The 459977-nt window shown below is 53.4% G+C and carries 432 protein-coding genes, 2 tRNA genes, 1 other RNA gene, 6 pseudogenes and 1 other annotated feature (1 of these 442 running past the window's edge); of the genes and pseudogenes, 182 read left to right on the top strand and 259 right to left on the bottom strand.

Annotated elements, in window-relative coordinates:
• The 26 genes from rpsD to rpsJ all read right to left on the bottom strand — a co-directional run.
• Positions 1-368, bottom strand: the 5' portion of a protein-coding gene (gene rpsD / locus HVX64_RS02205; protein WP_000135226.1) for a 30S ribosomal protein S4. 253 nt of this gene lie to the left of the window's left edge; the window shows 368 of its 621 coding nt (coding positions 1-368); the start codon lies at positions 366-368; the stop codon falls past the left edge of the window.
• Between the two features lie 33 nt (positions 369-401).
• Positions 402-791: a 30S ribosomal protein S11 gene (gene rpsK / locus HVX64_RS02200; RefSeq protein ID WP_001029684.1), complete on the bottom strand. Its 390-nt coding sequence runs from the start codon at positions 789-791 to the stop codon at positions 402-404.
• Between the two features lie 16 nt (positions 792-807).
• Positions 808-1164: a 30S ribosomal protein S13 gene (gene rpsM / locus HVX64_RS02195; RefSeq protein WP_012908431.1), complete on the bottom strand. Its 357-nt coding sequence runs from the start codon at positions 1162-1164 to the stop codon at positions 808-810.
• A gap of 146 nt (positions 1165-1310) precedes the next feature.
• Positions 1311-1427 carry a 50S ribosomal protein L36 gene (rpmJ, locus tag HVX64_RS02190; protein ID WP_000868187.1) on the bottom strand — a complete coding sequence of 39 codons (117 nt, stop codon included), beginning with the start codon at positions 1425-1427 and terminating at the stop codon, positions 1311-1313.
• Between the two features lie 31 nt (positions 1428-1458).
• A complete protein-coding gene (gene secY / locus HVX64_RS02185; RefSeq protein ID WP_001118864.1) occupies positions 1459-2790 on the bottom strand; it encodes a preprotein translocase subunit SecY in 1332 nt (443 codons plus the stop codon).
• Between the two features lie 7 nt (positions 2791-2797).
• Positions 2798-3232 (bottom strand): 50S ribosomal protein L15, encoded by a 435-nt coding sequence (rplO, locus tag HVX64_RS02180; RefSeq protein ID WP_001238917.1) that lies wholly within the window; start codon positions 3230-3232, stop codon positions 2798-2800.
• A gap of 3 nt (positions 3233-3235) precedes the next feature.
• The gene (gene rpmD / locus HVX64_RS02175) at positions 3236-3415 is read right to left on the bottom strand and encodes a 50S ribosomal protein L30 (protein WP_001140434.1); all 180 of its coding nucleotides are present in this window, start codon (positions 3413-3415) and stop codon (positions 3236-3238) included.
• Positions 3416-3418: 3 nt separating this feature from the next.
• On the bottom strand, positions 3419-3922 hold the full coding sequence (rpsE, locus tag HVX64_RS02170; protein WP_000940121.1) for a 30S ribosomal protein S5: 504 nt from the start codon (positions 3920-3922) through the stop codon (positions 3419-3421).
• 14 nt (positions 3923-3936) lie between these two features.
• Complete coding sequence (gene rplR, locus HVX64_RS02165; protein ID WP_000358956.1) at positions 3937-4290, bottom strand: 50S ribosomal protein L18; 354 nt, start codon at positions 4288-4290, stop codon at positions 3937-3939.
• 9 nt (positions 4291-4299) lie between these two features.
• On the bottom strand, positions 4300-4833 hold the full coding sequence (rplF, locus tag HVX64_RS02160) for a 50S ribosomal protein L6 (RefSeq protein ID WP_012135817.1): 534 nt from the start codon (positions 4831-4833) through the stop codon (positions 4300-4302).
• Between the two features lie 12 nt (positions 4834-4845).
• Positions 4846-5238: a 30S ribosomal protein S8 gene (gene rpsH, locus HVX64_RS02155; protein WP_000062611.1), complete on the bottom strand. Its 393-nt coding sequence runs from the start codon at positions 5236-5238 to the stop codon at positions 4846-4848.
• A gap of 33 nt (positions 5239-5271) precedes the next feature.
• Positions 5272-5577: a 30S ribosomal protein S14 gene (rpsN, locus tag HVX64_RS02150; protein ID WP_001118929.1), complete on the bottom strand. Its 306-nt coding sequence runs from the start codon at positions 5575-5577 to the stop codon at positions 5272-5274.
• A gap of 14 nt (positions 5578-5591) precedes the next feature.
• A complete protein-coding gene (gene rplE / locus HVX64_RS02145) occupies positions 5592-6131 on the bottom strand; it encodes a 50S ribosomal protein L5 (RefSeq protein ID WP_001096206.1) in 540 nt (179 codons plus the stop codon).
• Positions 6132-6145: 14 nt separating this feature from the next.
• A complete protein-coding gene (gene rplX / locus HVX64_RS02140) occupies positions 6146-6460 on the bottom strand; it encodes a 50S ribosomal protein L24 (protein ID WP_015962742.1) in 315 nt (104 codons plus the stop codon).
• A gap of 10 nt (positions 6461-6470) precedes the next feature.
• On the bottom strand, positions 6471-6842 hold the full coding sequence (gene rplN, locus HVX64_RS02135) for a 50S ribosomal protein L14 (RefSeq protein ID WP_000613954.1): 372 nt from the start codon (positions 6840-6842) through the stop codon (positions 6471-6473).
• 162 nt (positions 6843-7004) lie between these two features.
• On the bottom strand, positions 7005-7259 hold the full coding sequence (gene rpsQ / locus HVX64_RS02130) for a 30S ribosomal protein S17 (protein ID WP_002438707.1): 255 nt from the start codon (positions 7257-7259) through the stop codon (positions 7005-7007).
• Positions 7259-7450 carry a 50S ribosomal protein L29 gene (rpmC, locus tag HVX64_RS02125; protein ID WP_000644742.1) on the bottom strand — a complete coding sequence of 64 codons (192 nt, stop codon included), beginning with the start codon at positions 7448-7450 and terminating at the stop codon, positions 7259-7261. Before rpmC ends, rpsQ begins: the two co-directional genes overlap by 1 nt.
• Positions 7450-7860, bottom strand: a complete 411-nt coding sequence (gene rplP, locus HVX64_RS02120; protein WP_000941208.1) for a 50S ribosomal protein L16 — start codon at positions 7858-7860, stop codon at positions 7450-7452. The genes rpmC and rplP overlap by 1 nt, the downstream gene beginning before the upstream one ends.
• Before the next feature lie 12 nt (positions 7861-7872).
• Complete coding sequence (gene rpsC, locus HVX64_RS02115; protein WP_000529945.1) at positions 7873-8574, bottom strand: 30S ribosomal protein S3; 702 nt, start codon at positions 8572-8574, stop codon at positions 7873-7875.
• 17 nt (positions 8575-8591) lie between these two features.
• Positions 8592-8924, bottom strand: coding sequence for a 50S ribosomal protein L22 (gene rplV, locus HVX64_RS02110; RefSeq protein ID WP_000447529.1), 333 nt, complete (start codon positions 8922-8924; stop codon positions 8592-8594).
• 14 nt (positions 8925-8938) lie between these two features.
• Positions 8939-9217 carry a 30S ribosomal protein S19 gene (rpsS, locus tag HVX64_RS02105; protein WP_001138117.1) on the bottom strand — a complete coding sequence of 93 codons (279 nt, stop codon included), beginning with the start codon at positions 9215-9217 and terminating at the stop codon, positions 8939-8941.
• A gap of 16 nt (positions 9218-9233) precedes the next feature.
• Entirely contained in the window at positions 9234-10055 is an 822-nt protein-coding gene (gene rplB, locus HVX64_RS02100) for a 50S ribosomal protein L2 (RefSeq protein WP_000301864.1), read from the bottom strand.
• Positions 10056-10072: 17 nt separating this feature from the next.
• A complete protein-coding gene (gene rplW / locus HVX64_RS02095) occupies positions 10073-10375 on the bottom strand; it encodes a 50S ribosomal protein L23 (RefSeq protein WP_000617546.1) in 303 nt (100 codons plus the stop codon).
• On the bottom strand, positions 10372-10977 hold the full coding sequence (gene rplD, locus HVX64_RS02090) for a 50S ribosomal protein L4 (protein WP_000424395.1): 606 nt from the start codon (positions 10975-10977) through the stop codon (positions 10372-10374). The genes rplW and rplD overlap by 4 nt, the downstream gene beginning before the upstream one ends.
• Before the next feature lie 10 nt (positions 10978-10987).
• Entirely contained in the window at positions 10988-11617 is a 630-nt protein-coding gene (gene rplC, locus HVX64_RS02085) for a 50S ribosomal protein L3 (RefSeq protein ID WP_042998378.1), read from the bottom strand.
• Positions 11618-11649: 32 nt separating this feature from the next.
• The gene (rpsJ, locus tag HVX64_RS02080) at positions 11650-11961 is read right to left on the bottom strand and encodes a 30S ribosomal protein S10 (RefSeq protein ID WP_001181005.1); all 312 of its coding nucleotides are present in this window, start codon (positions 11959-11961) and stop codon (positions 11650-11652) included.
• Positions 11962-12339: 378 nt separating this feature from the next.
• Here rpsJ and HVX64_RS02075 point away from each other — a divergent pair, with 378 nt between their 5' ends.
• Positions 12340-12822 (top strand): A24 family peptidase, encoded by a 483-nt coding sequence (locus HVX64_RS02075; RefSeq protein WP_042998379.1) that lies wholly within the window; start codon positions 12340-12342, stop codon positions 12820-12822.
• Here HVX64_RS02075 and bfr read toward each other — a convergent pair.
• The 11 genes from bfr to fkpA form a co-directional block, all read right to left on the bottom strand.
• Positions 12806-13282 (bottom strand): bacterioferritin, encoded by a 477-nt coding sequence (gene bfr, locus HVX64_RS02070; protein WP_042998380.1) that lies wholly within the window; start codon positions 13280-13282, stop codon positions 12806-12808. The genes HVX64_RS02075 and bfr overlap by 17 nt on opposite strands.
• A 72-nt stretch (positions 13283-13354) precedes the next feature.
• On the bottom strand, positions 13355-13549 hold the full coding sequence (bfd, locus tag HVX64_RS02065) for a bacterioferritin-associated ferredoxin (RefSeq protein WP_012135433.1): 195 nt from the start codon (positions 13547-13549) through the stop codon (positions 13355-13357).
• Between the two features lie 180 nt (positions 13550-13729).
• Positions 13730-14914, bottom strand: coding sequence for an elongation factor Tu (tuf, locus tag HVX64_RS02060; RefSeq protein WP_003031109.1), 1185 nt, complete (start codon positions 14912-14914; stop codon positions 13730-13732).
• A gap of 70 nt (positions 14915-14984) precedes the next feature.
• Positions 14985-17099 carry an elongation factor G gene (fusA, locus tag HVX64_RS02055; protein WP_042322790.1) on the bottom strand — a complete coding sequence of 705 codons (2115 nt, stop codon included), beginning with the start codon at positions 17097-17099 and terminating at the stop codon, positions 14985-14987.
• Positions 17100-17195: 96 nt separating this feature from the next.
• Positions 17196-17666 (bottom strand): 30S ribosomal protein S7, encoded by a 471-nt coding sequence (gene rpsG / locus HVX64_RS02050; RefSeq protein ID WP_042998382.1) that lies wholly within the window; start codon positions 17664-17666, stop codon positions 17196-17198.
• 96 nt (positions 17667-17762) lie between these two features.
• A complete protein-coding gene (gene rpsL, locus HVX64_RS02045) occupies positions 17763-18137 on the bottom strand; it encodes a 30S ribosomal protein S12 (protein ID WP_000246815.1) in 375 nt (124 codons plus the stop codon).
• A gap of 125 nt (positions 18138-18262) precedes the next feature.
• Positions 18263-18550 carry a sulfurtransferase complex subunit TusB gene (gene tusB / locus HVX64_RS02040; RefSeq protein ID WP_042998383.1) on the bottom strand — a complete coding sequence of 96 codons (288 nt, stop codon included), beginning with the start codon at positions 18548-18550 and terminating at the stop codon, positions 18263-18265.
• 7 nt (positions 18551-18557) lie between these two features.
• Positions 18558-18917, bottom strand: a complete 360-nt coding sequence (tusC, locus tag HVX64_RS02035; protein WP_042998384.1) for a sulfurtransferase complex subunit TusC — start codon at positions 18915-18917, stop codon at positions 18558-18560.
• Entirely contained in the window at positions 18917-19303 is a 387-nt protein-coding gene (tusD, locus tag HVX64_RS02030; RefSeq protein ID WP_042998385.1) for a sulfurtransferase complex subunit TusD, read from the bottom strand. Before tusD ends, tusC begins: the two co-directional genes overlap by 1 nt.
• The gene (locus HVX64_RS02025) at positions 19303-20025 is read right to left on the bottom strand and encodes a transcriptional regulator (protein ID WP_042286247.1); all 723 of its coding nucleotides are present in this window, start codon (positions 20023-20025) and stop codon (positions 19303-19305) included. Before HVX64_RS02025 ends, tusD begins: the two co-directional genes overlap by 1 nt.
• Before the next feature lie 166 nt (positions 20026-20191).
• Positions 20192-21019, bottom strand: coding sequence for an FKBP-type peptidyl-prolyl cis-trans isomerase (gene fkpA / locus HVX64_RS02020; RefSeq protein ID WP_044253447.1), 828 nt, complete (start codon positions 21017-21019; stop codon positions 20192-20194).
• Between the two features lie 223 nt (positions 21020-21242).
• Here fkpA and HVX64_RS02015 point away from each other — a divergent pair, with 223 nt between their 5' ends.
• A complete protein-coding gene (locus tag HVX64_RS02015; RefSeq protein ID WP_042998387.1) occupies positions 21243-21461 on the top strand; it encodes a protein SlyX in 219 nt (72 codons plus the stop codon).
• Positions 21462-21658: 197 nt separating this feature from the next.
• Here HVX64_RS02015 and slyD read toward each other — a convergent pair whose 3' ends face one another.
• The 4 genes from slyD to kefG all read right to left on the bottom strand — a co-directional run bounded on the left by slyD (position 21659) and on the right by kefG (position 24916).
• Complete coding sequence (slyD, locus tag HVX64_RS02010) at positions 21659-22255, bottom strand: peptidylprolyl isomerase (RefSeq protein WP_042322804.1); 597 nt, start codon at positions 22253-22255, stop codon at positions 21659-21661.
• A gap of 94 nt (positions 22256-22349) precedes the next feature.
• Entirely contained in the window at positions 22350-22550 is a 201-nt protein-coding gene (locus HVX64_RS02005) for a YheV family putative zinc ribbon protein (RefSeq protein WP_042998388.1), read from the bottom strand.
• Between the two features lie 9 nt (positions 22551-22559).
• Complete coding sequence (kefB, locus tag HVX64_RS02000) at positions 22560-24365, bottom strand: glutathione-regulated potassium-efflux system protein KefB (RefSeq protein WP_044253451.1); 1806 nt, start codon at positions 24363-24365, stop codon at positions 22560-22562.
• The gene (kefG, locus tag HVX64_RS01995; protein ID WP_044253798.1) at positions 24365-24916 is read right to left on the bottom strand and encodes a glutathione-regulated potassium-efflux system ancillary protein KefG; all 552 of its coding nucleotides are present in this window, start codon (positions 24914-24916) and stop codon (positions 24365-24367) included. Before kefG ends, kefB begins: the two co-directional genes overlap by 1 nt.
• A 136-nt stretch (positions 24917-25052) precedes the next feature.
• Between kefG and HVX64_RS01990 the strand changes: the two genes are divergently transcribed.
• The 4 genes from HVX64_RS01990 to HVX64_RS01975 are packed head-to-tail and all read left to right on the top strand — an operon-like array spanning position 25053 to position 29121.
• Positions 25053-26954, top strand: a complete 1902-nt coding sequence (locus tag HVX64_RS01990) for an ABC transporter ATP-binding protein (protein ID WP_044253454.1) — start codon at positions 25053-25055, stop codon at positions 26952-26954.
• A 5-nt stretch (positions 26955-26959) separates the two neighbouring features.
• Entirely contained in the window at positions 26960-27976 is a 1017-nt protein-coding gene (locus tag HVX64_RS01985) for a hydrolase (protein ID WP_080721655.1), read from the top strand.
• Positions 27977-27978: 2 nt separating this feature from the next.
• On the top strand, positions 27979-28197 hold the full coding sequence (locus tag HVX64_RS01980; RefSeq protein ID WP_042998391.1) for a YheU family protein: 219 nt from the start codon (positions 27979-27981) through the stop codon (positions 28195-28197).
• A gap of 54 nt (positions 28198-28251) precedes the next feature.
• Complete coding sequence (locus HVX64_RS01975) at positions 28252-29121, top strand: phosphoribulokinase (RefSeq protein WP_042998392.1); 870 nt, start codon at positions 28252-28254, stop codon at positions 29119-29121.
• A gap of 99 nt (positions 29122-29220) precedes the next feature.
• Here HVX64_RS01975 and HVX64_RS01970 read toward each other — a convergent pair whose 3' ends face one another.
• Complete coding sequence (locus HVX64_RS01970) at positions 29221-29625, bottom strand: OsmC family protein (RefSeq protein ID WP_042998393.1); 405 nt, start codon at positions 29623-29625, stop codon at positions 29221-29223.
• 307 nt (positions 29626-29932) lie between these two features.
• Here HVX64_RS01970 and crp point away from each other — a divergent pair, with 307 nt between their 5' ends.
• A complete protein-coding gene (gene crp, locus HVX64_RS01965; RefSeq protein ID WP_000242758.1) occupies positions 29933-30565 on the top strand; it encodes a cAMP-activated global transcriptional regulator CRP in 633 nt (210 codons plus the stop codon).
• Between the two features lie 51 nt (positions 30566-30616).
• Positions 30617-32704 carry a YccS/YhfK family putative transporter gene (locus tag HVX64_RS01960; protein ID WP_044253459.1) on the top strand — a complete coding sequence of 696 codons (2088 nt, stop codon included), beginning with the start codon at positions 30617-30619 and terminating at the stop codon, positions 32702-32704.
• Positions 32705-32771: 67 nt separating this feature from the next.
• On the opposite strand, the gene HVX64_RS01955 is transcribed toward HVX64_RS01960, so the two are convergent.
• The 5 genes from HVX64_RS01955 to ppiA all read right to left on the bottom strand — a co-directional run bounded on the left by HVX64_RS01955 (position 32772) and on the right by ppiA (position 36110).
• Positions 32772-33989 (bottom strand): aspartate aminotransferase family protein, encoded by a 1218-nt coding sequence (locus HVX64_RS01955; RefSeq protein ID WP_044253462.1) that lies wholly within the window; start codon positions 33987-33989, stop codon positions 32772-32774.
• An 85-nt stretch (positions 33990-34074) separates the two neighbouring features.
• Entirely contained in the window at positions 34075-34638 is a 564-nt protein-coding gene (gene pabA, locus HVX64_RS01950) for an aminodeoxychorismate synthase component 2 (protein ID WP_044253465.1), read from the bottom strand.
• A 31-nt stretch (positions 34639-34669) separates the two neighbouring features.
• Positions 34670-35272, bottom strand: coding sequence for a putative adenosine monophosphate-protein transferase Fic (locus HVX64_RS01945; RefSeq protein ID WP_042998398.1), 603 nt, complete (start codon positions 35270-35272; stop codon positions 34670-34672).
• Complete coding sequence (locus HVX64_RS01940; protein ID WP_044253468.1) at positions 35262-35429, bottom strand: YhfG family protein; 168 nt, start codon at positions 35427-35429, stop codon at positions 35262-35264. The genes HVX64_RS01945 and HVX64_RS01940 overlap by 11 nt, the downstream gene beginning before the upstream one ends.
• A gap of 108 nt (positions 35430-35537) precedes the next feature.
• Entirely contained in the window at positions 35538-36110 is a 573-nt protein-coding gene (gene ppiA, locus HVX64_RS01935) for a peptidylprolyl isomerase A (RefSeq protein ID WP_042998400.1), read from the bottom strand.
• A gap of 265 nt (positions 36111-36375) precedes the next feature.
• Between ppiA and tsgA the strand changes: the two genes are divergently transcribed.
• The 6 genes from tsgA to HVX64_RS01905 all read left to right on the top strand — a co-directional run bounded on the left by tsgA (position 36376) and on the right by HVX64_RS01905 (position 43491).
• Positions 36376-37557, top strand: a complete 1182-nt coding sequence (tsgA, locus tag HVX64_RS01930) for an MFS transporter TsgA (RefSeq protein ID WP_044253471.1) — start codon at positions 36376-36378, stop codon at positions 37555-37557.
• A gap of 321 nt (positions 37558-37878) precedes the next feature.
• Positions 37879-40422, top strand: a complete 2544-nt coding sequence (nirB, locus tag HVX64_RS01925; RefSeq protein ID WP_181825224.1) for an NADPH-nitrite reductase large subunit — start codon at positions 37879-37881, stop codon at positions 40420-40422.
• Complete coding sequence (gene nirD, locus HVX64_RS01920) at positions 40419-40745, top strand: nitrite reductase small subunit NirD (protein WP_042998403.1); 327 nt, start codon at positions 40419-40421, stop codon at positions 40743-40745. The genes nirB and nirD overlap by 4 nt, the downstream gene beginning before the upstream one ends.
• A gap of 136 nt (positions 40746-40881) precedes the next feature.
• Positions 40882-41691, top strand: coding sequence for a nitrite transporter NirC (gene nirC, locus HVX64_RS01915; protein ID WP_042998404.1), 810 nt, complete (start codon positions 40882-40884; stop codon positions 41689-41691).
• Between the two features lie 11 nt (positions 41692-41702).
• Complete coding sequence (gene cysG / locus HVX64_RS01910; RefSeq protein ID WP_042998405.1) at positions 41703-43076, top strand: siroheme synthase CysG; 1374 nt, start codon at positions 41703-41705, stop codon at positions 43074-43076.
• Positions 43077-43323: 247 nt separating this feature from the next.
• Positions 43324-43491, top strand: a complete 168-nt coding sequence (locus HVX64_RS01905) for a DUF4223 family protein (RefSeq protein ID WP_042998406.1) — start codon at positions 43324-43326, stop codon at positions 43489-43491.
• A 67-nt stretch (positions 43492-43558) separates the two neighbouring features.
• On the opposite strand, the gene trpS is transcribed toward HVX64_RS01905, so the two are convergent.
• From trpS to HVX64_RS01845, 12 genes are all read right to left on the bottom strand, one after another.
• Positions 43559-44563, bottom strand: coding sequence for a tryptophan--tRNA ligase (gene trpS / locus HVX64_RS01900; RefSeq protein WP_042998407.1), 1005 nt, complete (start codon positions 44561-44563; stop codon positions 43559-43561).
• Positions 44556-45314: a phosphoglycolate phosphatase gene (gene gph, locus HVX64_RS01895; RefSeq protein ID WP_044253478.1), complete on the bottom strand. Its 759-nt coding sequence runs from the start codon at positions 45312-45314 to the stop codon at positions 44556-44558. Before gph ends, trpS begins: the two co-directional genes overlap by 8 nt.
• A complete protein-coding gene (gene rpe / locus HVX64_RS01890) occupies positions 45307-45984 on the bottom strand; it encodes a ribulose-phosphate 3-epimerase (RefSeq protein WP_042998409.1) in 678 nt (225 codons plus the stop codon). Before rpe ends, gph begins: the two co-directional genes overlap by 8 nt.
• A gap of 17 nt (positions 45985-46001) precedes the next feature.
• Positions 46002-46838, bottom strand: a complete 837-nt coding sequence (gene dam, locus HVX64_RS01885; RefSeq protein ID WP_042998410.1) for an adenine-specific DNA-methyltransferase — start codon at positions 46836-46838, stop codon at positions 46002-46004.
• Positions 46839-46904: 66 nt separating this feature from the next.
• Positions 46905-48185, bottom strand: a complete 1281-nt coding sequence (gene damX / locus HVX64_RS01880; protein ID WP_042998411.1) for a cell division protein DamX — start codon at positions 48183-48185, stop codon at positions 46905-46907.
• A 96-nt stretch (positions 48186-48281) separates the two neighbouring features.
• Positions 48282-49370 (bottom strand): 3-dehydroquinate synthase, encoded by a 1089-nt coding sequence (aroB, locus tag HVX64_RS01875; protein ID WP_044253482.1) that lies wholly within the window; start codon positions 49368-49370, stop codon positions 48282-48284.
• A 58-nt stretch (positions 49371-49428) separates the two neighbouring features.
• Positions 49429-49950 (bottom strand): shikimate kinase AroK, encoded by a 522-nt coding sequence (gene aroK / locus HVX64_RS01870; RefSeq protein ID WP_042322869.1) that lies wholly within the window; start codon positions 49948-49950, stop codon positions 49429-49431.
• 306 nt (positions 49951-50256) lie between these two features.
• The gene (hofQ, locus tag HVX64_RS01865) at positions 50257-51495 is read right to left on the bottom strand and encodes a DNA uptake porin HofQ (RefSeq protein WP_044253485.1); all 1239 of its coding nucleotides are present in this window, start codon (positions 51493-51495) and stop codon (positions 50257-50259) included.
• Positions 51407-51811, bottom strand: coding sequence for a HofP DNA utilization family protein (locus tag HVX64_RS01860; RefSeq protein WP_044253488.1), 405 nt, complete (start codon positions 51809-51811; stop codon positions 51407-51409). The genes hofQ and HVX64_RS01860 overlap by 89 nt, the downstream gene beginning before the upstream one ends.
• Positions 51801-52259: a hypothetical protein gene (locus HVX64_RS01855; RefSeq protein WP_044253491.1), complete on the bottom strand. Its 459-nt coding sequence runs from the start codon at positions 52257-52259 to the stop codon at positions 51801-51803. The genes HVX64_RS01860 and HVX64_RS01855 overlap by 11 nt, the downstream gene beginning before the upstream one ends.
• Complete coding sequence (locus tag HVX64_RS01850; RefSeq protein ID WP_042998416.1) at positions 52243-52782, bottom strand: PilN domain-containing protein; 540 nt, start codon at positions 52780-52782, stop codon at positions 52243-52245. The genes HVX64_RS01855 and HVX64_RS01850 overlap by 17 nt, the downstream gene beginning before the upstream one ends.
• Complete coding sequence (locus tag HVX64_RS01845; RefSeq protein ID WP_044253494.1) at positions 52782-53561, bottom strand: DNA utilization protein HofM; 780 nt, start codon at positions 53559-53561, stop codon at positions 52782-52784. The genes HVX64_RS01850 and HVX64_RS01845 overlap by 1 nt, the downstream gene beginning before the upstream one ends.
• Positions 53562-53681: 120 nt before the next feature.
• On the opposite strand from HVX64_RS01845, the gene mrcA reads away from it, so the two are divergent.
• Positions 53682-56234 (top strand): peptidoglycan glycosyltransferase/peptidoglycan DD-transpeptidase MrcA, encoded by a 2553-nt coding sequence (gene mrcA, locus HVX64_RS01840; protein ID WP_042998418.1) that lies wholly within the window; start codon positions 53682-53684, stop codon positions 56232-56234.
• A gap of 48 nt (positions 56235-56282) precedes the next feature.
• Here the strand turns inward: mrcA and nudE are convergent, their stop codons facing one another.
• Positions 56283-56843 (bottom strand): ADP compounds hydrolase NudE, encoded by a 561-nt coding sequence (nudE, locus tag HVX64_RS01835; protein ID WP_044253497.1) that lies wholly within the window; start codon positions 56841-56843, stop codon positions 56283-56285.
• A gap of 324 nt (positions 56844-57167) precedes the next feature.
• Between nudE and igaA the strand changes: the two genes are divergently transcribed.
• From igaA to pckA, 5 genes are all read left to right on the top strand, one after another.
• Positions 57168-59300: an intracellular growth attenuator protein IgaA gene (igaA, locus tag HVX64_RS01830; protein WP_181825223.1), complete on the top strand. Its 2133-nt coding sequence runs from the start codon at positions 57168-57170 to the stop codon at positions 59298-59300.
• Between the two features lie 65 nt (positions 59301-59365).
• Positions 59366-60034 carry a GMP/IMP nucleotidase gene (gene yrfG, locus HVX64_RS01825; RefSeq protein ID WP_042998421.1) on the top strand — a complete coding sequence of 223 codons (669 nt, stop codon included), beginning with the start codon at positions 59366-59368 and terminating at the stop codon, positions 60032-60034.
• Between the two features lie 10 nt (positions 60035-60044).
• The gene (gene hslR, locus HVX64_RS01820) at positions 60045-60446 is read left to right on the top strand and encodes a ribosome-associated heat shock protein Hsp15 (RefSeq protein ID WP_181825222.1); all 402 of its coding nucleotides are present in this window, start codon (positions 60045-60047) and stop codon (positions 60444-60446) included.
• 24 nt (positions 60447-60470) lie between these two features.
• A complete protein-coding gene (gene hslO / locus HVX64_RS01815) occupies positions 60471-61349 on the top strand; it encodes an Hsp33 family molecular chaperone HslO (protein ID WP_043001765.1) in 879 nt (292 codons plus the stop codon).
• Positions 61350-61722: 373 nt separating this feature from the next.
• Positions 61723-63342 (top strand): phosphoenolpyruvate carboxykinase (ATP), encoded by a 1620-nt coding sequence (gene pckA, locus HVX64_RS01810; protein WP_181825221.1) that lies wholly within the window; start codon positions 61723-61725, stop codon positions 63340-63342.
• A gap of 52 nt (positions 63343-63394) precedes the next feature.
• Here pckA and envZ read toward each other — a convergent pair whose 3' ends face one another.
• Both envZ and ompR read right to left on the bottom strand, forming a co-directional pair.
• Positions 63395-64747 (bottom strand): two-component system sensor histidine kinase EnvZ, encoded by a 1353-nt coding sequence (envZ, locus tag HVX64_RS01805; RefSeq protein WP_042998424.1) that lies wholly within the window; start codon positions 64745-64747, stop codon positions 63395-63397.
• Positions 64744-65463 (bottom strand): two-component system response regulator OmpR, encoded by a 720-nt coding sequence (ompR, locus tag HVX64_RS01800; protein WP_001157751.1) that lies wholly within the window; start codon positions 65461-65463, stop codon positions 64744-64746. The genes envZ and ompR overlap by 4 nt, the downstream gene beginning before the upstream one ends.
• A 226-nt stretch (positions 65464-65689) precedes the next feature.
• On the opposite strand from ompR, the gene greB reads away from it, so the two are divergent.
• The 5 genes from greB (at position 65690) to feoC (ending at position 71765) form a co-directional block, all read left to right on the top strand.
• Positions 65690-66163, top strand: a complete 474-nt coding sequence (greB, locus tag HVX64_RS01795; protein WP_042998425.1) for a transcription elongation factor GreB — start codon at positions 65690-65692, stop codon at positions 66161-66163.
• A gap of 98 nt (positions 66164-66261) precedes the next feature.
• A complete protein-coding gene (locus HVX64_RS01790; protein WP_044263807.1) occupies positions 66262-68577 on the top strand; it encodes a Tex family protein in 2316 nt (771 codons plus the stop codon).
• A 374-nt stretch (positions 68578-68951) separates the two neighbouring features.
• Entirely contained in the window at positions 68952-69179 is a 228-nt protein-coding gene (gene feoA, locus HVX64_RS01785; protein ID WP_042998427.1) for a ferrous iron transporter A, read from the top strand.
• An 18-nt stretch (positions 69180-69197) separates the two neighbouring features.
• Entirely contained in the window at positions 69198-71519 is a 2322-nt protein-coding gene (gene feoB, locus HVX64_RS01780) for a Fe(2+) transporter permease subunit FeoB (RefSeq protein WP_042998428.1), read from the top strand.
• A 9-nt stretch (positions 71520-71528) separates the two neighbouring features.
• Positions 71529-71765 carry a [Fe-S]-dependent transcriptional repressor FeoC gene (gene feoC / locus HVX64_RS01775; RefSeq protein WP_042998429.1) on the top strand — a complete coding sequence of 79 codons (237 nt, stop codon included), beginning with the start codon at positions 71529-71531 and terminating at the stop codon, positions 71763-71765.
• A 158-nt stretch (positions 71766-71923) separates the two neighbouring features.
• Here the strand turns inward: feoC and bioH are convergent, their stop codons facing one another.
• Positions 71924-72694: a pimeloyl-ACP methyl ester esterase BioH gene (bioH, locus tag HVX64_RS01770; RefSeq protein ID WP_044253513.1), complete on the bottom strand. Its 771-nt coding sequence runs from the start codon at positions 72692-72694 to the stop codon at positions 71924-71926.
• Between the two features lie 37 nt (positions 72695-72731).
• Between bioH and gntX the strand changes: the two genes are divergently transcribed.
• The 3 genes from gntX (at position 72732) to gntT (ending at position 75688) form a co-directional block, all read left to right on the top strand.
• Positions 72732-73415: a DNA utilization protein GntX gene (gene gntX / locus HVX64_RS01765; protein ID WP_042998431.1), complete on the top strand. Its 684-nt coding sequence runs from the start codon at positions 72732-72734 to the stop codon at positions 73413-73415.
• A 58-nt stretch (positions 73416-73473) separates the two neighbouring features.
• Complete coding sequence (gene nfuA, locus HVX64_RS01760) at positions 73474-74049, top strand: Fe-S biogenesis protein NfuA (protein WP_042998432.1); 576 nt, start codon at positions 73474-73476, stop codon at positions 74047-74049.
• A gap of 322 nt (positions 74050-74371) precedes the next feature.
• Positions 74372-75688: a gluconate transporter gene (gntT, locus tag HVX64_RS01755; protein ID WP_042998433.1), complete on the top strand. Its 1317-nt coding sequence runs from the start codon at positions 74372-74374 to the stop codon at positions 75686-75688.
• Between the two features lie 37 nt (positions 75689-75725).
• Here the strand turns inward: gntT and malQ are convergent, their stop codons facing one another.
• Both malQ and malP read right to left on the bottom strand, forming a co-directional pair.
• Positions 75726-77813 (bottom strand): 4-alpha-glucanotransferase, encoded by a 2088-nt coding sequence (gene malQ / locus HVX64_RS01750; RefSeq protein WP_044253515.1) that lies wholly within the window; start codon positions 77811-77813, stop codon positions 75726-75728.
• A 9-nt stretch (positions 77814-77822) separates the two neighbouring features.
• Complete coding sequence (gene malP, locus HVX64_RS01745) at positions 77823-80216, bottom strand: maltodextrin phosphorylase (protein ID WP_044253517.1); 2394 nt, start codon at positions 80214-80216, stop codon at positions 77823-77825.
• 376 nt (positions 80217-80592) lie between these two features.
• Between malP and HVX64_RS01740 the strand changes: the two genes are divergently transcribed.
• The 5 genes from HVX64_RS01740 to malT all read left to right on the top strand — a co-directional run bounded on the left by HVX64_RS01740 (position 80593) and on the right by malT (position 85950).
• Positions 80593-81072, top strand: a complete 480-nt coding sequence (locus HVX64_RS01740) for an Hcp family type VI secretion system effector (RefSeq protein WP_042998436.1) — start codon at positions 80593-80595, stop codon at positions 81070-81072.
• Positions 81073-81100: 28 nt separating this feature from the next.
• Positions 81101-81967, top strand: a complete 867-nt coding sequence (locus tag HVX64_RS01735) for a hypothetical protein (protein ID WP_044253519.1) — start codon at positions 81101-81103, stop codon at positions 81965-81967.
• A 9-nt stretch (positions 81968-81976) separates the two neighbouring features.
• A complete protein-coding gene (locus tag HVX64_RS01730) occupies positions 81977-82462 on the top strand; it encodes a hypothetical protein (RefSeq protein WP_044253521.1) in 486 nt (161 codons plus the stop codon).
• Complete coding sequence (locus HVX64_RS01725; protein WP_044253523.1) at positions 82435-82866, top strand: hypothetical protein; 432 nt, start codon at positions 82435-82437, stop codon at positions 82864-82866. Before HVX64_RS01730 ends, HVX64_RS01725 begins: the two co-directional genes overlap by 28 nt.
• A gap of 378 nt (positions 82867-83244) precedes the next feature.
• The gene (gene malT, locus HVX64_RS01720; protein WP_181825220.1) at positions 83245-85950 is read left to right on the top strand and encodes an HTH-type transcriptional regulator MalT; all 2706 of its coding nucleotides are present in this window, start codon (positions 83245-83247) and stop codon (positions 85948-85950) included.
• 49 nt (positions 85951-85999) lie between these two features.
• Here the strand turns inward: malT and HVX64_RS01715 are convergent, their stop codons facing one another.
• From HVX64_RS01715 to glpE, 3 genes are all read right to left on the bottom strand, one after another.
• A complete protein-coding gene (locus HVX64_RS01715; protein ID WP_044253528.1) occupies positions 86000-86758 on the bottom strand; it encodes a DeoR/GlpR family transcriptional regulator in 759 nt (252 codons plus the stop codon).
• Positions 86759-86773: 15 nt separating this feature from the next.
• Positions 86774-87604, bottom strand: coding sequence for a rhomboid family intramembrane serine protease GlpG (gene glpG / locus HVX64_RS01710; protein ID WP_042998448.1), 831 nt, complete (start codon positions 87602-87604; stop codon positions 86774-86776).
• Between the two features lie 74 nt (positions 87605-87678).
• Positions 87679-88011, bottom strand: coding sequence for a thiosulfate sulfurtransferase GlpE (gene glpE / locus HVX64_RS01705; protein ID WP_044253531.1), 333 nt, complete (start codon positions 88009-88011; stop codon positions 87679-87681).
• 197 nt (positions 88012-88208) lie between these two features.
• On the opposite strand from glpE, the gene glpD reads away from it, so the two are divergent.
• From glpD to HVX64_RS01685, 4 genes are all read left to right on the top strand, one after another.
• On the top strand, positions 88209-89717 hold the full coding sequence (glpD, locus tag HVX64_RS01700) for a glycerol-3-phosphate dehydrogenase (RefSeq protein WP_044253534.1): 1509 nt from the start codon (positions 88209-88211) through the stop codon (positions 89715-89717).
• 410 nt (positions 89718-90127) lie between these two features.
• A complete protein-coding gene (locus tag HVX64_RS01695; protein WP_044253536.1) occupies positions 90128-91459 on the top strand; it encodes an MFS transporter in 1332 nt (443 codons plus the stop codon).
• Positions 91456-93171, top strand: coding sequence for a dihydroxy-acid dehydratase (locus tag HVX64_RS01690; RefSeq protein WP_044253539.1), 1716 nt, complete (start codon positions 91456-91458; stop codon positions 93169-93171). Before HVX64_RS01695 ends, HVX64_RS01690 begins: the two co-directional genes overlap by 4 nt.
• Before the next feature lie 53 nt (positions 93172-93224).
• Positions 93225-94130, top strand: coding sequence for a dihydrodipicolinate synthase family protein (locus tag HVX64_RS01685; protein ID WP_044253801.1), 906 nt, complete (start codon positions 93225-93227; stop codon positions 94128-94130).
• 49 nt (positions 94131-94179) lie between these two features.
• On the opposite strand, the gene HVX64_RS01680 is transcribed toward HVX64_RS01685, so the two are convergent.
• From HVX64_RS01680 to asd, 7 genes are all read right to left on the bottom strand, one after another.
• Positions 94180-94935: an IclR family transcriptional regulator gene (locus HVX64_RS01680; RefSeq protein WP_044253542.1), complete on the bottom strand. Its 756-nt coding sequence runs from the start codon at positions 94933-94935 to the stop codon at positions 94180-94182.
• A 128-nt stretch (positions 94936-95063) separates the two neighbouring features.
• Positions 95064-97511 carry a glycogen phosphorylase gene (gene glgP, locus HVX64_RS01675; RefSeq protein ID WP_044253546.1) on the bottom strand — a complete coding sequence of 816 codons (2448 nt, stop codon included), beginning with the start codon at positions 97509-97511 and terminating at the stop codon, positions 95064-95066.
• 19 nt (positions 97512-97530) lie between these two features.
• Complete coding sequence (glgA, locus tag HVX64_RS01670; protein ID WP_042322968.1) at positions 97531-98964, bottom strand: glycogen synthase GlgA; 1434 nt, start codon at positions 98962-98964, stop codon at positions 97531-97533.
• A gap of 2 nt (positions 98965-98966) precedes the next feature.
• Positions 98967-100259 (bottom strand): glucose-1-phosphate adenylyltransferase, encoded by a 1293-nt coding sequence (glgC, locus tag HVX64_RS01665; RefSeq protein WP_042998455.1) that lies wholly within the window; start codon positions 100257-100259, stop codon positions 98967-98969.
• Between the two features lie 17 nt (positions 100260-100276).
• On the bottom strand, positions 100277-102250 hold the full coding sequence (glgX, locus tag HVX64_RS01660) for a glycogen debranching protein GlgX (protein WP_044253549.1): 1974 nt from the start codon (positions 102248-102250) through the stop codon (positions 100277-100279).
• Positions 102247-104433: a 1,4-alpha-glucan branching enzyme gene (gene glgB, locus HVX64_RS01655; protein WP_042998457.1), complete on the bottom strand. Its 2187-nt coding sequence runs from the start codon at positions 104431-104433 to the stop codon at positions 102247-102249. The genes glgX and glgB overlap by 4 nt, the downstream gene beginning before the upstream one ends.
• Positions 104434-104701: 268 nt before the next feature.
• On the bottom strand, positions 104702-105808 hold the full coding sequence (gene asd, locus HVX64_RS01650; RefSeq protein WP_042998458.1) for an aspartate-semialdehyde dehydrogenase: 1107 nt from the start codon (positions 105806-105808) through the stop codon (positions 104702-104704).
• Positions 105809-105998: 190 nt separating this feature from the next.
• Between asd and yhgN the strand changes: the two genes are divergently transcribed.
• The gene (gene yhgN / locus HVX64_RS01645) at positions 105999-106592 is read left to right on the top strand and encodes an NAAT family transporter YhgN (RefSeq protein ID WP_042998459.1); all 594 of its coding nucleotides are present in this window, start codon (positions 105999-106001) and stop codon (positions 106590-106592) included.
• Between the two features lie 37 nt (positions 106593-106629).
• Here yhgN and gntU read toward each other — a convergent pair whose 3' ends face one another.
• From gntU to HVX64_RS01620, 5 genes are all read right to left on the bottom strand, one after another.
• Positions 106630-107970 (bottom strand): gluconate transporter, encoded by a 1341-nt coding sequence (gene gntU / locus HVX64_RS01640; RefSeq protein ID WP_042998460.1) that lies wholly within the window; start codon positions 107968-107970, stop codon positions 106630-106632.
• A 3-nt stretch (positions 107971-107973) separates the two neighbouring features.
• Positions 107974-108501: a gluconokinase gene (gene gntK, locus HVX64_RS01635; protein WP_042998461.1), complete on the bottom strand. Its 528-nt coding sequence runs from the start codon at positions 108499-108501 to the stop codon at positions 107974-107976.
• Positions 108502-108640: 139 nt separating this feature from the next.
• A complete protein-coding gene (gene gntR, locus HVX64_RS01630) occupies positions 108641-109636 on the bottom strand; it encodes a gluconate operon transcriptional repressor GntR (RefSeq protein ID WP_042998462.1) in 996 nt (331 codons plus the stop codon).
• 90 nt (positions 109637-109726) lie between these two features.
• Entirely contained in the window at positions 109727-110422 is a 696-nt protein-coding gene (locus HVX64_RS01625; protein WP_044253806.1) for a pirin family protein, read from the bottom strand.
• Positions 110423-110545: 123 nt separating this feature from the next.
• On the bottom strand, positions 110546-111583 hold the full coding sequence (locus HVX64_RS01620; RefSeq protein WP_044253552.1) for an oxidoreductase: 1038 nt from the start codon (positions 111581-111583) through the stop codon (positions 110546-110548).
• Positions 111584-112044: 461 nt separating this feature from the next.
• On the opposite strand from HVX64_RS01620, the gene yhhY reads away from it, so the two are divergent.
• Positions 112045-112533, top strand: coding sequence for an N-acetyltransferase (yhhY, locus tag HVX64_RS01615; RefSeq protein ID WP_181825219.1), 489 nt, complete (start codon positions 112045-112047; stop codon positions 112531-112533).
• Positions 112534-112620: 87 nt separating this feature from the next.
• Here yhhY and ggt read toward each other — a convergent pair whose 3' ends face one another.
• A complete protein-coding gene (gene ggt, locus HVX64_RS01610; RefSeq protein WP_044253555.1) occupies positions 112621-114366 on the bottom strand; it encodes a gamma-glutamyltransferase in 1746 nt (581 codons plus the stop codon).
• 119 nt (positions 114367-114485) lie between these two features.
• On the opposite strand from ggt, the gene HVX64_RS01605 reads away from it, so the two are divergent.
• Positions 114486-114863, top strand: coding sequence for a DUF2756 family protein (locus HVX64_RS01605; protein WP_042998465.1), 378 nt, complete (start codon positions 114486-114488; stop codon positions 114861-114863).
• Here the strand turns inward: HVX64_RS01605 and ugpQ are convergent.
• From ugpQ to livK, 10 genes are all read right to left on the bottom strand, one after another.
• Entirely contained in the window at positions 114847-115593 is a 747-nt protein-coding gene (gene ugpQ, locus HVX64_RS01600) for a glycerophosphodiester phosphodiesterase (RefSeq protein ID WP_044253558.1), read from the bottom strand. The genes HVX64_RS01605 and ugpQ overlap by 17 nt on opposite strands.
• Positions 115590-116660 carry a sn-glycerol-3-phosphate import ATP-binding protein UgpC gene (locus tag HVX64_RS01595; protein ID WP_044253560.1) on the bottom strand — a complete coding sequence of 357 codons (1071 nt, stop codon included), beginning with the start codon at positions 116658-116660 and terminating at the stop codon, positions 115590-115592. Before HVX64_RS01595 ends, ugpQ begins: the two co-directional genes overlap by 4 nt.
• Position 116661: 1 nt before the next feature.
• On the bottom strand, positions 116662-117507 hold the full coding sequence (ugpE, locus tag HVX64_RS01590; protein WP_042998468.1) for a sn-glycerol-3-phosphate ABC transporter permease UgpE: 846 nt from the start codon (positions 117505-117507) through the stop codon (positions 116662-116664).
• Complete coding sequence (gene ugpA, locus HVX64_RS01585) at positions 117504-118391, bottom strand: sn-glycerol-3-phosphate ABC transporter permease UgpA (protein WP_099433893.1); 888 nt, start codon at positions 118389-118391, stop codon at positions 117504-117506. Before ugpA ends, ugpE begins: the two co-directional genes overlap by 4 nt.
• A gap of 106 nt (positions 118392-118497) precedes the next feature.
• On the bottom strand, positions 118498-119814 hold the full coding sequence (gene ugpB / locus HVX64_RS01580) for a sn-glycerol-3-phosphate ABC transporter substrate-binding protein UgpB (protein ID WP_044253566.1): 1317 nt from the start codon (positions 119812-119814) through the stop codon (positions 118498-118500).
• A gap of 267 nt (positions 119815-120081) precedes the next feature.
• Entirely contained in the window at positions 120082-120795 is a 714-nt protein-coding gene (gene livF / locus HVX64_RS01575; protein ID WP_044253570.1) for a high-affinity branched-chain amino acid ABC transporter ATP-binding protein LivF, read from the bottom strand.
• A 1-nt stretch (position 120796) separates the two neighbouring features.
• Complete coding sequence (gene livG, locus HVX64_RS01570; protein ID WP_042998472.1) at positions 120797-121564, bottom strand: high-affinity branched-chain amino acid ABC transporter ATP-binding protein LivG; 768 nt, start codon at positions 121562-121564, stop codon at positions 120797-120799.
• On the bottom strand, positions 121561-122838 hold the full coding sequence (livM, locus tag HVX64_RS01565) for a branched chain amino acid ABC transporter permease LivM (RefSeq protein ID WP_042998473.1): 1278 nt from the start codon (positions 122836-122838) through the stop codon (positions 121561-121563). The genes livG and livM overlap by 4 nt, the downstream gene beginning before the upstream one ends.
• The gene (livH, locus tag HVX64_RS01560) at positions 122835-123761 is read right to left on the bottom strand and encodes a high-affinity branched-chain amino acid ABC transporter permease LivH (protein ID WP_042323006.1); all 927 of its coding nucleotides are present in this window, start codon (positions 123759-123761) and stop codon (positions 122835-122837) included. The genes livM and livH overlap by 4 nt, the downstream gene beginning before the upstream one ends.
• 46 nt (positions 123762-123807) lie before the next feature.
• Positions 123808-124917: a high-affinity branched-chain amino acid ABC transporter substrate-binding protein LivK gene (livK, locus tag HVX64_RS01555; protein WP_042998475.1), complete on the bottom strand. Its 1110-nt coding sequence runs from the start codon at positions 124915-124917 to the stop codon at positions 123808-123810.
• 420 nt (positions 124918-125337) lie between these two features.
• Between livK and panM the strand changes: the two genes are divergently transcribed.
• Positions 125338-125721: an aspartate 1-decarboxylase autocleavage activator PanM gene (gene panM, locus HVX64_RS01550; protein WP_044253808.1), complete on the top strand. Its 384-nt coding sequence runs from the start codon at positions 125338-125340 to the stop codon at positions 125719-125721.
• A 179-nt stretch (positions 125722-125900) separates the two neighbouring features.
• On the opposite strand, the gene livJ is transcribed toward panM, so the two are convergent.
• The 6 genes from livJ to ftsY all read right to left on the bottom strand — a co-directional run bounded on the left by livJ (position 125901) and on the right by ftsY (position 132923).
• On the bottom strand, positions 125901-127001 hold the full coding sequence (gene livJ / locus HVX64_RS01545; RefSeq protein WP_142764811.1) for a branched chain amino acid ABC transporter substrate-binding protein LivJ: 1101 nt from the start codon (positions 126999-127001) through the stop codon (positions 125901-125903).
• 208 nt (positions 127002-127209) lie between these two features.
• The gene (locus HVX64_RS01540) at positions 127210-128475 is read right to left on the bottom strand and encodes a 4-aminobutyrate--2-oxoglutarate transaminase (RefSeq protein WP_044253577.1); all 1266 of its coding nucleotides are present in this window, start codon (positions 128473-128475) and stop codon (positions 127210-127212) included.
• A 130-nt stretch (positions 128476-128605) separates the two neighbouring features.
• Positions 128606-129460, bottom strand: coding sequence for an RNA polymerase sigma factor RpoH (rpoH, locus tag HVX64_RS01535; protein ID WP_042998479.1), 855 nt, complete (start codon positions 129458-129460; stop codon positions 128606-128608).
• A gap of 253 nt (positions 129461-129713) precedes the next feature.
• On the bottom strand, positions 129714-130772 hold the full coding sequence (ftsX, locus tag HVX64_RS01530; RefSeq protein WP_042998480.1) for a permease-like cell division protein FtsX: 1059 nt from the start codon (positions 130770-130772) through the stop codon (positions 129714-129716).
• A complete protein-coding gene (ftsE, locus tag HVX64_RS01525) occupies positions 130765-131433 on the bottom strand; it encodes a cell division ATP-binding protein FtsE (RefSeq protein ID WP_042998481.1) in 669 nt (222 codons plus the stop codon). The genes ftsX and ftsE overlap by 8 nt, the downstream gene beginning before the upstream one ends.
• Positions 131434-131435: 2 nt before the next feature.
• Positions 131436-132923, bottom strand: a complete 1488-nt coding sequence (gene ftsY / locus HVX64_RS01520; RefSeq protein ID WP_044253580.1) for a signal recognition particle-docking protein FtsY — start codon at positions 132921-132923, stop codon at positions 131436-131438.
• A gap of 159 nt (positions 132924-133082) precedes the next feature.
• Here ftsY and rsmD point away from each other — a divergent pair, with 159 nt between their 5' ends.
• Together rsmD and HVX64_RS01510 are read left to right on the top strand one after the other, a co-directional pair.
• Complete coding sequence (gene rsmD / locus HVX64_RS01515) at positions 133083-133679, top strand: 16S rRNA (guanine(966)-N(2))-methyltransferase (RefSeq protein WP_042998483.1); 597 nt, start codon at positions 133083-133085, stop codon at positions 133677-133679.
• Positions 133669-133938, top strand: a complete 270-nt coding sequence (locus HVX64_RS01510) for a DUF1145 family protein (RefSeq protein ID WP_042998484.1) — start codon at positions 133669-133671, stop codon at positions 133936-133938. Before rsmD ends, HVX64_RS01510 begins: the two co-directional genes overlap by 11 nt.
• Positions 133939-134003: 65 nt before the next feature.
• Here the strand turns inward: HVX64_RS01510 and HVX64_RS01505 are convergent, their stop codons facing one another.
• Positions 134004-134363, bottom strand: coding sequence for a DUF2500 domain-containing protein (locus tag HVX64_RS01505; RefSeq protein ID WP_181825218.1), 360 nt, complete (start codon positions 134361-134363; stop codon positions 134004-134006).
• Between the two features lie 141 nt (positions 134364-134504).
• On the opposite strand from HVX64_RS01505, the gene HVX64_RS01500 reads away from it, so the two are divergent.
• Positions 134505-135131 (top strand): lysoplasmalogenase, encoded by a 627-nt coding sequence (locus HVX64_RS01500; RefSeq protein WP_044253586.1) that lies wholly within the window; start codon positions 134505-134507, stop codon positions 135129-135131.
• 76 nt (positions 135132-135207) lie between these two features.
• Positions 135208-137406, top strand: coding sequence for a Zn(II)/Cd(II)/Pb(II) translocating P-type ATPase ZntA (gene zntA, locus HVX64_RS01495; RefSeq protein ID WP_042998487.1), 2199 nt, complete (start codon positions 135208-135210; stop codon positions 137404-137406).
• Between the two features lie 45 nt (positions 137407-137451).
• Here zntA and tusA read toward each other — a convergent pair whose 3' ends face one another.
• The gene (gene tusA, locus HVX64_RS01490) at positions 137452-137697 is read right to left on the bottom strand and encodes a sulfurtransferase TusA (RefSeq protein ID WP_042323034.1); all 246 of its coding nucleotides are present in this window, start codon (positions 137695-137697) and stop codon (positions 137452-137454) included.
• 306 nt (positions 137698-138003) lie between these two features.
• Here tusA and HVX64_RS01485 point away from each other — a divergent pair, with 306 nt between their 5' ends.
• Together HVX64_RS01485 and HVX64_RS01480 are read left to right on the top strand one after the other, a co-directional pair.
• Positions 138004-138669, top strand: a complete 666-nt coding sequence (locus HVX64_RS01485; protein WP_042998489.1) for a 7-cyano-7-deazaguanine/7-aminomethyl-7-deazaguanine transporter — start codon at positions 138004-138006, stop codon at positions 138667-138669.
• A 77-nt stretch (positions 138670-138746) separates the two neighbouring features.
• Complete coding sequence (locus HVX64_RS01480; protein WP_044253589.1) at positions 138747-139304, top strand: DcrB family lipoprotein; 558 nt, start codon at positions 138747-138749, stop codon at positions 139302-139304.
• Between the two features lie 3 nt (positions 139305-139307).
• On the opposite strand, the gene HVX64_RS01475 is transcribed toward HVX64_RS01480, so the two are convergent.
• A complete protein-coding gene (locus HVX64_RS01475; protein ID WP_072040054.1) occupies positions 139308-140558 on the bottom strand; it encodes an MFS transporter in 1251 nt (416 codons plus the stop codon).
• A gap of 97 nt (positions 140559-140655) precedes the next feature.
• Here HVX64_RS01475 and HVX64_RS01470 point away from each other — a divergent pair, with 97 nt between their 5' ends.
• The 26 genes from HVX64_RS01470 to nikR all read left to right on the top strand — a co-directional run bounded on the left by HVX64_RS01470 (position 140656) and on the right by nikR (position 163247).
• Positions 140656-141705: an AI-2E family transporter gene (locus HVX64_RS01470; protein WP_044253594.1), complete on the top strand. Its 1050-nt coding sequence runs from the start codon at positions 140656-140658 to the stop codon at positions 141703-141705.
• Between the two features lie 369 nt (positions 141706-142074).
• Positions 142075-142452: a hypothetical protein gene (locus HVX64_RS01465; protein WP_125340073.1), complete on the top strand. Its 378-nt coding sequence runs from the start codon at positions 142075-142077 to the stop codon at positions 142450-142452.
• A gap of 68 nt (positions 142453-142520) precedes the next feature.
• The gene (locus HVX64_RS01460; RefSeq protein WP_044253599.1) at positions 142521-143582 is read left to right on the top strand and encodes a methyltransferase; all 1062 of its coding nucleotides are present in this window, start codon (positions 142521-142523) and stop codon (positions 143580-143582) included.
• Positions 143583-143636: 54 nt separating this feature from the next.
• Entirely contained in the window at positions 143637-144359 is a 723-nt protein-coding gene (locus HVX64_RS01455) for a beta-ketoacyl synthase chain length factor (RefSeq protein WP_044253602.1), read from the top strand.
• Positions 144356-145171: a lysophospholipid acyltransferase family protein gene (locus tag HVX64_RS01450; RefSeq protein ID WP_042998496.1), complete on the top strand. Its 816-nt coding sequence runs from the start codon at positions 144356-144358 to the stop codon at positions 145169-145171. The genes HVX64_RS01455 and HVX64_RS01450 overlap by 4 nt, the downstream gene beginning before the upstream one ends.
• Positions 145152-145409, top strand: coding sequence for a phosphopantetheine-binding protein (locus HVX64_RS01445; RefSeq protein ID WP_042998497.1), 258 nt, complete (start codon positions 145152-145154; stop codon positions 145407-145409). Before HVX64_RS01450 ends, HVX64_RS01445 begins: the two co-directional genes overlap by 20 nt.
• Before the next feature lie 12 nt (positions 145410-145421).
• The gene (locus HVX64_RS01440) at positions 145422-145673 is read left to right on the top strand and encodes an acyl carrier protein (protein ID WP_042998498.1); all 252 of its coding nucleotides are present in this window, start codon (positions 145422-145424) and stop codon (positions 145671-145673) included.
• Positions 145674-145679: 6 nt separating this feature from the next.
• Positions 145680-146252 (top strand): hypothetical protein, encoded by a 573-nt coding sequence (locus HVX64_RS01435; RefSeq protein WP_044253606.1) that lies wholly within the window; start codon positions 145680-145682, stop codon positions 146250-146252.
• On the top strand, positions 146249-147610 hold the full coding sequence (locus HVX64_RS01430; RefSeq protein ID WP_044253609.1) for an AMP-binding protein: 1362 nt from the start codon (positions 146249-146251) through the stop codon (positions 147608-147610). The genes HVX64_RS01435 and HVX64_RS01430 overlap by 4 nt, the downstream gene beginning before the upstream one ends.
• Entirely contained in the window at positions 147597-147950 is a 354-nt protein-coding gene (locus tag HVX64_RS01425; RefSeq protein ID WP_042998501.1) for a beta-hydroxyacyl-ACP dehydratase, read from the top strand. Before HVX64_RS01430 ends, HVX64_RS01425 begins: the two co-directional genes overlap by 14 nt.
• Complete coding sequence (locus tag HVX64_RS01420) at positions 147941-149632, top strand: glycosyltransferase (protein WP_044253611.1); 1692 nt, start codon at positions 147941-147943, stop codon at positions 149630-149632. Before HVX64_RS01425 ends, HVX64_RS01420 begins: the two co-directional genes overlap by 10 nt.
• Before the next feature lie 3 nt (positions 149633-149635).
• The gene (locus HVX64_RS01415; RefSeq protein ID WP_042998503.1) at positions 149636-150058 is read left to right on the top strand and encodes a thioesterase family protein; all 423 of its coding nucleotides are present in this window, start codon (positions 149636-149638) and stop codon (positions 150056-150058) included.
• Positions 150055-150660 (top strand): outer membrane lipoprotein carrier protein LolA, encoded by a 606-nt coding sequence (locus tag HVX64_RS01410; protein ID WP_044253614.1) that lies wholly within the window; start codon positions 150055-150057, stop codon positions 150658-150660. Before HVX64_RS01415 ends, HVX64_RS01410 begins: the two co-directional genes overlap by 4 nt.
• Entirely contained in the window at positions 150629-152947 is a 2319-nt protein-coding gene (locus HVX64_RS01405) for an MMPL family transporter (RefSeq protein ID WP_044253616.1), read from the top strand. The genes HVX64_RS01410 and HVX64_RS01405 overlap by 32 nt, the downstream gene beginning before the upstream one ends.
• Positions 152944-153603: a DUF3261 domain-containing protein gene (locus HVX64_RS01400; RefSeq protein WP_080721653.1), complete on the top strand. Its 660-nt coding sequence runs from the start codon at positions 152944-152946 to the stop codon at positions 153601-153603. The genes HVX64_RS01405 and HVX64_RS01400 overlap by 4 nt, the downstream gene beginning before the upstream one ends.
• Before the next feature lies 1 nt (position 153604).
• The gene (locus HVX64_RS01395) at positions 153605-154774 is read left to right on the top strand and encodes a beta-ketoacyl-[acyl-carrier-protein] synthase family protein (RefSeq protein ID WP_044253619.1); all 1170 of its coding nucleotides are present in this window, start codon (positions 153605-153607) and stop codon (positions 154772-154774) included.
• Positions 154771-155247 carry a 3-hydroxy-fatty acyl-ACP dehydratase gene (locus HVX64_RS01390; RefSeq protein WP_042998507.1) on the top strand — a complete coding sequence of 159 codons (477 nt, stop codon included), beginning with the start codon at positions 154771-154773 and terminating at the stop codon, positions 155245-155247. The genes HVX64_RS01395 and HVX64_RS01390 overlap by 4 nt, the downstream gene beginning before the upstream one ends.
• Positions 155244-155975: a 3-ketoacyl-ACP reductase FabG2 gene (locus tag HVX64_RS01385; RefSeq protein ID WP_044253623.1), complete on the top strand. Its 732-nt coding sequence runs from the start codon at positions 155244-155246 to the stop codon at positions 155973-155975. The genes HVX64_RS01390 and HVX64_RS01385 overlap by 4 nt, the downstream gene beginning before the upstream one ends.
• Positions 155972-157201 carry a beta-ketoacyl-ACP synthase gene (locus HVX64_RS01380; RefSeq protein ID WP_044253626.1) on the top strand — a complete coding sequence of 410 codons (1230 nt, stop codon included), beginning with the start codon at positions 155972-155974 and terminating at the stop codon, positions 157199-157201. Before HVX64_RS01385 ends, HVX64_RS01380 begins: the two co-directional genes overlap by 4 nt.
• A 1-nt stretch (position 157202) precedes the next feature.
• Complete coding sequence (acpT, locus tag HVX64_RS01375; RefSeq protein ID WP_042998510.1) at positions 157203-157787, top strand: 4'-phosphopantetheinyl transferase AcpT; 585 nt, start codon at positions 157203-157205, stop codon at positions 157785-157787.
• 136 nt (positions 157788-157923) lie between these two features.
• Positions 157924-159498, top strand: coding sequence for a nickel ABC transporter substrate-binding protein (nikA, locus tag HVX64_RS01370; RefSeq protein ID WP_044253634.1), 1575 nt, complete (start codon positions 157924-157926; stop codon positions 159496-159498).
• Positions 159498-160442 carry a nickel ABC transporter permease subunit NikB gene (nikB, locus tag HVX64_RS01365; protein WP_044253638.1) on the top strand — a complete coding sequence of 315 codons (945 nt, stop codon included), beginning with the start codon at positions 159498-159500 and terminating at the stop codon, positions 160440-160442. Before nikA ends, nikB begins: the two co-directional genes overlap by 1 nt.
• Positions 160439-161272 carry a nickel ABC transporter permease subunit NikC gene (gene nikC, locus HVX64_RS01360; RefSeq protein ID WP_042998516.1) on the top strand — a complete coding sequence of 278 codons (834 nt, stop codon included), beginning with the start codon at positions 160439-160441 and terminating at the stop codon, positions 161270-161272. Before nikB ends, nikC begins: the two co-directional genes overlap by 4 nt.
• A complete protein-coding gene (nikD, locus tag HVX64_RS01355; RefSeq protein WP_044253641.1) occupies positions 161272-162036 on the top strand; it encodes a nickel import ATP-binding protein NikD in 765 nt (254 codons plus the stop codon). Before nikC ends, nikD begins: the two co-directional genes overlap by 1 nt.
• On the top strand, positions 162033-162833 hold the full coding sequence (gene nikE / locus HVX64_RS01350) for a nickel import ATP-binding protein NikE (protein ID WP_044253644.1): 801 nt from the start codon (positions 162033-162035) through the stop codon (positions 162831-162833). Before nikD ends, nikE begins: the two co-directional genes overlap by 4 nt.
• Positions 162834-162845: 12 nt before the next feature.
• Entirely contained in the window at positions 162846-163247 is a 402-nt protein-coding gene (gene nikR, locus HVX64_RS01345) for a nickel-responsive transcriptional regulator NikR (RefSeq protein WP_042323093.1), read from the top strand.
• A gap of 93 nt (positions 163248-163340) precedes the next feature.
• On the opposite strand, the gene HVX64_RS01340 is transcribed toward nikR, so the two are convergent.
• The 4 genes from HVX64_RS01340 to HVX64_RS01325 all read right to left on the bottom strand — a co-directional run bounded on the left by HVX64_RS01340 (position 163341) and on the right by HVX64_RS01325 (position 169783).
• The gene (locus tag HVX64_RS01340; RefSeq protein WP_181825217.1) at positions 163341-164465 is read right to left on the bottom strand and encodes an ABC transporter permease; all 1125 of its coding nucleotides are present in this window, start codon (positions 164463-164465) and stop codon (positions 163341-163343) included.
• Positions 164465-167203, bottom strand: a complete 2739-nt coding sequence (rbbA, locus tag HVX64_RS01335; protein WP_044253651.1) for a ribosome-associated ATPase/putative transporter RbbA — start codon at positions 167201-167203, stop codon at positions 164465-164467. The genes HVX64_RS01340 and rbbA overlap by 1 nt, the downstream gene beginning before the upstream one ends.
• Positions 167200-168267, bottom strand: a complete 1068-nt coding sequence (locus HVX64_RS01330; RefSeq protein WP_044253653.1) for an HlyD family efflux transporter periplasmic adaptor subunit — start codon at positions 168265-168267, stop codon at positions 167200-167202. Before HVX64_RS01330 ends, rbbA begins: the two co-directional genes overlap by 4 nt.
• A 322-nt stretch (positions 168268-168589) precedes the next feature.
• A complete protein-coding gene (locus HVX64_RS01325) occupies positions 168590-169783 on the bottom strand; it encodes an NAD(P)/FAD-dependent oxidoreductase (RefSeq protein ID WP_181825216.1) in 1194 nt (397 codons plus the stop codon).
• Between the two features lie 230 nt (positions 169784-170013).
• Here HVX64_RS01325 and pitA point away from each other — a divergent pair, with 230 nt between their 5' ends.
• Entirely contained in the window at positions 170014-171513 is a 1500-nt protein-coding gene (pitA, locus tag HVX64_RS01320) for an inorganic phosphate transporter PitA (protein WP_042998523.1), read from the top strand.
• A 62-nt stretch (positions 171514-171575) separates the two neighbouring features.
• Here pitA and uspB read toward each other — a convergent pair whose 3' ends face one another.
• Positions 171576-171911: a universal stress protein UspB gene (gene uspB / locus HVX64_RS01315; RefSeq protein ID WP_042998524.1), complete on the bottom strand. Its 336-nt coding sequence runs from the start codon at positions 171909-171911 to the stop codon at positions 171576-171578.
• Positions 171912-172313: 402 nt separating this feature from the next.
• Between uspB and uspA the strand changes: the two genes are divergently transcribed.
• Positions 172314-172748, top strand: coding sequence for a universal stress protein UspA (gene uspA, locus HVX64_RS01310; protein ID WP_000323571.1), 435 nt, complete (start codon positions 172314-172316; stop codon positions 172746-172748).
• A gap of 264 nt (positions 172749-173012) precedes the next feature.
• Positions 173013-174485, top strand: a complete 1473-nt coding sequence (gene dtpB, locus HVX64_RS01305; protein WP_042998525.1) for a dipeptide/tripeptide permease DtpB — start codon at positions 173013-173015, stop codon at positions 174483-174485.
• A 77-nt stretch (positions 174486-174562) separates the two neighbouring features.
• Here the strand turns inward: dtpB and rsmJ are convergent, their stop codons facing one another.
• Positions 174563-175333, bottom strand: a complete 771-nt coding sequence (gene rsmJ, locus HVX64_RS01300; protein WP_044253699.1) for a 16S rRNA (guanine(1516)-N(2))-methyltransferase RsmJ — start codon at positions 175331-175333, stop codon at positions 174563-174565.
• A 7-nt stretch (positions 175334-175340) separates the two neighbouring features.
• Positions 175341-177383, bottom strand: coding sequence for an oligopeptidase A (gene prlC / locus HVX64_RS01295; protein ID WP_044253702.1), 2043 nt, complete (start codon positions 177381-177383; stop codon positions 175341-175343).
• A 215-nt stretch (positions 177384-177598) separates the two neighbouring features.
• On the opposite strand from prlC, the gene HVX64_RS01290 reads away from it, so the two are divergent.
• From HVX64_RS01290 to HVX64_RS01275, 4 genes are all read left to right on the top strand, one after another.
• On the top strand, positions 177599-178441 hold the full coding sequence (locus HVX64_RS01290) for a 23S rRNA (adenine(2030)-N(6))-methyltransferase RlmJ (protein WP_042998528.1): 843 nt from the start codon (positions 177599-177601) through the stop codon (positions 178439-178441).
• A gap of 71 nt (positions 178442-178512) precedes the next feature.
• Positions 178513-179865 (top strand): glutathione-disulfide reductase, encoded by a 1353-nt coding sequence (gene gorA, locus HVX64_RS01285; protein ID WP_042998529.1) that lies wholly within the window; start codon positions 178513-178515, stop codon positions 179863-179865.
• A 164-nt stretch (positions 179866-180029) separates the two neighbouring features.
• Positions 180030-180281: a hypothetical protein gene (locus tag HVX64_RS01280; protein ID WP_044253705.1), complete on the top strand. Its 252-nt coding sequence runs from the start codon at positions 180030-180032 to the stop codon at positions 180279-180281.
• Positions 180282-180566: 285 nt separating this feature from the next.
• Positions 180567-182216 (top strand): alpha,alpha-trehalase, encoded by a 1650-nt coding sequence (locus HVX64_RS01275; RefSeq protein ID WP_042998531.1) that lies wholly within the window; start codon positions 180567-180569, stop codon positions 182214-182216.
• 3 nt (positions 182217-182219) lie between these two features.
• Here HVX64_RS01275 and HVX64_RS01270 read toward each other — a convergent pair whose 3' ends face one another.
• Complete coding sequence (locus HVX64_RS01270; protein ID WP_042998532.1) at positions 182220-183800, bottom strand: STY4199 family HEPN domain-containing protein; 1581 nt, start codon at positions 183798-183800, stop codon at positions 182220-182222.
• A gap of 153 nt (positions 183801-183953) precedes the next feature.
• On the opposite strand from HVX64_RS01270, the gene HVX64_RS01265 reads away from it, so the two are divergent.
• Positions 183954-184502, top strand: coding sequence for a GNAT family protein (locus tag HVX64_RS01265; protein WP_042998533.1), 549 nt, complete (start codon positions 183954-183956; stop codon positions 184500-184502).
• A gap of 15 nt (positions 184503-184517) precedes the next feature.
• Here HVX64_RS01265 and HVX64_RS01260 read toward each other — a convergent pair whose 3' ends face one another.
• Positions 184518-185117, bottom strand: coding sequence for a response regulator transcription factor (locus HVX64_RS01260; protein ID WP_042998534.1), 600 nt, complete (start codon positions 185115-185117; stop codon positions 184518-184520).
• Positions 185118-185475: 358 nt separating this feature from the next.
• Positions 185476-186234 (bottom strand): SDR family oxidoreductase, encoded by a 759-nt coding sequence (locus HVX64_RS01255; protein ID WP_044253710.1) that lies wholly within the window; start codon positions 186232-186234, stop codon positions 185476-185478.
• A gap of 119 nt (positions 186235-186353) precedes the next feature.
• On the opposite strand from HVX64_RS01255, the gene HVX64_RS01250 reads away from it, so the two are divergent.
• The 3 genes from HVX64_RS01250 to HVX64_RS01240 all read left to right on the top strand — a co-directional run bounded on the left by HVX64_RS01250 (position 186354) and on the right by HVX64_RS01240 (position 190005).
• A complete protein-coding gene (locus tag HVX64_RS01250; RefSeq protein ID WP_044253713.1) occupies positions 186354-187253 on the top strand; it encodes a LysR family transcriptional regulator in 900 nt (299 codons plus the stop codon).
• A 47-nt stretch (positions 187254-187300) separates the two neighbouring features.
• Positions 187301-188329 carry an inner membrane protein YhjD gene (gene yhjD / locus HVX64_RS01245; protein ID WP_044253716.1) on the top strand — a complete coding sequence of 343 codons (1029 nt, stop codon included), beginning with the start codon at positions 187301-187303 and terminating at the stop codon, positions 188327-188329.
• 353 nt (positions 188330-188682) lie between these two features.
• Entirely contained in the window at positions 188683-190005 is a 1323-nt protein-coding gene (locus HVX64_RS01240; protein ID WP_042998538.1) for an MFS transporter, read from the top strand.
• Between the two features lie 45 nt (positions 190006-190050).
• Here the strand turns inward: HVX64_RS01240 and HVX64_RS01235 are convergent, their stop codons facing one another.
• Complete coding sequence (locus HVX64_RS01235) at positions 190051-192111, bottom strand: AsmA family protein (RefSeq protein WP_042998539.1); 2061 nt, start codon at positions 192109-192111, stop codon at positions 190051-190053.
• A 77-nt stretch (positions 192112-192188) separates the two neighbouring features.
• Positions 192189-192956: a cyclic-guanylate-specific phosphodiesterase gene (gene pdeH, locus HVX64_RS01230; RefSeq protein ID WP_042998540.1), complete on the bottom strand. Its 768-nt coding sequence runs from the start codon at positions 192954-192956 to the stop codon at positions 192189-192191.
• A gap of 232 nt (positions 192957-193188) precedes the next feature.
• Here pdeH and HVX64_RS01225 point away from each other — a divergent pair, with 232 nt between their 5' ends.
• On the top strand, positions 193189-194118 hold the full coding sequence (locus HVX64_RS01225; RefSeq protein ID WP_044253719.1) for a sugar kinase: 930 nt from the start codon (positions 193189-193191) through the stop codon (positions 194116-194118).
• Positions 194119-194213: 95 nt separating this feature from the next.
• On the opposite strand, the gene HVX64_RS01220 is transcribed toward HVX64_RS01225, so the two are convergent.
• The 9 genes from HVX64_RS01220 to bcsR all read right to left on the bottom strand — a co-directional run bounded on the left by HVX64_RS01220 (position 194214) and on the right by bcsR (position 210003).
• Positions 194214-195707, bottom strand: coding sequence for a pitrilysin family protein (locus HVX64_RS01220; RefSeq protein ID WP_042998542.1), 1494 nt, complete (start codon positions 195705-195707; stop codon positions 194214-194216).
• A 222-nt stretch (positions 195708-195929) separates the two neighbouring features.
• Positions 195930-197216 (bottom strand): C4-dicarboxylate transporter DctC, encoded by a 1287-nt coding sequence (dctA, locus tag HVX64_RS01215; RefSeq protein ID WP_042323143.1) that lies wholly within the window; start codon positions 197214-197216, stop codon positions 195930-195932.
• A gap of 175 nt (positions 197217-197391) precedes the next feature.
• Positions 197392-199380, bottom strand: coding sequence for a biofilm formation regulator HmsP (gene hmsP, locus HVX64_RS01210; protein ID WP_072040055.1), 1989 nt, complete (start codon positions 199378-199380; stop codon positions 197392-197394).
• Between the two features lie 92 nt (positions 199381-199472).
• Positions 199473-202970 (bottom strand): cellulose synthase complex outer membrane protein BcsC, encoded by a 3498-nt coding sequence (gene bcsC / locus HVX64_RS01205; RefSeq protein WP_044253725.1) that lies wholly within the window; start codon positions 202968-202970, stop codon positions 199473-199475.
• A complete protein-coding gene (gene bcsZ, locus HVX64_RS01200; RefSeq protein ID WP_044253728.1) occupies positions 202952-204058 on the bottom strand; it encodes a cellulose synthase complex periplasmic endoglucanase BcsZ in 1107 nt (368 codons plus the stop codon). The genes bcsC and bcsZ overlap by 19 nt, the downstream gene beginning before the upstream one ends.
• Positions 204059-204064: 6 nt before the next feature.
• Entirely contained in the window at positions 204065-206422 is a 2358-nt protein-coding gene (bcsB, locus tag HVX64_RS01195; protein ID WP_044253730.1) for a cellulose biosynthesis cyclic di-GMP-binding regulatory protein BcsB, read from the bottom strand.
• Between the two features lie 10 nt (positions 206423-206432).
• Positions 206433-209054 carry a UDP-forming cellulose synthase catalytic subunit gene (bcsA, locus tag HVX64_RS01190; protein ID WP_044253732.1) on the bottom strand — a complete coding sequence of 874 codons (2622 nt, stop codon included), beginning with the start codon at positions 209052-209054 and terminating at the stop codon, positions 206433-206435.
• Complete coding sequence (gene bcsQ, locus HVX64_RS01185; protein ID WP_044253734.1) at positions 209051-209803, bottom strand: cellulose biosynthesis protein BcsQ; 753 nt, start codon at positions 209801-209803, stop codon at positions 209051-209053. The genes bcsA and bcsQ overlap by 4 nt, the downstream gene beginning before the upstream one ends.
• Before the next feature lie 11 nt (positions 209804-209814).
• A complete protein-coding gene (gene bcsR / locus HVX64_RS01180; protein WP_042323607.1) occupies positions 209815-210003 on the bottom strand; it encodes a cellulose biosynthesis protein BcsR in 189 nt (62 codons plus the stop codon).
• A gap of 288 nt (positions 210004-210291) precedes the next feature.
• On the opposite strand from bcsR, the gene bcsE reads away from it, so the two are divergent.
• From bcsE to bcsG, 3 genes are read left to right on the top strand one after another with little or no spacing between them, the layout of a single operon-like run.
• Positions 210292-211851 (top strand): cellulose biosynthesis c-di-GMP-binding protein BcsE, encoded by a 1560-nt coding sequence (bcsE, locus tag HVX64_RS01175; protein ID WP_044253737.1) that lies wholly within the window; start codon positions 210292-210294, stop codon positions 211849-211851.
• Complete coding sequence (bcsF, locus tag HVX64_RS01170) at positions 211848-212039, top strand: cellulose biosynthesis protein BcsF (protein ID WP_042323160.1); 192 nt, start codon at positions 211848-211850, stop codon at positions 212037-212039. The genes bcsE and bcsF overlap by 4 nt, the downstream gene beginning before the upstream one ends.
• Positions 212036-213715, top strand: coding sequence for a cellulose biosynthesis protein BcsG (bcsG, locus tag HVX64_RS01165; RefSeq protein ID WP_044253740.1), 1680 nt, complete (start codon positions 212036-212038; stop codon positions 213713-213715). The genes bcsF and bcsG overlap by 4 nt, the downstream gene beginning before the upstream one ends.
• Before the next feature lie 81 nt (positions 213716-213796).
• On the opposite strand, the pseudogene HVX64_RS01160 reads toward bcsG, so the two are convergent.
• Positions 213797-213865, bottom strand: a pseudogene (locus HVX64_RS01160) (type I toxin-antitoxin system toxin Ldr family protein); the annotation flags it as partial.
• Positions 213866-214375: 510 nt separating this feature from the next.
• Between HVX64_RS01160 and HVX64_RS01155 the strand changes: the two are divergent.
• Positions 214376-215674 carry an amino acid permease gene (locus HVX64_RS01155; RefSeq protein ID WP_044253742.1) on the top strand — a complete coding sequence of 433 codons (1299 nt, stop codon included), beginning with the start codon at positions 214376-214378 and terminating at the stop codon, positions 215672-215674.
• A gap of 65 nt (positions 215675-215739) precedes the next feature.
• On the opposite strand, the gene dppF is transcribed toward HVX64_RS01155, so the two are convergent.
• The 10 genes from dppF to HVX64_RS01105 form a co-directional block, all read right to left on the bottom strand.
• On the bottom strand, positions 215740-216753 hold the full coding sequence (dppF, locus tag HVX64_RS01150) for a dipeptide ABC transporter ATP-binding subunit DppF (protein ID WP_042998553.1): 1014 nt from the start codon (positions 216751-216753) through the stop codon (positions 215740-215742).
• On the bottom strand, positions 216750-217733 hold the full coding sequence (dppD, locus tag HVX64_RS01145) for a dipeptide ABC transporter ATP-binding protein (RefSeq protein ID WP_042998554.1): 984 nt from the start codon (positions 217731-217733) through the stop codon (positions 216750-216752). Before dppD ends, dppF begins: the two co-directional genes overlap by 4 nt.
• 10 nt (positions 217734-217743) lie before the next feature.
• Positions 217744-218646, bottom strand: coding sequence for a dipeptide ABC transporter permease DppC (dppC, locus tag HVX64_RS01140; protein ID WP_042998555.1), 903 nt, complete (start codon positions 218644-218646; stop codon positions 217744-217746).
• A 9-nt stretch (positions 218647-218655) separates the two neighbouring features.
• Entirely contained in the window at positions 218656-219675 is a 1020-nt protein-coding gene (gene dppB / locus HVX64_RS01135; protein WP_042998556.1) for a dipeptide ABC transporter permease DppB, read from the bottom strand.
• Positions 219676-219835: 160 nt separating this feature from the next.
• Positions 219836-221443 (bottom strand): dipeptide ABC transporter periplasmic-binding protein DppA, encoded by a 1608-nt coding sequence (gene dppA / locus HVX64_RS01130; protein ID WP_044253744.1) that lies wholly within the window; start codon positions 221441-221443, stop codon positions 219836-219838.
• Positions 221444-222151: 708 nt separating this feature from the next.
• Positions 222152-222284: non-coding RNA, RtT sRNA (locus tag HVX64_RS01125), on the bottom strand.
• 32 nt (positions 222285-222316) lie between these two features.
• A tRNA-Pro gene (locus HVX64_RS01120) sits at positions 222317-222393 on the bottom strand.
• 91 nt (positions 222394-222484) lie between these two features.
• Positions 222485-224176 (bottom strand): kdo(2)-lipid A phosphoethanolamine 7''-transferase, encoded by a 1692-nt coding sequence (gene eptB, locus HVX64_RS01115; RefSeq protein WP_044253746.1) that lies wholly within the window; start codon positions 224174-224176, stop codon positions 222485-222487.
• Between the two features lie 262 nt (positions 224177-224438).
• Complete coding sequence (locus HVX64_RS01110; protein ID WP_044253750.1) at positions 224439-225641, bottom strand: MFS transporter; 1203 nt, start codon at positions 225639-225641, stop codon at positions 224439-224441.
• Between the two features lie 231 nt (positions 225642-225872).
• Positions 225873-226574 carry an autotransporter domain-containing protein gene (locus HVX64_RS01105; RefSeq protein WP_181825215.1) on the bottom strand — a complete coding sequence of 234 codons (702 nt, stop codon included), beginning with the start codon at positions 226572-226574 and terminating at the stop codon, positions 225873-225875.
• Positions 226575-226730: 156 nt separating this feature from the next.
• Here HVX64_RS01105 and tag point away from each other — a divergent pair, with 156 nt between their 5' ends.
• Both tag and HVX64_RS01095 read left to right on the top strand, forming a co-directional pair.
• Positions 226731-227309, top strand: a complete 579-nt coding sequence (gene tag, locus HVX64_RS01100; protein ID WP_042998561.1) for a DNA-3-methyladenine glycosylase I — start codon at positions 226731-226733, stop codon at positions 227307-227309.
• Entirely contained in the window at positions 227290-227721 is a 432-nt protein-coding gene (locus tag HVX64_RS01095; protein ID WP_042998562.1) for an N-acetyltransferase, read from the top strand. Before tag ends, HVX64_RS01095 begins: the two co-directional genes overlap by 20 nt.
• On the opposite strand, the gene HVX64_RS01090 is transcribed toward HVX64_RS01095, so the two are convergent.
• Positions 227699-230023, bottom strand: a complete 2325-nt coding sequence (locus HVX64_RS01090; RefSeq protein WP_044253754.1) for a molybdopterin guanine dinucleotide-containing S/N-oxide reductase — start codon at positions 230021-230023, stop codon at positions 227699-227701. The two genes, HVX64_RS01095 and HVX64_RS01090, sit on opposite strands and share 23 nt — an antisense overlap.
• Before the next feature lie 154 nt (positions 230024-230177).
• On the opposite strand from HVX64_RS01090, the gene HVX64_RS01085 reads away from it, so the two are divergent.
• The 6 genes from HVX64_RS01085 to ghrB all read left to right on the top strand — a co-directional run bounded on the left by HVX64_RS01085 (position 230178) and on the right by ghrB (position 236116).
• Entirely contained in the window at positions 230178-230840 is a 663-nt protein-coding gene (locus HVX64_RS01085; RefSeq protein ID WP_042998563.1) for an OmpA family lipoprotein, read from the top strand.
• 122 nt (positions 230841-230962) lie between these two features.
• Entirely contained in the window at positions 230963-231979 is a 1017-nt protein-coding gene (locus HVX64_RS01080) for a LacI family DNA-binding transcriptional regulator (RefSeq protein ID WP_042998564.1), read from the top strand.
• Between the two features lie 100 nt (positions 231980-232079).
• Positions 232080-232829, top strand: coding sequence for a xylose isomerase (locus tag HVX64_RS01075; protein ID WP_044253756.1), 750 nt, complete (start codon positions 232080-232082; stop codon positions 232827-232829).
• A gap of 3 nt (positions 232830-232832) precedes the next feature.
• Entirely contained in the window at positions 232833-233771 is a 939-nt protein-coding gene (locus HVX64_RS01070; protein ID WP_042998566.1) for a sugar kinase, read from the top strand.
• Between the two features lie 67 nt (positions 233772-233838).
• On the top strand, positions 233839-235119 hold the full coding sequence (locus tag HVX64_RS01065) for an MFS transporter (RefSeq protein WP_044253759.1): 1281 nt from the start codon (positions 233839-233841) through the stop codon (positions 235117-235119).
• A gap of 22 nt (positions 235120-235141) precedes the next feature.
• Positions 235142-236116, top strand: a complete 975-nt coding sequence (ghrB, locus tag HVX64_RS01060) for a glyoxylate/hydroxypyruvate reductase GhrB (RefSeq protein ID WP_044253762.1) — start codon at positions 235142-235144, stop codon at positions 236114-236116.
• Positions 236117-236158: 42 nt separating this feature from the next.
• Here ghrB and HVX64_RS01055 read toward each other — a convergent pair whose 3' ends face one another.
• Positions 236159-236869, bottom strand: a complete 711-nt coding sequence (locus HVX64_RS01055; protein ID WP_042998569.1) for a DUF3053 domain-containing protein — start codon at positions 236867-236869, stop codon at positions 236159-236161.
• Positions 236870-237312: 443 nt separating this feature from the next.
• On the opposite strand from HVX64_RS01055, the gene HVX64_RS01050 reads away from it, so the two are divergent.
• From HVX64_RS01050 to cueP, 4 genes are all read left to right on the top strand, one after another.
• A complete protein-coding gene (locus HVX64_RS01050) occupies positions 237313-238683 on the top strand; it encodes an aromatic acid/H+ symport family MFS transporter (protein WP_044253765.1) in 1371 nt (456 codons plus the stop codon).
• 256 nt (positions 238684-238939) lie between these two features.
• Positions 238940-239230: an HTH-type transcriptional regulator gene (locus HVX64_RS01045; protein ID WP_042998571.1), complete on the top strand. Its 291-nt coding sequence runs from the start codon at positions 238940-238942 to the stop codon at positions 239228-239230.
• 272 nt (positions 239231-239502) lie between these two features.
• The gene (gene cspA, locus HVX64_RS01040; RefSeq protein WP_000014594.1) at positions 239503-239715 is read left to right on the top strand and encodes an RNA chaperone/antiterminator CspA; all 213 of its coding nucleotides are present in this window, start codon (positions 239503-239505) and stop codon (positions 239713-239715) included.
• Positions 239716-239894: 179 nt separating this feature from the next.
• On the top strand, positions 239895-240434 hold the full coding sequence (gene cueP / locus HVX64_RS01035) for a copper-binding periplasmic metallochaperone CueP (RefSeq protein WP_042998572.1): 540 nt from the start codon (positions 239895-239897) through the stop codon (positions 240432-240434).
• 79 nt (positions 240435-240513) lie between these two features.
• Here the strand turns inward: cueP and glyS are convergent, their stop codons facing one another.
• The 3 genes from glyS to HVX64_RS01020 form a co-directional block, all read right to left on the bottom strand.
• Positions 240514-242583 carry a glycine--tRNA ligase subunit beta gene (gene glyS / locus HVX64_RS01030; RefSeq protein WP_044253773.1) on the bottom strand — a complete coding sequence of 690 codons (2070 nt, stop codon included), beginning with the start codon at positions 242581-242583 and terminating at the stop codon, positions 240514-240516.
• A gap of 9 nt (positions 242584-242592) precedes the next feature.
• Positions 242593-243504 carry a glycine--tRNA ligase subunit alpha gene (gene glyQ / locus HVX64_RS01025; RefSeq protein ID WP_042323214.1) on the bottom strand — a complete coding sequence of 304 codons (912 nt, stop codon included), beginning with the start codon at positions 243502-243504 and terminating at the stop codon, positions 242593-242595.
• A gap of 96 nt (positions 243505-243600) precedes the next feature.
• Positions 243601-243906 carry a YsaB family lipoprotein gene (locus HVX64_RS01020; protein ID WP_042998574.1) on the bottom strand — a complete coding sequence of 102 codons (306 nt, stop codon included), beginning with the start codon at positions 243904-243906 and terminating at the stop codon, positions 243601-243603.
• A 177-nt stretch (positions 243907-244083) separates the two neighbouring features.
• On the opposite strand from HVX64_RS01020, the gene HVX64_RS01015 reads away from it, so the two are divergent.
• Positions 244084-245079, top strand: coding sequence for an acyltransferase (locus tag HVX64_RS01015; RefSeq protein ID WP_044253814.1), 996 nt, complete (start codon positions 244084-244086; stop codon positions 245077-245079).
• 130 nt (positions 245080-245209) lie between these two features.
• Here HVX64_RS01015 and yiaB read toward each other — a convergent pair whose 3' ends face one another.
• From yiaB to xylA, 3 genes are all read right to left on the bottom strand, one after another.
• Entirely contained in the window at positions 245210-245557 is a 348-nt protein-coding gene (gene yiaB, locus HVX64_RS01010) for an inner membrane protein YiaB (protein ID WP_042998575.1), read from the bottom strand.
• Positions 245558-245724: 167 nt separating this feature from the next.
• Positions 245725-247179 (bottom strand): xylulokinase, encoded by a 1455-nt coding sequence (xylB, locus tag HVX64_RS01005; protein WP_044253776.1) that lies wholly within the window; start codon positions 247177-247179, stop codon positions 245725-245727.
• Positions 247180-247276: 97 nt separating this feature from the next.
• On the bottom strand, positions 247277-248599 hold the full coding sequence (gene xylA, locus HVX64_RS01000; RefSeq protein ID WP_042998577.1) for a xylose isomerase: 1323 nt from the start codon (positions 248597-248599) through the stop codon (positions 247277-247279).
• Between the two features lie 363 nt (positions 248600-248962).
• Here xylA and xylF point away from each other — a divergent pair, with 363 nt between their 5' ends.
• The 4 genes from xylF (at position 248963) to xylR (ending at position 253996) form a co-directional block, all read left to right on the top strand.
• Entirely contained in the window at positions 248963-249955 is a 993-nt protein-coding gene (xylF, locus tag HVX64_RS00995) for a D-xylose ABC transporter substrate-binding protein (protein ID WP_042998578.1), read from the top strand.
• A 78-nt stretch (positions 249956-250033) separates the two neighbouring features.
• Complete coding sequence (locus tag HVX64_RS00990; RefSeq protein ID WP_044253780.1) at positions 250034-251575, top strand: xylose ABC transporter ATP-binding protein; 1542 nt, start codon at positions 250034-250036, stop codon at positions 251573-251575.
• Positions 251553-252734 (top strand): xylose ABC transporter permease XylH, encoded by a 1182-nt coding sequence (gene xylH, locus HVX64_RS00985; RefSeq protein WP_044253783.1) that lies wholly within the window; start codon positions 251553-251555, stop codon positions 252732-252734. The genes HVX64_RS00990 and xylH overlap by 23 nt, the downstream gene beginning before the upstream one ends.
• Before the next feature lie 83 nt (positions 252735-252817).
• Positions 252818-253996, top strand: coding sequence for a D-xylose utilization transcriptional activator XylR (gene xylR / locus HVX64_RS00980; RefSeq protein ID WP_042998581.1), 1179 nt, complete (start codon positions 252818-252820; stop codon positions 253994-253996).
• 50 nt (positions 253997-254046) lie between these two features.
• Here xylR and HVX64_RS00975 read toward each other — a convergent pair whose 3' ends face one another.
• Positions 254047-254871 (bottom strand): protein bax, encoded by an 825-nt coding sequence (locus HVX64_RS00975; protein WP_042998582.1) that lies wholly within the window; start codon positions 254869-254871, stop codon positions 254047-254049.
• Positions 254872-255187: 316 nt separating this feature from the next.
• Between HVX64_RS00975 and malS the strand changes: the two genes are divergently transcribed.
• Both malS and avtA read left to right on the top strand, forming a co-directional pair.
• Positions 255188-257218 carry an alpha-amylase gene (malS, locus tag HVX64_RS00970; RefSeq protein WP_044253792.1) on the top strand — a complete coding sequence of 677 codons (2031 nt, stop codon included), beginning with the start codon at positions 255188-255190 and terminating at the stop codon, positions 257216-257218.
• 172 nt (positions 257219-257390) lie between these two features.
• Positions 257391-258644, top strand: a complete 1254-nt coding sequence (gene avtA, locus HVX64_RS00965; RefSeq protein WP_249418891.1) for a valine--pyruvate transaminase — start codon at positions 257391-257393, stop codon at positions 258642-258644.
• Positions 258645-258678: 34 nt separating this feature from the next.
• Here the strand turns inward: avtA and HVX64_RS00960 are convergent, their stop codons facing one another.
• The 3 genes from HVX64_RS00960 to HVX64_RS00950 all read right to left on the bottom strand — a co-directional run bounded on the left by HVX64_RS00960 (position 258679) and on the right by HVX64_RS00950 (position 261019).
• Positions 258679-259152, bottom strand: coding sequence for a 4Fe-4S dicluster domain-containing protein (locus tag HVX64_RS00960; RefSeq protein WP_042998585.1), 474 nt, complete (start codon positions 259150-259152; stop codon positions 258679-258681).
• A gap of 239 nt (positions 259153-259391) precedes the next feature.
• Positions 259392-259799 (bottom strand): helix-turn-helix domain-containing protein, encoded by a 408-nt coding sequence (locus HVX64_RS00955; RefSeq protein WP_224267565.1) that lies wholly within the window; start codon positions 259797-259799, stop codon positions 259392-259394.
• 479 nt (positions 259800-260278) lie between these two features.
• Positions 260279-261019, bottom strand: a complete 741-nt coding sequence (locus HVX64_RS00950; RefSeq protein WP_044253795.1) for a MipA/OmpV family protein — start codon at positions 261017-261019, stop codon at positions 260279-260281.
• 122 nt (positions 261020-261141) lie between these two features.
• Here HVX64_RS00950 and HVX64_RS00945 point away from each other — a divergent pair, with 122 nt between their 5' ends.
• A complete protein-coding gene (locus HVX64_RS00945) occupies positions 261142-262116 on the top strand; it encodes a LysR family transcriptional regulator (RefSeq protein WP_042998587.1) in 975 nt (324 codons plus the stop codon).
• Here HVX64_RS00945 and HVX64_RS00940 read toward each other — a convergent pair.
• Entirely contained in the window at positions 262113-263249 is a 1137-nt protein-coding gene (locus HVX64_RS00940; protein ID WP_042998588.1) for an HlyD family secretion protein, read from the bottom strand. The two genes, HVX64_RS00945 and HVX64_RS00940, sit on opposite strands and share 4 nt — an antisense overlap.
• A gap of 2 nt (positions 263250-263251) precedes the next feature.
• Entirely contained in the window at positions 263252-263578 is a 327-nt protein-coding gene (locus HVX64_RS00935; protein ID WP_042998589.1) for a DUF3302 domain-containing protein, read from the bottom strand.
• Between the two features lie 186 nt (positions 263579-263764).
• Here HVX64_RS00935 and HVX64_RS00930 point away from each other — a divergent pair, with 186 nt between their 5' ends.
• Positions 263765-264079, top strand: a complete 315-nt coding sequence (locus HVX64_RS00930) for a hypothetical protein (protein WP_042998590.1) — start codon at positions 263765-263767, stop codon at positions 264077-264079.
• A gap of 53 nt (positions 264080-264132) precedes the next feature.
• Here HVX64_RS00930 and HVX64_RS00925 read toward each other — a convergent pair.
• From HVX64_RS00925 to HVX64_RS00890, 8 genes are all read right to left on the bottom strand, one after another.
• Positions 264133-265496, bottom strand: a protein-coding gene (locus tag HVX64_RS00925; RefSeq protein WP_249033498.1) for an IS3 family transposase whose coding sequence is annotated in 2 segments (ribosomal slippage) — positions 264133-264992 and positions 264992-265496 — 1365 coding nt in all. Because the reading frame shifts where the segments join, the coding sequence is not laid out codon by codon here.
• A gap of 79 nt (positions 265497-265575) precedes the next feature.
• Entirely contained in the window at positions 265576-267108 is a 1533-nt protein-coding gene (aldB, locus tag HVX64_RS00920; protein ID WP_044254318.1) for an aldehyde dehydrogenase AldB, read from the bottom strand.
• Between the two features lie 92 nt (positions 267109-267200).
• Positions 267201-268352 carry an L-threonine dehydrogenase gene (gene yiaY, locus HVX64_RS00915; protein ID WP_042998592.1) on the bottom strand — a complete coding sequence of 384 codons (1152 nt, stop codon included), beginning with the start codon at positions 268350-268352 and terminating at the stop codon, positions 267201-267203.
• Between the two features lie 184 nt (positions 268353-268536).
• Complete coding sequence (gene selB, locus HVX64_RS00910) at positions 268537-270384, bottom strand: selenocysteine-specific translation elongation factor (RefSeq protein WP_044254321.1); 1848 nt, start codon at positions 270382-270384, stop codon at positions 268537-268539.
• Positions 270381-271772, bottom strand: coding sequence for an L-seryl-tRNA(Sec) selenium transferase (selA, locus tag HVX64_RS00905; RefSeq protein ID WP_044254324.1), 1392 nt, complete (start codon positions 271770-271772; stop codon positions 270381-270383). Before selA ends, selB begins: the two co-directional genes overlap by 4 nt.
• Positions 271773-271870: 98 nt before the next feature.
• Positions 271871-272479 carry a glutathione S-transferase gene (locus tag HVX64_RS00900; protein WP_042998595.1) on the bottom strand — a complete coding sequence of 203 codons (609 nt, stop codon included), beginning with the start codon at positions 272477-272479 and terminating at the stop codon, positions 271871-271873.
• Between the two features lie 72 nt (positions 272480-272551).
• Entirely contained in the window at positions 272552-273688 is a 1137-nt protein-coding gene (locus HVX64_RS00895; RefSeq protein WP_044254327.1) for an HlyD family secretion protein, read from the bottom strand.
• A gap of 2 nt (positions 273689-273690) precedes the next feature.
• On the bottom strand, positions 273691-274053 hold the full coding sequence (locus tag HVX64_RS00890; RefSeq protein WP_044254559.1) for a DUF3302 domain-containing protein: 363 nt from the start codon (positions 274051-274053) through the stop codon (positions 273691-273693).
• A 530-nt stretch (positions 274054-274583) separates the two neighbouring features.
• On the opposite strand from HVX64_RS00890, the gene mtlA reads away from it, so the two are divergent.
• The 3 genes from mtlA (at position 274584) to mtlR (ending at position 278369) form a co-directional block, all read left to right on the top strand.
• The gene (gene mtlA, locus HVX64_RS00885) at positions 274584-276497 is read left to right on the top strand and encodes a PTS mannitol transporter subunit IICBA (RefSeq protein ID WP_042998597.1); all 1914 of its coding nucleotides are present in this window, start codon (positions 274584-274586) and stop codon (positions 276495-276497) included.
• A gap of 136 nt (positions 276498-276633) precedes the next feature.
• Entirely contained in the window at positions 276634-277779 is a 1146-nt protein-coding gene (gene mtlD / locus HVX64_RS00880) for a mannitol-1-phosphate 5-dehydrogenase (protein ID WP_042998598.1), read from the top strand.
• Between the two features lie 2 nt (positions 277780-277781).
• Positions 277782-278369 (top strand): mannitol operon repressor MtlR, encoded by a 588-nt coding sequence (mtlR, locus tag HVX64_RS00875; RefSeq protein ID WP_046401674.1) that lies wholly within the window; start codon positions 277782-277784, stop codon positions 278367-278369.
• 15 nt (positions 278370-278384) lie between these two features.
• Here the strand turns inward: mtlR and HVX64_RS00870 are convergent, their stop codons facing one another.
• A complete protein-coding gene (locus HVX64_RS00870) occupies positions 278385-278591 on the bottom strand; it encodes a hypothetical protein (protein ID WP_042998600.1) in 207 nt (68 codons plus the stop codon).
• Positions 278592-278878: 287 nt separating this feature from the next.
• Between HVX64_RS00870 and HVX64_RS00865 the strand changes: the two genes are divergently transcribed.
• The 5 genes from HVX64_RS00865 (at position 278879) to trmL (ending at position 283626) form a co-directional block, all read left to right on the top strand.
• Positions 278879-279241, top strand: a complete 363-nt coding sequence (locus HVX64_RS00865) for a YibL family ribosome-associated protein (protein ID WP_042998601.1) — start codon at positions 278879-278881, stop codon at positions 279239-279241.
• Positions 279242-279497: 256 nt separating this feature from the next.
• Positions 279498-281153, top strand: a complete 1656-nt coding sequence (gene lldP, locus HVX64_RS00860) for an L-lactate permease (protein ID WP_044254331.1) — start codon at positions 279498-279500, stop codon at positions 281151-281153.
• Positions 281150-281926 carry a transcriptional regulator LldR gene (gene lldR, locus HVX64_RS00855; RefSeq protein ID WP_042998603.1) on the top strand — a complete coding sequence of 259 codons (777 nt, stop codon included), beginning with the start codon at positions 281150-281152 and terminating at the stop codon, positions 281924-281926. The genes lldP and lldR overlap by 4 nt, the downstream gene beginning before the upstream one ends.
• On the top strand, positions 281923-283110 hold the full coding sequence (gene lldD, locus HVX64_RS00850; protein WP_042998604.1) for an FMN-dependent L-lactate dehydrogenase LldD: 1188 nt from the start codon (positions 281923-281925) through the stop codon (positions 283108-283110). Before lldR ends, lldD begins: the two co-directional genes overlap by 4 nt.
• A 39-nt stretch (positions 283111-283149) precedes the next feature.
• A complete protein-coding gene (gene trmL, locus HVX64_RS00845) occupies positions 283150-283626 on the top strand; it encodes a tRNA (uridine(34)/cytosine(34)/5-carboxymethylaminomethyluridine(34)-2'-O)-methyltransferase TrmL (RefSeq protein ID WP_042998605.1) in 477 nt (158 codons plus the stop codon).
• A gap of 78 nt (positions 283627-283704) precedes the next feature.
• Here trmL and cysE read toward each other — a convergent pair whose 3' ends face one another.
• From cysE to HVX64_RS00820, 5 genes are all read right to left on the bottom strand, one after another.
• Positions 283705-284526 carry a serine O-acetyltransferase gene (gene cysE / locus HVX64_RS00840; protein WP_042998606.1) on the bottom strand — a complete coding sequence of 274 codons (822 nt, stop codon included), beginning with the start codon at positions 284524-284526 and terminating at the stop codon, positions 283705-283707.
• Positions 284527-284605: 79 nt separating this feature from the next.
• The gene (gene gpsA, locus HVX64_RS00835; protein WP_042998607.1) at positions 284606-285625 is read right to left on the bottom strand and encodes an NAD(P)H-dependent glycerol-3-phosphate dehydrogenase; all 1020 of its coding nucleotides are present in this window, start codon (positions 285623-285625) and stop codon (positions 284606-284608) included.
• A complete protein-coding gene (gene secB / locus HVX64_RS00830; RefSeq protein WP_003024155.1) occupies positions 285625-286092 on the bottom strand; it encodes a protein-export chaperone SecB in 468 nt (155 codons plus the stop codon). The genes gpsA and secB overlap by 1 nt, the downstream gene beginning before the upstream one ends.
• Positions 286093-286154: 62 nt before the next feature.
• Positions 286155-286406, bottom strand: coding sequence for a glutaredoxin 3 (gene grxC / locus HVX64_RS00825; RefSeq protein WP_012908148.1), 252 nt, complete (start codon positions 286404-286406; stop codon positions 286155-286157).
• A gap of 32 nt (positions 286407-286438) precedes the next feature.
• Positions 286439-286870, bottom strand: a complete 432-nt coding sequence (locus HVX64_RS00820) for a rhodanese-like domain-containing protein (protein ID WP_042998608.1) — start codon at positions 286868-286870, stop codon at positions 286439-286441.
• Between the two features lie 247 nt (positions 286871-287117).
• Here HVX64_RS00820 and gpmM point away from each other — a divergent pair, with 247 nt between their 5' ends.
• From gpmM to HVX64_RS00805, 3 genes are read left to right on the top strand one after another with little or no spacing between them, the layout of a single operon-like run.
• Positions 287118-288662, top strand: coding sequence for a 2,3-bisphosphoglycerate-independent phosphoglycerate mutase (gene gpmM / locus HVX64_RS00815; RefSeq protein WP_044254337.1), 1545 nt, complete (start codon positions 287118-287120; stop codon positions 288660-288662).
• Positions 288663-288671: 9 nt separating this feature from the next.
• A complete protein-coding gene (gene envC, locus HVX64_RS00810; RefSeq protein WP_042998610.1) occupies positions 288672-289955 on the top strand; it encodes a murein hydrolase activator EnvC in 1284 nt (427 codons plus the stop codon).
• 3 nt (positions 289956-289958) lie between these two features.
• Positions 289959-290918, top strand: a complete 960-nt coding sequence (locus tag HVX64_RS00805; protein WP_044254340.1) for a divergent polysaccharide deacetylase family protein — start codon at positions 289959-289961, stop codon at positions 290916-290918.
• On the opposite strand, the gene HVX64_RS00800 is transcribed toward HVX64_RS00805, so the two are convergent.
• The 3 genes from HVX64_RS00800 to kbl all read right to left on the bottom strand — a co-directional run bounded on the left by HVX64_RS00800 (position 290905) and on the right by kbl (position 294407).
• Positions 290905-291939 (bottom strand): glycosyltransferase, encoded by a 1035-nt coding sequence (locus HVX64_RS00800; protein WP_042998612.1) that lies wholly within the window; start codon positions 291937-291939, stop codon positions 290905-290907. The two genes, HVX64_RS00805 and HVX64_RS00800, sit on opposite strands and share 14 nt — an antisense overlap.
• A 236-nt stretch (positions 291940-292175) precedes the next feature.
• Entirely contained in the window at positions 292176-293201 is a 1026-nt protein-coding gene (gene tdh, locus HVX64_RS00795; RefSeq protein WP_044254342.1) for an L-threonine 3-dehydrogenase, read from the bottom strand.
• Positions 293202-293210: 9 nt separating this feature from the next.
• Positions 293211-294407 (bottom strand): glycine C-acetyltransferase, encoded by a 1197-nt coding sequence (gene kbl / locus HVX64_RS00790; protein ID WP_042998614.1) that lies wholly within the window; start codon positions 294405-294407, stop codon positions 293211-293213.
• Positions 294408-294622: 215 nt separating this feature from the next.
• Between kbl and rfaD the strand changes: the two genes are divergently transcribed.
• Genes rfaD through HVX64_RS00770 form a run of 4 tightly spaced genes read left to right on the top strand, consistent with a single transcriptional unit; the run spans position 294623 to position 298862 of the window.
• The gene (gene rfaD, locus HVX64_RS00785) at positions 294623-295555 is read left to right on the top strand and encodes an ADP-glyceromanno-heptose 6-epimerase (RefSeq protein ID WP_044254344.1); all 933 of its coding nucleotides are present in this window, start codon (positions 294623-294625) and stop codon (positions 295553-295555) included.
• A gap of 12 nt (positions 295556-295567) precedes the next feature.
• A complete protein-coding gene (gene rfaF, locus HVX64_RS00780) occupies positions 295568-296614 on the top strand; it encodes an ADP-heptose--LPS heptosyltransferase RfaF (protein WP_042998616.1) in 1047 nt (348 codons plus the stop codon).
• Between the two features lie 3 nt (positions 296615-296617).
• Entirely contained in the window at positions 296618-297580 is a 963-nt protein-coding gene (gene rfaC, locus HVX64_RS00775; RefSeq protein WP_044254346.1) for a lipopolysaccharide heptosyltransferase RfaC, read from the top strand.
• 10 nt (positions 297581-297590) lie between these two features.
• Positions 297591-298862, top strand: a complete 1272-nt coding sequence (locus HVX64_RS00770; protein ID WP_044254349.1) for an O-antigen ligase — start codon at positions 297591-297593, stop codon at positions 298860-298862.
• 26 nt (positions 298863-298888) lie between these two features.
• Here HVX64_RS00770 and HVX64_RS00765 read toward each other — a convergent pair whose 3' ends face one another.
• The 10 genes from HVX64_RS00765 to rfaQ form a co-directional block, all read right to left on the bottom strand.
• Positions 298889-299965: a glycosyltransferase family 9 protein gene (locus tag HVX64_RS00765; RefSeq protein WP_042998619.1), complete on the bottom strand. Its 1077-nt coding sequence runs from the start codon at positions 299963-299965 to the stop codon at positions 298889-298891.
• Between the two features lie 37 nt (positions 299966-300002).
• On the bottom strand, positions 300003-300857 hold the full coding sequence (gene waaZ, locus HVX64_RS00760; protein WP_042998620.1) for a 3-deoxy-D-manno-oct-2-ulosonate III transferase WaaZ: 855 nt from the start codon (positions 300855-300857) through the stop codon (positions 300003-300005).
• 180 nt (positions 300858-301037) lie between these two features.
• Complete coding sequence (gene rfaY / locus HVX64_RS00755) at positions 301038-301736, bottom strand: lipopolysaccharide core heptose(II) kinase RfaY (protein WP_044254351.1); 699 nt, start codon at positions 301734-301736, stop codon at positions 301038-301040.
• A 13-nt stretch (positions 301737-301749) separates the two neighbouring features.
• Positions 301750-302766, bottom strand: coding sequence for a glycosyltransferase (locus tag HVX64_RS00750; RefSeq protein ID WP_044254353.1), 1017 nt, complete (start codon positions 302764-302766; stop codon positions 301750-301752).
• Between the two features lie 20 nt (positions 302767-302786).
• Positions 302787-303800 (bottom strand): lipopolysaccharide 3-alpha-galactosyltransferase, encoded by a 1014-nt coding sequence (gene waaO, locus HVX64_RS00745; RefSeq protein ID WP_044254356.1) that lies wholly within the window; start codon positions 303798-303800, stop codon positions 302787-302789.
• Between the two features lie 5 nt (positions 303801-303805).
• Complete coding sequence (waaB, locus tag HVX64_RS00740) at positions 303806-304903, bottom strand: lipopolysaccharide 1,6-galactosyltransferase (RefSeq protein WP_044254560.1); 1098 nt, start codon at positions 304901-304903, stop codon at positions 303806-303808.
• 42 nt (positions 304904-304945) lie between these two features.
• Positions 304946-305887, bottom strand: coding sequence for a glycosyltransferase family 52 (locus HVX64_RS00735; RefSeq protein ID WP_044254359.1), 942 nt, complete (start codon positions 305885-305887; stop codon positions 304946-304948).
• Positions 305888-305911: 24 nt separating this feature from the next.
• Positions 305912-306709: a lipopolysaccharide core heptose(I) kinase RfaP gene (gene rfaP, locus HVX64_RS00730; RefSeq protein ID WP_044254363.1), complete on the bottom strand. Its 798-nt coding sequence runs from the start codon at positions 306707-306709 to the stop codon at positions 305912-305914.
• The gene (locus HVX64_RS00725) at positions 306702-307826 is read right to left on the bottom strand and encodes a glycosyltransferase family 4 protein (RefSeq protein ID WP_042998627.1); all 1125 of its coding nucleotides are present in this window, start codon (positions 307824-307826) and stop codon (positions 306702-306704) included. The genes rfaP and HVX64_RS00725 overlap by 8 nt, the downstream gene beginning before the upstream one ends.
• Entirely contained in the window at positions 307823-308893 is a 1071-nt protein-coding gene (gene rfaQ / locus HVX64_RS00720) for a lipopolysaccharide core heptosyltransferase RfaQ (RefSeq protein WP_071888339.1), read from the bottom strand. The genes HVX64_RS00725 and rfaQ overlap by 4 nt, the downstream gene beginning before the upstream one ends.
• Positions 308894-309304: 411 nt before the next feature.
• On the opposite strand from rfaQ, the gene waaA reads away from it, so the two are divergent.
• Positions 309305-310582 carry a lipid IV(A) 3-deoxy-D-manno-octulosonic acid transferase gene (gene waaA, locus HVX64_RS00715; RefSeq protein WP_044254366.1) on the top strand — a complete coding sequence of 426 codons (1278 nt, stop codon included), beginning with the start codon at positions 309305-309307 and terminating at the stop codon, positions 310580-310582.
• Between the two features lie 8 nt (positions 310583-310590).
• Positions 310591-311070, top strand: a complete 480-nt coding sequence (gene coaD, locus HVX64_RS00710; RefSeq protein ID WP_042998629.1) for a pantetheine-phosphate adenylyltransferase — start codon at positions 310591-310593, stop codon at positions 311068-311070.
• A 25-nt stretch (positions 311071-311095) separates the two neighbouring features.
• Here the strand turns inward: coaD and mutM are convergent, their stop codons facing one another.
• The 4 genes from mutM to radC (HVX64_RS00690) form a co-directional block, all read right to left on the bottom strand.
• Positions 311096-311905 (bottom strand): bifunctional DNA-formamidopyrimidine glycosylase/DNA-(apurinic or apyrimidinic site) lyase, encoded by an 810-nt coding sequence (mutM, locus tag HVX64_RS00705; protein WP_044254369.1) that lies wholly within the window; start codon positions 311903-311905, stop codon positions 311096-311098.
• 98 nt (positions 311906-312003) lie between these two features.
• On the bottom strand, positions 312004-312171 hold the full coding sequence (gene rpmG, locus HVX64_RS00700) for a 50S ribosomal protein L33 (RefSeq protein ID WP_003024094.1): 168 nt from the start codon (positions 312169-312171) through the stop codon (positions 312004-312006).
• A gap of 20 nt (positions 312172-312191) precedes the next feature.
• Positions 312192-312428 carry a 50S ribosomal protein L28 gene (gene rpmB / locus HVX64_RS00695; protein WP_002436699.1) on the bottom strand — a complete coding sequence of 79 codons (237 nt, stop codon included), beginning with the start codon at positions 312426-312428 and terminating at the stop codon, positions 312192-312194.
• A gap of 266 nt (positions 312429-312694) precedes the next feature.
• Positions 312695-313360 (bottom strand): DNA repair protein RadC, encoded by a 666-nt coding sequence (gene radC, locus HVX64_RS00690; RefSeq protein WP_042998631.1) that lies wholly within the window; start codon positions 313358-313360, stop codon positions 312695-312697.
• Positions 313361-313533: 173 nt separating this feature from the next.
• On the opposite strand from radC (HVX64_RS00690), the gene coaBC reads away from it, so the two are divergent.
• The 3 genes from coaBC to slmA all read left to right on the top strand — a co-directional run bounded on the left by coaBC (position 313534) and on the right by slmA (position 315895).
• Positions 313534-314754, top strand: coding sequence for a bifunctional phosphopantothenoylcysteine decarboxylase/phosphopantothenate--cysteine ligase CoaBC (coaBC, locus tag HVX64_RS00685; protein ID WP_104446880.1), 1221 nt, complete (start codon positions 313534-313536; stop codon positions 314752-314754).
• Positions 314732-315190: a dUTP diphosphatase gene (gene dut, locus HVX64_RS00680; protein ID WP_042998633.1), complete on the top strand. Its 459-nt coding sequence runs from the start codon at positions 314732-314734 to the stop codon at positions 315188-315190. The genes coaBC and dut overlap by 23 nt, the downstream gene beginning before the upstream one ends.
• Before the next feature lie 108 nt (positions 315191-315298).
• Positions 315299-315895, top strand: a complete 597-nt coding sequence (gene slmA, locus HVX64_RS00675) for a nucleoid occlusion factor SlmA (protein ID WP_042998634.1) — start codon at positions 315299-315301, stop codon at positions 315893-315895.
• Between the two features lie 39 nt (positions 315896-315934).
• Here slmA and pyrE read toward each other — a convergent pair whose 3' ends face one another.
• Positions 315935-316576, bottom strand: coding sequence for an orotate phosphoribosyltransferase (gene pyrE, locus HVX64_RS00670; protein WP_042998635.1), 642 nt, complete (start codon positions 316574-316576; stop codon positions 315935-315937).
• A gap of 78 nt (positions 316577-316654) precedes the next feature.
• Complete coding sequence (gene rph / locus HVX64_RS00665; protein WP_044254376.1) at positions 316655-317371, bottom strand: ribonuclease PH; 717 nt, start codon at positions 317369-317371, stop codon at positions 316655-316657.
• 124 nt (positions 317372-317495) lie between these two features.
• Here rph and HVX64_RS00660 point away from each other — a divergent pair, with 124 nt between their 5' ends.
• Entirely contained in the window at positions 317496-318359 is an 864-nt protein-coding gene (locus HVX64_RS00660) for a YicC/YloC family endoribonuclease (RefSeq protein WP_042998637.1), read from the top strand.
• Between the two features lie 254 nt (positions 318360-318613).
• Complete coding sequence (locus tag HVX64_RS00655; protein WP_042998638.1) at positions 318614-319231, top strand: trimeric intracellular cation channel family protein; 618 nt, start codon at positions 318614-318616, stop codon at positions 319229-319231.
• On the opposite strand, the gene ligB is transcribed toward HVX64_RS00655, so the two are convergent.
• Positions 319228-320913, bottom strand: a complete 1686-nt coding sequence (ligB, locus tag HVX64_RS00650) for an NAD-dependent DNA ligase LigB (RefSeq protein ID WP_044254380.1) — start codon at positions 320911-320913, stop codon at positions 319228-319230. The genes HVX64_RS00655 and ligB overlap by 4 nt on opposite strands.
• A 257-nt stretch (positions 320914-321170) precedes the next feature.
• Here ligB and gmk point away from each other — a divergent pair, with 257 nt between their 5' ends.
• The 5 genes from gmk to recG are packed head-to-tail and all read left to right on the top strand — an operon-like array spanning position 321171 to position 327033.
• Positions 321171-321794 carry a guanylate kinase gene (gene gmk, locus HVX64_RS00645; RefSeq protein WP_042998640.1) on the top strand — a complete coding sequence of 208 codons (624 nt, stop codon included), beginning with the start codon at positions 321171-321173 and terminating at the stop codon, positions 321792-321794.
• Positions 321795-321848: 54 nt separating this feature from the next.
• On the top strand, positions 321849-322124 hold the full coding sequence (rpoZ, locus tag HVX64_RS00640) for a DNA-directed RNA polymerase subunit omega (RefSeq protein WP_000135058.1): 276 nt from the start codon (positions 321849-321851) through the stop codon (positions 322122-322124).
• Positions 322125-322142: 18 nt separating this feature from the next.
• On the top strand, positions 322143-324254 hold the full coding sequence (gene spoT, locus HVX64_RS00635; RefSeq protein ID WP_044254385.1) for a bifunctional GTP diphosphokinase/guanosine-3',5'-bis pyrophosphate 3'-pyrophosphohydrolase: 2112 nt from the start codon (positions 322143-322145) through the stop codon (positions 324252-324254).
• Positions 324255-324258: 4 nt separating this feature from the next.
• Positions 324259-324948, top strand: a complete 690-nt coding sequence (gene trmH, locus HVX64_RS00630; protein ID WP_181825210.1) for a tRNA (guanosine(18)-2'-O)-methyltransferase TrmH — start codon at positions 324259-324261, stop codon at positions 324946-324948.
• 3 nt (positions 324949-324951) lie between these two features.
• Positions 324952-327033 (top strand): ATP-dependent DNA helicase RecG, encoded by a 2082-nt coding sequence (recG, locus tag HVX64_RS00625; RefSeq protein WP_044254388.1) that lies wholly within the window; start codon positions 324952-324954, stop codon positions 327031-327033.
• A 51-nt stretch (positions 327034-327084) separates the two neighbouring features.
• Here recG and gltS read toward each other — a convergent pair whose 3' ends face one another.
• Positions 327085-328290, bottom strand: coding sequence for a sodium/glutamate symporter (gene gltS, locus HVX64_RS00620; RefSeq protein ID WP_042998644.1), 1206 nt, complete (start codon positions 328288-328290; stop codon positions 327085-327087).
• Between the two features lie 230 nt (positions 328291-328520).
• Between gltS and xanP the strand changes: the two genes are divergently transcribed.
• From xanP to HVX64_RS00600, 4 genes are all read left to right on the top strand, one after another.
• A complete protein-coding gene (xanP, locus tag HVX64_RS00615) occupies positions 328521-329912 on the top strand; it encodes a xanthine/proton symporter XanP (RefSeq protein ID WP_042998645.1) in 1392 nt (463 codons plus the stop codon).
• 121 nt (positions 329913-330033) lie between these two features.
• Complete coding sequence (locus HVX64_RS00610; protein WP_044254391.1) at positions 330034-331767, top strand: AsmA family protein; 1734 nt, start codon at positions 330034-330036, stop codon at positions 331765-331767.
• A 195-nt stretch (positions 331768-331962) separates the two neighbouring features.
• The gene (locus tag HVX64_RS00605; RefSeq protein WP_044254394.1) at positions 331963-333525 is read left to right on the top strand and encodes a PTS transporter subunit EIIC; all 1563 of its coding nucleotides are present in this window, start codon (positions 331963-331965) and stop codon (positions 333523-333525) included.
• 12 nt (positions 333526-333537) lie between these two features.
• A complete protein-coding gene (locus HVX64_RS00600; RefSeq protein WP_042998649.1) occupies positions 333538-334917 on the top strand; it encodes a glycoside hydrolase in 1380 nt (459 codons plus the stop codon).
• Here HVX64_RS00600 and HVX64_RS00595 read toward each other — a convergent pair.
• Positions 334901-335659, bottom strand: coding sequence for a MurR/RpiR family transcriptional regulator (locus HVX64_RS00595; protein ID WP_042998650.1), 759 nt, complete (start codon positions 335657-335659; stop codon positions 334901-334903). The genes HVX64_RS00600 and HVX64_RS00595 overlap by 17 nt on opposite strands.
• A gap of 97 nt (positions 335660-335756) precedes the next feature.
• On the opposite strand from HVX64_RS00595, the gene HVX64_RS00590 reads away from it, so the two are divergent.
• Complete coding sequence (locus HVX64_RS00590) at positions 335757-336932, top strand: MFS transporter (RefSeq protein WP_044254397.1); 1176 nt, start codon at positions 335757-335759, stop codon at positions 336930-336932.
• Here the strand turns inward: HVX64_RS00590 and yicI are convergent.
• Positions 336929-339247, bottom strand: coding sequence for an alpha-xylosidase (gene yicI, locus HVX64_RS00585; protein ID WP_044254400.1), 2319 nt, complete (start codon positions 339245-339247; stop codon positions 336929-336931). The genes HVX64_RS00590 and yicI overlap by 4 nt on opposite strands.
• Positions 339248-339258: 11 nt before the next feature.
• On the bottom strand, positions 339259-340641 hold the full coding sequence (locus HVX64_RS00580; RefSeq protein WP_042998653.1) for a glycoside-pentoside-hexuronide family transporter: 1383 nt from the start codon (positions 340639-340641) through the stop codon (positions 339259-339261).
• A 289-nt stretch (positions 340642-340930) separates the two neighbouring features.
• On the opposite strand from HVX64_RS00580, the gene HVX64_RS00575 reads away from it, so the two are divergent.
• Together HVX64_RS00575 and HVX64_RS00570 are read left to right on the top strand one after the other, a co-directional pair.
• Positions 340931-341025: transfer RNA gene (locus HVX64_RS00575), tRNA-Sec, on the top strand.
• Between the two features lie 299 nt (positions 341026-341324).
• Positions 341325-342539: an integrase arm-type DNA-binding domain-containing protein gene (locus tag HVX64_RS00570; protein WP_046401682.1), complete on the top strand. Its 1215-nt coding sequence runs from the start codon at positions 341325-341327 to the stop codon at positions 342537-342539.
• 129 nt (positions 342540-342668) lie between these two features.
• Here the strand turns inward: HVX64_RS00570 and HVX64_RS00565 are convergent.
• The 13 genes and pseudogenes from HVX64_RS00565 to HVX64_RS00505 form a co-directional block, all read right to left on the bottom strand.
• A pseudogene (locus HVX64_RS00565) lies at positions 342669-342971 on the bottom strand (transposase); the annotation flags it as partial.
• 201 nt (positions 342972-343172) lie between these two features.
• The gene (locus HVX64_RS00560; RefSeq protein ID WP_044254410.1) at positions 343173-343673 is read right to left on the bottom strand and encodes a hypothetical protein; all 501 of its coding nucleotides are present in this window, start codon (positions 343671-343673) and stop codon (positions 343173-343175) included.
• Between the two features lie 46 nt (positions 343674-343719).
• Complete coding sequence (locus HVX64_RS00555; protein ID WP_073527533.1) at positions 343720-345288, bottom strand: SUMF1/EgtB/PvdO family nonheme iron enzyme; 1569 nt, start codon at positions 345286-345288, stop codon at positions 343720-343722.
• A gap of 48 nt (positions 345289-345336) precedes the next feature.
• Positions 345337-346551 (bottom strand): ABC transporter permease, encoded by a 1215-nt coding sequence (locus tag HVX64_RS00550; protein WP_077899761.1) that lies wholly within the window; start codon positions 346549-346551, stop codon positions 345337-345339.
• Complete coding sequence (locus tag HVX64_RS00545) at positions 346541-347266, bottom strand: ABC transporter ATP-binding protein (RefSeq protein WP_044254422.1); 726 nt, start codon at positions 347264-347266, stop codon at positions 346541-346543. Before HVX64_RS00545 ends, HVX64_RS00550 begins: the two co-directional genes overlap by 11 nt.
• Positions 347266-349227: a vWA domain-containing protein gene (locus tag HVX64_RS00540; RefSeq protein WP_046401683.1), complete on the bottom strand. Its 1962-nt coding sequence runs from the start codon at positions 349225-349227 to the stop codon at positions 347266-347268. The genes HVX64_RS00545 and HVX64_RS00540 overlap by 1 nt, the downstream gene beginning before the upstream one ends.
• Positions 349224-350237: a hypothetical protein gene (locus HVX64_RS00535; protein ID WP_052443878.1), complete on the bottom strand. Its 1014-nt coding sequence runs from the start codon at positions 350235-350237 to the stop codon at positions 349224-349226. Before HVX64_RS00535 ends, HVX64_RS00540 begins: the two co-directional genes overlap by 4 nt.
• Complete coding sequence (locus tag HVX64_RS00530; protein ID WP_044254427.1) at positions 350231-352945, bottom strand: virulence factor SrfC family protein; 2715 nt, start codon at positions 352943-352945, stop codon at positions 350231-350233. The genes HVX64_RS00535 and HVX64_RS00530 overlap by 7 nt, the downstream gene beginning before the upstream one ends.
• The gene (locus tag HVX64_RS00525) at positions 352945-356013 is read right to left on the bottom strand and encodes a virulence factor SrfB (RefSeq protein ID WP_046401685.1); all 3069 of its coding nucleotides are present in this window, start codon (positions 356011-356013) and stop codon (positions 352945-352947) included. Before HVX64_RS00525 ends, HVX64_RS00530 begins: the two co-directional genes overlap by 1 nt.
• Before the next feature lie 17 nt (positions 356014-356030).
• Positions 356031-357500, bottom strand: a complete 1470-nt coding sequence (locus tag HVX64_RS00520; RefSeq protein WP_052729097.1) for an SrfA family protein — start codon at positions 357498-357500, stop codon at positions 356031-356033.
• Positions 357501-357550: 50 nt separating this feature from the next.
• Positions 357551-358684, bottom strand: coding sequence for a tellurite resistance domain protein (locus HVX64_RS00515; RefSeq protein WP_072158011.1), 1134 nt, complete (start codon positions 358682-358684; stop codon positions 357551-357553).
• A 127-nt stretch (positions 358685-358811) separates the two neighbouring features.
• Positions 358812-359294: a hypothetical protein gene (locus tag HVX64_RS00510; protein ID WP_044254435.1), complete on the bottom strand. Its 483-nt coding sequence runs from the start codon at positions 359292-359294 to the stop codon at positions 358812-358814.
• A gap of 89 nt (positions 359295-359383) precedes the next feature.
• Complete coding sequence (locus tag HVX64_RS00505) at positions 359384-360121, bottom strand: hypothetical protein (RefSeq protein ID WP_044254439.1); 738 nt, start codon at positions 360119-360121, stop codon at positions 359384-359386.
• Positions 360122-360524: 403 nt separating this feature from the next.
• On the opposite strand from HVX64_RS00505, the pseudogene HVX64_RS00500 reads away from it, so the two are divergent.
• Positions 360525-360614, top strand: a pseudogene (locus tag HVX64_RS00500) (transposase domain-containing protein); the annotation flags it as partial.
• Positions 360615-360964: 350 nt separating this feature from the next.
• On the opposite strand, the pseudogene HVX64_RS00495 reads toward HVX64_RS00500, so the two are convergent.
• The 8 genes and pseudogenes from HVX64_RS00495 to HVX64_RS00455 form a co-directional block, all read right to left on the bottom strand.
• Positions 360965-361303 (bottom strand): annotated as a pseudogene (locus HVX64_RS00495) (IS110 family transposase); the annotation flags it as partial.
• A 675-nt stretch (positions 361304-361978) separates the two neighbouring features.
• Positions 361979-362233: a MafI family immunity protein gene (locus tag HVX64_RS00490; protein ID WP_046401687.1), complete on the bottom strand. Its 255-nt coding sequence runs from the start codon at positions 362231-362233 to the stop codon at positions 361979-361981.
• Positions 362234-362950 carry an EndoU domain-containing protein gene (locus HVX64_RS24255; RefSeq protein WP_077899760.1) on the bottom strand — a complete coding sequence of 239 codons (717 nt, stop codon included), beginning with the start codon at positions 362948-362950 and terminating at the stop codon, positions 362234-362236.
• 287 nt (positions 362951-363237) lie between these two features.
• Entirely contained in the window at positions 363238-363732 is a 495-nt protein-coding gene (locus tag HVX64_RS00480) for a hypothetical protein (protein ID WP_046401688.1), read from the bottom strand.
• Positions 363729-364310, bottom strand: a complete 582-nt coding sequence (locus tag HVX64_RS00475) for a hypothetical protein (RefSeq protein ID WP_141227365.1) — start codon at positions 364308-364310, stop codon at positions 363729-363731. Before HVX64_RS00475 ends, HVX64_RS00480 begins: the two co-directional genes overlap by 4 nt.
• A gap of 964 nt (positions 364311-365274) precedes the next feature.
• Positions 365275-365571: a hypothetical protein gene (locus tag HVX64_RS00465; RefSeq protein WP_239887909.1), complete on the bottom strand. Its 297-nt coding sequence runs from the start codon at positions 365569-365571 to the stop codon at positions 365275-365277.
• A 316-nt stretch (positions 365572-365887) separates the two neighbouring features.
• A complete protein-coding gene (locus HVX64_RS00460) occupies positions 365888-366094 on the bottom strand; it encodes an AlpA family transcriptional regulator (protein WP_046401690.1) in 207 nt (68 codons plus the stop codon).
• A gap of 102 nt (positions 366095-366196) precedes the next feature.
• Entirely contained in the window at positions 366197-366772 is a 576-nt protein-coding gene (locus HVX64_RS00455) for an inovirus-type Gp2 protein (RefSeq protein WP_040229913.1), read from the bottom strand.
• Positions 366773-367967: 1195 nt separating this feature from the next.
• Between HVX64_RS00455 and HVX64_RS00450 the strand changes: the two genes are divergently transcribed.
• From HVX64_RS00450 to HVX64_RS00385, 15 genes and pseudogenes are all read left to right on the top strand, one after another.
• Positions 367968-369071: a hypothetical protein gene (locus HVX64_RS00450; protein WP_040229915.1), complete on the top strand. Its 1104-nt coding sequence runs from the start codon at positions 367968-367970 to the stop codon at positions 369069-369071.
• A gap of 167 nt (positions 369072-369238) precedes the next feature.
• Positions 369239-370126, top strand: coding sequence for a GTPase (locus HVX64_RS00445; protein ID WP_040229917.1), 888 nt, complete (start codon positions 369239-369241; stop codon positions 370124-370126).
• A 205-nt stretch (positions 370127-370331) separates the two neighbouring features.
• Entirely contained in the window at positions 370332-370733 is a 402-nt protein-coding gene (locus HVX64_RS00440; protein WP_000819262.1) for a hypothetical protein, read from the top strand.
• 96 nt (positions 370734-370829) lie between these two features.
• The gene (locus HVX64_RS00435; protein WP_000727137.1) at positions 370830-371297 is read left to right on the top strand and encodes a hypothetical protein; all 468 of its coding nucleotides are present in this window, start codon (positions 370830-370832) and stop codon (positions 371295-371297) included.
• A gap of 190 nt (positions 371298-371487) precedes the next feature.
• Positions 371488-371738, top strand: a pseudogene (locus tag HVX64_RS00430) (DUF905 family protein).
• Positions 371739-371853: 115 nt separating this feature from the next.
• Positions 371854-372672, top strand: a complete 819-nt coding sequence (locus HVX64_RS00425; RefSeq protein ID WP_001234374.1) for a DUF932 domain-containing protein — start codon at positions 371854-371856, stop codon at positions 372670-372672.
• Positions 372672-372935, top strand: coding sequence for a hypothetical protein (locus tag HVX64_RS00420; RefSeq protein ID WP_001149870.1), 264 nt, complete (start codon positions 372672-372674; stop codon positions 372933-372935). The genes HVX64_RS00425 and HVX64_RS00420 overlap by 1 nt, the downstream gene beginning before the upstream one ends.
• A 77-nt stretch (positions 372936-373012) precedes the next feature.
• Positions 373013-373408 (top strand): antirestriction protein, encoded by a 396-nt coding sequence (locus HVX64_RS00415; RefSeq protein ID WP_181825417.1) that lies wholly within the window; start codon positions 373013-373015, stop codon positions 373406-373408.
• A 52-nt stretch (positions 373409-373460) separates the two neighbouring features.
• Entirely contained in the window at positions 373461-373946 is a 486-nt protein-coding gene (gene radC, locus HVX64_RS00410; RefSeq protein WP_038642868.1) for a DNA repair protein RadC, read from the top strand.
• Positions 373947-373957: 11 nt separating this feature from the next.
• A complete protein-coding gene (locus tag HVX64_RS00405; protein WP_038633763.1) occupies positions 373958-374179 on the top strand; it encodes a DUF987 domain-containing protein in 222 nt (73 codons plus the stop codon).
• 22 nt (positions 374180-374201) lie between these two features.
• Complete coding sequence (locus tag HVX64_RS00400; RefSeq protein WP_046401691.1) at positions 374202-374567, top strand: type IV toxin-antitoxin system YeeU family antitoxin; 366 nt, start codon at positions 374202-374204, stop codon at positions 374565-374567.
• Between the two features lie 57 nt (positions 374568-374624).
• Positions 374625-375005, top strand: coding sequence for a TA system toxin CbtA family protein (locus tag HVX64_RS00395; RefSeq protein ID WP_046401692.1), 381 nt, complete (start codon positions 374625-374627; stop codon positions 375003-375005).
• Positions 375002-375493: a DUF5983 family protein gene (locus tag HVX64_RS00390; protein WP_046401693.1), complete on the top strand. Its 492-nt coding sequence runs from the start codon at positions 375002-375004 to the stop codon at positions 375491-375493. The genes HVX64_RS00395 and HVX64_RS00390 overlap by 4 nt, the downstream gene beginning before the upstream one ends.
• Positions 375494-375522: 29 nt before the next feature.
• A pseudogene (locus HVX64_RS24035) lies at positions 375523-375719 on the top strand (hypothetical protein).
• An 82-nt stretch (positions 375720-375801) separates the two neighbouring features.
• On the top strand, positions 375802-376653 hold the full coding sequence (locus tag HVX64_RS00385) for a DUF4942 domain-containing protein (protein ID WP_090050165.1): 852 nt from the start codon (positions 375802-375804) through the stop codon (positions 376651-376653).
• Positions 376654-376980: 327 nt separating this feature from the next.
• On the opposite strand, the gene HVX64_RS00380 is transcribed toward HVX64_RS00385, so the two are convergent.
• The 6 genes from HVX64_RS00380 to HVX64_RS00355 form a co-directional block, all read right to left on the bottom strand.
• The gene (locus HVX64_RS00380) at positions 376981-377472 is read right to left on the bottom strand and encodes a GNAT family N-acetyltransferase (protein ID WP_044254500.1); all 492 of its coding nucleotides are present in this window, start codon (positions 377470-377472) and stop codon (positions 376981-376983) included.
• 170 nt (positions 377473-377642) lie between these two features.
• Positions 377643-378740: an alkene reductase gene (locus HVX64_RS00375; protein WP_181825209.1), complete on the bottom strand. Its 1098-nt coding sequence runs from the start codon at positions 378738-378740 to the stop codon at positions 377643-377645.
• 18 nt (positions 378741-378758) lie between these two features.
• A complete protein-coding gene (locus HVX64_RS00370) occupies positions 378759-378971 on the bottom strand; it encodes a DUF1471 domain-containing protein (RefSeq protein WP_044254506.1) in 213 nt (70 codons plus the stop codon).
• Positions 378972-379339: 368 nt separating this feature from the next.
• A complete protein-coding gene (locus HVX64_RS00365; protein WP_061069387.1) occupies positions 379340-380170 on the bottom strand; it encodes an AraC family transcriptional regulator in 831 nt (276 codons plus the stop codon).
• A gap of 211 nt (positions 380171-380381) precedes the next feature.
• Positions 380382-380882 carry a sigma factor-like helix-turn-helix DNA-binding protein gene (locus tag HVX64_RS00360; RefSeq protein WP_044254509.1) on the bottom strand — a complete coding sequence of 167 codons (501 nt, stop codon included), beginning with the start codon at positions 380880-380882 and terminating at the stop codon, positions 380382-380384.
• A gap of 210 nt (positions 380883-381092) precedes the next feature.
• Positions 381093-384938 carry a S6 family peptidase gene (locus tag HVX64_RS00355; protein WP_181825208.1) on the bottom strand — a complete coding sequence of 1282 codons (3846 nt, stop codon included), beginning with the start codon at positions 384936-384938 and terminating at the stop codon, positions 381093-381095.
• A gap of 345 nt (positions 384939-385283) precedes the next feature.
• Between HVX64_RS00355 and HVX64_RS00350 the strand changes: the two genes are divergently transcribed.
• The 6 genes from HVX64_RS00350 (at position 385284) to HVX64_RS00325 (ending at position 390999) form a co-directional block, all read left to right on the top strand.
• Positions 385284-385817, top strand: coding sequence for a fimbrial protein (locus HVX64_RS00350; RefSeq protein WP_044254511.1), 534 nt, complete (start codon positions 385284-385286; stop codon positions 385815-385817).
• 67 nt (positions 385818-385884) lie between these two features.
• Positions 385885-388242: a PefC/AfrB family outer membrane usher protein gene (pefC, locus tag HVX64_RS00345; protein ID WP_044254515.1), complete on the top strand. Its 2358-nt coding sequence runs from the start codon at positions 385885-385887 to the stop codon at positions 388240-388242.
• Positions 388235-388936 carry a fimbrial chaperone gene (locus HVX64_RS00340; protein WP_044254517.1) on the top strand — a complete coding sequence of 234 codons (702 nt, stop codon included), beginning with the start codon at positions 388235-388237 and terminating at the stop codon, positions 388934-388936. The genes pefC and HVX64_RS00340 overlap by 8 nt, the downstream gene beginning before the upstream one ends.
• 19 nt (positions 388937-388955) lie before the next feature.
• Positions 388956-389954, top strand: a complete 999-nt coding sequence (locus tag HVX64_RS00335) for a fimbrial protein (RefSeq protein ID WP_044254519.1) — start codon at positions 388956-388958, stop codon at positions 389952-389954.
• A 12-nt stretch (positions 389955-389966) separates the two neighbouring features.
• Positions 389967-390488, top strand: coding sequence for a fimbrial protein (locus HVX64_RS00330; protein WP_181825207.1), 522 nt, complete (start codon positions 389967-389969; stop codon positions 390486-390488).
• Positions 390481-390999 carry a fimbrial protein gene (locus HVX64_RS00325; RefSeq protein ID WP_044254523.1) on the top strand — a complete coding sequence of 173 codons (519 nt, stop codon included), beginning with the start codon at positions 390481-390483 and terminating at the stop codon, positions 390997-390999. The genes HVX64_RS00330 and HVX64_RS00325 overlap by 8 nt, the downstream gene beginning before the upstream one ends.
• Before the next feature lie 47 nt (positions 391000-391046).
• Here HVX64_RS00325 and HVX64_RS00320 read toward each other — a convergent pair whose 3' ends face one another.
• The gene (locus HVX64_RS00320) at positions 391047-391565 is read right to left on the bottom strand and encodes an anti-virulence regulator CigR family protein (RefSeq protein WP_044254526.1); all 519 of its coding nucleotides are present in this window, start codon (positions 391563-391565) and stop codon (positions 391047-391049) included.
• A gap of 192 nt (positions 391566-391757) precedes the next feature.
• Between HVX64_RS00320 and HVX64_RS00315 the strand changes: the two genes are divergently transcribed.
• The gene (locus tag HVX64_RS00315) at positions 391758-392660 is read left to right on the top strand and encodes a carboxylate/amino acid/amine transporter (protein WP_044254529.1); all 903 of its coding nucleotides are present in this window, start codon (positions 391758-391760) and stop codon (positions 392658-392660) included.
• Between the two features lie 25 nt (positions 392661-392685).
• Here the strand turns inward: HVX64_RS00315 and nlpA are convergent, their stop codons facing one another.
• The 9 genes from nlpA to HVX64_RS00270 all read right to left on the bottom strand — a co-directional run bounded on the left by nlpA (position 392686) and on the right by HVX64_RS00270 (position 401507).
• On the bottom strand, positions 392686-393504 hold the full coding sequence (gene nlpA, locus HVX64_RS00310; protein ID WP_044254530.1) for a lipoprotein NlpA: 819 nt from the start codon (positions 393502-393504) through the stop codon (positions 392686-392688).
• Positions 393505-393672: 168 nt separating this feature from the next.
• Complete coding sequence (locus HVX64_RS00305) at positions 393673-394416, bottom strand: 2-dehydro-3-deoxy-phosphogluconate aldolase (protein ID WP_044254533.1); 744 nt, start codon at positions 394414-394416, stop codon at positions 393673-393675.
• Positions 394403-395512: a D-glucosaminate-6-phosphate ammonia lyase gene (gene dgaE, locus HVX64_RS00300; protein WP_044254534.1), complete on the bottom strand. Its 1110-nt coding sequence runs from the start codon at positions 395510-395512 to the stop codon at positions 394403-394405. Before dgaE ends, HVX64_RS00305 begins: the two co-directional genes overlap by 14 nt.
• A 3-nt stretch (positions 395513-395515) precedes the next feature.
• On the bottom strand, positions 395516-396376 hold the full coding sequence (locus HVX64_RS00295; protein ID WP_161215577.1) for a PTS system mannose/fructose/sorbose family transporter subunit IID: 861 nt from the start codon (positions 396374-396376) through the stop codon (positions 395516-395518).
• Positions 396373-397122, bottom strand: coding sequence for a PTS sugar transporter subunit IIC (locus HVX64_RS00290; protein ID WP_042323417.1), 750 nt, complete (start codon positions 397120-397122; stop codon positions 396373-396375). Before HVX64_RS00290 ends, HVX64_RS00295 begins: the two co-directional genes overlap by 4 nt.
• A gap of 23 nt (positions 397123-397145) precedes the next feature.
• Positions 397146-397631 carry a PTS system mannose/fructose/N-acetylgalactosamine-transporter subunit IIB gene (locus tag HVX64_RS00285; RefSeq protein WP_042998686.1) on the bottom strand — a complete coding sequence of 162 codons (486 nt, stop codon included), beginning with the start codon at positions 397629-397631 and terminating at the stop codon, positions 397146-397148.
• A gap of 11 nt (positions 397632-397642) precedes the next feature.
• Positions 397643-398068: a PTS sugar transporter subunit IIA gene (locus tag HVX64_RS00280; RefSeq protein ID WP_042998687.1), complete on the bottom strand. Its 426-nt coding sequence runs from the start codon at positions 398066-398068 to the stop codon at positions 397643-397645.
• Positions 398069-398188: 120 nt separating this feature from the next.
• Positions 398189-400987 carry a transcriptional regulator DagR gene (gene dagR / locus HVX64_RS00275; protein ID WP_044254535.1) on the bottom strand — a complete coding sequence of 933 codons (2799 nt, stop codon included), beginning with the start codon at positions 400985-400987 and terminating at the stop codon, positions 398189-398191.
• 103 nt (positions 400988-401090) lie between these two features.
• Positions 401091-401507 carry a GNAT family N-acetyltransferase gene (locus tag HVX64_RS00270; RefSeq protein WP_044254537.1) on the bottom strand — a complete coding sequence of 139 codons (417 nt, stop codon included), beginning with the start codon at positions 401505-401507 and terminating at the stop codon, positions 401091-401093.
• Positions 401508-401636: 129 nt separating this feature from the next.
• Here HVX64_RS00270 and HVX64_RS00265 point away from each other — a divergent pair, with 129 nt between their 5' ends.
• Entirely contained in the window at positions 401637-401930 is a 294-nt protein-coding gene (locus HVX64_RS00265; protein WP_044254539.1) for a YicS family protein, read from the top strand.
• Positions 401931-401963: 33 nt separating this feature from the next.
• Here HVX64_RS00265 and HVX64_RS00260 read toward each other — a convergent pair whose 3' ends face one another.
• On the bottom strand, positions 401964-402920 hold the full coding sequence (locus tag HVX64_RS00260) for a LacI family DNA-binding transcriptional regulator (RefSeq protein ID WP_042998691.1): 957 nt from the start codon (positions 402918-402920) through the stop codon (positions 401964-401966).
• Between the two features lie 292 nt (positions 402921-403212).
• Here HVX64_RS00260 and HVX64_RS00255 point away from each other — a divergent pair, with 292 nt between their 5' ends.
• The 5 genes from HVX64_RS00255 to HVX64_RS00235 all read left to right on the top strand — a co-directional run bounded on the left by HVX64_RS00255 (position 403213) and on the right by HVX64_RS00235 (position 408295).
• A complete protein-coding gene (locus HVX64_RS00255; RefSeq protein ID WP_042323435.1) occupies positions 403213-403527 on the top strand; it encodes a PTS sugar transporter subunit IIB in 315 nt (104 codons plus the stop codon).
• A 12-nt stretch (positions 403528-403539) separates the two neighbouring features.
• Positions 403540-404871 carry a PTS sugar transporter subunit IIC gene (locus HVX64_RS00250; protein WP_042998692.1) on the top strand — a complete coding sequence of 444 codons (1332 nt, stop codon included), beginning with the start codon at positions 403540-403542 and terminating at the stop codon, positions 404869-404871.
• 20 nt (positions 404872-404891) lie between these two features.
• A complete protein-coding gene (locus HVX64_RS00245) occupies positions 404892-406274 on the top strand; it encodes a glycoside hydrolase family 1 protein (protein ID WP_044254542.1) in 1383 nt (460 codons plus the stop codon).
• 12 nt (positions 406275-406286) lie between these two features.
• Positions 406287-406589 carry a PTS lactose/cellobiose transporter subunit IIA gene (locus tag HVX64_RS00240; protein WP_008786514.1) on the top strand — a complete coding sequence of 101 codons (303 nt, stop codon included), beginning with the start codon at positions 406287-406289 and terminating at the stop codon, positions 406587-406589.
• 326 nt (positions 406590-406915) lie between these two features.
• On the top strand, positions 406916-408295 hold the full coding sequence (locus tag HVX64_RS00235; RefSeq protein WP_042998694.1) for a carbohydrate porin: 1380 nt from the start codon (positions 406916-406918) through the stop codon (positions 408293-408295).
• Positions 408296-408406: 111 nt separating this feature from the next.
• On the opposite strand, the gene nepI is transcribed toward HVX64_RS00235, so the two are convergent.
• From nepI to HVX64_RS00220, 3 genes are all read right to left on the bottom strand, one after another.
• The gene (gene nepI / locus HVX64_RS00230; protein WP_044254545.1) at positions 408407-409600 is read right to left on the bottom strand and encodes a purine ribonucleoside efflux pump NepI; all 1194 of its coding nucleotides are present in this window, start codon (positions 409598-409600) and stop codon (positions 408407-408409) included.
• A gap of 148 nt (positions 409601-409748) precedes the next feature.
• Positions 409749-410201, bottom strand: coding sequence for a DUF1198 domain-containing protein (locus tag HVX64_RS00225; protein WP_044254547.1), 453 nt, complete (start codon positions 410199-410201; stop codon positions 409749-409751).
• Positions 410202-410253: 52 nt separating this feature from the next.
• On the bottom strand, positions 410254-411588 hold the full coding sequence (locus tag HVX64_RS00220; RefSeq protein WP_181825206.1) for an NCS2 family permease: 1335 nt from the start codon (positions 411586-411588) through the stop codon (positions 410254-410256).
• A 175-nt stretch (positions 411589-411763) separates the two neighbouring features.
• On the opposite strand from HVX64_RS00220, the gene adeD reads away from it, so the two are divergent.
• Entirely contained in the window at positions 411764-413530 is a 1767-nt protein-coding gene (gene adeD / locus HVX64_RS00215) for an adenine deaminase (protein ID WP_181825205.1), read from the top strand.
• Positions 413531-413646: 116 nt separating this feature from the next.
• On the opposite strand, the gene HVX64_RS00210 is transcribed toward adeD, so the two are convergent.
• The 12 genes from HVX64_RS00210 to rbsK all read right to left on the bottom strand — a co-directional run bounded on the left by HVX64_RS00210 (position 413647) and on the right by rbsK (position 428408).
• Positions 413647-413841 carry a hypothetical protein gene (locus tag HVX64_RS00210; RefSeq protein WP_042998699.1) on the bottom strand — a complete coding sequence of 65 codons (195 nt, stop codon included), beginning with the start codon at positions 413839-413841 and terminating at the stop codon, positions 413647-413649.
• A 215-nt stretch (positions 413842-414056) separates the two neighbouring features.
• Positions 414057-414467 (bottom strand): hypothetical protein, encoded by a 411-nt coding sequence (locus tag HVX64_RS00205; protein ID WP_155985519.1) that lies wholly within the window; start codon positions 414465-414467, stop codon positions 414057-414059.
• 22 nt (positions 414468-414489) lie between these two features.
• On the bottom strand, positions 414490-415044 hold the full coding sequence (locus HVX64_RS00200) for a hypothetical protein (protein WP_156135234.1): 555 nt from the start codon (positions 415042-415044) through the stop codon (positions 414490-414492).
• An 85-nt stretch (positions 415045-415129) separates the two neighbouring features.
• Positions 415130-415342 (bottom strand): hypothetical protein, encoded by a 213-nt coding sequence (locus HVX64_RS00195; RefSeq protein ID WP_052443883.1) that lies wholly within the window; start codon positions 415340-415342, stop codon positions 415130-415132.
• Between the two features lie 490 nt (positions 415343-415832).
• The gene (locus tag HVX64_RS00190) at positions 415833-419885 is read right to left on the bottom strand and encodes an RHS element core protein (protein WP_346011003.1); all 4053 of its coding nucleotides are present in this window, start codon (positions 419883-419885) and stop codon (positions 415833-415835) included.
• 199 nt (positions 419886-420084) lie between these two features.
• A complete protein-coding gene (uhpT, locus tag HVX64_RS00185) occupies positions 420085-421476 on the bottom strand; it encodes a hexose-6-phosphate:phosphate antiporter (protein ID WP_042998701.1) in 1392 nt (463 codons plus the stop codon).
• 142 nt (positions 421477-421618) lie between these two features.
• The gene (locus HVX64_RS00180) at positions 421619-422947 is read right to left on the bottom strand and encodes an MFS transporter (RefSeq protein ID WP_044256144.1); all 1329 of its coding nucleotides are present in this window, start codon (positions 422945-422947) and stop codon (positions 421619-421621) included.
• A 9-nt stretch (positions 422948-422956) separates the two neighbouring features.
• Entirely contained in the window at positions 422957-424459 is a 1503-nt protein-coding gene (gene uhpB / locus HVX64_RS00175; protein WP_181825203.1) for a signal transduction histidine-protein kinase/phosphatase UhpB, read from the bottom strand.
• Positions 424456-425049 (bottom strand): transcriptional regulator UhpA, encoded by a 594-nt coding sequence (uhpA, locus tag HVX64_RS00170; protein ID WP_042998704.1) that lies wholly within the window; start codon positions 425047-425049, stop codon positions 424456-424458. The genes uhpB and uhpA overlap by 4 nt, the downstream gene beginning before the upstream one ends.
• 72 nt (positions 425050-425121) lie before the next feature.
• Entirely contained in the window at positions 425122-426135 is a 1014-nt protein-coding gene (locus tag HVX64_RS00165) for an aldose 1-epimerase family protein (RefSeq protein ID WP_042998705.1), read from the bottom strand.
• Positions 426136-426146: 11 nt separating this feature from the next.
• Complete coding sequence (fucP, locus tag HVX64_RS00160; RefSeq protein WP_042998706.1) at positions 426147-427460, bottom strand: L-fucose:H+ symporter permease; 1314 nt, start codon at positions 427458-427460, stop codon at positions 426147-426149.
• 27 nt (positions 427461-427487) lie between these two features.
• Entirely contained in the window at positions 427488-428408 is a 921-nt protein-coding gene (gene rbsK / locus HVX64_RS00155) for a ribokinase (protein ID WP_042998707.1), read from the bottom strand.
• Positions 428409-428734: 326 nt separating this feature from the next.
• Between rbsK and HVX64_RS00150 the strand changes: the two genes are divergently transcribed.
• The gene (locus tag HVX64_RS00150) at positions 428735-429520 is read left to right on the top strand and encodes a DeoR family transcriptional regulator (RefSeq protein ID WP_042998708.1); all 786 of its coding nucleotides are present in this window, start codon (positions 428735-428737) and stop codon (positions 429518-429520) included.
• A gap of 1 nt (position 429521) precedes the next feature.
• Here HVX64_RS00150 and ilvN read toward each other — a convergent pair whose 3' ends face one another.
• From ilvN to ivbL, 3 genes are all read right to left on the bottom strand, one after another.
• The gene (gene ilvN, locus HVX64_RS00145; protein WP_042998709.1) at positions 429522-429812 is read right to left on the bottom strand and encodes an acetolactate synthase small subunit; all 291 of its coding nucleotides are present in this window, start codon (positions 429810-429812) and stop codon (positions 429522-429524) included.
• A gap of 3 nt (positions 429813-429815) precedes the next feature.
• The gene (gene ilvB / locus HVX64_RS00140) at positions 429816-431510 is read right to left on the bottom strand and encodes an acetolactate synthase large subunit (RefSeq protein ID WP_042998710.1); all 1695 of its coding nucleotides are present in this window, start codon (positions 431508-431510) and stop codon (positions 429816-429818) included.
• A gap of 107 nt (positions 431511-431617) precedes the next feature.
• Positions 431618-431716 (bottom strand): ilvB operon leader peptide IvbL, encoded by a 99-nt coding sequence (ivbL, locus tag HVX64_RS00135; RefSeq protein ID WP_042998711.1) that lies wholly within the window; start codon positions 431714-431716, stop codon positions 431618-431620.
• Between the two features lie 523 nt (positions 431717-432239).
• Between ivbL and tisB the strand changes: the two genes are divergently transcribed.
• The 3 genes from tisB (at position 432240) to emrD (ending at position 434643) form a co-directional block, all read left to right on the top strand.
• Positions 432240-432329 (top strand): type I toxin-antitoxin system toxin TisB, encoded by a 90-nt coding sequence (tisB, locus tag HVX64_RS00130; RefSeq protein WP_042323479.1) that lies wholly within the window; start codon positions 432240-432242, stop codon positions 432327-432329.
• 116 nt (positions 432330-432445) lie between these two features.
• Complete coding sequence (locus HVX64_RS00125; protein WP_044326834.1) at positions 432446-433279, top strand: DMT family transporter; 834 nt, start codon at positions 432446-432448, stop codon at positions 433277-433279.
• A gap of 179 nt (positions 433280-433458) precedes the next feature.
• The gene (emrD, locus tag HVX64_RS00120; protein WP_042998713.1) at positions 433459-434643 is read left to right on the top strand and encodes a multidrug efflux MFS transporter EmrD; all 1185 of its coding nucleotides are present in this window, start codon (positions 433459-433461) and stop codon (positions 434641-434643) included.
• Here the strand turns inward: emrD and HVX64_RS00115 are convergent.
• Positions 434570-435619 (bottom strand): cellulase family glycosylhydrolase, encoded by a 1050-nt coding sequence (locus HVX64_RS00115; protein WP_042998714.1) that lies wholly within the window; start codon positions 435617-435619, stop codon positions 434570-434572. The two genes, emrD and HVX64_RS00115, sit on opposite strands and share 74 nt — an antisense overlap.
• 54 nt (positions 435620-435673) lie before the next feature.
• Positions 435674-436630 (bottom strand): DNA-binding transcriptional regulator DsdC, encoded by a 957-nt coding sequence (dsdC, locus tag HVX64_RS00110; protein WP_042998715.1) that lies wholly within the window; start codon positions 436628-436630, stop codon positions 435674-435676.
• Positions 436631-436860: 230 nt separating this feature from the next.
• Here dsdC and dsdX point away from each other — a divergent pair, with 230 nt between their 5' ends.
• Positions 436861-438198, top strand: a complete 1338-nt coding sequence (gene dsdX / locus HVX64_RS00105) for a D-serine transporter DsdX (RefSeq protein WP_181825202.1) — start codon at positions 436861-436863, stop codon at positions 438196-438198.
• Between the two features lie 17 nt (positions 438199-438215).
• Positions 438216-439538, top strand: a complete 1323-nt coding sequence (dsdA, locus tag HVX64_RS00100; RefSeq protein ID WP_044256150.1) for a D-serine ammonia-lyase — start codon at positions 438216-438218, stop codon at positions 439536-439538.
• On the opposite strand, the gene HVX64_RS00095 is transcribed toward dsdA, so the two are convergent.
• From HVX64_RS00095 to ibpA, 6 genes are all read right to left on the bottom strand, one after another.
• Positions 439535-440656, bottom strand: coding sequence for an anaerobic sulfatase maturase (locus HVX64_RS00095; RefSeq protein ID WP_181825201.1), 1122 nt, complete (start codon positions 440654-440656; stop codon positions 439535-439537). The genes dsdA and HVX64_RS00095 overlap by 4 nt on opposite strands.
• The gene (locus HVX64_RS00090; protein ID WP_042998719.1) at positions 440653-441015 is read right to left on the bottom strand and encodes a DUF202 domain-containing protein; all 363 of its coding nucleotides are present in this window, start codon (positions 441013-441015) and stop codon (positions 440653-440655) included. The genes HVX64_RS00095 and HVX64_RS00090 overlap by 4 nt, the downstream gene beginning before the upstream one ends.
• Positions 441005-441352: a DUF202 domain-containing protein gene (locus tag HVX64_RS00085; protein WP_042998720.1), complete on the bottom strand. Its 348-nt coding sequence runs from the start codon at positions 441350-441352 to the stop codon at positions 441005-441007. The genes HVX64_RS00090 and HVX64_RS00085 overlap by 11 nt, the downstream gene beginning before the upstream one ends.
• Before the next feature lie 375 nt (positions 441353-441727).
• On the bottom strand, positions 441728-443389 hold the full coding sequence (locus HVX64_RS00080; protein WP_042998721.1) for a putative transporter: 1662 nt from the start codon (positions 443387-443389) through the stop codon (positions 441728-441730).
• Positions 443390-443654: 265 nt separating this feature from the next.
• Positions 443655-444083, bottom strand: a complete 429-nt coding sequence (ibpB, locus tag HVX64_RS00075) for a small heat shock chaperone IbpB (protein WP_042998722.1) — start codon at positions 444081-444083, stop codon at positions 443655-443657.
• A gap of 148 nt (positions 444084-444231) precedes the next feature.
• Positions 444232-444645 carry a small heat shock chaperone IbpA gene (gene ibpA, locus HVX64_RS00070; RefSeq protein WP_042998723.1) on the bottom strand — a complete coding sequence of 138 codons (414 nt, stop codon included), beginning with the start codon at positions 444643-444645 and terminating at the stop codon, positions 444232-444234.
• Positions 444639-444713, bottom strand: a sequence feature (ROSE (Repression Of Heat Shock gene Expression) occurs in the 5'-region of heat shock genes and acts as an RNA thermometer to modulate expression.). Its footprint overlaps the gene before it by 7 nt.
• 243 nt (positions 444714-444956) lie before the next feature.
• Between ibpA and HVX64_RS00065 the strand changes: the two genes are divergently transcribed.
• Positions 444957-445289 (top strand): YceK/YidQ family lipoprotein, encoded by a 333-nt coding sequence (locus HVX64_RS00065; protein WP_042998724.1) that lies wholly within the window; start codon positions 444957-444959, stop codon positions 445287-445289.
• On the opposite strand, the gene HVX64_RS00060 is transcribed toward HVX64_RS00065, so the two are convergent.
• A complete protein-coding gene (locus tag HVX64_RS00060) occupies positions 445290-446516 on the bottom strand; it encodes a DUF3748 domain-containing protein (protein ID WP_044256153.1) in 1227 nt (408 codons plus the stop codon). It abuts the gene before it with no gap.
• Positions 446517-446616: 100 nt separating this feature from the next.
• Here HVX64_RS00060 and cbrA point away from each other — a divergent pair, with 100 nt between their 5' ends.
• The gene (gene cbrA, locus HVX64_RS00055) at positions 446617-447723 is read left to right on the top strand and encodes a colicin M resistance lipid reductase CbrA (protein WP_044256212.1); all 1107 of its coding nucleotides are present in this window, start codon (positions 446617-446619) and stop codon (positions 447721-447723) included.
• Here cbrA and HVX64_RS00050 read toward each other — a convergent pair.
• From HVX64_RS00050 to dnaA, 10 genes are all read right to left on the bottom strand, one after another.
• Positions 447720-449057 carry an MFS transporter gene (locus HVX64_RS00050; protein ID WP_072031698.1) on the bottom strand — a complete coding sequence of 446 codons (1338 nt, stop codon included), beginning with the start codon at positions 449055-449057 and terminating at the stop codon, positions 447720-447722. The genes cbrA and HVX64_RS00050 overlap by 4 nt on opposite strands.
• 167 nt (positions 449058-449224) lie before the next feature.
• Positions 449225-450373, bottom strand: coding sequence for a galactonate dehydratase (gene dgoD, locus HVX64_RS00045; RefSeq protein WP_042998727.1), 1149 nt, complete (start codon positions 450371-450373; stop codon positions 449225-449227).
• Positions 450370-450987: a 2-dehydro-3-deoxy-6-phosphogalactonate aldolase gene (locus HVX64_RS00040; protein ID WP_042998728.1), complete on the bottom strand. Its 618-nt coding sequence runs from the start codon at positions 450985-450987 to the stop codon at positions 450370-450372. Before HVX64_RS00040 ends, dgoD begins: the two co-directional genes overlap by 4 nt.
• A complete protein-coding gene (locus HVX64_RS00035; RefSeq protein WP_044256155.1) occupies positions 450971-451849 on the bottom strand; it encodes a 2-dehydro-3-deoxygalactonokinase in 879 nt (292 codons plus the stop codon). The genes HVX64_RS00040 and HVX64_RS00035 overlap by 17 nt, the downstream gene beginning before the upstream one ends.
• On the bottom strand, positions 451846-452535 hold the full coding sequence (gene dgoR, locus HVX64_RS00030) for a D-galactonate utilization transcriptional regulator DgoR (protein ID WP_042998730.1): 690 nt from the start codon (positions 452533-452535) through the stop codon (positions 451846-451848). Before dgoR ends, HVX64_RS00035 begins: the two co-directional genes overlap by 4 nt.
• Positions 452536-452782: 247 nt before the next feature.
• On the bottom strand, positions 452783-453595 hold the full coding sequence (gene yidA, locus HVX64_RS00025) for a sugar-phosphatase (RefSeq protein WP_044256157.1): 813 nt from the start codon (positions 453593-453595) through the stop codon (positions 452783-452785).
• Between the two features lie 204 nt (positions 453596-453799).
• Positions 453800-456214, bottom strand: coding sequence for a DNA topoisomerase (ATP-hydrolyzing) subunit B (gene gyrB / locus HVX64_RS00020; RefSeq protein ID WP_042998732.1), 2415 nt, complete (start codon positions 456212-456214; stop codon positions 453800-453802).
• Between the two features lie 28 nt (positions 456215-456242).
• The gene (recF, locus tag HVX64_RS00015; RefSeq protein ID WP_042998733.1) at positions 456243-457316 is read right to left on the bottom strand and encodes a DNA replication/repair protein RecF; all 1074 of its coding nucleotides are present in this window, start codon (positions 457314-457316) and stop codon (positions 456243-456245) included.
• A gap of 146 nt (positions 457317-457462) precedes the next feature.
• Entirely contained in the window at positions 457463-458563 is a 1101-nt protein-coding gene (dnaN, locus tag HVX64_RS00010; protein WP_042998734.1) for a DNA polymerase III subunit beta, read from the bottom strand.
• A 4-nt stretch (positions 458564-458567) separates the two neighbouring features.
• Positions 458568-459977 (bottom strand): chromosomal replication initiator protein DnaA, encoded by a 1410-nt coding sequence (gene dnaA / locus HVX64_RS00005; protein ID WP_042998735.1) that lies wholly within the window; start codon positions 459975-459977, stop codon positions 458568-458570.

The raw sequence follows: 459977 nt of genomic DNA, 5'->3' as shown, positions 1-459977 counted from the left end.
ATCGCTTTATGGCTAACCAGCTGACGTGCTTCTGCACGAGTGGCGCCGAAGCCCATACGGTATACAACGTTGTCCAGACGACCTTCCAGCAGAGCCAACAGGTTTTCACCGGTGTTGCCTTTCAGACGTGCTGCTTCTTTGTAGTAGTTACGGAACTGACGCTCCAGCACACCGTAGATACGGCGAACTTTTTGCTTTTCACGCAACTGCACACCATAGTCAGACAGACGCGGTTTACGCGCACCGTGCTGGCCAGGAGCTTGTTCAATTTTACACTTGGTATCGATCGCGCGAACGCCAGACTTAAGGAATAAGTCGGTGCCCTCACGACGGCTCAGCTTGAGCTTAGGACCCAAATATCTTGCCATTTTCTATCTCCAACTAACCTGGAAAACGAAGCGTTATACGCGACGTTTTTTCGGCGGACGACAACCGTTATGAGGGATCGGAGTCACATCAGTAATATTAGTGATGCGGAAACCAGCGGCGTTCAGAGCACGAATAGTAGATTCGCGGCCTGGACCCGGACCTTTAACCATAACTTCCAGATTCTTGATGCCGTATTCTTTTACGGCGTCAGCGCAACGCTCTGCTGCAACCTGAGCTGCGAACGGAGTAGATTTGCGAGAACCACGGAAACCGGAACCACCGGCTGTTGCCCAACCCAGCGCGTTACCCTGACGATCAGTGATAGTCACGATGGTGTTGTTGAAAGAAGCATGGATATGAGCCACGCCGTCAGAGACTTGTTTTCTTACACGTTTACGTGCACGAATTGGTGCCTTTGCCATTATTCAATCACCCCGATTATTTCTTGATCGGTTTGCGCGGACCCTTACGGGTACGTGCGTTGGTCTTAGTACGCTGACCGCGCACTGGCAGACCACGACGATGACGCAAACCGCGATAGCAACCAAGATCCATCAGGCGCTTGATGCTCATGCTGATTTCACGGCGCAGATCACCTTCAACGACAAATTTGGCAACTTCGTCACGCAGCGTGTCGATTTGTCCTTCAGACAGCTCACTGATCTTAACATTTTCAGCGATACCCGCTGCAGCCAGGATGGCTTTAGAACGGGTCTTACCGATGCCGTAGATCGACGTTAACGCGATCACAGCATGTTTTTGATCAGGAATGTTAATGCCTGCTATACGGGCCACTATGCACTCCTACTATTTAATATGTACGCACCATGCTGAAAAGCCCGTTTTCAGGATACTCAAATGGAAACGTACAGACATACAAAAGATTGGCTGGCTAATCTAGCCAGCTCAACCCAACTTTGCAAGAAAAATATGCGAATAAATCAGCCTTGGCGCTGTTTATGCTTCGGCTCGGCACTGCAAATCACACGGATGACACCATCACGCTTAACGATTTTGCAGTTACGGCATAATTTCTTGACGGAAGCACGAACTTTCATTTTTACTCTCCGTAACTTCTCGGGCGACCAATTATCGGCCGTAGCCTTTCAGGTTCGCCTTCTTCAATGCAGACTCGTACTGACTAGACATCATCAGAGTTTGCACTTGAGCCATAAAGTCCATAATCACGACAACAACGATAAGCAGTGAGGTCCCACCGAAGTAGAACGGTACTTTCATTGCATCACGCATGAACTCCGGGATCAGGCAGATAAAGGTAATGTAGAGCGCACCGACCAAAGTCAGGCGGGTCATTACTTTATCGATATACTTCGCCGTTTGCTCTCCCGGACGAATTCCTGGTACAAATGCACCGGACTTCTTCAGGTTATCTGCTGTTTCACGCGGGTTGAAGACCAACGCCGTGTAGAAGAAACAGAAGAAGATGATTGCAGACGCATAGAGTAACACATAAAGCGGTTGCCCAGGCTGCAAATACAGCGAAATTGTTGTCAGCCAGTTCCAACCAGTACCGCCCCCGAACCATGACGCGATGGTTGCCGGGAACAGAATAATACTGGAAGCGAAGATTGCCGGGATTACCCCCGCCATATTCACTTTCAGCGGTAAATGTGTGCTCTGTGCAGCATAGACACGACGACCTTGCTGACGTTTAGCGTAGTTTACCACAATGCGGCGTTGACCACGCTCAACAAATACAACAAAGAACGTCACTGCAAATACTAATACTGCAACCAACAGCAACACGAGGAAGTGCAGGTCGCCTTGACGCGCTTGCTCGATAGTATGGGCAATGGCTGGCGGGAGGCCCGCGACAATACCGGCGAAGATAATGATCGAGATACCGTTACCGATACCACGTTCAGTAATCTGTTCGCCCAACCACATCAGGAACATCGTCCCTGTGACCAGACTGACAACAGCGGTGAAGTAGAATGCAAAGCCTGGATTCATCACCAGACCTTGCATACCAGGCATATTCGGCAGACCGGTAGCAATACCGATCGACTGGAATATGGCCAACACCAGAGTACCGTAGCGGGTGTACTGGCTGATCTTACGACGACCAGACTCCCCTTCTTTCTTGATTTCTGCCAGCGTTGGGTGAACCACCGTCAGCAGCTGGATAATAATTGATGCCGAAATATACGGCATAATACCCAAGGCAAAGATAGAAGCACGGCTGAGAGCACCACCAGAGAACATGTTAAACATTTCAATGATGGTGCCTCGCTGTTGCTCAAGCAGTTTGGCAAGTACAGCGGCATCAATACCAGGGATCGGAATGAAAGAGCCAATACGGAACACGATAAGCGCACCGATAACAAACAGCAGTCTGCGTTTCAGCTCGCCTAAGCCACCTTTGGCACTTTGAAAATCTAATCCCGGTTGTTTAGCCATCTGCTACTTATTCCTCGATTTTACCGCCAGCAGCTTCGATAGCAGCACGAGCGCCTTTAGTAACACGCAGACCACGAACAGTTACCGGAGTAGTGACTTCACCAGCCAGGATCACTTTCGCGAACTCGATCTGGATACCGATAATGTTAGCCGCTTTCAGCGTGTTCAGGTCTACAACACCGCCTTCCACTTTCGCCAGGTCAGACAGACGGACTTCGGCTGTAATCGCTGCTTTGCGAGAAGTGAAGCCGAATTTCGGCAGACGACGGTACAGAGGCATCTGACCACCCTCGAAACCGCGACGTACGCCACCGCCAGAACGAGACTTCTGACCTTTGTGACCACGACCACCGGTTTTACCGAGGCCAGAACCGATACCACGACCCAGGCGTTTACCCGCCTTTTTGGAGCCTTCGGCCGGAGACAGAGTATTTAAACGCATCTCTTACTCCTCAACTTTAACCATGAAGGAAACCGCGTTGACCATACCACGAACAGCAGGAGTATCCTCGCGCTCTACGGTGTGACCAATACGACGCAGACCCAGGCCAAGCAGCGTTGCCTTGTGTTTCGGCAGACGACCGATTGCACTGCGGGTTTGAGTAATTTTAATAGTCTTTGCCATGGTTTATTTCCCCAGAATTTCTTCAACGGATTTACCACGCTTGGCAGCGACCATTTCTGGAGAATTCATATTTTCCAGGCCATCAATAGTTGCACGAACCACGTTGATCGGGTTGGTGGAACCATATGCTTTAGCCAGAACGTTATGAACTCCAGCAACTTCCAGAACGGCGCGCATTGCACCACCGGCGATAATACCGGTACCTTCGGAAGCTGGCTGCATGAATACACGAGAACCCGTGTGAACACCTTTAACCGGGTGTTGCAGGGTGCCGTTGTTCAGCGCGACGTTAATCATATTGCGACGGGCTTTTTCCATCGCTTTCTGGATCGCTGCTGGAACTTCACGCGCTTTACCGTAACCAAAACCAACGCGACCGTTACCATCGCCTACTACAGTCAGAGCTGTGAAGGAGAAAATACGACCACCTTTTACGGTTTTAGATACGCGGTTTACCGCGATCAGCTTTTCCTGCAGTTCGCCAGCTTGTTTTTCGATGTGAGCCATCTTACACCTCTACCTTAGAACTGAAGGCCAGCTTCACGGGCAGCATCTGCCAGTGCCTGGACACGACCATGATATTGGAACCCGGAACGGTCAAAGGACACATCTTTGATGCCTTTTTCCAGAGCGCGTTCAGCGACAGCTTTACCCACAGCTGCAGCCGCGTCTTTGTTACCGGTGTACTTCAGTTGTTCAGCGATAGCTTTTTCTACAGTAGAAGCAGCTACCAGAACTTCAGAACCGTTCGGTGCAATTACCTGTGCGTAAATATGACGCGGGGTACGATGTACCACCAGGCGAGTTGCGCCCAGCTCTTTGAGCTTGCGGCGTGCGCGGGTCGCACGACGGATACGAGCAGATTTCTTATCCATAGTGTTACCTTACTTCTTCTTAGCCTCTTTGGTACGCACGACTTCGTCGGCGTAACGAACACCCTTGCCTTTGTAAGGCTCAGGACGACGGTAGGCACGCAGATCTGCTGCAACCTGGCCGATCACCTGCTTATCAGCGCCTTTCAGCACGATTTCAGTTTGAGTCGGACATTCTGCAGTAATCCCTGCCGGCAGCTGATGGTCAACCGGGTGTGAGAAACCTAATGACAGGTTTACTACGTTCCCTTTAACCGCTGCACGATAACCTACACCAACCAGCTGCAGCTTCTTAGTGAAGCCTTCGGTAACACCGATAACCATTGAGTTCAGCAGGGCACGCGCGGTACCAGCCTGAGCCCAACCGTCTACGTAACCATCACGCGGACCGAAGGTCAGTGCATTATCTGCATGTTTAACTTCAACAGCATCGTTGAGAGTACGAGTCAGCTCGCCGTTTTTACCTTTGATCGTAATAACCTGACCGTTGATTTTTACATCAACGCCGGCAGGAACAACGACCGGTGCTTTAGCAACACGAGACATTTTTTCCTCCGATTAGGCTACGTAGCAGATAATTTCGCCACCAAGACCAGCCTGGCGCGCTGCACGATCAGTCATAACACCTTTAGAGGTAGAAACAACCGCGATACCCAGACCCGCCATAACTTTCGGCAGCTCATCTTTACGTTTATAGATGCGCAGACCTGGGCGACTGACACGCTGAATGCTTTCTACAACAGCTTTACCCTGGAAATACTTAAGAGTCAGTTCCAGTTCCGGCTTGGTGTCGCCTTCAACTTTAAAATCTTCAATAAAACCTTCTTCCTTCAGCACGTTGGCAATTGCCACTTTCAGCTTGGAGGAAGGCATGGTGACCGCAGCTTTGTTCGCGGCCTGACCGTTACGGATACGGGTCAGCATATCCGCGATCGGATCTTGCATGCTCATCTGTCTTTACTCCCGTGATTCAATTGGTGACAATTACCAGCTAGCCTTTTTCAAGCCTGGTACTTCACCGCGCATAGCGGCTTCACGTAGCTTGATACGGCTCAACCCGAACTTGCCCACATAACCATGTGGACGACCTGTTTGACGGCAGCGGTTACGCTGACGAGACGGGCTGGAATCACGCGGCAGAGACTGCAGCTTAAGAACAGCGTTCCAACGATCTTCGTCGGAAGCGTTCACATCAGAGATGATCGCTTTCAGTTCAGCGCGTTTCGCGAAGTATTTATCAGCTAAAGCTACGCGTTTTACTTCGCGTGCTTTCATTGATTGCTTAGCCATTCAGTAACCCTACCTTACTTGCGGAACGGGAAGTCAAAGGCAGCCAGCAGAGCACGGCCTTCTTCGTCAGATTTCGCAGTAGTGGTAATGGTAATATCCAAACCACGAACGCGGTCGACTTTATCGTAGTCGATTTCTGGGAAGATGATCTGCTCACGGACACCCATGCTGTAGTTACCACGACCGTCGAATGACTTAGCGGACAAGCCACGGAAGTCACGGATACGCGGTACAGCAATAGTGATCAGGCGCTCAAAGAACTCCCACATGCGTTCGCCACGCAGAGTTACTTTACAGCCGATCGGATAGCCCTGACGGATTTTGAAGCCTGCAACAGATTTGCGTGCTTTGGTGATCAACGGCTTTTGACCGGAGATTGCTGTCAGATCAGCTGCTGCATTATCCAGCAGTTTCTTGTCAGCGATCGCTTCACCAACACCCATGTTCAGGGTGATCTTCTCGACCCGAGGGACTTGCATGACAGAATTGTAGTTAAACTCAGTCATGAGTTTATTAACTACTTCGTCTTTGTAGTAATCATGCAGTTTCGCCATCGTACTACTCCAAATTACTTGATAGTTTCGCTGTTAGACTTGAAGAAACGGACTTTTTTGCCGTCTTCGAATCTAAAGCCTACACGGTCAGCCTTGCCGGTTGCCGCATTGAAGATTGCAATGTTAGAGATCTGAATAGCTGCTTCTTTCTCTACAATGCCGCCTGGTTGGTTCAGAGCCGGAACCGGCTTCTGGTGTTTCTTAACCAGGTTGATACCTTCAACGATGACCTTGCCGGAAGACAGGACATTCTTAACTTTACCGCGTTTACCTTTATCTTTACCGGTTAACACGATAACTTCGTCATCACGACGGATTTTCGCTGCCATGATTCGCTCCTTAGAGTACTTCTGGTGCCAGAGAGATAATTTTCATGAACTTCTCGTTGCGAAGTTCACGAGTTACCGGCCCAAAAATACGCGTACCGATAGGCTGCTCGCTGTTATTGTTTAAAATAACGCATGCATTACCATCGAAGCGAATGACAGAACCGTCCGGGCGACGAACACCCTTCTTGGTGCGCACCACTACCGCCTTCAGCACATCACCTTTTTTGACCTTACCACGCGGAATTGCTTCTTTGATGGTGATCTTGATGATGTCGCCTACGCCTGCGTAGCGACGGTGCGAGCCACCCAGAACCTTGATACACATTACGCGACGTGCACCGGAGTTGTCGGCGACGTTCAGCATAGTCTGTTCTTGGATCATTTTAGTGCTCCGCTAATGTCAACTACTACTGAGACCCGAAATCAGGTCGTTAAAAAAGCCCCATATCGAGGGCGCGGCATTATAACACCGCTCTCAGGATATGGGTAGAAAAAATAAACGGCCCATCGCTGAGCCGTTTATTCGTTGAGAACGCGTACTGTATTACAGAACCGCTTTCTCTACAACGCGAACCAGCGTCCAGGACTTAGTCTTGGACAGCGGACGGCATTCACGGATTTCAACCTTGTCGCCGATACCGCATTCGTTGTTCTCGTCATGTACGTGCAGTTTGGTCGTACGCTTAATGAATTTACCGTAGATCGGGTGTTTCACAAAACGTTCGATAGCAACAACAATGGATTTCTCCATTTTGTCGCTAACAACGCGACCTTGCAGAGTACGGATTTTATCGGTCATTACGCACCCGCCTTCTCAGTCAGTAAAGTCTTAACGCGTGCGACATCACGACGCACTTGCTTCAACAGGTGAGACTGTTGCAGCTGGCCACTTGCAGCCTGCATACGCAGGTTGAACTGCTCACGCAGCAGGTTCAGCAGCTCGGTGTTCAGCTCTTCAACACTCTTCTCACGCAGCTCTTTTGCTTTCATTACATCACCGTCTTAGTTACAAAGGTGGTTTTAATCGGCAGTTTCGCTGCTGCCAGCTTGAATGCTTCACGGGCCAGCTCTTCCGGTACGCCGTCCATTTCATACAGGACTTTACCCGGCTGAATCAAGGCAACCCAATACTCCACGTTACCTTTACCTTTACCCATACGCACTGCCAGCGGCTTTTCAGTGATCGGTTTGTCCGGGAATACACGGATCCAGATCTTACCTTGACGCTTAACTGCACGGGTCATAGCACGACGTGCTGCTTCGATCTGACGGGCAGTCAGACGACCACGGCCAACAGCTTTCAGACCGAAGCTGCCGAAGCTAACATCCGCGCCAGCAGCCAGACCGCGGTTACGGCCTTTGTGCATTTTACGGAATTTTGTACGCTTTGGTTGTAACATCAGCGACGCTCCTTATTTACGGCCTTTACGCTGCTGCTTTTTAGGTTGAGCAGCCGGTTTTTCCGGTTGTTCAACAGCAGCCATACCACCCAGGATCTCGCCTTTGAAGATCCATACCTTAACGCCGATTACACCGTAAGTGGTGTGCGCTTCAGAGGTGTTGTAGTCGATGTCAGCACGCAGAGTGTGCAGCGGTACGCGACCTTCGCGGTACCATTCGGTACGTGCGATTTCCGCGCCGCCCAGACGGCCGCTAACTTCAACTTTGATCCCTTTAGCGCCCAGACGCATTGCGTTCTGTACAGCACGCTTCATCGCACGACGGAACATAACACGACGTTCCAGCTGAGAAGTGATGCTGTCAGCAACCAGTTTTGCGTCCAGTTCAGGTTTACGAACTTCGGCGATATTGATCTGTGCAGGAACGCCAGCGATATCCGCTACGACCTTACGCAGTTTTTCTACGTCTTCACCTTTCTTACCGATAACGATACCCGGGCGAGCAGTGTGAATAGTCACACGGATGCTCTTAGCCGGACGCTCGATAACGATACGAGATACGGACGCTTTAGCCAGTTCCTTAGTCAGGTACTGACGTACTTTAAAATCGCTGTCCAGGTTGTCAGCGAATTCTTTGGTGTTCGCAAACCAGGTTGAGTTCCATGGTTTTACAATACCCAGGCGAATACCATTAGGATGTACTTTCTGACCCATTGCTAGTCTCCAGAGTCTCAGCGATCGGACACAACCACAGTGATGTGGCTGGTGCGCTTCAGGATGCGATCTGCACGACCTTTTGCACGCGGCATAATGCGCTTCATGCTCGGGCCTTCGTCTACGAAAATTTTCGTAACTTTCAGATCGTCAATGTCAGCGCCATCGTTGTGTTCAGCGTTAGCAATGGCAGATTCCAGTACCTTCTTGACCAGTACAGCCGCTTTCTTGTTGGTGTAGGTCAGAATATCCAGAGCCTGCGACACTTTCTTACCGCGAATCAGGTCAGCAACAAGGCGAACCTTCTGAGCAGAAGAACGAGCATGGCGATGTTTAGCGATAGTTTCCATCTCTTCCTCCTACCTTATTTCTTCTTCGCTTTTTTATCAGCAGCATGGCCGCGATAAGTACGAGTCGGTGCGAATTCACCCAGTTTGTGACCGACCATTTCATCGGTTACAAATACTGGAACGTGCTGACGACCATTATGGACAGCGATGGTCAAACCGATCATGTTAGGAAAGATCGTTGAACGACGGGACCAAGTGCGCAGGGGCTTCTTGTCTCCGCTTTCCACCGCTTTCTCTACCTTCTTCAGCAAGTGCAGGTCAATAAAAGGACCTTTCTTGAGAGAACGTGGCATGGCTTATCCTCTAAAATTATTTGCTACGGCGACGTACGATGAATTTATCAGTACGCTTGTTGCTGCGGGTCTTCTTACCTTTGGTCTGAACGCCCCACGGAGTTACCGGGTGCTTACCAAAGTTACGACCTTCACCACCACCATGTGGGTGGTCGACTGGGTTCATCGCGGTACCGCGAACGGTCGGACGAACACCACGCCAGCGTGCAGCACCTGCTTTACCCAGAACGCGCAGCATATGCTCAGCATTGCCAACTTCGCCCAGAGTTGCACGGCAGTCTGCTTCGACTTTACGCATTTCACCAGAACGCAGACGCAGGGTGACATAAGCACCATCACGAGCAACGATCTGAACGTAAGTACCAGCGGAACGTGCCAGCTGACCGCCTTTACCTGGTTTCATTTCTACGTTATGAACGGTAGAACCAACCGGGATATTGCGCATCGGCAGGGTGTTGCCTGGTTTGATTGCAGCATCAACGCCAGATTGGATCTGGTCGCCCGCTTTCAGGCCTTTAGGGGCCAGGATGTAACGGCGCTCACCGTCTTTGTACAGAACCAGCGCGATGTTCGCGGAACGGTTCGGATCGTACTCAAGACGTTCAACAACTGCCGGAATACCATCTTTGTTGCGTTTGAAGTCAACAATACGGTATGCCTGCTTGTGGCCACCACCGATATGACGGGTGGTGATACGGCCATTGTTGTTACGACCACCGGATTTGCTGTTTTTTTCCAGCAACGGAGCAAAAGGTTTGCCCTTGTGCAGCTCAGGGTTAACCACTTTAACTACGTGGCGACGACCCGGAGATGTCGGTTTACATTTAACAACTGCCATTGTATTACTCCTCCGACTTACTCAGCGCCGCCAACGAAGTCCAGATTCTGGCCTTCCTTCAGGGTGACGTAAGCTTTTTTCCAGTCGCTACGACGACCGATACGCTGTCCGTGACGTTTAACTTTCCCTTTAACAACCAGGGTGTTAACGACTTCGACTTCGACTTCAAACAGTTTCTGCACAGCAGCTTTGATCTCTGCTTTGGTCGCGTCTTTAGCAACTTTGAGAACGATGGTGTTAGTTTTTTCCATCGCAGTAGACGCTTTTTCAGAAACGTGCGGTGCACGCAGCACCTTCAGCAGACGTTCTTCACGAATCATGCCAGCATCTCCTCAACTTGCTTAACAGCATCAGCAGTCATTACGACTTTGTCGAAGGCGATCAGGCTAACCGGGTCGATACCAGTTGCATCGCGTACGTCAACCTTGTGCAGGTTGCGCGCAGCCAGGAACAGGTTTTCGTCCAGCTCACCGGTGATGATCAGCACATCTTCCAGAGCCATGTCTTTCAGTTTCTGTGCCAGCAGCTTAGTTTTAGGCGCTTCTACAGAGAACTTCTCGACAACGATCAGACGATCCTGACGTACCAGTTCGGACAGAATGCTTTTCAGCGCGCCGCGGTACATCTTTTTGTTTACTTTTTGACTGTGGTCCTGCGGACGAGCAGCGAAGGTTACGCCACCGGAACGCCAGATCGGGCTCTTGATAGAACCTGAACGCGCACGGCCGGTACCTTTCTGGCGCCACGGTTTTTTGCCTGAACCAGTTACTTCAGCACGAGTCTTCTGAGCACGAGTACCCTGACGAGCACCAGCTGCATAAGCAACAACAACCTGGTGAACCAGCGCTTCGTTGAAATCACGACCGAAGGTAGTTTCGGAAACAGTCAGCGCGCTCTGCGCGTCTTTCAATACTAATTCCATTGCTATCCCCTTACGCCTTCACAGCTGGTTTAACGATCAGGTCGCAACCGGTCGCACCCGGAACACCACCTTTAACCAGCAGCAGGTTGCGCTCAGCGTCAACGCGTACTACGTCAAGGCTCTGAACGGTTACACGCTCGTTACCCATCTGGCCTGCCATTTTCTTGCCTTTGAACACTTTGCCCGGAGTCTGGTTCTGACCGATAGAACCCGGAACGCGGTGAGACAAGGAGTTACCGTGAGTCGCGTCCTGGGTACGGAAGTTCCAGCGCTTAACGGTACCTGCGAAACCTTTACCTTTAGAGGTACCGGTTACGTCAACTTTTTTAACGTCAGCAAACAGTTCAACGCTAATGCTCTGACCAACAGTGAATTCTTCACCATCTGCCAGACGGAACTCCCACAGGCCGCGGCCAGCTTCTACGCCAGCTTTAGCAAAGTGACCAGCTTCCGGCTTGGTTACACGGTTAGCTTTTTTAGCACCCGTGGTAACCTGAATAGCACGATAGCCATCGCTAGCCAGATCTTTAACCTGAGTAACGCGGTTTGCTTCAACTTCGATTACGGTTACTGGGATAGATACGCCATCTTCAGTGAAGATGCGGGTCATACCCACTTTTTTACCGACTAAACCAATCATTGTATCAACCTCTCAATCGCTCGATGACCTGATTAACCCAGGCTGATCTGCACGTCTACACCGGCAGCCAGGTCCAGACGCATCAGAGCATCAACGGTTTTTTCAGTTGGCTCAACGATGTCAACCAGACGCTTGTGAGTACGAATCTCGTACTGATCACGCGCGTCTTTGTTGACGTGCGGAGAGATCAGAACGGTGAAACGCTCTTTGCGGGTCGGCAGCGGGATCGGACCACGGACTTGCGCACCAGTGCGCTTAGCAGTCTCGACGATTTCCGCGGTTGATTGATCGATCAGACGATGATCAAACGCTTTAAGGCGGATACGGATTCTTTGGTTCTGCATGAGACCAGAGCTCCAATTATTTTATAAACGAAAATGATTACTCCTCAGACCCATTACGATTGATGGGAGAGTGTAACCGTTCTTACGTAGCTCCCCGATTGGGAGCATTGTTAGACAGCCAAATCGGCTATCCGAGGTTCAGATCGAACCTGCCGTCAATTAAGACAAGCCCGCGCATTATACGCAAATATCAGTCTGAAGCAAGTGTCGCGTAGATATTAAACACTTCGCGCGTAATGCGAACAGGGTTCCGGGATTGTATGTTGTGAAAGAAACGCAGCGGATTTACTGGAAAGCATCCCGCAATACCCATAATAGCGCCTTGCTCCCTTATCAACCTTCTTTAAAGTAACGCCATGGTTGATGGAGGATGACACGATGTCTGCTGCCCTACCCTTTCTGCTGCTGTATACCGCATTGTCTTTAACTCTGAGTTTCTGCGATATGCGCAGCAGACGACTGCCGGACCGGTTTACCTGCCCGTTGCTGTGGGGTGGATTCATCTTTCACCTGTGCATCATCCCGACACAACTTGCCGATGCCGTATGGGGCGCCGTCGCGGGTTACGCCAGCTTTGCCTTTATCTACTGGAGTTATTGGCTGCTTCGTAAGCGAGAAGGACTCGGCTATGGTGATGTGAAATTCCTTGCCGCACTAGGTGCCTGGCATGGGTGGATGTTTTTGCCTTCATTAGTCTTTTGGGCGGCGCTACTGGGGTGTTTCGGTATCGTGGTTGTGGGGATAGTGCATGGAAAGTCGGCATTAAAAAACCCGCTGCCTTTTGGGCCATTTCTGGCAGCTGCGGGTTTCATCACCGGATATTGTCGTCTCACCTCAGGGGCGATTAGCTGGTCACTTTGATTTGCGACTGCAGATAATTTTGCAGGCCAATTTTCGAGATGAGATCCAGTTCTGTCTCCAGCCAGTCGATATGTCCTTCTTCATCCGCAAGGATTTCGATCATCATATCCCGGCTGACATAATCATGAACGGTATCGGCATAGGCGATAGCTTCACGTAAGTTTTTCGCCCCTTCGAGCTCTAACCGAAGATCGGACTGCAGCATCTCTTCGACATCTTCGCCAATCCCCAATTTGCCGAGATCCTGTAGGTTCGGGATCCCTTCCAGAAACAAAATACGCTCAATATATTTATCCGCGTGTTTCATTTCATCGATGGATTCATGGTACTCGATCTCATTGAGGCGAGTCAGGCCCCAATTTTTGAACATACGTGCATGGAGAAAATACTGGTTGATCGCGACAAGCTCATTTCCCAATAGTTTATTGAGATAATTTATGATTTTAACATCACCTTTCATTTTATAGTCCCTCCGCTTCCACTCTCCAGAGCATAGATGGGGCTACAGGGATGTCAAAAAAAAGAGTGTGACTCAGGCGATCTCTTTAAATTCTGGCATTTGCATTAATTCATCCTGCATGACTTCGCGTGCCGCACGAACGCATTTACCGCATTGATTTCCCACAGGAATAAACTTGCGTAACTGCTGGAAGGATTGAGGATGAAACTGACGTACCGCCTGGCGAATTTTTTTATCACTTACACCATTACACAAACAAACGTACATGATCGCTCCCGTTCAATTTCTGCGCAAAGTGTAAATGAGAATAGTTATAATTACAATAGCACAATTATCTCTACGTAACGGGAGCGGAGTTAAAATTGCGAAGAAATGTGACAAGACAAATAATGGCAGCAAAAAGGGCGCCGAAGCGCCCTTTTTAAGTGCAGAACTAATGAGTAATTATTAGCTCATTACTTTAGCAACAACGCCCGCACCTACAGTACGGCCGCCTTCACGGATTGCGAAACGCAGACCATCGTCCATCGCGATCGGGTGGATCAGGGTAACAACCATTTTGATGTTGTCGCCCGGCATTACCATCTCAACGCCTTCCGGCAGTTCGATGGTACCAGTCACGTCAGTCGTACGGAAGTAGAACTGTGGACGGTAGCCTTTGAAGAACGGAGTATGACGGCCGCCTTCGTCTTTGGACAGGATGTACACTTCAGATTCGAATTTGGTGTGCGGCTTGATGGAACCCGGCTTAGCCAGTACCTGACCACGTTCGATTTCTTCACGTTTGATACCACGCAGCAGAACACCAACGTTCTCACCCGCACGGCCTTCGTCCAGCAGTTTGCGGAACATTTCAACGCCAGTACAGGTAGACTTGGCAGTCTCTTTGATACCAACGATTTCAACTTCTTCGCCCACTTTGATGATACCGCGTTCTACACGACCGGTAACAACGGTACCACGACCGGAGATGGAGAATACGTCTTCGATCGGCAGCAGGAACGGCTTGTCAATCGCACGCTCTGGTTCCGGGATGTAAGAATCCAGGAAGCCAGCCAGTTCGATGATTTTCGCTTCCCACTCTGCTTCGCCTTCCAGCGCTTTCAGAGCAGAACCACGAACGATCGGGGTGTCGTCGCCCGGGAAATCGTACTGAGACAGAAGTTCACGAACTTCCATTTCTACCAGTTCCAGCAGCTCTTCGTCATCAACCATGTCGCATTTGTTCAGGAACACGATGATGTACGGAACGCCTACCTGACGACCCAGCAGGATGTGCTCACGAGTCTGCGGCATCGGGCCGTCAGTCGCAGCAACAACCAGGATCGCGCCGTCCATCTGCGCAGCACCGGTGATCATGTTTTTAACATAGTCGGCGTGGCCCGGGCAGTCTACGTGTGCGTAGTGGCGAGTCGGGGTGTCATATTCAACGTGAGAAGTGTTGATGGTGATACCACGAGCTTTTTCTTCCGGCGCGTTATCGATCTGGTCGAATGCACGAGCAGCACCGCCGTAGGTTTTAGCCAGTACGGTAGTGATTGCAGCAGTCAGGGTAGTTTTACCGTGGTCAACGTGGCCGATGGTGCCGACGTTAACGTGCGGTTTTGTACGTTCAAATTTTTCTTTAGACACGGCTATATTCCTTACTATAGCGCTCTCCCCTTGTGGAGAGAGCACGGGACTTAGGTTTTAATCCTGTGGATTATTTACCACGGGCTTCGATTACGGCCTGAGCAACGTTGTTCGGTGCATCATCATACTTCAGGAATTCCATAGTGTATGATGCGCGACCTTTGGTCAGAGAACGCAGCTGAGTTGCATATCCGAACATTTCAGACAGCGGAACTTCAGCGTGGATCTTAACGCCAGTGACTTCGGATTCCTGACCGCGCAGCATACCGCGACGACGGCTCAAGTCACCGATAACATCACCGGTGTTTTCTTCCGGCGTTTCTACCTCAACCTTCATGATTGGCTCAAGCAGAACTGGTTTAGCTTTCTTAAAGCCTTCTTTAAAGGCAATAGACGCAGCCAGTTTAAACGCCAGTTCAGAGGAGTCAACGTCATGGTAAGAACCGAAGTGCAGACGAACACCCATATCAACAACCGGGTAACCTGCCAGCGGACCGGCTTTCAGCTGCTCCTGGATACCTTTATCAACGGCAGGGATGTATTCGCCAGGGATTACACCACCTTTAATGTCGTTGATGAACTCGTAGCCTTTCGGGTTAGAACCCGGCTCCAGCGGGTACATGTCGATAACAACATGACCATACTGACCGCGACCACCAGACTGCTTGGCGTGTTTACCTTCGATATCGGTAACTTTCGCACGAATCGCTTCGCGGTAAGCAACCTGAGGTTTACCGACGTTCGCTTCAACGTTGAATTCACGCTTCATACGGTCAACGATGATGTCGAGGTGCAGTTCACCCATACCGGCGATAATGGTCTGGTTAGATTCTTCGTCAGTCCATACGCGGAATGACGGGTCTTCTTTAGCCAGACGGCCCAGAGCCAGACCCATTTTTTCCTGGTCAGCTTTGGTTTTCGGTTCTACGGCGATGGAGATTACCGGCTCAGGGAATTCCATACGCTCCAGAATGATCGGCGCATCCGGGTCACACAGGGTGTCACCAGTGGTTACGTCTTTCAGACCGATCGCAGCAGCGATGTCGCCCGCGCGAACTTCTTTGATCTCTTCACGTTTGTTAGCGTGCATCTGAACGATACGACCAAAACGCTCACGTGCAGCTTTCACGGAGTTCAGTACGGTATCACCAGAGTTAACCACACCGGAGTACACACGGAAGAAGGTCAGGTTACCCACGAACGGGTCAGTAGCGATTTTGAATGCCAGTGCAGAGAAAGGCTCTTCGTCGCTTGCGTGACGCTCAGCAGGCGTGTCTTTACCGTCGTCCAGGATACCGTTGATCGCAGGTACGTCAACCGGGGATGGCAGGTAATCAATTACCGCATCCAGCATCGCCTGAACACCCTTGTTCTTAAATGCAGAACCACAGGTTACCAGGATGATTTCGTTGTTCAGAACGCGCTGACGCAGAGCTTTTTTGATCTCTTCTTCAGTCAGTTCTTCACCACCCAGGTATTTCTCCATCAGCTCTTCAGAAGCTTCCGCTGCGGACTCGATCAGGTTCTGGTGCCATTCTTCAGCCAGTTCCTGCATGTCAGCCGGGATATCTTCGTAAGTGAAGGTAACGCCTGCATCTGCTTCGTTCCAGTTGATGGCTTTCATTTTCACCAGGTCAACAACACCGGTGAACGCTTCTTCAGCGCCAATCGCCAGCTGCAGCGGAACAGGGTTCGCGCCCAGACGGGTTTTGATCTGACCAACAACTTTCAGGAAGTTCGCACCCATACGGTCCATTTTGTTAACGAACGCAATGCGTGGAACTTTATATTTGTTTGCCTGACGCCATACGGTTTCAGACTGCGGCTGAACACCACCAACTGCGCAGTAAACCATTACCGCACCATCAAGAACACGCATGGAACGTTCTACTTCGATAGTGAAGTCAACGTGCCCCGGGGTGTCGATGATGTTTACGCGATGCGGTTCATACTGCTTAGCCATACCAGACCAGAATGCAGTAGTCGCTGCGGAAGTGATAGTAATACCACGTTCCTGCTCCTGCTCCATCCAGTCCATGGTGGCTGCGCCGTCATGAACTTCACCGATTTTATGGTTTACACCGGTGTAGAACAGAATACGTTCGGTAGTAGTGGTTTTACCGGCGTCGATGTGCGCACTGATACCGATGTTACGGTAGCGTGCGATGGGTGTTGTACGAGCCATTTGATTCCTCGTTTATCTTTTAGGCGTTCAATTTAAGTAGCCCAAAGCGGGCTGCTTACTGGAAGCGCCCGCCTGGTGACTAAAACTCCGAAGGGATTACCAACGGTAGTGTGCGAACGCCTTGTTGGCTTCGGCCATACGGTGAACGTCTTCACGTTTCTTAACTGCAGTACCTTTGTTTTCTGCAGCATCGGAAAGTTCGTTCGCCAGGCGCAGAGCCATGGATTTATCACCGCGTTTACGAGCAGCTTCAACGATCCAACGCATTGCCAGGGCATTACGACGAACCGGACGGACTTCAACTGGTACCTGATAAGTAGAACCACCAACGCGGCGAGACTTAACTTCGACAGTCGGGCGCACGTTTTCGAGAGCTACTTCGAAAGCTTCCAGTTCAGATTTACCAGAACGCTGAGCCAGGGTCTCCAGCGCGCTGTATACGATTGTTTCGGCAGTAGATTTTTTACCATCTACCATCAGGATATTTACAAATTTAGCCAGCAGTTCTGATCCGAACTTCGGATCCGGCAGAATTTTACGCTGACCAATGACGCGACGACGTGGCATGGAAATACTCCGTTGTTAATTCAGGATTGTCCAAAACTCTACGAGTTTAGTTTGACATTTAAGTTAAAACGTTTGGCCTTACTTAACGGAGAACCATTAAGCCTTAGGACGCTTCACGCCATACTTGGAGCGAGCTTGCTTACGGTCTTTAACGCCGGAACAGTCAAGCGCACCGCGTACGGTGTGGTAACGAACACCCGGGAGGTCTTTAACACGACCGCCACGGATCAGGATCACGGAGTGCTCCTGCAGGTTGTGACCTTCACCACCGATGTAGGAAGTCACTTCGAAACCGTTAGTCAGACGAACACGGCATACTTTACGCAGTGCGGAGTTCGGTTTTTTAGGAGTGGTAGTATATACACGAGTACATACACCACGTTTTTGCGGGCATGCTTCCAGCGCAGGCACGTTGCTTTTTGCAACTTTGCGAGCGCGTGGTTTGCGTACCAGCTGGTTAACTGTTGCCATTAAATAGCTCCTGGTTTTAGCTTTTGCTTCGTAAACACGTAATAAAACGACCTCATACAATATGAGGACGCCGAATTTTAGGGCGGTGTCGAAAAGGTGTCAAGAAATATACAACGATCACACAATCACCAGGCCATCTGGCTGGCGTGCTTAACCGTAAGTCTGACGAAGTCAGTATAGTCAACCCTGACGACACTGTCTGAAATTTGACCACCCAAACCCCGAGCGTCAATGTCTTCTTTCAGTGCATATACCGTTATGGGGGTGTTTTGCAGGCTTTCAAGGAAGCGACAGCCTTCGACTGCGGCGGTAACGCCATCCTGGAGCAACAAAAGTTCATCCCCTTCTGCAAGCAGGCGCAGGATTGCAGAGAAATCAGAGTGCCACGCGGAGCGGTGTAAAGTATGCAGCATGAAAACCTCAGAATCTCAGGATGACATCGTAGTTGCCCAGTTCACGACGCAGCGCGTCTGGTTCCAGCGGCGTCGTCTCAACGACAAAACTGGCCCCTTCTTCGAGTCCACGCTCGCGCAGCGAGGCGGCGCATAACCAGCACTGTTCGATATCGTACAATCCCAGCAGTTTGAAGGTCGCAATATAGTTGCGGGCCAGAATCACATCCGGCTTTTGTTCCTGCAGGATCTGAAAGACGCCATCACCTATAAAGAAGACGCCGATCTCTTCTGTTAACGCCGACGTCGCCAACAACGCGTCCAGCCCTTCACGGCCAGAAGCACTACCGTGCGGCACGGTGGAAAAGACAAAGGCAATACGTTTCATCAAAACTGTACCACGCGATCGCAGGTCAATGAGGCTTGTGCCAACGCGCCCAGTCCGCTGAGGGTAAAACCCGGCTGCAGATTGGCGGACGCCAGTCCCAGTCGGCCCGCTTCAGTTTCATCTACCACACCGCGGCGCAGCGCCGCCGCCACACAAATGTTCAGCTCAACGCCATGCTGTGTATTCATCTGTTGCCATGCCCGGACCAGATCAAATTCATCACTGGCCGGAGAGGTCAACTGGTTGGCGTTATACACCCCTTCCCGATAGAAAAAGACGCTGCTTAACGTATGGCCTTCTTCAAGCAAAGCCTGAGCAAACTGCAATGCGCTGCTCGCCTGCTGGGTACCATACGCCGGACCGGTAACCACAATGGCAAAACGCATTACTTATCTTGCCCCTGAAAGTCGCCGCTCTTGAACTGGCGAATATAGAGGTACACGGTGTGCTTGGAGATGTTCAGACGATCGGCGACCTGATTGATGGCATCCTTAATATCGAAGATACCCTTCTCATACAGATTCAGGACGATCTGGCGGTTCTTGGCATTATTGGAGACATTACGATCGGCGTTCACCTCTTCAATGGTGAACTCCAGCGTCTGCGTCACCAGATCTTCCACGGAAGAGGCGAAGTTAACAGACGATCCCACTTCCGGGGTCTCCGGGGGAATAAAGGTATTCATGATCTGCGAAAACGGGACATCAAGGTTCATGTTGATGCACAGCAGACCAATCACACGATGCTCGCGATTGCGAATGGCAATCGTCACTGACTTCATCAGAACGCCGCTTTTCGCACGGGTAAAGTAGCATTTGGAGACGCTGCTATCTGCACCGGTCATATCGTGCAGCATCCGCAACGCAAGGTCAGTAATCGGCGAACCGATTTTTCGTCCCGTATGTTCGCCGTTGGCAATGCGAATGGCGGAACATTTCAAATCCTGCAAAGAGTGCAATACGATTTCACAGTGGGAACCAATGAGCATCGCTAACCCGTCCACCACCGCTTCGTAGGATTTCAGAATATCAAAGTCGGTTTGATCGAAAGGACGTTGATCCAGTAAATCAAGCTCACTGGTTTCGTTGGTTAAAAGCGACCTGGACATGAAAAAAAACACTCCTTTTCAGGAGCCTGTCGTTATGTTTTCAGGGCAGGCTCATTAATTTTGTGGATGATTAAATTAATACAGTGGTGGTTCCACTTTCCACTATTAATTATATCCGGCCTGCACAAAAAAAACCGCCGCTCTGTTCGGCGGCGGTTCTCAGTTTTTATTTTTTAGCGGCATCAGCTGCTTTTGCATCAGCTTCAGCTGCTGCTTCTGGCTTGGCATCCGCCTTCGGTGCTGGCTTGATATCCAACAGTTCTACGTCGAATACCAGCGTGGAGTTAGCCGGGATCCCCGGAACGCCGGTTTTACCGTAAGCCAGTTCCGGTGGGATGACCATCTTAATCTTCCCACCTTTCTTAATGTTCTTCAGACCTTCAGTCCAGCCAGGGATCACACCGTCCAGACGGAAAGAGAGCGGTTCGCCACGGGTGTAGGAGTTATCAAACTCTTTACCGTCGATCAGCGTACCTTTGTAGTTCACCACCACCGTGTCGCTATCTTTCGGCGCTTCGCCTGTACCGGCTTTCTCAACTTTGTAGAGCAGGCCAGTCGAAGAGGTCTTCACATCTTTCTCTTTCGCAAACTTGGTGCGGAACTCTTTACCTTTGGCTTCGTTGTCAGCCGCGTCTTTTTCCATCTTCGCCTGGGCGGAAGCTTTCACGCGTGCTTCAAAAGCCTGCAGAGTCTGCTCGATTTCCTGGTCAGACAGTTTGCTCTTATCAGCAAACGCATCCTGCACACCGGCGATCAGCTGGTCTTTGTCCAGTTTGATGCCCAGTTTTTCCTGTTCTTTCAGGGAGTTTTCCATATAGCGGCCCAGCGATGCGCCCAGTGCGTAAGCCGATTTCTGGTCGTCATTTTTGAACGCAGCTTTGCTGTCAGCAGCGGCGGCGGCCGGTTTTGCGGCGTCCGCTGCGAAGGTGATTGGGGCGTGCAGAGCAACGGCCATCGTGGTCGCCAGCAGAGTGACTTTAAACAGTGATTTCATCCATATCTCCAGGGCCGGGGCATCTCACCCCATGGTTAACTTTACTATGAGAAGCGTACTATAAAGCGTTGTTGAACAAATCAACATACGGACATGCCTGATTCTCGCTCCTTTTGAGACTCTTTTTGTTTAAATTAGTTTCGACAAGACTGAATCAGGGCTGTGTATTCAGACAAAGTTAAGTAGAATCCGCCGCGACCAGAGACAATCGATGAGGTGAATCATGCAGGACACAACGATGGAAACCCGGCTGGCCGAGCTGGAAAGTCGGCTGGCTTTTCAGGAAATCACCATTGAAGAGCTCAACGTAACGGTAACCGCTCACGAGATGGAAATGGCCAAATTGCGCGATCATCTGCGACTGCTGACGGAAAAGCTCAAAGCGAGCCAGCCTTCCCACATCGCCTCCCAGGCCGAAGAGACGCCACCGCCTCATTATTGAGACGTAAAAAAAGCGGGTTAAACCCGCTTTCTTGTATCCGATGGCACCAACACTTATCGGACGGTCTCATAAATACCCAAAGGATTTCGAGTCACCGCAAGGCGGCAAGCTTGAGCAAGCCCCGGGAGCATAGAAAACTATGTGACCGGGGTTCGAAAGCGCAGCCAACGCTGCGGTGGTTTGAAAGACGACGGGTATTAGTGGCAACCGCAGCCGCCGTTGCCTTTACCGCCGCCACCGCAGCAGCCTTCGCCGCCGTGCTCGTGACCGTGATCATGGCCGTGACCGCCGCAGCAGCCGTCGTGATCGTGGTCATGGTCGTGACCGTGCGCACCGTGAACGTGGCCGTGAGCCAGTTCTTCTTCGGTCGCTTCGCGGATCGCCACAACTTCAACGTTGAATTTCAGATTCTGACCCGCCAGCATGTGGTTGCCGTCAACCACAACGTGGTCGTCTTCCACTTCGGTAATTTCTACCGGTACCGGACCCTGGTCAGTTTCCGCCAGGAAACGCATGCCAACCTGCAGCTCATCAACGCCCATGAAGACGTCTTTTGGAACGCGCTGCACCAGGTTTTCATCATACTGACCGTAAGCGTCGTTCGCGCCTACCGCAACATCGAATTTGTCGCCAACATCGTGACCTTCCAGCGCTGTTTCCAGGCCAGAGATCAGGGAACCGTGACCATGCAGGTAGTCCAGCGGCGCACTCACCGGAGACTCATCAACCAACACACCGTCTTCTGTACGTACCTGATAGGCCAGGCTGACCACCAGGTCTTTTGCTACTTTCATGATATCTCCTGAGCGTGGGAAAATTGCTGGCGCAGATTGTAGCGGAAATCTGCACCTGTGTACCCTTTAGCTTAAAAAATCTCGGGCCATATCGCTAGTCTGGATGAAAGATCCCAATCACTTGCTCTTCTTTGCGAACGTGATCGCGGACTTCTTTATCCGCTTCCCGCATCTGATGTCCACACTTAACGCATTCAACAATATCAATATTATTCTCGCGCCACATCGCCAGAGAATCCTGCGCCTGGCAGGAAGGGCATTTCGCCCCTGCAATAAAACGTTTACGAATTGCCATACTTATCCTCTATTCGAATTCATCCCAGCCATCCAGTTGGCGTCGTTCTTGTTGCATCTCGCGCTGGAAAATCTCCTCCAGCTCGCGTCTGGCTTCTCTGGCGCGAGAGATTTGTACCGTATCAGCATGCATTGGGATGAGCTCCCTCAGCATCCGCATATCCAGCCGGCGGAAATGCAGTTGCGCCCGCTGCGCCTGATGGGGATGCATCCCCAACGACACCAGCGTTTTGCGTCCCAGTTCCAGCGCACTGGAAAAGGTCTCACGGGAAAACTGTGATACCCCTGCCTGTAATAACTCATGCGCTTCAACACGTCCGCGCGCTCGCGCAAGAATATGCAAATGCGGGAAATGCTGCTGACAGATCGCCACCAGCTTCATCGTATCTTCCGGTTCATTACAGGTAATGACGATAGATTCCGCCGCCTCTGCGCCCGCGGAACGTAGCAGATCCACCTGCGTCGCATCACCGTAATAGACCTTATAGCCATATTTACGCATCAGGTTCACCGCGCTGATGTCCCGCTCCAGCACGGTAATGCGCATTTTATTCGCCATCAGCAAACGGCCGATAACCTGACCAAAACGACCAAAGCCCACTACGATGACCTGCGGCTTATCATCCTCAACCCACGGCATTTCATCTTCTTCATCCGGGCCGTTAAGCTGGCGGGATAGCCATTTATCGATAAGCTTCATCAGCATCGGCGTGGTCATCATCGACAACGTGACGGTCACCAGCAAAAGCGCCATCTGATCGCCCTGAAACAACCGCTGCGACGACGCGGTTGAGAACAGCACAAAAGCGAACTCTCCGCCCTGGCTCAACACGCCCGCAAACTGCATTCTTTCAGAACTGCGCAGGCCGTACAGTCGCGCCAGCAGATAAAGCACCAACGTTTTGACCGCCACCAACACCCCCACGCTTGCCACAACCCACAGCAGATGGGTATACAGCACGCCCAGATTGAGTGACATCCCGACAGAAATAAAGAAGAGACCCAGCAGCAGTCCTTTAAACGGATCGATCGCGGTTTCCAGCTCATGCCGATATTCGCTTTCCGCTAACAGCACCCCGGCGATAAACGTGCCGAGCGCCATCGACAGCCCCAGCGCATCCATAAACAATGCCGATCCCAGCACCAGCAGCAGCGTGGCGGCGGTAAACACTTCACGCACGCCGGAGGCGGCAATAAACCGGAACACCGGACGCAGCAGATAGCGTCCACCAATCAGCATGCCAGCAAACGCCAGCACCTTCATACCGATCTTCATCCAGTCAAAGTCTTCATCGGCCGAACCGGCTAACAGCGGTACCAGCGCGAGCGCCGGGATCACCGCCAGATCCTGGAACAGCAAAACCGAAAAGCCCAACTGCCCGGATTCGCTGCGATTCATCCCTTTTTCGCGCATCAGTTGTAGTGCCATCGCAGTGGAAGACATTGCCAGGCCTATCCCGCCGACGACCGCCGCAGGCCACGAGAAATCGGTCAACATTAGCAGTCCGGCCAACAGCGCCGCACTCAGCAGAACCTGCGCCGCACCCACGCCAAAGATAGAACGCCGAAGCTGCCAGAGCTTCGACGGGTTCAGCTCCAGCCCAATAATAAACATCAGAAACACGACGCCGAGTTCAGAGAAGTGGAGAATCTCATCTACGTCGCTGATGAACCCCAGCCCCCACGGACCAATAGCAATCCCCGCAAGCAAATAGCCCAATACCGCGCCAATCCCCAGCCGCGATGCCAAAGGCACCGCAGCCACCGCCGCGAAGAGAAACAGCACTCCTGCCAGCATTAAATCAGAACCTTCCATCAGCGGCCTCCCACAGGAACGGGATGAGCAAGCCAGTCGCCATACGCTTTTGCATGGCTTTCCAGCTCCTGCACGCTTTGTCGTCTGGCCCAGTAGATAATAATGGGACTCAACCAGTGCATCCGGCACATCCCTGCCGTCAGTTCGAATGGCCGTAGTACATCGCTCATCGGATAGCGATTCAGCGCGTCATAGCGATAGGCGCTCTCCGGTTCCCCGGTTGTTATCACGCTCCGCCAGTACTTTCCCGCTAACTGATTTCCCCCGGGGCCGCTGGCAAAGCCACGGCTCAATACGCGGTCCAGCCACTCTTTCAGCAACGCCGGACAGCTATAGGTGTACAGCGGATGCTGAAACACGATCACGTCATGCTCACGCAGTAGCGCCTGCTCATGCGGGATATCGATAAAAAAATCAGGATAGTGCGCGTAGAGATCGTGCACCGTAACGTTGCTGAGCTGCGTGGCCGGCTTAAGCAGTACCCGGTTAGCCACCGAGTCCTGAGATTCCGGATGGGCATACAGCAGCAAGACCTTTGCTGGCTGAGACATCATCCCCCTCCCGGTTTATTTCTGTTTTTGTGTATCGTCGTCGTTTTGGGCTACCATTGCGGCCCGGTGCGGAAAATGGCCCACACCTTACATTATCATAATGATAAATTAACATAGTCTGAACATACGGCGCCTTATGATTGTTTTCTCCTCGTTACAAATTCGTCGCGGCGTGCGCGTCTTACTGGACAATGCCACTGCCACCATCAATCCGGGCCAGAAAGTGGGCCTGGTGGGTAAGAACGGCTGCGGGAAATCTACCCTGCTGGCATTGCTGAAAAATGAAATCAGCGCAGATGCCGGCGGTTTTACCTTTCCCGGTAGCTGGCAGCTGGCGTGGGTGAATCAGGAAACACCAGCCCTGCCCCAGCCCGCGCTGGAATATGTTATTGACGGTGACCGCGAATATCGTCAACTGGAAGCCCAGTTGCATGACGCTAACGAACGTAACGACGGACACGCCATTGCCACCGTCCACGGCAAGCTGGATGCCATCGACGCCTGGACCGTACGCTCCCGCGCAGCCAGCCTGTTGCATGGTCTCGGTTTCTCTAATGAACAACTGGAACGTCCAGTCAGCGACTTTTCCGGCGGCTGGCGTATGCGTCTCAACCTGGCTCAGGCGCTGATTTGTCGCTCCGATCTCCTCCTGCTCGATGAACCAACCAACCACCTCGATCTGGATGCGGTTATCTGGCTGGAAAAATGGCTAAAGAGCTATCAGGGCACTCTGATTCTGATCTCTCACGACCGTGATTTCCTCGATCCGGTTGTGGATAAAATCATTCATATCGAACAGCAAACGATGTTCGAGTACACCGGCAACTACAGCGCGTTTGAAATTCAGCGTGCCACGCGTCTGGCCCAGCAACAGGCGATGTATGAAAGCCAGCAGGAGCGCGTGGCGCATCTGCAAAGCTATATCGATCGCTTCCGCGCCAAAGCCACGAAAGCAAAACAGGCACAGAGCCGTATTAAGATGCTGGAACGCATGGAGCTGATTGCCCCGGCGCATGTCGATAACCCGTTCCATTTCAGCTTCCGGGCGCCGGAAAGCCTGCCGAATCCGCTCTTGAAGATGGAGAAAGTGAGCGCCGGTTACGGCGAACGCATCATTCTGGATTCAATCAAACTGAACCTGGTGCTAGGATCGCGTATTGGTTTGCTGGGACGTAACGGTGCGGGTAAATCCACGCTCATTAAACTGTTGGCGGGCGAACTCGCGCCGGTGAGCGGTGAAATTGGCCTGGCAAAAGGCATTAAGCTCGGGTATTTCGCCCAGCATCAACTTGAGTATTTGCGCGCGGATGAGTCGCCGTTGCAGCATCTGGTGCGACTGGCGCCACAAGAACTGGAACAGAAACTACGCGATTACCTGGGTGGCTTCGGCTTTCAGGGCGATAAAGTCAGCGAAGAGACGCGTCGTTTCTCCGGCGGTGAAAAAGCGCGACTGGTGCTGGCGCTGATCGTCTGGCAGCGTCCGAACCTGCTGCTGCTCGATGAACCGACTAACCACCTTGATCTCGACATGCGCCAGGCATTAACCGAAGCGCTGATTGAATTTGAAGGCGCGCTGGTGGTCGTATCGCACGACCGCCATTTGCTGCGCTCCACAACCGACGACCTGTATCTGGTGCATGACCGCAAGGTCGAGCCGTTCGATGGCGATCTGGAAGATTATCAGCAGTGGCTGAGCGATGTGCAGAAGCAGGAAAGCCAGTCCGACGAGACGCCGAAAGAGAACATCAACAGCGCGCAAGCGCGTAAAGATCAGAAGCGTCGGGAAGCTGAACTGCGGACGCAAACCCAGCCGCTGCGTAAAGAGATCGCCCGTCTGGAAAAAGAGATGGAGAAGCTGAACGCACAGCTGGCGCAGGCAGAAGAGAAGCTGGGTGACAGCGAACTTTACGACCAGAGCCGCAAAGCCGAGCTGACGGAATGTCTGCAACAGCAGGCCAGCGCCAAAGCCGGGCTGGAAGCGTGCGAACTGGCCTGGCTGGATGCCCAGGAACAGCTTGAGCAGATGCTGAGCGAGTAACGGTGATGACACACGTAATCCTTCACGACCCAGAGATGCCAAATGGCAGCAGTGACGAATTTCGCCCGATGCGCGGTATCAGTAACTGCCATCTACAGACCATGTTGCCGCGTTTGATCCGCCGAAAGGTGAATTTCGACGCCCACTGGCAGCGTCTGGAATTGCCCGACGGCGACTTTGTCGATCTGGCATGGAGTGAAGATCCGCATCAGGCGAAGCACAAGCCGCGCCTGGTGGTCTTTCATGGTCTGGAAGGCAGCCTGAACAGTCCGTACGCACATGGCCTGATTGAAGCGGCAAAGAATCGTGGCTGGCTTGGCGTGGTGATGCACTTTCGCGGTTGCAGCGGCGAACCGAATCGCCTGAACCGTATTTATCACTCCGGTGAAACCGAAGACGGAACCTGGTTCTTAGGCTGGTTGCAGCGGGAATTTGGCCACGCGCCGACGGCCGCCGTAGGCTATTCGCTCGGCGGAAATATGTTGGCATGCCTGCTGGCTAAAGAAGGGAAAAACATCCCGCTTGATGCGGCGGTCATTGTCTCGGCTCCCTTTGTACTGGAAGCATGCAGCTATCATATGGATAAAGGCTTTTCCCGTATTTATCAGCGCTATCTGCTCAACCTGCTGAAAGCTAACGCATCGCGCAAGCTGGCGGCTTATCCAGGCTCGCTGCCGGTGAGCCTGGCGCAGTTGAAGTCCCTGCGCCGGATCCGTGAGTTTGACGATCTGATCACTGCCAAAATTCACGGCTTCGCCGATGCTATCGACTACTATCGTCAGTGCAGTGCCATGCCCTTGCTCAGCGACATCGCCATTCCGACGCTGATCATTCACGCGAAAGACGACCCGTTTATGGATCATCATGTGATCCCCAAAGCAGAAGATTTACCGCCGCAGGTGGAATATCAGTTAACCGAACATGGCGGGCACGTTGGATTTATTGGCGGGACGCTACGTCGGCCAGAAATGTGGCTGGAATCGCGCATCCCTGACTGGCTGACACCGTATCTGGAGGCCTAATCATGCAAATCCCCTGGCAGGACCTTTCCCCCGAGACGCTGGACAATCTGATCGAAAGCTTTGTGTTGCGCGAAGGTACCGATTATGGTGAACATGAACGTACCCTTGAACAAAAAGTCGCCGACGTCAAACGCCAGTTACAGTGTGGCGAAGCGGTGCTGGTGTGGTCTGAGTTGCACGAAACCGTCAATATCATGCCGCGCAAGCAATTTCGCGAATAACCCGCACGCTATCGGCCGACTATAATAAAAAATCAATTTATTGATGGAGTTAACATGTCTGCCAAACATCCGGTGATTGCGGTAACAGGATCCAGCGGCGCGGGGACCACCACCACCAGCCTCGCGTTCCGTAAAATTTTTGCGCAGCTCAACCTGCGCGCAGCCGAGGTGGAAGGCGACAGTTTTCACCGCTATACCCGTCCGGAAATGGATATGGCGATCCGCAAAGCACGCGACGCCGGACGCCACATCAGCTATTTTGGCCCCGACGCCAATGACTTCGGTCTACTGGAGCAGACGTTTATCGAGTACGGTCAGACGGGCAAAGGCCAGTCGCGTAAATATCTGCATACCTATGATGAAGCCGTGCCATGGAATCAGGTACCGGGGACGTTTACCCCGTGGCAACCCCTGCCGGAACCCACTGACGTATTGTTCTATGAAGGCCTGCACGGCGGCGTCGTCACGCCCCAGCATGAGGTCGCAAGACATGTTGATCTCCTGGTCGGCGTGGTCCCCATCGTTAACCTGGAGTGGATCCAGAAGCTTATCCGCGACACCAGCGAGCGAGGCCATTCTCGTGAAGCGGTGATGGATTCGGTAGTGCGTTCGATGGACGACTATATCAACTACATCACGCCGCAGTTCTCCCGCACCCACATTAACTTCCAGCGCGTTCCCACCGTCGACACCTCGAACCCATTCGCGGCCAAAGGCATTCCGTCACTGGATGAGAGCTTTGTCGTGATTCATTTCCGTAATCTGGAAGGAATCGATTTCCCCTGGTTGCTGGCGATGCTGCAGGGGTCATTCATTTCCCACATCAATACATTGGTGGTACCCGGCGGCAAAATGGGGCTGGCAATGGAACTCATCATGTTGCCGCTGGTGCAGCGACTGATGGAAGGCAAGAAGATCGAATAAACGATGGGAAGTGCGCGATGGCGCTACGCTTATCGGGCCTACAAATCAGGGAACTGTAGGCCGGACCAGGCGCTAGCCGCCATCCGGCGACAGGAAAAATTACGCCGCAATCACTTCATACGAATGGGTAATGTTGACCGCTTTTCCCAGCATCAGCGCCACAGAGCAGTACTTCTCCGCTGACAGGTCGACCGCACGCGAAACGGCGGCATCTTTCAGATCGTTACCGGTGACAATAAAGTGCAGATTGATGTGGGTGAACAGGCGTGGCGCCTCTTCGCGACGTTCTGACGTCAGTTTCACTTCGCAGTTCGTCACATCCTGACGGCCTTTTTGCAGGATAGAAACCACGTCAATGGCGCTGCAACCGCCCGCTGCCATCAACACCATTTCCATCGGGCTCGGCGCTTTATCACCAGAGTTACCGTCCATCAAAATCTGGTGTCCGGAAGCCGACTCACCAAGGAAGGTTAACCCCTCAACCCATTTAACACGCGCTTGCATATTTTTTAACTCCAGTGCGTCAATTTTCCTGACAGATTACGCGTACATAACAATTCTCGCAACGGAAGGCGACCTCCGTCATGCTGAAGCGAGACACCAGGAGACACACGGCTAAAGCTATGCTAAAACAGTCAGGATGCTACAGTAATACATTGATGTACTGCATGTATGCAGAGGACTTCACATTAAAGGCTGCAGTGAGTTTTTGACAGCCTCTTCCCAGGACGCGGGAAGCACATTTTTGCAACCCCAGAGACAGCGGCATTTTTTGGCTCTGGAGACAGCTTATAACAGAGGATAATCGCGCATGGTGCTTGGCAAACCGCAAACAGACCCGACACTTGAATGGTTCTTGTCTCATTGCCACATTCATAAGTACCCGTCCAAGAGCACGCTGATTCACCAGGGTGAAAAAGCAGAAACGTTGTACTACATCGTTAAGGGCTCAGTGGCAGTGTTGATTAAGGATGAGGAAGGGAAAGAAATGATCCTTTCTTATCTGAATCAGGGTGATTTTATTGGCGAACTGGGCCTGTTTGAAGAAGGCCAGGAACGTAGCGCATGGGTTCGGGCGAAAACAGCGTGTGAAGTGGCTGAAATTTCTTACAAGAAATTCCGTCAGTTGATCCAGGTGAACCCGGATATTCTGATGCGCCTCTCTTCCCAAATGGCTCGCCGTCTGCAAGTCACTTCAGAGAAAGTCGGTAACCTGGCCTTCCTCGACGTGACCGGTCGTATCGCCCAGACTCTGCTGAATCTGGCGAAACAACCTGATGCGATGACTCACCCGGACGGCATGCAGATCAAAATCACTCGCCAGGAGATTGGCCAGATCGTTGGCTGCTCTCGCGAAACCGTTGGTCGTATTCTGAAGATGCTGGAAGATCAGAACCTGATCTCCGCTCACGGTAAAACGATCGTCGTTTACGGCACTCGTTAATCTCATCGGAAATGACGCGCTACCCGCTAGCGCGTCATTTTTGTTTTGCCAATGTGGCGCAGACTGATTTATCACCCAGAAATCAATTATGCACTACGTCAAACGCTGGTGCTCTGTTTGCCCGTGGCCGTCGGACTGATCATCGGGCAGTTACATCTGGGCCTGCTCTTCTCTCTCGTTCCCGCCTGCTGCAACATTGCCGGGCTTGATACTCCGCACAAACGCTTTTTCAAACGTCTGATTATCGGTGCGTCGCTGTTTGCCGGCTGTAGCCTGATCATGCAGCTACTGCTGGCGCAAGCGGTGCCGTTACCCCTGATCCTGACCGGCCTGACGCTCACGCTCGGCGTAACCGCTGAATTGAGCTCCCTTCACGCGCGTTTGCTTCCGGCCTCGCTGATCGCGGCGATTTTCACACTGAGCCTCGCGGGAAATATGCCGGTCTGGGAACCGCTGCTGATCTACGCGCTGGGCACGCTGTGGTATGGCTTGTTTAACTGGTTCTGGTTCTGGCTCTGGCGCGAACAGCCGCTGCGCGAGTCGCTGAGCCTGCTGTACCGGGAACTGGCGGATTACTGCGAAGCGAAATACAGCATGCTGACCCAGCATACCGACCCGGAAAAAGCCCTGCCGCCGCTTCTGGTGCGCCAGCAGAAGGCCGTCGACCTCATCACCCAGTGCTATCAGCAGATGCACATGCTGTCGGCGCATCACAATAATGACTATAAGCGGATGCTGCGCGCCTTTCAGGAAGCGCTGGATCTGCAGGAACATATCTCCGTCAGTTTGCATCAACCGGAAGAGGTGCAAAAGCTGGTCGAGCGCAGTCACGCGGAGCAGGTGATACGCTGGACGGCGCAAACGGTCGCCGCTCGCCTGCGCGTACTGGCGGATGACATTCTGTATCACCGGCTGCCGACGCGGTTCACCATGCAAAAGCAGATTGGCGCGCTGGAAAAAATTGCTCATCAGCATCCGGATAACCCCGTCGGGCAGTTCTGTTACTGGCACTTCAGCCGTATCGCCCGCGTACTGCGCACCCAGCGACCATTGTACGCCCGCGATCTAATGGCCGATAAGCAGCGTCGGCTACCGCTGCTGCCGGCGTTGAAAAACTACCTCTCGCTGAAATCTCCGGCGCTCCGCAGCGCCGGGCGGATCAGCGTCATGCTCAGTATCGCCAGTCTGATGGGAACCGCGCTGCATCTGCCGAAGCCTTACTGGATCCTGATGACGGTGCTGTTTGTGACACAAAACGGTTACGGCGCCACCCGCGTGCGTATTCTGCACCGTTCGGCGGGAACGCTGGTGGGGCTGATTATCGCAGGCGTAACACTGCACTTTCATATTCCTGAAGGATATACGCTGGCGCTGATGCTGGTGATCACCCTGGTCAGCTATCTGACCATCCGCAAAAACTACGGCTGGGCGACCGTGGGATTTACCGTCACGGCGGTGTACACCCTGCAACTCCTGACGCTGGACGGCGAACAGTTCATCATTCCGCGATTTGTCGACACGGTGATAGGCTGCCTGATTGCGTTTGGCGGCACCGTTTGGTTATGGCCACAATGGCAGAGCGGACTGTTGCGTAAAAACGCCCATGATGCGCTGGAGGCCGATCAGGAAGCTATTCGTCTGATTCTGAGTGACGATCCGCAGGCCACACCGCTGGCTTATCAGCGTATGCGCGTCAATCAGGCGCACAACACGCTGTTTAACTCACTGAATCAGGCGATGCAGGAGCCAGGCTTTAACACGCACTACCTGGCGGACATGAAGCTGTGGGTGACGCACAGTCAGTTTATCGTCGAACATATCAATGCCATGACCACGCTGGCGCGTGAGCATACGATGCTGACGCCGGAACTGGCGCAGCGATATCTGCAATCGTGCGAAATTGCCATCCAACGCTGTCAGCAGCGGCTGGAATACGACGGGCCGGGCAGTTCGGGGGATGTGAATATTCTGGAAGCGCCTGAAGCGCTCACCCACGGCCCCTTAAGCACGCTGGAACAGCATCTGCAACGCGTACTGGGGCACCTGAACACGATGCATACTATCTCGTCTGTCGCATGGCGTCAGCGGCCGCACCATGGGATCTGGCTCAGCCGCCGGTTACGGGATATGCGGGGTTAACACGGATTGCCGGATACACGCGTTATCAGCACCAGGCCTGATAAACGCCGCGCCGTCAGACACACCGTTAACCGATAACCTTCGCGACAGCCTGTGCAAAACGCTGCATCCCTTCGTCGATATCCGCCTCTTCCACCACCAGCGATGGGGCAAAGCGCATCACATCAGGACCGGCATTCAACACCATCACACCCGCGTCGGCTGCCGCATAGAGGAAATCACGCGCACGCCCTTTGTATTGTGATTTCAGCTCGGCCCCAATCAGCAGCCCCATACCGCGAATATCGCTGAACACGTGGTACTGCTCATCAATCTGCTGCAGATGTTGAACGAATCTCTGGCGTTTTGCACTCACGCCTCCCAGAACCTCTGGCGTGTTGATGATGTCGAACGCGGCTTCCGCCACCGCGCAGGCCAGCGGGTTACCGCCGTAGGTCGAACCATGAGAGCCGACATGAAACGCCGAGGCGATTTCCTGCGTCGTCAATACCGCGCTGACCGGGAAGCCACCGCCCAGCGCTTTCGCGCTGGTGAGGATATCCGGCGTCACGCCATAGTGCATATAGGCAAACAGATCGCCGGTACGCCCCATGCCGCTTTGTACTTCATCAAACACCAGCAATGCCTGGTGCTCGTCGCAGAGCTCGCGCAGCCCTTGCAGGAACTCCGGCGTCGCGGCCAGAACGCCACCTTCTCCCTGTACCGGCTCAACCACCACCGCGCAGGTATGGTCATCCATCACCGCTTTCACCGCATGGAGATCGTTAAACGGTACATGGATGATATCCGCCGGTTTCGGCCCAAAGCCATCGGAATACTTCGGCTGACCACCCACCGTGACGGTAAACAACGAGCGACCGTGGAACGCGTTATGAAAGGCAATGATTTTGGTTTTGAACGGGCTATGGCGCACGCAGGCGTAATGACGCGCCAGCTTGAACGCCGTTTCGTTGGCTTCTGTTCCCGAGTTCATAAACAGCACGCGCTCAGCAAAGGTGGCATCGATTATTTTTCGTCCCAGACGCAGCGCGGGTTCGTTGGTGAAGACGTTACTGGTATGCCAGAGCGTTTCGCCCTGCGCTTTTAACGCATCGACCAGTACAGGATGGCAATGCCCCAGCGCGGTCACCGCAATTCCGCCCGCGAAATCAACATAGTCTTTGCCCTGCTGATCCCAGATCCGGCTGCCTTTGCCTTTTACCGGAATAAATTCCGCCGGTGCATAAATCGGCAGAATGACTTCATCGAAAGTTGCCCGGGTTACTGCCGTTTGTTCAGTTGCCATCTCATGCCCATCCAGTTATGCAAAAATGAATGTGAAAATATAATCACAAAATATGCATAAAAAATCACAGGATAGCAATCACAAATCACCGATTGAGGAAATTTGCCAGCAATTGATGTCCCTGCTCGCTGAGAATACTTTCCGGGTGGAACTGCACCCCTTCCAGATCCCACACCGTATGGCGAATCCCCATAATTTCCTGTGTTTCGCTCCAGGCGGTCACCTCAAAGCAGTCTGGCAGTGTGGTGGGGTCGATGATGAGCGAGTGATAGCGGGTGACGGTAAGCGGGTTAGTTAACCCCTGAAACACGCCCTGTCCCGTATGGTGGATGGGCGACGTTTTTCCGTGCATCACTTTTTCGGCGCGTACGATCGTTGCGCCAAAAGCCTGCGCCATCGCCTGATGCCCCAGGCAGACGCCCAGTATCGGCAAACGTCCGGCATAGTGGCGAATCACCTCCAGCGAAATTCCGGCATCATCCGGGGTGCAGGGACCGGGCGAAATGACGATTTTTTGCGGCTGTAGCGCATCGATCTGCGACAGCGTCAATTCATCATTGCGCTTAACCTGCACGTCAGCGCCCAGCTCACAAAAATACTGGTAGAGGTTCCAGGTGAAAGAATCGTAGTTATCGATAAGCAGGATCATGGCGGCTCCGGTCGAGGAAAACCGCGCTATTCTACTCAGTTTCCTCGGCTTCGCTTACCCCTTTACGAAATATCGCCTGCAATGCGCTAAGGTCGCCCATCGCCCCTTCCTGATTCGCCCGACGCCACTCCGCCACCGGCACATCTGCCCAGTGAAGAAGATACCCCGCATGAATAGCCAGCTGTTCGAAGAAAATCCGCTGCGCCATGCCGCTGCCAAGACGAAACGGATGTAGCACGTTGATCTCACAGTAATAATGTGCAAGGCGACTGACGAACTTCTCTTTTGGCAGCCCCATCAGGTAGCCCTCTTCTTCCAGATCCTGCATCAGGGCATTTCCCTCTTTTTCGATGTACGCGAAATGGCAGAAACGGGTATCACCCTGATAGATATCCACTTCACGCAGATGACCCGCCCAGTCAAAGACGTCCTGGTAAAGCTGCCGATGAATCGCGCACAGATGAGGCAAGCCGCGCTTCGCCGGGCCCAGTTCGATAGTCGCCGCTCGTAGTGCAGTCAGTTCATAAGCGGCCTGTTCCAGACGTGCAACCTGGTGGATCCCCAGACGGTTACGCATCACATTCAGTCCGGGGTAAAGATACGGATCGCGGTCGTCGCCGATTTTATCGCTCATAGTGCCTCCGGAGTTCTTCCAGACGCGCCAGCGCCTCTGCGGCATTAAGCGTGACTAACGGACTTTCGACGCCCTCAAGACGGCGGCTGGCCTGGAAATTCACGTTGCGCTGCTGTTCCCAGAGCCGGGATTTTTGCCTGTCGGTGAGTTTTTTCACTTTACGCCTCCCTGATTGATCCGTGTTTGCCACAAGTATAAGCAGCAAAACGCGGTTACGCAGGGAAGATAAAGCAACGCGGGCCTGCAATGCCCGCGCGGGAAAGGATTACGGCAGAACTTTGGCGGAGAGGATAACCACTGGTTTTGACGGCACATTCTGGTAAGGGCCGACATCATGGGTCGGCACCTGGGAAATCTTATCGGCCACCTCCATCCCTTTCACAACTTTACCAAATACGGCATAGCCGAAATCACGCTGGCCGTGATCGAGGAAGGCATTATCGGCCACGTTGATAAAGAACTGGCTGGTCGCGCTGTCTTTATCAGCAGTACGCGCCATCGCGATGGTGCCGCGCGTGTTACGCAAGCCATTATCGGCTTCGTTTTTAATTGGGGGATTAGGTTTCTTCTGCTGCATCTGCTCGGTGAAGCCACCGCCCTGGACCATAAAGCCGGGAATTACACGGTGAAACGTGGTGTTGTTATAGAAACCATTGTTCACATAATCGACAAAGTTTTGCACTGAAACAGGCGCTTTCTGGCTATTCAGTTCCAGTTCAATATTACCTGCAGAGGTCGTCAGCAAAACGTGCGGATCCCCTTTTGCTGCCAGCGCTGCGGGAGAGAGAGCAGAAAGGGCGAAAACAGCTGCAACAGCCGCCAGGGTCGATTTGAGCATGAGATTTCCTTTAGGAGAGCGGTAACAAAAGCCAGTGGTTTGATTCTAAAGAGCCTTCAGGGACAAGGCCATCCCTTTACCTAATTTTACGTACCTGAAACATATGTAACTTCATCAAAGCATTAATTATTGTGACTTACGTCACCTTTAAAAATGTAACAGATCCTGTAATTTCCGATAAAAGTTTAAATGCATCACTAAAAAGCCTAAAATCCGCCCGTTCCCGGCGCCGTCAATGCGCTTTACTTCCATTTACAGGCCAGTCATGACTAACAGCAATCGTATCAAGCTCACATGGATTAGCTTTCTCTCCTACGCCCTCACCGGTGCGTTGGTTATTGTCACCGGGATGGTGATGGGAAACATCGCAGAGTATTTCCAGCTGCCAGTTTCCAGTATGAGTAACACTTTCACATTCCTGAACGCCGGTATCTTGATCTCCATTTTCCTTAATGCCTGGCTGATGGAAATTGTTCCGCTGAAAACGCAACTGCGCTTTGGCTTTATCCTGATGGTACTGGCCGTTGCCGGTCTGATGTTCAGCCACAGCCTGGCTTTATTCTCTGCCGCAATGTTTGTGCTGGGGTTGGTCAGCGGGATCACCATGTCCATTGGTACGTTCCTGATTACGCAGATGTATGAAGGCCGTCAGCGCGGCTCCCGTCTGTTGTTTACCGACTCCTTCTTCAGCATGGCTGGGATGGTTTTCCCGATGGTCGCCGCGTTCCTGTTGGCGCGCAGCATCGAATGGTACTGGGTGTACGCCTGCATCGGTCTGGTCTATGTCGCTATTTTTCTTCTGACCTTTGGTTGTGAATTCCCGCCGCTGGGCAAACACGCGCCGCAAAGCGATACACCCATCGTGAAAGAGAAATGGGGTATTGGCGTCCTGTTTCTGTCTGTCGCTGCGCTGTGTTACATCCTCGGTCAGTTGGGCTTTATCTCCTGGGTACCCGAGTACGCGAAAGGGTTGGGGATGAGCCTGAACGATGCCGGTACGCTGGTCAGCAACTTCTGGATGTCATACATGTTTGGGATGTGGGCATTCAGCTTCATTCTGCGTTTCTTTGATTTGCAGCGCATTCTGACTGTACTGGCGGCACTGGCCACCGTGCTGATGTACCTGTTCATCACCGGGACGCCTGAACATATGCCGTGGTTTATTCTGGCTCTCGGCTTTTTCTCCAGCGCCATCTATACCACTATCATCACCCTGGGTTCGCAGCAAACCCGCGTAGCCTCGCCAAAACTGGTTAACTTCGTCCTGACCTGCGGCACCATCGGCACCATGCTGACGTTTGTCGTCACCGGTCCTATCGTGGCGCACAGCGGTCCTCAGGCGGCCTTGCTCACCGCGAATGGCCTGTACGCTATCGTCTTCGTGATGTGCTTTATCCTCGGTTTTGTGACCCGTCATCGTCAGCATGAGGCCCCGACAGCACAGTAACGTGATTTGCCGGATGGCGATCCTCTTTATAGGCCGGATAAAACGCTACCGACATCCGGCCTTTTCTCGTTTCTCTTCCCTTCCTCGAAGGATGTAAGGCAGCCAATCTTTAGTGGTAGCCCTCTTCTGCTAAAAACCCCCTCATTTTGTACGTTATTTGTACAATCGCGAAAAGTCTGATATTTCCACAACTTAAGAAAATGCTGTCAAATCAGCAATATACTCCTTAAGAGGTATATAAAGGTGAATTTGATTTGCATCAATAAGTGGGGGTGCTGAATCGTTAAGGTAGGCAGTAATAGAAAAGAAATCGAGGCAAAAATGAGCAAAGTCAGACTCGCTATTATCGGTAATGGTATGGTCGGCCATCGCTTTATTGAGGACCTTCTTGATAAATCCGACGCTGCCAATTTTGATATTACTGTTTTCTGCGAAGAACCCCGCAAGGCATACGACCGTGTGCACCTGTCATCCTACTTCTCACACCACACCGCCGAAGAACTGTCTCTGGTTCGCGAAGGATTTTACGAGAAGCACGGCGTTAACGTGCTGGTCGGCGAACGTGCGATTACCATCAACCGCCAGGAAAAAGTGATTCACTCCAGTGCGGGCCGTACGGTTTACTACGACAAGCTGATTATGGCGACCGGTTCTTATCCGTGGATCCCGCCGATTAAAGGTTCCGAAACCCAGGACTGCTTCGTTTATCGCACCATTGAAGACCTCAACGCGATTGAATCCTGTGCTCGTCGCAGCAAGCGTGGTGCGGTCGTCGGCGGCGGTCTGTTAGGTCTGGAAGCGGCAGGCGCGCTGAAAAACCTCGGCGTGGAAACTCACGTGATTGAATTCGCCCCGATGCTGATGGCTGAGCAGCTTGACCCTATGGGCGGCGAACAGTTGCGTCGCAAGATTGAAAGCATGGGCGTGCGCGTGCACACCAGCAAAAACACCCAGGAGATCGTCCAGCAAGGCACTGAAGCCCGTAAAACGATGCGTTTTGCCGACGGTAGCGAGCTGGAAGTGGACTTCATCGTCTTCTCGACCGGTATTCGCCCACGCGACAAACTGGCGACCCAGTGTGGTCTGGAGGTTGCGCCACGCGGCGGGATCGTGATCAACGATGCCTGCCAGACGTCCGACCCGGATATCTACGCCATCGGTGAATGTGCCAGTTGGAACAACCGGGTATACGGTCTGGTCGCGCCGGGCTACAAAATGGCGCAGGTCGCCGTTGACCATATTCTCAATAACGAAAACGCCTTCGAAGGCGCAGATTTAAGCGCCAAGCTGAAACTGCTGGGCGTTGACGTTGGCGGTATTGGCGACGCACATGGCCGCACGCCGGGTGCCCGTAGTTACGTTTACCTCGACGAAAGCAAAGAAGTCTACAAACGCCTTATCGTAAGCCAGGATAACAAAACCCTGCTCGGCGCTGTGCTGGTGGGAGATACCAGCGATTACGGCAACCTGCTGCAACTGGTACTGAATGCCATCGAACTGCCGGAAAACCCGGACTCGCTGATCCTGCCGGCCCATACCGGCAGTGGTAAACCGTCTATTGGCGTGGATAAACTGCCGGACAGCGCGCAGATTTGCTCCTGTTTCGACGTCACCAAAGGGATGCTGGTCGCCGCCATCAACAAAGGCTGCCACACCGTTGCCGCGCTGAAAGCCGAAACCAAAGCCGGTACCGGCTGCGGCGGCTGTATCCCACTGGTTACCCAGGTGCTGAACGCCGAACTGGCGAAACAGGGTATCGAAGTGAACAACAACCTGTGCGAGCACTTTGCTTACTCGCGCCAGGAACTGTTCCACCTGATTCGAGTGGAAGGCATCAAAACCTTCGAGGAGCTGCTGGCAAAACACGGTAAAGGTTATGGCTGCGAAGTGTGTAAACCGACCGTGGGCTCTTTGCTGGCTTCCTGCTGGAATGAGTACATTCTGAAACCGCAGCACACCCCGCTGCAGGATACTAACGACAACTTCCTGGCGAACATCCAGAAAGACGGGACCTACTCTGTGATCCCACGCTCTGCCGGCGGTGAAATCACGCCGGAAGGTCTGGTTGCCGTAGGTCGTATCGCCCGTGAATTTAATCTGTACACCAAAATCACCGGTTCTCAGCGTATCGGCCTGTTCGGCGCGCAAAAAGACGACCTGCCGGAAATCTGGCGCCAACTGATTGAAGCTGGCTTCGAAACCGGCCATGCCTACGCCAAAGCGCTGCGCATGGCGAAAACCTGTGTGGGCAGCACCTGGTGCCGTTATGGCGTGGGTGACAGCGTGGGCTTCGGCGTTGAGCTGGAAAACCGCTACAAAGGCATTCGCACCCCGCACAAGATGAAGTTCGGCGTTTCCGGCTGTACCCGTGAATGTGCCGAAGCCCAGGGCAAAGACGTCGGTATCATCGCTACCGAGAAAGGCTGGAACCTGTACGTCTGCGGTAATGGCGGGATGAAACCGCGTCATGCGGATCTGCTGGCAGCGGATATCGATCGTGAAACGCTGCTCAAATATCTCGACCGTTTCATGATGTTCTACATCCGTACGGCGGACAAACTGACCCGTACCGCCCCGTGGTTAGACAACCTGGAAGGCGGCATTGAGTATCTGCGTTCCGTCATCATCGACGACAAACTAGGTCTGAACGAACATCTGGAAGAAGAGATGGCCCGTCTGCGCGAAGCCGTAGTCTGCGAGTGGACGGAAACCGTCAACACGCCATCTGCCCAGACGCGTTTCAGACACTTTATCAACAGCGATAAACGCGATCCGAACGTCCAGGTAGTGCCTGAACGTGAACAGCATCGTCCGGCCACGCCGTATGAACGCATCCCGGTCACTCTGGTGGAGGAAAACGCATGAGCCAGTGGACAAACATCTGCCACATTGATGACATCCTGCCCGCAACCGGCGTCTGCGCGTTGTTAGGTGAGGAACAGGTCGCTATTTTTCGTCCGTATCACAACGACCAGGTGTTTGCGATCAGCAACATCGACCCGTTCTTTGAATCCAGCGTGCTGTCTCGCGGATTGATTGCGGAACATCAGGGCGAATTGTGGGTCGCCAGCCCGTTGAAAAAACAGCGCTTTCGCCTGAGCGACGGCCTGTGCATGGAGGACGAACGTCATTCCGTGGCGCACTACGACGCGCGGGTGAAAGATGGCATTGTGCAGTTGCGCAGTTAATGAATTTTAGGGAGGCGCAACGCCTCCCTTTTTAACGTATTGGCAGTCCCGTTTTTTCGTAGGTCTGATGGCGGCATAAAGGCCTATCCGGCCTACGGTTACGTTTTTATTTTATTTTTTATGGGTAATCACAGTCATGTTCACAGATACAATTAACAAATGTGCGGCTAACGCTGCGCGCATCGCACGCCTGTCGGCAAATAACCCGCTCGGCTTCTGGGTCAGTTCTGCGATGGCAGGGGCTTACGTTGGCCTCGGTATCATCCTGATTTTCACTCTCGGTAACTTACTCGATCCGTCCGTGCGTCCGCTGGTGATGGGCGCGACCTTTGGGATTGCCTTAACGCTGGTCATTATTGCTGGTTCCGAACTGTTTACCGGTCACACGATGTTCCTGACGCTTGGCGTCAAAGCGGGCACCATCAGCCAGGGGCAGATGTGGGCGATTTTGCCGCAGACCTGGTTGGGTAACCTGGTGGGTTCCGTGTTCGTCGCGCTGCTGTACAGCTGGGGTGGCGGTAGCCTGCTACCGGTCGATACCAGCATCGTACACTCGGTCGCGCTGGCGAAAACCACGGCGCCGGCAACGGTACTGTTCTTCAAAGGCGCGCTGTGTAACTGGCTGGTTTGTCTGGCAATCTGGATGGCGATCCGTACTGAAGGCGCCGCGAAATTTATCGCTATCTGGTGGTGTCTGCTGGCGTTTATCGCGTCCGGCTATGAACACTCAGTTGCCAACATGACGCTGTTCGCCCTCTCCTGGTTCGGACACCACAGCGAAGCCTATACCCTGGCGGGGATTGGTCATAACCTGCTGTGGGTAACACTCGGCAATACTTTGTCCGGTGTCGTGTTCATGGGGTTAGGTTATTGGTATGCTACGCCAAAATCGGAGCGACCTGCTCCGGCAAAAATCAACCAAACTGAGGCTACAGCCAATAATTAAGGGGTAATGTCGTGGATCATTTGCCTATATTTTGTCAACTACGAGACCGCGACTGTCTGATTGTCGGCGGTGGTGATGTCGCAGAACGCAAAGCACGGTTACTGCTGGAAGCAGGCGCTCGTTTAACGGTTAATGCGCTGGCGTTTATTCCGCAGTTCACCGTATGGGCAAATGAAAACATGTTGACGCTGGTGGAAGGACCGTTTGATGAAGCCCTTCTCGACCCGTGCTGGCTGGCGATTGCCGCGACCGATGATGATGCGGTGAATCAGCGCGTGAGCGATGCTGCAGAATCCCGCCGTATCTTCTGTAACGTCGTGGATGCGCCGAAAGCCGCCAGTTTCATCATGCCATCGATTATCGACCGTTCACCGCTAATGGTGGCGGTCTCTTCCGGCGGCACCTCACCGGTGCTGGCCCGTCTGCTGCGTGAAAAACTGGAATCCGTTTTACCTCAACATTTGGGTCAGGTTGCACATTATGCCGGGCAACTTCGTTCCCGGGTGAAAAAACAGTTTGCCACGATGGGTGAACGTCGCCGCTTCTGGGAAAAGCTGTTTGTTAACGACAGGCTGGCACAGTCGCTGGCGAATGCCGACCATAAAGCGGTAGAAGAAACCACCGAGCAGATGCTCAGCGAGCCGTTGGATCATCGCGGTGAAGTGGTGCTGGTGGGTGCAGGCCCTGGCGATGCCGGACTTCTGACGCTAAAAGGGTTGCAGCAGATCCAGCAGGCCGATGTGGTGGTCTATGACCGTCTGGTGTCTGACGACATCATGAACCTGGTGCGTCGCGACGCCGACCGTGTGTTTGTCGGTAAACGCGCGGGTTATCACTGCGTGCCGCAGGAGGAAATTAACCAAATCCTGCTGCGTGAAGCGCAACAGGGCAAACGTGTCGTCCGTCTGAAAGGCGGTGACCCGTTTATCTTTGGTCGTGGTGGTGAGGAGCTGGAAACACTGTGCCATGCCGGTATTCCGTTTTCCGTGGTGCCGGGAATAACCGCGGCATCCGGCTGTTCCGCCTACTCCGGCATTCCGCTGACACACCGTGACTACGCCCAGAGCGTACGTCTGGTTACCGGGCACCTGAAGACCGGCGGCGAACTGGACTGGGAAAACCTGGCGGCAGAAAAACAGACGTTGGTGTTTTACATGGGGCTAAATCAGGCGGCCACTATCCAGCAAAAACTGATCGAATTTGGCATGCAGGCCGATATGCCGGTCGCACTGGTTGAAAACGGCACCTCGGTGAAACAGCGGGTAGTCAAAGGTGAACTGAATAATCTCGGCGAACTGGCAACACAGGTTGCAAGCCCGGCGCTAATCATTGTGGGGCGCGTGGTGGGATTACGTGAAAAACTAAACTGGTTCTCTAATCACTAAGCCTTAATTGTCGGTAAGGTCAGCATCGTCTGGCCTTATTTTTTTGGCCCTAAAATACAAGTTCCAGATCCGGACATTATATTAACTCATTAATTTTAAAATGATTACCCCTTTCACCTCTCCCGCATGCCTATTCCCTTACTGACGCGAAAAATAGATTACGTTATCGTCGACCCCGGTTAGCGAATGAAGATTCACTAATTCAATTGATGGTTAAAAAATTATATTTTTTACATAGGGAATGTAAATGAACACATTTATCAAAATGGCACTCTTAGGTGCGGCACTGGCAACCCTGACAGCTTGTACAGGTCACATCGAAAACCGTAATAAGACCTGCTCTTATGACTATCTTCTGCACCCTGCCATTTCTATTTCTAAGATGATTGGCGGCTGCGGCCCGACCGCAGAATAATCTCGCTGATCATTGCGCCGATACAAAAAAACCGGGAATCTCCCGGTTTTTTCATTTCGCGTACCCGTTACGGCCTGGCAACAAAACCAATCGCTTCATAAACCGCTTTCAGCGTAGCTGATGCACGCGCGCCCGCTTTTTCCGCGCCGTCTTTCATCACCTGTTGCAGGAAGGCTTCGTCGTTACGGTAACGATAATAACGCTCCTGCAACTCAGTCAGCATGCCGGATACCGCATCGGCGACTTCGCCTTTCAGGTGACCATACATCTTGCCTTCAAACTGTTTTTCCAGTTCGGGAATACTCTGTCCGGTCACGGCGGAGAGAATATCCAGCAGGTTAGAGACGCCCGCCTTGTTCTGCACATCGTAGCGCACCACCGGCGGCTCTTCGGAATCCGTTACCGCGCGTTTAATCTTCTTGACCACGGATTTCGGATCTTCCAGCAGGCCAATCACGTTGTTGCGGTTGTCGTCCGACTTGGACATCTTTTTCGTCGGCTCCAACAGAGACATCACGCGGGCGCCTGATTTAGGAATAAACGGCTCAGGAACTTTGAAGATGTCGCCATACAGCGCGTTGAAACGCTGAGCGATATCGCGGCTCAGTTCCAGGTGCTGTTTCTGGTCTTCGCCCACCGGCACCAGGTTGGTCTGATACAGCAGGATATCTGCTGCCATCAGTACCGGGTAGTCAAACAGACCAGCGTTGATGTTCTCAGCGTAGCGCGCTGACTTATCTTTGAACTGGGTCATACGGCTCAGTTCGCCAAAGTAGGTGTAGCAGTTCAGCGCCCAGCTCAGTTGCGCATGTTCAGGCACATGAGACTGAACGAAAATGGTGCTTTTCTCAGGATCGATACCACACGCGAGGTAGAGCGCCAGCGTATCCAGCGTCGCTTTACGCAGTTGCTGGGCATCCTGACGAACGGTGATAGCATGCTGGTCAACGATACAATAGATGCAATGGTAATCATCCTGCATGTTCACCCACTGACGCAGTGCACCCATGTAGTTACCAATGGTCAATTCACCTGAGGGCTGTGCGCCACTAAAAACGATGGGCTTAGTCATTTTTCGATTCCTGATTTTCGCTATGCGGAAGCCCGAGAGCGGGCAGTAGTTCATTAATGCGGTCATACATGACGTCTGGCTGGCTCAGCGCGATGGGTTCACCATAGTTGTAACCATAGGTGAGGCCAACGGACAGGCAGCCAGCGGCTTTTGCCGCCTGAATATCATTACGCGAATCCCCCACGAAGAGCAATTGCTCTGGCGCAATGCCGAGCTTACTTGCCACCAGCAGCAGCGGATCCGGATGTGGTTTTTTGTTCTGGACGTCGTCACCGCCAATAACGACGCTGAAATATTTACTGATATCCAGCGCGTCGAGCAATGGCGCAACAAACGGCGTCGGCTTGTTGGTCACCAGACCGAGCGGCAGTCCTTTGGCGTGCAGTGCGCCCAGCGTGTCGGCGACATCAGGGAACAGAAACGTCCCTTCTTCTGCGACATCTCCGTAGTAGCGGTCAAATAGCTTACGCAGAATACGGACCTGCTCCTCGGCGGGAATATCTTCATCGACCGGCGGCTTGCCCATCGTCTTACGAAGTGTGGCGCGCTCCTGACGAGACCAGGTTAACGCCCGCTCCATCAATACATCAGCACCATTACCAATCCAGGTAATGACGCGCTCTTCACCGGCAACCGGCAGCTCCAGCGCATACAGCGCCATGTCCACTGCGGCGCTCAATCCCGGCGCGCTGTCCACCAGCGTTCCGTCGAGGTCAAAGGCAACGCCCCGAATATCCTGCAATTTATCCATGACTTACCTTCGCCAGTTCGCTGCGCATGTCATCAATGACTTTTTTGTAGTCTGGCTGATCGAAGACGGCGGAACCGGCGACAAACATATCGGCTCCTGCGGCGGCGATTTCAGCTATGTTACTCACCTTCACGCCGCCATCCACTTCGAGGCGAATGTCGTAACCCGACTCGTCAATGCGACGACGGACTTCTCGCAGTTTGTCCAGCGTTTGCGGAATGAAAGATTGACCGCCAAAGCCTGGGTTAACGGACATCAACAGGATCACATCCAGCTTGTCCATTACATAGTCCAGATAGCTTAATGGTGTCGCCGGATTGAAGACCAGCCCGGCTTTACAGCCGTGCTCTTTAATCAGTTGCAGCGATCGGTCAACGTGTTCGGAGGCTTCCGGATGAAAGGTAATGATGCTGGCGCCCGCGGCTGCGAAATCCGGGATGATTCGATCGACAGGTTTCACCATCAGATGCACATCGATGGGAGCCGTAATGCCATATTTACGCAGGGATTTCAGTACCATCGGACCCATGGTCAGATTCGGTACATAGTGGTTGTCCATGACGTCAAAATGCACGACGTCACCACCGGCAGCCAGAGCTTTCGCGGTGTCCTCACCCAGGCGAGCAAAATCAGCCGACAGGATTGAGGGGGCAATCAAATACTGTTTCATCCGCTTCTCCTTGAGAATTATTTATTCGCGGGTGAAACGACTCCTGGTTTGTACAGAGCCAGCAGTTCGTCCACCTTTTTACGTGTGCCGCCGTTGCTGCTTATACTGCGTCGCACTTTGACCTGAAAATGTTCCGCCGCTTTATACCATTCGCGGGTATCCGGCGTGTCATGGTTCGAAATTAACACCGGGATCTGCTTACTGACCAGCTTTTCGGCCATTTTAGCCAGATGGGCCTGCTCTTTCGGGCTGAAGCTATTGGTATGATACGCGGTGAAATTCGCCGTTGCTGACAGCGGGGCGTAGGGCGGATCGCAATAGACAACCGAGTTCGCATCCGCTTGCTCCATGCACTCATCATATGAGAGGCAGTGGAATTCCGCATTCTGCGCTTTTTCCGCAAAGTGATACAACTCAGCTTCCGGGAAGTAAGGCTTTTTGTAACGTCCAAACGGCACGTTAAACTCACCGCGCAGATTATACCGGCACAGGCCGTTGTAACCATATCGGTTCAGATACAGGAACAGAACCGCACGACGGAAAGGATCCTGGCTGGCGTTGAACTCTTCACGGAACTGATAGTAGAGCTCAGCCTGATTGGTTTCCGGGTTAAACAGTTCACGGGAAGCCTTCACGTACTCGTCGGTACGGGTCTTCACGATCTTATAGAGACTGATGAGGTCGCTATTGATATCGGCAAGAATATAACGAGAAAAGTCGGTGTTAAGAAACACCGACCCTGCACCCACAAAGGGTTCGACCAGGCATTCGCCCTGCGGTAAATGCCGTTTGATGTCGTCAAGCAGGGGATATTTACCCCCTGCCCACTTCAGAAAAGCGCGATTTTTTTTCATGCTGACTAACTAATTACACCTTCTCCGGCTGTGGAGAAAGCTCCGACAGCATCCTGCGCTTTAACATTATTTCAGATCGGCCTGTACCTGATGCAACGGTTTGGCCCACGGATTTTTTGCCTGCACATCGGCTGGCAGCGTGGAAACCGCGCGTTTCGCATCTTCTTTCGAGGCATACACGCCAGACACCAGAACATACCACGGTTGGCCGTTACGCGTCGTCTGATACACCACATAGTTTTTCAGATTCTCTTTCTTCGCCCAACCATTCAGGTTGTCGTAGTTTGAAGAGCTGCTGAGCTGCAGGGTGTAATGACTGGACGGTGCGGACTTCAGCGATCCGACGTTACCGGCGCTTTTAGCGCCAGATGCGCTACCTGCCGTTGCCGCTGGCGCGGTCTGAGCAGGTGCTGGCGTTTGCGCGGGCGCTGCTGTCTGTGCCGGTGCGGTGCTGACCGTCGCTTTTGGCGTCGTCGTGGCCGTAGGCGCTGCGGGTTCAGTCCGTTTAGGCTGAGCCGCCGGTTTCGGTGCTGCGGACGTCGTTTTCGCGGTGGTCTGCGGTTTCTTCGGCTCGATCACAGCCTGTTTACGTTCAGGTCGCTGGGCGCTGGCGGCGGGTGCCGTCGCCGTCTGGCTTGACGCAGTACCATTACGCACGGGCGCAACGGTCGCCGGTTCTGTTGGCAGCGTAGAGTTTACCGCCACATTATTTAGCTGTTCCTGACCCTGCGGTTGCGTCAGTGCATTATTCAGATCGCCCTGCACTTCTACACGCTGTTGACCTTCTGTGGTCACAGGCGTTTGACCCTGCGTTGGCGTGGAGGAGATTGGTGGCAAAGAAACATCCTGCTGCGTGTTGCCCGCAGTCTGTTCAGCGGAAGTGCTTCCCGGAGCGGGTTGGGCGCCGTTTGCCTGGTCAGCGGCATTGCCGGTGAGATCGATATTCTTCTCGCCAGACGCCGTTTGTTCACTTGAAGACGGGGTGGAAGGCGCTTTCAGCGCGGAGCCAATACCGATGATCAGCAGCAGCAGGACCAGCACGCCCACGCCCATCATCATGTACTGACGAGAAGCGGGTTTACCGGCGGCTTTTTTACGCTTACGCGGACGACGCTCGACGCGTTCTTCATCCACGAACTCTTCATCATCGGATTCGTAATCCTCTTCCCTCTCTTGCTCATCAAGGCGTTCTTTACGCCCGCGTGCAGGACGGCGATCGTCAGCGTCCAGATCAACATCATCAAAGTTGATCTGCGGTTCTCCGCGTTCTGAAGATTGACGAGAACGACCAGTACGACGATCGCTGGGATCGGGTTTCAGCTCGTCTTCTGGTTTGAATTCATCCATTTAACACCCCACTCAAAGGCTAATGCTTACGACGTTGCAACTAACCTGAATCTAAATGGCCGATACGTGAGCCGTATCAGTCCGCCTTTCTTGTTGTTACGCCTGCTGGCAATCAGCAATAGCGTTAAGAACCACCTCGTGCGACACGCCGCCGCGTACTTCACTTTTCCCTATCGCCAGCGGAAGGACTAAGCGCATTTCTCCCGCCAACACTTTTTTGTCACGCAACATGTGCGGCAGGTAAGCCTGCGCGGACATCTCGCGCGGTCCGTGGACCGGCAAGCCGGCACGTTTAAGTAACGTGATGATGCGCTGCGTATCTTCTGGCGCAAACTGCCCCAGACGTTCCGACGTCCGCGCAGCCATTACCATACCTGCTGCGACCGCTTCACCATGTAACCAATTGCCATAACCCATTTCAGCTTCAATGGCATGACCGTATGTGTGCCCCAGATTCAGTAAAGCACGTAAGCCGGTTTCGCGCTCGTCTGCGGCAACAACTTCGGCTTTCAGCTCACAACAACGACGAATACACCAGGCCATTGCCGGTCCGTCCAGACGCAGTAGCGCATCCAGATTCTCCTCCAGCCAGCTAAAGAATTCGCCATCCAGGATAATGCCGTACTTGATCACTTCCGCCAGACCGGATGCCAGTTCACGGGCAGGGAGCGTTTTCAGACAGTCGAGATCCACCACCACGGAGGCCGGCTGGTAAAACGCGCCGATCATGTTTTTGCCGAGGGGATGGTTTACGGCGGTTTTACCGCCAACGGAGGAGTCAACCTGCGACAAAAGTGTCGTCGGGACCTGGATGAAGCGTACACCGCGCTGATAGCTGGCAGCGGCAAAACCGGTCAGGTCGCCAATGACGCCGCCGCCCAGTGCGACCAGCGTCGTATCACGACCATGCGGTTTTTGCAGCAAGGCGGTGAATACCGTATCCAGCACCGTCAGGCTTTTGTACTGCTCGCCGTCAGGCAGGATGACGCTATCAACGTTCACACCCGCTTGTTCAAGTACGCTGCTAATCTTATCAAGATAAAGGGGAGCCAGGGTTTCGTTGGTGACCAACATAACCTGATCGCCCGATTTCAGCGGTAAGAATGAAGCTGGTTCGTTAAACAAACCAGCCGCGATGGTGATAGGGTAACTACGTTCCCCGAGAGTGACGGTAATCCTCTCCATGACGCGACATCCACCTTAATGACTTATACCCGCTTACCGAGTGTGTATTAAGCCAGAATCAGTTGCTTTCCAGCATATGAATAATCTGGTTTGCAACGACTTTGGCGCTCTGATCATCGGTACGAATGGTTACGTCGGCAATCTCTTCATACAGCGGATTGCGTTCGTCGGCCAACGCTTCCAGAACTTCACGAGGCGGCGCTTCTACCTGCAACAGCGGACGTTTTTTATCGCGCTGCGTACGCGCAAGTTGTTTTTCGATGGTCGTTTCGAGATAGACCACGACGCCACGCGCGGAAAGACGATTACGGGTTTCACGCGATTTTACAGAGCCACCACCGGTAGCCAGCACAATACCCTGTTTTTCCGTCAATTCGTTGATGACTTTCTCTTCACGATCGCGGAAGCCGTCTTCACCTTCTACGTCGAAGACCCAGCCCACATCAGCTCCGGTTCGTTTCTCAATCTCTTGATCAGAATCGTAAAATTCCATATTGAGTTGTTGAGCTAACTGGCGCCCAATAGTGCTTTTTCCGGCACCCATAGGCCCAACCAGAAAGATATTGCGTTTCTCTGCCATTTTTTCGGTACTACTAAGACTATTCGTTAATGATAAACCCGCGTCGCAGACACTGAGCGCAGCAGGACATGAACTGAAACCTCATAAGATATTGCGAGAGTCAGACTGAAAATTATCTCAATACTCAAGCAGGTTTGGCAACTGAATAAATCATCAAACCAGATTGTAGACAACCCGAGTCGGCATTGCCGGACGGCGATGAGAAGTACCGACTCTCAAATCGGTACTCCTTGTATGCTAAATAGCTGCGCACGTCAAATCCCTGAAACGAGTTAAGTGCAAAAACAACGGTGTTTCATGCATAAATCATTCTGTCGAGACCAATCTGGGCGTAATAAATACCACCAGCTCACGACGTTCGTTTTCTTTCCCATCGTGGCGAAAGAGTTGTCCAAACCAGGGAATATCACCTAACAGCGGAATACTGTCCTTCCCGGTTTTACTCTTGTTTGAAAAAATGCCGCCCAGCGCCAGCGTCTCTCCACTTTTCACCTCGACCTGCGTTTCAATTTCCTGCTTATCGATGGCCAGTACCTCGCCATCCGCTTGTTGCAGCATCTGCCCCGGCATGTTCTGACTGATACGTAGCTTCAGGCGGATCCGCCCCTTCGGTAAAACCGTTGGGGTGACTTCCATCCCTAGCACGGCCTCTTTAAATTCAACCGACGTCGCACCGCTTTCGCCGCTGGAAACCTGATAGGGGATCTCGCTCCCTTGCTTGATGCTGGCAGGCTGTAGGTGAGAAGCCAGCAGTCGCGGACTGGCGATAATATCGAGCTGTTGCTGTTGCTCCAGTGCAGACAGCTCCAGATCCAGCAACCGCCCATTAATACGACCAATATTGAACCCGACGCGGGTGGTCGTATTCGCGACCGAGAGATCGCTGGCTATCGTTGTCACTTGCCCCACCGCACCGGCCTTCTCGGCCTCTGCCAGTGTCCATTTCACCCCCAGTTCACGCAGACTTTTTTCATTAATGGTGACGATATGCGCCGCCAGTTCGACCTGTTCTATCGGGAGATCCATTTGTGCCACCCACTGTTCCACCAGCGCCAGCGTCGGCGAGTTATCCCTGACCAGCAGTCGATTGGTACGCTTATCTACCGTGAGGCTACCTTTGGCACTCAGCAGTTTATCCCCCGCTTTCGCCAGTTCAGTGGCATCGGCGTAATGCAGGGCAATATGCCGATTCTCCAGCGGTAAGTTCGCCTGGCGTCTTGCGACCTCCGCCTCCTGTCGCGCCGCCTCTTCGCTCTGCCAGCTCTCGGAATGCACATGTAAAATCGCCCCTTCCTGACGTAACACCAGTCCAGCGCTTTTCACTACCGTCTGGAGCGCCTGTTTCCACGGGACATCCGTCAGATGCAACGACACCACGCCACTGACATCCGGCGATATCACGAGGTTTTTTCGCTCCTGTTCAGCCAGTGCCTGAAGAACCTGCGTGACGGGCACGTCATCCACCACCAGCGTCACGTTCTGGTTTTTTCCGGCCTGAACCGGCTGCAGGATGGCGATCAACACCACCAGTATCCATTGCTTCATTACCCTCTCCTTGTCGTTGCCACTGCCACTGGGGCGGGTCACACTCTTTACCTGTGCTCACTGTCAGCGTCTGTGCCGTGAGTTGCACGATAGTCCAGCCATTATCCAGAACCTCATGTTGCTCGACACGCCGCCAGTGATGCTGCCCGTCCTGAAGCAGTCCAATATTTCGCTCTCCCCTGCTCACCATCCCCTGGTATTGCCATTGCGCCAGCTCGGCACCATGGCAATGATCTTCAGGCTGGCGGAACGGATCGCGCATGCCGGTCAGCATCAACAATGAAAGAGCCACCAACACCGCGTTCTTACCCTTCATGGAGAGACTCCAGCCTGAGCGTTAACACTCGCTCGTCGTTTTCTGCTTTCAGCGAAAATGCACTCACGGACATGCCTCGCGCCGCCAGGTATCCGAACAATGACACCATCGCCTCCCAAGGCGCCTTCACCGCAAGTTCTCCGCCCTGCGCCGATGGACGCCAGTACAGTAGCTGCATATTCGGCACCTGAAGCGTGAGCGGTGAAAACACCGGCGTTTGCGATGCCGATGAAAGCTGTGCCTCTGCCTGCGCGCCAGAGAGGTGATACAACGTTGAACTGAGCTGGCGGTTGGCCACCCGTTGCTGGCTAAGCGCACCCTCATCACGCATTCCCAGGAAGAACAGAAAAGACAACGCGATCGTACTTAACGCAGCCACCCAACTTACCCAGCAGACAATGCGGGTACGCGGCGAAAAAGCGCACCAGGCGTCAAAGAGGGCGATCATGCGCTTCTCTCCATATCACACGGTACTGGAACTGCCAGTATCCCTGCGCATCCTGCAGGGTGGCGCCGGTATGGTTTATCTCAAACATCGGCGAGTCGCGCAGGGCGGCTTCCAGTGCGCTGAGCGCAGAAAAGGTGAGCGCTTTTCCACTGAGTTCCAGTGAGCTCTGCTGGTAGTCCATACTGGTTAGCCAGGCCTGTGCCGGCACACTCAACGCAAGACTTTCCAGCGCGGGCTGCCAGCGGCGGGTCTGCTCGCGCAATCTGTCTCGTTGAATGACCTGCTGCGCCTGACGCTGGCGCGCCTCAAGCCGGGGTTTCACTGTCGTAAGCGCCGTGGCAAGTTGTTGCTCCGCCTGCAACAACACCCCATTTGCCTGCCCGCTCGTGGCGCGGGCGAGATATCCGATCAGCGTTAGTGCCAGCACGATCGCCGCTGATGCGCCGAATAGCCCACCCCACATACGCAGACAGGCATTACGCCGCTGTTGCCGCCAGGGCAAAAAATTGACGGGAGGATGCATCAACGCATTTCTCCCAGCGCCAGTCCAAGCGCAACGGCGAATGCATGACCTTCCCTGGGTACGGGAGGCTGACGAATTGAAACCGCCCGCCAGGGGTCAAACCCCTCGTCTGCGCAGAGCGCCACCTCTTCGCTTCTGAGGGAGAGCCCGGCTGCCAGGTCGTGAAGATGAGCTATCTCTGCCCGCGATTTGCGCCCCCATGCGTTGCGCGTCGCCCACAGCCACTGCGTGTCATCGCGCCACACCAGGCAGATTTGTTCCGGGGAAAGAAAAGGCAGCAGACGCTGCAATGCGCAGGCATCTGGGGTGATCGCCGTGACGTTTACACCGAGTGTTTTCGCCAGCGTTAACAGAGCCGAAATCTCTTTGTCCTGCGCGGCGGTGACCGTATAGGCCGGGGCGAGCGCATCTTCGCTATAGTCAAAGCGCAGAGCTGCCGACTCCATATCCAGTTCACGCGCCATCGAACCGGTCAACCAGGCCGTTTGTTCACGCTCGCGAAGCGACATTGAAGGGCGGGGAAAGCGCTTTTGCCGCGTCCGACTCGCAGGAAAAGAGAGGTGTATATGGTGGCGTTGCGGCAGCTCGCGACTCCACGGTTGTAACACCGCCACAAGCTGTTCGGCGTCGTGGAAATGTCCGTCGCTGATTGTGTGTTGCGCCAGCGGCAGACGCCACCAGCGCTGTAGATACCAACCTGACGCGCCGCGAACGACGGCAACCGCCAGGGCTTCGTGTGGCTGAATGTGCAGGCCGACTTGCCAGAATCTGAAAGCCATTGCTGATGATCTCCTTATCACCCGTCGCTCTCACGGGTATATCAATGCGTCTGGCTTGCCTTTATACTACCGCGCGGTTGTTTATAAACTGCCCAAATGAAACTAAATGGGAAATCTCCGGTGAAGTTCGTAAAGTATTTATTGATCCTTGCAGTATGTTGCATCCTGCTGGGAGCAGGCTCGATTTATGGCCTCTATCGCTATATTGAGCCACAGTTACCTGACGTCGCGACGCTTAAAGATGTGCGTTTGCAGATCCCGATGCAGGTTTACAGCGCAGATGGCGAGCTCATTGCGCAATATGGTGAAAAACGTCGTATTCCGGTGACGCTCAATCAGATCCCGCCGGAAATGGTCAAAGCCTTTATCGCCACAGAAGACAGTCGTTTCTATGAGCACCACGGCGTTGACCCGGTGGGGATTTTCCGTGCGGCAAGCGTAGCGCTGTTCTCCGGTCACGCCTCGCAAGGGGCGAGTACCATCACGCAGCAGCTCGCAAGAAATTTCTTCCTCAGTCCTGAACGCACGTTGATGCGTAAGATTAAGGAAGTGTTCCTGGCGATCCGCATTGAGCAATTGCTGAGTAAAGATGAGATCCTTGAACTCTATCTGAACAAGATCTACCTCGGTTACCGCGCTTATGGCGTCGGGGCGGCGGCGCAGGTCTATTTCGGTAAATCAGTCGACCAGTTGGATCTGGGTGAGATCGCGGTAATTGCCGGCCTGCCGAAAGCGCCTTCTACCTTTAACCCGCTTTATTCGATGGACCGCGCGACCGCACGTCGTAACGTGGTGCTGTCGCGCATGCTGAGCGAAGGGTACATCACTCAGGCACAGTACGATCAGGCGCGGAATGAGCCGATCGACGCCAACTATCATGCGCCGGAAATCGCCTTCTCCGCCCCGTACCTGTCAGAAATGGTGCGTCAGGAGATGTACAACCGTTATGGCGAAAACGCCTATGAAGACGGTTACCGCATTTACACCACGATCACCCGTAAGGTGCAGCAGGCCGCGCAACAGGCGGTACGTAATAATGTGCTGGACTATGACATGCGCCACGGCTATCGCGGTCCGGCCAACGTGCTGTGGAAAGTGGGTGAAACCGCATGGGACAGTAAGAAAATCACCGATACGCTGAAAGCGCTGCCAACTTACGGGCCGTTGCTGCCAGCGGTGATCACCAGTGCAAACCCGCAGGAAGCGACGGCGACTCTGGCAGACGGCACTTCGGTCTCGCTGCGGATGGAAGGCATTCGTTGGGCGCGTCCTTATCGTTCGGATACTCAGCAAGGCCCGACGCCGCGTAAGGTCACTGACGCGGTGCAGACCGGTCAGCAGATCTGGGTGCGGAAGATGGGCGAAGCCTGGTGGCTGGCGCAGGTTCCGGATGTGAACTCCGCGCTGGTCTCAATCAATCCGAAAAACGGGGCCGTGCTGGCGCTGGTCGGCGGTTTTGACTTTAACCAGAGCAAGTTCAACCGTGCCACTCAGGCGCTGCGTCAGGTCGGTTCTAACATTAAGCCGTTCCTCTACACTGCCGCGATGGACAAAGGTCTGACGCTGGCGAGTATGCTGAACGACGTGCCAATTTCTCGCTGGGATGCTGGTGCCGGTTCCGACTGGCGTCCGAAAAACTCACCACCGCAGTACGCAGGCCCGATTCGTTTACGTCAGGGGCTGGGCGAATCGAAAAACGTGGTAATGGTACGCGCCATGCGGGCCATGGGCGTGGATTACGCGGCGGAATATCTGCAGCGTTTCGGCTTCCCTGCACAAAACATTGTGCGTACCGAATCCCTGGCGCTGGGCTCCGCGTCATTTACCCCGCTACAGGTGGCGCGTGGTTATGCCGTCATGTCGAACGGCGGCTTCCTGGTCGATCCTTATTTCATCAGCAAGATTGAAACGGACCAGAACGGCGTAATTTTCGAAGCGAAGCCGAAAATCGCCTGCCCGGAGTGTGATATTCCGGTGATTTACGGTGATACCCAGAAATCCAACGTTCTGGAAAACAGCAACGTCGAAGATGTCTCCATCTCTGGCGAGCAGCAGAACGCCGCCGTGCCAATGCCCAAACTGGAGCAGGCAAATCAGGCGTTAGTGGCGCAGACCGGGGCGCAAGAGTACGCACCGCACGTGATCAACACGCCGCTGGCTTTCCTGATCAAGAGCGCGCTGAATACCAACATTTTCGGCGAACCCGGCTGGATGGGTACCGGCTGGCGTGCAGGTCGTGATCTGAATCGCCACGATATCGGCGGTAAAACCGGGACCACCAACAGCTCGAAAGACGCCTGGTTCTCCGGCTACGGCCCAGGGGTAGTCACCTCCGTATGGATTGGATTTGACGATCACCGCCGTGACCTGGGGCGCACTACCGCCTCTGGCGCGATCAAAGATCAAATCTCTGGCTACGAAGGCGGTGCGAAAAGTGCGCAACCCGCGTGGGATGCTTACATGAAAGTGGTGCTGGAAGGGGTTCCTGAGGAGCCGCTGACGCCGCCACCAGGCATCATCACGGTCAATATCGATCGCAGCACCGGACAACTGGCAAACGGCGGTAACAGCCGGGCAGAATATTTCATCGAAGGCACGCAGCCGACACAGCAGGCGGTGCATGAGGTGGGAACGACCATCACTGACGGTGGTGAGACACACGAACTGTTCTAAATAAAAAAGGCGCTGCGGCGCCTTTTTTCATTCCTTCAGGGTGCTCGTTTACAGCCGTCCCTGCCCTTTCAGCCATTCGCGTACAAGAAACAACGCGCTCACGTTTCGTGCTTCGGTAAAGTCGGGGTCTTCCAGCAGATCCATCAGATGCGCTAGCGGCCAGCGCACCTGCGGCAACGGTTCGGGTTCATCGCCTTCCAGTGACTCGGGAAAAAGGTCTTCCGCCACCACGATATTCATCTTGCTGGAAAAGTAAGACGGCGCCATGCTGAGTTTTTTTAAAAAAGTCAGATCGTTTGCCCCAAACCCGACCTCTTCTTTCAGTTCCCGGTTCGCCGCTTCAAACACGCTTTCACCCGGGTCGATCAACCCTTTGGAAAAGCCCAGCTCATAGGACTCCGTTCCCACCGCGTATTCACGAATCAGAATCAGGTGATCGTCAACGAGCGGAACAATCATTACCGCTTCACGGGTCGAGGGACGCATCCGTTCATAGACACGACGCACGCCGTTGCTGAATTCGAGGTCCACGCTTTCAACGCTAAATAGCCGCGACTGTGCGACAGTTTCGACGTTCAGAATGGTGGGTTTTTGTAATGATTTGCTCATCGTGAGAATCTATGCCGTGAAATCAGTCGTTATTGTGCGATACGCAACACGGTTTCGGCAATGCGAATTGCCAGTTATTTACATTTATGTAACCTAATAAAAATATAATTCCTATTTCAAATTAAAAGTCAATAGGTTGAAATAGGTCCAGGAATTTGCTGATATTCCGCTTTTGCAGGTTTTGCTATCATCAGCATTCACTGGGATGCGCTGAAAAATGCTCAAGTTCAACTCCATGCTTGCCGATAGCCAACCACGGGATCACGTTCATTGTGACAGGGTGCGACTGACCACACCTGACAGATTAAGTAAGATGGGGAAAGCATGAGCACCATTCTGATTTTTTTAGCGGCGTTGCTGGTCTGCGCATTGCTGGCCTGGTGGCGAGTTAACGTTCGTGCCAGACGGCGTAAGCTGCCGTGGACAAATGCATTCTCAGAGGCGGCAACGCGCAAACTCACGCCTGAAGAACGCAGCGCCGTTGAAAATTATCTTGATAGCCTGAGTCAAATCCAGCAGGTACCCGGTCCGACGGGCGCCAGCGCAGCCCCTGTTTCCCTGACGCTGAATGCTGAAAGCAATAACGTCATCATTCTGACCCACTCAATCACCCGCTACGGCATCACGACGGACGATCCGAATAAGTGGCGCTACTACCTCGATTCCGTCGAAGTCCATCTGCCTCCCTTTTGGGAACAGTACATTAATGATGAAAACAGCGTTGAGCTGATCCACACCGATACGCTGCCGCTGGTGATCTCGCTAAATGGTCATTCCCTGCAAGAGTATATGCAGGAGGCGCGTGGTTACGAGCTGCAACCGACCACATCCACACAGGCGTCGATTCGCGGCGAAGAGAGCGAACAAATTGAGTTGTTGAACATTCGTCAGGAGACGCATGAAGAATACGCGCTCAGTCGCCCGGCCGGTTTTCGCGAAGCGCTGTTAATTGTCGCCGCCTTCCTGCTGTTCTTTTTCTGTCTGGTTACGCCGGACGTCTTTGTGCCGTGGATGGTGGGCGGAGCCGTGCTGTTGCTGGCGGCAGGATTGTGGGGCTTATTCGCGCCGCCATCGAAATCCGCACTACGCGAAATTCACTGCCTGCGGGGAACGCCGCGCCGCTGGGGACTGTTTGGCGAAAATGACCAGGAGCAGATCAACAATATCTCGCTGGGGATTATCGACCTGGTGTATCCAAGCCACTGGCAGCCTTACATTGCGCAAGATCTCGGCCAGCAAACAGATATTGATATTTATCTCGATCGCCACGTCGTGCGTCAGGGACGGTTTTTATCCCTGCATGACGAGGTTAAACACTTCCCGTTGCAGCACTGGGTACGCAGCACGATCATCGCCGGTGGCTCACTGCTGGTGCTGATGATGCTGTTATTCTGGATCCCGCTCGATATGCCGATTAAGTTCACGCTGTCGTGGATGAAAGGTGCACAAACCATCGAAGCGACCAGCGTAAAACAGCTTGAACAGTCCGGCGTGCGCGTCGGCGACACGTTAAATCTTCGCGGGACCGGCATGTGTAATATTCATGCGCAGGGCACCTGGAGCGCACAAACCAGTTCACCGTTTATGCCGTTTGACTGCTCGCAAATCATCTGGAATGACGCCCCTGCGCTGCCGTTGCCGGAATCCGATCTGGTGAACAAAGCCACTGCGCTCTCGCAGGCCGTTAACCGCCAGTTGCACCCCAAACCGGAAGATGACTCTCGCGTCAGCGCGGCCTTGCGCTCCGCCATTCAGAAATCGGGCATGGTGCTGCTGGATGATTTTGGCGATATCGTCCTGAAAACCGCCGAGTTGTGCGCGGCAGAAGACGAGTGCGTACGCCTCAAAAATGCGCTGGTTAACCTGGGGAACAGTAAAGACTGGAGCGCGCTGGTGAAACGGGCCAACGCGGGCAAACTGGATGGTGTTAACGTTCTGCTGCGTCCCGTCAGCGCCGAATCGCTCGACAATCTGGTTACCACCTCCACGGCGCCCTTTATTACCCGCGAGACCGCCCGCGCCGCCCAATCGCTGAACAGCCCCGCTCCTGGCGGATTCCTGATTGTCAGCGATGAAGGCAGCGATCTGGTCGATCAGCCCTGGCCGACCGTATCGCTGTACGATTACCCGGCGCAGGAACAGTGGAGCGCCTTCCAGCGACTGGCACAAATGCTGATGAACACGCCGTTTAGCGCCGAAGGGATTGTCACCAATATCTATACTGACGCCAATGGCACGCAGCATATCGCCCTGCACCGCATCCCCGATCGTTCTGGTTTGTGGCGTTACCTCGGCACCACGCTGCTGATGCTGACGATGTTAGCCTGCACACTCTATAATGGCGTACAGGCATTCCGCCGCTACCAGCGTCATCGCACCCGCATGATGGAGATTCAACAGTACTATGAAAGCTGTCTGAATCCGAAGCTCATCAGCGCTCCGGAAAGCCTCATCTGATAACATGTCTGCGGCGCCGGGTGTGCTACCCTGTGCCGCATCGCGTTTTCTTCTGGAGAGTTCCCATGCATATTGATATTGCCTGGCAGAACGTGGATACCGTTCTGTTAGACATGGACGGCACGCTGCTCGACCTGGCGTTTGATAACTACTTCTGGCAAAAGCTGGTGCCTGAGACCTACGGCGCGCAGAACGGGATCTCGCCACAAGAGGCGCAGGAACGCATCCGCCAGGAATATCATGCCGTGCAGCATACGCTAAACTGGTACTGTCTTGATTACTGGAGCGACCGTCTGGGTCTGGATATCTGCGCGATGACTACCGCAATGGGGCCGCGAGCGGTGTTACGTGACGATACAATCCCCTTTTTAGACGCGCTCAAAGCCTGCGGTAAACGGCGGATTTTGCTGACCAATGCGCATCCGCATAATCTGGCCGTGAAGCTGGAGCATACCGGTCTGGCCTCACACCTTGATTTATTACTTTCTACCCACACATTTGGATATCCCAAAGAGGATCAGCGGTTATGGCGCGCCGTGGCGGAAGAAACGGGAATGAGTGCAGAGAAAACGCTGTTTATCGACGATAGCGAACCTATTCTCGATGCGGCGGCGAAGTTTGGTATTCGTTATTGCCTCGGCGTGACTAACCCCGACTCTGGCGTTGCGGAAAAACAGTATGCGCGCCATCCGTCATTGAATGACTACCGCCGACTGATCCCCTCACTGATGTGAAGGAGACGCCATGAAAGAGAAGCCCTCGGTTGAGGTCAGACTGGATAAATGGCTTTGGGCTGCGCGGCTTTATAAAACCCGCGCACTGGCCCGCGAAATGGTGGACGGCGGGAAAGTTCACTATAACGGACAGCGCAGTAAGCCAAGCAAGATCGTCGAACTGAACGCCACGCTAACGCTGCGTCAGGGCAACGACGAGCGAACGGTGGTGATCAAGGCGATCACCGAGCAGCGTCGTCCGGCCAGCGAAGCCGTCACTCTGTACGAAGAGACAACGGAAAGCATAGAGAAACGCGAAAAAATGGCGCTGGCGCGTAAGCTTAACGCTCTGACCATGCCGCACCCGGACAGGCGACCGGACAAAAAAGAACGCCGTGACCTGTTACGATTTAAACACGGCGACAGTGAATAACTGTCGCCCGCTAGAGAGATGATTATGCCGCAACATGACCAATTACACCGCTATCTGTTTGAAAATTTTGCCGTGCGCGGCGAACTGGTAACCGTATCGGAAACCCTGCAACAGATCCTCGAAAACCATACTTATCCGCAGCCAGTGAAAACCGTTCTCGCTGAGTTACTGGTTGCCACCAGTCTGCTCACGGCGACGCTGAAGTTCGCCGGTGATATCACCGTTCAGCTCCAGGGTGATGGTCCGCTGAGCCTGGCGGTGATCAACGGCAACAACAATCAGCAGATGCGTGGTGTGGCGCGCGTCCAGGGCGAGATCCCGGAAGATGCTGACCTGAAAACGCTGGTCGGTAATGGTTATCTGGTCATTACCATTACCCCGGAAGAAGGCGAGCGTTATCAGGGCGTTGTCGGTCTGGAAGGCGATACGCTGGCGGCATGTCTGGAAGATTACTTCCTGCGTTCTGAGCAATTGCCAACCCGTCTGTTCATTCGTACCGGTGATGTTGACGGGAAAGCCGCTGCCGGCGGAATGCTGTTGCAGGTGATGCCAGCCCAGGATGCGCAAGCGGATGACTTCAACCATCTGGCCACGCTGACCGAAACTATCAAGGCGGAAGAGCTACTGACCCTGCCAGCCAATGAAGTGCTGTGGCGTCTGTATCACGAAGAAGAGGTCACCCTTTACGATCCGCAGGACGTTGAGTTCAAATGCACCTGCTCGCGCGAACGCTGTGCTGGCGCACTGAAAACGCTGCCGGACGAAGAGGTGGATAGCATTCTGGCGGAAGAAGGCGAAATCGATATGCATTGCGACTATTGCGGGAGCCACTACCTGTTCAATGCCATGGATATTGCCGAGATCCGTAATAACGCCTCCCCTGCCGATCCGCAGGTTCACTGATCGATATCCTGAACCGGTCGGATGACGCGATGCGTCTCCGACCGTCCGCACTAAATTCCGCACTTTTTGCTAAAATTTTCTTTCGTGGTGAATCGATATTTTGTATGTAAGTGGTTTGTTAATTTCCCGTATGAATGCGATTACACTCACAACATTCCCGTGAAAAATACTAATCCTTAACCTTTTAGGAACATTTTCCACAACTAAAAAGTCATTCCTGCCATAATAAGCCCCGCTTCGTGACTGGAGTCACAGCGTTTTCAGTCAATCGTGATTTTGTCCAGATAAGTAAATCTATGAGCCTTGTCGCGGTTAACACCCCCAAAAAAACCTTACTATTCCAGGTAATACATATTGGCTAAGGAGCAGTGATATGCGCGTGAAACGATTAACCCCGCAAGATCTCAAGGCTTATGGTATCAGCGACGTTCAGGATATCGTCTACAACCCCAGCTATGAAACCCTTTATCAGGAAGAGCTAGACCCAAGCCTGGAAGGTTATGAGCGTGGTGTGTTGACGAACCTGGGTGCCGTTGCAGTTGATACCGGTATTTTCACCGGACGTTCGCCGAAGGATAAGTACATTGTTCGTGATGACACCACGCGTGTTACGCTGTGGTGGTCCGACAAAGGAAAAGGCAAGAACGACAACAAACCGCTATCCCAGGAAACCTGGCAGCACCTGAAAGGATTAGTCACTAAACAACTTTCCGGTAAACGTCTGTTTATCGTTGATGCTTTCTGTGGCGCAAACGCCGATACTCGTCTCTCTGTCCGCTTCATTACCGAAGTGGCGTGGCAGGCGCATTTCGTGAAGAACATGTTCATCCGCCCAAGCGATGACGAACTGGAAGGCTTTGAGCCTGACTTTATCGTGATGAACGGCGCGAAGTGCACAAACCCACAGTGGAAAGAGCAGGGTCTGAACTCCGAAAACTTTGTCGCCTTCAACCTGACCGAACGTATCCAGCTGATTGGTGGTACCTGGTACGGCGGCGAAATGAAGAAAGGTATGTTCTCGGTGATGAACTATCTGCTGCCGCTGAAAGGCATTGCCTCCATGCACTGTTCCGCCAACGTGGGCGAGAAAGGCGACGTTGCGGTGTTCTTCGGTCTTTCCGGCACCGGGAAAACAACCCTCTCCACCGACCCGAAACGCCGTCTGATCGGCGATGACGAGCACGGCTGGGATGACGATGGCGTGTTCAACTTTGAAGGCGGTTGCTACGCAAAAACGATCAAGCTGTCGAAAGAAGCGGAACCGGAAATCTACAACGCTATCCGCCGTGATGCGCTGTTAGAAAACGTCACCGTGCGCGACGATGGGACTATCGATTTTGACGACGGCTCGAAAACCGAGAATACCCGCGTTTCCTATCCTATCTACCACATCGAAAATATCGTTAAACCGGTTTCCAAAGCCGGCCATGCCACGAAGGTGATCTTCCTGACCGCTGATGCTTTTGGCGTGCTGCCACCGGTTTCTCGCCTGACCGCCAACCAGACGCAGTACCACTTCCTGTCTGGCTTCACGGCTAAACTGGCGGGTACGGAACGCGGTGTCACCGAGCCGACGCCAACCTTCTCCGCCTGCTTCGGCGCGGCATTCCTGTCGCTGCATCCGACGCAGTATGCTGAAGTGCTGGTGAAACGCATGCAGGCCTCAGGTGCGCAGGCATACCTGGTCAACACTGGCTGGAACGGTACGGGCAAACGTATCTCCATCAAAGATACCCGCGCCATTATCGACGCTATCCTGAACGGTTCTCTGGACGATGCAGAAACCTTCAACCTGCCGATGTTTGATCTGGCGATCCCGACCGAACTTCCAGGCGTGGATACCCGTATTCTCGACCCGCGTAATACCTACGGGTCTCCGGAACAGTGGCAGGAAAAAGCCACTGCGCTGGCGAAACTGTTCATCGAGAACTTCGAGAAATACACCGATACGCCAGCAGGCGAAGCATTGGTCAGTGCCGGGCCGAAGCTGTAAGTCAGTCCGGATAAAGTAAAAATAACAAGGGAGGCATTTCGCCTCCCTTTTTTTACGCCTCTTTAGTCGTCCCCTGGACGCGGACCACAGGAACCGGTAGCCAGGCGCGGATAGAGAGCCCGCCCCGCTCGCTGGTGCCGATCTCCAGCAGCCCGTTATGGTTGTCCACGATACGCTGCACAATCGCCAGTCCCAGACCGGTTCCGCTGGTGCTACGCGCACTGTCGCCACGGACAAACGGCTGGAACAGGTGTTTACGCTGCTCAGGTTTAATGCCGGGGCCGTCATCTTCCACCTGGAACCAGGCGCGATGCGGTTCCGTCCCGCTACTGACTTTGATCCATCCGTTGCCATAACGCGCAGCGTTCACCACCATGTTGGCGACTGCACGCTTGATAGACAGCGGGTGCATCTTCACCTGAATGCTACCCGGCTGAAGCGCCGTCTCAATTTCGCGCTCATAGCCACTTTCTGCCGCCACCACTTCGCCCAGCACGGCGTTGAGATCGGCCATCTCCATCGGCATCTCCTGCCCGGTACGCAGGTAGTCGATGAACTGTTCAATGATCGCGTTGCACTCTTCGATATCTTTATTGATGGACTCCGCCAGATAACCATCCTGCTCGCCCATCATCTCTGTCGCCAGACGAATACGCGTCAGCGGGGTGCGGAGATCGTGACTGACCCCCGCCATCAGCAGCGTTCGGTCATCCGCGAGCTGCTTCACCCCGGCTGCCATATGGTTGAAGGCACGGGTCACCGAGCGGACCTCAGAGGCGCCGTACTCACGCAGCGGCGGTGGAATAATGCCTTTCCCTACCTGCAGCGCGGCATGTTCGAGATCCACAAGGGGTCGGTTTTGTATACGTATAAACAGCCACGCCCCCCCTATTGCCAACAACATGATGGCCAGCGTATAGCGAAACAGCGGGGAGAAATCGCCCTGATGAATTTCCGTTAACGGAACGCGCACCCAGATATTGGGGGACAGCCAGGTTTTCAGCCAGACAACCGGCGAGCTTTTGTTGACCTCAACGCGCACTTCCGTCGGCCCGCCCAGCTGCTGCGCCATCTGATGGCTTAAAAATTCATAGTGTTGCGCCCAACGCAGTCCCGCCTCTTCGGCGGCTTCGTTGGAATAAAGAGAAATCCCCAGCTCACGGTAAATTTCCCGGCGAAAAGCGGGAGGCACCACCAGTTGCGTGCCGTCCTCCAGTTGCAGTTTATCGGTCATCAGCATACGCACTTCGTAGGCCAGGACCTTATTAAACTGCTGGAGACTCGGCAGAATCGCAAAGTTCAGCACCACCAGATAGGTCGTCACCAGACTGACAAACAGCAGGGTGACGATGAGCAGCAGCGTGCGGGCAAATGAACTTCGTGGCGAGAAGCGCATTCGCCTCATGCTTTAGAACCGTCCGGTACAAAAACGTAACCCAGGCCCCACACGGTCTGGATATAACGCGGATGAGCGGGATCTTCTTCCACCATGCGGCGCAAACGAGAAATCTGTACGTCGATGGAACGCTCCATTGCGGAATACTCACGACCACGCGCCAGGTTCATCAGTTTGTCACGGGACAGCGGCTCGCGCGGGTGGCTCACCAGCGCTTTCAGTACCGCAAATTCACCACTAGTGAGCGGCATCGGCTCGTCTTCACGGAACATTTCGCGAGTGCCCAGGTTTAATTTGAACTTACCAAAAGCGATGACCGCCTCTTCCTGAGAAGGCGCGCCCGGCAGTTCGTTCGCCTGACGACGCAGCACCGCCCGAATACGCGCCAGCAGTTCGCGTGGGTTAAACGGTTTCGGGATATAGTCATCGGCGCCGATTTCCAGCCCGACAATACGGTCAACTTCTTCCCCTTTCGCCGTGACCATGATGATCGGCATCGGGTTACTCTGGCTGCGCAGACGGCGGCAAATAGACAGGCCATCTTCACCCGGCAGCATCAGATCCAGTACCATAAGGTGGAAAGATTCGCGGGTTAGCAGGCGATCCATTTGCTCGGCGTTAGCGACGCTTCGAACCTGGAAGCCCTGTTCGGTCAGATAACGCTCCAGCAGCGCGCGCAGGCGCATGTCGTCATCGACCACCAGAATTTTATAGTTCTCTTGCATTGTTTGTACTCCCAAAGGTTCGCAACAATTGAAGGTATGTATTCTTAAAAAAGCTTACGTTCGTCACCAGCGAATTCTGGTATGAATTCCAGGCTAAATTGTTACAAAGCATATTTAACAGCAGCTTAAGTATACAATGAAACGCGCAGCACATTATTTATTCTGTTATCAGGGTGACGTAATACGAATTGTGCGCTTCGTCACAGACTTAAAGGTAATCAATAAGATGAAAACGCCTCTGATCACCCGGGAAGGGTACGAAAAACTCAAAAGTGAGCTTAATTACCTCTGGCGTGAAGAACGCCCGGAAGTCACAAAGAAGGTGACCTGGGCGGCGAGTCTGGGTGACCGCAGTGAGAATGCCGACTATCAGTATAATAAAAAGCGCCTGCGTGAGATCGACCGACGCGTCCGTTACCTGACTAAATGCATGGAGAATTTGAAGATCGTCGATTACTCCCCGCAGCAGGAAGGCAAAGTGTTTTTCGGCGCATGGGTAGAAATTGAGAATGACGATGGCGATACCCGTCGCTTTCGGATTGTCGGCTACGATGAAATTTTTGGCCGCAAAGATTATATCTCCATCGACTCGCCGATGGCGCGCGCGCTGCTGAAAAAAGAGGTCGGCGATCTCGCGGTGGTCAACACGCCTGGTGGGGAAGCAAGCTGGTACGTGAATGCGATCGAATACGTAAAATGAGCAGGAACAATCCGAAGCCCCGCGCTATGGCTGGCGTTTTTGCCCATCAATCCGTATAACTGTTCCCTGATTTTTTACTCAGTAGATGAAGCCAATCCATGATGAATGATTCTTTCTGCCGCATTATTGCGGGTGAAATTCAGGCCCGGGCCGACCAGGTCACCGCTGCCGTTCGCCTGCTTGACGAAGGGAACACCGTGCCGTTTATCGCACGTTACCGTAAGGAAATCACCGGCGGCCTGGATGATACGCAACTGCGTAATCTGGAGACCCGACTGGGCTATTTGCGCGAACTGGAAGAGCGCCGTCAGGCCATTCTCAAGTCCATTTCCGAGCAAGGCAAACTGACCGATGATCTGGCGACTGCCATCAACGGCACGTTAAGTAAGACCGAACTCGAAGATCTTTACCTCCCGTATAAACCCAAACGCCGCACCCGTGGACAGATAGCGATTGAAGCCGGTCTGGAACCGCTGGCCGACCTGTTGTGGAACGACCCGTCACACGATCCGGACACCGAAGCGGCAAAATATATCGATGCAGAGAAAGGGGTTGCCGACAGCAAAGCCGCGCTTGATGGCGCACGCTATATCCTGATGGAACGCTTTGCCGAAGACGCCGCGCTGCTGGCGAAGGTACGTGACTATCTGTGGAAAAATGCCCATCTGGTTGCCAGCGTAGTCAGCGGTAAAGAAGAAGAAGGCGCAAAATTCCGCGACTATTTCGATCATCACGAGCCGATCGCCTCCGTGCCTTCTCACCGTGCGCTGGCAATGTTCCGCGGTCGTAATGAAGGCGTGTTGCAGCTTTCGCTGAATGCCGATCCGCAGTTCGATGAGCCGCCGAAAGAGAGCTACTGCGAGCAGATCATTATGGATCACCTCGGCCTGCGTCTGAACAACGCACCGGCAGACAGCTGGCGCAAAGGCGTGGTGAGCTGGACGTGGCGTATCAAGGTGCTTATGCACCTCGAGACCGAGCTGATGGGGACTGTCCGCGAGCGCGCGGAGGACGAAGCAATCAACGTATTCGCCCGCAACCTGCACGACCTGTTGATGGCGGCACCAGCGGGTCTGCGTGCCACTATGGGCCTCGATCCGGGTCTGCGTACCGGGGTAAAAGTCGCCGTGGTGGATGGCACTGGTAAGCTGGTCGCCACCGATACCATCTATCCTCACACCGGTCAGGCGGCGAAAGCCGCCGTGGTAGTGGCTGCGCTGTGTGAAAAGTACAATGTGGAACTGGTGGCGATTGGTAACGGCACCGCCTCGCGTGAAACCGAACGCTTCTTCCTCGATGTACAGAAACAGTTCCCGAAAGTGACGGCGCAGAAAGTGATCGTCAGCGAAGCCGGGGCGTCAGTCTATTCCGCGTCAGAACTGGCAGCCCAGGAGTTCCCGGATCTCGACGTCTCGCTGCGCGGCGCGGTCTCTATTGCGCGCCGTCTGCAGGATCCGCTCGCTGAGCTGGTGAAAATCGATCCGAAATCGATCGGCGTCGGTCAGTATCAGCATGACGTCAGCCAGACACAGTTAGCCCGTAAGCTGGACGCGGTAGTGGAAGACTGTGTGAACGCCGTCGGCGTTGATTTGAATACGGCATCGGTTCCGCTGTTAACCCGTGTAGCCGGTCTGACCCGAATGATGGCGCAGAATATCGTGGCCTGGCGCGACGAGAACGGGCAGTTCCAGAATCGTCAGCAACTGCTGAAAGTCAGCCGACTGGGACCGAAAGCCTTCGAACAGTGCGCAGGCTTCCTGCGTATTAACCACGGTGATAACCCGCTGGATGCTTCCACCGTTCACCCGGAAGCCTATCCGGTCGTGGAACGTATTCTGGCGGCAACTCAACAGGCGCTGAAAGATCTGATGGGCAACAGCAGCGAACTGCGCAATCTGAAAGCCGTCGATTTTACCGACGACAAGTTCGGTGTCCCGACCGTCAGTGACATCATCAAAGAGCTGGAGAAACCGGGTCGCGATCCGCGTCCGGAATTCAAAACCGCGCAGTTTGCCGATGGCGTTGAAACCATGAACGATTTGCAGCCGGGGATGGTTCTCGAGGGTGCCGTCACCAACGTCACCAACTTTGGTGCATTTGTGGATATCGGCGTTCACCAGGATGGACTGGTTCACATCTCATCGCTGTCGAACAAGTTTGTTGACGATCCCCACACCGTGGTGAAAGCGGGCGACATCGTGAAGGTGAAAGTACTGGAAGTTGATCTGCAACGTAAGCGTATTGCCCTGACGATGCGTCTGGACGAACAGCCGGGTGAAACCAATGCCCGTCGCGGCGGCGGCAATGATCGTCCGGCAGCGAAAGCGGCAAAACCACGTACTCGTGAAGCGCAGCCCGCCGGTAACAGCGCGATGATGGATGCGCTGGCGGCAGCAATGGGTAAAAAACGTTAAGTTTAGATCGAGTGCCGGATGGCGGCGGAACCGCCCTGTCCGGCCCTTTACCGCATCCACCTTCTCCATCGCGTTATATTTATCACGCCATTAACAGATGAAACCTTAATTAAACATTAACAACGTTAATTTATTAAGAATTCAAATCATTTCACCTGCTGGTTATTATTTTTGAGCCATATCAAAAATGACGCAGATTATTATTCAAACCTACATTCCGTCACATTTAATCGGTTGAAGATAAAAACCATTCTCATTATCATTGCATTGTTGATTATTTACTCTTTCCTTCGTTGGCTAATCATCTGGTCTCATGCCGCGCCCCTTTGCCCCATGAGGTAAACATCCAGTTAGCGAGAAACAAGTAGGTTCTTATGCAATTTGCTCCAGATACTGCGTGGAAAATCACTGGTTTTTCCCGAGAAATAAGTCCTGCATACCGTCAGAAACTGCTTTCCCTCGGCATGCTCCCGGGTTCCTCATTTAACGTGGTGCGCGTCGCCCCCTTAGGCGATCCTGTCCATATTGAAACGCGTCGCGTTAGCCTGGTATTGCGTAAAAAAGACCTGGCATTATTAGAAGTGGAAGCGGTTTCCTGTTAATACAGTGAGTCTATAACGATGAAAAAATTAACCATTGGCTTAATTGGTAATCCAAATTCCGGCAAGACAACCCTGTTTAACCAACTGACCGGTGCGCGCCAGCGCGTAGGCAACTGGGCTGGGGTCACCGTGGAACGTAAAGAGGGGCAATTCACGACCACGGATCATCAGGTCACGCTGGTCGATCTGCCCGGCACGTATTCGCTCACTACCATCTCTTCGCAAACCTCTCTGGATGAGCAGATTGCCTGCCACTACATTCTGAGCGGCGACGCCGACCTGTTAATTAACGTGGTAGATGCCTCAAATCTTGAGCGTAACCTCTATCTGACGCTGCAACTGCTTGAGCTGGGCATTCCCTGCATTGTTGCACTCAACATGCTCGACATTGCGGAAAAACAGAAAATCCGCATTGATATCGATGCCCTTTCAACCCGCCTTGGCTGCCCGGTCGTCCCGCTGGTTTCTACCCGTGGACGCGGTATCGAAGCGCTGAAGCTGGCGATTGACCGCCACAGCAAGAACGAAAACGTTGAACTGGTGCATTACGCCCAGCCGCTGCTGCGTGAGGCCGATAAACTGGCAAACGCCATGGCTAAAGAAATGCCGGTACAACAGCGCCGCTGGCTCGGCTTGCAAATGCTGGAAGGGGATATCTACAGCCGGGCATACGCCGGTGACGCTGCTGCGCAACTGGATATTTCGCTGGCGCATCTGAGCGACGAGATGGACGACCCGGCACTGCATATCGCCGATGCGCGTTACCAGTGCATTGCGGCGATCTGCGACGTGGTGAGCAACACTTTAACAGCAGAGCCCAGCCGCTTTACAACGGCGGTGGATAAAATCATCCTCAATCGTTTTCTCGGTCTGCCGATCTTCCTGTTTGTGATGTACCTGATGTTCCTGCTTGCCATTAACATTGGCGGCGCGCTGGCCCCTATTTTTGATGCTGGCTCTGTGGCGATTTTTATTCACGGTATCCAGTGGATCGGTTATACCCTTCACTTCCCGGACTGGCTGACCATTTTCCTCGCCCAAGGGCTGGGCGGTGGGATTAACACCGTTCTGCCGCTGGTTCCGCAGATCGGCATGATGTACCTGTTCCTCTCGTTCCTCGAAGACTCCGGTTACATGGCGCGCGCAGCGTTTGTGATGGACCGTCTGATGCAGGCGCTGGGACTGCCGGGCAAATCATTCGTCCCGCTGATTGTCGGCTTTGGCTGCAACGTGCCATCGGTGATGGGGGCCCGCACCCTGGATGCGCCACGTGAGCGTCTGATGACTATCATGATGGCACCGTTCATGTCCTGTGGGGCACGACTGGCGATTTTCGCCGTGTTTGCGGCGGCCTTCTTCGGGCAGAACGGCGCGCTGGCGGTGTTCTCCCTGTATGTGCTGGGCATTGTGATGGCGGTTCTGACCGGCCTGATGCTCAAACACACGATCATGCGTGGCGAAGCGTCTCCGTTTGTTATGGAGCTTCCGGTTTATCACGTCCCGCATATCAAGAGTCTGATCATCCAGACCTGGCAGCGCCTGAAAGGGTTTGTGCTGCGCGCCGGTAAAGTGATCGTCATTGTCAGCATCTTCCTGAGCGCGTTTAACAGCTTTTCACTCAGCGGCAAGATTGTCGATAATATCAACGATTCGGCGCTGGCCTCCGTCAGTCGCGTCATCACTCCCATCTTTAAACCGATTGGTGTTCATGAAGACAACTGGCAGGCAACGGTTGGGCTGTTCACGGGTGCGATGGCGAAAGAAGTGGTGGTCGGTACACTCAACACGCTCTATACCGCAGAAAACATTCAGGATGAGGAATTTAATCCGGCTGAATTTAATCTTGGCGATGAGCTGCTGAGCGCGCTGGATGAAACCTGGCAGAGCCTGAAAGATACTTTCAGCCTGAGCGTACTGGCGAACCCTATTGAAGCCAGCAAAGGCGACGGAGAAATGGCGACTGGCGCAATGGGCGTCATGGATGCGAAATTTGGCAGCGCGGCGGCAGCCTACAGCTACCTGATTTTCGTCCTGCTGTATGTTCCCTGCATCTCGGTAATGGGGGCAATTGCCCGTGAATCGAGCCGCGGCTGGATGGGCTTCTCCATTCTGTGGGGGCTGAACATCGCCTACTCGCTGTCAACCCTGTTCTACCAGGTCGCCAGCTACAGTGAGCATCCGCGCTACAGTCTGGTTTGTATCCTGGCCGTGATCCTGTTTAACGTTGTGGTGCTGGGACTGCTGCGCCGGGCGCGTAGCCGGGTGGATGTCAATCTGCTGGCCACGCGGAAAAAAGCCAGCGATTGCTGCGCCAGTACAACCACCGGCGATTGTCACTAAGGTGTCACGATGGCTTCGCTAATTCAGGTTCGCGATTTATTGGCCTTGCGGGGGCGCATGGAGGCAGCGCAAATCAGCCATACATTGCAAACGCCGCAGCCGATGATCGACGCCATGCTCAGTCAACTGGAAATGATGGGTAAAGCTATGCGGATTCAGGAAGAACCTGACGGCTGTCTCTCCGGAAGCTGCAAAAGTTGCCCGGAAGGCAAAGCCTGCCTGCGTGAATGGTGGGCGCTGCGTTAAGGTATTACGGAGAGTCCGCAAGCAGCACGGCGTTTGTATGGTGCGTCGTTGCCACTGGTGGTTACCGTCGTTCCTGATGACGAGATTATGCTGCATCGCGCGGAACCATTAATCTCCGGCCCGGTAAGTAAGACACTTTCCGGGCATTTTTCTTCGCGTTACAGTCTTTGCTTTAGCGCCACCAGCGTCTGACAGAATTCATCAGGATGCGAAATAAACGGGGCATGCGCTGCCCTGGCAAAGATCAGCGATTCGCTCGCTGGCCATAGTGCATCAAGCAGTGGCACCACCTTGCGGGGAACCAACCCGTCAAGATAGCCGTACAAACGCAGGAACGGTACCGTTAACGATGTCAGTGACTCGCGCAGATCAACCGTTTTCAGGATCTCCAGCCCTCCGTTAAGCACATCTACCGGCGGCATCGGCAGCGCCAGCACGGTCTTTTTCAATGCGCGTGCATCCTGACGCGCCGTTTCCGTTCCCATCGTTTGCAATGCCAGAAAGCGCTCTACCGTCCGCTGGAAGTCTTCACTCAGTTGCTGCTGGAACCCCGCCAGGACTTCCGGCTTAATCCCCGGCCAATTTTCACGTGCGCTGAAACAGGGCGATGACGCCACCGTCACCAGCGCCTGAACGCGCTCGGGATGAGTTAATGCCACCTGGCTCGCCACTAACCCGCCAAGACTCCAGCCGAGCCAGATAGCGCTCTCTGGCGCCAGTTCCAGGACGCGCTCCGCCATTTCCTCAAGCGTCATGGCCCCAAAACCCTGGCTGCGGCCAAAGCCCGGTAAATCGACCAGATGCAGCGTAAAATGCGAGCTCAGTTCCTCGCTAATGCAATGCCACACTTCGGCGTTAAGTCCCCATCCGTGCAGCAGCACAAGATGACAATTTCCCTCTCCACGGGTCTGCCACCAGATGTCATTCATCAGTTACTGTTCTCTTTTCGCCAACAAGGATGAATCTATGCTAACAGTACCGGGATTATGCTGGCTATGCCGAATGCCGCTGGCGCTGAGTCGTTGGGGGATCTGTTCTGTCTGCGAACGCGCTGCGCGTCGGCACGTCTCGCTCTGTCCACGATGTGGACTCCCCTCCGCGCATCCCACAATGGCCTGCGGGCGCTGCCTGCAAAAAGCGCCGCCCTGGCAGCGACTGATTACCGTCAGCGATTATGCCCCGCCGCTCAGCACGCTCATTCATCAACTTAAGTTTTCCCGGCGCAGCGACATCGCCCCCGCGCTGTCGCGCGTTTTGCTGCTGGAGGTATTGCAGGCGCGTCGTCAGACCGGGCTGACCCTGCCGGACAGGCTGATTAGCGTTCCTCTCTGGCAGCGCCGCCACTGGCGCAGGGGGTTTAATCAGAGCGATCTGTTATGCCAGTCGCTGTCTCGCTGGCTGCGCTGTCCCTGGGACAGTCGAAGCGTTACGCGCATTCGCCCTACCGCCACTCAGCACCATCTCAGTGCCAGATTGCGCAAGCGCAACCTGAAAAATGCCTTTCGCCTTGAATTGCCGGTGAAGGGACTCCATATGGTTGTTGTGGATGATGTCATCACGACCGGGAGTACCGTCGCGGAGATCGCACAGCTGCTTTTACGCAACGGCGCGGCGACTGTCCAGGTATGGTGCCTGTGTCGAACCTTGTAGAGCCTCGATGATGGGCGTATTATAACCAACTAAAATAGTCAACTATTAGGCCATTACTATGATCCGTATTTCCGATGCTGCACAAGCGCACTTTGCCAAACTGCTGGCAAATCAGGAAGAAGGGACACAAATCCGTGTATTTGTGATTAATCCCGGTACGCCTAACGCTGAATGTGGCGTTTCTTATTGTCCGCCGGACGCCGTGGAAGCAACCGACACCGCCCTGAAATTTGACCTGCTGACCGCTTATGTTGATGAGCTGAGCGCGCCCTATCTGGAAGACGCTGAGATCGATTTCGTGACCGATCAACTGGGTTCCCAACTGACGCTAAAAGCGCCGAACGCGAAAATGCGTAAAGTGGCTGACGATGCGCCGCTGATGGAACGCGTGGAGTATATGCTCCAGTCGCAAATCAACCCGCAGCTTGCCGGTCACGGTGGTCGTGTCTCTCTGATGGAGATCACCGACGAAGGCTACGCCATTCTGCAGTTTGGTGGCGGCTGTAACGGCTGTTCCATGGTCGATGTGACCCTGAAAGAAGGGATCGAGAAGCAGCTGCTGAACGAGTTCCCGGAACTGAAAGGCGTTCGCGACCTGACCGAACACCAGCGTGGCGAACACTCCTACTACTAAGTTCGCTGCTCGCGTATTGCCCGATGGCGCTAACGCTTATCGGGCATAGCGCCCCTCTTTGCGTCTTTTGCAATATCCTCTTCGATAATTTGACCTGCCTCGCATAATTTAAATTTTGCCTGCCGGGGTGATTCTCAATCACCCTATGTTACCCGTATCATTCATATGGGCACCAAACACACACATCACATCCGACTAAACTAGATAGTTTTAAGGGTAATCCGTCGAGGTGCCGTTACGTCTCTGTTCCCGGTTGGGACAAACGTAGTTTGTCGTCAAAACATTGACGTTACCCATAACAAATTGAAAGGCCAGGTAAATCATGCCATTAGTCATCGTTGCTATCGGTGTAATTTTGTTATTACTCCTGATGATCCGCTTCAAAATGAACGGTTTCATCGCTCTCGTCCTGGTGGCGCTTGCGGTTGGATTGATGCAAGGAATGCCGCTCGATAAAGTCATTGGCTCCATCAAAGCGGGTGTCGGCGGCACCCTGGGAAGTCTTGCCCTGATTATGGGCTTTGGCGCCATGCTCGGCAAAATGCTGGCAGACTGCGGGGGTGCGCAGCGTATCGCCACCACGCTGATTGCGAAATTTGGTAAGAAACACATTCAGTGGGCCGTGGTATTAACCGGTTTCACCGTCGGTTTTGCACTGTTCTATGAAGTGGGCTTTGTGCTGATGCTGCCGCTGGTGTTCACTATTGCCGCCGCGGCTAACATCCCGCTGCTGTATGTCGGTGTTCCGATGGCTGCGGCGCTCTCCGTCACGCACGGCTTCCTGCCCCCGCACCCAGGCCCGACCGCTATCGCGACCATTTTCCATGCCGACATGGGTAAAACCCTGCTGTTTGGTACGATCCTGGCAATCCCGACCGTCATTCTGGCGGGTCCGGTCTTCGCTCGCTGCCTGAAAGGCATCGATAAGCCGATCCCGGAAGGTCTGTACAGCGCGAAAACCTTCACGGAAGAAGAGATGCCGAGTTTTGGCGTCAGCGTCTGGACCTCACTGGTTCCGGTAGTACTGATGGCAATGCGCGCTATTGCAGAGATGATCCTGCCGAAAGGCCATGCGTTCCTGCCTGTTGCCGAGTTCTTTGGTGACCCGGTGATGGCAACCCTGATTGCAGTCCTGATCGCCCTGTTCACCTTCGGTCTGAACCGTGGCCGTTCAATGGATCAGATTAACGATACGTTGACCTCTTCCATCAAAATTATCGCAATGATGCTGTTGATCATCGGCGGTGGCGGTGCGTTCAAGCAGGTGCTGGTCGACAGCGGCGTGGACAAATACATTGCGTCCATGATGCACGAAACCAATATCTCTCCGCTGCTGATGGCATGGTCTATCGCCGCCGTTCTGCGTATCGCGCTGGGTTCTGCTACCGTTGCCGCAATTACGGCGGGTGGAATTGTCGCACCGCTGATCGCAACCACCGGCGTCAGCCCTGAGCTGATGGTTATCGCTGTCGGTTCCGGTAGCGTTATCTTCTCTCACGTAAACGACCCTGGCTTCTGGCTGTTCAAAGAGTACTTTAACCTGACCATCGGCGAGACTATCAAGTCCTGGTCGATGCTGGAAACCATTATCTCTGTCTGCGGACTGATTGGCTGTCTGCTGCTGGGAACGGTGGTTTAACGCTAAAAAGAACCCGCCAGTTGGCGGGTTCTTTTTTTCACGTCTTCTTCGCTGCCGCTTTTCGCCGTTTATCCAGATCCTTAATCAGCTTGTTCACCCGTTCATCGGCAAACATCGCTTCAAGAGTCACGGAGAGCTTACGACGCCAGTTTTTGTACTCTGAACTGGTCCCCGGAATGTTGACCGGTTCCGCCATATCCAGCCAGTCTTCCGGCTGCAACCCTAATAACGCACTGTTACTGTCGGCGATATAACGCTGCATCCCCCGATTGAGCATCGGCGTCATCGCCATCAGCGAAGCCTTACGCCCGGCACGTTTTGGCAGGCAACCGTACTTGTGCAGCGCATCTAATAGCCCTTGTTTCGCCCGCTCACGGTCCTGATACAGTCCGCGCAGCACCACTTCATCAGGATACAGTCCCAGCGCTTTGCCCAGCGTCAAATCACCGCTGTCCCAATAACCTTTGAGCGTAGGAAGATCATGCGTCGTCGCGACAGCCATTGATTGTTCCGGATACGCTTTCGGCGCACGGTAGTTCTTCTCATGGTCGTTCTCGAAATAGAGCACTTTGTAGGAGTACACGCCGCTGCTTCGCAGTTTGCCAACAATCTCCACCGGAACGGTACCCAAGTCTTCACCAATCACCATGCAATGGTGACGCTGACTTTCCAGCGCCAGAATCGACAACAGGTCGTCGACCGGATAGTGAACATAGGCGCCGTGGTCGGCGGTTTCACCGTAGGGGATCCACCACAACCGCAGCATCGACATGACATGATCGATGCGCAGCGCGCCGCAGTTTTGCATATTCGCCCGCAGGAGTTCGATAAACGGCTCGTAGGCACGCGCCGTAATGATATGCGGATCCATCGGCGGCAGGCCCCAGTTCTGTCCAAGCGGACCGAGGATATCCGGCGGCGCGCCAACAGAGGCTTTCAGGCAATACAGCTCGCGATCGCACCAGGTTTCCGCCCCACCTTCCGCCACGCCCACCGCCAGATCGCGATACAGGCCAATTGGCATCTTAAAGCCCTGACTGGTTTCCCAGCAGGCGGCAAACTGGATGTACGCCAGCCACTGTAACCAGAGATAAAAATCCACTTCATCACGATGTTCGTGACAGAATTTTTCCACCTCCGGCGAATCAACAGACTGATACGCTTCCGGCCAGGCCGGCCAGCCCCAGCGCAGTTCATCCTCTTTCACCTGCCAGGCATGCAGCGCATCAAACGCCGCCTGCCAGTACAGGCTGTCGCCTTCCTGAGCCACGAACGCCCGGAATGCCGCCATCTGTTCATCGTCGCGCGTGGCAAACCCTTTCCATGCCATGCGCAGCGCGGTCATCTTCAGCGTGGTGACTGCCGAGTAATCCACCCATTGGGCATCCCGCGCCTGTTGCAGTATTTTCTGCGTATCGGGCATCTGCCACCAGGCCTGCGCTTCTTGACTCAGGCGAAAATCATCGACAGCGTTCACATCAATGTAAATGACGTTCAGCCAGCGACGTGAAGACGGGCTGTACGGGCTGGCGCTCTCCGGGTTTGCCGGATAGAGCGCGTGGATCGGATTGAGGCCGATAAACGCCCCCCCGCGTTTTGCTACATCCACCAGCATTGACTTCAGATCGCCGAAATCACCGATTCCCCAGTTGTGCTCTGAACGCAGCGTATAGAGCTGTACGCAGGCACCCCAGAGTTTCTGCCCGGTCAGCAGCGCCTGCGGCTCGTAGCAGCGTTTTGGCGCCACGATGATGCGGCAATGGTGTCGCTGTTCATCCTGCGTCAGGGTCAACGTGTGATAACCCAGCGGCAGCTTTGTCGGCAGAGTAAAGGATTTCCCGCCGGTGGCGTGCCCCTTAAACTGCACACCCTCTTCGGTGGTCAACAGCCAGTTGAATTCACCGTGTCCCTCTACCGCTAGCGACATCTTTTTGCCTGCGGTGTAGACCATCACATTCGGCACCGCCGTCACCGCTACCTTTGCGGCGGCAGCGGTACGGTGCATAGCATCCAACAAACGTCGCTTGGTTTCGGCACCAATTGACTGCGGCTTGCCGTGGGCATTGATATAATTGGGACTGATCCCCGCCGCCAGCGCGGCATTATCCAGACGTTTGCTATCCATCGCGCTTCCTTAGCGTTTCGCCTGCCAGATTCGGGTCTGATAATCGCGAATGGAGCGATCCGAGCTGAACATACCGCAGCGTGCGGAGTTCAGGATCGCCGCACGCGTCCAGGCCTCCTGGTCACGATACAACACATCCACCTGTTTCTGCGCCTCAACGTAGGCCGCAAAGTCCGCCATCACCAGATACGGATCGCCCCCCTGTTTGCCTATGCTGTGCAGCATCTGATCAAAGGCATGCTTATCGCCGGCGCTGAACTTACCGCTCTCCAGCTCTTTCAGCACGGCATCGAGCACTTTATCCTTTTTGCGCCATTTCAGCGGATCGTAGCCTTTGGCTTTCAGCGCCTTCACCTGTTCCACGGTATGCCCAAAGATAAAGATATTCTCATCACCCACTTTCTCGGCGATTTCTACGTTCGCGCCGTCCAGGGTGCCGACCGTCAGTGCGCCGTTTAGCGCCAGCTTCATGTTGCCGGTGCCGGAAGCTTCTTTCCCCGCTGTGGAGATCTGCTCGGAGATATCCGCCGCCGGAATCAGCATTTCTGCTGCTGACACGCAGTAATCCGGCAGGAACACCACTTTCAGTTTGTCGCCGACGTTCGGGTCGTTATTAATGGTTTCCGCCACCTTGTTAATGGCAAAGATGATGTTTTTCGCCAGGTAGTAACCCGGAGCCGACTTCGCGCCAAACAGGAACACGCGCGGTACGCGATCGGCCTGCGGGTTTTCGCGAATCTCTTTATACAACGCCAGGATATGCAGCAGGTTCAGGTGCTGACGTTTGTATTCGTGCAGACGCTTAATCTGAATATCGAAAATCGCCTGCGGGTTAATCTCAATCCCGGTACGAACTTTCACAAACTCAGCCAGACGTACCTTATTGGCCTGCTTGATATCACGCCAGGTCTTGCGGAATTTAGCATCATCAGCGTACTTCTCAAGATTGATCAACTGATCGAGATCGTTCGCCCACTCTTTTTTCAGCGTTTTATCAAACAGCGCAGCCAGTTCCGGGTTGCACTGTTTGATCCAGCGACGCGGCGTGATGCCGTTGGTCACGTTATGGAACTTGTTCGGCCACAGTTGGTGATATTCCGGGAACAGATCTTTCACCACCAGATCGGAGTGCAGCGCGGCAACGCCGTTGACCGCAAAGCCGCTGACGACGCACATGTTCGCCATGCGCACCTGTTTGTCGTGAACCACCGCCAGCTTTGCCCAAACCTGCTTGTCGCCAGGCCAGGTTTTATCGACCAGCGTCTTAAAGCGATCGTTAATCTCTTTGATGATCTGCATATGACGCGGCAGCAGCGCTTTCACCAGCTTCTCATCCCAGCACTCCAGCGCTTCTGGCATCAGGGTATGGTTGGTATAAGCGAAGGTTTTGCTGGTGATCGCCCAGGCGTCGTCCCAGCTCATCTGATGCTCGTCAAGCAGCACGCGCAGCAGTTCCGGAATCGCAATTGTCGGATGGGTATCGTTCAGTTGAATGACTTCGTAATCCGCCAGCTCATGCAGTTTGCGGCCAGCCAGATGATGACGACGCAGAATGTCTGCCACTGAACAGGCGCACTGGAAGTATTGCTGCATCAGACGCAGCTTCTTACCCGCCGTGTGGTTATCGTTCGGGTAAAGCACTTTGGTCAGTTTATCGGCGTCAATCCCCTGCTGTTCCGCACGCAGGAAATCGCCGTCATTAAATTTGGTCAGGTTAAACGGATGAGCGTGAGTGGCCTGCCACAGACGCAGCGGTTGCGCCACGCCGTTACGGTAGCCCAACACCGGCAGATCCCACGCCTGCCCGGTAATCACAAAGCCGGGTTCCCAGTGACCGCCTTTTGTCACCTTACCGCCAATACCCACCTGCACATCAAGCTGCTCGTTATGACGGAACCACGGATAGCTGCCGCGATGCCAGTCATCCGGCGCTTCCATTTGCTGGCCGTCGGCAAAGGATTGACGGAACAGGCCGTACTGATAGTTCAGACCATAACCGGTGGCAGATTGACCCACGGTCGCCATTGAGTCCAGGAAGCAGGCGGCAAGACGCCCTAATCCTCCGTTGCCCAGCGCCGGGTCGATCTCTTCTTCCAGCAAATCGGTCAGCTGGACGTCGTACGCTTTCAGCGCATCGCTCACCGCCTGATACCAGCCCAGGTTAAGCAGATTATTCCCCGTCAGACGACCAATCAGGAACTCCATCGAGATGTAGTTCACATGGCGCTGATTTTTCGCCGGTTTCGCCACAGGTTGGGCACTGAGAAGTTCCGCCAGCGCGCCGCTGACGGCGTGCCACCATTGACGGGACGTCATCTCGTGAGCTGACAGTAAACCGAAACGCTGCCACTGACGTGTCAGGGCTGCCTGAAATTGCTCTTGATTGAAGGTTGGCTGTGACATAGGAATTCCGGGTCCTTTGGTAAAAAACAACGTTATCGCTAGTTTGCCAGGCTCAATGTTGACCTTCCTCATCCCACTCTTGATTAGGCGGGGAGGAGTAGTGGGGATGAGCGTAAAAGTGTGATCGGTGCCACTCTCGCGTACCGCACCCGACTGTTCAGATCCCAGTCATACACTTATTTTAATCCATTTTTATATTTTACCTGGCTCTAATCACAGAATCAGGGATGAAATGATATAACGCGGGTATGAAGAATCGCCCTGGTTTCAAGTCCATATAAAAACAAAACCAGTTGAAATGACAATAATACAAGCGCACACTAAATTTATTGTATTTTAATATATTATCACCACTAATAAATTAAAAGGAAATAATATGTCCCATTTATCCTGGCTCACGCTGACAGGAGAGATTCAGGGAGATATATCAGCGCAGTGCGGCTCCCGGAGTTCAATAGGTAATAAATCTCAAACCCGTCATATTGATCAGATAATGATTTACGCACTTGAACATGAAACATCACGGCAACAAAATGTTTGTCATCATGAATTGCAAATAATTAAGCCCGTTGACCGTTCGTCGCCGTTACTCAGCAAAGCCATCAACGATAACGAAACGCTTGAGTGTGAACTTGACCTGTATCGCGTTAATCCAGGAGGTCAACAGGAGATCTACTATAAAATTAAATTATTCAAAGCTCATATTTCTAACATCAAAATAATTGTGCCACATAATATTATTGAACATGGAAACGAAGCACAGGAACGTGTTTGTTTTACGTATGAGTCCATCAGTTGGGAACACTGTATGGCGAGCACCAGCGCCTTTAGCTTTTGGAGCGACCGGCTCTTCTGAGTCTGAATAACATATATAAGGAAATAGCATGCGTCATCGTCCCTCTTCTTCGTTGTACGAGAACACTTCACGTCACCCCGATGGCGATCCGCTGCGCGGCTCAGCAGACATCCACTGGAGTTCAATGAACCCTGTGCAGCGCGATATGGCTTTTATGGATGGATCATTCATCACACAACACCACCATATCCTCCTGTTGACGATAGAAGAAGCACAGCAAGTCGTGGATGACTTAATGGGAGGAATTGATCAGTTTTTTTCGTACCGCGCAGCGCCGGGGAATATGAAAGATGGACTGGATGCCTTTCGCAGTCTGTCTAAGCTCACAACATATTACAACCCGGCTAACGAATTGGTTTTTAACTTTACTGTATTAAAAATAAAAGCGATCGAGTACAACGTGGGCGGCAAAGCCTATATAAAAATTACGGGATACCCTGCGTTACGCCGTATTCTTAACGGGACCCGCTACGGTGCCAGGCATCCGCAAATACTGGAAATGGCCATCGGTAAACGTGGGCTTTACAACAGTATCAGCAGTGGTGTCAGATATTGCCTCTATTTTTCTCTGGCCTGGCGAGCCATCGAATTGATTTTTAAATCAGATTATCAGATGGTGGATTTTCTGGTCGATATTTCAATGGACATGGCTAAAGCGGTAGTGTCGGGGGTTGTGATTGGGGTGGTCGCGGGAGTTTTGACTTTAATTAGTGCACCAATAATTGTTGCAATTGGATTCATAGTTGCCATAGGAATAGGTCTCAACATTGGACTTAACATAATTGATGACAAATTGGGGCTATCAAATGCGTTAAAAGAAAAGCTTCGTGATTATATACATCATCATAAAAATTACGATTATGGATTCGACTCTCCCTACTTTGACTCATTTTAAGGAGGACTTATGAAGAAATTATTTATGCGGCTAATGTATTTTTTGCTGATTATATTTCTCCTTGGCATTCTTGATTTACAAATATTTGGTTTTGTTATGACCGATTTTTTATCATTGATAAGAATGGGTGATGTAATCACATATCACCATACGTGCTTACTAATAAGTGGAATACCGTTAATGTTGTATACAACCTTTGCTATGGTACGGGTTTTATTCAGCAATGATTTGCAATACAAAGCCCTTCCTGATCCTTTTGAAGTCTGGGTGCTGGGCACTGGCGCGCTCTTTTTTGCTATCGGCTTTATTGCAAACTTTATTGTCCTGCTTTTATTTCTGGTATCGTCATATCACTCCTGCCCACAGGACAACCTTCATGATTATCATGTGACTGATGTTAAGCTTTGCGAAACCCTTGTTGATAATCGTAGTTTTTTTAACTCTCATTTATGTACAGGCAAACAGGCATGCGAAAATTACGACTCCAAATCATAATTATTTTTTTTATTATTTTTTGTTTTGGCTTTTTGGATTTCTTATTCTTTGGATTGGTTATGACGGATTTTTTATCTTTAATGAGGATGGGAGACGTTATTTCTTATAATCAAACTTGTGCACTTATAGGAGCTATACCTCTGGTCATGTATGTTGTGATTGCTATGGTTCGTGTTTTATTTACCGATGATTTGCAATACAAGGCACTTCCCGATCCTTTTGAAGGATGGGTTCTCGCCGCTATCACCTTATTCTTTATTATCGGTTTTATTGCTAACTTTATTGTGCCATTTCTGTTGCTGGCACTTTCCTACCACTCCTGCCCACAGGACAACCTTCATGATTATCATGTGACTGATGTTAAGCTTTGCGAAACCCTTGTTGATAATCGTAGTTTCTGGTAGGAGCAGTCATAGAAACTGCTAATAATAACGAGAATAAGATTACCTTTTTTTATATCGATAACATCCTCACCTTTTGATTACCCTTTGTCGGTAAAAATTTTATCACGGTAAGTTACAATTTCGCCTGTCACAGAGAGGATCGTAAGCCTATACAAAGTGTCAGGACTCTTCAGCAAAAGTAAATACCCCGGCATCCCCTCCGCCAACCGTATCCAGTAGAGGTTATCCATCAGATAAATTTGTGATGTAGTGCAAATTAAGGCGGTTCATTACCGGACATACCTTGCAAAAGTTCCTAATCTGGCCGACCTTATATCTATTAATTACGAAGCGCAAAAAAAATCGCAGTCCCCCATTTTCCACAGTGAAGTGTTAACTATGTTGATTCCGTCCAAACTAAGTCGTCCGGTTCGTCTCGACCATACAGTGGTCCGTGAGCGCCTGTTGGCTAAACTTTCCGGCGCGAACAATTTCAGGCTGGCCCTGATCACAAGTCCTGCAGGTTATGGGAAGACTACGCTCATTTCACAATGGGCCGCCGGGAAAAGTGAACTCGGCTGGTACTCACTGGATGAGGGCGACAACCAGCAGGAGCGTTTTGCCAGCTATCTGATTGCCGCGGTACAGCAGGCCACTAACGGTCATTGCACCACCAGCGAAGTGATGGTGCAAAAACGGCAGTATGTCAGTCTGACTTCGCTTTTTGCGCAGCTCTTTATTGAGCTGGCGGAATGGCATCGCCCGCTGTATCTGGTCATCGACGATTACCATCTGATCACTAATCCGGTGATTCATGAGTCCATGCGCTTCTTCCTGCGTCATCAGCCTGAAAATCTCACGCTGGTGGTACTGTCGCGTAATTTACCGCAGTTGGGGATTGCCAACCTGCGCGTGCGCGACCAGCTTCTGGAGATAGGCAGTCAGCAACTAGCCTTTAATCATCAGGAAGCCAAACAGTTTTTTGACCGCCGCTTATCCTCCCCCATCGAAGCCGCCGAAAGCAGCCGGATGTGTGACGATGTGGCAGGCTGGGCGACCGCATTACAGCTCATCGCCCTCTCTGCGCGGCAAAACAACCACTCTGCGCATCAGTCGGCACGCCGTCTGGCGGGAATTAACGCCAGCCATCTTTCAGATTATCTGGTCGATGAAGTGCTGGACAGCGTCGATGTCAGCACCCGCCTTTTCCTGCTGAAAAGTGCAGTTTTACGGTCAATGAACGATGCGCTGATTATACGTGTAACCGGCGAAGAAAATGGTCAGATGCGGCTGGAAGAGATCGAGCGGCAAGGGCTTTTCCTGCAACGGATGGATGACTCCGGCGAATGGTTCAGTTATCACCCGCTGTTTGGCAGTTTCCTGCGCCAGCGCTGCCAGTGGGAACTGGCGACCGAGTTACCTGATATCCATCGCGCCGCAGCGGAAAGCTGGATGGCGCAGGGTTTCCCCAGCGAAGCCATCCACCATGCGCTGGCGGCCGGCGATGCGCATATGCTGCGCGATATTTTGCTTAACCACGCGTGGGGATTGTTTAACCACAGCGAACTGGCGCTGCTGGAAGAGTCACTAAAAGCGCTGCCGTGGGAAAGCCTGCTGGAAAACCCGCGTCTGGTGTTGTTACAGGCCTGGCTGATGCAGAGCCAGCATCGCTACAGCGAAGTAAACACCCTGCTGGCCCGTGCCGAACAAGAGATTCAGGGCGTGATGGACAGCACGCTGCATGCCGAGTTTAACGCGCTCCGCGCTCAGGTGGCGATCAACGACGGCAATCCCGATGAGGCTGAACGCCTGGCGAAACTGGCGCTGGATGAGTTGCCCATCGCCTTGTATTACAGCCGTATTGTTGCAACCTCGGTGCACGGCGAAGTGCTGCACTGTAAAGGCGACCTCTCTCGCTCCTTAACGCTGATGCAGCAGACCGAACAGATGGCGCGTCATCATGATGTCTGGCACTACGCGCTCTGGAGTTTGATCCAGCAGAGTGAAATCCTCTTTGCCCAGGGATTCTTGCAGGCCGCCTGGGAAACCCAGGAGAAAGCGTTCCAGTTGATTAAAGATCAGCATCTGGAACAGTTGCCCATGCACGAATTTCTGGTGCGCATTCGTGCCCAACTGCTGTGGGCGTGGGCGCGACTGGATGAAGCGGAAGCCTCTGCGCGCAGCGGTATCGAAGTGCTTTCCGCCTTTCAGCCGCAGCAACAATTACAGTGTCTGGCGCTGTTGGTGCAGTGCTCGTTGGCCCGTGGCGATCTGGACAATGCCCGCAGCCATCTCAACCGCCTGGAGAATCTGCTGGGCAACGGTCACTACCATAGCGACTGGATCTCAAACGCCGATAAAGTTCGGGTGATCTACTGGCAAATGGTCGGCGATAAAAAGTCGGCCGCCAACTGGCTGCGCCAGACGCCGAAACCGGAGTTTGCCAATAACCACTTCCTGCAAGGCCAGTGGCGTAATATCGCCAGAGCGCAAATTCTGCTGGGTGAATTTGAACCCGCTGAAATCGTACTCGAAGAGCTGAATGAAAACGCACGCAGCCTGCGCCTGATGAGCGACCTTAACCGTAACCTGCTGCTGCTCAACCAACTTTACTGGCAGGCCGGGCGCAAAAATGACGCGCAGCGCGTGCTGCTTGATGCCCTGCAATTAGCCAATCGCACCGGATTCATCAGCCATTTCGTGATTGAAGGCGAGTCGATGGCGCAGCAACTACGCCAGCTTATTCAACTGAATACGCTGCCGGAACTGGATCAACACCGCGCGCAGCGCATTCTGCGTGAGATCAACCAGCATCACCGCCACAAGTTCGCCCATTTTGACGAAAGCTTTGTTGAGCGCCTGCTGAACCACCCGGAAGTACCAGAGCTAATCCGCACCAGTCCGCTGACGCAGCGCGAATGGCAGGTGCTGGGGCTTATCTACTCCGGCTACAGCAACGAGCAAATCGCTGGCGAACTGGCGGTAGCGGCGACCACCATCAAGACGCATATCCGTAATTTGTATCAAAAACTGGGCGTGGCGCACCGTCAGGATGCGGTCCAACACGCGCAGCGGCTGCTGAAAATGATGGGTTATGGAGTGTAATGTTGCCCGGCTGCACCCACGCTGACCGGGCAGTCTCTTCATCAACGCGTTAGCACAGTTCCAGTTGAATATGGTTATCGGTGATCACCTTCATTACCCCTGCTGGTGGCAGAGCATCCGTATATACCGCATCCACCAGGCTGATACTGCCCATATTCACCATCGCATTACGGCCAAACTTCGAATGATCCGTCACCAGTATGACGTGGCGGGAATTCTCAATAATTGCGCGCTTGGTACGCACCTCGTGATAGTCGAATTCCAGCAGCGAGCCGTCACTGTCGATGCCGCTGATCCCCAGAATGCCGAAGTCCAGGCGGAACTGAGAAATAAAGTCGAGCGTCGCTTCGCCAATAATACCGCCGTCCCGACTGCGAAGTTCACCACCCGCGAGAATAATGCGAAAATCCTCTTTTACCATCAGCGTGTTCGCCACGTTGAGGTTGTTGGTCACAATACGTAAATTGCTGTGGTCGAGTAGCGCGTACGCCACCGCCTCGGGCGTGGTCCCGATATCAATAAACAGCGTTGAACCGTTAGGGATCTGCGAGGCAACTTTACGCGCAATACGCTCTTTTTCCGCCGTCTGCGTGGCTTTACGATCGTGCCACGGTGTGTTGACGGAACTGGACGGTAGCGCCGCGCCACCGTGATGACGCAGAATCATGTTTTGATCGGCCAGGTCATTGAGATCCCGGCGAATCGTTTGTGGGCTAACGGAGAAATGCTCCACCAGCTCTTCAGTACTGACGTATCCCTGTTTTTTTACCAGCTCAATGATTGCATCATGTCGTTGTGTTTGTTTCATTGTTATTCCCTGGAACTATGTTCGTTTTCGCGCATTTAACGTATCCGCGAACGCCATTGCCAACCCAACTGCCAGCCCGGCGATATGTGCGCCATTGGCCATCGACATCCCAAACAAATCAAACCATCCGGCGACGATCCAAATCAGCGCGAAAATAATCAGCCCGCGCTGCAGGTAGATTCCGCTTTGCGGATCGCGCTCGCCACGCAGCCAGACGTAACCCATCAGCGCATAAACGACGCCGGAAAGCCCGCCGAACCACGGGCCGCTAAACTTATGCTGTACATATCCGCTCAGTAGGGCGCTGATGACCGTAATCACTATCAGTTTGCCGCTGCCTAAACGTTTTTCAACCGCACCACCAAGATACCACCACCACAGCAGGTTGAAGAGGATATGCATCAGCGAAAAGTGCATGAAGGCGTGAGTGAAGTAGCGCCAGACGTCAAACTGTAATGATGGGTCAAACGGCCAGGCCAGCCACACCATTACGGTTTGATCGCCAACGATATTCATGACGATAAATACCAGAATACAGGCCGCCATAATCAGCCAGGTGACCGGGCCGGCACGCTCACGCAGTGTGGCAATAAACGGGAAGCGGCGATAACGCAGCCCACTGCCAGTATGACCGGACTGCCAACTGGCCGCGAGATAGCGCGGATCGCCAGGGTTCTCCATAAAACGCGCCAGCTCAGCATGCACACGTTCGGCCTGCGTTTCATCCGCCAGCCAGACATCGCTTTGATGATGTTGTTGAATGGTCAGGATAACGCCCTGCGTCGCCATGTAATCAACAAAGGCCTGCGCCACGCGGGGGTTAGCAAAAGAGGTAATCATCAACATGGTTGCTGTCGCTTAATCCATACAAAAGAGGACAGTATATATACCCTTCTTATTTCAAGCTGCATCTTTGTTGGCTATGAAGACGAACCGTATGCCACTTCTGCTGGAAAATGGCGATGCCAGCCGTCAAAACCCCCGTCCACGCTGTAGACAGTATCATAGCCCTGCTGGAGCAAATATTGCGCCGCGCCTTTGCTGCTATTGCCGTGGTAGCACATGACCATCACCACGGTATCGAAATCATGATCGCGCATAAACGCGCCCAGCGTGTCGTTCGTCAGATGAAACGCCTCGGGCGCGTGCCCCATTGCATAGCTTTGCGGATCGCGGATATCGACGAGCACCGCCGCGCCCTGCTGCAGTTTCTGATGGGCTTCTTCGACATTAATACATTCAAACTGATCCATACATTCTCTTCTTTATCGTGCAGGTGAAACGTTTTCGGCATTTTATCCGTTAGTGTACGTCCCCATGGGAGTGAAACGCCATAATGTTATATGTATCACTGTAAATTGTTTATTCGATGTTACCAATGGAGCGTTTCTTTGCTATTATGCTCGATAACGAACATTTATGAGCCATAACGAAAGCGCACGAGGGCAGCATGGAAACCAAAGATCTGATTGTGATAGGGGGAGGCATCAACGGTGCCGGTATCGCGGCAGATGCCGCTGGACGCGGTTTATCCGTGCTGATGCTGGAAGCGCAAGATCTTGCGTGCGCAACCTCCTCTGCCAGTTCTAAACTCATCCACGGTGGCTTGCGCTACCTGGAACACTACGAATTCCGGCTGGTGAGCGAAGCGCTGGCTGAACGCGAAGTGCTCCTGAAAATGGCCCCGCATATTGCCTTCCCAATGCGCTTTCGCCTGCCGCATCGCCCTCACCTGCGTCCGGCATGGATGATTCGTATTGGTCTGTTTATGTACGATCATTTAGGTAAACGCACCAGCTTACCGGGTTCTGCCGGTTTGCGTTTTGGCGCAGAGTCGGTACTGAAACCGGAAATTGTGCGCGGTTTCGAATATTCCGACTGCTGGGTCGACGATGCGCGTCTGGTGCTGGCCAATGCCCAGATGGTGGTGCGAAAAGGTGGGGAAGTGTTAACCCGCACTCGTGCAACCTCTGCGCGTCGCGAAAACGGTCTGTGGATCGTCGAAGCCGAAGATATCGATACCGGTAAGACATTCACCTGGCAGGCGCGTGGGCTGGTCAACGCCACGGGTCCGTGGGTGAAAGAATTTTTCGACGAAGGTATGCATCTGCCTTCGCCATACGGTATTCGCCTGATCAAAGGCAGCCACATCGTGGTGCCGCGCGTCCATACCCAGAAACAAGCCTACATTCTGCAAAACGAAGATAAACGCATTGTGTTTGTTATTCCGTGGATGGATGAGTTCTCCATCATCGGCACCACCGACGTCGAGTACAAAGGCGATCCGAAAGCGGTAAAAATCGACGAAAGCGAAATCAATTACCTGTTGAAAGTCTATAACGCGCACTTTAAGAAACAGCTTGGTCGTGACGATATCGTCTGGACCTATTCCGGTGTGCGCCCGCTGTGCGACGACGAGTCGGATTCACCACAGGCCATCACCCGCGATTACACGCTGGATATTCATGATGAAAATGGCAAAGCGCCGCTGCTTTCTGTCTTCGGCGGTAAACTGACCACCTACCGTAAGCTCGCCGAGCACGCGATGGAGAAACTGTCGTCGTACTATCAGGGCATTGGCCCGGCATGGACCAAAGACTGCGTGCTGCCAGGCGGTGAAATCGGTGGCGATCGCGAAGACTACGCGGCGAGACTGCGCCGTCGTTATCCGTTCCTGACAGAATCGCTGGCGCGCCATTACTCACGCACCTACGGCAGCAACACAGAGTGGATCCTCGGCGAAGCCACCTCTGTCGCGGATTTAGGCGAAGATTTCGGCCATGAGTTCTACGAAGCAGAGCTGAAATATCTGGTAGACCACGAATGGGTTCGCCGTGCAGACGATGCGCTGTGGCGTCGTACCAAAGAAGGGATGTGGCTCAACGCCGAACAGCAGTCTCGCATGACCCAGTGGCTGGCAGAGTACGTCGCGAAACATCAGCTTTCACTGGCATCGTAATCTCCTCACGCCCGATAGCGACACGCTATCGGGCGTTTTTATGTTTCCCTCTACAACACAACGCGCACTGCGGTAACGAAACACTTACTTCCCCGCCCCTGAAATCCTCAAAAAACACCGCCATTCCCCGTATGGAATACGTTGCCTGTTCGCGTGTGCGTTCTGTATCCGGCGAAAATCGGTAACCAGAATCAGCCTGTCAGCCATTCCCCTTTGTTTTCAACCCTCTTTTTTTTCGTGCCAGAACACTTTCCGGTGAGTGTTGCAGCAGGATATGAAGCAAATCACAAAATATAACCTTGCTGAGAATATGGAATTGACGCTCAAAATTTATCCCCTCATAGTATCTGTATACAGAACAATAGTTCTATATACAGAACAAACTACCTCTACTATTAAGGGATGCGCTAATGAGCATTGAACTCGATAAACCAACTACGCGAGGGCGCTGGCTGCACATCATTCCAGCCACCATCCTCGTTTATATCGTGGCTTACATGGACAGGACGAACATCGCAATTGGGATTGCGGGAGGAATGGACGAAGACCTGGGGATGACCGCCTCGTTTGCCGGTCTGGTCGCCGGTATTTTCTTTATTGGTTATATCTTTTTGCAAATTCCCGGCGGTCAAATTGCGGAACGATACAGTGCCAAGAAATTAATCGCCTGGACCATCGTCGCATGGGGCGGGTTCGCGCTGCTGACAGGCTTCGTCCAGACTCCAACCCAATTACTGATTATCCGCTTTGTCCTTGGCGTCGCTGAGGGTGCGGTCTATCCCGCTATTCTGGCGCTGATCGGTCACTGGTTCCCTAATGAAGAACGCGCAAGAGCGATTGCCTATTTCCAGATGAACCTTGCCGTGGCCTCAATCATCACCGGGCCGCTTTCCGGCTGGCTGATCGAAACCTATGGCTGGCGAGAAATGTTCATCATCGAAGGCTTACTTTCTCTCGGCCTGCTGTTCGTCTGGCTGCCTTTGGTTTCTGACCATCCTCATCAGGCCAAATGGCTGGATCCTAAAGAGCGCGCCTGGATCGAACAGAAACTGCAGGCCGATCGCGCACTGACGATCGCCGGTGAGACAAGCAGCATTCGCAATGTTCTGAGCAGCATTAACTTATGGAAACTGATCGGTATCTATTTCTTCGTGCAGGTTGGTTTCTACGGCTTCGCCCTCTGGATGCCAAACCTGATTAAACACCTGACCGGCAGCGGAATGACTATCGTCGGCTTACTGACTGCGGCACCGTACATTTTGTGCATCGTCGGTCAGTACTACATTGCCAAATGGTGCGACAAAACCATGAATCGCCGCCTCTATACGGCAATTCCGTTGCTGGGCTTTGCCGCCTGTCTCGCACTCTCCCTGCTGTTGAAAGATAACATCTGGCTGGCGTACGGCATGATGGTCATCTGCGGCTTCTTCCTGCAGGCCTATGCGGGACCGTTCTGGACATTACCGCCATTACTCTTCTCTCCCAACGTGCTGGGCGGCGTACGCGGCACCATCAACGCATTAGGCAACATTGGCGGTTTTATTGGTCCTTATCTGGTGGGCCTGTTAACCGTCACATTCTCACAAACCGCAGGGATGACGGTGCTGGTTGCCGCACTCCTCATCGCCGTCGCGCTGCTGTTCAGTTTACCTTCGGTTACTGCCCGTCCTGCAGGCAGTAGCAACCCTCATCATGCATCGGCGCCTGAGACGTCGCTCAAACAAGAAGGAATCGCCAAATGAGTCAGAAATGCCAACACGCCCGTGACCTGTGGTCACAACTGGACGCCCTGCGTCTGGGGATGAATTACACCAAAGAAGATGTCAATAAACTGCAGGTTCTGGTGGATGATTGCTATGGCGAAAGTCATCCCGGTAGCTTTCATCTTAATCATCTGGGCGATGAAGCCGTCTTAGGCATTCACGAAAGCGGCGGTCGTGCCGTTCGTCACCACGTGACCGATATTTGTGATGGCTGGGGTCAGGGTCATGACGGGATGAACTATATCTTAGCCTCCCGTGAGGCTATCGCGAACATGGTCGAAATTCATGCTTCCGTCGTACCATACGATGCCGGTATCTTGATCTCCAGTTGTGATAAATCGATCCCGGCGCATCTGATCGCCGCTGCGCGCCTGAATCTTCCGATGCTGCATATCCCCGGCGGCTCAATGCGTCCGGCACCGAATATGAGCACGTCCGATCTCGGTGGTATTACCGCCAAACTCAAGAAAGGCGAGATAGGCATCCAGCAGGTGGAAGCCATGCAGCAGTGCGGTTGCCCGACAGCAGGCGCGTGCCAGTTTATGGGCACCGCCAGCACGATGCAGTGCATGTCTGAAGCGCTCGGTCTTGCCTTACCGGGAAGCGCATTGCTGCCCTCGACACTGGCGGAAATTCGCCGCATCGCGCGAAACGCCGGTCATCAGGCGTTATACCTGGCAGAGAAAAATATCACGACGCATAAAATCCTCACGCCTGCCGCCTTTGAAAACGCCATTAAGGTCCATGCCGCCATCGGTGGCAGCACCAACGCCATGATCCATCTCCCGGCGATAGCCCATGAACTGGGTTGGGAACTGAAACCTGAGTTGTTTGACCAGATAAACAATGAGATCCCTTACCTCACCAACATTCAACCCAGCGGTCAGTATGTGACTGAAATGATGTGGTTCGCGGGCGGCGTGCCGATGGTGCAATGGTATCTTCGCGACTATCTGGATCTGGATGTCCTGACGGTGACTGGCCGGACGCTGGGGGAAAACCTGGAAATGCTCCATCAGTCCGGTTTCTTTACCCGCAACCACGGTTATCTGAGTAATTATCGGGTCAGCCCGGAAGAGGTGATTCGTAAGCCGGAAAACGCCACCAAGAAAGGGTCGATTGCCGTGTTAAAAGGCAATATCGCACCAGAAGGCGCAGTCATTAAATATGCCGCCTGCGCGCCAGAGATGCACCACCATACCGGCCCTGCGCGCGTTTTCAATTCGGAAGAGGATGCCCAACAAGCCATTATTCATAACCACATCGAACCGGGTGATGTCATTTTTATCCGTTATGAAGGGGCTAAAGGTTCGGGAGCACCGGAGATGCTCATGACCACAGACGCGATTGTTTACGACAAACGTCTTGATGGCAAAGTCGCCCTGATTACCGATGGTCGTTTCTCCGGCGCAACCAGCGGCCCTTGCGTCGGCCATGTTTCACCGGAAGCCGCCGATGGCGGTCCCATTGCGCTTGTCGAAGACGGCGACCTCATCGAAATGGACGTCAAGGGGCGCAAGCTCAACATTGTGGGTATTCACGGTGAGTACAAAACAGAAGAAGAAATTCAGCACTGTCTTGAACGCCGTCGGACAAACTGGACAAAACCGGATTATTCAAATCGACGCGGCGTCTTTAAGCAATTTACGACCAACGCAACCTCATTAATGGCGGGAGCCTGGATTAAATAACGTCCCTGGTGGGCGGCATTATCGCCAGCCCACCTGCTTTTAAGGATAAAATCATTATGCAAACTGAAAAATTCAACGGTGTCTTTCCGCCTGTTCCGACCATTGTTAATGCCCAGGGGAAATTAGATAAGAAAGGGATGGCGACCTTACTTGACCATCTTATTGCGAACGAGGTTAATGGCGTATTATTACTTGGCAGCGGCGGTGAGTTCTGCCATATGACAAAAGAGCAGCGTCTGGAAGCCGCTGAGTTTTGCGTTCAACATATCAATCATCGAATTCCGGTGTTATTAGGGATCAGCAGTACCAGCACGCAAGACGTCATTGATTACGGTCGGCATGCTGACAGTCTGGAAGTCGATGCCGTACTGGTCCTCAATCCTTATTATGCACGACTGACCGATGAGTATATTTATCACCATTTCAAAAATGTCGCCGAAAGTATCAACACGCCGGTTATCCTCTATAACTTTCCAGCGCTTACCGGCCAGGATCTCAGCATTGATTTAATTACCCGGCTGGCACATGACATTCCCAATATCATTGGCATAAAAGATACCGTGGATAACATTAGCCATATTCGCGAAATCATCAATACCGTACGACCGATTCGCCCTGATTTTGTTATTTTCTCTGGTTACGATGAATATATGATGGACACGTTGATCCTGGGAGGAAATGGCGGGATCCCTGCAACTGCTAACTTTGCTCCGCAGTTAACCTGTGGAATTTATCGTGCCTGGCGCGAAAAAGAATATGAGACCTTGTTTCGCCTGCAACGTCGACTGTCTGCGTTATCAACTATTTACAGTCTGGATACGCCTTTCTTCGGGATTATCAAAAAAGCCATTCAACTCAGTGGCATTGATATCTCGGTTGAGGTCATGCCGCCAGTGCAACCGGCAAGTGAGGCACATATCACCAGCCTGAAAAAGGTTCTACAGCGTGCCGGGTTGTAACTCTCATCAGCGGGCTTAGCGCCCGCCTTTTCATTTAGCAGCGAAAAGACTAGCGCAACATCGACGACAGGCGACGACTGGCATCCATCATCTGCATGGCAAGCGTTTCTCGTTTGTCATCCGGGATCTGGAACGCGACGCCTGACACACTCAAGGCCGCCACCACCTTCCCTTCGGCATTAAATATGGGCACCGCGATACAACGGACGCCTAAAGAATCTTCTTCGTTATCATAGCCCCAACCGCGCTGACGGATCCCGGCTAATTCCTGCTTGAGGATATCCACATCGGTAATCGTCGTTTCGGTATAGCGCGTCAGAACCTGATCGGGCGGCAACAACTCATCCAGCTCTTCCGAATTAAGCCAGGCAATCAGCACTTTCCCCAGACCAGAACTGTGCAGCGAAAGGCGCTTGCCCTCCCAACTACGGATCACAATTGCCTGTGGGCTTTCCAGCTTGAGAAGATAAATAGGAGAGTCGCCTTCAAGTACGCCAAGATGACAGGTTAAACCCGTCGCATTACGAATTTCTTCCAGTATGGGCAGCGCTATTTTTTTAATATCGTACTGTTCAGCGGCTTTATTGCCTAATTCGTAGAGCCGTAACCCAAGATAATATTTGTCTTTTTCCTGACGCAATAAGCCATGCGCAACCATGCCCGTCAGTAAAGAGGAGGTACTGCTTTTTGCGATTCCTGAATTTTGATGAATTTGCGTGAACGTCGCGCCATCGCATTCCATCAGATAAGCGAAGACGCGCATAATTTTGTCGAGGGCAGGAATCGATGTTGTGATTTTTTTCATATACTTATCAATTAATTATAATTAATTCCTCGGACACTATACACCAGCAGACGGTTATTATTCCATATCAATGCGCAATCACCGCGCACAAAAAAAGAGCCCGAAGGCTCCTTTTTTAACATGACGACTTACAACCGTACCGGATCAATATGCCAGATGTGGTCAGCATACTCCTGGATGGTCCTGTCAGAGGAGAAGTAGCCCATGTTGGCGATATTGAGCATCGCTTTGGCGGTCCACTCTTCCGGACGTCCGTACAGGTCGTCCACCTTGTCCTGACAATCGACATAGCTGCGGTAGTCCGCCAGTACCTGATAGTGATCGCCGAAGTTGATCAGCGAATCCACCAGATCACGATAACGCCCAGGTTCTTCCGGGCTGAACATGCCGCTGCCGATTTGGGTCAGCACCTGATGCAGTTCCTCATCTTTATCGTAATATTCACGCGGTTTATAGCCCTGCCTGCGCAGTTCTTCGACCTCTTCTGCCGTGTTACCAAAGATAAAGATGTTCTCTTCGCCAACGTGTTCCAGCATCTCCACGTTCGCCCCGTCCAGCGTACCAATAGTCAACGCGCCGTTGAGTGCGAACTTCATGTTGCTGGTGCCGGAGGCTTCGGTCCCCGCCAGCGAAATCTGCTCAGACAGATCTGCCGCCGGAATGATCAGCTGTGCCAGGCTCACGCTGTAGTTGGGGATAAACACCACTTTCAGCTTATCGCCAATCTGCGGATCGTTATTGATGACTTTCGCGACGTCATTAATCAGGTGAATGATGTGCTTCGCCATGTAATAGGCCGACGCAGCCTTACCGGCAAAAATATTCACCCGCGGCACCCACTGCGCATCAGGATCGGCCTTAATGCGGTTGTAGCGCGTAATCACGTGCAGCACATTCATTAACTGACGCTTGTACTCATGAATGCGCTTGATCTGGACATCAAACAGCGATCTCGGATTCACCACCACGTTGAGTTGCTGCGCAATGTAGTTTGCCAGCCGCTTTTTGTTTTCCAGCTTCGCCTGACGCACCGCATGATTGACCAGCGGGAAATCACAGTGCTGTTCAAGTTCATGCAGTTGGCTCAGATCGGTACGCCATGTACGGCCAATGTTCTCGTCCAGAACGCCGGAAAGCGACGGGTTTGCCAACGCCAACCAGCGGCGCGGCGTCACACCATTCGTCACGTTGCAAAAACGGGTCGGGAAAATGGTCGCAAAATCCGCGAACAGCGACTGCACCATCAGGTTAGAGTGCAATTCGGAAACGCCATTCACCTTATGACTCACCACCACCGCCAGCCACGCCATACGTACGCGGCGACCGTTGGACTCGTCAATGATCGACGCGCGTCCCAGCAGACCGGTATCGTTCGGATACTGCTCCTGCAACGTTTTCAGGAAGTAGTCGTTAATTTCAAAGATGATCTGCAGATGGCGCGGCAGGATTTTGCCCAGCATATCCACCGGCCAGGTTTCCAGTGCTTCGCTCATCAGCGTGTGGTTGGTGTAGGAAAAAACCTGGCAGCACACTTCAAACGCATCGTCCCAGGTGAACTGATGTTCATCAATCAGCAGACGCATGAGTTCCGGGATCGACAGCACCGGGTGCGTGTCATTCAGGTGAATGGCAATCTTATCCGCGAGGTTGTCGTAGGTTTTGTGCAACTGATAGTGACGGCTCAGGATATCCTGCACCGTTGCCGAGACCAGGAAATACTCCTGACGCAGACGCAGTTCGCGTCCGGAATAGGTGGAGTCATCCGGATACAGCACGCGCGACACGTTCTCGGAGTGGTTTTTATCTTCCACGGCGGCGAAGTAATCGCCCTGGTTGAATTTACCGAGGTTAATTTCGCTACTGGCCTGCGCATTCCACAGACGCAGCGTGTTGGTGGCGTCAGTGTCATAACCGGGGATAATCTGGTCGTAGGCGACCGCGAGGATCTCTTCGGTTTCAAGCCAGCGTGTTTTCTTGCCTTCCTGCTGAATACGTCCGCCAAAGCGAACTTTGTACCGCGTGTTATGGCGTTTGAATTCCCACGGGTTACCATATTCCAGCCAGTAATCAGGAGACTCTTTCTGTCGCCCATCGACGATGTTCTGCTTGAACATCCCGTAGTCGTAGCGGATACCATAGCCACGCCCCGGCAGCCCTAAGGTTGCCAGCGAATCCAGGAAACAGGCAGCCAGCCGCCCGAGACCGCCGTTACCGAGACCCGGGTCGTTTTCTTCATCGATGAGTTCTTCAAGATCTAATCCCATCGCTTCCAGCGCGCCCTGGACATCGTCATAAATCCCCAACGATAACAGCGCATTGGAAAGGGTACGTCCAATCAGAAATTCCATCGACAGGTAATAAACCTGGCGGGTTTCCTGGGACAGTTGGGCTCGGTTAGAACGCAGCCAGCGCTCCACAAGACGATCGCGCACCGCAAACAGCGTCGCGTTCAGCCATTCATGCTTATTGGCAATAACCGGGTCTTTACCAATCGTGAACATCAGCTTGTAAGCGATAGAGTGCTTAAGCGCTTCTACGCTCAGCGTCGGCGATGCATAGGTAAATGGAGCATTCATAATGATGATTCCTGAATATCTATTTCAAGCGATAGTAAAGCTCGCGGTATGACTTCGCCGCGACTTGCCAGCTAAAATCCATCGCCATCGCTTGCCGTTGCACAAACCGCCAGAGCGAAGGTCGAGACCACAGCACGAAAGCGCGCCGGATAGCCCGTAGCAGGGACCAGGCGTTGCTGTCCTCAAACACAAACCCGCTGGCGATGCCATCGGCAAGGTTTTCCAGCGAGCTGTCGGACACCGTATCTGCCAGTCCACCGGTACGCCGTACCAGCGGCAACGTACCGTACTTCAGCCCGTAGAGTTGCGTTAAGCCGCACGGCTCAAAGCGGCTCGGCACCAGAATGACGTCCGCGCCGCCCATGATGCGGTGCGAAAACGCTTCGTGATAGCCAATCTGCACACCGACCTGACCGGGATATTCGGCAGCGGCGGCAAGGAAACCTTCCTGCAACACCGGATCGCCCGCCCCCAGCAGTGCCAGTTGTCCGCCCTGCTCCAGCAGGCCCGGCAACGCCTCCAGCACCAGGTCCAGCCCCTTCTGGCTGGTCAGGCGACTGACGACGGCAAACAGCGGAACCTTGTCATTGACCTTGAGTCCCATTGCTATCTGCAACTGGCGTTTGTTTTCCGCCTTCTCTTCCAGCGAATCCCGCGTATAGCGCGACGCCAGCAAGAGATCCGTCTCTGGACTCCAGATTTTCTCATCCACCCCGTTCAGAACGCCAGAAAGCCGCCCTTCACGATGGCGCTGTTGCAGCAACCCTTCCATACCGTAGGCAAACTGCGGCTCGGTGATCTCCCGCGCATAGGTCGGGCTGACCGCCGTGATGTGGTCGGCGTAGTACAGACCGGCCTTCAGGAATGAAATCTGACCGTTAAACTCCAGCCCATGCATGTTAAAGAACGACCATGGCAGTTGGATGTCATTCATATGCTGTGCATAAAACATGCCCTGATACGCCAGGTTGTGCACGGTAAACACCGATTTCGCCGGACGTCCGCGCGCGGCCAGATACGCAGGCGCCAGGCCAGCATGCCAGTCGTGCGCATGCACCACGTCCGGGCGCCAGAATGGATCAAGCCCACAGGCCATTTCACATCCTACCCATCCCAGCAGCGCAAAACGCAGTACGTTATCGGTGTAGGCAAACAGGTTCGTATCGTGATACGGACTCCCCGGACGATCGTAAAGATGCGGGGCATCAATCAGGTAAATCCCCACACCGTTGTAATGACCAAACAGCAGACTAATCCTGCCCGCGAATGTGTCGCGACGGCTGACTACTTGCGCATCCGTGATGCCCCGACGAATGTCGGGAAACGCGGGCAGCAAAACGCGGGCATCAACACCATCCGCGATTTGCGCCGCCGGCAACGCGCCAATCACATCTGCCAGACCACCTGTTTTCAACAGGGGAAACATCTCCGAACATACATGTAAAACCTGCATTCTCACTCCTGTTTGACCTGCAGTTTGCGCAGCATTTCGCGCGTCACCAGCACAATGCCTTCCTCGGAGCGGTAGAAGCGACGGGCATCTTCTTCCGCATTTTCGCCAATCACCATGCCTTCAGGGATAACGCAGGCGCGATCGATAATGCAGCGACGCAGGCGGCATGAGCGTCCTACCCAGACTTCGGGTAGCAACACTGCCGAATCAATATTACAGAATGAATTCACCCGCACGCGCGGGAACAGAACGGACTGCACTACGACGGAACCGGAAATAATACAGCCGCCCGAAACCAGTGAGTTCAGCGTCATGCCGTGGCTTCCCGAGCGGTCCTGCACAAATTTCGCCGGCGGTAGCGATTCCATGTGGGTGCGAATCGGCCAGTTCTGATCGTACATATCCAGTTCCGGGGTCACGGATGCCAGATCGAGGTTTGCTTTCCAGTAGGCTTCCAGCGTTCCGACGTCACGCCAGTACGGCTCGGACTCAGGATCCGACTGAACGCAGGACAACGGGAAAGGATGTGCATAAGCCATGCCAGCTTTGGTGACTGTCGGAATAATATCTTTGCCGAAGTCATGGCTTGAGCCTTCGTCGCTGTCATCCTTTTCCAGCAACTCATAAAGGTAATCAGCATCAAAAATGTAGATCCCCATGCTGGCGAGCGATTTCGTGGCATCGCCTGGCATGGCGGGTGGGTTCGCCGGTTTTTCCACGAACTCAATAATCTTATCGTTTTCATCGACCGCCATTACGCCGAACGCGCTGGCCTCTTCGATCGGCACCGGCATACAGGCGACGGTGCAGCGCGCGCCTTTCTCGACGTGGTCGATCAGCATGCGAGAGTAATCTTGCTTATAGATATGGTCACCCGCCAGGATCACCACATATTCCGCCTTATAGCGACGGATGATATCCAGGTTCTGCGTCACCGCATCTGCCGTGCCGCGATACCAGTTTTCGCCCTGCATTCTTTGTTGAGCAGGCAGCAAATCGACAAACTCATTCATCTCCTCGCTGAAGAACGACCAACCACGCTGAATATGCTGTACCAGAGTGTGAGATTGATATTGCGTGATGACGCCAATACGGCGGATCCCGGAGTTAAGACAGTTGGATAACGCAAAATCAATAATGCGAAACTTACCACCAAAGTGAACGGCCGGTTTTGCACGTTTGTTGGTTAAATCTTTCAGACGAGTGCCACGTCCGCCCGCCAGAATCAGGGCAACCGATTTCAACGGCAACTGGCGCGCCAACATTAAACGATCATTCTTCTCTAAACTCACCATGACTAACTCCTTTTTGATCATCTCTGGAACACACACAGTCCGTGCGCAGGTCCCGGCCAGACAGCCGTAATTACCGGATTATCCTCTCCGGCAAACGGGGGAACAGCGCGCCATTCCCCTTCAGGTAAAACAATTTCAGCAGTATCAAGCGCAGCATTGATGGCAATAAGAAAACGATCCGACAGCAGGATTTGCATCTGCATTGGCCCGTTTTGCCATTCATCCGCACTCAGTGGTTGCGCGTAGCGATTAAGCCAGCGCACGTTGCCATCTCCCTCTTCCCACCAGTAGTCTCCCACCAGCGCCGGGATTTGCTGGCGCAGTTTGATTAATGCGGCGGTAAAATCGATTAATCCCCCGCTCGCCTGCGACCAGTCCAGCCAGGTCAACGCATTGTCCTGGCAATAGGCGTTGTTGTTGCCATGCTGACTGTGTCCGTGTTCATCACCGGCCAGCAACATGGGCGTTCCCTGAGAAAGTAAAAGCGTCGTCAGCAACGCATGAATGCTGTCGCGGCGACGTTCGACGATCTCCAGAGTGCCGCCTAATCCTTCTTTACCATGATTATTGCTATGGTTATTGTCGGTTCCGTCCCGATTTTCCTCTCCGTTTGCCTCATTGTGTTTCTGATTGAAACAAACGCAGTCTCTGAGCGTAAAACCGTCATGCGCGGTGACCAGATTGACGGAAGCGGAAGGTTTGCGTCCATCGCGCTTAAACACGTCGCTGGAGGCCGCAAAACGCCCGGCAAACTCGCCGAGCGACACATTGCGCTGTAGCCAGAAGCGGCGTGACGCATCGCGAAAATGATCGTTCCACTCCGCGAACGGCGCAGGGAAATTCCCCACCTGATACCCACCGGCCCCGATATCCCAGGGTTCAGCGATAAGCTTAACGCCGGACAGCACCGGGCACTGTTTGATGGCGGTAAACAATGGTGCATCCTGGCTAAACGCCGGCGTACGCCCCATCACCGATGCCAGATCAAAACGAAAACCATCGACATGGCAGGTTTCAACCCAGTAACGCAGGCATTCAAGGGCATACTCCACCACGCAAGGATGGCTGAGATTGAGCGTGTTACCGCAACCGGTCCAGTTGTGATAATCACCATCCTCTCTGATCCAATAATAGCTACGGTTGTCGATTCCGCGCAGGGAGATGAGCGGCCCGTCCCGATCCAGCTCAGCGCTGTGGTTGAGTACAATGTCGAGAATGACCTCAATGCCGGCTTTGTGCAGCGCCTTAACAGCATCGCGAAATTCATCCAGTGCCGTCTCTGGCGAGCAGGCATAGGCTGGATGCAGCGCAAACAGCGCGACGGGGTTGTAGCCCCAATAGTTCGACAACCCCAGCCGTTGTAAACGCGGTTCACTGGCGAAATGCGCCACGGGTAACAATTCCAGCGCGGTAATCCCCAAATGCTTCAGATAATCGATCATCACCGGATGACCAAGCGCGTGGTACGTGCCGCGAATCTCTGCCGGGATTTGCGGATGCAGGTAGGTTAAACCTTTGACATGTGCCTCATAGATGACGGTATTGCCCCACGGCGTGCGCGGCGGGGCATCGTCTTCCCAGTCATAGCGATCGACGGTCACCACGCACTTCGGCGCAATGGCGACGTTATCGCGATGATCCGGCTGGTCATAACCCGCATGCATCAGCGGGTCATCTTTCAGGTCGCCCTCTACGCGACGCGCGCAGGGATCAATCAGCAGCTTAGCCGGATTAAACCAGTGACCCTGCGCTGGCTGCCACGGCCCATGCACGCGGTAGCCATAACGCAGACCGGGACGGGCGTCGGCCAGATAGCCGTGCCAGACACCTCCGGTGCGCGCTGGCAGGTCGTAGCGCTGCTCATTGCCCGACGCGTCAAACACACACAGCTCAACGCGCTCGGCATGGGCGGAAAAGAGCGTGAAATTCACGCCATGTCCGTCATACGTTGCGCCATGCGGTGTGGCGTTACCGGCAACCAGTTGCGTCATTCCGCCTCCCGAACCAGCCAGATTGTCGACAGCGGCGGCAGCGTCAGACTCAGGGATTGCGGGCGTCCGTGGCTGGAAATCTCATCGGTATGGACCGCCCCGCCGTTCCCGGCATTGCTGCCGTGGTAGTGCATCGAGTCAGTATTGAGAATTTCGCGCCATTTACCCGGCTGATTGACGCCAAAGCGGTAATCGTGACGCGGCACCGGCGTGAAGTTGCTGGCGACGATAATTTCGTTCCCGACCTTATCGCGACGGACAAAAATCAGTACTGAACGTTCTTTATCATCGACAACCAGCCATTCGAAGCCGTAAGGGTCAAAGTCGAGCTCATGTAACGCTTTGTGGTGACGATAGGTCAGGTTGAGGTCGCGCACCAGACGCTGCACACCGTGGTGCCAGTTGTCGCCGCCTTCCAGCAAATGCCAGTCAAGGCTGGCGTCATGGTTCCACTCGCGCCCCTGAGCGAATTCGTTGCCCATAAACAGCAGTTTTTTACCCGGGAAGGCCCACATCCAGCCATAGTAAGCGCGCAGGTTGGCAAATTTCTGCCACGCGTCGCCCGGCATGCGGTCGAGAATCGATTTCTTACCGTGGACCACTTCGTCATGCGACAACGGCAGAACGAAGTTTTCGGTATAGTTGTAGAGCATGCCGAAGGTCAGCTTATCGTGATGATATTGACGATAAACCGGATCCAGCTTCATGTAATCGAGGGTGTCGTGCATCCAGCCAAGGTTCCACTTGTACCAGAAACCCAGACCGCCCATATCCTGCGGTCGGGAGACGCCCGCGAAATCCGTCGACTCTTCCGCCATGCTCACCGCCCCCGGCACCTGCTCACCGAGAATGCGGTTGGTATTGCGTAAAAACTCAATCGCTTCCAGGTTTTCGCGGCCGCCGAATTCATTCGGGATCCACTCGCCCTCTTTGCGACTGTAATCGCGATAAATCATCGACGCCACGGCATCCACGCGCAGGGCGTCAATACCAAAGCGTTCAATCCAGTACAGGGCGTTGCCTACCAGATAGTTACTGACTTCACGACGACCGTAGTTGTAGATCAGCGTGTTCCAGTCCTGGTGATACCCTTCGCGCGGGTCGCTATGCTCGTACAGTTTGGTGCCATCGAACTCCGCGAGAGCAAAATCATCCGACGGAAAATGGCCCGGCACCCAGTCAAGGATGACGTTCAAGCCCGCCTGATGCGCGGCGTTCACGAAATAACGAAAATCATCGCGCGTGCCAAAACGACGCGTTGGCGCATAAAGTCCCGTTGGCTGATAACCCCAACTGCCGTCAAACGGATGCTCATTCACCGGCAGCAGTTCGAGATGGGTAAAGCCCATCCATTTCACGTACGGGATGAGCTGGTCAGCCAGCTCGCGATAGCTCAGCCAGAAGTTGTTGTCGGTATGGCGACGCCATGAACCCAGATGGACTTCATAGATGGAGATTGGCGCGTCAAACTGGTTCGCTTTTTTGCGCGCCTCGGTCTGTTCCACTTTTTCGGGCAGACCGCAAATGAGCGAGGCCGTTTCCGGACGCATCTGTGCTTCAAAGGCGTAAGGGTCGGCTTTCACCCGCAGATTACCGTTAGCGTCGATCATCTCATATTTGTAGAGCTGACCATGCTGTGCGCCGGGGATAAACAGTTCCCAGATGCCGCTTTCTTTGCGCAGACGCATCGGGTGACGGCGACCATCCCAGAAGTTAAATTGTCCGACTACGGAAACGCGGCGCGCATTCGGCGCCCAGACGGAGAAACGGGTACCCGTGACGCCATCCATGGTGTCCGCATGCGCCCCCAGCGTTTCATACGGACGCAAATGGGTGCCTTCCGACAGCAGCCAGGCATCCATATCCTGAATAAGAGGACCAAAACGGTAGGGATCATCAATCAGATTTTGCTGGCCGTGCCAGACAACAGCGAGCTGGTAGCGAAAAGGATTTTTACGACGAGGTAATACACCGCTGAAAAAACCGCGTGAGTCGAGGCAGTCCAGTTTGCCGACTTTGCGCCCGGTTTTAGGTTCGATCACCCACACTTCAGTGGCGTCAGGTAAAAGCGCGCGGACTTCGAGTCCGGCTGAGGTCTGGTGCATACCGAGTACGGAAAAAGGATCCGCAAAATGGCCTGCGATTAGCGCATTAATCACGTCTCTATCGATACGATCGGACATGGTTTTCATCCTGTTTTTTGGTGTCACTCCTCCAACTGATTTTCGACATCAGTCAGCGACACTTTTTTTTGACCTGAACGGTGCAGCACAATTGTGCATCCTCTCTGCCCCGTCCTACCTTCAGGTAAAGCCCTGATACTGAGATCAGGACCCCCTTAAAGAATAGCCAACACTTTCATTAACTCCTGCATAAAGACTATACATTTGCGTTTACTCCTTTTTTACGCATAAAAAGGGGTGACTCAGCACCCCTTGTAAACCAACGCGATTACGCCAGATGGCGCAACATACGTCGCAACGGCTCTGCAGCCCCCCAGAGCAACTGGTCGCCTACCGTAAAGGCTGACAGGAACTCCGGTCCCATGTTCAGCTTACGCAGACGGCCAACTGGCGTGGTCAACGTGCCGGTAACGGCCGCTGGGGTTAACTCACGCATGGTGATATCCCGATCGTTTGGCACCACTTTCGCCCACGGATTGTGAGCCGCCAGCAGTTCTTCCACGGTCGGAATGGAAACGTCTTTTTTCAGTTTGATAGTGAACGCCTGGCTGTGGCAACGCAGCGCGCCAACGCGCACGCACAGGCCATCGACCGGAATGACGGATGAGGTATCAAGGATTTTGTTAGTTTCCGCCTGGCCTTTCCACTCTTCGCGACTCTGGCCGTTATCAAGCTGTTTGTCGATCCACGGAATCAGGCTACCTGCCAGCGGGACGCCAAAGTTATCTACCGGCAGTTCGCCGCTACGAGTCAGTTGGGTAACTTTGCGTTCGATATCGAGAATAGCGGAGGAAGGCGTTGCCAGTTCATCAGCGACGTAGTTATGCAACTGGCCCATCTGGTTGAGCAATTCGCGCATATGACGCGCGCCGCCGCCGGAGGCCGCCTGGTAGGTCGCGACCGACACCCAGTCCACCAGGTCATGGGCAAACAGACCGCCCAACGACATCAGCATCAGGCTAACGGTACAGTTACCGCCGACGAAGGTTTTAATCCCGTTGTTCAGGCCCCGGGTGATGACATCCTGGTTAACCGGGTCGAGGATAATGATAGCGTCATCTTTCATGCGCAGCGAAGAGGCCGCGTCAATCCAGTAACCCTGCCATCCGCTTTCACGAAGCTTTGGATAGATTTCGTTGGTATAATCGCCGCCCTGACAGGTCACAATGATATCGAGCGCTTTCAGCGCGTCCAGATCGAAAGCGTCCTGAAGTGTGCCGGTCGAGGTACCGCCGAACGTCGGCGCGGCCTGCCCAAGCTGAGAAGTTGAAAAGAAAACAGGGCGAATGGCGTCGAAGTCGCGCTCTTCAACCATGCGTTGCATGAGAACAGAGCCGACCATACCGCGCCAGCCGATAAAACCAACATTTTTCATAGCGTTTTTTCCTGCAAAGATGTGTGCTGTGTATGCTGACCAGTGTCCTACTGGCTCATCCTTCACCATACAAAAAGCAGCCAAAGTCGCAAGTGAATTTAATCAATGATAGCGATGCCATCAGAAATGCGACTTATCCCGCTGCTTAAGCGAGCAGAAAGTCCGAGGCAATTATCAGGGAATTTGAGTTATGAATGAAATCATTTCTGCAGCCGTTTTATTGATCCTGATTATGGATCCGCTCGGTAATTTGCCCATTTTCATGTCCGTACTGAAACATACCGAACCGAAGCGGCGTCGGGCAATCATGGTGCGCGAGCTGTTCATTGCGCTGTTACTGATGCTGATTTTCCTTTTCGCGGGCGAGAAAATTCTCGCATTCCTGAATTTGCGAGCCGAAACGGTTTCAATATCCGGGGGCATTATTCTGTTCCTGATTGCCATCAAGATGATCTTCCCCAGTGCCACCGGAAACAGCGCAGGCCTTCCGGCAGGCGAAGAGCCCTTTATTGTCCCGCTGGCGATCCCGTTAGTTGCCGGCCCAACGATTCTGGCCACGTTGATGTTGTTATCGCATCAGTATCCTAATCAAATGGGGCATCTGGTGATTGCCTTGCTGCTGGCCTGGGGCGGTACGTTTGTGATTCTGCTGCAGTCGTCGCTGTTTCTGCGTCTGCTGGGTGAGAAAGGGGTAAATGCGCTGGAACGCCTGATGGGATTGATTCTGGTGATGATGGCGACCCAGATGTTCCTGGACGGCATCCGGATGTGGATGAAGGGATAAAACAATAGGGCCGGGCGATTGCCCGGCCTACCTTTTTTCAACTGAGCAGTGAAAACGCCACCATACCCACAATCGCACCCACGGTGCCGAGGATGGTTTCCATCATTGTCCAGGTCTTCAGCGTTTGTGCTTCTGTCGCACCGGTGAATTTCCCGAACAGCCAGAAACCGGCATCGTTCACGTGGCTGACGACGATCGACCCCCCCGCGATACAGATAGACAGTGCCGCCATCTGCGCCCCGGAGAAATTCAGTTGTTCAATTACTGGCATCACCAGTCCCACCGCCGTTAAGCAGGCTACGGTCGCGGAGCCCTGAATGATACGCACCGCTGCCGCCAGCACGAAGCAGGTAATGGCAATCGGCAAGCCCATCCCGGTCAGCGCTTCACCCAGCGCCGGCCCCACGCCAGAATCCACCAGCACCTGCTTGAAGACACCGCCAGCACCAATCACCAACAGGATGATACCCGCCGGTTGCAGCGCGTGACCGCAAATCTCCATGACCTTATCTTTCGGCATCCCCTGACGCATCGCCAGGCCGTAAATCGCCACCAGACAAGCCACCAGAATCGCGGTGAACGGGTGACCGACAAATTCAAACCACTGGTAAGCCGTAGAACCGACCGGCACAAAACGTGCGGCGATGGTTTTCAGTCCCACCAGCACCAGCGGCAACAAGATCAACGACAGACTGAAGCCAAAGGACGGCATTTTGCCCTCGCCCAGATGCGGTTCGGTAATATCGTCTGGAATATTCAGCTCAACGTAGCGGCTGATAAAGTTGCCCCACAGCGGCCCGGCGATAATCATCCCTGGAATGGCGGCACACAGACCAATCAGAATCATCCAGCCAAAGTCGGCGTGCATCTGAGAAGCGAGCAGCATCGGCGCAGGTCCCGGCAGCAGAAATGCGGCGGCCGCCGCCACGCCCGCAAACAGCGGGATCACCAGCTTCACCAGGTTTGTACCGGTATGACGCGCCATCGAGAACGCGACGCTTATCAGCAGAACAATGGCCACTTCAAAGAACAGCGGCAGCGCGCAAATCAGTCCCGCCAGCCCAATCGCATAATGCGCGCGACTGTGGCCGAAGGATTTCAGCATTTTGACCGCAATCTGATCGACTGCGCCCGTTTCATGCAAAATCTTGCCAAACATGGCCCCCAAAGCGACCACAATCGCCAGGAAGCCCAGCGTACCTCCCATCCCTTTTTCCATTGTCGCCGCGATTTTATCGAGCGGCATACCGGAAAAGAGACCTGCACCAATAGACACCACCATCAAAGCAACGAAGGCGTGCATACGCGCCTTCATCACTAAAAACAACAGCAGCAGAACGGAGCCTACTGCTGTTAAAACAAGCGTTAATGTACTCAAAACTTACTGCCTTTTATTAATGACCTCGATGGTGCTGGCAACAACACCTTCCAGTGGCTGATCGATATCCACCACCAGTACGTCGCTTTCGTCTGCACCCGGTTCTTGCAGGGTTTCAAACTGCGTCACCAGCATCTGGGTTTTGAAGAAATGGCCTTTACGCGCCTTCAGACGGCTTTCGATCACGTCGAAATCGCCTTTCAGGTAGATGAAAGAAAGGTTCGGGTTACCGTCACGCAGCAGATCACGGTAATGTTTTTTCAGTGCGGAACAGACGATCAGCGAAACCTTATTGGTACGCTGCATCGCAAACGCGGCGTCATTCAGCGCCTGCAACCACGGCTTACGGTCGTCATCATTGAGCGGCTCACCGGAGGCCATTTTCTCAATGTTGCGACGCGGATGGAGAAAATCGCCATCAAGAAACGCGGCATGCAGTTGATGCGCCACTTCGCTGGCGACAGCGGATTTACCGCTGCCCGATACGCCCATCAGAACGTAAATGTGGTGATCATGATTAGTCGTGCTCAAAGTGGTGCCCCCACAGTACAAGGATCAGGAATTGTTACGGGTAACTGTTATCGGTAACATTGTCCAACCTGACTAAAACAGAAGCAATATCCAAACGTGCGAGAAGTGAATAAGTGTGAGCTACTTCAAATTTGTCGGGTTAAATAGATCCACCCGGTGACAAGGTGAAACCTAAATCTAACATTTTTGGCGTGACGCTCTCCCCACGAATACGCGCCAGTAGACGCTCTGCGCCAATGCTGCCCATACGCTCACGCGGCGTCAGCACGCTGGCCAGACGCGGTTCCATCACCTGACCGATATCATGGCCGTGAAAACCAGCGATCGCCATGTCATCCGGGATCCTCAACCCTAAACGCTGGCATTCAAAGGCCGCGCCCACCGCCAGGTCATCGTTAGTACAGAAGATACCGTCCAGTTGCGGGTATTCACGACGCGCCTGACGGATAAGCTCAATCCCCGAAGAGTAAGAAGAAGACTGCTCCACCATCACACTGTAGGGCAACAGACCGGCATCCAGCATTGCCTGTTCGTAACCCTTCTGTTTGATGATAGTACGTTCGTCAAGACGTGCCCCCAGATAGGCGATATGACGATGCCCGCGTGCAATAATCGCGGCGGTCATTTGACGCGCGGCTTCAAAGTTGTCAAAACCGACTGCGATATCGAGGCAGGGCGACTGACTGTCCATCAGTTCAACCACCGGAATCCCCGCCACTTCGATCATTTTCAACGTGCGCGGCGTGTGGGTACGTTCAGTCAGGATCAGACCATCGATGTTCCAGGAGAGCATCGACTCCAGACGCTCCTGTTCCATCTCCGGCTTATAACCGTAGTGCGCCAGCATGGTTTGATAACCATGCGCATCCGTCACGGTCTCAATACCGCGTAAAACTTCGGCAAAAACCTGGTTGGTTAACGACGGCAGCAGTACGCCAATGGCCCGACTAGTGGCGTTGGAGAGGATATCAGGTGCGCGATTGGGAATATAACCCAGTTCATCAAGTGCAGCAGCGATCTTGCCCCGCAATGCAACGGAGACTTGCTCCGGATTACGCAAAAAACGGCTGACCGTCATTTTGGTCACACCAACACGGTCAGCTACATCCTGAAGTACGGGTCTTTTCTTCTTCATCGTCCTGAGAAATCGTAAGTGAGAGATTTGCTCAGTTTATCACGGACAAAGCACAACCTTCCCCGTTTAAAGGGAAGGTTGCGTAATTATTTATACAGGCGGCAGATCAAACAGCAGGATTTCACTATCGCTGTCAGCATGAATTGACAGCGCCTGCTCATCCCAAATCGCCAGACCGTCGCTGGTGGTGGCTTTCGTGCCGTTAATGCTCACCTCGCCTTTTACCACCTGGATCCAGACGCGACGTTCAGCAGCAATCTGGTGTACTGACTGCTCACCTTTCACCAGCGCCCAGCGATACAGTTCCATATCCTGGTACACTTTCAACGAGCCGTCGCGAGCGTCCGGTGACAACACCAGTTGTTTACCCTGTGCGGCGTCGAAGCGGCGCTGCTCGTAACGCGGCGTGATGCCGGTTTTTTCCGGAATGATCCAGATCTGATACAGACGCAGACGATCCGTTTTGCTCGGGTTGTACTCAGAGTGCCGGATCCCGGTCCCCGCGCTCATAATCTGGAATTCACCTGCCGGCACCTGCTCTTTATTGCCCATGCTGTCCTGGTGTTCTACTGCGCCTTCCAGCACGTAGGTCAGAATTTCCATGTCTTTATGCGGGTGGGTACCGAAACCCTGACCGGCGTCAATCACGTCGTCGTTAATCACGCGCAGTGCCGAGAAGCCCATAAAGTTGGGATCGTAGTAGTCAGCAAAAGAAAAAGTATGCCAGGAATCCAGCCAGCCATGATTCGCGTGGCCACGGTCGTTTGCTTTGCGTAAGTAGATCATTGTGTTCACCCCCAGATGTTTTCGATGGAGTAAGTGTGGACCGAATCCATCATCAATCATAGAGGGTGAAAATTGACTCCTCTGTTCAAAAATTATGAACAAGTACAGAGGAGTCAGTCTGGCTTATCGGGCAAGGGTAATCGTGGCCGGTGAAGCCTGTTCGAATGCCCGTTCGAGGAGTTCAAGGTTGGTCAGAACGTCAGATTCCTTGACGTAATTTGGCGCGCCCGTGGTGAGAGTGTCATACAGCACATCATAGACACGCCCGTAGTCGCCCGTTTCCGGTTTGATCTCTTCTTTCACCGTCACCCCTTCGTCGTTAACGTACTCCAGCACGCCAACGGAATCGTCTGCCGCAAAGCCTGGCTCACCCGGCATGATGTTGGCCTTCAGGCTGGTTTCCTGCTGGTCAATACCGTATTTGATAAACGACCCCTTGGTGCCATGCACGATAAACTTCGGATAGTCGATTTTCACCAGATGGCTGGTTTTGACGATGGCCTTTAAATCGCCGTAAAACAGTTGCGCTTCAAAGGTGTCGTCCGGATTGGCCTTATTGCGCAGGCTGCGGATATCGTACGCCACGTGGTCCGGACGACCGAACAGCGAGATGACCTGATCCATCGTGTGTACGCCCAGGCCATAAAACGCGCCATCCTGCGGTAAACCTGGTTGGGTTTCCGCGACCGGGCGGTAGTAATCAAAGTGGCTTTCCAGTTCCACAATCTTACCCAGCTTACCGCTTTCAATCGCCTTTTTGGCGGTCAGGAAACAGGAGTCAAAGCGACGGTTTTGATACGGCGTCACCGTCAACCCTTTGCTCTGCGCCAGTTCAAACAGCACCTTCGCTTCAATCATTGTCGGGGTGAAGGGTTTCTCAACCAGCACGTTCTTCCCGGCCTCCAGCGCCCGTTTCGCGTAGTCAAAGTGGCTGTCGGCGTGGGTACAGATGATAACCAGCTTGACCTGCGGATCATCGAAAATTTCTTTGAGATCGCTGGTGAAGTGGATGTGTGAGTAAATCGGCGCCTGCTCTTCCGGCTTCGCACGACGGCGAAAGATATGGGCCACATGCCAGGTATCTTTACGGTGAAGGACATACGGGAGATGGTAGCGAGTCGCGCTCTTGCCGAACCCGATAAATGCGCAATGTAACGTCATGGTGGCGTCCTTTTTGGAAAAAAAGATGCATACACCATAGCGCAAAGCACAGAGAGACTAAATGCGGAACCTCTCCTGAGGACGCGCTGGCGCACCTGGAAACGGATTGCTCGCGCCTCGGGCGTGAGTGGCGCAGGCAGATTATTCACGGCCTGCGCACAGCAGCCGGAGCGTACTTAATGTACGTGAGGAGCTCAGGCACTTCCCCGGGACAAAATAACAAGTCAGCCAGGCTGAAAAAAAACCAAAAAAAAGCCAGCACCCGGCTGGCTAAAATAATACTGGAAGCAATGTGAGCAATGTCGTGCTTTCAGGTTCTCCGCAAGGGTCTTCCTGAACGCAGAGCAATAATAATCATTCTCATTCGCAGTTGTCCAGCGATTTCTTCAAAAAAATGCAGTTGACGACATTTTTAATCTCAGCGACTGTAAAGACTCAATAACCCCTGAAGGAGATCGGGAATGAGTGAGATAGTGATACGCCATGCTGAAACCAAAGATTACGACGCGATTCGTCAGATCCATGCCCAGCCGGAGGTGTATCACAACACGCTACAGGTTCCTCATCCATCCAGTGAGATGTGGCAGGCGCGACTCGCCGAACAGCCCGGCATCAAACAACTTGTGGCCTGCATTGACGATCGCGTGGTTGGACATTTGTGCATTGCCATCGTTCAGCGTCCACGCAGGAGTCACGTCGCCGATTTCGGTATTTGTGTTGATGCGCAATGGCAAAACCGCGGTGTCGCCAGCGCATTAATGCGGACCATGATCGACATGTGCGACAACTGGCTGCGCGTTGAGCGCATCGAATTAACGGTGTTTGTCGATAACGCCCCCGCCATAGCCGTGTATAAAAAATATGGTTTTGAAATTGAAGGCACCGGCAAGAAGTACGGCCTGCGTAACGGCGAGTACGTCGATGCCTATTTTATGGCGCGGATGAAGTGACAAATTGCCCGGTTTCGCTACGCTTACCGGGCCTACAGCTGCACAAACGTAGGCCGGGTAAGGCGAAGCCGCCACCCGGCAACAAAATCAATACCCCGCCGTTAAATCGTCCACAGTGCGTGGGTCTGATGCGCCATACAGCGCGCCGTCCGGACCTACCATAATGCTCTGTGTGCTACCCATCGCTTCTTTCAGCGCAACCTTCTGCCCTTTTTGCTCAAGTAGTTTGAGGGTATCCGGACTAAAGCCTTTCTCCACACGCAGCTCATCCGGCAGCCACTGATGATGGAAACGCGGCGCGTTGGTCGCTTCCGCCACATTCATCCCGAAATCGATGCTGTTGACCACCATTTGCAGCACAGTCGTGATAATCCGGCTCCCACCCGGACTGCCCGTAACCAGCCAGGTTTTACCGTCTTTCACCACGATGGTGGGCGACATTGACGACAGCGGACGTTTCTTAGGCCCAACGGCGTTGGCATCGCCTCCCACCAGACCATAGACATTTGGCACGCCCGGCTTAGCTGAGAAGTCATCCATCTCGTTATTCAGCAGAATGCCGGTATCCCCCGCCACAATGCCGGTCCCGAAGGTGGTGTTGAGGGTATAAGTGACCGCCACGGCGTTACCGTCTTTATCCACCACCGAGAAGTGAGTGGTCTGGTTACTCTCGTAGGGCGCCAGTTTGCCAGGGCGAATTTCGCTGGAGGGTTTCGCCTTGTTGATATCGATCCGTTCGGCAATCGATTTGGCGTAATCTTTGTTGGTCAGCGCCTGCCACGGCACCTTCACAAAATCCGGGTCGCCCAGGTATTCCGAACGATCGGCGTAGGCCTGTTTCTCCGCTTCCGCCATCACCTGCATGGCGTCCGCACTGCCGAAGCCGTATTGCTTCATGTCGAAGTTTTCAAGGATATTCAGGATTTGCACGATGTGGATCCCGCCAGAGGACGGCGGTGGCATCGAGAAGACCTGATATCCGCGATAGTCACCGCTAATTGGCGTGCGCTCTACCGCTTTATAGCCCGCCAAATCCTCTTTGGTCATCAGCCCGCCATTTTTCTGCATCTCCTGCGCAATCTGGTCGGCAATCTCCCCTTTATAAAAGGCATCCGGCCCCTTTTCCGCAATCAACTCCAGGCTTTTCGCCAGATTTTTTTGTACCAGTTTGTCGCCCTTTTTCAGCGGCTCACCGTCCTTCCAGAAAATGGCTTTGCTGTTTTCGTGATTCGGAATGACTTCACTGCCGTAGGTTTTTAGATCGTCCGCCAGCGCATCGTTAACTACGAAGCCCTCTTCCGCCAGTTTGATCGCCGGACGCACCACCTTGTTGAGCGGCAGGGTGCCATATTTTTCCAGCGCCAGAGAGAACCCGGCCACGGTGCCCGGCGTGCCGGACGCCAGATGGGAGGTCAGCGATTTTTTACTGTCCGGATTGCCCTGGTCGTCAAGGAACATATCGCGCGTGGCGTTAGCGGGCGCCATTTCGCGAAAATCGATCGCCGTGGTCTTACCGTCTTTAGTACGCAGCAACATAAAACCGCCGCCGCCCAGATTCCCGGCCTGCGGATGCGTGACCGCCAGCGCATACCCTACGGCGACCGCAGCATCCACGGCGTTCCCGCCCTGTTTGAGAATATCCACCCCAACCTTTGTGGCCATGGCATCTACCGAGGCCACCATCCCCTGCCTGGCGCGAACGGGATGGAACACATCCTCTTCCACCCCATACGACACCGGAGGGGGTGGAGGGGGGACGGCGAGCACACTGAAACAGCTTCCTGAGAGCAGAGCAGCAAGGGCTACCCGGCGTAAAAACGTCGGTTTCGTCATCGTTATTCTCCAAAGATGTGGGGTCAGCCCCCCACTAAGCCTGGTGCATAACTCTGAAATGATCCTCGTTTCGCCGGGAAAGGGGTAAACTTAAGAGAGACCTCAGTGGAGGAATGATGATGAAACGATACGTAATTTTGACAGCGCTACTGCCGTTTGCCTGTCTCGCACAGCCGATTAACACGCTGAACAATCCGAACCAGCCGGGTTATCAGATCCCCAGCCAGCAACGGATGCAGACGCAGATGCAGACGCAGCAGATCCAGCAGAAAGGAATGCTAAATCAGCAGTTAAAAACGCAGACGCAGCTTCAGCAGCAAAATCTGCAAACACAGATGAACAACAATCAGCAGCGGATCCAGCAGGGTCAGGTACGCGAGCAGCCGTTGCCCAATACCAACGGCGGCATGTTGAGCGGCGGTACGCGTCTGGAGAGCGGCCAGCAGCACATGCTACCGCCGCGGCAGAATGGCGATATGCTTAATCCGCAGCAGTAAAGTCCGGGCCAATCACGTCAATCGCATCCGTACAGATGCAGTCCACGCCCCAGCGTAGCAGTTCAGCCGCACGCTGGGGTTTGTTGACGGTGTAGACCAGAATATGTAATCCCGCCGCTTTAAGCTGTCTGACCCACGCTTCATCCAGTAGCTTGTGATTCAGGTGAATCGACACGCACGCCAGGCGAGTGGTCAGTTCGCGCCAGTCATCACGCCACTCGTCAAGTAACAACCCTCGCGGCAGCTCTGGTACGGCGGCCTGCGCCGCTTCCAGCGCATCAATTTCAAATGACGACAGCAGCGGCGCAGTCATCCCCTGCCACAGCTCACGCGCGGCGAGAGCAATCACTTTCCCCGTCAGCGGTCCGGTTCCGGTAGTCGGTTTAATTTCGATATTGGCCATCAGGCCATGCTGGCGACAACGCGCGGCCACCTGCGAGAGCAACGGCAGCGGTTCGCCTTTAAACTCGCCGCTGTACCAGCCACCGGCATCCACCCGCAGCAAATCCTGCCAGTTGAGCTCTCCCGCCACGCCCCAGCCGTTGCTGGTGCGCTCAAGGTTATCGTCGTGCAGCAGGAAAATTTCCCCGTCCTTCGACAGCTTCGCGTCAAACTCGATCATGGTGTGCCCGTAATGCGCGCCGACGTCGATCGCCGCCAGCGTATTTTCCGGCGCCAGTTTACCGCCGCCGCGATGGGCGACGATGCGGGGATACGGCCAGTTACTCATACACGTTGTCCTGTTTCACCATCAAAAAGGTGCAAATGATTTTCCGGCAGATGCAGCCACAGCGTGCTGCCTACCTTTGGGCGTTCCTGATGGGCCAGACGCACCACCAGTTTCTGATCGCCCCAGCGACCGTGCGCCAGATTATCGGCGCCCAACATCTCCAGCGTGTCCATCACCAGCGGCACACCGCCCTCCGCCTGGGAGCTTAGCGTAATATGTTCCGGGCGGATACCCAGCGTCATTTTTCGCCCGGCGTAGCCACGATAGTACCAATTGATGGGCAGCGCCATGCCGCTTTCCAGTTCGAAGTGCGTACCCGCATGGCTGATACGTCCTTCCAGCAGGTTCATCGCCGGGCTGCCGATAAAGCTCGCCACAAAGCGGCTGGCCGGTTTTTCATAGACCTCTACCGGCGTGCCAATCTGCTCGGCAATACCTTTGTTCATCACCATCACGCGCTGGGCGAGCGTCATCGCTTCGACCTGATCGTGGGTCACGTATAGCGAGGTGGTTTTCAGACGACGGTGCAGGTGCTGAAGCTCCAGACGCATCTGCACGCGCAGTTTGGCATCGAGGTTCGACAGCGGCTCATCAAACAGGAAAACCGCAGGGTCGCGCACAATGGCACGCCCCATCGCCACACGCTGGCGCTGACCGCCGGAGAGTTCGCGCGGACGACGTTTGAGCAGACCGTCCAGTTCGAGAATACGCGCCGCTTCTTTCACCCGCTGTTCGATGTGTCCCTTGCCCATCCCACGGATTTTCAGCCCCCACGCCATGTTCTCTTCCACGCTCATGTGCGGGTAGAGCGCATAGTTCTGGAAGACCATCGCGATGCCCCTGTCTTTCGGCTCCATTTCAGTCACGCGCTGACGGTCAATCCAGATATCGCCGCTGGTGACGTGTTCCAGCCCGGCCACCATCCGCAGAAGCGTTGATTTCCCGCAGCCGGACGGGCCGACCATCACAATGAACTCACCGTCCGCCACGTCCAGCGTCAGCGGTTGAATCACCTGGGTTTTGCCATCCCAGCTTTTGGTTACTGCCTGTAATTTTAAACCTGCCATCTTATTTCTCACTATCGACCAGGCCGCGGACAAACGCGCGCTGCATGGCTAAAACAATGACTACGGGTGGGATAAGGGTGAGCAGCATTGCCGCCATCACCTGATTCCACAAGGTGGTGCCTTCGCCGGTGGCAATCATGCCTTTGATCCCCGCCACGGCAGTCCCCAGATTGACGTCGGTAATAATCAGCAACGGCCACAGATACTGGTTCCAGCCGTAGATAAAGGTGATGACGAACAGCGCCGCCAGATTGGTTTTCGACAACGGCAGCACGATGTCGCAGAAAAATCTCATCGGCGAAGCGCCATCAATGCGCGCCGCTTCGATCAGCTCATCCGGCAGGGTCATAAAGAACTGGCGGAACAGAAAAGTGGCGGTCGCCGATGCCATCAGCGGTAGCGTCAATCCTGCGTAACTGTCGAGCATATTCAAATTGGCAATCACTTCCACCGTCGGGAAAATACGCACTTCGACCGGCAGCATCAGGGTGATAAAAATCATCCAGAAGAACAGGTTACGCAGCGGAAAACGAAACCAGACGATAGCAAAGGCAGAAAGCATCGAGACCGCGATTTTCCCCACCGTAATGCCAAACGCCATGATGAAGCTGTTAAGCATCATCAGCCAGAACGGCGCGCTGTTCACACCGACGCCGTTGGCCCAGATGTTTTTCATGTTTTCCAGCAGATGCGTACCAGGGATAAGCGTCATCGGCGTTTCAAACACCGCGTTGTTGTCCAGCGTCGCCGCGACAAACGCGACGTACAGCGGGAACAAAATTACGACAATCCCCAGAATCAGCATGGTGTGGCTGAATATTGTCAGCCCGCGACGGTTCTCAATCATTGGTAACGCACCTTACTTTCCACATAGCGGAACTGCACCACCGTCAGAATGATGACGAGGAACATCAGTACCACCGACTGCGCGGCGGACGCAGAGAGATCCAGCCCGGCAAACCCTTCACGATAGATCTTATAAATCAGCGTCGTAGTAGCCTGAACCGGGCCGCCTGCGGTCGCGGCATCGATCACCGGGAACGTATCGAAGAAGGCGTAGACCAGATTGACCACCAGCAGGAAGAAACTCACCGGCGCGATCAGCGGTAACGCCAGCCTGAAAAAGCGACGAACAGGCCCTGCGCCATCGATCGCGGCGGCTTCAACCAGCGAACGTGGGATCGATTGCAACGCGGCAAAGAAGAAAAGGAAGTTGTAACTAATCTGCTTCCAGACGGAGGCAAAAACTACCAGGAACATCGCCTGCCCGCTGTTCTGTGCATGGTTCCAGTCATAACCAAACTGCTCAAGGAAGTAGGTAATTAGCCCACGTCCTGGGTTAAACAGGAAAATCCACAGCACGGCGGCTACCGCAGGCGCCACGGCATAGGGCAGTAGCATCAGCGTCTGATACAGACGACTGCCGCGCACGACGTAATCCACCAGCGCTGCGAAGAACAACGATACCAGCAGGCCGCTGAAGGTCACCAGCGCGCTGAATTTGATCGTCGTCCAGAAAGCGTCGAGATAGTAGCGGTCATGAAACAGCGTGACGAAATTATCCAGTCCCACGAACTGACTGGAAAGCCCAAACGGATCGACGCTTAGTAGCGAGTACCACAACGCTTCGCCTGCAGGCCAGATAAAGAAAATAACGGTGATCGCCAGCTGTGGCGCAACCAGCAAATAAGGCAGCCAACGCGAGCGAAACACCGGACGGGATGATGACATTGAGATAGTTGTCCTGAACTGTGCCGGGTGACGGCTACACCTTACCCGGCCTGCATGTAGTTCGTTTTAGGCCCGGATCGCTACGCGCCACCGGGCAAGTCACAGATTACGATTTGGTCGACTGCTCAAAGCGGCGCAGCAACTGATTACCACGTTCTACCGCAGAGTCCAGCGCCTGCTGTGGCGTTTTTTTGCCGGTCCACACGCTTTCCAGTTCTTCATCAACGATGGTGCGAATCTGCGGCATATTGCCCAGTCGCAGCCCTTTGGTGAACGGCAACGGCGGTTTGTTCAGCATCTGGCGGGTCGCAATGTCTGCCCCGGGATTCTTGTCATAGAAGCCCTGCTCACGAGTCAGGTCATAAGCCGCTTTGGTGATCGGCAGATAACCGGTTTTCTGATGCCATTCGGCCGCATTTTCCGGTTTTGCCAGGAAGTCGAGGAACTCGGCCACGCCTTTGTAGGTGTCGCTGCCTTTGCCCTGCATTACCCACAGGCTCGCGCCGCCGATGATGGCGTTCTGCGGTGCGCCTTTGGCATCCGCATCGTAAGGCATCATGCCTACGCCATAGTTGAATTTGGCGTAATGACGGATATCCGCAAGCGAACCGGACGAGGCGGTGGTAATAGCGCAATCGCCGTTGTAAAACTTCTCGGTGGATTCATCTTTACGCCCGAAATAACTGAAATCGCCCTTCTTGTTCAGATCGGCAAGCAGCGCGATGTGTTTTACCTGTTCTGGCTTGTTGAACTCCAGCACCGCATCAGTGCCGTCGAAGCCATTGTTCTGGGTCGCCACCGGCAAACCGTGCCAGGCGCTGAAGTTTTCAATCTGGATCCACCCCTGCCAGCCGCTGGCGTAGCCACACTTCATCCCTGCGGCTTTCAGCTTCGCGGTGTAATCCGCCAGATCCTGCCAGGTTTTCGGCGGCTGCTCCGGATCTAAGCCCGCTTTTTTGAAGGCGTCTTTGTTGTAGTACAGCACCGGCGTAGAGCTGTTAAATGGCTGAGACAACAGATGCCCGGATTTCGAATCGGTGTAGTAACCGGAAACGGTCGGAACAAACTGTGACTCGTCGAAGTTGATGCCCGCATCCTTGAACACTTCGTAAACCGGTTTAATCGCTTTTGAGGCCATCATCGTCGCGGTGCCGACTTCATAAACCTGCAGCAGCGCCGGTGCATTTCCGGTACGGAACGCGGCGATACCGGCGCTCAGGCTCTGCTCGTAGTTACCTTTGTACACCGGCACAATCTTGTAATCCGGGTGGGTGTCGTTGAAACGTTGCGCCAGGGAGTCAACTTCTTTACCCAACTCCCCTTCCATGGAATGCCAGAATGGAATGGTGGTAACGGCCATTGCGTTTGTCGCAAAAGCCAGACCAACCGCCAGACCCAAAGCTGTGTGTCGTAACGATGTCATTGTCATCATCTCTCTTATTGTGCCGGATGCGCGAAATCACGCGTTTTATGCTCGCGAGGTAACATGACATGCGCGAATGACAGAAAGATAACCGTCAGATGACGAAGCGGTGACAGCCAGGCTTCAGGTGAATGACGTTTCAGTGGCAAGAAAACAAAAAAAGCCGGGTGGCGGCTTCGCCTTACCCGGCCTGCATCAGGTGTAAATATCGAATGTCGTGTAGGCCGGATAAGACGCCATGCGCCGCCATCAGGCATCACAAACCGCTTAACCGCCTAAATACGCGCTGCGTACCGCTTCGTTTGCCAGCAATGCGTCGCCGGTGTCTTCGAGAACGACATGACCGTTCTCCAGCACGTAGCCACGATCGGCCAGCTTCAGCGCCTGATTAGCGTTCTGCTCAACGAGGAAGATGGTCATTCCCTGCTCGCGCAGTTGTTCGATAGTGTCGAAGATCTGCTGGATGATAATCGGCGCCAGCCCCAGAGATGGCTCATCAAGCAGCAGCAGGCGCGGTTCACTCATCAGCGCACGACCAATCGCCAACATCTGCTGTTCACCGCCGGACATGGTGCCCGCACGCTGAATACGACGCTCATGCAGACGCGGGAACAATTCGTATACCCACTTGATGCGTGCCTGAAACTGATCGCGCTCGGCAAAAAAACCGCCCATCGCCAGATTCTCTTCCACCGTCATGCGGGAAAACACGCGACGCCCTTCCGGAACGATCGCCACCGCTTCACGCATGATTTTCGCCGTTTGCCAGTCGGTAATGTCTTTGTCATCAAACACAATCCGACCGCTGGTCGCACGCGGATCGCCGCACAGCGTGCCGAGTAGCGTGGTTTTTCCCGCGCCGTTGGCACCAATCAAGGTCACAATTTCTCCCTGATTGATGTGCAGGCTCACCTCGTGTAACGCCTGAATTTTGCCGTAGTGGGCACTGACTTTGTCAAAGGACAACATGACTTTTTCCATCTTATGCCTCACCAAGGTATGCACGGATCACGTCCGGGTTATTACGAATCTGTTCCGGCGTCCCGTTCGCCAGCGGCGTGCCCTGGTTCACCACGTAAATACGGTCGGAAATCCCCATCACCAGCTTCATATCGTGCTCAATCAGCAGAATGGTGGTGTTGTGATGGTTGCGCAGTTCGGCAATCAGCTCGTCCAGCTCTTTGGTCTCTTTCGGGTTAAGACCCGCAGCCGGTTCATCCAACATCAAAATTTCTGGCTGCGTCACCATACAGCGGGCGATCTCCAGACGGCGCTGGTCGCCATAAGCCAGGTTGCTGGCCTGACGGTTCGCATGCTCCAGCAGCCCGATACGCTCAAGCCAGGTGGCCGCGCGATCCAGCGCTTCGCTCTGCGCCCGACGAAACGCCGGGGTTTTCAGTAGACCGGAAAACACGCCTGTTTTCAGTTGCTGATGCTGTGCCACCAGCAGGTTTTCAATCACCGTCATTTCGCGAAACAGACGCACGTGCTGGAAAGTTCGCACCACGCCCATCCGGGCAATTTGTTGCCCCGGCAGCCCTTCAAGGTGCTGATCGCGAAGCTTAATGGTGCCACCCGTCGGCTTATAAAAACCGGTCAGGCAGTTAAACACCGTGGTTTTACCGGCGCCGTTCGGCCCAATCAGCGACACAATTTCTTGCGGATGCAGCTCCAGTTCAACGTTGTTCACCGCCAGCAGACCGCCGAAGCGCATCATCAGGCCGTTAACCGATAATAATGGCTGACTCATGCCTGCTCTCCTTTCGCTTCCCCGTTTTTCAGTTTCAACTGTGGACGGGTCATCGGCAGCAAGCCCTGCGGACGCCAGATCATCATCAGTACCATCAAACCACCCAGCATTAACATGCTGTATTCGTTGAAATCACGCATCAGTTCACGCGACACCACCAACAGAATGGCCGCGAGGATCACCGCAAACTGCGACCCCATACCGCCGAGCACTACGATCGCCAGCACAAACGCCGATTCGGCAAAGGTGAACGATTCAGGGCTGACAAACCCCTGACGCGCCGCAAACAGCGTACCGGCGAAACCGGCAAACGCGGCGCTGATGGTAAAGGCGGTCAGTTTGATGCGCGTGGGGCTCAGACCCAGAGAGCGACAGGCGATCTCATCTTCACGCAGCGCTTCCCACGCTCGTCCCAGCGGCATGCGCAGCAGACGGTTAATCACAAACAGGCTCAGCACCACCAGCAGCAGCGCGACCAGATAGAGGAAAATCACGCGATCGGACGGATCGTATTTCACATTGAAGAAGTTGCTGAAGGTATCCCAGCCGCCTTCACGTGCGCTGCGGCTGAACTCGAGACCGAACAGCGTCGGTTTCGGGATCTGGCTGATGCCGTTCGGACCGCCAGTGATTTCAGTATTGTTGAGCAGCAGAATACGGACGATCTCACCAAATCCCAGGGTGACGATTGCCAGGTAGTCGCCACGCAGACGCAGCACCGGGAAGCCCAGCAGGAAACCCGCCGCCGCTGCGACCAGTCCCGCCAGCGGCAGGCAGGTCCAGAAGCCGAGACCGTAATAGTGGTTCAGCAGCGCAAAAGTGTACGCGCCAATTGCGTAGAAACCGCCGTAGCCTAATACCAACAGGCCGGAAAGCCCGACGACAACGTTCAGCCCCAGGCCGAGAATGATATAAATCATGGTCAGCGTGGCGATATCCACCGTGCCGCGCGAGACCATAAACGGCCACGCCACGGCAATCACCAGCAGCGCAATCAGGAACAGCTTCTGCTTTACGGTTGAGCCATCAATCGCTGGCAAAATAAACTTCGGCCCGGAGACGCTTTTCAGGCTCTTCTGGAATACCGGACGCAGCATCTGGAAGAAAAAGACCACGGCAGTGCCGATAAACACCCACTGCCAGCGGATGTCGGCAGCGGTGTCCACCACCAGTTTGGTGCCATCCAGTTCCAGTTGAACGCCCATAAAGACGCCCGCCAGCACGAAGAACATCGCGGCAGAGAGCAGCGCCATCGCAAAATGCATCGGTTTCATACTTTCTCTACCTCCGGACGGCCCAGAATCCCGGTCGGCATCACCAGCAGTACCAGAATCAGCAGGGCGAACGACACCACGTCTTTGTATTCCGTACTCAGATAAGCAGAAGAAAGCGCTTCCGCGACGCCCAGAATCAGGCCGCCGATCATCGCGCCTGGAATGCTGCCGATCCCGCCAAGCACCGCTGCGGTAAAGGCTTTCATCCCGGCCATAAAGCCGATATAGGGGTTGATCACCCCGTAGAATTGCCCGAGCAGCACGCCGGCCACTGCCGCCATCGCTGCGCCAATCACAAAGGTCAACGCAATCACGCGGTCCGTGTTAATCCCGAGCAGGCTGGCCATTTTCAGGTCTTCCGCACAAGCACGGCAGGCACGTCCCATGCGGGAGTAACGAATAAAAATGGTCAGTGCCAGCATCGCCAGGAAGGTCACAATCCAGATGACCAGTTGCATGGTGGTGATCGAGGCGGAGAAGTTTTCGCTGGCCCCCACGACCCATTGCCCGTTGAACAGGCTGGGCAGCGCCACGTCACGTGAACCTTCCGTCAGGCTGACGTAGTTTTGCAGGAAGATAGACATCCCTATCGCGGAGATCAGCGCAATCAGACGTTTGGAACTCCGGACGGGCCGATACGCCACCCGCTCAATGCTCCAGCCGTAGGCGCTGGCAATGATAATCGCCCCAATGAATCCGGCCGCCACCAGCAACCAACTGGTATCGATCCCCATCATCATGAGTGCCGCGATAATCATAAAAGAGACATAGCTACTGATCATGTATACCTCGCCGTGGGCGAAGTTGATCATGCCGATAATGCCGTACACCATGGTGTAACCGATGGCGATCAGCGCATAGGTGCTTCCCAGCGTGACGCCGTTAAACATCTGCTGCAAAAAGTACAGGAACTGCTCGGACATAAAAAAACCTTTCTATTTCCGCCCGCGTGAACGGGCGGTGGGATAATTATTTGGCTGCCGTGGATGACCCATCGGCGTGCCACTGGAAGACACCAAATTCAAATCCCTTTAGATCGCCTTTTTCATCCCATTTCAGCGGCCCAATGACGGTATCAGCACCGTTTGCTTTTAAATCTTTCACCAGATCCAGCGGCGCTTTGCTGCCAGAACGGTCCATTGCCGTTGCCAGTGACTGCACAGCAGCGTAGGTGATCCACACATACGGACCGGTCGGATCTTTTTTATCGGCTTTCAGCGCATCAACAATCGCTTTGTTGGCCGGATCCTGGTCATAGCGTTTTGGCATGGTGACCAGCATACCTTCGGCTGCTTCACCGGCGATATTCGACAGCGATGCATTGCCCACGCCTTCCGGCCCCATGAACATGGTTTTCAGCCCGACGGAGCGCGCCTGGCGCAGCATCTGCCCCATTTCCGGGTAGTAGCCGCCGTAGTACACAAAGTCGATGTTCTCTTTTTTCAGGCGCGCAAGCAGCGCGGAGAAATCTTTCTCACCTGCTGTGATGCCATCAAAGAAGACGATATTGGCGTTTGCCGCTTTCAGCGCATCCTGAACAGAGCGCGCCAGGCCTTCACCGTACTGTTGTTTGTCGTGAATGATGGCGATGCGCTGCGGTTTTACGCTCTCAAGAATGTATTTTGCTGCGGTCGGTCCCTGAGAAGAGTCCAGTCCGGCGGTACGCATGATGTGCGCGTAGCCGCGCTGCGTCAGTTCCGGGTTGGTCGCACCAGGCGAGATCATCAGAATGCCTTCATCTTCGTAAATATCCGACGCAGGCTGAGTCGAAGAGGAGCAGAGGTGACCAATCACATACTGAATACCGTCGTTGACGATTTTGTTCGCCACCGCCACAGCCTGTTTTGGATCGCAGGCGTCGTCATATTCCACAGCGACCAGCTTGTCGCCGTTGATGCCGCCTTTGGCGTTGATGTCTTTGATGGCCTGACGCGCGCCGTTAAATTCCATGTCGCCCCACTGCGCCACTGGACCCGACATCGCGCCGACAACAGCAACTTTAATATCCTCTGCCATTGCCGCCTGTGACATCGCCAGTGCAATCACCCCTGCGATGACCGTTTTCGCATTCCGTTTCATTTACTGAATCCCCATTCGTGATGTACTTATTTTCTATTTATATGGTTAAAAAGCAGACTGTGCTTTTTTTGCACTACACTATTTTTACCAGTCTGATTAATGGTTTAGCGCAGTATTTTCCGCAAATACAGCGTAAAACCTCTATTTTTCAGTCTATTAAGAACAGATAATATTCTGCTTTTCACCATAGATAAACAAAAAAAAGCACACTTGTCAGCATAAAATAACGGGACAATGAGCCGAATAAAACACTACCTTCCAGGGTATTATCCTGCCTGTTTTTCATTCTCTGATGTTTCGAACTGAGGTTCTGACCGTCATAAAATTAATCACCTGCCAAATGATTTAAAAAAGAGAAAGCGTCCGGTTGAATTATTTCGGTACACTTGCACTCTCTTTTGTGATTTGGACATGCTGTCGATGAAGCTGACCATCATTCGTTTAGAACACTTTAGCGATCAGGATCTGATCGACTTGGGCAAAATCTGGCCGGAGTATTCCGCCGCCTCTTTAAGCGTAGATGAAACGCACCGGATCTACGCGGCACGATTTAATGAGCGGTTGTTAGGCGCCGTAAGGGTCACCCTGAGCGGCACTCAGGGCGCGCTGGATTCGCTGCGCATCCGTGACGTCACGCGGCGTCGGGGGGTGGGAAAATATCTGGTGGAAGAAGTGATCCATGATAATCCGAACGTCTCCTCCTGGTGGATGGCGGATGTCGGCGTGGAAGACCGGGGCGTCATGGCGGCGTTTATGCAGGTACTGGGCTTCACCGCACAGCAAAACGGCTGGGAAAAACGTTAAAAAAGCCGGGTGGCGGCTTCGCCTTACCCGGCTGGCTATATTCTCTGCTGCCTTTTCCCAAGAATTTCGTGTTGCAGGAAGGCGGCAAGGGATGACATCCCCGGAAGCTTACCGACGTAAGTGACCGGGGTTGAATAACACAGCCAATGCACCTGCAATGCGCAAAGGCGCCGTGGAAATTACTTCGCGTCGGTCGCCGTGCCGTTGGCATGCCAGTCGAAGACGCCGAATTCAAAGCCTTTCAAGTCACCCTTCTCATCCCACGACAGCGGTCCCATGACGGTATCCACGGAGTTCGCTTTCAGCCAGGTGGCGATTTCAGCCGGATCGGCTGACTGGTTCAGGCCCGCCTGCAAAGATTGCAGCGCGGCGTAGGTGGTCCACACGAACGCCCCGCTCGGATCTTGTTTTTTCGCCTTGATCGCATCAACGATAGGTTTGTTCGCAGGTACCTGGTCGTAGTTCTTCGGTTTGGTCACCAGCAGACCTTCGGCCGATTCACCGGCGATGTTAGACAGGGAAACGTTGGCTACCCCTTCAGGACCCATGAACTGCGTTTTCAGACCCGCAGCACGTGCCTGACGCAGGATCTGCCCCATTTCCGGGTGATAACCGCCGTAGTAAACGAAGTCGATATTCTCTTTCTTCAGACGCGCCACCAGCGTGGAGAAGTCTTTCTCACCGGCGGTGATACCGTCAAAGAACACCACGTTAGCGTTGCCCTTCTTCAGATTTTCCTGCACGGCACGCGCCAGACCTTCACCGTACTGTTGTTTGTCGTGAACGATCGCGATGCGCTGCGGCTTCACTTTTTCCAGAATGTATTTCGCGGCGGTCGGACCCTGGTCTGAGTCCAGGCCCGTGGTGCGCAGCACCAGCTTGTAGCCGCGAGAGGTCAGCTCCGGTGCCGTTGCCGCCGGGGTGATCATCAGAATGCCTTCGTCTTCGTAGATGTCAGACGCGGGCTGAGTGGAAGAGGAACACAGGTGGCCGATAACGTATTTGATGCCGTCATTAATCACTTTGTTGGCGACTGCGACCGCTTGTTTCGGGTCACAGGCATCATCATATTTTACGATCTGCAGTTTTTCGCCTTTGATTCCGCCTTTGGCATTAATGTCTGCAACCGCTTGTTCTGCGCCAGTAAACTCCTGGTCGCCGTACTGGGCTACCGGACCGGACATCGCACCGACAACAGCGACTTTAATATCGGCCTGAGCCATTGTGCTGAATGCCAACGCGATACATCCTGCCAGTAACGCTTTACCCTTCATATTCATCCTGACCTTCCCCATTCTTATGGTTATTACGACTATTGTGATGTTGTTGTGTAGCGCTTTATTTCGATTATAGGTGTGCAGCTCGCGCATTTTCAGCACACTCTGCTAAAACATACCCCATTTTTATAGTTTTGGAATAGCTAATTTCATATTCAAATAATAAGTGAACGACATAGCGTCGTGCCGCCCGGTAATGGACGGCACAGGTTTATCGTGTCAGCAAGTGGGTGATAATGCCGAGCGCCTGACGAAATTGCGCGTCAGGGATGGTGAGCGGATAAAGAAAACGGATGACGTTGCCATACACGCCGCAACTCAGTAGCAGAAGTCCTTCCTGCAAGGCGCGATCCTGCACCTGCCGCGTGAATTCCGGGGAAGGTTTTCCGCTATGCGGATCGTTGAATTCTACCGCCACCATCGACCCCTGCGCGCGAATATCGGCAATAAACGGGCAGTCCGCTTTTGCCTGGTTCAACGCCTCGACCAGCGTCGTGCCCAATGTAGCGGCGCGGGCGCAGAGCTGTTCTTCATCAATCACATCCAGCACCGCGTGTGCCGCAGCAACCGCCAGCGGGTTACCGGCATACGTTCCCCCCAGACCACCAGGCGCAGGGGCATCCATCATTTCGGAACGGCCAGCGACCGCAGAGAGCGGCATACCGCCTGCCAGGCTTTTCGCCATCGTCATCAGATCAGGCTGTACGCCATGATGTTCCATCGCAAACAGTTTGCCGGTACGGGCAAAGCCGGTTTGCACCTCATCGGCGATCAACAAGATACCGTGGGTATCGCACAACGCCCGCAGCGCCTGCATGAACTCCGTTGGCGCAATATTAAAACCCCCTTCGCCCTGAACCGGTTCAAGAATGATGGCGGCAACCTGATCTGGCGCGATATCGGCTTTGAAAATGCGCTCCAGACTTTGCAGCGCATCGGCGGTGCTCACACCATGTAACGCATTAGGGTACTGAGCGTGATAAACCGAACCAGGGAACGGGCCAAAACCGATTTTGTAAGGTGCCACTTTACCGGTCAGCGCCATCGTCATGAAAGTCCGCCCGTGGAAAGCGCCGCCAAAGGTAATGAGCCCGGGTCGTTTGGTATATGCGCGGGCAATCTTCACCGCGTTTTCCACCGCTTCTGCCCCGGTGGAGAAGAATGCCGTCTTCACTGGCCCGTCAATCGGCACACGTTTATTGATACGTTCCGCCAGTCGGACATAGCTTTCGTAGGGAACAATCTGGTAAGCGGTATGAGTAAAAGACTGGAGCTGTTTTTCGATGGCGGCGATGATTTTTGGGTGACGATGCCCGGTATTCAGCACCGCAATACCAGCGGCAAAATCGATCACCTCACGGCCTTCCACATCCCACAATGTTGCGTTTTCCGCCCTCTCAGCGTAAAAGCCACACATCACGCCGATCCCGCGCGGCGTCGCCTGCAAACGCCGTTCATTCAGTTCGTTATTCTTCATTTTCTTCCCCTAAGATGCGCACAACCCATCGGTAAGTGTTTGCCAGGGGGGAGGAATTCGCCAGATCAGGCGCTAAAAAAACAAAAACCCCGGACAGTTATCCAGGGTTTTAGCGGGGACTTCGCGGGAGTTACGCTTCGATAGCGGCGCGAAGTTTTTTCATGGCGTTCTTTTCAAGCTGACGCACACGTTCTGCGGAAACACCGTAGCGATCGGCCAGTTCCTGCAGCGTAGATTTGTTATCTTCGTCCAGCCAGCGGGCGCGGATAATATCCTGGCTACGCTCGTCGAGACCTTCCATCGCATGGGTCAGTTTGTTGGCAGCCTGATCTTCCCAGTTATCCTCTTCAATGCCGTCGGCAAAGTTAGAGGTTTTATCCTGCAGATACAGGACGGGCGCCATCGGCTGGCTGTCGGACTCATCGTCCGGGGACATATCAAACGTCATGTCCTGCGCCGCCATACGAGATTCCATCTCGCGGACGTCTTTACTGGAAACACCCAGCTCACGCGCCACCATTTCCACTTCATCCTGATTAAACCAGCCCAGACGCTGCTTGGTTTTACGCAGATTAAAGAACAGCTTACGCTGTGCTTTAGTGGTCGCCACTTTCACGATACGCCAGTTACGCAGGACATATTCGTGGATCTCAGCTTTAATCCAGTGCACGGCGAAGGAAACCAGGCGCACACCCACTTCCGGGTTGAAACGGCGCACGGCTTTCATCAGGCCGATATTCCCTTCCTGAATGAGATCCGCCTGCGGCAGGCCATAGCCCGCATAGTTACGAGCAACATGAACAACAAAGCGCAGGTGAGACAGGATCAGCGTCTTAGCTGCTTCCAGATCGCCCTGGTAATGCAGCTTTTCAGCCAGTGCCCGTTCCTCGTCAGCCGACAACATCGGCCACGCGTTCGCAGCCCGGATGTAAGACTCCAGGTTACCAACAGGGGCTAAAGCTAAATTTTGCATTTCTTTGGTCATTCAAATCCTCTCAATTTTTATCGTCTGGCACCACAGCGATAGATATCAGCAACAACCGTGCCAGCGTTAATGAGCAACGAGATTAGCATTCACTCTTTTATCAGACCGTGATTTTATCCACAAGTTCAATGCAACGTTGTGTATAAATTACGCACAAATTGTGACATGAAGATGAAAAGTGGGGAAGAGACAACAGGAACTCTTTCCCTGCGAACGGAAACCCATTGCAGGGAAAGATTATATCACGGTTTTTTTAATCAGGAGTAAAGTGACGTAAATGTTGAACCGTCGCGAGCCACGCCGCCACCCAGCCGATCATCGAGCAAACCAGCAGCAGTAACAGGCACTCATCGAACGATAAGCCATTGAGATCAAACTTCGTTCCGAAAACTTGCGCCACTTCCGTGACCGCCGACGACAGTCGTAACACCAAAATTTCTGACAAAATCAGTGAAAGAAATGCGCCAGAAAAACCGAGCAATGCGCCGCCGTACAAGAACGGACGCAGGATAAATCCATCCGTCGCACCAATCAGTTTTTGCACGTTAATCGTATCGCGACGGGCAAAGATGCTCAGCCGCACGCTGTTACCAATGACGAGGAAGACGGCGGCAACCATCAGCACACCAATCATCGCCGACACTCGCCCGACCAGACCGGTCAGCGCCGCCAGACGGGCAAACCAGCTGTCGTCCATCCGCACTTCATCAATCCCGTTAATACGAGAGACGCGGTCGCGCAGCGTATTCAGCGAATCGGTGCTCTGGAAGTCGAGTTTCGGGATCACCACCGCCACCGCAGGCAAGGGGTTCTCTTCCAGCATATCCAGCGCGCCGCCGAAACCGGACCAGTTGCGGAATTCGCCGAGGGCATCTTCACGAGAAAGGTAATTCACCTTCTCCACACCCTGCTCAGCCTGCAACTGGGCGACGACGCCTGCCGCCGCATCATCATCCAGCGTTTTTTGCAGATAAACGGTGATCTGCGGAGACGGGTAATACTGCGTCGCTGCCTGGTTAACGTTTTTGTAGACCATGTAGCAGACGCTCGGCAGAGTCAGGGAGATGGCAATCACCATCACCGTCAGAAACGTCGCCAGCGGTTTGCTTTTCAGATCCTGTAACGCGCCCTGGAACGCATAGCGCACCTGCTCGTTAAAGACGTTGGTTTTACGTGAGTTCGGCTTTGGCGACGGTTTCGCCCGCTTCGGCGCGTTACGTCCACCGTCACCGGAGGAGCCGCCGGAACGACGAAAACGGTCCAGCCGTCCGCCGAACTGTTTGATTTGATTGATAGCGTCGCGCTTATTCACGGGCTTCGCCTCCATGCAAATGGCCATCACTCAGGGTAAGCATACGGTACGACCGACGGGAAATGAGCCCGATGTCGTGCGTCGCCATCAGCACCGTCACCCCGACGCGGTTAAACTCTTCGAACAGACGCAGAATCCCTTCCGACAGCGCGTCATCCAGGTTACCGGTCGGTTCATCCGCCAGCAGTACCGCTGGCTTGTTCACCACCGCACGGGCGATCCCGACACGCTGCTGTTCCCCCCCGGAGAGCTGAATCGGGAAGTTTTTCGCTTTGTCCAGCAGTCCAACCTTGTCCAGCGCCGCCGATACGCGACGACGAATATCATCCCCGCTGGCACCGGCGATAATCAGCGGGATCGCCACATTGTCGAATACCGTTCGGTCCATCAACAGGTGGTGATCCTGGAAAATCATGCCGATCTGACGACGCAAAAACGGCACTTCACGGTTTTTCAGTCGCGTGATGTCATGCCCACTGAAGAGGATTTTCCCGGCGCTGGGCCGCTCAATCCCACAGATAAGCTTCAGCAGGGTACTTTTCCCCGCGCCGGAGTGGCCGGTCAGAAACGCCATCTCGCCCGGCTGCATATGGAATGTGACCCCTTGCAGCGCTTGTCTCCCACCGAGATAGGCCTTGCTGACATGTTCAAAGCGAATCATTGTTAATCCTCTCGGGCAAAAAGTGCCTCTATAAAATCGTCCGCCTTAAACGGACGTAAATCCTCGATACGTTCGCCCACACCAATATAGCGGATAGGGATGCCAAACTGATCGGCCACCGAGAAGATCACCCCACCTTTCGCCGTACCGTCCAGCTTGGTCAGGGTAATACCGGTCAGGCCCACCGCTTCATGGAACAGTTTGGCCTGGCTTATCGCATTCTGCCCGGTGCTGGCATCAAGCGTCAGCATAACTTCATGCGGCGCGTCTTCGTCCAGTTTCTTCATCACGCGAACGATTTTTTTCAGTTCTTCCATCAGGTGCGATTTGTTTTGCAGACGACCTGCGGTATCGGCAATCAGCACATCAATGTGACGCGCCTTCGCGGCCTGAATGGCGTCGAAGATAACGGAAGCGGAATCCGCGCCGGTATGCTGGGCAATCACCGGAATATTGTTACGCTGACCCCAGACCTGCAACTGTTCGACCGCTGCGGCGCGGAACGTATCGCCCGCCGCCAGCATCACGGATTTCCCTTGCTGTTCAAACTGGCGCGCCAGCTTACCGATGGTGGTGGTTTTCCCCACCCCATTCACGCCGACCATCAGAATAACAAACGGCGTTTTACCTTCAACGTTCAGCGGTTCATCGACTTTCGCCAGAATCTCGCCCATCTCGTCTTTCAGCAGTCCGTACAGCGCTTCAGCATCTTTAAGCTGTTTGCGGCTGGCGCCTTCCGTCAGATTGGCGATGATTTTGCGCGTGGTTTCCACGCCCACATCGGCAATCAGCAGTTGTTCTTCCAGCTCTTCAAACAGATCATCGTCGATTTTTTTACCACGGAACAGACTGATAAATCCGGAACCGAGGTTTTCTTTGGTTTTCAGTAAGCTGCGTTTCAGACGCGCGAAAAAACCTTCTTTGGTCGGTTTTTCCTGTTCCTGAATCATCTCTTCGACAGGCGCGTCTTTTTCCGCCAGCGGAACGATCATTTGCGCGTCTTCCGCCGCTTCCGCCGCCAGCGCTTGTGCTTCCAACTCTTCGTCGGTCAGTTCCGGTTCGTTTTGCGCCTCTTCTTCTACCGCTTCAACAATCTCAACGGTTTCCGCTTCGGCCTGCCACTCTTCGGCGGAGGTTTCCTCTTCGGCTTTCACCTCTTCCGGCAACGGCAGCTCTTCGTGCGCAACGGCAATCTGCGGCTCAACCTGCGCGTCAACATGCTCTTTCGCGACAGCGGGTTCTGCTGACTGGATGGTTTCGATTTCCTGAACCTGTTCCGTCACCTCAACCACTTCCTCAGCAAAGGCTTCAGCCTCTTCTTTGCTGTGAAGCGGCGCTTGCGCTTCTACGTCAGCCGCCGTTTCAACGGGTTCGTCGGACGGTAATTGCGCTTCAACACCCTGCTGATCTTCGGTTTTTTGTTCTTGTTCCTGCTCTTTTTCACCAAAGCCCAGCCAGGAAAAGAAGCCACGTTTTTTCTGTTTTGCCATCTGCGATTACGCTCCTGGGGACTCATTCTCTTGCCGCTTTGAGGCATCCTGAATGATTTTGTGTATAGACGCTAAAAAAAATGATGAAATAGTCTATCACTTTACTTAATCCACATCACCGCCTGGAATCATCTGCACGCGGCGGTTTGAGCAACAGAAATGAAAAAAACGAATCACTCAGGTAGCGGCCAAATCCGCATTATTGGCGGACAATGGCGCGGCCGCAAACTCCCGGTCCCCGATAGCCCTGGTCTCCGTCCGACAACGGATCGCGTGCGTGAAACGCTGTTTAACTGGCTGGCACCGGTGATAGTAGAAGCCCAATGTCTGGACTGTTTTGCCGGAAGCGGCGCACTGGGGCTGGAAGCACTATCACGCTATGCCGCTGGCGCCACGCTGCTGGAGAGGGATCGCGCAGTCTCTCAGCAGTTACAAAAGAACCTGGCTACGCTGAAAGCAGGGAATGCAAAAGTCGTTAACACGAATACCCTGACATTCCTGACGCAGTCAGGCACGCCGCATAACGTGGTATTTGTCGATCCGCCGTTTCGTAAAGGGTTACTGGAAGAAACTTTAAACCTGCTGGAAACTCACGGCTGGCTGGCGGATGTTGCCTGGATTTACGTGGAAAGCGAAGTGGAAAACGGTCTGCCGCCCGTGCCGACGAACTGGTCATTGTACCGGGAAAAAATCGCCGGGCAGGTCGCGTACCGTTTGTATCAACGCGAAGCACAAGGAGAAAGCGATGCTGATTAATCTTGGTCGACTACTGATGCTCGGCGTGTGGGCATTCTTATTGTTAAACCTGGTGCAACCCTTCCCGCGACCGCTCAACATCTTCGTTAACGTCGCCCTCGTGTTCATGGTACTGATGCACGGCATGCAGCTGGCGCTACTGAAGTCCACCCTGCCCAAAGACGGACCGCAAATGACCACCGGCGAGAAAGTCCGTATTTTCCTGTTTGGCGTGTTTGAGCTGCTGGTCTGGCAGAAGAAGTTTAACGTTAAAAAGTAATACGGCATGAAGGTGCCGGATAGCGCTTCGCTTATCCGGCTTACCCAGGTGAGCGGTTTCCCGTCTTATGGCTGAGCAACAAACTCGACGAAGCGCGACCCTTTGTAGCTTAGCGTCCCTTTATCCCCCACCGTCAGCGCATGATACTGACGCGCCTCCAGGCGGAAGGTCTTTTCCAGCCCGCCGTTCTTTGGTTTAAAGCTCACCTCATAGCGCATACTGGTTCCCGCTGGCGTGACCTGCTGCTGTCGGGAACGTCGGTCGTTGATGGGTTTTTCACGTTTATTGCTGACCACCATTTGCGCCTGACGAAGCGGTGCCGCATCGTTATCGGCTTTTTCCCGCCGCTGCTGCATAAAGCGGAATGAGGCGGCAACAATAATTAACACAATGATAATAATGAAGAAAAGTGGCGGCTTACTCATATTGATAACCCATCAGAAAATGCGGAAATAAGCATACCCTGCCCGTTATGGTGTTGTCATCAGGCGGTCGCGGCCTCTACACTGAACATCAGGGTTGTGAGCATACCGCTTACGAAAAAATAACGAATTCAAGGAACTATGATGCTTTGGTCGTTTATCGCTGTCTGCCTTTCCGCATGGTTATTTGTGGATGCCTCCTACCGTGGACCCGCCTGGCAACGCTGGGTCTTTAAACCCGTCACCTTATTACTCCTGCTGTTACTGGCCTGGCAGGCGCCGATGTTCAACGCCGTGAGCTATCTGGTGCTGGCCGGTCTTTGCGCCTCACTGGTTGGCGATGCGCTAACATTATTGCCGCGTCAGCGACTGCTCTATGCGATTGGCGCCTTTTTCCTCTCGCACCTGTTGTACACCATCTATTTTGCCAGCCAGATGACGCTCTCTTTCTTCTGGCCGCTACCGCTGGTGCTGATGGTACTGGGCGCGCTGCTGATTGCGGTGATCTGGACGCGCCTTGAAGAACTGCGCTGGCCGGTGTGTACCTTTATCGCCATGACGCTGGTGATGGTCTGGTTAGCCGGTGAGCTGTGGTTTTTCCGCCCCACCGCACCTGCGCTGTCGGCGTTTTTGGGCGCGTCGCTGCTGTTCATTGGCAACATCGTCTGGCTGGGCAGTCATTACCGCTGTCGTTTCCGCGCGGACAACGCTATCGCCGCCGCCTGCTACTTTGCCGGGCACTTCCTGATCGTCCGCTCGCTTTATCTCTAATAACGCTTGACTCTGGAGTCGACTCCAGAGTGTATCCTCCGGTTAATGAGAAAATTATCATCAACCGGAGGATGCCATGTCGATACCTGCTCACAATGGCAAAAAAGCCCCACAATTTTCATCTTTCAAGCCAGCTCCCACGCCGCAGAAGCCCGATGACTGCTGCTGCGAAGGCGCATGCTCAGCCCCTGAACCTATTGTTGAAACGGTAAAAGGCACCCGCTATAGCTGGAAAGTATCCGGGATGGACTGCGCCGCCTGCGCCCGCAAAGTAGAAAACGCGGTGCGCCAGGTCAGCGGCGTCAACCAGGTTCAGGTGCTGTTTGCCACCGAGAAACTGGTCGTCGACAGCAACGGCGATCTACGCCAGCAAATCGAGCATGCGGTGCAAAAAGCGGGTTACACCCTACGCGATGAACAGGCGAAGGAAGAAACGCCTGAATCCCGCTTTAAAGAGAACCTGCCGCTGCTCACGCTTCTCGTCATGATGGCGCTCAGTTGGGGGCTGGAGCAGTTCAACCATCCGTTCGGCCAACTGGCATTTATCGCCACGACGCTGGTCGGCCTGTTCCCGATTGCCCGCCAGGCGCTACGGCTGATAAAAACCGGCAGTTGGTTTGCCATTGAAACGCTGATGAGCGTCGCGGCTATCGGGGCGCTGTTCATCGGTGCCACAGCAGAAGCGGCAATGGTATTGCTGCTGTTCCTGATTGGCGAACGCCTCGAAGGCTGGGCCGCCAGTCGCGCCCGCAAAGGGGTCAGCGCGCTGATGGCGCTGAAACCGGAAACCGCGACACGTCTGCGCGACGGCGTACGCGAAGAGGTGGCGATCAACACGCTGCAACCGGGCGACATCATTGAAGTCGCTGCCGGGGGACGTCTCCCTGCCGACGGTAAACTGGTCTCTGGTTTTGCCAGTTTTGATGAGAGTGCGTTGACGGGAGAATCGATCCCGGTGGAACGCGCCACCGGTGAAAAAGTCCCGGCGGGGGCGACCAGCGTGGACCGTCTCGTCACGCTGGAAGTGCTCTCTGAACCGGGTGCCAGCGCGATTGACCGCATTCTGAAGTTAATCGAAGAGGCCGAGGAGCGTCGTGCGCCAATCGAGCGTTTTATCGACCGCTTCAGCCGAATTTATACGCCGGCGATTATGGCCATCGCCCTGCTGGTGACGCTCGTCCCGCCGCTGCTGTTCGCGGGATCCTGGCAGGAGTGGATTTATAAAGGGTTAACGCTGCTGCTGATCGGCTGTCCGTGTGCGCTGGTCATCTCTACACCGGCAGCCATCACTTCTGGACTGGCGGCAGCAGCTCGTCGCGGGGCATTGATTAAAGGCGGCGCGGCGCTGGAACAGTTGGGCCGTATCACCCAGGTCGCCTTTGATAAAACCGGGACGTTGACCGTCGGGAAACCGCGCGTCACGGCAATTCATCCGGCCACCGGCGTCAGTGAGTCTGAACTGCTGGCGCTGGCAGCGGCTGTCGAGCAAGGCGCAACGCATCCACTGGCGCAGGCCATTGTGCGCGAAGCACAAACCGCAGGGCTGACGATCCCGTCCGCCGAAGGGCAACGGGCGCTGGTAGGGTCAGGGATTGAAGCGCAGGTGAATGGCGAAAGCGTTCTGATTTGCGCTGCCGGGAAACGTCCTGCCGACGCCTTTGCCGGAGAGATTAATCAGCTTGAAAGCGCCGGGCAGACGGTCGTTCTGGTCCTGCGCAATGAGACCGTGATCGGCGTCATCGCCCTGCAGGATACGCTACGCAACGATGCTCGCACCGCCATCCGCGAACTGAACGCGCTGGGCGTGAATGGTGTGATCCTGACTGGCGATAACCCGCGCGCGGCAGCCGCCATTGCTGGCGAGCTGGGTCTGACGTTTAACGCCGGGCTGCTACCGGAAGATAAAGTGAAGGCGGTCACCACGCTCAATCAACAGTCGCCGCTGGCAATGGTGGGGGATGGCATTAACGATGCGCCGGCGATGAAGGCCGCCGCTATCGGGATCGCGATGGGTAGCGGCACCGATGTGGCGCTGGAAACGGCGGACGCCGCACTGACGCATAACCGCCTTACCGGGCTGGTGCAGATGATCCAACTGGCGCGTGCGACCCACGCCAATATCCGTCAGAACATCACCATTGCGCTGGGACTGAAGGGGATATTTCTTGTCACCACGCTGCTCGGAATGACTGGCCTGTGGCTGGCGGTGCTGGCGGATACCGGGGCAACGGTGCTGGTTACCGCTAACGCGCTGCGGTTGTTACGTAAAGGGTAACGTGTTTTTGCCGGATGGCGCTAACGCTTATCCGGCATAACAAGATTACTGGCCTTTACGCACCAGATAGCGGTACGGCAGGGAGTCGGTCTCTTTTGCCACCAGCTCATGCTCCATAAACGTACAGAAGCCGGGAATGTCGCGGGTGGTCGCCGGATCGTCCGCCACAATCAGCAGCGTTTCGCCGGTCTGCATGTTACGTACGGTTTTACGCACCATCATCACCGGTTCCGGGCAGCGGAGCCCCTGGGCATCAAGAGTATGGTCGGGAGAGGAAAACAGATCGCTCATCGTGGTCTCATTCACTAAAAAAACGGCTGTAGTTTACGCTCAGTTCGGAAGTAAGCCAATCAGGTTAACGATTGCGTGAAAAATAGCCATTGCAATGCCACCGCAAAGCAGTATTATGCGGCGGCCTGAAAAAAGGAAGACGCGTTATAGGTGCCATCAGTTTGTTTAAGGTCAGCGCACAGCGCCCGGAGCGTACACGTCGTACGTGAGGAGCGCGAGCACTGCACGAGAGCAAAATGGCAAGTAAAATAGCATCTGGCACGAATTGGGTTCCCTCACCCCAATCATCAATTAAAAAGGTACAATATGGCTCCGTTCACACAATCGCAGCGCGTAAAAGCGTTGTTCTGGCTATCGCTATTCCATCTGCTGGTGATCACCTCCAGTAACTATCTGGTCCAGCTCCCGGTCTCCATTTTTGGTTTCCATACCACATGGGGTGCGTTTAGCTTTCCGTTTATTTTCCTCGCTACCGATCTGACCGTGCGCATTTTTGGCGCGCCATTGGCCCGTCGAATTATCTTTGCGGTGATGATGCCAGCGTTGCTGATCTCTTATGTGATTTCGTCGCTGTTCTATATGGGATCCTGGCAGGGATTCGGGGCACTGATGCACTTCAATCTGTTTGTCGCCCGTATCGCAGTCGCCAGCTTTATGGCCTACGCACTGGGACAAATTCTCGATGTGCATGTCTTTAACCGCCTGCGACAGAACCGCCGCTGGTGGATGGCCCCGACCGCCTCAACGCTGTTTGGCAACGTCAGCGATACCCTTGCCTTTTTCTTCATTGCCTTCTGGCGCAGTCCGGATGCCTTCATGGCCGAGCACTGGATGGAAATCGCCATCGTCGATTACTGTTTCAAAGTGCTGATCAGCATCCTGTTCTTCCTGCCGATGTATGGCGTATTGCTGAATATGTTGCTGAAAAAACTGGCAGATAAATCTGAAATCCCGGCGATGCAGACAAGTTGAGCTAAAGGTTCCTTTTCCGGGTTGTGATAAGATGAACGGATGCGCCGTTATGGCCGTTTATCGAAAGGAAGAAGTCAATGCGTAATCTGGTTAAATATGTCGGTATTGGCCTGCTGGTTATGGGGCTGGCGGCCTGTGATAATAGTGATACAAAAGCGCCGGCAGAAGGCACGGCGGCAGAAAGCAACGCAACCGGTCAGCCGGTTTCTCTGCTGGATGGCAAACTGAGTTTCTCACTGCCGGCAGATATGACGGACCAGAGTGGCAAGCTGGGTACGCAGGCCAACAATATGCACGTCTACTCTGACGCGACCGGCCAGAAAGCGGTGATTGTCATCGTCGGTGATAACACCAACGAAGCGCTGTCTGTGCTGGCAAAACGCCTTGAAGATCAGCAGCGCAGCCGTGACCCGCAGTTGCAGGTGGTGACCAACAAATCCATCGAGCTGAAAGGTCACACGCTGCAACAGTTAGACAGCATCATCTCGGCGAAAGGCCAGACCGCTTACTCTTCTGTGGTGCTGGGAAAAGTCGATAACCAACTGCTGACTCTGCAAATTACGCTGCCAGCGGACGACCAGCAGAAAGCGCAGACGGCCGCTGAAAACATCATCAATACGCTGGTTATTCAGTAACCATCAGGACGACGAGACGGCCTCTGGCGATTCCTGCAGAGGCCGTTTTTTTAACCGCCAGGTTAGCAGCAACGCAACCGCCACCAGCCCTGCCGCCACCAAGTAAATGACCGGCACGCCAGCCCAGGTCATCACCAGCCCAGCCAACGGTCCCGTCACCCCCAGCGACAGATCCATAAACACCGTATACGTCGCCAGCGCCGAGCCCTGATTCTGCTGCGGCACCGCTTTGACCGCCACCACGCCAAGCGCCGGGAAGACCAGCGAAAAACCCATTCCTGTCAGCAGCACACCGATTTTTGCCATCCACGGCATCATCGCCACTCCCACCAGCAGCAGTCCGACTATCTCGACGCTAAAGCAGATCATCGCCACATTCAGACCGCCCAGACGATTGATGCCGTTGGGAAACAGCAAACGCGTTCCGACAAACGCACAGCTAAACAGGGTGAGCGCGAATGCCGCGCCATCCCAGCCTTTGGCGTCATAGAACAGCGTGATAAAGGTGGCTATCACCCCGAAACCCGCCGAGGCCAGCGCCAGGGCCATTCCGTATAGCCAGACGCGTCCAAGCACCGCGCGAAACGGCAAAGGCTTCCCTTTGCTCGCTTTCACCGCAGGGCGCGGAATCGCTAACAAAATGGCCAGCAGCGCGATTCCCATAATAATCAGCGCTAAACCCTGTAGTCCGCCCCAACGGTAAAACAGCACGCCGAGCGGTGCGCCGACCGCCATCGCCCCGTAAGTCACAATACCGTTCCAGGAGATCACCCGCCCGATGTGCAACGAGCCCACCACGCCAACACCCCATAGCGTCGAGCCGGTCCCGGCGAAACTCTGTCCAATCCCCAGAATCACGCGGCCCAGACACAGCAGCAGCAAACTGACAACCGGCCAGCTACTGGCGCTTCCTGCCAGAAAATAGCCCGCCCCGCTGAGAAAACAGCCGCACAGGCCAAAAACCACAATCTTTTTTGGCCCGAGCAGATCAGCATAGCGTCCGGCATGAGGGCGACTGAGCAAAGTCGCGAAGTATTGCAGGCTGATGACCAGCCCCGCCCAGAAGGCGCTAAACCCCATAACATCATGCACATAGCCAGGCAAAACCGCGAGCGGCAGGCCGATGGTCAGGTAGCTGGCACAGTTGAACATCACAACAGAAACAATGCGCAGATTGAGGCGCAATCCAGTAAGCGCCGGTTCAGCGACGGGTTCGGGCATGGGGATCACCACGTTTTTACAACAATGTTTCATTTCTACCACGCCACGCCGGGAAAATCAGCAGCCAGATTAGGAATATCGGCAGCCAGCGAGCCGCTACACTTAATGAAAATCAAAAAAGGATGTAAACATGACAACCCCTCAACCCGACAAAGCCGGTCTACATATTCTGCTCAAACTGGCCTCGCTGGTCGTCATTCTCGCCGGGATCCACGCCGCCGCAGATATCATTGTGCAACTATTACTGGCGCTCTTTTTCGCCATTGTCCTCAATCCACTGGTCACCTGGTTTATCCGGCGGGGAGTGAAACGCCCGGTGGCGATCACCATTGTGGTGGTCGTGATGCTGTTCGTGCTCACCGCGCTGATTGGCGTGCTGGCGGCCTCGGTGAATGAATTTATTGCCATGCTGCCGAAATACAACAAGGAGCTGACACGTAAGCTTTTGTATCTGCAAGATATGATGCCATTTCTGAATCTGCATATGTCGCCAGAGCGCATGTTGCAACGCATGGATTCGGAGAAAATTGTCACCTTCACCACCACGCTGATGACCGGCCTCTCGGGGGCGATGGCCAGCGTTGTGTTGTTGGTGATGACGGTTGTCTTTATGTTGTTTGAGGTCCGCCATGTGCCCTACAAAATGCGTTTTGCACTGCACAATCCGCAAATCCACATCGCCGGACTGCACAGGGCGCTGAAGGGGGTCTCTCACTATCTGGCGTTGAAAACGCTGCTCAGCCTGTGGACCGGGGTCATTGTCTGGTTGGGGCTGGAACTGATGAACATTCAGTTTGCCCTGATGTGGGGAGTGCTGGCGTTCCTGCTGAACTATGTACCCAATATTGGCTCGGTGATTTCCGCCGTTCCACCGATGGTTCAGGCGCTGCTTTTCAACGGCGTTTATGAGTGTGTGCTGGTGGGGGCGCTGTTCCTGGTGGTCCATATGGTATTGGGCAACATGGTTGAACCGCGCATGATGGGGCATCGCCTGGGCATGTCGACGCTGGTGGTGTTCCTTTCTTTACTGATCTGGGGCTGGTTGCTCGGCCCGGTGGGGATGTTGCTCTCCGTTCCCCTGACCAGCGTCTGTAAAATCTGGATGGAGACCACAACGGGCGGCAGCAAACTGGCAATATTACTGGGCCCTGGGCGACCGAAAAATCGATTACCGGGATAAACCCGCCCTACCAACCAGGGTAGTTTTATTCCCTTACCGGTGAAAGTATTATAAGGCGCGCTTTTGTTACCTGGATGTTTCAATAAGCGCGGTTTCCTTCGCGAAATGAGTTCCAGGTTTTTCCGCAGTGCATTTAATTCAAATTAAATGGTATCGACAATTTAATTTAAGTGAAAATTAACTAATACCATGATAATCCGGAAGATAAACGTCTTCAGCCTGCATGAATTAATTTCAGAATTTTCACGGTGTCCCGTCAAAGTTAACATTAAAAATAGTCGGTATCATTGTAACTAAAACGCAATTCAGAAATGCATTCAACGTTAATATAAATAGTAATTTTGATAGGGAGTTTTCATGAAACAATACATTAAGTGGTTTGCGGCGATTGCCGTTGTCGGTGCGCTGGCAGGTTGTGCGCGTACTGCCCCCATCGATCAGGTGCACTCTTCGGTGACCGCAGGCCATACTCAGGATCAGGTGAAAAACGCGATCCTGAAAGCAGGCGTTCAGCGTAAATGGATCATGACGGAAGCGGGTCCGGGCGTGATCAAAGCGCGTCAGCAGTCTCGCGACCACGTTGCAGAAGTGCGTATTACCTACACCGCCTCCAGCTACGATATCAAATACGACAGCAGCTTCAACCTGCAGGCTTCTGGCGGTAAAATTCATAAAAACTACAACCGTTGGGTCCGTAACCTGGATAAAGATATTCAGTTGAACCTGTCTGCGGGTGCGGGTCTGTAATATCTCCTAAAGTCGGGTCGTTTGCGGCCCGATAACCTCTTTTTGTCTTTTAACAGGTTGTACTCGCTATGTACGAACAGGACTCCCTCAGCGCACTGGATGCGATCACGGAAGCGCAGCGTATCGCCTTCGCCCCCATGCTGTTTCAAACCGCACTTTGCCTGCGAAATGCTGATGTGCTGGCGTATCTTGACCGCCAGGGAAAACAGGGTGCAACACTGGAAGAGATCACCGAAAACAGTCACGTTAACGAATATGCAGTCGGTGTCTTGCTGGATATGGGATTAAGCGGACGCATCATCACCCATAAAGCGGGACGCTATTATCTGGCGAAAATCGGACATTTCCTTTTGCATGACACGATGACTCGCGTGAATATGGATTTCACCCACGACGTCTGTTATCAGGGATTGTTCTTTTTAGAGAATGCTCTGAAAGAAGGAAAACCGTCCGGGTTAAAAGTGTTTGGCGACTGGCCAACTATTTATCCGGCATTGTCGCAATTACCGCCGTCCGCGCGTGAAAGTTGGTTCGCCTTCGATCATTACTATTCTGACGGGGCGTTTGACGCCGCATTACCGCATGTATTCGCCAGTTGTCCTGCAACCCTGTACGATGTAGGCGGAAATACGGGAAAATGGGCAATACGCTGTAGTCAATTCGACGAAAATATCGCGATAACGTTATTAGATTTGCCACAACAAATTGCACTTGCCCGCGAAAATATCGAAAATGCAGGATTATCCGATCGCATCGGTTTTCATGCGGTGGATATGCTTGGCGATACGCCTTTACCCACTGAGGCCGATATCTGGTGGATGAGTCAATTTCTTGACTGTTTTTCACCGGAGCAAATTGTCGCCATGCTCAGCAAGGTTGCCCGTGTGATGAAACCCGGCGCAAGACTGTGCATTATGGAGCTGTTCTGGGATGCGCAGCGTTTTGAAGCCGCCTCATTCAGTTTGAATGCGTCTTCGCTTTATTTTACCTGCATGGCGAACGGCAACAGCCGTTTCTACAGCGCAGAGAAATTTTATGGCTATCTGGACAAGGCAGGGTTCCAGGTGGACGAACGCCACGACAACTTAGGCGTTGGACATACCTTATTGATATGTCAAAAGAAAAAATAACAAAGTAGCACCTGAACGCTACTGGAATCACCGGTTTACCGCGGACGCGCGTTGATGAAATTCTCACTAAACATTACCGACTGGCGGGCGATGGCGCCAGGTCTGAGCGAATTGATACAGTGGCTGCAATGGTCACGGCATCCGCACGCCATCGATCCGTCGGCGGCACAAGGCAAACTGCGTGAACTGCCGATGATGACCGCCCGTCGTCTAAGCTCCGGCAGTAAACTGGCCGTCGAGTGCGGACTGGCGATGTTGCGTCGCCACGATATTGATGCGGTGCTATACACCAGTCGCCACGGAGAGCTCGAACGTAACTACCGGATTCTGCACGCGCTGGCGACAGAACAGGCGCTCTCGCCGACCGATTTTGCCCTGTCGGTACACAATTCAGCGGTGGGCAACCTGACTATCGCGGCTAAACACCCTATCGTCTCGTCATCACTTTCCGCCGGGCGCGATACCTTCCAGCAGGGGCTATGTGAAGTCATCTGCCTGCTACAGGCGGGTTATCAGCGCGTGCTGATGGTCGATTTCGACGGTTTTCTTCCCGAGTTTTACCACCCGCGCCTTCCGGAAAATATCCCAACCTGGCCGTACGCTACCGCGCTGGTCTGCGAAGCAGGTAACGACTGGGTGTGTCAGAGCGAACCGGCTCAGGCTGGCGCTGAAACGCCACTCCCGCAAAGCCTGTTGTTTTTACAGCACTATTTGCAGAATTCCCGCTCGTTTAGCCTTCCGGGTGAGCGAGTGAACTGGCACTGGAGTCGGTCATGAAAGGGGTTATCTCCACGCTGAACCGACTCTGGCGAATCGCCATGACCGGCTTCTGCTTCGCCCTCTTCGGACTCGGCGGGCTGCTGCTTTCGGTCGTCTGGTTTAACGTTTTATTAGTGTTCGTATGGGACAATGCCCGGCGTCGCCGCATTGCCCGACGCAGCATTGCCGCCAGCTTCCGTCTCTTTTTAACGGTAACCCGAGTGCTGGGCGTGCTGGATTATCAGATGAACGGGGTGGATATTTTGCGTCAGGAACGCGGATGTCTGGTGGTCGCCAATCACCCCACCCTGATCGATTATGTCCTGCTGGCGTCGGTAATGCCCGAAACAGACTGTCTGGTGAAGAGCGCGCTGCTGAAGAACCCGTTCCTCAGCGGCGTAGTGCGTGCTGCGGATTATCTGGTGAACAGTCAGGCCGACGCCCTGTTACCGGCCAGTCAGCAACGCCTGGCGCAGGGCGATACGATTTTAATTTTCCCCGAAGGCACCCGCACTCGCCCCGGCGAGACCATGACGCTGCAACGCGGCGCGGCGAATATCGCCGTGCGCTGCGGCAGCGATATTCGCGTGGTGACCATCCATTGCAGCCAGCGCATGCTGGATAAAGAAAGCAAATGGTATCAGGTGCCGCCCGTAAAACCGCTGTTTACCGTCGAGGTACGCGAGCGGGTAAAGATCGACCACTTTTACGACGCAAATTTACAAGAACCGGCGCTGGCGGCAAGACAGCTAAACCGGCATCTTTTGCTTCAATTACAACCAGGTACGTTACCTCTCTCAGGAATTAATGATGCAAGCGCTTTATCTTGAAATTAAAAATCTCATCATAACAACATTGAATCTGGACGAACTGTCAACAGACGACATTGACACCGAGGCGGCGCTGTTTGGCGACGGCCTGGGGCTGGACTCGATTGATGCCCTGGAACTGGGACTGGCGGTAAAAAATCAGTACGGCGTGGTGCTGTCTGCGGAAAGTGAAGAGATGCGCCAGCACTTCTTCTCCGTCGCCACGCTGGCATCGTTCATTAATGCGCAACGTGCCTGAGGAGAGTCCGTTATGACCGATCAACACGCCATTTATAACGAAGTCTCTGCGCTGCTGGTTAAGCTGTTTGAGATAGACCCGCAGGAGATCAAACCTGAAGCGCGTCTGTACGACGATCTTGAGCTGGACAGCATCGACGCCGTCGACATGATCGTCCATCTGCAAAAGAAAACCGGTAAGAAGATCAAACCGGAAGAGTTCAAAGCCGTACGCACCGTGCAGGATGTCGTTGACGCGGTAGAACGCCTGCTTAAAGAAGCCTGATTCGCCGTGTCGGGCGTTCGCGCGTTGCCTGTGCTGACAGGCGTGCTGCTGCTTGCCTGGCCTTTCCTGATTTGGTTTGGCCTGGCGCACCACAGCCTGCAGTGGTTACTGCCGCTGATGGCACTATTGCTGTTCTTACGCTTTCGCCAGACCCAGCGACAGGCGGGTCCGCTGCGCGTCGTCACCCAGGTGGTGGCCGCAGTGGGTATCACCCTGTGCGTCGCCAGCTACCTGCTTAAAACCCATCAGCTTCTGCTGTTTTATCCGGTTGTGGTGAATGCCGTCATGCTTGCCGTTTTTGGCGGTTCGCTCTGGTCATCGATGCCAATCGTTGAACGACTGGCGCGACTGCGCGATCCCCAACTCCCGGCTGTGGCGGTGCGTTACACCCGCCGGGTGACGCAGATCTGGTGCGCCTTTTTTATCTTCAACGGCGGCGTGGCGTTGTTTACCGCCCTCCACGGCGATATGGCAATGTGGACCGCATGGAATGGCATGATTGCCTACCTGCTGATGGGGTTACTGATGGGCAGCGAATGGCTGGTACGCCATTGGATGATGAATCGAGACTTGCAATGAAACAGACCCTGACGCTTGCCGAATGGCTCACCTCCCCCCGTCCAGCGAACACGCCTGTCGCCTGGCAGGATGAACGCCACTGGACGCTCGGTCACTTGCGCCACGATGTCGCGGAGTTGATGACACGCCTGCAACAGCAAAAAGGCGATCGCTGGGCGCTCTGTTTTGAAAACAGCTATCTGTTTATTGTCGCGCTGCTGGCGACCCTGCATGCGGGGAAAACACCCGTGATCCCGGGGCATAACCGCGTCTCTTTGCTCGACGAACAGCGGGCGTTGTTTGACGGCGTACTGAGCGATAAAACGCTCGGCTGGCAGGGGCCGCTGTGGGTGGTTAGCTCAGCAATGACGCTCAACGATGAAGCGTGCCTCTTCCCGCCCCTGCGCCACGATGCATATGTCGAGCTGTTTACCTCCGGCTCGACGGGGCAACCGAAGCGCATCGTCAAACCCATTGCCCGTCTGGACCATGAAGCCGAACTGCTGGCGGCGCGCTTTGCCGACCGCCTGGCGGGGTGCAGAGTGGTAGCCTCCGTCGTGCCGCAGCATCTGTACGGTCTGACGTTTCGTATTTTCCTGCCAATGGCGCTCGGTCTGCCGCTGCATGCGGCCATGCTCTACTATGCGGAGCAACTGGCTGCGTTGGGTCACGAACATCGCTATGTGTTTATCAGCAGCCCGGCGTTTTTAAAACGTCTCGACCACCAGCTTCCCGCACCGCCGGTGGCAATGATTTTGTCGGCTGGCGGCATGTTACCGTGGCAGGACGTCACGCAAACCGCCGCCTGGCTGAACGTCTGGCCGGATGAAATCTACGGCAGCACCGAAACCGGTATTCTGGCCTGGCGCTATCGCCAGCAGGAGAATGTCACCTGGCTGCCTTTCCCCGGCGTGTCATTTACCGCAGAAGATGCTGCATTTCGTGTCTTTTCTCCGCTGATTGCCGACGCTAACGGTCTGCTGCTCGACGATATCCTGCAGTTTGAACCAAACGGTCAGTTCCGCCTGATGGGACGCCGTGGACGGGTCGTCAAAATTGAAGAGAAGCGAATTTCGCTCAGCGAAGTCGAACAACGCCTGCTGGAGCTAAAGGGCATCCGCGAGGTCGCCGCCCTGCCGATCACCCGTGGCGGTCGCCAGGGCGTGGGCGTACTGCTGGTACTGGATGACGAGGCGCGCCAGCGCTGGCAGAACAGCGGTGGAAAAACCCAGGAGCTGTCGTGGCGGCGAGCGCTGCTACCGTGGCTCGAGCCGGTCGCCGTACCGCGTTACTGGCGGGTGATCGACGAAATCCCGGTCAACAGTATGAATAAGCGTGTCTATGCGCAATTACAGGAGTTGTTTCATGATACCCCATGAAATTGAGCGCCATCAGGCACAGCCCCAACAGGTTGAGATCGTTTTGCATCTCGATCCTTCTCTTTTTTGGTTTAGCGGCCATTTTGCCGTGCAGCCGCTGCTGCCGGGCGTCGCGCAGATGGACTGGGTGATGCACTATGCCACCACTCTGCTCGCTCCCGGCTGGCGTTTTCACAGCATTCAGAACGTGAAGTTCCAGGCACCACTGCTGCCGGAAAACACCGTCACGCTAACGCTGAGCTGGCAGGAAGCGCGTCAGATCCTGACGTTCAGCTATCAACGCCACGATGGCGACGCGCGCCATACCGCCAGCAGCGGGAAGATCCGGCTATGTCGTTAACCTTTTCCCCCTGCGTGCTGATCCCCTGCTATAACCACGGCGCCATGATGCCGCGTGTCCTGACACGCCTGCAGCCGTTTAATCTGCCGTGTATTGTGGTGGACGACGGCAGCGATGCCGCCACGCAGCAGGAACTGGACAGGCTTGCCGAGGACACCTCCGGTCTGACCTTAATCCGTCTGGCGGAAAATGCCGGAAAAGGCGCGGCGGTGATCCGCGGATTAGAGGCGGCGGCAGAGGCCGGATTTACCCATGCCGTCCAGGTCGATGCCGACGGTCAACATGCCATTGAAGACATTCCAAAACTGCTGGAACTGGCGCAGGCCCATCCCGCCGCGCTGATCTCCGGACAGCCGATTTATGATGATTCCATTCCCCGTTCGCGTCTGTACGGGCGCTGGATAACCCATGTCTGGGTATGGATTGAAACCCTTTCCCTGCAACTGAAAGACAGTATGTGCGGCTTTCGTGTATACCCTGTCGCCCCCACTCGCCAGCTGGCGCAGCGGGTAACGCTCGGTAAGCGAATGGATTTTGACACCGAAGTGATGGTGCGTCTCTGGTGGCAGGGCACCCCCAGCTATTTTGTCCCGACTCGCGTGACCTATCCGCCGGACGGGCTGTCGCACTTCGATGCTTTCAAAGATAACTGTCGCATTTCGCTAATGCATACGCGCCTGTTCTTCGGCATGTTGCCGCGCATCCCGTCACTGCTGCTGCGTCGAACGTCGCCGCACTGGGCGCGCCAGCAGGAGGTGAAAGGGCTGTGGGGAATGCGCCTGATGCTGCTGGTCTGGCGGCTGCTGGGACGCAAAGCGTTCACCTTGCTGCTGTATCCGGTGGTCGGTGTTTACTGGCTGACGGTGTCCACCGCTCGCCGGGCCTCACAGAACTGGATCGCCCGCGTGCGTGAGCAATTGGCCGCGCGGCAGAGACCGGTGCCGGCTAACCTCACCAGCTACCAACACTTCCTGCGTTTTGGTAACGCGATGCTCGATAAAATCGCCAGTTGGCGCGGTGAACTGCATTTTGGTCGCGACGTGGTGTTTGCGCCAGGGGCTGAAGCAGCGCTGAATGTGACCGATCCTCGCGGCAAGCTGCTGCTGGCCTCGCACCTGGGCGATGTTGAAGCCTGTCGCGCGCTGGCGCAGTTGCAGGGCAGCAAAACCATCAACGCGCTGGTGTTCAGCGATAATGCCCGGCGTTTTAAGCAGATTATGGAAGAGATGGCCCCGCAGGCCGGACTCAACCTGATCCCAGTGACCGGCATCGGCCCGGACACCGCCATTGCGCTCAAAGAGAAGCTGGAGCGCGGGGAATGGATTGCTATTGTCGGCGATCGCATTGCGGTCAATCCCCAACGTGGCGGCGATTGGCGCGTCTGCTGGAGTCGTTTCATGGGGCAAGCCGCCCCGTTCCCGCAGGGGCCATTTATCCTCGCATCGATTTTGCGCTGCCCGGTGGATCTCCTCTTTGCCCTGCGTCAGCAGGAGAAGCTGTGCATTCACTGCGAGCCGTTCGCCGATCCGCTGCTCTTGCCGCGCGCCGAACGCCAGCAGGCGCTACAGCAGACCATCGACCGCTATGCCGAACGTCTTGAACATTACGCGTTACAGTCGCCGCTCGACTGGTTTAACTTTTTCGATTTCTGGCAATTGCCGGAACCCAAAAACAAGGAGTAAAGGGTGCTGAACGATCCCCGCTTTACGGCTGAAGTCGAGCTGACCATTCCGTTTCATGACGTCGACATGATGGGCGTGGCGTGGCACGGCAACTACTTCCGTTACTTCGAAATTGCCCGCGAAGCGCTGCTTAACCAGTTCGACTATGGCTATCGCCAGATGAAAGCCTCCGGCTACCTGTGGCCCGTGGTGGATACCCGCGTGAAATACCGCCATCCGCTGACCTTTGAGCAGCGCATTCGCGTGCGAGCGCGTCTGGAAGAGTTCGAAAACCGCCTGCGCATTGGCTATGAAATTTTCGATGCCGAAAGCGGGAAACGCGCGACGACAGGCTACACCATTCAGGTCGCGGTGGAAGAGAAAAGCCGCGAAATGTGCTTCGTCTGCCCGGACATTCTGTTTGAACGAATGGGGGTGACGCCATGAGGTTTCTGCCGCTGCTGGCACTGCTCGTCAGCCCGTTCGTCAGCGCCCTGACACTGGATGAACTGCAACAGCGCTTTACCGAACAGCCGGTGATCCGCGCGCATTTCGATCAAACCCGGACGATAAAAGATCTGCCGCAGCCGCTGCGATCCGCAGGAACAATGTTGATCGCCCGCGACCAGGGGCTTTTGTGGGATCAAACCCGTCCGTTCCCGATGCAATTGCTGCTGGACGATACGCGAATGGTGCAGGCCATCAACGGTCAGCCGCCGCAGACTATCACCGCCGATAACAACCCGCAGATGTTCCAGTTTAACCACCTGCTGCGCGGGCTGTTTCAGGCCGACCGCAAAGTGCTGGAGCAAAACTTCCGCGTGGAGTTTGCAGATCGCGGAGAGGGCCGCTGGACGCTACGCCTGACGCCTGTCACCACGCCACTGGATAAGATCTTTGCCACCATCGACCTGGCCGGAAAAACCTATCTGGAACGTATTGAGCTAAACGACAAACAGGGCGACCACACGGATATCGTGCTTTCCCAACACCAACTGACGCCTGCGCAACTGACTGATGACGAACGCCAACGCTTTGCCGCACAGTAAACGCCCCGCACTGTTATGGGGAATCGCCTGCATCATGATGCTGGGCGTGTTGCTGATGTTGCTGCCTCAGGCGCGGCTCAACAGCAGCGTGCTGGCGATGCTGCCAAAACAGGCGCTGGGGGCGATTCCGCCTGCCCTGAATGACGGCTTTATGCAGCGTCTTGACCGCCAGCTGGTCTGGCTGGTCAGTCCCGGTAAAAAGGCGGACCCGACAATCGCCCGTAACTGGCTGGCGATGCTGCAACAATCACAGGCGCTGGCTGAGGTAAAAGGCCCAATGGATGCCAACAGCCAACAGGCGTGGGGCGCGTTCTTTTGGCAGCACCGCAACGGTTTGATCGACCCGCAAACTCGCGCCCGTCTACAAAACGGCGGCGACGCGCAGGCGCAATGGATCCTGTCTCAGCTCTATTCCGCGTTTTCCGGCGTCAGCGGTAAAGAGCTGCAAAACGACCCGCTAATGCTGATGCGCGGCTCACAACTGGCGATGGCCGAAAATGGTCAGCGTCTGCGGCTGATGGACGGCTGGCTGGTGGCGCAGGATCGCGAGGGAAATTACTGGTATCTGCTGCATGGCGAACTGGCCGGTTCGTCGTTCGATATGCAACAGACGCATCATCTGGTGACCACGCTCAGCGCGCTTGCAGAGGCGCTGAAAGCGCGCTATCCCCAGGCGCAGCTACTGTCGCGTGGCACGGTATTCTACAGCGATTACGCCAGCCAACAGGCAAAACAGGATGTCTCCACGCTTGGCGTGGCGACATTGCTGGGCGTGCTGCTGCTGATTGTCGCGGTGTTCCGCTCGCTGCGCCCGCTGCTGCTGTGTCTGCTGTCGATTGGCATTGGCGCGCTGGCGGGAACCGTCGTCACGCTGCTGTTCTTCGGTGAACTGCATCTGATGACGCTGGTGATGAGCATGAGCATCATCGGCATCTCCGCCGACTACACGTTGTATTACCTGACCGAACGGATGGTGCATGGCGCGGAAACCTCGCCCTGGCAAAGTCTGGCAAAAGTGCGAAATGCCCTGCTGCTGGCGCTGCTGACCACCGTCGCGGCCTACCTGATTATGATGCTCGCCCCCTTCCCCGGCATTCGCCAGATGGCGGTATTTGCGGCGGCAGGACTGAGCGCCTCGTGCCTGACGGTGATTTTCTGGCATCCGTGGCTGTGTCGCGGGCTACCGGTGCGTCCGGTTCCGGCGATGGTACTGATGCTGCGCTGGCTTGCCGCCTGGCGACGCAATAAAACGCTCTCCGTCGGTTTGCCGGTGGCACTCGCGCTTTTCTCACTGGCTGGTCTGGCGACCCTACGCGTGGATGATGATATCTCCCAGTTGCAGGCGCTGCCGCAGCACATTCTGGCGCAGGAAAAAACCATTACTACGCTTACCGGACAGAGTGTCGATCAGAAGTGGTTTGTGGTGTACGGCGACTCCGCCCAGCAGACGCTGGAACGGCTGGAAGCCTTTGTCCCCGCGCTGGCGCAGGCGAAAAAAGAGAGACTGCTCAACGGCTATCGCACGATCCCGTTGAATTCACTGGCCCGTCAGCAGCAGGATCTCGCCTTGCTGAAAAACGCTGCACCCACGGTCATTCAGGCCCTGAACAACGCCGGGCTGACGACGGTCAATCCCGATCTAGCCCCTATGCCGGTAACCGTTGACGCCTGGCTTGCCAGCCCGGCCAGCGAAGGTTGGCGACTGTTGTGGTTGAGCCTGCCCGACTGTGAAAGCGGTGTACTGGTGCCCGTGGAAGGCGTGACCCAGAGCGCTGCGCTCAACGCGCTTAGCGAGAAATATCCCGGTGTCGCGTGGGTCGATCGCAAAAGCACCTTTGACAACCTGTTTGCACTGTATCGCAACGTACTGACCGGTTTATTGTTTATCGCGCTGGCGGTAATTGCCTGCGGCGCGATCGCGCGGTTGGGCTGGCGCAGAGGATTGGTCAGCCTCGTGCCGTCGGTGCTCTCTTTGGGCTGCGGTCTGGCGGTGCTGGCATTGAGCGGGCATGCGGTCAATCTGTTCTCGCTGTTGGCGCTGGTACTGGTGCTGGGGATCGGCATTAACTACACGCTGTTTTTCAGTAATCCGCGTGGGACGCCGCTCACTTCCCTGCTGGCTATCACGCTGGCGATGATGACCACTCTGCTGACGCTCGGCATGCTGGTCTTTAGCGCCACCCAGGCGATCAGCAGTTTTGGCATTGTGCTGGTCAGCGGCATTTTTACCGCGTTCCTGCTTTCCCCTCTGGCGATGCCGACGAAAAGAGAGAAAAAACGAAAATGATTAAACATCTTTTTGCCGGATGGCGGCTACGCCTTATCCGGCCTGGCGGGTCAACAGGTTGGCGTAGACCCAATAAGCGTAGCGCCATCGCGCAGTTAGCGCTGGGCCTCTTTGCGCTGTTACTCACCGGCTGCAGCCACTCGCCAAAAGATCAGCAAGGCCGCCCGCAGGCGTGGCTGGAGCCAGGTACGCGGGTGACACTGCCTGCGCCGGGCATCTCTCCGGCAGTGAACGCTCAACAGTTGCTCACCGGCAGCTTTAACGGCAAAACCCAGTCGCTGCTGGTGATGCTGAATGCCGATGATAAAAAAATCACGCTGGCGGGGCTGTCGTCGGTGGGTATTCGTCTGTTCCTCGTCACTTACGATGACAAAGGGTTGCACACCGAGCAGTCCATCGTGGTTCCACAATTGCCGCCCGCCAGTCAGGTGCTGGCTGACGTCATGCTCAGCCACTGGCCGATTAGCACCTGGCAGCCGCAGTTGCCGAAAGGCTGGACGTTGACGGACAGCGGCGACAGGCGTGAACTGCGTAATGCTCGCGGCACGCTGGTGACCGAAATCACCTACCTGAACCGCAAAGGCAAGCGCGAGCCGATCAGCATCGAACAGCATGTCTTTAAATACCACATCACCATTCAATATCTGGGTGACTGATATGATTTACATTTCTGCGGTGGGCATGATTAACGCCTTGGGCAACGATACCGATGAAATAGCCGCCAACCTGACGCATGGCGTTGCACCCGGCATGCGCCCGCGCACCGGCTGGTTACAGGGGCATCCGCACGCGGTACTTGCTGGCGTGGACGGCGAACTGCCCGCCATTCCGGACGACTTTAGCGCCCACCGTTCGCGCAACAATCAGCTGCTGCTGGCGGCGCTCAGGCAGATCCAGCCGCAGGTGGATGAGGCCATTGCGCGCTACGGTCGCGATCGGGTTGCGGTGGTGCTCGGCACCAGCACGTCCGGTCTGGATGAAGGCGACACACACGTTAACCTGACGCTGAACGGCGAAGAGAGCCATCACTGGCAGTACGCGCAACAAGAACTGGGCGACCCGTCGCGCTTTCTCAGCCACTGGCTGAAGCTGGACGGCCCGGCATTCACCCTCTCCACCGCATGTTCCTCCAGCGCTCGCGCTATCATCAGCGGACGCCGCTTAATTGAATCCGATCTCGTGGACGTCGCCATCGTCGGCGGCGCAGATACCCTGAGCCGGATGCCGATCAACGGCTTCCACAGTCTCGAATCGCTCTCGCCGACGCGCTGTCTGCCGTTTGCCCGCGACCGAAGCGGTATTACTATTGGCGAAGGCGCGGCGCTGATGCTGTTGACCCGCGAGCCACAGCCCATCGCGCTGCTTGGCGTAGGGGAATCCAGCGACGCGCACCATATTTCGGCACCGCACCCGGAGGGCGTTGGGGCCATTCGCGCCATCCAGCAGGCGCTGGACAATGCCGGTCTCACCCCCGAACAGGTGGGTTACATCAATCTGCATGGCACCGCCACGCCGCTGAACGACCAGATCGAATCCAGGGTGGTCAACGCGCTGTTTGGCGAGCGCGTCCCGTGCAGCTCGACCAAACACCTGACTGGCCACACGCTGGGCGCGGCAGGGATTACCGAAGCGGCGCTCAGCATGCTGATGTTGCAGCATGACCTGCCCCTGCCAGTACAGGACTTTAGTCTGTCGCCGCGCGATCCGGCGCTGCCGCCCTGCGGCATCATCGAGCAACCTCAGCCGCTTGAACGCCCGTTTATCTTGTCGAATTCGTTCGCCTTTGGCGGCAATAACGCCAGTATTCTGCTCGGGAGAATGTCATGAGCCACTATTTATCACCCGGCGAATACCTGCCGCACGACGCGCCCATGCTGCTACTCGAAGAGGTGGTTCGCGTGGGCGAAGACACCGCCGTTTGTTGCGTCACGGTGGCGAGCGGCGGCGTTCTCGCACCGTTCCTTGATCCGCAAGGCAATTTACCCGGCTGGTTCGCACTGGAACTGATGGCGCAGACCGTCGGCGTCTGGTCCGGCTGGCACCGCCATCAGCAGGGTCAGGGAGCGATCTCACTCGGGATGGTGCTCGGCGCGCGCGAACTGATTTGCACAGCCGGCGTTCTGCCCGCAGGAAAAACCGTATCCATTACCGTTAAGTTGTTGATGCAGGACGACCGTTTCGGCAGCTTCGAATGCGCGATTACCGCCGACGAAGAGACACTGGCGACAGGCCGCGTTAATACCTTCCAGCCATCGGCAGAAGAACTTCATTCTCTATTTCAACAAGGAGCGTCCGCATGAGTCGTTCAGTTTTAGTTACCGGCGCCAGCAAAGGCATCGGTCGCGCAATCGCCCGACAGTTGGCAGCGGACGGCTTTGTGGTCGGCGTCCACTACCATCGTGATGCACAGGGCGCGCAGGAGACGCTGGATGCCATTCTCGCCGTCGGTGGCGCAGGGCGTCTGCTCAGTTTCGACGTGGCGAACCGCGAGCAGTGCCGCGAAGTACTGGAACAGGATATCGAGGCGTATGGCGCATGGTACGGCGTAGTCAGCAATGCAGGCATTGCCCGCGATGCCGCCTTCCCGGCACTCAGCGACAGTGACTGGGACACGGTGATCCACACTAACCTCGACAGTTTTTATAACGTCATTCAGCCGTGCATCATGCCAATGATCGGCGCGCGCCAGGGCGGTCGGATTATCACCCTGTCGTCGGTGTCCGGCGTAATGGGCAATCGTGGGCAGGTAAACTATAGCGCCGCCAAAGCCGGGATTATCGGCGCCACCAAAGCGCTGGCGATTGAACTTGCGAAACGCAAAATAACCGTCAACTGCATCGCGCCGGGGCTGATCGACACCGGAATGATCGAAATGGAAGAGGCCGCGCTGAAGGAAGCGATGGCGATGATCCCAATGAAACGCATGGGTCAGGCGGACGAAGTCGCCGGGCTTGCCAGCTATTTGATGTCGGATGTGGCGAGCTACGTCACCCGTCAGGTGATTTCCATCAATGGAGGGATGTTATGACACGTCGCGTGGTGATAACGGGCATGGGCGGCGTCACCGCCTTTGGGGAAAACTGGCAGGATGTTTCCGCCAGACTGCGGGCCTATGAAAACGCCGTGCGCAAAATGCCGGAGTGGCAGGTTTATGACGGGCTACATACCCTGCTGGGCGCGCCGATCGATGATTTCACGCTGCCGGAGCATTACACCCGTAAGCGCATCCGTGCGATGGGTCGCGTGTCGTTGATGTCTACCCGCGCCACCGAACTGGCGCTCGAACAGGCTGGACTGATTGGCGACGACGTGCTCACCAACGGGGAAACGGGTATTGCGTATGGCTCATCCACCGGCAGTACTGGCCCGGTGAGCGAATTTGCCACCATGCTGACCGAAAAGCACACCAATAACATTACCGGCACCACCTATGTGCAGATGATGCCGCACACCACCGCCGTCAATACCGGGCTGTTTTTCGGCCTGCGCGGACGCGTGATCCCCACCTCCAGCGCCTGCACGTCCGGCAGCCAGGCGATTGGCTATGCGTGGGAAGCGATTCGCCACGGTTATCAAACCGTGATGGTAGCAGGCGGCGCGGAAGAGTTGTGCCCGTCTGAAGCGGCGGTGTTTGATACGCTGTTCGCCACCAGTCAGCGCAACGATCAACCGAAAACCACGCCGTCGCCGTTCGATGAACAGCGCGATGGGCTGGTGATTGGCGAAGGCGCCGGGACGTTGATCCTTGAAGAACTGGAACACGCCAAAGCACGCGGTGCGACGATTTACGGTGAAATCATCGGGTTTGCCACCAACTGCGACGCCGCGCATATCACCCAGCCGCAACGGGAAACCATGCAAATTTGCATGGAACAGTCGCTGAAAATGGCAGGATTAAACGCGCTGGATATCGGCTATATTTCCGCACACGGCACGGCGACAGATCGTGGCGATATTGCGGAAAGTCAGGCGACTGCCGCAATTTATGGCGATAATGTGCCAATCTCCTCGCTGAAAAGTTATTTTGGGCATACCCTTGGTGCCTGTGGCGCGCTGGAAGCCTGGATGAGTCTGCAAATGATGCGTGAAGGCTGGTTTGCGCCTACGCTAAACTTAAAACAGCCCGACGCCAACTGCGGCGCACTGGATTACATCATGGGTGAAGCCCGCAAGATTGATTGTGAATTCTTACAGAGCAACAACTTTGCGTTTGGCGGCATCAATACGTCCATCATCATTAAACGTTGGTCCTGACATGTATCGGATCGTACTGGGAAAAGTTTCGACACTCAGCGCAGGCGCCTTGCCGTCTGCGTTAACCGATCTGGCGCCGCAGGGTCCGCGACGCGCACGCTGGCTGGCCGGTCGCGTTCTGCTTTCCCACACCCTCTCGCCGCTGCCGGAGATTGTTTACGGCGAACAGGGGAAACCCGCGTTTTCACCCGAGACGTCGCTGTGGTTCAACCTGAGCCATAGCGGTGACGATATCGCCCTGCTGCTGAGCGACGAAGGCGAAGTGGGTTGCGATCTCGAAATCATCCGTCCACGCGCCAACTGGCGCTCGCTGGCAAATGCGGTCTTCAGCCTCGGCGAACATGCCGAAGTGGAAGCGGAACATCCGGATCGGCAGCTCGCCGCCTTCTGGCGCATCTGGACGCAAAAAGAGGCAATCGTGAAACAACGCGGCGGCAGCGCGTGGCAGATCGTCAGCGTCGACAGCACCTTTGACTCCGGGCTTTCGCTGAGCCATTGCCAGCTCGATAACCTGAGCCTGGCCGTCTGCACTCCCACGCCCTTTACCCTGACCGCAGACGCGGTGCAGTGGCTGGAAACGGTCTGACATCGCAAACATACGATTTTCGTATAATTCGCGTGTTTGACCGCTCTTCTCTTGATCCAGAACACGTCAAAAGTATGATGATTCTTTAGAATCGTCATACTCATAAAGTCGTACCTCTACATCATTCGGGATCACCATTTTGTCCAGACTACGCCGCACACTTTTTGCGCTGCTGGCCTGTGCGTCATTCCTTACGCACGCCGCTGCCACTGATGAAATTACGACCGCCTGGCCGGTCAACGTTGGGCCGCTTAACCCTCATCTGTATACCCCTAACCAAATGTTCGCCCAGAGCATGGTCTATGAGCCGCTGGTAAAGTATCAGGCAGACGGTTCGGTCATTCCGTGGCTGGCAAAAAGCTGGACCCACTCAGCGGATGGCAAAACCTGGACGTTTACCCTGCGTGATGATGTGACCTTCTCAAATGGTGAAGCGTTCGACGCCCATGCGGCGGCGGAAAACTTCCGCGTGGTGCTCGATAACCGCCAGCGTCACGCCTGGCTGGAACTGGTCAATCAGATCGTCGATGTGAAAGCGCTCGACAAAAACCAGCTCCAAATCACCCTGAAAAGTGCCTATTACCCGTTCCTGCAAGAGCTGGCGCTGCCGCGCCCGTTCCGGTTTATCGCGCCGTCGCAATTTAAAGACAACGAAACGATGCGCGGTATTAAAGCGCCGATTGGCACGGGGCCGTGGGTACTGAAAGCGTCGAAGCTCAATCAGTACGATGTGCTGGTACGCAACGATCGCTACTGGGGTGAAAAACCACAGATTCAAAAAATTACCGTCAAAGTGATCCCGGATCCGACGACCCGCGCTGTCGCGTTTGAAACGGGCGACATCGACCTGTTATACGGTAACGAAGGGTTGTTGCCGCTCGATACCTTCGCCCGTTTCAGTCAGAACCCGAACTACCGTACCCAGCTTTCTCAGCCGATTGAAACGGTAATGCTGGCACTCAACTCAGCAAAAGCACCGACCAATGAGCTGGCGGTACGTGAAGCGCTGAACTATGCGGTGAACAAGAAATCATTGATCGACAATGCGCTGTACGGCACGCAGCAGGTCGCCGACACGCTGTTTGCACCTACCGTTCCTTATGCCAACGTTGGCCTGAAGCCACGTCAGTACGACCCGCAGCAGGCGAAAGATCTGCTTGAAAAAGCCGGCTGGACGCTCCCCGCCGGCAAAGATATTCGTGAGAAAAACGGTCAACCCCTACGCATTGAGCTGTCATTCATTGGCACCGACGCGCTGAGCAAATCGATGGCGGAAATTATTCAGGCCGATATGCGCCAGATTGGCGTTGATGTTGCACTTATTGGCGAAGAAGAGAGCAGTATTTATGCCCGCCAGCGCGACGGACGCTTCGGAATGATCTTCAACCGCACCTGGGGCGCGCCGTACGATCCGCACGCCTTTATGAGTTCGATGCGCGTGCCGTCACATGCGGATTACCAGGCTCAGCAGGGGTTAGCTGACAAAGCGTTAATTGATAAAGAGATTGGTGAAGTACTGGAAACCACCGACGACACCCAGCGTCAGGCGCTGTACAAAGACATCCTGACCCGTCTGCACAACGACGCGGTCTATCTGCCCATCAGCTATGTCTCGATGATGGTGGTCGCCAGACCTGAACTGGGCACAATTCCGTATGCGCCTATCGCCTCTGAAATCCCGTTTGAACAGATTAAACCGGTGAAACCCTGATGTTGCGTTATGTACTGCGGCGCATTCTGCTGCTGATTCCGATGATTTTCGCCGCCTCGGTGATTATCTTTCTGATGCTGCGCCTGGGCACCGGCGACCCGGCGCTCGACTATCTGCGCTTATCGAACCTGCCGCCGACGCCGGAAATGGTGGCCTCAACCCGCGTGATGCTGGGCCTTGATCAGCCGCTTGTCGTGCAGTACGGCACCTGGCTGTGGAAGGCGCTGCATCTGGATTTTGGCATCTCGTTCGCCACCCAGCGCCCGGTGCTGGATGACATGCTGAATTTCCTGCCCGCGACGCTGGAGCTGGCGGGCGCGGCGCTGGTGCTGATCCTGCTGACTTCCGTGCCGCTCGGTATCTGGGCGGCGCGTCACCGCGACCGTCTGCCGGATTTCGTCGTGCGACTGATTGCCTTCCTCGGCGTGTCGATGCCGAACTTCTGGCTCGCCTTCCTGTTGGTGATGTTCTTTTCGGTCTGGCTGCAATGGCTGCCCGCAATGGGCTACGGCGGCTGGCAGCATCTTATTTTACCCGCGGTGTCGATCGCCTTTATGTCCCTGGCGATCAACGCCCGACTTCTGCGCGCCAGCATGTTAGAAGTCGCCGGGCAGCGTCACGTCACCTGGGCGCGTTTGCGCGGGTTGAACGACAAACAAACCGAGCGCCGCCATATTTTGCGTAATGCGTCGCTGCCGGTCGTCACCGCGGTCGGGATGCACATCGGCGAACTGATTGGCGGGACGATGATTATCGAGAACATCTTTGCCTGGCCGGGCGTCGGGCGCTATGCCGTGTCGGCGATATTTAACCGCGACTACCCGGTGATTCAGTGCTTTACGCTGATGATGGTGGTGGTCTTCGTGGTCTGTAACCTGATTGTTGATCTGCTGAACGCCGCGCTGGACCCACGCATTCGTCGTCATGAAGGAGCGCACTCGTGAACTTTTTCCTCTCTTCACGCTGGTCGGTTCGTCTGGCCATGATTGTCATCGCCCTGCTGGCGGTGATTGCGCTGACCAGCCAGTGGTGGCTGCCGTATGATCCGCAAGCGATCGATTTACCCTCGCGCCTGTTGGCCCCGGACAGCCAGCACTGGCTGGGTACGGACCATCTGGGACGCGACATTTTCTCTCGCCTGCTGGCGGCGACCCGCGTGTCGCTGGGTTCGGTGATGGCCTGTCTGCTGCTCGTGCTGGCGCTGGGACTGATTGTTGGCGGCAGCGCTGGACTGCTGGGTGGTCGTGTCGATCAAGCCACCATGCGCGTCGCCGATATGTTTATGACCTTCCCGACCTCCATTCTGTCGTTCTTCATGGTCGGCGTGTTGGGCACGGGACTCACCAACGTGATTATCGCCATCGCCCTGTCACACTGGGCGTGGTATGCGCGGATGGTGCGCAGCCTGGTCATCTCTCTGCGTCAGCGCGAGTTTGTTCTCGCATCACGGCTTTCCGGCGCAGGTCATGTCCGGGTATTCATCGACCATCTGGCCGGGGCGGTGATCCCGTCTTTGCTGGTGCTGGCCACGCTGGATATTGGACATATGATGCTGCACGTTGCCGGGATGTCTTTCCTCGGCCTTGGCGTGACAGCACCGACGGCGGAATGGGGGGTGATGATTAACGACGCCCGCCAGTATATCTGGACTCAGCCGCTGCAAATGTTCTGGCCGGGGCTGGCGCTGTTTATCACCGTGATGGCCTTCAACATGGTGGGTGACGCCCTGCGCGATCACCTGGATCCTCATCTGATCACGGAGCATGCCCACTGATGCCACAGCACATTGAACTGCAAAACATCGCTTTAGTGGCCGATCGCCCGCTGGTGCACGGTGTGTCGTTAACGCTCAAACGCGGACGTGTGCTGGCGCTGGTGGGTGGCAGCGGTAGCGGTAAATCATTGACCTGCGCGGCGGCGCTTGGGATTTTGCCCGCTGGTGTGCGCCAGACAAACGGAACGCTGCTCGCTGACGGCAAACCGGTGTCGCCTCGATCCCTGCGTGGGTTCAAAATTGCCACCATTATGCAAAATCCGCGCAGCGCGTTTAATCCCCTGCATACGATGGCGACCCACGCACGGGAAACCTGTCAGGCGTTGGGTAAACCGGCAGATGACGCCACGCTCGTCAACGCCCTGCAAGCCGTGGGCCTGGAGCAGGCCGATCGCGTGCTGAAGCTCTACCCGTTCGAGATGAGCGGCGGCATGCTACAACGCATGATGATCGCGATGGCGGTACTGTCCGATGCGCCGTTTATCGTCGCCGATGAGCCGACCACCGATCTGGATGTGGTGGCACAGGCGCGCATCCTCGATCTGCTGGAGAGCATTATGCAGAGCCGGGCACCGGGCATGCTGTTGGTGACTCACGATATGGGTGTGGTCGCGCGACTGGCCGACGATGTGGCAGTGATGGATAACGGAAACATCGTCGAACAGGGTGACGTGGAAACCCTGTTCAGGACACCCCAACACGCCATCACCCGCGGTCTGGTGTCGGCACATCTCGCTCTGTACGGTATGGAGTTAGCCTCATGACTTTACTCAGCGTCACAGACCTTTCTCATCAGTACGCCCACGCCAGCCTGGGCGGAAAACATCAGCATCAGCAGGTGCTGAAAGCGGTCTCTTTGCATCTGAAAAGCGGCGAAACCGTTGCCCTGTTAGGGCGCAGCGGCTGCGGAAAAAGCACGTTAGCGCGTCTGCTGGTCGGTCTGGAATCGCCCAGTCAGGGAAGCGTAAGCTGGCGCGGTGAACCGCTGGCAAAACTGAACCGGGTTAAACAAAAGGCGTTTCGCCGCGATATCCAGATGGTCTTTCAGGATTCCATTAGCGCAGTGAATCCGCGTAAAACCGTCTGTGAGATCCTGCGTGAGCCGATGCGTCATTTACTCTCGTTGTCCAAAGCCGAACAGCTGGCGCGGGTACGCGAGATGCTTCACGCCGTCGATCTGGATGAAAACCTGCTGGATAAACGTCCGCCACAGCTCAGCGGCGGTCAGCTCCAGCGCGTCTGTCTGGCCCGCGCACTGGTGGTAGAGCCGAAACTGTTGATTCTCGATGAAGCGGTGTCGAATCTCGATCTGGTGTTGCAGGCAGGCGTCATTCGTCTGCTCAAAAAAATACAGCAGCAGTTTGGTACCGCCTGCCTGTTTATCACCCACGATCTGCGGCTGGTGGAACGATTTTGCCATCGTGTGATGGTGATGGAGGACGGGCAGATCGTTGAGACACAGACTGTGGGTGAGGCATTAACCTTTTCCTCCGAGGCCGGTCGTGTGCTACAAAAGGCGGTACTCCCCGCATATCCCGTGCGCCGTCGCGCCATTTCGTAAGGTTGATATCTGATGCAACGAGTCACCATCACGCTTGATGACGATTTACTGGAAACGCTGGATAGCCTGAGCCAGCGCCGTGGTTACAACAACCGCTCCGAAGCCATTCGTGACATTCTGCGCGGCGCGCTGGCGCAGGAAACCACGCAAGAGCACGGCACCCAGGGCTTTGCGGTGCTCTCCTACGTGTATGAACATGAGAAGCGTGATTTAGCCAGTCGCATTGTCTCAACGCAGCACCATCACCATGATTTGTCCGTCGCCACACTGCATGTGCATATCAACCATGACGACTGTCTGGAGATTGCCGTCCTGAAAGGCGACATGGGCGATGTTCAACATTTTGCCGATGATGTTATCGCCCAGCGCGGTGTGCGCCACGGCCATTTGCAGTGTTTGCCGAAGGAAGAGTAAGACTCAACGATGCCGCCGGGGGCGCTACGCTTGCCCGGCCTGCCTTTGCACTCCCGTAGGCCGGATAAGACATCGTCGCCATCCGGCATCTGATTACGCCATCGTGCCAATCGTCTTTCTGAACCGCAGCAATGCGATCAGGAAGAACGCCGAGCCAATGGCGAGAAGCGTCAGAAACTGCGGCCAGACAATGCTGAACCCGGCGCCGCGATAGAGTATGGCCTGCGCAAGGCTGACGAAGTGGGTAGTCGGCATCGTCAGCATGATGTCCTGCACCGCCTGCGGCATGCTTTCGCGCGGCGTGGAGCCGCCGGAAAGCATTTGCAGAGGCAAAAGCACCAGAATCATCAACAGCCCCAGTTGCGGCATGGAGCGCGCCAGCGTACCCATAAAAATGCCGATCGACGTGGTGGCGAACAGACTCAGCGCCACACCCAACATGAACAGCGGAATGGACCCTTCAACTGGCACGCCGAGCGCCCCTTTCACCATCAACATCAGCGACAGCCCCGAGACTACCAGCACCACCAGTCCCATTGACCAGACTTTCGCCATCATGATCTCAAACGGGGTGATCGGCATCACCAGCAGGTGTTCCACCGTACCGTGTTCACGTTCGCGTATCAGCGCCGAACCGGTCAGCACAATCGCCAGCATGGTGATGTTATTGATGATCGCCATCACCCCGCCAAACCACGCCGGATCGAGGTTCGGGTTGAAGCGCATTCGGGTCTCCAGCGAAACCAGCGGTTCACTGTTATCGCGATAACGCGCGACAAAACTGTTCACTTCACCGCTGATGATATTCTGGATGTAGCTGTTGCCAGTGAACGCCTGGCTCATGCGCGTGGCGTCAACATTCACCTGAATATCGGGTTGCCTTCCGGCCAGCACGTCCCGTTGAAAGTTTGGCGGAATATTGACCGCAAAGGTATAGCGACCCGCATCCAGCCCGGCATCCATCTCATCGGCGGTGATCATCTCCGGCGGTAAAAACCACGGACGGTAGAAGCTGTTGACGATACGATTCGAGAGTTGAGACTGGTCCATATCGGCAATGGCAATCGGCGCGAGATGCAGCGACCCCGGCAGCACGGTCGCGGAGGAGTACACCGAGACGGTAAAGGCAAACACGATCAGCGTCAGCATCGCCTTATCGCCCAACAGACTGCGCAACTCCTTGATGCCTAAATTATAAATATTGCGTAGTCGGCGCATCACCCCTCCTGTTTTTTCAGCAACAGCACGCTCAGCCCCATCACCACCGGAATGGCGATCAGCAGCGGTACAAACAGCGGCCAGAGATCGGTAAGATCCAATGCTTTCGAGAATGTGCCCCGGGCGATCGTCAGGAAATGGCTGGTTGGATAGATCTCGCCGATCCACCGTCCCGGTCCTTCCAGCGACGCCACCGGATCGATCATCCCGGAGAACTGCGTCGCCGGGATCAGGGTAATGATGGACGTGCCAAAAATTGCCGCAATCTGACTCTTCATGAACGTGGAGATCAGCAGCCCCATTCCCGTGGCGATGGTGACATACAATAGCGCGGCCAGGCTGAGCGTGAGGAAACTGCCCTTGTGCGGTACGCCAAACACAAACACCGACAGGGCGCACAGCAGCAGGAAGTTCAGCATCCCCAGCGCGATATACGGCAACTGTTTACCGAGCAAAAATTCACTGCGGGTGGTGGGCGTGACATACAGATTGATGATCGACCCCAGTTCTTTTTCCCGCACCACGCTCAGTGCGCTCAGCATCGACGGGATCATCATCAGCAACAGCGGAATGACCGCCGGAACAATCGCTGGCAGGCTTTTCACATCCGGGTTGTAGCGATAGCGTGTTTCAATGGTCATGAGTCCACTCTGCCCTACTGGCATCGGCTGGCGGCTCGCCACGTCCTGTAGCCAGCTCTGGTGCATCGCCTGCACGTAGCCTTTTACCGTCTCGGCACGGCTGGGCATGGCGCCATCCACCCAGACGCCAATCTCCACCGGCGTCCCGCGCGCAATGTCACGACCAAAGTTAGGTGGGATTTCGATGGCTACTGCCACCTCGCCGGAACGCATCCGCCGGTCGAGATCGTCATAGCTGGTCAACGGCGGTTGTTCAATGAAGTAGCGTGAGCCTGCCAGATTCAATGACCAGGCCTGGCTGCTGACGGTTTGATCGCGATCGAGCACGGCAAAACGCAGGTTTTCGACGTCCATACTGATGCCGTAACCCATGATCAGCATCAGGATCACCGTGCCCAGCAGCGCCAGCGTCGAACGCACCGGATCGCGCCTCAGTTCCAGCGCTTCGCGACGACTGTAGCTGAACAATCGCCGCAGGCTGAATCCCTGACGCGGTGGCTTCGCCTCTTCATGCTTTGTGTCCACCGGCACAGAGGTTTCAGGCGCCGGGCCCGCAGCCTCCTGGAGCCAGGAGATAAACGCCTCTTCAAGGCTTGTAGCCCCGCGCCGCTCAACCAGTTCCTGCGGCGTACCGCTGGCGAGCACTTTTCCGGCATGCATTAACGACATACGGTCACAGCGCTCAGCTTCGTTCATAAAGTGAGTGGAGATAAAAATGGTCACTTTGTCCTGACGCGACAAATCGACCATCAATTGCCAGAACATGTCCCTCGCCACCGGGTCAACGCCGGAGGTCGGTTCGTCGAGGATCAACATTTCCGGGCGATGGATCACCGCCACTGCCAGCGACAGCCGCTGGCGAATGCCAAGCGGGAGCGACTCGGGCAACGAATCCTCAACCTCCGCCAGCATAAAACGTTCGCTCATCTCCTGAACGCGCCGGGGGATTTCCGCTTCGGGGATGTGAAACAACCGGGCGTGGAGTTCCAGGTTTTGTCGAACGGTCAGCTCGCTGTACAGCGAAAACGCCTGCGACATGTAGCCCACCCGGCGGCGGGTGTCGATATCCTTCGGGTCGACTGGTTGACCGAACAGCCAGGCCTCCCCTTCACTGGCAGGCAGCAGCCCGGTCAGCATCTTCATGGTGGTCGATTTACCGCAGCCGTTGGAACCGAGGAAGCCAAAGATCTCCCCACGCGGGATGCGGAAGTTGACGTGATCGACGGCGACAAAATTGCCAAAGCGCATGGTCAGGTCTTTTGCCTCAATGGCAATGTCTTCCTGCTCTGCGTGATACGGCGGAATCACCACCGGCTGATACGCCTGCCGCTGCGCCTGTGGTAACAGGGCGATAAACGCCTGCTCCAGCGTCGCGCTGGCGGTTTTATCGCGGAGTTCCTGCGCGCTGCCGGTCGCCAGCACCTCGCCTGCGTTCATCGCCACCAGCCAGTCGAAACGCTCGGCCTCTTCCATATACGCCGTCGCCACCAGCACACTCATGTTGGTCTGCCGCTGACGAATATTCTCTATCAGATCCCAGAACTGGGCGCGAGACAGGGGATCAACACCGGTGGTCGGTTCATCCAGTATCAATAATTCCGGGTCATGGATCAGCGCACAGCACAGACCCAACTTCTGTTTCATCCCGCCCGAGAGTTTCCCCGCCGGACGATCGCGAAACGGCGCCAGACCGGTGCTGTTCAGTAACTCCGTAATCCGCGCTTCGCGCTCGGCTTTGTCATGACCGAACAAACGGGCGAAGAAGTCGACGTTCTCATACACCGACAACGTGTGATACAGGTTTTTTCCCAGGCCCTGCGGCATCCACGCAATACGCGGGCAGACGTCACGACGGTGTTTCGGATCGCGCATATCGCCGCCCAACACCATGACGTTGCCTTGCTCAATCACCCGGGCACCGGAAATGAGCGACAGCAGGCTTGATTTCCCCACGCCGTCGGGGCCGATCAACCCCACCATGCAGCGCGCGGGGATATCCAGCGTGATGTTATTCAGCGCCACCGTGGTCCCGTAATGCTGACTCACGCCGTCAAGGTGCGCCACGGGAGGAACGGGAACCAGCGCCAGAGCGGTCATTGCGGCAACCTCACCGCCAGCGAGTCAGGCCAGGGAAGCTGTTCGTTTAGTCTCACCCACGCCATGCCTGGCAAGCCGGTTTTGACATATTCCAGATGCTGCTGGAGTAATTCAGGGGGGATCCGCGCCTTGACGCGAAACATCAGCTTCAAGCGCTCATCGCTGGTTTCAACGGTTTTCGGCGTGAACTGCGCGACGCTGGCGACAAAACTGATCGTGGCGGGAATACGCAGGTCCGGCGCGGCATCAAGCACCAGACGGGCTTCACCGCCAATTTTCAGCAGACCTGCTTGTTCGGTGGGCAGAAAGAATGTCATGTAAACATCGCTGAGATCGACCATATTCAGCACCCGACCGCCCGCCGCCAGTACTTCTCCCGGCTCCGCCACGCGGTACTGAACCCGGCCATCACGCGGGGCTTTAAGCTCGCTGTCTTCGATATCCGCGACAATCCGCCGTTCGGTCGCCTGCGCGGCGTCGACGCGGGTTTGCGCCTGGATAATGCTGGTGCGCGCGGCTTCAATCGCTGCTTTCGTCGCAGAGACCTGCGCCTTTGCCGACTCCAGCGCCGCGCGTGCGCTTTCCGCGGCGGCACGATCGTCATCCAGTTGTTGCGCCGAGACCGCGCCACGCTGGGAGAGCGAGCGGGAACGGACGTGACGTTTGGAGACGGAATCCAGCTCGGCTTCACGCTGTTTCACTACCGACTGGGCAGCGCGGGTTTCGCTTTGCCGCTGTTCGAGCAGCGCCCGTGCAGCCGCCACGGCGCTTTCGGCCTCTTTGATTTGTGCGATGGCTTCCAGCCGTTGCTCCTGCAACACGCGGGTATCCATCTTCGCCAGCACTTCGCCCTGGCGAACGAACTGCCCCTCCGTCACGAGGATGGTATCAATACGTCCGGCGATTTTGGTGGCAATGTCCACTTCCGTCGCCTCGATTCTGCCGTTGCTGGCAGCAAAACCGTCCGGTACGCCTGCGGGCCGTAGACCCCACCACACGCCAGCAGCGATCACCACCAGTGCGCCCACAACCCACCACGTCAGATGACGTTTAATGTTGTTCATAATCGACCCGCCATAATCCCTGTTAGAAAACAATGCGTGTCACAAAACCCCACTGAACGGGCGTTCAGCGGTATCTTCCCTCCGGGATGAGAAGGAAAAAGTGAGAGTAGCCGGGCGGCGTACAGACGTCATGACTGCGCTCGCCGTGAAGGAAAGTGAATGACAGAGAAGTGCGAAAAACGGGTAGTAATGTTGTCATCATCAGCGTTCCTGGCCGTAAATGAAACACGCATACTCATAGCTAGTATCAATGGAATACTAGCATCATTATGGGTGATGTCTATTCGCTTATGGTTGGTAATGATATACAGGGTGAATGACTTTACTCCCCGGCAAGATCCTGCGCACATGCCCAGGCGCTGGACCACGCCCACTGGAAGTTATAACCGCCCAGCCAGCCGGTGACGTCCATCACTTCGCCGATAAAGTAAAGACCCGGCACCTTGCGCGCTTCCATGGTACGTGACGACAGTTCGTGGGTGTCTACCCCGCCAAGCGTCACTTCTGCCGTGCGATAGCCTTCAGTGCCGTTCGGCTGTACGCGCCAGTCGGTCAACGTGTCGATCAGCGTCTGCTGGTCGCGCACGTTGAGCTGTTTGAGCGAGACGTCAGGGATCTGCCCGAGCTGTTGCAGGCACTCGACCAGACGCTTCGGCAGCAGCATCGCCAGCGTATTCTTCAGGCTTTGATTCGGATGGGCGCTGCGCTGTTCGTTCAGGACGTCATTCAGACTGACATCTGGCAGTAAATTAATGCTGACAAATTCGCCTGGCTGCCAGAAGCTGGAAATTTGTAAAACCGCAGGACCAGAAAGGCCGCGATGGGTAAAGAGCAGATTTTCACGAAAGACGGTACCGTCCTGCGCGGTGATGACCGACGGAACGGAAACGCCAGACAGCACCTGAAGCTGCTCCAGTAGCGGTTTGTGCAGGGTAAACGGCACCAGCCCGGCGCGGGTTGGCAGAACGTTCAGACCAAACTGTTCGGCAATTTTATAGCCAAACGGTGACGCGCCCAGACCGGGCATCGACAGTCCGCCGGAGGCAATCACCAGCTTTTTCGCACCGACAGCCGCCCCGTTCAGCGCCAGCGTAAAACCGTCGTCATCCCGCGCAACGCTCAGCACTTCACTGCGTAAGCGCAGGGTAACATTGCCTTTTTCACACTCCGCCACCAGCATATCGACGATTTGCTGCGCGGAGTCATCGCAAAAAAGTTGCCCGAGCGTTTTTTCATGCCAGGCGATGCCGTGCTTACTGACGAGATCGATAAAGTCCCACTGGGTATAGCGCGCCAGCGCAGATTTGCAAAAATACGGGTTTTGGCTTAAATAAGCCGCTGGCTCAACATAAAGGTTGGTAAAGTTGCAGCGACCCCCACCGGACATGAGGATCTTACGGCCAGGCTTCTTTCCATTATCAATAAGCAGCACCCGACTGCCGGCCTGTCCTGCCTGTGCTGCACAGAACATACCTGCCGCGCCAGCGCCTATAATAATGGCATCAAACCTTTCCACTTTACGTTCCTCTCTGAATTCAGGGCGTGAATTGTAAAGTTATCTCAGTGGTCGCACCAGCGACAAAATCCTTAGGAAGAAGTATTTATATGAAATATATAAGATAATTCTTTATGGGCACTATTGTATTCAGACGTTAAATCAAAAAAAGTCTATATTTCACTTTGCCCGCGCCGCTAAAGTCACTGATAATGCGCCGCGTTCATGTCCTCAAGATGGCGTAACGTCCTATGCTACATTTGTTTGCTGGCCTGGATTTACATACCGGGCTTTTATTATTGCTTGCTCTGGCTTTTGTGCTGTTCTACGAAGCAATCAACGGCTTCCATGATACAGCCAACGCAGTCGCAACCGTGATCTACACCCGTGCGATGCGTTCGCAACTTGCGGTGGTCATGGCTGCGGTGTTCAACTTCTTTGGTGTGCTGCTGGGCGGTCTCAGCGTAGCCTATGCCATCGTGCATATGTTACCGACCGATCTCCTGCTCAACATGGGATCTTCGCATGGACTTGCGATGGTGTTCTCCATGCTGCTCGCCGCGATCATCTGGAACCTGGGTACCTGGTACTTTGGGTTACCCGCCTCCAGTTCCCACACGCTGATCGGCGCGATTATCGGCATCGGTTTAACCAATGCCCTGATGACCGGCACGTCAGTGGTGGACGCACTCAACATCCCGAAAGTCATCGGTATTTTTGCCTCGCTGATCGTCTCGCCCATCGTTGGCCTGGTGGTTGCAGGCGGCCTGATTTTCCTTCTGCGTCGCTACTGGAGCGGGACTAAAAAACGTGCCCGTATTCACCTCACACCAGCGGAACGTGAAAAGAAAGACGGCAAGAAAAAGCCGCCGTTCTGGACCCGTATCGCCCTGATTCTTTCTGCTATCGGCGTGGCCTTCTCGCATGGCGCGAACGACGGTCAGAAAGGCATTGGTCTGGTCATGCTGGTTCTGATTGGGGTGGCGCCGGCGGGCTTCGTGGTAAATATGAATGCTTCGGGTTATGAAATCACCCGTACCCGTGATGCCATCAACAACGTCGAAATCTACTTCCAGCAGCATCCTGATCTGCTGAAACAGGTGACGGGCGTCGATCAGTTGATTCCGTCTCCGGAACCGGCCGCAACGCAGCCGGCAGAATTCCACTGCCATCCGGCAAACACCCTTAACGCGCTGGATCGCGCGAAGGCGATGTTGTCGAACAATGTGGAAAGCTATGACAAGCTGAGCGTTGAGCAGCGCGGCCAACTGCGTCGCATCATGCTGTGCATTTCCGACACGACCGATAAAGTGACGAAACTGCCGGGCGTGAGCGCTGACGACCAGCGTCTGCTGAAGAAACTGAAAACCGATATGCTGAGCACCATTGAGTATGCGCCAATCTGGATCATCATGGCGGTCGCGCTGGCGCTGGGTATTGGTACCATGATCGGCTGGCGCCGCGTGGCGACCACCATCGGTGAGAAGATTGGTAAAAAAGGCATGACCTATGCTCAGGGGATGTCTGCGCAAATGACGGCAGCTGTCTCTATCGGTCTGGCCAGCTACACCGGGATGCCGGTGTCCACCACCCACGTACTCTCTTCCTCCGTCGCGGGGACGATGGTTGTCGACGGTGGCGGTCTGCAACGTAAAACGGTGACCAGCATTCTGATGGCGTGGGTGTTCACATTACCCGCAGCGATTCTGCTGTCCGGTACCCTGTACTGGATCTCGCTGAAGCTGATTTAAGCGCAAAGAGAAAAGAAATTACCGTAGCAAGCGGGTCAGGAAACTGGCCCGCTTTTTTTTGCTCAGTGCCAAATCAACAGGGCAATAAGACTGACCACCACGAGCCCACATAGCGCGCTGGTCAGAATGAACTGACGACGTACCCGCTCACAGCGGCGGATAAACTCATCATCATGATGATCGCGGTAGCGCTGGGCGTAGATATACCACACCAGGCGTACCTGCTTATTGGGTTGGCCGTGCGAGGTGAAAAAGCCGCCCCCATCAACATACTGATAGAGCAAAGGATCGCAACCACGAAGTACCACGAGCAGCGCGCGTAGCGACGAGAAATAGCGCGCCATATTCACAATGCAAACAACACATAATGCCCAGAATAATGCAACGGTGCTTATCATACGACCTCCCCGGCGACCCGCCCACGGAGCTCCGCTCCGGGACTACCGCTCCCCGAAACTTGCCAGACAGTCAATGAAAAAGTACGACTAAAAACCGCTCGTTTTGAGCTTATCATCAGAGCGGCTCTCTAAATAGTGTAGGAGATCAGTTAATTTTTTTGCCAGAAGGTTAATCACTATCAATGCAATTATCTAAATATTTTGTTTAACTATTTGGTAAGCAAGGCGGATTGACGGATTATCCAAGTCGCTATACTGTAAGGATAGTCTCTACAATTCACTTCATCGCGGCTGAGCTAGCCCCGCGTAGACATATCGCACAGTTCGCAGGACGCGAGTGACGCAAGGTAGAAAAATCGCTAGCTGGCTGGTCATCGACAACTTTATGGAAGGAGTAATACTATGGCTTACAAACATATTCTCATCGCGGTTGATCTTTCTCCGGAAAGCAAAGTTCTGGTAGAAAAAGCCGTCTCTATGGCACGGCCGTACAACGCAAAAGTTTCCCTTATCCACGTTGATGTGAACTACTCTGACCTGTATACCGGCCTGATCGACGTCAATCTGGGCGACATGCAAAAACGCATTTCTGAAGAAACTCACCACGCACTGACCGAACTGTCCACCAACGCAGGCTATCCGATTACCGAAACCCTGAGCGGCAGCGGCGATCTGGGTCAGGTGCTGGTTGACGCCATCAAGAAATACGACATGGACCTGGTCGTTTGCGGTCATCACCAGGACTTCTGGAGCAAACTGATGTCCTCCGCACGCCAGCTGATCAACACTGTTCACGTCGATATGCTGATTGTTCCGCTGCGCGACGAAGAAGAATAAAACATCGCTAACCGGGTTATCCGGTCATGTCAGAGCGCCCGCCTTTGCGGGCGTTTTTGTTTCTGTCCTCTCCACAAACGATCAGTACAACCTCCCACCCCTCCAATCATAATTAGTGTGATCAACTGATTAGAACGAAATCAATCTGTATAATACTCTACGCTACCGGCTAATGGCCGCAGTCTATAACAGAGTCAGACTTTTTCGGCGCGTTTCGTATTACGCGTTCATACTTTTCGGGATGGCATTGAAAGGCGAAGCAATATGAATACATCTGCACCAACGGGTTTGCTGCAGCAACCCCGCCCGTTCTTCATGATCTTTTTTGTCGAGTTATGGGAACGATTTGGCTATTACGGCGTTCAGGGTATCCTGGCGGTTTTCTTTGTTAAGCAACTGGGATTCTCACAAGAGCAGGCGTTTATCACCTTCGGTGCCTTTGCCGCACTGGTCTACGGTCTGATCTCGATTGGGGGGTACGTTGGCGACCACCTGCTCGGCACCAAACGTACGCTGGTGCTGGGCGCGGTTGTGCTGGCGCTTGGTTACTTCATGACGGGAATGTCGCTGCTCAAACCGGACCTTATTTTTATCGCGCTTGGGACGATTGCCGTCGGCAACGGTCTGTTTAAAGCGAACCCGGCAAGCCTGCTCTCCAAATGCTATCCGCCAAAAGATCCACGTCTGGATGGCGCATTCACACTGTTCTACATGTCGATAAACATCGGTTCGCTGCTGTCGCTGTCGCTGGCGCCGGTGATCGCAGATAAGTTTGGTTATGCCGTCACCTATAACCTGTGCGGAGCGGGGCTGATTGTCGCGCTGCTGGTCTATTTCGCCTGCCGCGGTATGGTGAAAGATATCGGTTCCGAGCCAGACCATCTGCCGATGAGCTTCCGCAATCTGCTGTATGTCCTGATTGGCACCGTGGCGATGGTCTTTCTCTGCGCCTGGTTGATGCACAACGTGAAAATCGCCAACCTGGTGCTGATTGTTCTGTCGATTGCGGTGACCATTATCTTCTTCCGCCAGGCTTTCAGGCTGGATAAAACCGGGCGCAACAAGATGTTTGTGGCGTTTATCCTGATGCTCGAAGCGGTACTGTTTTACATTCTGTATGCGCAGATGCCGACATCACTGAATTTCTTTGCCATCAATAACGTTCACCATGAGATCCTCGGTTTCACGATTAACCCGGTGAGCTTTCAGGCACTGAACCCGTTCTGGGTGGTGGTTGCCAGCCCGGTGCTGGCGGCGATCTACACGCGTCTGGGTAGCAAAGGCAAAGACCTGACGATGCCGATGAAGTTTACCCTCGGGATGTTCCTGTGCTCGCTGGGCTTTCTGACCGCCGCAGCGGCAGGCATGTGGTTTGCCGATGCGCAGGGACTGACGTCACCGTGGTTTATCGTACTGGTTTATCTGTTCCAGAGCCTCGGCGAGTTGCTGATTAGCGCGCTGGGGCTGGCGATGGTCGCGGCATTGGTTCCGCAGCATCTAATGGGCTTTATTCTTGGGATGTGGTTCCTGACGCAGGCTGCTGCGTTCCTGCTGGGGGGTTACGTCGCGACCTTTACTGCCGTTCCGGAGAACATCACCGATCCGCTGCAGACATTGCCGATCTATACCGGCGTGTTCAGTAAAATCGGGCTGGTGACGCTGGCTGTCACCGTCGTGATGGCGCTGATGGTGCCGTGGCTGAACCGGATGATTAATACACCGGATACCGCGCAATAATCGTGATTGCCGGATGGCGGCTCACGCCTCATCCGGTCTACCCACACCGCGTCGTAGCCCGGATACGCGAAGCGCCATCAGGCGATCTGTTCATCCGCCAGAGGCGTGCCGGGATAAATATCAAACCGGTGCCCTTTGGTCACCACCGCATTCGGCGTAGCAACATCCGCCAGCGGCGGCGCGTAGTCCGGGCGTTTCACCACCACGCGTTTGGTTGCGAGCTGACGCGCTGGTTCCAGCAAGCCGTCGGCGTCCAGATCCGGGCCCACCAGCGACTGAAAGACCCGCATCTCTTTTTTCACCAGCGCGCTTTTCTGTTTGTGGGGAAACATCGGGTCGAGATAGACCACCTGCGGACGCGGCGTGATATCCGTCAGCGCCGTCAGGCTGGAGGCATGGATCAGCTGCAGTCGTGCCTGCAACCACGGGCCGATTTCCGCATCGGCATAGCCGCGCGCCAGACCATCATCAAGTAGCGCCGCCACCACCGGGTTACGCTCCAGCATCCGCACATGACAGCCGACCGAGGCCAGAACGAATGCATCACGCCCCAGACCCGCAGTCGCATCGACGACATCTGGCAAATAGTCGCCTTTAACGCCCACCGCTTTTGCCACCGCTTCACCGCGACCGCCGCCGAACTTGCGGCGATGGGCCATCGCCCCGCCGACAAAATCCACGAAAATACCGCCGAGCTTCGGTTCATCGCGCTTACGCAACTCCAGATGCTCCGGTGTCAGCACCAGCGCCATCAGGTTGTCTTCGTCGTGTTCCAGTCCCCAGCGGGAGGCCAGAACAGATAAGGCGCCGTCTCCGGCGCCTGTTTCATCCAGTAAACAAATTTTCACTGAAGAACTAGCCTTTGATTCCGTAATGCTCAAGCATCGCGTCGAGCTGCGGCTCGCGGCCACGGAAACGTTTGAACAGTTCCATTGGCTCTTCAGACCCGCCACGCGTCAGGATGTTATCCAGGAATGACTGGCCGGTATCGCGATTGAAAATGCCTTCTTCTTCGAAGCGAGAGAACGCATCCGCAGCCAGCACATCAGCCCACAGGTAGCTGTAATAGCCCGCCGCATAGCCACCGGCGAAAATGTGACTGAATGCATGCGGGAAACGCCCCCAAGACGGCCCCGGCACCACGGCGACCTGTTTTTTGATTTCCGCCAGCGTTTCGAGGATTTTCGCCCCTTGCTGCGGGTCAAATTCCGCATGCAGACGGAAGTCAAACAGACCGAACTCTAGCTGACGCAGGATAAACAGCGCCGCCTGGTAGTTCTTCGCCGCCAGCATTTTATCCAGTAATTCCTTCGGCAGCGGTTCGCCAGTCTCGTAATGGCCGGAGATAAACGCCAGCGCGTCCGGTTCCCAGCACCAGTTTTCCATAAACTGGCTCGGCAGCTCGACCGCATCCCACGGCACGCCGTTGATCCCGGAAACGCCAGCGGTCTCGATGCGGGTCAGCATGTGATGCAGGCCGTGACCAAATTCGTGGAACAGAGTGATCACTTCATCGTGGGTGAACAGCGCCGGTTTGCCATTAACCGGGCGGTTAAAGTTACAGGTCAGGTAAGCGACCGGTTTTTGCAGTGAGCCGTCGGATTTACGCATCTGACCGACGCAGTCATCCATCCACGCCCCGCCGCGTTTGTGCTCACGGGCATAGAGATCGAGATAGAAGCTGCCGCGCAGTTCATTGTTTTCGTCATACAGCTCAAAGAAACGCACGTCCGGATGCCAGACATCCACATCCTTACGCTCTTTTGCGGTAATACCATAAATACGTTTCACCACTTCAAACAAGCCGTTAACGGCTTTGTTTTCCGGGAAGTACGGACGTAATTGCTCATCACTGATGCTGTAGAGATGCTGCTTCTGTTTTTCGCTGTAGTACGCGATATCCCACGGGTTCAGCTCATCGACGCCAAACTCCGTTTTCGCGAAGGCGCGCAGTTGCGCCAGCTCTTTCTCGCCTTGCGGACGCGCGCGTTTTGCCAGATCGGTTAAAAACTCCAGCACCTGCTGCGGGTTTTCCGCCATTTTGGTGGCGAGCGATTTAAAGGCATAGCTTTCAAAGCCCAGCAGTTGCGCCAGCTCGTGGCGCAGGGCGAGAATTTCCGCCATCACCGGGCTGTTGTCCCATTTACCGGCGTTAGGTCCTTGATCGGACGCCCGGGTCACATAGGCACGATACATCTCTTCACGAAGCTGCCCGTTGTCACAGTAAGTCATCACCGGCAGGTAGCTCGGGATATCCAGCGTCAGCAGATAGCCTTCCTGCTCTTTCGCTTCAGCCTGTGCTTTTGCTGCCGCCAGCGCGCTTTCCGGCATCCCGGCCAGCTCTGCTTCATCAGTAATCAGCTTCGTCCAGCCCATGGTGGCGTCGAGGACGTTGTTGCTGTACAGGTTGCCCAGTTCAGACAGGCGGGTGGCGATCTCACCGTAGCGCTGCTGTTTTTCTTTCGGCAGGCCAATCCCGGAGAGTTCAAAATCACGCAGCGCGTTATCCACGGCTTTTTTCTGTGCGGTGTTCAGCGTGGCGTAATGATCGCCGTCACGCAGGTCGCGGTATGCCTTGTATAAACCTTCATGCTGACCGACCCAGGTGCTGTATTCCGATAGCAACGGCAGGGTTTGCTCGTAGGCTTCGCGCAGTTCCGGGCTGTTTTTTACTGAATTCAGATGGCTGACCGGAGAAAAAATACGCCCCAGGACGTCATCGACTTCCGCCAACGGTTGGCAAAGATTTTCCCAGCTGTAGGGTGCGCCCTGCGCCACGACGCGTTCCACATTCTCACGGCAGTCGTTCAGCGCTTTGGTTACCGCCGGGACCACATGTTCCGGCTGAATGTTGGAAAAAGGCGGTAGCTCGAAAGGCGTCAGTAAAGGATTGGTCATAAACGCTGTCCTGTTAGAATAAGGTGAATGTCGCGCGCATCCGGCGCTGTGCAATATCCCTGTAGAATGGGGATAAGTGTAGAGGATTTCAATGCCAGGCGTTGCGCTTTCGCGGCAGCGGTGAGTTTTCTGTATACTGTGGCGATAGGCTTTTTATTCGCCCGAAAGCGTGACGCTAATCGGGCCTACGTTTACAACCTGGAACACGTTTACCCATGCTCAGTTATCGCCACAGCTTCCACGCTGGCAACCACGCCGACGTCCTTAAACACACGGTTCAGAGCCTGATCATCGAGTCGCTCAAAGAGAAAGAGAAGCCGTTTCTCTATCTGGACACCCATGCAGGCGCGGGCCGTTATCAGCTAAGCGGCGAGCATGCTGAACGCACTGGTGAATACCTGGAAGGTATCGCCCGCATCTGGCAGCAGGACGATCTGCCGGCCGAACTCGAGCCGTACATCGGCGTGGTCAAACACTTCAACCGTAGCGGGCAACTGCGTTACTACCCCGGCTCCCCGCTGATCGCGCGTCAACTGCTGCGCGAGCAGGACAGCCTGCATATGACGGAGCTGCATCCGAGTGATTTCCCGCTGCTGCGAGGTGAATTCCAGAAAGATGAACGTGCCCGCGTAGCCCGTGCCGACGGCTATCAGCAACTGAAGGCAAAGCTGCCGCCGGTCTCTCGTCGTGGTTTGATTCTCATCGACCCGCCTTACGAGATTAAATCGGACTACCAGGCCGTTGTCGCCGGGATTAGCGAAGGCTATAAACGTTTTGCCACTGGGACGTATGCGCTGTGGTATCCGGTCGTGTTACGCCAGCAAATCAAGCGCATGGTGCACGATCTGGAAGCGACCGGCATCCGTAAAATCCTGCAAATTGAGCTGGCGGTCCGCCCGGACAGCGACCAGCGCGGCATGACCGCCTCCGGCATGATTGTGGTCAACCCGCCGTGGAAGCTGGAAGCACAAATGAACACAGTGCTACCGTGGCTGCACAGCAAGCTGGTGCCAGCGGGTACCGGGCATACCTTGGTAAACTGGATCGTGCCAGAGTAATTGCAGCCATCGGTGGAAACTATTGATTTCAGGTATACAATCGCGGCAATCAGAACGTAAGGAAAAGACGCATGAGCAAGCATTATGACTACATCGCCATCGGCGGTGGCAGCGGCGGTATCGCCTCGATTAACCGTGCAGCCATGTACGGCCAGAAGTGTGCGCTGATTGAAGCCAAAGCGCTGGGCGGCACCTGCGTTAACGTCGGGTGCGTCCCGAAAAAAGTAATGTGGCATGCTGCGCAGATCCGTGAAGCGATCCACCTGTATGGTCCGGACTACGGGTTTGACACCACGATCAATAAATTCAACTGGGATACGCTGATTGCCAGCCGTACTGCCTATATCGACCGCATTCACACCTCGTATGACAACGTGCTGGGTAAAAATAACGTTGATGTGATCAAAGGTTTTGCCCGCTTCGTCGATGCCAAAACCATTGAAGTCAACGGTGAAACAATTACTGCCGATCACATTCTCATCGCCACGGGGGGTCGTCCGAGCCACCCGGATATTCCGGGCGTGGAATACGGTATCGACTCCGATGGTTTCTTTGAACTGCCGGCCCTGCCGGAGCGCGTCGCGGTTGTCGGTGCCGGTTATATCGCCGTTGAACTGGCGGGCGTGATTAACGGTCTGGGTGCCAAAACCCATCTGTTCGTGCGTAAGCATGCGCCACTGCGCAGTTTTGACCCGATGATTACCGAAACGCTGGTGGAAGTGATGAATGCCGAAGGCCCGACGCTTCACACCCACGCCATTCCGAAAGCGGTCGTGAAAAACGCCGACGGTAGCCTGACGCTTGAACTGGAAGACGGTCGCAGTGAAACGGTCGATTGCCTGATTTGGGCGATTGGTCGTGAACCGGCAACCGATAATTTCAACCTGGCAGCGACCGGGGTAAAAACCAACGACAAAGGGTATATCGTCGTCGATAAATACCAGAATACCAGCGTGGACGGGATTTATGCGGTCGGAGATAACACCGGCGCTGTCGAGCTGACGCCAGTTGCTGTTGCGGCAGGTCGCCGTCTTTCTGAGCGCCTGTTTAACAACAAGCCGGACGAGCATCTGGACTACAGCAATATTCCTACCGTGGTCTTCAGCCACCCGCCGATTGGCACCGTAGGTCTGACCGAACCGCAGGCGCGCGAGCAGTATGGCGATGCGCAGGTGAAAGTGTATAAATCTTCGTTTACTGCAATGTATACCGCGGTAACCTCACACCGTCAGCCGTGCCGCATGAAGTTAGTCTGCGTCGGCCCGGAAGAGAAAATCGTCGGCATCCACGGTATCGGCTTTGGCATGGACGAAATGTTGCAGGGCTTTGCAGTAGCGCTGAAAATGGGTGCCACCAAGAAAGACTTCGACAACACCGTGGCCATTCACCCGACGGCAGCGGAAGAGTTTGTGACCATGCGTTAATGTTCCTGACCCCGTGATTTCACGGGGTTTTTTCTGCTATTTAAAAATGGACAATTTAGTTCCTCCTCATAACACGACTTTCCTCCGGGTATAAATTAAAATCCGCAGCAATACTTGCCGCGCTAATAGTATCTAATGCTATTTATTTTAAGAGGTTTTACCCGATGAGAAAGACATTACTTCCTGCTTTAATTGCCGTCGTTTTATTCCCGATTGTGACACTCCCGGCGCATGCCACCGCGCGGGCTGAAAAACGTCAGGACGCCCGTGAGATCCGCCAGGATGCCCGTCAGGACGGTCGTGAAACAAAACGGGAATGTGTCCGGAATAACGATGAAAGTAATTCCCAGTGCCGCCAGGATAAACGTGAAAACCGCCGCGAAGGGCGTCGTGACGCGCGTGATGAGAAATGGTAATCCCCGTATTCAGCGGGGTGGGAAACCTTATCCAGGCGACGTCCCGACAATATTCACAATTCGTTTCATTCGAATGTTCCGAAAATAGGGATTCGCCAGTCGACACGTAATAAAAATTATCACCGGTTATCAATGCATTGTGCTTTTTTCCCGGTTTGCGGCGATTGTGTAAACGTGATCTGCCGCACACTTTGCACCGCACACACCGAAGCGAATGTCTACGCTTAAAAGACAGCCGGGCAACACCCGTATCCTTTACGACGCCATCCGGAGGTCTTTCTCATTATGATCAACCAGAAACTGCAACACGCCCCGTCAGAGGAAATCACGATCGACGTTGATCTTTTCTACGAAACGGATCCGTGCGAGTTAAAACTGGATGAGATGATTGAAGCAGAACCGGAACCTGAGATGATTGAGGGGCTCCCCGCCTCTGACGCCCTGACACCAGCCGATCGCTATCTTGAACTGTTCGAGCACGTACAGTCCTCGAAAATTTTTGCCGACAGCAAAACGTTTCCTGACTGTGCGCCGAAAATGGATCCGCTCGATATTCTGATTCGCTACCGCAAAGTCCGTCGTCATCGGGATTTCGATTTACGCCGCTTTGTCGAAAATCACTTCTGGCTGCCTGAAGTCTTCGACAGCGCGTATGTTTCCAACCCGGAAAATTCGCTGAAAGAGCATATCGACCAGTTGTGGCCGGTACTCACCCGCGAGCCGCAGGATCATATTCCGTGGTCATCGCTGCTGGCGCTACCGCAATCCTATATCGTGCCAGGTGGTCGATTCAGCGAAACCTACTACTGGGATTCCTATTTCACCATGCTGGGTCTGGCGGAAAGCGGTCGCGAAGACCTGCTGAAATGTATGGCAGATAACTTTGCGTGGATGATTGAAAACTACGGCCATATTCCGAACGGCAACCGTACTTATTACCTCAGCCGCTCGCAGCCGCCGGTGTTTGCGCTGATGGTCGAACTGTTCGAAGAGGACGGCGTTCGCGGCGCACGGCGCTACCTCGACCATCTGAAGATGGAGTATGCCTTCTGGATGGACGGCGCAGAGTCGCTGGTGCTCAACCAGGCGTATCGCCATGCCGTCAGGATGCCGGACGGTTCACTGCTCAACCGCTACTGGGATGACCGCGACACGCCGCGCGATGAATCATGGCTGGAAGATGTGGAAACTGCCAAACATTCTGGTCGTCCGCCGAACGAGGTGTACCGCGATCTGCGCGCCGGTGCGGCATCGGGCTGGGACTATTCTTCCCGCTGGCTACGTGATCCCACACGACTGGCGAGCATTCGCACCACGCAGTTTATTCCTATCGATCTCAACGCCTTTCTGTTCAAACTGGAGAGCACCATCGCCAATATTTCAGCGCTAAAAGGCGAACGTGACGTTGAGGCACTGTTCCGCCAGAAAGCGAGCAACCGACGGGCTGCCGTCAACCGCTATCTGTGGGATGAGGAAAATGGCTGCTTTCGCGACTATGACTGGCGGCGGGAGCAAATGGCGCTGTTCTCTGCCGCCAGCATTGTCCCGCTTTACGTCGGGATGGCGACCCATGAACAGGCCGATCGGCTGGGGGATACCGTGCGTGCTCGCCTGTTGACGCCCGGCGGCATTATGGCCTCCGAGTACGAAACCGGCGAACAGTGGGATAAACCCAACGGTTGGGCGCCGCTACAATGGATGGCAATTCAGGGTTTTAAGATGTACGGCGATGATGCGCTGGGAGACGAAATCGCCCATAGCTGGCTGCAGACGGTGAATCAGTTTTATCAGCAACATCATAAGCTTATTGAGAAATACCATATCGCCAGCGGCACCCCGCGCGAAGGGGGCGGCGGCGAATATCCGTTGCAGGATGGCTTTGGCTGGACCAACGGCGTCGCACGGCGCCTGATTGGGCTGTATGGAGAACCATAACGGTTACTCTATCACGTCAAAAATGGCGCGCTGAATCTTCAGCCATTTCTCGTTATCCGCGCTGGGATCGGCGCGGAAACGCCGCTCTGCCTGCCCGGTATCATGCTGCTGTCGCGCTATCACCGCAGGCACTGTGCAGAAACGCTTCAGATAAGCTTTGTGTTCGCCCGTCAGCGGCGCACCACCGGACATGGCGTGACCCAACGTATTGATAAAGCGTCGACACGGTTTGCTTTCATCCATCTGCGAGGGGTAGCGCAACAGTAACTCGAGGACATCGGTATTGTTGCGGGCAAACGCCGTTTCGGTCCACGAGACCTGCCAGTTCATACCGCCCTGCAAAAAAAGCGCGGTGACCCGGGTGTCATTGCGATCGATCGCCGCACGCATGTTAAACACATCCCAGGTGATCCCCATCTGTGTCACCATTTCGCGTGCGGAAGGCAATTCGCGCTTGGGCTCTGCCTGGGTGATCTTGATGTTCGGCGCAGGCGCGGGCGGTTGCGAACTCACTAACCACGCTCCACCGCCCAGGATGGCGATCACCATAAGCCCCACCGCGCCCCAGAGCACGCCAGTGATCAGTTGTTCACGTTCTTCCGCCGTGCGCAGCGAACGCTTGCGCAGGGGTTCAATGGATTCGCCAATTTCCTCGGTATCGCCTCCCGCCTGACGATCCTTTTTCCGCGCCTCCTCCCAAAACTGTGCCAGTTGCCCCTCTTCCACAATCATTAACGCCGCCGGATTAATGCGGGCGCGCCCTTGCTCATAGGCCCGCTGGACAGGACGGACAATATGCTGAAACTGGCAGGAGAGTAATGTCAACTGTGCCGAAGACAGCGGCTCCCCGGCCAGCACCGTGTTACGCGCCTGGCGACAGTCATCGAGAAACACCCGCAGCGTCAGGCGCGGTTCAACAAACAGGTTCAGCACTGACGCATCGTTAAAGATGCCGGAATAGTGGCGGGTGAAGGTCTTTTTATCGACAATCATCAGCGCCAGCTCGCTAAAACGCATCCCATTCAGCGGATCCTGGCGTTCACCCAGCTTAATCCAGCGTCTGAGCTTATCCGCGCCAAAGTTGTCTTTGAGGTAATTATTGAGCTGCGTTTTATCCGGCCACATCTGCGAGATAAGCGCAGTCAGGGTTAACTCAATCGTGCGTAACTGCCGTTCTGCGCGTACTTGCTGACTGTGGTCGGCCTCTTCAATGTCCGTTTTAAAATTGAGTAACGATTGATGATGGCGCAGCAATTCCAGCGACCTGACCACGCGCAGGGCGGCAATCAGTTGGTTCTCACTGACCTCCTGCCCGCTGTCATATTGCGGTACGCACTGCTGGAGATGGCGCAGTTGCAGCGTGAACTGGCTCAGTTGCGCGTCGTTGAGATGCAAACGCCGGGCGACCTGGCTCCAGCCGCCCAGGTTCAGCCGGGCCTGATCCAGGTGTTCCAGAAACCATCGCGGATCTTTACCGTCAGAGGCATGCACCCCCAGCATCAGCAGGATCTCCACCGAGGCCTGGCGGATAATCCCCAGACAGTGTTCAAAGGTGGTGCGTGTCGTCAAAACGCTAATCGTCATTCTCTTCCTTCGCTAAAAGCGCCCCCATACGGAGACCATTAATTTTGCTTTAGTTCTTTGTTTTAATTATTAGTTTTTATAGATATAACAAGTTCAATAATTAATACAGTGACCGCTACGTGAACATTGAGAAATATCCCAGGAGATAGCTCTGTGCCCATACTGAAAACAGCCCGCCTGACCTGTCGCCCGATAACCTCTGCCGACTGGCCCTTTTTTCTCGCGCTGCAGCAGGATCCGGACGTGATGCGTCATGTGGCCGACGCGCGAAGTGAGCGCGACATTCGGGAAGCGTTCGATTCTCGCTTACCGACATGGTGTCCAGGAGACTCTCACTGGCTGTGTTTGCTCCTGTGCGATAACGAAAGCCACAAGCCGCTCGGGGTGACGGGCTATATTCATCGAGGGGAAGTCTGTGCTGAGGTCGGGTTCTTGTTGACGCCCGGCGCGCAGGGAAAGGGATACGGGACAGAATCACTACGCGCCGTTTGCGATTACGCATTTACCACCGGCGGTCTGCGCCGTCTGACCGCTTGTGTCACTGAAGGTAATCAGGCTTCCCGGCATGTGCTGGAGAAAGTGGGATTTATACTGGAAGGGACGCTCAGGGAGAGTTACTGGCTACAACAGCGCTGGCAGAATGACTGGCTGCTGGGGTTATTAAAACAGGAATATATTACGACCGCAGGATCCCGGTCGTAATATCACTGCAGGGTATTAAGGCTGAACCAACAGCATCGCCGCCTGGGTGCGATTTTTAACATCCAGTCGGCGGTAGAGTGATTCAAGATGCGCTTTCACCGTTCCGGTACTGATATTTAACGCCCGGCCAATTTCCTTATTTGACTCGCCTGATGCCAGCATCGTCAAAATTTCCCTCTGCCGGGCGCTTAATGCATGAATATCACGATATTCCGCAGCCGGAGTCGTTAGCCATTCGCCAGGTAAAAACATCATCCCCATCGCAACGCTATTGATCGCCAGTACAAATTTTTCCGGTTCAGAATCGCGGGAAATAATCGCGAGCACATTATATTGCGTCAGTTCCTGTAATCCTTTTTTCGCGCAGTCCGTCGCGATAATTAAAGTTTTGACGAGGGGGAACTGTTGCACCGTTTTTTGCAGGATCCAACGGCAAAACTCACCGTCAAGATCGCCATCCAGCATGAGCAGGGCTTCCGGGTTTTCTTCCAGTTTATACCAGAGTTCATCGGCCTGACTGACACCCTGAATACTCACTCCTGGAATTCGTTGCTGTAAACTGATTTTCATTCCATGAATAAATATTGACTGCCTGTCAAACATGATGATTTGCATTACTCTCTCCACCGTTTCCGATAATAACATTAAGGAGGGGAAGGGTATTACCCGATGGGTAAAATAAACATTCGCCATTTGGCGGGGGGCCATTTTACAGATATCACGTCGGGAGAGAAGTAAAAAAACATTTTTTTACAGCTGAAACACGAGAATTACATCCGGGGATAAAAAACGGGCAATGACTTAAGGAATTCCTTATATTTCACTACCCACTATCTTAATTGAAAATTAAATTTCAGTGAGAATAACGAACGCGCAGGAGAAAAGAAATTATCGCCTGCGCGAAATTATGTTACAGAATTAAAATTCGCATTTCATGATCATTCATCGCACGTAAAGGCTCGCTGAATTCAGCTTACAGGAACATCCCACCCGAGACTTCAATACGCTGCGCCGTCATCCATGCCAGTTCGTCGCTGAGTAACGCCGCAATCGCATCGCCAATATCATCGGGCAAACCGGCGCGGCCCAGCGCCGTCTGCGAAGCCACATACGCATTCAGTTCTTTATTATCCCGCAGATGGCCACCGCCAAAATCGGTCTCAATGGCGCCGGGCGCAATGGCATTCACCGAGATCCCACGCGCACCCAGTTCTTTCGCCTGGTAGCGCGTCAGCACTTCCATCGCCCCTTTCATTGACGCGTAGGCGGCATACCCCGGCAGGGCAAAACGCGCCAGCCCGGTTGAAACATTAAGAATACGTCCGCCCTCGTTAATCAACGGCAACAGGTGCTGCGTCAGGAAAAACGGGCCTTTAAAATGGATGCGCATCAGTTCGTCAAACATCTCTTCTGAGGTGTCAGCATACGGCGCGTATAGCCCGATCCCGGCATTGTTCACTAAATAATCAAACGTCTCTCTGTTCCAGTGCGTTTGCAACTGCGTTTTCACCTCAGAGGCAAAAGCTGCAAAACTGGCACTATCACCGACATTCAATTGAATTGCTGCCGCTTTCCTGCCTTTTTGCTCAATTTCAGCGACGACATCCCGCGCCGCCTGCTGTTGACTGTGGTAAGTAAAGAGAATATCCGTTCCTTTGTCCGCCAGCTTAAGCGCGGCATTTTTACCCAGCCCGCGGCTCCCGCCGGTCACCAATGCGATACGTTGCGTCATAAGAAACCTCATTTCAGCTGTTGTGTGGATTGAGGTAAAGCTTATTAGGTGATAGAAAAACAATAAATGTCGCTAATTGCGCATGACTGTTTCATCTGGAACAACAATAGGGCTACAGGATGGATAAAATTCATGCAATGCAGTTATTCATTCGTGTCGCAGAGCTGGAGAGTTTTTCTCGCGCAGCCGACACGCTCGGACTCCCGAAAGGTAGCGTATCGCGCCAGATTCAGGCGCTGGAAAACCATCTTAGCACCCAGCTTTTACACCGCACCACGCGGCGGGTACAACTGACGCAGGACGGCATGGTCTATTACGAACGGGCGAAAGATCTGTTGAGCAATCTGGATGAACTGGACGGTCTGTTTCAGCACGATCCCACCAGCATCAGCGGTAAGCTACGAGTCGATATGCCGGTTGGCGTCGCGCGAAATCTGGTGATCCCCCGCCTGCCCGCCTTTTTGCAGCAGTACCCTGGGATTGAACTGGAGCTCAGCAGCAGTGACCGACTGGTGGATTTGATCCGCGAAGGTTTTGACTGCGTGGTGCGCGTCGGCACGCTGAAAGACTCGGGACTGATCGCGCGTCCGCTGGGCAAGCTTACCGTGATCAACTGCGCCAGCCAACAGTACCTGACGCGTTTTGGCTATCCGGAAAGCCTTGAAGACCTCGCCTCCCATGCGGTAGTACATTACTCGCAAAATCTGGGAACACGACCGCCAGGCTTTGAAATCGCCACCAGCAGCGGGACACAGTGGATAAAAACCGGCGGTACGCTAACGGTTAACAGCACCGAAACCTATCACGCCGCCTGTCTGGCTGGGCTGGGAATTATTCAGGTTCCGCGCGTCGGGGTTCGTGAGGCGTTACGCAATGGCACGCTCGTTGAGGTGCTGCCGCAATACCGCGCCTTGCCGATGCCGGTATCGCTGCTTTACCCACACCGGCGTAATCTTTCACGCCGTGTGCACCTGTTTATGGAGTGGCTGACCGGGGTAATGAAGGACTACGTGGACTGAGACGCTATACTGTCCAGAGAATTAACAAAAAAAGGACGCCTGACCTGATGATGCAGGATAACGACGTAAAACGCCCCACTCAGGAACTTGAACACGACCCGGTACGCAAAATCGACACGACCGGGGACGCCGAGCACGAGAAGAAAAGCACCGCCAGCGAGACGCTGAAAACGGTGACCACCACCGTCGAAAAAATCCAGCGCATTCCGGTGATTGCGCATCTGCTCCGCGCGGCTGAACGCTTTAACGATCGGTTAGGTAACCAGTTCGGCGCGGCCATTACCTACTTCTCGTTTTTGTCGATGATCCCCATCCTGATGGTGTCGTTTGCCGCCGCAGGCTTTATTCTTGCCTCGCATCCCACGCTGTTGCAGGACATCTTCACTAAAATCCTGATGAACGTCAGCGACCCGACGCTTGCCGCTACGCTGAAAAGCACCATCAATACGGCGGTACAGCAGCGTACCACCGTTGGTCTGGTCGGGTTAGGGATCGCCCTCTACTCCGGGATTAACTGGATGGGCAACCTGCGCGAGGCGATCCGCGCCCAGTCGCGGGACGTCTGGGAGCGCACGCCGCAGGATCAGGAAAAAATCTGGATCAAATATCTCCGCGATTTCATCTCACTGATTGGTCTGTTGATTGCACTGATTGTGACGCTGTCGATCACCTCGGTCGCCGGTTCGGCGCAACAGATGATTATCTCCGCCCTCTATCTCGACAGCATTGAGTGGCTAAAGCCCACCTGGCGGTTGATTGGCCTGGCGATCTCCATTTTTGCCAACTACCTGTTGTTCTTCTGGATTTTCTGGCGTCTACCGCGTCATCGTCCACGTAAAAAGGCATTGATTCGCGGCACGCTGATTGCGGCGATTGGCTTTGAAGTCATTAAAATCATCATGACCTGGACGCTGCCGGCGCTGGTGAAATCCCCTTCCGGCGCGGCGTTTGGTTCTGTACTGGGACTGATGGCGTTCTTCTACTTTTTCGCACGTCTGACGCTGTTTTGCGCGGCGTGGATTGCAACCGCCGAATACAAAGACGATCCCCGGATGCCGGGCAAAACGCACCGTTGATGCGCGGTATTATGCCGGATGGCGCTGTGCTTATCCGGCCTACCTTTCACCCGCTACCCAGGCCAGATAAGTGTCTTACGTCGCCATCCGGCAATATGTTCAGGCACTTACTTCCGCCTCGCTCCGTTCATTTAGCACATAAATCCAGTCCTTAACTTTTATTTAACCAAAAACCAGTTTTATCCACTCATTTTTAAATTATGTGAAGCATTTCATGGACGAGAAATCGCAGGCGCAAACATTATCCGCTTTTTGCCTGATTTTTAACCATATCGAGCGATTGTTACAGATTGAAATGTCGCTTTTGCTGTGCGTAATATGGCCGTTCGTTCGCCAAAAAATAAGAAAATACTATGCAAGCAACCGCCACCACACTCGATAACGAACAGGAACATACTCCGGTCAATTCGCGCAATAAGGTCGTCGTCGCCTCGCTCATTGGCACCGCCATTGAGTTCTTCGACTTCTATATTTATGCGACCGCCGCCGTGATTGTCTTCCCGCACATCTTCTTCCCGCAGGGCGACCCGACAGCGGCAACGCTACAGTCGCTCGCCACGTTTGCCATCGCCTTTGTCGCGCGTCCAATTGGTTCCGCGCTCTTCGGCCACTTTGGCGATCGGGTAGGACGTAAAGTGACGCTGGTGGCGTCTTTGCTGACAATGGGGATCTCAACGGTGATCATCGGCCTGCTGCCAGGCTATGCCACCATTGGCATTTTCGCCCCACTTCTGCTGGCGCTGGCTCGTTTTGGGCAGGGGCTGGGACTGGGTGGTGAATGGGGCGGCGCGGCGCTGCTGGCGACAGAGAACGCCCCGCCGCGTAAGCGCGCGCTGTATGGCTCGTTCCCGCAGTTGGGCGCACCGATTGGCTTTTTCTTTGCTAACGGCACCTTCCTGCTGCTCTCCTGGCTGCTGACGGATGAGCAGTTCATGAGCTGGGGCTGGCGCGTTCCGTTTATCTTCTCAGCGGTGCTGGTGATTATCGGCCTGTACGTCCGCGTTTCCCTGCATGAGACGCCGGTTTTCGCTAAAGTGGCCGCCGCGAAAAAACAGGTGAAAATCCCGCTGGGTACGTTGCTGACTAAACACGTTCGCGTGACCATCCTCGGCACGTTCATCATGCTGGCGACCTATACGCTGTTCTATATCATGACCGTGTATTCGATGACGTTCAGTACCGCCGCTGCGCCGGTCGGTCTGGGCCTGCCGCGCAACGACGTGTTGTGGATGCTGATGATGGCGGTCATTGGCTTTGGCGTGATGGTGCCGGTCGCCGGTCTGCTCGCAGACGCGTTTGGTCGCCGCAAGAGCATGGTCATCATCACCACAATGATTATCCTGTTCGCGCTGTTCGCCTTTAAACCGCTGCTGGGCTCCGGCAATCCGGCGCTGGTCTTCGCCTTCCTGCTGCTTGGGCTGAGCCTGATGGGGCTGACGTTCGGGCCGATGGGCGCACTGTTGCCTGAGCTGTTCCCGACTGAAGTGCGTTACACCGGCGCATCGTTCTCCTATAACGTCTCTTCGATTCTCGGGGCATCCGTCGCACCGTATATCGCCGCGTGGTTGCAGTCCAATTATGGTCTTGCCGCCGTAGGAACCTACCTGGCATCGATGGCGGCATTAACCCTGATCGCGCTACTGTTAACTCACGAAACGCGTCATCAGTCGCTGTAATCTTTACATTCCGGGTAGTGGCGACGCCTTACCCGGCACTGCGCATCACTTCTTCAGCTGCGACAATATCGTCCGGCACTGGTTGGCGTCACCTTCTGACGGTGAAATCAGCGCCAGCAGCGCGGCGGCAGGCGTCACTAACGTCGCCAGCGCCGCGGCTACCGCGCCACGCGCAATCAACGGCCCGGCCTTTACCCCCGCCTGAGGGTTCTTAAACGTTCCGCGCACATACAACGGCGAACGCAAGGTAATAATGCGGATGCCTTTGCTCTCCGGGTCGATGGTCAAATCCAGCTGTTCGGAGGCAAAGCTCGCCGTCCCGGTGACGTTGATCAGCGCGTTTTCAGTGTCGAACGCGAAAATTTGTGGGCGCGCCACGCCGTTTACGATATCCAGATTCGCCGCCGCGCAGTTAACCCGCACTTCGTCATCGCCAAAGATCTGCCCGACGATGAAGTTCCCGACGTTCAGACCGACAATCTCCATCAGGTTGCGGCTAATCAGTCCGTCGTTCATCAGCAGTTTCAGGTTGCCGTTGCTGTTACCCAGCAGCGCCGCCACGGAATTCCCGGTCCCGCGAAATTCGGCGTCACCGCTCATCTCCCCCAGCGTTTTCTGCATCAGTTCAACGTCCGGCATCAGTTCTTTCAGTTTTAAACGCCGCGCCTGAATATCCGCACGCCCCTGCATTGGCTTTTTATCCCCTTCCAGATGGATATTCGCATTGATGCTGCCGCCCGCCAGACCAAACTTCAACGGTTGCAGACGCAGATCGGCATTCTGCAGAAGAATGTGGGTCGAGAGATCGCTGACAGGCAGGCTGCTGCCATGTTCAATACGCCGCCCTTTAAAGCGCACATCGGCATCCATCACGTTCCATTTGTCCGTTTCGAAGCGGTCATAAGGGAGTACTTTGTCCGCGGGTTGTACGCTCTTCTCGCCCTTTTTCTGTTCCGAACGCTGCGCTTTTTCTGTGCCTTTACCGGAATCGACGCCGATCAGCGGTCCTAAATCCGCCAGCCTGAGCTGGCGCGATTCCACCTCTCCTTCCAGCTTCGGACGCGGTTTCCCTGTCGTATAGGTCAGCGAGCCGTGAATATCGCTGTCGCCGATCCGCCCATTGAACCCCCGGTAGTCAAACACCGATGATGCGTTGGTATCGATTTTCGCCACCAGCCGACCGTCCGTTTCGAACGGCGGCGTATCCGGCAGCAGCACTCCCGTCAGATCGTACAGCTCACCCAGGGAATCCCCGGAGAATTTCAGTTGCAGATCGACGCCGCCCATCTTCATTGGGTCCTTAACCACGCCCACCAGCGCCACCCGGGTATTGCCGGAACGGAAATCGGCCTGTACCGGAAACGCTGCCCCTTCGCTACGCAGCGCCAGCATGCCGCCCATTTTTCCCGTTCCGGTGAGCGGTTCGCCGTTGTATCGCCCCTGCGCCTTCAGACCAAATACGTAGTCTTCAACCTTCGCGTTATCGCCTTTCGCTTTATTTCCCGTGACTTCACTGAACGGCAACGGTTTGCCCAGCGGATCGACCAGGATCTCAATATCAGCTTTACTGACCTTATCGTCGATAGCGATCCGCCCCTGATCGAAGAGAATAGTGTCCAGCCGGAAGGACCAGTCAGACGGCTGCGCATTCGGGTCTTTGTTTTCGCTATTCGCGAGGTCGAAGGTCCAGTTATTGTTTTTCTCGGACAGGCGAATCAGCCGCGCATCGGGTTTCACCAGCTTGATCCACGGCAGCCAGACGGTTTTGCTTAACAACGCCAGCGGGGCGAGCGTCGCGTCGACGCGGGGAAGGTGCACCATCGTCACTTCAGGAATGTCGGGGGGATTGCCGAGGATAATATCTTCAGCATGTACGTGCGGCCACGGCACCCAACTGCGCCAGCCGGTCTCCTGCTTCTGGCGTTCCCAGACAACGCCTAAATCACCGCGAATAGCGAACGGTCGGTTAAGTTCGGTAGAGACTTTCTGGTTGATGGTCGGTTTGAGGCGGTTCCAGTCAAATGTCGCTATCAACACGATAACGACCACGATCAACAACAAGAAAGTCCCTGTGATCACTGCAGTTATTTTTCCGGCTTTGGTCATAGTTAGCATCCTCACGTCTTTCCTTGCCTGTCCTAAAGATAGTCCAGCCAGACGGAGTTAGCGGAAACTGCCGTTTTTTACAGTGACAGAATGACCTCATCGAGGCAGGCGAACGGGACCGGGCGCGACAGAAAATAGCCCTGTGCGGCAAAGGCAGGAGAACGTTGTACGTCGCGCCACTCTTCCAGCGTTTCCACCCCTTCAACGATCACGCCGCGGCAATAGCGGTTCATCAGTTGCAGCAGCATGGTGAAGAGATTGCGCCCCTCTGGCGTCTGGCGAAGCATCACGAACAGTTCGCGCGCGACTTTAATGTAGTCATAACGGACTTCATTCAGCGCAGAGAAATTCGCCATCCCGGTGCCGAAATCATCCAGCCACAGCGGACCAAATTCGCACATGCTGGCAAACGAGGATTCTTTTGGCAGATGGATATGTTCGACCAGCTCAAAACGCAGCCACGGCATCCTCTCAATCATCTGCACCATGTTGGGTTGCTGGCGCATGGCGAGGAGCGTCGGGCCATCAACATTCACAGAGGCCAGCAATTCATGACGCTGGAAAAAGTCGGTCTTCTGCTCCAGTAGCTGAAGTTGTTCTTTGACGATATCAATGCGATGGCGCACCGCCACCCCGGCAAAATAACGGTCAGGCGCGATACGTTGGGTTGGATTGTCCGGATGCGTCACCACCGTCAACAACTCAACGGCTAACAGGCGTCCGTCGGTCCGGTAAATCGGCTGATAAGTGTAAGCACGCTCGCACTGCAGCCAAAAGCGCCGATCCTGCAAGCTTTCAACGCTCGCCTCGGAATTGCTTCGCTGCTGGATAACCTGGTTTATCATCTCAGATGTCCCGTGATTAAGTGTGTTACTGCCCCGACTCGTCAAAGGTTATCGGCCTTCGGACGGAGAACTTTATGTTCAGCCTCGCGCAAAATCGAAAACGGTTTTGTAAAAATCACTGCAGAATACGGACTGGCTCAAAAAAAAATTTGGAACGTTGTTTTAATATGATTGACCACCTAACACCCACAGCGCACACTAACGCTAACTTTTTTTAAGCAGGTTCACGACTATGTCCAAAAAGATTGCCGTGATTGGCGAATGCATGATTGAGCTGTCACAGAAAGGCGCAGATGTTCAGCGCGGATTCGGTGGCGACACATTGAATACCTCCGTTTACATTGCCCGTCAGGTTGATGCTGCGGCGCTCTCCGTGCACTACGTCACGGCGCTGGGCACGGACAGTTTCAGCCAGCAGATGCTTGAGTCATGGCAAGGCGAAAACGTGGATACCTCGCTGACACAGCGCATGGAAAACCGTCTGCCTGGCCTCTACTACATCGAGACGGACAGCACCGGTGAGCGGACGTTCTATTACTGGCGCAACGAAGCAGCAGCGAAATTCTGGCTGGAGAGCGAACAGTCAGCGGCTATCTGCGAAGAGCTGGCGACCTTTGATTATCTCTACCTGAGCGGTATCAGCCTCGCGATCCTGAGCCCATCCAGCCGCGACAAACTGCTGTCGCTGCTGCGAGAATGCCGCGCCAACGGCGGGAAAGTGATTTTCGACAACAACTATCGTCCGCGCCTGTGGGCCAGCAAAGAAGAGACCCGGCAGGTGTATCAGAAGATGCTGGAATGCACTGATATTGCCTTCCTGACGCTGGACGACGAAGATTTGCTCTGGGGCGTGAAGCCGGTTGAAGAGGTGATCGCCCGGACGCATGCCGCGGGTGTGCAGGAAGTGGTGGTGAAACGCGGTGCGGATTCGTGCCTGGTGTCTGTCGACGGTAACGTACCGATCGACGTTCCTGCGGTGAAACTGCCGAAAGAAAAAGTGATCGATACCACCGCCGCTGGCGACTCGTTCAGCGCCGGGTATCTGGCCGTTCGCCTGACCGGCGGCGATGCAGTTAACGCTGCCAAACGAGGCCACCTGACCGCCAGCACCGTTATTCAGCATCGCGGGGCGATTATCCCACGCGACGCCATGCCGCAGTAAGACCAACGCCGCAGGCGCGGCGTAAACGCCTTATCCGGCCCGGGAAACGCGTTCTTCCAGGCCGGATAAGCGCAGCACCATCAGGCAATCCACCCCTACCGTGCAGCCGGAATATCTGTCACTTCCGGATGCGCATCGTCCGTTTCTGCCGGTGTCGCCGCGGCAGTCACCGGCGCCATGATTTGATCCCACGTCGCCTGCAACTCTTTCATGTTGAATTCCGGTTCGCCTTTCGGCTGTAGCAGAATCAGCGCCATATCCTGCGACAACTGCTGACGCAGATCCTGATTCAACATCTCAACGGTCAGGCTGTTCAGGAAGTCCTGACGCAAACGCTGGTACTGTTCAGGCGCGATATCTACGACCTGATTTTGCAGCGAGCGCAGACGCTGACTGATGAGAATATCGGTATCGGTACGAGCGTAGGTCGCAAACAGTTTCTGCAGTTCCAGATTCTTTTGCGCCACCAGGGCGTTGAACTCTTCTTCCGGCAGGCCGTTATCACGTACCTTCGCCAGTTCACGCGCCACGGTGCTCAGATTGGCGGAAATCTTGTCGTTTGGCGATTCGATGTTGATTGCGCACTGCGCGCGCAGGAACAGCACGCGGCAGTCAAAGCCGAGGCCGATATCTTTCGCGTTGTTCTTACTCAGCGCCTGCTGGACGTGCCAGAACAGCGCCTCACGCGCTAAATCCGCGCGCCAGTAGCGCAACAGCGCGGCAGACTCGCGAATCGGCTGCCACGGCGTATCCCACATGACAGAGAGACGATCCTGGCGCACCGCGTCGGTCATAATGCTCACCGCCTCCGCACGCAACGGCGAGAGCGTCGGCACCGGCGCAGGGGTTTCACGTTTCCCTTTCAGTTCACCAAAGGTTTTGTTGATTTGCTCGGCCACCGACCGCGCATCAACGTTGCCGACAACAATCAGCGTCATCGCGTCTGGGGTGTACCACTTCTGGTAGAACTCATGCACTTTCTCCGCGTCCACCGGCATTTTTACCGGCTCGGCAGGATCGTGACCCAACAGCGCCGACCCTTTCAGACGATAGCGCCACCAGCCGTCTTTCGTATCGACGGGCAGCGTGGTGACCATGTCTTCTGTGTTTAGCGCATGATTGACGACGTCGGGGGTGATCGTCAGTTTGCCCATCGTGTTCGCCAGATAGTTCAGCGACTCTTTCAGCAGGTCGCTGCGGTTATTGGGCAGGCTGAGATTGTACTGTGTGGAGTCGTAAGAGACGGTGACGGGCGGCATCGGACGTTTAGGGTCAAAACCCTGCTGCCACAGTGAACGTGCCTGCGCGGCATCAAGGCCGCCACTTTGGGTTAACGCAATACGGGGAATAAGATGACTGAAACCGCTCTGTTGAGTACTTTCGGCGAGCGAACCGGTATTTACCTGCAGGCGGACCTCGATACGGTCGCTGGGGCGCTGCGGGGTGGCTAACACTTGCCACTGTAAACCATTCGCCAGCGTCCCCTGTTGCCATGCTGGGTCAGGCTGGAGCGCATCTGCCTGCACATAGCCAGCAGTGGCCATCATCAGCAAACCGCCCGCTAAAAGTCGAATTTTTGTGCCCTGCATGTGAACCCCTGATCAACAATCCTGGTAATAAAAAGACAACCCCAGTTGGGCTTGTCTGAATATGACGTTAAAAACACTTCGTGTTAGACCGCAAGAACATGCAAATGTCACGGAAGAAGTGAAATAAACCCGATACCTCCATGTTGAAGGATTCGGGCCCAGGGGTCAATTATGCGCAGGAGCCCGCAGCCCCACAAGGGACTGCGGTCATAAGTATCGAAATTAAGAGGATATTTCGTGCGTTTTGCCTTCAGGTGCACGATTATTCAGCACATCATCAAGCTTCTTGTGGTCCAGTTCCTTCACCCACTTCGCGACCACGACCGTTGCCACGCCGTTACCGACCAGGTTGGTCAGCGCACGGGCTTCAGACATGAAACGGTCGATACCGAGGATAAGCGCCAGACCGGCAACCGGCAGATGGCCAACCGCAGAGATAGTGGCCGCCAGCACGATAAAGCCACTTCCGGTCACGCCCGCCGCCCCTTTCGAGGAGAGCAGCAGTACCACCAGCAGCGTAATCTGATGGAAGATATCCATATGACTGTTGGTGGCCTGGGCGATAAACACCGCCGCCATCGTCAGGTATATCGAGGTTCCATCAAGGTTAAACGAATAGCCGGTGGGAATCACCAGCCCCACAACCGACTTGCGACAGCCAAGCTTTTCCATCTTGTCGAGCATACGCGGTAACGCAGACTCGGAAGAGGACGTTCCCAACACGATCAGCAGTTCTTCACGAATATAGCGGATAAACTTAAAGATGCTGAAGCCTGTTGCACGGGCGATCGAACCCAGCACAACAACCACAAACAGGATACAGGTGATGTAGAAGCAAACAATCAGTTGCCCCAACTGCACCAGCGTACCCACGCCATATTTACCGATGGTAAACGCCATCGCCCCGAACGCCCCGATTGGCGCCAGACGCATGATCATGTTGATGATGCCGAAAATGACCTGCGAGAAGCTTTCAATGACGTTGAAAATCAGTTGGCCTTTGCTGCCCAGACGATGCAGGGCAAACCCAAACATCACCGCAAACAGCAGAACCTGCAAGATGTTACCACTGGCAAAGGCGCCAATGACGCTGCCCGGGATAATATCCATCAGGAAGCCTACGATTCCCTGGTCTTTTGCCTGTTCGGCGTAAATCGCTACCGCTTTCGCATCCAGCGTTGCCGGATCAACGTTCATCCCGGCACCGGGCTGCACCACGTTAACGATGATGAGACCAATGATCAGCGCAATCGTACTGACAATCTCAAAGTAAAGCAGCGCAACTGCACCTGTACGGCCCACCGCTTTCATACTTTCCATGCCTGCAATGCCAGTCACGACAGTACAGAAGATAACCGGTGCGATGACCATCTTGATCAGCTTAACGAACGCGTCGCCAAGCGGTTTCATTTGTGCGCCTAATTCAGGGTAGTAATGGCCAAGGAGAATACCAATGGCAATTGCTGTCAGGACCTGAAAGTAGAGACTTTTAAACAGAGAGATTTTCATAGGGTGTCCTTGAAGTAAAAACCACAGGTCTTATAAGGTTTTGGTTAACCTGCGGCCTTAAAATAACACCCAGACAACATCACAGAAATGCACCAGGATCATAATTGAAACAAAAATGTTAAAAACCTTGAGCTGGCTCGCACAAGCCGGACCTTTTTAAAGTATTGTAATCACATCAATTGTGCTTCAGATAACGTTCTTCGAAGGTTTCAGCGGGTACCGCACGGGCATAAAGGAAGCCCTGAGCGATTTCAACCCCCGCCTGCGCCAGCCATTCACGCTGCGCTTCGGTCTCGACGCCTTCCGCCACCATCTGCAAATTCAGACTGCGCGCCAGCAGGATAATCGCCGAGACCATGCTGTTATCTTCCGGCAGGCCATCGACAAACATTTTGTCGATTTTCAGCACGTCGATGGGCAGGGATTTCATGTGCTGGAGCTGGCGCAGCCCCGCGTAGCCCATGCCAAAATCGTCCAGCGCGATACGCACGCCGGCGTTACGCAACGGACGCAGTATCGCCACGGCGGCATGCGGGTCGTCGATCCGCCGACTCTCCGTCACTTCCAGAATGAGCGTACCCGGCTGGATACGATAACGACTTAACAGTTCCAGCATGTCTGACACCATATTCGGGTGCATCAACTGGAGTGCTGACAGATTGACCGACAGCGGCAGCGTGATCCCCCGTTCCTGCCAGGCTGCGAGCTGACGACAAGACTCTTCCAACACCCAGTGGCCCACGGTGACCATCAGGCCGCAGGACTCAATCCGCTCAATCAACCCTTCCGGCAATTCCCAGCTCCCGTCCGGCTGCTGCATACGCAGCAACGCTTCGGCGCTGACCACGTTGCCGCTGCTCATCTCCACCTGAGGCTGCAACCAGAGGGCAAAGCGGTGATTGTCCAGCGCGGTGAGAATATCGCTCTCCTCGGTCAGCCGTTTCTGGGCGATTGCCATCTGCTCAGGATCGAAGAACTGAATCTGATTTTTGCCCTTGCGCCGGGCGGTAAACGCTGCGGATACCGCGCGCCCATAGAGCTGTTCGGCGCTGAGATCGCCGTAATACATCGCCACGCCAATGCAGCAGCTTGGGCGAAGTTGGATCCCCTGCACCGGCAATCGCTCATTGATGATAGTGAGTACTTGCTGACCTAGTGTGATCGCGTGCCACGGCTCTTTGACGCCGTGAGCGATAATGGCAAAATCGTAACCGCTGATCTGCGCGAGCACCATTCTCGGTGACAGCACCGATTTCAGTTTCTCCACCAGCGTCAGCAGCAGAATTTCCCGCTGCGCCTCTTTCAGCACGCCCGCCGTATCGCGCAGCGTTTCACAGGTGACAATCATCAGCGCCGTGGTGTGCTGACGCGACACGACCTGCTCGAGCAGCCCCATCAGGAACGCTTTGTTCGGCAGGTCAGAGACCGGAAAACGCATCGCGTTATCCGTCTGCTCTTCGCTGTGGCGCTGGACCAGTTGTTGATTGAGGTTGTAGCTGCGCACCAGCAGACCAATCTCATCGTCATGATGCAGACGCGGCAACGCCAGCTGATGTCCAATCAAATCCTGTTGCGGAATGTTATTCAGCTCGCGGGCAATTTTGCGCAGCGGGTGCAGAATCAGGCGATTCACGCACCAGCTAATGGCGACTGTTAGCATCAGGGATAAAAGTAAGTAAATGGTCACTAACGTAGACAGCGTGCTCATCACAAACTTATACATGCGGAATGAGTCGGCCTGGAGCACCAGATATGCCAGCGGTTGCGGATTTGCAGGACGTTCAAGTGAATAGACAGGCAGCGAGATCTGCACCGGCAGTTCGAAGAGTCGGGTTATCATGACCGGAACGGGCCGTTCAGGGATAAAGCTCATGCGCAGCGCCTGAAACTGATTCGGTAGCACCACATCGGCCCGTTGCACCACCCCCGCCGGTTTGATACTGGCAAGAATCGCTTCGGCTCCGGGAATATCGGCTTTTAAAATTGAGGCAGACAGCGGTTCACGTACCGAACGGGCAATACTTTCCAGTTGCGTCGCCGTGTTGTAGCGGTTCTGCTGCACCAGATGAAACAGCAAAACGGTACAAAACAGAAACACAAACACCATGACAACGGCAGCCACCATTGCCATCTGCTTAATTGTTAACGAGCGACTGACGCGCAATATTGTCTCCCCCGGATATCCCAGATTGCCGCCCGAGTATACCCGATCGCGGCGGCATTGAGAGAGGCTGTGTCTGAAAAGGATTTTTCTGATTACCAGTCCGCGTAAGGCACCAGCGGCTGCGGCGGTAAATCCATATCGCCCTGCCAGCCTGCGGCGGAATAACGAACATACAGCAGTAAATGGCTAGGCGCGTAGTCTTTTGCCTGTTGAATATCCACCGCGGTCCCGACAAACCAGTTCGAGGTCACCCGACGCTCAATCAGCGCCCGCGCGGTATAACCAAAGCCCTGGCTGCTTCCACCACCGTTAGTTTGGTCGATGGCTTCCTGGTGGTAATCCGACGGAATCAGATTCAACAACGGATAACGCGGCATGGTTTTGGTGCGCGAATGCGACCAGGAAACCGAACCGCCCAGTTCCCAGGACCAGTTTTCCGTCCGCTGACGCCACATTACCGGCACCGCGAAGGACAGGTATTCCTGCGGACTGTAGTAGCCACCGTGGCCCAGCGAATAACCGCTCAGGTCTTTGTCGTAGTGCCAGATCATATTGTTCAGACCTACGGTGACACGGCGATTATTCTCGTTGATGATTTTGTAGTAGTAACCCGTCATCCACCGGACGCGCCAGTTATCCTCGACATTTTTCCCGGTTAACCGATCGGCGCCGAGTGAAGCCCAGACGCCGTTGGCTTCACCTTTGTCGTAGCTGAGGCTAATCCCGCCGCCATCGGCACGAACGCCACCCCATTTTTTACCGGTGTTGACGTCGTTGCTGTCGCCGTTGTGGCTCTGCGCATCTTTCTGTCCGCCAAAGGCCAGCAGCGAACTGGAAATCGGACGACGGTGCGCGTTCAGGGTATAACCCAACGGCCCAATGTCATTGCTGTAACTGACGCCGCCGACCACATCGACAACGTTGAAGCCCATCGGCGTGGTGCCGATATCCCAACTCCAGGTGTCATTCTTCCAGCCAACAGCGACGCTCGCCCCCGTGTCCGACTGGCTGCGACTGCCGCTACAGTCTTCCAGCGTACAGGTGCCCCAGTTATTCTTGTAGCGACCATTGTCATCAGTCGAGAAGCTACCTGCATTCATGTTGACCAGATCGGTACGGAAGAACATACGACCGTCCGAATACGGCGCATCCACATGCAACATAGTGGTATGCGCTTTTAGATCAGAATAGCCGCCGGTACCGCTCGATCCCCAGTAGTCATGCTCCAGCGTGACGTTCAGATCCTGTTGACGATACAAATCCGCCGCATCGCTGCGCACGCCACGCTTCAGCCAGTCATCTTTTTCATCGTTACGGGTCAGACGGGTAAAGGTGTCATTATCCTGCGGACGCGTTGGCGTAATGCCGGACGCCACCATCGCATCTTTGTACGTATCCAGCGCCTGTTGCGGCTCGCCGCTCTGCGCCTGGAAATGCGCGGCGTCACGCAGCACCATTGCGCTTTCCATTGATGGCGGCTGCGCTTTGGCCTGCGGAATCAACGTATTGAAGGTCTGTTGTGCCGCAGCGGTATCGCCAAGCTGCATTTGTGCCAGCGCGATTCGCCGCTGCATGTTGATTGACGGCGTCTGCGTTGCGGGCAGTTTTGCCAGTTGCGCTCGCGCGGCAGGCTTGTCGCCCTGGGCGATGTACACTTCCGTCAGCCCCAGCATCGCATCGACGTTATCCGGTTCGCGCGCCAGCACGGCGTCGTATGAACCTCGCGCCGCATTGTATTCCCCGCGCTGCTGCGCCCAGTCGGCCAGCGTTAAATCGAGACGGGTGGAGGCAGGCTGTTGGCGTAACAACGCTTCAGCCTCAGCCTCCCGGCCGCTGTCGCGCAGACGATTCGCCGTTTCCAGCACCTGGTTGCTTTGCAGGCGATCGGCCAGTTCCTGAATGTTGCTGTTCCACTGACTGCGCGGCAGGCTGTTGATATGCGCCAACGCCGCCCGATCCTGATCATTGCCGGACAGGTACAGCCCATACGCATACACCTGTTCCGGATCGTTGGGTTTCTGACGCGCCAGCGCGCTCATCTGCGCATCAGCCTGACTACGCTGCCCGGCCTGCCATAGATCGCGTGACAGACGATAGGTTATCCAGACGCTCCCCGGATCCAGCGCCAGTCGGCGGCGTTGCAGTTCCGCGGCCTGTGCCCAGTTGCCCTGGTTCTCCAGCGTTTCGGCCTGCTGGGCCAGACGATCGTTTTCCAGTCCGCGTTCAATATCATCAATGCTGCGACGCTGGCTGGCAGAGAGCGTGGCGATAAACGCAGAGGCTTTCTCCGGCGACTGCGCGCGATAGAGGTTTGCCAGACCGCGTACGGCATTGGTATTACCGCTGTCCATGCGCAACGTCTGCTGGTAATAGCGCTCGGCAGCCGGATAATCTTTCCGCGCCATTGCTGCATCGCCCAGCCCCAGTACCGCATAGCTGTCGGTATTGTCGATGTTTCTGGCCTGTTGATAGAGACGTTCAGCCTGGTCAATATTGTTGGCTTTGAGCGCGGCATCACCCTGCTGAATCGCCAGCCAGTAACTGTTCACTTTCAGCAGGCTTTCCCACTTGCTGCGACTCCCGCTCTGCGGATCCATCGCCAGCGCTTTCTTAAACTGCGCAACGGCGCTGGCGCGATCGCCTCGCTGAGAGTAGGCCTGCCCCAGTGCACCCACGGCTTCGCTGTCGTTTTGGTTGGCTCTCACCGCCTGCTGTAATTCTGAAACCGCCCGTCCGCCCTGGCCTGCGTCGACTGCCGCCAGCCCCTGCGCACGCGCGCGGAATGTCGGATCGGAAAGCTGTTTTTGCTGTTCGCTAAGCTTACTGCGTGCCGCAGCCACGCTGTCCCCCTCACTGAATACCGTGAGGTATTTTTGCAGCGCCTTCACGCTGGCATCGCTGACCGGCAGATCTTTGATCTGGGTGTACCAGATCGTGGACGCGGCATTCCGCCCGGTGTTGGATTTCGCCATCTGCTCCAGAACCACAAAGCCTTCGGCCGGGCGATCGTTATCAAACAACAGCTGTGCCAGCGTATTTTGCAATGTGTTATTGCCCGGACTGCGGGCGTTAATCGCCTTGAGCTGATTAATCGCCTGATTGCGGCGGGCCGGAATTTTTGCCACCGCGCTCCAGTACTCCACTTCCAGGTCGCCTTCCGGCGGGTTGCCCTTGAATAACTTATCATAGGCGGCAACCGCCTCTGCGGCATGCCCGGTTGTCGCCTGTAGACGCGCCTGCTGTAACGACTGACGCCCATCCGGCGTCGCTAACAGCATGGTGGTTTGCGACGATTTATAGGCATTAGAACCCGGCGCTAATTGAGAAAGTCGATCAAGCTGTTTCTGCGCGCCGTCGTTATCGCCCTGACGCAGCAGGTAACGAAAGCGAGCGGCAATGACGTCAGGATTATTCGGGTCCATCAGTTCGAGGCGATAGAGCGACTGGCGCACCAGATCTTCGCGGTGCGTTGCTTCTCCCAGCCGCACCTGCTCCAGCAACTGCTGTTGCGCCGACGGCGCGGCGTCGGCAAAGGACATCAGGGCAATGCCGAGTGAAACCCCGAGTAAACTTAATTTGAACTTGCGCATTCCTGGCCCCAGTCAGGTAGTAACTCACCTTTGGCGGTGAAGCGATAACGATGCTGATCCCACCCTTGTCCGAAGAGGGTTAGCACGTAGCTGTAATAGGCATCGCTGCCGGGGAAATGGTCTGTTACGCGCTGTCGCTGCACCGCTTGTGCGTCGCGGTTTTGCAGGAAAGGCAGTAAGGCCGCAGAAAAGCCTACCGGGCCATTGCCCTGCGCTTTGCCGCTGGCGACGTCCACTTTCTCCGGCGGGAGACCGTTTTTAGTTGTCAGGGTTGCCATCGGTTTGAATTTTGCCAGCAGCCGTGCTTTCTGCGGGTCGCCGTCATGCATCATACCCACCCACAGATAGACGCGAATTGCGTCGTAACTGCTGACCAGCGTTTTCTCTGCCTTCAGTTGCCAGCCTTTGTTTTTCTCGTAACGAACCCAGTCCGGTGAGAAACCTTTCGGCGCCGTTTCTAACAGCAGTCGCTGGTTGGTTTCACGCAGAGTGGACCATGGCGCACCGAAACGGGTGAAATACTGCGCCAGCTGCGGTGGCAGATAGCTCGGATTAAAGCGCCAGGTGCTGGCGTCGGCAAAACCAATCTTGCCGGGTAACAGCATGGAGCCCAGCCCCGGCACCGTCACCACTTCTTCGCTGGCAATGCGTTTCAACAAGGCTTTGCCGATCTCGGTATAGCGCGGTTCTTTCCACAAGCGTCCCGCCTCCAGCAGCGACCACGCGATCCAGATATCACCGTCAGAAGCAGAGTTGCTATCCAGCACCGCCCAGGTGGAGGGATCTTTCTGCCCCCACAGCCAGGCGGGCAGATGATCTTTTAGTGAACCTTGTGCCAGATTATTCTCTGTCCATGCCAGCAGCGTATCAAAAGCCTGGCGATCGTTAGCGGCGAGGGCAAAGAACATCGCATAGCTTTGCCCTTCCGAGGTGGTGATTTTGCGTGCGTCGCTGGGATCAATCACCCGCCCTTCCTGACTGATGTAATCCTTTTTAAATTGATCCCACTCAGGCCAGGTACAGGCCGCCTGTACACTCAGCGCGGCCAGCATTAACACCATGACTATCCCACTTCGCAACGCGTTCATTATTTATCACTCATGATCCGGATCGAGACGGCGGCGACTGATGATGCGCAGCAGACGCCACAGCACCCAGGCCAGTAATACCACACTGATCGCCGCCAGCACCGCTAACAGCACCGGATGGTTAGCCAGCGCGTACCACAGACGTTCAAACCACGGCAGGTGACCCACATAGTAGATCTCGCCGACGCGTAAACTGCTCACGCCAGATTCACGGATCACCGAGACGGAACCAAACATCGCCGCCCGTTTGCCGCTGTCATTGATGGCCTGGTTCAGCAACTCATAGCCGCGCGGACTATCCGCCAGCAGCGCCACCACGCTACGCTGATCGTGAAACGGCGACTGGAAGCCGACGACCGCTGCCATCGGTCCACTCGACGTTACCGTCGCCTGCGCATCCGCTTTGCGATCGGCTTCATCCGGCATGATGCTCGGGAACGTCGTCTGGCGCATTGGGGTTTTCACCCAGCTTTCTGCCGCCTGAACCAGCAGGTCGATACGCTTGTCGTCTTTCAGTTTGTCCGGGATCGAGCCGATAATCAGGATGTCCGCATCTTTGCCCTGAATCTGGCTGCTGTCATCGGTGATAGTCAGGTTAATCGCCGGGAAGCCGGTTTGCGCGCCAATAGTGCCTGTCGCGTCGAGCAGTGTTTCCATCTGCGCTTCGTTCGGCGTTTTCGGCATCACGGTGAGGGTTTCCGACAGATCCGCCATGCGGCTGAACGGGAAGCCCGCGTTCGCAAACGCGCGCAGATCCGGCATCGCTATGAAGTGGTAGTACTTCGAGAAGTCGATGGTGGAGTCGTCGCCAATCACCACATGGTTCGGCACCGGCTGGAAGGTAATACAGTTTTCAACCGAGCCGCCCGGCATCGGGTTCATGTACTCGAAGTCAAACCGCAACTGGTTCATCGCGCCCAGCTTCAGCGCCGGAATGGCGACGTCCGTTTTCCCGTCCAGCAGTCCTTGCAGCACTGGCAGACGCAGTAGCAGACGGTTGCTCTTCTCATTGCTGGTCAGACTAAAGGCTTGCAGGAACTGGTTGTTCAGACTGATATCCATGCGCGAACTGTCTTTGGTCGGCGGCGTGGTGTAACGGTAATTGAGATTCATATCAATACCGGTACTGCGCAGTAGATAGAGATCCGGCGGCAGGTTCAGCGAGACGTTGATCGCGGCAGGTTCCATCCCGGTGGACTGCAACTGCTCTTCATAGGTTTTCAGTTCACCGAAGGTGACCGGGCGATCGGTGCGCACCCAGTTTGGCGCATCGTACGGTTTACGCGGCAGCAGCGGTTTCACCTCGTTGACTTCCACACGGCTCCCGCGGAAGAGAATATTGCCCTGGGCGATCCCTTTCGCGGCCTGCAGCAGATCGTTGTCGTCACGACCGAACACCACCAGCAGTTTCACGTAAGGGTTATCCGGATGGCTGATCATTTCGATCACCGGCGCTTTCACCGGCGGATGTTCACGCAGGAAATCAGGTCGCTTGTCGTTAGTGGCAAAGACGATCGCATTACGATCTGGCAGCGTGTTGTACAGCACCGGGAAGTGCTGGCCTCGCCAGCCCGCCCGGGAACCAAACCAGGACGATACGATCGACGCAGCCTGTTGCAGGGTACGATCCGGCGAGCCGGCAAAGACCATGGGCAGCGTCACCGCGCGGTTGTCGCGTGGATCGAAGAACGGTACCGGGAAGTGCGAGAGATCGTTTTGCACTTCCAGCGTCTGGTAGGTGAGGTCCAGCATGCTGCTGCGACCGACGTCCAGCCACAGCGTACTGCTGGCCGGGTTTTCACAAACTTGCTGATAGTGGCCGACAAACTCCAGCCGCACACGGTTAAAGTCGGTGATAAACAATGGGTTGATCGGCATTTGCGCCAGCGTCTTTTTGCCCAACTGTTCCTGGGTGACCGGCAGCACGCCCATCAGCTCATCGTTCAGATAGACCTTGAGCTGCGACTGTATCGGCAGCAGGGATGGCGACGGGGTGTACTCCAGATTCAGCACGGCTCTGGAGACCACTTCATCGCTACGCATGCCAAATTCAATACTGCCATTAGGGTTCACGCCACGCAGCACCATGCTGCCCGGCGGCGGCGCGATCTGCGCAAACGTCAGTTTCACGTCACGGGATGGGCCATTCTGCGCCACAATCGGCGCATCAGCTCCCTGAACGCCCGGCATCACCTGACCCACCGGCTGATTTTCATCTGCCTGTGCAGGGGCGGCCGCCGCCGGGGCCACGGTTGGCTCAGTGTTTATCAATGGTTGCGTTGCCGGCGTCGCATTCGTCATGAATGAAGGGATTGCGCTCATCCCCATTGCCACTGCACAAATCCAGGAAAGTTTTCTTTTCATCGCGTTATCATCATTGTTGAGCCATAACCTGATCCGGCTGTTGCACCGCCACCTCGTCCTGCTCCGGACGGCGTGGAATGAACGACACAACCCAGGAAACCAGAGAAGTCAGAGACCGGAAAACTATTTTCACGGAAGATGGGGAGAATTCCGCAAGATGGCGATAGCCACGGAAACCCAGCTTCAGAATATCCAACAGGCTTTCCAGCGGCTTATCTTCCGGATAGCTGTCCTGCCAGAGCGCCCATGTATCAGCACGGGCAAACGTACACTGCACAAAATCGATATGCTGTTTGGTGGTCAGCGGCATCAGTTGCAGCCCCACCTGTTCACCCCAAACGCGCGCTACCTGTGTCGGGAAGACATATTCCTGCTGGCCGCGTTTGAGCAGTAAATTCACCTTCTGCCCTTCCAGCACCTGGGCCTGACCGTTGATCTTGATCCCCAGACCGCCGTCGGAGAAATCATGGACGGTGCACGAGAACAGATGTCCGTCCTCACGGGCAATCGCCGCTGGCATAGAAATTTCAACACGGTGTGAGCGGCGAACCTGTTTACTTTCAACCGATACCGCCACCGCGCCGCCGAGGATAATCAGGTTGTAGAACACCCACACCAGGCTGACGATAACAGTCAGCATTTCGTTTTCCGGCCCGTAGAAGTAACGCCAGACGCCGACCGCCACACCGAACAGGTTAAGCAGTACCAGGTAGATGTACGGACGGGAAATCACCCAGTCGACATACTCTTCTTCTACCAGTCCACCCTTTGCAGTGACGTTAAACTTCCCTTTGTGCGGGTTGATCAGCGCCACCAGCGTCGGCGGCGCAATGTACCAGGCCAGCACCGTTTCGTAGATCTCACTCCAGAAGGAGTGGCGGTACTTGCCCTGAATCTTCGAGTTGGTCAGGCTGGCGTGAACCATGTGCGGCAGGACGAACAGCGCAATCATCAGCGCGGGCGCATAGATGATGTAAGCATGCAGTAGCAGGAACGCCAGCGGAGCGGTCAGGAAGATCAGCCGTGGAACACCTGACAGGAAGTGGAACATGGCATTGACGTAACATAATCGCTGAGCGAACTTCAGCCCTTTGCCGGTCAAGGGGTTATCGAGTCGGAAAATCTGTACCATCCCGCGCGCCCAGCGAATACGTTGACCGATGTGGGCAGACAAACTTTCGGTCGCCAGCCCTGCCGCCTGCGGAATGCGCATGTACGCGGAGGTATAACCGCGACGGTGCAGACGCAGCGACGTATGCGCATCCTCAGTCACCGTCTCAACGGCAATACCACCAATTTCATCGAGCGGTTTACGGCGAATCACCGCACAAGAACCGCAGAAGAAGGTGGCATCCCACATGTCATTACCGTCCTGTACCAGACCGTAAAACAGCGTGCCTTCGTTTGGCGTCTTGCGAAAACGCCCGAGGTTACGTTCAAACGGGTCCGGGGAGAAGAAGTGGTGCGGCGTCTGCATCATCGCCAGCTTCTTGTCTTTCAGGAACCATCCCATCGTCATTTGCAGGAACGAACGCGTCGGCACGTGGTCGCAGTCAAAGATCGAAACGAACTCGCCTTTGGCGTATTTCAGTGCATTGTTAATGTTCCCGGCTTTGGCGTGCTCATGGGTGGTGCGGGCGATATATTTCACCCCCACGGTCTGGGCGAACTGGCGGAACTCTTCACGTCCGCCATCGTCGAGGATCCAGATATTGAGCTTATCTTTCGGCCAGTCGATACCCAGCGACGCGTAAATGGTGTTCTTCACTACGTGCAGATCTTCGTTGTAAGTCGGCACAAAGATATCGACCGACGGCCACTGCGACATATCTTTTGGCAGCGGCACCGGCTGACGGTTCAGCGGCCAGACGACCTGGAAGTAACCCAGCACCAGCACAATCCACGCATAGGTTTCGGCAAACAGCAGGATCAACCCGCAGACCAGACTCACCGGATCGTCCCAGTTCAGCGTGGAGGTATAGCGCCACCAGATATAGCGGCACGATACCGTCAGCGACAGCACAATCAGCATCAGCGCGGAGAAGCGCCCCGGCATGCGGCGCACGATCAGCGCAACGCCCCACAGCAGTATTAGGAAGATGAATTGCGCCAGCGGGTTAAACGGCTGGGTCACGCATATCAGCGCCAGAATCAACGAAAAAGTGACAATAATCCCGATGATAAAGCGACGCGCGCCAGAGCTCAGGTGACCAAGCTCTTTTTGTTTATCCAGGTGCGTGGTGTTTTGCGTCACGCGTCCCGGTAGCGCATCCATCCACTGGTGATAACGCCCTCTGACGCCTTGCAGACGGGAGAAGGTTTGCCAGCGAGGCTGCGTCGTCTCCTGACGCCGCGAGGTCGCCATCAGCCAGAGGGTCTGAATGGCATAACGGGCAGGATCTAACGGGCGCGGGCGCGCGGCGTTGATATGAGGATAGAGCACTTTACGCTCGGCACGGATACGCTGCCAGCGCGGGTGCTCCAGCGGGATGAAGACCCATGCGAGAATCACCCACAGGCAACCCAGCGCCGCGCTGAAAGGCGACGCGCCATGACGACGATAACCCTGATAGCGCTCGCTTAAGCGGGCGCTCACCGGCGGAATAAGCAACCACCGGGACAGGACACTCATGATGCGCTCCCGACAGGAGTTTTTTGACCTGCGTAATGTAATAAACACCAGTTTGCCAGCGTCAGCACTTCTTCTGCGGCCAGTGAGTCACTGCGGTATTCCCCCAACGGCTGTTTGACCGCCATGCACTCAGCCATCGCTTCATCGCGGTGAATCACCATCGGCAGCAGACGACGCTGACTCTGTAGCCAGACCTGGTAGAGATCGTCCTGCAACTGGCTGCCAACACGTAAGTCGTTAATTAAAATATGCGCGCCCGCCGGCAGCGATTGCTGATGCAAACGGACATGGCAGTTGGTGTCGGCTTTGACAATCGCCAGCGTGTGGTCGCACTCATTGACCAGTTGTCGGGTTAACGGCGCGGAACCCGGCGGCAGATCCAGTAAAATCCATGAGTAACGCCCACTCTCTTTCAGCGCACGGATGCCCGCCGCGATGCCGCCCAGTCGTTCCAGCCAGCGGTCAGGATATTCCCGCTCCTGCGCCGTCAGTTGACCAAACGGCAGCAAATCAAGCTGCGAGGTATAACGCATCCCGCCTTCCTGCCAGTCACGACCATCAAGTATCGCTCTGGCCCAACCGTCGCGATGAGAAAAATCGACGTTGAATGACAGGCGCAACAAATTATCGGGGCTGGTATCCACAACCAGGACGTTTTCCCCTAATAATTGCAATGACCAGGCCAGTGCAGCCGCGATCGACGTCGTGCCCACTCCGCCTCGTATGCCCTGAAGTCCCAGAATGGCCATCCACGGCTTCCTTATTGTTGTTGCGCAAATTCAGCCAACAGCGGCCAGCGTTTAATCGCGGCGGCGAGCTGTTCACGCTGGGAAATATCAGTGTAATCAAATTCTGGCAATGAAAAAGCCTGGCTTAATGCCAGGAAGTCGTTTTGAAAGGTATAGCCCAATGTTGAATCAGTTTGCGTGCCGGGTTCGTTGTCAGACATTTTGTTTTATCCCTTTGAATAGACTCGCCATGCTTCAAACATTTTTTCTTTTCGCATTCCGCTTCGTTCTCACCGAAATTCGGCAAGGCCAGATGTTGCTCATTTTCTGTCTTGTTGTTTCGTGAAAATACGCGTCATGGAATCGGAAAGGCCGATGTTACAAGGCTTCTTGCTCGCCAAATCGATTCACATGCTAAATCTGATACGTTTTAATTTCAATGTTAGGTTTATTTCTGAGCTTTCGCTAGTAAACTGATAAACAGATAAAATAGCGACCCGAGGAACGCTGTGGACCCTGTATTTTCAATTGGCATCTCATCATTATGGGATGAACTACGCCATATGCCAGCCGGCGGAGTCTGGTGGGTTAACACCGATCGCGTTGAAGACGCTATCAGCCTGGCGAATCAAACGATTGCCTTTCAGACCGAGACGGCAAAAGTCGCGGGCATTTCCATGGGCAGCGATCCCGGTAAGATATTCAAATTAGATGAATCTCACGGTCCGGAAAAAATTCAGTTATTTTCCATGCCAAATTCGGAAAAGGGTCTACAATTTATGACCCGCGATTTGCTGTGTTCCGTGGACCCGACGCATTACTTATTCATTCTTATTTGCGCAAATAACGGCTGGCAAAATATACCAGCTGAACGTTTGCGTCTGTGGCTGGATAAAATGAATAAATGGACGCGTCTCCATCACTGTTCTGTAGTGGTGCTTAACCCCGGCAATAATAACGATAAACAATTCTCTCTTTTAATGGGGGAATATCGCTCGCTTTATGGCCTCGCCAGTATGCGCTATCAGGGCGATCAGCATTTGTTTGATATTGCCTTCTGGTGTAATGAAAAAGGGGTTAGCGCTCGTCAGCAACTCACCGTCCGCCATCATGAAGGGCAGTGGGAACTGGTGCAAAAAGAAGAGGCAGAAATCCAGCCCCGTAGCGATGAAAAGCAGATCCTGAGTAATGTCGCCGTGCTGGAAGGGGCGCCGCCACTCTCCGAGCACTGGAAATTATTCGATAATAATGAAGCTTTATTCAATGAGGCGCGTACCGCACAGGCGGCAACGTTGATCTTTTCGCTTCAGCAAAACAGCCAGATTGAGCCCCTGGCACGGAGCATCCATACTCTGCGTCGCCAACGCGGAAGCGCGCTGAAAATCCTTGTGCGGGAAAACATCGCCAGCCTGCGCGCCACCGACGAACGCCTGCTATTAGGCTGCGGTGCCAATATGGTGATTCCGTGGAACGCGCCACTCTCGCGCTGTCTGACGCTGATTGAAAGCGTTCAGGGTCAGCAATTTAGTCGCTACGTGCCGGAAGATATCACGACGCTGCTGTCGATGACCCAGCCGATGAAACTGCGCGGTTTCCAGAAATGGGACGTGTTCTGTGAAGCGGTAAATAACATGATGAGCAACACCCTGCTGCCTGCCGACGGGAAAGGGGTGATGGTGGCGCTGCGGCCCGTTCCGGGTATCCGCGTTGAACAAGCCTTAACGATGTGTCGCCCGCACCGTACCGGCGATATCGTCACTATTGGCGGCAACCGCCTGGTGCTGTTCTTGTCGTTTTGCCGCGTCAACGATCTCGATACCGCGCTCAATCATATCTTCCCACTCCCGACCGGCGATCTCTTTTCTAACCGCATGGTCTGGTTTGAAGATAATCTCATCAGCGCTGAGCTGGTGCAGATGCGCTTACTGGCGCCAGAACAGTGGGGACAACCGTTGCCGCTGACCCAAAACGTGAAACCCGTCATCAATGCCGAGCATGACGGCAAGACGTGGCGGCGTATTCCGCAACCGCTACGCTTACTGGACGATGAAACGGAGCGCTCATCATGATGACTATCAGCGATATCCTGCAAATCATCGTTGTTTGTGCACTGATTTTCTTCCCGCTGGGGTATCTGGCGCGCCATTCACTGCGCCGGATCAGCAATACGACCCGGCTGTTATTTGCAAAACCTCGTTATGTTAAACCGGCCGGAACATTGCGCCGCACGGTGATTTCCAGGGCAACGAAAAAATGACTCAACAAACACAAAACGCATCACTGCCTTCACCTCTCTGGCAATACTGGCGCGGTCTTTCTGGCTGGAACTTCTATTTTCTGGTCAAGTTCGGCCTGCTCTGGGCGGGCTATCTGAATTTTCACCCGCTGCTGAATCTGGTCTTTATGGCCTTCCTGCTGATGCCGATTCCGCGTTACAGCCTGCATCGCATGCGTCACTGGGTCGCCATTCCGATCGGTTTTGCTCTGTTCTGGCACGACACCTGGCTGCCAGGCCCGGAAAGTATTATGAGCCAGGGCTCGCAGGTGGCAGGCTTTAGCACGGACTATTTACTCGATCTTGCCACGCGCTTTATCAACTGGCAGATGATTGGCGCCATGTTTGTCCTGCTGGTCGCGTGGCTGTTTTTATCACAATGGATTCGGGTTACCGCTTTCGTGGTGGCGATTCTGGTCTGGCTTAACGTCCTGACGCTGGCGGGTCCGAGTTTCTCTTTGTGGCCGGCGGGTCAACCGACGACCACGGTGACCACCACGGGCGGTACGGCAGCAGAAACGGTCGCGACCGCTGGAGGAGCACCGGTCGTTGGTGATATCCCGGCACAAACCGCACCGCCGACCTCGGCGAATCTCAACGCATGGTTGAATACGTTCTACAATGCGGAAGCGAAGCGCAAAACGCCTTTCCCATCAGCGCTCCCTGCCGATGCGCAGCCGTTTGAACTGTTAGTCATCAATATCTGCTCACTCTCCTGGTCCGATATTGAAGCTGCAGGGCTGATGTCGCACCCGCTGTGGTCGCACTTCGATATCCAGTTTAAACACTTCAATTCCGCCACGTCGTACAGCGGCCCGGCGGCGATTCGTCTGCTACGCGCCAGTTGCGGACAGCCCTCGCACACGAACCTGTATCAACCCGCAGGCAATGAATGCTATCTGTTTGATAACCTGTCAAAACTGGGCTTTACGCAGCACCTGATGATGGGCCATAACGGCGAATTCGGCGGCTTCCTGAAAGAGGTTCGTGAAAATGGCGGCATGCAGGCTGAACTGATGGATCAGAAAGGCTTACCTGCGCCGCTGCTGGGCTTTGATGGTTCCCCGGTGTATGACGACACCGCCGTGCTACAGCGGTGGATGGAAACCACGGAAAAAGATAAGGACTCCCGTAGCGCCACTTTCTACAACACCCTGCCGCTCCACGACGGTAACCACTATCCCGGCGTCAGTAAAACGGCGGATTACAAAGCGCGTGCGCAGAAATTCTTTGATGAACTGGATGCGTTCTTCACCGAGCTGGAGAAATCGGGTCGTAAGGTAATGGTGGTTGTCGTACCGGAACACGGCGGCGCGCTGAAAGGCGACAGAATGCAGGTCTCTGGCCTGCGTGATATTCCGAGCCCCTCGATCACCAACGTCCCGGCTGGCGTGAAATTCTTCGGCATGAAAGCGCCGCATCAGGGTGCGCCGATCGTCATTAATCAGCCAAGTAGCTATCTGGCCATTTCTGATCTGGTGGTACGCGTGCTTGACGGTAAGATCTTCTCCGAAGACAGCGTGGACTGGGCAAAACTCACCAGCAACCTGCCACAAACGGCTGTGGTCTCGGAAAACGCCAACGCGGTGGTTATCCAGTATCAGGACAAACCGTACGTCCGTCTGAATGGCGGCGACTGGGTGCCATATCCGCAATAACGAAAAAGGCCGCAAGGATCGCCCTTGCGGCCTGGTTCGGGCGCATGTTGCCACTGCGGCAGGCAGACGCCCATCAGCGCATTACTTCCTGCTACGTAGCCAGTTCACAACCATACCCGCAATGATACCGGCAATGGCTGGAGCCGCTATACCCTAAATAATTCGAGTTGCAGGAAGGCGGCAAGGGAGTGAATCCCCAGGAGCTTTCTCTGGTAAGTGACTGGGGTGAGCGAGCGCAGCTAACGCACCTGCAACTTGAAGTATGACGGGTATAAATCATGCCAGAAAGCCATGCCTGGCTGAGTCAACGCCATATCGCCGCCTGTGTTGCAATGGCAACCGTTCGCGGCTATCCTTGAGTCGTTGAGGTTCAAGGTAAGCCCCCGTTTAGTTGCCAGGTTTATACCAGACAACGTGCGGGGGTTTTCTCTTTCCAGCAACTCACGCCGCCAGGGATCAAGCCCCCGCAACGCTGCGCCTCACCGGGAAACACCGGCTTACCGCCGATTCTACGATAACCCGCCAGGCCCGACATCCAACATGCTTTCGCTTTGCGCGACGCCTCGCAATCAGCCAACTGGCAGAGACCTACACTCTTCTGTAGAATTGCGTCCCCTCGCGGTCATCAAGCCGTGACGGCTCTTTTTGGCAGGGGACTCCATGCAGCACGACACATCACCACTTTCCGATCACCGCGTATCCGGCAAACCGGCGTCGCAGAGTTTACCGTTTACCCGCTACGATTTTGGCTGGGTGTTGCTGTGCATCGGCATGGCGATTGGCGCAGGAACGGTATTAATGCCGGTGCAGATTGGGTTAAAAGGCATCTGGGTCTTTATTACTGCCTCTTTGATTGCCTATCCGGCCACCTGGATCGTGCAGGATATCTACCTGAAAACGCTCTCCGAGAGCGAAACCTGTAACGACTATACCGATGTCATCAGCCATTACCTGGGGAAAAACTGGGGCGTCTTTCTTGGCGTGATCTACTTCCTGATGATTATCCACGGCATATTTATTTACTCGCTTTCCGTGGTGTTCGACAGCGCGTCGTACATTCGCACCTTCGGTCTGACTGACGCCGACCTTTCGCAGTCATTGATCTACAAGGTGGCAATTTTTGCGGCGCTGGTGGCGATCGCCTCCGGCGGCGAGAAGTTGCTTTTTAAAATCTCCGGCCCAATGGTGGTGGTGAAAGTCGGTATCATCGTGGTGTTTGGACTGGCGATGATCCCACACTGGAACCTGAGCAATATCACCGCTTTCCCGCAAGCTTCGGTGTTCTTTCGCGACGTGTTGCTCACCATTCCGTTCTGCTTCTTTTCGGCAGTCTTCATTCAGGTTCTTAATCCGATGAATATTGCCTATCGCAAACGTGAAGCGGACAGACTCCTGGCAACCCGCATGGCGATTCGCACGCACCGTATCAGCTATATCACGCTCATTGCGGTGATCCTGTTTTTCTCCTTCTCGTTTACCTTCTCCATCACCCACGAGGAGGCGGTCTCCGCCTTTGAGCAAAACATTTCGGCGCTGGCGTTAGCCGCGCAGGTTATTCCAGGCCCGATTATCCACATCACCTCGACGGTGCTGAATATCTTTGCGGTGCTGACGGCGTTCTTTGGGATCTACCTGGGGTTCCACGAGGCGATGAAGGGCATCATTTTGAATGTGCTGGGGCGCATCGTTAACGTCGGAAATATTCCTCCGCGCATCATTACGCTGGGTATTTGCGCGTTTATTGTCACCACGCTGGTGATTTGGGTTTCGTTCCGCGTCTCCGTGCTGGTGTTCTTCCAGCTCGGCAGCCCGCTGTACGGGATTGTCTCCTGCCTGATTCCGTTCTTCCTGATTTATAAAGTCAGCCAGTTGGAAAAACTGCGCGGCCTGAAAAGCTGGCTGATTTTGCTGTACGGCGTTTTGCTCTGTTTGTCGCCGCTACTGAAGCTGATCGAGTAAATGCCTTACCTGGCCTACAAATCACCGTAGGCCAGGTAAGGCGAAGCCGCCATCAGGCACTTTTGTCAGATCGCTGTCTTCTGCGGGTTCTCATCCTGGTCAACCGCAAAACAGGCGACCAGTTGACCGTCGTAGTCTTTCAACTGCGGCTGCAACTGGGTGCAGGGGCCGAAGCGACGACGGCAGCGGGCGTTGAAGGCGCAACCCGGCGGCGGATTCAGCGGGCTGGGCAGCTCGCCGGTCAGTTTGATGCGCTCACGGCGCTCGTCCGGATTCAGACGCGGCGTGGCGGAGAGCAGTGCCTGGGTATACGGGTGACGCGGGTTATTGAAGATCTGATCCTTCGTCCCCTTCTCCACACAACGGCCTAAGTACATCACCATCACTTCATCCGCAATGTGTTCGACGACCGACAGGTCGTGGGAGATAAAGACGTAGGACAGCCCCAGTTCCTGCTGCAAATCCATCATCAGGTTCAGCACCTGCGCACGGACAGAAACATCGAGCGCAGAGACCGGTTCATCGGCAATCACCACATCCGGATCGAGCATCAGCCCACGGGCAATGGCGATACGCTGGCGCTGACCGCCGGAGAACATGTGCGGATAGCGATCGTAGTGCTCGGTTTTCAGCCCCACTTTCGCCATCATCGCCAGCGCTTTTTCACGGCGCTGCTCTTTGCTCAGCGAAGTGTTGATCAGCAGCGGCTCTTCCAGAATCTGACCCACTTTCTTACGCGGATTCAGTGAACCATACGGGTTCTGGAACACAATCTGGATTTTCTGCCGACGCAGTTTCTGCGCATGCGGATCGTGCTTAAGAAGATCCTGTCCCTGGTAATACAGTTCACCGCCGGTCGGCGTTTCAATCATCGTCAGCAGACGGCCAAGCGTGGATTTCCCGCAGCCGGATTCGCCCACTACCGCCAGCGTTTTGCCGCGTTCAAGGGTAAAAGAGACCCCATCGAGCGCTTTCACCAGACGTTCAGGGGAGAAAATTCCCTTCTTCACCGGGTAGTGTTTTTTCAGGTCGATCGCCTGCAACAGCGGTTGTTGCGAGGTGGCCTCATGCGTACTCATAGTGTGGGCCTCCCGGCATCATCGAGTGGGTAATGACATTTCGACTGACGACCGCCATCCAGCAGGGCCAGTTCAGGTTCTTCACTGCGGCATTTGTCCGTTGCATAGGGGCAACGCGGGTTCAGCAGACAGCCCAACGGGCGGTCATATTTCCCCGGCACCACGCCAGGTAGTGAGGCCAGTCGCGCTTTATCCTGAGCAAACTCCGGCAACGCGCGCAGCAACGCCTGGGTGTAAGGATGACGCGGTGCGCGGAAAATATCGTGCGCCGCCCCCGTTTCCACCACCTGGCCGGCGTACATGACAATGATTTTGTGCGCGGCTTCCGCCACCAGCGCCAGGTCATGAGTGATGAGCACCAACGCCATGTTCTCTTTCTGCTGCAGTTCCAGCAGCAGCTCGATGATTTGCGCCTGGATGGTCACATCCAGCGCCGTCGTCGGTTCATCGGCAATCAACAGCTTCGGTCGACAGGCAATTGCCATCGCGATCATCACGCGCTGGCTCATCCCACCGGAAAGCTGGTGCGGATACACGTCCAGACGCGAGGCCGGATCGGGGATCCCCACCTGGTTCAGCAGGTCAATCGCCCGCTGACGACGGGTTTGCTTGTTACCGCCCTGATGCACCTTGATCGCTTCCATAATCTGGAAACCGACGGTGTAGCACGGATTCAGGCTGGTCATCGGGTCCTGGAAAATCATCGCCACTTCGGCGCCAACCAGATTACGGCGCTCTTTCTCAGAAATACGCTTCAGGTCCTGGCCGTTGAACAGCAGATTTTCCGCCATCACGCGGCCTGGATAATCAATCAGCCCCATAATCGCCAGCGAACTGACCGATTTTCCTGAGCCTGACTCACCGACAATACCAACCACTTCGCCCTGATTCACACTGTAGCTGATGCGGTCTACGGCGCGAAATTCGGAACCAACATCGCCGAAATGCACCGATAATTTATCTACATTTAATAACGCCATCTCGAACCTCTTACTGCTTCAGTTTGGGATCGAGCGCGTCACGCAGACCGTCACCCATCAGGTTAAATGCCAGCACCGTCAGCAGGATCGCCAGACCCGGGAAGGTCACGACCCACCAGGCGCTTTGTGCGAACTGCAACACATCAGCGAGCATGGTGCCCCACTCCGGTGTTGGCGGTTGCGCACCCATGCCCAGGAAGCCAAGCGCGGCCATATCGAGAATGGCGTTAGAGAAACCGAGCGACGCCTGAACGATCAGCGGCGCAAGGCAGTTCGGGAAGATGTTGATGAACATCTGGCGCATCGCGCCGGCCCCCGCCACGCGGGAAGCGGTCACGTAGTCGCGGTTGACCTCCACCAGCACAGCGGCGCGCGTCAGTCGCACATAGTGAGGCAGCGCCACGAACGTCAGTGCCAGCGCGGCGTTACCAATCGAGGGACCGAAGACCGCCACCAGCACCAGCGCGAGCAGCAGGCTCGGCAGCGCCAGCATGATATCGACGATACGCATAATGATGTTATCAACGATGCCGCCGAAATACCCGGCCACAAGGCCCAGCACGACGCCCATCACCAGCGACAGCACCACCACCAGACAGCCCACCAGCAACGACAGACGCGCGCCATACATCAGGCGCGACAGGATATCGCGGCCCACGTCGTCAGTTCCCAGCAGATGCGCCAGCGTGCCGCCTTCCTGCCAGGCCGGCGGTGCCAGCAGGGTATCGCGGAACTGGTCAGCCGGGTTATACGGCGCCAGGAAGTTGGCGAATACCGCAATCAGGATCATGATCGCGACGTACACCAGCCCCACCACAGCGCCCTTGTTGCGTTTAAAATAGTGCCAGAACTCCTGCATCGGCGTCATCGGCACCGGCGCAGCAATAACTTTATTTTCAGTAACCTGTGACATGATGGCCCCTTACTTCTTATGACGAATACGCGGGTTCACCACGCCGTACAGCAGGTCGACCAGCAGGTTGACGAGAATAATCATCGTCGCCACCAGTAACACCCCACCCTGCACAACCGGATAATCGCGACGTTGCAGCGCATCAATCAGCCAGCGCCCAAGGCCAGGCCACGAGAAAATGGTTTCGGTCAGAATGGCGCCCGCCAGCAGCGTTCCCACCTGTAGACCAATCACGGTCACCACCGGCAGCATGGCGTTACGCAACGCGTGAATGATGATGACGCGCATACGCGTCAACCCTTTGGCACGCGCGGTACGGATGTAATCTTCGCCCAGCACTTCCAGCATTGATGAACGAGTCATTCGCACAATCACTGCCAGAGGGATGGTGCCAAGCACCATCGCGGGCAGGATCATATGCACCACAGCATCAATGAAGTTGCCCTCTTCACCCCAGATTGCGGTGTCGATCAGCATAAAACCGGTCAACGGGTTCGAGTCATCAAGGAACACCATGTCGCTCACGCGCCCGGAGACGGGGGTCAGGTTGAGCTGCACGGAGACCAGCATGATCAGCATCATGCCCCACCAGAAGATCGGCATGGAATAACCGGTCAGCGCCAGGCCAACAGCAGTATGATCGAAAATGGAACCGCGCTTAACGGCGGCCAGCACGCCCACGGGAATCCCCACGGCGGTAGCGAAAATCATGGCGCAGACACCCAGTTCCAGCGTCGCTTTAAAGCGAGGCACGAACTCGTCCCACACCGGTAAACGGCTTTTCAGCGAGATGCCTAAATCACCATGCATAACCCCCCAGATGTAATGGAGGTACTGCTGCCACATCGGCTTATCGAGACCGAGTTCAGCCAACAGTTGAGCATGACGCTCAGGGGAGATACCACGCTCACCTGCCATGATCATCACCGGATCGCCGGGGATCATATGGACAAAAGCAAAGGTGAGAAGAGTGATACCGATAAACGTGGGGATGACGAGTCCCAAACGTCGGAGAATGAACTGCAACATAACCCGGATTCTCTCTAATGACGCACGGCCTGGAACCGTGAGTCTGTATTGCTCACAAATCTTATCCCCTCCTCAATGAGAAGGGGATAAAGCATTACTGCCGGGTGGCGCTACACGTACCGACTTAACGGTGTGTAGCGCTTACCTGGCGTTGCTTTTATTATTCGATAGAGACGTTTTCGAAGTGGTGTTTACCTAATGGATCAACCACGTAGCCTTTGACTTCTTTACGCACTGGCTCGTACACGGTGGAGTGAGCCACGATCAGCGCCGGAGCCTGATCGTGCATCACGACCTGAGCCTGTTTGTAGAGTTCAATACGCTTGTTGTGGTCGTCGGTCGCACGCGCCGGTTGAATCAGATCTTCAAACGGCTTGTAGCACCAGCGAGAGTAGTTGGAACCGTCTTTCGCCGCCGCGCAGCTGAACAGGGTCGCGAAGAAGTTATCCGGATCCCCATTGTCGCCGGTCCAGCCCATCATTACCGCCTGATGCTCACCCGCTTTGGCGCGTTTCAGATACTCGCCCCACTCGTAGGTCACAATCTTGGCCTGAACGCCAATCTTCGCCCAGTCGGCCTGAACCATCTCAGCCATACGGCGAGCGTTCGGGTTGTACGGACGCTGTACTGGCATTGCCCACAGCTCAACGGTAAAGCCTTTATCCTGACCGGCTTCTTTCAGCAGGGCTTTCGCTTTCTCAGGATCGTAGGTGTAGTCTTTAACGTCGTCGTTATAGCCCCACATGGTTGGCGGGATCAGGTTCTTCGCCGCAACGCCTGCACCCTGATAAACGGCTTTGATGATCGCGTCTTTGTTCACTGCGTAGGTCAGCGCCTGACGCACTTTGACGTCATCAAACGGTTTCTTCTCGGTATTGAAAGAGAGATAGCCGACGTTCAGACCCGCCTGCTCCAGCAGGTTGATGTTTTTATCCTGCTTCATGCGCGCGATGTCAGCCGGGTTCGGGTACGGCATCACCTGGCATTCGTTCTTCTGCAGTTTGGCGTAACGCACGGACGCGTCAGGCGTGATGGAGAAGACCAGACGATCGATCTGCGGCTTAGTGCCCCAGTAACCTTCGAACGCTTTGTAGAGAATACGAGAGTCTTTCTGGTACTGCTGCAGCTGGAACGGACCGGTACCGATTGGGTTCAGGTCCACTTTTTCCGGCGAGCCAGCTTTCATCATATTGTCGGCATATTCTTTAGAAAGAATAGAGGCAAAGTCCATCGCCAGGTCAGCGAGGAACGGCGCTTCAGGACGCGTCAGCACGAACTGAACGGTGTTATCGTCCACTTTCTTCACTTCACTGATCAGGTCTTGCAGGCCCATGCCTTCAAAGTATTCATAGCTGCCGCCAGAGACTTTGTGGTACGGGTTCTGTGCGTTTTTCTGACGATCGAAAGAGAACACCACGTCATCGGCGTTGAAATCACGCGTCGGTTTGAACTCTTTATTGTCCTGCCACTTCACGCCCTGACGCAGGTGGAAGGTGTAGGTTTTACCGTCTTCACTGATTTCCCACTTCTCAGCGAGGCCCGGAATAACTTCCGTGGTGCCGGTTTTGAATTCAACCAGACGGTTATAGATAGGTACTGAGCTGGCGTCATAGGTTGTGCCAGAGGTAAACAGCTGCGGGTTGAACCCTTCAGGTGAACCTTCTGAACAATAAACCAGAGTTTTAGCTTGTACACTTGCTGCGACAGTCATAGCCACAAGGCTCAGACCAAGCTTCAGCATCCCTGACTTCTTCAAGGAAATACTCATTCTTCTGCTCCAAATGTGATGTTGTTGTTTTACCCTTTGCAGTGGGTTTGCACCGCCTGGCCTTTTTTGTTTTTTAACCGGCTGGGTCGGCGTTAAGAGGTGGGGATTCCGTTCACATAAACGACTGAGTAGCAGCGCGGATTCTCCATGAAATGCCCCTCATGCCCTACAATCTGTCAACAGAATGTGAAAACGTCAATACAGGTATCCATGATTTACAACAACGGTGAGAATTCGCAAACAAAGATTAAAAAAACTTCAGGCGGGTATTTTCAGCAGAGAAATTTATGCTACGCCCAGAACACCAGAATAAACACCTTAATATTTCGCAACATTTGGTGATTAACAATCGTGCAGAATATGAAAAATTTCTGACGAAATGCTGCATATCTGAGCGATAAATCCCACGAACGTTAAAACGCACAGCGGAAAATGCTAGCGCCAGCCATAAGTAACGCAAAAAAAGATTCATGCATAGATAAAAAAAGACAATGGAATATGTCACAAAACCGTTAACAAATAGTGAGAAGTGATGCGCACTTTTTTGTTGATGTTCCGCAAGAATGGATATTTACCTGATGATGCGATTTCGTAGGCGGGATAAGGCGAATGCCGCCATCCGGCAGTGTGCACCGAATGCCTGATGGCGCTTCGCTTATCAGGCCTACAAAAGCAAAAAACCCTGCTCGTTGAGCAGGGTTTTGAATTTGGTCGGTGATAGAGGATAACTCGCCACGTCGTGGCTCGCCCTGCGGGCCGTTGCTGTCGCAACGTTCTCTCGCTCCGCTCGAGTCGAACCTCTTCCCCCGGAGGTTCTCATCCTCCCAGGCTTCGAATGCAAAAAACCCTGCTCGTTGAGCAGGGTTTTGAATTTGGTCGGTGATAGAGGATTCGAACCTCCGACCCCTTCGTCCCGAACGAAGTGCGCTACCAGGCTGCGCCAATCACCGAATGCGGGGCGCATCTTACTGCGCAGGTGCGCCCCCGTCAATCCCTTAGTATCAAAATGCCCTTTGATCGGCGAGAAAGTCGTCAGCCCGCTTACTGCGCGACGTTTTTCTGTCCGTCAGGGATATGACACCAGTTGTTGTTCTCATTAATTCCGCCATTCGGCGAGGTATAACCGAGACAACCCATGATGGTGTCGTACAGCTCCACATGACGGCGCGGCACCTTCATTTCCGCTTCCTTCTTCAGGTGCGCGAACGCCTGGGCGTTGGCCGGGTTCTCCAGGTATTTATCAGACATCCAGACCATCATCGGCACGCGGAACTGCTCCGGTGGTGCCATCTTACGTGGCGTACCGTGCAGGTGCTCGCGCTCATTGATTGACTCACCGTGGTCGGCAGCGTAGAACACAATCGCTTTCTTATCGCGTACCTGATCAATCACCGTGTCGATAAAATGATCGACGTAGGTAATCGAGTTATCGTATGAATTAATCATCAGGTCTTTTGGGCACTTACGATCGATAGCGTAACATTCCGGCTTCCACTGAGCGAACTCGCGCGGATAACGCTGAGTGTAGTTGTAGTGAGAGCCCTTAGTGTGCAGCACAATCAGATGCTTACCCTGCGGGTTTTCCTGCAGCGAACGATCAACCTCATTGACCAGCAGCATGTCATCCACGGCTTTACCCCGGTTACGTGGCTCAGCAGCAATTTGTTCGCGATAGGCAATGTTGTCGGCCATCGTGTTGCTGTAAAACCACATCTCACTCTGCATCGCGTAGAGATCGGAACTAAAGCCTAACTGCTTGAGCACCGCAAAGACGTTTTGCTCTTTCAGCGTACGCTGTGGGTTGTCTTCGGCCCCACCCTGACGAACGAACATACAGCGCAGCGACAGTTTCGTCGCGGTATCGCAGGAATAACCACGATACATCACGACGTTCTTCTCTTTGGCAAGCTTCGGCGTGGTGTCGCGTTCATAGCCTAACATTCCCATATGATCCCAGCGTGTAGTTTCACCAATAATGAAAATCACGTAAGTGTCATCCAGGTTCTGTGTCGGGGTATAGGTGAATTTCTTCGCCGGGTTGATGAGCGATTTGTTATCCGATGATTCATCCACCTGCGCCCAGGCATACAGGCCCAGTGCAGACAGCCAGTTTGACGGCAGATAAGAGTTCGCCAGTACGCCGCCGTAACTCGGCATATCGACACCGGCAATACGATCGGCACGCTTCTGATGCATCTCCAGAAGACGAATTGGCACCCAGACTAGCAGCCCCGCCATCAGCACAATCAGCGCGCTGCGCCAGCGCACTTTTGGCGTGCAGAGCTGACGCCAGAAGGTATCCGTCGAGCGGTTAAACCAGATGAAGATCAGCGGGAGAAAACTCACCGCCACCAGCCAGAGGACAAACGTCCAGCCGACCACCTCTTTGGAGAGATCGATATCCGTGGTCATGACCGAGGCAACGATGCCGTAACCGATCATCACGTTCATAAAGGTCATGTAATAACTTGCGCCCGCTGAAATCAGCACCAGCAACGAAGCCAGAACACGCCACACCGTCCTGCCCATCAGTGACAGGAGTCGTAAAAAGAAGAACGTTGCCAGCACAGTGCCAGCCAGTTCAACCACCGCGGAGATTCCATTCCAGAGGGTAAAGTCTTGCGCGTAACCGTCAAACCGACGGAGGTAAACCGCGCCATTCATAAACAGACCGATATAGATCGCGAGCAAAAAACTCAGCTTTTGCTGCGACATCGACGTAATGTATCTCATGCAAGCAAGCCCTGGAAATCGAGGGGTTAACACAGCCTGCGCAACGGCGACATCAGCCGGGCAGGTGAAATTGCGAAGGTAGTCAAATAGTAAAATCGACACGCGCGGCTAAGTAGACCACAAGCAGCAAAGAAAGTGGCAACAGAGAATGTGATCGAAAGAGATATTTACAAAAAATCAAGTTTGAAAGCAGACTATTCACAGCAGATATAACAAAAAAAGGCCAGCTCATCGACTGGCCTGTAGAAAATCTTACCGGATATCAGGCGTGTGCCATTTCCAGCACCTCGCGTTTTGGCTGACGAATGGTGGTGGAGAGCGCCAGCGAGAGAATCAACAATGCAAAGATGACACAGAAAGTCACGTAGAACCCACCGAACAGCGACGCGATAATCGAACCGCAGATGCTGCCAATCCCAAAGCCGAGATAAATCACACCATAATTTTTCGCCAGATTGTTCAGACCGAAGAACTCGCTGACCAGTGACGGGAAGACGGTGATCGTCCCGCCAAAGTTAAAGGCGATGCAGGCAATGGCAGCAAAGAAAGTCAGCGCATTCAGCGGCGCAAACAGCAGAGCGGCCATCCCCACCAGCGACACCACCTGACCAATGGTGATCACACGGATACGGGCAATTTTATCGGACAGGATCCCCAGCACCAGACGGCCGGAGAGGTTAGCAATAGAAATCACCGTCACCGCATTGGCCGCCGACGCCACGTCCATATGCGCCAGTCCCTGAGCGATATCTTTCGCCACGCCAATCACATACAGTCCGCTCATGCACGCCGTCAGGAACATCACCGCCAGCATCCAGTACTGCGGTTTACGCATAGATTGTGCCAGGGTGTAGTCGTTTTCTACAACACCATTTTGCGTTTTGACCTCCTGATTTGGCGCATCTTTCATTAGCGTAGAGCCGAAGACAATCATCACCAGCACAATCGCGCCCCAAATCACAAAGGTGTTTTCCAGACCAACGGTTGCCAGAAGTTGGCTGTCGATAAATTTGAAACCCAGGCTTCCCAGACCATAAGAACCAATGGCAAAGGCAGAAATTAGCCCTTTACGCTCCGGGAACCACTTCACGCAGTTGGACAGTGTTAACAGATAGCCCGCGCCATCGGCCAGGCCTACCAGCACGCCTGCGCTCAGCCACAGCATCATCAGGTTACTGGAGTGCGCGGTCAGGAAGAAACCCAGCCCGAGCAGAATACCGGACGCCATGGTGACGCGCTTCACGCCAAAACGTTCCTGTAACTTCCCGGCGACAGAAGAGGAGATCGCCAGACCTAAGCTCAACAGGCCGAAGGAAAAAGCCACCTGGCTGACGGGTTCACCCAGTTTTTCTGAAAGCACGCCATTAAACAGGCTCCAGGTATACACAGAACCTAAGGCGAATTGCGTAATGATGGTACCGATAAGGGTCAACCAACGGGTGCGCTGATACGATGCGGTTTTCATGGCAGTCTTCCTGCATAAGCAAAAGGGATAAATTCTCTGCCAACAACCATAACGAAATGCATTTTATGCAGGGAAAAAACGGCATGAAGTGCCATCAGAACGGAATGAAATGCCTGGAATGCGGAATGAATGACGAGACAAAAATTCATTGAATGAATTTTTTCCCGCTCAGTTAGTGCATACTATCGCCACAAACACTGTTATCACTGCGTTTAAATTGTAAATTGCAGGTTAAAACCTGGCACTTACTCCCATTGTGTAGAGGTAGTTGGTACTGTTGGTGGTATTTTCCGCCTGCGAGAGCGCAGCATAAGCCGCCATGTGCTGATTGAGCAGCATATCTGCGCCTACCGTCATGTCCAGCCAGTTATTGTCCTGAGTGGTCGCCGTCATTCGACTGAGCCCCGACTGCGCCTTCCAGATATTTTCGCCAAACTGCTGGTTATAGCTGATTTGCGCCCACGGTCGCAGATCGCCAAACTGAGAATTCACCCGCCAGCCCAGCGTACTGACACTGGCATGCCATAACGGGTCGGGCGACTGGCTGACCACGCTATCGCCAAATTCGTTATAAATAGCGGGCGTGGTGCCATCGTAATGTAATGCCGCCACCGGTCCGGTCGTGATGTCGCCAGAGACGGGAAAATTCCAGCCCATACTCATGCCGCTGGTGGCCTCCGTGGGTGAAGCTTGCTCAAGATTTACCGCCAGACCCGGCACAGTTTGTGTCGTCCGGATACGTTCCGCCAGAATGTCGTCATAGCGCGGTTGGTGATCGCTGTCCCATGTATAGCGTTCAGTCGTATATCCAGGCGTATTATCAACGATATATTCTTGCTGCCAGGCACGGGCTGTGTTGATGTAAAGCGAACAAACTACGACGCTCGCCAGGAGAATAATTTCCCGGCGACCACTGCATTTTTTTATCATCATCAATGCGACTCCAGAAGAGAGCCGAAATCGGCGATATTATTGTCATTGTAATTAAGGATGACAGGCGAAAGCCCTGTATTAAATATTGTCTTTTTCGCGGGAGCGTCAAGGCACCCGGAACGATATTTTTATGGCAAGTCAAAGAGCGAGGGAAGTATGGAACGTTGCGGTTGGGTCAGTCAGGACCCCCTTTATATTGCCTATCATGATAACGAATGGGGCGTACCCGAGCACGACGGTAAAAAACTGTTCGAAATGATCTGTCTGGAAGGCCAACAAGCTGGCCTTTCGTGGATCACCGTCCTCAAGAAACGCGAGAATTATCGCACTAACTTCCACCAGTTCGATCCCATCCGCGTGGCAGCCATGCAGGAAGACGATGTGGAAAGACTGCTGCTTGATGCCGGGATCATCCGCCATCGGGGGAAAATTCAGGCCATCATCGGCAATGCCCGGGCATACCTGGCGATGGAGCAAAACGGCGAACCGTTTGCCGACTTCGTCTGGTCATTCGTGGATAACCAGCCACAAATCACCCGCGCCGCCGCGTTGGGCGAAATCCCGACCTCCACGCCCGCCTCCGACGCCCTGTCGAAAGCGTTAAAAAAACGGGGATTCAAGTTCGTCGGCACCACTATTTGCTACTCCTTCATGCAGGCCTGCGGACTGGTCAATGACCACATCACCGGCTGTTTCTGTCATCCAGGAGATAAACATGATTCGCGAGTTTCATAGTGCTGACATGACGCCATTGCTGGCGTTGTGGTTGGAAAGCACCATCTATGCGCATCCTTTTATCGCAGAACGCTACTGGCATGAGAGCGAGGCAGTGGTGCGCGATGTTTACCTGCCCGCCGCCAGAACCTGGGTCTGGGAGGAAGACGAGGCGCTGAAAGGGTTTGTGAGCGTCATGGACGGGCGTTTTTTAGGGGCGTTGTTTGTCGCCCCGGATGCGTTACGTAGCGGGATAGGGAAAGCGCTGGTACAGCATGTTCAGCAGTGTTTTGACGTGCTGAGCCTTGAGGTATACCAAAAAAACCAGAACGCGGTGAATTTCTACCACGCGCTGGGCTTTCGTATCGAAGACAGCGCATGGCAGGAAGATACCCAGCATCCCACCTGGATTATGGGCTGGCGGGCGGAGTAAACGCCGTAAGCGTAAGCGCTGGCCCGCTGTATTTCTCCAGCCACGCCAGCGCGGTATTGCCCGCGCAGCCGTTCCCCAGACGCGAACTGGGCAGGTCTTTGGTCAGCACATTCACCGCGCCGTTTTTACAGATGCCTCCCGCGGCAGGGTCAAGGTCCGGCCATGCCCCTTCATGAATGCAGATAACGCCAGGTTTGATACCGTCAGTGACCACGGCGCCTGCAAGGATCTGACCACGGTGATTCCAGATGCGTACCACATCACCGTCACGGATGCCGCGCGCCTGAGCATCCTGCGGGTGAATCGTCACCGGCTCACGATCTGCCACCGCATACCGTTCACGCAGGTGACTGTAGTTAAGCTGGCTGTGCAGACGATGCGCCGGGTGCGCCGACACAATCTGTAGTTGCTCCGGTTCGGCGTTGCCGTGCCACTCATCCGGTTCCAGCCACATCGGGTGTCCGGGGCAATCTGCATAGCCGTAACCGGCAATTCGCTGTGAGTAAATCTCGATCTTACCGCTGTCGGTTTTCAGCGGATGCGCGTCCGGGTCACGACGAAAATCCGCAAAGCGGATAAACTGCGCATTGACCGGATTTTCCGGCATTTCAATCAGTTGATTCGCTTCCCAGAATTCGGCAAACGGCGGCAACGTCACCTGCTGGCTGGCCCCGCGCTGCCCGGCAATCGTATAAAACGTCTCCAGCCATTCCAGTTCGCTCTTCCCTTCGGTAAAGCGTTGATAACCGCCCTGCTCCCAGCGTTCGCTCAGCGCGGCAAAAACATCGAAATCATTGCGCGCTTCGTACTGCGGCGGCACGACCTGCTTCATGGGCACCAGATGCTGGTTACTGTAATCCCCGGTCATGGTGAGATCGTTACGCTCAAAGGAAGTCGTCGCAGGCAGCACAATATCGGCATGCTTCGCCGCCGCGGTCCAGAAGCATTCGGAAATCACCACCAGCTCCGGTTTTTGCCAGGCGCGAATCAGTCGGTTGGTGTCCTGGTGATGGGTAAAATTCGCCCCGCCCGCCCACCAGATGAAGCGGATATCCGGGAAGTGGCGGTTCATCCCGTTATGCTGATACGGCGCGCCGGGGTTTTCCAGCGCTTCCACAATGCGCGCCACCGGGATTTTCTCCACCGCGTCGGTCCCGCCTTGCAGGCTGCCCTGCATTGACGCCAGCACGGCAGAACGGCGGGTCGGATTCCCCCCGTTAGCAAAGTGATAGGAAAGACCAAAACCACCGCCAGGTATGCCAGGCTGGCCCAGCATGGCGGACAGGGTGACAATCATCCAGTGCTTTTGTTCGCCAAACTGCTGGCGTTGCATGCCCCAACCGGCCATCAGCATAGTGGTATTTTTATGGAACAATTCTGCCAGTTCACGGATTTTCGCCGCCGGAACGCCGCAAATCGGGTCCGCCCACTCTGCCGTTTTGGCAATACCGTCGCTCACACCCAACAGATAGTCTGAAAAGACCTCATAGCCCGTGGTACAGCGGGCAAGAAACGCCTCGTCATGCCAGCCATGTTCTACCAGCGTATGCGCGATGCCAAGCATCAGCGCCACGTCAGTCCCCATGTGCGGCGCAATCCATTCCATTTTGTCGCCAAAGAAATCAACGGTTTCCGATCGCATCGGATCAATACAGATCAGCCGTTTCCCGCTATTACGCAACGCGTCAAAGTAAGGGATCCCTTGTTCATCCGACGCATTCCAGGCAATTTTCAGGGTATTCAGCGGGTTGGCACTCCATAACACCACCACCTCGCTGTGTTCGAGAATCACCGGCCAGCTGGTTTGCTGCTGGTAAACCTCGCTACCGCCCACCACGTACGGCATGATGGCCTGCGCCGCGCCGGTAGAATAGTCGCCCAGATGTCCGGTATAGCCGCCCGCCAGCGCCATATAACGTTGTAATAACGTCGCCGACTTGTGCAGAACACCGTTGGAACGCCAGCCGTAAGAACCGGCAAAAATGGAGGCGGGGCCATACGTATCGCGAATGCGTTTATGCTGCGCATGAATCAACGCCAGCGCCTCGTCCCAGCTCACACGCACAAACTCATCCTGCCCGCGCACACCCTGCGGTTGTTCCGGCGAAGCCAGAAACCCTTTTCGTACCATCGGATAGCGTACCCGGCTTTGACTGTGCACCTGATCGCGAACCGCGCTTTGCAGCGAATTGGGATGCGAAGTGGGCAGCGCCCCCCGGGAGGAGAGCACCGTTTCTCCGTCCGTTTCGACAAGTATTGGCCCCCAATGGGCGGCGGTTAACACCGAATAATGCGTCGTCAAGCCAGGCGCTCCTGCAGATGAGATGATGTATTACGGCGTTCAATGTTACTTACAAATTTCAGAGAGATCCCTGGAATTTTCTTCATCTACACACGTCATAATCAACCGCCACGGTCGCTGTGGCAAAAAATAAGAATGTCATTAAGGAATTAAGATGAAGAAACGTGTTTTAGTCATTGCCGCTATCGTGAGCGGCGCCCTGGCGGTTTCTGGCTGCACAACCAACCCTTACACCGGCGAACGCGAAGCGGGTAAATCTGGCATTGGCGCAGGCATTGGATCGCTGGTGGGCGCGGGTATCGGCGCTCTCTCCTCGTCGAAGAAGGATCGCGGTAAAGGCGCACTGATTGGTGCCGCGGCAGGGGCAGCGCTCGGCGGCGGCGTCGGTTATTACATGGACGTCCAGGAAGCAAAACTGCGCGACAAAATGCAGGGAACCGGCGTAAGCGTGACGCGAAGTGGCGATAACATCATTTTGAACATGCCGAATAACGTCACCTTCGACAGCAGCAGCGCCACCCTGAAACCGGCAGGTGCCAACACGCTGACCGGCGTGGCGATGGTACTGAAGGAATACGAAAAAACCGCCGTCAATGTGATCGGGTATACCGACAGCACCGGCGGCCAGGATCTGAACATGCGTCTGTCACAGCAGCGTGCGGACAGCGTAGCCAGCGCACTGATCACCCAGGGCGTTGCCGCCAACCGCATCCGCACCAGCGGCATGGGTCCGGCAAATCCGATCGCCAGCAACAGCACGGCGGAAGGGAAAGCCCAGAACCGTCGTGTCGAAATTACGTTAAGTCCGATTCAGTAACGGTTGTGCCGGGTGGCGGCATTGCCTTCCCCGGCTTTAAACCCACCAACAGGCCCGGTAAGCGTAGCGTCATCAGGCATTTTCGCGCTAAGGTATGCTCACCAAAGGCAAGGAAATCAGCGATGAGCAAATCAACACGCCCCACCATCAGCGATGTCGCGAAAGCGGCAAAAACCGGTAAAACCAGCATTTCACGTTATCTCAACGGCGAAAAACACCTGCTTTCCGATGCCCTGCTGGCGCGTATTGAAAAAGCCATTGCCGACCTCGACTATCGCCCCAGCCTGATGGCACGCGGCCTGAAACGAGGTCGCACACGTTTGATTGGCCTGATCATTGCCGATATCACCAACCCCTATTCCGTCCACGTGTTAAGCGGTATCGAGGCCGCCTGTCGCGAGAAAGGCTTTACGCCGCTGGTCTGTAACACCAATAACGAGGTGAACCAGGAATTGCACTATCTCGATCTGCTGCGCAGTTATCAGGTCGAAGGTATTGTGGTCAACGCCGTGGGGATGCGTGAAGAGGGGTTGAATCGCCTGCAACAGTCCGCGTTGCCGATGGTACTGATCGATCGCAAAATCCCTGACTTCGCCTGCGACGTCGTCGGGCTGGACAACACTCAGGCCGCCACCACCGCCACCGAACACCTGATTGAACAAGGCTTTGAAGCACTGCTGTTTCTCAGCGAACCGCTGGGGATGGTCAATACCCGTCGTGAACGACTGAGCGCCTTTCGGGCAACACTGGCACGTTATCCGGGCGTTGTCGCCGAAAACGCCGAAGTTCCGCTTTCCGAGAATACGCAACTCGATAACACCTTACGCCAGTTCCACCAGCAGCATCGCGGGATGCGCAAGGCAGTGATTTCCGCTAACGGTGCGCTCACCCTTCAGGTCGCCCGCTCGCTAAAGCGCATTGGCCTCAACTGGGGCAGCGATATTGGTCTGTTGGGGTTCGATGAGCTGGAATGGGCCGAACTGGCAGGAGTCGGGATCACGACCCTGAAACAACCCACGTGGCAGATTGGTTATGCCGCTGTCGAACAAGTGGTACGCAGGATTGAAGGCGGCAGCGACGCCATTCATGAACAGGTTTTCTCCGGCGAGCTGATCGTTCGCGGCTCCACTGCCCGTTAATTTTCCTTCGTGATGGTGATCATAATTTCGACACATCACGCTTTTCTTTGGAACCGGTTCCATCTAGCGTAATCACATTAGCGTGAGTTCTGGAGTTCCTATGCAAAGAAAACTGATAGTGGTCACCGCTGCCTATGGCCACGACACTGTCCGCGCTGCCGGCGGACAAACCGCGATGCTGCCTATCATTGCCGGTGCAGGTGCAGACGGCGTCGAAATTCGCCGCGAACTGTTTACTGACGCTGAGCTCAGCGCCCTGACCACACTGGCGTCAGCCATCGAATGCTTCGATCTGCTGGCCTGCTATTCCGCGCCACAACCGCTGTTCATGGACGATGGCCGCCTCAATCTACAACTGCCGTCACTGCTTCAGGAAGCGCAAACGCTGCGCGCGCTATGGCTGAAGGTTTCGCTGGGCCATTTTGTCCACGCAGAACAATTTGACACCCTGCGCGACTGGCTGGAAAGCAGCGGTATGGCGCTGGTAGTCGAGAACGACCAGACCGCCTGCGGACGACTGGCCCCCATGCAACGTTTTAACGCCGCCTGTCAGCAACATGCGCTGCCTGTACACCTGACCTTTGATATGGGCAACTGGCTATGGGTAGGCGATTCGCCAGAAGAGGCCGCTCATCAACTGGCGAAGTCAGTGGGTTATGTTCACGTTAAAGCCGCCACCGCGCACCACGACAGCTATCGCGCCGTTCCCCCGGACCAGGCAGAGCCCCGCTGGCTCGACCTGCTCAAGTTGTTGCCCACCGACGTTCCGCGCGGCATTGAATTCCCGCTGGAAGGGGCCGATCTGACTGCGGTTACCCGCCACTACGTCGATTTGTTACGTAAGGAGTAAGGCATGAAGCATTCACTGGATGTCATCACAATCGGCGAAGCGATGGCGATGTTTGTAGCAACGCAGACCGGCGATCTGGCCGAGGTTGAGCAGTTTATCAAGCGTGTTGCCGGTGCCGAACTGAACGTTGCCACCGGCCTGGCACGACTGGGACTGAAAGTCGGCTGGGTGAGCCGCGTAGGTAACGACAGCTTTGGTCGCTTTGTTCTCAACTCACTGAAAAAAGAGGGGATTGATGCGCAGGGAGTCACCCTGGATGAGCGCTACGCAACCGGCTTTCAGCTAAAATCTAAAGTTGAAAATGGAACCGATCCCATTGTGGAGTATTTCCGTAAAGGGTCCGCCGCCAGCCATCTGTCCGTTGCGGACTACCACGACGCGTATTTCTCCAGTGCCCGTCATCTGCATCTGAGCGGCGTCGCTGCGGCGCTTTCCCCCAGTTCCTATGAACTGCTGGCGCACACGGCGCGCACGATGAAAGCCCAGGGCAAGACACTCTCATTTGACCCCAACCTGCGTCCGGTGCTGTGGAAAAGTGAAGCCGAGATGGTTGAGAAACTGAATCGTCTCGCATTCCAGGCCGACTGGGTATTACCGGGCCTGAAGGAAGGGATGATTTTAACCGGACAACAGACGCCAGAAGGGATTGCGGATTTCTATCTCCGTCACGGCGTGAAAGCCGTGGTGCTGAAAACAGGCGCAGACGGCGCCTGGTATAAAACCGCCGACGGCGAAAAAGGCAGCGTTGCCCCGGTCAAAGTGGACAACGTGGTCGATACGGTCGGTGCCGGCGATGGCTTTGCCGTCGGCGTCATCAGCGCCTTACTGGAAGGTCGTACGCTGTCGCAGGCCGTCACACGCGGCAACAAAATTGGCGCACTGGCCATTCAGGTGCAGGGCGACAGCGAAGGCTTACCCACACGTGAAACGTTAGGCGAATAACCTTACGTAATGATAACAGCCCCCTGTACCCTACAGACAGCGGCGGCAGAAACAACAGAGGTTGATTATGGCAAACTCAACAAATGCAGCAAAACGCTGGTTGTACATCATGCCTATCGTGTTCATCACGTATAGCCTGGCGTATCTTGACCGTGCAAACTTCAGCTTCGCGTCCGCCGCGGGCATTAACGAAGACCTTGGCATCACCAAAGGGATCTCATCCCTGCTCGGCGCCCTGTTCTTCCTCGGCTATTTCTTCTTTCAGATCCCCGGCGCGGTGTATGCCGAACGCCGGAGCGTGCGCAAACTGATTTTTGTCTGCCTGATTTTATGGGGCGGTTGCGCGTCGCTGACCGGGATGGTCAGCAATATCCCGGCGCTGGCCGCTATTCGCTTTATTCTCGGGGTAGTGGAAGCCGCTGTTATGCCAGCGATGCTGATTTACATCAGTAACTGGTTTACGAAGTCGGAGCGTTCGCGAGCAAATACCTTCCTGATCCTCGGTAACCCGGTGACGGTCCTGTGGATGTCAGTGGTGTCTGGTTACCTGATCCAGGCGCTCGGCTGGCGTGAGATGTTCATCATCGAAGGGGTTCCCGCCATTCTGTGGGCCTTCTGCTGGTGGGTGCTGGTGAAAGACAAACCGGCGCAGGTCGGTTGGCTGACCGAGTCAGAAAAAACGGCGTTGCAAACGCAACTCGAACAAGAGCAGCAGGGGATTAAGGCTGTACGCAACTACGGCGAAGCGTTCCGCTCCCGTAATGTGATCCTGTTATGCATGCAATATTTCACCTGGAGTATTGGCGTCTACGGCTTCGTGCTGTGGCTGCCATCAATCATCCGCGAAGGCGGCGCGAATCTGGGAATGGTCGAAGTGGGCTGGCTCTCTTCTGTCCCGTATCTGGCAGCCACCGTGGCGATGATTATCGCCTCCTGGGCCTCGGATAAATTACAGAACCGTAAACTGTTCGTCTGGCCTCTGCTGCTGATTGCCGCGTGTGCTTTTATCGGTTCCTGGGCCGTCGGCGCGAATAACTTCTGGGCCTCTTATACCCTGCTGGTGATTGCCGGTGCGGCGATGTACGCCCCGTATGGCCCGTTTTTCGCCATCATTCCGGAGATGTTGCCGCGCAACGTTGCCGGTGGCGCAATGGCGCTAATCAACAGTATGGGCGCGCTGGGCTCGTTCCTCGGCTCGTGGTTTGTCGGTTACCTCAACGGCGCCACCGGCAGCCCGTCCGCCTCGTACATTTTTATGGGGGTGGCGCTTTTCGCCTCAGTATGGCTAACTTTAATTGTTAAGCCTGCTAATAATCAGCACGTCCCGGTTGGCGCACGCCACGCGTAAACTTTCACTCATGGAGAGTCATATGAAGCCGTCCATTATTCTCTACAAAGCGTTACCTGACGATTTACTGCATCGCCTGGAAGAACATTTCACCGTCACCCAGGTGCCGGACCTGAGCCCGCAGACGGTTGAACAACACGCGCAAGCCTTTGCCAGTGCTGAAGGTCTGCTGGGCTCCAGCCAAACCGTCGATACCGCGCTGCTGGAGAAAATGCCGACGCTCCGCGCAACCTCAACGATCTCCGTGGGGTATGACAATTTCGATGTGGATGCGCTGAACGCACGTAAGGTACTGCTGATGCATACGCCCACCGTGCTGACGGAAACCGTTGCCGATACGATCATGGCACTGGTGCTATCGACCGCTCGCCGCGTTGTGGAAGTGGCCGAGCGCGTGAAGGTCGGCGAATGGACCTCCAGCATTGGTCCTGACTGGTTTGGTATTGATGTGCACCACAAAACGCTGGGGATTGTCGGGATGGGACGCATTGGTCTTGCGCTGGCACAGCGCGCCCACTTCGGCTTCAACATGCCGATTCTCTACAACGCCCGCCGCCACCATCAGGAAGCGGAAGAGCGCTTCAACGCCCGCTACTGTGACCTCGATACGCTGTTGCAGGAATCAGACTTTGTCTGCCTGATCCTGCCGCTGACCGACGAGACGCATCATCTGTTTGGCGCAGAGCAGTTCGCTAAAATGAAATCCTCTGCCATCTTCATTAATGCCGGACGTGGTCCGGTGGTCGATGAAAACGCGCTGATTGCCGCACTGCAACAGGGCGAAATACACGCTGCCGGTCTGGATGTGTTTGAGCAAGAGCCACTACCAGTTGATTCACCGTTGTTGTCGCTGAGTAACGTTGTGGCGGTACCACACATTGGTTCAGCCACCCACGAAACGCGCTATAACATGGCGGCCTGCGCGGTAGATAATCTGATTGATGCGCTGCAAGGAAAGGTCGAGAAGAACTGCGTGAACCCGCAGGTTGCGGGGTAACAAAAACAGCCGGGAGGCGCTATCGCCTGCCCGGCAGCTTCATCACTGAATAGCGTTAACCGCCGCAGTCCAGGCCTGGTTAAATGCCTGATGCTGCGAGGCCAGCGGCCCAATCAATGCGTTGTACTGACTTGCCTGCTGCGAAGTCGGGAACTGAATACCATTCGCCACAAAACTCACCTGCGTATCCTGCTGCGCGACAAAATCACCCACCTGGACCAGTTGCTGAGTGAAGATCTGCGCGGCCGGGATCAGCGGCTGCAACGCGTCTGCGGGCGTCGTCACCACTTTCTTATACACCTGGTCAAACACCGGCTTCAGGTCATCGGCCTGTTTCAGTGCGCCATGCGCCGCATCGGCCTGCAGTTTCGCATTCTGCAACTGCTGACCCAATACGCCGAGAGAACCGTTCAGGTCACGCAGCGGCCCACGTTGCGTCACATAATCCTGTGGCACACGGATGGCATTAACGCTATCAACAACCGGACGCAACGCGGAATCCATCGCCTGGTTCACCTGCTGTGAGTAGCCATACAGAATCGCGTAATCAGAAACAAACGGACCGAACTGTTTTTTCTGATCGGCGGTCAGGGTGGGTAGACGCTCGCCGCTACGCATCACCGTATTCTGTAGAAAATCGACAAACGCTTTACGCTGATCGCCTTCTTTATCAAAACACCCACTCAGGCTAACTACCATTAACAACGCCGCAAGAGGCGCAAACCAGCGAGAGCAGGACTTACCTGTCGCCATTTTAATACTCCTTTCACCCAAAAATGCGCACTGCGCAATACGCGTGCCTTACGGCTTACAAGGATAGTCCAGGTCAGGCTCGCAGGATACCCCTTCCGCGTAATCTTGTGGCGGAAATTCGTCTGGCGAAATAGCGATGACCAAATTGTTATTTTATTGTTAAACACATCACATTTACCACCTCTGTTCTGAGGGCATTAACAAGAAGTAGTTCTATGATTTTAATAGCTTTTCAGCATTAAGTCGGCCAGTGAAGGGGCAATTCGTACGATTATCGCACGTTAACCTCGGTGGGGTGATTGCCGAACACGGGCTTCAATGTTTTGATTAATTGAACGATTAACGAATAAACGTTCGATAATCGCACAATTAATCCTAACGCTTGCGGTGGAGAAAATAAAAACACCCTCTGTCCCCCGCGTTGCTTTCGCAGGAATGACCGCATGACAAACAAAACGACTGATATTCAAGCGTTTATTAACGAGCATCCCTTTTCAAAATACCAGTGGATGATTCTCGTGCTGTGTTTTGTGACCGTCGCGATGGACGGATTCGATACCGCGATTATCGGCTTCATCGCCTCCGATCTCGTTCAAGAGTGGGGCGTTGAAAAATCCGCGCTCGGCCCGGTCATGAGCGCCGCGCTGGTGGGGCTTGCCGTCGGAGCGCTCACCGCGGGTCCAATGGCTGACCGCATCGGTCGCAAAAAAGTCCTGATTATATCGATTCTGGTGTTTGGCGGCTTCAGCCTGCTCACCGCCTTTGCCAGCACGCTGAACCAACTGACCGCATTGCGCTTTTTAACTGGTCTGGGTCTGGGGGCGGCAATGCCCAATGCCGCGACCCTGATGAGTGAATACGCACCAGAACGCCGTCGCGCGCTGCTGGTGAATCTGATGTTCGTCGGATTCCCGATTGGCTCGTCGATGGGCGGGTTTGTCTCCGCCTGGCTGATCCCGCATTACGGCTGGCAAAGCGTACTGATCCTCGGCGGCGTGATGCCGCTGGTGCTGGCAGTGGTGTTGATCGTTTTACTGCCGGAATCTGCCCGTTATCTGGTGGTTAAGAACAAATCACAGCAGCAGATTGGCACCATTCTGCGCCGTATCGCCCCGCTACCGGAAGCGACGCACTTTGTCCTGCGTGAAACCGGCCAGATTAAAGAGAAATCAGCGCTGGGCGTCATCTTCTCGCCGCGTTACGCACTGGGTACGGTAATGCTGTGCCTGACCTACTTTATGGGGTTGCTGATCTTCTATCTGCTGACCAGTTGGCTGCCGCTGCTGATCCGTGAAACAGGGGCCACGCTGAGCCAGGCGTCCATCATTACCGCCTTGTTCCCGTTGGGCGGCGGAATTGGCGTCCTGGTGCTGGGCGCGCTGATGGACAAATTCAACCCGAACAAAGTGGTGGCGGTCGGCTGGTTGTTGACCGGGGTGTTTGTCTGCCTGGTTGGGTTCTCCACCAGCAGCCTGGTGCTCATGGGGGTGATGGTTTTTATCGCCGGGACAATCATGAACGGCGCACAATCGTCCATGCCCGCGCTGGCGGCGGGTTTTTACCCCACACAGGGCCGCGCGACTGGTGTGGCATGGATGTTAGGTCTGGGCCGTTTCGGCGGCATCCTCGGTGCGTTTAGCGGCGCCTTCCTGATGCAGGCGCAACTCGCGTTCGAAACCATCTTTACATTCCTGGCCATTCCGGCGTTAGTGTCTGCCTTTGCCTTGATGATGAAATACTGGGCAGGTAAACGCCAGCTCTCTGGCGCATCAACGCCGACAGAATCACCGACTCACGCCGCGCAAAAAGCCTGATTTTTCCTCCTGGCAGGTAATCGCCTGCCAGGAAATAGTCATATTTTCGTAATCTTTACATTTCACATTACCACGCGGGATATAGTGCCCGTTATCAAATCGTTAGCAAGCTACAAATCCGCCGCCTTCTCGCCGCTGAAACGAGTCTTGTTCCCCTCTTAAACTGTGACGCCCAACGCGCTTTCTCATTTACGACTATTCTTAACTGGCTTCGATGAAATTCACGATCTCGCTGTGTGATTTAAAGGAGTTCTCAATGGAATCTAAAGATCCAATGTTTGAGCTGCTGAGCAGCCTGGAACAAATTGTTTTTAAAGAAGAAACATCAAAAATCACCCTGACACATAAGCCAAGTCCCTTTAGCGAATTTGAACAATTACGCCGGGGGAGCGGGCTGGAAACGGATGATTTCGCCAGAGCGTTAGGCGTAACGGTTGCACTGGTACAGGAGTGGGAATCAAAACGCGTTAAACCCTCCAGTACCGAATTGAAGCTGATGCGCCTGATACAGGCTAACCCGGCATTGAGTAAGCAGTTGATGGAGTAATCGACAATCATTGATGAACGGTCCTGATACAGGACCGTTTTCTGACCACTTAACCTATCGGGCGAAAAATAACAGTTGCATCCCCAGGCGTTACATGAGTTAATGCGTTCCACGGTTTGACGTACAGACCATTAAAGCAGTTTAGTAAGGCAGTCCCCTTCAAGAGTTATCGTTGATACCCCTCGTAGTGCGCATTTCCTTAACGCTTAAAAAATCTGTAGAGCACGCCATATCGCCGAAAGGCACACTTATTTTTTAAAAGGTAATACACTATGTCCGGTAAAATGACTGGTATCGTAAAATGGTTCAACGCTGACAAAGGCTTCGGCTTCATCACTCCTGACGATGGCTCTAAAGACGTGTTCGTACACTTCTCTGCTATCCAGAACGATGGCTACAAATCTCTGGACGAAGGTCAGAAAGTTTCCTTCACCATCGAAAGCGGCGCTAAAGGCCCGGCAGCTGGCAACGTAACCAGCCTGTAAGCTTAGATAAGCTCAGAATTCAAGATCCCTGCCAGACGGCGGGGATTTTTTTTATCTCTTGCCCGCCTTTCGATATCCCTGTTTCCCTTCTTTGCATTACTTTACCTGGCCAGCCTTTGACCTTTCCCTAAGGGTAAGCTTTATAGTGAAAACCCTGTTTTTCACATGGAATTGACGCTATGTCCAGACTCCCGTTGTTCTTCACGCTAGGTTTACTCACCAGCGGCGCCGCGTTTGCTGCATCGCCAGAAGCCACATTCCTTGCCGAACATGGTCTTGCCGGTAAGTCAGTCGAGCAGATCGTGGATACCATCGATCAAACGCCACAATCCCGCCCGCTGCCGTATTCGGCTTCCATCACCAGTACCGAGTTAAAACTCGCTTCTGATGGGCAGATGTATACCCTGCCGTTGGGCGAAAAATTCTATCTCTCGTTTGCACCTTACCAGCAGCAGACGCACCCGTGCTTTAACCACAGTTTGTCCGGCTGCCAGGGTGAAATGCCGGACACGACGTTCAACGTTAAAGTGACGGATAACAAAGGCAATGTGCTGATTCAGAAACCGCTCAAAAGCTATCAGAACGGGTTTATCGGCGTCTGGTTGCCGCGCAATATTGAAGGGACAATAGAAGTGAGCTACAACGGCAAAACGGCATCACACGCCATTGCCACGAAGGATGACAGCCAGACCTGTCTGACGGAATTGCAGTTGCAGTAACTCTTCCTGTCCCGTCCATAAAAAAACCTGCCCGAGGGCAGGTTTCAGCGTTTGTCTGCGGTGGTGACTTGCGCGATGTTTATTGCAGCAGCGAAATATCCGCCACACGCAGGAACAGCTCACGCAGTTTTTCCAGCATCGAGAGGCGGTTGATACGCAACTCTTTATCCTCGACGTTCACCATCACTTTTTCGAAGAATAAATCGACCGGCTCGCGCAGTTCAGCCAGTTCCACCAGCGCGTCCTGGTAACGGCCTTCGGCAAAGTACGGTTCGAGCTTGTCACGCAGTACCACAACCTGCATCGCCAGCGCGATCTCTTCTGGCTCTTTCAACGTTGAGGCATTAACACGCTCGTTCAGCGTCTCATCAGACTTCGCCAGGATGTTAGAGACACGCTTGTTGGCTGCCGCCAGCGCAGATGCCGCTTCCAGCGTACGGAAGTGCGAGACCGCCTTCATACGCGCGTCAAAATCAGCCGGACGGGTCGGACGACGTGCCAGCACCGCCTGGATGGTATCCACGGTGTAACCTTCATCCTGGTACCAGGCCCGGAAGCGACCGAGCATAAAGTCGATCACGTCATCCACAACGTTCGCGTTGGTCAGCTTATCACCGTACAGACGCACCGCTTCCTCGGTCAGCGTTTGCAGATCGAGGTTCAGGTTCTTCTCAACGATAATGCGCAGCACGCCCAGCGCAGCTCGACGCAGCGCAAACGGGTCTTTGTCCCCTTTCGGGTGCTGACCGATACCGAAGATTCCCGCCAGGGTGTCCATCTTATCCGCAATCGCCAGTGCGCAGGCAATCGGGTTAGACGGCAGGTCATCACCGGCAAAGCGCGGTTGATACTGTTCGTTCAGAGCGACGGCAACATCTTCCGCTTCACCATCGTGGCGAGCATAGTGCATGCCCATTACGCCCTGGGTATCGGTGAATTCGAAGACCATGTTGGTCATCAGGTCACATTTCGACAGCAGGCCCGCACGGGTGGCATGGTTAACGTCTGCGCCAATCTGACCGGCAATCCAGCCCGCCAGCGCCTGAATACGATCGGTCTTGTCGCGCAATGTACCCAGCTGCTGTTGGAACAGCACGGTTTGCAGACGCGGCAGGTGATCTTCCAGTCGTTTTTTACGGTCAGTATTGAAGAAGAACTCGGCATCCGCCAGACGCGGGCGCACCACCTTCTCGTTACCGGAGATGATTTGCTGAGGATCTTTCGATTCGATGTTCGCAACGAAGATGAAGTTCGGCAGCAGTTTGCCGTCGTTGGCGTAGACCGGGAAGTACTTCTGGTCACCTTTCATGGTGTACACCAGCGCTTCAGAGGGTACCGCGAGGAATTTCTCTTCGAATTTCGCCGTCAGTACCACCGGCCATTCCACCAGCGAGGTCACTTCTTCCAGCAGGCTGTCGCTCAGATCGGCATTACCGCCAATAGTACGCGCCGCGTCTTCGGCATCCGCTTTGATTTTGGCTTTACGCTGTTCGTAGTCGGCAATGACCTTACCGCGCTCCAGCAGGATTTGCGGATACTGGTCGGCATTGTCGATGGTGAACTCCGGCTCGCCCATAAAGCGATGGCCGCGAATAATGCGATCGGACTGAATACCCAGAATGGTCGCCGGAATGACTTTGTCGCCCAGCAGCAGGGTCACGGTATGAACCGGACGTACGAAATGCACGTCGCTTGCTCCCCAGCGCATCAGTTTCGGGATCGGCAGTTTCGCCAGCGATGTAGCGATCATGTTCGGCAACAGCGCTTCGGCGCTTTCGCCTTTCACGTGTGCACGATACAGCAGCCATTCGCCTTTATCGGTGGTCAGACGCTCAGCCTGATCAACGGTAATACCACACCCCCGAGCCCAGCCTTCTGCCGCTTTGCTCGGTTTGCCTTCGGCATCAAATGCCTGGGCAATCGCCGGACCGCGTTTTTCAACTTCGCGATCGGGCTGTGATTCCGCCAGATTAGCGATTTTCAGCGCCAGACGACGCGGTGCCGCAAACCATTCAACATGGCCGTGCGCGATGCCGGCGTTATCCAGCTCCGCCGTCACGTTCGCAGCAAAGGATTCCGCCAGGCTGCGCAGGGCTTTTGGTGGCAGCTCTTCAGTGCCGATTTCCACCAGGAAAGTTTTCTCAGACATGGCCGCCTCTTATTTGTCTTTATTGCACATCGGGAAGCCGAGGGCTTCACGGGAAGCGTAGTAAGCTTCTGCCACTGCTTTAGTCAGGGTACGAATACGCAGAATATAGCGCTGGCGTTCGGTGACGGAGATGGCTTTACGCGCATCCAGCAGGTTGAAGCTATGGGCGGCCTTCAGAATACGCTCGTAGGCAGGCAGCGGCAGCGGCGTTTCCAGCGCCAGCAGTTGCTGCGCTTCTTTCTCGTACTGCTCAAAGCAGGTGAACAGGAAGTCCACGTCCGCGTATTCGAAGTTGTAGGTGGATTGCTCCACTTCGTTCTGATGGAACACGTCGCCATACGTGGTTTTACCCAACGGGCCGTCGCTCCAGACCAGGTCGTAAACGCTGTCTACGCCCTGAATGTACATGGCCAAACGTTCCAGACCATAAGTGATTTCACCGGTGATCGGCTTACATTCCAGTCCGCCGACCTGCTGGAAGTAAGTGAACTGTGTCACTTCCATCCCGTTCAGCCACACTTCCCAGCCCAGACCCCAGGCACCCAGCGTCGGGTTTTCCCAGTTATCTTCCACGAAGCGAATGTCGTGGATGGTTGGATCCATACCCAGCTCTTTCAGCGACCCGAGATACAGCTCCTGGATGTTGTCCGGAGAGGGCTTAATCACCACCTGAAACTGATAGTAGTGCTGTAAACGGTTCGGGTTTTCGCCATAGCGTCCATCAGTTGGACGACGAGAAGGTTGCACATACGCGGTTGCCATCGGTTCTGGCCCCAACGCACGCAGGCTGGTCATCGGGTGCGAGGTACCTGCACCCACTTCCATGTCCAAAGGTTGAACAATGGTACAGCCCTGACGAGCCCAGTAATCCTGTAATGTCAGGATCAGGCCCTGGAAGGTCTTGGTATCAAACTTTTGCATAGTATTTCGTGCTGGATACGTGTGGTTTTAAAAGGAAGGGTTCAGTATACCCGCTGACTGCAAGATATACAGTACGAAACGGGAAAAAGGCAGGGCTTAACGCATGGAAAGATGTAAAAACTGCCCATCCGCGTCAAAAGAGCAGACAAAACTCTCTTTACGGAAGGTAGCGCCGCGCATCTCATAACTTCCCTGAAATTGTTCAAAGCCCGTAACATCAATTTTCTGCGTACCGGTATTATAGCGTCGCGCAGCCTGATCTTTGCACAGCGCTTCCATATCCAGCGTGCGCGTGGGGCTGACTTTCACTTTCTGCGCCTTTTGTGTCGGCGATGGCTGGGAGGGTGTACATCCTGCCAGCAACAGAATCACCATTGCTGGAAAAAAAGATTTCATCATCATTTTATTACCGCCTAATTTACTGATCAGTCTTATTATTATTACGTTCGGTGTGGCAGACGCATTTTGCGAATCTCATCGGACCATCACAACCTTTAGTGTAAAAACTCAGATTAATCCAGCGGGACAGGCTGACAAAATGTGAGTCAGACCATTTTTGAAACGAAAACAGAGGAACTGATGCAGCCCAAAATTTTCTGGATTGATAACCTGCGAGGGATCGCCTGTCTGATGGTGGTCATGATTCACACCACAACCTGGTACATCACCAATGCACAGAGTGTCAGTCCCGTTAACTGGGATCTTGCCAACGTACTGAATTCGGCTTCACGCGTCAGCGTGCCGCTATTTTTTATGATTTCGGGCTACCTCTTTTTTGGCGAGCGCAGCGCACAACCACGCCATTTTTTACGCATCGCGCTGTGCCTGCTGTTCTACAGCGCCGTTGCCCTGCTCTACATCACATTGTTTACTTCGATTAACGCCGAACTCTCCTTAAAAAATCTGCTGCAAAAACCGGTGTTCTATCATCTGTGGTTTTTCTTCGCGATCACCGTGATCTATCTGGTCTCGCCGCTGATTGAGGTGAAAAACGTGAGTGGCAAAATGCTGCTGGTGCTGATGGTGGTCATTGGCATTCTCGCCAATCCGAATACCGTGTCGCAAAAAGTCGGCGGATTCGAGTGGCTCCCCATTAATTTGTATATCAACGGCGATACCTTTTACTACATTTTGTACGGGATGCTGGGACGCGCTATCGGCATGATGGAGACACAAAAACGCGCGCTTTCCTGGTTAAGCGCGGGACTTTTCATGCTGGCGGTGTGGGTCATCTCTCGTGGGACGTTGCATGAACTACAGTGGCGCGGCAATTTTGCCGATACCTGGTATCTCTATTGCGGCCCTATGGTCTTTATCTGTGCAGTCGCGCTACTGACGCTGGTGAAAAACACGCTGAATACGCAAACGGTCCCTGGGCTGGGGCTGATTTCACGCCATTCACTCGGCATTTATGGCTTTCATGCGCTCATTATTCATGCCTTGCGCACCAGCGGTCTGGAAATCAAACGCTGGCCGCCGCTGGATATGTTGTGGATTTTCAGCGCGACCCTCGTGGCCAGTTTACTGCTTTCAATGCTGTTACAACGCATCGATACGCGCAGGCTGGTCAGTTGATGTTGAAATGCCCGGTCGTGGCGCCGGGCATTTCAGAGAGGCTAAAACCGTTATCAGGGAGAGCGCCGTCTCAGACGCCGTAACAAATAGCAAGCCAGGAAACCCCACAGCAAAGTGATCCCCTTTTTATTTAATGATCCGATGCACGAATCAGGCGTACAAAACCCAGTAGACCCATAAAGAGCGCCACCGGATAGAGACCCCGCCCACTCAGTGATAGCGGCGCGTTGAGGATGCCGACCAGAAACAACCCCAGCGTGATAAGCGCGACCAGTTGGCACACGGTAACGACGCTATCGTCCAGTTGGTCGCGTTTTTCCTCACGTAGATAAACGTATGTGACAAACATTGCGGTCACCAGGACACCGAGGAAATAACCTTTTCCGCTCAGTAAGGGACATGCCATCCCTAAGCCGATAACGTAAGTCGATGTGCCTGAGATGAGCAACAACCAGGAAATTAACGTTGAGCTTTTCACTGGGATCTCCTTATCCAACGGATGCAGATTAGGGATAACCTATGAAAGACAACACTGAAAAATGAACAGAAAATGGAATTTCAGAATAAATCCATATATTTAATTTATTGATCAATTATTTATATGCTTTGGGTTAATCCCTCCTGCAAAACAGGAGGGATTCAGGCTCAAGACATGAGTGGAAGTAGCTGCTGATAAAGACGACGGAAGGTTTCCCGGCGCTGTTGATAAACGCTATGGCGTTGCCTGTCAGGCATGTGTGTTTGTTCAAGCGGAAGTTGCGGTAATAACTCGGCTAATGGCTTCTCCGGATTCATCGCAATTTGCGCCAGACGAGCGGCACCCAGTGCCGGCCCCACATCACCACCGGTGCGATAATCCAGTTGCAGGCCGCTGATATCCGCCAGCATTTGCCGCCAGTACGCGCTGCGCGCACCGCCGCCGATCAGCGTGATGCTTTGCGGCTTCACCCCACAGGCATGTACCACATCCATCCCGTCGGCCAGCGCATAGCCCACGCCTTCCAGCACCGCGCGCGCCAGCTCAGCCGGTCCATGCTGATGGGTCAGACCAAAAAACACGCCTTTCGCCTGCGGATTATTGTGCGGCGTACGTTCACCTGAAAGATACGGCAAGAACCAGACAGGGTCGGCTGCCTCATCAGCCTGCTGCGCCGCATCAATCAGCGCCGGCACCGTCTTCAGACCGGTTAATGTTGCCGCCCAGTCCAGACAGGAGGCCGCACTTAGCATCACCGACATCAGATGCCAGCGCTCAGGCAACGCATGGCAAAAGCTGTGTACTGCGCTTTCGGGCTTGCTCAGGAAACCGTCGCTGACGGCAAAATAGACGCCGGACGTTCCCAGTGACAGCATGGCCTGATCGGCATTGACCATCCCCACGCCGACTGCGCCCGCCGCATTGTCGCCACCGCCTGCAACGACAGAAACCGCAGGCATATCCCACGCCATTGCGACATCAGGCAGCAATTTGCCGGTAATCTCACTCCCTTCGAATAACGCGGGCATATGGTCACGGGTCAGGCCGCAGGCATTCAGCATCACGTTACTCCAGTCACGTTTTTCCACATCCAGCCACATCGTTCCCGCAGCGTCAGACATATCGCTGGCAAATTCACCGGTCATGCGTAAACGCAGATAGTCTTTCGGTAGCAGCACCTTTGCCACCTGCCGGAACACCGCTGGCTCGTGGCGCTGTACCCACAGCAGCTTCGGAGCCGTGAATCCAGGCATCATCAGGTTACCCGTGATGGCGCGCGACTGCGGTACCATTGACTCCAGCAACGCACACTCCTCGCCACAACGTCCGTCATTCCACAGAATAGCCGGTCGCAGCACCTGTTGCTGGCTGTCGAGCAACGTCGCGCCATGCATCTGCCCGGCAATCCCCAGCGCTTTCACTTGACTTAACGAATGCTGCTTGCCCAACGCCTTCAGGGCGCGGTCGGTCGCCAGCCACCACTGTTCGGGATCTTGCTCCGACCAGAGCGGATGAGGACGGGAGACGGTGAGTTTTTCCGTTTGCGATGCGACCACCTCGCCTTGCTCATTGAGCAAAATCGCTTTCACGCCCGAGGTGCCAAGATCGATCCCAATATACATAGAGTGGGTTCCTTAAACTGAAATGCCCGGTGCCACAACGCTCACCGGGCTTGTCAAATCACCGACCAGGAAACGCTGAGTCACCCGGCGATATCGATTATTTATCGAACAGGTAATGATTCACCAGGTTTTCCAGCTGTTCCTGATGACCGCTCTGATGCACCGGCGCCAGGTTGTGCTGTTCAGCATAATGCGCCAGTTCGCTTAACGACATCTGTCCTTTCAGGATCTGCTGGCCCAGTTCGCTACTCCAGCCGGCATAACGTTTCGCGACGCGCTTATCCAGCTCGCCATCCTCAATCATGCGCGCGGCAATTTTCAGCGACAGCGCCATCGTGTCCATCGCGCCAATATGGCCATAGAACAGATCGTATTTATCCGTACTCTGACGGCGCACTTTGGCGTCAAAGTTCAGGCCACCGGTGGTGAAACCGCCCGCTTTGAGGATTTCGTACATCACCAATGCGTTCTCTTCTACGCTGTTCGGGAACTGGTCGGTATCCCAGCCCAGCTGCGCGTCACCCCGGTTGGCATCGACAGAGCCAAACAGACCCAGCGCAATCGCCGTGGCGATTTCGTGGTGGAACGAGTGACCTGCCAGCGTCGCGTGGTTAGCCTCAATATTCAGTTTGATCTCTTTTTCCAGACCAAACTGCTTGAGGAAGCCGTAAACGGTTGAGGCGTCGTAATCATACTGATGCTTGGTCGGTTCCTGCGGCTTCGGCTCAATCAGCAGCGTGCCCTGGAAGCCCGTTTTGTGTTTGTGCTCAACCACCATTTGCATGAAGCGGCCAATTTGCTCACGCTCCTGACGCAGGTCGGTATTCAGCAAGGTTTCGTACCCTTCACGACCGCCCCACAGCACGTAGTTTTCACCACCCAGTTTGTGCGTGGCGTCCATCGCCGTTACCACCTGGGTGGCCGCCCAACTGAACACTTCTGGATCCGGGTTCGTCGCCGCCCCGGCACCATAACGGGGGTTGGTGAAGCAATTTGCCGTACCCCACAGCAGTTTCACGCCGCTCTGCTCTTGTTTCTCTGCCAGCACATCCACCATTTCGGCGAAGTTATTTTTGTACTCTTTCAGCGACGCGCCTTCCGGCGAAACATCGACATCGTGGAAGCAGTAGAACGGAACGTGCAGCTTGTGGAAAAATTCAAACGCGACGTCCGCTTTACGTTTTGCCAGCGCCAGCGCATCCCCCGGTTGCTGCCACGGACGATTAAACGCCCCGACACCAAACATATCAGCCCCGTTCCAGCAGAAGGTATGCCAGTAGCAGGCTGCAAAACGCAGATGATCTTCCATCCGTTTGCCCAATACGATCTCATCAGGGTTGTAATGACGGAATGCTAACGGATTAGTGGAACGGGGGCCTTCATAACGAACGCGATCGAGTTGGTCAAAATATGCCTGCATAATGAACTCCATAATCAGGAAATACGACGAGAATAGGTCATGTCGTAATATTGAGCACTCCCCTCCCGTTGCTCAATTATGTTATTTCACACTGCTATTGAGAGAATTCACAAGTGTGCGCCACCTCGCAAAATAAAAATATCCATTTGCAAAAAATGGGTACTCTGCTGGCATAAATGCAACATTCAGTCTTCACCATAAAAAGTACGATCCTGGTCATAATTCAGGAAATAAACCAAATTTCGTAACCGCAAGATAAAAATCTGTAATTGTCTTCCCCGTATGAATTGCTAAATTCTGCAACGTCTTATGCTGTGATTGTTACTTTTATTGTTGCTCCCTCTAACGAAAGGCATCACGATTATGAAGATGAAGAATCTCTTACTCACTGTCTGCACCTCCCTTTTGCTCACCAGCGTGGCAGGACATGCCAAAGAAATTAAAATCGGCATGGCGATTGATGACCTGCGCCTCGAACGCTGGCAGAAAGATCGCGATATTTTCGTCAGCAAAGCCGAATCGCTTGGCGCAAAAGTCTTTGTCCAGTCCGCGAACGGGAATGAAGAAACCCAGATGTCGCAGATTGAAAATATGATTAACCGAGGCGTGGATGTCCTCGTTATTATTCCTTATAACGGACAAGTATTAAGTAACGTGGTTAAAGAGGCGAAACAGGAAGGTATTAAAGTTTTAGCTTATGACCGCATGATCAATGACGCAGACATCGATTTCTATATTTCATTTGATAACGAAAAAGTCGGTGAATTACAGGCCCAGGCATTAGTTGAACGTGTCCCTCAGGGAAATTATTTTCTGATGGGCGGCTCGCCGGTCGATAATAATGCCAAACTCTTCCGCGCCGGGCAGATGAAAGTTTTAAAACCGTATATCGATTCCGGAAAAATAAAGGTGGTTGGCGATCAGTGGGTTGATGGCTGGCTGCCGGAAAATGCGCTGAAAATTATGGAAAACGCCTTAACCGCGAACAATAACAACATTGACGCCGTTGTCGCCTCCAATGACGCGACGGCAGGCGGTGCGGTTCAGGCGCTCAGTGCGCAAGGGCTTTCAGGAAAAGTGGCGATTTCAGGTCAGGACGCCGACCTTGCGGGTATCAAGCGCATTGTCGCAGGAACACAAACAATGACCGTGTATAAACCGATTACGCTGCTGGCCAATACCGCCGCCGAAATCGCCGTAGAACTGGGTAACGGACAGCAGCCTAAAGCCGACGCTACGTTAAACAACGGTCTGAAAGATGTCCCCTCCCGCTTATTGACGCCGATTGACGTTAACAAAAACAACATCAATGAGACCGTGATTAAAGACGGATTCCATAAGCAGAGCGAACTGTAAGCGCAGCGCCCCAGCGATGGCTGCGGGCGCGCATTTCCCACTACGCCCGGTTCTCTCATTGGCTACTGCGGAGTCGCTATGTCCTGTCTACTTGAAATGAAGAACATCACCAAAACCTTCGGTGTCGTCAAGGCGATTGATAACGTCAGCCTCAGACTGAATGCCGGTGAAATTATTTCATTATGCGGCGAGAATGGCTCAGGTAAATCGACGCTGATGAAAGTACTGTGCGGTATTTATCCCCATGGCAGTTACGAAGGTGAAATTGTATTTGCTGGAGAAACGCTACAGGCCAACCATATTCGTGATACCGAGCGCAAAGGGATTGCCATCATCCATCAGGAGTTAGCACTGGTTAAGCACTTAACCGTGCTGGAGAATATTTTCCTCGGTAGCGAAATAAGCCGTCATGGCGTGCTGGATTACGACATGATGACCCTGCGCTGCCAAAAATTGCTCAGGCAGGTCAGTCTGGCAATTTCGCCCGATACCCGGGTGGGCGAACTGGGCCTTGGTCAGCAACAGCTGGTTGAAATTGCGAAAGCGCTGAATAAACAAGTGCGCCTGCTGATTCTGGACGAGCCGACAGCGTCACTCACCGAACAGGAAACAACGGTGCTGCTGGAGATCATCCGCGATCTGCAACAGCACGATATCGCCTGCATCTACATTTCACACAAGCTGAACGAAGTGAAAGCCATTTCCGACACGATCTGCGTGATCCGTGATGGCAAGCATATTGGCACCCGCGACGCGGCTGGCATGAGCGAAGACGATATCATCACCATGATGGTTGGCCGCGAACTCACTGCACTCTACCCCAGCGAACCTCACACCACGGGTGAAGAGATTTTACGCGTTGATCACCTCACGGCCTGGCATCCCGTCAATCGCCATATCCGGCGCGTGAATGACGTTTCCTTCTCACTAAAGCGCGGCGAAATCCTGGGGATTGCTGGTCTGGTCGGCGCGGGACGCACGGAGCTTGTTCAGTGTCTGTTTGGCGTCTGGCCCGGGCGCTGGGAAGGAGAGGTGGTGATTGACGGTCAGTACGTTAACATCCGCAACTGCCAGCAGGCCATCGCCCACGGGATCGCCATGGTTCCGGAGGACCGCAAACGCGATGGTATTGTGCCGGTCATGGCGGTGGGGAAAAACATTACCCTCGCCGCGCTTGATCAGTTCACTGGCAAGGTAAGCCAGTTAGATGATGCCGCCGAATATAAATGCATCCTCGAATCCCTGCAACGTCTCAAAGTCAAAACGTCTTCTCCTGAGCTGGCGATCGGACGTCTGAGCGGTGGGAATCAACAAAAAGCCATTCTGGCGCGCTGCCTGTTGCTTAACCCGCAAATTCTCATCCTTGATGAGCCTACCCGGGGCATCGATATCGGCGCGAAATATGAAATCTACAAGCTCATTAACCAGCTCGTTCAGCAGGGTATCGCCGTAATTGTCATTTCGTCTGAATTGCCCGAAGTGCTGGGGCTCAGCGACCGCATTCTGGTGATGCATGAAGGAAAACTGAAAGCCAACCTGGTCAATCATAACCTGACGCAAGAGCAGGTGATGGAAGCCGCTTTGAGGAGCGAACATCATGTCGAAAAACAATCCGTCTGACGTTAAACTCACCGCCCCACTGACGGGCGTTTTTCCTGGGATTAAATCGCTGAATCTACAGGTGTTCGTGATGATCGCGGCCATCATTGTGATCATGCTGTTCTTTACCTGGACAACAGACGGTGCGTATCTCAGCGCACGTAACGTCTCCAACCTGCTCCGCCAGACCGCGATTACGGGGATCCTGGCGGTCGGCATGGTATTCGTCATCATCTCAGCGGAAATCGATCTCTCCGTCGGTTCCATGATGGGACTGCTGGGCGGCGTCGCGGCTATCTGCGACGTCTGGCTGGGTTGGCCGCTGCCGTTCACCATTATCGTCACGCTGGCGCTGGGATTGCTGCTCGGCGCCTGGAATGGCTGGTGGGTCGCTTACCGCAAAGTTCCCTCATTTATTGTGACTCTGGCCGGGATGCTGGCGTTTCGCGGTATCCTCATCGGCATCACCAATGGTACAACCGTATCGCCGACCAGCTCCGCCATGTCGCAGATTGGGCAAAGCTACTTATCCAATGGATTGGGCTTCACCCTCGGCGCGATGGGTTTGATGGCGTTTATCGGCTGGCAGTGGCGCGGGCGCATGCGCCGGCAGTCCCTGGGTCTTGATGCCCCGGCGTCAGCCAGCGTAGTGGGCCGCCAGGCATTAACTGCCGTGATTGTGTTAGGCGCCATCTGGCTGTTGAATGATTATCGCGGTGTGCCGACGCCCGTTCTGCTGCTGGTATTTTTGCTGCTCGCCGGGATGTTCATGGCGACACGAACCGCATTTGGCCGACGTATTTATGCCATAGGGGGCAATCTGGAGGCCGCCCGTCTTTCCGGCATTAACGTTGCGCGGACCAAACTGGCGGTGTTCGCCATCAATGGTCTGATGGTGGCGATTGCCGGGCTCATTCTCAGTTCGCGTCTCGGTGCCGGGTCGCCATCGGCGGGAAACATCGCCGAACTGGACGCCATTGCCGCCTGCGTCATCGGCGGAACCAGCCTGGCGGGTGGCGTCGGCAGCGTTGCCGGCGCAGTGATGGGTGCATTTATTATGGCTTCTCTGGATAACGGAATGAGTATGATGGATGTCCCAACGTTCTGGCAGTATATCGTGAAGGGAGCGATTCTGTTGCTGGCAGTATGGATGGATTCAGCGACAAAACGCCGCGCCTGAGCTGCTGAAAAATAGGGCTATTTTTATGCCGGTCACTCCTGTCCGGCATTGTCGTTTATGAAAGAGTGAGCAGAGACAGAACCATGTTTGATAAACGTCACCGTATTACCCTGTTATTTAATGCCAATAAAGCCTACGACCGTCAGGTGGTGGAAGGGGTCGGTGAATATCTACAAGCCTCGCAATCCGAATGGGACATCTTCATTGAGGAGGACTTCCGCGCCCGCATTGATAACATCAAAGAGTGGTTAGGTGACGGCGTGATTGCTGACTATGACGACGATGAAATCGCACGATTGTTAGTTGACGTCCATGTGCCCATCATCGGTGTCGGAGGCTCCTATCATCTGGCGGAAAATTATCCTCCTGTCCATTATATTGCCACCGATAACCATGCTCTCGTTGAGAGCGCCTTTCTGCACCTGAAAGAAAAAGGCGTCAACCGCTTTGCCTTCTACGGCCTGCCGGCCTCCAGCGGAAAGCGCTGGGCGGCGGAACGCGAGCATGCCTTCCGCCAGTTGGTGGCGGAGGAGAAGTATCGGGGGGTGGTGTATCAGGGACTGGAAACCGCGCCTGAACTCTGGCAACACGCGCAAAATCGACTGGCGGACTGGCTGCAAACCCTGCCGCCGCAGACGGGTATTATCGCGGTCACTGACGCCCGCGCCCGCCATGTTCTTCAGGTCTGCGAACACCTGCATATTCCGGTACCCGAAAAGCTGTGCGTCATTGGCATTGATAACGAGGAACTGACCCGCTATCTGTCACGGGTTGCGCTGTCATCGGTGGCTCAGGGCGCGAGGCAAATGGGCTATCAGGCGGCAAAGCTGCTACATCGCCTGCTGGCCGATGAGGAACTGCCGCTCCAGCGCATCCTGGTGCCTCCGGTGCGCGTCGTTGAACGTCGTTCGACAGACTACCGTTCCCTCTCCGATCCCGCCGTTATTCAGGCGATGCACTATATCCGTAACCACGCCTGCAAAGGCATCAAGGTGGATCAGGTACTGGATGCAGTTGGGATTTCACGTTCCAATCTGGAGAAGCGGTTTAAAGAAGAAGTGGGAGAGACCATTCATGCGGTGATCCACGCTGAAAAGCTGGAGAAAGCGCGTAGCCTGTTGATTTCCACGACGCTGTCGATCAACGAAATCTCGCAGATGTGCGGCTATCCTTCGCTGCAGTATTTCTATTCCGTTTTTAAGAAAGAGTACGACACGACGCCGAAAGAGTATCGCGATCTGAACAGTGAAGTGTTGATGTGATGGGGTGGGACCGAAACAAAAACGCCTTCTTTGCAGAAGGCGTTCGGGGATTACATATGGGCTGCGATTAATCGCTGGTTATCCTGATACATCGCGAACAGATAATTGTTGTAACTCTGCCCCTTCGTTGAATAACCCTTCAGCTTATGAATCATCGCTGTCGCCGTTACTTCCTGATCCGCTTTACGCAACTGTGCGCGTGATTTACGGAAAGAGGCGTAAGCCGGATGCGTGTTCAGATTGATTACATAGGCGCTGACCGACTCTTTGACGGAATCGAACTGCGAGTAACCTTTCACTTTACCTGGCGCATTGTTACAACTCCCTTTAGCACACTTCATGCCGAACAGGTTGTTATTGCTACGCGCAAGCTTAGAAGTACCCCAACCGCTTTCTGCCGCAGCCATCGTCGCCACCATACTGGTCGGGATGATGTCTACGCGCTCCAGCAACGTATTCCACGGAATACTCCGGGTGTTGCCCGACCATTTCACCTTGTAGCGCTTCGCAATATCTTTCATGCGCTTACGCTCAGTCGGTGACCAGCGATTCTGATACTGCTTTGAGATCAGCCAGTTACGATCGGCAGTAATCGCCGCATTTTGACTGGTAATATAAGGCATAACCGTCCGGAGAAACGCTTTTTTCCTTGGCGTTCCGGAAGGGTATTTTCGCAAATCAGGAAGTGAACTGCTCTTTGCACTATTGCGAGAATACTCTTGTTTACTGCTTACCTGTTTATTACTTGTCTTGGTTACGTGGGACTTTTGACTCGATGTTGTTGTGTGCGTCTTTGCCAGCACCTCACCCGAAAATACGATGGTGAGTAACATAAGAATCATTGCCCCATATCGTCGTATGGGAGTCAATATCATTAGGTCTCCTGGTCGGATTGAATCATTCCAACACCTTATATTTTTCACAATTTTGAGAGTTGAATCTCAAATCATATCAAAAATAGCGATCAAGAGCACCCTAATGAATAGGCCAATTCCGAAACCATGTCACGCATAAACTATCCCACAAGGAACTAATTCGAACGATTTGTGGTGGTTATCGCAAATTAAGGCTATTTTTTGCCCAAAATCACTCATCCGCGCCCCTCATCCTGGTTGAATGCAGTTGAAGGATGAGTTTCGTCAGCGGGTTCTCAGGCAAACTGGTTAAAATCGCCGCAAAAAGGACCGCACAATGAAACTTGCTGCCATCGCCCTCGCGCTACTGCCAAGCATCACGAGCGCCGCAACATGGACGTCTCAGGGCTTCCCCTCTTTTACCGCGGAGGGAACCGGTAAGTTTGCCAGTCACGCTGAATTGACGAAGGGTACTCGTTCCTTAACGCTCAATTTTGACCAACAGTGCTGGCAGCCGGCTAATACGATAAAACTCAATCAGATGCTGTCGCTGATCCCGTGCGAAGGGACCCCGCCGCAATGGCGTTTGTTCAAAGATGGCCGTTATACGATGGAAATCGATACCCGTTCTGGTACGCCAACGTTAATGATTACGCTGCCGCGCGAAGCCGAACCTACCGCCAATGTGGCACGCCAGTGTCCGAAGTGGGATGGAAAGCCACTGACGTTAGCGGTCGCGCAGACTTTCCCGGAAGGGAGCGTGGTACGCGATTTTTACAGCGGACAGACCGCCACGGTGAAAAACGGTCAGATAACCCTGCAACCCGCACCTGCCAGCAATGGCCTGTTACTGCTGGAACGGGCAGAGACCGACGCACCAGCGCCGTTCGACTGGCACAACGCCACGGTCTATTTTGTGCTCACCGACCGCTTCGAGAACGGCGATCCGTCCAATGACCAGAGTTATGGTCGCCATAAGGACGGCATGGAGGAAATCGGCACGTTTCATGGCGGCGATTTACGCGGTCTGACTCACAAACTGGATTATCTGCAACAACTGGGCGTGAATGCATTATGGATAAGCGCTCCGTTCGAACAGATCCACGGCTGGGTGGGTGGCGGCACGAAAGGCGATTTCCCGCACTATGCCTACCACGGTTATTACACGCAGGACTGGACCACGCTTGATGCCAACATGGGCAACGAAGCCGACCTGCGTGCGCTGATTGACGGCGCACACCGGCGCGGGATCCGCATTCTGTTTGATGTCGTAATGAACCACACCGGCTACGCCACGCTGGCAGACATGCAGGAATATCAGTTCGGCGCGCTCTACCTTTCTGGCGATGAGCTGAAAAAAACGCTCGGTGAGCGCTGGACAGACTGGAAACCTGCCGCCGGGCAGAGCTGGCACAGCTTCAATGATTACATCAACTTTAGCGATAAGGCCGCCTGGGAAAAATGGTGGGGGAAAGCGTGGATCCGCACTGACATTGGCGATTACGACAATCCTGGCTTTGACGATCTCACAATGTCGCTGGCTTTCCTGCCGGATCTGAAAACCGAATCGACGACCCCATCTGGTCTGCCGGTGTTTTATCAACATAAAGCCAACACGCGCGCGAAAGCCATTGAGGGCTACACGCCCCGGGATTACCTGACCCACTGGCTGAGTCAGTGGGTGCGCGATTACGGTGTCGATGGATTTCGCGTCGACACGGCAAAACACGTCGAACTTCCGGCCTGGCAACAGTTAAAAACGCAGGCCAGCGCGGCACTGGTTGAATGGAAAAAAGCGAATCCGGACAAAGCGCTCGATGATAAGCCGTTCTGGATGACGGGTGAAGCCTGGGGTCACGGCGTAATGCAGAGCGACTACTATCGCCACGGTTTTGACGCGATGATCAACTTTGACTATCAGGAGCAGGCCGCAAAAGCCGTCGATTGCCTGTCAGGTATGGAGCTCGTCTGGCAGCAGATGGCGGAAAAGTTACAGAGTTTCAATGTATTGAGTTATCTCTCCTCGCATGATACTCGTCTGTTCCGTGAAGGCGGAGATAAAGCCGCTGAGTTGCTGTTGTTAGCGCCCGGCGCTGTACAAATATTCTATGGCGATGAGTCCGCGCGACCTTTCGGCCCCACAGGCTCTGATCCGTTACAGGGCACACGCTCTGAGATGAACTGGCAGGATGTCAGCGGAAAATTGGCCGACAACGTTACCCACTGGCAGCGCCTCGGTCAGTTCAGAGCCCGGCATTCGGCCATCGGCGCAGGTAAGCAAACCACGCTCTCGCTCAAACAGGGATACGGCTTCGTTCGCCAGCACGGCGACGATTCGGTGATGGTCATCTGGGCAGGCCAGCGTTAACGTAAACCGGCGTCTGAGGTCAGAACTCCTCAGACGCAGCAAAACAAAACACTACACTGAAGAAAATTATAAGCATAAAACGTCAAAGCACCCGTTTCAGCTCGATTTGCACCCTGCCAGTGCTAGCGTTAAGGTAACTCACTTCGACTCAGCGTTTGACAGACCATCCGTTATGACATTTTCACTTTTCGGCGACAAATTCACCCGCCATTCAGGCATTACCCGCCTGATGGAGGACCTCAACGACGGTTTACGCACCCCAGGCGCAATCATGCTGGGCGGCGGTAATCCGGCACAAATCCCGGCGATGCAGGATTACTTCCAGACGCTCCTGACTGAGATGCTGGAAAACGGCAAACTCACTGATGCGCTTTGCAATTATGACGGCCCGCAGGGGAAAACCGAGCTGCTGACCACGCTTGCTTCGCTGCTCCGTGAAAATCTGGGTTGGGATATCGAACCGCAGAATATTGCGCTAACAAATGGCAGTCAGAGTGCGTTTTTCTACTTGTTTAACCTCTTTGCAGGCCGCCGCGCTGATGGGACCACCAAAAAGGTATTGTTCCCTCTCGCACCGGAATATATCGGCTATGCGGATTCCGGGCTGGAAGAGGATCTGTTCGTCTCGGCGCGTCCCAATATTGAGCTGCTGCCAGAGGGTCAGTTCAAGTATCACGTAGATTTCGAACATCTGCATATTGGTGAAGAGACCGGGATGATCTGCGTCTCCCGGCCAACTAACCCGACGGGTAACGTCATCACAGATGAAGAGCTGATAAAACTCGATACGCTTGCCAACCAGCACGACATTCCACTGGTCATTGATAATGCCTATGGCGTGCCGTTCCCGAGCATTATTTTCAGCGAAGCGCGCCCGCTGTGGAATCCCAACATTGTGCTGTGCATGAGTCTCTCCAAACTGGGACTGCCCGGCTCACGCTGCGGTATCATCATCGCCAATGAAAAAATCATCACGGCCATCGCCAATATGAACGGCATCATTAGCCTTGCGCCAGGCGGGATTGGGCCGGCCATGATGTGCGAATTGATTAAGCGTAACGACCTGATGCGACTGTCAGAAACAGTCATCAAACCGTTCTATTTTCAGCGTGTTCAGCAAACCATTGCGATCATTCGCCGCTATTTACCTGAAAATCGCTGCTTAATTCACAAACCAGAAGGGGCAATTTTCCTCTGGCTGTGGTTCCAGGATTTGCCGATCACCACCGAGTTACTCTACCAGCGTCTGAAAGCACGCGGCGTACTGATGGTGCCGGGACATTACTTCTTCCCGGGGCTCGATAAACCCTGGCCGCACACGCACCAGTGTATGCGCATGAACTATGTTCCCGATCCGGAGAAAATTGAAGCTGGGGTGAAAATTCTGGCTGAAGAGGTGGAGCGCGCCTGGAAGGAAAATCAGTAACGCCATCCCGGCCTGATCGGGCCGGGTAATGCGCTTATAAAGGCTGAGCGTGCAGACGCTGACGCTGCACGCTCGCCGCATCCACACACTTCAATGCCCCTGTCGGGCAAGCCTCCACGCAGGCTGGCCCCGTATCACGATGCCAACAGAGATCGCATTTCACCGCCTGTACGCGCGAGGTTTGTGCAACAACGTTCATTGCGCCGAACGGGCACGCCAACATGCAGCTTTTACAACCAATACAGCGCACCTGCTCAACAAAAATGTGTCCACGATCGCGACGAATGGCCTGTGTCGGGCAAACATTGGCGCACGGTGCGTCTTCACACTGATGACAGGCAACGGCGGTGGTAAAGGTATTTTCCTTAATAACCCGGATGCGCGAGACAAAGTGTTCTGCTGACACCGCGGCACAGTCCTGATTCTCCTGATGCGAGACCACGCAAGCGACTTCACAGGTACGACAGCCAATACACTTAGTCGCATCCGCCATGATAAACCGGTTCATTGCACCCTCCCCCCGCCATAAAACCACAGAGTGCCAGAGAGAATAGCGCGGCTGCCTTGATCAAACAGGGGAAATGGTCGAATTTTGTCAGATGCCAGAAACGTTCAGGGGATTCGCCTTATACTTACGACCGGATTTCTGCCTGACGCATAAAAAAAACCCTGGGCGTTGACGTCCAGGGGAATAATCCGCAGGCGACATCACGCTGCGGAATAAGCTGGCACCCGATTGAGTGATACCTATATTTGATAATCTGCCTCATCAACCGCACTGTAGAGCGGTTGAATATTATCCAGTGCCAGTATGTATCCGCTTCCTTTTACGCTAACGATGGAATGCTGAGGTAATCCCAGCAAATATAATTTGTTGTTGAGATTTTTAACCATCGTAGACAAACGCTGTGTGGAAGCACTTAATTCATTTTTTTCCCAGACGTTGACGAGTAACTCATCTTTTGAAACATAATGGGTCCTGGCGTTCAGTAAAAGATAAACAAACAAGCGTAGCATTGTGCGGTTAAAAAATACGCCACCAAATGCAATTACACTGTCCATTTTATTTACCGGCAGCCTGAAAATTCTCGACTCACTGATATCAAAAAATATTTCCCGACCTATCATAAATCCATGTAACTGGTATTCCATCATTACATACTCACGTTTTACTGAACTATCGATAGCTAAACATGTGTAAGTCCTTGTAGATATTGTCTTACGCAAGTTTAAAAAAAATAGAGTTAATTTCAATAGATACCTGAAGCGTTCATTTTAATCTCGCCGCAAGCAAAGTGCAGACTGAATACCTAAAAGATCAATCCAGGCGCTGTTAAATAATCTCTAAAAACAAATTAGTAGAGCGTTATTCTATTTCAGTGTGAATATTCGACAATACAAGTTAAACGGGCATATTTATCACAAATTACAGCTTAATATGCTGCATGGATCAATAATGCGTCATGGAGAGGGAAAGTGACTCCCGGCAACAGTGCGTTCCGGGACAATTATTATTACAGTGTAGTTCTCTTAACTGAAGAGCGGTAGAAATATGCCGAACAGCGGCAGACCTGTGAATTGACCCAATCCCAGGCCGGGACAATGGCCGCTGTCCGGCAATTCTTCTTATTCTTTTAGAAGCGCCAGCTCACGCCTGACATGAAAGTAAAGCTGTCATCACGGTCGATCATCGGGCTGTCTTTGATTTCATCTGGCAGCACGCTGTAAGCCGCGCTCGCCATCAGAATAATGTTGTCAGTGACGGGGTATTTTGCGGTCAGGCTGACGTAAGGAACCCAACTGTCCTGTGCGGAATAGCGATCCAGACCACTGCGACGGGATTCACTGCCTGACACACCGTAATAGTAGTCGTTGAAATTTTCATCGTAGTAAAGCACGCCAGCAGACGGGATCAGAGCAAGCTGTCCGACAGGAATTTTACGGAACAGTGATAATTCCCCCATCCAGCCATTGCTGTTATCCAGAACATCTGCGGCCGCAGAAACTTTCACGCTGCCCCAATTTTCATGATGATACCAGGCCGCGCCCGCCATTATCGTACTGTCACGCTTGTTGAGCTTTTTCATGGCGTGGTCGTCGTTATCGCCAGGATCAAATTCCAACGGCATCCAGGAAGCGGTCAGACTAAATTCATTTTGTTCACTTTTAGACAAAATGTAGCCCAGCGTGGTTTGCCGAACATAGAATGATTCGCCTTCATAACTAATGAGGGGAATAGCATGGGTATTTTCATTATACCCGCGATAAGGAGATTCATTATATATCGCACCTGCACCAATGGATAATTCCGAAGCAGATGCACTGGCGATAAAGGAGAAAGCAAATAGTGCCACTATATTGCGTTTAATTAACATGCCCGACGTTCCATTTAAAATAAGCCACAAAGCGCCGAAATAATAATGCTTACAAATTCGTCGGTGCAAGGCACATATTTATATAGTAATATATAAAAACTTATATATATTGGGCTGCTGTGATGAATAAATTACAACTCAAGCATCGGGAATTAAAGATCATCTCGGTCATTGCCGCCAGTGAAAACATCAGTCATGCCGCAACTGTTCTCGGCATCGCCCAGGCCAACGTCAGCAAATATCTTGCTGATTTTGAATCAAAAGTCGGCCTTAAGGTTTTTGACCGGACGACCCGGCAACTGACGCTGACCCCTTTTGGTGCGGCGCTTCTGCCCTACATTAATGATATGCTCGACAGAAACGCGCAGCTAAATCATTTCATTGCTGATTATAAACACGAAAAGCGAGGGCGAGTAACGGTGTACGCGCCGACAGGCATCATCGCTTACTTATCGAAACAGGTTATCGCCAGAATTAAAGACATTGGCGACATCTCTTTGTCGCTGAAAACCAGCAACCTTGAGCCAAAAGCCTTTTATGAAGGCGTCGAGTTTCCTGACGACTGTGACGTGTTAATTACCTATGCCCACCCGAAAGATGAATCACTGGTTGCCAGTTTTATTACCAAATATGCAGTGACGGCCTTTGCCAGCCAGACTTACCTTGAAAAGCACCCGCTAAGCCGACCTGAAGACCTTGAGCATCACTCCTGCATCCTGATCGATTCTATGATGATTGATGATGCCAACATCTGGCGCTTCAACAGTGCCGGCAGTAAAGAGATGCGCGACTATCGCGTGACGGGGAACTACGTTTGTGACAATACCCTGTCGGCGCTGGAACTGGCGCGCAACCATCTGGGTATTGTGTTTGCACCCAATGAAAGCGTGAAAAACGATCTGAAGGCCGGGACGCTCGTCCCTTGCTTTTCAGAACAGCATGAGTGGTGGCTGGACCTGGTCGCGATCTTCCGCAAGCGGGAGTACCAGCCCTGGCGAGTTCAGTATGTACTGGATGAGATGCTACGGGAAATCCGCAACCAGCTTGCTCAGACGCAACTGTTGCGTCCCGAGCAAGACTCAATCATCGATAATTAATGATCGAGATAAAGGTAATGTACCCAACTGGTCATGCGCAACAATACTTTACGCATGACCGAGACATGGCTGAAATGGTCGGAGTAGACCGCGACCTGTGCATAAATTCCATCCGGTAATGCACGTAAATCAGCATGATCGTTCAACTCGATTGTGGCAATGACACCTTCCGCCCCCGGTACCGTATTCAACGACTGTAACGTCCCGGTCGACTGGTATGTCCCACCAGGCACTGCCGGACTGATGGCAGCCAGCTTACCGCTGAATACCTTGCCCGGTAAGGCATTGAATACCACTTCCGCGTCATCGCCGGGCTCCAGTCGCAGCAACGAGTTCTGGCGGAATTGCGCGACAATTTGTCGCTTCTGAGCAGGAATAAATACCATCACCGGGCGCAAAGGCAGCGAGGCGGCATAGGTTCCCGGGCGAATCAGCACCTGGGTTACATAACCGTCACTCGGCGCGCGAACGATGGTTTGTTCCAGGTTATATTCCGCCTCGGCCAACTGCGCTTTCAAACTGGCTATCTGCGAGTGCTCACCCATTACCTGGCTGTCTAACTGGCTTTGAATCTGCTGTTGTTCCGCCGCTGACGATTTAACCGAAGCCTCCTGCGCCAGGTAGTTCTGCCGTGCGACGTCAATGTCGCGCTCAGAGAATGGATTCACCTTCGCCTGACTCCCCTGCGCATAACGCTGATACTCCTTCGCAAACTTGTCTCGCGTGGCTTTTGCCTGCTGGGTATTGGCGGTCATTTCATCCAGTTCGGCACCCAGCGCATGCTGCTTATGTTGCGCCGTCACAATATCCGCCAGCAGACGATCCACCCTGGCCTGATAGCGCGTGGGATCAAGCCTGAACAGCACTTCACCTTTTTTAATCAGCGTATTTTTCTTATCCGTCACTTCAATCACTACGCCAGTGACCTGCGGAACAACGGGAATAGACACCACCGCTTTTTGCGCTTTAAATGTATAGGGGTGGTTGTAATTCATTAATAAGATTAAACCGCTGACAATAAATATTCCCCCCAGCGCCGCCGTCGGTATGGTCCATTTATTAACGGGAATGTTGAAGATCTTAAAAATCGCCCATGCGAAAGCCACATAGGTCAGGATAATCAGTAAATCCATAATTAATACTCGCCAGAAGAGGATTTCAGGTCAGCCAATTGTTTTTCCAGCCCGGCAATACGCTCCTGGAGTTGCACAACACCAGATTCAGTATTTTGCATTCCCCACCCGCGTTCCGGACGATAGAGCGTGGCCCAAATCCACAAGAAAGGCCAGATAACATGTAATGTAAACAAACTCACCCACCCCGCGACATGAATAGCATCGGCATGAGGATGATTGCGTTTTTTCGCAATTAAATAGGGAATATCATGTAAAATAATAATTCCGTAGAAAATGACGAGGAATACAAAAATCAGCACCCCAAGCGCAAAATAATCGAGAAACATATTCCTCCCAGAGAATAGAATCAAAAAAAAAGAGTTTGAGAATGATAGTGGAATGACCAGATGCCCTGCAATTCTCATATTTATATATCGACATATGGTTTTTTATATATCGTCCATTTTTTAGTATGTTGTTTTTTATGCACATCGCAGTTTATTATGTTTAAACATCAATACAAGGGAACAAAAATGAACAACGCGGAAACCTCATCCACCGTCAGCCTTAAGCGCATCAAAGCGGTCACTATTTACCGTTTATTACTTATTGGCCTTGGTATCCCAATGATATCTTTCAGTTTTATTTGTGGCGTTTTGAGTCTCTTCGGCTTTGACCTGGTAAAATGGAACGATCAACCCGTGCATGGTGTAATGGCGATTCCTGCCGCGCTGTTCAGCGGTGTGTTTATCACCGTACTGTTCACCGTTTTCATCGGGTCGATTGCCTGCCTGGGACTGTGGGTCTACAGCCGTTTCCGTCCGTTACAGGTAAAGGTGTTGGATTAATCGTTATGCCCGATAAGCAAATGGACTGACCCCATAAATCTGGACAGTTTATATTAAGCGGCCTTCAGAGCCTGGGCCCGGTACTCTACCGGACTCAGGCCTTTTAGTTTCAGGCTTATCCGCTCGTTGTTGTAGTAACGGATATAATCCTCTATCGCCTTCCTCAGTTCGCTGATATTGCTGAACTGACTCAGGTAAAAACACTCCGATTTCAGCGTCCCGAAGAAGTTTTCCATCACGGCATTATCCAGACAGTTTCCTTTTCGGGACATACTTTGCGTCATGCCCTGCGCCTTTAACTTTGCCTGATAGCCTGCCATCCGATATTGCCAGCCCTGATCTGTGTGCAGCAAGGGGGCGTCGTCTGGTCCGAGCTTTAAGAACGCATCCCGCAGCATGGTATTAACCATCTCCATCACCGGCCTTTCCGACAGGCTGTAGGAGATTATTTCCCGGTTAAAAAGATCGAGTACCGGCGACAGGTACAGCTTTTTACCCTGCAGCGAGAACTCTGTAACATCCGTAACCCATTTTTCATTGGCTTTTGATGCACTGAAGTTCCTGCTCAGGATATTGGGGGCTGCCTTGCCTGTTTCCCCCTTCCATGAGCGGTATTTCTTCGCCCTTATCAGAGACCGGAGCGACAGCTCTGTCATCAGCCGCTGCACGGTTTTATGGTTCACCAGCAGACCCTGCTTTCTCAGCGAAAGCGTGATCCTGCGGTAGCCATAACGGCCTTTGTGCCAGGCGTATATCTCACGGATTTTATCTTTCAGCCCGGCATGCCTGTCCACCTGCTTCAGGGCATTCATATTGTAATACCATGTACTGCGGGACATGCCTGCCGCGCGCAGGAGGTCTCGCAGAGCGTGCTTATGCCTCAGTTCACTGATTATCAGGGCTTGCTGCCGTTTTTTTCGCTCTGAACCAAGGCCTTCAACTTTTTTAGATAGGCATTCTCTGCCCGCAGGTAACGGAGTTCAGCCCGGAGTTCTTCGGGGGAGAGTTTTTCCAGTTCTTTATCTGTAGGGGATGGGGGGATTTTTTGTTTTGTCATTTTTCCAGGCCGCCCGCGTTGAATGTTTAGCAGTCCTTCCGCTCCGGCATCGTTGTACACGCAGACCCAGTGTCGGACAAGCGTTTCTGCAGAGAGATTAAACCGGGCAGCTGCTTCACGCATCGTCAGGTGGTCACGGATAACCGCCCGGACGACGACGAGTTTAAATTCAGCTGAATGATGTTTATTTTTCCCTGACAGCCCTTCCATACCGTGGAGTTGCCACGCCCTGACCCAGCGACGGACGGAAGTTCTTTCAACACCAAAACGGTCGGCTGTACGCTCTTCTCCGTCTTTTCCGGACAAATAATGATTAACCACAGCCAGTTTTGTTTCAGGGGAATATTTTGGCTTTGCCATAAAAAACTGCACCTTACTCAGTTGAGTGTCCAACTTTTGGGGTGCAGTCCAAAAGCGCCATCGGGCATAACGCGGTCAGTTAAAAGAGTCCCAGCGGTTTATCGGAGTAGCTCACCAGTAAACATTTTGTCTGCTGATAGTGCTCCAGCATCATCTTGTGGGTTTCGCGTCCAATCCCCGACTGCTTGTAGCCACCAAAGGCCGCATGAGCCGGGTAAGCATGGTAGCAGTTGGTCCATACGCGTCCTGCCTGAATACCGCGTCCCATTTTATACGCCAGGTTACCGTTACGGCTCCAGACGCCTGCTCCGAGACCGTACTGGGTATCGTTGGCTAGCTCAAGCGCCTCGTCCATTGTTTTGAACGTGGTCACCGCCAGTACCGGGCCAAAGATCTCCTCCTGGAACACGCGCATATTATTCTTACCAGACAGGATGGTCGGCTCGAGGTAATAGCCGTCTTTCAGTTCACCTTCAAGCTGCTTACGCCGCCCACCGGTCAGGACATCCGCACCTTCTTTCTTACCGATATCAATGTAATTCAGGATAGTTTCCATCTGCCCATGAGAGACCTGTGCCCCCATTTGCGTCACGCTGTCCAACGGGTTACCGCTGCGGATATTTTCTACGCGGCGAATCGCGCGCTCCATAAAGCGTTCGTAGATGGATTCCTGCACCAGCGCGCGGCTCGGACAAGTGCACACTTCACCCTGGTTAAAGGCAAAGAGCGCAAAACCTTCCAGCGCCTTATCGAAAAATGCATCCTCTTCGTCCATCACGTCGGCGAAGAAAATGTTCGGTGATTTCCCGCCCAGCTCCAGAGTGACCGGGATGATATTCTGCGTGGCATATTGCATGATCTGCTGCCCGACTTCCGTCGAGCCGGTGAATGCCACTTTAGCAATACGCTTCGAGGTTGCCAGATACTCGCCAATCTCTCCACCCGCGCCGTTCACTACGTTCACCACGCCAGGCGGGAGGAGATCGCCAATCACTTCCATCAGCAGTAAAACGGATAGCGGCGTCAGGCGGGCAGGTTTAAGCACTACGCAGTTTCCTGCCGCCAGCGCGGGCGCCATTTTCCAGCTCGCCATCAATAAGGGGAAATTCCACGGGATAATTTGTCCGACCACGCCGAGCGGTTCGTGGAAGTGATAAGCTACAGTGTCGCTATCCACTTCACTGATCCCGCCCTCCTGGGCGCGAATACAGGAGGCGAAATAGCGGAAATGGTCGATTGCCAGCGGGACATCCGCCGCGCTGGTTTCACGGATCGGCTTACCGTTATCCCAGGTTTCCGCCGTCGCCAGCAGTTCGAGGTTCTGCTCCATACGGTCGGCAATCTTGAACAGAATCGCCGCCCGATCCTGAACAGAAGTATGCGCCCACTGGTCTTTCACCTTGTGGGCCGCGTCGAGCGCCAGGTCAATGTCCCTTTTACCGGAAGAAGCCACTTCGCATAACAGTTGCCCGGTGACGGGCGTCAGGTTCTGGTAATACTCGCCGTCACTCGGGGCAACCCAGTCACCACCGATAAAGTTGTCGTAACGGGCCTTTAACTTCAGGGGAAAACCGTACTCGCCGGGCTGAATACGGGGAGGGTTATTGGTCATGATCGTCTCCTTGCTCCAGGTGTATAACAAGGGTAGACGGGGCTGGCGATTTTCTCGCCAGCCGCTTATAGGTTTACGATAGCGGTCACGAATTACATCGCCGCACGATAGATCGCCATAATCTCGTCGTGCGTGGCCTGAATTGGGTTAGTCAGACCGCAGGCATCTTTCAACGCATTAGCCGCCAGCACCGGAATATCTTCTTCTTTCACGCCCAGGGCTCGCAGACCCGCCGGGATATTCACCTGCTGCGCCAGCGCGCGGATCGCCTCGATACAGGCTTCTGCGCCTTCGGCGTCGGTCATCCCTGCAACTTGAACCCCCATAGCTGCCGCGCAATCACGCAGACGCGCTGCGGCCACCTGGCTGTTGAATACCTGAACGTGTGGCAGCAGGACGGCATTACACACACCGTGCGGCAGGTCATAGAAACCGCCTAACTGGTGCGCCATCGCGTGGACGTAACCTAATGACGCATTATTGAAGGCCATCCCCGCCAGGAACTGCGCATAGGCCATCGCTTCACGCGCATGCACATTGCCGCCCGATTCCACGGCAACGACCAGATTATCAGAAATCATGGTCATCGCTTTCAGGGCGCAGGCATCCGTGATCGGCGTAGCGGCCACAGAAACATAGGCTTCAATCGCATGGGTCAGCGCGTCCATGCCGGTCGCCGCCGTCAGCGATTTTGGCATGCCGATCATCAGCGAAGAGTCATTTACCGAGAGCAGTGGCGTGACGTGTTTATCCACAATCGCCATTTTGATGTGACGGTCAACGTCAGTGATGATGCAGAAACGCGTCATTTCAGAGGCCGTCCCTGCCGTAGTGTTAATGGCAATCATCGGCAACTGTGGTTTTGCCGAGCGATCGACACCTTCATAATCGCGAATATCACCCCCATTCGCCGCCACCAGCGCAATCCCTTTGGCGCAATCATGTGGGGAACCGCCACCCAGCGAAATAACGCTGTCACAATCATTTTCTTTCAGGATTTTCAGGCCGTCGGCGACATTAATTGTCGTCGGATTAGGGTGTGTACCATCAAATATGACGCTGAAAATATCATGTTTCTGCAATGCTTTTTGAATATCACCCGCCATGCCTAATTTCGTCAGCACACTGTCGGTGACAATTAACGTCCGACGAAAGCCATATTCCACCATAGCATTCATTGCATCTTTTAATGAATCAGCCCCAATTATATTCACAGAAGGAATATAAAATGTAGAAGCAGCCATATGCTCAATCCTTAATAGTTTTTGAAGGGATTGCAGCATACGAACGAATCTCAGGAGAAAATATGATCACAGCGGTGTTTATTTAATGAAAAAATAAAAGAGCACATTAGGCTACAAATTAATGGGCTCTTTTCGTCTCGACCTATTTATTAGGTCAATTCTTTCTTATTTTTAATAAATTGTATTATTCCTTTGCCGGAAATAATAACGCATCGCGTAACAGGTGATCATTTCCACGACGACGCGTAAAGCCAATCCGGTCGAAATATTCCAGTATCTGAATCGCCAGCTTTCGCCCTACGCCCAACCGATCGCGAAAATCCGCCGCGCAGGTTGAGCCTTTCTCCTGATCCAGTTCGCGGATCATGCTGGCGAAAGCCACAATGCGATCGTTACGGTAGTAACGATCTTTTACGATCGCCGTAATCATCCCCTGCTGCGCCGCCTGCCGCAACACCAGACGCATGGTCTGCTCCTCGGTCGCGGTTTCACGCGCGAGATCGCGGACCCACCAGGGCTCGTCACCAAATAACGGCGCGGCTTTAAGCCAGGTAGCCTGCTGTTCGTCAGTAAACCCTGCCTTGTGATCCGGCAGATGCAACCAGCCATGGTGGCTGTGAATATCGCCGCTGTCGCGCATTTGTTCAATCAACAACAGCACCAGCGCTTCATCTTCCATCGGCAGCGCCATACGACGCAGGCGTTCGCGCCCCGGACCAGGCTCATCGCGATGTTGTTCATGGTAAGTCGCCAGCGTGTCGAGGATTTTGCGCTGCCAGCGCGCGGCAACTTCCGCATTCAGCAGGCTGTAACCTGCCTGAATAAATCCATGCTGGTGAATGAGCGAACGCATACCGTCGCCATTTAGCTGGCGCGCCCACGCAAAATCGGGCAGATTGACCGCCCCGCGTTGCAGGTGCACCGCCAGCGCGGCACCGTCATCTTTCGCCGCCGCCAGTGACGCCAGCCATTGCAGATACTCGGGTTTACGTTTGCCGCGACGTGGCGGATTAAGTGCAACCACCCGCGCCCCGGCCAGCGTCGCGCGCGCGGAGATATCGCGCAGCACAAGCCGGTCGTTATCGGCCAGCAGCAGGGGCGTATCAAACACCAGTTCCGCCAGGTTAGCTTCCAGCAGCGATACCCGCCCGGTCACATGACTCGCCGCATGGTGAATATGTAGCGGCTGCCACTGCGTAAGCGGGACGTGGCTTTCCAGCGCGACAATCACCCGCGTGAACGGCTCAGGCGGGGCGTCTGAAAGCAGCCAGTCACCCCGGTTAAGCTGCTCCTTTTCAGCATCGCCGACGATATTCAGCGCGATGCGCTGCCCGGCATGAGCATGCTCACTCGCCTGGTTTTGCGCGTGAAGTCCGCGCACGCGCACAGATGCGTTCACGCCGGTCAGCCACAGCGTATCCCCAACGTTTACTTCACCGCTCAGCGCAGTACCGGTCACCACCAGCCCGGCGCCTTTTACAGTAAAGGCACGATCGATAGCCAGTCTGAACGTCTGATTCATGGCGTGTTCGCGGGCGGGCAGTTGCTGCAAATGTTCGCGTAACGCCTCAATCCCGCGGCCTTCATTCGCGGCCGTCACAAATAGCGTCGCCTGCGCAAAGCCATACTCGCGCAGGACATTCTCCACCTGCTGTTGGACCTCCTGCACCCGCGTATCATCCACACGGTCGGCTTTGGTCAGCGCCACCGTCAGCGTCGGATTCCCGGTCAATTGCAGGATCGCCAGATGTTCGCGCGTTTGCGCCGTCACGCCATCGTCACAGGCTACCACCAGCAACGCATGATCGATTCCGCCCACGCCCGCCAGCATGTTTGAGAGAAACTTCTCGTGACCGGGAACATCGATAAAGCCCAGCACACGCCCGTCTGGCTGCGGCCAGTAGGCATAGCCCAGGTCGATGGTCATGCCACGCTTTTTCTCTTCCGGCAGGCGATCGGCATTCACGCCGGTAATGGCCTGCAGCAGCGTCGTTTTCCCGTGGTCGACATGTCCGGCGGTCGCAATAATCATTTCAACAACATCTCCATAAACCGGGTCTCATCTTCAAGACAGCGTAAATCCAGCCACAGTCGGCCCTCGTAAATCCGGCCGATAACCGGAACCGGTAGCTCACGCCAGCGGGTCGCCAGGGCTTCAAGACGGCTTCCGCGGCCGTCGTGCGGTGTAAAGGTTAATGCCGCGCTGGGGAGCCGATCAACTGGTAAAGAGCCACTGCCGATTTGCGACAGACAGGGCTGTACGCTCACCGCAAACTCCGCACCATAGTGCGCGGCCAGCGGCGCCAGAAGCCGCTCCGCCTGAGACTGAATCGCGTCTTTGCGTCGGGTCAACAGGCGCAGCGTCGGCAGTTTCTCGGCCAGCGCTTCCGGGTGGAGATACAGACGCAACGTTGCTTCCAGCGCAGCAAGGGTCATTTTATCCGCCCGCAACGCACGTTTAAGCGGATGACGCTGCAATTGTGCAATCATCTCTTTCTTACCAACGATGATCCCAGCCTGCGGACCGCCCAATAGCTTGTCGCCCGAGAAGCTCACCAGGCTGACACCCGTGGCAATCAACTGCTGCGGCATTGGCTCTTTCGGCAGGCCGTACTGGCTCAAATCGACCAGCGAACCACTACCGAGATCGGCCACAACAGGAATATCCAGCGCCTGGCCGATCTGGACCAGCTCCGTTTCATCAACAGAGTGGGTAAACCCTTCGATGCTGTAATTACTGGTATGTACCTTCATCAGCAGGCCGGTGTTTTCATTTACCGCCTGGCGATAGTCATCGGCATGCGTCCGGTTAGTGGTTCCCACTTCATGTAGCGTACACCCAGCCTGACGCATCACATCCGGGATGCGAAACGCGCCGCCGATCTCCACCAGCTCACCGCGTGATACCACCACCTCTTTACCGGCGGCGGTGGCGGCCAGCATCAGCAGTACCGCCGCCGCGTTGTTATTCACAATGCAGGCATCTTCCGCGCCGGTGATACGGCACAGCAATTCCGCCAGTGCGCGGTCACGATGCCCGCGTCCCGCGCCGTCCAGATCATACTCCAGCGTCACCGGCGAGCGCATGGCCTGCGTGACAGCCGCGACGGCCTCTTCAGCCTGTAAAGCGCGACCCAGATTGGTATGTAACACCGTGCCCGTCAGGTTAATCACCGGGCGCAGCGCACTCTGGGCCTCTTTTTCCAGCCGAAGGTTCACCTCCTGCGCCCAGTCTTCACACCACGCTGGCAACGCCTGCGTGTCGCGTATCACCTCTCTTGCTTCATCAAGCAATTGACGAAGCAGATCAACGACACGGGTATGCCCGTGAGTCTCACGCAGGGTAAGAAATTCACTTTCACGCAATAAGCGATCAATGGCGGGAAGCTGACTATAGAGCGAACGGGTTTCGGTCGTCATGAAAAGGCCTGGCTGTTGGTGACCCTCCCCACAACGGGGAGGGATATCGACATAGAGGGGATTGTAACGTGAGATTGCCTGGACGGACAGAATATGAATCAAGCCTTTGGGGGTTCAGTGCGGGCAAAACTCTCGCGCTGAAACAGCGTCTCCACCAGCTTGACCAGGTGAGGTCGGCTCACGCACCAGCCCGGTGAGACGCGGCGGAAGTTGAGATAGCCCACCGCGCAGGCAATGGCGATGGTCGCCAGATCAACCGTGTCAGGTTTAATCGTCCCGTCGACCAGGTACGCTTCCAGCGCATCCAGACTGCGGTTAATTTTCTCGCGCTGGCGCAACAGTTCGGTTTCCGATTGCTGCGCGGCGGGACGTGCCTGCTCGCGCACCGACACCAGACCGGCGTCCATAATCCCATCGGCCAGTGCCTCAAGTTGACGGACTTTCAGCGAGGCCAGCGGTTCACGCGGCAGCATCGCTGGCGCAATATCCAGCAGTTCAATGTATTCGGCGATAATTGGCGAATCGAACCAGTACTCCCCATCGTCAGTCACCAGCGCCGGTACTTTTCCTAACGGATTGTACTGCGCGACGCCATTTTCCGCGTTGTAGGGCAGTTCATTAACAAATTCGAATGTGATGCCTTTTTCCAACAGCAGGATCGAAATTTTACGTACAAACGGGCTGGTGTAGCTACCAATGAGTTTCATGATCAGTCCTTTTCGCCAACACAAAACAATGAGTATGGCTCACGCAGCGGGAAAAGGCAGGTGACGGCGTTCTCAATGATCCAAATAAAGGTAGTGCATCCAACTGGTCATGCGCAGTAACACCTTACGCATGACCGAAACATGGGCGAAATGGTCGGAATAGACTGCCACTTGCGCGTAGATGCCGTCGGGTAACGCATCCACATCGGCATTCGGGTCCAGTTCAATCGTCGCCAGGACGCCATCGGTCCCGGGCACCACCGTCAGGGACTGTAAAGCCCCCTGAGCCTGATACGAGCCGCCCGGCACCACAGGCAATATGCTGGTCAACTTACCGTGAAAAACTTGCCCAGGAAGCGCGTTAAATACCACCTCCGCGTCGTCGCCGGGTTCAAGACGAAGCAGCGAGTTCTGCCGGAACTGAGCGACAATCTGCCGCTTTTGTTCGGGGATAAAGACCATCACCGGACGCAGCGGTAGCGCGGCAGCGTAGGTACCGGGTCGGATCAGCACCTGGGTGACGTAGCCGTTGCTGGGGGCGCGAATAATGGTCTGTTCGAGGTTGTATTTCGCCTCTGCCAGTTGCGCCCTCAGACTGGCAATCTGCGACTGTTCGCCGTTAACCATACTGTCTAACTGGCTTTGAATTTGCACCTGCTCAGCCACTGACCCCTTCACCAGCGCATCCTGCGCCAGATAATTTTGCCGGGCGTTATCAATATCGCTTTCTGAGAAGGGGTTCACCCGCGCCTGGCTGCCCTTCAGGTAACGCTGATAATCTTTATACAGCCGATCGCGCTCCGCAGAGACCCGCGTCGTATTAGCCTGCGCTTCTGAGAGCTGGGCTTTCAGCGTCTGGATATTATGCGTGGCGGTGACCAGATCGGCCTGTAACCTGTCCACGCGAGCCTGATAGCGAACCGGGTCGAGTTTAAATAGCACTTCACCCTTTTTAATCAGTTGGTTATTTTTATCCGTCACCTCGCTGACAATTCCGGTAACCTGCGGCGTAACAGGAATGGAAATAACGGCTTTTTGCGCAGTAAAGGTATACGGATGGTTATAGTTCATTAACAGGATCAGGCCGCTGACCAGAAATACACCGCCTAATGCCGCCGTCGCCAGCGTCCATTGATTCACCGGTATGCGGAATATTTTGAAGACTGCCCACGCCAGCGCGACGTAGGTTAATACAATCAACAGATCCATGATTAACTCTCCGGAAACGTCGTATTGTCAGCCGTGTTAACTTCGGCCAGTTTTTTCTCGAGTTGTGTAATACGCGCAGATAACGCGGCAATTTCAGGATCAGGATCTTGTCCCGGCGACGTGATGTGATTATGCATCCCCCAGCCGCGTTCCGGTTGGTAGAGGGTTGCCCAAATCCACAAAAACGGCCAGATCACATGGAGCGTAAACAGACTCACCCAGCCTGCGGTATGAATAGCATCGGCATGCGGGTGGTTGCGTTTCTTCGCAATTAAATAGGGGATATCATGGATGGCAATAACGCCGTAAAAAATCACCAGAAAGACGAAAATCAGCACACCTAACGCGAAATAATTTAGAAACATATCCGCCTCGACTTCACGCCCATTTGAGTTTTTATTGCAGGCAGCCGAATGCAATTTGGCTGATGATTTGAACATAATGGGAGTTATGCATTTTCGCCATCACGCCAAAGACTATTTTTCACGCCAGATGGTTATTTAATGACATCAGGCCAGGTGGCAACGAGAGGAATCTGCCCAGGATCACATCGGGACAAATCTGGATGAATATTTATTGTGATTCACATCACAAACATTCAACAAACAGCCAAAGATAAAACGTGAATTACATCACAAATTAATGCCATTAATGGTTCAGAACGACGGTTTGTTGTTTTTTTACACAGCAGTTTTGTGATTAATGTCACATCAATTACCTCCCTACCCCCTATATTTATGTGACACAAATCACATTAAGGGTCGCTGACTGGACAGCTTAACGATTCAGTGCCAGATTTCGCAGTATCTACAGGGTCCGGCTACCTCTGCCGCTACATTAACAAAACCTCGGGCTTCCAGCCTGCGCGATAGCAAACATAAGAAGGGGTGTTTTTATGTCATCCGATATTAAGATCAAGGTGCAAAGCTTTGGTCGATTCCTCAGCAATATGGTGATGCCAAATATCGGCGCGTTTATCGCGTGGGGTATTATCACTGCACTATTTATTCCGACAGGGTGGTTGCCAAACGAAACGCTGGCGAAGCTGGTTGGCCCAATGATCACCTATCTCCTGCCGCTGCTGATCGGTTATACCGGCGGTAGACTGGTGGGTGGCGAACGCGGCGGCGTGGTGGGCGCAATCACCACCATGGGCGTGATCGTCGGCGCAGACATGCCGATGTTCCTCGGTGCAATGATCGCCGGTCCTCTGGGCGGCTGGGCAATCAAACATTTCGATGGTTGGGTAGACGGTAAGATCAAATCCGGTTTTGAGATGCTGGTGAATAACTTCTCCGCTGGCATCATCGGTATGATCCTCGCCATTCTGGCATTCCTCGGCATTGGTCCAGCAGTTGAAGTTCTGTCGAAAGTGTTGGCTGCAGGCGTTAACTTCATGGTTGTCCATGACATGCTGCCGCTGGCGTCTATCTTCGTTGAACCAGCGAAAATCCTGTTCCTGAACAACGCTATCAACCACGGTATCTTCTCACCTCTGGGTATTCAGCAGTCCCATGAGTTGGGTAAATCCATCTTCTTCCTGATTGAAGCCAACCCGGGTCCGGGGATGGGTGTTCTGCTGGCGTACATGTTCTTTGGTCGCGGTAGCGCTAAACAGTCTGCAGGCGGTGCGGCAATCATCCACTTCCTGGGCGGTATCCACGAAATTTACTTCCCGTATGTGCTGATGAACCCGCGTCTGATCCTCGCCGTTATCCTCGGCGGTATGACGGGTGTGTTTACGCTGACTCTCCTGAACGGCGGTCTGGTTTCTCCGGCTTCTCCGGGTTCAATCCTGGCAGTGCTGGCGATGACGCCAAAAGGCGCCTACTTCGCTAACATCGCGGCAATCTGTGCGGCGATGGCGGTCTCCTTCGTTGTCTCTGCCATTCTGCTGAAAACCAGCAAAGTGAAAGAAGACGATGACATTGAAGCGGCGACCCGCCGTATGCATGACATGAAAGCTGAATCCAAAGGCGGTACTCCGCTGTCTGCTGGCGATGTCACCAACGACCTGAGCCACGTGCGTAAAATCATCGTTGCCTGTGATGCCGGTATGGGTTCCAGCGCAATGGGCGCCGGCGTACTGCGTAAGAAAGTGCAGGATGCCGGTCTGAGCCAGATCTCGGTCACCAACAGCGCGATTAACAACCTGCCGCCGGATGTTGACCTGGTCATCACTCACCGCGATCTCACCGAACGTGCAATGCGTCAGGTTCCGCAGGCGCAGCATATTTCGCTGACCAACTTCCTCGACAGCGGCCTGTACTCCAGCCTGACCGAGCGTCTGGTTGCCGCTCAGCGCCACACTGACAATGAAGTCAAAGTCCGCGACAGCCTGAAAGACAGCTTTGACGAAGGGGATAACAACCTGTTCAAACTGGGTGCGGAGAATATCTTCCTCGGACGTACGGCAACGACCAAAGAAGAAGCGATTCGCTTCGCCGGTGAGCAGTTGGTGAAAGGCGGTTACGTTGAGCCAGAATATGTCGATGCGATGCTGGAACGTGAGAAACTGACCCCAACCTATCTGGGTGAGTCTATCGCCGTTCCGCACGGTACCGTTGAAGCGAAAGACCGCGTACTGAAAACCGGCGTCGTGTTCTGCCAGTACCCGCAAGGCGTTCGTTTCGGTGAAGAAGACGACGACATCGCCCGTCTGGTGATCGGTATCGCCGCTCGCAACAACGAGCACATTCAGGTGATTACCAGCCTGACCAACGCGCTGGATGACGAATCCGTCATCGAACGCCTGGCTAACACCACCAGCGTTGATGAAGTGCTGGCGCTGCTGGCGGGTCGTAAGTAAACCCCGAGGCCCGGTGACATTGCGCTTATCGGGCCGACCCAATCCTCTCCTTTGTGGAGAGGGTTTGGGTGAGGGAGCAACAGATAACCCCTCACCCCAGCCCTCTCGGGTAAAAACATTAATGAAGGTTACTACTATGAAAGCATTACATTTTGGCGCAGGTAATATCGGTCGTGGCTTTATCGGCAAACTGCTGGCGGACGCGGGGATACAACTGACATTCGCTGATGTAAATCAGGTCGTGCTCGACGCCCTGAATGCCCGTCATAGCTACCAGGTTCACGTTGTGGGTGAAAATGAGCAGGTGGATACCGTGACTGGCGTCAATGCGGTAAGCAGCATTGGCGATGATGTTGTTGAGCTGATCGCCCAGGTTGACCTGGTCACCACGGCCGTTGGCCCGGTCGTGCTGGAGCGCATCGCTCCGGCCATCGCCAAAGGCCTGGTCAAACGCAAAGCGCAAGGGATCACCACCCCGCTGAACATCATCGCCTGTGAAAATATGGTACGAGGCACCACTCAACTGAAAGGTCATGTGCTGAACGCGCTGGCTGAAGACGACAAAGCCTGGGTTGACACCCATGTCGGCTTCGTGGATTCCGCCGTTGACCGCATCGTGCCGCCGTCAGCCTCTGCGACCCACGACCCGCTGGAAGTGACTGTCGAAACCTTCAGCGAGTGGATCGTTGACCAGACCCAGTTCAAAGGCGAGCTGCCGAACATCCCGGGAATGGAATTAACTGATAACCTGATGGCATTTGTCGAACGTAAACTCTTCACGCTGAACACCGGGCATGCTATAACCGCGTACCTCGGAAAATTGACCGGTCATCAGACCATCCGCGACGCGATTCTCGACGAGAAAATCCGCGCAGTGGTCAAAGGGGCGATGGAAGAGAGCGGCGCGGTGCTGATCAAACGCTACGGTTTTGATGCCGACAAGCATGCGGCATACATTCAGAAAATCCTCGGTCGTTTTGAAAACCCGTATCTGAAAGATGACGTTGAGCGCGTTGGTCGCCAGCCGCTGCGTAAACTGAGCGCGGGTGACCGTTTAATCAAACCGTTGCTGGGTACGCTGGAATACCATTTGCCGCACGCTAACCTGGTCAAAGGGATTGCTGCCGCGATGCACTTCCGTAGCGAAGACGATCCGCAGGCGCAGGAGCTGGCCGCGCTGATCGCCGAGAAAGGCCCACAGACTGCGCTGGCCCAGATTTCCGGGCTGGATATCAACAGCGATGTCGTTGCCGAGGCCGTTAGCGCATATAACGCAAAGTAATGATGCTGGAACTGGCGCAGGAGCCCCTGCGCCTGATTAATAGATTGTCAGATATGCAGGCAATAATGGAACAAACCCAGGCCTTTGAAAATCGTGTGCTTGAGCGTCTGAATGCTGGCAAAACCGTACGGAGCTTCCTGATCACCGCCGTGGAGTTACTCACCGAGGCGGTAAACATTCTGGTGCTTCAGGTGTTTCGCAAAGATGACTACGCAGTGAAGTACGCTGTAGAACCGTTACTCGACGGCGACGGACCGCTGGGCGATCTGTCTGTGCGCCTGAAACTGATCTACGGTCTGGGCGTCCTCAGTCGTCCTGAATATGAAGACGCAGAGCTGCTGATGGCGATGCGCGAAGAGATGAATCATGACGGCAATGAGTATGCCTTTACGGATGATGAGATTCTCGGGCCGTTCGGTGAACTGCACTGCGTACTGGCGCTGCCACCCCCGCCGCAGTTTGACGCCGCCGACCCCAGTTTGTACGCCATGCAAATCCAGCGCTACCAGCAAGCGGTGCGCTCGACGATGGTTCTCTCCCTGACTGAGCTGATTTCTAAAATCAGCTTAAAAAAAGCCTTCCAGAAGTAGGCCTCGCTCTGCCTGCTACTCCTTTTCCTGCACGGGTTGATACAGGCGCCGGTAATAATTCAGTCGTTGCAGGTACATCTGCGCATTTTCTGCAGGCACTTCGCTCGGAACGTCATCACGCGCAGGCATTTTATTCAGATACTCTTTAAACGCCTGACTTGAGGCCATAAAATCCACAGCTTTATCAATCAGAAGCGGAACATTCTCGCCTATTTTTGCCATGTTATCTCCTCCATGCGGTCCCGCCGTGCTTAAGCGCAACGGTCAATTTTAGTGTAGGATCGCCCGCGTCATAACATTAAGGAAAACGTGCTTAATCCATTGGCGGCAAATTATCTCTTACATGATCCTGTTATGGTCTAAAATGTTTAATTAATCAGTCTGTTATAAAAATAGTTAGCAAATGAATACTCGCGTTATTTGATTATTATTATCCCATTAGTTGTGAATAAACCCGCTCTGCGCGCATACTATAGGCCATTCACTATATTTCTATCAGAAGCCATCCCATGAAAGAAGTCGAAAAAAACGAAATCAAACGTCTGAGCGATCGCCTCGACGCTATCCGCCACCAGCAGGCCGATCTGTCCCTGGTTGAAGCCGCCGATAAATACGCTGAGCTGGAAAAAGAGAAAGCCACACTGGAAGCAGAAATCGCCCGTCTGCGTGACGTTCACAGTCAAAAACTGAGCAAAGAGGCGCAGAAACTGATGAACCTGCCGTACCGTCGTGCGATCAGCAAAAAAGAGCAGGCCGATATGGGCAAGCTGAAGAAAAGCGTGCGCGGTCTGGTAGTGGTTCATCCAATGACCGCCTTAGGCCGCGAAATGGGCCTGCAAGAGATGACTGGCTTCGCAAAGACCGAGTTTTGATTTTTTATACCGGGCAGCACGTCCGCTGTCCGGCCCTCCCTTAATTGGCCCTACCAATCCCCTTCAGTTACGACCACTGGTTCACAATTCATTAATTTAAGCCTACACTGACGTTGCCAATAAATAACATTTGATTAACCATTCGTTGTCATTATCCCTACACAACAATATTGGCAGGACCACTTTTACACATAATGTGACGAAAAGATGAGCACAGACTCACTGCATTGTGCGTGTGGTCCTCAGGAGACCTGCAATGAATCTCTGGCAACAAAACTACGATCCGGCCGGTAACATCTGGCTTTCCAGTCTGATCGCATCGCTCCCGATTCTGTTTTTCTTTTTCGCGCTGATTAAGCTCAAGCTGAAAGGCTATGTTGCCGCTTCGTGGACGGTGATGATCGCGCTGGCCGTGGCGCTGCTCTTCTACAAAATGCCGGTCGATCACGCACTGGCCTCGGTGGTGTACGGTTTCTTCTACGGTCTATGGCCGATTGCCTGGATCATTATCGCCGCAGTGTTTGTTTACAAAATCTCGGTGAAAACCGGGCAGTTCGACATCATCCGCTCGTCCATTCTGTCGATTACCCCTGACCAGCGTTTGCAAATGCTGATCGTCGGCTTCTCATTTGGCGCCTTCCTCGAAGGGGCGGCGGGATTTGGTGCCCCCGTTGCCATCACTGCCGCGCTGCTGGTAGGTCTCGGGTTTAACCCGCTGTATGCCGCTGGACTGTGCCTGATCGTCAATACCGCGCCCGTGGCGTTTGGTGCCATGGGGATCCCGATTCTGGTCGCCGGCCAGGTGACTGGGCTGGACAGCTTTGAAATCGGCCAGATGGTGGGTCGTCAGTTACCGTTCCTGACAATTATCGTACTGTTCTGGATCATGGCGATCATGGATGGCTGGCGCGGCGTGAAAGAGACCTGGCCTGCGGTCATGGTGGCGGGTGGTTCATTCGCTATTGCTCAGTACCTCAGCTCCAACTTTATCGGCCCGGAATTGCCGGACATCATCTCCTCGCTGGTCTCGCTGGTCTGTCTGACGCTGTTCCTGAAACGCTGGCAGCCGGTTCGCATCTTCCGCTTTGGCGATATGGGCGCATCACAAGTTGATCAGACGCTGGCACGCACGAACTATACCGCCGGACAGGTTGTTCGCGCCTGGTCGCCGTTTCTGTTCCTGACGGCCACCGTAACCCTCTGGAGCGTGCCGCCGTTTAAAGCCCTGTTCGCTCCCGGCGGCGCGCTGTACGACTGGGTGATTAACATCCCGGTCCCGTTCCTCGACAAACTGGTTGCCCGCATGCCGCCCGTGGTTCACGAAGCCACCGCCTACGCGGCAGTGTATAAATTTGACTGGTTCTCCGCGACCGGCACCGCCATCCTGTTCGCCGCACTGCTGTCAATCGTCTGGCTGAAGATGAAGCCTTCCGCCGCCATTCAGACCTTCGGCAGCACGCTGAAGGAACTGGCGCTGCCGATCTACTCCATCGGGATGGTGCTGGCCTTTGCGTTTATCTCCAACTATTCCGGGCTCTCTTCGACGCTGGCGTTAGCGCTGGCGCACACGGGCAGCGCCTTTACCTTCTTCTCGCCGTTCCTCGGCTGGCTGGGGGTATTCCTGACCGGTTCAGATACCTCATCTAACGCGCTGTTTGCCGCCCTGCAGGCAACTGCCGCACAGCAAATCGGCGTGTCCGATGTGCTGATGGTGGCGGCCAATACCACTGGTGGCGTCACCGGAAAAATGATTTCGCCGCAGTCCATCGCCATCGCCTGTGCGGCGGTCGGACTGGTCGGCAAAGAGTCGGATCTGTTCCGTTTTACCGTCAAACACAGCCTGATTTTCACCTGCATGGTGGGCGTTATCACCACGCTTCAGGCTTACGTCTTAACCTGGATGATTCCATGATCGTGATGCCCAGACGCCTGTCGGACGAGGTTGCCTCTCGTGTGCGGGCGCTGATTGAAGAACAACAGCTGGAAGCGGGCATGAAATTGCCCGCCGAGCGCCAACTGGCGGTACAGCTTGGCGTCTCGCGTAACTCGCTGCGCGAAGCGCTGGCAAAGCTCGTCAGCGAAGGCGTGCTACTCAGCCGTCGCGGCGGTGGCACGTTTGTCCGCTGGCAGCATGAAGAGTGGTCTGAACAAAACATCGTTCAGCCGCTGAAAACCCTGATGGCCGACGACCCGGATTACAGTTTCGATATTCTCGAAGCCCGACACGCCATCGAAGCCAGTACGGCCTGGCATGCGGCGATACGCGCCACCACGGCCGACAAAGAGAAAATCAAACTCTGCTTTGACGCCACGCTCAGCGAAGACCCGGATCTTGCCTCACAGGCCGACGTTCGTTTTCATCTGGCTATCGCCGAAGCCTCGCATAACGTGGTGCTGTTACAAACGATGCGCGGGTTCTTCGACGTTCTGCATTCGTCGGTGAAGCAAAGCCGACAGCGCATGTATCTCGTTCCGCCCGTCTTTTCCCGGCTGACGGAGCAACATCAGGCCGTACTGGATGCCATTCTCGCGGGCGACGCCGACGGCGCGCGTAAGGCGATGATGGCGCACCTCAGTTTCGTCCATACCACCATTAAACAATTTGATGAAGACCAGGCCCGCCAGGCGCGCATTACCCGTCTGCCCGGCGACCACAATGAAAATCCCAGGGAGAACAAAGCATGATTATTTCAGCCGCCAGCGATTATCGCGCCGCAGCCCAGCGCATTCTGCCCCCGTTCCTGTTTCACTACATCGACGGCGGCGCGTATGCGGAGCATACCCTGCGGCGTAACGTGGAAGACTTATCGGACGTGGCGCTACGCCAGCGCGTGCTGAAAAACATGTCTGACTTGAGCCTGGAAACCACGCTGTTTAACGAAAAACTGTCGATGCCCGTGGCGCTGGCGCCGGTCGGGCTGTGCGGCATGTATGCCCGCCGTGGCGAAGTGCAGGCTGCAGCGGCAGCCGATGCGAAAGGGATCCCGTTTACCCTTTCTACCGTCTCCGTATGCCCGATAGAAGAAGTCGCGCCCACTATTAACCGTCCGATGTGGTTCCAGTTGTATGTTCTGCGCGACCGTGGATTCATGCGTAATGCGCTGGAACGGGCAAAAGCGGCGGGCTGCTCAACGCTGGTCTTTACGGTCGATATGCCGACGCCGGGGGCACGCTATCGTGACGCTCACTCCGGGATGAGCGGCCCGAATGCCGCGCTGCGTCGCTACTGGCAGGCGGTCACTCATCCACAGTGGGCGTGGGACGTCGGTCTGAACGGTCGTCCTCACGATCTCGGCAATATCTCCGCTTACCTCGGCAAGCCAACCGGACTGGAAGATTACATCGGCTGGCTGGCAAACAACTTTGATCCGTCAATTTCATGGAAGGACCTTGAGTGGATCCGGGAGTTCTGGGATGGTCCGATGGTGATAAAAGGGATCCTCGATCCGGAAGACGCCCGCGACGCCGTTCGCTTTGGTGCAGATGGGATTGTGGTCTCTAACCACGGAGGCCGTCAGTTGGACGGCGTGCTCTCTTCCGCGCGCGCACTGCCCGCCATTGCCGATGCGGTGAAAGGCGATATCGCCATTCTCGCGGACAGCGGTATCCGTAACGGGCTGGACGTGGTGCGAATGATTGCGCTGGGCGCAGATACCGTTTTGCTGGGCCGTGCGTATCTGTACGCGCTGGCGACGGCAGGTCAGGCGGGAGTGGCAAACTTGCTGAATCTGATTGAAAAAGAGATGAAAGTTGCCATGACGCTGACCGGTGCGAAATCCATCACCGACATCAGCAAGGATTCCCTGGTACAGGAAATCAACAAGCTCCCTGCCGCACTGGCACCGCTATCGCAAGGTGATGCGGCGTAATGAAAGTGTTATTCTGCCCCCCGTAATTAAGGGGGCAGCATGCTCAACATCGTCTTATTTGAACCAGAAATCCCGCCGAACACGGGCAACATCATTCGTCTGTGCGCAAACACAGGCTTTCGTCTGCATATTATTGAGCCGATGGGCTTTACCTGGGACGACAAACGCCTGCGCCGCGCGGGACTGGATTATCATGAATTTACTGCGGTGGTTCGCCATCATGATTACGCTGCATTTCTCGAAGCTGAAAAACCGCAGCGCATGTTCGCGCTGACGACCAAGGGCACGCCTGCACACAGCGCGGTGAGCTATCAGGATGGCGACTATCTGATGTTTGGTCCGGAGACGCGCGGTCTGCCAGCCAGCATTCTCGATGCCCTGCCCGCTGAACAAAAAATACGTATTCCGATGATGCCGGACAGCCGCAGTATGAACCTGTCAAATGCCGTGTCGGTGGTGGTGTATGAGGCGTGGCGCCAGTTGGGATATCCTGGCGCAGTCTTGCGCACACTTTGAATCGTCGGATGGCGGCTGTCGCCTTATCCGACCTGCGGTTTTGTAGGCCCGGTAAGCACAGCGCCACCGGGCAAGAGATCAAATACCGTCGCCGTACTCAAACGTATGGTGTATCCCGTTGAAATGCTGATCCATATCCATTGACGGCTTATCGCTGTCTGGCTTACCGACAATGCGCGCCGGAACGCCAGCGGCGGTGGTGTGCGGCGGAACGGGTTGTAACACCACGGAACCGGCGCCAATTTTTGCCCCACGTCCGACTTCGATATTGCCGAGGATTTTCGCCCCCGCGCCAATCATCACGCCTTCACGAATTTTGGGATGACGATCGCCACTGGTTTTACCGGTACCGCCGAGGGTGACCGATTGCAGGATCGACACGTCATCTTCGATCACCGCCGTCTCACCGACGACAATGCCGGTGGCATGATCGAGCATGATCCCACGACCAATCTTCGCCGCCGGGTGAATATCCACCTGGAACGTCACGGAGACCTGGTTTTGCAGGAAGATTGCCAGCGCGCGGCGGCCTTCATTCCATAACCAGTGACCAATACGGTAGGCCTGCAAGGCATGAAAACCTTTCAGGTACAAAAGCGGAGTGGAGTATTTATCGACCGCCGGGTCACGCGTGCGGACGGCCTGAATATCACAGGCTGCTGAGGCGATCATTTCCGGGTCTGCTGCGTACGCTTCTTCGACCACTTCACGGATCGCAATGGCGGGCATAATGGGCGATGCCAGTTTGTTCGCCAGCATGTAGCTTAGCGCACTGCCCAGATTCTCATGCTTGAGTAGCGTTGCGTGGTAAAAACTGGCCAGCATAGGCTCACAGTCTGCCAGAGCGCGGGCTTCGGTTTTTATATTGTTCCAGACGATATCCAGTTCTTCACACGGCATTGCGGGCTCCAGGTAATGAGGCTAACGACCGGCCCGTTCTTCGCGGGCCGGGTCATTTTTTAAAAACGGATCCTTGAGACTAGTGGCTGCTTCGCTCATCCTTGCGTGCACGACCTAATAACGTCAATGCTGCCTCGCGCGCGTTTTTTCCGCAATATAATACTTGATAAATTTCCTCGGTTATTGGCATTTCGACACCAAAACGGTGCGCCAACTCGCGAACTTCTTTTGTATTGCGGTAGCCTTCAACCACCTGTCCAATCTTGTCCTGCGCGCCTTGTACATCCATGCCCTGACCGAGCATCATGCCAAAACGGCGGTTGCGCGACTGGTTGTCGGTACAGGTCAGCACCAGATCGCCTAACCCGGCCATTCCCATAAAGGTCTGGGGATCGGCGCCCAGCGCCGCGCCCAGACGCGACATCTCTGTCAAGCCACGCGTAATTAGCGCAGTACGGGCGTTAGCGCCAAAACCAATGCCGTCAGACATTCCTGCGCCAATCGCAATCACGTTCTTCACCGCGCCGCCCAACTGAACGCCGATGAAATCCGGGTTGCTGTAGACACGGAAACTCTTACCGCAATGCAGCAGTTGCTGTAGGTCGTCAGCAAAGGTGTCGTCAGTGGAGGCCAGGGAGATGGCCGTCGGCATGCCTGCCGCCAGCTCTTTCGCGAACGTCGGTCCGGAAATCACTGCCAGCGGGATTTTATCGCCCAGCGCTTCACGGGCAACATCCTGCAACAGGCGTCCCGTCTCTGCTTCCAGCCCTTTGGTTGCCCAGACCAGACGCGCGTCAGGACGCAGCAGAGGCTTAATCTGTCGCAATACTTCGCCAAAGACATGGCTTGGCACGACCACCAGAATATCGCGGCTGGCCGCCAGCGCAGTAGCTAAGTCGCTTTCGAGGCGTAACGTATCGGGGAAAGGCACATCCGGGAGGAACGCGACATTGCAGCGATCGTGCTCAAGGGTCGCGATATGTTTAGGATCGTGGCCCCACAGGACAACCTGGTGGCCATTTCTTGCCAGGGTGATGGCAAGAGCGGTGCCGTACGAGCCGGCACCGATCACAGTCATTGAAGCATTACTTTGGTTCATCAGGCATCCTGATGTTCTTCAGTACCTTCGCCAGCCTGCTGCTGTAAATAGTTCATGAACAGCGCATCAAAGTTAACCGGCGCAAGGTTCAGTTGCGGGAACGTACCGCGTGAAACCAGGCTGGTGATGCATTCGCGGGCATACGGGAACAGAATGTTCGGGCAGTATGCGCCCAGGCAATGCGCCATCTGGGTGCCTTCGATTCCGCTGATAGAGAAGATACCGCCTTGCTGAACTTCGCACAGGAACGCCGTTTCTTCACCGAGGGAAGCCGTTACGGTAACACGCAGCACCACTTCGTATACGTCATCTGCCAGTTGAGTAGATGCTGTATCCAGATCAAGTTTAACCTCTGGCTGCCAATCTTTCTGAAAAACATGCGGCGCATTTGGCGCTTCGAAAGAGACATCTTTGGTGTAAATACGCTGGATCTGGAAAGCCATTTCGGTGTTGTTTTGTTCTGACATGTGTAGAAAACCCTTTAGTGTTGTCCTTAAATAGCGCTTGATGCCAATAACATGGCCCAGCGTTAGCTCAGCAGGGGATCAAGTCCACCACGCGCATCCAACGCATACAAGTCATCACAGCCGCCAATGTGCTGTGCATCAATAAAAATCTGTGGAACCGTCGTACGACCGCTGCGCTTGATCATCTCTTCACGCTTCACGGCATCGCCGTCGATCGGCAGTTCCTGGAAGCTCACACCCTTACTGTTCAGCAGCGCTTTCGCACGATGGCAAAACGGGCAGGTTGCTTTAGTGTAGATCTCGATATTGGCCATACTTATCTCCAAATTCGTTTACGTCGGGAAAATTATTTCCCACGAACCAGCGGCAGATTCTCACCGCTCCAGCCCGCAACGCCTTCTTTCAGCACAGACACGTTCTCAAAGCCTGCTTTGATCAGCGCGTTTGCCGCTTCCTGGCACTGCATGCCGGAACCATCGACCACGATAACCGGTTTGTCTTTGTGTTTTTCCAGCTCGCCCACGTTGTTCGCTTTGATTTCGCTCGGCAGCAGGTTAATGGAACCCGCGATATGGCCTTTGCGGAAATCGTCACGCTGACGTAAATCCACGATAACGGCGTCTTCTTTGTTGATACGACGCGTGGCTTCGCCGCGAGTGATGACCTTAACTTTCGACGTCAGGCCTTTAAACGTGGTGAACAAAACCGCCACCAGTAACGCAATCCAGGCGATACTCAGTATGGGATGGCGGCTAACAAATTGCATAATTTCTTGCATGGGGGGTAACAACTCCCGACTCAGTGATTAAAAAAACCAGGACAGGAGTATACCTGCGCGTTGGCGCAAATACAGCCAGCGCGTGCAATGGATTGCATTTTTGCGGGGCACTACGGAAAAAAAAGTGCAAATCCGTACCATCCGTGAACCAGCCTGCCCCATTCTTTGATCTTCTGAGGCTATTTTATCGATTCAGCTGTAGTAAAATTACGCAATTATTTTTGTCTCTTGAGTGTGAGGTTTCGCAATGTCGGTTTCTAAAAAACCTATGGTACTGGTGATTCTGGATGGCTATGGCTACCGTGAAGACAGCCAGGATAACGCCATTTTTAATGCCAAAACCCCGGTAATGGATGCGCTGTGGGCAAAACGCCCGCATACCCTGATCGATGCTTCCGGTCTGGAAGTGGGCCTGCCCGATCGTCAGATGGGTAACTCCGAAGTCGGTCACGTTAACCTGGGTGCGGGCCGCATCGTGTATCAGGACCTGACCCGTCTGGACGTTGAAATTAAAGAACGCACTTTCTTTGCCAACCCAACGCTGACCGCCGCGGTTGACCAGGCGAAAAACGCCGGTAAAGCCGTGCACATCATGGGTCTGCTCTCTGCCGGTGGCGTCCATAGCCACGAAGATCACATCATGGCGATGGTTGAACTGGCCGCTGAGCGTGGCGCAGAAAAAATCTATCTGCATGCTTTCCTCGATGGCCGCGATACGCCGCCACGCAGCGCTGAGTCATCACTGAAAAAATTCGAAGAGAAATTTGCCGCGCTGGGCAAAGGTCGCGTCGCCTCTATCATTGGCCGGTACTATGCGATGGACCGCGACAACCGTTGGGATCGCGTGGAGAAAGCATATGACCTGATGACGCTGGCGCAGGGTGAATTCCAGGCTAATACCGCCGTTGAAGGTCTGCAGGCCGCCTATGCCCGCGATGAAAACGATGAATTCGTGAAAGCCACCGTGATCCGCGCCGCAGGCCAGGCCGATGCCGCGATGGAAGACGGCGACGCGCTCATTTTCATGAACTTCCGTGCTGACCGCGCGCGTGAAATCACCCGTGCTTTTGTTAACGCCGACTTCGACGGCTTCGCGCGCAAGAAAGTGGTTAATCTGAACTTCGTGATGCTGACCGAATACGCTGCGGACATCAAAACGGCCGTTGCCTATCCGCCCGCCTCGCTGGCGAACACGTTTGGCGAGTGGATGGCGAAGAATGACAAAACGCAGCTGCGTATCTCTGAAACCGAAAAATACGCCCACGTCACCTTCTTCTTCAACGGCGGCGTTGAAGAACCGTTCACCGGTGAAGACCGCATCCTGATCAACTCACCGAAAGTGGCGACCTACGATCTGCAGCCGGAAATGAGCTCCGCAGAGCTGACCGAAAAACTGGTAGCCGCTATCGAAAGCGGGAAATACGACACCATCATCTGTAACTACCCGAACGGCGACATGGTCGGTCATACCGGTGTGATGGAAGCGGCGGTAAAAGCGGTTGAAGCGCTGGACCACTGTGTTGAGCAGGTGGCAAAAGCGGTTGAGTCCGTTGGCGGTCAACTGCTGATCACCGCTGACCACGGCAACGCCGAGCAAATGCGCGATCCGGCAACCGGTCAGGCGCACACCGCGCACACTAACCTGCCGGTTCCGCTGATTTATGTCGGCAACAAAAATGTGAAAGCGGTGGAAGGCGGCAAACTTTCCGATATCGCCCCCACCATGTTGACGCTGATGGGCATGGAAATCCCGCAAGAGATGACTGGTAAGCCGCTGTTCATCGTGGAATAATCCTTCCCCATGAGGGGAAAGACGATAAATAGCGAAAATGGGGCCATGAAACCAAGACGGTTTTCAGTCAGGCCCTTGATTTACGCCAGCGTGGTGAGCGCTGGCGTATTGTTGTGCGCCTTTTCCGCCCACGCGGATGACCGCGATCAGCTTAAATCCATTCAGGCAGATATCGCCGCCAAAGAACGTGCTGTTCGTCAGCAACAGCAACAACGTTCTGGCCTGCTTGCGCAACTGAAGGCGCAGGAAGAGGCCATCTCCGCCGCCGCACGCCAGTTACGTGAAACGCAAAACACGCTTGCGCAACTGAACAAACAAATCGATGAGATGAATGCTTCTATTGCGAAGCTGGAACGGCAGAAAGCCAACCAGGAGCGCAGCCTCGCCGCGCAGTTGGATGCCGCGTTTCGCCAGGGTGAACACACCGGTATTCAGCTTATCCTCAGCGGTGAAGAGAGCCAGCGCGGCCAGCGTTTGCAGGCCTACTTTGGTTATCTGAACCAGGCGCGCCAGGAGACGATCAACGAGTTGAAGCAGACTCGCGAAGAGGTCGCCGCCCAGCGTGCCGAACTGGAAGAGAAGCAGAGTCAGCAACAGACGCTGCTGTATGAACAGCGCGCCCAACAGGCGAAGCTTGAACAGGCGCGTAACGAACGTAAGAAAACCCTCGCCGGGCTGGAATCCTCCATTCAGCAAGGCCAGCAACAGCTCAGTGAACTGCGCGCCAACGAATCCCGTTTGCGTAACAGCATTGCCCGTGCCGAGGCGGCCGCCAAAGCCCGTGCCGAACGCGAAGCACGCGAGGCGGAAGCGGTACGTAATCGCCAGAAAGAGGCCACCCGCAAAGGCACCACGTACAAGCCCACAGACAGTGAGAAATCGCTGATGTCGCGCACCGGCGGTCTGGGTTCGCCACGCGGCCAGGCATTCTGGCCCGTTCGCGGTCCCACGCTGCATCGCTATGGCGAACAACTGCAAGGTGAGCTACGTTGGAAGGGGATGGTTATCGGTGCGTCTGAAGGCACTGAAGTGAAAGCCATTGCCGATGGTCGCGTCATTCTGGCGGACTGGCTGCAGGGATACGGACTGGTCGTCGTCGTTGAACACGGCAAGGGCGACATGAGTCTTTATGGCTACAACCAGAGTGCGCTGGTCAGTGTCGGTACGCAGGTTCGCGCCGGCCAGCCGATTGCGCTGGTGGGTAGCAGCGGGGGTCAGGGTCGACCGTCGCTCTATTTCGAAATTCGTCGCCAGGGTCAGGCCGTCAATCCACAACCGTGGTTGGGAAGATAAGTTTTGCCTCAGTTTCGTCGTACTGTTCTTTCATTCGCCAGCCTGCTGGCATTCGCCTCCCCTGTTTTTGCTGGCAAACTCGCCATCGTCATTGACGATTTTGGCTACCGACCGCATTACGAAAATCAGGTGCTGGCGATGCCCTCTCAAATCTCCGTCGCCGTGCTACCCAATGCGCCTCATGCGCGCGAAATGGCGACCAAAGCGCATAACAGCGGTCATGAAGTGCTGATCCATCTGCCGATGGCACCGCTGAGTAAACAGCCGCTGGAGAAAGACACCCTACGTCCGGAGATGAGCAGCGACGAAATTGAACGGATCATACGCGAGGCGGTTGGCAAAGTGCCTTACGCGGTGGGGCTCAACAACCATATGGGCAGCGCAATGACTTCCAGCCTGTTTGGTATGCAAAAAGTGATGCAGGCGCTGGAACGCTACGATCTCTATTTTCTCGACAGTATGACCATCGGTAACAGTCAGGCGATGCGTGCCGCATCCGGAACCGCCGTAAAAGTGATTAAACGGAAAGTGTTTCTCGACGACACGCAAAACGACGCGGACATTCGCCGCCAGTTTACCCGCGCGATTGATCTGGCACGCCGCAACGGTTCTGCCATCGCGATAGGCCACCCTCATCCGTCGACGGTACGTGTGTTACAGCAAATGGTGTATAACCTGCCAGCCGACATCACCCTTGTCCGTCCGAGCAGCCTGCTCAATGAGCCGCAGGTAGATACCTCCACGCCGAATTTGACACCGCCGAAAACCAACGACGCTCCGCGAAATCCATTCCGCGGCGTGGCGTTGTGTAAAGCGAAGAAACCTGTAGAACCGGTCTATACCAGTCGATTCTTCAGCGTGTTAAGTGAAAGCATCAGTCAGAGCACGCTGGTGAACTGGTTCCAGAATCAGTGGCAAGGCTGGGGAAAATCGCCCCGCGATAACAGCGTTAACCCAGGTTAAGCGCTTTACGTGCAGTACGATGGTGCGAACGCGTTTTGTCGCGCCATTGGTACAATCTCACTGACCACAGTAACGCCTGATAGGCGACCTTGGCGCTGCGCACGTTCATTATCATACGTTTATACATCCCCGAGGTAAAAATCTCGGCGATCATTCGCTGACGCGTCAAAATATCGGGTTCTTTGCGCACGGAATGACAAACACGCAATGCTTCATACGTTATTTGTTGATGAAATTCAGGATAGATTGTAATCCTGTCTGCGTAATTCCGATTCAGCTTCTCTAATAATCGGGTGATCTTAATGTAATGTCGCTGATAGTTCAGATTTTTATTACCCTGACGTTTCAGTCGGCTGACAGAATTATTATGTAAGAAATATTTATACAAGGATTCTTCCGTATAACGCGCACGCAGCGCGTTAAACATAAATTCCGTGGTCCACACAATATCCTGATGATGTAATCCGGGAATAAAGCGGATGTTATTCTTTTCAATCACATCCCGACGATAAACCCCCATCCACACCACGTGGGTCCAGCGGCGGGATGAAAGCGCCATACGCAGCCAGTCAGGACCGGTGAGTACGCCGGTTGAACGGATCCGGTCGGTCGGAATAGATTGCCAGGTCACGCCGGTATCCCGCTCGCTCCAGTCGGCATTGCACTGCGCGACGTCCAGATCGTCCTCCAGCGCCATTGTCATTAGCGTTTCGTACATGTGCGGATAGACGAGGTCATCGGCATCAACAAATGCGATGTACTTACCACTCGCCACCTCCATCCCGCGGTTACGGGCGACCGATGCTCCGGCATTCGCCTGGTGGAGCAGTCGTACATGAGGATAGTTTTCGGCGTAATACTTTGCTATATCAACAGAATTATCCGTTGACCCGTCATTGACAATAATAATTTCCAGGGCAGTCCATGTTTGCGCGATGAGAGATTCCATGCAGGCTTTAAAATCATTACCCGCATTATATAACGGGATAATAACACTGAGTCTGTTTGTACTTTTCATCATAATAAATTACCGAATGCCTTTGAAGTTATCCGCCTTTTTACAGCCTTTGTATTAAGAAACGATTAAGGCTGATAATAATATTTGTAAAGGCTCCAGGAGACTTCAGCTTAGGGGCATCAGGTAAACAGCAATATAAGACTACGACGCAATTACGAATTATTTATGACAATGACAATTCTTTACAGCTTTCCAGATATTCCTCAGGAAATAAGGCCGGATTTTCCGGCCTTATCTGATTAATTCCAGCTGAGAATGACTTTCCCGGACTGGCCTGAACGCATGGCGTCAAAGCCTTTCTGGAACTCATCAATCGAGAAGCGGTGGGTGATGATCGGCGACAGATCCAGACCAGACTGAATCAGCGCGGCCATCTTGTACCAGGTTTCGAACATCTCGCGGCCGTAAATGCCTTTAATGAACAGCCCCTTAAAGATCACCTTCGTCCAGTCGATAGACATGTCTGAGGGAGGAATGCCCAGCATCGCAATCCGACCACCGTGATTCATGGTGTCAAGCATCGCGCGGAATGCTGGCGGCGCACCGGACATCTCCAGGCCAACATCAAACCCTTCAGTCATGCCCAGTTCGACCATCACCTCATTCAGGCTCTCTTTCGACACGTTGACTGCGCGGGTGATACCCATCTTACGCGCCAGTTCAAGACGGTATTCGTTCACGTCGGTGATCACCACGTTGCGTGCGCCCACGTGCTTCGCTACCGCCGCCGCCATGATACCGATAGGGCCAGCCCCCGACACCAGCACGTCTTCGCCGACCAGATCGAACGACAACGCCGTATGCACCGCATTGCCAAACGGGTCAAAGATGGAGGCCAGGTCATCCGAGATATTGTCCGGAATTTTGAACGCGTTGAACGCCGGGATCACCAGGTATTCTGCGAAACAGCCCGGACGGTTCACGCCCACACCTGTGGTATTACGGCACAGGTGCGTGCGTCCGCCACGACAGTTACGGCAGTGTCCGCAGGTAATGTGCCCTTCCCCAGACACGCGGTCGCCGATTTTGAAGCCTTTCACTTCCTGACCGATACCGACCACTTCGCCAACGTACTCATGGCCGACAACCATAGGAACCGGGATGGTTTTTTGCGACCATTCATCCCAGTTATAGATGTGAACGTCAGTGCCGCAGATGGCTGTTTTACGGATTTTAATCAGCAGATCGTTGTGGCCGACTTCCGGTTCCGGAACGTCGGTCATCCAGATGCCCTCTTCCGCTTTCAGTTTGGATAACGCTTTCATCTCACATCCTCAGGCAATAACGCCCAGTTGTTTACCAATGCGGGTGAAGGCTTCCACCGCGCGGGTGATTTGTTCCGGAGTATGCGCCGCAGACATCTGAGTACGAATGCGCGCCTGGCCTTTCGGAACAACCGGATAGAAGAATCCTGTGACGTAAATGCCCTCTTTTTGCAGCTCGCGGGCAAAATCTTGTGCAATCACCGCGTCACCCAGCATCACCGGGATAATCGCGTGATCGGCACCCGCCAGGGTAAACCCGGCGGCAGACATTTGCTCACGGAACTGACGCGCGTTAGCCCACAGGCGATCGCGCAGTTCACCGCCAGACTCAACCATCTCCAGCACTTTGATGGAGGCAGCGACAATCGCCGGCGCCAGCGAGTTAGAGAACAGATACGGGCGAGAGCGCTGACGCAGCCATTCAACCACCTCTTTGCGCGCGGCGGTATAGCCACCAGACGCGCCGCCAAGCGCTTTACCCAGCGTGCCGGTGATGATATCTACGCGGCCCATCACGTCGCAGTACTCATGGGAACCACGACCGTTCTCTCCGACAAACCCCACCGCGTGAGAGTCATCGACCATCACCAGCGCGTTGTATTTGTCAGCCAGATCGCACACGCCCTTCAGGTTGGCGATGACGCCGTCCATTGAGAACACGCCGTCAGTGGCAATCAGCACATGACGAGCCCCGGCGTCGCGCGCTTCTTGCAGACGCGCTTCCAGTTCCTGCATATCGTTGTTGGCATAGCGGAAGCGCTTTGCTTTACACAGACGCACGCCGTCAATGATAGAGGCATGGTTCAGGGCATCGGAAATAATCGCATCCTCGGCGCCGAGCAGCGTTTCGAACAGGCCGCCGTTGGCATCAAAGCAGGAGGAGTAAAGAATGGCATCTTCCATGCCGAGGAATTCAGCCAGCTTTTGCTCAAGCTGTTTATGGCTGTCCTGGGTGCCGCAGATAAAGCGCACCGACGCCATCCCGAATCCGTGAGAATCCATACCGGCTTTTGCCGCAGCAATCAGCTCTGGATGGTTCGCCAGCCCCAGATAGTTGTTGGCACAGAAGTTAATGACGTGGCTACCATCCGCCACCGTGATATCGGCCTGCTGAGCAGACGTAATAATGCGCTCTTCTTTAAACAATCCTTCCGCACGGGCGGTTTGCAGATCGTTGGTTAACTGTTTGTAAAAATCCCCACGCATTGCGATTCTCCAGACTGGGCAAATTTCAGCACATCTTACCTAACCCTGGACGCTGATACGAGATGACGCATTATCACTTCTTTAAAATGCAGGATAAATCACGCGTACCCACACGACCATTCGGTGAATGGCTGAAGCCAACGCTATGTAGTGATATGATAAGAGGTATTCGTGTCTGAGATTGTCTCTGACTCCATAATTCATAGGTTACAGTTATGATCATCGTTACCGGCGGCGCGGGCTTTATCGGCAGCAACATCGTTAAGTCCCTGAATGATAAAGGTATCACCGATATCCTGGTGGTGGACAACCTGAAAGACGGCACCAAGTTTGTTAACCTGGTGGATCTGAACATTGCCGACTATATGGATAAAGAAGATTTCTTAATCCAGATTATGGCGGGCGAAGAGTTCGGCGAGATCGAAGCCATTTTCCACGAAGGGGCCTGCTCTTCCACCACCGAGTGGGACGGCAAGTACATGATGGATAACAACTATCAGTACTCCAAAGAGCTGCTGCATTACTGCCTGGAGCGCGAAATTCCGTTCCTGTATGCCTCTTCCGCTGCCACCTATGGCGGTCGCACGTCTGACTTCATCGAATCCCGCGAATATGAGAAACCGCTGAACGTTTACGGTTACTCTAAATTCCTGTTTGACGAGTATGTGCGTCAGATCCTGCCAGAAGCCAATTCACAGATCGTCGGCTTCCGTTACTTCAACGTCTACGGACCCCGCGAAGGCCATAAAGGTAGCATGGCAAGCGTGGCTTTCCATCTCAATACGCAACTCAACAACGGCGAAACGCCGAAGCTGTTTGAAGGTAGCGAAAACTTCAAGCGTGACTTCGTGTACGTCGGCGACGTGGCGGATGTAAATCTGTGGTTCTGGGAGAACGGCGTGTCCGGCATCTTTAACCTGGGTACCGGTCGTGCAGAATCCTTCCAGGCGGTGGCAGATGCCGCGCTGGCATACCATAAGAAAAATGAACTTGAGTACATTCCGTTCCCGGAAAAACTGAAAGGTCGCTACCAGGCATTTACTCAGGCCGATCTGACCAACCTGCGCGCTGCGGGCTACGATAAGCCCTTCAAGACCGTTGCCGAAGGCGTTACGGAATATATGACCTGGCTGAACCGCGACGCGTAAGGCAGGCAATCTATGAGGATTCTGGTGATTGGCCCGTCCTGGGTAGGCGACATGATGATGTCGCAAAGTCTCTATCGCACGCTCAAGGCGCGCTATCCCCAGGCGATAATCGATGTGATGGCACCGGCATGGTGCCGTCCGTTGTTATCACGGATGCCGGAAGTCAACGAGGCAATTCCAATGCCGCTCGGCCACGGCGCACTCGAACTTGGCGAACGCCGCAAACTGGGTCACAGTCTGCGTGAAAAACGCTATGATCGCGCTTACGTGTTGCCCAACTCGTTTAAATCAGCGCTGGTTCCTTTCTTTGCCGGTATCCCTCACCGTACGGGCTGGCGCGGTGAAATGCGCTACGGCCTGCTTAACGATGCGCGCGTACTGGATAAAGCCGCCTGGCCCTTAATGGTCGAGCGTTACGTGGCGCTGGCCTACGATAAAGGCGTGATGCGCACGGCGAAAGATCTGCCGCAGCCGCTATTGTGGCCGCAACTCCAGGTGAGCGAAGGTGAAAAGTCGTTAACCTGCAGCGCGTTTTCGCTTTCTGACGAACGTCCGATGATTGGCTTTTGCCCCGGCGCGGAGTTCGGTCCGGCAAAACGCTGGCCGCACTACCATTATGCGGAACTGGCGAAACAGCTCATCGATGAAGGCTATCAGATAGTGCTGTTTGGCTCGGCGAAAGATCATGAGGCTGGAAACGAAATTCTGGCGACATTGAGTGATGAACAACAGGCGTGGTGTCGTAACCTGGCGGGCGAAACACAGCTCGAACAGGCGGTCATATTGATTGGCGCGTGTAAAGCCGTTGTCACCAACGACTCCGGCCTGATGCACGTCGCCGCGGCGCTGAATCGCCCGCTGGTCGCTCTCTATGGCCCAAGTAGCCCGGATTTCACCCCGCCTCTGTCACATAAAGCACGTGTGATTCGCCTGATAACGGGCTATCACAAAGTACGCAAAGGCGATGCCGCCGAAGGCTATCATCAGAGTCTGATCGACATTACGCCGGCGCGCGTACTGGAAGAACTCAACAGTCTGTTACTGCAAGAGGAAGCCTGACGAATGCGGGTTCTGATCGTCAAAACGTCCTCAATGGGTGATGTGCTACATACCCTGCCGGCACTCACGGATGCACAACAGGCCATCCCCGATATTCAGTTTGACTGGGTGGTTGAAGAAGGGTTTGCGCAGATACCGTCCTGGCATGCCGCGGTGAACCGTGTCATCCCCGTGGCGATTCGCCGTTGGCGTAAAACCTGGTTTTCCGCGCCGATTAAAGCAGAACGCAAAGCCTTTCGCGATGCCGTACAGGCTGAGCACTATGACGCTATCATCGACGCCCAGGGACTGGTGAAAAGCGCGGCGCTGGTCACACGTCTGGCGCACGGGGTAAAACACGGCATGGACTGGCAAACCGCGCGTGAACCGCTGGCCAGCCTGTTCTATAATCGCCGCCATCATATTGCCAGACAACAGCATGCCGTAGAGCGTACGCGCGAACTGTTTGCAAAAAGTTTAGGCTATCAAAAACCGGCGTCGCAGGGCGATTATGCCATTGCGCAGCATTTCCTTACCTTCGGAAGTACGGGTGAACAGCCCTATGCCGTCTTTTTGCATGCCACAACGCGCGATGATAAGCACTGGCCGGAGATAAACTGGCGAGCGTTAATCGGTCTGTTAGCTGACAGTGGGATAAGCATTAAATTGCCCTGGGGCGCGCCTCATGAAGAAGCACGGGCGAAGAGGTTATCTGAGGGATTCGCTCACGTTGAGGTATTACCGCGAATGACGCTGGAAGGCGTCGCACGCGTGCTGGCGGGAGCAAAATTTGTCGTTTCAGTCGATACGGGGTTAAGCCATCTGACCGCCGCACTCGATCGACCTAATGTCACGTTGTACGGTCCTACGGATCCAGGGCTCATTGGTGGTTACGGGAAGAACCAGGTGGCGTGTCGTGCGCCAGGAAATCAATTAGCAATGCTAAACGCTGATTCAGTCCGCGACGAACTATCATCATTATTATAAAGGTAATTGAATGCCAACCTTGAGTCTTATCAGTCCCTGGCGCCACTACGCCACGAAGACGTCTTCAGCACTGGAAGTAACAACTTATTTGCTCTGTGCCATCACGCTGATTGCCGCAATGTTTGATAATACGCTAAGCATGAAGTTATATAATGTTACGGCGATATTGGGTCTGTTGGCGCTGCTATTACGCGGTAAACCTGAAAGCTATTCGGTACAGTATTGGTTGCTACCGCTCGCTATTTTTATCATCGGCGCGCTGGACGTCGTCTGGTATTCCGCCTTTAAGTTTGATCATTCTCCCTTTCGCGCGACCTATCACAGTTATTTGAACACGGCGAAAATTTTTCTCTTTGGCGCTTTTCTTACTTTGCTGGCGCAGACGTCAAGAATTCGCTTTAAGAAAGAGTTACCGCTTTATATCCTGTATTCGCTGTCATTTTTTATCGCGGGATATGCATATTACATAAAATCCACTACTGGCATGGCTCGTCTTGATTTCGGCATTGGTACGGCTACGGGCGCCGCCTACTCCATTATGTTTGTCGGGATTGTCAGCGGAATATCGATTCTCTACACCCAGCGGAATCACCCGATATTATTTTTATTGAATGCCATCGCGATATTCTATGCCCTGGCACTTACCCAGACGCGTTCCACGCTGTTGATCTTCCCGGTGATCTGTGCGCTGTCGTTGGTTGCCGGGTATATCAAGTCGCCAAAAAAACTCTTCTTTTCAGTCATCGGCTTTTTGATTGCGCTGGTTGTCCTGATCGCCATATTCAGTAAGCCGATTTATAACCGTTACCATGAAGGTGTTTCAGATTTGAATCGCTACAGTCAGGGCAACAGTAATAGTTCTCTGGGCGCACGGCTGGCGATGTATGAGATTGGCTTTGATATCTTTAAAGACGCGCCGTTCGCGGCACGCTCGGCCGATACGCGGGCAGAGCGAATGACGGAATTAGCGAAAGAACATAAGTACCTGCAAGGCGCACTCGAATTTTCGAATGTCCATTTGCACAATGAGTTCATCGAAGCCGCCTCACTGAAAGGGATTGCCGGGGTTCTGTCGACGCTTTTCTTCTATATCGCGTTGTTCTTTACGGTCTATTATCACCGTTCGCTGGGACTGTTTGCATTAACGTTAGCCGCCATTGGAATCGGGCTGAGTGATGTTATTCTCTGGTCTCGGAGCGTACCAATCATCTTAATAACCGCGATCGTTTTAATGCTTTTCCTCAAGAAAAACCGACAGCACGGCGATATTGCGTCACAATAACCTGACGATCAGAAGTGAGCTATCACTCACTTCTGGTGTTTTGACAGCAACCCCTCTACCGATTCAGTCAGCACCTTCAGGCTAATATCCTTCACCGTATACGTCGGAGAGACCACCTGTAACGCATTGCAGTTATTCGGTGCCCAGATGAGGTGTGAGGGGTAGGTCGTTTGTCGCGCATTTGGATAAAGCGCGAGCGTAGGAATTTCATATGCCGATGCAATATGGACCAATGCAGTATCCACGGAGATGACATACTGACTGAATTTTGTCAGTGCAACCGTATAAATGAATTCTTTAAAGGGCAGTGATTCAATGCCCGGTATCGCAATAGAGCGAATATCTTCGGCTAAGCCGGTAAAAATAATTCGGTAATCCGGATACTGTTTACAGAGATGCGAATAAATCGTACCGATCTGCTCATCAGACAGGCGGCAGATTTTCTTTGCCCCTAATGCATTGATAATAATTATTTTTGAGTCGCCAACAAAATTCAGAACATCTTTTTCAACCGACTCTGGCAGCGGTAAATCATAACTCACATCAAATTCATGACGTTCATCGCCATAAAAATAACGCAGTATTTCACTGGCCCGTGTACACATGTGCGCCGTTAACTTCTCATCATGCGGATGGTAAACGGTGTAGTAACGTTTATACCACTTATCAAAACCCAGGATATGAGCGCGTCTGACACCCGACAGCAACAGGCTGTGACCAAAGGAAGGCATGGTTTCAAAAGGATCAAGTACGATATCGAAAGATTCGCGGGAAAGACATTTACGTAATGCCAGTACATCACTGATTGCATTTGATTTTTTAATATAAAACTGATGTATGCGACGATTACCAGAAAGAAACGCTTTCCCCGTTTCCGTGGTTAATATTGACAGTTGTACACCACGATTAGTCAGTTCGCGATACAGCGAACTCAATACAATTAAATCGCCTAACTTGTTGTTATCATGGATTAGCAAGCAAGTCTGAATCTTGTCTGCATTAATTTTTGCATTCTTTTTCCTGGTGAAGAAAAATGACAAAAAATTAATCTTGATTTTATTAATGCAGAATCTTTTTTTCTTATGAAAAGCACCTAAACCCATGCGAGTTACCACACTACAAATATAAAAGAGGTTAATACTAACTTACATAAGAATCGGCACGATCGTGAAGATCGTGCGCATTGTTCCTGATGTGCTGTCTGGAGGGTAACGCTGCGACATCCGCTGCCTTAATATAGGGAATAATATCATAGCTTATTGCGGTATCGTCAGACAGATTATAGATATTAAAGTCATCAACGCTCTCACACATGAACTGGAAAAATGGCAGAATTTTGATTAAATCCTTGCTCAGTTCAGAAGGCATTGGATTGCGACTCTCATCATAAAAACGCGCACAGCTCCCGGTGATATCTAATCCGGAACAGATCGTGTTGTCATAACCTAATGAATACGCTATCTGCATCGCCGTATACGCCACTGTATGGCATGAGCAGTAACCTAAACTGATATCTTTACTAAATCCCACCAGTCTTTTACGTTTAGAAATGGGCACCCGAATCAAGAGATTCTTATTCCATTTTGAAAGCATTTCTAGCTTCAGTTTCTTGAAAAAGCCGCCTTTTTCACGTTTATAAAATGCGCGTAAAATCAAACAATGAGTCCGCATATATTTCTTATCTTCTTCAGTAGCGGCTTCATAAACGTCCATATTAACGACTGTAAACTTACTCGCCCGGCTAAATTTATAAAAATCGTGACGTCTTTGTAGCAAAAAACGCGCATCTGTTAAGACATAAATGAAGGGAGTAATACTATTACTGAGCAAGTATTCCGCAGCGCCGTTAACAGTAATGACATCATTGTTCTGCAAAAGAGAAAGCGGTGTCCCTCGGGAGGTGGGTCCCGATAAGAAAATGATCACGTTATCAGATGTTCTGTTGGCAATAAGTTGCTGAACACCTGCTCGAGTTATAAACTTAACATTACTCATATGAAACCTGTAGGTTTGTCATGCAACTTAAATCACGATGAATCTTTGAGGAAAGTGTTCATGGTTTATCTTTAGCGAGGATGAGCAAACCAGACCGACCAGATTTGCTCACAAAATATACAAACTCATTTTTGCATTTAGAACGACTAAAAGCAATATTCTAAATAATCACATTGAAGCTTAGCGCACACTTTTACCTTTCAGACGGCGCAGGAAATTCCGCCATTTTTTCTTATAAACCAGCAGATAAAACCCCAAGTCTTTTCTATTATTTTCAATACCATAGTGGCGTTCTAAATCAATACGATCTTTCGCCATTCTCTGTCGGGAAGGTCTTTTTCCGGACAGATCGATTATTCTTATTTCATCATTTTGTAATATGAAGTTACCTTTATGCGGATCACCTGAGACCATACCATGCTGATGCAACCCTTGAATGGATTGCTTTATCTTCTCTTTCACATCATCGGAGATGACAGGCAGGTCTACCAGTTCAACCCCCTCGATATACTCAATGATCATGATGTAAGTATGCACATAACGAAGAGTCTTCACTTCAGCAAGCAAATAAAAGTCATTTAAGGCGTCAAAACCTTCCTGCCGCACGCGATCGGTCTGGTAAAAAAGCTTTTCGTAGTAATCCCCTTTAACCAACGACTTAAAAAATCGCTCAGTATTTTTTACTTTAGGGTGAAATACTTTCAGGATATATTTTCCATGGTCAGTATCAATTAATACGACCTTGGTATCCTCAATACTACGAAAGACTCTTAACACTTTAAGATTATGCGTTAAAAAATCATTGAAAATATCAATGTATTTCTCGCCATCTTGTTTTAAAAATACGGTATAGTTTTTAATTTTTGTTTCAGTGATCATAATTATAAAGGTATTATTTCGCTAAAATTTTACGATAGAGGTACGCTACACCCGCAATTACTCCACGCAGATAATGTTTTTGAACCAAAAGATGTTTATATCTTTTTTTATACTCAACCATCGTTCGCGCATCTTTGGCAGGAACCCCTTTCCACGGTGATTTAATAAATGCATTAGTATAATAAATCGCGGAGGGATAATTTGCCCAAGCATGCCAGGGTTTTGTCGCCCCTGTATAGTGAATCAGCTTTGTATCAGCATGGATTATATTTAAATATTTTTCATGCGTCTTATCGCTTAATTCACTTTTAATGGTATAAATTGTATTGTATTCACGAGGTAAAAAATAAACTTTATCGCGCAGCAGTATATTCAGGACATCCTGATCCGGATATTTAAAAAAGGTTGCACTTCCATCACTGTCTGTCAAAAGAGACAACGCCCTGGCAGTTAATTGGTTCTCAGCCCATCGCCTGAGATTTATCAAGACAACACCGGAGTTGAAATATCGACCCTGAAGATTAAAAGAGGGTAGCCTTTCATTTACCCTGGACTGTATTGAGTCAACGTCTTTTACCACGGCAGCGACGTTATCATTGAGATCAAGGTCCAGAAGATAATCCAGCGGGCCTTTGCAAATGACATCAGCATCAAGATACAGCAATTTTTCTAGTTTACGGTGCAAATAATCAAAAGCGAAAAGTCGAAAATACATGGCTCTTGACCAGACCTGTGTTTTCGGCAATACCTCAAGGCATTTGACATTGATAAGATATAATGAAACTTTTATCTTATGTTCTTGCACCAACGCTTCAATCTTATCAACGAAGCTTTGTGTATAGTTGTCGCAGATAATATGAAAAGCAACATTTATATCATTATGAATTAATACCGAGGTAATAGACACCCCGACACCATCAAGATAGTTCTCATCAATTCCATAAGAGATATTTAATGTATTACCATTATTATCATAGCGCTCATCAAAAACTTTATATTCTGCTATCTCTATTTCAGGAAATGAGTCCACTGCGTCACCTATAATTATTTTTATTTAATAATTTTGCTTTTAAAGTAAAGTGCATAATCTACCAGACCAGAGAAATATTGCTTCTGGTTGAACATATGCTTCGCCGCATAACGCAACTGATGACTGTTGTTAGGTTTCAGCAATTCAACATTACACCAGGGTGATAACTTTTTCGCATTCAAAAAGCTTTGCGCGATAGGGTAGTTGCCCCATTGATGCCAGGGCTTAGTCGGCCCAATATAATGAATGAACACCGTATTTTCATCCACAGGGTTAACCACATCACGCTTTAATTCGTAATTGATACTGAATTGGGTATTAAACTTCTTGCCAATAAAACGCGCCTTGCCGACCAGTAACATATTCAGTACATCCTGGTCCAGGTGAGTGATACGCTGTACTACATCCGGATCGCGTAACATCTCGATGGCCTTGCGGGAAATATCCTCAGTGGTCCAGACAGGAAGATTAATCAGCAAAAAGCCGGCATTAAAGTAGCCAGAAACCAGTCCCGGCGTTGCCAGACTGAGTGAGCGCTTCGTCCACCACTCTGACTCTCCCTCCGCTACCACGGCCGCAATTTCATGTTCAGCAAACTGGAGGTCAATCAGTTCTTGTACACTTCCCTGACAGGCAATATCTGCATCCAGATACAGTACCCTGTCCATTTTTCCCGCGAAGTGGTCGGCGATAATAAACCGGAAGTACGTTGCATATGACCAGTTTTTAGTACTTGGTAATGATTTCAACTGCTCGCAGTCAACGAGATATACCACGATTTGGGTGGCGTATTGCTTTGCCAACGCATTAAATCTCGCCTGTTCCTCATTGCTAAATGAGTCAGTAAAAACATGAAAGGAAAACGGTGTATCGGGGTTAGCAATCAGTATTGACGCAATGGACACACCGCAACCAAAAAGGAAGTTCTTGTCAATGCCATAGGCAATATTAAAGCTATCAACATCACTATGTTCTGCATAGTTATAATCTAAAGTCTGCTGAATGACTTTTTCTTCAAAATACGTTTGAGTCATAGTGATCACTTATTGATTTTGGAAAATATCGCACTTCTTAAATGCTGAAAATAGACTTCATTATAGAAGTTATCTATCGTCTCAGGAATCAGATGACTATCATACTTTATCTGACCAGAGAGAATTTGATTGAGCAAATGAGTAAACTGCTGGAGATCCTTCGGAGGATACAATTCGCCATTGATGCCCGGTTTGATCATATCCCGTGGACCAGACATACAGTCAGAGCTAATGCACGGAATGCCATACGACATGGCTTCCAACAGAGTCATCGGAAAGCCCTCGAATGATGATGTCAGCAACAGTGCCGTGACGTTCTTTATCTTGTTTTGCACCACATCCCAGGGAGAGACCTGCCAACCATGCCAGGTAATACGATTATCAATCCCCAGTTCTCGTCCATAGGACTGACATTTTTCAAAATCTGAACCGTCACCAACCACATGCAACCGCCATTCGCCTTCCGCATGGGATAATCCATCCAGCAGATCCTTAATCCTTTTTTGCCCTTCAAACTTCATCCTTCCGACATACAGAAAGACCGCGGGTTGGCCTTTTTCTGGTTGCGGAATAATTTCTGACTTTCTGGAAACGGGATTATAAACAACGGTAATATTTTTTTGATCAATACCCCGTTCGATCATCTGGTGTTTGATACCACTACTGATTGCCAGATGATAATCTGCCCAGCTAACACATTCGGCGTGTTTTTTATGATCCAGCGAAAAATGTGGCCAGGAGAATATCGTAAAATTCTGCCCTGCTTTCTTCCGCGCTTTACTGGCGAACAGGCAAGACAGCACATCAATACAGATCACCACATCGGGTTCTGTTTTCTTTAGCCAGTGGCTAAACGTATGGATATGCTTTGCCCGACGTAAAAAGCCCAGACGGATAGTGGAGAAAGAGCATGAGTAGTTAATACCGCTTAACCATGCCTTATCCATTTTGTCATGTCGGCAAAAGAAAAACATCTCACACTGGATTGCAGAATGTTCAGCCTGAAAGTTGTTGATAACATCCCGGATGACCGTTTCCATTCCACCAAACCCGGACACAGCTTCGCCAATAAATGCGATTTTTAACCCAGTTCGAACCGGCATTTCATTCATATATGATTACGGTCTCTCTTCTTGCCATCGTGATTATAATTCTACATCGTTAAAGCTAAATCCAAGATGGTGATTGAAGCATTCCTTTAATAGAGGACTTTTTAAATTATAGTTTTCAATGACAGATATATTACTTAGATTAATTTGTGCTGTAGTGTTAAATCCATACAATTCAAGCCGTAAACCTTGCTTTAAAAACTCTAATATAATATCTTCCGCGATTAATTCAGAGTTTATATTTTCAACATTGTCAAATTGATATGATAACTCCCTCGGATGAGGAATATAGTAATCTATTTTCCTGTCATCGATAAAACACTGCACTTTTTGTATTAAAGACAACACTTCGTGTTTCTTATCAATCGCATCTGAATAGACTGTACCTAATAATATTTTTTTAGTAATACTTGTTCCGGAAGCTACACTATTATAACAAATTAATGTAATCGCTTCTTTTTTTTCTATAATATTAGGTTTTTCTGGAAATAAAGTATAATGTACTCTGTCGAGTTTAAGGATATCCTCTTTATGATACTTCCTGCCCATCAGTCTTCGAAAACATTTCGACGAGAATGGAACTGAGGAATCCTGATACATCACGCTTTTTTTATTTATATTATTCGTTCCATCATCGAATGTTCTTATCTCATCGAAAGAAATCACTGATAGTATATGGTGAATAAGTGGCACATGAAAATTCGCAAAAAAAACAACGTCATATTTTTTCTTATATGACATCATAATTTTCTTTGCATACAATGTCCTTTTTAATGTTTTAAATGTTGATGTCTTTTTTACATTTGCTTCGAGACTAACATGCTGACACAATGGTTTGATTTTATTTAAATAACAAACATTTTTTCCATTCCCGGCGTCACCAATAAACAACAGATCAACATTATTCAGTCGCTCCTTTTCAATAATAGCTTTTGCAATAAGCAACTGCAAATTAGTCATGCATATGAAGAGAAACATTTAGCCTCTTTCATCTCAAAATAATTATAGTTTTTTTCTCAGTGTTCGTTCTTTTATTCGCTCTGCTTTTGCTTCTGCCTGGATTAACAGGTCTGCTTCATTACGAAATATATCACGTAATGGAGCCGAAAAATAAACCCGCATAAACCGCCAGATATCCCGCTGTGTCAACCCGATGTTTAGCGACGAAAAATAGAGGCCAATCAGGTCTTTATCACGCCAGCGGCGAGGAACTTTCGTACGAATCTGTGCCCTGTGTAGATCAATAACCGAAATCTTTAAGTCTTCTTTATTGCCTGAAAAAGGCAGATGCAGCAGGAAGTGGCAGATATAGCAATCACGGTGATTGATTCCACCAGCGTGCATCTTGCGCACCATCGTGGCCACACGGTCAATAATCATCCACTTGACGTTGACGTCCGGTGGATTCGTTGCCCAATCCGCACAATAGTCTTCCAGACTGATGGTCGGCGTGAGATCTTCGGTAATAATGAACGACGTTTTGGTCAGAGGGTTGAGCCCTTTCTCACCGAAACCAACGCCATACATCGTATGCACGCCTAAATCCTGGAGGCGATGAATAGCGTTCCATTCTCTGTCAGCGCCCAAAACCGGCATCCGCAGCGAGAGAAGGTTTTTGACAATTTCCTTGAGAGAAGTACCCCGATGCCATTTAAGGAAATAGCTTTTCCCCGCCAGTTCAAATCGCAGCGTACGACGAGTTTCCAGCTCCCTGAAGACTTCACCTTGCAGCGTTTTGACTTCCTCAAACGCGTCTTTCCCGCGCCATAATGTGGCTAACGGTTCTTTCAATTCAACCATCCAGACCACCTGTAATAATGTCCGCCGCCTTTTCCGGCAGACTGTACAAATCTTGCGTATCCGCATAATGCCGCGCGTTTTCTGCCCACGCTGCACGCAATGACGGCTGGGTCAGCGCTTTACGCAAAATGTCGTTCAACGCGTCCTGCCGCCAGGGTTCTTCAATGACATCGCCACAGTTAGCCTGCGTAATATAATGCGCATAACCGCAAACGGCCGTGGTCAACACTGGCAAGCCAGCAGTAATCGCCTCCAGCAGAACAATACCTGCCGCTTCCTGATAGGCCGGGTGCAGTAACAAATCGGCGGCAGCCATCAACTCCGAGACATCATTGCGTCCGGAGAAAAAATGTACATTACTGCGCACGCCGCGTTTTTCTGCCAGCGCTTCAAATTTGCGTGGCTTATCCTGACCGACAATATACAAAAGTGTGTTATGCCGCAGCGCCGCCGGAAGTGACGCAAGTGCTTCAATCGAACGATCCACCCCTTTGCGGGTAAAATCAGAGCCAACCTGCAACAGTAAGTTTTGCTGCTCCGAAATACCGTTCTTCTGGCGAACGATTTCACGGGCATTCGGGATTTGCGCACTGTATTTTCTGTCCGGGTAAATCCCCGGAGGGAGAATATGAAAACGCTCCGCTTCGGTTTGATAATGCTTCTGAAAATCAGCAATCTGCGTATCCGTCAGCATTAATAACTGCGTCGGTTTACCCTGTTCAAACGTTGCCCGTTCAAACGCCGCATAATGACGATAACGGGAGGTCAGACGATAGAAAAAGCCTTTTTCTTGCTCAACTTTTTCGGCATAACAGACATCCGCGGCAAAATAGACATCCAGGCCTGGCATCTTGTTAAACCCTACGACCCTGTCAACGGGATGCTCACGCAAATGCGCCTGTACCCAGGCATAATATTCCGCATTACGCCCATGGTTGGTCCGCGATTTAACCGGTACACGAATGAGCTCAAAAGCATCCGGGCATTCTCCGTCCCACGATTGGGTATAAATACGGACCTGATGACCTCGGGCTGCGACGGTTTGCGCAATGCGCATAAAGTCACGTTGTAGTCCGCCGAACGGAAAATACTTATACAAACAAAAAGCCACGATCATACTGGCGCATCCATTTCGATAATTTGCGCGTTCTGCGGCAACAGTTTTTCCGTTGCCGCAATCACATCCTCAACGGGAATAACGGACATATATTTTTTGTTACGGTCCAGTTCAGATCGTTTAGGCATCGGCTGATAGTCCCCTGCCCAGAACTGAATAATATTGTCAGTCCAGGGACGCCAGAAGACATGGTCTGTCGCGCCAAACAGACATATCACCGGCGTTTTGACCGCCGCGGCGATATGCCCTGGGGCTGAATCAACGCCAATAAAAAGGGCGGCATGATCAATCAGCGCGCCTAATTCCGGGAATCGGGTTTTACCTGCCAGCCCGGTTACCGGTTTGGTTTCGCACCCCAGCGCAATCTCTTCCACACAGGCTAAATCGTCAGCAGAAGGGCCGGACGTCAGCACGACCTGATAACCACGACGTTCAAGAGCATCAATGACGCGGGAAAATTTGTCATTATCCCAGCACTTAAATAACTGCCTTGCTGTAGGTTGAATCACCACATACTGATGCGTCACGCCAAGCTGGCGCAACTGCCGACGCATATTCTCCCAGTGTTCAGGCCGATAGCTCATCGTCGTTTCAGTAACAATATGCTCCAGCCCCAGCGGTTTGAGTGCTGACAGCGTACGTTCGACAACGTGTTCGCCGGAATAGGGAACGAGATGGGTAAAACTCTGTTTCCAGAATGCAGACTGCCGGTTGGCGAAATCCTGGGATATTTTTACTCTTGCGTGTAAAAAACGGACAATCAGCGCCACGATCCACTGATCGGTCAGGTTGATGACCAGATCATATTGGTTGTTGCGTAAGGTCTTAATCAGCGAAAGCGTATTTTTAATTTTCTCTGCCGCCCCTGTTCCCTTATTACTGATGCCATAAAGGGTATTAATCTCGGGGTTTTCCGACAAAATAGGCATCGTATCCTGGTAAAGAAGCATATCGATTTTGGCGTCAGGATAGTTCTGCTTCAGCGTACTGATAACGGGAGTGGTTAATAGCATATCCCCGTGGAAACGCATCTTGATGACCAGAATTTTTCGAAAAGGCTTTTCCACACGCGACTCTTTTGTTGTGATTGTCCGATAAAGTTAAGCAGAAAACAGCACGCTACCGCCCCAGGCTCAACAGCTACCCGATCACTGATATTGCACTGACTTTTACGCGCTAGTGTATCACTTCTTTCGCTGCGATCCGACTCGAATAAATTAACCGCAAAGTGGGTGTTTTTCTTTTTTAAATCAAATCGATATTAATCTGAGCATCGTTTTTTTCGTCACCGATTGGCTCGGTTAACAACGGCAATAGCAGTAAAAATCAATAAATGGCATAAAAATTCAAAAAAGATGAGCCGGGCTGGCGGAATAAGTCGGACTTAAAGCTATTTAAGTCAAAAACAGGAAAAGTAATGGTAAAGCCCTGGCTAAATACATAGAATCCCCAGCACATCCATAAGTCAGCTATTTACTATGCTCGAATTGCTTTACACCGCCCTTCTCTACCTTATTCAGCCTTTGATCTGGATACGGCTTTGGGTGCGCGGACGTAAGGCCCCGGCCTACCGTAAACGCTGGGGTGAACGCTACGGTTTTTACCGTCGCCCCCTGAAACCGGGCGGGATTATGCTCCATTCCGTCTCTGTCGGCGAAACACTGGCAGCCATTCCTTTGGTTCGCGCCCTGCGACATCGCTACCCCGATCTACCGATCACGGTCACCACGATGACGCCAACCGGCTCCGAGCGTGTCCAGTCAGCCTTCGGTAGCGATGTTCAGCACGTCTACCTGCCTTACGATTTACCCGATGCGCTGGGTCGCTTCCTGAACAAGGTTGATCCTAAGCTGGTGCTGATTATGGAAACGGAGCTATGGCCGAACCTGATTGCCGCGCTGCATAAACGCCATATTCCACTGGTCATCGCCAATGCGCGTCTTTCTGCCCGCTCCGCTGACGGTTACGCGAAGTTGGGGAAATTTATCCGCCGAATCCTTCGTCGTATTACGCTAATTGCAGCGCAAAATGAAGAGGATGGTCAGCGCTTTGTGACGCTGGGCGCGAAGAACAATCAGGTGACCGTCACCGGCAGTCTGAAGTTCGATATTTCCGTGACGCCACAGCTTGCCGCAAAAGCTGTTACGCTGCGTCGCCAGTGGGCGCCGCATCGCCCGGTGTGGATCGCAACCAGTACTCATGATGGTGAAGAGAGTATTATCATCGCCGCGCATCAGGCATTGTTACACCAGTTCCCCAACCTGCTGTTGATTCTGGTCCCGCGTCATCCGGAACGCTTCCCGGATGCGATTAACCTCGTGCGTGAAGCCGGGCTAAGCTATAACACACGTTCCTCCGGCGAAGTCCCCTCGGCCAGTACCCAGGTCGTTGTAGGTGATACGATGGGTGAACTGATGCTGCTTTACGGAATTGCGGATCTGGCATTTGTCGGAGGCTCACTGGTTGAACGTGGCGGACATAACCCGCTGGAAGCCGCGGCACACGCGATTCCGGTGCTAATGGGACCTCATACCTTCAATTTCAAAGATATTTGCGCCCGTCTGGAGCAGGCCAGCGGTTTGATTACCGTCACGGACGCCACAAGTCTTGCCAAAGAGGTTTCCTCTTTACTGACCGATGCCGATTATCGTAATTTCTATGGTCGTCACGCAGTTGAAGTTCTCTATCAAAACCAGGGGGCGTTACAGCGCCTGCTACAGCTGCTGGAACCTTATCTGCCACCGAAAACGCATTGAGGGCTGTTATGCAAAAACGGGCGATTTATCCAGGTACTTTTGATCCGTTGACGAACGGCCATATCGATATCATCACGCGTGCTACGCAGATGTTTGATCATGTCATTCTGGCGATTGCGGCAAGTCCCGGTAAAAAACCGATGTTCAGCCTTGAAGAACGTGTCGCGCTGGCTCAGCAGGCCACTGCCCATCTGTCTGGCGTTGAAGTGCTAGGTTTTAGCGATCTGATGGCCAACTTTGCGCGTGAGCAACAGGCCAACATCCTGATTCGTGGATTGCGCGCCGTCGCGGATTTTGAATACGAAATGCAGTTGGCCCACATGAATCGGCATTTGATGCCAGAGCTGGAAAGCGTCTTTCTGATGCCTTCTAAAGAGTGGTCCTTCATCTCATCGTCACTGGTGAAAGAAGTGGCCCGCCATCAGGGTGATGTCACCCACTTCCTGCCCGAGAATATTCATCAGGCGCTGTTGGCAAAGCTCAAATAGCGCCCCGCATCCGGGACGCCCCGTCTTACTTCTGGCACTGACGGCAATAGAACGTCGCACGCTGCACGTGTTTCGATGCTACGATCGGCGTTCCGCACACTCTGCATGGCTCACCTTTACGGCCATAGACCTGCAACTCTTGAGCAAAATAGCCCGGTTTACCATCGCTTTGCAGAAAATCTTTCAGCGTCGTTCCCCCCTGTTCTATTGAACGCAGCAGGACGGCCTTAATCACGCGCACCAGCAGTTCATATTCAGCCGGCGACAATGACGACGCCAGACGGTCAGGATGAATACCCGCAGCAAACAGAGATTCACTGGCGTAGATATTTCCGACCCCCACGACCAGCTTATTATCCATCAACCAGGGTTTAATCGCCGTTTTCTTCTTCGCACATTTCTGTTGCAGGTATTCGCCGTTGAAAGTATCGCTTAGCGGTTCAGGACCGAGATGCGCCAGTACGTTGTGCCCTTCCAGTTCTTTCGTCCACAGCCAGGCACCAAAGCGACGGGGATCGGTGTAGCGCAGGACTTTACCGTTACTCATCACTAAATCGACATGGTCATGTTTTTCTGCCGGCAGTTCTTCAGGAAGGATACGTAGACTGCCTGACATCCCCAGGTGAATGATGATCCAGCCATCGGGTAGCTCCAGCAGAAGGTATTTCGCACGGCGCTGAACGCTGAGCACCGGTTTGTCGCTCAGACGGTAGATCTCTTCTGATACCGGCCAACGCAGACGTCCATTACGCACATTGGCATGCAGAATGGTTGCCCCGACCAGATGCGGTTCAATACCGCGGCGGCTGGTTTCGACTTCAGGTAATTCAGGCATAACGTCTCCGGCTGTGTATCAGGTCTCACTAATATGGGGATGGCCAGAAAACAAAAAACCCCGCCGAAGCGAGGTTTTTCATTACAGCAAAGCGAGACTTACTTAATTTTCGCTTCTTTGTAGAGAACGTGCTGACGGACAACTGGATCGAATTTTTTCAGTTCCAGTTTTTCCGGCTTAGTACGTTTGTTCTTCGTGGTGGTATAGAAGTGACCAGTACCAGCAGAAGAAACCAGCTTGATCTTCTCACGAATACCTTTAGCCATGATTTATTTCCTCTTAGTACTTAGTACTTTTCGCCACGGGCACGCAGTTCAGACAGAACTGTATCGATGCCTTTCTTATCAATTACACGCATACCTTTAGCAGATACACGCAGGGTGACAAAACGCTTTTCGCTCTCAACCCAGAAACGGTGAGAGTGCAGGTTAGGCAGGAAACGGCGTTTAGTCGCGTTCAGTGCGTGGGAACGGTTGTTACCGGTCACCGGACGCTTGCCAGTAACTTGGCAGACTCGGGACATGTCTATTCTCCAAAAATCAAATTAGCTCGAGCTTCGTATGGGGTATCGGCGCCTCGTCAGGCTTTACAGCCCGGTCATCGCGGTTCTACACCTCACCCTTCAAGCTGCCTTAACGCAACGTGAATGATTGGGTGTCTAAGTGAACACTCGATTGCCAGGCCCAAATGCCAAACCCGAGATTCTCAAAGGTGGCGTAGTATACGCTGAGTCAGCGATGTGCTCAAGTCCCGAACAGACAAAGATCCCGATGGATCGCGCAAAGTGCGTCAAATCCAACCTCGTTCCGCAAACGAAACGTACTCTCCGCGTCCAATGACAAGGTGATCAAGCACACGGATATCCATGAACTGACAGCATTTTACGACACGCTCGGTGATAAGTTTATCCGCTTTGCTCGGCTCTGCACACCCCGACGGATGATTATGGGCAAGGATCACCGCAGATGCATTGATTTTTATCGCTTCACGAATAATTTCACGCGGATGGATCTCAACATGGGTGAGTGTGCCAGAGAAAAGGCGGCTATGTTTAATGACATGGTGTTGAGAATCGAGAAAAACCACCATGAAAACTTCCCGCGCCTCCCCCGCTAATTGGCTCTGCAAAAAATCCCGTGTTAACACCGGGCTGAGTAATGGGTTCGTACCTTTTATTTGCACTTCATAAAAGCGCCTGGCCAGTTCCGCGATGCCTTTAAGCTGCGCATACTTTGCTACGCCAATCCCTGTCACCGCGCTGAATTGAGAGTAGTCCGCCGTCAACAAGCTATAAAGAGAGCCAAAATGTTCCAGGATCTCTTTTGCCAGTGCAAAGACATCTTTCCCGGGCGTTCCGGTCCGTAAGAAGAGCGCCAGTAGTTCGTCATCCGTCAGCGTATCGACCCCAAGCGCCAACAGTTTTTCCCTCGGCAGCACATATTCAGCAGTTTCCATCCCCACACCTCCTCATGCCAGCATGCATGGTGGCACGGCCCGTAGGGGGAATCGACGTACAATTTTCACTCCTGCGTAGCGCCTCGCAAAGTGATTCATGGGTGAACGCACGACAGTTTACGGATTGTGATAAAATATCCGCCTTCTGGTGTAATCCAACAGGAATGATCATGATGAGCCTGGCCGGTAAAAAAATCGTTCTCGGCGTCAGCGGCGGCATTGCTGCCTACAAAACCCCTGAACTGGTGCGTCGTCTGCGCGAACGCGGCGCTGATGTCCGTGTGGCAATGACCGAGGCGGCTAAAGCCTTTATTACCCCACTCAGCTTACAGGCGGTTTCCGGGTATCCCGTTTCTGACAGTCTGCTGGATCCCGCGGCAGAAGCCGCAATGGGCCATATTGAGTTGGGGAAATGGGCCGACCTGGTGATTCTCGCCCCGGCCACCGCAGACCTTATCGCGCGTGTCGCAGCCGGCATGGCAAACGATCTGGTGTCTACGATTTGTCTGGCTACCCCTGCGCCCGTTGCTGTTTTACCGGCAATGAACCAGCAGATGTACCGGGCTGCGGCAACGCAGCATAATCTGGGCGTTCTGGCTTCTCGTGGGTTGCTCATCTGGGGACCAGACAGCGGCAGCCAGGCATGCGGTGATGTAGGGCCGGGCCGTATGCTGGATCCTTTAACGATTGTCGATATGGCCGCGGCACATTTCGCCCCTGTCAACGATCTGCAACATCTTAACATCATGATTACCGCGGGCCCGACGCGCGAACCGCTCGATCCGGTGCGCTACATTTCCAACCACAGCTCCGGCAAAATGGGGTTTGCCATCGCCGCCGCCGCAGCCCGTCGCGGGGCGAACGTTACGCTGGTCGCCGGCCCGGTATCATTACCCACGCCGCCTTTTGTACAGCGTGTTGATGTGATGACCGCTCTGGAAATGGAAGCGGCGGTGCAATCCGCCGTCCAACAGCAACATATTTTTATCGGCTGCGCTGCCGTAGCAGACTATCGCGCCGCGATTGTCGCCCCGGAAAAAATTAAGAAACAGGCAACACAAGGTGATGAATTAACAATAAAAATGGTCAAGAACCCAGACATCATCGCCGGAGTTGCCGCACGTAAAGACCATCGCCCCTATGTCGTTGGGTTTGCCGCGGAAACGAATAATGTGGAAGAATATGCCCGGCAAAAACGTATCCGTAAAAACCTTGATTTGATCTGTGCAAACGATGTTTCGCTTTCAACTCAAGGGTTTAATAGCGACAGCAACGCTTTACACCTTTTCTGGCAGGATGGAGATAAAGTCTTACCGCTTGAGCGCAAAGCACTCCTGGGCCAATTATTACTCGACGAGATCGTGACCCGTTATGATGAAAAAAATCGACGTTAAGATTCTGGATCCGCGTGTCGGCAAGCAATTCCCGCTGCCGACGTATGCCACCTCCGGCTCCGCCGGACTTGACCTGCGGGCTTGTCTCGATGACGCCGTAGAACTGGCGCCGGGCGCAACCACGCTGCTGCCAACCGGGCTGGCTATTCACATCGCCGATCCGTCTCTGGCTGCCGTCATCCTGCCGCGTTCGGGTCTGGGCCATAAGCATGGTATCGTGCTGGGCAACCTGGTGGGGTTGATTGATTCTGACTATCAGGGGCAGCTAATGGTGTCCGTCTGGAACCGTGGTCAGGACAGTTTTACCATTGAGCCGGGCGAACGTATCGCACAGATGGTCTTTGTGCCAGTCGTGCAGGCCGAATTTAATCTGGTGGAAGAGTTTGATGCCACCCACCGTGGTGAAGGCGGTTTCGGCCATTCCGGTCGTAAGTAAGAAAGTTACGCATCCCGATAACGTCATAACATCACCGCAAGCCCTGGGTTTGCGGTCATAGTGTGGATGCTCGCCTGCAAGTGCTTATTTTCAGGGGTATTTTGTAACATGGCAGAAAAACAAACTGCGAAAAGGAATCGTCGCGAAGAAATACTTCAGTCTCTGGCGCTGATGCTGGAATCCAGTGATGGAAGCCAGCGCATCACAACAGCAAAACTGGCGGCTTCTGTCGGCGTTTCCGAAGCGGCATTGTATCGCCACTTTCCCAGCAAGACCCGCATGTTCGATAGCCTGATAGAGTTTATCGAAGACAGCCTGATCACCCGTATCAATTTGATTTTGAAAGATGAAAAAGATACTCACGCGCGTGTGCGCCTGATTGTGTTATTGATTCTGGGTTTCGGCGAACGCAATCCTGGCCTGACGCGCATCCTGACTGGACATGCGTTGATGTTTGAACAAGATCGCCTGCAAGGACGTATCAACCAACTGTTCGAACGCATTGAAGCACAACTGCGCCAGGTATTGCGGGAAAAGCGGATGCGTGAAGGTGAAGGGTACGTGACGGATGAAACGTTACTGGCAAGTCAACTGCTCGCCTTCTGCGAAGGTATGCTGTCGCGCTTTGTGCGTAGCGAATTCAAATACCGTCCTACGGATGATTTTGACGCCCGCTGGCCACTGCTCGCCGCGCAACTGCAGTAATGTTTGCCGGATAGCGCACGCGTTATCCGGCCACTCACGTTAAACGCCGAACGCTTCCCGATACGCCCGCACCGCTGCCAGATGCTCTGCCATTTCCGGCTTCTCTTCCAGATAGGCAATCAGGTCTTTCAGGGTGATGATGGAAATCACCTTACAGCCATAATCGCGCTCGACTTCCTGAATGGCAGAAATCTCGCCACGTCCGCGTTCCTGACGATCCAAAGAGATCAGCACACCAGCCAGCGTTGCACCATTGGCCTGGATGATTTCCATCGATTCCCGGATGGCCGTACCAGCGGTGATCACATCATCTACCAGCATCACGCGGCCTTGTAATGCGCTGCCAACCAGATTGCCACCTTCTCCGTGATCTTTGGCTTCTTTGCGGTTAAAGCAGTACGGCAGGTCTTTGTCATGATGTTCCGCCAGCGCGACCGCCGTGGTCGTCGCAATGGGAATGCCTTTGTAAGCCGGGCCAAAAAGCAGATCAAATTCAATGCCAGAATCCACTAATGCTTCAGCGTAAAAACGGCCTAACAGTGCCAGATCGCGCCCGGTATTAAACAGGCCGGCGTTGAAGAAATAGGGGCTCTTGCGCCCGGATTTCAGCGTGAACTCGCCAAACTTGAGTACCTGTTTGTTAAGCGCAAACTCAATAAACTGGCGTTGATAGGGTTTCATGGATTCGCTCCTCATTTCACTTTCATCATTGACAAAATCTACGGACAAAAAAAAGGCGACTCATTGGTCGCCTTAAAATCAATTCTCTAGCGCCGCCTTCTGCGTCGCAACAATGGATTCGATTCCCCCTCGGGCCAGTGCCAGCAAGGTGAGAAGTTCTTCATGGCTGAACGGCTCACCTTCTGCCGTCCCCTGCACCTCAATGATTCGTCCATCTTCGGTCATCACCACGTTCATATCGGTTTCCGCCGCTGAGTCTTCAACGTACTCCAGATCGCAGAGCGCTTCGCCGTTAACGATCCCCACGGATACCGCAGCAACCATCCCTTTCATCGGATTAGTTTTCAGCTTACCGCTGGCCACCAGTTTGTTCAGCGCATCTGCCAGCGCCACACAGGCACCGGTAATGGAAGCGGTACGCGTGCCGCCATCGGCCTGGATCACATCGCAGTCCAGGGTGATAGTAAATTCACCCAACGTTTTGAGATCGACTGCAGCGCGCAGCGCACGGGCGATCAGACGCTGAATTTCCATAGTACGGCCGCCCTGCTTGCCTTTTGCGGCTTCACGCGCGTTACGGGTATGTGTTGCACGCGGCAACATGCCATATTCAGCGGTGATCCAGCCCTGGCCCTGACCTTTCAGAAAACGCGGTACGCCTTCTTCAATCGAGGCCGTGCACAGCACTTTGGTATCTCCAAATTCGACCAGCACCGAGCCTTCAGCGTGTTTTGTATAGTTACGGGTCAGGATTACGGGACGCACCTGATTAGCGCTACGGCCTGCTGGACGCATATTGAGATCTCCGGCTTAAACGAATGTGGCTGCGCATTATACGGACTTCCGGCGGTTATTCCTATCCTGACAAGGCCGGGATGGCTATAATCCTCCCATCTCTCCTTTAAAAACAGGAACGTCTATGATCCGCAGTATGACCGCCTACGCCCGGCGTGAAATCAAGGGTGAATGGGGTAGCGCCACCTGGGAAATGCGCTCGGTAAACCAGCGTTATCTGGAAACTTACTTTCGTCTGCCGGAACAGTTCCGTAGCCTTGAGCCTGTTGTTCGTGAACGCATTCGTACGCGCCTGACGCGCGGTAAAGTCGAATGCATGCTGCGCTTTGAACCCGATGCCAGCGCGCAGGGCGAGCTCATCCTGAATGAAAAGCTCGCAAAACAACTCGTGAATGCAGCTAACTGGGTCAAAATGCAGAGTGATGAAGGGGAAATCAATCCGGTCGATATCCTGCGCTGGCCCGGTGTTATGGCAGCACAGGAGCAGGATCTGGACGCCATTGCTGCAGAAATCCTGACCGCACTCGACGGCACGCTCGACGATTTCATCGTTGCCCGCGAAACGGAAGGTCAGGCACTGAAAACGCTGATCGAACAACGTCTGGAAGGCGTCAGCGCTGAAGTTGTTAAGGTCCGCGCCCATATGCCAGAAATTCTACAATGGCAGCGCGAGCGTCTGGTCGCTAAGCTTGAAGACGCTCAGGTCCAACTGGAAAATAACCGTCTGGAACAAGAACTGGTCCTGATGGCACAGCGCATTGATGTGGCAGAAGAACTGGATCGCCTGGACGCCCACGTTAAAGAAACCTACAACATCCTGAAGAAAAAAGAGGCAGTAGGCCGCCGTCTGGACTTCATGATGCAAGAATTCAATCGTGAATCGAATACGCTGGCGTCAAAATCCATTAATGCGGAAGTGACCAATTCCGCCATCGAACTGAAAGTTTTAATCGAGCAAATGCGCGAGCAAATCCAGAACATCGAGTAAGGTGTCTTTCCGCGTAGCCCGTCAGCCAATGGCGGTGCTACGCTTTTCACGACTCACGCTAAATTGTGGACATCTTCAGTTTAGTTTTTCTCATCCATTTTACCGACAAAAAAATTCTCATATCACGCACTACTTCAGAAGAACATCAATTTCACATTACCTGAAGTTATTAAAAATCACTCACCTTAGAAAATCTCAATCGTGACGACGAGCACAAATCGTTACTCTTTGTCCCCAAAATACTGGGGGGAGTCATGCTGTTACACGTTTTGTACCTGATAGGAATCACTGCCGAAGCCATGACCGGCGCGCTGGCGGCGGGTCGTCGTCGGATGGATACATTCGGCGTCATTATTATTGCCACCGCAACAGCCATCGGCGGTGGCTCTGTCCGCGATATTCTGCTCGGCCACTATCCTCTGGGCTGGGTTAAACATCCCGAATACGTGATTATTGTCGCCACAGCGGCAGTCCTGACGACTATTGTGGCTCCCGTCATGCCCTACCTGCGCAAGGTGTTCCTGGTACTGGATGCCTTAGGCCTGGTGGTTTTTTCCATTATCGGCGCCCAGGTGGCCCTGGATATGGGGCATGGGCCAATCATTGCCGTCGTTGCAGCAGTCACCACCGGCGTCTTCGGTGGAGTGCTGCGCGATATGTTCTGTAAACGTATTCCGCTCGTTTTTCAGAAAGAGCTGTACGCCGGGGTTTCATTCGCCTCTGCCGTGCTGTATATCGTCCTGCAACACTATGTTTCCAGTCAGGATATCGTGGTTATCTCAACCCTGATGTTTGGCTTTGTCGCCCGGCTTCTGGCGCTGCGCCTTAAACTGGGTTTGCCGGTGTTTTACTACCACCACGAAAGCCACTAAGGAATGAAGCTCTCAATCTGCTGAGCTGCCAACCAGTGGCTCAGCTGTTTGACCTCCGCGTTGTCCAGCCATGTCATCACCTGACGTGCGCGACGCGGGCCGACTGCCGGAAGTTGTTGCCAGTACAATTCAGTTCGCCCTGACAACTGCCGCCATGAACGATCGCCACTGGCATTGAGCGCCACCAGTGGTAACGGGATGCCTAACGCTTGTATCCAGCGAATAAAAGGCTGTTTTCTAACCAAATTAAACTGATGCCATACCTGCTCACCTTTTGCTTTCGCAAATCCCGGCGTGTGCTGAATCTGCTCCTGAGTTAAAGCCAGCCATGAAAAGATATGTTCAAAGTGATGCTGCTGATGAAGCGCCCGCCAGCCCGCCTCACCCACACCGTCCAGCTTTAAAACAGCGCCAGAGCCCAACCAGACCAGGCGGGAGATAAACTGTTCCTGACACGATGCGGAAGCAAAAAAGCAAGTCAATGAATTGAAGCGATTATCAGGAGGTATCGGTTTAACCCGGTCTGAACTCCGCCAGACGACATCGTCAATACGTGGGATCCCCTGTCCGGCAAGGCTCACCAGGATTTGATCGCCAGGGGCGATATCCCACTCTTTCCAGCGATTTACAGAACCGATATTCACCCGTTGTACCCGTTTATCATCCAGCATGACGGGGGCAAGTGTTGCTACAACGGCGATTTTTCCGCTTTTGCCGACCATAAATTGAATCGCGGTGACCTCCGCCACCTGCGCAACGGGTGGGTATTTCCAGGCAACCAGCCAACTCCCTTGCCCTGGTAACCACTGGTGGGACGCAGGTTCCTTGTCCATTCGCACAACGACCCCATCGGTAACGAAGGGTAAAGCGGACGTCCACCAGTGCGTACGCGCCCGCTCCACGGCCTCAACGTTGTCAACTGGCAGCGTGAATGTCTTCGCTAGTGTAAAACCCGCTGCACTCAACTGGTAGACTCTTTCGGACATTGTCTGCGGGCCATCAGGCCAGGCCCAGATAAAAATCCCCAGTGATGATAAGTCGCTTACGCTGGTCTTGCGCATCAGCAGACCCGCCACCTTCGAACGGGCATTCATCCCGCCCATTTTTTGCTGGATATGCCCTTCCCGTCGCAGAAAGATCTCACCCTGTAACACGCTGTTTGTCAGCGCCCCCGCCACGGTTTGCGGCACGGCTGGCATCAGCTGTACTTTTTGCGTCCAGTCTTCGCCCTTCAGACCATCGCCACGGCTGATCGCCTGCGTCAGTTTGCCCTGTTGATATTTCAGCGTAACCGCCACACCATCAACCTTCGGCTGTACCCACAAATCGTTGTGCCCGCGCATCCATTGCTGCACAGCTCGCTTGTCAGGCAGCTTTTGTACCCCGGTATGGGCGACGGGATGAGGGACCGTACCACCCGGTGAAGGCAACGCCTGGCTGGGCGGAGAGTCGTCAGCAAAACAGTGCTGCCACTGAAGCAGTCGTGCATGCAGTTGATCGTAGACGCCGTCTTCGACCACACTCACTCCCTCTTTCCAGTAGGCGTCATCCCACTGCGCAATTTGCTGTTGCAAACGAGAGATCTCTTCGTGAGCCCTCGCAGACGACCATACCGGACATACCGCCCAGGACTGCGCCTGCCATAACCACAACCCCATCAATATCGCTGTCCCCACTTTCATCGCCACTCTCCGCTGTACGTTTCCAGGCAGATATAGCGCGTTGTGTGGGCAGCGCCGAGCGACAAAAGTGTAGATTGCGTTCAGGCTTCCAGTGATTCCGCTCATTTGCAGAGAATGTTGCGTAAATCAGGAAACAGGCGCGCAAAAAGCAATAATCTGGCGTAAAAAGTGTGACAAAGACTACGTCGCGTAGCGGTGACGTGTATAATAAGCCCGTATGTAGGTTCATTTTCGATAATCACATACGTAAGATACTCATGGCTCAAGGCACGCTTTATATTGTTTCTGCCCCCAGTGGCGCGGGTAAGTCCAGCCTGATTCAGGCTTTGTTAAAAACCCAACCGTTGTACGACACCCAAGTTTCTGTTTCGCACACGACGCGCGCTCCGCGCCCGGGTGAAGTTCACGGCGAACATTATTTCTTTGTGGATCATGACGAATTCAGAACCATGATTGGCAACGACGCGTTTCTGGAACACGCAGAAGTTTTTGGCAATTACTATGGCACCTCGCGTGAAGCCATTGAGCAAGTGCTGGCTTCCGGGGTAGATGTCTTTCTCGATATCGACTGGCAGGGCGCGCAACAAATTCGTAAGAAGATGCCGCATGCGCGCAGTATCTTTATTTTGCCGCCGTCTAAACTGGAACTGGACCGTCGTTTGCGGGGTCGTGGACAGGATAGCGAAGAGGTGATTGCGAAACGTATGGCGCAAGCTGTTGCAGAAATGAGCCATTACGCCGAATATGATTATCTTATTGTGAATGATGACTTCGACACCGCCCTGGGCGATCTGAAAACCATTATTCGCGCCGAACGTCTGCGCATGAGCCGCCAAAAGCAGCGTCATGACGCTTTAATCAGCAAACTGTTGGCAGACTGAACCCACTTTCAGTATCATGCCCAGTCATTTCTTCACCTGTGGAGCATTTTAAGTATGGCACGCGTAACTGTTCAGGACGCTGTAGAGAAAATTGGTAACCGTTTTGACCTGGTACTGGTCGCCGCGCGTCGCGCTCGTCAGATGCAGGTAGGCGGAAAGGATCCGCTCGTACCGGAAGAAAACGATAAAACTACCGTAATCGCGCTGCGCGAAATCGAAGAAGGTCTGATCAACAACCAGATCCTCGACGTCCGTGAGCGCCAGGAACAGCAAGAGCAGGAAGCCGCTGAATTACAAGCCGTAACCGCCATTGCTGAAGGTCGTCGTTAATCACAAAGCGGGTCGCCCTTGTATCTGTTTGAAAGCCTGAATCAACTGATTCAACACTACCTGCCGGAAGACCAAATCAAACGTCTTCGGCAGGCGTATCTCGTTGCACGTGACGCTCACGAGGGCCAGACACGTTCAAGCGGTGAACCTTATATCACGCACCCTGTTGCCGTAGCCTGTATTCTGGCCGAGATGAAACTCGACTATGAAACACTGATGGCTGCGCTGCTGCATGACGTGATCGAAGATACTCCCGCCACCTACCAGGACATGGAGCAGCTGTTTGGTAAAAGCGTTGCTGAACTGGTAGAGGGGGTGTCGAAGCTTGATAAACTCAAGTTCCGCGATAAGAAAGAGGCGCAGGCCGAAAACTTTCGCAAGATGATTATGGCGATGGTGCAGGATATCCGCGTCATTCTCATCAAACTCGCCGACCGTACCCACAACATGCGCACGCTGGGCTCATTACGCCCGGACAAACGTCGCCGCATCGCCCGTGAAACCCTCGAGATCTATAGCCCGCTGGCGCACCGTTTAGGTATTCATCACATTAAAACCGAGCTTGAAGAGCTGGGTTTTGAGGCGCTGTACCCGAACCGCTATCGCGTGATTAAAGAGGTGGTTAAAGCCGCTCGCGGCAACCGCAAAGAGATGATCCAAAAAATCCTCTCTGAAATCGAAGGACGACTGCAGGAAGCGGGAATTCCATGTCGTGTGAGTGGTCGTGAAAAGCACCTCTATTCCATCTATTGCAAGATGGTGCTTAAAGAGCAGCGTTTCCATTCGATCATGGATATCTATGCGTTCCGCGTAATCGTCCATGACGCCGACACCTGCTATCGCGTGCTCGGCCAGATGCACAGCCTCTATAAACCGCGTCCTGGACGGGTAAAAGACTACATCGCCATTCCAAAAGCGAACGGCTATCAGTCTTTGCACACGTCGATGATCGGTCCGCACGGAGTTCCGGTTGAAGTCCAGATCCGTACAGAGGATATGGACCAGATGGCCGAAATGGGGGTCGCGGCGCACTGGGCTTATAAAGAGCACGGCGAAACCAGTACTACCGCGCAGATTCGTGCCCAGCGCTGGATGCAAAGTCTGCTGGAACTGCAACAAAGCGCAGGTAGCTCGTTTGAATTTATCGAGAGCGTGAAATCCGATCTGTTCCCGGATGAGATTTACGTTTTCACACCGGAAGGGCGCATTGTCGAACTGCCTGCCGGTGCCACTCCTGTCGACTTTGCTTATGCGGTGCATACCGATATCGGTCATGCCTGCGTCGGCGCACGCGTCGACAGACAGCCCTATCCGCTGTCACAGCCGCTGACCAGCGGTCAGACGGTCGAAATCATTACCGCGCCGGGGGCTCGTCCGAACGCGGCATGGCTTAACTTCGTCGTCAGTTCAAAAGCCCGCGCCAAGATCCGCCAGTTGCTGAAGAACCTCAAGCGCGATGATTCTGTCAGTCTGGGACGTCGCCTGCTCAACCATGCGTTAGGTGGCAGTCGTAAGCTGGCCGAAATCCCGCAAGAGAGTATCCAGCGTGAACTTGAGCGGATGAAGCTTGCGACGCTTGACGATCTGCTGGCAGAAATCGGCCTCGGCAATGCCATGAGCGTGGTGGTAGCGAAAAACCTGCAGCAGGGCGATGCCTCCGCAATCCAACCTGCTGTGCCCGGCCACGGTCATTTGCCTATTAAAGGCGCAGATGGCGTGCTGATTACCTTTGCCAAATGCTGTCGTCCGATTCCGGGCGATCCGATCATTGCCCACGTCAGTCCGGGTAAAGGCCTGGTCATTCACCATGAATCCTGCCGTAACATCCGTGGTTACCAGAAAGAGCCAGAGAAATTTATGGCGGTGGAATGGGACAAAGAGACGGAGCAGGAATTCATCACCGAAATCAAAGTGGATATGTTTAACCACCAGGGTGCGCTGGCAAATCTGACGGCGGCGATCAACACCACCACCTCTAATATTCAGAGCCTGAATACTGAAGAGAAGGATGGTCGCGTCTACAGCGCCTTTATTCGCCTTACTGCGCGCGACCGTGTTCACCTGGCGAATATCATGCGCAAAATTCGCGTGATGCCTGACGTGATAAAAGTCACCCGTAACCGAAACTAGTTTTATGAACCTACAGCGCTATGCACGTATTTGTGAGATGCTCGCCAGGCGCCAGCCGGACCTGACCGTTTGCATGGAGCAGGTCCACAAACCTCATAACGTTTCTGCGATTATTCGTACTGCAGATGCCGTCGGCGTCCACGAAGTCCACGCCGTCTGGCCAGGCAGTCGTATGCGCACCATGGCCTCAGCAGCGGCAGGCAGCAACAGTTGGGTGCAGGTGAAAACCCACCGCACAATTGGCGATGCCGTCACGCATTTAAAAGGCCGGGGCATGCAGGTTCTGGCAACTCATCTCTCTGATAATGCCGTCGATTTCCACGAAATCGATTACACACGTCCGACCTGTATCCTGATGGGGCAGGAGAAAACGGGTATTACCCAGGAAGCGCTGGACCTGGCGGATCAGGATATCATCATCCCGATGATCGGCATGGTTCAATCGCTTAACGTTTCCGTTGCCTCAGCGCTGATTCTGTATGAAGCGCAGCGCCAGCGGCAGAATGCCGGGATGTATCTGCGCGAAAACAGCATGTTGCCGGAAGGCGAACAGCAGCGCCTGTTGTTTGAAGGCGGCTATCCGGTACTGGCGAAAGTCGCCAAACGCAAAGGGCTGCCCTATCCGCATATCAATCAGCAAGGTGCGATTGAAGCCGATGATGCCTGGTGGTCCACCATGCAGGCGGCGAAGTAAATCATGAGTGGGCGCCTGTTAGATGCTGTCCCGCTCAGTTCACTAACGGGCGTTGGCGCAGCGCAGAGCAGCAAACTGGCAAAAATTGGTCTGCACACCGTGCAGGATCTGCTGTTACACCTCCCTCTGCGTTATGAAGACCGCACCCAACTCTATCCCATTGGCGAACTGCTGCCCGGCGTATACGCCACTGTCGAAGGGGAAGTGCTGAACTGTAACATCACTTTCGGGGGTCGCCGGATGATGACCTGTCAGATCAGCGACGGTACCGGCATCCTGACAATGCGCTTTTTCAACTTCAACGCGGCGATGAAAAACAGCCTCGCCACCGGACGACGCGTACTGGCTTATGGCGAAGCGAAGCGCGGGAAGTACGGTGCAGAGATGATCCACCCGGAATACCGTGTCCAGGGCGATCTCAGTACACCAACATTGCAGGAAACCCTCACCCCGGTTTATCCCACTACCGAAGGGGTGAAACAGGCAACACTGCGCAAGCTCACCGATCAGGCGCTGGATCTGCTGGATACCTGCGCCATTGCCGAACTCTTACCGCCGGAATTGCTGCAGGGCATGCTCAGTCTGCCTGAAGCGCTTCGCACGCTGCATCGCCCACCGCCGACGCTCCAGTTAAGCGATCTCGAAACCGGGCAGCACCCGGCGCAACGTCGTCTGATTCTGGAAGAGTTGCTGGCGCATAACCTGAGTATGCTGGCGCTCCGTGCAGGCGCACAGCGTTTTCATGCTCAACCACTGAGCGCCAACGACACGCTGAAAAATCAACTGTTAGCCTCACTGCCCTTTAAGCCGACTGGCGCGCAAGCCCGCGTGGTAGCGGAAATCGAGCACGATATGGCGCTCGATATCCCCATGATGCGTCTGGTGCAGGGTGATGTCGGCTCCGGTAAAACGCTGGTCGCCGCACTCGCCGCTCTGCGAGCGATTGCGCATGGAAAACAGGTCGCGCTGATGGCCCCGACCGAGTTACTGGCGGAGCAGCATGCCAACAACTTCCGTAACTGGTTTGCTCCACTGGGTGTCGAAGTCGGCTGGCTGGCGGGCAAGCAGAAAGGCAAAGCGCGTCTGGCGCAACAAGATGCGATTGCCAGCGGACAGGTACAAATGGTGGTAGGAACGCACGCGATCTTTCAGGAACAGGTGCAGTTCAACGGTCTTGCGCTGGTCATCATCGACGAGCAGCATCGTTTTGGCGTGCATCAGCGCCTCGCACTGTGGGAAAAAGGCCAGCAACAGGGTTTCCATCCGCATCAGTTGATCATGACCGCTACGCCTATTCCTCGGACGCTGGCGATGACCGCCTACGCAGATCTCGATACCTCCGTCATTGACGAACTGCCCCCCGGACGCACTCCCGTCACAACGGTTGCCATTCCGGATACGCGTCGCAGCGATATTATTGACCGCGTGCGCAACGCCTGTACGCAGGAAGGTCGCCAGGCCTACTGGGTCTGTACGCTGATTGAAGAATCTGATTTGTTAGAAGCGCAGGCCGCTGAAGCCACATGGGAAGAGTTAAAACTCGCGTTACCAGAACTAAACGTCGGGCTGGTCCACGGGCGCATGAAGCCTGCCGAAAAACAGGCGGTGATGGCGGCGTTTAAACAGGGCGAACTGCACCTGCTTGTCGCCACCACGGTGATTGAAGTCGGTGTGGATGTCCCCAATGCCAGTCTGATGATCATCGAAAACCCGGAACGTCTCGGTTTAGCACAGTTACACCAGCTACGTGGACGCGTCGGCCGTGGCGCGGTGGCCTCACACTGCGTACTACTCTACAAGTCGCCGTTATCGAAAACAGCCCAGAAACGCCTGCAGGTGTTACGCGACAGCAGCGATGGCTTTGTGATTGCGCAAAAAGATCTCGAAATTCGCGGACCCGGTGAATTGCTGGGTACGCGGCAGACGGGGAATGCCGAATTCAAAGTGGCGGATTTACTGCGAGATCAAGCCATTATTCCGGAAGTTCAGCGTATTGCTCGTCATATTCATGAACGTTACCCACAAGAGGCAAAAGCGTTAATCGAACGCTGGATGCCTGAAACAGAACGCTATTCTAACGCCTGATCCTGATGGCGATGCAAAAGCGCGGTGGTTCATCACCACCGCACCTTCTCGTTATTGCGCAAAAATAGGCAACAGTAAATACAATTTAATCACCAGCGCGTTGACGATATCAATGAAAAACGCGCCGACCATCGGCACCACCAGAAACGCCATATGGGATGGACCAAAACGTTCGGTAATCGCCTGCATATTGGCAATCGCGGTTGGCGTCGCCCCCAGACCAAAGCCGCAGTGTCCCGCCGCCAACACAGCTGCATCGTAGTTTTTGCCCATCATTCGCCAGGTGACAAATATCGCGTACAGCGCCATAAAGATGGACTGCACCACCAGGATTGCCAGCATCGGCAGCGCCAGTGAAGCCAGTTCCCACAGCTTCAGGCTCATCAGCGCCATGGCCAGAAACAGCGACAGGCTGACGTTCCCGAGAACAGAGACTGCACGCTCAAAAACGCGATAAAAACCTACCAGCGCCAGGCCGTTACTGACAATCACGCCGACAAACAACACGCAGACAAACGTGGGCAGCTCAAACACTGTCCCCGCCAGCAATTGCGCAACGATCTTACCCACGGTGAGACAGATGGCGATAAGCGCAATGGTTTCGATCAGTACCAGCGAGGTGATCATGCGCCCGACGTCCGGCTTTTCAAAGGCGGTAGGCACTTCCAGATCGTCCGGAATACCGTCCGGCGTGGTGGAGTGTTTGACCAGATAACGTGCCACAGGCCCGCCGATCAGCCCACCAAGAACCAGACCAAAGGTGGCGCACGCCATCGCCACTTCCGTCGCGTTAGCAAAGCCGTAGCGTTCGATAAACAGCTTGCTCCAGGCGGCACCAGTACCGTGGCCGCCAGACAACGTGATCGAACCAGCAATCAACCCCATCAGTGGATCAAGTCCCAGCAGGCTGGCCATCCCAATGCCGATGGCATTTTGCATCAGCAGCAACCCCACGACGACGATCAGGAAAATTCCCACCACGCGACCGCCCGCCCGTAAGCTGGCGATGTTGGCGTTTAAACCGATGGTGGCGAAAAACGCCAGCATCAGCGGATCGCGCAACGTCATATCGAAATTCACTTCCCAGCCCATGCTCTTTTTCAGTACTAACAGGGCCAATGCGACCAGCAACCCACCAGCAACGGGTTCAGGAATCGTATATTTCTTGAGGAAGGAGACTGACTGAACCAGTTTACGCCCCAGTAGCAACGTCAGCGTTGCGGCAACGAGGGTTGATAAGGTATCGAGTTGAAACATACAAAGCTCCTTGAGTACGTCTGAATCAGTTACGCACTGATGTCTTATTCCTGCGGATATTTTTAGCTTTTAGTAGTAATTCGGCATGGATTTTAAGCAGAAAAGAGGGAAAAGTTATATAAAAATGTGATTTCATCTATTTTAAATATTAAGAATACCTACTCGCAAACGTTTGCTTTTACCATCTGGTCAGATAAAATGCCCGCTTTGTCATCACGGGATTATCATTGATGTCTGTTAACACCCTCGAGTCGGAAAATGCGCAACCGGTTGCGCAGACTCAAAACAGCGAACTGATTTATCGTCTTGAAGATCGCCCGCCGCTTCCGCAAACCCTGTTTGCCGCCTGTCAGCATCTATTGGCGATGTTCGTTGCGGTCATTACGCCGGCGCTGCTCATCTGTCAGGCGCTGGGGTTACCGGCTCAGGATACGCAACACATTATCAGTATGTCGCTGTTCGCCTCTGGCGTGGCCTCCATTATTCAGATTAAAGCCTGGGGTCCGGTGGGTTCAGGGTTGTTATCGATTCAGGGCACCAGTTTTAACTTCGTGGCACCGCTGATTATGGGCGGTACCGCACTGAAAACCGGCGGTGCAGACGTCCCCACTATGATGGCGGCGCTGTTTGGCACCCTGATGCTGGCCAGTTGCACGGAGATGGTGCTCTCCCGGATTCTGCATCTCGCGCGTCGTATCATCACCCCGCTGGTCTCGGGCGTAGTGGTGATGATTATCGGTCTGTCGCTGATTCAGGTGGGGCTGACGTCCATCGGTGGTGGTTATGCCGCGATGAGCGACAACACGTTTGGAGCGCCCAAGAATCTGATGCTGGCAGGCGTTGTGCTGCTGCTGATTATTCTGCTCAACCGCCAGCGTAACCCGTACCTGCGCGTGGCTTCACTGGTTATCGCTATGGCGGCGGGCTATGCGCTGGCATGGTTTATGGGCATGCTGCCGGAAAACAACGCGCCAGCCTCCCAGGATCTGATCATGGTGCCGACGCCGTTGTACTACGGGCTGGGCATTGACTGGAATCTGCTGCTGCCGTTGATGCTGGTGTTTATGATTACCTCGCTGGAAACCATCGGCGATATCACCGCAACGTCCGACGTTTCCGAACAGCCCGTCTCTGGCCCGCTGTACATGAAGCGTCTGAAGGGCGGTGTGCTGGCAAACGGCCTGAACTCCTTCGTCTCTGCGGTCTTTAACACTTTCCCAAACTCCTGTTTCGGACAGAACAACGGGGTCATTCAGTTAACCGGCGTGGCCAGCCGCTACGTTGGCTTTGTGGTTGCGCTGATGCTGATCGTGCTCGGTTTGTTCCCGGCGGTGAGCGGCTTTGTGCAGCATATCCCTGAGCCAGTGCTCGGCGGGGCAACGCTGGTTATGTTCGGGACTATCGCGGCCTCTGGCGTGCGCATTGTTTCCCGCGAACCCCTGAACCGCCGCGCAATCTTGATTATTGCGCTGTCACTGGCTGTCGGTCTTGGCGTCTCTCAGCAGCCGCTGATCCTCCAGTTTGCACCTGACTGGGTGAAAAACCTGCTCTCTTCCGGTATTGCTGCGGGTGGTATCACCGCTATCGTACTGAACCTGATTTTCCCGCCTGAAAAGCAGTAAAGGCTATGCGACGGTGATTCAAATTCACCGTCGCTATCATACTCTTTCACGATTCCTGCCTTGAGGATTGCGCGTAAATCGTGCATAACTCAACTATGTGCCCTTCGCAGGATGGAAGACCATGAAATTTATTGGAAAGCTGATTCTCTATGTGCTGATCGCCCTTCTGGTGGTGATTCTCGGCCTCTATTTCCTGCTGCAAACGCGCTGGGGCGCAGAACACATCAGTGCCTGGATATCTGAGCACAGCGACTATCAGTTATCCTTTGAGGCGATGGACCATCGTTTTTCTTCTCCTTCACATATCCTGCTGAAAAACGTCACCTTTGGGCGTGATGGTCAACCAGCCACGCTCGTGGCAAAAGCGGTCGATATTGGGCTGAGTACTCGCCAACTGACACATCCACGGCATGTCGATACGATCCTGCTTCAAAACGGTACCCTTAATATTTCGCCTCAGACGGCACCGCTCCCCTTTCAGTCTGACCGCCTGCAGTTGCAGGATATGGCGCTTAATAGCCCGGGCAGCGAGTGGGATCTGAGCGCTCAGCGGGTTAATGGTGGCATCATTCCCTGGCTGCCCGAAGCCGGTAAAGTGCTCGGCAGCAAAGCGCAGATTCAGCTCAGCGCGGGTTCTCTGACACTAAATGACGTTCCTGCTGCTAACGTACTGATTGAAGGCAGTATCGATAACGAACAGGTGACATTAAGCACTATCGGCGCAGATATCGCGCGCGGTGCGTTAACCGGTGTGGCAAAACGCCATGCTGATGGCAGTTGGATGGTGGAGAATCTGCGGCTGAACGACATCCGACTGCAAAGCGATAAATCGCTGGCCGACTTTTTCGCGCCGCTGAACGCCATTCCATCGCTACAGATTAATCGCCTTGAGGTCACTGACGCGCGTCTACAGGGACCAGACTGGGCAGTCACTGACCTTGACCTTAGTTTGCGCAATCTGACCTTCAGCAAGGACGACTGGCAGACGCAGGAAGGCAAATTGTCGATGAATGCCAGCGAGTTCATTTTTGGCTCGTTGCATCTGTTCGACCCTATTCTGAATGCCGAGTTTTCGCCGCAAGGTATCGCGCTGCGCCAGTTCACTACCCGCTGGGAAGGCGGAATGGTCAGGACTTCCGGCAACTGGCTGCGGGAAGGTAAAGCCCTTATCCTCGATGACGCAGCCATCGCGGGCATCGAGTACACCCTGCCGGAAAACTGGAAACAGCGCTGGATGCAACCGCTGCCGACATGGCTGAACAGCCTGACGCTGAAGAAATTTACTGCCAGCCGCAACCTGGTGATTGATATCGACCCGACATTCCCGTGGCAGTTGACCGCGCTGGATGGTTATGGCGCGAATCTGGGGCTGGTCCAGAACCAGAAATGGGGCGTCTGGAGCGGAAACGCGACCCTGAATGCCGCCGCCGCCACCTTCAACCGCGTTGACGTGCGCCGCCCCTCCTTGTCTTTAGCTGCCAACGCCAACACGGTGAATATCAGCGAACTGAGCGCTTTTGCGGAAAGAGGGATTCTGGAAGCGACCGCCAGCGTGTCACAGTTACCGCCGCGCCAGACACAAATCAGCCTGAATGGCCGCGGTGTCCCGGTGAACGTTCTACAGCAATGGGGCTGGCCGGCACTGCCGATCGTCGGTGACGGTAATATTCAGCTGACAGCCAGCGGAACGGTGCAGGCAGACGCGCCGCTCAAGCCCACAGTGAATGGGCAATTGCACGCCGTGAATGCGAATAAACAGCAGGTCACGCAAACCATGCAGGCCGGAGTCGTCTCCGCGGGTGAAGTGACGTCGACCGAACCGGCCCCCGTTTCCCCCGCGCCCGTTACGCCATAATCTCTCCTTAGCGCTCCCGGATATTCATTATCCGGGAGCGTTCTCTGTCTGAAAGCGAAACAGGTATTCATTTATCGGCTATTTGTGCCTATTTTCCGCAACAGGTTTTCATCCCCGCCGGGAGTTGTTATAACAATTACGTTGGAAGTCTTATTTAATAATTACAAACACCCTACATAAAATAAAGGAATAGCCATGTCTGTAATACGTCAACGTATTCTGGCGGATATGCAAAGATTCTCCAGAGCAATGATCGGGGCGGTCTTGTTCTTACCTGTTATTGGCTTAATCCTGGCATTAAGTTCAATATTAACTAACCCGACACTTATTTCCGAAACCAGCTTTTTACATCAAATAGGTCAACTCCTCGGTGATACCTTCTGGCCATTATTTGGCAACCTGGGACTGCTTTTCTGTGTCGGCATCAGCTATGGTCTGGCGAAAGATAAAAAAACCGAAGTCGCGCTGGTTGCCGTCATGTGCTTTATTATGTTTTTGGGCGCCAATCACTCCTGGCTGGAATATACTCACGGCATCGCTGAAAAGGTCAATGGCGAATATTATGGCACCGGACAAACGCAAATTTTAGGTTTTGTCGTTGTTGATATGGGGATCTTTTTAGGGATTATTCTCGGCTGCACCATTGCCTGGGTCCATAATAAAGTCTCTGAAATAGAGTTGCCGGGCGCACTCTCGATGTACGGCGGCGCAAAACTGACCTTAATCGCCATGACGCCGGTGATCCTTTTTTACGCCATTGCCTTTACCTGGTTCTGGCCGTTCATCACGCACGGCATCGCGGCATTAACCAGTTTCATGAAAAACGCCGGGGTGGCAGGCGTCTTCGTGTACGGCTTTTTTGAAAAATTCCTGATCCCAACAGGGCTGCACCACTTTGTCTGGTCTCCCTTCCAGTTGACCCAGATTGGCGGCACTCTGAACGTTGACGGGCAGGTGGTCTCCGGGACGCAAGCCATCTTCCTGGCCTACATGCGCCATCCGGATCTCACCCCGGTAATGAACGAAGCACTACGCTTTTCCCAGCAGGGCATGACGACAATCTTTGGTCTCTCCGGTGCAGCGCTGGCGTTTTACCACACCGCCACGCCGGAGAAGAAAATGATGGCGAAGGCGATTCTGTTGCCCGCTATTATTACCTCTATCCTCACCGGAATTACCGAACCGATTGAATTTACATTCTTATTTATTTCGCCGCTGTTATGGCTGATTCACGCCACTCTGACCGCCGCCTCTCAGGCAATTTGCGATCTGCTGACGGTTCGTCCGTGGGGCGCGTCCGGACTCATTGAGTTTCTGATATATAACCTGCCGTTGCCGGCAGCCCTCACTCGCTGGCCGCTATACGTTCTAATCGGTATCGGGCAATTCGCCGCGTACTACGTCATTTTCCGTACGCTGGTCATCAGGCTGAACCTGAAAACACCAGGGCGCGAAGATGACGGCGAAGTGAAACTCTACAGTAAAGAAGATTACCGCAATAAAAAGGCCAAAGCAGGTCAGGCCGTCACCGATGAGATCATTAAAGGCTTAGGCGGCAAAGAGAACATTATTTCTGTTGATAACTGTTTTACCCGATTACGCGTCGCGCTCCATCATCCTGACAAAATTGATGAAGCCTTATTAAAAAGTACCGGCGCCAATGGCGTAGTGCGTAATCAAAATGAAGTTCAGGTTATTTACGGTGTGAGGGTTGGACAGGTTCGAGCCCGGGTAGATAACTGGCTGGCAAATAATTAATCAGGAGTTGTTATGAAATTAACCGTATTAGGCGGGGGCGGCGTTCGTTCCGCGTTCCTGGCGAAATCTCTGGCCTATAATGCGCATCGTATTGGTTTACAGGAAGTGGTGTTCCTCGATAACGCAGAAGAGAACCTGAAAATTTTCGGCGAAATCGCCCGTTATGTTTTTGCCACGATTCGACCTGATATTCGTTTCAGCCTGACGACGGATCCGGTATCCGCGTTAAAGAACAGCAATTATGTCATCACTACGCTACGCGTCGGCGGCGATGAAAGCCGTGTGCGCGATGAACGTATCGCGCTCAACCATAACACATTAGGTCAGGAAACCACCGGGGCGGGTGGTTTTGCGATGGCGATGCGGTCGATTCCCGCCATTCTTAATTACTGCCGTCTGATTGAAGAACATGCCGCACCCGATGCCATTCTGTTCAACTTTACTAACCCTTCCGGACTGGTTACCGAGGCGATCATTAAATCCGGGTTCAAACGTCGGGTTTATGGCATTTGCGATGCCCCTTCAGAGTTGATTCGCGAACTGCCTGCCATCCTCAACTGCGACGAAGCGGATTTGAAAGTGGAGTGCTATGGTCTGAACCACTTCTCGTGGTTTACCCATTTCACCGTGAAGGGTGAGGACGTCACCGACAAACTGGTGAGCAACCCGGCACTGTACAGCAAAACGGCGATGCAGTACTTCTCACCGGTGCTGGTTCAGCTTTGCGACAAGCAATTACTGAATGAATATCTCTATTACTACTACTATCGCGAAGTGGCGCTGAAAGCGATTCAGGATGCACCGGAAACGCGCGGTGAAGCTATCGCGCGGATCAACAAGGAAATGCGCGAGGAACTGCAGAATGTGGATGCGCAGGCAAACCCGGAAGCCGCATTCGATATCTGGATGAAACACTATCTGCGCCGCGAAAATAGCTATATGCAGAGTGAGTCGCATCAGGAAAAATTCAACACCCGCACGCCGCTAACGCTGCAACAGTTTATTGAAGAACCGGATAGCGGCGGTTACGCAGGGGTGGCGCTGGATATTCTCGAAGCCGTGAACAGCGCCACCAGCAAACGCATCGTTGTCTCACTGCAAAACAATGGCACGCTGGATTTCTTACGCCCGGATGATGTCATTGAGATCAGCTGTGATCTGAGCAAAGAGGGGCTGAAACCGGTGACGCCGATCCACGTACCGGACGCGCAGAAAAACATGATCTCCTGCGTGAAAGAGTACGAGCGTCTGGCAGTGGAAGCCATCATGCGCAAAGATAAATTTCTGGCAATCCGCGCATTAATGGCGCATCCGCTGATTGGCTCCTGGTCGTTGGCCGAAAAGTTGGTTGGCGAGTATCTCGACGAAGCACAGTTTAGCGACTGGAAATGATCGTTCCCGGGGCGTCGAGTGGCGCCCCGCCCGGATTTTGCATAAACCAGAGCTTCAGCAAATGTTCGAATCCCAGGATGCAGTAACCAAAGAAAGGGTTGCTCCAGTAGATATCATCATCAAACTTTTGCGGATCGTGAATGATGACGGCGGTGTTTGCCGCCTGGGCCAGGGGGCTTTGATAGTCACCGGTAAAGCAGACAAGGTCGGTATTTTTACCTTCCAGCGCCTTGACCCAATTTAATGCCGAACTGCTGCGACCAGATTTAGACACCAGCCAGATAGAATCGAATTTTGCAGCCGTTTTTTGTTCCAGTATTTCGTAGTCCGGCCAAAGTGCCAGGCTGGCATTCACGCCAATCACCAGGAATTTATTATAAATATATTGCGCAATCAGTTGTGAGAAACCGCTGCCATGAATAAGAATACGGTCGTGCTGCAGACGATTTAATAGCAACGCGAGGTTTTCGGTTGGCTGGACATTCATAAAGTTAATATCATTGGTCACATCAAGTTTTGGCATTGTGATATTAAATTTAATGAAATACACCAGCTCCAGCCAGCCGCTAAATTTGAGCTTTTTCGCCAGACGGACCAGCGATGACGGATTGCTGTAACAGTGTTCCGCGACGGTGCGAATACCCTCACGAATGCATTGCTCTGGATTATTCTGAATAAAGCGCAGTACGGTAACTTCTGTCTTACTTAATTTTACATCACGAAATACATTTTCCAGTTCCATTTTCTGCTCCTGTGAGTGCAGAATAAATTTATCATTTTTTAAAGTAAACGGTCTGTGCAACAGGTCACTTCATCACAATTTCATATTAAAAAAAGAAATGAATAAAAATCTGACATTACTCGCCATGATATTTTTCTTATGGGGCAATATAACCGCCATTAACAGCGTGCTGATCATCTTTTTCTATCAGTATTTCCATCTGTCGTGGTCGCAGTCTATTTTCATTACCGTTATTTTTTACGTGGCCCCTTTTCTGACCTGTCTGCCCTGTTCAATGCTGATTGAACGCCAGGGGTACCGTAAGGTGTTGCTGCTGTCGTTAACGTTGTCGGTTGCGGGATGCCTGCTGTTCGCTCTGGCGTTGCAGCTGGATTCCTTCGCCCTGTCACTGTTGGCGATGTTTGTCGTGGCGACGGGCGTGGCGGCGATGCAGGTTGTCGCGAATCCCTATCTGACATTGCTCAGCGCACCGCACAAACGCATTGGCAATCTGTGTCTGGCCTCTGCGGTTAATTCGCTGGGAACCACGCTGGCGCCCATGCTGGTTGCGCTCCTCCTGGCGTTTTCCCCTATCGATATCCTGGCGCGTGAAGAACCTATCAGTGCGCTCTGGCTTTGCCTCGCCTGCTTTTCGCTGGCATTGATTGCAGGGGTTTTCTGGATCCGCCTGCCGGATGTGGCGCGCCCGGGAAAAGCCGCGTCAGGAACGTATAACGCCTGGAAGAACAGAGAACTGTTATTCAGTGTGGCGGCGATTTTTATCTATGTCGGCGTCGAAGTGAGCCTTGCGACCAGTCTGGTAAAATATCTCATCACCATCGGCGGCTGGAGCACTACTGTTGCGATGTCGCTGGTCTCTTTTTACTGGGGAGGTGCGCTGGCGGGTCGTTTTCTTTATGGTTTTCTCGCCGACAAAACAGGCAATTACACGCCGTTTCTGATGGCGACGCTGGCCTGTGCAACGGCGGTGATGATGGCGATATGGCTGAACAATACCACTGGCGGTTATCTGCTTATCCTGACCGGTTTAGGAAACTCAATTCTCTATCCGATTATCTTCGGGCACACCATCAACAAAAATCCGGCGATCGCCAATATTTCTGCCGCAGCAATGGTGATGGCCGGGATTGGTGGTGCGGTTATACCCTTACTGCAGGCTGCTTGTATTGATGGACTCAACCTCCGGTTCAGCTTTCTATTACCGGTCGCGTTGTATCTGCTGCTGGCGCTGTGGGGGCGGCTGAACCTCCACCCCCTCGGTACATCAACTTAAAGCGAAATGACGATCTCATGACTTTGCGGCGTCACCATCACGCCCAGTTCGCTTCCCCGGTGTGAAGCGCCGCGAATACCGCTAATCTGCGCGATGTTACGCAGGCACAACGTCCAGTCGTGCGCATCCCCCTTGCCCGTCACGGTGAGGGTGTTGCCATTGCGCTTAGCAGTCAGCGTAAAGATAACCGAACCGTCAGCAGCAGGGACGTCGCACACGGCTTCACGTCCCTCCTCGAGCGCGAACAACTGGAAGGCAGTGCCTTCGTTCCACGCGTAATCTGGTTTCTGATTATTACGGCCCAGCGCCAACAGGGTGTTGTCACGCACATACACTGGCAGACTCAGGAAGTCATGCTGCTGTTTGTACCAGCGGCTGCCCTGTACGACGTCATTGTGCCACAGATGCGTCCAGCGTCCTTCCGGCAAGTAAAACTGCACCTTCCCCGTTTCCGAGAATACAGGCGCCACCATCACTGAATCCCCTAGCATATACTGGCGATCGAGATAATCGCATGCCGGATCGTCCGGGAACTCCAGCATCATGGCGCGCATCATTGGCGTGCCCCGCTCGTGTGCACGAGCCGCTTCACGGTACAGGTACGGCATCATGCGGCACTTCTGCTCGGTGAAGAAGCGCACCACATCGCAGGATTCCTCATCATACGCCCAGGGCACACGATAGGATTTGCTGCCGTGCAGGCGACTGTGACTGGAGAGCAGACCAAACGCACACCAGCGTTTATAAACGTGTGCCGGCGCGGTGTTTTCGAAGCCGCCGATATCGTGGCTCCAGAAGCCAAAACCGGACAAGCCGATGGACAGGCCGCCGCGCAGGCTTTCCGCCATTGACTCATAGTTGGCGTAGCAGTCGCCGCCCCAGTGTACCGGAAACTGCTGTGCGCCCACCGATGCGGATCGGGCGAACAGCACCGCCTCTTTTTCGCCAACGGTCTCTTTCAGCACGTTCCACACCAGTTCGTTGTAGATGTAGGCATAATGGTTGTGCATTTTCTGCGGATCGGAACCATCAAACCATTGCACATCGGTCGGGATACGCTCGCCGAAGTCGGTCTTGAAGCAGTCAACACCGATATCCACCAGACCTTTCAGTTTATTGGCATACCATTCACAGGCCTGCGGATTGGTGAAGTCATAAATCGCCAGCCCCGGTTGCCATTTATCCCATTGCCACAGGGAACCGTCCGGACGTTTCAGCAGGTAGCCTTTCTCTTTCAGCTCCTTGAAAATCGGCGATTTCTGTCCGATGTACGGGTTGATCCATACGCAGACCTTCAGCCCTTTCTCCTTCAACCGACGAATCATTCCTTCCGGGTCGGGGAACGTCACCGGATCCCATTCGAAGTCGCACCACTGAAAAGCCTTCATCCAGAAGCAGTCAAAGTGGAAGACGTGCAGCGGCAGATTGCGCTCAGCCATGCCGTCGATAAAGCGGTTTACCGTCGCTTCATCGTAGTTGGTGGTGAACGAAGTGGTCAGCCACAGGCCAAACGACCAGGCAGGCGGCAACGCCGGACGCCCCGTGAAGCGGGTATAGCGGTTCAACACTTCTTTCGGCGTCGGACCGTCGATCACGAAATATTCGAGATATTCGCCCTCGACGCTGAACTGCACTTTCGACACTTTCTCCGAACCGACTTCAAACGAGACGCACTGTGGATGGTTGACCAGCACGCCATAGCCACGGTTGGTCATATAAAACGGGATGTTCTTATAGGATTGTTCGGTGCTGGTGCCGCCATCGCGGTTCCAGGTTTCTACCGTCTGACCATTACGCACCAGCGCGGTAAAGCGCTCGCCCAGACCGTAAACCGTCTCGCCGACGCCCAGATCCAGGCGCTCGAACATGTAGTTCCGCTGGGTGGTGGTGTCCTGCACATAGCCGTTGTTCTTCAACTGACTACCGGTAATGCGCACACCGTTACGCAGGAAATCCAGCGACCAGCACTCACCTTTAGTGACGCGCACGCTTAAGTTACCGCTTTTCAGCTCAGCAACCTCAGCGGTGTTTTGGATATCGACCTTCACGTCCTGTAAAACATTGAGCGGGTAATGCGGACCGTTATCCAGCGCCCCCTGAAAGTGTTCCATACGCACGCCCACAATCCCTTCCTGCGGCGAAGAGAAACGCAATGTAAAGAGCGGAGTATCCAGTTGCCAGGTGCGTTCTCGGACATCACGCGGCGCGGCATAAACCACCAGTTCGTTACCGTGCTGTTCCACATCAAACACCTGGACTGGATGAAGTAAATTAAGGCCAGGCTGAATCAGCCAGTTTCCGTCGCTAATCTTCATACTCTGTTCCTTTAGTTCTGAAATTCGTTATGCGTAAATTCCTGCTGATTGCGACGCGCGCCCTGTGCCAGTTGGTCGAGGATGTTTCTCAGGTAAGGCGTTTTCAGGGTGTAGAAGCGTTTGGCAATCACGGCACTCAGCAGATAGCAGATGGCCGGGACGATTGTGAACAGGGCAATAATGATGTTGATGGTGGCGTTGTTCTGCGTTTTCGCCGCCGCGTCGTAGCCACCGCCTGCCAGCATCCAGCCAATAAGCGCGCCACCGAGCGCCAGACCCAGTTTGAGTACGAACAGGGTGCCCGCAAAACTGATACCGGTCAGACGTTTACCGTTGCACCATTCGCCATAATCGACGGTATCGGACATCATCACCCACTGGATCGGCGTCACCAGCTGGTGCAACACGCCAATCACGAAGATAAAGACGAACATGGTGATGTCGGCCTGCATCGGGACAAAGAACATCGCGAGGCTAACCACGGCCAGGGCCGCGTTGGTCCACCAGAAGATGCTGACTTTGCATTTCCAGTCGGTGAGGGGTTTTGCCAGCGCGGAGCCAATCAGGTTACCAACACAGTAGGTGGTCAGGAAGGCGACGAATACTTCCGGCGTCCCCAGGATCCAGGTGACGTAATACATCATCGCGCCACCGCGTACGCAGACGGCGAGAATATTGAGGATGGTCAGCAGACCCACAATCCGCCACTGGTCGTTTTGCCAGATATCGCGGAGATCTTCGCGCATTGAGGTTGTGCTCGGTGGCGCTTCGATACGCTCTTTGGTGGTGAAGAAGCAAAACGCCAGCATCAGGAATGCCACTACCGACAGCACTGCAATCCCACCCTGAAATCCCAGCGCTTTGTTATCACCGCCAATGAGATTCACCAGCGGCATCATCAGCACGGTCGAGAGCATCCCGCCCGCCGTCGCCAGCACAAAGCGCCAGGATTGCAGAGAAATACGCTGCGTGGGGTCATTAGTGATCACCCCGCCCAGTGCGCAATACGGGATATTCACCACGGTATAAAGCAGCGTCAGCAGCGTATAGGTGATAGCAGCGTAAATCATCTTACCGTTCAGGCTGAGGTCCGGCGTGCTGTATGCCAGGACGCAAACAAGGCCAAACGGCAGCGCGCCAAACAGCACCCACGGACGGAATTTGCCCCAACGGGAACGCGTGCGATCCGCCAGCAGTCCCATGCACGGGTCTGAAATGGCGTCCAGCGCGCGCGCCAGTAAAAACATGGTGCCGACAAAACCGGCGGGAATACCGAAAATATCGGTATAAAAAAACATCATATACAGCATGACGTTATCAAAAATGATATGACTGGCAGCGTCGCCCATCCCGTAGCCAATCTTCTCCTTAACAGACAAAATATGAATAGTCATAACGCATCCTTTCGCGCTCTCATGCGCACTGGTACCGGTTACCGTTTTTGTAAACCATTCGCGCTAGCGACGGATATTCCGATATCTCGTTATTAAATTACGATTCTTGTTTTCTGTGATCGCGGTTGCGCCAGAAGATGTGAGAAAATGTAACTAGAGGAATTTATGAGGATTTATATGAAACCGATCATGGTAAGAAGAAAGGGAAGTTAAAAAAGTGAGTGAGGGGGTGTGGAAACGTCAGGAAGTAGCTATAATGCGCCCCGCCTCCATGTAGCAATGCAGGCGCGGAAGATCGTCGTCTCCGGTGAGGCGGCTGGACTTCAAATCCAGTTGGGGCCGCCAGCGGTCCCGGGCAGGTTCGACTCCTGTGATCTTCCGCCAATTAGCTTCTACTGAACTATCCCGAAGTCAACAACCCCCTTTGTAATCCCTTATATATCAAGTATTCCTTGTATCCATAGGTCAATCGACTTCAACCTGCATCAAGCGGTTTTTGGGGGTGTATTAGGGGGTACTATTCACCATTAAAATGACAGCACCCCCATAATGGCAAAAATGTTAGTTATAACAATGGGTTTTGACGACATATTTGTTATAAAAGGGATTAATTGGGGGTATCATATTAGTTACTGGCGGAAATCCCCACAGGAGAATGGATTCATCAAAAGCCGGAGAATGTCATGGCGCTAACCGATGTTAAAGTGAAAACCGCAAAGCCAAAAGAAAAGCCTTATAAGCTGGCTGATGGCGGCGGTATGTATCTGCTGATTAACGCTAATGGTTCTAAATACTGGCGTATAAAGTACCGCTTCGCTGGTAAAGAAAAGATGCTTTCTATTGGCGTATACCCCGATGTTTCGCTGGCCGACGCACGCGAAAAACGCAGCGAAGCCAGAAAAATCCTCGCTGCTGGAAGCGACCCGGGCGAAGTAAAGAAAGAAGAGAAAGTGGCTCAGCAAATGAGCTTGAAAAACACTTTCGAGGCCGTTGCCCGCGAATGGCATCAAACGAAATCCGATCGCTGGTCATTACGTTATCGTGATGAAATCATCGATACCTTTGAAAAAGATATCTTTCCCTACATCGGCAAGCGCTCTATTGCTGAAATCAAACCAATGGAGTTGCTGGAGGCCCTGCGTAAAATGGAAAAACGCGGAGCACTGGAGAAAATGCGCAAGGTCCGCCAGCGCTGTGGCGAGGTGTTCCGCTATGCAATTGTCACTGGCAGAGCTGACTACAACCCCGCCCCCGACCTTGCCAGCGCGTTAGCTACGCCGAAAAAAGTACATTTCCCCTTCCTTACGGCCAATGAACTTCCTCACTTCCTTAACGACCTGGCGGGTTATACCGGTAGCATTATAACGAAGACAGCTACTCAAATCATTATGTTAACCGGTGTACGCACGCAAGAATTACGTTTCGCACGCTGGGAGGATATCGATTTTGAGACAAAATTGTGGGAGATCCCAGCAGAAGTGATGAAGATGAAGCGGCCTCATATTGTGCCGCTATCAGAGCAGGTTATTGCACTGTTTAAGCAACTTGAGCCGATATCAAAACATCACCCGCTGGTCTTTATCGGCAGGAACGATCCTCGCAAGCCTATCAGCAAGGAAAGCATCAATCAGGTTATTGAGTTGTTGGGATATAAAGGCAGACTGACGGGGCATGGCTTCCGCCACACGATGAGCACCATTCTACATGAGCAGGGTTTTAACTCAGCATGGATTGAAACGCAGCTTGCGCATGTTGATAAGAACGCGATTCGCGGGACGTATAACCATGCGCAGTATCTTGATGGGCGTAGGGAGATGATGCAGTGGTATGCGAATTATATTAGTGAGTTGGGGAAAGGTGGAATTATAGTCGAAGGGAAATTTGAGAAGACAGCATAAAACAAGCAAGATAGCCATCTTTACTGCTAGATGGCCGCTGAAAACTTTATGAAATTTTTTTAAAAAGCTCCGAATTACTGGCATAAGGTATTTTGAGCCTGCCAGTAATTCTGTGTAACTGCCATCGTATTAAAGGTGATCGCTCAGTCGACTCAATAATAAAACGGTTCATCGCCAGCCGCCAGTTCTGGATCGGCATACTCCGTTTTTTCGATGCAGCCAGGATCGCCAGATAAATCACTTTTCGTACTGAGTTATCTGTTGGGAACACCTTACGCTTCTTTATCGCCTGTCGGATTACGCTGTTCAGCAATACTATAGCGTTGGTCATGTAAATGGCCTTGCGGATATCCGCTGGGTAGCCGAAGAACGTATTGAGATATTCCCCGTGCGCACACCAGCTTTTACTAATTTGCGGAATTTATCTCCCCAGACATCTTTGGTTTTAAGACCTTTAGCCAGTTCAGCCGAAAGGGCTTTGAGTTTCTTATCGTCCATAATTTATCTATCTCCATTAATTGAGTGAACATATCAAAAATAGGCAGATACACAATTTAAATTACAGGCTCACATCACACCTATTTCTGCAAGGGATATCCTACGATATCCCCTGTCTGATCTGGCGCACGTATATTACTTATTGATTAAGTCGATAATACGATCGCCTTCAGCATCTTCCTGTGCCACCCGGCTAAAGATACTACTGTCGCTTTGTGTACCTACCTTGATTGGTTCTTTACAATCTTTGTGGAATACTTTTTTCCCATTTTTTGTGACGACGACGCCAGACATATCACCGTGTTGCTCTTTGTCGTAAACAATATATTCATAGACCCCTTTTACGATGCGAATCCAATATAAAGATCCTCCGGCGATCGTTTCTGCGCTGTAATACGCTGTGACTCCCGGCTGATTAGTGACAAGATTCAGCTCCGCAATAGGAGAAGATGCTGTTCCCAGAGCATATCCGGCAGCATCCTGGGCAATAAAAGCGCTGGCAAATTTATTATTGGTTAGCAGACACTCAAGAGTTAATTGTTCCTGATCCTCTGAACTATAGGTCTCGGCAAAAGATGTCTGGGCGGCGGCAATACAGCCTAAAACTAGTACCGCAATTTTTAAGCTAAACTTCACGTTCTTCACTCCTTAATAAACATGTGTGTTTAATCGTTGTGTGAGATTAATTTCCGCTTTTAATTTGCTTACAAGTATCCAGCCACCCGGCGGTATCAATTTTCCCGTTTGCCAGATATTTTTGCTGATTCTGCCAGTGCGCGGCGAGAAATGGCTTAAGACCTGCAAGACGTTTGTTCAGGGTGAGCATTTGATCGAAAACCGTCACTTCGTGTTTCAGACCTTCCTGACCATAAAGCGTGGCTGAATCAACCAGACTACTGGCGTAGTAACTCGTCAGTTGTTGCAGGCGATCTGTTTGCTCGCCAAGTTTTGTTTTTCGGATCGCGCAATTTTTATCACTGTCATCTTTATCCTTACACAGCAATTCATAGTTGTGATTGAGGAAGTCAAGAAAGCGGCCATCATCCTGCAATTTTGTGCAAAGGAAGGAGCCGAGGTTAAGGCTGGCGCGGATCGATTGTGCCCGTTCTTCCTGCTGTTGCTGATTACTGGCGCGGAGCTGATTTTCCAGATCCTTCAGTTTCTTTTTCATCTCTGTGTCTTCAACGCCTGATGCCAGGCTTCCCAGCGCTTTTGCGGTGTCTGTGGGGGCGTCTTTGCTCTTATCTATGCCCGGTTTATCTGCACCGAGAGTAGCCCAATTTTTCTCCAGCTGTTTCACTCGGTCTGTTGATGTAATGGTCGGAGAGACCAGAACCAGACGCAATCCGGTGGTTTTGCTGGTGAAAGGATGGGCTTCATCGTAGTAGTTAATTTCTTTACGGGTCGCGCTACGGATCTCTGATTCATTCGAGATGACGCTGCCTCCGCGAACCACAAAACCACCAGCCTGGCCGTGAAGTCTGTTGATTTTATTGAGATAGAACGGGGTGAACATCATCTCAGAGACGTTGCCCAGCATATCGTGTAGGCCGAGGGGGTTAGGGTTCAACAGCCCAATAAGCTGTACTTTGCCGTTAGAGGACTGCGAACCGGAATACCACTCATAATTTTTCATGTCATCCATCGGGTAGTGGGAATCACGGAATTCCGCACTGTTTACCTTGAGGCCGCCGCGTGCTGCAAATTCCCATTCTACTTCAGTGGGCAGGCGTAAAAATCCAGGGTTGCCATCCTCTTTCGGTAATTTGTCGAGAGCATTCGTGCGTAACCACTGGTTATATTTATCGGCAAAATTTACCGCATCGAACCAACTGATATTGGTTTCTGCGATGCTTAACTTACGTGATGGCGTGGGGCAGGTACCGCTGGTTAATGCCTGGTATTGCAATGCTGTCAGTTCATATTTGGCCATCAAATAGTAACGACCTTTGCTTTTTTTGCTTTCGGTAAAGCTACCGGCGATAAAGGTTGGATAACTGTGTTCAACAAACCCCCATTCTCCGCCATCTTCTCCTAAGGTGATCGGCATATCATCCAGAGGGCCCGAGACCGGGATCTCTACCTGACGGAATACCATGGCACCTTCACAGGGCATGGGCAAAATAATATCTTCGCTATCCGGCTTGGGGTTATAGATTTTCTCTGCCCACGGTTCGGCCAGCACGGGCGACATCTTCACCAGCAGAGCCAGCGCCAGCCAGCGTGATAATGTGGAAGGGGTAAGGGTCATGAACGTTCTCCGCAAATGATAAATGCCTTGGGCAAGTAGGAATATGGGTTATGCCTCGCGCAGGCTCTGCGCAGGTTCAATATTAATGGCGCGCCAGGCACCAATGCCGGCGACCAGTGTCGCCACGACAATGGTGAGTATCAGAGCGACGAGGCCGTGCAACGGGGTGATCTTACAAATCATTTGATCTGTTGCCTGACTGCCCGCTAACGCCTGGTTAAAGACCTGACTGGCTAAAAGGTAGATCGCAAAGCCGCCGATATAAGCCACCAGACTAAGAAGACAGCCTTGAAAAATCACATAGGCACCCACTGCGGGACGGGTAAAACCGAGCAGGCGGAGGACAGCAATATGTTTACGTTTGCGGTCAACATTCGCGATAAATGAGCCAATAAGTGAGGCAATACAGCCAACCAGTGCAGTGGCGGCAATGGTATTAAAAATAATGCCCAAAACCCGATTGATGCTTTTCACATTTTCTATATCAGCCAGACGGCTGGCGGTTTCGATGCGCTGTTCCCGGAGATCGCGCTCAAGGCTGGCAACCTGATCAATATCGCGGGCGTATAATCTGGCGCGTGCGTAGAGCGGTGGTTTACCGTCAAGCTGCGCACCGCTGGCCATCCCCAACCCGGTTACCGCAAAGCCATCGCGGAAATGTTCAAGCGCCAGCAATAACGAAGGCTGGGTAAAGATCGCGGCACGATTAAAATAGGTCGCAGGCAAAATCCCCACGACGGTAACGCTTTTTCGTCCCCATTCCCGGCGTTCATCAAGCATTCTGCTTACTCGCAAAGAGAGCGAATCACCGACACTGACCGCTAATTTACGTGCGGCTTCCTGAGTAATGACAACCTCGTTTTCCTGATGGAGTTCAAGGGACTTGAGTAAAGGGTCCCCTGAGTCTGTTGGAATAACTTCAGCGTTCTCAATGAAATGTGTGCTGTCTGTTTGCAGGTCAGCAAGCGTATTTAGCGAACGCGTTTGCCCGATGGCGAAACCCACATCGGGTCGCTGCCGTAACTCTTCGATCCAGTTTTGGTTGTAGCTGCCGCTACTCAGCATACGGATTTCCAGGTTGCGAGGGTCACTGGCCAGATCTTCTTGCAGCTGGTTCACAATCCCAAAACGCAAACCGAAAAGAAGTAATAAAGGTGCGATGACAGCGACGAGAGAAGAGACGATGCAAAAAGAAATGATGCGATCGTGCCACAGGTCTTGCATAGCCAGGCGGCCCAGCAGTCTGGCTCGGTTAAAGGACAAAATAGGTTCCTCCCTGTTCGTGCTTCGACGATGCCACTAACGGTTCAGGCTGGGCAGTTAAACAGGGTAAATTGAAATGTTGTACCAGTGGCCAGTCGTGGCAAACAATCAGCGCCATCATGCCTTCCTGGCGGACCAACTCAATAAACAGGCTAAATAATTTCTTTGCGTTGTAGGGATCAAGTGCGGCTGTTGGTTCATCAGCCAGTACCAGTTTTGGACGGTGCAATATCGCACGTGCGAAAGCGGTTCTCTGTCGTTCACCAAACGACAACTGCGTTGGATATTTAGCCAATAATGGCGCAAGTTTGAGAGCATCGATTACTCTGTCCAGCAGCGCGTTGTCGGGGCGTAATCCCAGCAACTGGCACGGCAGAAGGATGTTATCTTTGACGCTCAGATAGGGAAGCAACCCCCCATTTTGCAACACAAAGCCAAGCTGGCGGGCGCGAATACCCGCCAGTTCATTATGTTGTTCATCCTGTATCAGCGTTGCGATATCAAATTGCTGTGCACCTTCGTCCAGCTCGAAGCACCCGATTTTACTGGGTTGCAGTAATAAGCCGATGGCTTCCAGTAGCGTGCTTTTACCACATCCACTTTCACCTGTGACCGCGACCACCTGGCCTGACCGCAGCGTGAGCTGCGGCAGGTAAACCCGGTGAGCATGACTGCCCTGACCACGAACAACGCACAACTCTTCTATGCGCAGCATCAGGGCATCATTTCCAGCGGGATGGGATAAACGCGATCGCGCGGATCGCTTCCTTTTGCCAGCTCAACCCAGCGATCAACATCGGCGTTATATTTTTGGTAATGACGCAGTTTAGATGACAGCGTGCGGATAAATTTCTCCTGTGACAATCCATCCCAGCTTTTCCAGGTCTCTTCGTCGAGGTTCAGGACATCGCTCTTATAGGGAAGATCGGCCAGATATTCTCCCAGCACCCCCAGATCGCCAATGCGGGCATTGTCCTGTTGTTTCAGCTGGTTAGGATCAGCACCCATGGTTGCCGCAACAGTACGCAGTTGCTCAAACATTTTGGTCGGTGAGATCATCCCCTCATTTGCTGCTTTAAGGATCTGGCTGACAGCATCGCTTAAGTCGCTTAGCTGACCTTTGGTCAAGAGAACACGAACGTCGGTGGTAGGAATGTTTTGCTTAATCAGGTCGCGGTCGCTAATCCATGCCTGAAAGACTAACGGGGCTTGTGTGCTGTTACGCTTACCCAGATAGGCCAACTGCATGGCATGTCCAATTAATGCCGTATCCTGAAGCAGCTTTTGTTCCGGTGTCAGTTTCTGTCCATCGTCTTTCGCGTAAAGCGCACTACCAATCGCAGCATCACCCATGTAAGCGGATTTAACCTGCTCAGTAATGGCGGAGGCTAGCGCATCTACCTGCTGGCCAAACATCTTGATATCACCGGCATTTACGGCCTGGTAAAGGTTGGACTGGGTGCTGTCAAAATTGGAGAGATCGCGGTACTGGCTTTCGGCTTTGGCATGGTTATCTTTGCCGCCTGATGTTTTTAGGTGCAGCGTATAGATAGCAATACCGCGGTTACCCGCCTCAAGGCGAAGCTGGCTGGCATCCAGACCGGTACCTGACAGCTTGTTGCTACCGTCAATAGCACCTGCATCGGTAATCAGGACCATGTAACGAGCGCCAAACGGGCTCCAGTCAATGTCATCAATAGCTGATAGCACGCCGGAATACGCATCCTCGTCATACAGAGAACTGGAGACTTTCGCTTCTTTTAAATCAGCGACTTTCTTCAGGAAATCCGTACCATCTTTCACATGGTTAGGATCTGCGTAAATCTTTGTGCGGTACTCAAGGCCCGGAACGGCTTTGGTATTCGAGCGAAATGAGATCAACCCAAACTTAACCTGCCCATCCAGATGCTCTTGTTTGATCTTGCCATAGATCTTATTAACCGCTTCTTTGGTGCGCTCAATGTAAGGCCCCATTGAAATGGTTGAGTCAATAACGAAGACCACTGAGGCGTTAAACCCTTTCAATTGATTTACGTTATCTTCTTGTTTTTTATCCGTTTCAGCTTTACTGACGGAGGCTACGTTAAGCAGGCGTGTATAGAAGCCATCTTCGGTCATGACCTCTTCACCGCTCAGGATTGGCAGCAGATAAAACTGCTTTTGCAGATCGACAAAATATTCGGGCTCTTCAGCCTGAATACCTTCGGCGTGGCCATCCCGTTTTAACTTGGCGCGAAGTGGGGCAACCAGCGATACGGGATCGGGGGCAGAGAGAATATCATCAAGGCTTTTTCTCTCTTTAAAGAACAGCAAACGGTCACGGTTTGCCGGGTTGGTAAATGCCAATGTGAGCTGCATTTTCCAGTCGACGGTACATGACTTTGGTAACCAGCCTATAGTTTTACCAAAGCTATCCGGCCCGACCTTAAGCCAGCTCTGGCCGTTTGCATCTTCTTTTTGATAAACATACAGGCTACTGAAGGCCGGCTGTAGCTGACCTTTATCATCACCTGCGGCAGTCCCAAGTTTGCAGCCCGGGGTAGTGAGAACACGTTGATATAACGTTTTCTTACCTTCCTGGAGCAGAGGTTTGTCGCCATCAGCGGCAAATACATGCCCGCTGAGCAACAGACCACATAATGGCAGAGCCAGACGACTCATTGGATTCCAGGTCATTTTCCTAGCTCCTCAAGGCGCTGTTTGGCTGTTTGGTTGTCAGGCTCCGTTTGCAGAACGGTTTCGTACCAATATGCTGCAGTATCTTTATCCGGTGCTTTGAAACATTCACTTGGCTGGTGGTATTTCGGGTCGTATTCACCTGCGTACACGAGCGCGATTTTGGTATCACCACCCTGGGCACGGTTAGCATACAGACGCTGTGCAACACCACATTTTTTAGCCTCTTTTGCGGCCTGGATAATGGTCAGTAGTTTGTCACTGTCGAGTTTTTCCTGAACGCAGCTCTGGACGAAATCAAGCTCGTTCTGGCTGTTCAAACCCTGTGCAGAACAGGTGCTATGAGCGACAGGCTCTGGTGCGGCGGCGGATGCAGACGCCGGTGTTTCTTGCTGTGCTTGTTCAACGGGAGGGACTTCCGGTGATTTATCCCGGCCTAAAAACCACCACAGCGCACCAGCAATCACGACTAATGCCAGTATTGCCGCGCCTATAACAGGAAGGCGGGAGGACCCCGATTTCGCCGGAGTTCTCGCTTCAGTATGAATTACCGGCTCTACAGGTTCAGGGGCAACAACGGTTTCTGTTGCAATGACGGGCTCAGAAGGAACTTCTGGAGTAGCCAGCATGCTGCTGCCGCTATAGTTACCTGTTTCACCTCTTGCTTCAGAAGAGAGCAGTTCGTCGCGCACCAGCTGTAACGTGGTATTGCGTGTTTCTCCAGAATCCAGCTTGATCTGAATTTGTACCTGGCTTGCCGTCGCCAGCAATGGGTCAAGCAATGTTGGGCCAATACGAAAACCGCTACCATTATTTAACGCATAACCACCGTTCATGGTAAACCAGTGTTGCGCCGGGCTCCAACTGCCATCGGGTTGCAGGTAGTTCTGCTCGTTATTGCACAGTGTAAAGGTCAGATTAGTCAATATTGCGGTTTCACCACGCAGGCGGACCATCAATTGTGCAGTACCTGGCTCTGCCGGCTGGCAGGCGATGATTTTAGCTAGCATGGCATGTTCTCTTGTTTCAATTGGCTGATAATCTGACCAAGTTGACGATTCTGTTCGAAGGAAATATCCCGTGTGGCGCTATGACCCGCATTGTCCAGGACGACGCTCATCAAAGCAGAAAGCCAGTCACCCAGATAGGAAACGCCGGGCTGTGGTGCGACGGTGGCGAGTTGTGGCAACTCATCGTTAGCGAGCTGCTTCTGACGCAGAAACACTTTGTTTTTCTCGCCAACATAGCTGTTGGGTACCTTGTCTGCTGGCAGGGTGAGATAACCAAACCAGGCAATAAAATCACGTATGGTCAGTTGAGCGCGTAAAACCTGACGTGCTCGCATGTGTACGCGAGTTGTTTCAGCCTGCTCTTGACCCGCCAGGGCATGTTTCAATGTCCCTTCCAAATCCAAACGTGTGGCGGCGGTGATTAGCTCTTCGCTGAGTTGATTAATCAGCTCACTGCTCATGCCCAGTTGACGCCACTGCAACGGTTGCTGCGGCAACTCCCGTAGATGGGCTACCCAGGCTTTAAAGGCCTGATGCGCGAAATCGTCATCCTGGCCTACGCGTTCCGCTGCGGCAGTTGCTGGCGCATCAACAACGGCGGTTTCAACAGGTGTAGTCGCAAAGGGATCGCTGGCAAAGGGGTTATCAGCGAACGGATTACCACCAAACGGACTGGTTGCGAAAGCATTGATGGTCGGGCTTTCGCCTTCGGTTTGCGGCGCCTGCTCGAGGTCGCGAATACTCAAATAAATGTTGTTGAGCTCCTGAGTCGGCAGAACCAGGCGTTCGATAAGTTCCCCCATACTGTGGGAACATGCAGACAAGCCCTGCCATAACTCTTTGGCAATTGCTTGTTTTTTCACAATCTGCCCATCACCGTCTTTTTCGTACCACCGGCCAAGACGTTGATCGCCGGTTTCCATGCGACATTGCAGCAGTTGTTGCTGTAAACGTTTTAGCTTGAAGTCGAGATGGGCGACGCCGCGCAGTGCTTTCGTCAGGCGCGACATTCCACCGTCGTTGAGTTCGAGCATTGCCTGCCAGGCTGCTTTCGGTTCTGCAACGTGCATATTCACATTTTTTCCGCAGACGAAGGTGCTGCCCATGGTATCGAGTACATCGCGGTAACGATCGCTGATACCCACTTCCTGGAGTCTCTCCTGCCCGGCATCACCTTCAAGCCTCAGGAAAGGGTTATCAAGCCCGGGTTTGCGTACCAGGAAACAGTTGTTGAAAGGCTGGTTGGGTGCCCATTGTGAAAGCCATTCATAGTGCGAGAAACGCTCCAATAAAGTCATGTGCATCATACCTTCCCAGCCTTCTTTTAACTGGCTTTCGGTATGTTGCAGGCTGTTGACGATACGCATATCACACATGGTGATTGCCCAGAACAAACCCGGGTTGCGGCCCCCGCGCTCTTCGGCACTCTTACCCTGGGTTTTCTCTACCCAGCGGTTTAATACCGGGCCCACATCAGCAACGTCGCTCTGTTTGGCTGAGCTGGCGCATACGACAAGCGCATTCATTTCCTGGTTATCGGTATAGCGTTCGAACAGGTAAGCAACTTTTCCGCGAAGCAGGAGCTGCGAAATCGCGTTAAGTCCATCCCGGCCAGCCTGTTCAAGTGCGGTGATCTTGAGACGACCGCGATAGCCAGGGAAGTCGAGCAGATCAACCTGTTCTACAACGCTGTTGGTTTCAACTTCTGCCAGAGGGAAAATCAGCTCTGTGGTTAAGGCCGCCAGTTCCGCCTGCGTTAAGTTGGCGCTACCAATTTGTTGTTCTTCTTTCCAATAACGGATCTCAACGTTGCGATCCTGGTTGGAGCCCAACCTGTTCAGGCTATCTACGTTCATGATGCTGCCGCTGCTATGGTCAGTCAGCGTTTCCAGCGGGGCAAATACCATCCGGGTATGGTTCAGTTTCGCCAGTACATTGGCTAATGAACGGTAGGTTTCGGTGAGAGCTGGCTGTTCTCCCCACAACAGGGAAAAGAGCTCTGCACGATCATTTGGGCTCAACGTCGGGGCAATTTTCAACACCTGCGGCCACCAGGCGTGTTCAAGTTTCTCAACTGACTTTTTAAAGGAGGCGTTAAGGTAATCCCACAAGGCGACGACATCTTCCTGGCTGACGCCGTTATATTCCTGAACCTGCACAGCACGCTGCAAGAATGGGCGCAGGTGCTCTTCAACCCGGCTTTGGTCAAGCTGATAGCTCAATTGCTCATGGTTGAAGTCGTTAAACCAGGCGTTGGCCAGAATCTTAGCCAAATCGATTTCACTGAACAGTCGCAACGGCACTGGGTATCCAGCCGGCGCGGCAGGCGCCTGACGGGTAAAGCGAGTGACCAGCCCCGTCGCTTCTTTACCTCCGCCGACAGGGTTTACCTCTTTGATAAAGTCAACACGCCTTTCGCCGTAGAGTGCTTCCAGCGACCCATTGCTACCAGCAGCGAGCGCTGAAATGAGGTACGATTTCCCTGCCTGAGAAATACCGAAAAAACCGACGGTCATCGGTGTTTTGGCAACCTGAGTCAGGCTATTGGCCAGATTCCTCGTACGCAGCAAACTCAAGTTGAGTTTGTCTGCTTCGTTGTCTAAACGACGTGAACCGGGGCGTACGTTGTCGACCCATCCGAGTGCGTCCAGGCATCCCTGAGCGATAGCAGCCCAACCCTGAGTGAGAGATTTTTGTTCGCTATTCATTATTTTTTAACACTCCCGCTATCGAGCCAGTGACGGCTATCAATGAGCCCTCTGTCGGGCATCGTATTGAGTTCCAGATCCAAATCACGTTTGCTAAATGACTTATCGGTGTTGCTGCTGACATCGGCGATCGTCAGGCGATCGCTAATCAGTCCAAGCTGACGAGCTCGTTTACCCTTATCGATCGTCAGTCTGACTTTGAGATACGGGGAGCCATTATCCGTGGACTGAGCCGAAGAGAATTTTTTACGTCCTTCTTCGCTAAAACGGAGGGTATACAGCGGTGCTGCAGTCCAGCGTTCTGCATCCAACTGGCGATAGCCTAAGCGCAGGTCGCCACGCATAACGATGCTTTGTGTGGTTTTCTCGCCATTTTCATCGGTGATGGCCGGAAGCTTGATCTGCCCGTTTTCAGACTCGATATGTTGATAAACGATGTCGGCATCGCGAATCAGGTTATCCATATCAATGGTGCCGATATGGCGAATCGTTGAATACGGTTTCAGCTCTGAGGTGCGGAAATGGAAGTTAGGGATGCTGTGGTTTGCACACAACTGCGTGAGCATGGCACCCACTGAAGCCGTACTTTTTGGATCGTCGATATGACCGTTTTTATGGAACGGGTACCAGGTACCCGTCTGATAACCATGTAACGGCAGAATACGCCCTGGCGGTAACGGAAGGTTGCGACGAATAATCGCCTGAATCCCAGGTAACTGAGACGGCCGGCCGGTGAGTAGCAGCAGATCGCAATGATAATAAGACAGCACTTCACAGAGTGCAGTCAGGACTTTATCGATGCTGAACTTACCTGCACAGAGATCGCCATGGAGTTTGGCGAGTGGCAGATTAAGCATGATATCCGCGAGCTTAAAGTCGGTCGGACCTCCCGCTTTCTGAACTTCCCGGCGCACGAATCCTTCGACTTCATCACGAATACAACCCACCGGTAGCAAATCGCCGACACGTTGGTTAATCAGGGTATGCGTTTGTTCATCAAGCGGATCGTAATGTTCGTATGTTCCCAGGATATGTAATGCGAGCGGGACGAACAGTTGCAGGCTCAGTTGTTGGCGAAGCACGGCTTCGGCTGCGCTAATATTCTGCGATCCGCACAACTGGGACATCAATGTTTCAGTGGACATCACACCGGCTTCACGCAGGGCTTGCTCAAAAGCGGGGAGAACGTATGACTGAATAACATCCAGCAAAATGTCATCACCTGCGATCTTAAAACTGTCGCGAAAGCGCTGGTGAGGGATGATATGTACGTTAGTACCACCACCAGTGTGCCCATTATGATCGAGGCGGTAATCGGTGATCACCAGATCGGTGGTCCCGCCGCCAATATCAATTGACGCGATAGTGATACTTTCACGATCGCTACGGTCTGGTCGGCCAATTGCGTCGAAAAACTCTTCCGGATGACCGGCAAAGTTCTGATTAATCTCGGTATACAGGTAAACCAACTGTGCACAGGAGGCTTCGTCCCACTCCACCCTGATTTCAGGTAATGGGATCTTGATGTTTGCTTCCGTATGCTCTTCTTGTACGTCCTCATACGGATCGTTCTCGCCGTTGTGCCAGCGTAACGATTTCCACACCAGGCCGACAGCCTGACGCATGCGTTCATCCAGCACACAGCGTTCAGCCATGGGCATACCTGGCGGAACCGTCAGAATAATATGGCGTAGCTGACGCGGAATCCCAGCGTGTCCCTGGCGAATACGCTGCTCCGGGCTGTTAATCTGACTAATGGCCTGGGTCAGAACTTCTGCCAGCATAAAGGTCATCAGCGAACTGCGTGAGTAGCGTGGCGTAAAGACGGGGATGCGATCCATCTCATCTTCAATGGTGTGCAGGGCTTCGCCTCTTTCATCGATCAGATTGGCAAACGGTGCTGCCGTTGCCAATGGATTGCTGTCCTGCACATAGCTGCCATTAAAACGCCAACCCTGACCATAAAACTTCTCATCCCACAGATAGCGTTTAGGGCTGGATAGGCCTGTTGAACCTTCACTACCTTTACGACGAGCCGCCAGACGGCTGGCTTCACCACCAATACGTGCGATAGTCGGCCACTGGAACGCATCGTGGCGACCGCTGCGTACAGAGCAGTGATCTTTGCCGAAGAAGGCTTGCGAAAATTCGACCCGGCTTTCAAAAGGATCGGTATAGATATGTTCGGGGGCACTGAGATCACGTAGTTTCAGCACATAGTTATGCCTCATGCCTGAACCTGATTGCCCGTGATCTTCAATAAGAATGCCACAGGTGCGCGAGTTGCCCACGTCGAGTATCAGGTCGACGGCGATGGGTTTGATCGCATTGGTTTCCCGATTGGCGATCACCCTGAACTGCGGCAGTTCAATGACGGGTTCAGTCTGGGTTTGCAGACCTTCGACTGGAATCGCCATCAATGACAGAAGGTTCAGGTAATGTGCCAGCGGGTATTGCTGTGCAAGTTCCTGTTCACGCTCGTCGATATCCCGGCCTTTGCTCGCTTCTTTGAATACTTCTTTGAGCCAGTCGGTTATCCAGTCCTGCGTCAGGTACCAATTTAGGGCATAGGTTGCAGTTGCGACGGCGAAGGTTGCCCCAGCATTCACATCTTCCTGGTTCGGGCTGAGGTCAGCGGCAGCCTGCTGTTTAGCCATAATACGGGTGTCGATCGCCAGCGTCATGCGATGGCTATGACCATCTAAATCGGGTTCTGGTAGTTTGACTAAACGAAAACGAGCCCAGTTTAGCGGTCCCTCCTGGTACACATTCGGTGGGCTAAAGCGAAACAAAGGAAGCGGTAACCAGATGCCGTCGAACAACTTCAGGCTCTGTTCAACAGGGATATCGTACTGGCTTTTGGCCTTCTCGATGTTATCGGGGGTCGGCTGATAGAAATAGTAATCGCGCTGCTCGTTGTAAATTAAACGGGTGAGTACACCGTTTGCTAATTTGACAAACTCGCCAGCAGGCAGGCGGCCAAGGGACAATCCGAAATCCATAAACTGGATCCCAGAGTCACCCACGAGGGTAATTTGACGATCGAAAGATACAATCTCAGGCAACATAGTTATCTCGTCCCTGTTCAGGAATTAGGTTGAAGCATGCGAATAGGGAATGTTTTTTCCCCATCATTGCTGCCAATACAATCGGCGTGGCCAGCAGCGGGTGATTTGCACTCGATTGTCGGCACAATAAAGTTTGAACCGTCGCTACATTTCATCTGCTCAGGATTGGTGATACTCAGCGCCCCTTGCTGCACATTGCCGCTGGCAGGGCCACGGCAGGTAACACCGCTGGACTGACGTATGCTGACGGTGCCATTACCCTGGGCAAAGTTATATTGCAGTTGCAACGGTCGCCCGGTGAGCTTGTCCTGAATACCACCATTCACGCGCCATTCGCCGTTAAGAAACTGCGCTGGGCCATCGGGAAGGGCCGGAGGAAGCGTCAACGGAGTGCCCTGTGCCGGGATGACTGGCGGAGTGGTGGCTGGTTGAACTGCGGGTGGCGTTTGAGCGTCTGCGGTGCCAGGTACAGCAGGAGGTGCCGGAGTAGTCGACGCATCGGCGTTGGCATCACTTACAGGAACGGCTGGCGGAATTGCGTCGTCACCGACCTGTGCGGTTGTTGTCTCTGCCGGAACGGCTGGCGATGTTGGTTCGAGTGCTTGCTGTGCATCGACTGGAGTACCCTCAGATATGCCAGGGACGACAGCTGAACCCACGACGGTTTCTGAACCTGTGCGGGAAACCTGCGTTGTTACATCGGAAACGCCTACGGCTGGACGTTCGATGGCTGGAGCTGTATCGATCGCCGTTTTATCCGTGGTGATGGCAGGGAGTCCCGGAATGGAGAGTGATGGCACGCATCCTCGTAGTAGACCTAATAATAATGCCAGCAGCAGCAACGCAAGTAGCAACCAGAGTAACCAACGCCAGCTCCAGCGTCTGCGCACTACGGTATCTACAACAGGTGTAACCGCCGGGGTTACGGCGGCGTCTACAGGAGACAGAGGGGTTGAGGCCGCGAGAGGGGTTGCTGGTAGTGATGCCGGACTCAGCCAATGCATAGGATTACGTTGTTCGCCTTCCGGATGGACAAATCCCCAAAAGGTAATCACCAGGATTCCGTTTACGAGATACACAAATTCGTAATCCGGGAAATGTGTGACTGACTTCAGCAACTGTGCGAAGACGCGGCGATCGCCCCCGGTCCCGTTTTGCTCAGCATTGAGTAACTGTTCACTTAACGCCTGCACTGACATTTGAAACGCATTAAATTGCTGGCGCGCTGATTCCCGCTCCGCTTCACTCGCACCGCTCCAGGGGATGACATCGCCAGGGAAGCTGCTGTACCAATCGGTTCTGTCACCACCCTGATCGTTTTGTGGGATAGCTAAATGACGAGCCAAATCGCGCCCTGCATCAAGACGGTAGATTGCTTCACGTAACTGGAACGCCATCTTAAAAACGGGATAGCCCGTTTCACCCAGAGCCTTAAATGAGGAATTATGCCCGGTACGCAGCAGTGGTCCCTGAATCGAATTTCGCATTGTCTAAACCTTGTAAGGCTGTGATTTAACAAAAGCCACAGTGATGCAGGCTATTTTTTATTCGCACCAGGCGTCCATTCAAAACCCCAGCCATAGTGCTTATCCAGCGACTTCCGGTCAGGGAAGAAACGGTCCAGACGTTCAACGTTGATATTGCCATCGACGTTTTTGAGTCTGGCTATCGCCGCAACGTTATTGCGCTGATTGCTGTCAGTCAGCGTGGATATAATGGGGGATTGATCGGGCACATAAATCGTGATGGTGGCATTGGTCCCTTGCCAGTTGTCGGCACCGCCGTAAATGAAGCTATAAATCAGAACCTCATCAATATCCTGCCAGTGGCTACCATTAATGAAGAGCCACTCACCATCTTGATCGTTACCCTCACGAAGATCTTGTTGCAGCAACAGATATGGCGGTTTGTCATAGTTACCCAAGAACTTACTCAACGCTTCGGCACCACTGATCTTGCCGTTTTTAAAACGAATAAAAGCGGCGATATCGAGGTCGATAGGCTCTTTATGGCTTCCCTGTTGCCAGGTCAGGTTGATTTTAATCCGCCCAAAATCTTTGCGTTTCTCCAGATTTATACTGGGGTTTGCCTGGGTTAAGTTCGTGCTGGCGGGGGCGACAGCAGGTGCAGCAGCAGGCACATCGTGATGTACCGGAGGAGGGGGCGGGGTTAAGGAATTTTTATGCCACCACCACCAGGCGCAAGCGATTAGCAGCAACAATAGCCATGGCAGGAAGCGTCGCCACCATGGGATAACGATCACGGGAGGTAGGGGCGCTTCACTGACAATGGCCCAGTTGATTAGCACAGGTTCGCCACCTACGCTATAGCAATTAAGATCGCGCGAATGTGTTAGCAGTCTTTGCAAGGCATGCGCCGAATGTTCTTCGCCGCGTGCGAGTAGCTGCTCAATCAAACCGGCCAGAATATCCTGGTACTGCTGGCGTTTACTCTGGACGGCGGATTGTTCCGCATCGCTTAGCGCAGAAAAGGGCTTTGCCAGCCCCTGGCGTTCAGTCCACCATTCCAGATGTCCTTGTGAACCACGACGAGCAGTGGCGTAGAGTAGTGCCAGAGACGGTGGAAGATGACGGTGTATGATCGCAACCGTCTCCTCGTAGATTGTCAGAGTCGCTTCATCAATAGGCGCAGCAGTTGTTAATCGTTGCATAACCGAAATCATTATTGTTGTGAGTTGTATGCGTGGTATGCATGCAGCTGCATATCAGCAAGCCAGAGCCGTTTTCTTCAGCAGCAGAAAAAGTGGCCAGGTGACCAGCGCCACTTTTAGTGCATCCTTAGCGAAGGGTATTTGCTTCTTCCAGAACTTTGATTTTCTGCTTGGCTTCTGCGACTTTCTTTTCAATTGCAGCAATTTCACTTGCGCCACTGGCATGCTGAGACTGCCGCTGCAAGTCCTGTAATTGTTGAATTTCCTTCTGGCGTTCACTGCTTTTTATTTTGCTGGACTTCAGCTGTGCAAGGGTCTGTGACAGGTCTGAACGCACGGCATTTAACCTTGCTTGTTCATCGGCCAGCTTCTGATTGACGTTCTGCTGTCGGTTTTGGGTATAAGCCTGCTGTTGCTTCGCCGACTCATTTTCATACTGGCTGAGTCGAACCTGCTGCTCTTTTTTATCAACTTGCTGACGATAACCGCCGGATGTGGCGCAGCTTAGTTTGGTAATAAAACTCGGATCTTGTGCGTGTAAATCACAGTCCTGTGACGATGTAGTACAGCCGGTAAGCACAATAGTGGCGAGAAGCAGATATTTTCTCATCAAATTGTCCATGAATAGAGTCAGATCATGGCGCTTTATACATTAAAGTCGCCTTAAAATAGGCCGATACTCCGACCGGCCAAATGTTGTTAACCCAGAGAGATGGCCTGGCGTTGTTCGTATAACTCGTTCGTTTCTTTTTCCAGGTCACTAATCTTGCTATTCAGACTGCTGTACTCTTTATTCAAATTAGCAAGCTTGGTTTTCTCTGCAGATGTGGTAGTGGTTTGTCCTTGCAAGGCGACCTTATAGGCAGACTCTTTGTCTTTCATGCCTTTCACTGTCTCTTTCATCTTACTTATGTTGGCATCGATTTGTGCTAATTGCATTTTGGCACCTGCTTTATCAAAGCCAGCCTTATCTTTTTGGATGCTAATTTTGGTTAAGGTTGCCTGGTTTTCACTGATAACCTGTTTCATGGCAAGGGTAGATTTTTCTACTGCAGCGGTATCTTTGCTGATATCCGTATCCATTGCCTGCAGGCGATCGGCTGTGGAAGCATAATCTTTTTTCAGGCCATCAAGATAGTAGTTAGCCGTCATACCCGCTGCGCACCCAGCAGCACCACCAATGGCAGCACCTGTAATTGCTTTCTTGGTGTCTCCAGCCAGAGCACCAACTACAGCGCCAAGCGCAGCACCTGATACCGCACCAATGCCACAACCTTGCGCGCCAGAAGCGCTAAAAAACTGGGCTTGCTCGGTGGTTGTCAGACGTGGATCCGCTTTTGTCCCTGACAGTAGAGTACTTCCGGTATTAGCGCAGCCACTCAGCAGCAAAGAGGTAGAAATCAAGAAACAAGCCGTTTTTTTGTTAAGTGAATTCACAATTTTTTCCTTAAAAAAAATTCAATGGCAATAAACAGATATCAAGACCTAAATATTTAGGTTATGTAAAATTTTCAAGCGAGATCAGGCAGGATTTTACTTTATTTATAAGTAACCCCAAACAAAGCATAGCAGCATATTTATTTCAATTGTTATTATTCTAAATCGACACAATGCCTCGCCTTATCTTATGCAATCTATTTTGTACATTATCTTATACTGAAAATGCAATTTTTTAATTTATCAAATTATGGTACCAAGCTATGTGCAGGAGTTAGTGCAAATGCCATCAGCCATATATCAGCCAATGATTTCTAGTAGGTATCAACTATATTGATCGCACTGGTCCTGCCATTGCTGCCTTTCACTTCTAGCATTCTCCTTCCTGTTCTAACAGGTATTCATGATGTATAGCCTGATCGGTAGCTGCAAACTCAAAGGCATTGAGCCAGAAGCCTGGTTGCACTACGTGATCGGCGTCATCAATACATGACCAGCCAACCGCGTGAAAGAGCTGTTGCCCTGGAACGTCATCTTCTTCTCTGTAAACTAATTTTTACCCCACGTCCTTGATGGGGACTTACACGAGATCTGACAATAAATATTATCTGCGGCTGATACCAGAACGAAGTATTACTTTTACTGGTTGTCCATCCTTGCAAAGCAATTATGAACGCCAGTGAAAAACAGGGGGAATCCGACGTGAGTGAAAAACATGCATATTTCAGAAAAATGTAAACTAAACTTGCCATCTCTATCAACGCGAAACCTTTTCCTCCACAAATTCTTGGCCCTCTACTGAATGCAAGATTAAGAGCACTGTTTTTATCCTTAAGAGAACAGTAGGGGGTGAGCAAGAACCCGCTGTTCTACCTCAAGGGCCACCTCGTCTCTTTGCTTACGCAGTTGATGAGCTGGAGTGCCAAGCGCGGTAGGACGACGACAGCAGCATTCGTGCCGGGAACGACGACGGTTTGCTCTGTCATAGTCTGGGTGATGTCAGCAGCAAGGCGCTTTCCCAGACGGGGCGCGAGTTAGCTGAGCTGGGTCGCCAGTTTTGTCTCTCCCAGCAAAGCGAGTTTTTCGGGCGAAGGATATCACTGGAGCAGATCGAGCACGGCCCAGTCTCGGGCCGAGAACACGCTCCAGAGCCGGATGTATCTGGGTCAACAGACCGCGGATATCAGCACTCTGAGTTTGTTTTCGTTTGGGTAATGCTTTATCGAACAAGCGCTTATGTTTGCCTGCCATTGCTTCATTTCCTTCGCAACAGCCACGCATTTCTTGGCAGTTAAACAGGAATTTAGCTGTTCCTGAACTTTGTCAAACTCTTTGGCATATTGCTCACGAACACTGGCTTTACAGCTACTGTTGTTGCCACAGGCAACCAGTTCTTCGCTACGGCTTTTCTGCTGGGTTGCGCTGAGCGAGTTATTCTCAACAACAACTCTTCCCGATGCAGGTTGCTGCGATGAGCTCGGTTTTTCCCTGTTATTTCGATTGGTTAATAACAATTTTGTCTATTGTACTTTCTCCCTAGGATTTTTTTGCGCTGTTAAGCGTTTTTGGGGGCACAGACGCTACCGCCCCTCTGCAACAGAGTTGAACGAGCATGGCTGAACGCAATTCCAGCACACAACAGCACGCCACCACAACCGCCGTCTTCGAGCCGCAGGCGCATTATTACAGGGTTGGTTATCGACCCCGCTGCCGCAGTTTACCCTCAAGGGCCGCTGGCTGAAGGCGCTAGCCTTCTATACCGGACTGACAGTAGTGGTCACTGCCGAGAAGGGATAGCTGGCTATTGAGTCGCAGCAGAAGGTCTAAAAACCCCGGCTTTTGAAGGCGGGGATTTGCTTAATCAACTAATTTTTTTAAATATTTAAACGGTGGTTCACTTATATCAAACTTCATCTCTTCGATAAGTTGAGTTATTAACTCATACTCATTTTCAGTTATGGTGATGTCATACTCGCTTATATGGTCGCAAAGAATCTCAAAAGCAAGAGGCTCCTCGTCATATTGAATATAATCTAAAGCGCCATCAATTAAATCCGGATCTAATCGATCTTCAAGCAACTTTCCTAATTGACTGATTTTTACACCAAACATTTAATAAATCCCTTCATATTTTTTTATAGGTTTCGATGCCGGAGGTACAGGTTTATTATCGGGAAAGGCTGTAACAATTTTCCCTGTAGCCGGTTGATAAACAACACGAATACGGACACCATCTCTGACTTCATATGCGACCCATTTGGCAGGATCGCCCTTAGCGGTATACATACCACTGGTTCCTGTCTGAGCAAACCATTTAGTATCAGGCGACGTTGCTATATAACCCACAGTATGAACAACCTTGTCTGCTGACCAACTTTGAGGGAAAACTGTTTTTCCTGGATTTCCGGGATACAGATGTCCACCTTGTGTAGGGCTATCCCCATATATAATATGCTGTTTCGCTTCCGGCGAAAGAATATCCACATATTTCTGGTTTACAGGTGATAATCCAAGATCGGAGCTTTTCGCAACAGATAAAAACGCATTAGCTGCTACATACTGAATCAGTTTTGCTTCACTGGTCGGCACACCACTCGCCAGGATTTCCGCAGCTTGTTGCGGTGTCATTTCTCCATTTGCGGTCAACGCACTGACCGGAACCCCAAAGAATTCGCCCCTGGCAGTCAACAGACCTTTAACGGCATCCTGCCCTACAGGTATCTGACCCTGTGAGTTTTTAATCAGTGCTTCTGTTAACTCATCTGCTGTAGCGCCATTCTGGATCATACTGGCTGCAAACGACTGCTGGAATAACCCCATATCTGCCATGCCTTTTCCGAAGCTGTTCGGACCCAGCGCATTATTCTCAACAACAATTCTTTCCTGTGCGGCTTCCTGTCGTTAACCCGGTTTTTTCCTTTCCTTTCCGTGAATTAAAACCACTTTCCCCTGCTGTACCTCCGGAACGGCAACTTTTTGCTCTGTTAAGCGTTTTTGGCTCCGCAGACGCTTCCACTCGGTCGCGACACCTAATCTGCTACTCCACTATCATATCAGTATGAAAACGTGATGCCACGACACACGCCTCAGAAGCGTCTGTAATTAGCTGAATAGTCTTATCGTTCTTTTCTAATCAAAGAGTCATATTTTCCAAACTCAGGAAACTGATCATAATTACCCGTCACATCGACCGTCGTTTGACTCTCTTCCAGTTTATAGGGATTAAAATGTTCTTCCCTTACCACGGCACTACCATCTTCGTTAAAGATATATGTAGTGCCATGCGATACATTTAATATACCTGCACCTTCGCCGTCGTGTTCAGCAAACTCTCGATAAACAGCCATTGATAGAAAGAGGTTTCCACTTTCTACCAACTGAAACTGATACATTAGATACTCTTTTTGTTGCTCATCCAAGAAGCCAACCCCTACCATTTTTTTGTTTTTTATCACTTCTAAAAAACACGTTGGCTCTTTATCTGAATCAATAAGTACTGTATATGGAAGGCCGCGAGAATGTAGCTTCTGGGCCTCATGTTCAGTCAATGGGGTTATTGGTTCTTTGTAACCAATAGACCATTTTTTGCAATAAAAAATCTTATGTCTCATTTGTATACCGTTCCGTTAGTATCACGGATTATCACGTTAGCTTGCTTAGCTGAGTCAAGAACAGATTGTGGAATTGGTTTAATTTGAGGAGGTATTTCCAGAATATTTGAACCCTGTAATTTTTTACCACCTAACGTTCCACTGGATGGCACTTGCGCTATAGATGCCCCTACCGGATATTTATTCACTGCCTCGCGGATGTAGTTATTTGCAGTTGATTCAGTGATATCAGAGAATTGTGTGAACTTACGAGACACTATCTCACCTGTTGCCGGGTTATACGAATCCACACGATAATAGCCGTTTCCGTTAGGTTTGTTTACATAAAGTTCATTATACGGATAATGTTTAGACTGTTCTGCGTTGAACTTATTACCGGCTTGAACATTCTGCAACCATCCAGGTTTAGCAGAATTTACCGCTGCAACCTCAGCTTTTGCTGCTGCAATCTCTGCTGCATTCTTACCGACAGTAAGGATCCCCGCTGCACCCACGCCGCCTGGAGTTGCAACTTCAGCAGTCAGGATCCCCGCCTGATTCAGGCAAAGTATCGCTGCCGATTGACACCCTGCCAGCACCGCCTGTGCTGCTGAGGCCAGTTCAGGGGTAGCGGTGTGCTGCGCTCCAGTTCATCACGCTGACGCTGGTTCTGCTCAAGCAACTGTTGCTGCTGCTGTTGGTTGAATGGTATCACGGTCAGCCGGAGAGAGCGGAGCCGCTGTGACGCGCACGCACGCTACCGCCAGAATGGTGATACAGAAGAGGCGCGTGACGACGGAAAATCCGCGTGCTGGCTTCCTGCCCATTGCTTGCCCTTAAGTAAAGAAATGTATTAAAATTGTTCCAGAAAATAAGGCAGTAGTAAGATTTTGTAAATAACATTATTGATTTTGTGCATATGATAACTAAGGCTAATATGTTTTTTCGTCCCGCTGAAGTGGCGAGAAAGTAATGCTTCAACAGACAGGAGTCAGATGTGCTGAAGGCAATTGTCAGTCAGGATTGCTGGATATTACCGTGATCCGGTATTTTCGGTTGCATAAAACTGACAACAGCGAAGTGGTGGTGATGCGTTAAACCGGGTAAAAAATCAGCGTAATTCAACTGTCCTTCAGAACATAATGCATACCGGAGGTCTCACAGTTCTGCTGTTATTTCCCTGTCACATGTTCCTTCAATATCGCGCATACCAAGTGCCACAAGGAATACACAGCATTTCCCCGTAGTAATGTTGCCCGCACCAGACGCAGTACCAGGCCCCGGCTGGAGCAGACGCATCCAGAGGAAAGAATGCAAATATAAACCTTGTGTGCCAGTCTCCCGGCAATGTGGCAAAATCGTCCCGATACTTGCAGTACCTCAGTACATCATTCCCGACTGACCGTTGGTCGTGTTCAAACTAGGCGCGAATGCCAGGGTTATCAGAATGCAGTACCTAACGACATCCGCAGGACGGGCATGTCCAGCTTTCTTCAGGCTGGCTGGCCGCGCTTCTGCTGCCTGTTTGCTCACCTCTGGTATTCAGAGCCCAATAGCATGGCATCAGGAGCACATGACCTCCTCATCTCCGTAAGCGTGATATTCACTGGTGCATTGACCTGCATGACTGACCACCGGCTTCGCATTGGGTACGTCACGATGTAGCTTGCGTATAAACCCGACCTCAGCAGCCGCAGGGTGTATGTAGGGGCAGAACTGCTGGCCCTGAACAGTGAGTACAACATCGGTATGAGAAAACCACGGGCGTTCAGACTCAGAATTCAGCACCTGGATACTGCCGCAGTGATGGCAGGTGTAACGTTCGTCAGGAAAGCGTAGTGCAGTTCTGGCACCGGTCAGGCGACCAGCGTTATTGAGGGCAAGAAATTATTTTGTGTACATAGTAATAGTCCTCTCCGCCACATGACACGCAGGCATAGGCCGTCCCTGTATGGGCAGCTTCATGCGCAGTATCTGGCGGGTAATAGATTTAATTGGTGAACCGGGGTGTCACAAAGGGGGGGACGACTCAGCTAGCTGTGGCGGCTATAACATTGACCGTGCTGTAACAGAACGGACACATGCGCTCACCACTGTATTGTCGATGGTACTGCGGGCAAATCCAGCGTACCGGTGCCTGCCATGTCTTACGGTTATGTTTCTTCGGCATGAGTGTTCAACCCCGTGACTCAGCAATGCGTTGCTGTAGCCAGGCTTCCACTTCGCTCTGCAACCAGCGGGAGCTACGCCCAAGCTTAATGGGTTTTGGGAATTCACCCAATGAAATCAATTTGTAGAACCATTTGTCGGTTAAGCCGGTGAGCTGCGTAATGAAGGCCATATCGACAAACTTATCGTTAAGCAGGCGGTTTGGTGTGGTCATCGTTTGTTCTCCGTTGGTGATAGGGGAGAAGAAGCCAGGTATTCGAATGGTGCAGACTTCTTCAAACGATGACGCACTGGCGTGATTTTTTACCGGATAGATTCAGCTCCGCTTACGCCGCCTGCCACTGACTGCCGGAGCAGGGACTGCGCTGACTCTGTAAATCCGGCGCTCTGTACGCTGCGACTGTTTACCCAGATAGCTCAGGATGTACTGCATACCTTCCCTTCCTCTGCGATCTGAAAAGTTGATTACTCGTTCACCTCGCACCCGGTAATGTCCCTTAGGCTCACACCGGTGCGCGTAGCCTTCTCCGTCCGTGATGTCTTCCCACAGCGACTGGATGGCTTTCCAGAAGCACCAGGCCTTCCGGTGGCTCTGACCATTGATATAAAACGCCGCATGAATGTGGTAACGGTGATCTCCCCCATATTCCATTACCCAGGCATATCCCTCCAGACCAGATATCTCTGCGCATTGCTCAGTCAGCCATGTCATCTCAGCCACCAGTTGATGAATATCACCATACGCGTATGAATCAGAGTTTTTCCTGTATGCAAAATCCACCCGAAGCAGGAGTAATTTCGAATGACAGTCAAATAACCGGTCCTGATGGTTAAATAATACAGACTGAAGAGAACAGTCTGGTTTGTGGTTTGAGTTGATTACGTATTCCATGATAAATATCCCATAACAGTTATTGGTCATGAGATTACGGGAGAGATTAATTTTTTATGCAGAATACCGATTCAGGCTTTCAGCCATTAAAGTATGTTTCTTGAGTATCATTTTTCACACGTGCTGTAACAGTAATTTCTTATCGTGCAATGGAATGGATGTTCATCACACAGAAAAGTCTGACAATCATTATGATTTACGGCAAAGAATAAACAATGATGTTAGTAATCATTGAACGTACCGGGATGTCTGAAAAGAAATCATCACCCGGTAGACGAAGGAATACTGTACTTACTGAAGAGTCAGTATTCATGGATACAAAGGTGTAAGCAGTTGGATAAATAACACATCTTTTATAAAATAACACTAATAACCTTAATGTTTCTTTTCACACCGTCAGTAACCTCCAGAGAATACACACACTACGCAGGTTTAAGTTATTCACACCCTGGTGTTAAAATGATATTAGCCACCATTTCTGTCTTCCGGACTTGATACCTGTACAGGCATGTGTTCATGAAAGATTTGTATACGCACACTTTTTGACTCCCGGAACTGGTCACCCTGCCACTGTAATATTTACTGCAATAGTATCTTGCCGTTATTTATACCGATACGGGGTTTATTTTCTGATTACTCCCCCGGTATTTTCAGGCACAAAAAACGTGGAAGTAAGAGAGTAATTATTGGTTACTCAGGAAAAACATTCCATGCGCGGCCCGGAAAACATGAAAAAAGGTAAATTCATGACGGGCTAACGTATTTATTTTCGAGGGGAAACTGCATTCTCCCCGGCGATAACAATCAGACCACAGAATGCTCTGCAACTGGATGACAGGATAAGATACTCCCTGACCAGGTAAACACAGTCGGAAAAACAGTCTCGCTGTAAGACGCTGATCGGAAGTAACGGAACACCCTCAGTCGCCTGAAAAGACAGTCAGAATCGTTTTCACCTTAAAATCATGTCATAACAATCTGAAACAACAGAAAAAAACAAACACAAAAAAAATGACAAGCAAAGTATATATAATTCATTTAATTCAATGAATTAATAGGAAATCATAAGCTCTGAATAATGCTTAAAAGGCTATGTTTTACCATGCCGGTACTGTGATCCAATCACTCTTAATTCAGAGCTTTATACGATATAATTCGGAGGTATAAAAACAGAACCAGTATTCGGGAGAGCAGAATGAGAAGGGACGGACTGAATGATTTTTATGAAGTGAACTTTCTGAGGTTAAGGGAGATAGATGCCACGTATCCATCGGAACCCATACGTTACGTGGACCTGGCTGACATATACAGCTTCATCAGCTTTAAAGATGCAGAATGTGAAAAAATACCGCCTGATAAACTTTCCACTAAAAAAAGAAAAACGCAGGTAACAGACGGCTACGCATGCAATCTTTTGTCGGACATTCTTAAATATGAGAATTCATTACGCCCTGGCTCATCCCGTTCTCTCGCGGGAACGCATAAATATTTGAAGCTTCATTGCGAAGCAACCCCAGAATATAAAGAAGAACTGAAGAAAAATCTTATTCACAAAGAAGATGTGCTACTTAAAATCCAGACTGAATATAACAAAATAAAAAATAAAGCATCCGGAAAAATCACAATAATCCCAATCAGCTTTCACCTCAACTGCAAGACAAATGGAATACTTGAACACATCATCGATGACTTAACCATAATTAACATAGCCTTTTCCTCGATGATGAGTAAAATAAAACATCGCACAATGTACAGCCGGATAGCCGGACATGTAAGACTGGGCATGCTGGACGAGAATTTTGAGCCTTTCGCCCATGTGTTATTTTTTATTCAGGACGGGGCTGTCAGTCATGACTTTATCAGGGAAATTATTGAGGTCTGGTACTCTTTCATCCCTGAAGACATTGAATGCCTGGTGGGTGTTTCTGGTTTTGACTTTAATTTCTTACTCAACTTCCAGCGTGAAGTCATCAACAAACAAAAAAGTTCTCCCACGCCAGGAGGAATAGACTTTTTCATATCCGACATACTGAATCCGTTCCCTGATGTCACTGCACCTGGCTATCGGCGTCATGAACCCTGCACATTATTCTCCCGTCTGCTCAGAAGAACAGAAAGGGAAGATAACATCAACAGACCCCACCGACGACGTCTTGCTGACAGGGAGGCAGAAATCAGTGCGACTAAAAAAAAGAGTGGTTATGACAAACTGAAAAACACACCAGCAATTCACAGGGAATATTTTTTAAGAATTGCAAAAAAAATCAACAAAATTCCTTTTATGCGTACCATAAACTGAATCAACATATCTGTGGGGGGGCGCTCGCCCCTGCTGATATCTGGATTAAATGCTATATCCGCATTTTTAAATTTTTCTCAGTTATATATCACCTCAGTGAATTCCCTCCCGTTTACGTCAGTCAGGCCATCCATCCGTGATGGCCATTTTATTATGCCGAGGCTTATATGAAACATCCTTCGGGCTATGCCCTTATCCGTCGCCATCTGCGGCGCTATCCCCGTATTCTGCGGCAGCATCTTCTCCGGGAGCTCAGCCGCCTCGTCGCGTATGAACCCGTGATTGGCATCATGGGCAAGACCGGCGTCGGCAAATCCTCGCTGTGTAATGCGTTGTTCCGGAGTGAAGTCTGTGCGGTGAATGCCGTGGAGGCCTGTACCCGTCAGCCTCAGCGTGTACGTCTGCGCTTCGGTAACCATTACCTGACGCTGGTGGATTTACCCGGTGCGGGAGAGAGCATCAGCCGTGACAACGAATACCGTGAGCTGTACCGCGAACTCATGCCACAACTCGATATGGTGCTGTGGGTGCTCAAGGCCGATGACCGCGCATTCTCGGTGGAAGAGCTTTTTTATCAGGAGGTATTCGCACAATACAGCGGACCGCTGCCACCGGTGTTATGGGTCCTCAACCAGGTGGATAAAACCGAACCTGCAGCGCACTGGAACTGGTTATCGGCGCAGCCATCAGCATTGCAGGCTGAACGTATTATACAGAAACAACAGACCGTGGCCCGTCAGATGGGAACCGCAGAGACGAATATTCTTCCGGTGTCAGTCAGGGGGCGGTACCACCTTCCCCGTCTGGTGGAGGCGATGATTACCCGTCTCCCAAAGCAGGCCCGCAGCCCGCTGGTGCCTCACCTGCAAAGCGGGTACCACACCCCCGGCATTATCACTACCGCCCGCAACAGCTTTGGCGATGCCGTGGTGGAAGTGATTGACGCGGTCATCGACCTGGCCCCGTTGCCGCAGGTTGCACGTTGCGCGCTCCGGACAGTCACACACACCGTGGCCCGTGCTGCCCGGACCGTCTGGTCCTTCTTCTTTGGCTGACTTCCGCATCGATAAGCCTGTCTTCCGTTTCGATAAATAATCTGGCTCTGTCACGATCGATTTTGTCGATCGACCCGATCGGTTTTATTCATTTTTCATGATGAATTTCCGGTTATAGAATCCCTCAGGGATACTGTATTCAGCCATTTACTGATTAAAAATCAATGCGATGAATTGCAGGAATGCCTTCATCCGGAGAAAAGTAATGAAAAGGTTTTTTATGGCGCTGACCGCCAGTCTGTTGTTCACCTCACTTCCCTCCCTGGCCGGTAGCGATATGCCCGTTAAAGTGGAGGTCAGCCATGCCGGCCATGAGTGCTATGGCTGCATCTATGTCACCGTGACAGCAAAAACCGACACCGTTCTGATAAAGAAAATCGATGTTAACAGGGGAAAATGCCCGATGCTGACACACCGAAAAATAGCCTACAGGGGCCGGAATGTGGATGGCTGGTGGCCCACAGATAAACCGTTCACACCCCGTAAAATGACCTTCGCTGAGAGTGTCTTCTGGAAATTTGGTCACACTTTGGATTTTGGTAAAGCCTGCAATTTTGTTGAGGCCCGGGTGTTCACCGATCAGGGCACATTCACCGTCAGCCAGTGATATCGCCAGTATCACTTATCAGCCCTCTTTCTTAACGCGTCTCAATGTCTTCAGGAGAGACCCGTATCGTCTTAACCATCACCCTCAGGGAATACTATGAAAAAGAAAATACTGCTTTTCACTCTTCTGATATCTGCTCTGACTCCGGCAGTGTCACAGGCCTTCGGTAACCGTGATACCTGGGCCAGCGGCTGGGGTCAGGGCGTGTCTGAGTTTGTAATTCTGGGGAAAGGACAGTCACAGCTTTACCTGACCTGCGAAGACACCGGCTCACAAGCGGCCACCCTGACCTTCACCGACGCAAACGGTCATCAGGTCAGGATGGATAACGGCCAGTCGCTGGACATGAAAATTGACGATGAGGAGCCTGTCAGCGTCAGTGACAGCGAGTCACATGTGGGCTCAGACAACGTGGCATGGGCATGGGATAAACTGCGCACCGGTAAGCGGGTCATTGTGTCCGGGGAGGGCGTAAAGGCAGCCGTGTTTACGCTTAACGGTGCGGGGAAGGTCCTTCCCGCGTTCGGGGACAGCGGCTGTCTGCCGAAATATGCCCTGCCGTAATAAAGACAGGTAACGCCTTTTTTCTGAATTCATTCACGCTCACGACAACAGGAACCTCAGTCCATGACGCATATCCCGGTTCAGGCAGCACACACCCGCCAGCCCTGACCACTGCATCAGTATTTCACACCGCCGACGCCCTGCTCATTTGAGCGGGGCGTTTTCTTTTGTTTCTCATCAGGGATCAGATATGCAGACCACTGATAATGCGTCGCTGCCACCCGGCCCCTTCACCCGCCGACAGGCGGAAGCCATGGCCGCACGCTATCTCAACGTCACCGTCGAAGACGACCAGGGCCCCATTTTCGTCTGGTCATCCGCGACTGCCGTGGCATGCTGATATGGCGGGACTGGAATTTTGCCCCGCAGGCCGGAGAGATGCTGAACCGCTATCTCATCAGCGACGGTATTCCTGTGTCACCACAGCCACTGAGCCACTGAGCGGCGAAGTCCTGCTCATTTTTCAACAGAACACAGTCCCCCACAGGCCATGCACCTTCCGGAGCATGGCCTTTCTGCTTTTATGCCCTTTAACCCGATATCAGAGGTATTAACCATGCGCTTAGCCAGCCGTTTTGGTGCGGCCAGTCTCGTACGCCGCGACCGCCCACTGACCCGTGATGAACTGGCACACTATGTGCCCAGCGTATTCAGTGAAGAAAAGCACGAATCACGCTCAGAACGTTATACGTATATCCCGACCATCACACTGCTTGATAATCTGCAGCGGGAAGGCTTCCAGCCGTTCTTTGCCTGCCAGACCCGCGTTCGCGACCTGAATAAACGCGACCACACAAAGCACATGCTGCGTCTGCGGCGTGAGGGGCAAATCACCGGCAAACAGGTCCCCGAAATCATCCTGCTTAACAGCCACGACGGCTCCAGCTCATACCAGATGCTGCCGGGCCTGTTTCGCTTTGTCTGCCAGAACGGACTTGTCTGTGGCGAAACCTTTGGTGAGGTTCGCGTACCGCACAAGGGGAATGTGGTGGATAAAGTCATTGAAGGGGCTTATGAGGTGCTGGGGATATTTGACCGGGTGGAGGAGAAGCGGGATGCCATGCAGTCACTGCTACTTCCTCCGCCGGCACAACAGGCGTTTGCCAGAGCCGCCCTGACGTACCGCTTTGGGGAAGAGCACCAGCCGGTGACGGAAGCACAGATTCTGTCTGCGCGACGCTGGCAGGATGAAAGTTCCGACCTGTGGACCACCTACCAGCGTATCCAGGAAAACCTGATTAAAGGCGGTCTGCCGGGCAGAACAACGAAAGGTAAACGGGCCCACACCCGTGCGGTTAACGGCATTGACGGCGACGTGAAGCTCAACCGCGCCCTGTGGGTAATGGCGGAAAGCCTGCTCGGGAGCCTGAAGTAATGCAGTGTATTCCTGGCGGCGTGATTCAGGTTTCGCCACATCCGTTCTCCCTGATCAGTGAGCAAAGCTGCCGCTACATCTCTGATGACGACCTGTGCGCCTGGTGCTCTCACCTTCTTTATCGTCCCGGTGAACTCAGCCAGTGCGGCATAAGTATCCCTGAGGGGCACTGGCCTTCACGCTGTGATGATGATGGCTATGTGCAGTTCTGTCCGTCACTTTGTCACAACAACCCACATGAAAATACAAAGGAAATCAAATGAACAACATACTCACCCTGACCAGTCCGGTGACTGAATCTCTCACCTCACCACGTACTGATACAGACCGCATCGAATGCATGCCCGTACCCGATGAACAGCGTGCCGCCTTCTGGCCGCAGCAGTTTGGCTGCATACCGCAGTGGATAACCCTTGAACACCACATTTTTGGCTGGATGGACCGGTTTTGCAGGGACTACAGCGGCGGGATATGGAATTTCTTTACCCTCAGCAATGGCGGTGCATTTATGGCCCCGGAGAACGAAAACGATGAGAAATGGACACTGTTTAACAGCATGAACGGTAACGGCGCAGAGATGAGCGCTGAGGCTGCCGGGATAGCCGTCTGCCTTATCGCTTACAGTCATCACGCCTGCCGCACCGAATGCAATGCCATGACGGAGCACTATTATCGCCTGCGGGACTATGCCCTGCTGCACCCGGACTGCCACGCAATTATGCGTATCATTGATTAGGGGAATAACCATGACGAATCCGGCCCCCTTACCCACGTCATCGCAGCCTGATATGTTCCCGTCACTGACCTCACCACACCAGGAAGTCCCCCTGTCCCCGTATGCCCGGCGAACGTTACGGCGGGCAATGAACCTGCTGGAGCGCCAGTTGCGTGAACCCGGTGTGGCCTTCACCTCCGCCGGTGCCACCCGGGACTGGCTGCGTCTGCGCCTGGCAGGGGAAGAGCGCGAAGTGTTTATGGTGCTGTTCCTCGACAACCAGAACCGCCTCATTGCCCACGAGATACTGTTCACCGGCACTATCAGTCATACCGAAGTCCATCCCCGGGAAGTGGTGAAAGCCGCCCTGAAACATAACGCAGCCGCCGTCATCGTTGCCCATAACCATCCGTCAGGCCTGGCGGAGCCCAGCCAGGCTGACCGCCGCCTCACGGAACGTCTTAAGCAGGCACTGGACCTGGTGGATATCCGCCTGCCGGACCATCTGGTGGTTGGCGGCATGGAAGTAGTGTCATTCGCTGAACGCGGCTGGCTGTAAGGAGAGCAGCGATGAAGATTATCAGCAAACGTCAGGCGATGGCGCTATATCGCCAGCATCCTGAGTCCAGGCTGTTTCGCTTCTGTTCCGGAAAATACGCCTGGTCCGGCAGCGTCTGCCACTATGCAGGGAAGGAGGTCCAGGATATCAGCGGCGTCCTGGCCGTGTTCGCTGAACGTCGCCAGGACCGCAACGGCCCGTATGTCGTTCTGCGCAGCGTCACCCTCAGTTAACTCATATTCAAGGAGCACGACCTTGTTGAATAAAACACTGCCGGCAAATCATCATATTTCTGAACCGTGGTGGGGACTGAAACGTAATATCACCCCGTGCTTCGGTGCACGGCTGGTACAGGAAGGCAACCGGCTGCATTATCTGGCCGACCGCGCCAGCATCACCGGGACATTCACCGACGCGGATTTGCGCCATCTCGACCAAGCGTTTCCGGCACTGCTCAAACAGCTGGAATTAATGCTGGTTTCCGGTGAGCTCAATCCCCGCCATCAGCACTGTGTCACGTTATATGCAAAAGGACTGACCTGTGAAGCAGATTCCCTCGGATCACATGGCTACATTTATACAGCAATTTATCCGACACCAGACGACAGCATAACCCGGTAACCCTACCCCATAATCCTTCATTCTTTTTAACCCGACTTCATTCAGGAGCATTTCATTATGCAAACCTTATCCGCCATCCCGACGCGGAAGGCACCGTCACGCCCGACGCCCGTTGAAATCTGGCAGCAACTTCTTACGTATCTGTTAAAAAGACATTACGGCCTTTCGCTTAGCGACACGCAATTTTCCGATGAGAAGATTATTACGCAATATATTGACGCCGGTATCTCACTGTCAGATGCACTCAATTTTCTCGTTGAAAAATCTGAACTGGTGCGGATTGATCGTCCCGGTTTCTCCATTAAGCATCAGTCCCCTTTTATCGGGGTGATTGATATTCTCCGGGCCAGACGGGCAACGGGTTTGATGCAACGTAACGGGTATAAAAGGATCACTCTTCTCATCGCTGGAAATGCAGCTCAGAAGCAACATTCATGAAACTATCCCTGACGGCAGAAGCCGATGCTATCAATGTACTGGCCCTCAACATGGGTCGTATCATCGTGGATATCGATGGCATTGAACTGGAAGACATTATTAACGCGATCTGCGACAACGGATATTCACTTCGTATTGCTGATACCCCCGGAAAGCGGGTTGTTGAAGATCCATTACTACCCGCCGCCCACCTTACCGGTATCCATTGCAGTACCGCGCATATCACCGAAGCCGACAACACCCTGCTGTACAAACAGTCGCATCAGCATGAAGACTTTAGTGAGTCAGAATGGATCCATTTTTCGGGCACCGGCTATCTGCTCCGTCTGAGCGCGTGGTCATTTCCGGTGTTGCGGCTAAAACGACTCGGTTTGTCGAAAGCCTGTCGTCGTCTGGTGGTAGCACTTATGCGTCGTTACTCCGTGAGCATTATTCATCTTGATGCCTGTGGCGAAGTGCTGCCAGGTTTTCCCACATTTGACTGGTAACACAACATCAATCACCACAAAAAACTCTAATGCCAGAGTTAACCACTGAAGTCGCTCTCAATAGTCTGACTGGCTGCAGGACAATATCGATAACGGTACGAGGATCATCTTCGACAACGACGAAGACAACACCAACTCAGCAAAGTTGTTGTCCTGGATTGAGCGGGTACGAAATGATGTTCGCACCCGCTCAATCCAGCTTCTGCAACAGACCAGAACTGATTAACCACCAGGCAATACTCATTACACACGTATAAGCGCCAGCCCTTACCGGCTGGCGCTTTACTTTTAGATAAAGGAAAGAAAAGATGTCAGACCTTAACTTCACCGAATCCGAAGTATTAACCAGCCACACCGACATGATTTGCTCCACCAGCATTGAGCGCATCTTCACCGGACGTAATGCCGCGCTGGCACAGAATGAAGTGCTCATTCAGCAACTCAACGATATTTCAACACTGACCCGTTGTATTGGCGGTAAAACCGCTCTGGACTGGGCCATGAAGCAGAAATTCCGCTGTGGTTGCTGGTTGATGGAGAAACCAGAAACAGCGATGAAAGCCATTACCCGTAATTTCGATCGTGGTATATGGCGCGATTTAATGAAAAAGTCAGGGATGCTTTCCATCATGGACGCTCAGGCGCGTGATCAGTGGTACAGAAACCTTGAGGGGGATGACATTCCTGCAGTCAGCGAAGCCAACATTCTGAGCACTTTTGAGCAACTTCATCTGAATAAAGGTGATGTGTTTGAGCGTGGTGTGATTAACGTATTTAAGGGTCTGAGCTGGGACTACAAGAGCAACAGCCCGTGTAAGTTTGGAAAAAAGATTATCGTGACAGGGCTGGTGAAATATGATCGTTGGGGATTTGGGCTTCTCTGGGGCTGGCAACGCGATCGATTAGCTGACCTTGAGCGGATGCTGATGCTGATGCTTCTGGACGGAAAACCGGTTCCCGACAACCGTGCCGACGTCACCCGTCGTCTCGCCGATCATATCCATGAAAACAGGCACAGCAATCGTTACGAGGATGAGATGTTTTCGATCAAATACTTTCAGAAGGGAACTGCCCATATCACTTTTAAGCGACCGAAACTGGTCGAGAGGATGAACTATATCATAGCGAAGTACTATGCGGGAGTGTTGTCTGCAAGATAAACACTGTAGTATACGAATCTCTGACATATTCGTTATAACTGAGACACTAAAAAGAAGCCGAAGGCAAAAAGGATATTGTCGCTTTACTACAGTGTAAAAAGAGACCAAGAAGTAGCTGTGAGTACTCCAGTCCCCACAAGCAAAATCATTTGGGGGTGCTTATGGGGGTTATTTATTTATCCAATACAAAACATCAACATTAAATCAATAAGTTAACCATCAAATTAGACTCCTGTGATCTCCGCCAAAATATCATGCCCTATTCCCGCTTCAGAAAGCCTAAAACGCCTTCTACATTCGAGTTTCGCGCGGTTTTCATCGCGTCTCTTACAACACCATCACCATCTCGTGCCACGCCATCCCGCCGTGATCGGATTCAGACGGTTTGACGTAGCGATAGCCAAAGTGAGCATAAAGATCGACATGACGATCTTTACACATCAGGTGAATCGTCTTTTTGTGCATCGCTTTCATCCGCGCCACAAATTCACGCATCATCAGTGAAGAATAGCCTTTCCCCTGAAAATCCGGGTGCACTACCACCGACATAATCACCGCATTGGGCGCATCCGGATCGTGGCCTACCAGTTCCTTAAAAGCCTCGTCAGACATCACCACTTCCCAGGCGCAACCGGCATTAATAAAGCCAGCCACCTCGCCGTTCAGCTCCATGCACATAAATCCCTGTGGATAGCGCTGGATACGGGTAGCAATCTTTTCCCGGGTTGCCGCTTCATCGCCTTCATAGGCGAGCGTTTCAATCTCATAACAGCGGTCAACATCGGCGGGCGTGGCCTGACGGAATAGCGGAGTGGGCATGCGTTTACCTTTTTTTAAATCAACTGGACTGCCTCATCATACCCGCAGATAACACGGTTTACGCTGATGGTATTCACATGAAAATGAAAGGGATGCACAAAGCCCGGCGTGATGTTATTCGCCGGACCATTTGCGGATGTGCGAGCAGATTGACGCATTGCGTCATGAAATCAGCTAGCCGGGTAGTCCAGATACCCTTCTTTCCCGCCACCAAAGAACGTCTCTTTAATTGGCGCATTCAGCGGCAAGTCATTTTTTAGTCGATGCGGCAGATCCGGGTTGGCAATAAACGGACGACCAAAACCGATCAGATCGGCCCAGCCGTTCGCCAGCGCCTCTTCAGCACGGGCTTTGGTGTATTTACCGGAGTAAATCAACGTGCCGTGGAAGATAATACGCAGCGCTTCTTTAAACGCGGCAGGCATGACCGGCGCATCTTCCCAGTCCGCTTCGGCGATATGAATATAGGCAATGCCTAGCTCGTTCAGCACGCTGGCTGCCGCCAGATAGGTCGCTTCCGGGGTATCATCTTTTGACCCCATCAGCGTGGTCAGCGGAGCGAGACGAATACCCACGCGCTCTTTACCAATCGCCGCAGAGACCGCCGTCACCACCTCCCGCATAAAGCGCAGACGGTTTTGCAGCGAGCCGCCGTATTTGTCGTTACGCAGGTTGGCCTGCGAGTCAATGAACTGATTGATCAGATAGCCGTTCGCCCCATGCAGTTCAATGCCGTCAAATCCTGCAGCGATAGCATTACGCGCCGCCTGAGCATAGTCATTGACAATAGCCGGGATCTCTTCCAGCGTCAGGGCGCGCGGCATGTCATGCTGCACCATCTCGCCGACGCCATTTTCCGGGGCGCGCCCTTCCACATCGACAAAGACTTTCACCCCTGGCGCCTGAATGGCAGAAGAAGAGACCGGCGCGGCGCCGCCAGGTTGCAGAACGGTGTGTGAAACACGACCGACGTGCCACAACTGAGCGAAGATTTTACCGCCCGCCTTGTGCACGGCGTCGGTGACTTTTTTCCAGCCAGCAATCTGTGCATCGGAATAGATACCCGGCGTCCAGGCATAGCCCTGACCCTGCTGGCTGATTTGCGTGCCTTCGCTAATGATAAGCCCCGCGCTGGCACGCTGCGCGTAATAGTCCGCCATCATGTCAGTCGCGACGTCGCCTGCCCCGGCGCGAGAACGCGTCATCGGCGGCATAACAATCCGGTTTTTTAACGGCAAGGCATTCAGCGCATAGTGATCGAATAACATAATGGGTTTCCCTCGCGATTAGTTATACAGTTCTGCACTCATGGTGACGGTATTGCCCATTCGAGCGCTGGTGATTTTGTATTCAGAGGCGTTCATCTCTTTCGCTTTTTGCGCAATCACTGCTTCAGCAGAATCCAGCGTGGTGCCAGACGCCGTAACGCTCTGTGCAGAGGCGCTAAAGGTCATAGCAGAGAACAGAGAAGCAGTAATAACAGCGATAATGGTTTTCATGTTTAATCCCAGAGTAAATTGATTGGTTGGCGTTGAATAACGCGTGGGAGAAGAATACGCTGACGACCTGATGACATAAATGATACAAATGGCAATAGACTATTGCGTTTTTGTTCACAATAAGAGGAGAACGGATCGCCAGTGATTTTGGCTCTGCGCGTTTGACCTGCCATCAGACAAACCACTGCGCTTTGAAGAAGGCCACTATGGCGAGATACAGATCCAGGGCTTTACCCGATCTGAGGAAGCGAACGGGATCGATAAAAGCAAAGACTTAACGCAACAGGTAGGGTAAAGATTTCAGCAATACTCCAGCCTGTTACGCCAAAGTCGTTTTGTCCTGCGAAATATCTTAACGATATCGATCATCAGGATTGTTTTTTTACCTTCAAAGAAAACTGTTTCGGTGTTATGCCAAAGAACTCTTTAAAGTTACGAATAAAGTATGAAGTACTGGTATAGCCCACTTCATTGGCAATACTGTTAATATGCTTCTCAGTCGTGGTGATGAGTTTCGCCGCCTGATGCATGCGAATATCCAACACCAGCGTATTAAAATTATTACTCTCTTTCTCCAGCTTTTTACGAATCGACACCTCCGACATATGTAAAATGTTCGCCAGATCTGCCAGCCTCCACGATTTAGAGAGATCGGCTTCAATGATTGACTTCAGTCGTTCAGTAAAGGTGGTATCCGTTGATACCGACAAGGAATAAACTAACGATTCTATATCCCTCATTTTAGAAAGAAGATAGGTTATTTTATAAACTTGTCGGTGTTGTGGGACATCGCTTCCAATTAATCGCTTGAAGATTTTTGTATCTGTTTCATCAACAGGACAGGTAAATATTTTACGCCGCGTCTGGTTGACTCTTTGCGGATCCAACAACAGCGGTTCCATCACCTTACAGATACAACTCAATACATCACTATCAACGTGATAGAGCTCATAAGGAACCCCTTTACCTAGCACTTTTAATGCAACATCAATCACTGTGTTTTTTTCGACATAACAAAGTGATTCAGGGGGTACATTAAAGGACTGCCCATCTTTCGTTTTTATAAGCAGTTGCGCATCCCGTAGATAGATAATCGCACAGTTATAAAAACGTATCTTTTTCAGCACCAACAGATTGTTGTGTGCATAACTTTCCTTAGCCGGAAAATTAAGGGTACTTAAAGCACTTTGACTATTCATACAGTCACCCCCATGCTTTGTATGCATATAATTTCATGGGTTATCAGCCATGTAAACTCGGAAATTTTTAATTAACGAAATAGTCTATAATTTTAATTATTACTTCTTTAACTATGCATTTCTTTAAAATACATAGTGTTACCCAGTGGCCTTGGTGATGTAGTTAACAATTCTAATATTTTCAACATGAAATTATACGTAGAAACAGCAATCAGGTATTTGACACCAGAAAAACATCATTAAGCAGCAGCGGCAGTTTTCTGGTGGACTCCGCGCCGAGTTTAATTTTTATCTCGCGTATCCTATAATAAATAGTATTTTCCTTTAGCTGTGTTAACGTCGCGATCTCCCTGACTTTCTTCCTTTTAAAAAAGTACAAATAGACAATTTTTCGTTCATCCTCCGTAAAGTCGTTGAACACAGAAACAGGCGAAGGTCTGCTGCTTGTCAGGACTCGCAGTTTCTTACAACGGTACGCAATCTGATCGAGGGACAGACACGTCACCGGGAGTTTCTCCATAAGAAAACTGTAAGCAAAGTAATCGTCCTTGTCGCAGACCAGATATATTTTATTATATTTATTAAGCACATCATGATCAGATTCAATCTCTCTGTACTCATGACATTTAATATCTGGATCATCATTAGAGAGCAATGACAACCCATAATTAAAATAGGCATTTTTACTTGCTAACAAAAAAGCAACCGACATAAGAACTCTTAGTTATCAAATGTATTAGACACCTTAACCAAAAGTGACTATAGAGTATGAAAAGTGCAAAAACCACCCTAAAAAATAACCCATTGCGATAAAATTATGCACACTAACTTGTTACGTAAATGGATTTAATTCTCACTAACATTTAATCCATAAAAAAGCCTGAACAATTGGTTCAGGCTTTTACTTACTCACCTGTTAAAATCAGAATGAATAACGGATATTGGCGTTAATTGCCTTATCAATATCGTAATGACCGAAGGCTGAACGCTCTATATTAAGACTAATCCTGGTGTTTTCTTTGATTCTGGCATTAACACCTAAACTGAAGTTAACCCGGCTGTCTTTACCATTCTTAATATGAGTTTCCCCGGCAAAATCATGAACAACCGTCTCTGCCGGTTTAAACAGGTCATACTGATAATGAACGCCCGCCAACGCCGTCAGTTCCCAGTCTTTACCTCTGAACGTTTTTCCGGATTCCACCCCCGTACGACCTATCAACGGATTCTCCTGCTTACGCTGCATACGGATGTCTGAACCTGCAGACTGCCAGTCAAACCGGGTTCCTGACACCGAGCCATAAACCAGTTCCGTCTGCGGCTGGATAAAAGTTTCGCCGGGTAGCGAGAAGCGCCAGCCGGTTTCTGCACCCAGATACCAGGAGTGCGAGCGGTAATCCTGCTCCGGCATTCCGGTTTCACTCGCCGAATAGTGGTTGTCGTGGCGAACATATTTACCGGTGGCATCCACATACAGCCCGGAGTCAAACATCGCGGAAGCATAAAGACCGATACCGGTTGATTTTGTCTGACCGGACCAGCCATCGCCATGGCTGTTACTGTGAGTGAACGTTGCCGTCACACCGGTAAACAGGTCACCACCGTCAAACGCGTGCTTTCTGTCGGCGCCAGCCTGCAGGTGAGTCCAGCTGTTGGAATAACCCGCATCTGCGGAACCGGTACCGCTGAAGACTCGCGCCCACGCCCCGGTTTCACCGTGAGTGTTGCGCAGGTCGCCCATGCGGTAGTTCAGGTTATTCATCTCCATCAGGAAGTTTTTAAATCCTGTATTCATAACGGCTTTGCTGGCTTGCACCGCCGCGTTGTCCTGCTGCACGTCAAACCCTTCCAGTCGCCATTGTTTGCTGTTCCCGCTCTCCACGATACCCATCTGCGGCGTGAAAGTATGAACACCCGCGCGCTGTGTCACCGGTTTGAGCGTGAACACATCGGCAGCCGTCGCTTTCGGTGCCGTCACTAACGCGACGGGTGATGTTTCCTTACTCACTGAATCCACAGACGGGACAACAACCAGCGCATTGTTTTTACCGGTCAGCGACTGCTTAACCGTTACCGTATCTGCCGTTTTACCGTCAGTGTTCATGATGAACTGGCTGTTGCTGGCCGTCAGAGTATCCACCGTCAGAGATCCCGCTGCGCCGGCATTGCCAAAGCGCACCTGTGAACCTTTCAGGTCGAGAGATTTCACCACGGACTGCCCGTCCGCCTGCCAGAGAGTATTCATCATCACCGCGCCTGCCAGTGGCGCACTCAGGTTGCCACCATAAACTGTGAACAGATCCTTACTGGTGTCCTCTGCCGTACCCATATTCAGGCTGGCAGCAGCATCCGCCTGAATATTGCCTGTTATTACGCTACCCGAGCCGACATTCAGCGTGGTGCCCTGCCCGTCAAGACGCCAGCGCTCAGCCGAGTACGCTCCGGTTAACAGCGAAAGCGTTGATCCTGTACCGGCAGTCACTTCACTGTCAGAAACCAGCCCCGACGTTGCCGTCAGCTTCGCGCCATCTGCCAGTGACAGCGGCGAGTGGCTGAAACGGCTGAACTGGCTGAGAACGGCATCACTGGACGCCACGGTCACCGAACTGTCTGCGCTGTCAATCCCGCCGCTAAAGTGTTCATTAATGTTGAGGGTGGAGCCGTTCTTCAGCTGTACGCGTCCGGTGAAACGGCTCTGATCGGCGTCGTTTGTCGCTTTTGACTGCCCGAATGACGGCGTGGTTTTCACCCCGTTCCCGTCATTGAGATCGATATAGAGGTTTTCACTGCCCAGCGTTACGGTGGAATGGTCGGCATTAATATGTGTATTAAGGCTGGCATTCCTCGCCAGACTGAAATCAGCGTTGTACAGATCAAGCTGCTTCAGGCTGAACTGGCGGGTTTCCCAGTCACTCTGGGTAAAGGAAACCGGCTGAGTGAGAACAGAGTTGTCGCCCAGCGCCTTCAGCTTATCCGCCACAGCCTGAGTGCTCACAGCATGGATAACCGGATGCCCCTGGACAAACAGACGGCCATTTTGCTGGGTGAAGCTCCCCTGCGTGTTCATCCCGCCATCCATGACAAAGTCGTTCTGCGTTCCGGGTGTAACGGTATTTTTGACATCAACATTGCCGGTGAAGTGGCCGTGCCAGATGTTGGCAACCGTCGTTGTGGCATCCGCTTTATTGAAATCCAGGCTGACGGTCGCCTGCATCCCGCTGTTGGTCAGGATCGCCCCGTCGTCCGCGCCGTTAAGCTGATGGAAGGTAAGGCTGTTACCGTTGATGTCGAGCTTACCGCCGCGATAACCCCATTTGATATTGTCGGGATTAACCTGTTTGTCATCACTTAACACAACGGTTGGGCGACCGCTCACAATACTGACATTATTAAAGGCCTGAACGTTGCCATCGCTGTCCGGTCGTTGTGCCAGAACCACCGTCCCTTCGCCAACATTCAGCCCACCGGGATTGATACCCGTACCATTGACTTTCAGTGTCCCGGTACCGAGCTTATGCAAATTATCACCCTGAACACCGTTCACCTGCCAGTCGACGGTATGATCGCCGTTAACAATGATCCCGCCACCTTTCCAGGTCTGAGAATCCAGGGGCTTAATAATGTAATCATCATCAAAGGTCAGCGTCCCTGCCCCCTGGTCAACGGTATTTTCTAACACCACAGAGCCGTCCCCCTGGAAAGTGAGATCTTTACCGCTGTTCAATGAAGCAGGCCAGGTTGCCCCCTGATTACCATGCATTGACCATGAGGCCGCCCCCTGGGTTAATGCGCCAACGCCGGTTTTGTCATCATAAGTCCAGTGAATATCACCTTCATTTTTTTGTGAATGGATTGGGGCATCAGCGTTCAGCTTCATGGTTTCAACCACGTCACCGACAGGGATTACTGTATAGTAGTTAGTCTTACCCGATAACCCCGCATAAGAATTGAGTACTCCAACTACAACCCATTTGTTTTGCTGTGCATCCCAGCCAAATAATGGAGAGCCACTGTCCCCAGGAGTACCATAGGTGGAAAGAGGGGTATCTGTTGTGATAGTGAAAAAACGCCAGCTAGAAGTATATGGTGGATTTACTATTCCTCCTGTTTTATAAGAGTATCCCCCTGCGAGTTGTGTCAATTTGCCACTCTCATCTTTGACATATTGCGTTCCCGTACCGACCCGATAGAAAACGGGAAACCGCTCTGTATTCTGATATGTACCATTTTCAATCCCCGCACTGGTCATATCAAGAGGCACAATCTCTGTCACAATTTTGTTCAGTCGAGGCCGATGGAAATCCCACTCGTGATTATTTCTTTCTACGAGGGTATAAGTGGTGTCGTCACGGTAGCCAAACTTCACCTGTTTATAACCCACGTTGTGTTTAACGCTGACGATATATTGTGGTGCAACTAACGTTCCAATACCATTTGTGTCAGTTGAACTGAAATCTATCATGGTCGCTTTATTTAGCGTGGTAACGATAGATCCATTTTTATCATATAACGGGATGTTTTCTGCGCCTGGCTTAAACAGGCCTTTGTTCTCAGCAAAATCGCGATATGTCTGGTAAGGAATACTGTGTACGCTAACTGAAGCCTCTGTTGATAGAGGATATACTAATCCTGTCATGCTGATAAGCAAAGCATTCAGGGATGTTCGTACTATTTGACGCTTCCTTATTCTCCTTATCCCTCTACTGATTTCTGAAACGACAACAGCTTCGCCCTTTCTGTTCTTTTTTATTGCATATACTTTATTCACTTTATTCCCCGGCAACTATCAGATTAAATGACCAAAAATCAATAAAAAGCAGAATCAGTCAATAAAATAATGGGGCTTTTTTATTATTATATCCTGAAAGTGCATTATGATAAATACATTGCCACCTTTACTCTATTTTATCTACCTTGCAAAAAATAAAAAAATTAGTTACGAAAATTCAAACTATATAACCATCGAAATGACAAATAAAAAAAGCCGATAGGAAAGTAACAAACGCCATTTTAGGATTTGCCATCGAATTCCCAAGGCAATATATTCTGCCTCGCTCATTAAGATTGTTATGAGCTGACTTTAGAATTAAGCCTATTACTAATGGAGTATAAAATGAAAAAGCTGATTTTAGGTTCGGCAATTGTGGCGGTTCTGGGTGTAGCGTCTAGTGCTATGGCTGCACCAAACACTGGTACTGTAAACTTTACGGGTGCTGTTTCGACCGCCACTTGTGATCTTTCTTTGAAAGATGATGCTGGTGGGGATATTTCTAATGTTAATTTAGGTGTTCTTCCAAACACATCCACGACAAATGGTACCTCTGTTCAATTCAAATTAGTACCTCAAGACCCCGCTTGCCTTACTAAAACTTCTGCTAATGTAGCATGGTCATCCTCAACACTGGGTTCAGCAGGTATTAGTAACGCTACTACCGGGGGTACTAATGCTTATCTGTTGGTTGCCGCTGCCAATGCCGCCCAAACAGGCACAAATGCAGTTATTAAACAAGGACAAACCTCTTTTGATTATACCGCGCAGGGTGGTATTAAATCTTTTGACTATAACGCAGCACTTGCAAAACCGACTGGTACTTTGACTGCAGGCCCATTCAATGCTTCTGCAAGCTATGTTGTAACCTATAAATAATCATCGTAAGTTCAAAAGGGAGTATTTACTCCCTTATTAATATAATATCCGTCGGCAAGGAATAAAAATGAAGATAAAAGTATTATGCATCGCTATCATTTTTCATTTATGGACGAATGAAGTTCTTGCCGACGATTTTAATTACAGTTTTATCCGTGGTGGCGGCAAAGAGGTACCTGAAGTACTAAAGAATACCGGACAAAACGTCCCGGGGAACTATGTTGTTGATCTACTTTTTAATGGTTCTAAAACAGCGGCCTCTGTAGAATTAGCAATCAGCAATGATGATGCTGAGCATATTTGTCTTTCTGATAAATGGTTACAGGGGAAAGGCATTTATATTAATAAAGAATTCTATAAACAGTATCTTAATCCGGCACGCAACTGCTATCTTCTTGATAAAGAGAAGAACAGTCGGGTTAAATTTGATCCTTCCTTGCAGGAGTTGTCAATCGAGATGCCTCAGGCTGGCTTTATCGATACGAAAAAAGAAGGCGGCCCCTGGGATTATGGCAGTACCGGTTTCAAACTCGCCTATGATGTCAATACATCAAAATCAAGTGACCAGGATCGGACAACATACGGCAATATCGAAGGTCAGATCAATATAGGCGAATGGGTCCTGCTTGGCAGAGGATACGTGTATCAGGGGGAAAAATTCCAGAGCAATAATCTCCTGTTAACCCATGCGATAAAATCGATTAAATCAGATATCCTGATTGGTAAAACCCAGTCCTATAATACCCTGAACGATGGTTTTACCTTTTATGGCGCACAGTTAAAGTCAAACCAGGATATGTATCCCTGGGACTCGCAGTCTTATGCCCCGGTAATTAATGGTATTGCCAAAACACATGCCCGCGTCACTGTTGAGCAAGGGGGATACACATTAAAATCGTTCGTGGTCCCGCCGGGTCCTTTTATGATTAACGATCTGACTGGCGTGTATTCGGGTGACATTATTTTAAAAATTTATGAAGAGGATGGTTCGGTAAAAGAACAGCGATTCCCTGTCGCTGTGCTGCCCAATTTATTAAAACCTGGCAATTACAATTACAATATCGCGGTAGGTAGTAAAGTTGACCAATACAGTGACAAGCGTGATGATGATAGTTTATTCGCGCAGATGACCTATGATTATGGTTTTGAGCCCTTTACGCTCAATACCTCTGCACTGGTAGATAAAAACTATAACAACGTTGGTTTGGGTCTTATCCGTTCTTTCGGCTGGTTTGGTGCCGTAGCAATGAGTGGCAACCTGTCGCAGGCAAAATACCATAATGGAAAAACGATGAACGGCTTTAGCACATCGGTGAAATATGCCCGTGCCTTAGGCGAAAACGCGAATTTACAGTTAATCGGTTATCGCTTTAACTCCGAAAATTACATTGACTACGCGGATTTTAACTATCGCTATTACAATCTGTTAAACAACAGACCCAAACAGCGGTATGAATCGATTATCACCTATCAACTCCCGGAAATGAATATGTTCTTCAACATGTCAGCCTGGAAGGAAGATTACTGGGACAGTTCCAGTGAGGTAGGGGCAAACGTAAATCTCAGCAAGAGTTTTAATAATATATCATTCTCCCTGAATGCAGGCTATTCCCGGCTGCAGGGGATGGAAAACGATTATAACGCCGGGGTATCCCTTAGCGTACCCTTCAGCGTATTTGATAAATCACACTACAGCTTCTCTGGTATAAACTATGATCGCCGTAATGGCACGAATTTCAATACCGGTGTTGCGGGAAATGTTAATTCACGCCTGAGCTATAATGCGTCCATCAGTCAGTCACGCAACACCACAGGAAGCGCAATTTCAGCGTCTTATCTGTTTGACGAGGTTCAAACCTCGGCAAGCTATTCTCAAATGGGGAACACTTCCAGTTCTTCCTTCCAGGTTGGCGGAAGTATTATCGGGTTGCCAGATGCAGGCATTCTTTTTACGCCTGTGAAAAATGATGAAATTGCGGTTGTACAAATGGAAGATGTACCCGGCGTCAGATTTAATGGCTCCATGCCGGGCGATAAAAAAGGTCGAGCCGTTATACCGTTAACGGCTTATAACAATAACACCATTACGGTCAATGCCGACAATTTACCACAAAGTGTCGAATTGACAGAAAACGCTATCAATGTCACGCCGACAGAAAATGCCATTATCTACAAAAAAGTGAAATACAGAAAAATTAACACGTATATTGTCAAAGTTATCAGCAGTAATGGTTTTGTTATTCCAATGGGGAGTATCGCTAAAAACGCAGAAAACCAGGAAATCGGCTACGTCAACAACGGCGGGATTCTATTAATGAATCTTGAAGATAAAGATGAAGGGATCATTTCTGTAGGTGACTGCAAATTCGATTCACGATCGCTGCAGAAAGATATGGGTAAAGCACAGGAGATTAAGTGTGGCTAAGAACAATACACTGAGAACGTTTTTCTTTTCTGCGTCACTGTTTTTATTTACGGCATCAAGTCATGCAGCGTTTGTCCTCAACAGTACGCGTTATGTCTTTGATGAAAAAAGAGAGAATATCTCTGTACAGGTTGATAACCAGTCCACTCAGGAATATGGTGGACAGATATGGATTGAAAACCAGGACCAAAACGACAAGAACGTCTATTTTGTGCCCAGCCCAACGTTTTTTAAAGTGGCCGATCAGCACAAACAAATCCTGCGTATCCTGAAAATTAATAATGCGTTACCAAAAGACAAAGAATCACTTTTCTGGATCAATATCCAGGAGATCCCTAAAGCACCAAAAGAAGGTATGAATGCATTATCAATCGCGCTGCATACCCAGGTCAAAATGTTTTATCGCCCTGACGCCCTGAAAGAGAAAAGGGAAAATGCCGAACAGCAGATTAAAATGATAAGCAGTGAGGGCAACACCATCCTCTGGAACGATACACCCTATTACTTTGCGATCATCAGTGTTAAACAAAACGGAACGCCCATTAAAGTTAGTGACGATATAAAAGAAAAATTATCTGTCTTTGCGCCAGGTGAAAAAGTTTCTCTAGGTAAATCAATTACCGGTAGCAACCTTAGCATAGCGGCGTTTGATGATTATGGCGTTGACAAAGAGTATAAATTAAACAAATCCTGACACGTGTAAGGCTTTTATTATGTGTAAATTCATATTTGCTCTTTTCATCGCTTTATTATCGCTCTGTTCGTTACCTGCCATAGCAGCTAACTGTAGTGGAGGAACTATACTTTTTGATACTGATCCCAGTGATCATGGTTACTGGATGAATGGTTATACGTCAGCAAATGATGATCCATTGTTAATAATGAAAGTCACCGTACAAAATGGCATGACTTGTGATCCAGATTATACAGAGAATGCAACCAAGATGAGTAATATGGTCATGAAAATGACCAGTGGAGGGACTTGTAAAAACTCGACTACCATAACAACGCCTTATCCAGGCATTGAATGGCAACTGGAGGGTATGCATTGTAACGGCAGTAATATTATCTCCAATAACGTCAAAGCCGCGCCATGGGATGGTGGAGCTAACTGGTCCGCAGGCACTGTCCTAGGAAAAGCTAGACTTGTCGTAACTGATCAATATTGGATGCAAAACACGCAAACTGGTCAATATACTGTTAATATCCAGCCACTTTCGGTAGGAAATACTTTAGCAAACAGCCCAGCGGTGAATGTGAGTTCTGGTTTAGGGGGAACGATTCCTTTTATTTTTCAAGATAATGCCACTTGTTCAATGAGTCTTTCTACAGAAAATTTAGACTTTGGCAAATTAACACCAACTAACGTTAATAATAATTCTTTATATAAAGAGCTCGCAATTTATTATTCTTGTAAAAATAAAGCCTTAATTAATGGCCTGTATGTACGTTTCGACCCGGAGAATGTAGTTAATCCGACAAATGGTATGTTTAGTGCCAATGATAATAATGGACGAAAACTTAACTTTCAGATAACCCGGGTTTACGGGAATGAACACGTTATCCCTCTTAATGCTAATTACCAAATATATCAACCATCAAAAGTAAATCTTGATGCCGCAGCGACATTCAGAATTAAGGTCAAACCTTCAACACCGTTTCCTGCCGGGAAGGTTTCTACGTACATGAATGTTTCGCTAATATACAGATAGGCTGGATTAATTATGCACAAATGGTTAGCCTTTATTTTGATACTTTTTTCAATTCACAATGCCTCTGCGTCGAAAACCGAGCAGAAGAGAGTGACGATAAACGCCGAGTTAGCCTTAAATACGTGCGCACTGTCTCTCTCTCCGGCAAACCTGAACTTTCAACAAATCAGCTTTAGCCAGTTTGAAAATAGCGCAACAACACCACAGACAGTTGATCTGAGTATTGCGTGCAGCTGGCCTGCAACCGGGATCTCGCTAAAATTCTCGCCCGCTGCTGGCGTTTCCGCGAACAGCACTAACCTGATGAAAACGGGTTTATCCGGCGTTGGGCTTGCGTTGTCATGGAAAAATGCATCCGGGACAGATTTTACGCCGCTAGAATTGAATAAGTCTTTTGCACCCGCACTAACTGCACTAAGTAAAAATAGTGAAACGCTTGGCCAGTTTCAGCTTTTACCCAAACAAATTCCCGGAGAAACGCTCCTGGCAGGCAATGTTAATACCAGTTTGACGGTCGAGGTGACCTATGATTAACAGGCGTTGTCTTTTTTTTCCCTTGCTTCTGGGACTATTAAGCGCATCCATGTCTTTTTCAGGCTATGCTGCGCAAAAAGCAAACGTTAGCTTGCCTATCGCCATGACCGTGACGAATCCACAATGTCAAATAAATAATGGGGCTGGTCTACCTGAAAATGTTCAGCTTCCCTTGATAACGACATCGGGCGCTTTATTAGGCGACAATAATGTTGAAGTCCCTATTTTAATAAATTGCTTAAGTAATATGACCAAATTTGAAGTGACGTTTACCGGAGGTAATAATTCTAAAATCACGACCTCCAACACTATGGTCGACCTTACGCTGTCATGGAAAAAAGGCGGGGGAGTCGTTACATTTGGCTCGCCGGTTGAGTTAAGTAAACCGCCTTTTCTGGTGAACCCAAACCAGTTTGACGGAAGCTTACTGGTCAGGGTTTCACCCCATACCGGTACAATACCGGCGGGTAATTACACCGCCAGTTTGCCGGTTACATTTACCTATTATTAAGATGGTATATACACAAGCCGGGGAACGCTCCCCGGCCTTTAAATACGTTAATCAAACACCCCGTTAATAATCGCCGTGACCACGGCAGTACTGAGCGCAATCAGCACTAAATCATCCCCAACAATTTTCCATTCATAGCCAGGATAATAAGGCAGTTGCCCCAGCATGGATGCCGGTACGGTTTTTTTCGCAATGCCCGGAGGGAGCGGTTTTCCACGCGCCAGGTTTTTCGCAATGCCCGGAGGCAGAGAATCATATCCCGTCAGGCCGTAGTTCACCGCCAGATGACGCGCTGTCGCGAAACTGATGTCAGACTCGACGTGATCGGGTTTGCCGTAATTTTTACGATGATCGGATGAACCGTTGTTTTTCTGGGCCGAATTTCCTTTTTGCCCGTTATTTCCCTGGTTGCCCTTATTTCCATGATTGCCACTGCTGTTGCCCTGGCCGCCTCCGCCATGACCATTTCCGTTACCATTCCCCGGATTCGCCATGACCGGCGCAGCGAACAGAGAGAGTGAAACCAGTGTGGCCAGCACTGCCGTTAAACCACGACGCTTACCCATGATGTGTTCCTTCCAGATGATGTTCCACTTTGACAGTAGTGCGCCGCCATCAAGTACGCAATGTCAAATATTCCTGGTTTTGCATTGGCTCGCAGGCCATTAATAAACAACCTGTTGTGTGGAGGGTAACGGCTGTGCCTTATCTGCTATCATGCCTGCAAATAGCGTCGAAAAAACACAGCCGAGGAAAACATGGGGTCCACCAGAAGAGGGATGCTGAACGTTCTGATTGCTGCCGTATTATGGGGAAGTTCCGGCGTTTGCGCGCAGTACATCATGGAGCAAAGCCAGATGTCGTCGCCATTTCTGACCATGACGCGTCTGATCTTCGCCGGACTCATTCTGCTGATGCTCTCCTTTGTCCACGGCGACAAAATTTTTTCCCTTTTCAAAGACCGCAAAGACGCTCTGAGTCTGCTGATATTTTCTGTCGTCGGCGCGCTGACCGTACAACTCACCTTCCTGCTGACCATCGAAAAGTCCAACGCCGCGACCGCCACCGTGCTGCAATTTCTTTCGCCCACGATCATCGTGGCGTGGTTCGCGCTGGTACGTAAGGCCCGTCCCGGCGTATTGGTGCTGACGGCAATCCTCACCTCCCTGATCGGCACCTTTTTACTGGTAACGCACGGCAACCCTACTTCGCTGTCAATTTCACCCGCCGCGCTGTTCTGGGGGATTGCCTCGGCGTTCGCCGCCGCGTTTTATACCACCTACCCGTCAACGCTGATTGCACGTTACGGCACTTTGCCGATTGTCGGCTGGAGTATGTTAATCGGCGGGATGATCCTGCTGCCGTTTTACGCTGGAGAGGGCACGGATTTCGTGGTGAATGGCGGCCTGATTCTGGCGTTTTTCTACCTGGTGGTGATCGGCACGTCACTGACGTTCAGCCTGTATCTGAAGGGGGCGCAGATGATTGGCGGGCCGAAAGCGAGCATTTTAAGCTGTGCCGAACCGCTGAGCAGCGCGTTGCTGTCATTGCTCTTGTTGGGCATTACCTTCACGCTGCCGGACTGGCTGGGCACACTGCTGATTCTGTCGTCCGTGGTGTTGATCTCGATGGATTCTCGCCGCCGCGCCAGAACCGTTTGACATCACTGGCGCGGCAACGCTCATCTTACCAACCCGGCACCGCGCCGCCGTTAAAGATTTTCTCCGCCGCTTTGGCGACTTCCGGCGACTGATAGGACTGCAAAAATTCCTTCACGTTTTGCGCGTCTTTGTTGTCTTCCCGCGCCACCAGAATGTTCACGTACGGCGAATTTTTATCTTCGATAAACACGCTGTCATGAACCGGAGAAAGCCCGGTTTGCTGAATGTAGGTCGTGCTGATGATCGCTACATCGACTTTCGGGTCGTCAAGTACACGCGGTAACTGCGCGCCTTCCAGTTCCATAATCTGCAAGTGACGCGGATTATCGGTGATATCCAGCGCCGTCGGCAGCAGACCTTTCCCTTCTTTCAGGGTAATCAGCTTCTCTTTTTGCAGCAGCAGAAGCGCGCGTCCCAGATTAGTCGGATCGTTCGGGATCGCCACCGTCGCGCCCTCTTTCAGTTGATCCACCGTTTTAATTTTTTTCGAATAGCCTGCCATCGGGAAGACAAAGGTATTCCCCACCGCCACCAGCTTATAATTGTGCGCCTGGTTATCCTGCTCAAGGAACGGACGATGCTGGAAAACGTTGGCATCCAGTTCGCCGTGGTTGGTGGCGTCATTCGGCAACAGCGAGCCGCTGAAACCGACCAGCTCAACGTCGAGGCCGTACTTCTCTTTCGCCACTTTTTTGGCGACTTCCGCGACATCCTGCTCGGCGCCGTTAATCACACCCACTTTAATGTGCTTTGCATCGCTGCTCTGCTGATCGCACCCGACCAGCAACAATCCCGCCAGCAGTACCGCCGCCCCTGTCCGTAAATGAGGTATCGTCAATTTCACATTTTTATCCTTTTGAAATAACCGCCTGATGAGTAATGAAATGACTATAGCGGGAAGGGCACGGCGGTTTAAAAAACGAAAAGGTATCAATAAGAAGAAAAAGGTATAAAGGGAGAATATGCGAAAATCCTGATGGCGCTGCGCTGACCACACGCAGCGCCATTCGGCTCAGACCAGCGCTTTGATGATGTCCATTAACCTGACGATATCTTCAGGACGCGTATTCCCGGTTTGCGGATCGATAATCGAACTGTACACATGCGGCATCACGCGTGGCACTCCCGCCTCCAGGCAGGTCTGCAATATGACGCCGAAATTATCCAGATCGATACCGCCGGTCGGTTCAATCAGCGTCATGCCGTTACGCGCCGCGCTGCTCGCCAGTACGTACAGCTCCGGCAGCGACTTCTCCCCGCCCATCGGAAAGAATTTGGCCGCGTGCGCCCCCATATCCTGCATCATCCGCACGGCGGCATCGCAGGAGACGCGCGCTGGCGTCCCCTGACTGCTGCTGACGCCGGTGGAAATCAACACGTCACCAGGCGTTCCCGTCGGGCTGATCAGCGCATTGATATGGGTCTGTTCTCCCCCCGTCGCCGCCAGCGCGCCTGCGGCAAAACCGCTGCCGGTAAAGGTCTGGTTGACGTGCGCCGGATGAACCTTTGCGGCAATCATCGCCGCCTTGTAATACTGCGCCGGATCGCCCGCCCCCAGCCCGACCGAAATCGACGGCACGTCCGCCATCCAGCGCTTCACCTCCTGAACACCTTCGTCGACCGACGAAAATTGCGCAGACAGGATGCCAATCACTGCGTGTCCCTCGGCGGCGTCATAGATTTCCCTGGCGTTAGCGATATCTTTCGCCAGCACATTAATCGCCACACGCTGACGATAAAAATTAATCTGCTGCATGTTCTGCAATCTCCTTAAGTCGCGCCACAATCAACGCCATTTCCCCCTCAGCGACCGTACGTGGGTCGAGGCTAAAAACGCCCTGATGGAGGTTATAGCGCCGTGCGTAAATGGCGATATCGCCACTTCGCAGTTGGGCTTCGACGTCGCGCGCGTCCAGACCAAACACCTGCGCATCAACCCGAACGCGAATGCGCCAGATGGCACGCCCGGCTTCGTCCTGCTCGATATCGGCGGTCAGCCCGCGAATGGCCGAAATCGCCTCCACCGTCGGTTGCAACTGCTCGGCGGTCACCACGGTCTGCCCCTGGTGATAATTTTCCAGCGCATACACCAGCCCGACCATGTTCTCCTTGCCGATTTTCATCGCTCTGGCAATCCCGTGATGTTGCGCTTTACAGGCGGCGATCCACGTTTTATTGCCGGTGATAAACCCGGAGGTCGGCGCATTGAAGGCTTTCGCCCCGCTGTAGATAACCATGTCCGCCCCGCTCGCCACCCAGGCGTGTAAATCCTCCTCGGCGGCGGCATCGACAATCAGCGGCAGGTTGTGGATCTGCGCCACTTGTACAAAGTCGTCAATGCTGAGCATGCCTTTTTGCACGCAGTGGTGCGATTTCACATACAGCAGTGCGGCGGTCTCGTCAGTAATGGCGCTCTCCAGTTGCCAGCGTGCGGCCAGGTTACTCGAACCGACTTCCACAACGCGCCCACCGCCCAGACGAATGGCGCTGGTAATCGGCGCGCCGTAGTCCACGTTATGACCGCGCAGCATCACTACCTCGTTGGCCATTCCGCTGCTGTCCGGCATCAGCGACACGCGAAGCGGGTCGCCACGAGTAATGGCGGCGGCAACGGCGATGGCGATCCCTGCCGAGGCGCAGGAGGTCACGTAGCTGTCCTGCGCGCCGGTAAAGCGGGAAACCAGTTCACCGGTTCGGTCCACCAGCTTGTCGATCTCGACAAAGGCCGAGGCCGCCCGCACGGTGGCCTGCATCACCTCCGGCGCGACGCTGGAGACGCCAAGAATCGTCATCTTGCCGCAGGCGTTAATCACCTGTTTTAGCCCCAGCTGTTGATAAATATTCTCTGTCATGGCTTACAACACTCCCAGCAGCGAACACACCACGCTCAGCGCCACAATCGACAGCAGAATGGTGGTGTAACGCGGACCCTTTTTCACCAGGAAGATATAGATGGCAAACACCGCCGCCAGCGGCAGCAGGCCTGGCGCGATAGAGTCAAGGATCTGCTGCACGACCACTTCAGAACCCTTCAGGGCGCTGATTTTCAACGGTGTGGTGATCTTGACGTAGCTTGCCGACAGCGCGCCCATCATGATCAACCCCAGCACGTTCGCGCCGTAGATCAGTTCTTTGATTCGTCCTCCCTGCAATAACCCAACGATAGAATCACGTCCCAAGGTGTAGCCTTTGTGGATCAGACCGTAGCTGATCGCCAGGGTAATCGCCGGATAGAGGATCAGCGGTGCAATACCGCCAAACGCGCTGCCATTAGCGGCGAAAGGGATGAAAATCGCAATCAGCAACGGCATGACGGCGGCCCAGACAATGGAGTCGCCCATCCCGGCCAGCGGCCCCATCAGACCGGTTTTAATCCCGGTAATTGAGGCATCGCTGATCGGCTCGCCGCGCGTTTTTTGCTCTTCCATGGCGATGGAAATCCCCTGGATCACCGCGCCAAATGTTTGCTCAGAGTTGAAGAAGTTCAGGTGCCGTTTCAGCGCCTCCACCTGTTCCTCTTTTTGCGGGTAGAGCTTTTTGATGATCGGTGTCATCGAGGCGCAGAAAATCAGGCTCTGCAGACGTTCATAAGAGTTGGAGACTTCCGCGCCCAGCCAGTAGATAAACCACGCTTTAGTGATATCCGCTTTGGTTAACGCCCCGGTCGTCCGTGCGCGCTCAACCAGTTCATGCTGCATTACGTCGCTGCTCATCATGCTGCTCCTTCATTTTTCGCCAGGCCTTTAATCAGGAAGGCCACACAGGTACCGAAGATCGCCATCGCCATGATGTCTACCTTGAGGTACAGCACCGCGAAGAATCCGCCGATAAACCACGGCAGCAGGCTCTTTTTACCGATCACCATAATGGTGATTGCGAAGCCCAGCGCCGGCAGGATCCCGCCCATGATTTCAAAGGAGTGGGTCAGCCAGTGCGGCATCAGTTTGAGGAAACTTTCCACCACGTCCTGACCGAAGTAGTTCGCGGCAAACACCACCGGGAAACGCAGCGCCAGTCCAAGCAGTGCCGGGTAGAGGAACGCACAGCGCATAATGCCCGACATGTTCGCTGTTTCCGCGTGCTTATCAGCCATATGCACCCAGGCGGCGTTCAGGGTACGACGCAACTGGTCAAGGAAGACGCCGATCACGCCGAAGGGGATCGCCAGCGCAATGGCCAGGTTCGGATCCATCCCGGCTTTCACCGCGATGGGAATCGAGATACAGGCCGCCAGCGCCGGATCTGACGGCACGTTACCGCCAGGCGTGGAGGTCACGCCGAGATAAACGAGCTGCATCCCGGCACCGATAATCATCGCGGTCTGCATGTTGCCCAGCAGCAGCCCGACGAAAACAGCCACCACCACCGGCTGAAGCAGCATGGCAGAGAAGGTGTAGCCAAGGCGTAAGCGGGCAAACCAGTAATACAACCCCATGAGGCTTGCAAAAACTAAGGTATCCATAGTGTTATCCCATTATCAGAGAATTAGAATTTTTTCAGGATATCGTCCAGCGACTGCGGTTTATCTTCCGGGATAGTCTGGAAGAACACCTGAATCCCACGACTTTTCAGGTCGTTCAGAATGCCGACGTCTTTTTCATCGAGCGTAATGTTCTGGAATACCGCTTTGCGGTTCGGTCCACCGCCCAGACCCCCCACCTGAATCGTGGAGACATCAAACCCCTGTTGTACGGCCTGCTGAATCGCCGCCAGAGAAGGGAACAGCACCAGCACATTGCCGTCGCCCAGTTGGTTCTCTTGCCATGAGGCGGCAAAGCTCTGGTTGCTGTAGCAGTCCACTTTGATGTTCGGCGGCGCGGCCATCAGGTAGATGTTTTTCATAAACGGATCGGCATCCAGTTCATCGCTGACCACCGCGATGCGGTTGGCCTGGGACTGCCCGACCCACTTCGTCACCACCTGTCCGTGGATCAGTCGGCTATCGATACGACATAACACGATGTTTGCCATGATGATTTTCCTTATTGTGATTGTTGTAATTGACGGACGTGAGCAACAACGTCCAGGCAACTGCTGCGTCCGGCGTCCACCAGTTCGCTGACGCAGGTAGTCAGTGAACCGTGTTCACGTCTGTCCAGCGCTTCCAGCAGCAGTGATGCGTTGAGTCCGGAAACGACCGCCACCGGATAATCCGCACTCAGCCGCGCCGCCACGTTGGATGTCGTGCCGCCCACAAAATCGGTCAGAATCAGTGAGCCTTCCGGCATGGTTTTCACCACGTCTTCAACACGCTGATAAAACTCACCCAGCGTATCGACGGGCATCAGCGCAATTTCTGTCACGCCTTTAATTTCGCCCATCACCATGCGCAGGCTGTTACAAAGCTGTTGTCCCCAGCCGCCATGGGTCAGCAGCAGAATGTCGGGCAACGGTTGAGTGGTAGTCAAAATGGCCTCCTGGCGCGATTACATTTACACGCAAGGAAAGAGCAAAGGCTGTGCCAGTATTTGTGTCACACGAGGGGGAAAGGAGAGCGGGCAAGGCGCAACGCCTCGCCCATTAAGGGATCAGCTATAAAGCAGTTCGTAGATATAAAAATATTCCGCATCCGATAACCGGATGGCATAGGCCTCTTCGATCGGCAGAAACGCAGATTTAATGACACTAAACGCGCGGGGATCCAGATTCGGTTTGTTTTCCAGCGCCATCTGTAACGGTTTACGGTTGATCACGATACGCTCAACCATGCAACAGCAGTGGATCAGGAAGCGTAGTGTCACCTGGCGACTGGGTTTGAGGGAAAGCGCAGTCGTCAGATGGTTAAGCACGCCCTCCATCTCTTTCAGAATGCGCTGCGGGTTGAGCACTGAAATATGATTGATGATGCTCTCCATGGTCAGCGCGCTGATAAAGCGCATCGCGCTGCGCTCCATCTCCAGACGGCGCTCGGCGCTGGAGAGATCCGGCGTCAGCAGGCTTAACACCAGCTCCGGCCCCTGCTCAGAGAACAGTTCTTCCAGCGAGATAAACGGAATATCCGGCAGTCCGGGCTGGAAAGTCCCGACAATCCCCGCCAGTCGCTCATTGGCATTCAGCGCCTGCTGGACACGTTCGAGACTGCGCACGTCGTTGTAATCGAGGATCACCATTCGCGTGTCCTGCGACATCAGTTCGCCGAAGCTCTCCTCGAGCACTTTTTTAATTTTTTCCGCCGTTCCCATGCCGGTAATGCAGGAGACGACCAGCACTTTGCCGCCGTTTTCCTGCTGCGGCGTACACAGCTGGCAGGGGATATTTTTGCTCTGCATCAGCGCCGCCAATTGAGGTAAATCGCTGGTTTCGTAGCTTAAATCCAGCCCAACCTCCAGCAGACTGGTCAGCGTGATGTTGGGCATCAGCAGTACGTCTATCTGAAATAACTTGCTGATCGTACTGCCGAAATGTACCAGTGAACCGATGTCGACCATCAGGATCAGCCGCTGATAGCGTTGGGTCTGAATAATCTGGGTCAGCGTTTCCAGCGTGTCATGTACCGACTGCTCAAACGGCATGTCGACTGCGCTGAACAGGTCGCGTTCCAGTACACGGTTAACATACTGCGCCATGCTGGTCGCGGTGGTCGCGCCGTGAGCGACCAGAATCACCCCGCAATCCGGACTGGCATCAATGCGCTGGCGGTAATGACGACACTCTTTCAGGAACAGGCACAGCCAGACCACTTCCGTCGCCGGGCACTGAATATGCAGCAGTTCATTAATTTTGCGGCACAGCAGCGTGGCGTTATCGTATTCATCTTTGCAGCGATCGAGGATCAGACTGGAAGAGTAGAGCTGGGGAATCAACCCGCGCTGGACGTAGCCAATCAGCGCCAGGAAGTGCTTGCGCAGCGGATTCACCAGGTTTTCCGGCAGCGTAAACGTAAGCACCTGTTCCACGCAGCCGATCAACAGCGTCACGCGTTCTTCGATTTGATCGCCATAACGCGGTGGATGCGCCACGCTATCGCGGCTGTAGAGGCCATATTCGAAAATCGAGCTGAGCTTGTTTTTCAGGATAGCCAGCGTTTCCGCCGGCGGGACATTACTGTTGCGCAGATTGACATATTCACGGGTCAGGAAGCTGTAAAACAGATCGCTCTCTTCGATTTCCGCCCCGGTCGCCAGCGACGTTTTCAGCGCCGGTAACGTGCGCGCATCAATGTTCAGCCGCTCTTTCCCTTCAAACAAGGCATCGACCAACAGGCGCTGTTCCGGCGTGGCGTGAAACGGTATCTCCGCCAGCCGTTTATCCAGTTGTAGTGTGTCATTATGTTCCGTCATTCCTGACGCCCACGCCTGGGCGCACAGGAACTGGATATCACTCTTCAACTGACCAATGTTGCCCTCCAGCGGTTTGTTCAACAGCCAGAGCAGTAGCGTTTTGTCGATGCTGACCGTGCGCTCGATTTTGCGACTTTCACGCTGCAGGAAACCAACAATCAGCTCCACTTGTTCTTCAATCGATCGCTGACGAATCCCCGGCAAATCGATGCTTACCTGAATGCGTCGCTGGAAGGTACGCAACAGCGACGAATTCGCCGGTTCCGTAGTGGCGCAAATCAGCCGTACCGAGATCGAACGCGCCTTACTGCTGTCCCCCAGCGGACGGTACTCACCCTTATCAAGAATAGAGAACAGTTTTTCCTGACCTTCATAGGGCAGACGGTGCACTTCATCGAGCAGTAAATAGCCGCCGTCTGCCTGCTCAACCAGACCGGGTTTATTCTCGTTCGCGCCGGTAAATGCCCCCTGACGATGGCCAAACAGGTGGGAAGAGAGCAGTTCCGGGTTATGGGCGTACTCGGCGCAGTTAAAGTAGACCAGCGGCGGTGGGGAACCGGCGGACTTTTCGCAGGCGAAGCGGTGCATCAGTTCGGCAAAAAAGGTTTTCCCCACGCCAGATGGGCCGGTCAGCAGCACGTGCAAACCCTGCGGATAGAGCACGGCGGCGCGGCCTTTTTCAACCGCATCGCGCAGGCTGCGGTCATAGCCAATCAGGCCGGTGAAAGGATCGTCGTCGCCCGTATTTTCCGTTTGCGGAAGCAGGTCAGCCACCGAGCGCACCTCGCGCTCGCTACTCTCCAGTTTGCGCCCCAGCAATGTCTCCAGCGTCTGGCGGTGCAGGAAGAACACCGGACGCCCCCGGCTTTTAATCGCCAGACCGTCATTCCACAGTTGGTTGAGATCTTTACTGACCGAGTTGCGCGCCAGCCCCAGGTTGAAGCCAATCGCCTCCGCAGTGAACGCCGTCTCCTGCGCCAAATCGGCACGATCCAGCCCACGCGTCAGCCTTTCAAGCTCTCCCAGTACGATCTCGATCCGTCTCATCTTTTTACCGCTTAAGAATTAAATGATTGTTCAGAACATACACTATTCTGCTATGCAAGAAAGTGAATCGGCGTCCAGACGTCACGGTGAATGCCTCCGGTCATCAAAATGTTTTCGATAAATAATGCCGGGCAGCCCCTTTTTCCGGGAAGTCCTCAAGGGTCAGTTGCAGTTGATAACCGTTCTTCTGGTAGAACGGCAGCGCCTGAAAACTCAGGGTATCGACCAGCGCATGGAGACAACCTCTTTCGCGAGCGGCGTGCTCTGCGGCCTGGATTAGTTGGCTACCGTAACCGCCTTTACGCAGGGATTCATGCATCCATAAAAAATCAATGCTCAACCATTCCCCTTTGATTTTGCCAATCAATCCCCCCCGGATTTTCTGCTGCTCGTCACGCCAGTAAACCGCCAGATCGCCAAAATTTCTCGTTTGCAGAAACTGAAAATTGTAAGCGCGCAATCCGGTGAGCAGTGCATTTTGATCGTCTTCGGTAACGGTATCGGTAATTTGTATCTGCATTCTATCCTCCTGAAAAAATACAACTTTTGGCTGAAGCCTTTTCCGACTTTCGCACGGGCTGCTGAGAGAGTCGTACACCATCTACACTTACTCTTGAAATAATGCGCATCGACTACAAGGATTATTACCATGAAACGAGCCGTTTTACCGATCATTGCCGCCCTTTTCTTGATGCCAACGCTGGCGCAGGCCGACTCGCCTTACGGCGCACTGCAATCCGTGCACGAAAAAAATACGATACTCAACGATTTACGCAAAATTTGTACGCCGCAAGGTTCGCCTTCAGACGAGGCGTGGGAAAAAACGATCATGGCGAATGAAGGCAATCAGCAGCACATCCGCGAGGCGGCGGTGGCGATGGAAAGGAACAATCAGAGCAACTACTGGGAAGCGCTCGGTAAGGTGGAATGCCCGGATATGTAGCGTGAAGCCTATGCCTCACGCCCGTTAATTAGCTTACCGCTGGCGAACATCCGGAATGATGAGGTCGCCGCGCAGCACATACGATCCCAACATGCTCTGCGTTTTTTCATTCAGCCAGCTGACAATCCGCGCCGCCATCGCATCCATGGAGTATTCGATTGCCGGGATGGTCGGGATCCCCGGCAGATGCAGCGAACCGGCGAGGCTGAAGATCATAATATCTTCCGGAACCGACTTATTAAACGCCTGCAATTGTGGGATCACCCGCTGAGCCTGCTGCTCATCCGCCACCAGCAGGGCGTTAAAGTTGAGCGTGGAGGCGTTATTCAACAACTCCTGTAGCGCGACCGAGGAAGAGGTGGCTTCCATAAACACCAGGTTACGGTTAAAGGGCAGGAAGTTCTTCTCCAGCGCGTGTTTGTAGCCAAGTAGCACCTGTTCGGAGAATCCCATCCCTTCAGGATGAATGAGGGCAATCTGCCGTCGATTCTGGCTAATCAGATAGTTACAGGCCGTTTCGGTGGCAAAGCTGTGGTCAAACTGAATACTGGTCACATCGTCGCCCGCTTCCAGGCAATCCACCAGAATGACGTTTTCCTGGCTGATATTCAGCGGGAAACGCGCCCCAATAATCAGCACATCGTCACACAGGCCACAACTTAATTCATCAAGGGCGCTCATTACTTCTGCTTTGGTGTTGGCAAAGCGGAGCAACAAATGCTTTTGGTGCTGGCTCAGATGTTTTTCCAGTGCGTAAAGGTAGCCCGTCGTCTGGTTAATGTTGTCCTGCGCGCAAATCACGCCAATGCAACCGGTGCTCTGGCTGAGTAATGACTGGGCAATCACATTCGGACGATAGTTCAGTTCATCCACCGCCTTTAACACGGCAAGACGACTGGCTTCCTTCACACCACGCGATCCGCTCAACACGCGCGACACCGTGGCTTTAGACACGCCAGCCAAACGCGATACATCGTTGATAGTAGACATCATTCTCCCCTGACAGAGCCTGCCTGGCTCCTTCAATCCTGAATTTAACATTGGCTCAAATAATCACCACACGCAGTATAGCTGTTTCCGTTTTTCATGGAAACCGATTTTCCGTTTCCACTCAAAAAGTATGAAATAGCACCAAAACCGTGAGCCAAATCCAAATAATTAGCCTTATAAGAATAAGATCTTGACGGTTGTCACAGTTCCGTTTGCTTCATATGGAAACCGGTTTCCGTATGATATCAAATCAGACTCGCAATAAGTTTTTACATTTTGAGGATGGTTAATAATGTTCAGGATTATGTTGTGTTGCTCTGCAGGGATGTCCACCAGTCTGCTGGTTCGTAAAATGGTCGAAGCCGCAGAAGAGCGGAAGCTGCCAGTCCAAATTGATGCATATGGCGTTTCCGAATTTGACATTCAGTTTCCAAATTACCAGGTGGTGCTGCTTGGCCCCCAGGTAAAATACATGCTTAACACGCTCTCAGAGAAGGCTGCCACCCAAAACATCCCCGTAAAAGCCATTGATATGCAGGATTACGGAATGCAACGCGGTGACAAGGTGCTGGATTTTGCTCTGTCGCTGATTGAAGCGGCACATTAGAAAGGTGTCATTATGAGTTCGTTATATCAGTCAATGGTTGCTGTCATAGAACAATCCATCACCCCTCTTGCCGGTAAACTGGGCCAGCAAAAGTATGTGATTGCGATTCGTGATGGTTTTACCGCGGCGCTGCCGTTTATGATCATCGGCTCGTTCATGCTGGTGTTTATTTTTCCGCCGTTCTCTGCCGAAACCACCAACAGCTTTGCCCGTGGCTGGCTCGATTTCTCCGCCACGTATCGTGAACAGTTGATGCTGCCGTTTAACCTCAGCATGGGCGTTATGACGTTCTTCATCTCTGTGGGCATTGGCGCCAGTCTGGGCCGTCAGTTTAATCTCGATCCAATCATGTCCGGCCTGCTGGCGTTTATGGCCTTTTTACTGGTCGCCGCCCCGTATGCCGACGGGAAAATCTCCACCCAGTACCTTTCCGGTCAGGGGATCTTTACCGCGCTGATCACCGCCATCTATGCCACGCGCGTTTATGCCTGGCTGAAGCAGCACAACATCACTATCCGTCTGCCGAAAGAGGTTCCGACCGGCGTCGCCCGTTCGTTTGAGATCCTCATTCCGGTTCTGGTGGTCATTGCGACGTTACACCCGCTGAACCTGTTTATTGAAGCGCAGACCGGCATGATCATTCCGCAGGCGATCATGCACCTGCTGGCGCCGTTGGTTTCCGCGTCTGACTCCCTGCCGGCGATTCTGCTTTCGGTCCTGATGTGCCAGATTTTCTGGTTTGCTGGTATTCACGGTTCGCTGATCGTCACAGGCATTATGAACCCATTCTGGATGGCCAACCTTTCCGCGAACCAGGCGGCGCTGGCAGCAGGCGCGGCATTGCCACACGTCTATTTACAAGGTTTCTGGGATCACTACCTGCTGATCGGCGGCGTGGGCTCGACTTTACCACTGGCCTTCCTGCTGCTGCGTAGTCGCGTTACCCATCTGCGGACGATCGGCAAAATGGGCATCGTCCCTAGCTTCTTCAACATTAATGAGCCTATTCTGTTCGGTGCGCCGATCATCATGAACCCGATGCTGTTTATCCCGTTCGTTTTCGTGCCCATGATCAACGCCGTACTGGCTTACACCGCAACCCGTTTGGGCTGGCTGGATCAGGTGGTGTCACTGACGCCGTGGACCACGCCCGCACCGATTGGCGCCTCCTGGGCGGCAAACTGGGCCTTTAGTCCGGTGGTGATGTGTCTGATCTGTATGGTGATGTCAGCGTTGATTTACCTCCCGTTCCTGCGCGCTTACGAACGTTCTCTGCTGAAGACAGAAGAACAAAAAGCCCAGGATGCCGTCTCCGTGGCGAACGCTGCCCGTAGCAACTCATAATGAATCAAGGAGTCAGAACAATGAGATACCGTTTTCCTGAAAACTTCTGGTGGGGCAGTGCCTGCTCAGCGCTGCAAACCGAAGGGGATAGCCTGAACGGCGGCAAAAGCCAGACCACATGGGATGTGTGGTTCGACCGCCAGCCAGGTCGTTTCCATCAGGGGGTTGGCCCGGCGAACACCTCAACCTTTTATCAGCACTGGAAACAGGACATCGCGCTGCTGAAGCAGTTGAAACATAACAGCTTCCGCACCTCGTTAAGCTGGTCGCGCCTGATTCCAGACGGCACGGGCGAGGTGAATCCAGAAGCGGTGGCGTTCTATAACAACGTTATCGACGAACTGCTGGCACAGGGTATCACGCCGTTTATCACGCTGTTTCACTTCGACATGCCGATGGTGATGCAGGAGAAAGGCGGCTGGGAAAACCGTGACGTCGTGGAAGCCTTTGGCCGCTACGCGCAGACGTGTTTCGAATTGTTCGGCAACCGCGTTAAGCACTGGTTCACCTTTAACGAGCCGATTGTGCCGGTAGAAGGCGGCTATCTGTATGACTTCCATTACCCCAACGTGGTGGATTTCAGACGCGCAGCCACCGTGGCGTATCACACCGTGCTGGCGCACTCGACGGCGGTTCGCGCTTATCGTGCGGGCAACAACGACGGCGAAATCGGTGTCGTGCTCAACCTGACGCCTTCTTATCCGCGCTCACAGCATCCGGCGGATGTGAAAGCCGCGCACCATGCGGATCTGCTGTTCAACCGCAGCTTCCTCGACCCGGTGCTGAAAGGGGAATATCCGGCGGATCTGGTGGCGTTACTGAAAGAGTACGATCAACTGCCCGCCTGCCAACCAGGTGACGCACAGCTGATTGCCGATGGCAAAATCGACCTGCTGGGCATTAATTACTATCAGCCCCGCCGCGTAAAATGCCGCGATACCGCCATCAATCTGAATGCGCCATTTATGCCGGAGTGGTTGTTTGATTATTATGAAATGCCAGGCCGTAAAATGAACCCTTACCGGGGCTGGGAAATTTATGAGCCGGGTATTTACGATATTATTACCAATCTGCGTGATAATTACGGCAACCCGCGCTGCTTTATTTCTGAAAACGGAATGGGTGTAGAAAACGAACAGCGATTTATTCAGAACGGGCAAATTAATGACAATTACCGTATTGAATTTGTCTCTGAACATCTTAAATGGCTACATAAAGGGATCAGTGAAGGCTGTCAGTGCCTTGGTTACCATATGTGGACCTTTATTGATAACTGGTCATGGCTCAACGGATATAAAAACCGCTATGGTTTTGTCCAGTTAGATTTAGACACGCAAAAACGTACGGTGAAAAAGAGCGGCGAGTGGTTCGCCAATACCGCCGAACATAACGGATTCGATTAAGAGATATTTACAATGATTGCATTAGAAGAAGCAGTAATGGAAATTATCGTCAATGCCGGACAGTCCCGCAGTCTGTGCTTCGAGGCGCTTCACGCTGCGCGCGCAGGCAACATTGACGAGGCGAAAAGCCTGCTTCGGGAGGCGGACGGTTACGCCCGTCAGGCCCACCACATGCAAACCAAATTGATCGAACAGGATGCCGGGGAAGCCCGGCAACCCATGACGTTAATTATGGTGCATGCGCAGGATCATTTAATGACATCGCTGCTAGCCCGCGAACTGTCAGAAGAAATTATTCATCTCTACCAACGTTAATTTAAATCTATACCCAATGGATTTCGAGTTGCGTCGAGGCGGCAAGAGAGTATTCCCTGGTGCTTACTCAACTAAGTGACTGGGGTGAACGAACGTAGCCAACAAAGAAACAGCTTGAAAGTCGAAGGGTAATAATAATAAACGGAGACGCTATTACGATTAAATAAACGCATTCTGTACCCGCACCTATAAATAACAGATCAACTTGTTTTGGTGATAGCGAATTACACCAAGGCGGGATGGTTATTATCTTAAAATAAATTAATGCGCACATCTCTTCAGAATGCTCAATGCAAACTGAAGGATAAAACGTAAATGAGATAACCATGAACATGATAAAAAAACTTCCATTAGCCATGGCGGTCGTGGCCGCGCTTTGCCCGATTTCTGTACTCGCACAGGAATTTACGCAGGAACAAATCGACGCCATTGTCGCCAAAGCCGTAGACAAAGCCCTTGCGGAACGTCAGGCGAAAATGGACGCTGCTGTGGCGAAAAAAACCGATGTGATTGTTGAGCCGCAAAGCGCCGCGCAGTCACCCGATATGGCCATCCCGTTCGGTGTGAAATTCAGCGGCTATGCGCGTTACGGCGCGCACTTCCAGAGCGGCGATCAGAAGTACGTCGGCGTGGACGGTTCCTATAACGGCGCGTCCGCCATTGGTCGTCTGGGTAACGAAGGCAACGGCGGCGAATTCCAGCTTTCCAAAGCATTCAAAGGCGACAACGGTGCGATCTGGGATATCAACGTGATGATCGACCACTGGGGCGACGAGGTGAACCTCAAAAAGGCCTACGCAGGGGTGACCAACGTTCTGGAATCCAACCCGAACGCCTATATCTGGGCGGGGCGCGACTTCCACCAGCGTCCGCAACAAGGGATCAACGACTACTTCTGGATGAACCACGACGGCCAGGGCGCCGGGGTGAAGAACTTCGATATTGGCGGCGTGCAGTTTGACGTGGCGACCGTGGCCGCCGTGGAATCGTGCAGCCCGGAAGTGATGGAAGATGAGGCCAACCCGTCACGCATCACCTGTACCGGCGGTTCCGGCACCGGTGACAAAGGCAACTACGCCGTGACCTCAAAAATCCACGGCATGAAACTCGGTCCGTTAGATCTGGAAATTTACGCCAACTACGGCTTTGACTCGAAAGCGGTCGATAGCGACGATCGCCTGAAGGCCTGGCAGGGCGCGTTTGTCGTCAGCCACACCAATGACAGCGGCGTCAACAAAGTGATCGCCCGTTACTCTGACAACTCCGACAACAGCGTCTACAACAAAACCGACGATCTGACGGCAATTTACGCCAGTTTCGAAGGGAGTCATAAATTCACGCAACAGGCGCAGGTTGAATACCTGTTGGCATTCCATGACTACGACAACAGCGCCGATCAGAGTGAAAATCGCAAGAACTATGGTGCTATTGTGCGTCCAATGTACTTCTGGAACGACGTGCACTCCACCTGGCTGGAAGCGGGCTATCAGCGTGTCGACTATGATAACGGCGGCGATAACAAAGGCTGGAAGCTGACGCTGTCGCAGAACATGTCGATTGCAATGGGGCCGGAGTTCCGCCCGATGCTGCGCTTCTACGTCACCGGCGGCAAAGTGGATAACGACCGCACCGCTCGCGTGAACGGCACGGATGACGAAACGCTGGACGATTTCAACGTCGGCGCGATGTGGGAAGCGTGGTTCTGATGAGCCATATCGCGTTATGCCGGATGGTGGCATAAATGCCTTATCCGGCCTACAGGTCTCCGTACCGTAGGTCGGATAAGCGCAGCGCCATTCGACAAACAGAGTGTGAGATCATTGCATACCCTTTATGCGAACTTTCGCTGCCACCAGAAGCGCCGTCAGCAGCATCAGGCTGCCGGAGAGCATCAGGGGCGACAGCAGGCCAAGGTTATCGAGTGCATAGCCTCCCACCGCGGCCCCACAGGTATTGGCAAGCTGGATCACGGCGACCTGGACGGATCCAGCCTTTTCTGCCTGATCGGCAAGCGACCGGGTAATCCATGTCGACCACCCCACCGGCACCAGCGCAAACGCCAGTCCCCAGATAATCGCAATACCCGCCGCCACAATCTTGTCGCTGCCCCACAACGTAAGCACCAACGCACTCAGCGCCAGTACCAGCGGCGCACCGGCTAATGCCAGCTTGACCGAGCGTTTAAGAATCACAGACGACAGCGAGGTGCCAACAAAACTGGCGATGCCAAAGCTCAGCAGCACCAGCGTCAGGCCATCGACATCAAAGCCCGCCAGATTCATATACACCGGGCGGATATAAGTGAAGAACGCAAACTGGCCGGCAAAGGACATAAAGATGGCGATCATCCCTGCCGCAACACCGGGACGATTCAACAAGCTGAACATGTTTTGCTTCTGATGAGAAGGCTCACCGGGCAGCGACGGCAGTGATTTCACCACCCAGACCATACACAGCACGCCCATCACCGCTGCGGCGTTAAAGACGTGACGCCAGCCAATAATGCCGCCTAAAAAACTGCCCAACGGCGCAGCAATCACCAGCGCGATAGAAACCGCGCCGAAAATCACTGACAGCGCTTTTGGCACGGTACGCGGCGGAACCAGGCGCATGGTCAGCGACGCCGACATCGCCCAGAATCCACCCAGCGCCAGTCCCAGACAGGCGCGTCCCACCAGCAATAACGCAAAGGAGTTGGCAAAAGAGACCAGCAGGCAGGAGAGGGTCAGTAACACGGAGAACAGAATCACCACATAACGACGATCCGTTGCCTGAATGATCTGCGTGATAAACAGGCTGGCAAACATGGCGACAAACGCGGTGACAGTCACCGACTGTCCGGCAACGCCTTCAGAAATCCCCAGGTCCTGCGCCATTGGCGTCAACAGACTGACAGGTAAAAATTCGACGGTAATCAGGCAAGCGACACAGAACGCCACGGCAAATACCGCCGACCAGTTCGGGCGGGCGACAACGTCAGCGCGGGTTTTTTCTTCGATACATTCACTCATTTATGCTACCTGCGTGGTGTTCTGGTGGGAAAGTCACGCAGTGTAACATTTAAATTGTGACGCATTTAACGTTTTGGCAACTATTTGTCCGATGGCTACACCTGCCTTACGCTTCACTTGCGTAACAACATTCGTATCCATATTGCTCTTAATGCAGCCAGTGCACGCCGTCTTCAGGCTGAAAAAAGGCGTTGTAGCGCATCTGGAAGGCGTTGATGTCCTGCATATCCGGATCAACCTCGCGTAAGAAACCGAGCGCCAGACGTACCTGCGCATCGGTGACTGGCGCAGCCAGCCTGGCCTTTTGCAGCAGGCGATGCCACTGCAACAGGTTCTGCTCGCTGCCGTCCACAATGACGCTCTGCCAGATCAACAAAACCTGAGCGGCATTTTGCAGATGTGACTCGTCGGGGCGATGGAGATACTGCATAAATGCCTCACCCTGCGCTTTTCCCATCTGATCGATCATCGATTCTACCGCCACCACATCAATATTCAGGCGCTCGCTCAAGCGGCGAATCGCCCGCCGGGATCCGGAAGTGAGTACCCGAAACCCGATAACAAACACCACCGCCAGTGTGGCCAGCATTATCCAGATCATGCGTTCTCCTGCTTTATCAGCGCTCATGATATCTGGAAACGGTCCGTGAATACTAATCCACCAGAATGATTTTCAGCGCAAAAAGCACCGCGACCACAACGACGCACAGGTTCAGTTCCCGCCAGCGTCCGGTAAACACTTTCATGATGCAGTACGACATAAAGCCAAGCGCGATCCCCACAGTAATGGAAAAACTAAAAGGCATCATCACCGTGGTGATAAACGCAGGAACCGATTCGGTTAAATCATCCCAGTTAACGCGGGAAAGGCTGGAGGTCATCAGCACACCGACAAAGATCAGCGCGCCTGCCGTTGCATAAGCGGGAACCATACTCACCAGCGGAGAAAAGAACATCACCAGCAGGAAGAGCACACCAACCACCACCGCCGTCAGGCCGGTACGCCCGCCAACCGCCACGCCCGAGGTACTCTCAATATAAGCCGTCACAGACGAGGTGCCGATAAACGCCCCGGCAACCGAGCTCACACTGTCGACATACAGTGCCCGCCTCATACCAGGAAACTTACCGTCGCTACCGATTAACCCGGCTTTATCCGTCACACCAATTAATGTTCCTGATGAATCAAACAAATTGATGAGCATGAACGAAAAGATAATCCCGGCCAGATTAAGCGATAAAGAACCACTTAAATCGACCTCACCCATCACTCCGCTAATACTGGGAGGCACAGAATAAATGCCGCTAAAATGGACATCACCGAAAAATAACCCACAGCAGGAGGTGACGACAATAGAGACCAGCACCGCAGCATGAAAATGACGTGATGACAGCACGGTAATAATAAAGAAACCTAAAATACCCAGTAATACGCTGTGGGAGCTTAAGTTACCAATGGTCACCAGGGTGTCTTTATTTGCAATAATGACGCCCGAATTTTTTAATCCCATCAACGCAATAAATAAACCAATACCGCTGGTGATGCCGATACGTAAATTAATCGGGATATTGGAAATCATCCAGTAACGGATGCGAAAAAGGGTGAGTAAAAATAGTCCGACCGCCCCCCAGAAGATAGCCCCCATTCCCGTTTGCCAGCTTACCCCCATTGCTCCCACCACCACAAAGGCAAAAAACGCGTTCAATCCCATCGCCGGCGCTAATGCAACGGGAAGGTTAGCGACGAGGCCCATCGCGATGCTGCCAATACCGGCGATGAGACACGTGGTGACAAACACCACTTTGGGGTCCATCTGCGCGGCCCCAAGTATTTGCGGGTTAACAAAAACAATGTACACCATGGTTAAAAACGTCGTCATCCCGGCAATCGTTTCGGTCCGCACGTCGGTGCCATGCTGGCGGAGTTTAAATAATCGCGAAAGGTGATTTGAATCATGCTGCACGTCATCACTGATATCATTATTCATTTTTCTCATCCATTTATGAAGATATAAGCAGGCCTCATTTAAAACATCTCCTGTCTTTAATTCAGTGATTGTAATCACAATGCAAATGCCCGTTAATCGATAAACTTAAAATAATTACCCGGTATTTCTTAATGATAAATAATAATCAAATTGATAAAATCAAAATGAGAAAAATATGAATAACAGCATAAGTCATAAATTTCATTATATTAGCCGCCAGGAACAGCAAGAATTGTTAGCCGTTGCACGCGGCGAAGCGGTTGCTGATTATATTATTGATAATGTCATCCTTCTCGATATTATCAATGGCGGAGAAATGACTGGCCCTATTGTGATCAAAGGGCGGCATATCGCGGGCATCGGGGCGGAGTATCGTGACGCTCCGGCATTACGGCGCATCGACGCCGACGGCGCAACGGCGGTACCCGGCTTTATCGACGCTCACCTGCACATTGAATCCAGCATGATGACGCCAGTGACCTTTGAAACCGCGACGCTGCCGCGCGGGCTCACCACCGTCGTGTGCGATCCTCATGAAATCGTCAATGTGATGGGCGAAAAAGGATTCTCCTGGTTTATCCGCTGCGCCGAACAGGCGAAGCAGAATCAGTATCTGCAGGTGAGTTCCTGCGTTCCCGCTCTGGAGGGATGTGATGTGAATGGCGCACATTTCTCCCTCGACCAGATGCTGGCCTGGCGCGATCACCCGCTGGTCGCCGGACTGGCCGAAGTGATGGATTACCCAGGCGTCATTGCCGGACAGGATGCGCTGCTCGACAAAATGGACGCCTTTCGCCATCTGACGCTGGACGGCCACTGCCCAGGAATGAGCGGTAAGGCGCTCAACGCCTACATCGCCGCCGGGATCGAGAATTGTCACGAGAGCTACACACTGGAGGAGGGGCGTCGCAAGTTGCAACGCGGAATGGCGCTGATGATCCGCGAAGGTTCCGCCGCCCGCAAACTCGACGCGCTGGCACCGCTGATCAACGCTTTTAACAGCCCACAGTGCCTGCTCTGTACCGACGATCGCAATCCCTGGGAAATTGCGCATGAAGGGCATATCGACGCCCTGATTCGCCGACTGATTTTACAGCATAACGTCCCGCTACACGTCGCTTATCGCGTCGCCAGTTGGTCTGCCGCTCATCATTTTGGCCTGCGCCATCTTGGCTTGCTGGCCCCCGGAAAACAGGCGGATATTGTTCTGCTCAGCGATGCCCGCAACGTGACGGTACAGCAGGTGTTTGTCAAAGGAGAACCCGTTGACACTGAACGTCTGAAAGCCGACGAACCGGCAAGGCTGGCGCAAACCGTTCCGCCGTATGGCAATACCATTGCGCGCCACCCCGTTTGCGCCAATGACTTCCCGCTGCATTTCACCCCCGGCAAACGCTATCGGGTGATCGATGTTATCCCTAACGAACTGGTGACAGGCGCCAGTGACTGCGAGTGCACCGCGGAGGGCTTCGATCGTCATGATATTTGCTATATCGCCGTGCTTGAACGCTACGGTCGCCAGTCGCCCCCGGCCTGTAGCTTATTAGGTGGATTCGGACTGCGTGAAGGCGCGCTGGCGGCCACGGTCAGCCATGACAGTCATAATATTGTGGTGATCGGTCGCAGCGCGGAAGAGATGGTTCTGGCTGTTAATCAGGTGATTGACGATGGCGGCGGGCTTTGCGTCGTTCGTAACGGCCAGGTGCAATGCCACTTGCCGCTGCCGATTGCCGGGTTAATGAGCGCCGACACCGCCGATTCGCTGGCGGAGCAGATCGATGCGCTAAAAGCAGCAGGTCGCGAATGTGGCTCTCTGCCCGACGAGCCGTTTATCCAGATGGCGTTTCTCTCCCTGCCGGTGATCCCCGCGCTAAAACTCACCAGCCAGGGGCTGTTTGACGGTGACACGTTTACCTTCACTTCCCAGGAGATCGCTGACTGATTAAGGGTCGCCTAACCAGAGAATATAAAAGGGGAACTAAATACTGAATCTCAAGTGCTTATACGTGCCTGCTGTGGTTCATGATACTCGTGTCGGGTGTCGTACATCCTGTCTCGTTACCCCACTGCTGCCCCGGTAGACGGATAAGCTGTTCCTGTTTTGCGGGTTATTCTCCCGCAGTCAGATTCTACGCACCACGCAACCAGGCCGTTAACGTCAATCAGTGCCAGCGGCAGGCCGCACTGTGCCAGCCACGCCAGATTGGCTTCGCTGAGTTCCCCGCATTGTAGCTCTGCTTCCAGTTTATCCACTAGCGCCACAAGTTTCGGCGAATACACTCCTCTCTGCTATGGTTTCTTCGCTCACGGTAGTTTATTCACAAAAGATATACAGCGTCACGAAAAGACCGAAGGAGGTACTCTATAATGACTATCTGTAAACTATACCACTACAGAGGAAAAAATCAGTCAAAATAACTTATTCAAACATAGTGGCATTACTGATGATTTAACAAAAATTCAGACTATCAGTCTTTGAGATTTATTGCATGAATGTCATCGTATACTATTTGAGAGATTTTATTTTTGCCGCTCTCCTTTATTATTATAAATAATTCATTTAATTCATAATTAGTATATGTAGAGTGATAAGATATGTTTATTTTATCTTCTCCAATTAACACCTTAACTTGATTGCTTTTCAATAAACGGCCAAAGCGATACTTACCAAGCATTGAGAAATTTTTATCCATAAGAGCAAAATAATCTGCTTTGGTCATTGAGTTTTTAAATTCTTTAGAAACCACATCGGCATAAATTCCATTAAAATCCTTTGAATTAAATTGCTCATGAAATGCCTCAACCACAAGGATTGCATCATGAGTGTTGTCATCACCACATCCTACCAGTGTAACAATGCTACATACTAATAACATCATAAAATAAACATAATATCTCATATCAATTCACTATGCATTTTGTATATTGCTGGCAAGTAATTATGCCACTAAACCCACCACCACCAACGCCACCACTGAGTGTTGTAGATATATGTACAGGATCTTCCTTTTTATTTAACTCAGACAAAATTGTTACCACACCATTGGCAACCAGCCCTACATCAGTGGTTCCCCCAATATAATTGGATGAACCAGATGATGACGGAGCATTAGTAGCAGTACCATAAAGTGACGCACCTCCAGCCGCTCCTATACCGAGCCCCTCGCAAGACATCATATATACGCAGAGATCTAAGCCTTTATCACCATTTCCGGTAAGCACTCCAGCGGAAACACTACCCCCTGTAATGCCATAAGCTGAAAGACCGCCATCTAAAGATATAGAAAATAGAGAGGGCGAATAATGTGGGCCGCTTAAATCCTTTAATGTCTGAATTCCTTCATCATATGAAATACGTCCTTCGGACACTGCATTTGGTACACTAACAACGCTATTTCCCCACGGGGTGTTATAGCTAGGAAAATCTATCAAGCCCAACGGTTCGATTCTATTCACAGGATTTAATGGATATTTATAACAATTCCATCCCCCCCATCAACCCTATCGGATCCTGCATAATATACCGCCTCTCTAACGGGTCTTAGCAACGTTGCCAGATATAATACAATCCGGTTGCCTTATCATGTAGCTTAGCTTTCAGCCGGATAAACTGTTGCAGGTTTTCCGGGTTATCCTTTATCAGTCGATTGCCCCATTCATCATATTCTGCACGTAATACCGCTTCGCCACTGCTGGCTCTATTCCTGAATGATGAATCGTCGATAAGACGGTTTATCATAGCAATAACAATCATAGTACAATCCTTCATCCCTACGACTAATTGGTCGGATGTTACCCTCCCCCTGATGGGTAATATTCATTAAGCAAATCCTCCAACATATCATTTTCTTTTTAAGCAGGAGGTAATAAAACCAACTCCGACTCCAATACATATAGTTATCGTACTGATAGCAAAATAAACACCACTGATAACTTTTAATCCTTCAATCCCAGAAAAATCACCATATGTTTCATTCCAAAATATAAATTGCATAAGCGTCATTAGACCGCCCAAAAATAATATATACAGGAAACTTATTAGCAATTTTCCTCTGATATTATAAAAATAAAGAAGATATGATGAAAAAGAATTCAATAACCAAAGGCATGTCAATAAACCATTACGGTTAATGTGCATTCTATTATAGACATAGCTATGAATGAGAGAGCTTAACCATAAAAAAACACTACTAATTATGATGATTGTGATACCAATAACGATTATTCTTTTTGTAGTCATAACATTATTTCCCCAGCGTTGAATTATACACTGGGTCTGGAGTGAATCCATTCTCACCGGGCTGAGGTCCAGGATTTACTGGAGAGTTGGGCCAGGCCCCCTTAGGTATTGATGTGCCACACTCTTTCATTGCTTGTTCAGCACAATGACAACAATTGAATTCCGTAAAACTGTAATCTTTTCCCTTACATTGATCCATCGCTTTCTTAATACAATCATCAAGAGCGGGTTGTTTGGGTTCTGTACAAACAGTACCTTCTTGATGCGGGTCGGGATCGGGATTAACCCCTTTAGGGTCATAACTTGATGTTGAGCCATCATCAAATTTTACGTAACAATGCCTCGCATAGGGAATGGGTAGAAGAAGATCCCTGTGACACATTTGGAATAGCCCCAATGGATCTATTTTTGTGACCGGGTTAAGCGGATATTGATACAGATTCCGCCCTCCCGCTAACCCAATCGGGTCCTGCGTGATATACCTTCCCTGTGCTGGGTCGTAATACCGGTGCCGGTTATAGTACAACCCCGTCTCTTTATCCCACTGCTGCCCCGGCAGACGGATGAGCTGTTCCAGGTTATACGGGTTATCTTCCCGCAGGATATTCCCCCATTCATCAAACTCTGCGCGCCACGCAATGGCCCCGTTAACGTCAATCAGTGCCAGCGGCAGGCCCCGGTGGTCGCAGTGGTACAGGTGGATTTTGCGTTCCGGCGTGTATTCCGGCTCCAGCTGATTTTTCATCTGTTCCGGCGTCAGGCCGCACTGTGCCAGCCACGTCCGGCTGGCTTCGCTGAGTTCCCCGCGCCGTAGTTCCGCTTCCAGATTATCCACCATCGCCACCAGTTCCGGCGGGAAGGTCACGTTTGCTTCCTGCTGAAATTTCTCGGCCAGCGTGCGGCGGGTGGCTCTGGTCAGTTCTCCGGTTGCCGTTTCAATACGGATGAGCGGCGTGAAGCTCCCAGGCAGGTACACAGTCTGAATGCGGGTTTCGTCCGTCTGCGTGGTGGTCAGCCGGTTGCCATCCCAGGCGTACCACACGGTTTCCTGTAGCGCCGGCTGTGAACACGAGCCATCGTGAAAAACCGTACATGCCCACACCCGTTTGCTGATGCGGCGGCCCGGCGGGTCGTAAAGATAACGACTTTCCGTCAGCACGTTGCCCTGTTGCATCCGGCGGTAGTGCGTCAGCCGGTGCTGGTTATCATAGCGGTAATGATGCACGACGCTGCCGTGCGGGCGTATCCGGCGCTCGTCTTTCTCTGTCAGCCTGCCGTGTTCGTCATAATGATAAAAGTTCTCCACATCCTGGGTGATGTGGTTATCCGGGAAGCGTTCCGGCAGCATCGGGTATTTATCCTGCTGCGCTGTCCGGTTGCCCGCCGGGTCGGTGAACGTCCACTGCGCCAGGTCGTGGTGGGGCGATGTGATATGTGTACAGAGCAACCTTCCGGCGTCGCCGTACTGATAATCCCGCTGCTCATGCTGCCCGCGGATGTGAACAAGCTGCCCGCCGCTGTTCCAGGTGTAGTCGCGGTTAAGCTGAAGAATGCTGAGGTGATGGCTCTGTAGCTGACCGCCCGGCGTGTATGCCGTGGTCAGGTCGTATTCGCCGAAGCGGCGCTGCGTTTCCCGGTGCAGGCGGTCGCGGGTGAACTCAACCAGCGGCGTGTCGCCGAGCTTCATGCCGGCCAGATACCCGCTGCCATACGTGAGCCACGCCACCGGGGGAAGGGCGTCCGGTGTCACGCGGTCCGGCAGTCCCTTGGCGCTGTAATCGTGCCGGGTGGCGTGCTGCCACAGCAGCTCTCCCGTTTCGGGATGCTGCACCGTCTGGCGTTCAAGGTTCATCCGTCCCTGTTTATCGTACTCATACTGCACGGCGACGCGGTGGCCGTCGCTGAGATGGCTGACTTCGGCCAGCCAGCCACGCTCGTTGTACTGCCAGCGTTCTGCCTCTTCGTCATTCACCGTTCGGTATGTCAGCCGGTCTGACGCATCGTAATGCCACAGGGTGATGAGGCTTTCGTCCTCACTGCGGATAAGCTGCCCGGTAATACCGTACTGATAACGCTGCGTCCTGCCGTCAAAGCCCGTTTCCTGCACCAGCCTGTCCAGCACATCATAAGCGAAGGTGGTGTGGCTGCCGTTTTCGTTGGTCAGTTGCGTCACACGGCCTGCGGCGTCGTATGCCATCTGCCGGGTCAGGCCGCCAGTGGTGGTGCTCACCGGGTGTCCAGCGGCATCATACTCTGTGGTCTGCCTGCTGCCGTCCGGGTGGAGCACGACCATCAGGTCGCCCGCGATGCTGTACTCATAGCGGGTTTCGTGGCCCTGTGCATTTTTCTGGCTGACCAGTCTGCCCCGGTCATCGTAAGCACGGTACTGGCTGAGGCCTTCTTCCTGATGAAGGGCAGTGACCTGACCGAAGCGGTCATATTCGTAACGGGTCTGGTAGCCTGAGCAGTCGGTGAAGCTCAGCAACTGCCCGTAGCGGCTCCACGTCATCTGTTTCCGGCTGCCGGTGGCATCTTCGCTGGCGGACGGGTATTCGCTGTGCGGGTTGTCATAAAACCAGCGGGTGGTGCTGCCGTCGCGCAGGGTGTCGGCGATGAGTCTGCCCTGAATGTCGTATTCCTGCCGGCTTTGCAGGCCGTCCGGGTATACGGTGTCCGTCAACTGGCGCTGGCTGTTGTAATAAAATTCAGTACGCCTGCCGTCTGGCGCGACGATTTCTTTTAACTGGCCGGAGCCGGGACTCAGGCGGTATTCCGTCTTGCGGCCCGCCGCATCGGTCTGTGCAATAAGTCTCCCTGCCGGGTCGTATTCACTGTGAATGGCGCTGCCATCGGAGCGTTCCTGTTTCACTACCCGCTTCAGCCCGCCTTCGCCTTCGGTGTGCAGCACCTCACGACGGTTCAGACTATCGGTGATAATGACGCGGTTCTGTTCATACGAGTAGGTATAGCTTAAGCCTTCCGGGTTACGCTGTTCCGTTACCCGCCCGGCGATGTCATAGCGATAGCGTATCTCTGGTCTGCCCGCATAACGGTGTGCCACCATGCGTCCCGGATGCGGCGGGTCATACGTAAAATGGCGTACTGCCGTGCCGCTGCGGTCGTATACCGTTGCCAGTTCGCCACGCGGGGAATAGTCGTATCGCGCCAGCGGCGCGGCGGGCAGAGTGTCCGGGTATTCCGGGTCGTGGGTCAGCCATACTTCTGCCAGACGAAGGCCGTTGTCCGTGTCGTACGCGGTGGCGGGCAGAGCATCCGGGAAGGGAAGGGGTTTTGTGCCACTGGCGGTTACCTGCTTCCGGTACTGTGCTGCCCGCTGCGCCTGCGTGGTCAGCACCAGCCGGAAGCGGCGGCCTGCACCGTCCGTCACGGCGGTGATTTCCCCGGTTGCATCACCGGTAGCGGCACGATGGAAGACCATTCTCCGCCCTAAATTGTCCACCAGAGCCGTCAGCGTCCGGTACGGCGGCAGCGGGGCAGGTAAGGGTTCCTCCGCTCCCGGTACGCGCGCAGACCAGCCCAGGATCCACCACGGTCCCTGAACGCTGCTGGTTGCCAGATACACATGTGGACTGGTGCGAATGTCTTCCGGCAACGACTGCCACAGTGTGTGCAGCGGATTGCTTTCATGCAGCGCCGGCACGCCGCCCCGCGCCAGCCAGAGCGATTCGCTGCGGCTGAAGGCCGTTTCACCGGGAAACAGCGGCTCAAAGTGGATGCTTCTGCCGCCGTTATCGTTAATTATCAGTTCGTTATCGTGGATTTGTAAGCGGATATCGAAGGGCGCTTTCCAGCCGGGGCCAAAAATGCCCGACGGGGCAGGCGTTTTTGTCCGGTAGCTGCTGTAGGTTCTGGAGAGCACAAACGGCAACGGGCCGGGCAGGGCGAAATCGGTTTCACCGGGCTGCACCTTTGCACCCAGCAACGGATTGACCGGGTTACCGGAAGTCATCCCTCCCGGGCAGACCGAGCAGGCCACGCCGGTAGGTGCGCCAATCATCACACCCGCAGAGCCCTGGATTATCGGGCCACCCTTCATGGTGCCGTCGCCCTGACGCGCCGCCGGTTTTCCACTCATGCTTAAACCCTTTTTGCATATAAATCAGAAGGATTACCTTAAGCTGGCATCATGGGGAAAACTGCGAGGGGAGAGCAATATTGCCCGGATTCGGAAAACGTTTAGGCGGGAGGAAAAAAGCCCAGCGCGCAGGCTGGGCAAAATGTTACCAATTACACACTTAAGCGGTTCTTAACTGCTGAATTTTTCTTTCCCGGCGTATTTTGCGCTCTTCCATAACCGCAACCATCGCCATCAGGCAGATACAGCCGATAGCGGCGGCGTCCAGCGCAGCGAAGGTACCCGCCCAGCCGGTCAAACCAAACACTGGCGTACCGTCGGCAATCATCCCCAGACCTAACTTGGCAAAGCTATCGCCGATCAAGTACGCAAAGGTACCCTTGATACCGTCCGCCGCGCCAATGGCTTTTTTCGGAACAAAACCCACCGCCGCCACGCCAATCAACAGTTGCGGGCCAAACACCAGGAAGCCGAGCGCAAACAGTGACGCGAGATAGACATACTGGTTGCTGGCATGTTGGTACACGCCAAGCGTCGCGATGATCAGCGCCAGCGCCACGCAGGCCACCAGCGCACGGCGACCGTTCGCCAGATCCGAGAGCCAACCCCACAGCAGCGTACCGACCAGCGCCCCCACCTCAAACAAGGTAAAGCCCTGAATTGCCACCTCTTTGGACAGTTTCAGCTCCTGGAAAGCGTACACGGTAGACCACTGATCGATGCCGATACGCACCACGTACAGGAAGATGTTCGAGAAACAGAGCAGCCAGATCACTTTGTTTTTCAGCACGTATTCAACGAAGATCTGCCATTTGGTCATGTCATTTTCTTCGGTCTCTTTATCCTCTTCACTGATCTCTTCGCCGAACAGTTCTTCAGCTTTACCGAGGCCATACGATTCCGGCGAGTCGCTACCAAAGCGCAGACCGATAAAGCCAACAATCAGAGCGATAATCGACGGGAAGATAAACATCCCAATCACGTGTCCGTCGAACAGCACGTTCGCACCGAACAGCGCCACGCCTGCCGCACCTGCGCCGCCAAGGTTATGAGAGATATTCCAGAAGCCGAGGAAAGTGCCGCGCTTACGGCGAGGCGTCCATTTGGTGATAGTGGAATAGCTGCACGAGCCGCCGGTGCTCTGGAAGAAACCACTCAGGGCATAGAAGGCGATCATCAGGAACAGGCTTACGGAACCCGTTCCCATGCTGGCGCTGAAGCCGAGCATACAAATTGCAGAGAGGATCAGCATAAACGGCAGGAACTGCTTGGTGTTTTTGCCGTCCGCATAATAGGAAACCAGCGTTTTACCCACGCCGTAGGTGATGGAGAACCCCAGACCAATCATCCCCAGTTGCGTCATGCTCAACCCGTAGGTGGAAATCATATCGTTCTGGGCGATGTTAAAGTTCTTTCGGATCAAATACATAGTCAGGTAGCCGATGAAGACCACCAGATAAGACTGCATGAACGGTTTGAACCACATCTTGCGCCGCACATCAAGCGGCAGATCCAGGGTCGGTTTACGCACCTGGTTTAGAAAAGCCAGCATAGGACACTCCCGGGCTAATTTTTATACCTGCGAATGGCAGGCATTGTAAAAATCAGTCGGGAGACATGCCTGAGACAGCGTCCAGGCGAAACCGGGAAAATTTCTTAGTTTTGCCCCACTCGCGGTAAAAAAGTGAACTGCATCACGCTTCGCTGGCCTCACGTGGAGCCTGGGCGTTGAGGAATGGCAGTAACAGCAGGGCGGAGATCCCGGCAGCGATAGCGATGACCACGAAGAAACCGGTCCAGTGCCAGGTTTCCAGTACCTGCGCCAGCGGCCAGCCGGAAAGCGATGCACCGAGATAAGCAAACAGCCCAACAAATCCGGTTGCCGCCCCTGCCGCCTCTTTGTGCGAACACTCCGCCGCCGCCATACCGATCAGCATCTGCGGGCCAAAGACAAAGAATCCGGTGGTGAAGAAGCAGGCCGCCTGCATTACATAACTGGCAAACGGCATCAGCCACAGTGAACCCACCGAAAGCAAAATTCCGGCGGCAAAAATCAGGTTCATCGGCCCGCGATTGCCGTTGAACAGTTTGTCTGACCCCCAGCCCGCCACCAGCGCGCCGATAAATCCGCCCAGCTCGAACATCGTCACCGCCATGTTGGCGGACACCAGATCGACACCCAGCGTCTCGGACATATACAGATTGCCCCAGTCGTTGATGGCGGCGCGCACCACGTACACCAGCACATAACAGAGTGATAGCAGCCAGATATAAGGGTTGAGCAGCACGTATTTCGTGAGGATCTCTTTACGGGTCAGTCCCGTGCCCTCCTGTTGCTGAGCAATTTCCAGGGCATCGTGCTGCCAGTCGCCCACCGGTGGCAGCCCCACGGCCTGGGGACGGTCGCGCAGTCGCCAGCAAAGAAAAATTCCGACGACGATCGCCAGCATTCCGGCCATCATCATCCCGGCACGCCAGCCATAATGCAGTGCCGCAGCAGCCATGACGATCGGAATCAACGCACCGCCAACGTTGTGGGCGGTATTCCAGATAGCCCACCAGCCGCCGCGCTCGTTGCGCGAATACCATGCTGTCAGCAGACGTGCGCACACCGGCGCGCCCCATCCCTGGAAGAAAGCGTTCAGCGCCCACAGCAGGGCAAACGCCCAGAGCGAAGTGGAGAAACCAAACAGAATATTGACGATGCCGGTGGCAATCAGCCCTATCCCCATAAAATAGCGGGCGTTAGAACGATCGCTGACGATGCCGGAAACGAATTTCGACACGCCATAGGTGATGTAAAACAGCGTCGCCAGCAGGCCGATATCGCTGCGGGTTAACACGCCGTTGGCGAGAATGTCCGGGACGGCGGCGTTAAAACTTTTCCGCGTGAAATAGAACAGGGCGTAGCCCAGCCAGATGGTCAGCAGAATATGGCGACGCCAGTAGCGATAAAGATCGTCGATCTCGCGCTTGTCCGTTAACTGCGGCGCATTCGCCGGGGCGTTAAAAAAGGTTAGCATTGCCGCTCCTCAAACGTAACGCAGGGGTAGCGAGACGCTGACTCGCGTACCGTGCGTGCAGGAAATCGTCAGCGAACCGCCGAGCGCCGTAACGCGCTCGCGCATCCCGGTCAGGCCAAAACCCTGCTGACCGGAGCCCGGCGGCAGACCGCTGCCGTCATCCTCAATCACCAGCATCAGCCACTCGTCCTGCTGCCAGCCCTGCAGCGTCACCGCGCTGGCGTTGGCATGTTTCACTATATTGTTCAGCCCTTCCTGACAGACGCGAAACAGCGTCACCCGCAAACCCTCGCTGAGCGCCGTCTCGTCGATCCGCCAGTCGAGATGGCTGACGATGCCGCGACTTTCCAGCTCCATTTCCCGCATCAGCGAGCGGATCGCCTGTTCCAGCGTTAAATCATCCAACTGGCGCGGACGCAGGCGTCCCAGCAGGCGGCGCACGGAATCATAGACGCCCAGCGAAAGCTGTTCGATAAGCTGTCCGCTCTGCTTCACGCCGCCGTTTTCAACCGCCAGCCGCTGCACGATTCCGGCCTGAGTACGGATCGCGGTGATGGTCTGGCCGATATCATCGTGCAACTCACGCGCCACGTCGCGGCGTACGCTCTCTTCCGTTTCCAGCAGGCGCTCCGCCAGCCGGTGATTGCGCGCCAGTTCGTTTTGCAGCGACTGGTTCAGCTCACGCAGACGCTGAATACCCGCGCCAAGCAGCAGTCCGGTCAGGCTTTGCGCCAACAGGGAGAGCAATAAATCTACGGGGTGATCGTGCCAGGTCTGGCTGGCAATCAGCGCGATAGCGTTCATCAGGGTTGCGATCAGTGCCCCCTGCCAGCCGTAATGCCAGGCCAGCGCAATAATCGGCAGCGCCAGACAGAAGGGGGTAAATCGCGAAAGCTCTGCGGGTAATCCCAACTGGAGCCACAGACTGACGCTAAACAGCAGCAGATACCAGATCAGGTGCCGACCGCGCCAGTTCACCGGTTGCGACACCAGCGCCGGACCCAACGGCAGCCAGGTCGTACTGGTCAGATAGTGCCAGAACACCAGGCAGATCGGTGCCAGCGTCAATCCGCCGGTCAGGGTCAGCAGCAGCGCATTCCAGGCTTCTTCCCCCTGTCCCAACCAGGGTAGCGACTGCAACAGCGCTGCCGCCGTCAACGCCGCGCCCTGAAGCAGCAGCGTTCGCCAGTCACGCTGATGGCGATAACGGGAGATCAGCGCCACGGGCAGCAGCGTCAGCAGGCCGCCAATCAGCAAAAGGGGAAGATGCTCCAGCGCCACTTCCTGCGCCAGCCAGAAGGTCAGCAGCCATTCCGCGCCCAGCAATACCGGCCAATAGCCGCGTGGACATTGCAGCATCAGCCCCAGGCGCAAACCAAACGGGAACAGCAGTACCGCCAGTTCCGGACGCTCAACCAGATGCAGGCTGATGCTCCACAGACAAAACCAGGCGGCAGAGAAAATAAAAAAACAGGCGAGAACGGTGATAAACCGTGACAACAGGGTTTTCATTGCCAGCCGTCAAACATGCGCCGCGCCAGCTCAACGTCATTGCTGACGCCCAGTTTTTCCATCAGGTTTGCGCGATGGACGTGCACCGTTTTCGGCGATAGCCCCAGCTCGACAGCAATCTCTTTTACCGCCATCCCCTGCGCCAGTTTTTCCGCCACCTGGCGCTCGCGCCGGGTCAGCGGATCCTGGCGGCCAGCCGCCAGTTTGACGGCGATTTCTGGCGTCAAATAACAGCCGCCGGTAGCCACGGTATGTACTGCGGCAATCAGTTCATCCGGGCTGCAGCGTTTGGAGAGAAAGCCGCGCGCCCCGGCGTTCAGCGCCTGTTCCACCAGCGCCGGGCTGTCGTGTACCGAGAGCATGATGGTCGCCATCCCTTTTGGCAACTGGCTCAACAGCTCCAGACCGGAGATATCCGGCATCGAGATGTCGCAAATACACACCTGAACACCGCGTCCCGGCAATCCCGCCAGCGCCTCACGCCCCGAGCCAAACTCGGCGACCACCTGTAAATCGGCCTCCAGCCCAAGCAATTGGGCAAAGCCGGAGCGAACGATAAGGTGGTCGTCTATAAGGGCAACGGTAATCATGGTTCTGTCCTGGCGGGTAAAAAAACGCGCTTACCTTAACGATAAGCGCGTTGCTGTTCAAGCCTTGAGCGATCAGGCGATACCCGTGGTGACCGTAAAACTCCGCGTTTGCTGCGGCGGCACGTCAAGTAATGAGCCATTTCGCTGGGCGGCGAGAAAGCCTTCCGGACGGCAGGTGGCGGGCAGGGCGAATGCTGCGACCTGCTGATCGCCGTTATACAGGATCCAGCGGGTGACATAGTTGAGTTCCGAACTGGCGAAACGGGTGACAAACGTGGTGCCATCCGGGGCGATCATGCGGAATTCGGGTTTATCCGTATACCTGTCCAGTTTGTCGGCAAAGAAGACGATTTCCGGATCGTAAAAGTCAGGTTCATTGAGCGCGGCCAGCGACGCGTCGCCTTGTAAGATCCGCTGATTAAACGCCAGCCACTGTGCGGTGGGTTTCACATGCGCCGGGACCGATTCTCGAAGCCGCAGCGCCTCATCCGGGATATTCTGGCTGAAAGTGGCTTCCGGTACGTACGCATAGTTCATGTGGCACATGTACTGTAACGGCATCGCGACGGATGCGAGGTTAGTGACGGCCATCTGAATATCAAACAGCGCGCTCGCTTTATGCATCACCACCGCAGGCTGCGCCTGATAATGATGACCGAATCCCATCACATACTCGTAGCGTCCGGTCACGCGCAGACTGTCGCCGTCCAGTTCCAGCCAGGCCTCGTCCATCGCGGCGCAGGCCATTTCACCGTGCAACGGGTGCGTATCTTCCGGCGACGGGCAGCCATTGGCCAGCAGGCCGGAATGGAAGGCAAAACAGCCATAGGTCGCCACGACTTCCGTTGCGGGTTTCGGCTGGCGGAACATGTTGCGCATGGTCAGATCGTGGCCATCAAACCGGGCATCCCAGATCATCTGCCCCATCCAGGGCAGAATCACCAGATGACCACGACTGTTCTGCACCTTCAGCCCTTCCACACCGCTGGCATAACGAAAGGCAGTGACCGTGAAATCACAGTTCTCCAGCAGGACTTGAGGATGTTCACCAAAGAGCGTCCGCCACAGCGTAATACGTGTTGTCATCATCGTTCTCCTCAGGATGCAGTCGCTTCAGCCAGGCTGCGCACTTTGCTTTCACGCCAGAAGTAAACCCCTACGTAAACGAAGCACAGCATGGAGACGAGGAACGAGAGTTGTAGCGAGTGGAACATATCCGCCACATAACCCTGAATCGCCGGAACCACGGCGGCGCCAACGATGGCCATCACAATCACCGCACCCGCCATTTCAGTATGTTCGTTATCGACCGTATCCAGCGTACCGGCATAGATGGTCGCCCAGCAAGGTCCAAACAGAATGCTCACCAGTACCGCGACGTATACCGCGCTAAAGCTCGGAGCCAGCGAAACATAGGCAAGGAACAGCGCGCCGATAATGGAGTAAAGGATCAGCACCTTTTCCGGATTAAAACGGGTCATCAGGATGTTGGCGATAAACTTACCGATAAAGAAGCAGGCAAAGCTATAGACCATGAAGTTAGAAGCATCACGCTCGTTGATATCGCCCAACTCCAGCGCCAGACGGATGGTGAATGACCACACGGCAACCTGCATTCCCACGTACAGAAACTGCGCCACAATACCGCGGCGGAAACGGGCATTGCTCGCCAGATAGCGCAATGTGTCCATCGCTGACGGGCGTTTATGGTTGGCGGTTTGCGCTACTTTGCAGGTCGGGAAGCGGGTCAGCAGGAACAGTACCATCACCACCACCAGAACCATAATCATGTACTTATACGGCTCAAGGGTGTTTTCCAGCATCAACACTTTAAAGTTATGGATCTGCTCGGCATTCATCCCCGCCATCTGTTTTTCCAGACTGTCGCCTTCGGAAAAGACCAGATATTTACCCAGCAAAATGCCGGACGCCGCGCCAATCGGATAGAAAGTCTGACTGATATTCAATCGTAAGGTGGCGTAGGCTTTTGGACCGATCATCGAACTGTAGGTGTTCGCCGCGGTTTCCAGGAAGCTCAGACCAATGGCAATCGCGAAGATCGCCGCAAGGAACATGGTGTAAGTGGCCATGTGTGAGGCCGGGAAAAAGAGCGTACAGCCGACGATATACAGCGTCAGGCCGATTAATATCGCTACTTTATAACTGGTCTTTTTAATCACCAGGGATGCCGGGATCGCAATTAAAAAATAACCGCCATAAAAGGCGCTCTGAACTAATGCTGAGGCAAAGTTGCTGAGTGAAAATACGCTTTTGAATTGCGTAATCAAAATATCATTTAATGCGGCTGCGCATCCCCATAACGGGAATAAACAGGATAACAAAATAAACTGGAACAGAGGGGTCTTATTCAGATATCCATCGGGCATCTGAATGATGTTTTTATCGTTCATAGTGCTACCTTTTACAGTGCAGGAGTATTATTCGTTTAGGGTAAGAAATTCATTAAATTGTTCGATACTCGGATAAGAGGATTGTGTGCCTTTCCCGGTAACGCTAAACGCAGCGAAAAGGACGGCTTTCTTCATCGCGGCTTCGACATCTCCGCTCTGGACATAGTAATGGGCAAAGCAACCGATAAAAGCATCGCCTGCGCCACTGGTATCAACAGCATTAACGCGAAACGCCGGAACATGAACTTCCTGGTCACGCGTCATCCATAACGCACCTTTTTCGCCCATGGTGACAATAATATTGTTTAACCCTTTATCCACCAGGGATCGGGCGGCGGCACGAATATGATCATACGAGTCCACCGACATGCCGGTTAATATTTCCAGCTCAGTTTCATTCGGTACAAAGAAATCACATTTACAGGCGTACGACATATCTAATTCCCGCAATGCCGGTGCGGGATTTAATAACACTTCAATGCCATGCTTTTTGCCAAATTCAATGGCGTGATAAACCGTCTCCAGCTGAACTTCCAGTTGCAAGACAATAAGCTGACATTTTTTTAAATCTTCCGCTGCGCGATCGATATCTTCCGGAGAGAGGAATTTGTTCGCCCCTTTAATAATAAGAATGCTGTTACTGGAGTTCGCATTCACAAAAATCGGCGCCACGCCGCTACTGGTGCACGGGACTTTTTCGACATAGGTGGTGTTGATGCCCCAGGATTCGAGATTGCGAATCGTGTTATCCGCAAAGATATCGTCACCGACTTTGGTCAGCATCAGCACTTTCGAATTGAGTTTCGCCGCAGCAACAGCTTGATTCGCACCTTTACCACCGCAGCCGATTTTAAACGCTGGCGCTTCCAGGGTTTCCCCTTCTTTGGGCATCTGATTGGTGTAGGTGATGAGATCCACCATGTTAGAGCCAATAACCGCGATATCCATTTTACTACCTCTCAGAAACAATCACACAACAATGATATTAAAATAACATTATCATGTTACTTCCGTATCATTTGTGACTACGATCGCGATTGGAAGATCATTTCACTGTTTATTTATTAGGCGCATTATGCACATGCAATCACCCTTCCCCATCCATCAATAGTTACAATTAACTGAAATTAAACTAGTTATAATCAAAGAAACGCGAACGAACGCGCTTTTAATTCCTGCCTGCCGGACGTATAGTAATGCAGCAACATAATGTTCCAGTGGACACAAAAATGTTACTGATGGAACATACGCAACATGAATCGCGGAGAAGGTGAATGGAAACCAAGCAAAAAGAACGTATTCGACGTCTGATGGAACTGTTGAAGAAGACCGACCGCATCCATCTGAAAGACGCCGCGCGGATGCTGGAGGTTTCCGTGATGACCATCCGCCGCGACCTTAGTCAGGATGACGAACCGTTACCCCTGACGCTGCTCGGCGGCTATATCGTCATGGTGAATAAACCTGCCGCGTCCTCTCACGCCCCGCTGCCTGCGGTTAAAACCCATCATCGCGACGATTTGCCTGTCGCGATCCTGGCGGCCGGTCTGGTGAGCGAAAACGATCTGATCTTTTTTGATAATGGTCCGGAGATGCCGTTGGTGATCAGCATGATCCCGGACGAGATCACCTTTACCGGGATCTGCTACTCGCACCAGGTTTTTATCGCGCTCAATGAAAAACCCAACGCCACAGCAATCCTCTGCGGGGGAACCTATCGGGCGAAGAGCGATGCGTTCTACGATGCCAATAACCCGTCACCACTGGATTCACTGAATCCGCGGAAAGTCTTTATCTCCGCCAGCGGCGTACACGAGCACTTCGGCGTCAGTTGGTTTAACCCGGACGACCTTGCCACTAAGCGCAAAGCGATGGAGCGCGGACTACGTAAAATTTTACTGACGCGTTACGCCCTGTTCGATGAGGTCGCTCCCGCCAGCATCGGCCCGCTTTCCACCTTTGATGTCCTGATATGCGATCGTCCGTTACCGGCAGATTACGCCACCCACTGCCGGAACGGTTCTGTCAACGTGATTACCCCTGATTCAGACGGCGATTAATTTACTCAAAGAACACGGCAATTTTGTTGAACATCGTCGGGTCTGACTGATTACGTACCACTTTCACCACATCTTCCAGCTTATCGATTTGGCTAATCATCTGCTCCAGACGCTGATCGTCGTTGACCAGAAGCCAGATGCGGCTCTGGTCGCTACTCTGAATCGGCAGACAGAGGATGCCCTCGACGTTAAATGCACGGCGGGCAAAGAGTCCGCAGACGTGGGTCATAACGCCTGGGTGGTTGCGGACGGTGAGTTCCAGAATGACGTTCTCATGTGATTGTTTCTGCATGGCTTATTCCCCCACCATCTCTGTATTTGCCGCGCCTGGCGGTACCATTGGATACACTTTTTCTTCCGCATCAATGCGGACATGGATCAGCGCCGGTCCCGGCCGACTGATGATCTCCTGCAATGCCGCCTGCGGGTCCGCTTCGTTATTCAGATCGCAGGTATGCAAACCAAATCCGGCAGCAATCTGCATGAAGTTGATGGTTCCCGGATAGGTCGCCGCAAAAACGCCCTGCTTGTAAAACAGACTCTGCTGTTGATGCACCAGCCCCAGCGCTTCGTTATTCATCAGGATGATTTTCACATCCAGTTGGTTTTCGCTGGCGGTCGCCATCTCCTGAATGTTCATCATCAGACTGCCGTCGCCGGAGAAGCACAGTACTTTCTTATCCGGGTTCGCCAGCGCCGCGCCAATTGCCGCCGGCAGACCAAATCCCATGGTGCCCAGCCCGCCAGAGGTCAGCCACTGGCGTGGACGGTTCAGCGGATAGGCCTGCGCCGCCCACATCTGATGCTGGCCCACGTCGGTAGTGATAATCGCGTTGTCGTCCACACAGGCCGCCACGGCGTTGATCAGACCATAATGACTGAGTGGGTCGCTTTCCTGTGGAATGGTACACGGAAATTCACGTTGCAAATCGCTGACCAACTGGTGCCACTCTGCGCGCGGTTTCGCCTCAATTTGTGGAATCAGTTGCGCCAGCACGTCATCCACATCCGCCTGAATCGCGATGTGCGGCTGCTTGATTTTACCCAGCTCCGCGCGGTCGATATCGACGTGGATAATTTTGGCGTTCGGGCAGAACTGCTCGGTTTTGCCTATCGCCCGGTCATCAAAACGCGCGCCCAGCACGATCAGCAGATCCGCCTCTTGCAGGATGAAGTTGGTGCTGCGTGCGCCGTGCATCCCTAACATGCCTAACGACAACGGATGCGCTTTCGGCAGCATTCCCAGCGCCATCAACGTCATGGTGGTCGGCAACTGCGCCTTTTCCGCCAGTTCACGCACCCGCTGTGGCGCATTAATCACCCCGCCACCGAGGTACAACACCGGGCGCTGTGCAGCGTTAATCATTGCGGCTGCGTCACGAATGCTGTCTGCACTGAATTCCGGCGTCGCCATTTTCTGTGCCGGTTCTGGCATCTCGTCAATCTCGAGGACCGCCATCTGGATATCCTTAGGTATGTCTATCCACACCGGGCCAGGACGTCCGGACTGAGCAAGACGAAATGCGTCGCTCATCACCTGCGGGAGTTCATCGATATGTCTGACCAGATAGTTATGTTTTGTGATGGGGATAGAGATGCCGTAGGTGTCCACTTCCTGGAAGGCGTCGGTGCCGATCATGGAAGCCGGAACCTGCCCGGTGATACACACCATAGGGATAGAATCCAGGCGCGCATCGGCGATAGCGGTCACCAGATTGGTCGCGCCCGGCCCGCTACAGGCCATGCACACCGCCGGTTTGCCGTCGGTGCGCGCCATGCCCTGCGCAATGAACCCCGCTCCCTGCTCGTGGCGCGCCAGAATATGGCGGATTTGCGTGCTCTGACTTAAGGCATCATAGACGGGGAGAATCGATCCACCGGGAATCCCAGTGACAATCTTAATGCCCTGACGTTCCAGAAAATGAACGATGAATTCAGCGCCCGTAAAACGCGTACGCTGGGATGTTGATGTTGTGCCCGAACTTGCCATGCTCCAGTCCTTTTGTTCTGGGCCGACGCTCCGGACAGGTCTCTTAAACGAAAAACCCCGCCCGGTTTGCGCCGGCGGGGTTTTGGAATCGTGTGTTGTTCCGGACCCTACGGCGCATTGCCGACGACCACCACCACACGCACGACGACCGCTGCGCGAGATGGCGCAGTGTTTAGTAGGGTCGCAGTCAGCATGGATGGGTTCATTAGGGACCTTGTCTGTTTAATGATTAACAGGATTTATACAAGCACAGCTTTCATAACCTGACAACGGAAAAATTTTCATCTGCGTAAAAATGCGTCGACGATCACGTTTCGCTAATAAAAACCCCTGAAAACAAAAAACCCCGCCGGAGCGAGGTTTTTTCAGCGGGATGCGGTTGGTTGCCGCAAAGCACACTGTGTTATGTCAACAGCAAAAGTATACGCGTTCTGCGAAGAACACGCAATTTCGGCACGGATTTTGACGCTTTTGAGTATGGATCAGAAGTTCGGTACTGTCCACAAATACCTGTTCATTCATACAGTATTTATCTATAATATCTCCGTACGCAGTGTGTCAGGTGGGGCCGCATCGTAAACCGGCGCAACAAAGTCCTGGCTGAAACGGGTGGTGCCGTCAGCGCCTTAACCCCCCCGGTGAGCACACTGTGTTATGTCAACAAAGGTGCTGATAACAGGCGGCGGAAAGGCACGTCAGCACCGTGCTCCTTTGCTAAAGGAGACGCGTATGAGCCTCGTGGATATCGCTATTCTTATCCTGAAACTCATTGTTGCAGCCATGCAACTGCTTGATGCTGTTCTGAAATACCTGAAGTAATTCAGATTCAAGTCGCACTAAAGGGGAGCGGGCAACCGCTCCCCTTTTACATCGCAGATGCTTATGCGGTGATGATATGTTACGTTTTTATGACATTCCCTGATGACGTCTGCGCTATGACCCTTACCGTTTTCTGCATTTTGCTGTTCGCCGCACTGCTGCACGCCAGCTGGAACGCCATTGTGAAAGCCGGGAACGACAAACTCTACGCCGCCATCAGCGTCAGCGGTTCCGCCGCCATTATGGCGCTCCTGTGCCTGCCCTTTGCGCCACAACCCTCAACCGCCAGCATCCCGTTTTTAGCGGCCTCGACCGCATTACAGGTGGTCTACACCGTACTGGTCGCCAGAACGTATACCGTTTCCGATATGAGTCAGACCTATCCGCTGATGCGCGGGACGGCGCCGCTACTGGTGGCCATCATCAGCGTACTTTTTCTTGGCGACAGCCTGTCCGCCCTGGCCTGGACGGGTATCGCGGTGATCTGCGCCGCCATCCTCGGCATGGCCTTTAACGGTCGGACTCGTTCGCAGCAAGGTATTGTGCTCGCCCTGATTAACGCCTGTTTCATCGCCGGATATACGCTGGTGGACGGCACCGGCGTCAGGCTCTCGGAAACCGCGCTGGGATACACGCTCTGGACCTTCTTTTTGAACGGTTCCTGCCTGCTGGGATGGGCGATGATGGCCCGTCGTCGTGAAGCATTGCGCTATCTGACGCAGCACTGGAAGAAGGGGATTTTTGGCGGCATTGCCACCATGGGCTCTTACGGACTGGCACTCTGGGCAATGACTCTCGCGCCGCTGGCTGTCGTCGCTGCACTGCGTGAAACCTCAATCCTGTTCGGCGCGCTGATTGCCTGGCTGCTGCTGAAAGAGCGGGTAGTGGGGTTGCGCCTGGTGGCTGCTGGCGGGATTGCCGCTGGCGCCATTCTGTTACGCCTGTCCTAGAACTCAAACTCGGCAACATTTGTTGCCGCTTTTTGTTTACATATCCTGCCGTTCACTCCTTTTCCATTCCCGCTCACCATCTGGCCTTCTTTTTTTAGTGTGGTAGATTTCACTCGCATTTATGGGAATGCGTAGCACCTTATTCTTATTTTTTCTCTTTTTGAAAAGTATTCAGCGAAATGAAAAGGCAGAGAAACGTCAATTTGTTGTTGATGTTGGTATTACTTGTGGCTGTGGGTCAGATGGCACAAACCATTTATATCCCTGCCATTGCCGATATGGCACGCGAGCTTAACGTTCGCGAAGGGGCCGTGCAAAGCGTGATGGCAGCTTATCTGCTGACCTATGGCGTATCGCAACTGTTTTATGGCCCGCTGTCCGACCGCGTCGGACGCCGCCCGGTGATCCTCGTCGGGATGTCGATTTTTATGCTTGCCACGCTGGTCGCGATTACGACTCACAGCCTGACGGTGCTGATCGCCGCCAGTGCGTTGCAGGGAATGGGGACCGGCGTCGGCGGGGTAATGGCTCGAACCTTACCGCGCGATCTGTACGAAGGCACACAGCTGCGCCACGCCAACAGCATGTTGAATATGGGCATCCTGGTCAGTCCGCTGCTGGCTCCTCTGATTGGCGGGCTACTGGATACGATGTGGAACTGGCGCGCCTGTTACGTTTTCCTGCTCGTGCTCTGTGCGGGCGTCACTTTCAGCATGGCGCGCTGGATGCCGGAAACGCGTCCTACTGGCGCGCCGCGCACGCGGCTGATTGCCAGCTATAAAACCTTGTTTGGTCACAGCGCGTTTAACTGCTATCTGCTGATGCTGATTGGCGGACTGGCAGGGATCGCGGTGTTCGAAGCGTGCTCCGGCGTGCTGATGGGCGCAGTGTTAGGGCTGAGCAGTATGGTGGTGAGCATCCTGTTTATCCTGCCGATTCCGGCGGCGTTTTTCGGCGCATGGTTTGCCGGTCGCCCGAATAAGCGCTTCTCCACGCTAATGTGGCAGTCGGTGGTGAGTTGTCTGCTGGCCGGGCTGATGATGTGGATCCCCGGTTGGTTTGGCGTGATGAATGTCTGGACGCTGCTGATCCCCGCCGCGCTGTTCTTCTTCGGTGCCGGGATGCTGTTCCCGCTGGCAACCAGCGGCGCAATGGAGCCGTTCCCGTTCCTCGCCGGTACAGCAGGTGCGCTGGTAGGCGGCCTGCAAAACATTGGCTCCGGCGTACTGGCGTGGCTTTCCGCGATGCTGCCACAAACCGGACAGGGCAGCCTCGGCCTGCTGATGACGCTTATGGGGCTGCTGATTTTACTGTGCTGGCTACCGCTGGCGGCGCGTTTTTCACACCAGGGACAGGCGATTTAATGACCGTGTGGCCGGGCGTTTCGCAGTCCGGCGCAATCATCGCCAGTAACAGCGGTTCGAGCGCGGGCCGCCATGCCCCCTCTTCCCCGTCGTAAAATTGCGTATCGGCGTTGATCGCATAGGGAATTTTCGCTTTCTTCAACTCGCAGGCCATAAACGTGGCAAAGGCCAGCTGTGAAGAGGACGGGGGATTCTTACTGGTTTCTCCCGTGGCCCAACCGCCAACCCAGCTGACATGCCCGCTTTTTTGTTGCCAGTGCACCGCGCTAGCGATGCGCGCGCGAATCGCCGCTTTCTCTGTCGCCGTCCCCGACGTCCAGGGGTATTTACCGTTATTTTTCACCGGTCCCCACGGGAAGATATGCCATTCCGCCAGGACATAGTTCTGGCTTTGCGGCGGCAGGCGTAGATTCGGCAGCTCTTCCGGCGCGGCGCGCAGACGCGGCGCGACAAAAATCATCCTTTGCGGATCAATAGCATGGATAGTGCGAATGGTCTTTTCGTACACCCGGTTCAGGGAGGCCAGATTATGATTCAGCTTACCGGCCGGTTCGTAAATCAGATCAAACCCCAGCAGCGGCGCGCGGTGAGCGAAATAGTGCGCTACTGCGACCCACCAGTTGGTCACCTCTTTTTCGTTGCTCACACTGGGATCATTTTTATACTCGTCGGCCTGGTAGGCGATAACCGGAATAACGCCATACTGCTCGCAGGCTTCTACAAGCTTGCGCAGATGAATAAGCCGCGCCTCGGTGGGTTCTCCCGCCACCCGAATGCGTACATGGGTAATCCCTTTCGCGTGGAAGTCCCGCACCACCAGCGGGTCAAACTCCCGGATACCCTGTTCCGTGCGTGCCCAGTCGACGTCCATCCCCACACCGAGCTGCTGCGCATAATGTGTTGCCGTCAGCGGCGGTTGCGCTGCCCCCAGGGCGAAACTGACCAACACGAAGAGCGAGACGAGCGGTTTAATCACGATGACCCTCAGTAATGTTGCAAGCGCTATCTCGTATTTAGCACGCTTTTTTAGTTATCGCGTAGCAGTTTCGCTTTGGGTAAACGGCTTCGCCTGCTCACGCAGCCAGGTGATAAAGGCATCAATTTTCGGCCATTGTCTGCCGGGTAACGTCGTCATGTAGTAATGCTGATGACAGGTCAACGCCATCTCACCAAACGGGGCGACCAGCTCACCGCTTTCGAGCCGCTTCTGTACCAGCCGTTTACGCCCCATCGCCACGCCGATATGGTTCATGGCGGCAATCACCGCTAAATCAGAACGATCGAAGCCAATTCCTGACGATGTCGGCAAATTCACTGAAAAATGTTGTGCCCAACTATGCCATTCATCGGTTCCTGAATCATTGCTCCAGGCCTGACGGTCATGCAGCAGCGTGCAGTGCGGCAAATTCACCAGCGAGCCCATTAAATCAAAACGCCGGGCATAATCCGGGCTACAAACGGGGAGAATCGCTTCATCCATTAAAAAGTGATGTTCCAGTTGGGCAGATGGCGCATCGTCAAAGTAGAGTGCCAGATCGACCCCGGCGCGCTGCAGGTTTACGTTGTCGTTGCCGGTTAAGATCGTGAGCGAGATTGATGGATAGCGGCGGGTAAAATCACCCAGCGCAGGCACCAGCCAGCACTGCGCGATAGACGGGCGAGAATAGACGGTCAACGTCCCGGAGAGTTCCTGATTTTTGATATCGAGGATCTCCTGGTTCAGCGTATCCAGCGACGATTTCAGCGCCCAGAACACCCGCTTACCTTCATGGGTAAGTTCCACTTTGCGGTGCGAACGGACGAAAAGCTGGATCCCCAACTCCTCTTCCAGTTGGTTAATGCGGTGGCTGATAGCGCTGGGACTCAGCGACAGTTCGTCTGCGGCCATCGCAAACGACTGATGTCGCGCGGCCACTTCAAACGTGTACAGTTTCGATAATTGCCAGCCATTGAGGAGATGGTTTCTGACTTCGCGAAGGGGTTCCATTTATACCTCGGTGACTTCAGCTTCAGTCCGGCGAAGTGTAAAAAAAATCGCAGAAAAAATCAGCATAAAGATGAATGAGGGTGAACCATATCGCAAAATTGCGCGAATATTCGATGTAAATCACCTCTTTGATTCAATCTGATTCATGTGAGTGAGGATTTATATCGTTTGTCAGCCCACGCCGAATTTTTGTCCAATAGGGACAGGTTAATCACAGGGCAAGGTGAGATATGCACTCTCAAATCTGGGTTGTGAGCACGCTGCTAATTAGCATTGTGTTAATTGTATTGACCATCGTGAAATTCAAATTCCACCCGTTCCTGGCACTGCTGCTCGCCAGTTTCTTTGTGGGAACCATGATGGGCATGGGGCCGCTGGATATGGTCAACGCCATTGAGAGCGGGATTGGGGGTACGCTGGGCTTTCTCGCCGCCGTCATCGGTCTGGGTACGATTCTCGGCAAAATGATGGAGGTTTCCGGCGCAGCAGAACGCATCGGCTTAACGCTCCAGCGCTGTCGCTGGCTCTCTGCTGACGTCATTATGGTGCTGGTGGGGCTGATTTGCGGGATCACGCTGTTCGTTGAAGTTGGCGTGGTACTGTTAATTCCGCTGGCGTTCTCCATTGCGAAAAAAACCAACACCTCGCTGCTGAAACTGGCAATCCCGCTGTGTACCGCGCTAATGGCCGTTCACTGCGTCGTACCACCGCACCCGGCAGCGCTGTTTGTCGCCAATAAACTGGGCGCGGATATTGGTTCAGTGATCGTCTACGGCCTGTTGGTTGGCCTGATGGCGTCGCTGATCGGCGGCCCGCTGTTCCTGAAATTTCTCGGCAATCGCCTGCCGTTCAAACCGGTTCCCGCTGAGTTTGCAGACCTCAAGGTACGCGAAGAAAGCACGCTGCCGTCGCTGGGCGCAACGCTGTTTACCGTCCTGCTACCGATTGGTTTAATGCTGGTGAAAACCGTTGCTGAACTGAACATGACCAAAGGCAGCACGCTGTACACCCTGCTGGAATTTATCGGTAACCCGATCACCGCGATGTTTATTGCCGTCTTCGTGGCGTATTACATCCTCGGTCTGCGCCAGCATATCGGTATGAGCACCCTGCTCACCCATACCGAAAACGGTTTTGGTTCTATCGCCAATATTCTGCTGATTATCGGGGCGGGCGGGGCGTTCAACGCCATCCTCAAGAGCAGCGGTCTGGCAGATACGCTGGCGGTGATCCTTTCCAATATGGATATGCACCCGATTCTGCTGGCCTGGCTGGTGGGGCTGATTCTGCACGCGGCAGTCGGTTCAGCCACCGTTGCGATGATGGGCGCCACGGCGATTGTCGCGCCGATGCTGCCGCTTTATCCCAACGTCAGTCCGGAGATTATCGCCATTGCCATCGGTTCCGGTGCCATTGGCTGCACGATCGTCACCGACTCCCTCTTCTGGCTGGTTAAGCAATATTGCGGCGCCACCCTGAATGAGACGTTCAAATACTATACGACCGCGACATTCATCGCCTCGGTCATTGCACTGGCTTGCACATTCCTGCTTTCCTTTATCATCTAAGCGCAAAGAGACGTCCTATGGAAAACATACAAAAACTCATCGCCCAGTATCCTTTGGTGGAGGATCTGGTGGCTTTGCGAGAAACGACCTGGTTCAATCCCGGAACGACCTCTCTGGCGGAAGGTTTACCCTATGTAGGGCTGTCGGAACAAGACGTTAAGGGTGCCCACGCCCGTCTGGCGCGCTTTGCGCCGTATCTGGCCAAAGCCTTCCCGGAAACCGCTGCGAGCGGGGGAATTATTGAATCTGAGGTTGTTGCCATTCCGGCCATGCAGCAGCGTCTGGAAAAACAGTACGGCCAAAAAATCAGTGGCGAAATCCTGCTGAAAAAAGATAGCCATCTGCCCATTTCCGGCTCGATCAAAGCGCGCGGCGGCATTTATGAAGTGCTGACGCACGCCGAAAAACTGGCGCGGGAAGCCGGGATGCTGACCCCAGAAGAGGATTACAGCGTTCTGCTTTCTCCGGAGTTCAAAGCCTTCTTTAGCCAGTACAGCATCGCGGTGGGGTCAACCGGCAACCTGGGGCTTTCTATCGGCATTATGAGCGCCCGCATTGGCTTTAACGTCACAGTGCATATGTCTGCGGATGCCCGGGCGTGGAAGAAAGCCAAACTGCGCAGCCACGGCGTCATGGTTGTTGAATATGAAGAAGATTATGGCGTGGCGGTTGAACAGGGCCGTAAAGCGGCGGAGTCCGATCCGAACTGCTTCTTTATCGACGATGAAAACTCCCGCACGTTGTTTTTAGGCTATGCCGTTGCGGGGCAGCGTCTGAAAGCGCAATTCGAACAGCAAGGCCGCGTGGTGGATGCCGATCACCCATTATTTGTTTACCTGCCGTGCGGCGTGGGCGGTGGCCCCGGCGGGGTGGCGTTTGGTCTGAAACTGGCATTTGGCGATAATGTACACTGCTTCTTTGCTGAACCGACGCATTCCCCTTGCATGCTGCTGGGTGTGTATACCGGTCTGCATGATGCGATCTCCGTGCAGGAAATCGGTATCGATAACCTGACGGCGGCAGATGGCCTGGCGGTAGGGCGGGCATCGGGCTTTGTCGGCAGAGCGATGGAACGCCTGCTCGATGGGTTATATACCCTCAGCGATCAGTCCATGTATGACATGCTGGGCTGGCTGGCACAGGAAGAGAACATCCGTCTGGAACCGTCAGCGCTGGCGGGAATGGCGGGACCTCAGCGTGTTTGTGCATCCACTGACTATCAGCAAATGCAGGGGATTAGCGCTGAGCAGCTCAATAATGCAACGCACCTGGTCTGGGCGACGGGCGGCGGCATGGTACCAGAAGCAGAAATGGCGCAATACCTGGCGAAAGGGCGTTAACGCCCGGCACGCAGCATCGCCATCAGCTCTGCCGGTGAGCGATGCTGCCTGATCAGATCACGCATCACGCGCATGTGCGGCGCGCTATGACGGATAAAGTCGCTGTATCCGGCGCACAGCATGCTTTTCCCGCTCTCATCCCGATGTTTAGGGCAATCACCATGACAAAAGCGCAGCAGCGAACAGGCCTGACATGCTGCGCTTAACGTGGTTCTTTTCAGCTCCCCAAAAGCTTTCGCCTGCGGACTGGCATTGAGCGCCTTCAGCGGCGTGTGATGAATGTTGCCCAGCCGGTACTGCGGATAAACATAATGATCGCACTGATACAAATCACCATTGGCTTCCAGCGCGAAAGCGTGACCACAGTCCTGACTTAGCGCGCACATCTGCGACGGATAGCCGCACCACACGCCCAGCGTCGAGTCAAAGAGCTGAATATACACACGGCCAATATCTTCCCGTACCCAGATATTAAATACCGATTTAAGAAACTGCCCCCATGCCTGTGATTCGACCGATTCCTCCGTCAGCCTGCCGTGCTCATCCAGCTCAACAAGCGGAATAAACTGTAAAAAAGGCGTCCCTAGCTGGCGAAGATAGTGATACATCCGCTCCGGCTGGTTGCTGTTGAGGCGATTCACCACCACCAGCAGGTTGAACTCCACGCGGTATTCGACCAGTTTTTGCAGCGCAGTCATCACTTTTTGATGGGTTGGATTGCCGCGACGGCTGACCCGAAAGGCATCATGCAAATCAGCAGGACCGTCCAGTGAGAGTCCCACCAGCCAGTTATTGTCGTGCAGAAAGCGACACCATGCATCATTGAGCAAAATGCCGTTGGTCTGAAAAGCGTTCTGGATCTGCTTTCCCGCGCCGAACTGCTTTTGCAACGCCACCACACGATGAAAAAAATCCAGACCGCAGAGCGTCGGTTCTCCTCCCTGCCAGGCAAACAGAACATCTGGCCCTGGCTGTGCGGCAATATGCTGCTGAATAAACGTCGATAACGTGATGTCATCCATCACCGGGTGGGCGGGTTTATCAATGTAAAAGCAGTAACGACAATCCAGGTTACAACGTGAACTGGCCGGCTTGGCCATGACCTGACATCCTGTCATGCTAAATTCCCGAGAAATACGATAAGTTGGCGAACGTGCGTTACAGCAAACAGTATTGCGAGAGATAACACCGCGAGGGAGATCATAAATTTGTCACGAACCGCGCGTGACTGGACAAAATCAATATGCGAGACATCCATCAGATTACGCTTGCGCGTATAGCGCCAGAGGATCACAACCACGATAGCCAGCACCGCGATAGAGACCCAGAACAAGAATCCCGCCTGATGCCAGTGATGTTTTATCGCCAGCGCCATCAGCGCACCGTAGCCCAGCAGCGTGCGAAACCATGCCAGCGATGTGCGCTCCGGCTGCAGTCCCGGATCGGACAGGCGACGGGCCTTACGGCTATCCGGCATACAGCACCAGCGCCATGACCACAATCGCCACAATGGTCAATATCAGACTGATGATCAGCAGGCTTCGGGTATAGGGCAAATCCTCTTTCAGCCGCATCGCCTTTTCATTGCGCAGCCAGCGCAGATAACCGTAAATCGCCAGACCGCCAGCGAACAAACAGAGCAGCAGCGCCAACAGCTCGCGGATCACCGGCGTGGCGAAGTCCGGCGCCAGTTGGTCAAGCCCAACGCCGGCGGCCAGGAAACCCAGCGCGGTGCGGATCCACGCCAGAAAGGTACGCTCGTTTGCCAGTGAGAAGCGGTAATCCGGGGCTTCTCCGAGGCGGGAAATCTTCATTTAACCCCCTACTGAATGCGTAAAAGTGCGTATGAAATAACCGCAATATTACCTGAGCACCTGGATAAATAGCATTAATAAACTCTGTAACTCAGGTCGATGCATGTAGCGTTTGCGAAACCAGTTTCATTTCTTCCATGGTAAATCGGCACAAGCATCTGGCGATGAATACGCAGTACCGCCACCGCAAAACCCTGGCGTTATCGCACGGCTAAAATGGGGATTGTGCACCTGTTGGCTGAAAATGACGTGCTACGAGCATTTTCAACACCTGGGTGTGGAAAAACCGGACGCCACAACGGGTTAGTAAGAAAGCGTGATGTGTTGAACGATGCTGACCGGCAACCCGATGGATGCCGGTCGATATGAGCAGATCTAACTTAATCCCCAGAAAATCACCGCCAGCAGTTGAGGCGTGATAATCCGCAGGAACATCACCAACGGATACACCGTCGCATACGACAGCGCCGCCGCGCCGCTGGTGGCATGAAGGTTGTTTGCAAACGCCAGCGCCGGTGGATCGGTCATCGAACCGGCCAGCATCCCGCACAGCGTCAGGTAGTTCATTTTGGCAAAAATACGCGCCAGTAAACCGACGGTGATAAGCGGGATAGCAGTAATAAAAATACCGTAGCCCACCCAGCTCAGACCATCGCCCTGCGTCAGCGTATCGATAAAATCACCACCTGATTTCAGCCCTACCACGGCCAGGAACAGCACAATCCCCAGTTCACGCAGCGCCAGGTTCGCACTTGGCGGCATAAACCAGTACAGCTTACCAATGCTGCCGATACGCCCCAGAATCAGCGCCATAATCAGCGGTCCGCCCGCCAGCCCCAGCTTTAACGCCACCGGAAAGCCGGGAATAAAAAGCGGAATAGACCCCAGCAACACCCCCAGACCGATGCCAATAAACACCGGCAGCATCTGCACCTGCTGCAGTTTTTGCTGGGCGTTACCGACAACATTGGCAACGGCATCAATCGAGGCGGGTCGTCCCACCAGATTAAGGATGTCACCAAATTGCAGGCTGGCATCGCTGCTGGCCACCAGTTCAACGCCCGCACGGTTCAGTCGAGAAATCACCACGTCGTAACGCTCTTTAAAGTGCAAATCGCGGATGCGTTTGCCGAGCACTTTTTCGTTGGTGACCACGACGCGTTCGACGCGCAAATCGGTGCCGCGGGTGGACAGTGAGGTATCCACCTCCTGACCTATCACCAGTCGTGCGTTATGCAGATCGCCCGGCTGACCAACGAGGTGCAGCAAATCACCCAGTTGAATCACCGTTCCCGGCGACGGCACCATCAGCGTCTCTTCACGCTTCAGTCGTGAACAGATGATTTTATCGCTATTAAGGATCGGCACATCCTGAATCGCCATATTGTTGAGATTGGGGTTCTCAACGCGGATATTGATGGTCTGAATCAGCGAGTGACCGTTGGTGAGCGTCGATTCATGCTGTTGCGCTTCCGCTTCCACATTGACGCGAAATATCATGCGCATCAGCCACATGGTCAGCAAAATACCGCAAATACCAAACGGATACGCCATCGCGTAGCTCATCCCCATCTGGTCCACCAGCTCCATTGGCGTACCCAGATCGCGCAGGATTTGTTGTCCCGCCCCCAGCGCCGGAGTATTGGTGACCGCACCGGAGAAAATCCCCAGCACCACCGGCAGCGGAATAGCAAACACTTTATGCAGGATAGCGGTAACCAGTCCGCCGATGATGACGATCAGAATCGCAAACAGATTGAGACGCAGACCAGAAACCCGCAGCGAGGCGAAGAACCCTGGCCCCACCTGAATCCCAATGGTGTAGACGAACAGAATCAGGCCAAATTCCTGGATAAAGTGCAGCATATCGCCGCTCAGCGTCACCCCAGCCTGATCAACGAAGTGGCCGACGATAATGCCGCCGAACAACACGCCGCCGATGCCAAAGCCGACACCCCGCACCTTGATGTTGCCGATCCACAATCCGACAACCGCCACCAACGCCAGAACGCTGACCGTCAATGCTATATCACTCATTTTTTATTCCCTGTGAATAACATTTCAATTTACATGGATTATGACTGAACCGTTCAGGCATAGATGCAAGATGGCGCACATTCTCATGCTGCCGAAACGGTAAAGCACCCTTATGATGGGCGTTTCTTCCCCCTTTTTTCTTCATCGTAACCTGACGTTGCTGAATGCTTTCTTCTGGTAAGGGCATCATACCCTAAAACCCGGTGTTATCTTCGCGCACAAAAAAGCCCCGTCATTTCTGGCGGGGCAAAGGCAAGGAGCTAAATTAGCTATTTAATGCGGGACGTTCGCTGATGGCGATACGTTGCGGAGCAACCGCTTCCGGGACATTACGGGTCAAATCGATATGCAACAACCCGTTGGTAAATGTCGCGCCGGACACCTCCATATTTTCAGCCAGGGTAAAGCTCAGGCTGAACGACTGGGTGACCAGCCCCTGATGCAACCATTTGGTCTCTTTTTCAGGCTGCTGCGGTGTGCCTTTTACGGTCAGGCGGGTGCCTTCCAGCTGAATATCCAGGTCTTCCTGACGGAAACCGGCCAACGCAAGCGTAATGCGATAGTGGTTATCGTCACTTTTTTCAATGTTATAGGGTGGGAAGCTCTGGCTTTCACCGGTGTTTTGTAACGCGTTGGCCAGTTTGTCAAAACCGATCCATTGACGCAGCAGCGGGGATAAATCGTAGTTACGCATAATCATTCTCCTTCTAAGAAGCGAGTTTTCACTACACCCTGCAACGCAAGCGGTTTAGGGCATAGTCGTACCTGCAAATCCGTAGATTTGCATAGGCCCCCTGTCGGCGAGCCCGGGATAACAGGCCGCGCAACGCGGCCCGTCAGAATTAATTGATTTCGATACGACGCGGTTTGTTCGCTTCCGGAATCACGCGCTCAAGATCGATGTACAGCAGACCATTGACCAGATTCGCGCCGCGAACATGGATGTTCTCAGCTAACTGGAACTTACGCTCAAAGTTGCGCTCCGCGATACCCTGGTAAAGGTAGGTCCGTTCTTTTTGCTCGTCCGCATGTGCGCCTTTCACCACCAGCAGGTTGTCTTGTGCGGTAATTTCCAGCTCGCTCTCGGCGAAACCGGCAACGGCGATGGCAATGCGGTAATGGTTTTCGTCTACCAGCTCAACGTTATACGGAGGGTAGCCGCCGTTACTCTGGCTCTGATTGCTTTCCAGCAGGTTAAACAGGCGGTCAAAACCAATAGCAGAACGGTACAGCGGGGATAAATCAAAGTTACGCATAATCAATAGCTCCTGAAATCAGCGAGAAGTTAAATGACCTTCCATCATGGACAGGTCCGGTAGTCAGAACACCCATCAGGCGTGCTCTTCATTTGCCTACACCATCAAAATGGGTCTGAATACGCACATTTCAAGCCGTCCAGGCTGACTTTTTTTTGCAGTTTGCTGTCTATTGCATAGACTGGGTGGGGACAGCACTAATCGTTAAAGTGCGATAGCCGCCACAGTGCGATGTGATGAGGATGTTATTTCTGGCAAGGGATCGCTATAACTCATCATGCAAACACCGATGATCAACAGATGAATAAATCATGATAAGAAATGTGTTGTTAACGCTGATGATGTGCAGTGGGATGGTTTTACTGAGTGGTTGCTCCAGCGTAATGTCACATACCGGTGGTAAAGAGGGAACTTATCCTGGCACCCGCGCCAGCGCCACGATGATAGGTGACGATGAGACAAACTGGGGTACCAAATCGCTGGCGATACTGGATATGCCCTTTACGGCAGTAATGGACACGATCCTGTTACCGTGGGATCTGTTCCGTAAAGACAATTCAGTCAGATCGCGTGTCGAAAGAAGCGAGGAGAGAACACGGATAACCAACTCCGTGATCCCTCCGGCGAAAATGCCCGCCCCCTGATTACCGCCCGGTTTCTGTCATCCACAGTTGACGGAAACCGTCTACATCTTCCATCCACGCCACAAACTGACCATCAGGCGAGAAAACCACAGCATCCCCAGAAGGCGGAGTGCCGTGATTCTGCGTTAAAAACGTGATCTCTCCGCTGCGCGCATCACAGCAGGCAATGCGGTTATCTACCACACATCCCAGCCATTTCCCTGACGGATGCCAGTTAAACGCGGACTGAACCCCGGTAGCGTGATGGGTCAACTGGCGGGGCTCCCCGCCCTGTGGCGAAATCAACCACAGTTGCACGATACCAGCCTCATCGCGCATCAGGAACGTAATCTCCGTCGCCTGCGGATTACTGCGCACCCAATGACGCGGAACCGTTGCCAGTCCTGGGAAACGACGTGCATGGGTGAACGTCAGGCGGCGCTGTGTCACTCCGCGCGGCGGTGCGGGCAGCGTGGAATCCGTACCTTCCAGCGGGGCATCACCTGGCGTTTTCCAGCCCGCCTCCGTCTGCGGGAGTTCAACCAGAAACAGCTCCGGTACTTTCTCGCCCTTTTCAGACAATGTATCGCCGATAAACGCCAGCGCATGATTTCCCACCCAGCCCTCTTCGTAGGCGCGAGAGATCTCATCGCTGCCCGGCGTGGGTTCGGGCGTCGTCTGGCTGACCAGCACGCACCAGTGGCTGCCGCTGTATTCTCTTGGATGCTGCGCCGACACCGTCACCGGCCCATAAGGCAGTGCGACGCCCACGTTGCGTAAATCCAGCGCCAGCTCGCGTTCATGCATGACATGATCGTTGTAGGTAAAGCTGACAAACTCACCGTTCGGGCTGAAAACATGAACATGGCTGCCGCCGCGCAGTGCACCCGGCGTGTACGGTGAAGTAATATCCATCGCGTCCAGATTCGTCACTTTCCCCTGTTCGGCAATCACGCCGCGACGATGATGAAAGTCATAGTGCCACGTCGCATCCGGGTTTTCAGGTCCATGAATAAATACATATTTCTCCGCCTGCGGATGCACCGTTACCACACCGACATGCGCCCCCTGCGTCGCGCGATAAATCACCTCCTGCTCACCGGTATGGACATTCACCCGCTCAATGGTTTCGCCGGTAAAAGACGCCCCTGACGGGCGGACATCAAACACCAGCCAACGGCTGTCCGCCGTCCAGGCCCGGGTATTGGTAAGCTGATGATTACGCGGCGTAAAGGTGATTTGCTTCATGGGATACTCAGGTCAGGAACAATTTCATCAATCATACTTCACAAGGACTTCACTTTCAGGCATTAGCGTAGTGCCATCTTCATTTTTTGCGGACAAAAAGATGGAACATTTCGACGTAGCGATTATCGGTCTCGGCCCGGCCGGCGCAACGCTGGCGCGTAAATTGAGCGGTAAAATGCGCGTGCTTGCGCTGGATAAAAAACGTCACTGCGGCAATGAAGGGTTCACCAAACCCTGCGGCGGTTTACTGGCACCGGATGCACAGCGTTCATTTATTCGCGACGGCATTACGCTGCCGGTGGACGTCATCGCCAACCCGCAAATTTTCAGCGTTAAAACGGTGGATATCGACACCTCACTGACGCGCAACTACCAGCGCAGCTATATCAACATCAACCGTCATGCCTTTGATTTATGGATGAAATCGCTGATCCCGGATGAGGTACAGGTGTATCACGACAGCCTGTGTCGAAAAATCTGGCGAGAAGAGGGGAAGTGGCACGTGATTTTTCGCGCCGACGGTTGGGAGCAACAGATTACCGCCCGCTATCTGGTGGGGGCCGACGGAGCAAATTCGCTGGTGCGTCGCTATCTTTATCCGGAACATCAGATTCGCAAATATGTCGCCATCCAACAGTGGTTCGCAGAAAGTCATCCGGTCCCGTTTTATTCCTGCATTTTCGATAACGCTGTGACGGATTGTTACTCCTGGAGTATCAGCAAAGACGGCTATTTCATCTTTGGCGGCGCTTATCCCATGAAAGACGGCCTGGCGCGCTTTGACGCGCTAAAAGAGAAAATGGCTGCCTTTCAGTTCCGCTTCGGCGAGCCGATGAAAAGCGAGAAATGTACTGTACTCTTTCCGTCACGCTGGGCAGATTTCGTCTGCGGTGAAGATAACGCATTTCTGATTGGCGAGGCCGCCGGGTTCATCAGCGCCAGTTCACTGGAGGGGATTAGCTACGCCCTGGATAGCGCGGAGATCCTCAAGGCTGTTCTGCTGCTGGATGCGCCGGAGAGGAACCGCGCTTACCGGAAGGCCACCCGCCAACTGCGCGTTAAACTGTATGGCAAAATCCTGAAGAGTCGTTGTTTGACTGCGCCCGTATTGAGAAGCGCGATTATGCGAAGCGGCATCGCGCATATCCCGCTAAGCCAGGATGACCAGCCCACCACAACGTCTGGCGGGCTGGTAAAGGAGTATTAACCTACGCGTTTTACATCACCCACCAGCAGGATGTAAGAGAGCGCGCCAATCAGGGCAACGGCTGAGATATAAACCAGCGCGGGACCAAAGCCATAGTCCTGCGCAAGGTAGCCAATCACCAGCGGAACCGTAATCCCGCCCAGCCCACCAACAAAGTTAAAAACGCCACCGGTCAGGCCGATGAGGCGCATCGGCGCCAGCGAAGAGACCAGTGACCAGGTGATGGAAGCAAAGCCGTTACCGAAGAACGCCACCGCCATCAGGGTCATAATCCACACCGGATCGTTGGTGTAGTTTGCACCCATGATGCAGGTGGAGATTAACAGACCACAAATAATCGGCGTTTTACGCGCCACGCCCAGCGAAAAGCCTTTTTTCACCAGCTTATCCGCCAGCCATCCGGAAAGCAGTACGCCAAAGAACGCCGCGAGGAACGGTACGGTGGTCATAAAACCCGCCTTCAGCGCGGTAATGCCTTTTTCCTGTGTCAGGTAGTTCGGGAACCACGTCAGGAAGAACCACAGCGTCGAGGTGACGGCAAACTGGCCCAGATAAACGCCCACCAGCTTACGGTGGAACACCAGTTTCCAGTCCGCTTTGGTCAACGGCTGACGCGCCTCTTTCTTAACGGGTGCATCGCCATCCACCAGGCCGCCGCCGTCGCGAATATAGTCCAGTTCCGCTTTGGTGATACTTTTGGTCAGACGAGGCGGTTGATACACTTTAAACCAGACCAGCGACCAGATAATGCCAATCCCCCCGGTGACAATGAACACCCAGTGCCAGCTCAGCATCTCCTGGATCCAGATCAACAGCGGGGTCAGGAACGCCAGGCCGACAAACTGTCCGGAGGTATAAAAACCGACGGCGGAGGCACGTTCATGCTCAGGGAACCAACTCGTCACCATACGGTTGTTGGTAGGGAACGCCGGGGCTTCGAATATCCCGGTAATGGCGCGCAGGCCAATTAACGACATCAACCCCGTGGCGAAGCCCTGGAAGAGGGTTGCCACCGACCAGCCAAATATCGCGATAAAGTAGGTCAGACGGGAACCGACGCGGTCAAGGAACCAGCCGCCGGGGATCTGGCATAGGGTATACAACCAGGCAAAAGCCGAGAAGACATAGCCCATTTCCGCTTTCGTAATACCAAACTCTTCCTGAATATGCGCCGACGCCACCGCAAGGTTGGCGCGGTCGACATAACAGATGACCACGGTAATAAAGATCATAATCAGCGTCAGGTAACGGCGACGCCCGGTTTTTGCAGCAGTAACTGGAATATCCATCGCAATCTGTCTCCAGATTTTGGGCATAGCGAAGCCGCTCACCATGCCCGGTAATTTACAGATGGTGTAATTGTTTTTATTAAGAGAGATGTCCTAAATAATTCGTGTCGCAGGAAGGCGGCAAGATTGCAAATCCCCAGGAGCTTACATTTGTAAGTGACTGGGGTGCGCAATCGCAGCCAACGCATCTGCGGAGCGAAGTATGACGGACATCACCATTCGGCGACCGAACCATCTTCATGACGCCACAGCGGATTACGCCAGTCCGGCGCATTTTTGCTTAGCTCAATGACTTTGGCTTCATCAATATCCACGCCAAGGCCCGGCTTCATTAATGGTTTAAAGAACCCGCCTTCCATGTTGAAATCGTCTTTGTTTTTCACAAAGTCGAGCAGTTCCGCGCCCTTGTTATAGTGAATCCCCATGCTCTGTTCCTGGAACACGGCATTACGTGAAACAAAGTCGACATGCAGACACGCTGCCAGCGCAATCGGTCCCAGCGGACAGTGCGGGGCCAGCGCCACATCATAAGCTTCCGCCATTGCGGCAATTTTGTAACACTCGGTAATACCACCCGCATGTGACAGGTCCGGCTGCAAAATCGCCAGCCCGCCCGCTTCCAGCACCCGTTTAAACTCGAAGCGCGAGAACATACGTTCACCCGCCGCGATCGGAATATGGGTCTGTTCCGCCAGTTTCGGGTAGTACTCTGCCTGTTCCGCCAGAACCGGCTCTTCAATAAACAGCGGGCGATAAGGCTCCAGCTCTTTAATCAGCACTTTCGCCATCGGCGCGCTGACGCGTCCATGGAAATCCAGACCAAACTCAATTTCATTGCCAAAGGCTTCGCGGATTTGCGCCACGGTGTTGACCGCGCGATCGACCGCCCGCGAATTATCAATCACGCCCATCTCTTCGCAGCCGTTGAGCTTGAAGGTGTCAAAGCCGATATTCCGCAATTGCTTAATGCCGTCGATCACTTCCGCAGGACGATCGCCGCCAACCCAGCTGTAGGCTTTGATTTTGTCGCGTACCAGGCCGCCCATCAGTTGCCAGACCGGCGCGTTCAGCACTTTACCTTTGATATCCCACAATGCCTGGTCGATGCCAGCGATGGCGCTCATCAGTATCGGGCCGCCGCGGTAGAAACCTGCGCGATACATTACCTGCCACAGGTCATTAATGCGCGCCGGGTCCTGACCAATCAGGTAATCGCCCAGTTCATGCACCGCCGCTTCGACGGTACGGGCGCGGCCTTCAATCACCGGCTCGCCCCAACCAACAACGCCTTCGTCGGTTTCAATTTTCAGGAACATCCAACGTGGAGGTAAACGGTACGTGGTGAGTTTGGTTATTTTCATTTCACTGCCTCTCGATATGCCTTAACAAATGCTGCCGCCTGCTGCGCGGTGCGCGCTACGGACTGCCCGGCGCGATACAGATCGCTGCCCAGTCCCGCACCCACACACCCGGCTTTCATCCACTGCGCCAGGTTGTCTGGCGTTACGCCGCCCACGGCAAAGACCGGTACACTGGCGGGTAATACCGCTTTCAGCGCTTTGATGTAATCCGGTCCAAAGGCCGATGACGGGAAAATTTTCAGCGCCTGCGCGCCAGCATCCAACGCGGTAAAGGCTTCTGTGGCGGTGGCGCATCCCGGACAGACCGTCATGCCGTAACCCACCGCACGGCGAATGACCTCCGCATTGATATTTGGCGTCACAATGAGCCGACAGCCCATCTTCGCCAGGCGATCCACCTGCTCCGGTTGTAATACCGTTCCGGCACCGATCAGCGCGTTATCGCCAAACGCATCCACCACGGCCGGAATGCTCTTTTCCCACTCGGGGGAGTTAAGCGGGATCTCCACCGCGTCAAATCCGGCGTCGATCACTGCGCCAACGTGCTCAAGCGCCTCCTCGGGGGTAATGCCGCGCAAAATCGCAATAAGCGGAAGATTAGTTTGCCACTGCATGGGCGATGCTCCTTATACCTGCCTGAAATGCCGTATCGCCGGGGACCGCGGAAACGTCACGCCCCATGGCGTGGAACGCCTGCTGATAGCGTGATGTCAGCGATGCGCCTGCGACAATCGTGATGGTCTGCTCGTGCGCGATGAAATCACGCATGCTGGCGACCTCTGCGCCAATCAACAGGCCAGAGAGAAACTCACTGACCTGCTCGCGCGGGAGATTTCCCAGCACGTGCGAGGCACGAACCTCAAAAAGTTGTGGCAAAACGGCAGGGGAGTCGATCCCGCGCGCAAGCCCGGCGGCAAAGGCGTCTGAAGAGGTTTGCTGTTCCGGCAAACCAGCGCCCACCAGCGAGTGTTGCAGGAGCAAATGGTGTAGTTCACCGGTCATCACGGTACGAAAATCGTGAATTTGCTCTGCGTCAGCCTGCACCCATTTGCAGTGCGTCCCCGGCATGACATAGACAGAAGAAGGAGAAAGCGTGCGTGCGCCGAGCAGTTGTGTCTCTTCGCCGCGCATCACATTGTGGTTATCGTCGCGCGAAACACACAAGCCAGGAATAATCCAGACATTGTCGCCAACGGGCGTTAACTGCTCACCAATGGCAGCGAAAGAGGCAGGAACCGGCAGATACGGGGCAATCTTCCAGCCCACGTTGCTACCGACCATTCCGGCCATAACCACCGGTGTGGCGCTGTCGCGCCAGTTTTGTGTGACTTCTGCTAACACCGCCTCAGGGGATTTACCGTTCAGACGCGTAACGCCTGCTTCTGATTGCCTGCTTTCCAGGCATTTGTCGCCCTGGTAAAGCCAGGCGCGCAAATTGGTCGATCCCCAGTCAATTGCGATGTAGCGAGCTGTCATGTGATTTCCTTCAACCTTCGTGTCGAGCTGGCGATCATGGTCAGGGCCGCCTGCTCTGCCGCATTGCTATCCTGATGCCGTATCGCATCGAATAGCGCCTTATGTTCCTGGAGCGTTTTTGGCATGTTGGCTTCATCGCCCATCCAGGTCCGTTCAAATACCGCCCGCTGAAGCGAAGTGATTGCCACGCTCAGCTGTTGCAAAACCGGGTTATGCACTGACTGCAATACCGCTTCGTGATAGCGGATATCCGCTTCATTAAAGGCCTCCCGATCCTGATTGTTGGCGATCATGTCATTGAGCGCCGATTCAATTTCAGCCAAATCACTCGAGGTCGCGCGTTCCGCTGCCCAGCGGGCAATCGCGGGTTCCACCAGATTTCGGACCTCGCTCATCGCACTGATGAGCCGCGGGTCGTAATCGTTTTCCAGTACCCATTGCAACACGTCGGTATCGAGGTAATTCCACTGATTCCGCGATGTGACAAAGGCACCGCGATAACGCTTCATTTCAATCAGCCGCTTTGCCATTAGCGAGCGGAACACTTCGCGAATGATATTGCGTGAGGTTTCAAACTCCTCACACAGCTCCGCTTCCGCAGGGAGTGCGGCACCCGGTACGTATTTACCGCTGACAATCTGTTTGCCCAGCGTGATCACGATGCGATCGGTTTTATTGAGAGTCATGGAGAGTCCTTGTGCTCTGGATGGTCCTCTCTACTTTACCGTTATCGCTGAAATTCGCCTCATTTTTGTAGTACTAACGTGATGCTATACAGTGTTGCGATGCGCTCAATGTAGTACAACATAGATATGTTGTACTACAATTTAGATCACAAAAACGACAATCGGTAATAAAAATGTTATGAGGAGTAAACGGCGGGGATAAAAAAACCCGCGATCAACGCGGGTCATGGCAAACCATCCAGAGGGATTACTTCAGGACGTGCTGCTCAATGGCATACGCAACGCCATCGTCCAGATTTGATTTGGTGACAAAGTTGGCAATCTCTTTCACCAGGGGAATGGCGTTATCCATCGCTACCCCAAGCCCGGCATACTCGATCATCGCGATGTCATTTTCCTGATCGCCAATCGCCATAATTTCTTCCGGTTTGATGCCCAGCGCATCAGCCAGTGATTTCACACCAGTGCCTTTATTGACGCGTTTATCGAGGATTTCGAGGAAGTACGGCGCACTTTTCAGCACGTTATATTTCTCTTTCACTTCTGCCGGAATACGGGCGATGGCCTGATCGAGGATCGCGGGCTCATCAATCATCATCACTTTCAGGAACTGGGTTTGCGGATCCATCTTTTCCGCTTCGCAGAACACCAGTGGAATGGTCGCGACATAGGATTCATGTACGGTGTAATAGCTGATATCACGGTTTGCGGTATACAGCGTGGTACGGTCCAGCGCGTGGAAGTGCGAGCCGACCTCGCGGGAGAGTTTTTCCAGATAGCGGTAATCGTCATAGCTCAGCGCGGTTTGTGCGACAGTGCTACCATCGCCCGCTTTCTGCACCAGCGCACCGTTATAGGTAATGCAGTAGTCGCCGGGTTGTTCCATATGCAGCTCTTTCAGATAGCTGTGTACACCCGCATACGGACGACCGGTGGTCAGTACCACGTTTACCCCTTTTTCACGGGCTGCGGCAATCGCACGTTTAACCGCCGGTGAAATGGTGTGATCGGGTAACAGAAGGGTGCCATCCATATCGATAGCAATGAGTTTGATAGCCATGAATTCCCCGCATTCAATGAGTCCTGACTCATGCTAACGCGATTCCGCTCAAAAAACAGCAGCGAAAAGGGGGATAAGAAGGGGAATCACGATTCCCCTTTTGACGAGCAATTGTAGGCCTGATAAGCAACGCGCCATCAGGCATCACGCAGGATCTTGCCGGATGGCGGCGTAAAACCGCCTTATCCGGCCTATAGACAGGGATTAGATATCGATATTTGCCGCTTTCAGGGCGTTCTCTTCGATAAACGCACGACGTGGTTCTACGGCGTCGCCCATCAGCGTGGTGAACAACTGGTCAGCAGCAATCGCATCCTTCACGGTAACGCGTAACATGCGACGGCTTTCCGGATCCATGGTGGTTTCCCACAGCTGATCCGGGTTCATCTCGCCCAGACCTTTATAACGCTGAATAGCCAGACCACGACGTGACTCTTTCACCAGCCAGTCCAGCGCCTGTTCGAAGCTGGCAACCGGTTGACGACGTTCACCACGTTCGATGAAGGCATCTTCTTCCATCAGGCCGCGCAGTTTTTCACCCAGCGTGCAGATACGGCGGTATTCCGCCCCCGTTACAAACTCGTGATCCAGCGCGTAGTCGGTGTCCACACCGTGGGTACGCACACGCACGATCGGTTCAAACAGATTCTGTTCCGTATTGTGCTGGATATCGAACTTCCACTGGCTACCGTGCTGCTCTTTCTCATTTAGCTCGGTAATTAGCGCGTTCACCCAACGGGTCACGGTCTGCTCGTCTGAAAGATTGTCTTCAGTTAGCGTCGGCTGATACACCAGCTCTTTCAACATTGCTTTCGGGAAGCGACGCTCCATACGACCAATCATTTTCTGCGTGGCGTTGTACTCAGAAACCAGTTTTTCTAACGCTTCACCAGACAGCGCCGGTGCGCTGGCGTTGGTGTGCAGCGTTGCACCGTCCAGCGCGATGGAGATCTGGTACTGGTCCATCGCCTCATCGTCTTTAATGTACTGTTCCTGCTTGCCTTTCTTCACTTTGTACAGCGGCGGCTGGGCAATGTAGACGTGGCCACGCTCAACGATTTCTGGCATCTGACGATAGAAGAAGGTCAACAACAGCGTACGAATATGCGAGCCGTCGACGTCCGCATCGGTCATGATAATGATGCTGTGATAGCGCAGTTTGTCCGGGTTGTACTCGTCACGACCGATACCGCAACCGAGCGCGGTGATCAGCGTCGCCACTTCCTGCGAAGAGAGCATCTTGTCGAAGCGCGCTTTCTCTACGTTGAGGATCTTACCCTTCAGCGGCAGAATCGCCTGGTTCTTGCGGTTACGCCCCTGTTTTGCAGAGCCGCCCGCGGAGTCCCCTTCCACAAGGTACAGTTCGGACAGCGCCGGGTCGCGTTCCTGACAGTCCGCCAGTTTGCCAGGCAGACCCGCCAGATCCAGCGCCCCTTTACGACGCGTCATTTCACGCGCACGGCGGGCTGCTTCACGGGCACGGGCCGCATCAATAATTTTACCGACCACGATTTTGGCGTCAGACGGGTTTTCCAGCAGGTATTCGCTCAGCAGTTCGTTCATCTGCTGTTCTACCGCCGATTTCACCTCAGAGGAGACCAGTTTATCTTTGGTCTGCGAGGAGAACTTCGGATCCGGCACCTTCACGGACACCACAGCAATCAGACCTTCACGGGCATCATCACCGGTAGCGCTGACTTTCGCTTTTTTGCTGTAGCCTTCTTTGTCCATGTAGGCGTTCAGGGTACGGGTCATCGCCGCACGGAAACCTGCCAGGTGCGTACCGCCGTCACGCTGCGGAATGTTGTTAGTAAAGCAGTAGATGTTTTCCTGGAAGCCGTCGTTCCATTGCAGTGCAACTTCCACGCCGATACCGTCTTTTTCGGTGGAGAAATAGAAGATATTCGGGTGGATTGGCGTTTTGTTCTTGTTCAGATACTCAACGAACGCCCTGATGCCACCTTCATAGTGGAAATGGTCTTCTTTACCATCGCGCTTGTCTTTCAGGCGAATAGAGACGCCAGAGTTCAGGAACGACAGTTCGCGCAGACGCTTCGCCAGAATCTCGTATTCGAACTCCGTGACGTTAGTGAAGGTTTCGTGGCTCGGCCAGAAACGAACCATCGTGCCGGTTTTATCGGTATCGCCAGTGACTGCCAGCGGTGCCTGCGGAACGCCGTGCTCGTAGATCTGACGGTGGATTTTGTTATCGCGCTGGATAACCAGTTCCAGTTTCTGCGACAGGGCGTTCACCACGGAGACACCCACACCGTGCAGACCGCCGGAGACTTTATAGGAGTTATCGTCGAATTTACCGCCTGCGTGCAGAACGGTCATGATCACTTCCGCCGCCGATACGCCTTCTTCCGGGTGAATACCGGTCGGGATGCCGCGTCCATCATCCTGTACGGAGACAGAGTTGTCGGCATGGATGGTGACAATAATGTCTTTACAGTGACCCGCGAGCGCTTCGTCGATAGCGTTATCTACCACCTCGAATACCATGTGGTGCAGACCGGTGCCGTCATCCGTATCGCCGATATACATACCCGGGCGCTTACGCACCGCATCCAGTCCTTTCAGGACTTTGATACTGGAGGAGTCATAAGAATTCGACATCAACGTTTCTCGCTCATTTAAACTTGGGTTAATCCGTTATTTTACCCTTTTCCACGGTGAACATCTTCGAATTTTTGTCCGACATGTCCAGAACGTGTTCAGCGCTGATTGCGCTGACAAAGACCTGTGATTGCGTCGCTTTTAATCGACTGGCTAACAGTCCGCGACGCGCATCATCAAGCTCTGAGGCAAAATCATCTATCAGGTAGAGACACCGCCGCCCGCTTTCACGGGTGAGGAACTCCCCTTGCGCCAGACGTAAGGCGCACATTAGCAGCTTTAACTGCCCACGCGACAAGGTATCTTCTACCGGCGCACCGTCGGCGCGAATGCGGAAATCCGCTTTATGCGGGCCGTGCGCGGTGTAAGTCAACATGCGGTCGCGTTCAAAACCACGTTCCAGCACCTCGGCATAATCAGTCTCTTTCTCCCAGCCGCGCTGAAAAGAGAAGGAGAGAGAAAATTCAGGAAGAAACTGCTGGCAAGTATCCGCCATATCCTGTGCGATACCGGCGCTGTACTCCGCGCGCCAGGTGCTGATTTGTTCCGCCAGCGGGATCAGTTCTTTATCCCACGGACGCAGTTGCTCGTAACGACTCACCTGGCGCAGCGCCGCATTGCGCTGCTTGAGCAGACGCTTCAGGTTGCTCCAGGCGGTGAAGAATCCAGCTTCATTGTGAAAGCATCCCCAATCGAGGAACGCTCTTCTGTATTTGGGGCCGCCGTTGAGTAAAGTAAACCCCTCAGGGGTGATCAGTTGCATCGGCATCAACAGCGCCAGCTCCGCCACCTTGTGGCCGTCAGTGCCGTCGATACGCACTTTACTGTCACCCAGCTTATCTTTGGTTAACCCAATCGAGGTTTCCCGCTCATTTCCCTGCAATCGCCCATGAAGAACAAACGACTCCTGCTCGTGACGAATGACGCGACCAATCTGCAAACTGCGAAACGCCCGGCCGTGGCCGAGCGTATAGATGGCTTCCAGAACGCTGGTTTTACCGCTGCCGTTCGCGCCAACCAGGAAGTTAAAGCCGGGGGATAACGCGAGATCCGCATTTTCAATATTGCGGAAATCTTTGATTAAGAGTCGGGATAGCGACATATTTCAGAGCATCATCCAGGGGGCGTGAGTGTCGCAGCCAGTTCGTTTACCGCCAGTGCGCAGAAAGCGGAGCGTACACGAAGTACGTGAGCATTTCGAGCACTGCCGGAAAACGAAATGGCAAGTAAACCAGCCCCTTTCAGATTCTACAATCTCATTGGCATAACAACGTAAGCCGCACTTTGCGACGCCGCATCTTCAATTTGTACGCTCGACACGGAGTCAGTCAGCATGATGCGCACGTTTTCACACTTCAGCGCATTCAGGACATCTAATACGTAGCTGACGTTAAAGCCGATCTCCATTTCAGTCCCCGGGTAGGTGACATCCAGAATCTCTTCGGCTTCCTCCTGTTCCGGGTTGTTCGCCGTGATTTTGAGCTGATTTTCACTCACATACAGACGCACGCCGCGGAATTTCTCGTTCGACAGGATCGCCGCGCGGGCAAAAGCCTGCTTGAGGATATCGCAGCCGGCTTCCAGATGTTTATCCGGATTCTTCGGCAGTACGCGACGGTAATCCGGGAAACGGCCGTCCACCAGCTTAGACGTAAAGATAAAGTCGCCAACGTGTGCGCGGATGTTGTTGCTGCCAATCTGCACGCGCAGCGGGTTATCGCCGCCGTCGAGCATACGCATCAGTTCAATCACACCTTTACGCGGCACGATCACCGAATGGTTGGGCAGCGACTGACCAACAGGCATAGAGCAAACCGCCAGACGGTGACCATCAGTTGCCACGGTACGCAACTCTTCACCTTCGGTCTCAAACAGCATGCCGTTTAAGTAGTAACGCACGTCCTGATGAGCCATGGAGAACTGCGTGGCTTCAATCAGACGCTTCATCGTCGCCTGCGGCAGGGTGAATTCTACCTCGCTCTGCCAGTCATCCAGATTCGGGAAGTCGGCGGCAGGCAGCGTGGACAGCGAAAAACGACTGCGGCCCGAACGTACCAGCATGCGATCGCCTTCCAGCTGGACGGCGATTTCCGCCCCTTCCGGTAGGCCACGGCAGATATCAAAGAACTTCCGCGCCGGGACAGTGGTGGCGCCGGGCTCATGCGGCTGAATCAACGCAACGCGGGCCACCATTTCCATTTCAAGATCGGTACCCGTCAGCGAAAGCGCACCGTCAGCCACCTGCAGCAACAGGTTGCCAAGAATAGGCAGCGTAGGACGACCACCCAGCGGACCGCTGACCTGCTGAAGCGGCTTTAATAAATGTTCACGTTCAACGGTAAATTTCATAGCGTCACGAAGATAATGTTCTGATTAAGTTTGAGAAATCTTCTTTAATATCATGGCTTTCTTCACGCAACTGCTCAATCTTACGGCAGGCATGAAGCACCGTAGTGTGGTCGCGGCCACCAAACGCATCGCCAATTTCCGGCAAGCTGTGGTTGGTGAGCTCTTTCGCCAACGCCATGGCCATTTGACGCGGACGCGCTACCGAGCGAGAACGACGCTTGGACAGCAAATCCGCAATTTTAATTTTGTAATACTCCGCCACCGTCTTCTGAATATTGTCGATGGTGACCAGTTTTTCCTGTAACGCCAGCAGATCGCGCAGCGCTTCGCGAACGAAGTCGATGGTAATCGCCCGACCGGTAAAGTTGGCGTTGGCAATCACACGGTTCAGTGCCCCTTCCAGCTCACGCACGTTAGAGCGTAGACGCTTGGCAATAAAGAAGGCCACTTCACCCGGCAGACGAATATCATTTTCGTCGGCCTTTTTCATCAGGATCGCCACGCGCGTTTCCAGTTCTGGCGGTTCGATCGCCACCGTCAGCCCCCAGCCGAAGCGGGATTTCAGACGATCCTCAACGCCGTTGATCTCTTTTGGATAACGATCCGAAGTCAAAATGATCTGCTGATTACCTTCAAGAAGGGCGTTAAAGGTGTGGAAAAATTCTTCCTGAGATCGTTCTTTATTAGCGAAGAACTGGATGTCATCGATGAGGAGGGCATCGACGGAACGATAATAGCGTTTAAACTCTTCGATCGCGTTGTTTTGCAGGGCTTTTACCATGTCCTGGACAAAGCGTTCGGAGTGCATATACACCACTTTGGCATTAGGTTTGCGCGCCATAATGCCGTTTCCCACCGCGTGCAACAGGTGGGTTTTACCCAGACCGGTGCCGCCATAAAGGAACAGCGGGTTATAGGCGCCACCAGGATTGTCCGCCACCTGACGCGCCGCCGCGCGAGCCAACTGGTTGGATTTACCTTCAACGAAGTTATCAAACGTGTGTTTGACGTTAACGTTAGAGCGATAGGTGGGTTCTGCCGGCGCAGGCACATTGTCCCAGCCAGGACGCGCCGCGACAGGCGACGCGCGCTGCGGCTGAACCTGGTGCGCCACCTGAGCCGGAGCGGCGACGTTGTTGTTCACGGGCGCCTTCAGCGTCTGGCTGACGGGCTTCGTCCCGACCTCAAAACGCAGTTGCGGGGCATCTGCGCCGCAGAAATTATTCAGCAGCCCATTGATATTGTTAAGGTACTTGTCTCTTACCCAATCGAGCACAAAACGGTTTGGCGCATACAAAGCCAGCGTGTTATCGCTCAGTTCCGCCTGCAAAGGGCGTATCCACATACTGAATTCTGTGGCTGGTAACTCATCCTGCAATCGGGCAAGACACTGCTGCCAAAGCGAAAGTGACAC

Source organism: Citrobacter sp. RHB20-C16 (genome assembly GCF_013890155.1).
In the GTDB taxonomy this organism is placed as follows: Bacteria; Pseudomonadota; Gammaproteobacteria; order Enterobacterales; family Enterobacteriaceae; genus Citrobacter_A; species Citrobacter_A amalonaticus.
This window is presented reverse-complemented; position numbering and strand designations above follow the sequence as displayed.

What these genes read in the sequence shown, in the direction of transcription:
- rpsK (WP_001029684.1), bottom strand. Translation starts at nt 791, where the DNA reads ATGGCAAAGGCACCAATTCGTGCACGTAAACGTGTAAGAAAACAAGTC.
- rpmJ (WP_000868187.1), bottom strand. Translation starts at nt 1,427, where the DNA reads ATGAAAGTTCGTGCTTCCGTCAAGAAATTATGCCGTAACTGCAAAATC.
- secY (WP_001118864.1), bottom strand. Translation starts at nt 2,790, where the DNA reads ATGGCTAAACAACCGGGATTAGATTTTCAAAGTGCCAAAGGTGGCTTA.
- rplO (WP_001238917.1), bottom strand. Translation starts at nt 3,232, where the DNA reads ATGCGTTTAAATACTCTGTCTCCGGCCGAAGGCTCCAAAAAGGCGGGT.
- rpmD (WP_001140434.1), bottom strand. Translation starts at nt 3,415, where the DNA reads ATGGCAAAGACTATTAAAATTACTCAAACCCGCAGTGCAATCGGTCGT.
- rpsE (WP_000940121.1), bottom strand. Translation starts at nt 3,922, where the DNA reads ATGGCTCACATCGAAAAACAAGCTGGCGAACTGCAGGAAAAGCTGATC.
- rplR (WP_000358956.1), bottom strand. Translation starts at nt 4,290, where the DNA reads ATGGATAAGAAATCTGCTCGTATCCGTCGTGCGACCCGCGCACGCCGC.
- rplF (WP_012135817.1), bottom strand. Translation starts at nt 4,833, where the DNA reads ATGTCTCGTGTTGCTAAAGCACCGGTCGTTGTTCCTGCCGGCGTTGAT.
- rpsH (WP_000062611.1), bottom strand. Translation starts at nt 5,238, where the DNA reads ATGAGCATGCAAGATCCGATCGCGGATATGCTGACCCGTATCCGTAAC.
- rpsN (WP_001118929.1), bottom strand. Translation starts at nt 5,577, where the DNA reads ATGGCTAAGCAATCAATGAAAGCACGCGAAGTAAAACGCGTAGCTTTA.
- rplE (WP_001096206.1), bottom strand. Translation starts at nt 6,131, where the DNA reads ATGGCGAAACTGCATGATTACTACAAAGACGAAGTAGTTAATAAACTC.
- rplX (WP_015962742.1), bottom strand. Translation starts at nt 6,460, where the DNA reads ATGGCAGCGAAAATCCGTCGTGATGACGAAGTTATCGTGTTAACCGGT.
- rplN (WP_000613954.1), bottom strand. Translation starts at nt 6,842, where the DNA reads ATGATCCAAGAACAGACTATGCTGAACGTCGCCGACAACTCCGGTGCA.
- rpsQ (WP_002438707.1), bottom strand. Translation starts at nt 7,259, where the DNA reads ATGACCGATAAAATCCGTACTCTGCAAGGTCGCGTTGTTAGCGACAAA.
- rpmC (WP_000644742.1), bottom strand. Translation starts at nt 7,450, where the DNA reads ATGAAAGCAAAAGAGCTGCGTGAGAAGAGTGTTGAAGAGCTGAACACC.
- rplP (WP_000941208.1), bottom strand. Translation starts at nt 7,860, where the DNA reads ATGTTACAACCAAAGCGTACAAAATTCCGTAAAATGCACAAAGGCCGT.
- rpsC (WP_000529945.1), bottom strand. Translation starts at nt 8,574, where the DNA reads ATGGGTCAGAAAGTACATCCTAATGGTATTCGCCTGGGTATTGTAAAA.
- rplV (WP_000447529.1), bottom strand. Translation starts at nt 8,924, where the DNA reads ATGGAAACTATCGCTAAACATCGCCATGCTCGTTCTTCTGCTCAGAAG.
- rpsS (WP_001138117.1), bottom strand. Translation starts at nt 9,217, where the DNA reads ATGCCACGTTCTCTCAAGAAAGGTCCTTTTATTGACCTGCACTTGCTG.
- rplB (WP_000301864.1), bottom strand. Translation starts at nt 10,055, where the DNA reads ATGGCAGTTGTTAAATGTAAACCGACATCTCCGGGTCGTCGCCACGTA.
- rplW (WP_000617546.1), bottom strand. Translation starts at nt 10,375, where the DNA reads ATGATTCGTGAAGAACGTCTGCTGAAGGTGCTGCGTGCACCGCACGTT.
- rplD (WP_000424395.1), bottom strand. Translation starts at nt 10,977, where the DNA reads ATGGAATTAGTATTGAAAGACGCGCAGAGCGCGCTGACTGTTTCCGAA.
- rplC (WP_042998378.1), bottom strand. Translation starts at nt 11,617, where the DNA reads ATGATTGGTTTAGTCGGTAAAAAAGTGGGTATGACCCGCATCTTCACT.
- rpsJ (WP_001181005.1), bottom strand. Translation starts at nt 11,961, where the DNA reads ATGCAGAACCAAAGAATCCGTATCCGCCTTAAAGCGTTTGATCATCGT.
- HVX64_RS02075 (WP_042998379.1), top strand. Translation starts at nt 12,340, where the DNA reads ATGTCTGCTGCCCTACCCTTTCTGCTGCTGTATACCGCATTGTCTTTA.
- bfr (WP_042998380.1), bottom strand. Translation starts at nt 13,282, where the DNA reads ATGAAAGGTGATGTTAAAATCATAAATTATCTCAATAAACTATTGGGA.
- bfd (WP_012135433.1), bottom strand. Translation starts at nt 13,549, where the DNA reads ATGTACGTTTGTTTGTGTAATGGTGTAAGTGATAAAAAAATTCGCCAG.
- fusA (WP_042322790.1), bottom strand. Translation starts at nt 17,099, where the DNA reads ATGGCTCGTACAACACCCATCGCACGCTACCGTAACATCGGTATCAGT.
- rpsG (WP_042998382.1), bottom strand. Translation starts at nt 17,666, where the DNA reads ATGCCACGTCGTCGCGTCATTGGTCAGCGTAAAATTCTGCCGGATCCG.
- rpsL (WP_000246815.1), bottom strand. Translation starts at nt 18,137, where the DNA reads ATGGCAACAGTTAACCAGCTGGTACGCAAACCACGCGCTCGCAAAGTT.
- tusB (WP_042998383.1), bottom strand. Translation starts at nt 18,550, where the DNA reads ATGCTGCATACTTTACACCGCTCCGCGTGGCACTCTGATTTCTCTGCA.
- tusC (WP_042998384.1), bottom strand. Translation starts at nt 18,917, where the DNA reads ATGAAACGTATTGCCTTTGTCTTTTCCACCGTGCCGCACGGTAGTGCT.
- tusD (WP_042998385.1), bottom strand. Translation starts at nt 19,303, where the DNA reads ATGCGTTTTGCCATTGTGGTTACCGGTCCGGCGTATGGTACCCAGCAG.
- HVX64_RS02025 (WP_042286247.1), bottom strand. Translation starts at nt 20,025, where the DNA reads ATGTCCAGGTCGCTTTTAACCAACGAAACCAGTGAGCTTGATTTACTG.
- fkpA (WP_044253447.1), bottom strand. Translation starts at nt 21,019, where the DNA reads ATGAAATCACTGTTTAAAGTCACTCTGCTGGCGACCACGATGGCCGTT.
- HVX64_RS02015 (WP_042998387.1), top strand. Translation starts at nt 21,243, where the DNA reads ATGCAGGACACAACGATGGAAACCCGGCTGGCCGAGCTGGAAAGTCGG.
- slyD (WP_042322804.1), bottom strand. Translation starts at nt 22,255, where the DNA reads ATGAAAGTAGCAAAAGACCTGGTGGTCAGCCTGGCCTATCAGGTACGT.
- HVX64_RS02005 (WP_042998388.1), bottom strand. Translation starts at nt 22,550, where the DNA reads ATGGCAATTCGTAAACGTTTTATTGCAGGGGCGAAATGCCCTTCCTGC.
- kefB (WP_044253451.1), bottom strand. Translation starts at nt 24,365, where the DNA reads ATGGAAGGTTCTGATTTAATGCTGGCAGGAGTGCTGTTTCTCTTCGCG.
- kefG (WP_044253798.1), bottom strand. Translation starts at nt 24,916, where the DNA reads ATGTCTCAGCCAGCAAAGGTCTTGCTGCTGTATGCCCATCCGGAATCT.
- HVX64_RS01990 (WP_044253454.1), top strand. Translation starts at nt 25,053, where the DNA reads ATGATTGTTTTCTCCTCGTTACAAATTCGTCGCGGCGTGCGCGTCTTA.
- HVX64_RS01985 (WP_080721655.1), top strand. Translation starts at nt 26,960, where the DNA reads ATGACACACGTAATCCTTCACGACCCAGAGATGCCAAATGGCAGCAGT.
- HVX64_RS01980 (WP_042998391.1), top strand. Translation starts at nt 27,979, where the DNA reads ATGCAAATCCCCTGGCAGGACCTTTCCCCCGAGACGCTGGACAATCTG.
- HVX64_RS01975 (WP_042998392.1), top strand. Translation starts at nt 28,252, where the DNA reads ATGTCTGCCAAACATCCGGTGATTGCGGTAACAGGATCCAGCGGCGCG.
- HVX64_RS01970 (WP_042998393.1), bottom strand. Translation starts at nt 29,625, where the DNA reads ATGCAAGCGCGTGTTAAATGGGTTGAGGGGTTAACCTTCCTTGGTGAG.
- crp (WP_000242758.1), top strand. Translation starts at nt 29,933, where the DNA reads ATGGTGCTTGGCAAACCGCAAACAGACCCGACACTTGAATGGTTCTTG.
- HVX64_RS01960 (WP_044253459.1), top strand. Translation starts at nt 30,617, where the DNA reads ATGTGGCGCAGACTGATTTATCACCCAGAAATCAATTATGCACTACGT.
- HVX64_RS01955 (WP_044253462.1), bottom strand. Translation starts at nt 33,989, where the DNA reads ATGGCAACTGAACAAACGGCAGTAACCCGGGCAACTTTCGATGAAGTC.
- pabA (WP_044253465.1), bottom strand. Translation starts at nt 34,638, where the DNA reads ATGATCCTGCTTATCGATAACTACGATTCTTTCACCTGGAACCTCTAC.
- HVX64_RS01945 (WP_042998398.1), bottom strand. Translation starts at nt 35,272, where the DNA reads ATGAGCGATAAAATCGGCGACGACCGCGATCCGTATCTTTACCCCGGA.
- ppiA (WP_042998400.1), bottom strand. Translation starts at nt 36,110, where the DNA reads ATGCTCAAATCGACCCTGGCGGCTGTTGCAGCTGTTTTCGCCCTTTCT.
- tsgA (WP_044253471.1), top strand. Translation starts at nt 36,376, where the DNA reads ATGACTAACAGCAATCGTATCAAGCTCACATGGATTAGCTTTCTCTCC.
- nirB (WP_181825224.1), top strand. Translation starts at nt 37,879, where the DNA reads ATGAGCAAAGTCAGACTCGCTATTATCGGTAATGGTATGGTCGGCCAT.
- nirD (WP_042998403.1), top strand. Translation starts at nt 40,419, where the DNA reads ATGAGCCAGTGGACAAACATCTGCCACATTGATGACATCCTGCCCGCA.
- nirC (WP_042998404.1), top strand. Translation starts at nt 40,882, where the DNA reads ATGTTCACAGATACAATTAACAAATGTGCGGCTAACGCTGCGCGCATC.
- HVX64_RS01905 (WP_042998406.1), top strand. Translation starts at nt 43,324, where the DNA reads ATGAACACATTTATCAAAATGGCACTCTTAGGTGCGGCACTGGCAACC.
- trpS (WP_042998407.1), bottom strand. Translation starts at nt 44,563, where the DNA reads ATGACTAAGCCCATCGTTTTTAGTGGCGCACAGCCCTCAGGTGAATTG.
- gph (WP_044253478.1), bottom strand. Translation starts at nt 45,314, where the DNA reads ATGGATAAATTGCAGGATATTCGGGGCGTTGCCTTTGACCTCGACGGA.
- rpe (WP_042998409.1), bottom strand. Translation starts at nt 45,984, where the DNA reads ATGAAACAGTATTTGATTGCCCCCTCAATCCTGTCGGCTGATTTTGCT.
- dam (WP_042998410.1), bottom strand. Translation starts at nt 46,838, where the DNA reads ATGAAAAAAAATCGCGCTTTTCTGAAGTGGGCAGGGGGTAAATATCCC.
- damX (WP_042998411.1), bottom strand. Translation starts at nt 48,185, where the DNA reads ATGGATGAATTCAAACCAGAAGACGAGCTGAAACCCGATCCCAGCGAT.
- aroB (WP_044253482.1), bottom strand. Translation starts at nt 49,370, where the DNA reads ATGGAGAGGATTACCGTCACTCTCGGGGAACGTAGTTACCCTATCACC.
- aroK (WP_042322869.1), bottom strand. Translation starts at nt 49,950, where the DNA reads ATGGCAGAGAAACGCAATATCTTTCTGGTTGGGCCTATGGGTGCCGGA.
- hofQ (WP_044253485.1), bottom strand. Translation starts at nt 51,495, where the DNA reads ATGAAGCAATGGATACTGGTGGTGTTGATCGCCATCCTGCAGCCGGTT.
- HVX64_RS01860 (WP_044253488.1), bottom strand. Translation starts at nt 51,811, where the DNA reads ATGAAGGGTAAGAACGCGGTGTTGGTGGCTCTTTCATTGTTGATGCTG.
- HVX64_RS01855 (WP_044253491.1), bottom strand. Translation starts at nt 52,259, where the DNA reads ATGATCGCCCTCTTTGACGCCTGGTGCGCTTTTTCGCCGCGTACCCGC.
- HVX64_RS01850 (WP_042998416.1), bottom strand. Translation starts at nt 52,782, where the DNA reads ATGCATCCTCCCGTCAATTTTTTGCCCTGGCGGCAACAGCGGCGTAAT.
- HVX64_RS01845 (WP_044253494.1), bottom strand. Translation starts at nt 53,561, where the DNA reads ATGGCTTTCAGATTCTGGCAAGTCGGCCTGCACATTCAGCCACACGAA.
- nudE (WP_044253497.1), bottom strand. Translation starts at nt 56,843, where the DNA reads ATGAGCAAATCATTACAAAAACCCACCATTCTGAACGTCGAAACTGTC.
- igaA (WP_181825223.1), top strand. Translation starts at nt 57,168, where the DNA reads ATGAGCACCATTCTGATTTTTTTAGCGGCGTTGCTGGTCTGCGCATTG.
- yrfG (WP_042998421.1), top strand. Translation starts at nt 59,366, where the DNA reads ATGCATATTGATATTGCCTGGCAGAACGTGGATACCGTTCTGTTAGAC.
- hslR (WP_181825222.1), top strand. Translation starts at nt 60,045, where the DNA reads ATGAAAGAGAAGCCCTCGGTTGAGGTCAGACTGGATAAATGGCTTTGG.
- hslO (WP_043001765.1), top strand. Translation starts at nt 60,471, where the DNA reads ATGCCGCAACATGACCAATTACACCGCTATCTGTTTGAAAATTTTGCC.
- pckA (WP_181825221.1), top strand. Translation starts at nt 61,723, where the DNA reads ATGCGCGTGAAACGATTAACCCCGCAAGATCTCAAGGCTTATGGTATC.
- envZ (WP_042998424.1), bottom strand. Translation starts at nt 64,747, where the DNA reads ATGAGGCGAATGCGCTTCTCGCCACGAAGTTCATTTGCCCGCACGCTG.
- ompR (WP_001157751.1), bottom strand. Translation starts at nt 65,463, where the DNA reads ATGCAAGAGAACTATAAAATTCTGGTGGTCGATGACGACATGCGCCTG.
- greB (WP_042998425.1), top strand. Translation starts at nt 65,690, where the DNA reads ATGAAAACGCCTCTGATCACCCGGGAAGGGTACGAAAAACTCAAAAGT.
- HVX64_RS01790 (WP_044263807.1), top strand. Translation starts at nt 66,262, where the DNA reads ATGATGAATGATTCTTTCTGCCGCATTATTGCGGGTGAAATTCAGGCC.
- feoA (WP_042998427.1), top strand. Translation starts at nt 68,952, where the DNA reads ATGCAATTTGCTCCAGATACTGCGTGGAAAATCACTGGTTTTTCCCGA.
- feoB (WP_042998428.1), top strand. Translation starts at nt 69,198, where the DNA reads ATGAAAAAATTAACCATTGGCTTAATTGGTAATCCAAATTCCGGCAAG.
- feoC (WP_042998429.1), top strand. Translation starts at nt 71,529, where the DNA reads ATGGCTTCGCTAATTCAGGTTCGCGATTTATTGGCCTTGCGGGGGCGC.
- bioH (WP_044253513.1), bottom strand. Translation starts at nt 72,694, where the DNA reads ATGAATGACATCTGGTGGCAGACCCGTGGAGAGGGAAATTGTCATCTT.
- gntX (WP_042998431.1), top strand. Translation starts at nt 72,732, where the DNA reads ATGCTAACAGTACCGGGATTATGCTGGCTATGCCGAATGCCGCTGGCG.
- nfuA (WP_042998432.1), top strand. Translation starts at nt 73,474, where the DNA reads ATGATCCGTATTTCCGATGCTGCACAAGCGCACTTTGCCAAACTGCTG.
- gntT (WP_042998433.1), top strand. Translation starts at nt 74,372, where the DNA reads ATGCCATTAGTCATCGTTGCTATCGGTGTAATTTTGTTATTACTCCTG.
- malQ (WP_044253515.1), bottom strand. Translation starts at nt 77,813, where the DNA reads ATGGATAGCAAACGTCTGGATAATGCCGCGCTGGCGGCGGGGATCAGT.
- malP (WP_044253517.1), bottom strand. Translation starts at nt 80,216, where the DNA reads ATGTCACAGCCAACCTTCAATCAAGAGCAATTTCAGGCAGCCCTGACA.
- HVX64_RS01740 (WP_042998436.1), top strand. Translation starts at nt 80,593, where the DNA reads ATGTCCCATTTATCCTGGCTCACGCTGACAGGAGAGATTCAGGGAGAT.
- HVX64_RS01735 (WP_044253519.1), top strand. Translation starts at nt 81,101, where the DNA reads ATGCGTCATCGTCCCTCTTCTTCGTTGTACGAGAACACTTCACGTCAC.
- HVX64_RS01730 (WP_044253521.1), top strand. Translation starts at nt 81,977, where the DNA reads ATGAAGAAATTATTTATGCGGCTAATGTATTTTTTGCTGATTATATTT.
- HVX64_RS01725 (WP_044253523.1), top strand. Translation starts at nt 82,435, where the DNA reads ATGCGAAAATTACGACTCCAAATCATAATTATTTTTTTTATTATTTTT.
- malT (WP_181825220.1), top strand. Translation starts at nt 83,245, where the DNA reads ATGTTGATTCCGTCCAAACTAAGTCGTCCGGTTCGTCTCGACCATACA.
- HVX64_RS01715 (WP_044253528.1), bottom strand. Translation starts at nt 86,758, where the DNA reads ATGAAACAAACACAACGACATGATGCAATCATTGAGCTGGTAAAAAAA.
- glpG (WP_042998448.1), bottom strand. Translation starts at nt 87,604, where the DNA reads ATGTTGATGATTACCTCTTTTGCTAACCCCCGCGTGGCGCAGGCCTTT.
- glpE (WP_044253531.1), bottom strand. Translation starts at nt 88,011, where the DNA reads ATGGATCAGTTTGAATGTATTAATGTCGAAGAAGCCCATCAGAAACTG.
- glpD (WP_044253534.1), top strand. Translation starts at nt 88,209, where the DNA reads ATGGAAACCAAAGATCTGATTGTGATAGGGGGAGGCATCAACGGTGCC.
- HVX64_RS01695 (WP_044253536.1), top strand. Translation starts at nt 90,128, where the DNA reads ATGAGCATTGAACTCGATAAACCAACTACGCGAGGGCGCTGGCTGCAC.
- HVX64_RS01690 (WP_044253539.1), top strand. Translation starts at nt 91,456, where the DNA reads ATGAGTCAGAAATGCCAACACGCCCGTGACCTGTGGTCACAACTGGAC.
- HVX64_RS01680 (WP_044253542.1), bottom strand. Translation starts at nt 94,935, where the DNA reads ATGAAAAAAATCACAACATCGATTCCTGCCCTCGACAAAATTATGCGC.
- glgP (WP_044253546.1), bottom strand. Translation starts at nt 97,511, where the DNA reads ATGAATGCTCCATTTACCTATGCATCGCCGACGCTGAGCGTAGAAGCG.
- glgA (WP_042322968.1), bottom strand. Translation starts at nt 98,964, where the DNA reads ATGCAGGTTTTACATGTATGTTCGGAGATGTTTCCCCTGTTGAAAACA.
- glgC (WP_042998455.1), bottom strand. Translation starts at nt 100,259, where the DNA reads ATGGTGAGTTTAGAGAAGAATGATCGTTTAATGTTGGCGCGCCAGTTG.
- glgX (WP_044253549.1), bottom strand. Translation starts at nt 102,250, where the DNA reads ATGACGCAACTGGTTGCCGGTAACGCCACACCGCATGGCGCAACGTAT.
- glgB (WP_042998457.1), bottom strand. Translation starts at nt 104,433, where the DNA reads ATGTCCGATCGTATCGATAGAGACGTGATTAATGCGCTAATCGCAGGC.
- asd (WP_042998458.1), bottom strand. Translation starts at nt 105,808, where the DNA reads ATGAAAAATGTTGGTTTTATCGGCTGGCGCGGTATGGTCGGCTCTGTT.
- yhgN (WP_042998459.1), top strand. Translation starts at nt 105,999, where the DNA reads ATGAATGAAATCATTTCTGCAGCCGTTTTATTGATCCTGATTATGGAT.
- gntR (WP_042998462.1), bottom strand. Translation starts at nt 109,636, where the DNA reads ATGAAGAAGAAAAGACCCGTACTTCAGGATGTAGCTGACCGTGTTGGT.
- HVX64_RS01625 (WP_044253806.1), bottom strand. Translation starts at nt 110,422, where the DNA reads ATGATCTACTTACGCAAAGCAAACGACCGTGGCCACGCGAATCATGGC.
- HVX64_RS01620 (WP_044253552.1), bottom strand. Translation starts at nt 111,583, where the DNA reads ATGACGTTACATTGCGCATTTATCGGGTTCGGCAAGAGCGCGACTCGC.
- yhhY (WP_181825219.1), top strand. Translation starts at nt 112,045, where the DNA reads ATGAGTGAGATAGTGATACGCCATGCTGAAACCAAAGATTACGACGCG.
- ggt (WP_044253555.1), bottom strand. Translation starts at nt 114,366, where the DNA reads ATGACGAAACCGACGTTTTTACGCCGGGTAGCCCTTGCTGCTCTGCTC.
- HVX64_RS01605 (WP_042998465.1), top strand. Translation starts at nt 114,486, where the DNA reads ATGAAACGATACGTAATTTTGACAGCGCTACTGCCGTTTGCCTGTCTC.
- ugpQ (WP_044253558.1), bottom strand. Translation starts at nt 115,593, where the DNA reads ATGAGTAACTGGCCGTATCCCCGCATCGTCGCCCATCGCGGCGGCGGT.
- HVX64_RS01595 (WP_044253560.1), bottom strand. Translation starts at nt 116,660, where the DNA reads ATGGCAGGTTTAAAATTACAGGCAGTAACCAAAAGCTGGGATGGCAAA.
- ugpE (WP_042998468.1), bottom strand. Translation starts at nt 117,507, where the DNA reads ATGATTGAGAACCGTCGCGGGCTGACAATATTCAGCCACACCATGCTG.
- ugpA (WP_099433893.1), bottom strand. Translation starts at nt 118,391, where the DNA reads ATGTCATCATCCCGTCCGGTGTTTCGCTCGCGTTGGCTGCCTTATTTG.
- ugpB (WP_044253566.1), bottom strand. Translation starts at nt 119,814, where the DNA reads ATGACATCGTTACGACACACAGCTTTGGGTCTGGCGGTTGGTCTGGCT.
- livF (WP_044253570.1), bottom strand. Translation starts at nt 120,795, where the DNA reads ATGGAAAAAGTCATGTTGTCCTTTGACAAAGTCAGTGCCCACTACGGC.
- livG (WP_042998472.1), bottom strand. Translation starts at nt 121,564, where the DNA reads ATGAGTCAGCCATTATTATCGGTTAACGGCCTGATGATGCGCTTCGGC.
- livM (WP_042998473.1), bottom strand. Translation starts at nt 122,838, where the DNA reads ATGAAACCGATGCATTTTGCGATGGCGCTGCTCTCTGCCGCGATGTTC.
- livH (WP_042323006.1), bottom strand. Translation starts at nt 123,761, where the DNA reads ATGTCCGAGCAGTTCCTGTACTTTTTGCAGCAGATGTTTAACGGCGTC.
- livK (WP_042998475.1), bottom strand. Translation starts at nt 124,917, where the DNA reads ATGAAACGGAATGCGAAAACGGTCATCGCAGGGGTGATTGCACTGGCG.
- panM (WP_044253808.1), top strand. Translation starts at nt 125,338, where the DNA reads ATGAAGCTGACCATCATTCGTTTAGAACACTTTAGCGATCAGGATCTG.
- livJ (WP_142764811.1), bottom strand. Translation starts at nt 127,001, where the DNA reads ATGAATATGAAGGGTAAAGCGTTACTGGCAGGATGTATCGCGTTGGCA.
- HVX64_RS01540 (WP_044253577.1), bottom strand. Translation starts at nt 128,475, where the DNA reads ATGAAGAATAACGAACTGAATGAACGGCGTTTGCAGGCGACGCCGCGC.
- rpoH (WP_042998479.1), bottom strand. Translation starts at nt 129,460, where the DNA reads ATGACCAAAGAAATGCAAAATTTAGCTTTAGCCCCTGTTGGTAACCTG.
- ftsE (WP_042998481.1), bottom strand. Translation starts at nt 131,433, where the DNA reads ATGATTCGCTTTGAACATGTCAGCAAGGCCTATCTCGGTGGGAGACAA.
- ftsY (WP_044253580.1), bottom strand. Translation starts at nt 132,923, where the DNA reads ATGGCAAAACAGAAAAAACGTGGCTTCTTTTCCTGGCTGGGCTTTGGT.
- rsmD (WP_042998483.1), top strand. Translation starts at nt 133,083, where the DNA reads ATGAAAAAAACGAATCACTCAGGTAGCGGCCAAATCCGCATTATTGGC.
- HVX64_RS01510 (WP_042998484.1), top strand. Translation starts at nt 133,669, where the DNA reads ATGCTGATTAATCTTGGTCGACTACTGATGCTCGGCGTGTGGGCATTC.
- HVX64_RS01505 (WP_181825218.1), bottom strand. Translation starts at nt 134,363, where the DNA reads ATGAGTAAGCCGCCACTTTTCTTCATTATTATCATTGTGTTAATTATT.
- HVX64_RS01500 (WP_044253586.1), top strand. Translation starts at nt 134,505, where the DNA reads ATGCTTTGGTCGTTTATCGCTGTCTGCCTTTCCGCATGGTTATTTGTG.
- zntA (WP_042998487.1), top strand. Translation starts at nt 135,208, where the DNA reads ATGTCGATACCTGCTCACAATGGCAAAAAAGCCCCACAATTTTCATCT.
- tusA (WP_042323034.1), bottom strand. Translation starts at nt 137,697, where the DNA reads ATGAGCGATCTGTTTTCCTCTCCCGACCATACTCTTGATGCCCAGGGG.
- HVX64_RS01485 (WP_042998489.1), top strand. Translation starts at nt 138,004, where the DNA reads ATGGCTCCGTTCACACAATCGCAGCGCGTAAAAGCGTTGTTCTGGCTA.
- HVX64_RS01480 (WP_044253589.1), top strand. Translation starts at nt 138,747, where the DNA reads ATGCGTAATCTGGTTAAATATGTCGGTATTGGCCTGCTGGTTATGGGG.
- HVX64_RS01475 (WP_072040054.1), bottom strand. Translation starts at nt 140,558, where the DNA reads ATGAAACATTGTTGTAAAAACGTGGTGATCCCCATGCCCGAACCCGTC.
- HVX64_RS01470 (WP_044253594.1), top strand. Translation starts at nt 140,656, where the DNA reads ATGACAACCCCTCAACCCGACAAAGCCGGTCTACATATTCTGCTCAAA.
- HVX64_RS01460 (WP_044253599.1), top strand. Translation starts at nt 142,521, where the DNA reads ATGTACGAACAGGACTCCCTCAGCGCACTGGATGCGATCACGGAAGCG.
- HVX64_RS01455 (WP_044253602.1), top strand. Translation starts at nt 143,637, where the DNA reads ATGAAATTCTCACTAAACATTACCGACTGGCGGGCGATGGCGCCAGGT.
- HVX64_RS01450 (WP_042998496.1), top strand. Translation starts at nt 144,356, where the DNA reads ATGAAAGGGGTTATCTCCACGCTGAACCGACTCTGGCGAATCGCCATG.
- HVX64_RS01445 (WP_042998497.1), top strand. Translation starts at nt 145,152, where the DNA reads ATGCAAGCGCTTTATCTTGAAATTAAAAATCTCATCATAACAACATTG.
- HVX64_RS01440 (WP_042998498.1), top strand. Translation starts at nt 145,422, where the DNA reads ATGACCGATCAACACGCCATTTATAACGAAGTCTCTGCGCTGCTGGTT.
- HVX64_RS01430 (WP_044253609.1), top strand. Translation starts at nt 146,249, where the DNA reads ATGAAACAGACCCTGACGCTTGCCGAATGGCTCACCTCCCCCCGTCCA.
- HVX64_RS01425 (WP_042998501.1), top strand. Translation starts at nt 147,597, where the DNA reads ATGATACCCCATGAAATTGAGCGCCATCAGGCACAGCCCCAACAGGTT.
- HVX64_RS01420 (WP_044253611.1), top strand. Translation starts at nt 147,941, where the DNA reads ATGTCGTTAACCTTTTCCCCCTGCGTGCTGATCCCCTGCTATAACCAC.
- HVX64_RS01410 (WP_044253614.1), top strand. Translation starts at nt 150,055, where the DNA reads ATGAGGTTTCTGCCGCTGCTGGCACTGCTCGTCAGCCCGTTCGTCAGC.
- HVX64_RS01405 (WP_044253616.1), top strand. Translation starts at nt 150,629, where the DNA reads ATGACGAACGCCAACGCTTTGCCGCACAGTAAACGCCCCGCACTGTTA.
- HVX64_RS01400 (WP_080721653.1), top strand. Translation starts at nt 152,944, where the DNA reads ATGATTAAACATCTTTTTGCCGGATGGCGGCTACGCCTTATCCGGCCT.
- HVX64_RS01395 (WP_044253619.1), top strand. Translation starts at nt 153,605, where the DNA reads ATGATTTACATTTCTGCGGTGGGCATGATTAACGCCTTGGGCAACGAT.
- HVX64_RS01390 (WP_042998507.1), top strand. Translation starts at nt 154,771, where the DNA reads ATGAGCCACTATTTATCACCCGGCGAATACCTGCCGCACGACGCGCCC.
- HVX64_RS01385 (WP_044253623.1), top strand. Translation starts at nt 155,244, where the DNA reads ATGAGTCGTTCAGTTTTAGTTACCGGCGCCAGCAAAGGCATCGGTCGC.
- HVX64_RS01380 (WP_044253626.1), top strand. Translation starts at nt 155,972, where the DNA reads ATGACACGTCGCGTGGTGATAACGGGCATGGGCGGCGTCACCGCCTTT.
- acpT (WP_042998510.1), top strand. Translation starts at nt 157,203, where the DNA reads ATGTATCGGATCGTACTGGGAAAAGTTTCGACACTCAGCGCAGGCGCC.
- nikB (WP_044253638.1), top strand. Translation starts at nt 159,498, where the DNA reads ATGTTGCGTTATGTACTGCGGCGCATTCTGCTGCTGATTCCGATGATT.
- nikD (WP_044253641.1), top strand. Translation starts at nt 161,272, where the DNA reads ATGCCACAGCACATTGAACTGCAAAACATCGCTTTAGTGGCCGATCGC.
- nikE (WP_044253644.1), top strand. Translation starts at nt 162,033, where the DNA reads ATGACTTTACTCAGCGTCACAGACCTTTCTCATCAGTACGCCCACGCC.
- nikR (WP_042323093.1), top strand. Translation starts at nt 162,846, where the DNA reads ATGCAACGAGTCACCATCACGCTTGATGACGATTTACTGGAAACGCTG.
- HVX64_RS01340 (WP_181825217.1), bottom strand. Translation starts at nt 164,465, where the DNA reads ATGCGCCGACTACGCAATATTTATAATTTAGGCATCAAGGAGTTGCGC.
- rbbA (WP_044253651.1), bottom strand. Translation starts at nt 167,203, where the DNA reads ATGACCGCTCTGGCGCTGGTTCCCGTTCCTCCCGTGGCGCACCTTGAC.
- HVX64_RS01330 (WP_044253653.1), bottom strand. Translation starts at nt 168,267, where the DNA reads ATGAACAACATTAAACGTCATCTGACGTGGTGGGTTGTGGGCGCACTG.
- pitA (WP_042998523.1), top strand. Translation starts at nt 170,014, where the DNA reads ATGCTACATTTGTTTGCTGGCCTGGATTTACATACCGGGCTTTTATTA.
- uspB (WP_042998524.1), bottom strand. Translation starts at nt 171,911, where the DNA reads ATGATAAGCACCGTTGCATTATTCTGGGCATTATGTGTTGTTTGCATT.
- uspA (WP_000323571.1), top strand. Translation starts at nt 172,314, where the DNA reads ATGGCTTACAAACATATTCTCATCGCGGTTGATCTTTCTCCGGAAAGC.
- dtpB (WP_042998525.1), top strand. Translation starts at nt 173,013, where the DNA reads ATGAATACATCTGCACCAACGGGTTTGCTGCAGCAACCCCGCCCGTTC.
- prlC (WP_044253702.1), bottom strand. Translation starts at nt 177,383, where the DNA reads ATGACCAATCCTTTACTGACGCCTTTCGAGCTACCGCCTTTTTCCAAC.
- HVX64_RS01290 (WP_042998528.1), top strand. Translation starts at nt 177,599, where the DNA reads ATGCTCAGTTATCGCCACAGCTTCCACGCTGGCAACCACGCCGACGTC.
- gorA (WP_042998529.1), top strand. Translation starts at nt 178,513, where the DNA reads ATGAGCAAGCATTATGACTACATCGCCATCGGCGGTGGCAGCGGCGGT.
- HVX64_RS01280 (WP_044253705.1), top strand. Translation starts at nt 180,030, where the DNA reads ATGAGAAAGACATTACTTCCTGCTTTAATTGCCGTCGTTTTATTCCCG.
- HVX64_RS01275 (WP_042998531.1), top strand. Translation starts at nt 180,567, where the DNA reads ATGATCAACCAGAAACTGCAACACGCCCCGTCAGAGGAAATCACGATC.
- HVX64_RS01270 (WP_042998532.1), bottom strand. Translation starts at nt 183,800, where the DNA reads ATGACGATTAGCGTTTTGACGACACGCACCACCTTTGAACACTGTCTG.
- HVX64_RS01260 (WP_042998534.1), bottom strand. Translation starts at nt 185,117, where the DNA reads ATGCAAATCATCATGTTTGACAGGCAGTCAATATTTATTCATGGAATG.
- HVX64_RS01255 (WP_044253710.1), bottom strand. Translation starts at nt 186,234, where the DNA reads ATGACGCAACGTATCGCATTGGTGACCGGCGGGAGCCGCGGGCTGGGT.
- HVX64_RS01250 (WP_044253713.1), top strand. Translation starts at nt 186,354, where the DNA reads ATGGATAAAATTCATGCAATGCAGTTATTCATTCGTGTCGCAGAGCTG.
- yhjD (WP_044253716.1), top strand. Translation starts at nt 187,301, where the DNA reads ATGATGCAGGATAACGACGTAAAACGCCCCACTCAGGAACTTGAACAC.
- HVX64_RS01240 (WP_042998538.1), top strand. Translation starts at nt 188,683, where the DNA reads ATGCAAGCAACCGCCACCACACTCGATAACGAACAGGAACATACTCCG.
- HVX64_RS01235 (WP_042998539.1), bottom strand. Translation starts at nt 192,111, where the DNA reads ATGACCAAAGCCGGAAAAATAACTGCAGTGATCACAGGGACTTTCTTG.
- pdeH (WP_042998540.1), bottom strand. Translation starts at nt 192,956, where the DNA reads ATGATAAACCAGGTTATCCAGCAGCGAAGCAATTCCGAGGCGAGCGTT.
- HVX64_RS01225 (WP_044253719.1), top strand. Translation starts at nt 193,189, where the DNA reads ATGTCCAAAAAGATTGCCGTGATTGGCGAATGCATGATTGAGCTGTCA.
- HVX64_RS01220 (WP_042998542.1), bottom strand. Translation starts at nt 195,707, where the DNA reads ATGCAGGGCACAAAAATTCGACTTTTAGCGGGCGGTTTGCTGATGATG.
- dctA (WP_042323143.1), bottom strand. Translation starts at nt 197,216, where the DNA reads ATGAAAATCTCTCTGTTTAAAAGTCTCTACTTTCAGGTCCTGACAGCA.
- bcsC (WP_044253725.1), bottom strand. Translation starts at nt 202,970, where the DNA reads ATGCGCAAGTTCAAATTAAGTTTACTCGGGGTTTCACTCGGCATTGCC.
- bcsZ (WP_044253728.1), bottom strand. Translation starts at nt 204,058, where the DNA reads ATGAACGCGTTGCGAAGTGGGATAGTCATGGTGTTAATGCTGGCCGCG.
- bcsB (WP_044253730.1), bottom strand. Translation starts at nt 206,422, where the DNA reads ATGAAAAGAAAACTTTCCTGGATTTGTGCAGTGGCAATGGGGATGAGC.
- bcsA (WP_044253732.1), bottom strand. Translation starts at nt 209,054, where the DNA reads ATGAGTGTCCTGTCCCGGTGGTTGCTTATTCCGCCGGTGAGCGCCCGC.
- bcsQ (WP_044253734.1), bottom strand. Translation starts at nt 209,803, where the DNA reads ATGGCCATTCTGGGACTTCAGGGCATACGAGGCGGAGTGGGCACGACG.
- bcsR (WP_042323607.1), bottom strand. Translation starts at nt 210,003, where the DNA reads ATGTCTGACAACGAACCCGGCACGCAAACTGATTCAACATTGGGCTAT.
- bcsF (WP_042323160.1), top strand. Translation starts at nt 211,848, where the DNA reads ATGATGACTATCAGCGATATCCTGCAAATCATCGTTGTTTGTGCACTG.
- bcsG (WP_044253740.1), top strand. Translation starts at nt 212,036, where the DNA reads ATGACTCAACAAACACAAAACGCATCACTGCCTTCACCTCTCTGGCAA.
- HVX64_RS01155 (WP_044253742.1), top strand. Translation starts at nt 214,376, where the DNA reads ATGCAGCACGACACATCACCACTTTCCGATCACCGCGTATCCGGCAAA.
- dppF (WP_042998553.1), bottom strand. Translation starts at nt 216,753, where the DNA reads ATGAGTACGCATGAGGCCACCTCGCAACAACCGCTGTTGCAGGCGATC.
- dppD (WP_042998554.1), bottom strand. Translation starts at nt 217,733, where the DNA reads ATGGCGTTATTAAATGTAGATAAATTATCGGTGCATTTCGGCGATGTT.
- dppC (WP_042998555.1), bottom strand. Translation starts at nt 218,646, where the DNA reads ATGTCACAGGTTACTGAAAATAAAGTTATTGCTGCGCCGGTGCCGATG.
- dppB (WP_042998556.1), bottom strand. Translation starts at nt 219,675, where the DNA reads ATGTTGCAGTTCATTCTCCGACGTTTGGGACTCGTCATCCCCACGTTT.
- dppA (WP_044253744.1), bottom strand. Translation starts at nt 221,443, where the DNA reads ATGAGTATTTCCTTGAAGAAGTCAGGGATGCTGAAGCTTGGTCTGAGC.
- eptB (WP_044253746.1), bottom strand. Translation starts at nt 224,176, where the DNA reads ATGAGATACATTACGTCGATGTCGCAGCAAAAGCTGAGTTTTTTGCTC.
- HVX64_RS01110 (WP_044253750.1), bottom strand. Translation starts at nt 225,641, where the DNA reads ATGAAAACCGCATCGTATCAGCGCACCCGTTGGTTGACCCTTATCGGT.
- HVX64_RS01105 (WP_181825215.1), bottom strand. Translation starts at nt 226,574, where the DNA reads ATGATGATAAAAAAATGCAGTGGTCGCCGGGAAATTATTCTCCTGGCG.
- tag (WP_042998561.1), top strand. Translation starts at nt 226,731, where the DNA reads ATGGAACGTTGCGGTTGGGTCAGTCAGGACCCCCTTTATATTGCCTAT.
- HVX64_RS01095 (WP_042998562.1), top strand. Translation starts at nt 227,290, where the DNA reads ATGATTCGCGAGTTTCATAGTGCTGACATGACGCCATTGCTGGCGTTG.
- HVX64_RS01085 (WP_042998563.1), top strand. Translation starts at nt 230,178, where the DNA reads ATGAAGAAACGTGTTTTAGTCATTGCCGCTATCGTGAGCGGCGCCCTG.
- HVX64_RS01080 (WP_042998564.1), top strand. Translation starts at nt 230,963, where the DNA reads ATGAGCAAATCAACACGCCCCACCATCAGCGATGTCGCGAAAGCGGCA.
- HVX64_RS01075 (WP_044253756.1), top strand. Translation starts at nt 232,080, where the DNA reads ATGCAAAGAAAACTGATAGTGGTCACCGCTGCCTATGGCCACGACACT.
- HVX64_RS01070 (WP_042998566.1), top strand. Translation starts at nt 232,833, where the DNA reads ATGAAGCATTCACTGGATGTCATCACAATCGGCGAAGCGATGGCGATG.
- HVX64_RS01065 (WP_044253759.1), top strand. Translation starts at nt 233,839, where the DNA reads ATGGCAAACTCAACAAATGCAGCAAAACGCTGGTTGTACATCATGCCT.
- ghrB (WP_044253762.1), top strand. Translation starts at nt 235,142, where the DNA reads ATGAAGCCGTCCATTATTCTCTACAAAGCGTTACCTGACGATTTACTG.
- HVX64_RS01055 (WP_042998569.1), bottom strand. Translation starts at nt 236,869, where the DNA reads ATGGCGACAGGTAAGTCCTGCTCTCGCTGGTTTGCGCCTCTTGCGGCG.
- HVX64_RS01050 (WP_044253765.1), top strand. Translation starts at nt 237,313, where the DNA reads ATGACAAACAAAACGACTGATATTCAAGCGTTTATTAACGAGCATCCC.
- HVX64_RS01045 (WP_042998571.1), top strand. Translation starts at nt 238,940, where the DNA reads ATGGAATCTAAAGATCCAATGTTTGAGCTGCTGAGCAGCCTGGAACAA.
- cspA (WP_000014594.1), top strand. Translation starts at nt 239,503, where the DNA reads ATGTCCGGTAAAATGACTGGTATCGTAAAATGGTTCAACGCTGACAAA.
- cueP (WP_042998572.1), top strand. Translation starts at nt 239,895, where the DNA reads ATGTCCAGACTCCCGTTGTTCTTCACGCTAGGTTTACTCACCAGCGGC.
- glyS (WP_044253773.1), bottom strand. Translation starts at nt 242,583, where the DNA reads ATGTCTGAGAAAACTTTCCTGGTGGAAATCGGCACTGAAGAGCTGCCA.
- glyQ (WP_042323214.1), bottom strand. Translation starts at nt 243,504, where the DNA reads ATGCAAAAGTTTGATACCAAGACCTTCCAGGGCCTGATCCTGACATTA.
- HVX64_RS01020 (WP_042998574.1), bottom strand. Translation starts at nt 243,906, where the DNA reads ATGATGATGAAATCTTTTTTTCCAGCAATGGTGATTCTGTTGCTGGCA.
- HVX64_RS01015 (WP_044253814.1), top strand. Translation starts at nt 244,084, where the DNA reads ATGCAGCCCAAAATTTTCTGGATTGATAACCTGCGAGGGATCGCCTGT.
- xylB (WP_044253776.1), bottom strand. Translation starts at nt 247,179, where the DNA reads ATGTATATTGGGATCGATCTTGGCACCTCGGGCGTGAAAGCGATTTTG.
- xylA (WP_042998577.1), bottom strand. Translation starts at nt 248,599, where the DNA reads ATGCAGGCATATTTTGACCAACTCGATCGCGTTCGTTATGAAGGCCCC.
- xylF (WP_042998578.1), top strand. Translation starts at nt 248,963, where the DNA reads ATGAAGATGAAGAATCTCTTACTCACTGTCTGCACCTCCCTTTTGCTC.
- HVX64_RS00990 (WP_044253780.1), top strand. Translation starts at nt 250,034, where the DNA reads ATGTCCTGTCTACTTGAAATGAAGAACATCACCAAAACCTTCGGTGTC.
- xylH (WP_044253783.1), top strand. Translation starts at nt 251,553, where the DNA reads ATGTCGAAAAACAATCCGTCTGACGTTAAACTCACCGCCCCACTGACG.
- xylR (WP_042998581.1), top strand. Translation starts at nt 252,818, where the DNA reads ATGTTTGATAAACGTCACCGTATTACCCTGTTATTTAATGCCAATAAA.
- HVX64_RS00975 (WP_042998582.1), bottom strand. Translation starts at nt 254,871, where the DNA reads ATGATATTGACTCCCATACGACGATATGGGGCAATGATTCTTATGTTA.
- malS (WP_044253792.1), top strand. Translation starts at nt 255,188, where the DNA reads ATGAAACTTGCTGCCATCGCCCTCGCGCTACTGCCAAGCATCACGAGC.
- avtA (WP_249418891.1), top strand. Translation starts at nt 257,391, where the DNA reads ATGACATTTTCACTTTTCGGCGACAAATTCACCCGCCATTCAGGCATT.
- HVX64_RS00960 (WP_042998585.1), bottom strand. Translation starts at nt 259,152, where the DNA reads ATGAACCGGTTTATCATGGCGGATGCGACTAAGTGTATTGGCTGTCGT.
- HVX64_RS00955 (WP_224267565.1), bottom strand. Translation starts at nt 259,799, where the DNA reads ATGATGGAATACCAGTTACATGGATTTATGATAGGTCGGGAAATATTT.
- HVX64_RS00950 (WP_044253795.1), bottom strand. Translation starts at nt 261,019, where the DNA reads ATGTTAATTAAACGCAATATAGTGGCACTATTTGCTTTCTCCTTTATC.
- HVX64_RS00945 (WP_042998587.1), top strand. Translation starts at nt 261,142, where the DNA reads ATGAATAAATTACAACTCAAGCATCGGGAATTAAAGATCATCTCGGTC.
- HVX64_RS00940 (WP_042998588.1), bottom strand. Translation starts at nt 263,249, where the DNA reads ATGGATTTACTGATTATCCTGACCTATGTGGCTTTCGCATGGGCGATT.
- HVX64_RS00935 (WP_042998589.1), bottom strand. Translation starts at nt 263,578, where the DNA reads ATGTTTCTCGATTATTTTGCGCTTGGGGTGCTGATTTTTGTATTCCTC.
- HVX64_RS00930 (WP_042998590.1), top strand. Translation starts at nt 263,765, where the DNA reads ATGAACAACGCGGAAACCTCATCCACCGTCAGCCTTAAGCGCATCAAA.
- aldB (WP_044254318.1), bottom strand. Translation starts at nt 267,108, where the DNA reads ATGACCAATAACCCTCCCCGTATTCAGCCCGGCGAGTACGGTTTTCCC.
- yiaY (WP_042998592.1), bottom strand. Translation starts at nt 268,352, where the DNA reads ATGGCTGCTTCTACATTTTATATTCCTTCTGTGAATATAATTGGGGCT.
- selB (WP_044254321.1), bottom strand. Translation starts at nt 270,384, where the DNA reads ATGATTATTGCGACCGCCGGACATGTCGACCACGGGAAAACGACGCTG.
- selA (WP_044254324.1), bottom strand. Translation starts at nt 271,772, where the DNA reads ATGACGACCGAAACCCGTTCGCTCTATAGTCAGCTTCCCGCCATTGAT.
- HVX64_RS00900 (WP_042998595.1), bottom strand. Translation starts at nt 272,479, where the DNA reads ATGAAACTCATTGGTAGCTACACCAGCCCGTTTGTACGTAAAATTTCG.
- HVX64_RS00895 (WP_044254327.1), bottom strand. Translation starts at nt 273,688, where the DNA reads ATGGATCTGTTGATTGTATTAACCTACGTCGCGCTGGCGTGGGCAGTC.
- HVX64_RS00890 (WP_044254559.1), bottom strand. Translation starts at nt 274,053, where the DNA reads ATGTTTCTAAATTATTTCGCGTTAGGTGTGCTGATTTTCGTCTTTCTG.
- mtlA (WP_042998597.1), top strand. Translation starts at nt 274,584, where the DNA reads ATGTCATCCGATATTAAGATCAAGGTGCAAAGCTTTGGTCGATTCCTC.
- mtlD (WP_042998598.1), top strand. Translation starts at nt 276,634, where the DNA reads ATGAAAGCATTACATTTTGGCGCAGGTAATATCGGTCGTGGCTTTATC.
- mtlR (WP_046401674.1), top strand. Translation starts at nt 277,782, where the DNA reads ATGCTGGAACTGGCGCAGGAGCCCCTGCGCCTGATTAATAGATTGTCA.
- HVX64_RS00870 (WP_042998600.1), bottom strand. Translation starts at nt 278,591, where the DNA reads ATGGCAAAAATAGGCGAGAATGTTCCGCTTCTGATTGATAAAGCTGTG.
- HVX64_RS00865 (WP_042998601.1), top strand. Translation starts at nt 278,879, where the DNA reads ATGAAAGAAGTCGAAAAAAACGAAATCAAACGTCTGAGCGATCGCCTC.
- lldP (WP_044254331.1), top strand. Translation starts at nt 279,498, where the DNA reads ATGAATCTCTGGCAACAAAACTACGATCCGGCCGGTAACATCTGGCTT.
- lldR (WP_042998603.1), top strand. Translation starts at nt 281,150, where the DNA reads ATGATCGTGATGCCCAGACGCCTGTCGGACGAGGTTGCCTCTCGTGTG.
- lldD (WP_042998604.1), top strand. Translation starts at nt 281,923, where the DNA reads ATGATTATTTCAGCCGCCAGCGATTATCGCGCCGCAGCCCAGCGCATT.
- trmL (WP_042998605.1), top strand. Translation starts at nt 283,150, where the DNA reads ATGCTCAACATCGTCTTATTTGAACCAGAAATCCCGCCGAACACGGGC.
- cysE (WP_042998606.1), bottom strand. Translation starts at nt 284,526, where the DNA reads ATGCCGTGTGAAGAACTGGATATCGTCTGGAACAATATAAAAACCGAA.
- gpsA (WP_042998607.1), bottom strand. Translation starts at nt 285,625, where the DNA reads ATGAACCAAAGTAATGCTTCAATGACTGTGATCGGTGCCGGCTCGTAC.
- secB (WP_003024155.1), bottom strand. Translation starts at nt 286,092, where the DNA reads ATGTCAGAACAAAACAACACCGAAATGGCTTTCCAGATCCAGCGTATT.
- grxC (WP_012908148.1), bottom strand. Translation starts at nt 286,406, where the DNA reads ATGGCCAATATCGAGATCTACACTAAAGCAACCTGCCCGTTTTGCCAT.
- HVX64_RS00820 (WP_042998608.1), bottom strand. Translation starts at nt 286,870, where the DNA reads ATGCAAGAAATTATGCAATTTGTTAGCCGCCATCCCATACTGAGTATC.
- gpmM (WP_044254337.1), top strand. Translation starts at nt 287,118, where the DNA reads ATGTCGGTTTCTAAAAAACCTATGGTACTGGTGATTCTGGATGGCTAT.
- envC (WP_042998610.1), top strand. Translation starts at nt 288,672, where the DNA reads ATGAGGGGAAAGACGATAAATAGCGAAAATGGGGCCATGAAACCAAGA.
- HVX64_RS00800 (WP_042998612.1), bottom strand. Translation starts at nt 291,939, where the DNA reads ATGATGAAAAGTACAAACAGACTCAGTGTTATTATCCCGTTATATAAT.
- tdh (WP_044254342.1), bottom strand. Translation starts at nt 293,201, where the DNA reads ATGAAAGCGTTATCCAAACTGAAAGCGGAAGAGGGCATCTGGATGACC.
- kbl (WP_042998614.1), bottom strand. Translation starts at nt 294,407, where the DNA reads ATGCGTGGGGATTTTTACAAACAGTTAACCAACGATCTGCAAACCGCC.
- rfaD (WP_044254344.1), top strand. Translation starts at nt 294,623, where the DNA reads ATGATCATCGTTACCGGCGGCGCGGGCTTTATCGGCAGCAACATCGTT.
- rfaF (WP_042998616.1), top strand. Translation starts at nt 295,568, where the DNA reads ATGAGGATTCTGGTGATTGGCCCGTCCTGGGTAGGCGACATGATGATG.
- rfaC (WP_044254346.1), top strand. Translation starts at nt 296,618, where the DNA reads ATGCGGGTTCTGATCGTCAAAACGTCCTCAATGGGTGATGTGCTACAT.
- HVX64_RS00770 (WP_044254349.1), top strand. Translation starts at nt 297,591, where the DNA reads ATGCCAACCTTGAGTCTTATCAGTCCCTGGCGCCACTACGCCACGAAG.
- HVX64_RS00765 (WP_042998619.1), bottom strand. Translation starts at nt 299,965, where the DNA reads ATGGGTTTAGGTGCTTTTCATAAGAAAAAAAGATTCTGCATTAATAAA.
- waaZ (WP_042998620.1), bottom strand. Translation starts at nt 300,857, where the DNA reads ATGAGTAATGTTAAGTTTATAACTCGAGCAGGTGTTCAGCAACTTATT.
- rfaY (WP_044254351.1), bottom strand. Translation starts at nt 301,736, where the DNA reads ATGATCACTGAAACAAAAATTAAAAACTATACCGTATTTTTAAAACAA.
- waaO (WP_044254356.1), bottom strand. Translation starts at nt 303,800, where the DNA reads ATGACTCAAACGTATTTTGAAGAAAAAGTCATTCAGCAGACTTTAGAT.
- waaB (WP_044254560.1), bottom strand. Translation starts at nt 304,903, where the DNA reads ATGCCGGTTCGAACTGGGTTAAAAATCGCATTTATTGGCGAAGCTGTG.
- HVX64_RS00735 (WP_044254359.1), bottom strand. Translation starts at nt 305,887, where the DNA reads ATGTTTCTCTTCATATGCATGACTAATTTGCAGTTGCTTATTGCAAAA.
- rfaP (WP_044254363.1), bottom strand. Translation starts at nt 306,709, where the DNA reads ATGGTTGAATTGAAAGAACCGTTAGCCACATTATGGCGCGGGAAAGAC.
- HVX64_RS00725 (WP_042998627.1), bottom strand. Translation starts at nt 307,826, where the DNA reads ATGATCGTGGCTTTTTGTTTGTATAAGTATTTTCCGTTCGGCGGACTA.
- waaA (WP_044254366.1), top strand. Translation starts at nt 309,305, where the DNA reads ATGCTCGAATTGCTTTACACCGCCCTTCTCTACCTTATTCAGCCTTTG.
- coaD (WP_042998629.1), top strand. Translation starts at nt 310,591, where the DNA reads ATGCAAAAACGGGCGATTTATCCAGGTACTTTTGATCCGTTGACGAAC.
- mutM (WP_044254369.1), bottom strand. Translation starts at nt 311,905, where the DNA reads ATGCCTGAATTACCTGAAGTCGAAACCAGCCGCCGCGGTATTGAACCG.
- rpmG (WP_003024094.1), bottom strand. Translation starts at nt 312,171, where the DNA reads ATGGCTAAAGGTATTCGTGAGAAGATCAAGCTGGTTTCTTCTGCTGGT.
- rpmB (WP_002436699.1), bottom strand. Translation starts at nt 312,428, where the DNA reads ATGTCCCGAGTCTGCCAAGTTACTGGCAAGCGTCCGGTGACCGGTAAC.
- radC (WP_042998631.1), bottom strand. Translation starts at nt 313,360, where the DNA reads ATGGAAACTGCTGAATATGTGCTGCCGAGGGAAAAACTGTTGGCGCTT.
- coaBC (WP_104446880.1), top strand. Translation starts at nt 313,534, where the DNA reads ATGAGCCTGGCCGGTAAAAAAATCGTTCTCGGCGTCAGCGGCGGCATT.
- dut (WP_042998633.1), top strand. Translation starts at nt 314,732, where the DNA reads ATGATGAAAAAAATCGACGTTAAGATTCTGGATCCGCGTGTCGGCAAG.
- slmA (WP_042998634.1), top strand. Translation starts at nt 315,299, where the DNA reads ATGGCAGAAAAACAAACTGCGAAAAGGAATCGTCGCGAAGAAATACTT.
- pyrE (WP_042998635.1), bottom strand. Translation starts at nt 316,576, where the DNA reads ATGAAACCCTATCAACGCCAGTTTATTGAGTTTGCGCTTAACAAACAG.
- rph (WP_044254376.1), bottom strand. Translation starts at nt 317,371, where the DNA reads ATGCGTCCAGCAGGCCGTAGCGCTAATCAGGTGCGTCCCGTAATCCTG.
- HVX64_RS00660 (WP_042998637.1), top strand. Translation starts at nt 317,496, where the DNA reads ATGATCCGCAGTATGACCGCCTACGCCCGGCGTGAAATCAAGGGTGAA.
- HVX64_RS00655 (WP_042998638.1), top strand. Translation starts at nt 318,614, where the DNA reads ATGCTGTTACACGTTTTGTACCTGATAGGAATCACTGCCGAAGCCATG.
- ligB (WP_044254380.1), bottom strand. Translation starts at nt 320,913, where the DNA reads ATGAAAGTGGGGACAGCGATATTGATGGGGTTGTGGTTATGGCAGGCG.
- gmk (WP_042998640.1), top strand. Translation starts at nt 321,171, where the DNA reads ATGGCTCAAGGCACGCTTTATATTGTTTCTGCCCCCAGTGGCGCGGGT.
- rpoZ (WP_000135058.1), top strand. Translation starts at nt 321,849, where the DNA reads ATGGCACGCGTAACTGTTCAGGACGCTGTAGAGAAAATTGGTAACCGT.
- trmH (WP_181825210.1), top strand. Translation starts at nt 324,259, where the DNA reads ATGAACCTACAGCGCTATGCACGTATTTGTGAGATGCTCGCCAGGCGC.
- recG (WP_044254388.1), top strand. Translation starts at nt 324,952, where the DNA reads ATGAGTGGGCGCCTGTTAGATGCTGTCCCGCTCAGTTCACTAACGGGC.
- gltS (WP_042998644.1), bottom strand. Translation starts at nt 328,290, where the DNA reads ATGTTTCAACTCGATACCTTATCAACCCTCGTTGCCGCAACGCTGACG.
- xanP (WP_042998645.1), top strand. Translation starts at nt 328,521, where the DNA reads ATGTCTGTTAACACCCTCGAGTCGGAAAATGCGCAACCGGTTGCGCAG.
- HVX64_RS00610 (WP_044254391.1), top strand. Translation starts at nt 330,034, where the DNA reads ATGAAATTTATTGGAAAGCTGATTCTCTATGTGCTGATCGCCCTTCTG.
- HVX64_RS00605 (WP_044254394.1), top strand. Translation starts at nt 331,963, where the DNA reads ATGTCTGTAATACGTCAACGTATTCTGGCGGATATGCAAAGATTCTCC.
- HVX64_RS00600 (WP_042998649.1), top strand. Translation starts at nt 333,538, where the DNA reads ATGAAATTAACCGTATTAGGCGGGGGCGGCGTTCGTTCCGCGTTCCTG.
- HVX64_RS00595 (WP_042998650.1), bottom strand. Translation starts at nt 335,659, where the DNA reads ATGGAACTGGAAAATGTATTTCGTGATGTAAAATTAAGTAAGACAGAA.
- HVX64_RS00590 (WP_044254397.1), top strand. Translation starts at nt 335,757, where the DNA reads ATGAATAAAAATCTGACATTACTCGCCATGATATTTTTCTTATGGGGC.
- yicI (WP_044254400.1), bottom strand. Translation starts at nt 339,247, where the DNA reads ATGAAGATTAGCGACGGAAACTGGCTGATTCAGCCTGGCCTTAATTTA.
- HVX64_RS00580 (WP_042998653.1), bottom strand. Translation starts at nt 340,641, where the DNA reads ATGACTATTCATATTTTGTCTGTTAAGGAGAAGATTGGCTACGGGATG.
- HVX64_RS00570 (WP_046401682.1), top strand. Translation starts at nt 341,325, where the DNA reads ATGGCGCTAACCGATGTTAAAGTGAAAACCGCAAAGCCAAAAGAAAAG.
- HVX64_RS00555 (WP_073527533.1), bottom strand. Translation starts at nt 345,288, where the DNA reads ATGACCCTTACCCCTTCCACATTATCACGCTGGCTGGCGCTGGCTCTG.
- HVX64_RS00545 (WP_044254422.1), bottom strand. Translation starts at nt 347,266, where the DNA reads ATGCTGCGCATAGAAGAGTTGTGCGTTGTTCGTGGTCAGGGCAGTCAT.
- HVX64_RS00540 (WP_046401683.1), bottom strand. Translation starts at nt 349,227, where the DNA reads ATGACCTGGAATCCAATGAGTCGTCTGGCTCTGCCATTATGTGGTCTG.
- HVX64_RS00535 (WP_052443878.1), bottom strand. Translation starts at nt 350,237, where the DNA reads ATGCTAGCTAAAATCATCGCCTGCCAGCCGGCAGAGCCAGGTACTGCA.
- HVX64_RS00530 (WP_044254427.1), bottom strand. Translation starts at nt 352,945, where the DNA reads ATGAATAGCGAACAAAAATCTCTCACTCAGGGTTGGGCTGCTATCGCT.
- HVX64_RS00525 (WP_046401685.1), bottom strand. Translation starts at nt 356,013, where the DNA reads ATGTTGCCTGAGATTGTATCTTTCGATCGTCAAATTACCCTCGTGGGT.
- HVX64_RS00520 (WP_052729097.1), bottom strand. Translation starts at nt 357,500, where the DNA reads ATGCGAAATTCGATTCAGGGACCACTGCTGCGTACCGGGCATAATTCC.
- HVX64_RS00515 (WP_072158011.1), bottom strand. Translation starts at nt 358,684, where the DNA reads ATGCAACGATTAACAACTGCTGCGCCTATTGATGAAGCGACTCTGACA.
- HVX64_RS00510 (WP_044254435.1), bottom strand. Translation starts at nt 359,294, where the DNA reads ATGAGAAAATATCTGCTTCTCGCCACTATTGTGCTTACCGGCTGTACT.
- HVX64_RS00490 (WP_046401687.1), bottom strand. Translation starts at nt 362,233, where the DNA reads ATGTTTGGTGTAAAAATCAGTCAATTAGGAAAGTTGCTTGAAGATCGA.
- HVX64_RS24255 (WP_077899760.1), bottom strand. Translation starts at nt 362,950, where the DNA reads ATGGCAGATATGGGGTTATTCCAGCAGTCGTTTGCAGCCAGTATGATC.
- HVX64_RS00480 (WP_046401688.1), bottom strand. Translation starts at nt 363,732, where the DNA reads ATGAGACATAAGATTTTTTATTGCAAAAAATGGTCTATTGGTTACAAA.
- HVX64_RS00460 (WP_046401690.1), bottom strand. Translation starts at nt 366,094, where the DNA reads ATGACCACACCAAACCGCCTGCTTAACGATAAGTTTGTCGATATGGCC.
- HVX64_RS00455 (WP_040229913.1), bottom strand. Translation starts at nt 366,772, where the DNA reads ATGGAATACGTAATCAACTCAAACCACAAACCAGACTGTTCTCTTCAG.
- HVX64_RS00450 (WP_040229915.1), top strand. Translation starts at nt 367,968, where the DNA reads ATGAGAAGGGACGGACTGAATGATTTTTATGAAGTGAACTTTCTGAGG.
- HVX64_RS00445 (WP_040229917.1), top strand. Translation starts at nt 369,239, where the DNA reads ATGAAACATCCTTCGGGCTATGCCCTTATCCGTCGCCATCTGCGGCGC.
- HVX64_RS00440 (WP_000819262.1), top strand. Translation starts at nt 370,332, where the DNA reads ATGAAAAGGTTTTTTATGGCGCTGACCGCCAGTCTGTTGTTCACCTCA.
- HVX64_RS00435 (WP_000727137.1), top strand. Translation starts at nt 370,830, where the DNA reads ATGAAAAAGAAAATACTGCTTTTCACTCTTCTGATATCTGCTCTGACT.
- HVX64_RS00425 (WP_001234374.1), top strand. Translation starts at nt 371,854, where the DNA reads ATGCGCTTAGCCAGCCGTTTTGGTGCGGCCAGTCTCGTACGCCGCGAC.
- HVX64_RS00420 (WP_001149870.1), top strand. Translation starts at nt 372,672, where the DNA reads ATGCAGTGTATTCCTGGCGGCGTGATTCAGGTTTCGCCACATCCGTTC.
- HVX64_RS00415 (WP_181825417.1), top strand. Translation starts at nt 373,013, where the DNA reads ATGCCCGTACCCGATGAACAGCGTGCCGCCTTCTGGCCGCAGCAGTTT.
- radC (WP_038642868.1), top strand. Translation starts at nt 373,461, where the DNA reads ATGTTCCCGTCACTGACCTCACCACACCAGGAAGTCCCCCTGTCCCCG.
- HVX64_RS00405 (WP_038633763.1), top strand. Translation starts at nt 373,958, where the DNA reads ATGAAGATTATCAGCAAACGTCAGGCGATGGCGCTATATCGCCAGCAT.
- HVX64_RS00395 (WP_046401692.1), top strand. Translation starts at nt 374,625, where the DNA reads ATGCAAACCTTATCCGCCATCCCGACGCGGAAGGCACCGTCACGCCCG.
- HVX64_RS00390 (WP_046401693.1), top strand. Translation starts at nt 375,002, where the DNA reads ATGAAACTATCCCTGACGGCAGAAGCCGATGCTATCAATGTACTGGCC.
- HVX64_RS00385 (WP_090050165.1), top strand. Translation starts at nt 375,802, where the DNA reads ATGTCAGACCTTAACTTCACCGAATCCGAAGTATTAACCAGCCACACC.
- HVX64_RS00380 (WP_044254500.1), bottom strand. Translation starts at nt 377,472, where the DNA reads ATGCCCACTCCGCTATTCCGTCAGGCCACGCCCGCCGATGTTGACCGC.
- HVX64_RS00375 (WP_181825209.1), bottom strand. Translation starts at nt 378,740, where the DNA reads ATGTTATTCGATCACTATGCGCTGAATGCCTTGCCGTTAAAAAACCGG.
- HVX64_RS00370 (WP_044254506.1), bottom strand. Translation starts at nt 378,971, where the DNA reads ATGAAAACCATTATCGCTGTTATTACTGCTTCTCTGTTCTCTGCTATG.
- HVX64_RS00365 (WP_061069387.1), bottom strand. Translation starts at nt 380,170, where the DNA reads ATGAATAGTCAAAGTGCTTTAAGTACCCTTAATTTTCCGGCTAAGGAA.
- HVX64_RS00360 (WP_044254509.1), bottom strand. Translation starts at nt 380,882, where the DNA reads ATGTCGGTTGCTTTTTTGTTAGCAAGTAAAAATGCCTATTTTAATTAT.
- HVX64_RS00350 (WP_044254511.1), top strand. Translation starts at nt 385,284, where the DNA reads ATGAAAAAGCTGATTTTAGGTTCGGCAATTGTGGCGGTTCTGGGTGTA.
- pefC (WP_044254515.1), top strand. Translation starts at nt 385,885, where the DNA reads ATGAAGATAAAAGTATTATGCATCGCTATCATTTTTCATTTATGGACG.
- HVX64_RS00335 (WP_044254519.1), top strand. Translation starts at nt 388,956, where the DNA reads ATGTGTAAATTCATATTTGCTCTTTTCATCGCTTTATTATCGCTCTGT.
- HVX64_RS00330 (WP_181825207.1), top strand. Translation starts at nt 389,967, where the DNA reads ATGCACAAATGGTTAGCCTTTATTTTGATACTTTTTTCAATTCACAAT.
- HVX64_RS00325 (WP_044254523.1), top strand. Translation starts at nt 390,481, where the DNA reads ATGATTAACAGGCGTTGTCTTTTTTTTCCCTTGCTTCTGGGACTATTA.
- HVX64_RS00320 (WP_044254526.1), bottom strand. Translation starts at nt 391,565, where the DNA reads ATGGGTAAGCGTCGTGGTTTAACGGCAGTGCTGGCCACACTGGTTTCA.
- HVX64_RS00315 (WP_044254529.1), top strand. Translation starts at nt 391,758, where the DNA reads ATGGGGTCCACCAGAAGAGGGATGCTGAACGTTCTGATTGCTGCCGTA.
- HVX64_RS00305 (WP_044254533.1), bottom strand. Translation starts at nt 394,416, where the DNA reads ATGCAGCAGATTAATTTTTATCGTCAGCGTGTGGCGATTAATGTGCTG.
- dgaE (WP_044254534.1), bottom strand. Translation starts at nt 395,512, where the DNA reads ATGACAGAGAATATTTATCAACAGCTGGGGCTAAAACAGGTGATTAAC.
- HVX64_RS00295 (WP_161215577.1), bottom strand. Translation starts at nt 396,376, where the DNA reads ATGATGAGCAGCGACGTAATGCAGCATGAACTGGTTGAGCGCGCACGG.
- HVX64_RS00290 (WP_042323417.1), bottom strand. Translation starts at nt 397,122, where the DNA reads ATGGATACCTTAGTTTTTGCAAGCCTCATGGGGTTGTATTACTGGTTT.
- HVX64_RS00285 (WP_042998686.1), bottom strand. Translation starts at nt 397,631, where the DNA reads ATGGCAAACATCGTGTTATGTCGTATCGATAGCCGACTGATCCACGGA.
- dagR (WP_044254535.1), bottom strand. Translation starts at nt 400,987, where the DNA reads ATGAGACGGATCGAGATCGTACTGGGAGAGCTTGAAAGGCTGACGCGT.
- HVX64_RS00270 (WP_044254537.1), bottom strand. Translation starts at nt 401,507, where the DNA reads ATGCAGATACAAATTACCGATACCGTTACCGAAGACGATCAAAATGCA.
- HVX64_RS00265 (WP_044254539.1), top strand. Translation starts at nt 401,637, where the DNA reads ATGAAACGAGCCGTTTTACCGATCATTGCCGCCCTTTTCTTGATGCCA.
- HVX64_RS00260 (WP_042998691.1), bottom strand. Translation starts at nt 402,920, where the DNA reads ATGTCTACTATCAACGATGTATCGCGTTTGGCTGGCGTGTCTAAAGCC.
- HVX64_RS00255 (WP_042323435.1), top strand. Translation starts at nt 403,213, where the DNA reads ATGTTCAGGATTATGTTGTGTTGCTCTGCAGGGATGTCCACCAGTCTG.
- HVX64_RS00250 (WP_042998692.1), top strand. Translation starts at nt 403,540, where the DNA reads ATGAGTTCGTTATATCAGTCAATGGTTGCTGTCATAGAACAATCCATC.
- HVX64_RS00245 (WP_044254542.1), top strand. Translation starts at nt 404,892, where the DNA reads ATGAGATACCGTTTTCCTGAAAACTTCTGGTGGGGCAGTGCCTGCTCA.
- HVX64_RS00240 (WP_008786514.1), top strand. Translation starts at nt 406,287, where the DNA reads ATGATTGCATTAGAAGAAGCAGTAATGGAAATTATCGTCAATGCCGGA.
- HVX64_RS00235 (WP_042998694.1), top strand. Translation starts at nt 406,916, where the DNA reads ATGAACATGATAAAAAAACTTCCATTAGCCATGGCGGTCGTGGCCGCG.
- nepI (WP_044254545.1), bottom strand. Translation starts at nt 409,600, where the DNA reads ATGAGTGAATGTATCGAAGAAAAAACCCGCGCTGACGTTGTCGCCCGC.
- HVX64_RS00225 (WP_044254547.1), bottom strand. Translation starts at nt 410,201, where the DNA reads ATGATCTGGATAATGCTGGCCACACTGGCGGTGGTGTTTGTTATCGGG.
- HVX64_RS00220 (WP_181825206.1), bottom strand. Translation starts at nt 411,588, where the DNA reads ATGAATAATGATATCAGTGATGACGTGCAGCATGATTCAAATCACCTT.
- adeD (WP_181825205.1), top strand. Translation starts at nt 411,764, where the DNA reads ATGAATAACAGCATAAGTCATAAATTTCATTATATTAGCCGCCAGGAA.
- HVX64_RS00205 (WP_155985519.1), bottom strand. Translation starts at nt 414,467, where the DNA reads ATGATGTTATTAGTATGTAGCATTGTTACACTGGTAGGATGTGGTGAT.
- HVX64_RS00195 (WP_052443883.1), bottom strand. Translation starts at nt 415,342, where the DNA reads ATGATTGTTATTGCTATGATAAACCGTCTTATCGACGATTCATCATTC.
- HVX64_RS00190 (WP_346011003.1), bottom strand. Translation starts at nt 419,885, where the DNA reads ATGAAGGGTGGCCCGATAATCCAGGGCTCTGCGGGTGTGATGATTGGC.
- uhpT (WP_042998701.1), bottom strand. Translation starts at nt 421,476, where the DNA reads ATGCTGGCTTTTCTAAACCAGGTGCGTAAACCGACCCTGGATCTGCCG.
- HVX64_RS00180 (WP_044256144.1), bottom strand. Translation starts at nt 422,947, where the DNA reads ATGCTAACCTTTTTTAACGCCCCGGCGAATGCGCCGCAGTTAACGGAC.
- uhpB (WP_181825203.1), bottom strand. Translation starts at nt 424,459, where the DNA reads ATGAAAACCCTGTTGTCACGGTTTATCACCGTTCTCGCCTGTTTTTTT.
- uhpA (WP_042998704.1), bottom strand. Translation starts at nt 425,049, where the DNA reads ATGATTACCGTTGCCCTTATAGACGACCACCTTATCGTTCGCTCCGGC.
- HVX64_RS00165 (WP_042998705.1), bottom strand. Translation starts at nt 426,135, where the DNA reads ATGACAACACGTATTACGCTGTGGCGGACGCTCTTTGGTGAACATCCT.
- fucP (WP_042998706.1), bottom strand. Translation starts at nt 427,460, where the DNA reads ATGAACGATAAAAACATCATTCAGATGCCCGATGGATATCTGAATAAG.
- rbsK (WP_042998707.1), bottom strand. Translation starts at nt 428,408, where the DNA reads ATGGATATCGCGGTTATTGGCTCTAACATGGTGGATCTCATCACCTAC.
- HVX64_RS00150 (WP_042998708.1), top strand. Translation starts at nt 428,735, where the DNA reads ATGGAAACCAAGCAAAAAGAACGTATTCGACGTCTGATGGAACTGTTG.
- ilvN (WP_042998709.1), bottom strand. Translation starts at nt 429,812, where the DNA reads ATGCAGAAACAATCACATGAGAACGTCATTCTGGAACTCACCGTCCGC.
- ilvB (WP_042998710.1), bottom strand. Translation starts at nt 431,510, where the DNA reads ATGGCAAGTTCGGGCACAACATCAACATCCCAGCGTACGCGTTTTACG.
- ivbL (WP_042998711.1), bottom strand. Translation starts at nt 431,716, where the DNA reads ATGAACCCATCCATGCTGACTGCGACCCTACTAAACACTGCGCCATCT.
- tisB (WP_042323479.1), top strand. Translation starts at nt 432,240, where the DNA reads ATGAGCCTCGTGGATATCGCTATTCTTATCCTGAAACTCATTGTTGCA.
- HVX64_RS00125 (WP_044326834.1), top strand. Translation starts at nt 432,446, where the DNA reads ATGACCCTTACCGTTTTCTGCATTTTGCTGTTCGCCGCACTGCTGCAC.
- emrD (WP_042998713.1), top strand. Translation starts at nt 433,459, where the DNA reads ATGAAAAGGCAGAGAAACGTCAATTTGTTGTTGATGTTGGTATTACTT.
- dsdC (WP_042998715.1), bottom strand. Translation starts at nt 436,630, where the DNA reads ATGGAACCCCTTCGCGAAGTCAGAAACCATCTCCTCAATGGCTGGCAA.
- dsdX (WP_181825202.1), top strand. Translation starts at nt 436,861, where the DNA reads ATGCACTCTCAAATCTGGGTTGTGAGCACGCTGCTAATTAGCATTGTG.
- dsdA (WP_044256150.1), top strand. Translation starts at nt 438,216, where the DNA reads ATGGAAAACATACAAAAACTCATCGCCCAGTATCCTTTGGTGGAGGAT.
- HVX64_RS00095 (WP_181825201.1), bottom strand. Translation starts at nt 440,656, where the DNA reads ATGACAGGATGTCAGGTCATGGCCAAGCCGGCCAGTTCACGTTGTAAC.
- HVX64_RS00090 (WP_042998719.1), bottom strand. Translation starts at nt 441,015, where the DNA reads ATGCCGGATAGCCGTAAGGCCCGTCGCCTGTCCGATCCGGGACTGCAG.
- HVX64_RS00085 (WP_042998720.1), bottom strand. Translation starts at nt 441,352, where the DNA reads ATGAAGATTTCCCGCCTCGGAGAAGCCCCGGATTACCGCTTCTCACTG.
- HVX64_RS00080 (WP_042998721.1), bottom strand. Translation starts at nt 443,389, where the DNA reads ATGAGTGATATAGCATTGACGGTCAGCGTTCTGGCGTTGGTGGCGGTT.
- ibpB (WP_042998722.1), bottom strand. Translation starts at nt 444,083, where the DNA reads ATGCGTAACTACGATTTATCCCCGCTGCTGCGTCAATGGATCGGTTTT.
- ibpA (WP_042998723.1), bottom strand. Translation starts at nt 444,645, where the DNA reads ATGCGTAACTTTGATTTATCCCCGCTGTACCGTTCTGCTATTGGTTTT.
- HVX64_RS00065 (WP_042998724.1), top strand. Translation starts at nt 444,957, where the DNA reads ATGATAAGAAATGTGTTGTTAACGCTGATGATGTGCAGTGGGATGGTT.
- HVX64_RS00060 (WP_044256153.1), bottom strand. Translation starts at nt 446,516, where the DNA reads ATGAAGCAAATCACCTTTACGCCGCGTAATCATCAGCTTACCAATACC.
- cbrA (WP_044256212.1), top strand. Translation starts at nt 446,617, where the DNA reads ATGGAACATTTCGACGTAGCGATTATCGGTCTCGGCCCGGCCGGCGCA.
- HVX64_RS00050 (WP_072031698.1), bottom strand. Translation starts at nt 449,057, where the DNA reads ATGGTGAGCGGCTTCGCTATGCCCAAAATCTGGAGACAGATTGCGATG.
- dgoD (WP_042998727.1), bottom strand. Translation starts at nt 450,373, where the DNA reads ATGAAAATAACCAAACTCACCACGTACCGTTTACCTCCACGTTGGATG.
- HVX64_RS00040 (WP_042998728.1), bottom strand. Translation starts at nt 450,987, where the DNA reads ATGCAGTGGCAAACTAATCTTCCGCTTATTGCGATTTTGCGCGGCATT.
- HVX64_RS00035 (WP_044256155.1), bottom strand. Translation starts at nt 451,849, where the DNA reads ATGACAGCTCGCTACATCGCAATTGACTGGGGATCGACCAATTTGCGC.
- dgoR (WP_042998730.1), bottom strand. Translation starts at nt 452,535, where the DNA reads ATGACTCTCAATAAAACCGATCGCATCGTGATCACGCTGGGCAAACAG.
- yidA (WP_044256157.1), bottom strand. Translation starts at nt 453,595, where the DNA reads ATGGCTATCAAACTCATTGCTATCGATATGGATGGCACCCTTCTGTTA.
- gyrB (WP_042998732.1), bottom strand. Translation starts at nt 456,214, where the DNA reads ATGTCGAATTCTTATGACTCCTCCAGTATCAAAGTCCTGAAAGGACTG.
- recF (WP_042998733.1), bottom strand. Translation starts at nt 457,316, where the DNA reads ATGTCGCTATCCCGACTCTTAATCAAAGATTTCCGCAATATTGAAAAT.
- dnaN (WP_042998734.1), bottom strand. Translation starts at nt 458,563, where the DNA reads ATGAAATTTACCGTTGAACGTGAACATTTATTAAAGCCGCTTCAGCAG.